The sequence below is a fragment of the Flavobacterium sp. KACC 22763 genome, assembly GCF_028736155.1.
Taxonomy (GTDB): domain Bacteria; phylum Bacteroidota; class Bacteroidia; order Flavobacteriales; family Flavobacteriaceae; genus Flavobacterium.
The window spans coordinates 2,018,504-2,479,876 of record NZ_CP117879.1 but is presented as its reverse complement, the minus strand read 5'-3'; the positions used below and the strand labels follow the sequence as shown (position 1 = coordinate 2,479,876).

Below are 461,373 nucleotides of genomic sequence, written 5' to 3'. Positions count from 1 at the left end.
GATCGCCAAATTATAGAAACAGACCCAGACTTTCAGGGAGGTTTCAATACTAATGTAACTTACAAAGGATTTGATTTTAATGCTGTAGGAGCATTTAAAAGCGGAGGTGTATTAATAAGCACATTATATGGAGGAGCAAGCTACATGAATCTTTTAAACGGGCGTAGAAGCAATGTTGATGTAGATTACTGGACTCCAGATAATAGAGACGGAGAATTTCCTAATCCGAGAGGAATCAGAAGCGGTGATAATCCTAAATATATGTCGACAATGGGTTACTTTGATGCTTCTTATGTAAAAATTAGAGCAATGACTCTTGGATATACTCTTGATCAAGACTTTACAAGAAATTTAGGCATCGATAAATTAAGACTTTATTTCACAGTGCAGAATCCGTTTGTTTTATTTTCTCCATATCATGATAAATCTGGAATGGATCCTGAAACGAATTCATTTGGTGACGAAAACCAGGCTGTTGCCTCTTATCAGAGAAGATTTTCTGTTATCGGTACAAACACTCCTGCAACCAGAAATTATTTATTTGGACTTAATTTAACATTTTAATCAGAACAGATATGAAACGATATATTTTTAAAAATTTAATTATAGGGTCAACAGTTTTACTTTCATTAGCAGGCTGTTCCGATATATTAGAGGAAAAGCCTCATGATTTTTATGAACCAGGTTATTTTAAAACCGAACAAGGTGTTAAACAGGGATTAACGTCTCACTATGCACATTTGCGTTGGATTTACGGACAGGCTTATTTTTACAATGCTTGCCAAACAGGAACAGATGAAGCAACATACGCGCAAAGTGCAGACGGGAATTTTAAAGATCATGATTTGTCGGGCGTGGGAGTTGTAACCCCAAGTTCAAGCCGTTCGGATGTTTTGTGGAATAACTCTTATTATGATATCAATACAGCGAGCGGTATTATCGAAAATGGCGCAGCCGTAGGAGTTGCCAGCAGTTTAATTGCAGAATCTAAATTTTTTAGAGGATTTGACTATTTTCTTTTAGTGCAAACTTTTGGAGGTGTGCCATTAGATTTAGGAGCCGGTGAATTAAAGTTTAACAGCAATCCTTCGAGATATTCAAAACGTAATACAGTTTCTGAAGTATACACAAAAGCTATTTTTCCAGATTTGGTTTCAGCGGTTAACGATCTTCCAAATGCGCCTAGGTTGACTGGTACGGTAACTAAAACTGTAGCACGATTGTTTCTGGCAAAAGCATATCTTACTTATGCTTGGTGGTTAGAAAACCCAAATAATATTCCAACGTATCCAGATGTTCCAAGAACAGATCCAGATGGACATAATGCACAATGGTATTTTCAGAAGGCTTATGATTTGGCAGTAGAAGGGATTAGTAATCCAGGGGCTTATGGATTGCTTGATTCTTATTATGATGTTAATGCTGGAGCAAATGACAGAAATAAAGAAGTAATGCTTTATGCAGATCATACACAGGAAAGTGAATATTATAATGGAGGCAGCCTTACGTACGGAAACGGCGGCGCTCCAGATAACTTTTCAGGATGGATGGTGACTTGGAACTATACTGCTATCAGAAGTAAAAATGGAACAGCAGCAGTTTCTTCAGTGCAAAGAGAAGCAAATCAATTTTTAGGGCGTCCATGGACAAGAATGGCTCCACCTATTGAAGTTTTTACAAATACTTTTGCTGATAAGACAAATGATTCAAGATATGACGGAACATTTGCGGCAGTTTTCAGAGGGAATTGGAATCTTCAAGGAACAGGTCTTACTGGTGTGGCAACGCTGACCAATGCAAATGGTCTGACAATTAAACCAGGTGATGCTGTTTTAAGTTTCCTTAATGATGAACCATTAACTGCAATCACTTATCCTTCTGGACAAGGCGACAGCGGAGTAGGTGCAGGAGTATTGCCAGGAAGAGCAGATTATGTGATTTCTCCAAAAGGTATTAGCAGAATCGTATATCCAGGTTTCTGGAAACTGGGACCTTACAGAACAGATAACGCGGGAGGATTAGGACAGCCTAATGCTGGAAGCACAAGACCATTCCCAGTAGCAAAATTCTCTGAATTATATCTTGTTGCCGCAGAAGCAGCTGTTAAAGGAGCTACAGGATCTTTGAGTGCCAGATCTCTAGTAAATGTACTAAGAGCTAGAGCAGGAAAATGGAAATGGGATAATAATGGAAATATGGCTAAAATTCAGGATAATAGTGCGGCTATGACAAATGCTACTCCAGCTGTAATTGATATTAATTACATTCTTGCTGAGCGTTCACGTGAGTTTTTTGGCGAAGGATACCGTTGGTATGACTTAGTAAGAACACAAAAATGGAATGAAATTGCAGGAAAATATTCTATAGGAGGATCTAACTACGGACAGCATACACCAGAAGTAGTAACCAGAACAATTGATGCGCATCATTATCTAAGACCAATTCCGCAAGGACAAATCGATGGAATGGAAATGTCTGCTGATGAAAAAGCTGCTTACCAAAATCCGGGATATTAAATTTTATTTTCTGAAAACTAATTCTAAGCAAATAAGGTCAATTTTATAAATTATCTTATTACGGTTTATTAATGTAGTTTTAAACAAGCCGGGAGTAACCCTCTCGGCTTTTAATGTTTTTCGAGTGATTGTTTTACAAATCATATAAAATGAGCAATAAAAAAAAGATTCTTTTATCAGTTGCTGTTCTGTTTTGTTCTATCCTTGCGCAGGCTCAGAAAAGCACTATTCAAAAAAAGAAAAGCAGTGAAGATCCAATCTTTTCAAAGGCAAGTTATATAGGAGATGATCAGATTTATAAAAGTAATATTTACATCCGAAATAAAAATTCAAAAAAAACTCAGGCCCCGTTATATTGTATGCTAATTTATGAGAGTAATTTTTTGCGATAGCAGTAGCCATTAATTGCTTGCTTTTTGAATAAAAAAGATGTTTTAAATTTAAGTAATTATGATAAAAAGATATTTAAAATATATATTGCTTTTACAGCTTTTTGCTTTACTAATAGGATGTAAGGCCAATCAGCAACAAGCCAATTCTTCTGAAAAGGTGATAGCTGAAAATTGGGTCGGATCATGGGCTTGTGCACAAATGCTTGTAGAACCAAACAACATGCCTCCAGCTCCAGGTTTGGCGGAAAATACACTTCGCCAGATTATAAAAGTTTCGATTGGAGGTGAGCATATTCGATTCCGTTTTTCAAATGTATTTAGTGATCAGACTACAGTTTTAAAAAAGATAAGCGTTGCTAATGTGCTTGATGCTCCCGCAATTGATAAAAACACACAAAAATATCTCAGTTTTAATGGAAATCAAGAAGTAAGATTAAATCCTGGACAGGAAGTGTTTTCAGATAAACTAAATTTTCAGTTAAAACCAGGTCAGCTGCTAGCCATAACCATTTATTACGGAGCTGCATCACAAAAAACAACGGGACATCCAGGATCGAGAACAACATCTTATATTTTATCAGGAGACAATCTCAACAATGACAGTTTCTCTGGAGCCGTAAAAACAGATCATTGGTATTCTATCATGGGATTAGATGTCGTGGCATCAAAAAATACATCAAATATTGTTTGTCTAGGAAACTCGATTATAGACGGTCGCGGATCAGGAACAAACAAGCAAAATCGCTGGACAGATATTCTAGCCGCTAGACTAGCCGCCGATAAAGCAACTCAAAATATTGGAGTTTTAAATTTAGGAATAGGAGGAAATTGCGTTGTAAAAGGCGGATTAGGTCCAACAGCATTAGACCGTTTTGACCGTGATGTACTTTCGCAAGCTGGTACAAAATGGCTAGTAATTTTAGAAGGAATAAATGATATAGGAGGAATTAAACGAGCAGAAGATGCTCCAATAAAAGCGCAGGAAATTATAGATGCTTATAAAATTATGATAGAGAAAGCACACGCCAAAGGCATAAAAGTGTATGGCTGTACGATTCTGCCTTTCCAGAAATCATTTTACGACGCACCTTTCAAGCAAGAAGCAAGAGATATTGTAAATGTGTGGATTCGAAATAACCATTTTGATGCAGTAATAGATTTTGACAGGGAAATGGCTTCAAAAACCGATTCTAGAACCATTTTATCAAATATGCATGACGGCGATTTTCTGCATCCTAATGAATTGGGATATCAGAGAATGGGCGAAGTAATAGATTTGAATTTATTTAAGTGAAATTCCATTTGATATAAAACAACTTTAATAAGATATCATGAAATCGATAATTAGATTTTTCGCAATTGCATTTCTTTTTTTAACGGGACAGAATGGATATTCTCAGGATCCAAATTTTCAAGTTTATTTAAGTTTTGGACAGTCCAATATGGAAGGCGCTGCTCCGATAGAAGCTGAAGACAAATTAAATATTGATCCTCGCTTTCAAGTTCTTGAAGCAGTAAACTGTCCTGATTTGAATCGAGAGATGGGAAAATGGTATACTGCAATACCGCCATTATGCAGATGCCAAACAGGATTGACACTAACAGACAATTTTGGAAGAACAATGGTTGCCAATCTCCCTAAAAACATAAAAGTAGGAGTAATAAATATAGCTGTTGGAGGATGTAAAATAGAGCTTTTTGATAAAGATAACTTTGAGAATTACATGAAAACAGCACCAGACTGGATGTTGGGTATAATCAAAGAATATAATGGCAATCCGTATGCAAGACTTGTTGAAATGGCAAAAATTGCACAAAAGACAGGAGTTATAAAAGGTATTTTGCTGCATCAGGGAGAATCTAATACAGGCGATACACTTTGGCCTAAAAAGGTTAAGATTGTATATGACAATCTGATGAAAGATCTAAACCTAGATCCTAAAAAAGTGCCGTTGCTTTCTGGAGAAACCGTTCATGAAGAACAAAAAGGAAAATGTGCTAGTATGAATAAAATCATTGCAACATTGCCTGAGACTATTCCGACTTCTTATGTGATTTCATCAATAGGTTGTGCAGTAGCTTCAGATTTTCTGCATTTTAGTGCCGCAGGATACAGGGATTTAAGCAAACGTTATGCAGAGAAAATGCTTTCGTTATTAGGATATAAATTAGATAACCCAAAATAAATAGTCCAAATGAACCTTTTGTAGTTCGGGCGCCAGTTGGTTTTAAGCAGTTAGATGCAACAGTTTCAGCAGGAAAAGTAGAAATGGTAAGTTATGATTCAGAAACAGTTGGAACAATCAGAAAAGCAATTATTGTTTAAATCTGTTGACGAATCAAGTTTTGCAAAATACACTGTTTTAGAAACAACAGATACAGTAAGTATTCTGATGGGCACACGCATCTAGTACAAATATGATCTGTTTTTGCACTCGCAGAAGAATAAAAGTAGAATTAAAAGATTTTGATTTAAAATAAGCTGAATCTGGAATGAATTGATAAAAAAATACATGATGAAAAACTATTTGAAATTTATAAGCACTGTAATTATTATTTTATTAAGTACTATATCAAAAGCTTCTCAACCTTTTATAACAGAAGATAAAAACCAGAACGTTATGGTTCTGAAAGAAAAGTCTTTGGCACTGTCTTTTTTTGTTAATTCAGATTTAGATGCAGGTATTTTGCGAGCTGTAAATAATCTTCAGTCAGATTTTGAAAAAGTTACAGGCCAGCGCCCAATTATTTTAAATCAAAATCCAAATGCACCATCACCGCTCATTATTATTGGAATGATCGGATCTAATTCGGTTATTGATGATTTAATTAAACAAAAAAAAATCGAAGGAAAGGGACTCAAAGGCAAAAATGAAAAGTTTATAATACAACAGGTTAGAAATCCTTTTAAAGGTGTAGATGAAGCGCTTGTAATTGCAGGGAGCGATAAACGAGGTACGATTTACGGAATTTATGAGTTGTCCAAACAGATTGGCGTTTCTCCATGGTATTATTGGGCAGATGTACCTGTAAAACACAAAGAAAATATTTATTTCATCAAAGGAATATACACAGACGGAGTACCGGCTGTAAAATACCGAGGGATTTTCCTTAATGATGAAGCGCCTGCATTAAGTGGCTGGGCAAAAGCTACTTTTGGTGGTTTTAATAGCAAATTTTATGAAAAAGTTTTTGAATTAGTACTTAGGTTAAAAGGCAATTATATGTGGCCTGCAATGTGGGGAAATGCATTTTATGACGATGATGAGGCCAGCGGACCTTTAGCAAACGAAATGGGAATTGTTATGGGAACTTCTCATCATGAACCAATGGCTTTGGCACAGACAGATTGGCGTCGATATATTAAAAAGAATAATTTGCCTAATATTTGGGATTACTCTAAAAACAAAACAGTTTTAGACGAATTCTGGAAAACGGGAATTCAGCGAAGCAAAAATTGGGAAAAACTGGTGACCATTGGGATGCGTGGCGATGGAGATGAGGCAATGGGTGAAGGCACCAATATAAGTTTGCTGGAAAATATTGTAAAAGAACAGCGTAAAATTATTGAAAAAGAAACAGGGCAAAGTGCCAATAAAACACCTCAGATTTGGGCTCTCTACAAAGAGGTTCAGGATTATTATGATCAGGGAATGCGTGTTCCTGATGATGTAATTCTTTTATTCTGTGATGATAACTGGGGAAATGTCCGCAAACTTCCTGATCTTTCAAAACCGTTACATAAAGGTGGCTACGGAATGTACTATCATTTTGATTATGTGGGTGGCCCAAGAAACTCAAAATGGATTAATATAAGTCCGATACAAAGGGTATGGGAACAAATGAATCTTAGTTATGAAAATGGAGTCGATAAAGTTTGGATTGTAAATGTTGGTGATTTAAAACCAATGGAATTCCCGATTAGCTTCTTTTTAGACATGGCGTGGAATCCTAAAGATTTTAACTCTCAGAATTTATTCCAATACACCGAAAACTGGGCAGCGGAACAGTTTGGAAATAAATATTCTAATGAAATCGCCAGATTATTAAATACCTATCCGAAATTTAATCGTCGTGTTACTCCAGAAATGCTGGACAGCAAAACCTATTCTTTAGAAAATTATAATGAATTTGAAACAGTTGTTAATGAGTATAAAAACTTAGCACTCGATGCATATAGAGTGTATAATGAACTTCCAACTGAATATAAAGATGCTTATTTCGAGCTGATTTTATATCCAATAGATGCTTGCTGTAATCTCTATGAAATGTATTTTGCACAGGCAAAAAACAAAAAATTAGCAGCCGAAAAAAATAGTCTTGCCAATTATTATGCTGATGAGGTTAAAGTAAAATTTGAACGTGATTCTATTCTTCAAAACAAGTATAATAATGAAATTGCAGAAGGTAAATGGCCTCACATGATGGATCAAATGCGTATAGGGTATAAAGCTTGGCATGACGGTCCTAAAAATATTCTTCCCGAGGTAAAATATCTTTCTGATAACGAAATTATTGTTCCGAAAATTTTTGTAGAAAAAGATGGCTATGTGTCTATAAATGCAGCCCACTTTTCTAAAATGAACAATTCAAAAAAAACACATTGGGAAGTCATTCCAGATTTCGGAAAAACATTGAGTGGTATTACAACATTTCCGCAAAATATTTATTCAATGGCAGAAGATAATGTCTTTGTGGAATACGAAATTAATTTTGCTTCAACAGGAGAATTTGCAGTAGAACTTTTGCTGGCTCCAACATTGAATTTTAACAGCAATAAAGGACTTCGATATGAAATATCTTTTGATGGAGAAAAACCGCAGCTTGTAAATTTTAATGGTCATTATAAAGGAGAATTAGGGAAGTGGCAAGCAGAACACATAATTCATTCTTCAACTAAGCATACTATTCTAAAGTCAGGAAAGCATACACTTCGTTTCAGGGCTTTAGATCCTGGAATTGTACTCCAAAAAATATTGATCAATACAGGCGGTTTAAAGACTTCTTATTTAGGAGCTCCAGAAAGTGATAGAGTAGTTGAATAAGTTTTACAAGTTTTTTGTTAGCTAAAAAGAATATTAAAAGGGTGAGAAAATCTTGCTATAATAACTTCAGCCGACATCAAGGTAAAAGATGCCTTTCTGATTTAGTACACAATACTAATGAAGTAAATATCTGTACTATATTAACCTTAAATTAGTGTATGTTATCCAATTTTAGATGAAATAGTATTATGGTGAAATAATCTTCTATTTTTAGTGAAATTTCAACACAATACATGGAACCAATACAACTTATCTCAGATCATTTCATTGAAGAAAAATGCAATTTTAAAGAACTAATTGAAAGACTTCGGGCAGGATTTTCGACTTCAGATATCAATGTGCCCATGCGCCATCATCATGACTACTCTAATCCTGAAGAAGGCAAAGATTCAACATTACTATTGATGCCAGCGTTTCAAGCAGGTAAAGATTTAGGTGTAAAAATAGTTACCGTAAGTCCCAATAACGGTAAATATGATTTGCCTTCGATTCAGGGAACGTACATTTATCTCGATGGACACAAAGGAAATATAAAGGCAATTCTTGATGCAAAATCATTGACGGGGAAGCGTACTGCGGCGACATCTGCCTTAGCTAGCAGTTATCTTTCACGAAAAGATGCCTCGTCTATGCTGATGATTGGAACTGGAGCATTAGCCATTAATTTAATTCAGGCGCATGCAAGTGTTAGACCTATTAAAGAAGTTTATGTTTGGGGAAGAACCATAGAAAAAGCTCAATTGGTTTGCGAGGCACTTAAAAACGCTTCATTTAGCTGTAAACCAGTTTCTACTATAGAAGAAGTTATTTCTCAAGTTGATATTATTTCGGCAGCGACTTTATCGCCCGTTCCGCTTGTTTTAGGAAAATGGCTGAACGCAGGACAGCATTTAGATCTTGTTGGAGCATATAAAAAAGATATGCGTGAAGCTGATGATGAAGCAATTTTAAAATCAAACGTATTTCTTGATACTTATCAAGGCGGACTAAAGGAAAGTGGCGATATTTTGATTCCGCTCACAAATGGAATTATCACCAAAGAAACAATCAAAGCAGATTTATTTGAACTGTGCAGTAATGCAAAACAAGGCAGAACATCAGATGAAGAAATTACCTATTTTAAATCCGTTGGACATGCGTTAGAAGATCTTGTTGCAGCTGGATATTTTTACGAAGAGTATAATTTAAAAACACAAAAAAATGTCTAATACCTACCAAAATATTTGTAATAATACAGATTATAAACCCGATAATTCTGTACTGCAGATAAAAACTATTGATATGCATACAGGTGGTGAGCCTTTGCGTGTAATTGTTTCTGGTTTTCCAGAACTTAAAGGAAATAATGTTTTAGAATACCGAAGAGATATAAGAGAAAACTATGATTATTTAAGAACATCATTGATGTTTGAACCTCGCGGTCATGCCGATATGTATGGCTGTATCTTGCTTCCACCAAATGATGAGGATGCAGATTTTGGCATTCTTTTCATGCATAACGAAGGTTACAGCAGTATGTGCGGCCATGCTATTATTGCAATAAGCACATTAGCGGCAAAAATGAACTGGATAAAAGTGAAAGAAGGTGAAAATGAATTGAAAATTGATGCTCCTTGTGGCCGAATTTTTTCGTATGTCAATATATTAAACGGAGAAGTGACAGGAGTGAGGTTTCATTGTGTGCCAAGTTTTGTAGTCAGTTTGGATCGTCTTGTAAATGTCCCAGAAATTGGAGATGTTGTGTATGATCTGGCTTATGGCGGTGCTTTTTATGCTTATATTGATTTGAGAAAAAATACCCATTTGAATTTTGGATTAACCGAAGAAAATTACAGACCGATTATACAAGCAGGAGTAGATATAAAACATGCTGTAATGAATTATAATAAAGATATTCAGCATCCATTTGAGGAGGATTTGAGCTTTTTATACGGAACTATTTTTATAGATGAACCAATGAATATCGCTAATCACAGCCGAAATGTTTGTGTTTTTGCCGATGGAGAAGTAGATCGTTCTCCAACAGGTTCAGGTGTTTCTGGAAGAATAGCGATTGAAAAAGCTAGAAATGCGATAGATATGAATGAATTTATCACGATAGAAAGTATAACGGGAAGCACATTTACAGGGTCGCTTGTGAGAGAAGAAAAATTTGGTCCTTTTAAAGCTGTAATTCCGCAAGTTGAAGGAACGGCTTTTATAACAGGAGCAAATACATTTTTCATAGACCCGAAAGACCCAATGAAGAATGGGTTTATACTTCGATAATTAATTCTGCAAAACAAACAAACTGTAAATCATTTAAGATTTGCAGTTTTTTTATTTCTAAGTTTAGAGCATAAAAAAAGTCCTAATCAAAGATTAGGACTTTCCGTGGGGAGAGCAGGATTCGAACTTTATAGCTGAAGTCCTGTCTATACTGGGCTTTATAAATTGTCTTTACCAAAGTGCACCGATTATGCACCCAAATTCAATTCTTATATTTCAAAATTAAGTCAATCACAAAAATTAAAGTGCTAACGAATTAATAAACAGTGGTATTATTCTTTTTTTTGTTGTACAAATATATTAAAAATACTGGATTTTAAACTTATTTAAACAGGGTTTCAAAAATATTAGCATCAGTATAAAACTTATGAAGTACTACGCCAGTACAATTCATCTCAAAATTTATGATGATTAATTTGTAAAGATAGAGAAAATTGAACTGATAATTTATTACCAGAACTTAACATAAAGCGCAGCAATAATCAATAACGTAATAACGATTAAGACTGTTGTCTGCGGTTTAATTTTAAACATTTCAGAATCAATTTCGAATGCTTTTGGGTTTACTTTTGGACCAGCAAAACTTATAAGAATCATGGCAATCATTGTAAACAAGAATGATAATCCCATACAGATGTGGAACGGAATTTCGAAAGCTCCTTTTCCGTTATTGTAAGCTGTGTATAAAAGTGTGTCGTTTCCAAATAAAGCTGGAGCGTATTCGTTGAATAAAACAGATAATAAGAATCCTAAGATTACTCCAACGATTGCCGCTGTTCCAGTAGTTCTTTTCCAGAACATACCTAAGAAGAACATGGCAAAAACTCCAGGGCTGATGAATCCAGTATATTTTTGGATGTATGTAAATCCTCCAACTCCTCCGATTCCTAAAACGTCATTCCATGTAAATAAAACAGCCAAAAGCATGGCAACAAAAACGGCAAGACGTCCAATGTTTACCTGCTGTTTTTCGCCAGCATCTTTCTGGATGTACTTTTTATGAACGTCTAATGTGTAGATTGTAGAAATACTGTTTACTTTTCCAGCTAAAGAAGCTACAATTGCAGCGGTAAGAGCCGCAACAGAAAGTCCTTTTAATCCAGTTGGAAGGAATGTTAATATGGCAGAATATGCCTCATCTTTTACTCCTCCTTCTAATTGAGGCAAGTGACCGTTTGTATATAAAACATAAGCAGCAATACCAGGAAGCATTACGATAAGCGGCATTAATAATTTTAGCATACCAGCAAATAAAATTCCTGTACGCGCTGTCTGCAAGTCAGCACCAAGAGCTCTTTGCGTAATGTATTGGTTACATCCCCAGTAGTTTAAGTTGATGATCCAGATACCAGCAGCATAAGATAACAATCCTGGGAAAGTTAAATATTTATCGATTTCAAGCTGAGAAGATGTCGCAGTTGGTTTCGGAATAATCATTTTGAAATGTTCTGGAGCCTGCTGCATTAAAACTTTGAAACCTGCAATTGCATTTTGGCCAACACCAAAAGCTTCTGCAACTGTTGTTAAGGCAATATAAGAAGTTACCAAACCTCCGATAATTAATACAGCCACCTGAATAACGTCTGTATAAGCTACAACCTTCATTCCTCCAAGAGAAATAAACAAAGCAAAAATGGCCAATCCAAGCATGATTACGTGAAGATATTCCCCACCAGCAAGTTTGTTAATCGCAACTGCTCCTAAATACAAAATAGAAGTAAGGTTTACAAAAACATATAAAAACAGCCAGAATACTGCCATGATAAGTGCAGTAGATTCATTGTAACGTGTTTTTAAGAATTGAGGCATGGTATAAATCTTGTTTTTAAGATATACAGGAATAAACCATACAGCCACAATTATAAGAGCAACAGCAGCAAGCCATTCGTAAGCAGCAACAGCGATTCCTAAAAAGAAACCTTCACCGCTCATTCCGATGAACTGCTCGGCCGAGATATTAGAAGCAATAAGAGAAGCTCCAATTGCCCACCAAGTTAAATTTCCTTCAGCCAAAAAGTAAGCTTTAGCATCTTGTTCGTCCTGTTTACGTTTGCGGTAAACGGTGTAACCGTAGACCGAGACTACGATAAAATAAATAATAAAAACCGCATAGTCTGCGAAAGCGAGGTTTTGGTTCATTGTAAAATTTGATTAATAAAGGTGGTTAATAGTCAATTAAATAGTATGCAAAAGTTTATTTCTCAAGGGTAATTGTTTTGCCAGTAAAGTTGATTCTTCCGCTTTGAATGTCACTGGAACCATCTGGCTGTTTTCCGCCAACAAAAAAGGTGAACCAGCCGGGTTCTACAACGCGCTCTTTTTTCTTGTTAATCATAGAAAGCTGTCTTGGTGTAATAGTAAAAGTAACAGTCTTTGTTTCTCCTTTTTTAAGATGGATTCGCTCAAAACCTTCTAACTGGCAGATCGGACGTGGAGTAGAGGCTTTCTCGTCTTTCAGATATAATTCAGCCACTTCATCTCCGTCACGATCTCCAGTATTGGTAATGTCAACAGAAATTTTAAAATCTGCGTCAGAATTGAAATCTTTTGGAAGCTGTAAATTAGCATATTTAAAAGTCGTATAACTCAAACCAAATCCAAAAGGGTAAAGAGGCGTTTTATGGAAATAGCGATACGTTCTGCCTTCCATATCATAATTTTCAAATTTAGGAAGCTGATCTACCGATTTATAGTACGTAACTGGAAGCCTGCCCGCCGGATTGTAATCTCCAAATAAAACATCAGCAATCGCATTTCCGCCTTGCTGGCCAGGATATCCAGCTGTTAAAATAGCGGGTAGATTATCATTTGCCCAATTGATAGAAAGCGCGCTTCCGTTAATTAAAACCAATATTACGGGTTTTCCAGTCGCTTTAACGGCTTTCATCAATTCTTCTTGATTGGCTGGAAGATCCAGACTTGTTCGGTCTCCGCCGTTGAAACCATCTGCTTCCACTTTCATTTCTTCACCTTCCAAACGTTCATTCAGTCCTAAAACTAAAATTACAGCATCGGCTTGATTGGCAGTTTTCACCGCTTCTTGAATTAGGTTTTCCTGAGGTTCTGACCAAAATAATTGTGCAATCGCGTCTCCATAGAAGTTTTGGTATTTAACTTCAACTTTATATTTTTTACCTGCTTCTAAATCAATTTTTTGAGGACGAAAACGCGGATGATGGTTGTTTTTCCCTCCACTAGGCTTTCCGCCATTAATTTCAACAGTCATAAAAGGTTTTGACCATTCTGAAATATTATACGTTCCCGATTTAGGAACCGTAAGATAACCAGTCCATTTTACGCTGTAATTCCCCATTTTCAAACGAGGATCTGGCGTGTTGATGTCCCATTCAAAATCAATATTATCATCAATACGAGTAAAAAGAGGTTTTCCGTTCCATTCTTTATTGTCAAAATATTCGCCAATTAAACCTTGCGTGCCGTTTTCATTTTGAAAATATATTGATGGTATAATTTTCATTTCTGGAACTCCTTTAGCCAGGTCAGTTCCTTTTGCATATAAAACATTTGAATTCGGTTCTAATTTGTTTTGAATCCCTTTTAAAACAGTAATCGGATTGCTCGGAACTCCGCTGTAATTCCCCCATAAAGATTGGATATCATCTGCATTTGGCCCAATTACCGCGACAGTTTTGATATTTTTAGAGAGCGGCAGCGTATTGCTTTGGTTTTTTAAAAGAACAATACTTTTTTGCGAAGCTGTTCTAGCAAGAAAATCATTAGCCGTATTATTGTTGGTTGAAAACGGAATTTGGGCATAAGGAACAATCTCGTCCGGATCAAACATACCTAATTTAAATCTCGCTGTAAATAAACGTTTTACAGCAATATCAATGTCAGCTTCAGCAATTAATTTGCGGTCAACTGCTTCTTTTAAAGATTGGAAACTGCTTCCGCATTCCAAATCCAAACCGTTTTTTACCGCTAATGCAGAAGCGCCTGCAGCATCATTCGTAATTTTATGGTACTTCCAAATATCGGTTACAGCGCCGCAATCCGATACGATGTAGCCGTTGAATCCCCATGCATTTCGAAGAATATTAAAAAGAAACGGACTCGCACTAGCCGACTCCCCTCTAAAACGGTTGTAAGCGCCCATAACAGAGTAAACGTGTCCGTCTTTTACCAAGGTTCTAAACGCAGGAAGATAAGTTTCATACAAATCCACATCGCTTGTATTGGCATCAAAAAAATGACGGGAAGGCTCTGGCCCAGAATGCACGGCATAATGCTTGGCGGTAGCAACCACTTTCAAATACTTGTCATTAGTTCCTTGAAGTCCGTTAACGTAATTAAGACCCAATTGGCTCGTCAAGAACGGATCTTCTCCGTATGTTTCATGTCCGCGCCCCCATCGAGGGTCACGAAAGATATTTACGTTTGGCGACCAGAACGTCAATCCTTGGTACATTCCGTGCTGGCCTCTTCTTAAATATTCATGATGTTTCGCACGAGCTTCATCAGAAATGGCAGTGGCAACATCTAATATTAACTGGCGATCCCAAGAAGAAGCAATTGAAATAGATTGCGGAAAAACAGTGGCAAATCCCGCACGTGCAACGCCATGCAATGATTCGTTCCACCAATTGTATTCAGGAACTCCCAAACGGTCGATAGCAGGAGCAGAATCCATTAGTTGATTTATTTTTTCGTCCAATGACATTCTTGATACCAAGTCATTAACTCGCTGTTCTGTTGGCAGATTTGGATTTTTGTAAGGAAAATTTTCTTGCGAAAAGGCGGTTAAAGCAAAAAAGTGTAATGCGATAACTATGGATTTTCTTTTCATAGGTTTTGGAAAGTGTTAGATTTATTATTTTTCGATTACTGCTTTAAATAAAACAGAAATATGATTTTGCAGAGATTTAAAGAGGATAGACTATTAAATTGCTGACTCACAAAATTAGATTTTTATACTTTTAAAGATAGGATAAAATGCTATTTAAAGTATGATATAAAGCTTATTGCTAATGTTTTATGATTATTAATGAAGTGCGAAAGGGAGACAAATTACTATTTTTAGGGTGCTATTTTGCTGAAATAACGACTTCTTTTAGGACAGGAAAGGAATTTTGATATTTTTGCAATTCTCTTAATTTTATAAAGTTTGAAATGAAAAGAAATATACTTTTATTCTTTTTTTATTGGATAAGTATTTTGTGTTCAGGGCAGCCTTCCGGTACGTTGACTCATTTTGCAAACGATTTAAAGTTAAGACAATCACGTATTCTTGATATTCAACAGGATAAAAAGGGATTCATCTGGCTTTCTACCTTTAACGGATTGATTCGTTATGACGGAAGCAATTTTCAAAAATTCAGGGTAAAACAAAACGGATCTTTAAATTTAATTTCCAATCGTGTTTTCAAATTCAGATTTGATAACAGCGATCGAATCTGGATTCAGTCCGAGAAAAATGATATTTATTATTTTGATACCAGACAATTAAGTTTTCATTATCCAATAGAAGAAGGTCCGTTAAAGGCTGGCAATATTGCGTTTGTCGATTTTAAAGTGATGCCTTCTGGAAGAGTTTGGCTTTTTCCAGAAGATAAAAATTATGTAATCGCGTTTGAAGCCAATAGAAAAATTAGAAAAATAGCTTTTGACCCTGCAAAACGCTGTGGGAAAATCAGTGATATTTTTGAAGACAAACAGGGAACGACTTGGTTTTTTACCGAAGCAGGTACTTGCAGATTGGATAAATCTGGAGGAGAGCCACAATATTTCTTTTTTAATGGAAAGCCTTGCGTGTATAATACATTTTTAGAAACCAAAGAAGATATATTTTTTGGAGGAAACAAAGGAGAATTGGCACGTTACAACAAAAAAGCAACTACCTTTTTTGACTTACAGCTCAATATTAAAGAAGATATCATTTATACCGAACTTGTTGCCAATACTAAAATTTTTATCATGACAGCTGGGCAGGTTTTTTATTTTTGCGATCTCAAAACGGGAAAACTAGATGCGTATAGTAGCAAGACCTTAATAGGGTTTCCCAATAAAAAAATCACCTTTTTGGGATCCACACGTTCTAGACAATTTTGGTTTGAAGCTAGGGGTGAAGGCGTGTTTCAGTTTGATCTGTGGACCAAAAAGATAAAAAAAATGTCTGTTGATTACAGTGATTCTTCAACTGCTGGAGGGGAAAGAAAAAGTTTTCTGCTTACGTCTCCAAATGGAACAGTTTGGATTCAATCGGGCAATGCGCCATTTTCTTATTGGGATGAAAAAAACAACAAGTTGTCTTCTATAATTCGATGCATTAGCGAATCCAAAGAATCCGTTTCAGATTTGATGCATACTGCAATGTTTGACAGATTAGGAAATCTTTGGTTCTGTTCTTTTAAACAAGGATTAGATTTGGTAACATTCAGCAATAGTAATTTCTCTACTTTAAATCTTGATTCATCAAACGATCATCACAAGCATAATGTGAGAAGTTTGATGAAAGACAATAAAGGAAATCTTTGGGTAGCAAGCCGTAAAGAGAAAATTGCTTTGTTTGACATCCAGAAGAAGAAAATCGGATTTTTAGCTTCTGATGGAACTTTATCAGCGGCCGGACCTGGCTGGGGAGCAGATATTTACAGTATGCTTCAGGACAATAGGGGGAGAATTTGGATAGGAACAAGAGGAAACGGTTTGTTTTGTTTATTGCCAACAGAGCAGCCTTTCCGGTATAAAGTTACCCATTATAAAAATGACGAAAATAACCTTTACGGAATTAATTCTGATGATATTTTTAAAATTTATCAAGCCACAAACGGACAGATTTATATTGCAACTTGGGGCGGCGGTGTAAACATTATCCGCGAATCAAACAACGGATTTCAATTTGTCAATTTTAAAAATGAATTAAAAAATTATCCAATAAAAACAGCAGATAAAGTCCGTTCGATTGCAGAAAATAAAGACCACAAAATATTTTTTATTTCGTCGTATAAATTATTTTCTTTTTCGGAAGAAACTAAAGCGACAAGCAAAATAAAGTTTAATGAGTATTCTCAGGTTTCGGGAAATGATATTCTGGATATTTTAATAACGCATGATAATCAGATGGCGTTGGCAACCAATGGCATGGGGTTGATTTTAGCCGATTTGGATAAAAAGGGTCAGCTGAACGTAAAATCAATCTGGAACGAAATGGTTTCTTTCCCAGTCGAGGGAGTTGTTTCCATTGCAGAAGATAAGGCAGGAAAAATTTGGCTGATGAGTGACAATCAGATTGTGCGTTTTGATCCAAAGAATAATAGCGCGGAGACTTTTCCAGAATTAAAATCAATTATTGGAACAGAGATTTTTTCTGAGGCAACAAAATGCGAACTGCCAAATGGCGAAATTGCTGTAGGATATTCTAATGGCGTCATTTATTTCAAACCCGAAAACATCAAACCTTTTCATTTTAAACCATATTTAGCAATTTCTGGATTTTTGGTTAACAATAAAGAATTGCATGAAATAAATCCAGAAACTCCCAAAAATCCTGATTTGTTACAAGAAGTCACCTTGGAGCACAATCAGAATTTCTTTAAAGTGCAGATTTCAGCCTTGGATTATCTTAAAAGTGAAAATATCGTGTACCGCTACAAATTGGAAGGGATTGACAAGCAATGGAACTACATTAAAGGCGGACAATCTATTAATTATACCAATTTAGGCCGTGGAAGCTATACGCTTCTAATTTCTTCAACCAACGGACATAATCTATGGATGAATAATGAAAGGCAAATTAAAATTACAATTCGTCCGTCGATCTGGGGGACTAATTTTGCTTATTTCTGCTATTTGGTGCTAGCTGGAGGCTTGTTTTTCTTGATAAGAAGAGCCATTATCACTATTTTAAAACTGCGTAATGATGTGAAGTTGGAAAAACAAATGAGTGAGCTGAAACTGAAATTCTTCACTGATATTTCACATGAAATTCGTACGCCGCTTACTATGATTATAGCGCCGTTGGAGGTAATGCTTGCTGATGAAGATTTAAAAGACCCTACAAAAGGCCAGCTTCGAATTATAGAAAAAAGCAGCAATAAATTATTGAATTTGGTCAATCAGATTTTAGATTTGAGGCGAGTTCAAGATAAAAAACTTGCTATTCATGAAATAAATCTAAGAGAATTTGTTGCTCAAATGTGTGAAGATTTTGAAGAAATGAGTAATCAGAGCAATATAAATCTTAGTATTGATGTCGCTTCATCAAACCCAAAGATTTGGGCAGATCCAGATAGTTTGGATAAAATTTTAATCAACTTGCTTTCGAATGCCTTTAAATATTGCAGTAAAGGAGATTCGATTGAAGTAAAAGTGGAAGAATCAGAAAAACATGTGTTTTTGACTGTAAGCGATAACGGACCAGGAATTAGTCCGACGCTTCAAAAAAGATTATTTGTCCGTTTTTCAAATTATAATGAAAACTTGTCGAACCCAAGTACAGGTCTTGGATTATCTATAATAAAAGATATTGCAGACAAACATGGAGCGGAAGTTTTGGTAGACAGCACTCAAGGAAAAGGAAGCAGTTTTCAGGTTGCGTTTTTAAAAGGCTATCAGCATTTTAAAAATGATGTAGATATTTTGTTAGATGAAGCAGAAGAGCATTTTTCTAATGAAATGGATATGGATTTTGAATCTGAACTTGAGCAAGAAATAGCAACACCAGAAGAGATGAGAAGAGAGCAGCCTATTGGACTTGTGGTAGAGGACGATCCTGAATTGCGTGCGTTTATTGTTTCTATTTTGGAAAGCGATTATAAGATTTTTACAGCCGAAAATGGAGAGGAAGGGTATAATAAATCTGAAGAAATTTTGCCAGATTTTGTCATTAGCGATATTATGATGCCTGAGAAGGATGGAATCGAAATGCTGAAAGCAATTAGGGATAATTTGTCGATCAGCCACATTCCAGTTATTTTACTTAGCGCGAAATCATCGATAGGAAGCAAATTGGAAGGATTAGAATACGGAGCAGATGATTACGTTACAAAACCTTTTAATGTCAGTTTGCTAAAAGCGAGAGTGAAAAATGTTTTGGAACAACGAGCCCGTTTGCAGCAATTGTTTTCCAGCGGAAACACAATTGAGATTTTCAAAGAAGAACCGCTGCAAATCTCAAACAAAGACCAGAAATTTATGTTTCAGGTTATCGGATTTGTAAAAGAAAATATGTCTAATTCCGATTTTTCGGTTGACGAACTAGGAAAACTAATGGGCATGTCGCGCGCTAGTTTTTTCAACAAACTCAAAAGCACTACCGGAGCTTCTCCCGTTGTTTTTATTCGTGATATGCGATTAAGCGAAGCAGCGCGACTTTTAAAACAGGATGATTTATTAATAAAAGAAATCTGCTTTGAAGTAGGGTTTAATGATCTGAAATACTTCGGAAAATGCTTCAGATCCAAATACGATCATACGCCTGCTGAATATAGAAGACAATTTCGTTAATAGCAATTAAATATAAACTGCATTTCTTTTGAACGCAAGGTTTCGGGCTTAAGGTGTGTATTATTTTCAAAGTTTAAAGGCACAATCTTATTAAATATAACCCAAGGTTTCAACCTTGGGTTGCGAAGCTTATTTATTCCAATGGTTAATAATCACTGGCTAAAATTTCTTTCCAGCCAATTTCTCCGCAATCCTATTAAGCATAGTCCTAAGTTTGACCCATGGAGGACGAAAGTAGTAATCAAAGATTGATTATGATATCCGTTTTTATTTATGATATTTTTTTTGCATTAAATAAAAAAAGTAAGAAAAAGTTATCGAATTAATGGCGAGAGGTTCTGAAATAGCGATTTGTACCGTCCCGAAAAGCAAAAATTACCCCTTTTTGAGATTTGCTATTTCTAGTTTTGCTTCATAATCTTGATTGATTTTTAACTAACTAACTTTAAAACCAAAATTTATGAACCAAACTGACTTTAACATTCAACTTCCAATTTTGGACTGCTGTCCTAAAATGAATCCAAAGAAAAATTTTTATCATTTTTAAGCTTAGCAGATATGAAAATGATTAGAAACCTGATTTTTGGAGCTGGGATATTTTTTCTCTTAAATTCCTGCTCTAACGACGACTTTAAATATGAAAGCCATACAATTAAAAAACTAGATTTTCAATTAAACGGCGAACCTTGGAATTTAAATGTAGGGATCTCAACCAGACCTCTTTTTGTGTACAAAGAAAATGGAGAATATGCGGCAAATTACAGTTCGCTTTATCCTTTTTCGCTAGACGATGGAAAATACAAATTTTTAGCGACAGATTATCCAGAGCAAATGATTCCGTCTCCAACTAACCTTAACGAACTGATTGTTCAGCAGCCTGCATTGGCAAATCAGCCAGTAAATCTATCGGATGCAATGCCTTACGCTTCGCCTTTTGATGAGCCGTTAACGTTAAATATTATTACGAGAACGGGAATTCTTCGTTTGAAGACGTTAGATATTACTGCAGATAAGAGTTACACCACAATTAAAACTACGGTTTTGGTAAAAAGAAGCGGTTACAAAGTGGTTGACGGAACGTACATTAAAGAAGACATGTTTGTGACGAGGAGCAAAGCAACCTCGAGCGGCGGAATAAATTATACGGACGACTTTGTTTTATTTCAAACAGGTGAAGAAGCCAATAACGTTCGCGTCAAAATAGAATGTCTGAATCAGAACATGGAAGTGGTGAAGACCAAAGAATTGCAAACCACTTTTGCCATTGAAGCTAATAAGGTTACGAATGTCGATTTTCTTATAAATGAGCCTTAATAAACTTCTTTTCAAACAAACCAATACGAAATACGATTAGCCATTATTTGGATTAAAAAAATAATAAGATAGCCGTAAAAGGTTGTTGTTTTAATTTTTAATATTTCTTTTTATATGAATTCAAAGACAGGCTTATAATCCAATAAAAAATATTCTAGTTATGACTATAAAAAAATATATCTGGAGCATTTTGGCCGTACTGTTTTTAACAGGGGGTATTTATGCTCAGAAGCGTACAACCGTGAGCGGTTCGGTTAAGGATAACATGGCGGGTATTCCGGGCGCAACAATTATGGTAAAGAATGAAAATACCAATACCGTTACCGATTTTGATGGTAAATTCAGCGTAGCAGTAGCAGATCCAGAAACTGCTGTTCTAATCATCAAATTTGTGGGAATGAATGATGAAATTGTGCCCTTAAAAGGACGCACATCTGGCATTACGGTAACCATGAAAGAATCGAACAGCGAATTGAACGAAGTTGTTGTAATTGGTTATGGCACGCAAAAACGTAAAAACTTAACTGGAGCGGTCGCCAGTATAAAAGGAACCGAATTAGCAAAAGTACCGACATCCAATGTGGCGGAAGCCTTGACGGGAAGACTTCCTGGGGTTCAGGTTACAACTGTTGACGGTTCGCCAGGAGCAGATGTGAAAATTAGAATTCGTGGAGGAGGATCTATTACTGAAGACAACTCCCCATTAATTTTGGTTGATGGCTTTGAGGTGGCTAACTTAAATGATATTCCACCGACAGATATCGAATCTGTAGAGGTCCTGAAAGATGCAGCCTCTACAGCCGTATATGGAGCAAGAGGCGCAAATGGAGTAATTATTGTAACGACTAAAGTACCTAAAGCAGGAAAAGTAGCGGTAAACATTCATAACTACACGCAAATTAAAACTCTTGCCAATCATTTGGACGTTATGGATCCGTATGAGTTTGTTATGATGCAATATGAATTTGCACGTAAAAGCACTTCTAACCCAACTGGATTTTATAATATGTATGGCAGACCAAGCGAATTTTATATTTATAAAGGAAATAAAGGAACAGATTGGCAGGATGAAATTTTTGGAAGCAATCCGATTGCGAGATATACGGATATCAATGTAAGTGGCGGGAGCGAAAAAACAAAAATCAAATTTACGTTTGTAAACCAAGACCAGCCAGGTGTTTTGCTTGGAACGGGAATGCGCCAAAATTATGTTTACTTAATTTTGAATTCAAAATTAACCGACAATCTTACATTCGAATACCAAACGCGTTTAACCAATCAAACTATTGAAGGTTCAGGAACAGATGGAGTAAGTTTGCTTAGAGCTTTGCGTGAAGCACCAACGGCAGGGCTAGAAGAGTATATGACTTTACCTGAAGATAATACGTACTTCGATCCCGACGATTATGAGATAAAACCTCGTTTTAATCCATTTGAAGAAGCAGAAAAAAATTACCGCAATCGCACAACAAGAACATTTAATACTACAGGAGCTTTAACGTGGACCATCAAAAAGGGATTGACGCTTCGTTCTTCATTTGGCTATGAATATAAATATTCTGAAGATGGACGTTTCTGGGGTACAGATACCAAAACGGCATTAGAAAACAATAACCTGCCTCTAACGTATTGGTCAATGACGCAGTCGCCACGTTGGCAATTGAATAACGTATTAAACTACGGATTTAAAGTAAAAGAGCGCCACGATTTCCAATTAATGATAGGGCAAGAGATAAAAGATCAGGAAAGCTCAATTAAGTTTTTCCGCACGCGTTATTTCCCTGAAGATATTACTGGAGAAAAGGCTCTAGACAACCTGGCTTTGGGAACCCCTTTTGAAAATGGTTCAAATGCAGAATCTCCAAATAGAATTTCTTCATTTTTTGGAAGGGCCAATTACGGTTATGATGACTGTTATTTATTTACGTTTACTGTCCGTACCGACGGTTCTACAAAATTTGGTCCAGACAACAGATGGGGAGTTTTTCCTGCGGGAGCTTTTGCATGGAGAGTTTCAAATGAAAGTTTCTTAAAAGAGAGCCAGACGGTTTCCAATTTAAAACTTCGTTTAAGTTATGGAGCTTCTGGAAATGATAGGATCAAAGGCGATTTATATGCAAAATATTATGGCGTATCTAGAGACCGTTCTGTAGGATGGGGAGAAGAAAACCATTATTACTATAATTTTTATAACGACAAATATCTGAACAATCCAAATGTAAAATGGGAAACGACTTATACGGCGAACGTTGGTCTTGATTTTGGTTTTTTTAAAGAAAGGCTTACAGGAACTTTAGATTTCTATCACAATAAGGTAAAAGATTTATTAGTGCCATCTGATATTGCTTCGGTTTCTGGTTTTACCAAAATGATGACCAACGTTGGACAGACTTCTAATAAAGGTGTCGAATTTGCAATCAACGGAAGTGTGATTAAGAAAAAGGATTTTCAGGTTGATTTGACTTTTAATATTGGTTACAACAAAAACAAAATCGACAAATTGGCGAGCGGAGAGCAGGAATGGATTTTAAGTTCGGGCTGGGCAGGAACTCAATTGTTGAATGATGATGACTATCGCGCCTATGTAGGCGGGACAAAAGGATTGATTTACGGATTTGTAAACGATGGCTTTTATACCATGGATGACTTCGAATCTTTTGATGCCGTAACCAAAACTTGGAAATTGAAAGAAGGCGTTGCCAATTCAAAAAACCTTTCTGGCGATCCGGTTCCAGGAAATGCAAAGTTTAAGAAACTGACTCCTGTTGATCCTTCAGATCCTAATAGTTATGTAATTGGCGACAAAGACAGAAAAGTAATCGGGGATACTAATCCTGATTTTTCGGGAGGTTTTGGTGTAAATGCAGTTTGGAAAAACTTTGATTTAATGGCATTCTTCAATTTTATGTCAGGGTTTGATGTATATAATGCCAATAAGATTATGACGACTTCTTTCTACCAAAACAATCAGAATAATTTTAGTATGGATGTGGGGCTAAACAACCGTTGGAGAAATTATGATGATATGGGCAACGATCTTCGCTATTCACCAGAACAGCTGGCAAAACAGAACGAAAACGCTACAATGTGGAATCCAGTATCTCTCGGCCGTCCTATCGCAATGTCTTACGCTGTTGAAGACGGGTCTTTCTTAAGATTAAACACGCTGAGCATTGGTTATACCATTCCAAAACCAAACAGTTCAAAAATAGGATTCAGCAGAATTAGATTATATGCTACAGGAAGCAATTTGTTTGTTTGGACAAACTATTCTGGATATGATCCAGATATCAATCTGGAAACTGGATTAACCCCAAATATTGACTACAACGCTTATCCTCGAACACGTAACTATGCTTTTGGAGTGCAGTTGTCATTTTAATTGAATAATATTAAATCTCATGATGATGAATAAAAAGATAATATTTAGTTTTCTGATAGTTGTTGCGCTGTCCTTTACAGCCTGCGATGAATATCTAGATGTACAGCCTGGATCTGGCTTTACTCAAGCGGAAATTTTTAAATCAGAAAAAGACATTCAATCTGCTGTTGCGGGTGTTTATACGCTTATGCTGACCGATGACGCTTATGCAAACCGTCTTGCTTTTGTTTTTAATACGAATACGGACGTAGAAATGTCGGGAGTTTCTACCAATACAGTAAACGGAAACGGTTCTGATATTGCCTGTTACGATCCAAAGCCCTATTGGACAACTTTAAACGGCACATGGAGTGCAATGTATAAAATTATCAATGCGGCAAATGATGTAATTGAAGGAATTGAAAGCTCTGATTTGTATAAAGCAGATCCTAAAAATGCCCCTTCTAACATTATGCAGATGTATGGAGAAGTGAAAACGATTCGTGCTATGGTTTACTTAGACATGATCCGAATTTGGGGTGATGTAGTTTTTCGCACTAAATCTTCGACAGGAGATGAAAATTTTGCCGTTGGAACCACAGACCGAAATGTAATCCTTGAATTTCTAATTGACGATTTGAAGTCGGTTGAGCCTTTTATGAAAAATGCAAACGAATTGGATTATGGAGTGGAACGCGCATCTAGAAGTTTTAACCAAGGTTTGATAGGATTATTGGCGCTTACAAGAGGAGGATGGACTCTTCGCCCAGATGAAAACAATCCTGCAAGTATCGGACACATGGAAAGAGGAAAAAATCACGAGCAGTATTATGATATCGCAATCCAATATCTGGATAAAGTAATTCAAGGCAGACAGCATGATTTAAAATTAGGTTTTAGAGAATTCTGGATGAAGCAGAACAATTGGGAAACGCCGGTCAATGACGATGTTATTTTCTCAATCCCGATGCTGAAAAACTCCACGGGCGAGTACGGCTATTTTGCTGGAATTCCCATTGCAGAAGGGAGCCATCCTTACGGAAGCGCTTCAGGAACCCTTAGTTTATGCGGAGAATACCTTTATTCATTCGACAATAAGGATTTAAGAAGAGATGTTACCTGCGCACCGCTTTCTTATGATCAAAACTTAAATCAGGTAATTCGTCTGGATTTGGCACGTTTGGCAGTTGGAAAATGGTCTAAATTATGGATGAATGACCCACTTGGAAGCACAAGCCAAAAAGGAACCGGAATTAATTATTCTTGGATGCGTTTTGCAGATGTACTCTTAATGTATGCAGAAGCGGTAAACGAAAGATTTGGTCCTCGTGAAGACGCTAAGGAATGTTTAAGACGTGTGCGTAGAAGGGCTTTTGCACAAGGAGATTGGGGAACCAAAGTTGACAGTTATGTAATGTCTAAATCATCGCCAGATTTATTTTTTAAGGCTATAATGGATGAGCGCAAATGGGAATTTGGGGGAGAAAGTAAACGTAAATTTGATCTGGCGCGTTGGAATAAATTTAGTGAAGTGGTGTACAATCAGTATTTTAAATTGTACAATTGGGGGCGTGTAGCCAATGGAGCTTATGTTCCGGGCATCGACCAAGTTCCTGGAAGCGTTTATTATAAAAACATTCCAGATCCAGTCAATTCGGGCAGAACTATTTTGGATATCAAAGGGATTGATGAAATTCTTCAGGCTCGGCCTGCTGGTTATACAGAACTTCCATTTGCGGTAAGCTGGTATTCCTTAAACAATGAAACAGCAAGTTACGAACCAAGAAACGATATCAAATGGAGTTTCAGAGGATTCATCAATTACAATAATGCCGCGTCGGTATCTCCAACAGATCCGTTACGTTATTTATGTCCGTATCCTTCAAAGGTAATTACAGATCATAGAGGAGCTATTCAAAATTATTATGGATTTAATTTTTAAATCGTATCAAGCATGAAAAACTTTAGAAAAATACTTTATATACTATCTCTTATAGGGTTAATTGCCTGTGGAGAAGTACTGATATCTTGTGAGAACGATGAGTTTAAATATCCGCAAGAACTAGATTTATTTCAACCAAAATTTGTCCTTACCGCTCCTTTGGTAAAGGGAAATTCAATCGCCGTTGTATGGTATAAAGTCAATGATGCAGCTTCTTATACAGTTGAGCTGCATTTAGACAATTATTATAAGAGTTTGTACAAATCGTATACTACGACAGACACGCAAATTTTAATGGATGATATTCCCTATAAAACACAGTTTTATATAAGAGTAAGATCCAATCATACGATTGATGGCCATAATTCGCAATGGTCGTATGCGAATGCTTTAACAGAAGAGCGTCCGCCGTTTCAACCTATTTTGCATGAAGTGGAAAAGGTAAACATTACTGAAACAGAAGTTACTTTAAATTGGGATATTTCTTCAGAGAATCCAGTTGACAGTATTTCTGTAGCACCTGCACAATCGGCAGAGATTCCTGCAATAGGCCGCAAACTTACTTCGGCAGAAATTGCAAAAGGAGAAGCTACTGTTGTTGGCTTGGAAAAAAATACATTGTACAACGTAAATATTTTCGACAACAACAAACCGAGACGTTACGATAAGCCGTATAATCAGGTTTCTTTCCGTTCGGCAGGACCATCAGCTGCAACTATCATTGTTACAAAAGGCATGGATTTAGATGCATTATTAAGAACAAACAACGACGACCCTACCATTCCAGAAGGTACAGAATATTTCCTTGAAGCAGGTTCGCTGTTTAAAATTACGCCTTTCACAATCTCAAAAGGGTTTAAATTGATTGGAGGTACTCAAGGAGAGCGTCCTCAGATCGAAATGAACGGAAACTGGAATATTGCAGAAGGTTCTTATTTGACGGAATTGGCCTTTGAAAACATACGTTTCTACCAAACTATCGATGCCGGCTATTTCTTTAATAGCGGTACAGCGTGGAAAATAGATAAAATTACGTTCTATAATTGTGTTTTCAACTATTTCAAACGCGGATTCTGGAGACATCAAGGAAACGGAAAATACAAAGAAATTGGTGAATTAGATATGAGCTATTGTACATTCGATCAAGTCGGAGGACATACAGGACCTTACGGAACGTTTGTTTTTGGTTCTGCCGGAGCAGATAACGTGAAGAAAGCCAAATTCTCGAATTGTACTTTCATGAGAGATTATTATCAGACTACGGACAAGAACAGAAACTTTAAAAACTTGTTTGATTATGGAACATCAGCTTATCCGATTCAGTTGGAATATCAAAATATTACGCTTTATGATTACGCATACAATAGATCTTTAATCAATATTCCGAATGCTGTGGGATCTACTTTGATCTTTAAAAATGTATTAGTGGCATCTGCTTGCGGTAAAGTAATCCAAGCAATTGCCGCCAATACGCCAACAACGTATGCAAATAATTATACAACCACTGAATATCTGTTAGGCGCCGCTGCAATTCAGGGAACCGAATTAGGTATCAGTGCACAAAATTTATTTGTTGATCCTGCAAATGGCAATTTGATGATTAAAGATTCAAATTCTCCAATTGTAACCAATAGGGTAGGAGATACAAGATGGTTGCCATAAGTTTAAGTTTTGTTAATTAAGTGGTTTCAGTACTTATATGAAGTATCCTTGTGGTTGAGGATACTTCAATGTACTGTCTTTCGCAATAGATGAAAATTAGCTTAGAAAAATAGCTCCGAATTATATTATAAAATCAATAAAATGAAATTCAAACAATTACTACTCGCTCTAGCATTATTTTGGTGTTTAGCAGCAGGTGCACAAGGCTGGAACGCTGATTTAGGAAACGGAAAATACAAAAACCCAGTCTTGCATGTAGATTATTCTGATCCAGATGTTTGCGAAGGAGAAGCTGGTTATTACATGACAGCATCTAGTTTTAACAGTGTTCCCGGACTTCCTATTCTACATTCCAAAGATCTTGTAAATTGGGAATTGATTGGATATGCATTGCAAAATCTAATCCCATTAGAACATTATCGCACCGTTCGTCACGGCGATGGCGTTTGGGCTCCTTCTATTCGGTATCATAATGGAGAATATTTTATTTATTGGGGAGATCCTGATTTTGGAATATTTATGGTTAAAACTAAAAATCCAGCAGGTGTTTGGGAAGCACCCGTTTTAGTAAAAGAAGCCAAAGGAATCATAGATACCTGTCCGTTTTGGGATGAAGACGGAAAAGCCTATTTATCTTATGCTTTTGCAGGAAGCCGTGCCAATGTGAAAACAGTTTTAATGCTTTCTGAAATGACTCCAGACGGAACCAAATTAATTGGAAACTCTTCGTTAGTTTTTGATGGACATAAAGGGCATACCACTGTTGAAGGTTCAAAAATGTACAAACGTGACGGTTATTACTGGGTTATGGCTCCTGCAGGAGGCGTAAAACCAGGATGGCAATTGGCAATGCGTTCTAAAAATGTATGGGGACCTTATGAATTTAAAGTGGTTTTAAACCAAGGAGATTCTCCTGTAAATGGACCACATCAGGGAGGTTATGTCGAAACGCTTAATGGAGACGGATGGTTTTTACACTTTCAAGATCGCTGGGCTTATGGACGGGTTGTTCATCTGCAGCCTGTGACTTGGAAAGACGGTTGGCCAATTATGGGAAAAGATGCCAACAAAGATGGAATTGGAGAGCCTGTCATGCAATGGACCAAACCAAACGTAGGCAAAAATTATCCCGCAACACCATTGGTTTCTTCAGACGAATTTAATAGCCATCAATACGGATTGCAATGGCAGTGGCAGGCCAATCAGAATCCTGCGGAACATTGGGGATGGTCATCTGCAAATCTTGGTTTTTTGCGTCTGAATTGCATTCCGAGAAAAGAAGCAAACAAAACCATGTGGATGATGCCGAATCTGTTATTGCAAAAATTTCCAGGTGCCAATTTTACGGCAACAGCAAAATTGACTTTCGAAAATAACCCAGATGCAGGAGTATGCAGCTCAGGTTTGATCGTATTTGGTGAAGATTACGCTTATGTAGCAATTGAACAGGATAAGATGGGCAATTTGAATCTGGTGCAGCGTTCGCTAAAAAGTGCGAGAACATCTAAAGAATTAGAAAAAGAAGCGGCTTCTATTCCTATAAATAAAAAAGAAGTGAGTTTACGCGCCAAAGTAGAAATGGTTCAGAATAAAGAACCTTTTGATGCTAAAGTTACTTTTTATTACAGTGTGGACGGAAAGAATTTTAAAAAGCTAGGAGAATCATTTAAGCCATCCGCAGGAAGATGGGTTGGTGCTAAAATCGGACTTTTTGCAACAGGTTCTAAAACTATTAATGACAGCAGTTATGCCGACTACGATTGGTTTAGGATCGAAGAAAATTAAGAGATATGAAACATAAAATAAACTATTGCTTTATTGTCTTATTTGTTGGTTTGGTTTCTTTCGGACAATCAAAGCAAATAGACAAAAAAGAAGTAGCGCCAATTGACTGGGCAAAAAAAATGGCTGATTCAGATCAGAAACGAGTTCCAAATCCTGTGTTTTTGGATGGTGTAAAATATCCGAAATGGAATTATACCAATGGTTTAGTAGCACTAGCTAATCAAAAACTTTATGAGTATAGCAAAAATCAGAAGTATTGGAATTACGGACTTTCTTATGCGGATCAATTAATTGATAAGGATGGAAATATTCAAGGCGGATATGAAATCGAGAAATACAGCCTGGATCTTGTAAATTCAGGAAAAATACTTTTTGAGATTTATCAAAAGACCAATGATCCGCGCTATAAAAAAGCGATGTACGTATTGCACAAACAATTAGAAGAACATCCGAGAAATTCAGACGGCGGTTATTGGCATAAAAAAAGTTATCCGTGGCAGATGTGGCTGGACGGCGTTTATATGGCGGATCCTTTTTCTGCGCAATACGGAAAAGCATTTAATGATTCAAAGGCAATTGACGATGCGATTCTGCAAGCAGAACTGATTCAGAAACATACTTTTGATGCCAAAACAGGTTTGAATTTTCATGGTTATGATGAAAAACGCGCTCAATTCTGGGCAGACAAAACTACTGGGACTTCATCGCATATTTGGGGACGCGCACAAGGCTGGTATTGCATGGCTTTGGTTGATATTCTAGACTTTGTTCCAGAAAATCATTCCAAAAGAAAAGATTTAATCAACATTGTAGAAAAAGTTTTTGATGCTGTTCTAAAAGGGCAAGATTCTAAAACTGGAGTATGGTGGCAAGTAATGGATCAGCCGGGAAGAAAAGGCAATTATCTGGAATCGACTTGTTCCACGATGTTTGTGTATTCATTTTCAAAAGCGTACAACAAAGGTTATGTTGGCAAAAAGTTCCTGAAATCGGCACAAAAAGGATTTAACGGAATTCAGAAAGAATTTATACAAGAAAATCCAGACGGAACCATATCGATTACAAAATGCTGTGCCGTTGCAGGATTGGGCGGTAAAAATCCTCAAGACCGAAACGGTTCTTTCGAATACTATATTTCAGAACCTATAAGAGAAAACGACGCCAAAGCAGTTGGCCCTTATATTCTGGCTGGTATCGAATTGCAAAAGTTTCTAGACAAAAAATAATCTTTCAAAATTATAATGAATTATGATAAAAATTAAAAGGACACTTCTTTTAACGGCATTTCTTCTAATGGCATTATCTGGTTCTAGCCAAAAAAAGGGAGGTTCAAATAGGCCTGATGCCTCTTTGAAAATTCCTTTCAAAATGCCAGAAGTTCAAATTCCGAAGTTCAAAAGTGATACGCTAAATATTGTTGATTTTGGCGCAGTTCCAAATACAGAACAGCTTTGTACCAATGCTATTAATTCGGCAATTGAAAAATGCTCTAAATCGGGTGGCGGAGTGGTGCTAATTCCCGCGGGTCTATGGACAACAGGACCAATTAAGCTGAAAAGCAATGTAAATCTTCATACTGAAAATGGTGCTTTTGTTTCTTTTACGAGTGATTTAAAACAATATAAACTGATAGAATCTTATTTTGAAGGAAATAAAGTGATTCGCTGCGAATCGCCTATTATGGGCGTTAATTTAGAAAACATCGCCATTACAGGCCAGGGCATTTTTGACGGCAACGGTGCTGTGTGGAGACCTGTTAAAATCGGAAAAATGACGGCTGGACAATGGAGCGATTTAGTGAATTCTGGCGGAGTTTTGTCTAAGGATGGAAAAATCTGGTATCCTTCAAAAGGCGCTTATGAGGGGAATGAAGAAAGAAGCAAATTGCCTAAAAAGGAAACTGTGGAAAATATGGAACCTTACAAAGAAGCTCTTCGCCCTGTTATGGTAAGTTTGGTCAATTGCAAGAAACTGCTTTTAGATGGCGTTACCTTTCAAAACTCTCCTGCATGGAATGTCAATCCGTTAATGTGCGAACATCTTACTTTACGCAACTTAACGATTCGTAATCCGTGGTATTCTCAAAATGGAGACGGTTTGGATTTAGAATCTTGCAGAATCGGAACGGTAACCAACTGCCGTTTTGATGTTGGGGACGATGCCATTTGCATTAAATCTGGAAAAGATAAAGAAGGAAGGGACCGTGCAAAACCAACAGAATTATTTGTAATTACAGATTGTGTGGTGTACCACGCACATGGAGGTTTTACTATTGGAAGCGAAATGTCGGGAGGCGTTAAAAATATATACGCTAAAAATCTAACATTTAACGGAACAGATTGCGGACTTCGCTTTAAATCGGTTCGAGGCCGTGGCGGTGTAGTGGAGAATATTTGGATGGAAGACATTCGTATGAATAATATTCCAACAGACGCCATCAACTTCAACTTATATTATTTCGGAAAATCATTATCTGAAGACAAAGAAACGGGAGAAGTAACGGTGGCCAAAGAACCAATTACGGAAGAAACACCTGCCTTTAAAAATATGTATTTCAAAAACATTTCTGTAAACGGTGCGGCTCAGGCTTTAAAAATTATGGGAATTCCAGAAATGCCAGTTGCCAATATTGAATTTGAGAATATGATAATCCGTTCAGAAGTTGGTGTTCAGTTAAATTATGCAAGCAAAATCGCTTTTAAAAACCTTGATTTGAGATTAGCTAAACCTGGAATTGCAATGAGTTTTTCAAACTGCAAGAATGTGAGTTTGGATGGACTTAAATCGACTGGAGAAAATCAGATGTTTTGGGTTGGAGGTTTAGAAACAAAAGATATTTCATTAAAAACAAATGGAAATAAAATAGTTCTGAATAAAGACCTAAAAGTTTTAGAATCCGTAAAAGGTGAGGTTAGAGTAGTAAACTAAAGAAAAGACAATATGATACTATTCAATTTTTTAGCTGCTTCGGTTTTCTTTTTGAATTTTTCATTTAGAAATGAATCCATAGATCAAATGAAGGAAAATTCAAAGGAAGTCAAATCCAGTGATTTCATAGTGGATGCTAGTGGAAAAGGAGATTTTAAAACTGTGCAAGAAGCTTTTAATGCGGTAGCATTGTCTAAAACCTCACAAACTAAAATTTTTGTAAAAAATGGTATTTACAAAGAGAAACTAGAATTGGCTTTAAATAAAAACAATATAACGCTGATTGGAGAAAGTAAAGAAAATGTAATACTGACTTATGATGATTATGCTTCAAAATCGAATGGTGAAGGAGGAACAATCGGAACTTCCGGATCAGCGAGTTTTATTGTCAGCGGAAATAGTTTTACAGCTCAGAATATTACGTTTGAGAATTCATCTGGTCCAGTTGGGCAAGCTGTTGCTGTAAGAATCGATGGAGATAAAATCATCTTCGAAAATTGTAAATTTTTAGGTTTCCAAGATACTTTATATCCGAGAGAAAGCAAAAGCAGACAATATTATAAAAATTGTTATATAGAAGGAACAACGGACTTTATTTTTGGTGGTTCAACCGCAGTTTTTGAGGATTGTGAAATCTTCTCCAAAAAAGGAGGTTCTTATATTACTGCTGCCAATACACCAGAATCAAATCCATATGGTTTTGTTTTTCTTAACTGTAAACTAACGTCAAATTCTGGAGATAGCTCTTATTACTTAGGAAGACCTTGGAGAAATTATGCTAGAACTGTATTTCTGAAATGCGATATGGGTTCGCACATAAAACCGCAAGGCTGGCACAATTGGGGAAAACAAGAAGCAGAAAAAACAGTCTTTTATGCCGAATACCAATCAACAGGAGCAAATACAGCATCCCGTGTCAATTGGTCACATCAGCTTTCCGTAGAACAGTTTAAAAGGGAATATTCGATGAAAGCAATTTTCAATGATTGGAAACCGAATTAAGGTATTTAGAATTCATCTTTTGGAATTGACAATCAATTTAATAAATAAGGAATGAAGTTTCAAATTAGAAAATTTAAAGCAGTGTTTATTTGGGTTTGCATCTTATTTCTTCAAAAGATGAATGCACAATATCTGGAGGGACTTACTCAAGTTAGGGATACTTCTTTCAATAACAAAAGCGCTTACAAGAAAACGGTAAAGTATTTCCCAAACACGACTTTGGTTCCCGAAATGCATTTTGATGATGTTGTGCAGAAGAACGATATTGTGTACTGCAGTTACGGTAAACGCAGAATGAAACTCGATGTTTTTTTCAATAATAATAAAAAAGAAAAACAAACAGCCATTATTCTTATTCATGGAGGAGGATGGCGATCTGGAAGCCGAGATCAACACCATCAGATGGCGCAGAAATTAGCAAGTATTGGTTATGTTTGTTTTACACCAGAATACCGGCACTCTACAGAAGCGCTTTTTCCGGCAGCGATTTATGATCTCAAAGCTTCGATTCGCTGGGTAAGAGAAAATGCCGAAAAGTATAATGTAAATCCTGATCGAATTGTTTCTCTCGGATTTTCTGCTGGAGGACAATTAGCTGCTTTTATGGGCGTAACGGGAAATATGCCTTTGTTTGAAGGAGATATAACCAATTCAAAATCCAAATCTCAAATAAATGCGATAGTTGATATCGACGGAACGTTATCGTTTGTTCATCCCGAAAGCAGTGAAATGAAAGACACTAAAAATTTTGGCGCAAGTGCGCAGTGGATTGGGTATTCCATGAAAGACAACCCGCAACTTTGGGAAACTGCTTCTCCTTTGTCTTATGCAAACGCTTCAGCTCCACCGACATTATTTATCAACAGTTCGATCCCGAAAATGCATGCTGGCAGAGATGATTTCAGAAAGATTTTAACTGAGAACGGAATCTATTCTGAGGTTCACGAATTTGAGAATTCACCGCACGCTTTTTGTCTTTTCAATCCGTGGTTTGAACCGACAATTCAATACATAGATCAATTTTTAACTAAAGTTTTTAACTAAAGCAGAATTATTGAACCAAAAACGCATTGGCAAAACCGGAACTGTTTCATACGCGTCCAATTTTTTTTAACTGATAATTAAAATTTATAAACTATCAATAGGATTTGAAAAATAGGAAAAAAACCTTTTGAAATTATTACTAACTAAAACCATATTTAAACCAAAATGAAAAAACAATTTATTTATCTATTCCTCACGCTGTATACAGTTATGGGGTTTTCTCAGACCATTGAGAAAATTGAAGCTGAAACTTTTAATCAGGCTTCAGGAGCACGAGCCGAAACGAATGCCGCCCGCTCGGGAGGCGGAAACGTTGGTTACATAAAGAACAATACTTGGATTAAATTTAATGCAGTTAATTTTACCGAGTTTGTTACCCGTTTTGATATTGCTGCAGCAGGAGCTACTGGCGGAACAATTGAATTTAGATTGGGTTCTGCAACAGGAACTTTAATTGGTTCTGCAACGATCTCAGGAAGCACAAGCTTTACCGATTACAAGAAGTTCTCGGCAGCCATCACGCCAACTACGGGGTCATACGATCTGTATCTTGTTTTTCTTGGGCCAGGAACAGGATATTTGTTTAACGTAGATTATTTCGAAAAAGTAACTGACAACCCAAATGCTGTGACGCACAAATTGACTGTAGATGTCAATCCGGCCTCATCTGGAACTGTTACGCTTAATCCTGCTGGAACTACATTTGCAAAAGGAACCGAAATAAAACTCACTGCCAATAAAAATTTTGGTTACAATTTTAAGCAATGGGTAGATGATAAAGGAGCTATTGTTTCAACAGCAAATCCGTTAACTTATACTCTAAATGCTGACGCAACACTTATTGCTCAATACGAGACAGTAGCCACTTATGCCTTAAATGTTAATGTAAACGGAGCTTTTGGTTTAGGTGATTATACTGTTTCTCCTGCGGGAAAAGATGGTGCATTTTCAGTTTACGAAAGCGGTACCAATGTTACGATTACGGCTGTAGAAAATGATATTATAAAATTCAGCAACTGGGCTGACGGATCTACGTCATTAAGCACTTCTGTAGTGATGAATGAAAATAAAACGGTTACAGGAACCTATGCTAATCAGACTTTTATTGCAGGATGGACATTTAAGAATGATCAATATGCAAATCCGAGAGTGGCTGAATTGTATTCAAAGGTAGAAAACAGACCGCAGCTATTTGCCTATAATTTGGCAGATAATGTTTTTGCTCCCAATGTCAGACTCCAAAATCGAGGAGGAAAGAACGGGTTTTGCGTCTGGAATACCGAAAGAGGGAATTTTTATTATTTTATGACTACACTTTCAACTGTTGGCTATAAAAATATAAATGTCGCTTCGGGTTTATTAGGCTATTATTATGGATGTGATGAGTGGACATTTCAGTATTCCTTAGACGGGGTAAACTTTGTAAATGTTTCGGCTTTAACGACTATCAATACAGGAACAATTACCAATATTGGCGGAGTTCTTCCTACTGAAGCCGAAGGAAAAGAAAAAATCTATTTAAGATGGTTTCCAAATGTAAACGGACCAAAACACGGTTCGGCAATTGATGTTACAGCAACAATTCTGTCCAATTTAATGATAAAAGCCGATGAGGTTTTGATTACAGATAAAGTTGCGCCAATTTTAGAATCTTCATTTCCGTCAGAGGCAGCAAGTTCTGTGGCAGCCAATGGAAGCATTATTTTAAATTATAACGAACAGGTTCAGTTAGGAACGGGAAATGCTGTTTTAAATGGCAAAAACCTAAACGCCGAATTTGTAAACAAAACAGTTAAATTCAGCTATTTCGGATTAGAATATAACAAACAATATACTTTTACGCTCCCAGCAGGATTTGTAAAAGATCTTTCCGGAAATGACGGTTCAGCACTTACTTTGTCATTTAAAACAATGGAAAAGCCAATTCCAACAAAACGTAAATTTGATTTAATTGTAGATGCAGATGCTACAGCAGATCAGATTGCTTCAGGAAAATATGTAAAAACAATTGCAGAAGCTTTTAATGCCGCGCCCAGTATTTCGGCGTCACGTTTTTTTGTATTAATTACAAACGGAACTTATAATTTGGGTGGAGACGGCACAAATCCGCAGGATGTAGTTTTAAAGCTACCATCAGGAAAGAATAACGTTTCGCTAATTGCACAATCTAAAGACAAAGTAATTCTGCAAGGAAACCCAGGTTGGGGAATTAAAAACGCTGTTCTTTCTATTGAAGCCAATGATTTGTATATGGAAAATGTAACCATCGAACACAAGGATGGAATCACAACTTCTGGACAAAGACCTGCTTTGAATCCCGCAGGAGATCGAAATGTTTATAATGGAGTTCGACTTAGAAGCAAACAGGATACGCAGGTAACGGGAGGAAAAAGAAGTTTTTACTATAAATCTACAATCGAAGGAGATGTTGATTTTATCTGTGGTGGAGGAACGCATTGGTTTGAAGATTGTAAATTGGTTTCGGTTGCTTCCGGTTATATTGTAGCTCCAAATCATGATACAGCTACGCAATACGGGTATATTTTCAATAACAACACGATTTCTGCAGCTACAAGCTATTATTTGGGACGTCCTTGGCAAAATGCACCACGAGCAGTTTATCTGAATACAAAAATGATGACTGAACCCAATACGGCTGGTTGGGCAAGTATGGGAACAGTGCCAGCACTTTTTGCCGAATATAATAGCGTTAACGCAAATGGAGTTGCTGTGAATACCGACAATAGAACCAATATATTTACTGTAAATGGCGTGGCACAGACAGGAAATTATAATCCTGTTTTGACTAAAGCGCAAGCTGATGAATTTACGATTGAAAATGTACTAAGCGGAACAGACAAATGGGATCCGCGTAGGGTGGTGGAGCAAATCGCAAAACCTTCAAATCTTGTTGTATCTGCTGCTAACACTTTAAAATGGGATGAAAATCCGTATGCAATGTGTTATGTGATCAGTAAAGAAGGTAAAATTTTAGGCATTACAATCGAACCTACTTTTACAGATGCTTCAACAACTGCGGGAACTTATACTTATACCGTGCAAGCAGCAAATGAATACGGCGGATTAAGCGATTTGAATAGTATCAGTATGGCTATTAATGGAGGAGCATCTAAATCTTCTATTACGTATTTAAATTCAATAGACGGAGTAGCTCTGATCGGTTTAACGCCAACAGAATATACTGAGGGTACAGTAGTAAAATTGCCAACTCCAACTTTAGCAGGATATACTTTTTATGGATGGTCATCTTCTGGCAATACAGCAAATACTTTAAATGAAATTGCTGCCACAGCAACAGGAAACCAGACTTTATATGCTTTCTGGGGAGTTGGAGGAAATAATAAACCAAATGAAGTTACGCCGCCTTCTAATTTTGATTATGAGTTTACAGCTGCTGTGAACAAAAGCTGGGATAATGCAGGAAACTATAATCCAGCTGTTATGCCAATTGTAGGCAAAACCGTTTCCTGTACCAAGGAAATTGAAACAACAGCTACAGTTTTTCCTGCCGATATGACTTTATCTGGCGCAGGGACACTTCGCTTGAGAGGTGCTCACAAAGCTACCGGCGTCCTGACTTTTAAAGAAGGAACGCGAGTATATTACAATACAAGCGGTGCGGGAATGACTTTAGAAGCGCCAATGGTTATTTCTGGAAATGTAAAATTCGAAATGATTTCTGGTATTGCCAATCAAACCATAATGACTTTAAGCGGGCCTGTTTCAGGAGACGGAATCATTTCGCCTTTAAATATTGGTCAGGGAGTGAATGCCAATACAGGAACTCTGCTTCTTAAAGGTGATAACAGTGAATTTATCGGTAATTGGGATCTTACACAGAAAAGCACAAAATTTCCAACATTAAATTATCCAACGGTAATTGAAGGCGCTTCTGCAAATGCTTTTGGCTCTGGGACTATTAAAATCGGTCAGGATAATTATGTTATTTTTAGCCATGAACGTGCAGCTGGTTCCACTTTAAATCTAAATATCACAGAAAATGGGAAAGCGTCGTTGAATACTGTTTTAAATGTTCAAAAACTTATTATTAATGGAGTAGATTTTAAAGAAGGAATTTACGATAAAACGACAAATCCTGAGTTTTTTAACGGAGAAGGAAAAATCGAAGTTAAAAAAGAAGCAGCAGGTGGGGACAATGATGTTGTTCCTGCGTTTCCTGGTGCTGAAGGTTATGGAAAATATGTAACTGGCGGCCGTGGCGGAAAAGTAATTTATGTTACCAATTTGAATGATTCGGGAGCGGGTTCGCTTCGAGATGCGATTGGTCAGGCTGGTCCTAGAATTGTTGTGTTTAAAGTTTCTGGAAATATTGAGTTAAAAAGCGAATTGAATATTACCGATAATATTACAATTGCAGGACAAACAGCTCCAGGAGGCGGTATCACTTTAAAAGATTATAATGTCAAAGTAAGAGGAAATAACATTATTCTTCGCTATTTGCGCTTTAGAATGGGAGATACCCATGATGTGGAAAATGATGCTTTAGGAGGACGTTTTCAAAAAAATATCATTGTAGACCACTGCTCTATGAGCTGGTCAACAGACGAATGCGTTTCTTTTTATCAAAATGAGAACTTTACGCTGCAATGGTGTATTATTTCTGAAAGCCTTAGGAATTCTGTTCACGCAAAAGGAGCCCACGGATATGGTGGTGTTTGGGGCGGAAAGAATGCTTCATTCCATCATAATCTGTTAGCGCATCATGATAGCCGCAATCCGAGGTTGGGAGAATATGCAAATGATATTTTTGCAAAAACTGATTTAGTAGATATTCGCAACAACGTAATTTACAATTGGGGAGGAAATAGCTGTTATGGCGGAGATGCGATGAATGTAAATCTGGTAAACAATTACTGGAAACCTGGGCCAGGAACATCAAATTCTACTAAGGAACGTATTCTGTCAACGGGCAGAAGTTTAGACGCAACTTCGCCATTATACGGAATTTGGGGGAAATATTTTGTTGACGGAAATTTTGTGGTAGGATCGGAAAGAGCAACGCAGGATAACTGGACATACGGGGTTTACAGCCAATTTCATGGCAGCCAGCTTCCTGTAAGCGATGCAGATAAAGCTGCATTGAAAATCAGTGCACCCCACGCTTTCGGCGAAATTACAACTCATAGCGCAACAAAAGCATATGAATTGGTTTTGGAAAATGCAGGAGCGAATCTATACAGAGATGCTGTCGATAAGAGAGCGGTAGACGACACGCGTTCTGGCAAAGCTAGTATTATGAATGGAGGTAACGGAAGCACTAACGGCTATATCGACACGCCTTCAGCAACAGGCGGATGGCCAGTATTGCCTTCTGGAGAAGCGCCAACAGATACAGATGGTGACGGTATGCCTGATAAATGGGAAACAGAAAAAGGATTAAATCCTGCAAGTTCTGCTGATGGCAATTTAAAAACAATTGACGGAAAATATACTAACGTTGAAGTTTACATCAACAGTATTGTAGATAATATTATATCAAATCAAAATGGCAGTTTAGATGTGTATGTGAATCCGCAGAATTTTGTTGAGAAGTACAATGCGGCAGAAAACGGCTCTAAATTTATTATGGCGAGCGGTACATATACGACGACAACAGATCTAGCGGTTAAAAACCATAAATATGCTTTTGTTCCAGATGCAGGCGCGAAACCTATTTTTGCGGGATCTTTTGCTTCAGAAAATCCAGAAATTGTTTCGGGAAGCTTTAGTTTTGATGGTGTTGATTTTGATTTGACAAATGCTGGAGCAAATCTGCTTCAGTTGAAAAAAGGAGCAAGCGTATCGAGTTTCGAAATAAAAAATGCCTCAATTAAAGGAATCAAACAAAGTTTATTAGTAACTGATGGAACTGCTGAGAATTCTATTTCTAAAATTGCTTTAGAAAACTGTATTATTGATGGAAGTGCAGCAGCTGGAGGAAGTTTTATGCAGCTTGATTCGCATATTGTAAATTCTATTTCGGTTAAAAATTCGACTATTTTCAATTACGAAAAAGGAAACAGTTTCTTGATCCTTCAAAACGAAAATGCCGCAGTTCAAACGTTAAACATCACTTTTGAAAGCAATACGATTTATAATTCAGGAAATGCAGCTGGAAACGGATTTGTGTTTGTAGACAATCAGTACAGTGCTGCATCGGCTTACTCTTTCAAAAATAATATTATGCAGGACGAAAGAGAAAATTCAAAACCAATTTATCTCTTCAATTCTAATAATTCTGCCGGAGCAGGAAAAGTAGCTTTAGACAATAATCTTTTTGTTGGAGTTTCTTCTCAAACAGTTAAAGGAGCAGTGATGGTTAGTGAAACCAATGTTAAGACTTTAATTGGGTTAGGATTAACAGCACTCGCGTACCCAAATCCAGGGCAAGGAAATTTTAGTTTTTCTAAAAATTCACCTTTAGCGAAAGCCTCTTTAGAAGGAGGAGCATTAGGAGATCCGAGATGGTTAAAAGCTGATGCAAAATTTTCTAAAATCAGTTATGTAAATTCTATTGATGGAAAAGCTATAGCACTTTCTCCGGCGGAATATATGGAAGGAGTCGTAACGAACTTAAAAACTCCAAAATTAGAAGGCTATACCTTTTTTGGATGGTCGGCTACTGCAACCACGCCAGGATTATTGAAAACAATTCCTGCAGCAGCAACAGGAGATCAACTGTTTTACGCTTTCTGGGGAGAAGGAGGAAATAACAAACCTGATCCCAAACCTATTGTAAAATCTGGTGTTTCATACCTAAATTCGATTGATGGTAAAGCAATTTCTGGTTTAACCCCAATGGAGTATACGGAAGGTTCAGCATTATCATTGCCGATTCCAACCTTAAAAGACTATACATTTTTTGGATGGTCAACTTCGGCAACGGTACCGAATTCAATAAAAGAAATTGCAGTTACGGCGACAGGAAATCAGACTTTCTATGCTTTTTGGGGAGCTGGTGGAAACAACAAACAGGATGAAGCGCCGACTTTTTACAGCATTTCATATTTGAATCTGCCTGCGGGAGCTATTAATCCAAATAAAACAAGCGCACAAACCGGAATTGCTTTTACGCTGGAAGAGGCGCAATGCTCGGGATATCGATTTTTAGGATGGTATGCTGACGCTTTTTACTCAAAAGAAATAACAGGTTTTGGAACTACTCAGAAAGATAATTTCACGCTTTACGGGCGCTGGAAAAAGCTGGGCGAGTTTTTAGTTTTTCCAACTGTTGCTACAGGAAAAGTTACCTTGAAATCAAGTGCAGAATTTGATCAATTGGCAATCTTTAGTATGAACGGGCTTTTAGTTAAACAAGTTGATGTCATTGGTTCCGAAACGGAGATTTCGGTGTCAGATTTGCCCTCTGGAGCTTATTTCATTAAGAGTCTTAAGACAGAGCAGACAGCTAGAATTATCGTTAAATAAATCTAAGATTCGGGATGAGATTTTATTGTTCGTCCCGAACTGATAAAATTATGTTTTAAAAATTAAATCATCATAGATATGAATAATAATATAAAATTATTAGTGTTGGTTTTTATTACCTTATTATCTTCTTGTTCAAGTGATAGTGACAGCGATCAAGATACTAGTGTAAACAAAGGATTTTTAAAAATTGGCAGCCAGACGGTCGAATTATCGCAAGGCTATTTGGAGAATTATGGCATTCGCGGAAATGCTTACAATATTGATTTCTCGTTGCGATCTAAGTCTATTTCTGCAACAGAAGATGGGGCAGTGGTTTACTTCGAGCTGTTTTCTTCTCTTCAAAATAATCTGGCAAAAGGAGATTATAGTTATGGGAGTTTTTCTGAAGCTACAGCTTTTACTTTTACAAAATGGGGGCAATCTTTATTGGGCACAAATGTCAATACAGCAAAAGGAGCTTTGTCGGTTACAAACGGAGTTAGCATTCGTCCAACAGGTGGCACTTTTAAAGTTATCGAAAATGGAGCCAAGTATAAAGTGAGTTTTACGGGAAAAGGTACGGCTACCGTTTATAAAGACGGCGAAATTGCTTCAACTCAAAATGATGTAAGTTTCATTATGCAATATTTTGGAGACGTGAAAAAATCTGAGGGAAAAACATTTACTTCTACTGCAAAAAATGCATCAAATTCGGCAATAGAAAAAGATCACGCTGTTATTTTTAATTGAGTGTGCATTAAAGTATTTTTAAAATAGATTAATACTGTAAAGCCTGAATTTATCAGGCTTTATTGATTTATAATATTTGCATGTGTAGTTGGTTTAGATTGTCATTCAAAATTAATAGCATGGAAGGTCATAGTTTATATATGCAATTTGAAAAGTCTTGGATTTCTTTATTTTATAGCATTTTTGATGTAGTAATGTTTCGAACTCGAGCATTCAAATTGTTTTAATACAGTAATATATGTTCTTGTTAAATCTAAAAGCATCGATTCTGCACCCGTATTAATGCTTGCATTATAAGAAAAACCATTATTTAATTGACTGCTGATTCTGAAACTCTTTAATAGTTAAGTTTCCTAGTGCAGAATGTCTTCTGCAGGTGTTGTAAAAGTTTTCTATATAATCAGCTATGGATTTTTCAGCTTTCTCTTTTGTCTTATATTTATTCTGGTATACCAGTTCTACCTTTAATGTCTTGAAGAAGCTTTCTGCAATTGCGTTATCATAACAGTTTCCCTTACGGCTCATGCTCTGGGTTATCTGTCCGGTATCTGATAATAAAGCAGTAAACTCACTGCATGTATATTGTATCCCCCGATCAGAGTGAAACAGCAATTCCTGATCATGCTGAAGGGGACGATTTAAAAGAGCTTTTGCTAAAGAAGCGATGCTGGTATTTTTCGCTCTCATTGTTTCACTGATGGACCAGCCGATCACTTTGCGGTCAAAAAGGTCTATCACAACAGTTAGATACAGCCAGCCTTCTGCTGTTTCGATGTAGGTCATATCTGAAACCCAGATTTCATTTATTCTGCCTGCTTTAAAAATCTGTTCCAATCTGTTTTCGACGGCATTATTAATGCGGGATGGGCTAGTGGTCTTTTTGTATTTCGACTTTGCAATGCTTCTTAGATGGTTTTCCTTCATAACCTGCCCGACAAATTTTCTCGAGACTTTTATCCCGATAGTATCTAATTCTTTGGCAATTCTTGGGCTTCCGTATCGGCACTGGCTCCAGTGGTAGATTTTTATAATCTCGGTTATGATGTGGGCTTTTCGTTCTGACCTTGCGGTTGGTGTTCTTTTTCGCCATCGGAAAAAACTGCTTTTGTGGATCTGAAAAATCCGGCACATCTTCTCAACGGGAAATATTTTCGAGTTTTCCTTTATGAATTCATATTTCGCCCGCCGCTCCTGGAGAAGATATTTTGAGCCTTTTTTAGGATGTCCCTTTCTATTTCCAGCTCTTTGATCTGTTTCCGTAGCTTCAAGAGCTCGTTTTTATGGGTTATTTCAGCTGGGGTCTTTTTTGTAGTAAATCCGCCTTCCTGATAGAGCTTTTTCCAGTGCTGCAGTGTGCTTGCGCTGATATTGAGCTCTCTTGCCACGTCACAGACCCTTCCGCAGTGGATGCTCATGGTGGCGGCCAGAATCTTGAAGCCCAAAGTAAAGGTTCTTCTTGTAGTTTTCATGCCTGTGAAATTTAGCATTCATAAAGTTAGCTTTCAACAAGAAATTCTAAGTACTATATCCTTCTTTTTTACTATTTCCGATATACACCGCCTAAGCTTTTAGTCGCAAAAAAGGTAGCAACTCCACACTGGAAAGTGCACCGATTCTGCACCTTTAATTTTGTGAGGTTTTATAAATATTGAAAATAGGCCTTAAACGAAAAAAACCTGCAAATCGTTGAATTTGCAGGTCTTCAGACATTTTTTAAGGCTTTTTGAAAAGATTGAAAACTTTGAGTTTTCCGCCTTTTCGGCCTTTCCGTGGGGAGAGCAGGATTCGAACCTGCGAAGTTTTCACAGCAGATTTACAGTCTGCCCTCGTTGGCCGCTTGAGTATCTCCCCGACTCTCTAGCGTTATGCTTAGTTGTTCTAAGCGGTGGCAAAGATAGGAACTCTTTCTACATTTCCAAATAAAAAAATAACTTAATTTTAAGTTGTTTTAAAGTTATTTTTTAATTCATTGGAATTGAATAAAATAAAATTAGATGAAACATTCTTTTTTTTACTTTATTTCTTAAAGTAGGATTAGGATTACGGTAAATAAAAAACTTTTCTTTGGGCTTAATCTTTCATAAACTCTTCAGCCATTGCGTTTGTTGATGCTTTACGCAAAATATTGAAGAAAAAAGAAACTATTTGATAAGCTGAACTTTTATTTCTTTTTTGATGAATTTCTATTTTTAAGTTTATGATATACCGTAAAACAAAAAAATCTCCGCTAGGGAGATTTTTTTAATTATTTCAAGGTATATTATTTAGCTAGCAATTCTTTGATTTTTGCTTTCAGTTCATCACCTCTTAAATCTTGTGCTACCACTTTTCCTGATGCGTCAAGGATAAAAGTTGCAGGAATAGATTCAACGTTATATTGTTTTGCAATTGGCTCGTCCCAAAATTTTAGGTTAGAAACTTGAGTCCAAGTTAAACCGTCTTTTGCTATAGCTTCTTTCCATTTTGCCGCATCTTTATCTAAAGATACTCCAACAATATTCAATCCTTTTGAGTGAAACTCTTTGTATAAAGCCACAACATGAGGATTTTCTTGTCGGCATGGTCCGCACCATGAAGCCCAGAAATCTACAATAGTTACTTTTCCTAAACTTTCTTTAAGCGAAACTACTTTTCCCTCTGGATTAGGAGCCGAAAAATCTGCTCTTCATTTAGCGCTGCCTACCGCTGGAGCTGTTGCACCAACTGATGGCATTTTTGCTTGACCAAATCTAGTTTTGATTTCTTTACCTGGAGCAGTATTTTTTAAAGACTCATCTAAACCATTGTAAAGACCTTCTAATTTTTTCATATCAGCTGTTGGGTCATTCAATAAACTTTGAATAATTAAAGCTGTTATGAAAGATTTTGGGTGATTTTCAGCGTAAGCTAAATATTTCTTTTTGCTTCCTTCTTGAACTTCTTTTTGAATTTCCATGTATTGTTTCATCAAGCCATTGATAGTTGCTGTATCTTGAGCTTGTTGAGCTTGTTTCATTTTATCGTTGTTCTTTTTCTGGAAATCAATTAAGCTTTTTTGAGTTTTGTTCATATCTTCCATGAAAGTTACGTACTCATCATTGTTGTAAGTTCCAGAGATTTTAGACTTATGGATACTATCTTTATCAATAGCAACTTTAATTTCTCCAGTTTCTAAGATAAATGGAATAGGTCCATTAGCACCTTGTAATATTAATGTGTGGAAAGCTGGTTCAGTAACTTTTCCTTTTATTTCAAATTTTCCGTTTTCAACTTTTACTGTATCAAGAGAAACTGGCATTCTTGTAGCAGGATCCTGACCTTGTAAGATAATCGTTTTTCCATTTTCAATCCCTGTAGCAGTACCAGTAATAAGGTATTCTCCATCTTTAACTTTACTGCAAGAAATGATAGCTGCAGAAGCTGTAAGTACAAAAAGTATTTTTTTCATTATAAAAAATTAATTAGTTAATTGATTTGTGCAACAAAAGTATCTAAAATTATAAAACATATAGAATTTTGTAACCTAAAATTTTGTTATAGTTTTTTTTGTTCTAATCGTCCTAAAATCAAGGGGTTTGTTGCTTTTATTTGATTTAAAACTCTTATTTGATTTTTGTTTCTAATGTGAAGATAGGATTTTTATAATAATAATGTATAGAAAAAGCACTCTGTAAAAAGAGTGCTTTCTGTAATATTGTAGTCTAAAAACTATTCTTGGTTTGTTTTCTTTCTCCAAGTAAAAGCATTTAAAATATGTCTTTTTGCAAATCTTGCAGGAGAATCAGCATTTACCATTTTCACGTAAGTTGCTTTAGGAACACTGATGTATTCGTAAACACTTCCGTTAGAAAAGTCAATAATTAAACGTCCTTCAACAAATTTAAAATCTGTAATAGAACAAGTTGTAATTGTTTCTGTATACTCAGGTAAATTAAGTTTGATAGTATCAGGGTGAATACTTACTAAAAAGTGGTAAGCTTCGATAATCGTTTTGCTTTTTTCTTCTGCTTCTTTTAAACCAGCTTCATTTCCCACAAATTTATCAGGATGAGATTCTTTCATCGCATTACGATAAATTGTCTTTAAATCTTTTAACTCTGCAGTTTTTTCTACGTTTAGTAACTTGCGGTATTCAACTATTTTTTTCATAAATAAAAGGTAACTACTTGTCTATTAGTTTGAAATCGTTTTGTTTTAGTTCAAATCGACAAATTTTTTGCAAAGGTACACTTTTTTTTAACTTTTCAGTTTTGAAGCAAAAAATATTGAGAAAAGTTAACTGTAAGTTTATTTAACCGCAAAGTGCGCTAAGAGTTACGCAAAGAACGCTAAGAAATTTATTTAAGATTATATATAAAACCAAAGTTCGCAAAGCTTTGTATAAATAAAACTTTGCGAACTTTGCGTACCTCTTTGGGTTCTTTGCGGTAAAACTTAACTATTCCAACAAAAAACAAAAAACTTGAAACCTGAAACAAAAAAAAACTATTCCGGCTTATGATTCGCTTTATCGAAGTTCCTTGATTTTTTAGGATATTTATCGTAGCTCATGTCGCTTGGATTTTCAATAACAGACTTTATGGTAATCCAATCTCCAACCTCAAATTTAGCCTGAACCATTTTGTAGTCTAAAAGATATTCGCCACAAAAATAGTTGTTGTTTTCATCTTTTTCGATTATACCGGTAAAAACTCCTTTTTGCGGCATTTTTTGTTCTGTATCTTTAGACATGATTTTATGTTTTGAATTAAAGAGCAAAGGTAAGCAATTTAGGTTTGTTTTAGGGAGTTCGTCGTAATCTGAGTATATTTGCAGCATGCAGAAAAATTTTAAGCCACATCCTAATTCTTTTAAAAATACATTTTGTGCTTTTAATGAAGTACTTCCAGATTCAATTCAAGGATTGAAAAAACAATTTGAAAGCAAAGCAGGAAGTTCGTATTACTATACCGAAGAAGGAATGTACCGCGTTTCGAATCATTGGGGAAGATTGGCCAATAGCAAATGGCGTTTAATTGCCCGAAATCCAGAAACGGAATCAAAAACTAAAATTGGTTTTGCAAAATGGACAGAATTTTATCCTGATAATGCCGAAGAAAAGCTCTATTATATTAAAGCCGATTTTGAAAACAACCTTGCCAATTACGAGCACAAAAATAATCCTGAATATGACGGAAAAGCAGTTTTAAGAACGAGTTCTGAAACCACAAAACGGTTGAAACAGATTAGAAACCTACAGCAGCTGACCAATTGGGCAAAACATTTTGACTATGACGATATTGATGATTTGCGAAAACAAATTATCAACGAATTGATTTTTACTGAAAAAACGTTAGAACAAATTAAAAGAGAGGTGTAATGGGACGTAATAACGAAAAGAACATCAAAAAGCACAACGACAAATTGCACAAAGCGCAGGCAAAAGCCAAACAAGCCGAAATTGCAAGAAAAGAAAAATTAAAGGAAATCGTAAAGAAATTCAACGAAAGTAAAGAGTAAATATAAGTTGCCACGAATTTCACGAATTAGCACGAATTTTATTTAAAATCTGTGTTCAATGCAAATTAAAAATTAGTGAAAATTGGTGTAATTCGTGGCAAAAAATAAAACACAAAACCATATGAATTCAAAATTCGAAACACTAAAAGCAAACGTACAGGAAATCATCGATTTGATTGCTGCGAAAAAAGATAGAGAAGCAAACAACAAATTATTGGAAGTAAGCGAAACATTAGACGAAATGATTGATTTTGCTGAAGAAGATGAAGAAGTGCGAGAAATTACTCGTTACCAGGTTTTGCTAAATCAGCTTCACGTTAAAATTAATGGAGAAGAACCAGTTGATGGAGAGTAAAAAATGTTTCTGCGACTCAGGATTGCCTTTTGGAAATTGCTGTGAATTGTATTTAAGTGGTAATCAAAAAGCCCCTTCGGCATTAGCTTTAATGCGATCAAGATACTCGGCATATGCCACGCATAACGCCGATTATTTAATGGAAACGACTTATGTTTCAGAAAGAAAATATTATTCTAAACCTGAAATATTGAGATGGGCAGTTTCTAATAAATGGCAAAAACTTGAGATATTAAGTTTTACAGAAAACACAGTAGAATTCAAAGCTTACTTTTTAGATTCAGACAATAAACCACAAGTGCATTATGAATTTTCTACTTTTAAATTCGAAAATGGCGCTTGGTATTATTTGGACGGAAAGTTTGAATAATTATTATATCTAACACTGTTAGTTGAGATTTTTGGTTAAATATTTTAACTAAAAATTAATAAACGATTCGTTTTTCATAATTCCAAAAAGATGTAATTTTAGATTTATGAAAAACGAATTTAAAAAAGGCTTTTATTTTAAGACTTACGAAGCTCCTTTTCAGTCTCCGTTTGACAAACTTTTTACGATTTTTAAAGAGTTGATCACTCATACTTCGGGTGATTTTGATGAAGCCATCAACTGGCTTCGGGAACTGGACAAAGAATACAAACTTACCGACGAAAATTATACTATTGACGATTTTATCGAGGACCTTAAGAAAAAAGGATACATAAAAGATGAAGTAAAAGGCGATGGAAGTTCTGGTTTTGGCATTACAGCAAAAACAGAAAGAGCGATCAGGCAGCAGGCTTTAGACCAGATTTTTGGAAACTTGAAAAAATCTGGAAACGGAAATCATAAAACAAAATACGCTGGAAGTGGCGATGAGCACACAGGAGAATTCCGTGAATATAATTTTGGTGACAGTCTAGAAAGAATTTCGTTAACTGAAAGTCTTCGAAATGCTCAGGTTAATAATGGTGTCGAAAGTTTTATGCTAACTGAAAACGATTTGATCGTAGAAGATGCTCAGTACAAAGCACAAATGAGCACGGTTTTAATGATCGATATTAGTCACAGTATGATTTTGTATGGCGAAGACCGAATTACGCCTGCAAAAAAAGTTGCCATGGCATTAGCTGAGTTAATCACAACAAGATACCCAAAAGATACGTTAGATATATTGGTTTTTGGTAATGATGCCTGGACAATTCCGATTAAAGATTTACCGTATTTGCAAGTTGGTCCGTATCATACCAATACGGTTGCTGGTTTGCAATTGGCGATGGATATTTTGCGCAGAAAGCGAAATACCAACAAGCAGATTTTTATGATTACGGATGGAAAGCCAAGTTGCGTTCGCGAACGTGATGGTTCTTATTATATGAATAGTAACGGTTTAGATGAATATATTGTCGATAAATGCTACACACAAGCGCAGCAGGCAAGAAAATTACACATTCCGATTACGACTTTTATGATTGCCAGAGATCCATATTTACAGCGTTTTGTGAATCAGTTTACAGAAGCCAATCAAGGAAAAGCATTTTATACCGGAATTAAAGGTTTGGGTGAAATGATTTTTGAAGATTACGAAGCGAATAGGAAGAAGAGGATTAAGTAGAGTTGCTAAGGTTCTAAGATACTAAGGTTTCTTTGCATCTGAATATACCTTGCGTATATTGTAGAGACGCACCGCAGTGCGTCTAATTAGGTTCAAAGGTTTCGTAAGCAATATAATATAAAAGTTCTGTATATCGTAGAGACGCACTGCAGTGCGTCTACACACAGTAATGACACAATATTTGTCATTAAAAATAAATAACAAAAACTATATTTCAACACAATGGAAATAAATACTATAAAGACATTAGGTCAATTAAAAGCCGCTGGATATAAAAGTACAAGCATTAAAGATGAGTTGCGAAATAATCTTCGTGAAAAAATCAAATCGGGAAAACCTGTTTTTGAAGGCGTTCATGGATTTGAGAATACTGTAATTCCAGAATTGGAACGCGCAATTCTATCTCGTCATAATATTAATTTGCTTGGACTTCGCGGACAGGCAAAAACACGTTTGGCACGCAAAATGGTCGAATTATTAGACGAATATATTCCGTTTGTGGAAGGTTCAGAGATTAATGACGATCCGTTAAATCCGATTTCTCGTTTTGCGAAGGATTTAATTTCTGAAAAAGGAGATGAAACACCAATTTCGTGGTTGCACAGAAGTGAACGTTTCTTCGAAAAATTGGCAACTCCAGATGTAACGGTTGCCGATTTAATTGGTGATGTTGACCCAATTAAAGCTGCAAATTTAAAGCTGTCTTATGCAGACGATCGTGTAATACACTTCGGAATGATTCCGAGAGCGAATCGCTGTATTTTTGTTATTAATGAATTGCCAGATTTGCAAGCCAGAATTCAAGTAGCGTTATTCAATATATTGCAGGAAGGTGATATTCAGATTAGAGGTTTCAAATTGAGAATGCCTTTAGATATGCAATTTGTTTTCACTGCAAATCCAGAAGATTATACCAACAGAGGAAGTATTGTAACACCTTTAAAAGATAGAATTGGTTCTCAAATTTTAACGCATTATCCAGAAAGCATTGAAATTGCCAGAACGATTACAGAGCAGGAATCTAAATTAGATCAAAATCAGACCGATGTTGTGTATGTTCCGAGTTTAGCGAGAGATATTTTAGAACAAATTAGTTTTGAAGCTCGTGAAAGCGAATACATCGATAATAAAAGTGGTGTGAGCGCGAGAATGAGTATTACGGCGTTTGAAAATTTAATTAGTACAGCAGAACGCCGAGCTTTAATTTCTGGAGTTGATAAAACTACATTACGTTTATCAGACTTTGTGGGAATCATTCCAGCAATTACAGGAAAAGTAGAATTGGTTTATGAAGGAGAGCAGGAGGGAGCCGATGTTGTAGCTGAAAGCCTGATTGGGTCTGCGATTCGAACATTATTCCCTGAATATTTTCCTAAAATAGAAAAGCTGGAAAAACCAGACGAAAAGACGCCATATTCTGATATTGTAGAATGGTTTTTCGCGGAAAGCGGTTTCGAATTATTAGATGATGCTTCAGATAAAGAATATAAAAGTATTTTGGATGAAGTAGCGCCTTTAGATGATTTATTGAAAAAATATCAGCCGCAATTGGCAAAAGAAGATGTGTATTTTATGAAAGAATTCATTCTTTGGGGATTGGTAGAATACAGAAAGTTGAGTAAAGACCGTTTTGCAAAAGGAAATCAGTTTAGAGATATTTACGGAAGCTATATCAGTAAATTCTAAAAAATGATATTAAGATTTTTTAACACATAGAAACATAGTTTTTGCAAACTGAGAAAAAGGCGTTTCACTAATTTAAATTCACATAGCTATGTGTTAAAGCTAGCTTTTTTTGTAATCTTAAACAGAAGCATTAAAATCTATGTTTCTATGTGTTTAAATTAAATTTTATTGAATTTGTATTAAAACTTAATCTGGTCTAATCGGTTTTTCAAAACCGGTTGGACCTTTTTGTTTTGAATAGTTTACTTTTACAATCCAAAAATAAATTTATGTTATTCCTTATATTAAGTATTCTTTGCAGTGTAATTGTGGGTGTTATTTTCAAAATATCTAGAAAATATAATGCTAATCCATCACAGATTATTTCGTTTAATTACATTGCTGCGATTACGCTTTGTTACTTTACTTTTGCGCCAGATCTAAATGCATTAGACAATAATGCGCCATTAGAAATCTACACTTCTGTTGGAATTTTACTTCCAATATTATTTCTGTTTTTAGCACTTTCTATAAAGTATATGGGAATTGCAAAGACAGATGCTGCACAAAGATTATCATTGTTTATTCCGATTTTGGCGGCTTGGGTGTTATTTAATGAAGGATTTAATACTTATAAAGTTATTGGAGTTTTAGTTGGTTTTGCGGCACTTTTATTCATCTTAAAAAAGCCGTCAGACAACGCAGAAAACAAATGGATTTATCCAGCAACAGTTTTACTTGGATTTGGAATTATAGATATTCTTTTTAAGAAAATAGCTTTATATACTGTCGTTCCTTATACAACATCTTTGTTTTTTGTCTTTCTAATTGCTTTTGCTGTTTCTATTCTAATAGTGATTTACAAGTTCTTTATAGGAAAAGAAAATTTTGTTTTAAAAAGCATTCCTTTCGGAATATTGGTCGGCGTTTTTAACTTCGGAAATATATTGTTCTATTTAAAAGCTCATAAAGCATTTGCAGAGAATCCATCAACTGTTTTTGCGGGAATGAATATGGGCGTAATTATTTTAGGAACTCTTATTGGTGCTTTTTTCTTCAAAGAAAAGCTTTCCAAAATCAATATTTTAGGTTTGTTTTTGGCTCTTATAGCAGTTGTTTTCATATTTTTATCGCAATTACAGTAATTTTTTTTAGTTCATAACCCTTTAGTTTACAGTTGTTTTTGTAAGCGAACAGAAAATATTTAAAATTAACTCTACTAATTCTATAGAATTTATAAATATATTTTTGTAGCTTTGTCTCAACAATGAAAAACTATAGTCAAAATATAAGAACGTCTTTTCCATGCAGCTTTGCGATGTGCTGTATGATGAATCACGTTTTGAAATGGCGTTAATAGAGAAAGTACTTGTTAGTTATTTTTTTTTAGCCTTTCATTGCACCATGAAAGGCTTTTTTTTGAATCGTTAAAAAATCACGATATGAGAACCAACAGAAATATGAAAATTTTGATGCGCCGCTGCCTAATAAAGATTCCGTGTTGCAGCTAATGGACAGCATAAAATAGACATGATCTTCAGAGAGAAGATTGATAAACATAAAAAATAACCCAAACCTAAAACTATATAGTATGAGCTCAGAAATTATAAAACATAATCCGTTTCAATCGATGATTGATCGCTTTAATATCGCTGCAGATATTTTGAATTTAGATGATTCAATTAAACAAAAACTACAGCGCCCAGAAAAACAAATTACAGTGAATTTTTCTATTACTTTAGATAATGGAAACGTTCAAAACTTTGAAGGATATCGCGTAATTCACAACACGGCTTTAGGGCCTTCAAAAGGAGGAATTCGCTATGATACGGCTGTAAATTTGGATGAAGTAAAAGCACTTGCCGCCTGGATGACCTGGAAATCTGCTGTAACTGGAATTCCTTTTGGTGGAGCAAAAGGCGGCATTATTTGCGATCCGAGAAATCATTCTAAAACTGAATTAGAAAAAATTACGAGAGCTTATACCAAAGCTTTGTCTGATATTTTCGGACCAGAAAAAGATGTCCCAGCACCAGATATGGGGACGGGTCCAGACGAAATGGGATGGCTAATGGATGAGTTTTCAATACTGCACGGAAGACCAATTCATGCGGTTGTTACAGGAAAACACTTGCATTCTGGAGGATCTCTAGGCAGAGTAGAAGCTACTGGAAGAGGAGTAAGCATTATTACGCTTTTGGCACTTGAAAAATTAAAAATCAGACCTGCAAGAGCTACTGCAGCGATCCAGGGATTTGGAAATGTTGGATTGCATTCTGCCTTATTTCTGCATGAAAAAGGAGTAAAAATTGTAGCGGTAAGCGATGTTTCGGAAGCATTTTACAATCCGAACGGGATTAATATTCCAGAACTTATTTTGTATTACAATTTGAATAATAAAACTATAAAAGGTTATCCGAATTCGGTTGCGATAAAACATGAAGATTTATTGCTTTTAGATGTTGATGTTTTGATTCCGGCTGCAAAAGAAGATGTTATTACGCAGAAAAATGCTGGAGATATTCAAGCCAGAATTATTATTGAAGGCGCCAATGGGCCAGTTGCTTCAGATGCAGATCAGATTTTGCATGATAAAAACATATTAGTTGTTCCTGATATTTTGGCCAATGCAGGCGGTGTTACCGTTTCTTATTTCGAATGGCTTCAGAATTCGCTTTTGGAGTCTTGGAGAATCAGCCAGATTAATAAGCGTCTGGAGGATATTTTAGAGAAAGGTTTTGAAACTGTTTTTAGAGTGGCAGTAAAACACAACGTAACGCCTCGCATTGCTGCTTATATTATTGCTTTGAAAAAAGTAGCCGAAACACAATCGGTTAAAGAAGTGGCGCTGGAAGCTCCTTTGTTTAAGCAGAATTAAATCAGGTTTACTTCGTAAAAGATCATTTTCGTTGATTGCGTTTTTTGTCTGCTAAAAACGTAATTGATGGAAATGTCTTTTTCGTTTGATTTATTAAAAGAGAAGAAAATTTTAAACACATAGAAACATTCCCGATGGCTATCGGGATTGCAAGTCTGGAAAAAGACGTTTCACTAATTTTAATACACATAGCTATGTGTTAAAGCTTGCTTTTTTTGTAATCTCAAGTAGGACAGAAACAATAAAAATCTATGTTTCTATGTGTTATAATTAAATTACTTAATACATAATTTTTAGAATCGAAAAGTATCATATTAAATGAAAAACATCAATTTTCTAGCATTTGCTATGCCAGCCTTTTTTCTTTTTTTGTTTTTAGAATATAAGCTTGCTCAACGCAGAAAAAAGCCTGAAATTTTTAATTACGAAAGTTCCGTTTCTAATATCTCGATCGGAATTGCAGAGCGCTTGATTAACCTATTTGTTGCGGCCAGTTTTTATCAGCTGTATTATTTGATTTATGACGATTATAGAATATTTGAGATTCCGAGTAATGCCTTAGTTTGGTTTGCACTGATTCTTGCAACCGATTTTGTCTGGTATTGGTATCATCGATTAGGACACGAAGTCAATTTTTTCTGGGCTGCGCATATTGTGCATCATCATAGCGAAGAGTTTAATTTTACGGCTGCGGCTAGAATTACGACCTTTCAAGCTATTATTAGAACAGGATTTTGGTGTGTTTTGCCTTTAATTGGTTTTCATCCAAGTATGGTCATTACAATGCTTATTGTTCATGGCGCTTATTCTTTCTTTACACATACACAGCTTATCGGAAAGATAAAATGGTTGGAATATGTTTTTGTAACACCTTCTGTTCATGGAGTGCATCATGCTTCTGACGAAAAATATCTCGATAAAAATTACGGCGATATGTTTACTTTTTGGGATCGCCTTTTCGGGACTTTCCAAACCGAAGAAGAAAAACCAAAATACGGTTTGACCCATCCTTTGAAAAGCTACAGTTTCTTATGGCAACATTTTCATTATTACTTCGAAATTTACGAATTATGGAAACGCTCCAGTGGATTCAAAGCCAGATGGAATGCTATCTTCGGAAGTCCAGCCGATATGGATCAAGATATTCGCCCAATTCTCGAAAAACGTTTTCTGCAAGATAAAACAGCTCCAAACCAACGACTTCGGTTTAAGAATTACCTTTATATTCAATTAGGGTTTTGTACGTTTATTTTAACCATTTTTACCTATTATTTTGATTATTTAGAAAGCTACGATAAAATATTTGTGCTTTCGCTAGTTATTATAACTTTAATAAACTGTGGTGCTTTGCTAGAACAGCGAAAATGGATTTATTATCTCGAATATACCCGTTTAGCCATGATTTCAACATATTTTCTATATGAAGAAGATTTAATTGCATTTTTCTTCGTTCCAATTGCTGTTATGATTTTTGCTGAGCAACTGTTTTCATTGAGCAAGATTTATCAGAGTACCATTTTGCAGTTGGAGTCTGCTGAATAATTTTTTTCTGCCACGAATTCTCGAATTATTTTTTTATTATCTATTCGTGTAATTATTACGCATAAATTTCACGTATCATTTTAAACAAAAATTCGTGAATTGCTTCGCCAGTCGCTATCGCTCGAGTCGTGGCTAAAAAAAAACTTAGAATCTTAGCATCTCAGAACCTTAGCAACTTAAATTGTCTTTATCTCCATAATCTTCTGTTCAAAAGTATCTTTAAAATCAGATTTGCTTTTAATTCTGGTTTTGTATGTATAGATTGTAGCTACAGAAAGTTCCAGAAATTCTGCCATTTGGCTGCTGTCTTGAATTCCTAATCTGTACAAGGCAAAAATTCGCAATTCGGTATTTAAAAGTTCACCTTTTTTGACAATGCATTTATGATCGTTTGGAAACAATTTATTGAAATCGGTTACGAATGTTGGGAACAATTTCAAGAAGATTTCGTCAAACTGATGAAACAGATTTTCACGTTCTTCTTTTACATTATAGCGTTTTAAACTCGCAATAACTTCATCGGTTTTTTTGGTAATGATTTTATGCAACGTACTTTTCTGAATATGGTCTATTTTATTAATGAAAGCCGAAGTTGCTTTGATAAAATAGGTAATATATTCTTCTTTAATGGCATTAGCTTCACTTAAGCTCACATTCATTTCCTGCAATTGCAAATAAGAATCGGCCATGATTTTTCTCGCTTTATTTTTCTCTTTTAATTGTTTGAAAATGATGCCAAGAAAAACAAAAATAATAACCGTTAAGATCGTCAAGAGAATAATAATCTTCTCGAGTTTATCATTCTTATCTTTTACATTATTAAGCTGTGCTTTTTCAATAATGGGCAAAATCGATGAAATCTCAATTTTTCGGTGTCTGGCATTATAAAAAGTAGCATCATCCATTGCGATATTGATGTATTCGTTTGCTTTATCCAAATAGCCCATTTTAAAAAGTTCATTGGCTAAATTTCGAAGTGCAACAGTTTCTTTCGTCGCATTTTTAACATCTGCAATGGCAGCAAGAGCCAGATACTGAATGGCTTTTTTGGTATAACCTCTTTCAGAATAAATATAGCCGAGACTTGATGTAGCAATTCCGTAGTAATCCGGAGGCAGATTATAGTTGTTTATCCAGTAGCTGAAAGCAAATTCGGCACCTCGCCAGTCTTGCTGTTTCAGGCGCTTTAAACTTTCTGCTGCCCAATACTCATTGGTATTGGTTCCGATTAATTCTAAAGCTTTCTTTAAGAAATGATTTCCCTGCTGTACATAATGAATATTAAAACGCTGATCACGGTTGTAATCGGCTAAATCATAATAAGCACGGGCTTTGATGTTGTAATACTCAAATTTGTTTTTGAGATCCAGTTTGGTATCATCAATAACATTTAAAGTATCAATCGCTTCTTTAAAAAGTCCAGAAGATAGAAGCACAAAACCTTCTTTGATTCGGCTTTTAGATAAATACTTCGGATCTTTTAAAATTTTTGCCTTGATTTTGGATTGTTCCAAATAATAATAAGCCGAGTCGTATTTAAAAGATTTGTATTCATCAAACAAAGACATATAACAGTTGTACAGTTCTTCATTATTCTGACTAAGGGTAAACTTCGATACATTTTTCTTTAAAGCTTCAATTTTTCGATATTTCTGTTTCAGGTAAATCTCTTTCTTTAAGAGTACCTGATCTAATTCTTCCAAATAAGGATTTGTCTCTTTCGCAGTAAGAGAAAAACCGCCCAAGAAGAAAAGCAGCATCAATATTCTTTGCATGATTTTGTTTTGGTTTAGGGAAAAGGTTGGTTGATAGATATAGTTAGTTAATTCGTTTTAAAATTAAGAATAAGTTTGAGATTAAGCTAAACCTGTTTTTCAAGAATCTTGTAAAATGTTTAATAACATAGCCTTTAAAGGGGATTTTCGGAGTGAAAATAAGCTGTAAATGTTAAAAACAGGTAATTTATTTGCAATTATACAATAAAAACTAGTTATATATATGCATAGTGAAAAAAATATGCTCATTATTTTTCATATTGTCATTTTTACCATATAAAAATCGCCTGTTTTTATCTCAACAGCATCTTGATTTTTTACTTAGATGTAAAATTATAAGTAATTGGTAATTAGTTCGTTGTGTTTTTTATTGTTTGAATTTCATCTTGATTTTTCTCAGATTTTTTTTTTAGGATTTATTTAACGGCTAGTTTCGCTGTATCCTTTTGAAGGGGATAACAAACTAACAAAAACCAAAAATTTATGAAATGTAAAAGTCTTTATTGGCTAGCTTTTATGATGTGTTTTTTTGCAATCGGATGCGATAACACAGATGACGGAAGCTACGTAGAACCGATTACCCTTTATGAAAAAGTAAACGGAAATTGGGGATTAACAAATCTGAAAATGGTTGATGAAGTTGCGAAAGCAAATAATATCGAACCGAACGAAGAAAACTTGAGTACTTACTTTAACTACGAAGATTTTAAAATCAAATTTAACGTAGATGAAAAGAACAATCCAACAAGTTATGAAGTAACTGGAGATGTCCCTCCGTTATTTGCTCCTAAAGGATATTGGGCATTAAGTTCAGATTTTCAGCAGACCAACGGTATTGGAACAAAAATCTACTTGTACAGCGATGCGCAAAGAACGCAAAAAACAGATGAATTGATACTGGCTTCAGTTCCAGGTAAAAACAAAGAAATGCAGATTCAATTGGTGCATTCTTCTGGCGGTGTTGCTTTCACGTCTTATGTGTTTAAATTAAATGCTATTAATTAAAAAGTAATATGAAAAAGTTTATATATACAATTTTACTTGCCTTGTTGATGGCTCCTAATTTTATTCAGGCACAAGAAGCTGCTGGAGCTGTGGGGCCAATATCATCATTTCCTGTTATTTACAAATATGATGAACAAGTTACTTGGTATTTTGATATGTCGGCATCGACATTTGCTGAAACAGAAGATTTATACATTTGGATCTGGTCTCCATCTGAACCAGATGCTGGACACTGGGAAAATTCTTCGGACTTTGCAAAACTGAAATACGAAGGAAACAGAATATGGAGTTTTACTTTAACTCCGACAGTTTATTTTTCTAAAACTCCAGATCAAATTGCTAAGAGTGATGGATTCTGGTTTCGTTTAAAAAACAAAAATGGATCTAAACAAAGTGATGTTGCCAATGTGCCTTATACTGATTTTTCATCTTTTTATACTTCAGGTGAATTATTTAGATCATATCCAACAAAACCATTAATCGATAAACCGGTAAGTATTGTGTTCAATGCAAATCTTAATCCTGCATTCGCTGGTACTCCAAGTGTACATATGCATGGCGGTTTGAATGATTGGGCTATTCAGCAAATGTATGAAGCCGCAAAACCAGAAATTGCAGAAAAAACAAAATTGAAAGATTTAGGTAACGGTTTTTATAAAATGGATTTTATTCCTAAACAGTACTTCAATGCGCCAGATGATTTTGTAATGGAAAAGATAAATTTTCTAATGGTTGCAGAGAATTGGACAGCAAATTCTGGCGATCAGGTTATTTACGCAGGAGAATTTGTTCCGCCACCGCCGCCAAGTTTTGCTTTCTTTCCATCACAAATCAGCCAAAAAGATTTTCTTGGAATGTCAAGAAAAAATAACGAAGCAGGTGTAAACAAATTAATCTACACGATTACAGCTGGACCAAAAACAATTTCTGGTGAGTTTACTGGAGGAACTGCAGAAATTAAAGGTTTTGTCAATTTAGTTTCGGAGCTAAACGGAGTTACAGGTTTAAGTGAAATCCATGTTTTGGTAAAAGACAATAAAGACAAAACGATTTCGGATACGACGATTCCGCTTAAAACTTTAGATAAATAATCACTATTAAATTAAAACACCAATTCTAATGAAATGAGCATAACCGAAAAGGTGGTCGTAAAACCAATAGTTGATATGCGAATTACATATGACAGATAAAAAACAATTAAATAGTTTCATATGAATAGTAAAAATACAAAAAGCGTCCTGCATCAAATGTGGACTGCTAAAGGAGCGGTATTGATGATTTTTATGCTTTTTCTTTCTGCCAGCACTTTCGCGCAGACGAAAAAACAGATCTCAGGAACCGTTTATGACAATACGGGTACGGTATTGCCGGGAGCTGCTATCATTGAAGTAGGAACAAAAAACGGAACTACAACAGATTTTGATGGTAAATTTAGTCTTCAGGTAGCCGTAGGAGGTGCAATTGAAGTTTCGTTTATCGGATCGACAACACAAAAAGTTCAAATTACAGGAAGTACTTCTAATCTTGAGGTGCGTTTGCAAAATGACGGATATACTTTAGCTGAAGTTCAGGTAGTTTCTGTAGGTTACGGAAAAGTGAAAAAATCAGATTTAACTGGAGCAATTTCTACAGTTGGAGCAGATGATTTAGTAAAAGGAACGATTTCTTCTACAGAACAGGTTTTACAAGGAAAAGTAGCAGGATTGAATATTATTCGTCCTTCTGGAGATCCAGCGGCAGGTTCTACAATCCGTCTTCGTGGAGGAACTTCTTTAACAGCTAGCAACAGTCCGTTAATTGTTGTGGATGGTATTGCAGGTGTTGATATTAACGTAGTTCAGCCTTCAGATATTAAATCGGTTGACGTTCTTAAAGATGCTTCGGCAACTGCAATTTATGGTTCTCGTGGAGCAAACGGGGTAATCATGATTACAACAAAATCTGGAACAAAAGGAGTTTCTGTAGTGTACAGCGGATTATCTAGTGTTGGATATGTTAATGATAATTTAGATTTATTATCTGCAAATCAATGGAGAGGTTATGTTCGTCAGAACGGAATTGCTGATGCAGTAGATTATGGCGCAAATACAAACTGGCAAAAAGCAATCGAGCAAACAGCAATTTCTCAGTCACATACTTTAAGCATCAATTCTGGAAAAGCAGACAGTGGTTTTAGAACTTCACTTTCTTACTTAAACAATGAAGGTGTTATTAAAAAATCTGGTTTAGAGAGATTAAGCGGAAATGTTAGTGCTTACCAATTTCTTGGAGATAACAAAGAAGTGAAATTTGATATGGGATTATTTGCAAACATTGACAAATGGCACCCAATCGATTACAGAATTTTTGAAAGAGCTTACAACTTAAACCCAACAATTCCGGTTTACGATGCAAATGGAGATTTTAGTGTTGTAACAGGAAACCTTTACCAAAATCCAGTTGAGATTTTAACCAACAGAACTTTTGACAACGAAAGACACAGACTTTTAGGTTATTTTAAAACTGATGTTAAATTCTTAAATGACTTTACTGCAACAGCAAATATTTCGTTAGAGCATAATGCTGTAAAAGGAGGAACTTATAAACCATCTTATGCTGTTATGGAAGGACAGACTGAAGGCGGTTTTGCACAAAGAACGTATGCAGAATACACAAATGCACAAGGAGAGCTTTATGTAAATTATAGCAAAATTATTGATAAACATAATATTAGCGCTTTGGCTGGTTATTCTTATCTTGAAAATATCTATGAAGGTTTTGGAGCACAAAGAGGCGGATTTGTAACAGATGCTTTTAGCTACAATAATTTAGGAGCTGGTTACAATTATCGTTTAAGCGATGTGTATTCATACAAAGGAAAATCAAATTTAGTTTCTTTTTATGCTCGTGCTAACTACGGTTACGATGGCAAGTATTTATTGACAGCAACTGTAAGACGTGACGGATCTAGCCGTTTTGGAGAAAATAATAAATGGGGAACTTTTCCATCTGCTTCTGCTGCTTGGAGAGTTTCTAACGAAGAATTCATGGAATCTTCAAAAGGATGGTTAGACAACTTAAAATTAAGAGTAGGTTGGGGGATCACAGGAAACCAAGATGGAATTGGTGAGTACAAATCACTTTCTATCTTAGGAGTTGGAAACGATAGTTACTACGATCCAGTTACTAAAACTTGGAGTTTGGCTTATTCTCCAAAACAAAACCCAAATCCTGATTTGAAATGGGAGTCTACAGAACAAATTAACGTTGGTTTCGATTTTGGTCTTTTCAACAGAATTACAGGATCTTTTGAATGGTATTCTAAAACAACAAAAGATTTATTATACACTTACGAAGTGCCTCAACCACCATATTTAGTGGGAACAATGTTGGCAAACGTTGGAGAAATGTCAAACAAAGGGGTAGAGTTAACTTTGAATGCTGACATTATAAGAGGAGATAAATTCAATTGGAATGCTAATTTAACTCTTGGACATAACGTTCAGAAAATTGAAAAACTTTCTAACCCAACTTATAAAACAGATGTTATCTACAGCGGATCGCTTCATGGCTTAGCAGGTATGTCTGGACAATATTCTCAAATTATTGCCGAAGGATATCCTGTTGGAACTTTCTGGGGATTCAAAAACGCAGGTTTAGATCCTAACGGAAAAATACAGTATTACAATGCTGCAGGACAAGTAGTAGATGAAAGCGCTTTGGTTGATGCAGACAAAACAGATTTAGGAAACATTCAGCCAGATTTGACATTAGGTATCGGAATGAATTTTACATACGGAAATTTTGATCTTGGACTTTCAGGATACGGAATGTTTGGACAAAAAGCTTTAAATGCTACAAATATGATGTTGAATGATCCAACTAGATTGCCAGCTTATAATGTGCCAGATGCTTTCTTAAGCAGCGGTATTACTTCTGCGCCAAAGTATTCTGATTACTGGATCGAAGATGCTTCTTTCTTCAGACTTCAGACCTTAACTTTTGGTTATACTTTACCATTGAAATACAAAAAATCTAAAGTTAGAATGTATGTAATGGGCGAAAACTTATTTGTAATTACAGGTTACAAAGGTGTAGATCCAGAGATTGGTTTAAATGCTCAGGACGGAATCGGTCAGACTGGAGTAATGGATCAAACTGGTTTGGCAGCTCCTGGAATTGACAGATACAACAATTATCCTCGACCAACTACTATTTCTGTTGGATTAAATTTTACGCTGAATAACTAAGCGAATTGATAACCAAAAAATATTAACAATGAAAATCAAAATAACAGCAGCAATACTTTTAAGCATGCTTTTTACAGTATCTTGTACTGATTTGGACGAGCAGCTGTATGATCAGGTAGAAGATGGAAATTTCGGAAATACAACCAAAGAAGTTGATGCGCTGGTAGGTGGGGCTTATTCTTCTTTAAGAGGATTCTCCGATGCAATCTCTAATAATTTTCCAACTTGCGAATATGTTTTCTTTTTGAATGAAGTAGTTTCAGACGAAGCTACAATTCCGACAAGAGGCACAAACTGGTACGATGGAGGGCAATACCAAGATGCGCAAAAACATACTTGGAAATCAGATAATAGAATGATTCTTTCGGCTTGGCGTTACAACTATACCGGAATCGCTAAAATCAACGCAATTATCTATCAAATCAATAAATCGTCTCTTAGCGATAAATCGAAAGAACCGATTTTTGCCGAATTAAAAGCGCTTAGAGCCTATTACTATTACAATCTTTTAGATCTATTCGGAAATGTGCCAATTGTAACCAATTTTGAAGATACAGATCTTCCGACAAATTCAACAAGAAAACAAGTGTATGATTTTGTTGAAAAAGAATTGACAGACGCTATTCCGTTTTTAAATCCAAATGTGGTGTATTCTAAAATGACTAGAAATGTTGCATATTCTATTTTGGCTAGATTGTATCTTAATTCAGAAGCGTTTATCGGTCAGCCACGTTGGCAAGATTGTATCAATATGTGCCAAAAGGTTACAGGATACAGCTTGACACCAGATTTCTTTTCGAATTTCGTAACAGAAAATCAGACTTCGCCAGAAATTATCTTTGCGATTCCTTACGATTCAAAAGCAGGAACAGTTGGAAACTACATGAATTCAATGTCTTGCCATTACAGTCAAAATCTAGCTATTTCTGCAATCCCAAATAATTATCCTTGGAGTGCAAACGGAATGTGCGCACAGCCAGGAGTTTATTCTTCTTTTGCAGATACAGACAAAAGAAAAAAATGTATGCTAGAAGGCGATCAGATCAATCTTGCGACAGGAAGTGTCATTATTATGGGTAATGGAGATCCTCTTACTTATACAGAGAACCTAACAAGTCTTGAAGATGCAAAAGAAAATGAAGGTGTTCGTTTGCATAAATATGAAATGAAAGCAGGAGAACAATGGGAACGTGATCACGATTTTGTTTTAATTCGTTACTCAGAAATCTTAATGATGCAGGCAGAATGTTACGTTCGTTTAGGTTCGCCAGATTTAGCTAGACCATTTGTACAGCAAGTTGCGTCTCGTGCAGGTGAAGAATTGCCAACAACAATTGACCTTAAATTTATAGATCAAGAGTTATTGAAAGAATTCACATTTGAAGGAAGAAGAAGAACAGACAATATTCGTTTTGGAACATTCTTCGAGCCATGGTGGTCAAAAGGCACAACGGAAAAATACAGAGCAATTTTCCCAATTCCGAGTACTGTTTTAACTACTAATAAAAATCTAAAACAAAATCCTGGGTATCCAAATTAGGTTACTAGAATGTCAGTCTTCCATGTTGGTTAGTCGTGGAAGGCTGGCATGTTTTTAAAAGTTGCATTAAATAGATCTACAGTGCTTAAAATATATTTAACACATAGAAACATAGATTTTTATGTGTAAAAAGGAGAAGGAAAGAAACTAGTTTCTCACACATAGCTATGTGTATTTATATAAGTGAAACGCCTTTTTCTAAGTTTCAAAAGCTATGTTTCTATGTGTTTAAATTATTAAGTCTAAACAAAACAGTACATCAATATGAAAAGATATATCACATCGTTGGTTTTTGGCTTGATGAGCATTGTGATGGTTGCTGGATGCAGCAGCGATGACAAAGGCTCAGACCAACCAGTAGAACCAGAGAAAACAGACCCTGTTGCGATTGAGAAAACCAACAGCACCAAAATTTATATGCATTACATGCCATGGTTTGAAACCAACGAAAGCAGTGCCGATAAAAAATGGGGATATCATTGGACAATGGCAAACAAAAATCCGAACAACGTAGGAGCAAACGGCCGAAGAGAAATTGCATCGTACTATTATCCACTGATTGGCCCTTATCACTCAGGCGATAAAAATGTGATTGAAAATCATTTATTGTTGATGAAATATTCAGGAATTGATGGAATTCTGATTGATTGGTACGGCACTTACGATGTAAATGATTACGGAATGATCAAAGAAAATACAGATCAGCTTATTGAAATGCTGGATAAAGTAGGTTTAGAATATGCCATTGTATACGAAGATCGATTCTTGACAAATGTTGTCAATGCAGGAAAAGCAATTTCGGTAACCGGTGCAGCAAAAACAGATTTGGCTTATGTAGAAAAGAATTATTTTTCTGATGCTAATTATATCAAGATTAATGGCAAACCGCTGTTAATGAATTTTGGACCAATTGTTCTAAAGACCCCAGCTGAATGGACAAATGTCTTTAATACCTTGACAGCAAAACCTACTTTCTTGACACTTTGGGATCATTCTTCAATGGCAGGAGAAAATGCCTCAGGAGAATATGCTTGGGTATACAAAGACAACACTTATCTGACTAATTTTTATACCAACACCAAACCAAAATTAGGTGTGGCAATGGGAAGTGCTTATCCAGGTTTTAAAGATTTTTATGCAGCAGGCGGAGGTGGAGCAGCGATTGGATGGACAATAGAACATAACAATGGAGTGACACTTGATGAAACTTTGACTTTAGCAAAAAACGCCAATGTAAATTATCTGCAGCTGATTACATGGAATGATTTCGGAGAGGGAACTATGATTGAACCAACAGTTGAATTTGGATATTCTTTTGTCGAAAAAATAAAAGCTTTCGCTGGAGTAAAAAATACTGAAAGCGTATTTCCAGATATCAGCAAATTGTATGATTTACGCGTACAGAAAAAAGGAAATGTCGAGATCCAGAAAAAACTTGACCAAGCGTTTAATTATTTTGTTTCGATGCAGCCAGCAAAAGCAAAACAAATAATAAGCGAAATAAAATAGAGCTGTAATTAATACAATTTAAATAATGAAAAACAGAAAATATAGATACTGTCTTGTGGCTTTAGCATCAATGCTGGTTATGGCCTGCGGTACTAAAAAAACGTATAAAATCAGTTCTCCAGAAAAAATCTCTGAATTAACTTTTGAATTGACTCCTTCAGGACAGCCTCAATACAGTTTTTCTTCTAACGGAAAATCGGTTATTGAGCCGTCTCTTATGGGATTTGAATTTCAAGGTTTGGCTAAAATGACAGACGGTTTTGAAGTGGTTTCTACAGAAGAAAAAGCGGCAGATGAAACTTGGGAACAGCCTTGGGGCGAATTCAAAAAAGTAAGAGATCATCATAACGAACTGATTGTTCATTTAAAAGAAGCAAAAGGAGAGGAGCGTTTGGTTGATATCATTTTTAGGGTTTTTGATGATGGTGTTGGATTTCGTTACGAATTTCCAAAACAGCCTAATTTAGGAAAAGTGAAAATCTCTAACGAAGTGACGCAATTTACTTTTAAAGATAATAACGACGTTTGGTGGATTCCTGTTCATCGTGAAAACAGCTATTACGAAAGTGAATATCGCAAGACGTTAATGAGTAAAACCGATACAATTAATACTCCGGCGACTTTTGAAACCAAAGACAAATTGTATGTAGCCATTCACGAAGCGAACCTAACAGATTTTGCTTCAATGACGCTTTTAAAAACTACAGACAAACAATACAAAAGTGATTTGGTGCCATGGGCAGATGGTGTAAAAGTATATGCCGAAACACCTTTTAAAACGCCTTGGAGAACTATTGTTGTGGGGAAAAATCCTGGAGAAGTAGCAACTTCGACTATTATGTTAAATTTAAATGAGCCTTCAAAAATTGAAGATTTATCTTGGATTACACCTTCAAAATATATCGGAATCTGGTGGGGAATGCATTTAGAAAAATACACTTGGGGACAAGGTCCAAAACATGGAGCAACAACCAAAAACACAAAAGAATATATTGATTTTGCTGCCAAAAATGGTTTTGACGGAGTTTTAGTTGAAGGCTGGAATGAAGGCTGGGATGGCGATTGGACAGCAGACGGTTCTGCGTTTAGTTTTGTAAAAGCCTATCCAGATTTTAATTTGGAAGAAATCACCAAATATGCTGCCATAAAAAATGTTCGTTTAATTGGACATCACGAAACGGCTGGAGCAACCAAAAATTATGAAAGCCAATTGGAAGATGCTTTCAAATTGTATCAGAAAATGGGAGTAAACTCGGTTAAAACGGGTTACGTAAACAAATATTTGGATAAAAAAGAATGGCATGATAGCCAATATGGAGCACGTCATTACAGAAAAGTAATCGAAACGGCTGCTAAATATCATATCATGATTGATAACCACGAACCAATGAAGGGAACAGGTTTACAACGTACGTATCCAAACTTTATGTCACAAGAAGGCGGAAGAGGACAAGAATATAATGCATGGTCTGTAGATGGAGGAAATACACCAGAGCATTTAACAACTTTACCTTTTACAAGAATGCTTTCTGGTCCATTTGATTACACTCCGGGGAATTTCAATTTTGATTACAAAACTCCATCAGGAGCAAAAGTTCAGACCACTTTGGCAAATCAATTGGCATTATATGTTATTATTTTCAGTCCGTTGCAAATGGCTTCAGATTTACCTGAAAATTACGAAGGAAAGCCAGAGTTTCAATTCGTAAAAGATGTTCCGTGCACTTGGTCTGATACTAAAGTTTTAGATTCTAAAATTGGAGAATACACTACAATTGCACGTAAAGACTGGGACGAGAAAAATTGGTACTTAGGTTCAATCACAAATAGAAATGCAAGAGACTTAAAAGTTGCTTTGTCATTTTTAGATAAAGACAAAGAATACGAAGCAGAAATCTATGCTGATGGAGAAGCAGCAAATTATAAAACCAATCCATATCCAGTTACAATCTCTAAACAAAAAGTAAACAGCAAAACTGTTCTAGATATCAAATTGGCAGCTGGAGGAGGAACAGCAGTAAAATTCTCTCCAATCGAAAAATAGGTTTTTAAGATTCTAAGTTTCTAAGATGCTGAGAATCTAAGTTTTTGAGTTTTTGAGATATAAAGTTTTATTTTGAGTTAAGTAAGTTTAAGTTTGGTAATAAACCCGATAGCTGGAGAGTTATCGGGTTTGTTTTTTTGTTTCAAGTTTCAGGTTTCAGGTTTCAGGTTTCAAGTTGGAGAAGCTTGAGTATAGTTTTAACGCAGAGAGCGCAAAGTTTTTTCGCAAAGTTCGCAGAGGTTTTTTTAAGTGGATTTTGTGAGAATGCGAAGTTCACAAAGCTTTTGTGTGAAATTTTAATCTCGCAAAGGCGCAAAGAATATAAAAATCTTTGCGACTTTGCGTCTTTGCGAGAATATTTCGTTCAGTTAAAAAATCTTAGTGCTCTTTGCGGCAAAATTATGCTCATAGCTTTTTTTTATAAAGCTTTGAAATAAAAACTTTGCGGCTTCGCGTCTTTGCGAGAATATTTTGTTTAGCTAAAAACTTTAGGGTCTTAAAAATAAATTTTAAATATATTTTAAACGCAAAGTTCGCAAAGCTTTGTATAAAACCTTTGCTCCCGATAGCTATCGGGATTGCGTAATTCTTAGCGTTCTTAGCAGTTAAAAAAAACTCAGCACCTTAGTATCTTAGCATCTCAGGATCTTTACTTCGTAACTTTAACATGTTTTCCGAAAGTGTAGACCGCTGTAATCGTTGGACCATTATATCCCCATTTTAAGAAACCGTTTAAACGTTCTTGAACCGTATCTATTCTAAAGTTCAAACCGGTATAACCAGCAGTAAGACTAAAGTTGTCTACAACATTATATAAAACCGATAAATTATAGCTTATGATTCTACCATCGGTTTCGTCAATTTTTACGGCAAGATAATTTACATTGGCATATAATCCCCATCGTTTTCCAAGAACAAATTCTCCCCAAATTCCAACATCTGGCAGTGGAGCAGTAAAGTCAAAAGTATCATGATATTCTACACTTTGTGTATTAGCATTTAATTTTAGGCCTAAATCTGCAAAAAGAACATGCGCACCAATTAATAAACCAGCTTGATATTTAGGTTTCGATAAAATGGCATAACCATAAGCAATTCTAGCAATCTGTACATTAAAAGTACCACGAACACTTCCATTCACTGGATAAGTATGGTCTCCAAAATTTATATCTCTTTGCAGTGTTTTGGTTGCAGTTCTGTCTAGTACAAAATATTCAAAACCCAATCGTGATCTTTTGGAGATACGCCAATCAAATGTTCCTAAAAATGATGCAGTCGACTTAGAAAATCCTAAATCATTTTCAAGATCGATTTCAGTTCCTATATTTCCGTTATTGCCTTCAACTTTAACTTGAGTATTATTTACAGGAAAAAATCCACCGGCAGTAACTTTAAATTTTCTATTGTGCCAGGGCAGATCCTCTACACTATTATCTTGAAAATCGTCACTTTCAGTTTTTAGAGTTGTTGTTAAGTCTTCGTTTTTTGTGGTTTCAGCAACAGTTTGAGCGTTTAGCGGAATCCAAAGGAGCATCATTACCAAAAAAATAAATAATTGTTTCATCAGAGTAATTTTTAAGTTTTTATTAGGCAATATTTAACAATTAAAGTTAGTAAAAATAATCGTTCATTTTTCTTTTTTTATTCGAATTATTTTTAGAAACAAATTGGATATCAATAAAATAAGGAATTGTTAGAAAAAATAGTTGACATGTCACTCTTTTTTGTAATTTTGTCGCATGGAAATTAAACATACCGATAAAGAGAATTTTTCAAATTTTTGGAAAGAAGAAATATCAGATAGTTTCTTCTTTCAGATTCACCGTATAAAGCGAGCAATTTTCAGACGTACGAATGCGTTAATGAATGAAGCGGGAATTACATTACAGCTGGAACAATTGCCATTGTTGATGATTCTACACCATAAAAGTCTTTCGCAAAGAGAATTATCAGACAAAACAATGCGCGACAAATCGTCTATTTTAAGAAGCATTACAGCACTAGAAAAAAAGAAATTGGTTGAGGTGGTAAAAGACAAAATGGACAAGCGAAAAAACATTGTAAGTCTTACAAGTGAAGGAATCACATTGGCTAAAAGCATTCGATCCCTGATGAAAAGGGCAGAAGAGGAAGTCATGTCTGTCTTTTCTCCAAAAGAAAGAATAGAAGCGTTGAATGCTGTGAGATCGTATGCAGACAAACTAGAAACGCTTTAATTTTTTTTAAACTTTAAAAGTTGATATGTCAACTGATTTTTAAATTATTATTTTGAATAAATGAAAAAAAATGAATTGTTAGAAGGGCCAATCCTTTCTTCATTATTAAAATTAGCAGTCCCAATTATGATTGCTAATCTTTTACAAGCCGCATATCAGTTGGTAGATGCTTTTTGGGTAGGACGTTTGGGCGGAGATGCTGTTGCAGCAGTTTCGATAAGTACGCCTGTAATATTTTTAACCATTGCTTTAGGAACCGGATTGGCTATTGCAGGTTCTATTTTAATTGCACAATATTTTGGAGCGGGAAACCAAAAAATGGTCAATCACGTGGCAGCGCAGACTTTGTCGATGGTGATTATTGTCTCTGTTGTCTTGTCGATTATCGGATATATTTTGAGTCCATACTTTCTGTACTTACTAAAGGTAGAACCAACGGTTTATGTTGATGCGTTAGGATTTATGCGTGTCGCGTTTGTTGGTTTGGTTTTTAGTTTTGGATTTATGATTTTTCAGTCGATTATGCGAGGTGTTGGACGCGTAACCTTGCCTGTTTATATAGTTTTAGGAACCGTTATTTTGAATTTTGCGCTAGATCCGTTATTTATTTACGGATGGAATTTCATTCCGGCATTAGGCGTAAAAGGTGCAGCTTTGGCCACTTTATTTACACAGCTTTTGGCAATCATAATCGGATTTGCGATTCTGTTTAGAGGAAAACACGGAATCCATCTTCGCATTTCCGATTTTAAACCAGATTACAAACATATAAAAAGAGCATTCGAAATTGGTTTTCCGTCTTCCATCGAACAATCCATGCGTGCTTTGGGAATGATGGCGATTACATTTTTGATTGTTCGTTTCGGTACATTGACAGTCGCTTCTTACGGTGCTGGTTCCAATTTGATTCAGCTGATTTTGATTCCAGCTTTGGGTTTATCCATGGCTATTGCAACTCTGGTTGGACAAAATATTGGAGCAGGAAATGTTACTCGTGCTGCTGAAATTTCAAAACTAGGGGCCTATTTAGGTTTCGGATTATTGACAGGTCTCGGAATTATAGCTTTTATATTCGCACCTTATTTAATTGCTTTTTTCGTTCCAAATGATCAAGCAGTTATCGAAGGAGGAACAGAACTGTTGAGAATCACTTGTCTTTCTTGGGGATTTTTAGGTTTACAGCTTTGTTTGACAGGTGTTTTTCGCGCGGTTGGAAATACCAAATTACCCATGATTCTAACTTTGATTTCGCAATGGGTAATACAATTTCCATTGGCTTATATTTTGTCTCATAATACTTCTTTGGGAAAAATTGGAATCTGGTGGGCTTTTCCGATTGCTTCTGTTGTAACAGCTTTAATCACAATCGCAATATATGCAAAAGGCGATTGGAAGAAAGAGAGATTGACCGGAAAAACGAATAAATTAATTGATAAAGTTGAAAGTGAAATTGTGAAGGAGGGGTTTGATATTTCTAAGTAAAGGTTCTAAGATTCTAAGGTTCTGAGGTTCTAAGTTTTTTCTGTAGAGATGCACTGCAGTGCAACTAACGAAAGATTAGCAGATTAGGGATATGCTGCATTTGAGACGTACTGCAGTGCGTCTTTACGGAAATTCTTTGTCGATTAGCTTTATTGAATGACTAAATTTTCGGAAACTTGTTTTGAAACCGTAATTGCGTGAGGGATGGGAATAAGCTGCCGAAGCAGCATGGACAGCCCGACAGCATTATAAAAAAAGGGCGAATATGCGTTGCTATTATTTGCCCTTTTTTTATAATGGTGGCACGCCCAGATTATTTTACTTTTTAATTTTCTAAATATATTTTTATGAAAGCCAAAATAAATTTTAAGTACATTAGTATCTCAGAACCTTAGCAACTCTAAAAAATGACTAAAAATCTAAAGCGTTATTTCATAAAATCTATTATTGTACTAGCCTTAATTCATTTAGCTTACTTTTTATACGGTTATTTTACTTTTGAAGGGATTAAAAATATTGATATCTACACTGAATTTTACCGTTTTAAATTTTATGATGACGTTTCGATTTCGCACTTTTTCGTAAGCGGATTGTTTTTACTCCTCTTTTTGATTTTTCTAATTCGCAATCATTCGAGAGAAAATTATAAAGGTGGCAATCTTTTTAAAATTGCCGTTTGTCTGCTGTTGATTTCGTTTTTGACTTTTTCGTTTTTCATTAGTTATAGTTTTGGAATGAATGCGAAACTGAAATCAGAGTTGTCTGAAAATGATTTTAATAAGGATAAAAAACTGCTGAATGTTTTAAATCCGTTTTTGTATGGATATACTTCTTACAGTTCTGAGAAACTGTTCAATTACGAGAACATTCTATATCCAAAGCCTTATCCTGTAATTCAACAAGAAGATACAATTGTGCCAGGCGAATATGCGATCACAGAAACTAGCTATTACAGCATTGATACTATAAAGGCTCTAACAAGCACTTTTGACAAAACGACAAATAAAGCAGATAGTATTTTTGATATTCTTGGTTTTGAGAAAGAAGAATTACATAAAAGAATTATCTCAAAAACAGTTTTAGGAGACAGCACAGAAATTATTTTTAAGGGTGCACAAGTGCGTCCAGAACATGAAAGTGATATTTGTATTTTCTTGGAAAACAAATCTTTATTCAGTCCAGTTCAAGGAGATTCTATTGATAAACAAAGGTATCAAGCCGCTGTAGATCGTTATAAATTACTTTACAATTCTAAAAAAGATTCATTAACATATACTTTTCAGAAATTGGACACGATCTTAAAGAAATACAATATAGAAACAAACGTGATTCCGAAGTTGTTGACTCAAGATGTATACCATTATAGAGATAATAAAGATGAACCACTTAACGGAATTAGAAATACTTTTGATAGAAAAGCTTTAACAGAAAAATTTAAAACTTTAAATAAGTTATTTTACGAGCCTAATTATCTGCACCCGAATATTATTGCAATTTATTTTGCTGTGATTGTTGCGGTTTGGGCTGTATTGTTTTTGTTTTATATCCTTTTCAATAAGAAAAAAGTTCAATAACAATGTCAAATTTCATATTTCAATGACAAATTCAAAAATCAAAGCATAATTGAAAATTGTTATTTGAATTTGGAATTTAGAATTTGGAATTTGATTTTTACTATACCCTGTGGTAATCTGCTTTCCAGTGTACAATTGCTTTTTTGATAGCATCTCCGGTTAGATTGTTTTTTAAAACATCTTCTATAAGCGGAATCAATTCGTTATCTGGTGCAAAACGCAAAGCAAATATTTGGTCGTCTGTAAGTTTGTATTCAAATTCTTCGAATCTTTTGCCTGTTAAAGTAAAATAACGATAACGCATTTCTAGACGTATAATTCTGTTTTGTAGCGTTAATGCGTAGTGTTGTCGTAGCATATAAGCCAGTGCAAAAAGAAATACAAAAGCTACGCTGATGAATGCCCATATTAAATGATCTTCTGTTGTAATACTCAAATAAATGCTTGCAATTAAGAATAAAATTAAAACAGGATAATAGATAAAATGGTGTGGGGTATAAAATCGTATATGATTATAATATGTCTGGATTTTCATGTTTTTATCTTTAAATGGCAGCCTATAAAAACAAAACTACTCTATATTTCTATAGAGTAGCTTTTTCCCAAAAATAAACTAACATAACCAATGTTCTCTTTATAGACTAAACTTTTTACAGTTTGCTTTGTAAATTTTAATAAGAAGAAAGCCTTTTCATTTCGCTAATCAAATCTTCAGTATGGCTTATTTTTCTTTGATGTAAAATTAGATCGAGAGCAGTTGTTTTTTGTTATACTTTAAACGGAAAAAGTTACATGATTCCAATATTTGCATTTTAATTATATAAAATACTGAACTTTACAATAAGTTTTTAATGACGTTCCATTCGTTTAATTTATCTTGAAAAGCCTTACCAGCATTGGCAGGACTTGTCGATGGAAGTGTGAATGTTCTATATTCTTTTTTTAAATGAACATACTTTTTAAAAAATGCGGCAGCTTTCTGTCCGTTAAAAAGAATGTTTTCTATTTGAGGATGAGTTTCTAAGAAATTTTCAAAATCATTTGCGATTTCATTCTTTATAGCGCTATCCAAGCTTCCAACGCGTTCGCAAAATTGTAAGACATCCCAGAGTGCGATGCCGTTTTTAATTAATAAGCTTTTTCGTATTTCGTAATCATTAGAAAACTCTTCTCCCAAAATCTGAAACATAAATTTCCAAAAGTTATTCTGGTTGTGACCATAATATTGATTGAGTTCTAAAGATTTTGTTCCAGGCATTGTGCCTAAAATTAGAATTTTAGAGTTGGAAGAACTTATTGGAGCAAACGAAAAACTTTTCATACTTACTTTCTTAAAAGAGTTGTGATATATGTTAAAATAACCATTTATAAGGAATTATAAAACAAAACCAAAAAATTATATAACACTTTTGGTTGGTCTTTAAACGAACTTTGATTTTCAGATTTCTAGAAATAATCTGTTTAGCAAATTATAATTTTAAATCCGGAGAACCATGAAAGTAGTTACTATAAATACAGAAAAAACTAAAAATATATTTGATGAACTTCAGACTAGTTTTGGCGGAAAGGTGACTTTTGATTTAGAGGAGTATACACTTGCAGTAGAAAATAGTTTTGCCGAAGGCTCTATTATTGGGGCTTCATTTGCAGACAATATCTCATACGTTCAGTTTGATATGACATTTTCTATAGATGTTAGGTTGGACATTCTAAATGTAAAATCCTCGCCAATTTATTTTGCTTATTGTTCTAAAGGAAATCTTTCGCACAGTTTTGGATTGAATGGAGAAGAACGAAAACTGAAAACTTTTCAGACTGCCATTGTAACATCAAAAAACAGCGAGGACAATGTTTTATTTTTCGAAAAAGGAAAAAAAACAAAGCTGACTTTAATTATTGTCGGAACTCAGATTGATGCTGCGAGTCAGACGCATTCTTTAAACCAACAAGTAAAAGATACTTTTTTTGAGAATAATCAGGTTGCGGATTTCTTCTATATCGGATCATATAATTTGCAGATTGCAGAAAAAATAGAGCAGCTTAATTCGATTACTCAAACCGGAATTGTTAGAAATCTACTGAAAGAAGGAATTATGAGAATTATTCTGGCCATGGAAATTCAACAGCATTCAGACGATTTGCATGCTTTTGCAAACGAAGCAAACGGATTAACGGTAAGGGAGTTGGAAGAAGTAAAGGATCTTTCTGAATTTATAAAATCAAATCCAGAAGAAGCTTTTTCAATTAAATCTTTGAGTAAAAAATCGGGTCTTTCTCCAAACAAACTTCAGGAAGGTTTCAAAATGATTCACAATCGCACAGTCAATGATTACATTACGCATATGAGAGTTCTAAAAGCTGAAATCCTGATTAGAACCTCAGATCTAAATATTTCTGAAATCGTGTATTGCATCGGTTTTACAAGCAGAAGTTATTTCTCCAAAATTTTCAAACAAAAATTCAACTGCAGCCCAAAAGAGTATAAGTTTAATTTGAATTCTCTAGCAATTACTGCGTAATTGAGGTGCAAAGGTACAGAGTTACAAAGGTGTAAAGTTTTTTATAGTAAAGTAATGTAGTTAGCTATTAAGCAATATATATTTAAAGACTAAGATTCATAAATCTTAGTCTTTTTTTTGAAGAAAAACTTTGAACCTCTGCATCTTTGAAACTTTGTACCCAAAAAAAACTTTTGCAAAAAGATTTTTTTATACATTTGCATAACTAGTTATATAATTAATTATTTGTTATGGAATTTTTTGATAAAGTTGGAAAATCGGCACTAGGAAGCCGTTTACGTTTAATGACTGCTGTTGTTACTGATGATGCTGCGAAAATATATGAATTGTATGGAGTTGATTTTGTGCCGAAATGGTTCCCAGTATTTTATACATTGGCCGAAGAGCGTGAAATTACAATCACTGAAATAGCCAATGAAATTGGACATTCGCAGCCTTCTGTCAGTAAAATTATTCAGGAAATGATTGGTGCTGGACTAATTGAAGAAAGCGCAAAAACAGAGGATAAAAGAAAGAATAATGTTGTTCTTACCGAAAAAGGAATTTTGATTTCGAAGAAAATCAAACAGCAGTTGGAAGATATTGATGTTGCAATTGAAGGAATAATTGCTGAAAGCAAACATAATCTATGGGCAGCATTGGAAGAGTGGGAATTTTTATTGGAGCAAAAATCTTTAATTAAAAGAGTTAGCGAACAAAAGAAAAAGAGAGAAAGCAAAGACGTAAAAATAGTTGACTATAAGCCAGAGTATCAGGAAGCTTTTAGAGCGCTGAACGTAGAATGGATTTCGACTTATTTTGAAATGGAAGAAGCTGATTATAAAGCATTGGACAATCCTGAAGAATATATTTTGAAAAAGGGAGGAAAAATTCTTGTGGCTTTGTATGAAAATGAACCTGTTGGAGTTTGTGCTTTAATTAAAATGAATAATTCTGAATATGATTTTGAGATGGCAAAAATGGCCGTTTCTCCAAAAGCACAAGGTAAAAGCATAGGCTGGCTTTTAGGAAAAGCAATTGCCGAGAAAGCAAAAGAACTCGGTGCTAAGAAAATATATTTAGAAAGTAACACGATCTTAAAACCCGCGATAAATCTATATTATAAACTAGGTTTCGAAAAAGTTTTTGGTCTCGAAACGCCTTATAAAAGATGTAATATTCAGATGGAGTTAGTTCTTTAAATAAGTTGCTAAGGTTCTGAGTTACTAAGATTCTAAGTTTTTTTCTCAGAAACTTAGAATCTTAGCATCTTAGTATCTTTCTAACGTCCAAATCGATAATACTCCAAATCTGTATTTTTTTTGTTGTGAAGTGAATCTAGGATAGAATTCATTGCGAGAACGCTGAAGGTAATTCCGTTTCCACCGAAGCCTAGAATGTAATGTTCGTTTTTCCTCGGATTTGGTTTTCCGAAGTAGGGAAGCCCATCTTTAGTTTCACCGAAAGTTCCTGCCCAGGAATAGTCAATTTTGAAATCTAGATCAGGAAATCGTTTATAAAATTGTTTTAAAAGATATTGCTCTTTTTTAGGCAGTAACTTATCGCGTTTATTTGTGTCTTTAAAATCTTCATCTCCGCCGCCCATTATAATGCGATTATCTTCTGTCGTTCTTATATAGTGGTAAGGAGAAGCAGTATCCCAAAATATAGAATGCCTGAAATTTTCTGGAAGATCAGGCTGACTTTCAGAAGTAATAACGTAAGTGCTTTTTAAATCGACAACCTTCTCTTTTAGCGTTTCTGTGCTTTCGTAGCCTGTGCAATGAATAATATGGTCGGCCGTAATAACATGTTTTGAGCCTGTAGTGGCAATAATTTTACCTTTTTGATGCTGTATGGAAGCAATATTCGTACGATCAAAAATAGGCATGCCTTTTTCATGGCAATGGAATAGAAGATCGCTTGCAAGTTTGAAAGGGTCCATAACTGCCGCCGTTTTAGATTCTATTCCTGCAATGGCATTCAATCCCATTTTTTGCAATTCTGATCTGCCCAGCCAGCTGATTTCAAAACCATGCTGTTTTCTAGCTTTAAATTCATTTTTTAAATAAGGCACATCCTTTTTTAAAGTAGTAAAATGAATGCTTTTTTTGAATTCAAAACCACAATCGCAGCCGACTTCATCGATGATATTTCTAAGATCAAAAATAGCTTTTTTTCCATTTTGATAACTGTCTACGGCACATCTTGTGCCACGAAGTTTGATGAGCTGATGCAATGGAACATCAATTTCGTACTGTAGTAAAGCGGTGCTTCCAGAAGTGCTTCCGCCACAGACATCGCGACGGTCTACAAGAACAATTTTTTTTCCTTCGTTTAGTAATTTATAAGCGGTTAAAGCGCCTGTAATGCCACCGCCAATTATTAAAATGTCGGCGTTAATATCGGAATCTATGGAAGGATAACTTTGTTTTATGGCATTTTTTAGTGGCCAATAGGTTTCGGTAGAGCTCAATTTCATTTTTTGGTTATTTTTTTAGAGGTGTTTTTGGTAGTTTTTTTGATGTTATCTGGTTTTATATTTTTTTCTTTTTTTCGATTATGAAGTTCATTTGCTTCGGCAATTGAATGTGAAGTTCTTATGCTTAGATCTTTTTTTGCCAATTGGCTTAAATGATGATAGTATTTCTGGATAATGATCATTTCTTCTTCAGTCATGCTTTCAATATCGACAAGACTGTTACTCGACTGTTCATTTGATGCCACGAGTTCATTTAGTTTTAACTGAATGGCAAGCGAATCTTTATTTTGTGCTTTTTGAATTAAAAAAACCATTAAAAAAGTAATAATGGTAGTTCCTGTATTGATGACCAATTGCCAGGTTTCTGAATAATCGAAAATAGGTCCAGAAGCAGCCCAGACCACAACAAGAAGAAAGGCACCAATAAAAGCTGGAGTACTTCCTGCAGCTTTTGAAACTTTTGTAGCAAACTTTTCGAATGCACTGCTTTTATGTTGAGATTGAGAATTCATTATTTCTTTGTTTTGGGTTTGCTTACTTTTTCTTCTCGAATAACTTTATTGTTTTTTTCGTCATAGACAGCGGGATTGATTTCTTGTCCTGTTTTGCTGAATATTTTAATTTTTGGAGCTTCGTGCGTTCCAGTAATTACAATCGGAAAACCAATGATTCCGAAAAGCGGAAGTCCTAAACGCATTCTTAAATCCAAAAGTCCATCAAAGCTTGTAGTTCCTTTAATAGTTGGCCTAAAACTGGCCACACTAAAGGTAAATGGCTCAATATTTATAAGATTCTTATCTATTGTCGATTTAATTTCAATTCCTTTCATATCAGGATTATTCAAACCGCTTTGTCCCGTTTTAGAGCTGATTCCGTCAAAAAGTTTCAGCCCTTTAATTTTCACATCGCGTAAATTAATGGTTCCGCCACCTTGCATAGATTCATAAATGGGCCCCATATTGCCGTTCAAATCTCCCTTTACTTTATAGTCGACAGAAATGATTCCGTGTGCTTTTTCAGCTGCAGAAACCATGTCATGAAACATCGGAATTTCTTTGTAAGCTCTCTGAACATCAAAGTCTTTAGCCGTAAAATGAGCATCATAATGTGCAGAGGTCGGAGACTCGTCTTTATACAATGCATTAATACCTAAAACACAGTCAATAATACTAAAGGTAACATTTTCTAAGTAAAATCCTTCTTTTTTTATTCCTATTTTTCCGTTTAATTTGTTAAATATCAATTTATTGTACTCTATTTTGTCTGCATTTGCATTTAAACTGACATTTAAGTTTTTCGGAATAATAACAACACCGCTCATTTTAGGATGATCTTCTTTGGCATATTCTACTTCGATGTTACGATCTTTATTTTCACCTTCTTCAAGCGCCATAAATTCGTCCACATTAATCAGTTTTGATTTTAAGTTGAAATTACCGCTCAAAGTTCCTTTTGATTCTAAGAAATAATTGATGGTATTGAGCAGATAGCCATTGATATCAAAATCTGATTTTCCGTAGGAAGCATTAAATTTTTCAAACCACATTTTTTCGTTCTGAAAACGGAAATGTCCTTCTTTGATAAAGAAAGCTTTCGGAAACAATTCTGAAGTTGCTTTTATATTTTTTAGCAATAATGTCCCTTTATTATCCAGTTTATCATATTGTCCGGTTGTGGCATAACTTTGTTTTCCTTTTAACGAAAGATCAGCTTTGGCATAACCGGTTAAATCCAAACCTTTTTGCGAGAATACCTGATAGATTCTGCCCACATTCAGTTCTCCTTTAATTTTGGCATTATAAGCCAAATCGCTAAAATCGGATAATGTGGCATTGACATAAACCGGATTTCCTTCAAAAACAAAAGATGCAGGTGCCACGGCAACAATCAAATCTTGATACGTTCCTGCTTTATTCAGCATATTGGCTATAAAAGTGATATTGGTAATAGGATTTGGATAATATTTTGTTTTAAGCCAACCATTTCGGAGTGAAATTCCGCCAATAGTTTTTGGGAACAGTTTTTTTGAAGTGCTAAAAAGCCCTTTTGCCTGAATATTGGTTTTTAAAATCCCTTTTAGATCGATATTTTCTAGTCCTAGAGCAGCATCGACTACAGCAAGGTCTAGTGCGCCTTTCACGCTTGCATTAATCGACATTTCGCTTAGACCTTTGCTGTGTAGATAAGCATTAAAGTAATCTTTTTCGCCCACCTTAAATTTCAAGGTTCTCAAATTAACCAGCAATTGTTCGGTGTCCAGAGACGGAAGCATCGCATTCAAATCCATTTTAAAATCGGTTAAAGGAACTGGCGCATTCTTATAGTTTACTGAACCTTCGTTGATTTTTAAATTGAAAGCTAAATTTGGTTTTTGTTTTTTCTGAACGTTATAATCTCCTTTGAAAGTAAGCAGTAAATCACTTCTTCCCGAAATCTCTGTTCTTTCTAGCCAGGTTAAATATTCTGGTGGCATTACAGAAAGTAAATCTTTCACGGTTGTATTTTCTGAAGCTGCTTTTATATTGATTTTGTATCCATCTCTTAAAATGGAAAATAAACCAGTAAATTTTAAAGGCAGTTTATTGATGTGTAGTTCATTTTTTTGAAGAATAAAGGTAAGCGCATGCGTATTAATGCGGGTAATTAAATCGGCGCTCACTTTTTTTCGTCTCAAATAGCCTGTTCGATCGTAAAAGAAATCCAGATTATCAATTTTGGCATCGGTTGCGAGATCAAAAATATCGTCGCTTAGATTTCCTTTTCCGATATAATTAAAACCTTTTGCATCAATCAGAATCTTTGCCGAACGATCATTATATTTTACATGGCAGTTTTGTAGATCAATACGCTCTAGTCGAATTGCAGTTCCTTCTTCTGGAGCATTCGGGTCTTCTTTTTTGTCTCTGTCTTCTGGGGCAACATATATATTATAATTGGCTTGACCTTTTTGGTTGACCATTATATTTATTAAAGCATCAGAAACATAAAGTTTATTGATTTTTACTTCATTGTCAAAAAGCAATCTCTTAATATCAATTCCAAAAGCAACCTGATCAGCGCTTAATAAAGTATCATTATTAAAAGGTTTAGAACCTGTTAAAGACAAATCATCTAAAGCTACCGTTAATGAAGGAAAATGTGTAAAGAATGATAGTTTAGATTTGGTAAATTCCAATTTTGTATCCAGACGTTCATTGGCAATTTTCTTCACTTCCGAAGCGATTTTTCCAGGAAAAAGCAACGGAATAATAAACAGCAAAAACAAAATCACCACAATCGTAATTCCAGTAATTTTTAAAACTTTTAAGGCGGTATGTTTGATTGAACTAGGCATATAATTTTAATTGTGAATTGTGAATTGTGAATTGTGAATTGTGATATGCTGGATTTGGATTTTTCTTCGTGCCTGTCCTTTGACTTCGCTCAGGAAGACATAAAATTAGAATTGGAATTTGGCATTTTAAAAATTTGGAATTTAATTTTTAGTTTCTGCTTTTTTAGCTTCTTCCTGTTTTTGCTCTTCTTGCTTTTGTTCCTCTTGCTTCTCTTTTCTTTCCTCTTGCTTCTCCTTTTTCTCTTTCTCTTTTTTCTTGAAGTAGCCTCTGAATAGGAAATTGCTTTTTGCGGCTTCCATGTTTTCACTAAACCCTTTTGTTCCCGTTTCTAGATTAGAAAGTGTATTCGAAACGCTATTAGCCATTTTATCATCTTTTACCAATCTTGCTAGAGCGCCGTTTCCGTTGTTCATGCTATGACTGAAAATGGCTATTTCATCTGAAATTACGCCAATATTGTCAACGCTTTTCTTCACGCTTTTCATGATGTCTTGCATTTCAATTCCGTCAACAGAGGCAATATGTCCGTTATCGTCAATAATTTTATTGGATTTGGCTCCTGGTGTAATAGTCAGTACTTTGTCGCCCATTAAACCGTCTGAACCAATACTAGCGGTGGCATCGGTTTTAATAAATTCTCGAACATCTTCTTTCATTACCAAAACCACAACAACAGTTGAGTCGTTTTTTAGCTGAATTTGTTCTACAGTTCCAACATTAATTCCGGAAAAACGAACATTGTTTCCGACTTCTAAACCGCTAACTGTTTTAAATTGAGAAGTAATATGAAAGGTTGAACCGAAAAGGTTTTGCTGTTTTCCGATAAAATATACAGCCAGAATAAAGAGCAGTAAACCTATCGTTACAAACATTCCCAATTTCCAAGTATATCCAGATTGCTTTTCCATGATTTCTAATTAATTAAGAGTTATGAGTTATGTGTTTATGGTTAATTGTTGATTATGAGTTTAATTATATTTTATTGTTAGAGTTTACAGCGTATAACTCATAACTAATGACTCATAACTCAAATCGTTTATTCAAAGAATGAGCGTACCCATTCGTCTTCGTCTTTTTCTAATTCTTCGTAGGTTCCTTCGGCATGAATTACACCATCTTTTAAAACTACAATTCGATCGGCCGTCAATTTTGCGCAAGCCATATCGTGGGTAATAATAATCGATGAGGTTTTTTGTTTGTGCTTGATATCCAGAATCAATTCGCTAATTTCTCTGGATGTTATCGTGTCCAAACCCGTTGTAGGTTCGTCGTACAAAATGATTTCTGGTTTTAAAATTAGCGTGCGCGCCAGACCAATTCTTTTTTTCATTCCTCCCGAAAGTTCAGAAGGCATTTTGTCTATCGCATCTGCTAGACCAACATTTTCCAGCGCTTCCATTACTTCATTTTCGACTTCTTGACTACTCAAATCACGTTTGTGTTTGGTCAAGGTAAAAGCCAGATTTTCTCTAACGGACATCGAATCGTAAAGTGCTCCACTTTGAAACAAAAATCCAATTCGGACTCTAATTTCATTCAGCTCGCTTTTGGATATATTCAAAACGTTTTCATCAAAAACTTTAATTTCGCCTTTGTCAGGTTCGATCAATCCAACTATACATTTAATCGTTACCGATTTTCCCGATCCTGAACGTCCTAAAACCACTAAATCTTCGCCTTTGTTCAAAGTGAGATTTACGCCTTTTAAAACAGCATTGTCTTTACCAAAAGTTTTATGCAGATCTTTAATCTCGATAATCGGAGTCTGATCTTTTTCTTTTGTTTTAGGTTCTTTATGTAATTTTTCCTTTTCCATTTTAAAAGAATAAATCGGTTATTTGAACAGCGACCATATCAATTATAAAAATGCTTAATGATGCTGTAACTACTGCAGAATTTGCGGCTCGTCCTACGCTTTCTGTTCCGTTAGAAGCATTAAAACCTTTATAACAGCCAATGATTCCGATAAAAAATCCAAAAAAGAAAGTTTTAAGTGTTGCTGGAAGCAGATCCAAATATTCTAAGGATTGAACGATTTGGGTTAAAAACCTGTAAAAATTGACATCTCCATGAATATTTATACCCACGTAACCGCCAATAATTCCAATGGCATCAGCAAAAAAGACTAAAATAGGAACCATCAAAGTGCAGGCTAAAACTCTAGTCACAACCAAATAATTGTATGGATTTACAGCCGAAACTTCCATGGCGTCAATTTGTTCGGTTACTTTCATAGATCCTAATTCGGCCCCAATTCCAGAGGAAATTTTTCCCGCGCAAATTAAAGCCGTTATAACAGGAGCAATTTCTCTAATCAGCGAAAGCGCGACCATTCCTGGCAACCAAGATTCTGCTCCAAATTTTACCAACGTAGGACGCGATTGTAGCGTAAGCACCAAGCCCATAATAAAACCTGTTATTGCAACCAAGGGCAGAGATTTATATCCGATAACATAACATTGTTTCAGAAACTCTCGGGTCTCATAAGGAGGAATAAAAACCTCCTTAAAAAACCTTTTGGCGAATATGGTGGTTTCTCCAATTTCGGCGAATGTATTTTTTATATCGAGAATCAAAATTTTTGTTTTTAATGTGAATGATGCAAAGTGAAAATCAATTATTTAACAGTTTTTTCAAATCATTAAATTATATAGGAAAGTTAGCTCTATACTTGTTAAAATGTATTACACAACTTTTTTTTAGCCTTATATAATTTTCATAAACTCACAATAATTAAAACAAGTTGACGTTATGGGGTGCAAACAAAAAATCCCTTTCATTGAGAAAGGGATTTTCAGGGTTTAAAAGTGAAGTATTTGGTTAGCTTCAGTTTCTTTTCTTATAAATTTATGGCAATGCCGCTTCGTGATTTCATTAAAGGGATTACTCTTGATTGCGATATCGCTAATTTTTCCATTAGCAATCTTGCCGTTAGATAGCAAACAGTAGATTCTGCGCCTTGATTCAAGTTTACATTGTGTTTCTCAAGCCCGTCATAACCACCGCCACTTACGGGATTGTACATAATTTGGTTCAAATGATTTTTGCCTAAAAACCAGTTAAAGGCAGCTTTCATTTTCTTTTTGTATTCTGGAGTTTTAAAAGCATTGTAAAAAGCGTTTAAACTTTGAATGGTGTACGTAACATCAATAGGCTGTTCGCCGTATTCATGTGGTTCTGAACCTTTATGATGCCAGCTTTGATTTGAAATGGCTTTGAAAGTTCCTTCTTTAAATGTTTTAGAAATAAGGAAATCTAAGGAATCTAGTGCTACTTTTTTGTAAACCGGTTTATTGGTAATTAAATAAGCGTAAAGCATAGATTCTGGCAAAATGCTGTTTCCATAAGTCAGATAATTTTCAAACCATTGCCAATCTTCTGTTGCTGTATCTTCATAATTTGCGAGAAGTTTAGCATTCAATTTATTGATGATCGCCGCAACATACAAATTCGGAATGGTTGAATGGTATAAATACAAACCTTTTGTAGCAAAACCAATTGAACGTGGCGACTGAATATTTTCTGCCCATTTTAAGGTGTTCAATAAACATCTTGTCGCTTTTTTGGTAATCGCTTCTGGAAGAATATCAGACATAGAAACAACAGTTCCTAATGCCCAAATAGCTCTAGCATTAGAATCTTCTAAATTTACTTCGGCGTTTTGTTCTATATGTTCGCGATTTTCTTGATCAACATAGTTGATAAAATCTCCTTTTGGTTTTTGACAACGCTGAATGAAATCTAAATAGATTAAAATATATGCCAAATCATCTTTGTCCTGAGTCAGTTTATAATGCATACAGAACGCAATTAAAGCTCTCGCATTATCATCTAAAGTATATCCTGAATCTAAATCTGGAATAGAAATTTTACTGAACTGAATAATTCCTAATTCGGTTGTTAGTTTTTTGATATGTTTTAATTGGATAGGAGGATAGCTATATTTAATTTCGGATGGATTTTTAATTAGTTTTTGATAGGTATTCATTTGAGTAATTCCAACATTTTCCCATGAAGTTGCTCTCATTTTGGTAAACGAACTAATTCCCATTTCGTGTCTTAGATTTTCGTCTTCGATCAATTTGATTGCAGCCGCTGCAAACTGATCAGAATCTCCAATATCACACAAAATTCCAGAATCTGGAGTTAATACTTCTCTAGTATGCGGAATTTTAGATGCCACAATCGGACACGCGCAACTCATGGCATAAGCAAAAGTGCCGCTCACTGCCTGATTTGGATCTTTTGAGGTAAACATATAAATATCTGTAGCTTTCAGATATTCTAAAAGTTCATCGGTATCTAGATATTTATTGATAAAACGAACATTGTCCTGAAGGTTTAATTCTTTGACGATGCCTTCTAATTTGTCGCGATACGCATCAACGCCGTCTCTTATTAAATTTGGATGTGTTTTACCAATGATCATATACAAAGCATTTGGTGCTTTTTCGATAATTTTTGGTAAAGCCTGTAAGCCCGTTTCTATATTTTTTCCTTCGCCCAAAAGACCGAAAGTAGAAAGCACTAATCTATCTTCAATGTTTAATTTTTCTTTTGCCTGTTGTGGAGTTTCGTATATCACAATATGAGTTCCATGAGGCACGCAAGTAATTATTTCTTCATTAATATCGTAGTCGTTAGTTAGAATTTCTTTAGATCTATTGGTCATTACAAAAACCGAATTGCTGTAGCTTAAGAGCAGTTTTACAAACGTTCTCAATTCGTCATTCGGATTTGGAATTACGCTATGAAAAGTAAAGGTGACAGGGGCTTTAATAACATTTAGAAAATCTAAAAGATGATCTCCATAATTTCCTGAAAACAAACCAAATTCATGCTGGATGTGAACTAATTTTACAGTTTCATCCTGATTAATTTCCTCGGCAACTTTAGCATATTCTTCTCGAATTTTCGTGTTTAAAGTAAAAGCTTGCGTTGGTTGCTCTTCAATGGGTTCTGTAACCAGCTCGCATATTTCGCATTTTATAGATTTACCATAAACATCTGTAATCCCTTTGATAGTGTCTTGCGTATAAGTTGCTATGCCACATTGCGTAGGCGGAAAAGTAGATAAAAAAACTATTTTTGATTTATTTGATATTGTTTTCATGAGAATTCTTTTTTAGCTCGGTTAATAACTCGTTCAAGTTCAAGGATGCTACCGCAATATTATCTTCGGCAGCGCCATAATAAATATATAGTTGGCCGTCAAAAATGGCAGTTCCTATTAGGAAAACCATATAATTGACATAGCCATGTCTTTCCTATCATTATGCTAATAAATTTTATTTAAAATTACTTTGAGATAAAAGCGACGATTAATTCAATCCACTAAAAAATTAACTCAAAAGCATAAACATGGCAATTCTGTAAGGCTGTTAAGTAATAATGAAAGGGGCGTGTAGTCTAGTTTTTTTGAGGTTCAAAGGTTCAAAGAAGCAAAGGTTCAAAGTATTCTAATTAAAACCTTTGTCACTTTGTTACTTTGTCACTTTGAACCTTTATTCTCAGTACCATTTTGCGTAATATTTCCGTGTTATAAAAGCTATCGGAATTCCGACACAGCAGATTACAATCAATATGGAAAGCAAAAGCGGAAAATCTAGTTTTTTTTCGGGCAGGACAGGAAATACAATCGGCAGAACTACAAGATTCATTATAATCCAGATAAAGAAACCATAGGATACTCCCGAGAGTAAAGTGTTTATTTTAAAAAAAGGGATGTAGGGAAAAATTTTAAAATAAAACCAAGCAAAAATAAAAGCAATTAAGAAATGAAGTCCCAAACCCGCAAAAGTCATTTCTGCTCCGCCCGTATATGCTTCTTTTTTAAAAATTCCGCTAGCAATAGACTGCAGAATTTTTTCGGCTGTTGTTTTATGAAGTATTCCTGCATAAATCAAAATAGCGGCAGTAATGTCTAATGTTCCTGCAACTAAACCAGATGAAACAATGGTTCTAACTTTTGATCTCATAAAAATAGTTTTGAGTTGAATACTGATTTATTGTTTTTTGATGTGTTCGTAAATCGTTTTTAACTGGTGCGTATGTCTCTGAGTATGTATAATGGCAAAATGAAGCCATTCGTAAATCGTGAAATTTTCAAATCCAGGTATTTTAGCATCCAGACAAGTAAGCGTTAAATCGTAAGTTTCTGCCGCTTCATATAAATCATTTTGGATTTTTTTTACAGAAGCCAGCAAAGTGCCTTTTTCATACTCAATAGCAGGAGGTTTTATGTTTTCGGGTGATTGGTATTTGGTATTGTAATCTAAAAAGATGGAGTCGAGTCCTTTTATATTTTCGTCGGGCTCTCTGATTGTTTTTTCGGTTTTTCCAGCAAACAGTGCGGTAAGACCTGAGCAAGCTAAAATAATATGCTGTGCAGTTTGTCCGGCAGTCCAGCTTCCTTCAAACGGGACAATATTGATTTCTTCTTTTGAAAAAGAGGAAATTAAGTCGCCTAATTTACTGTAGGTTTCCAGTATGGTATTTTGAATAGCGCTCTTCATTTTTTTAATTTTAAAAATTGAAAACTCGACAGTAAATCTTTACCGATTGGTTAAAGAAAACCTCAGTACATTATCTGGCGAAATTAATTTTATAGAATTAGGGGAAATGATACTCCTTCAAATATACAATAAAAAATATTAAAAAGCTATAAGTCAGGTATTTGTGGAGTGTTAATTTTTAAGGAAGCGCTTCGCAGAAGTAACCGTGCGAATTTAAAATGGCAATAATTTTTGTATTCGAAATGGTAGGCGCATGAATACGGAGGATTTTGTCGCAATCTTCTAAATCGAAGTTGATCGAGCTGTTTGGAAAATGCTCAAGAAGCTTCTCAATGATAACTTGACATTGAGATTCTTCCTGAACATTTGTTTTAAAAACTTCAATAATCATAAAGTTTTGATTTTTAGAGTGCTATGTTTTTATAACGCTGTATTTTATGATATGTTACATACGAAATAATTAATATAGCTAAAATGATTAATGGAAAGAAGCCTTGAAAACCGATTCCGTCAACTGCAAAGTGGCTTATGGATGCAAAAATGAAATCGAATGCAAATCCGGCATAAGCCCATTCTTTGATTTTTCCAGGAACTTGCGGAATAATTAAAGCTAAAACTCCAAGAATTTTAAACACGACTAATGCATTTCCGAAATATTCTGGATAACCAAGGTGTCTGATTCCTTCTTTGGCTAATTCGGTCTGTGAAGTTAAAGCTGGCATAACACCTTCAAATAAAAAAATAAGAATAGTAGTAGTCCAAAAAATAATTTTTGTTGTCTTCATTGGGTATTTGTTTTAAATAGTTATTAGTTAATGTATTACAAATGTACTATTCTTATTTTTTCATAAAATACCTATTTATGACTATTTTGGGGGCATTTGGGACATTGTTAGTTATGAGTTATGAGTTATGAATTGTGAATTGAGATGCTACTACACACAGTTTGTCATCCCGAGGAACGAGGGATCTCCGCACGTAGCTCCGCAAAGTTTTGTCTTCCTGAGCGAAGTCGAAGGATCTCGTGCTGAATCTATGCATCGGGCTTAATTGTACGAGTGCTTCGATTTCGCTCAGAATGACATTAAATACTTAAAAAAACTTTGTTACAGTTTCAATGAAATAGTTCTCGCAAAGACGCGAAGCCGCAAAGTTTTTTTTAGCTCTCGCAGATTTGGCAGATTGAGCAGATTAGATTTTTAAGCAAGAAAATAAATAATCTGCTCAATCTGCCAAATCTGCGGGAAACAAATCCTTTAATCTTTTTTAATCTGTGGCTTGAAAATAAGACTTTGCGACTTCGCTCTCGATAACTATCGGGATTGCGAGAGAATTAATTAGCTGATTAATTGGAATTTGGACTCGAGCGATAGCGAACAGGAGAAGCAATTTAAAATTTGGAATTTAACCCAGTTGGTAATTCGTAATCGTAAACAAATCCTCAAAACCTAATCTTGTATAAATACCTTTTCCTAAAGCCGAAGCTTGCAGTTGCGCATATTCACAATCGGCATCAATGGCTTCGTTAATGGCAAATTTCATGATTTCTTCTGCGAAACCTCTTTTGCGCATTTCTGGAATAACGCCGACACCATGAATTCCCATTATGTTTTCTGTTTGAAAAAGTGCCAATGTTCCTATAGGTTTTTCTTCAAAATGAACCAGAAAGTACTTTACATTCTCATAATTCTGTATCAATGTTTCTTTGCTGATGACATAATTAAAAGACAATGGATAAATGTCTGTCCAAGTATTGGCATCTTCTTCATTTAAAACTCGTTTAAAAGTTAAGATGTTTGGAGTCGTAAATTTTTGATCGAGTTTTAAAGCCATAGCAGCAAGCTGATTTCGAATTGAAAATCCGTTTTTCTCGAAGATTTTATTTGAATTGCTTCCAAAAATATCCCAATACGGAACAACCAAACCCGGATTTTTTTCAATAGTTTCCTTAATCTGCTGAAGATCTGTTTCTGTAATATCTTCTCTGAACCATAATCTATTTGGCCAGCCTGCATTTTTTATTTGAGAAAATTCTAAAAAGTCATTTTGATGGTAGGAAAGGAGAGGTATGGCTGCAGTTTTCCAAAGAGTTGTCAGATTGTCAATATTGTCTTTGATAAGATTTATATGGTTCATTTTTATGACGAGTTTTAATTATAAAGCAAATATAAATCTGGTCTTTTAGAAAAACCTTTACATATGTTGATTTACAAATCTTTTTCCAGACTTTTCCTGATTCGGCTTAACTGTGTTGGTGTAATCCCCAAATGCGAAGCAATATGCAATAACGGAACCCGATCTGCGATTGTCGGATGCGTCTCAAGAAGATTAAGATATCTTTCTGTTGCATTCTGCATTACTAGCGCCACTTCTCTTTGTTCTTTTTCGATAATCCAGTTTTTTTCCAAGTATGCAATGTAGAAGTTTTTAAGATCATCATTTTCGGTAATCAACTGAATGTATTTTTTGTAATTAAGTTGGATTAAAATACAGTCTTCTAAAGCTTCGATCGTAAAGTCGGAAGGAGTTTGCAGCATTGATGAAACTTTAGAGCATGCAAGCCTGTTTTCGAAAAAAAGGTTTTTGTTATAGAAATTTCCTTGTTCGTCTGTAATAAAAGTGCGTAAAATTCCCTTTGCAATAAAATACATATTTTTGCAGATTTCTCCTTTTTCGAGTAAAATTTCTCCTTTTTTGATTGTCTGGAAATGTGTTAAGTTTTCAATCAATTTCCATGACTTCTCAGAAATAGGAGCGTAACTTTCGAAATATAATTTTAGATTGTTGAGGTATGTTTCTTTATTGAAAGTCATAGATTGTTTTGTTTTGCCACAATCCCGATAGCTATCGGGACTAAGACGCAAAGTTTACTGCCACGAAGTTCACGAATTTTCGCGAATTATTTTTATAATCAGAGAGAAAAGAAATTAGTGAAAATTAGTGAAATTTGTGGCAAACAAAAAAAACTTCGCGCCCTAGCGCCTTCGTGGCAAAAGCATAAAAAACGCCATGAAACCTAAGTCCCACAGCGTTTTCATCTCAAAAAATAAATAATTAACGGGTAATGTAACGGGTATTATTTCCAGCCTCCACCTAGAGCGCGATACAAATCTGTATTGGCTGTAAGCTGTTGTCTTTTAATATCGGCAAGTTCCAATTCGCTTTGCAAAAGATTTGCTTGCGCTGTTAAAACTTCAAGATATTCTGCTAAACCATTTTTGAATAAAAGGTTTGCATTTTTAATAGCCTGCTGTAATGTTTTTACTTTTTCTTTCAAGAAAGTTTCTTGTTGCTGTAGTTTCTCCACTTTTACCAAAGCATCCGAAACTTCACTTACGGCAACCAAAACCGATTGTCTAAAAGATAAAACTGCTTTTTCTCTTTCTGCTAAAGCGATATTATATTGCGTTTTAAGTCTTTTGTTATTCAAAAGCGGCTGTGTTAAACCACCTGCAACAGTTCCGAATAAAGAAGCTGGAATATTGAACCAATTACTGGTTTCAAAAGAGTTTACGCCGCCTTGAGCCGTAATTCTGAGCGCTGGGTATAAATCCGCTTTCGTGATACCGACATTTGCATTGGCAACCTTAAGAGCTAATTCGGCGCTTTTTACATCAGGTCTTCTGCTTACTAATGAAGACGGAATTCCAACTGCTGTATTGTGTTTTACTTCAAGTGCACTTAAACGAACTGATCTTTCTTTTGAATCAGGAAAAGAACCAGTCAAAACACTCAAAGCATTTTCCTGAATCGCAATGTTTTGTTCCAATAACGGAATCAATTGTGCTGAGTTTAATTTTTGTGCTTCCGATTGTTGAATCGCTAAAGTGGTTACCTGACCTGCATCATATTTTAATTTGATAATATTGGTTGTACTATCATTTAAACGAAGATTTTGTCTGGCAATATCCAATTGCGCATCCAACATCAAGAGATTATAATATCCTCTCGAAACATTAGCAACGATATTGGTCTGCAATGCTTTTTTTACTTCTTCAGACTGAAGATATCCTGCATAAGCTCCTTTCTTTTGGTTTTTGATCTTTCCCCAAATATCTGCTTCCCAAGAAAGAGAAGCTCCAGCAGAATAATCGTCAATATGTTTGGCACCGATTGCCTGATTTAAGTTCAATCCCGTAAAACTATTGTCAGACGGATTGCTTGTACTTGCGTTTACAAATATGTTAACCTGAGGCACATTTCCCCATTTTGACTGTGTAAAACGGTATTGTGCAATTTCGATATTCTTTTCAGCAATCTGAAGGTCGTTGTTTCTCGCAACGGCGCTGTCGATTAATTTGATAATATCTTTTTCTGTAAAGAAATTTTTCCACTCCACATCGGCAATACTAGTTGTATCACTCGAAACCGATGCATTCCTGAAATTCTCAGGAAATGCATCTTTTGGAGTTTCAATATCCTTTGAGACTTTACAGGATATTAAAGTCGTGATCAGAATGGCGAAGGTCACGATTTTGGTTATATGATTTTTCATTGTCTTTTTATTAAATTTTTTTATCCGTTGGGTGTAGTTTTTTAAACACATAGAAACATAGTTTTTTGAGGCTTTTTAAAGAGGCGTTTCACTAGTTTAAATGCACATAGGTTTGCTATGTGTGGAAACTAGTTTCTTTTATTCTCTTTTTTCGAGACAATCCCGATAGCTATCGGGACTATGTCTCTATGTGTTAAAATATTTTTTCATCCCAAAGGGTTAAATTTCTGTACAAGTATCTTTTCTAGTTTCAAGATCTCTTGAGATTCTGTACGATATATATCCGATGCCAAATATGATGGCGACAAGTATGGTTGTGATATAGTTTTCCATTTATTATTTTTCTTCGTTATGAATTACAGCGATTGGTTTCCCGCTCACTTTTTCTTGTAAATGCTGGAAGATGATGAATAAAACAGGAATGATAAACAAACCTAGAATTACTCCTGAAAGCATACCTCCAGCTGCCCCAATACTGATCGAGTGGTTACCTTGTGCTGATGGACCTTTGGCACTCATCATTGGTATTAAACCAACCACAAAAGCAAGAGACGTCATGATAATTGGTCGCAAACGTAATTTTGCTGCCATAATTGAAGCTGCTATTAAACCTTGTCCTGATCTTCTTCGCTGTGCCGCAAATTCCACAATCAAGATGGCATTTTTGGCGAGAAGTCCGATCAGCATGACAAGAGCAACTTGTACGTAAATATTATTTTCAATTCCAGTTAAACCAATAGCAACGAATACTCCAAAAATACCTGCAGGGATTGACAAGATTACTGCCAAAGGCAAAATGTAACTTTCGTACTGTGCAGCAAGTAGGAAATAAACGAATATCAAACACAGTAAAAATATAGTTGCCGATTGTCCTCCTGACGAAATCTCCTCACGTGTTTGGCCCGAGAATTCAAACCCGTAACCTGCAGGTAATTGTTGTTTTGCTACTTCTTCAATGGCTTTAATGGCATCTCCAGAACTAAATCCAGGTTTCGGAATGGCATTAATAGAAATTGAGTTAAATAAATTATATCTAGAAGCGGTTTCTGAACCATAAATACGAGTTAGTTTTACTAAAGTATTTATTGGCACCATTTCGCCTGTTTTGTTTTTTACAAAAACTCTGTCAATTGCAGTTGGATCGGCTCTGTCTTCGATATCTGCCTGAACAACGACACGGTAATATTTACCAAATCGGTTAAAGTCAGATGCTTGTGCGCTACCAAAGTACGCTTGCATGGTTTGTAAAATGTCTTTTACATTAACACCCAATTGATTTGCTTTTTCGTCATTAACTTCCAATTGCAATTGTGGATAATCTGCTTTGAAAGAAGTAAAAGCAACTGCAATTTCCGGACGTTTCATTAATGCTCCGATAAATTCCTGAGAAATGCCACTGAACTTATCCAGTTTTCCTCCTGTTTTATCTTGCAGCACTAAATCTAAAGCCTCAACGTTACTAAATCCTGGAACAGTTGGGAAACTGAACACGAAGAAACTTCCTCCAGAAATTCCGCCCAGTTTGCCACGAACCTGATTCATGAATTCGTCAATATTTTTTACTTCTCCGCGCTCTTCGTTTGGTTTAAGCAATACGAAAATTACAGCAGAAGATGGGCTTGTAGAGTTAGTCAATAAGTTGAAACCTGAAATCGCGGTTACAAATCGAGAAGCTTCTAATGATTTTAACGTATTCTCAGCTTCGGTCATTACTTTTTGAGTTCCGTCCAATGATGTTCCAGATGGTGTGTTTACTGCAATAGCAATAAATCCTTGATCTTCTGTTGGAATAAACCCTGCAGGAGTTGTTTTTACCATCACTACAGTTGCCAAAGTAATTAAAGCTAATCCGCCTAAACTCAACCATTTTCTTCTGATTAAGAATTTAAGTCCGCTTACGTAACGATTTGTAAGCGATTCAAAACTGCTGTTGAAAGCGCTGAAGAATTTTTCTTTAAATCCTTTTTTCTCGTAAGGCGCATCGTGATCGTGTGCTCCGTGATTATCTTTTAAAAATAATGCCGCAAGCGCCGGACTCAATGTTAAGGCATTTACTGCCGAAATTACAATTGCAATTGCCATTGTAAAGGCAAACTGACGATAGAAAACTCCTGTTGAGCCTTCCATAAAACCAACCGGCAGGAATACAGCAGCCATTACCAGCGTAATCGAGATAATAGCACCCGTTATTTCGTGCATTGCTTCATGGGTTGCGATTTTTGGAGACAAGCGTTTATGCTCCATTTTCGCATGCACCGCTTCGACTACCACAATGGCATCATCGACCACAATACCAATCGCCAGAATTAATGCGAAAAGCGTTAAAAGGTTGATCGAAAATCCGAATAACTGCATGAAGAAGAACGTTCCTAAAATTGCTACAGGTACAGCAATGGCCGGGATTAAAGTTGATCTAAAATCTTGCAAGAAGATAAATACCACAATAAATACCAGTATAAAAGCTTCTATTAACGTATGCTCAACCTGTTCGATAGATTGGTCAAGAGATACTTTTGTACTATAGAAAATATTATGTTTGATGCCTTTTGGAAAATCTTTAGAAGCTTTTTCCATCATTTTGTTAATGGCGATCTGAATATCATTTGAGTTAGATCCAGCCAACTGAATAACTCCAATTACGATTCCTTTTTTACCATTCAAACGAGTTAAACTGTTATAAGAGTAAGCACCCAATTCAACTCTCGCTACATCTTTTAAGCGAAGTACTGAGCCATCTGCATTAGAACGTATAGCAATATTTTCATAATCTTCTGGTTTAGTTAATTTCCCTTTATATTTAATAACGTATTCAAAAACTTCTTTGCTTCGCTCTCCAAATTTACCTGGAGCCGCTTCCAAACTTTTGTCTTGAATCGCTCCCATAACTTCGCTAGGCGTTACTTTGTAAGCAGACATTTGTGTTGGATTCAACCAAACACGCATAGAGTAATCTTTTACACCACCAAAAATACTGGCAGAACCAACACCCGGAATACGTTTTAATTCTGGAATAATATTAATCTGTGCATAGTTGGCAACAAACGTCTGATCGTATTTTGCTTCATCATCGGTGTACATACCAATTGCCATGATGAAACTGTTTTGCTGTTTCGCTGTAACAATACCTTGCTGTACAACTTCGGATGGCAATTGGCTCGTTGCTTGCGCCACACGGTTTTGTACGTTTACTGCAGCTTGGTCGGCATCTGTTCCTAGTTTAAAGAAAACTGTAATAGCCAAAGTACCGTCGTTACTGGCTGTAGAACTCATGTACGTCATGTTTTCTACACCATTTATAGATTCTTCGATAGAAGGTGCCACAGAACGTAAAACCGTTTCTGCGTTGGCTCCCGGATATACCGCCGTAACCAAAACCGATGGAGGCGCAATATCAGGAAACTGTTGTAAAGGCAGTTTAGTTAAACCCAATACTCCCAGAATCACCAACAAAATGGAAATTACGGTTGCCAGTACAGGTCTTTGTATAAATATTTTGAACATTATTTCTTCTGATTATTTTTTGTTAGTTACTTCGGCAACTTTAGTTGATTTTTCAGGCTGAATCGCTTGCCCGTCCTGAAGTTTGTCAATACCGCTTAACACGATTTGGTCGCCAGTTTTTACACCTTCTTTAATTAAATAGTTGGTACCGCTTTTACCTACAACTGTTATAGGCATTTTAGTCACTTTGTTGTCTTTGCCTACAGTGAAAACAAATACTTTGTCTTGCATTTCAACAGTTGCTGCTTGCGGAACTAAAATGGCATCGTCATGGTTTAATCCTAAACGGATTCTTCCTGTGTTTCCAGAACGTAAAACCCCGCCTTTATTAGGGAAAGTCGCTCTAATAGTGATCGCGCCTGTAGTTTTATCAAACTGACCGTCAACCATATCGATTTTTCCAGTTTGAGGATACGCATTGTTATCAGCCAAAATCAAAGTAACTGGAGGTAATTTTTTGATTTTATCACCAAGTGAATTTCCAGCATATTGCTCTTTAAAGTTGATGAAATCAGTTTCACCCAAAGAGAAATAAGCAAATACTTCGTGTACATCTGATAAAGTAGTTAAAGGTTCAACATCTGTAGCAGAAACTAAACTTCCTTGTTTTTTAGGCAGTCTTCCAATGTATCCGCTTACTGGAGCTGTAACATTAGTATATCCTAAATTAATTTTAGCAGTACCAACCATTGCTTTTGCTTGTTCGATATTGGCAGCGGCAATTTTTTGAGAAGCTTTAGCTGTTTTTAACTGATAATCAGAAACTACTTTGTTTTGTACTAAAGGAGTCAACTTATCAACTTCTAAATTTGCGTTGATCAAAGCCGCTTCTGCAGCGTGAAGACTTGCTAAAGCATTGTTTAACTGCTCACGGTACGGACGCTCATTGATTTTGAATAAAGTTTGTCCTTTACTTACATATGCACCTTCGTCTACATAAATTCTGTCAAGGTTTCCGCTTACTTGTGGGCGAATTTCAACATCGACAGTTCCTTGTATAGAAGCAGGATATTCAGAGTCAGTTGTGGTGTTAGCACTTGTAATAGCCAATACTGGTAAAACTGGAGGAGGAGGAGCAGTAGGAGCCTGATTTTTATCGGCACAGCTGCTTAAAACTAGGGCCAGAATAAAACTGGTTATAATTACATTTTTCATTTTCATAGTGGTTTTAATTGGTTGAACATTTTCTCGGATTAATTCTTTGGGCATTCTGGCATTCTCGGGATTCATATTTAATTGAATTAAATTATCTAACGTTGTTAAGTAAAAGAGCGCAAATTTCTATACAGTTAAGCTTTTCCAATTTTATTTAAAATCAGTATTAAATTATCTAACGTTGTTAAGTAAAAGTCTAAAAAAAGAGCTTTTATTACCTTTATTAAATTTTCTAACAGTGTTAAGCGAAAGTTATAAAAAAAAGGATTTTATGTTATCCCGTTTAAATCATTTTACACTGTTAAGTAAAATTGAAAATTTTTTTATTGTATAGATTTGATGATACCAGTAATAGCATCCTTCAAAATCTGAGCATTTATTGTTTCTAAAATATCACTTTTGTTAATGATGTTGATGGCGATTAAACCATGAATAACAGAAAAGAAAGTAAAATATTTTTGTTTGATGATATCTTCACTAGGATTGCTGTCCTTCATAATTTCAGCAATAACCCCAGTAAACAATTTGTAAGGTGCTTCCTGAGCCGAACATCGCTGTGCGCAGCAAGTCATTTGAACACCAAACATAAGTTGATACATTTCAGTATTAGTAAAAGCGAAATCCCAATAAGTCATCCACATGGCTTCTAACTGATCTTCGGGTTTTTCAAACTTGTCTTTTGCAGTCTGCAACTCTTTAGCCAGTTTTAAAAAACCTTTGCCTGTCAGCTCTTCTAAAATTGCTTCTTTATTCGAGAAATATTCATAAATAATAGGAGCAGTATATTCGATTCTGTCGGCAATTTTACGCATACTCAAACCATTCCAGCCTTCATCTTTTACGATATCATAAGCAGCGCCAAGAATATTATTTCTTGTCTCTTCTTTTTGTCTTAAAATTCGATCTTTGCTAGCCATTGTATTCAAGTATTAAATCGTTTAACACTGTTAGGCAAATGTATGGCAGATTTTCGAATTTCAAAATATTTTTATCATAATATTTTCTTATTGTTCCATAGATGGATTTGGAAGCCTTGAATTTATTGAGGTTTTCGCTTTTAATATTTTTTAGAAGCAGGACATTTTTCGTTTTTAAGAACGTTTTGTCCCGCTCTACATTATATTTTTTGTGGTGAACCCCACCACAAAAAGATGCCATTTCGATCGGGGCTAGGAGAGAACTTGTATTTTTCATTAGAACTTTGTCAAAGTTTACCACAAAGTTTGTCATTTCGAGGAACGAGAAATCTTCGCAAGTAGCTCGACAAAGATTATCGATTTAGATTGTGGAGTTTCTTGTGAAGATTTGCTTCGCCTAGTCGCTATCGCTCGGGTCTCGTTCCTCGAAATGATAAGATTGTGAAAAATCGATAATAAAATCGATGATTTATTGATTACTTCATTCCGCGAACATTCATTTCAATCGTATAAACACTTTTGCTGGCAGTAATAAATAATGTTTTGAATTTTTTTCCTCCAAAACAAACATTAGCTGTCCAAGGTTCAGGAACATCAATATGGGCTATTTTTTCTCCTTTTGGATTGAATATGGTAACTCCTTTTCAGCATAAGTAAATATTTCCCGATTCGTCTATTGTCATTCCATCTGAACCTGATTCGGTAAACAGCGTCTTTTTACTTAAAGAACCATTACTTTCGATTGTATAAGAGTATGTTTTATTTCCTGCTATATCAGCAACGTATAAGGTTTTTCCATCCGAAGCGCCAATAATGCCATTTGGTTTTAAAAGATCATTTTCAACGTTGGTAATTCTGGATTTATCCGGAGATAAATAGTAAACGCATTCTTTCTCTATTTCTTTGGAGGTATGTGTCCAGTAATCCCTTTGGTAAAATGGATCTGTAAAATAGATGCCGCCTTTTGGGTCAACCCAAAGATCATTAGGACCATTCAGCCTTTTTCCTTCAAAGTTGTTTAGTAGTACAGTATAATTTTTGTTTTTGTCTATTTTCCAAAGTTCATTTTTCTCATCGGCGCAAGCCACAAGATTGCCTGCGTGATCAAAATACAAACCGTTAGCTCTTCCTGCATTTTCCATAAAAACAGAAAGTTCACCATTAACCGACCATTTCATGATTCTATTATTAGGCTGATCGGTAAAATAAATATTTCCTTTCTTATCAGCTGCAGGTCCTTCTGTAAAACTGAATTGATCTGATAGTTTTGTAAGAACTGCGCCTTTTGCTATTATGGAATGGCTCTTTTCTTTTGATGTCTGAGCGTATATAAAATTTGTAAAAATTAAAGCAGTAAGAAATAAAAAGTATGATTTTATTTTAAGTTGGAGTGGGGTCATTATAAAAAGGTTTAAAACTTACTTTTGAAGCGGTTTTAAAAGTAGTTTTTATTTTTGATATTCTGCAAAGTCGGGTTCAAATTTGCTCGTAGTTGAAGACTTTTTTTGCGTAACATTACAAAAAGAAATTGCAAAAACTTTGTCAGGCTGAGCGAAGTCGAAGCCCGCAATGATAATCAACAATCAAAAATTAGAATTGACTTTGAAGTAGATTTTATAAGTTATATTTCTTTTTAAAATACTTATAAACATATTCTGCTTCAATATATAGCTTATTATCTTGATTAATTTGTCTATCTAAAATTTCCTGTTGATAAGAAGATAATTTATAAGGATTTATTTTTGAACTGTCTGAATACTTTTTATTACTGTTTTTCATAATTAATAATGTCATACTTATTAACGACAGATTTTATTTTTTTATATAAAGCTCAATAAATTATTTTCGTAACATTACAATAAAAAAAATAAAAACCCTAACCCTCCTAAAAACCACAATTACTGTTTTAGTTTTCCAGCAAACCTTTTCTCAGGAAACCCAAAAAGAAACTCCGCAATATAACATCGAAAACTGTGTCAATCATTTTGATATAAACAAAGCCACCAAAACCAAAGTGGGTTACCAATATTGGTTTGCCAATAAAGATTTCACTCAAGAAAACACTTTGAAAATGAGCATTGTCGAACCTGGCAAATCGACACACGCGCCACATCACCACCCTGAAGAAGAGTTTTTCTATATTTTAGAAGGAACTGCCGAATTCTTTCTAGACGGAAAAACCGTTACAGCGGGTCCAAATACCAGTTTCTATTGTCCGCCAAACGCCGAACACGGAATTAGCAATGCAGGGAAAACAGATTTAAAGTATTTGGTTATTAAAAAGGATTTGAGGTAAATACAGCAGAAAATCAATTATCTAAATTGCCTCCAGCTTTAGCTTGGGGGGTAATAATTTAGTAATAGAAAAAGGCTTTAGCCAAAAATAGATTTGCCCAAAGCCTAAACAAAGAATTACGAATAAGTCTGTAGCTAAAGAGGTTGGCTACTAGATATTTTGTTTACTTCAAAATGACAACCTCTTCAGGAATCATAAACAAAAGCGTACAGCCAGTTCTAGAAAACACAGAATGCGTGCTTCCTGGGGGCATGTACAAATAATCGCCTGCTTTTAGTTGGTCTTTTCCAGAGCGAACTTCGCCTTCTAGAACATAGATTTCTTCGCCCGCTGGATGAACATGATTCGGGTATGAAGCACCGGGTTCAAACTTTAAAAGAAAAGTAGGAGGACGGTTAGTAGCGGCATCAAAGCGTAATACTTTAGCATAAATTCCGTCTGTTTTTACACCTTCTTCTTGAAGAGGTTTCCATTCTAATTCGTTGCTTTTTGTGATTTTAGTTTCCATATGTATTCAAATTTAATTTGTTAAGTTATTGGATAGTTATTTTAAACACATTAAAACATAGAGTTTGTAAACTTATAAAGGCGTTTCACTTATATTAGTAAACATGGCTATGTGTGAAAATCTAGATTTTTTTTAATTGCCTTTTTTCTAATATTTTATAATCTATGTTTCTATGTGTTAGATTTTTTTGTAAACCATAGGAGTTATTAGATTCTTAAAAAATACTCATCCAAACTCCATCGGTATTTGTCTGCGGTGGCTAAGAGAAAAGCGCCCATAGAAAAAACAAATACAGAATAATCGAGCGGATCTTTTATTCCGAAGGAATAAGTCATTGCCAGCGCAAATAGAAAAGTTAAGATAGAAGCGCCAACAGCCATTTTTCTGGTCTGATATCCAATCAGCAGTAAAATAGCAAATAAGGTTTCCAGAAATGTGCTTATAATTGCAATTGACGGAATAAAACTTTTTGGCAAAAAAGAATTTACACTTTCGGCGTAAGCCAGAAAATTTTCCCAACCCGAAGATTGTTTCCCAAGCAAACCCAACCGACTTGAAACGGCAGATAAAAATCCAATTGCCATTGCGATTCGTAAAAGCAAAATGGCATAATCTTGATATCTTTTCATAAACTATTGTATTAGTAATTAATCAGATACAAAGATCGGGCGGTGATGCTATTTAAAGAATAGAGAATCTTGGAAAAAGCATGTAATGGAACATTCTGTGCGATTTATTTAAACACATAGAAACATAGAATTGTTGTCGTAAAAAAAAGGCGTTTCACTTGTTTAAACAAACATAGCTATGTGTTGAGAAACGAGTTTCTCTTTTGCCTTCTTTATACGTATTTAAAAATCTATGTTTCTATGTGTTTAGAATAATCGTTACAGCTGAACAACTTTCTCTTTATAAGATTTTGGAGAAATATTCGTGTGTTTCTTGAAGAAGTTCGAAAAATAAAAAGGATCATTAAAGCCCAAAGCATAAGCCGTTTCTTTTACCGATAATTTCTCGTACGTAAACAAACGTTTTGCTTCTGAAATAATCAGTCCGAAAATGATATTTTGTGCGGTTTTATTGCAATGCAGTTTAGAGAGTTCATTTAACTTGGCTTCGGTTGTGCCAATTAAATCGGCAAATTCATTTACCGAAAGATTTTTGTCAAAATTACCGCGAATAGCTTCCAGAAAATGAAGAAACAAAGCGTCTGGTTTGTAGATTTCTTCTCCCAGTTTTATTTTAGAACGATTGATTTCGATTAAAATCAATTGAATTCTAGAATGAATAGAGATGAGGTATTGATATGGTTTTTGGGCAATTTCCTGCTCGATAAGCTGTAAAGCATCCACAACCAATTTGTCGTCATCTACTTTTATCACTTCATTCATTGCAAAATGGCAGAACAAGCTGTTGTGAAAAATCAGCTCAATGTCATTATCGTTTTTACAGAAGAAATCATAAGTAAATTCTAGAACAAATCCGGTTGCATTGTTGCTGTTTTTTATAAAATGAATTTGGCCAGACGTTATCGTTAAGACCGAATTTTTGGTGATTAGATATTCGTTTTCGTCTACCGAAAGTGTTATTTCGCCCGATGTGCAAAATAGCAGCACATATTTTAATACGCGTCTAGGATGCTTTAAATCTTCTGCCTGTTCAAACGTCTTTATTTCAATCATTTGTTTTGATTTTTAAATGCAATCCCGATAGCTATCGGGAGCTCATATTTTGTAAAGTTATGCATTTAAAAAAAAGTTTTTCACGCTTCATAACATTAATCTGCATGTTTTTCAAAATAATGGAAAGCCATTTCTACAATTGCCTCTTTTGTGGTAAAACTGTATTGTACTCCATGATGGAGTGTGTAGGAATCTCCCAGTTCAGGATAATGCTGTTTTCCATCTATCTGAAAGGGATCTAAAACCGAAAGCCAGAGATTGCGATGTCGATCTTTGAAATAGAACTGATTTCGATCTGAAACGACTAAGATCGTTCCGTTGTCATTGTCAAGAATCGAAGTATGGGTACTGTCCTCATAATCACCCATAATAGTGATATTGGTGTTGTATTTTTTGGACATTATTTCTGCAATTTTTTTTGTTAGTGGCATTAAAAGTGGTATTTAATTTATCGAGGATAGTAAATTTAAAACAGTGGGTTTTATCAATATTACCCCTAAAAGTTATTTTTGTATCAAAATAAGGTTTTTTTGCATTTAGTTTATCATTTCAACCAGAGGGAGAAATCGCACTTGTATATCGACAAAGATTTTGAATCTTTATTTGAGTGAGAAATAAAGATTATAAAATGACAAACCTCGATTTTTTTAAGATCGAGGTTTCTTAATTTAAAATGAAATATTATATCCGCAGTAAGCTAAAAACTCTCACCACCAAACGCTTTTTATTTTTTTATAATTTTTTGTGTATATTTTTTATTTGAAGAAAATGCATTAATAATATACATGCCCGAAGTTAGCTGTTGTGTATTAATTTGATTGGTTTTCTGATTTTGTTCTAGTATCGTCTTACCATTCATATCAGTAATAATAACTTTATCAATCGGTTCTCCATTTTGAGATTCAAAATTTAATACCGAAGAAACAGGATTTGGATAAGTAATGAAATAATCAGATTTGAATTCATCTACAGATAAATGATCTGCTGCCAATTTAACGATCCATCCATCGGCCGATCCTTTTAAGTTGGTAACATCTCCATTATTTGAAAAAGTATAGCCTGCCATAATATAGCTCCCATCACTATCCTGGATAATTGATTCTATACGATCAGAACTGTTTCCGCCAATATTTTTTTGCCATTGTAAACTCCCAGTTTGATTTATCTTTACAATCCAAGCATCAGATGCCCCTTTGTTTCCTGTTAGATCGTTATCTAAAGAAGAAGATGATGCTGTAAAAACATAACCTCCATCAGAAGTTGGAGCAATATCAGTTCCTTCATCATTTGCAGTACCTCCAAAAACTTTTTGCCATTCTATAGCTCCCGAAACATTAATTTTTACAACCCAAACGTTACCGCTTGTATCATTAGAAGTTACATCGCCATCTGTTGATGCAGTGCTTCCTATAGCAATAAAACCGCCATCAGGAGTTAATGATATAGATTTAAAAGTATCAGTTTTACTTCCGCCATATGTTTTTTGCCAATCTATATTTCCTAAATTATTTAGTTTAACTATCCAGCCATCAGAATATCCTTTATTTATTGTGACATCTCCATCAGTAGATACACTCATTCCGCATAAAATAAAACCGCCGTCTGTAGTTTGTTTAATGCTATAGGCATATTCATCTTGTGTACCTCCTAAGGTCTTCTGCCATGTTATATTTCCTTGTGTATTTAGTTTTACAACCCATATATCATATGCATTCGTAGTGCCATTACTGTGCAGACCACTAACATCACCATCGTTAGAAATGCTGTTTCCTACAACAATATATCCTCCGTCTGTTGTTTGCGAAATGCTATAAGATCTTTCTGTTATTGATCCTCCTAATGATTTCTGCCACTCTATAACACCTAGCGAATTCAATTTTACAATCCAGTAATCACCACTAGTATAAGTTCCATGATTAAAGGTGGCATCTCCATCATTAGATTCTGAATATCCTGTTACAATATAACCTCCATCATTGGTCTGCTGTACACAATCTGCATAATCTTGTTTTGAACCGCCGTATGTTTTCTGCCATTCGGTTACTAGATTTGAATTCAGTTTTACAATCCACGCGTCATATTCTCCTTTGTTTATTGTTAAGTCTCCATCGTTAGAACTTGTTGCGCCAGCTATGATATAACCTCCGTCTGAGGTTTTCTTTATGTTGCTAAAGCTTTCAGTTTTTGTTCCTCCAAAGCATTTTTGCCATTCAATTGTAGGCGCTTGTGCATATATGTGTAATGATAATGGAAATATAAAAGAAAGGAGTAATCTTTTTTTCATAGCGAATGGGGTGGTTTTTGGTTAGATTTTGTTAGTATTGTTTGTAAATTAACATAGTGGTTGCGACAAATATATTATTTTTTGATTTTGATTGATGAGGTGTTTTTTGTTTGTCTAACAGAACAAAAAAAGAGCAATTCCTCTCAAACCAAAGTAGAACAGCCCTTTAAACGAATTTTTAAATTTGTATTTCTAAGGTACTGTATAGTTTTTGTAGTATTTTAATTTGATTGCTTTATTGTTCACGAGCGGGAGGCTCGCGCTAGATTGGCGATTTAGATTGCTGGGTTTCGACTTCGCTCGGCCTGACAAATGTTTAATGTTCTTTTGCGCACAGTTTGTCATTTCGATCGAAGAGAGAAATCTCCACAAGTAGCTCGACAAAGATTGGCGATTTAGATTGCGGGGCTTCGACTTCGCTCAGCCTGACAAATGTTTCATCTTTTTTACGTTCTGTTTGTCATTTCGAGGAACGAGAAATCTCCACAAGTAGCTCGACAAAGATTGGTGATTTAGATTGTGGAGTTTCTCGCGAAGATTTCTCGTTCCTCGAAATGACAAAAATGCGGTTGAAATATAGATTTGTTATATTTGATAAAACGAATATATTTATTGAAAGAAAAATCTTTCTTTTTAAAATAGTTTTCTCTACATTTGAAGTTCCTAAAAAATTACGACTTTAAATTAGAGCAAGATTTGCCCTTGTATTATGTGTACGGTATCGGAAACGACCGTAAACGCCGTCGTAAGCGTTAGGAACACTAAGATGCAAGGGTTTTTATATTCCTAATATTACGACATTATGAGTACAAAAAACACCCTTTCCAAAGAAGCCGAAACAAGGCTGATTGATTTTTTTAACCATATTATGGATCCCGAAGATATGGCTAAAATCTTAAGACAAGTAAATTGCATTTTAGCTCTCGGCGTAATGCGACAACACGAAACCCTCCAAATCGGACTAACCAATTTCGAAGACAATTATTATTGGCTCAATGAATTGGCGGAAATTTTGAATCCTTATTTGAGTGAGGAGTAGAGATTATGAAATGGAAAAACCTCGGCTTTTTAAGGTCGAGGTTTTTTGTTTGCAATCATTATGTATATTTCGTAATACTTGCGCAAGTGCCCGCTCGTTACCGTAATCCAGATCAATGCAAATTAGAAATGAATAATGTGAATGTCTTACTGTAAATATTATATTTGCTTATTAGACATTTAACCTTTTGTAAAAACTATTAATTAGAAAACCATTATGGCATTAACAGGTTCACTATACAAACTTTCAAACGAGGAATTAAAAAATCATAAAAAGAATAAATTTTCGGAGTTAGAATCCTTGAAAGAAACTGCTGATTTAAGCTACTTTGCGATTGATTTATTAGAAATATTAAATAAGTTCTCAGGACTTGGCAGTGAAGCGGTAGGAAAGATAATTCAAGGTGATAATTCATTTTCTCCCGAAGATGGTTATATTGGTTATTCAAGCTCTGAAGAAGTTAAAAAAAATAAAGAAACGATATTAGACAATATTACAATTGAAAAGTTTTTAGAATTTTGGGAAACTGGTGAAAAAGAAAATTTTGCCCACACAAGACCTCAGAATAAAGCTTTTGTCGTAGAATATTTTGAAAATATTAAAGAAGCTTATGAAATAGCAGTAAATGAAAATGAATCCTTAATTTTTAGAATAGGATAAAGATTTTTTAGCCATATTATAAATCCCAAAGATATGGCTAAAATCTTAAGACAAGTAAATTGCATTTTAGCTCTCGGCGTAATGCAACAACACGAAACCCTCCAAATTGGATTAACCAATTTTGAAGACAATTATTATTGGCTCAATGAATTGGCGGAGATTTTGAATCCTTATTTGAGTCAGGAGTAGGGTTATTTAAATAATAAAAATAAGCCGCTTTATATAAAGCGGCTTAAAAATTAAAGTCTACTACAATGACTACAAAGTGGTTTTCCACCAGTTCCTGGTCGAAGATTAACTTTTTCAATGTTGTTTCCTTCTGTACAACTTGTGTTGTTGTGATACACAGATTGTTTTACACTGTGAAATGCAGCTGTTTTTGCCATAATAAATTATTTTATAATTAATATGGAGAAAATTAGTGCAGTTGGATTATAGTATTTTATGGAAATCCATAATAGATTATTTTTTGAAAATAAATTTTGTCTCACGAGCGAGACGCTCGCGCTAGCAATGGGGAGCAAGGTTTTTATATATTTCATTCTCTGTTTTTGAAAATGTATTGCAAAAAACTATTCCAGAAAAACATTTATGGTATTAAAACTCTCAAAACTATCTTCAAAATCTTTGCTAAAAGGAATGTTCTTATAATAAAGATTACAATAATATTCGCCCCTATTCTTTCCTGCATTGATTTTCGAAGCAGTATTTTTAAAATCAAAAAATTTGTATTTTTTATTTTTGTCTGCTTCAATTATAATAGTATCGGATTTTAAAATTTTAGAATCTATATAATATTTATTATCCGAATCTTTAATTCTTTGGTATTCTATTTTCTTAGTTTTTCCATCTTTTCCAATTAAAATTATTTGGAATTTTTTTAACATTTTAGTTTTACTTATATTTCTATAAAAAGTAATATAAATTCTTTCTCCATCTGCAATAAATTGAGATGAATTACAGCGATTATTATTTTTATAATCTTGTATTTTAAAAAAACAGTAGCGAAAAACAAAAAAAGCAATTATACCCCCTAATAAGATTGATACTATATTTTTCATTTATTTACATTTAATATAACCATTATAATTATTCATAAAGTGTGAAGAAGATATTACTTTTTTTAAATATCGATTGCTACCATTTGGATTAGTGGCCTAGGTATATGCCTTAAAATCTATGTTTATTTACTTTTATTAAGGTGAAAGATAAATCTCTTCATCTTCTGTAAATTCTGTGCCATCAAATTTATAAACCGTTACGTAAGGTGTTCCTATTGATTCCATACAAACTTCTTTTGAATCAGTTATAAAGTGTAATTTGTTTTTCAATTTAATAAAAGTAGTATCAGTTTTGTAAATTGTATCTTCCGTGGCAAATTTTAATTTAATCAATAGTGTATTATTTGATAGTTTTTCAACAACTTCTAAATGACCTTTATTAATTATTTTATTATTGCGTTTTACAAAAAAAGATGATTTTTTAATATCATTTTTATTTATGTTTTTCATTTTTATAGTTGTGTAATTATATGATAAAACATATTCTTTGCATGTATAATTTCTTTTGCATCCAATCAAAATAAGAATTGTAAATGCTATAATTTTATTTTTTGAATTTAATATATCCATAAAAATTTGTATTAAAAACGGTACTGCGTATGCGCGAATTTATATTTAACTTTTGCCAACAATAATATGAAAAGCTATATTCATTTTTTATAGGATCTATTATCAAATTTCCTTCATAAGCAATCCAATGGTATTGTGTTGTACATCCTACATAACTTATTGAATCATCAAGCATGTCAGAATCTATTAATAAAATAATATGCCATCCTTGATTAAATAATTTTTCGATTTCTAATAATTTATTTGAAAACTCCCTTCCAGTAATGATAAATGTTTCGTCTGCAACCAAACTAGCTCCATACAAGTCAAGCGCCGCTTGAATCATATACTTTGGCCAATTTATAGCATTCCAATCTTCTCCTTTTTGTCCCAAATATTTTGTGTTATCTGAACTTCTAGTTCCTGCTAATATAATCCAATCAGTTTGATGCATTAATTGATGAGGAATACATGGTTGTCCATTTGAATAGTAATCATAATGCGGGTATTTAAAATTATTTAAATCTGGCTTACAATCATATAATGCTGGATTTGGGCTCAGCTTAAATTTATTTATTATTATTTCGCCTGTTCTAAAAAACTCCATATAATTATTATAAAAATCATTTGGGTAATCTTGAGCATAAAAATATAAGAGTGCAGCTGTACCACATAATGATGTAGCATGCTGATTAATTTTTTCAGGATTATTTTTTCTGATAGTCAATCCATCTTGAAAAGTCATCCTATCAAACCACCTAAAACGATTATGTTTCCATTCTTTATATTCAGCTTCTCTTTCTGCATTATAGACATAGGCGCGAACATAAAGGTAACGTCCGCACATATCTTCGTCATTCATTGTCATTGTTATGGAATCTCCTTTTGCAGAAAGAGGTATTTCTAACCATTTATTTTGGGACGGACTGTGATATTTCACCATCCATTTTATATTAGCAATATTTATTGGAGGATTTTGAAAATAACTTTTCACTTTAAAATGATATGTTTTTCCAAAAATCATTCCGTCTTGATAATTGCCAGATTTATCATTTGCAGAACCTTGATCTAATGGTGTCAAAAGCTCAATTTCTTTTACAGCTCCATTGATTATTTTTATGGGTGGTGGTTGAGGATCACCATAGCTGTAACTTTCGGCAAAATACTCTATTTTTCCATTTGAATTATGTTCAATACCTCCTTTTGCATAAACTCTCGAAATTCCGCCTGTTTTTTCTATAATATTTCCTTTTACTCTAATATATTCTGACATAAGTACTGTTTTTTTACTTTTGATTTTATTGTTAATTAGTAAATATATACTTAGATATTTTTGGATTAGCTCCTCTAAAAGTTATTAAAGTAACAGAAAAAGGTAATTTTTGTAAAAATGCGATATGAATTGAGAAAAAACAAAAAAAGGACAGTCCCTCCAATTAAAGAAGAACTGCCCTTTTAGGCAAATTTTTAAATTTGCATTCCTAAGAATGCGTACAGTTTTTGGTAATCACTAAATTGAAGACTAAAACGCAGGTTATTCGTTTATGACATCGCCTTCCTTAGTTTCTTCGCTGGCAATTTTTACCAGTTTATCGTTTGGAGTTAAGTCGCCGAAAATTTCAATTTTATCTTCGATTTCTCTTCCTTTTTTAATGTCAACTCTTGTCGCTTTGTGGTTTACTACTTTTACCACATAAATTCCTTCTGCAGAACTTACTACTGCTGATTTTGGCACTACAAATGTGCTGTCTTTCGCGTTAAGCGGTAATAAAACTTCGGCAACCATTCCAGGCAATAAATTCCCTTTGGTGTTGTGAACGTCCATTTCAACTCTTTCAGAACGCAGTTTTAAATCTAAAGCGCCAGACATTCTGGTAATTTTAGCTGAGAAAGTATCTGGCAGCGATTTTACATTAAAACTCATTTCGTCGCCTGAGTGCAAATAGCCTGTGTACAATTCTGGTACAGAAACCGCCAAACGTAATTTGCTTTGTTCCTGAATAGTTAATAAAGGCAAATCTGAACCTTTTCCTGCTGGGCCAACAAATGTTCCTAAATTGACATTTCTAGCCGCTACAACGCCATCAAAAGGAGCACGAATTTCTAAGTAACCTCTCATAATCGCAATTTCTTTATGAGCTGCAATTGCCGCTTGAAGCTGTGCGTAATCAGAATTCTTTTTTCCGCTTGCCATTTCTAAGTCGTTTTTAGAAATCGTTCCTTCCACTTTGCTTGTTTCATACAAACGGTTGTAAGTGCTTTTGCTGGTTGCGTAAATCGCTTCCATAGATTTTAGTCTAGATTCAGCAGCAGCCAATTGCGAGCTTATTTCTGGTGCTTCTAAAACAATTAAAAGCTGTCCTTTTTTTACTTTCGTACCAATATCAACTTTTAAAGTTTTTACGAAACTGCTCACTTTTGCATACAAATCAACTTGTTGAAAACCGGTTAATTCAGCTGGTAAACGCAATTCTGTTGTTAGTTTTTCTTTCGATAAAAGGAAAGTTTCAACTTTAGGTTCTATTTCTGCTTTCGCAGTTTCTTCTTTTTTCTTTTCGCAGCTGCTTAATACAACTAGTGCTGTAACTAATAATGCAGATGATTTTATAATGTTACTTTTCATAAATGTTGAATTTATTTTGCATAGGTCATTTATGTTATCGCCTTTTAATTTTTCGGTATTTGTTTTCAACAAATTATTTTTTGTTGGCGATTTCATTTTTTGGTTTTTATATAATGAATATGTTTTTTAACTCTTTGGGATTAATTGTTTTAACACATAGATACATAGATTTTCTTTGTGCACAAAAGGCGTTTCACTTGTTTCAATGCACATAGCTATGTGTGAAAACTAGTTTTTTCTTTTACCTTTTTTATTTAAAACTAAAATCTATGTTTCTATGTGTTAAAAAAAAATAATTACACTCAACGAGTTATGACTTTCCAACTTTCGACTTACTTATTGATGAAATATAATGGATGCTTTCTTCGTCTTCAGGATCTAAAGAAACAGATTGTGTCGATGTTTTTTCTTGTGCCCACGCAAATATCTGCGGAAGGATTAATAATACAGCAAAAGTAGAAAATAATAATCCACCGATAACCGCTCTTCCTAACGGAGAAACTTGATCGCCTCCTTCGCCGTGTCCAATTGCCATTGGCAACATACCCATAATCATCGCAACAGAAGTCATGATAATTGGACGAAGACGTAATGCAGCAGCTTCACGAGCAGATTCTAAGGCGTTTCCGTTTATTTTTCGAAGCTGTTCGGCATTTGTAACCAAAAGAACGGCGTTGGCAATAGAAACCCCAACCGACATGATGATTCCCATATACGATTGCAAGTTAAGCGTAGAACCTGTAATAGTCAGCATTAATAAAGCTCCTAAAACCACGGCAGGAACCGTTGTTAAAATAACAAGCGAAACTTTGAACGATTGGAAATTAGCGGCCAGCATTAAGAAGATTACAAACACAGCGACCAATAATCCTGTTTGCAAGCTGCTTAATGTCTCTGTCAGTACAGTACTTAATCCGATTGGCGTGATAAACAAACCACGTGGTAATTCTCCCAATGAACTAATCGTTTTGCTCACATCTTTTGATGCCGTCCCCAAATCGGTTTTATAGATGTTTGCAGTAACGGTAATGTACGGCATGGCCCCTAAATTGTCATTTTCACCACTTACAAAGCCAGGTGTAATTTTGGCAACGTCACTTAAAACAGGACGAAGCGAATTTTTTAATACCGGAATTTCTCCAATATCGGTTTTGCTTTTCATTTTGTTTAAAGGCACTTGAACTTGAACAGAATATGATAATCCTGCTTTTTCGTCTACCCAGTTGTTTTTCTCTGTATAACGTGAAGATGAAGTTGAAGCTACCAACGATCTTGAAATATCATTCATATCAACTCCCAATTCGGCAGCACGGGTTCTGTCAATATCAATATTCATTGCTGGATAATGTATTGGTTGACCAATTTGAACGTCTCTGAAATACGAAATTGCTTTTAGTTTATTTACAATTTCAGTCGCGTACAATTCGTTTCGTTTTTTGTCTTTTCCTGCTACTCGAATCTCAATTGGAGTAGGAGAACCTTGGCTTAGAACTTTATCCGTCAATTCGATTGGCTCAAAAGAGAGTTTAGTATCAGGAAGTACTTTCTTAAGTCTTGCTCTAAATTCGTCTTTAAAGTCATCCATATCTTCCTCGTAGTCTTTTAAACTTACTTGGAAAACCGCTTCGTGAGAACCAGCCATGAAAAGATAAATCGGGTTGATCGAGAATAGAGAAGGGTGCTGACCGACATATACGGATGTAATTCCGATATGATCTTTTCCGACCATTTTCTCCAATTCTTTTAAAACAATTCTGGCTTGTTCTTCGGTTCTTTCCAAACGCGTTCCGTCAACGGCACGCATTCTTAACTGAAACTGACTAGAATTGGTTCTTGGGAAAACGTCTTTTCCGATAAAATTAATGAACACAATGGCTAAAAGTGTTGCTCCAACCAAATAGGTCACAGTCGTTATTTTTTTATGAACAAACAAACGGTCTAAAGTTCGCATAAAACGATTTCTGAATCTTTCGAAACCGCTTACTTTTCCATCATTGTTGAAATCTTCTCTTTCAACCAAATCCTTTTTCTGACCAATTAAATTTTGTTCAGATTCTGGCGTTAAACCGCAGTCGTTAAACTCAGCTTCATCATCTGTAATCTCTGGTCCATGCGCATGTTTTTCATGTCCTTTCATCATCCAGTTGGCCATAACAGGCACAAAAGTTTGAGACAATAAGAACGAAATAACCATTGAGAAACCAATTGCCAAAGCCAAAGGCAAGAACAACGCTCCCGGAATACCAACCATAGTAAATGCTGGCGCAAATACGGCAAGAATACAAAGAAGGATCAATAATTTTGGCAAGGCGATTTCCTTACAGGCGTCCCAAATGGCGAGCGCTTTTGGTTTTCCCATGTCGAGATGCTGGTGAATATTTTCGATCGTTACGGTACTTTCATCCACCAAAATACCAATTGCCAAAGCTAATCCTGATAATGACATTAAGTTGATCGTTTGTCCGAATAATTTTAGGAATAAAACTCCAGAAATAATCGAAATCGGAATCGTCATAATTACGATTAATGCAGCACGACGGTCACCCAAGAATAATAAAACCATTAATCCGGTTAAAACCGCACCAATAATTCCCTCAGTAATCAAACTTTTAACCGAGTTGATTACATAAACCGACTGGTCAAATTCGTACGTAATGTTTACATCTTCAGGAAGCGTGCTTTGAATTTTAGGAAGTTCTTTTTTCAATTTTTGAACCACATCCCAAGTCGAAGCGTCTCCCGCTTTTGCGATACTAATGTAAACCGAACGTTTTCCGTTTACTAAAGCATAACCTGCTGTAATATCGGCACCGTCTTTTACAGAGGCAACATCGCCTAATTTTAAGTTCTGAACACCGCCTTTAAATAACGGAATCTGTTCAAAATCTTTAACTTCTTTAATCGTATTATTTGTTGGCGTAATATAGTTTTTGTCGCCCATACGTACGTTTCCAGAAGGAGCCGTTTGGTTGTTCAAACGAATCGCGTCAACAATCTGGTCTGGCGTCATATTATGAGAACGCAATAAATCTGGATCAACGTTTACCTCAATAGTTCTTGGACTTCCTCCAAAAGGTGCTGGCGATAATAAACCAGGAATTGCAGTAAACGAAGCACGAACATAAACGTTGGCTAAATCCTGTAATTCGTTGTTGGAACGTATTTTACTGCTCAAAACCAATTGTCCAATTGGAAGTGAAGAAGCATCAAAACGAATGATAAACGGAGGCTGTGTTCCCGGAGGAAAAGCCGCTTGGATTCTGTTTGAAAGCGCACTTAACTCGGCAGCAGCCTGAGCCATGTTGGTTCCTTCATAATAGGTTAATTTCATAATCATTAACCCCTGAATATTTTTGGTTTCTACCGATTTGATACCATTCGAGAAAGGTAAAACGTTTACGTAGTTTTTGGCAAAATAAGCCTCCATCTGATCTGGCGTGTAGCCTCCAAACGGATGCGCAATATAGATAACCGGCAAATTCATTTTTGGCAGAATGTCTACCTTAATGTCTCTGATGGCACCAATTCCGAAGAAAAATAGACCCGCAACCAATACTAAAATGGAAATGGGTTTGCGGAGTGCAAAACGTATTAAATTCATTAGGATTTATAATTAAAATTCATTTATAAATAAGTCAAAATTTCCTGTTGCAGCGACTTTTAATAAGTATGATTGCCACACATTGTTATTGACAATATCTCGATCGATTTCAGCGCGATTTAGCGTAAACATGGTTTGAGTTAAATCAGTCAAATCAGTTAAACCATTTTTGTATAAGGTCGATTTCTGAATGTAAGCTCTTTGCGCGGCATCAACCTGAATTGGCGCTTCGGCATAATTTTCCAAAGTAATTTTGATTTTATCTTCGGCAAATGTCAGCTGCGATTTCAATTCTCTATCAGCCTGATTGTATTCTTCCTGCAAAGCTTGAGAAACAAATTTCTGAGCGCTTACTTGTTTGCTTGATCTGAAAGGCGTGGTTAAATTCCACGTAATTCCAACTCCAACCAAATAATTGGTACGATCTGGATTTACGCCATCCCAATAATTTCTCGTAAATGCATTTTGATTGGTTGCATACGAATTGTCAAATCCTGAAGCTCTGGTTTGTAAAACCCCAAAAGCACTCATTGTTGGATAATAGAATCGTTTGTACAATTTAACCTGCTGATTGCTGTAATCGATTTTGGTTTTATAGAATTGTAACAATGGGTGAAGGCTGTCTGTGGCAGTTTCTTTGGTTACCAATTCTTTTGGAATCTGAGTAACAAATAAAGTATCGGTTACAAAATCCTGAGGCGCAACGCCCATTAAATCGACTAATTTGTTGTTTTGTTCCTTAACAAAGTTTCGGGCTAAGTTTAAAGCGATTTTTGCTTTAGAAACTTCGGCTGTAGCCAATGTAGAATCGACTCCGGCCAATAATCCGTTTTTAACTCTCGCAACAGCTGTCTTTTTGAAGACTTCTGCGCGGTCTAAGTTTTTTTGCTGCGAAATCAGCAATCTTTGGCTTGCCAATAAATTCAAATAAGCAGCCGAAATTTTGATTTCCTGCTGGAATTTTTCCTGCTGTAAATCTTTTTCTTTAGCCTGAACATCAATTTTAGATAAATTGATTTTTTCCTGTGTTTTTCCGAAAGTGAAAAAATCCCAGTTCATGTTGACTAAATAAAGCGCACCAAATGCTGAGTTCCAGTTTTGTTCTGGTAACGGAAGTCCCGATGATGCAACTCCTAAACCTCCAAAACCATAAAGCGGTCCGTTTTGTCCGTTTACGGTTCCGTAATCCTGCTGTGCCGATAAATTCAGGTTTGGCAGGTAATCACGGCGAGATTGTTTTAGAGTCTCTTTTGATGCATTGGTGTAATTGTTTTTTGCTCGGATAGAACCGTAGTTTTCAAGACCTATCTTTAATGCTTCTTTTAAAGACAGGGTTTGAGCATAACCGATTGAGGCAAAAATCAATAAAAATAGAATGGTAATTTTTTTGAAATACATAAACTCAAGGTGTGAATAGAAATGTTTTTGATGCAACAAATTTATTTCTCTTGTACTGATAAAAGTCAGGTTAAGTGATGTACTGCACTAGTAAATGACGAATTGAATTGGTCATTTTTTGAAAAAAATAATTAAATATTTGTTCGTACTTTGTAAACTATTTCACAATTAAGAATGAACAAAAGAATTGATAACATATTGGATAACAAATGGTGGCAGGAGGTTGCCGTTGTCCTTTTCTCTTTTACAATATATACCCTAAAAAACGACTGGATGCTCTTTAGTTCCTTCGTTTCTATTGCAATGGGTGTATTTTTTTATTGCATTTTATACATGCATGCCCAATTTAATCGTTTTTTTATCCTTCCGATTTTATTTAAAGCAAACAAACCTTTTACCTATATCGTTTTAACGCTTTTTGGAGTTTTTGTATTTTCTGTCATTTTGTATGAAATCACAAAAATGGATATGTTTGCCAATTGCCATTTATACCAAAACTCGCATCAGAGAAGTTATGCGTACCAATTGGCCAGCGTTTTAGGAACTTTGGTCTGCATTCTGAGTCCGATAATTGTTTTTAAGTTTTATCGTATTCACAGAAAACAAACCGATGCGGCTTTATTGTTCAATCAAATGCAATTGAATTCATTGAAAGGACAATTAAATCCGCATTTTTTGTTTAATACTTTTAATACACTTTACGGAATTAGTCTTCAGTTTCCAGATAGGACACCAGATTTGATTATGAAGGTTTCGCAGTTAATGCGTTATCAGTTAGAAAGCAATAGCAAACAATGCGTATCTTTAGAAGACGAATTGGAGTTTATAAATAGTTATGTGCAGCTTGAAAAAGAACGTGTTGGTTACAGATGTGATATTACTTTTGAAAGCAATGTTGACAACGAAAATGCCTATAAAATTTCGCCAATGCTTTTAATTGCATTTATAGAAAATGCTTTTAAACACGGAACCTGCGCTATTGAAAAGTGTTTTGTAAAAATTACAATTTCTGTCGAAAAGGGATTGCTACATCTTCATGTGGCCAATTCAATTCCGAAGAAAAATGATGTGATTTCGACCAAAATTGGCTTAAAAAACACTATCGAACGTTTGAATTTAATTTATGGGAAAGACTATAAATTGGATATTCAAGACGACAAACAAGTTTATATTGTTGATTTAGAAATACAGCTAAAAAAGTTTGTAGGATGAGAGAAACAAAAAGATGCATTATTGTAGACGATGAACCCGCTGCGCATTACGTTCTGGCCAATTATATCAAACAGAATCCGCAATTGGAATTGGTTTTTCAAGGATATAATGGCATTGAAGCGATGAATTATCTCAGAGAGAATCCAGTCGATTTAATGTTTTTGGATATCAATATGCCTGAAATTTCTGGAATGGAATTGCTTAAAATTCTTCCCACGCATCCTAAAACCATTTTGACTACAGCATATTCTGAATTTGCTCTTGAAAGCTACGATTACGGCGTAATTGACTATTTGCTGAAACCCATTTATTTTCCAAGATTTCTAAAAGCAATTGATCGTTTTTTTGCGACCGAAAGTGTAAAACAAAAAGCGGAAGAAACCGTAAATTCGGTTAGTGTAAAAGTAGATGGCTATTTGATGGAGATTGAATTGGATCAGCTTTTGTACGCACAGAGTTTTGGTAATTATGTAAAGCTTCATACTACAAAAAGAACTTATTTGGCATCGATTACCACAACAGAATTTGAAAAGTGTCTGCCAGAAAAAAGTTTTATGCGTATTCATAAATCGTATATCGTGGCGCTAGATAAAATTGATGCAACCGAAAAAGATTTTGTGGTCATTAAAAACGAAAGAATCCCAATCGGAATTACATACAAAAGAGAACTAACAGACCGATTAAAAAAGCTCGAATTGTAATTGAATACTTGATTTTAGAAGAGTTGTTTCAGCTGATAAAAAATGTTAATCCCTTCATGTTATCGTAAGAGAAAAAGTATTAATTTTAATACGTTACTAAAGTTTAATTTTAAAAATGAAACTATGAAAAACGTGTTTTTGTCTTTTACTTTTTTATGCAGTAGTTTTTTAATTGCACAGGAAGGAACGAATATGAAAAAGGAAATCACGCCCCCAGAAAAGGTGCGGTTTGCTTTTGAGAGAGAATATCCAGGGAAAGTGCCAGTTTGGTCTGAAGAATATGTGGGAGATGATGCAGATGAAATTCGTTTTGAAGCGCGATACAATGTAGACGATAGAACCAAAGCGGTAGCGATTTATGATAATCTGGGAAACATGAAAGCTTATGAGTTGCAGATTCCGTTTAAACAGCTTCCGATAAAAGCACAGTCGTATTTAAAGAAGAATTATAAAGCAAAAGCCATTCAAGAAATTGCAATGGTGGTAGACGATAAGAAAAAAACAACCTACGAAGTTGGCGTAACAAAAGAGGCCAAATTTTACGATATAGTTTTTGACGCAGAAGGAGATTTTGAAGTCTCAGTCGAAAAGAACTAAAAAAGCTTTACTAATTCAAATATTATTTGAAATGACAAACCCGATGAGTTTTTAATGCTTATCGGGTTTTGTTTTTTGTAATAGTTATGAGTTATGAGTTATGAGTTATGAGTTATGAGTTATGAAGTGCCACTAACCATCAACCATCAACCATCAACCATCAACTATAAACCATCAACTATATTAAAGCATCATTCCACCAGAAACTTCGATTCGTTGTGCATTTACCCAGCGCGCATCTTCAGTACATAAAAAGGCTACAACACCGCCAATATCATCTGGTAATCCAACTCTTCCTAAAGCAGTCACAGAAGCAATCTGCTGATTCATTTGTTCATTATCGCGAACAACTCCGCCACCGAAATCAGTTTCAATAGCGCCTGGGGCTACGATATTGGCTCTAATTTTTCTTGCGCCCAATTCTTTTGCCTGATATCTGGTTAAAGTTTCCATTGCACCTTTCATAGAAGCATAAGCCGCATAACCTGGGAAAGAGAATCTTGCTAAACCTGTTGAGATGTTTACGATTCCGCCACCGTCATTCATTACGTTTAATCCTTTTTGAGTCAAGAAAAAAGGTCCTTTGAATTGAATATTAGTCAACTGATCAAATTCTGCTTCAGTTGTTCCGACAAATGAATTGTGAATTCCGATTCCTGCATTATTTACTAAAAAATCAAATTTGTCTGTTTTAAAAGTGCTTTTTAGAACCGATTTTACTTCTTCAAAGAAAGCATCAAAAGTTCCTGATTCTGCTACATTTAATTGTAATGCCGCTGCTTTTTGACCTAAACTTTCAATTTCTGAAACTACGGCATCAGCTTCTTCTTTTTTACTGTTGTATGTAATAATTACATCCAATCCTTTTTTTGCAATCGCTATTGCCATATTTTTTCCTAAACCTCTGCTACCACCTGTAACTAGAGCTATTTTTGTATTTACTACCATATTTTAATTGTGAATTGTGAATGGTTAATTGTGAATTATTTGATGTTTTTTGTTGTCAGTCTGAGCGGAGTCGAAGACCTTTTACGGCACCAAAGTCCTTCGACTACGCTCAGGAAGACAAATGTTGAATTTATTTTTTAAACACATAGAAACATAGATTTTAGTTTTCTTTTAAAAGACTACAAAAAGAAACTAGTTTCTAACACATAGCTATGTGTTTTATTAAAAGTGAAACGCCTTTAATTCACTCCAAAAATCTATGTTTCTATGTGTTTAAAATTTAAGGATGCATCAGTTTAAAATGATTTCTCAACTCTTCTGCGCTTGCGTTTAATCTTGTTTCGCTGGTTCCGAAAGTTAGTTCTTGTCTGCCTTCTTTTAATTGTTCGAAAATAGATTCGATAAAACTGCTTACGCTTGGGTATGCATCGTGAAGACCAATTCCGCCCAAATCGGTATTTAATGCTGGCGGAATAATTTCTACTACTTCAATATTTTTTTCTTTTAATAAATGACGAAGTGAAATTGTAAAAGATCTGAAAAAGGCTTTTGTAGCCGAATAAACCGGAACTTTTGCAAAAGGAGAAAATGCTAATCCAGAAGTTACATTCATTACGGTTTTAAGAGAAGGCAACTGAATAAATAATGAAGTTAAATGCAAAGGCGCTTCGATATTTGTTGCAAGTTCATTTTTCATGTTTTCATAAAAATCGGCATCTGTTATATTCATCCAATTTTGAATTCCTGCATTATTGATTAAAACGTTTAAATCAGGATGATTTTCCTTAATCCATTCAAAAAGCGCGATTCGTTCCTGTTTTATAGACAAGTCGCAAACTTTGGTTATAACCGAAGGAAATTTTGCTTTTACGTCGTTTAAAACCGATTCTCTTCTTCCGCAGATAATTACGGTATTGTTTTCCTGAATAAATCGTTCGGCAAGTCCAAGTCCGATACCGCTTGCACCGCCAGTTATTAAAATTTTGTTGTCTGATAATTTCATCTTTTCGTTCTTTTAATTTGATGAGACAAAGGTAGGAGCGAAGTAGAGTTGGGGTGTTGTAAATATCAAATAGATGTTTGCGAAATTCAAATCAGAGTTGTGAAATTCCAATATTAAAAAATCCAAATTCCAAAATCTCAGTTTGTGTCTTTCTGAGCGAAGTCGAAGGATCGCATGCTAAATCCATAAAGTATGTTCTACGTTGCGTGTCCTTCGACTTCGCTCAGGAGGACAAGCCTTGAGATAACTATTGGCAACAATCTAAAATCTAAAATATCTAACTCCTAAAAGCAATCGGCGTGTAAGAAGTTTGTTTTTTAAAGAAGTTTGAAAAATGGGCTAATTCTTCAAAACCAAGTGAATAGGCGATTTCAGAAATATTCCAATCGGTTTGCTTTAAAAGTATTTTGGCTTCGTTTGTTAATCGGTTTGTAATTAATTCTGTTGTGGTCTTTCCGGTGTTTTCTTTTAAAACCTTATTTAAATGATTCACATGAACGGATAATCTTTCCGCAAAATCTTTTGCGGTTCTCAGTTCTAATCTTTGATTTGGTGATTCTATAGGAAATTGTCTTTCTAATAATTCAGCAAATAAAGATGAAACTCTTGCTGCCGAATTGTGTTTCGAATATAAAGCTGTAATAGGTTGTAATTTTTGTCCAAAGTGAATCAGCTCAGCAACATAATTTCGAATTAAATCGTATTTATAAATATAATCAGAGTTAATTTCTTTTTGTATTTTATTGAAAATCAATTCTACTTCTGAAACTTCTTCGTCAGAAAGCTGAAAAATCGGATAGCCGTCTGATGCAAAAATAGGAAGTTCATCTAGATCGATTCCGCTTTTGCTTTTAGATAAAAATTCGCTTGTAAATACGCAAAACTGACCGCCTTGATTGGTGTCTTGCGGTAAATAATTGTAGGGAATTTTTGGTGTTGCAAATAACAATCCTTGTTTTTCGATTTCGATTACTTTATCGGCGTATTCTGCTTTGTTGTGACCTCTAATTAAACTTATTTTGTAATAAGCTCTTCTGTCGTAAGGCATTCCGGGTTTTCCTTTCATGCGCTCCAAAAGTTCTTTTATATCAAAAACATTAAAATGGCCGATTTCTTTCTGAATGTCGTTTGGCAATAAGGAAGTTGGATCAACAGTTGAACCTTCGGTAATATCTTTGTAAAATGAATCTAGGGATTTCATATCGTGATGAATTGCGAAATTCAAATATACGAAAAATATAAAGATTGGTTTTAGATTGTTTCAAGTTTGAGGTTTCGGGTTTCAAGTTTCGTTAGAACTTTGTCAAAGTTTGAAACTTTGACAAAGTTTAGCGTACAATTTTGTCATTTCGACGAAGGAGAAATCTTCGTATGAAACTCCGCAATCGAAATCGACAATCTTTGTAGAGCTACTCGCGAAGATTTCTCCTTCGTCGAAATGACAAACATAGTGTTTAGAAGTTTTAAATTCTTTGCGTTCTTTACGGTTAAAATAAACTTCCCTGCACAAATTGAGGCTCTGGATTGCTTCCAAAAGGAAAAGCATCAATCACAAAAAACTGTTTTACTTTGGGATCAAATTCCCTTAAAACAATTTCATTACATTCAAATTGAAGATCAATTGTGGTAAAAAGTTCAGAAGCGATTTTAAGGTTTTCTGGAGTTAATCGTCGTCCAATCGACAGGTGCGGATTATCACTTTTTTTGAGTTTTAAAAACTTGAAGGTTTCATGAATCTTTTTCATGATTGGCACTAGATTATTTTTAGAACCTTCATTTACTCCAATAAAAAAAGCACCGCTATTTTGAAAAGAATCAAAATGGTCTAACGATACTTGGAAAGGCGTAAAAGTATCTGAAATTTTAGAAAGCTTTTGTTTGATTAAATCGAACTCAGATTCCTCAATTGTAAACTCACAAATCGTAATATGTGCTTCAGAATTGCAGCTGTTGTACCAATTGATTTTGCTTTTTAAAAAGTCTTTCAATTTCTTAACGGGTTCAACCAGCGTGTTAGAATAAAAGACAATTGAATAGGTTTTTTCCATCAGATACTGTTCTACAATTTTAAAATTGGAATTGTAATGGTACTGTCAGAATACCATTTTATTTGTAAAGGTTCTTTCGCATCGTCAATGGTTTCGTCGCTAACATTTTTACCAGTACCGTAGTTAACTTCCCAGTTTGGGTTTTTATTGGCTCCTAATACGATTATAATTGAACTTCCTTTTTCTAATTCTTTTGAAATTATAAAAGTTTGTTCAATGTCAATTGTTTCTATTTTATTAGGAGTCAATAATTGCCTTTTGGTTCTGTCTTTTGCAAAACTAGCTCTTTGTAAATTGTTGGTTAAAGCAAAATATTGACCTTTTGCTGTTTTTTCGTAAAGCTGTATTTCGACATCAATGTCTTTTTTGTTGGTGCTTATTTTTAACGATGTTTTTAATGAACCGCTGATTATGGTTGAATTTTCAAGAGGATCACTTTCAAAAACCAATAGATGTTTTTCGGGTTTAAAAATCGAATCTATTAATTTAGGGAAACCATTTACATAATCATCATTATAAATATTAATTTCAGATCGATCTTTCAAATCAACAGTTTGATTAATAGAAACGGCCTTTTTTGGAGCTGTTTTTTGTAATGAATATTTCGAATTGCTTTTGCTTAAATAAAAGGTTAGGTTTTCATTGTGCATTTTGTCTAAAGAAGAAACGCTTTTCCACTCATTTTTACCCATAATTTCAAAGTTTACTTTATCCTTCAAAATTTCAGGACGTTTTGCACCTTTCAAAATATGATCAAACCATTGAAAAATAATGGCATTAATTGGAATATTTGCTACTTCATCGATGGTATAACCGCCTAATTCTTTTCGAGGAGCTCCTTGCGAACCGCCATGATCGTAAGGCCCGATTATGAGATAATAATTATCACTTTTATTGTATTTTTGATACTGATTGTAATAGTACATTGCTCCAAGCTGATCATCATCATAATAGCCTGTTGTGCTTAAAATTGGAATATTAATATTAGCAAATGCTTCTTTTTGAGGTGTCATATTCTGCCAATAGCTATCGTAAGCAGGATGCTCTAGCCATCTTTGAAATAAAGGAGAAGGATTGCCTTCAATTTTGTCTAAAGAACGAAAACTCGCTCCAGTTTTATAGTACTGAGTAAAAACTTCATCCCATTTTTTGCTGTTCAAAAAGCTGTTGAGATCGGTTAGTTTTGTATTGGCAACCAGATGAATCCACTTTAATGCATAACTCATAAAAATGCCGTTTTGCATCGGAAAATCAATTCCGGCACCAACAGAAACTAACGGTACAATTGTTTTTAAAGCAGGGTGCACTTTTTTTACAGCGCTCCATTGGCTAAAACCTAAATAACTGCCGCCGTATAATCCAATTTTACCATTACACCACGACTGTTTGCTAACCCAGTCCAGAATATGATAGGCATCATCGCCATCATGTTCGTAAGGTTCTATTGGATCATTGCTTAAACGTTTGCCTCGTGTATTGGCAACAAAACCCACATAACCCATATTCGCAATTTCTTTGCAGTCGCTAACTTCGTTTCCTGCATAGATATTATATTTCATTACAACAGGCTGCGGTTCGGATACATTTTTAAGTCTGACCATAGTGGCAGAAATTGTGCTTCCGTTTGGCAATGTAATAATGATATCGCGGTCTATTATATAAGTATCAGCTTCAATTTTTGCAATTATTTTCTGAGCAATTGAAAGAGTTTTGCTTAAAATAAAATAGCGTGAATATTGTCGGCATAATTGTGCAGCATTTTCTAAGCTAATGCTGTCATTATCTTGAACAAGTTTAAGCTTTTCTTCAAAATCATTTTTAATGTCGGAAAGTTTTAATTCATAATACCCTTCGGCCCAGCTTTTTCCATCTGGATTGAAAGTATTGTATAATTTGTAAAACTCAGATGTATAGACTTTTTCAAAATCAGATTTTGTTTTGGGCTCTTTTAAGGCTGTATTTCCATAAGTTTTATAAATGAACCCTAGAGGCTTGTTGGCAATACTGTCTCCTAAAATTTCCTGCGAATAGGTTACAAAAGTCTGATGCATTCCTTTTAAATCTCCCGCAACGGCTTGTATCCTGGCATAATTATCTAAATAGGAAGCTCTGCTGGGATTTTTATAAAGTGACAGTATCTTTTTGGCAAGAAGAGGCATGCTTTTGCTGAGAGTTAAACTGTCTTTGTAGTTGCTTTTTTCGAAATAGATTTTTTGTGAAGTTCCTATTTGAAAGGAAAAACAAATTAATAATAGAGCAATGCTTTTTTTCATCTTAAGAAACTTACTTTTTGAGGTATTGGTTTAAATTTGTCTTCTCAAAAGTAGCATAAATTTCTTATAATCGACAAGCGATTTTTAAAGATAAAAATGTAATAGCTAAATTTTTCCTTTTAGATATAATCGATGAAGAATCTCAGATTTTAGTAATCCGCTTCCGCCTCCAAAATGTTCAATGACTTCAACGTCTGGATTGTGTTGTAAGCAGAAAGAAGTGAATTCTTTCTCTACATGATCTTCGATTGCAGAACTTAAAAGAACAATATCGATTTTATTGTTTTGAAAATATTCTTGGGCTTCTTTTTCGTTATTAAAAGCAACTCCGTGCCAGTTTTCATCAGCATTAACAAGACGAAGTAAAATAGCTAAAATGGCTTCATTTTTTCCGAGTAATAAAAATTGCAACTGTTTCATTTTTTTTAAGCTTCTAAGGTTCTAAGATACTAAGTTTATTAATTTCTCATTTAATTATCTAATTGTCCTGATTATCTCATTTTCTAATTAAAATCATTGACAAATGTAGGGAGGATTTTAAGAAAAACGGCTTAATCTAGGACAAGAAATGAGTTTTTTCGAGTCTTTTTTAGACATACATGAAGAAGAATCTAGTATTTCCTTTCACAAATTTACGTTAAAGAAGATTTTTACAATGTTTTGCGATACAATTACTTAAGGTTTTAAATTAAAGTTAAGAATGTTAATTTTTTCACACAATGAGGAAAACCGTAAGGTTATCTATAATGTGAATTCTAATTTTGGCCTGTAGAAATTTGAAAAGATGGTAGCCTTTACCTTTTTGGGTATCATTAAAATTTCTACAGAAAACTGTTTTTGGAGAAACGTTTTTACATTGAATTTTGACATATTCATTTGATCGTGGGTACTTGTATATAAGTTTGCAATATACATTAATGTCTAATTTTTTTAGGGTTTTAAGATTAAGTCGACGGACGTAATTTTAAGACCCTTTTTTTTTTACCACAATAATGAAAAGCCAATCAGCCAGAACTGAATAATATCGGTATTGATTTTGAACTTTTGAGGTGAAAATCCGTAATAGCTTTTAAAAGCCGCCGAAAAATGCGAAACGTCTTTGTATCCGCACTTATATGCCGCTTCGCTTACTGTAGCTTTTTTGTTTTGAAATAATTCTTTGGCATGTTCCATTCTCAGTTTAATGATATAACTTTTGACAGTGGTTCCAAAGCAAGCTTTAAAGCCTTTTTTTAGTTTAAACTCGTTTAGCGAAATAAGTCTCGAAAGTTCAGGTAGAGTAGGCGTGTTTCTATAATCGTCTTCTAGTATTTTTTTTGCTTCTAAAAGCTTGCTATAATCTTCTTCGTTTATGTTTTCTGCTTCTAAAGGTTTGATAATTAATGTCTCAAGCTGATGAATAAGAAGTTCTTTAATTTTACTTTCGATATAAATTCTTTTCAGAACACCTTCGCGAGCACAGTTTTTAATTTCAGACGTTACCCATTGAATAGCAGGTGTAAAAGGAAGATATTTTGATGTTAAATAACTGGATTGTTTGTCAAGGATTTTCTTTGAAAATTTTTCGTGCAACTGCCAGTCTTCATTTATGATGTTATAATAAAACTCTTTAGAAAGAATAATTGACAAATAATTGATTTCTGTAAAAGGCGGAATGTTAAACGTTGCTTTAAAACTATTAGTGTAGAAAATATTATGCGTGTTTTTTTTAGAATATTTTTCGCTTTCCAATTGGTCAATATGGGTTTCTACATTGCTGCTGTAGATAAAATTCATCACAACCGATTCTTCATCAATCTCAAATGTTACGGTTCTTGGCTCTGAATAATACATCTGAGTATCAAGTAGAACTAATCCTTCGGTTATAAGATGATGGCTTATTATTTTTTCTGAATCTCCATTTTGAATGTTGACATTTTCTTCGGTTAAAATGCTTTTTGGATAATATTTATCTCCAATTTGAATTTTAATTATAGGTGTTTCTGACGTTAAAAGGGTGGCGTTGATTTTCAAAATATAATCCGTTTTTACAAAATAATAATCCGTTTTTCCCTATCTTTTTTGAAGACGTTGATGGTACTTTTGCAGCAAAGTTATTTATAATTAGTCTAATTAAAGATATGTCAACTCAAAAATTTTTATTTGCCAGTTTATTTTTTCTAACTACGTTCTTATTATTTTCCCAGCAAAATCAAGGCTTCGCAGTATCTGGAAAAGTTGTTGAAAATTCTGGAGAAACAATTCCGTTTGCAACTGTTGTTGTCGAAAAAACAGGTTTAAGCACTATGTCGGATGAAAACGGGAATTATATTTTAAAAAATGTACCCTCAGGAAAACATACTTTAAAAATCTCAGCATTGGGATTTGCAGTCCAAAAAAAACAGATTGAAGTTTCAGGCAATTTAGAGGTTTCAATTAAAATGGAAAGCGAGTTACAGGAATTAGAAAGTGTAACGGTTCTTGGAAGATCTCAAACTGATAAAGTAAATAAACAAGCTTATAGTGTAACGGCTATCGATGCTAAAAAACTGCACAATTCAACTTTAGATTTATCGCATGCTTTAGACCGAGTTTCTGGTGTTCGTAACCGTGAAGCGGGTGGAGTAGGTTCGAGATCAGAACTTTCGATCAACGGATTCTCAGGAAATCAGATTAAGGTTTTTATAGACGGAGTGCCAATGGATAATTTTGGTTCTTCTTTCCAAATGAATAATATCCCAATTAATCTTGCCGATCGCGTAGAAGTTTACAAAGGTGTTGTGCCAATTTGGCTTGGTGGAGATGCTTTGGGAGGAGCAATAAATATCGTTACGAACAGCAAACCGAGAACTTTTGTAGATGCTTCGTATTCGTTCGGATCTTTTAATACGCATCGTTCAAGCATCAATGCTGGTTATACTGCTAAGAGCGGTTTTACTACAGAAATCAATGCTTTCCAGAATTATTCTGATAATAATTATTGGGTAAATGTAGATGTGGCCGATTTAAATACGGGAGCTTATTTTCCAAATCAGAGAGTGAGACGTTTTCATGATAAATACCGCAATGAAGCCGTGATTTTGAATGTGGGTATTACCGGTAAAAAATATGCTGATAAATTAATGATCGGTTTTACCGGCGGAGAAAACAAAGCCGACATACAGACTGGTGCCAGAATGGTTAGCGTATTTGGACAGATTTATAGAAAAGGAAGCATTGTAATGCCAACTTTAAAATATCAGGTTAAAGATTTATTTACCAAAGGTCTTAATGTGAATGTAACGGGGAATTACAATTTTGGTTACGAACAGAATATTGATACCGTTTTTAGAAGATACAATTGGTTTGGCGATTACAAACAATATGAGGGCGCAGGAGGAGAAAGAAGCCGAACGTTGCGTAAGTTTTATAATAACAATGGTATTGCTACAGCGAATGCAACTTATACGCTAAATGATAGACATTCATTTATGGTCAATAACACGTTTAACACGTTCGACCGTAAAGAAAGTGACGAATTGGTTCCAGAATCTTTGGTTTATAAACAGCCTAAAAAAACACAAAAGAATGTTTTAGGATTGGGTTATAAATTAGATTATAATGAAAAATGGAGTACTTCTGTTTTCCTAAAAGATTATTCATTAAAAACTACTTATTCAAGAAGCTACAATCCGTCGGGAGCTACTGGCGATATTGCGTATCAGAAATATGTAGATCATACTTCTACAACGGGTTATGGAGCGGCTACGAGTTATTATTTGAGGCATAATCTTCAAATTAAAGCTTCTTACGAAAAGACTTATAGATTGCCAAGTCCAGAGGAAATCTTTGGTAATGTCAATGATAATTTAGAAGGAAACCTTTCTTTAAAACCTGAATCTAGTAACAATTACAATTTAGGAGCAAGTTTTCAGACCAGTTTCCGCGAAAAAAATGCTTTGTCTTTTGATGTAAATCTTTTGCATAGAAATGCAGTCGATTTTATTCGTCCGACATTAAATAATAATCAAACTATGACTACGAATGTCAATCAAGGAAAAGTAACCAATTATGGTATTGATGGCGAGATTAGATATTCATACAGCAATCGTTTTACGGCTGGTTTCAACGCAACGTACCAGAACATTAGAAACAAAACTATGTACGAGCCAAATCAAAATTATGTATCTCCTTTTTATAATGACAGAATTCCAAATATGCCTTATTTATTCGGAAGTGCAGATGCTACGGTGTTCTTTAATGATGTTTGGAAAAAAGGCAACAACTTATCTGTAGGCTATAATCTGCTATATGTTCATACTTATTATTTGTCATGGCCAAGTATGGGAAGCAAGGATAGCAAGTTAGAAATTCCGCAGCAGTTTAGCCATGATTTAAATGCTGTTTATACAATGGCAAACGGAAAATACAATATTGCTTTAGAATGCAAAAATCTATTAGACAATAAGCTTTACGATAATTTTTCGCTGCAAAAACCAAGTCGCGCTTTCTATATCAAATTGAGATATTACTTCAGTAAATCAAATAATTAAATTTTAATACAAACACTATAATACAATGAAGAAAAGTACCACATTAGCATTATTTTCAGCTGTTTTAGCTTTTACAGCTTTTTCTTGCAGCAGTGATTCTGATAAATCAGGAGGAGAAACTGGCGGAGGAACAGATACAGGAAAAACAAAATATATTATTACTGCAACAACAGGGGCAGCAGGAATTGCAGATTATTTGCTAACTGCAGACGATGTTTCTACAGGATCTATTACTACTACAGGAAATGGATTGGAGCAAGACGGAACTTACCGTTACTATATTACAGCACAAAATAACTTCTTTAGTTTGCTTTACGGACAAGGAAATCCTGGAGCTGTAACCACTTATAACTTAAATGCTGAGGGGAAATTGGTTAAAAAATCTGATTTCCAAGCAGAAACGGTACATGTATTTGCTGCAATCAATAAAGATATCTTAACGGTAAAAGTGCCAAGAAGTGGTGCTTCTATCGCATCTATGTACAAAATTGATGCAGAAAAGTCACTTATTACAGGTGAAGCTCAACAAGATACTAAGAAATTGGCTGGAAACGGAGAAAGAGCTTTTTATACTTGGGCGACTCAAGTTGGAGATAAAGTGTATATGCCTTATATGAGTATTAAAGGAGATGGAGTAGACAACTTTGGTACTGCAAATCCAGATAGTACTTGGGTAGCGGTTTACAACTATCCAGAGTTGAAATTAGAAAAAGTAATCAAAGATAACCGTACTAGTTATTTAGGAGCTTATTTCACAAACGGATTATTCCAAGACGAAAATGGAGATGCCTACGGTTTCTCTGGAGCAATTGCTACTAGCAACTCTGTAATGACTTCTACAAAACCTTCTGCAATTGTGAAAATTAAAAAAGGTACTACAGAATTTGACAAAACGTATTTCTTTAATGTTCAAGAAAAATCTGGAGGATATAAAATTTCGTCTACTACTTATATTTCAAAAGGTAAATTCTTATTGTTAATGTATGGAAATGTGGGTAAAAACAATGGTGCTGTTAAAATGGCAATCGCAGATGTTTACAACCAAACATTTACATGGGTAACAAATGCTCCAGAAACATTAACTTCTGTAACTAGCCGTTACAATATTACTTCAGAAGATGGAAGTTCTGCAATTGTAGGTATCAATACTCCTGACGGAAACTGGATTTACTCAATCAACGGTACAACTGCTGTTGCAACAAAAGGTATGAAAGTTGAAGGTGGACAAATTACTGCAATTCAAAAATTAAAATACTAATATTTTTTTGCCGTAAGTCCTTACTTGATGAGGACTTACGGTTTTTTTATTTATCCTATTTATCTATCCAATTATGTTTTCTTCTTCAAAACCAAATAACAAGAAAAAAAGTAAAAAGTCGCTTTTTAAGCGCATTATGGCCTGGCTGCATTTGTGGCTTGGTTTAGCATCTGGAATCATTGTGGTCATTGTCAGTCTTACAGGCTGTATTTATGTTTTTGAAAATGAAATAAAAGATTTTATCGAAGACTGGCGTTTTGTAGAACCTCAGGAAAAAGCATTTTTATTGCCGTCTCAATTGGTTTCGATTGCAGATAAAAAAATGAAAGACAAAAAAGCAACCAGCGTGACTTTTGGAGCAAAAGATGAAGCTGCGATTGTGGGTTATTTTGTAGAGAAAAAAGAAGAAGGAGAAAGGGGAGGACGTGGAGAAAAAGGAGAGCATAAAAGAGGAAGGAAAGATTTTGCTAAAAATGAAAATGCAAAATCAGAACTAAAAGTTCAGCCGAATGAAAAAGGAAAAGAAAGAGGAAAGGGCAAAGGGAAGGATGAAAAACGTAAAGGCGGAAGACGTCAAGGAACATTCATTAGCGTTTATATGAATCCATACACGGGAGATGTATTAAATGTGAAAACCTTTTCTAGAGGAGATTCTCCAGACTTTTTCAGATGGATTTTAAACGGACACCGCGCATTATGGCTTCCTTATGATATTGGAAGACCAATTGTTGGAGTTGCAGTTTTAATTTTTATCGTCTTATTAATTTCAGGCATCGTTTTGTGGTGGCCGACAAAATGGATTAAATCTATTATTGATAAAAGTTTTAAAATAAAATGGGATGCCAGCTTTAAACGTGTCAATTATGACATGCACAATGTATTTGGTTTTTACAGCTGCATTTTCCTGTTTTTTATTGCCGTAACAGGCTTAGTATGGAGTTTTGGATGGTGGAGTAAATCTTTGTATTGGGTTACTTCTGGTGGAAAACCATTGGTTGAAAACCGTGAATCTCCAAAATCAGATACAACTCATGTAAAAGAGTTTAATATTACAACAGCAGATAAAGTTTTGTTGAATTTAAGAAAAGAGAATCCTCAGGCAGCGGGAATTTTAATCAGTATTCCTGCGAAACCTGCAGATCCGATTGGTGCTTTTGTTTACAAGCAAAGACACACTTTTTATAACATGGATCGTTATAGTTTTGATCAGCAAAGCTTGAAAGAAATTTCGATTAAAACACCATTTTCAGGTAAATATGTAGAAGCAAATATTCCAGACAAAATCAGACGTATGAATTACGATATTCACGTAGGAAGTGTTCTCGGGCTAACAGGGAAAATTATTGCGTTTTTGGCGAGCTTAATTTCTGCCAGTTTGCCTATTACTGGATTTATTATCTGGTGGGGAAAACAGAAATTTGGTAAAAAGAAACCTGTAGCAAAACCAAAAGTGGCAACTAAAGCAATTCCTGTTTCTAAATTGAAAAAAACAGCAGAACAAGAAGTTACTGCTTAAACATATAAAATTGGTTTTTATAATTCCTTTTTGTTTTTTTTTTTTTGAAAAAAGGCAAAACTTGTAAAAGTTTTGCCTTTCTTTTTTCTAGTTATATCCGTTTGATTTAAGCCATTCTTCGCAATCTCTAGTCCAATATTTGCTTGTGTCAGCAACGCCTAATCCAAATCCGTGACCACCTTTTTCATATATATGTAATTCTGCAGAAACCCCTTTTTTCTTTAATGCCAAATAGTAATTAATACTGTTTTCTGGAATAACCACAGTATCATCTGTAGCATGAATTAAGAAAGTAGGAGGTGTTTTAGAAGTCACTCTCTTTTCGTTTGAATAATTATTTATTAGCTCTTTTGAAGGATTATTTCCAAGTAAATTGGTCTGCGAACCTTTATGTGTGATTTCATTTTCCATAGAAATTACAGGATAAATCAGCAACGAAAAATCAGGGCGTGCACTTACTTTGTATGTTGAGTCATACACTTTATCGTCATAATGTGTTGAAGCAGTCGAAGCCAAATGTCCACCAGCAGAAAAACCTAAAATTCCAATTTTATTAGGGTCAATATTCCATTTTGATACATTTTGTCTCACGTAGCGAATCGCTTCTTGAGCATCTTGCAAGGGTCCGATATTTTTGTTTTTCATGGTCAAATCAGTTGGCATTCTGTATTTCAGTACAAAAGCTGCAATTCCTAAGCTGTTAAACCATTCAGCGACTTTTGTTCCCTCTTTGTCAAAGGCCAAATGCGTATAACCGCCCCCTGGACAAATAACTACCGCCGTTTGATTTGGTTTTGCTTCTTTCGGAATAAAAATACTCAAAGTAGGCACAGAAACCTGACTTGTACTTTGCATCTTTCCATCTTTTAACTCTGGTTTTTCTTTATAATTGACTGCTTTTATTTCATCTGGAATTTTATCCCATAACGGAATTACTTGATCTTGTGCATTCATAGAAAATAGTCCTGAGAAAAGAAGAAAACTCAACGTAATTCCTCTTGAAGATTGTGTTCTTGTAGTTTTCAATTTGATATATAATTATTTGGTTTGTAATGGTATATGTTTTTTGGTTCAAAAAATACAACTGATGGGCTAAATTAATCAAAGCTGACGAAGAATACTCTTTTTAATCTTAAATTTCAGGACAATTTTACCCCAAAAAAGGATGAATTTCACCCATTGGCTTTTAACAAATATATTGTTTAATGTGTAATTTTGAATTCTTTTTTTTAAGTAATATGTTTATTTGATAGGCTAAAATAATTTTTTACACAATATTATTTGGATTGTACAGATTAAAAACTATATTTGTGCAATCGATTACATTATTTTTCTTTTAAGGTGTTAATTTATTGATTATACTATTTTTAGAAAGCAGTAAACATAGTCTTTTAAGATTACCAAAAATTACAAAAACTATAATACCCACTTACTATGAATCAAACCGAGACCGTTGCAGTAAACCAGAGTGTCAAAACCACAGGAAAATACCGTTGGAGTATTTGTGCATTGCTGTTTTTTGCAACTACAATCAATTACCTAGACAGACAAGTATTGTCGTTAACATGGAGCGATTTTATCGCGCCAGAATTTCACTGGACCAATAACGACTACGGAAATATCACTGCTTTGTTTTCTATTTTTTATGCAGTGTCATTATTGTTTGCAGGACGATTTGTAGATTGGTTGGATACTAAAAAAGGATTTCTTTGGGCAATCGGAATCTGGTCAGTAGGAGCCTGTCTTCATGCTTTCTGCGGTATTGCAACTTCAGGAATTATTGCAGGAGAATGGTTAGTGGGCTTTCATGGTTCAAAAGAAATAATCAGTACAATAAGCGATACAGCGTTGGTTATCAATGTGAGTGTTGCTTTATTTATTTTTGCTCGTTTTGTTCTAGCAGTTGGAGAAGCAGGAAACTTCCCTGCGGCAATTAAAACTACAGCAGAATATTTTCCTAAAAAAGACAGAGCTTTTGCAACTAGTATTTTCAACGCTGGAGCGACAGTTGGAGCCTTGGCAGCGCCCATTACAATTCCGTTTATCGCAAAATCTTTTGGATGGGAAATGTCATTTATCATTATCGGAGCTTTAGGTTTTGTTTGGATGGGATTTTGGATGTTTATGTACGATAAACCAGAAAAACATTCAAGAGTTTCTCCAGAAGAATTGGCTTATATTCAGCAAGATGATATTGAAGACAGCAAGATTGGTTTTAAGCCTGAAGCTGGAGGAAAAGTGTCTTTAGCAGATTGCTTCAAATACAAACAAACTTGGGCTTTTGCATTTGGTAAATTCATGACAGATGGCGTTTGGTGGTTCTTTTTATTCTGGACTCCAGCGTATTTAAGTTCTGTGTATGGAATGGATTCTACAGAAGCGGCATTACCTTTATTTGTGCTTTACATGATTACATTATTATCCATTATTGGAGGCTGGTTGCCAACGTATTTCGTAGAGAAAAAAGGAATGAATCCGTACGAAGGAAGAATGAGAGCAATGTTAATATTTGCATTTTTCCCATTATTAGCCTTGATTGCACAGCCATTAGGATACATCAGTTATTGGGTTCCGGTAATTATCATCGGAATTGCTGGTGCGGCTCACCAATCTTGGTCGGCAAATATTTTTACAACAGTAGGAGATATGTTTCCTAAAAAAGCAATTGCAACTATTACAGGAATTGGAGGTTTAGCAGGTGGAGTTGGTTCAACGTTGATTAATAAAGGATCTGGAGTATTGTTTGATTATGCAAAAGATACCAATATGGCTTTTATGGGATTTAAAGGAATTGAAGCTGGATATTTTATCATATTTTCTATTTGCGCAGTTTGTTATTTAACAGGCTGGATTGTAATGAAAACATTGGTTCCAAAATACAGTCCGATTACAGATCTCTAAAGAGATTTCTCAAAAACTAACTAACCAACCTAAACCACAACCACATCATGAACCAAGCTAATGCAGCAATAGGAAAATACCGTTGGACTATTTGCAGTTTAGTTTTTTTTGCTACAACTGTCAATTATCTGGATAGAAATGTAATAAGTTACCTTCGGCCTTTTTTGGCAGAAGCGTTTCACTGGACTCCCGAACAGGAGGTTATAGATTACTCGAATATCGAACTGGCATTTAAAATTGCATATGCGCTCGGAATGCTGGTTGCGGGAGGAATTATTGATAAGTTGGGAACTAAGTTAGGTTATGCCATTGCAACAGGATTATGGAGTTTAGCGGCAATTGGACATGCATTGGCAACAGGAACAGGAGGATTTTTAATTGCCCGAGTGTTTTTAGGAGTTACAGAAGCAGGAAACTTTCCGGCAGCAATTAAGGCTACAGCAGAATGGTTTCCGCAGAAAGAAAGAGCTCTTGCAACAGGGATTTTTAATTCTGGAAGTAATATTGGTGCTATAATCGTACCTTTAACAGTGCCTCATATTGCAGAAAACTATGGCTGGCAGTGGGCATTTATCATAACAGGGATTGTAGGGTTTATTTGGCTTGCTTTATGGTTTTTGTTATATGAAGTGCCTCAGAAGCAAAAACGTTTATCTCAAGCAGAATTAGAATATATTACTTCAGATCAAGTAGAGGAAGTAGAAGAAGAGTCAAAAGAAAAGGTTTCTTGGATAAAATTATTATCCTTTCGCCAGACTTGGGCTTTTGCAATTGGTAAATTATTGACAGATCCTGTTTGGTGGTTTTATTTGTTCTGGTTGCCAGATTTCTTGATGAAACAATACAAGCTTAATGCAACAGAGATTATTTGGCCTTGCGCATTAGTTTATATGATTGGAAGTATTGGAAGCATTGGCGGAGGATGGCTTCCTTTGAAATTAATAAATAACAATTGGCCTGCCTACAAAGCTCGTAAAACTAGTATGCTGCTTTATGCATTTGCTGTATTGCCGGTTTTGTTCGCTCAGCAATTGGGAACTATAAATATCTGGTTTGCAATTTTGGTAATCGGATTGGCGGTTTCTGCGCATCAGGCGTGGAGTGCCAATATCTTTACAACAGTATCAGATATGTTTCCTAAAAAAGCAACAGCATCTGTTACCGGATTAGGAGGAATGTTTGGAGCGCTCGGCGGAATTTTGCTGACATTGCTAGTTCAGAAAAACATGTTTGTTTACTATACTAAACTTGGAAAAGTAGAAACAGGTTATTTTATTATGTTCTGTATTTGTGGAGCCTCATATTTATTGGCTTGGCTGATAATGCATATTCTGGTTCCTCGAATGAAAAAAGTCGAATTATAAAGAAAAATGAACAGAATTGAAATATTTTTTTCGTTTCAATTATGCTATTTAAATATAAAAATATAATTTTGTGCAATCGATTACATTAATTTAAAATTATGACAAAATATAGTTCAAGATACGCGTCAAGCCCAGAAGCTGTAAAAAAGTATGATACGCAGCAATTGAGAGAAGAATTCTTAATTGATGACTTAATGCAGGAAGATGAAGTGGTTTTGGTTTATTCGCATTACGACAGATACATTGCGGGTTCTGCAGTTCCTGTAAAAGGTGATTTAGCTTTAGAAACGATCGATCCTTTAAAAGCGCCTTATTTTTTAGAGCGTAGAGAATTAGGAATCATCAATGTTGGAGGAAGCGGTTCTGTTGTCGTAGAAGGAACAACTTATGAGTTAGGTTTTAAAGATGCTTTGTATATCGGAGCAGGAAATAAAGAAGTGGTTTTTAAAAGTGATGACAAAAACAATCCTGCTAAATTCTATTTAAACTCTGCTCCAGCGCATACGACTTACCCAACTAAAAAAGTAAGTTTAGCTGAAGCTAATAAATTACAATTGGGAACAATGGAAACGGCAAATCACCGTACTGTAAACCAAATGATTATTGGAAGTGTGGTTACCACTTGCCAATTGCAAATGGGAATGACAGAATTGAAACCAGGAAGTGTTTGGAATACCATGCCAGCTCACGTTCACGATCGTAGAATGGAAGTATATTTTTATTTAGATATTCCGCAAGATCAGGCAGTTTGTCACTTTATGGGGCAGCCACAAGAAACAAGACATATCTGGATGAACAATCATCAGGCAGTAATTTCTCCGCCTTGGTCTATTCACTCAGGTTCTGGAACTAGCAATTATACTTTTATCTGGGGAATGGCTGGTGAAAACTTAGATTACGGAGATATGGATGTTTGTAAAATCACTGATTTAAGATAAGATGACAAATTTGTTTGATATAAAAGGAAAAGTTGCCTTAATAACAGGAAGTACACACGGACTGGGAATGGCAATGGCAAAAGGATTAGGTCAGGCGGGTGCAACAATTGTTGTGAACGGAAATTCTTCTCAAGAAAAAATTGATCATGCCGTAGCCGAATTAAAAAGTGAAGGAATCAATGCAGTAGGATACAAATTTAATGTAACCGAAGAGCAAGAAGTAAAAGCTGCTGTTGCAAAAATTGAAAGCGAAGTTGGGTCAATCGATATCTTGATCAATAATGCTGGAATTATCAAAAGAATTCCGTTGCTTGATATGGAAGTATCAGACTTTAGAGAAGTAGTTGATATTGATTTGGTAAGTCCGTTTATCGTTTCTAAGCATGTTGCAAAAGGAATGATTGAAAGACGTCAAGGAAAAATCATCAACATTTGCTCTATGATGAGTGAATTGGGACGAAATACAGTTTCTGCTTATGCTGCTGCAAAAGGTGGTTTGAAAATGCTGACTAAAAACATGGCAACAGAATGGGCAAAATACAATGTTCAGATCAACGGAATCGGTCCTGGATATTTTGCAACAGAACAGACAAAACCAATTAGAGTTGACGGGCATCCGTTTAACGATTTTATCATTAGCAGAACGCCAGCTGCAAAATGGGGAGACCCGAGCGATTTGGCTGGAGCAGCGATATTTTTATCATCAAAAGCGAGTGATTTTGTAAACGGTCACATCTTGTATGTTGACGGCGGAATCCTTGCTACAATAGGAAAACCTTCAAACGAAGAATAATTTTCAAATTATATTTTAAAAGACATGAGCCAGAAATTCATACACGATAATTTTTTATTAGAAAATAAATATGCTGAAGAGTTATACCATAATTACTCTAAAAATCAGCCCATTATTGATTACCACAATCACTTAAATCCGCAGTTTATTGCAGAGGATAAAATCTTCGATAACATTACACAGGTTTGGATTAATGGTGATCACTACAAATGGCGTGCAATGCGTACTTTAGGAATCAACGAACAGTTTGTTACAGGAAATGGTTCAGATAAAGATAAGTTCTTAAACTGGGGAAAAACAGTTCCTTACACAATGCGTAATCCGTTGTATCACTGGACGCATTTAGAATTAGCTCGTTATTTTGATATTTATGATTTGTTGAATGAAAAATCGGCAGAGAAAATTTATATCGAAACTTCTGAGAAAATAAATTCTCAGGCGTACAGCACACAAAACCTTCTTAAAAAAGTAAATGCTGAATTAGTTTGTACTACAGAAGATCCAATTGATTCTTTAGAATTTCACCAAAAATTCGCAAATAATTCGACAGGAATTAAAATGAGTACGGCTTTCAGACCTGATAAAGCCATCTTAATTGCTAATGATGGATATAATGCATATCTGGACACATTAGGGGATGTGTCCGGTATTGCAATTAACACATATGCTGATTTACAGTCTGCTTTAAGAAAAAGAATCGAATTCTTTAATGCAAACGGATGTAAATTAAGTGATCACGGATTAAATCAAATTGATTTTGAGAACTATACAGAAAGTGAAGTAAATGCTATTTTCAAAAAGAAAAGAGAAAATGGCGAATTGTCTCCAGAAGATGTTTTAAAATTCCATAGTGCTATTTTAGTTTTCTTATCAGAAACGTATCACGAGTTTGGATGGGTTCAGCAGTTTCACTTAGGAGCATTGCGTAACAATAACGCTCGTATGCACAGAATCTTAGGCCCAGATACAGGTTGGGATTCTATTGGAGATTATCCGCAAGCGCAAAAATTATCTGCTTTCTTAAACGCTTTAGATAGCAAAGATAAATTGACTAAAACGATTATTTATAACTTGAACCCTGCTGATAACGAAGTTATGGCAACGATGATTGGAAATTTCAACGACGGAAGCGTTCGCGGAAAAGTACAATTTGGTTCTGGATGGTGGTTCTTAGATCAAAAAGATGGAATGACAAAACAATTGAATGCGCTTTCAAATATGGGTTTAATCAGCTGTTTTGTTGGAATGTTGACAGATTCTAGAAGTTTCTTATCGTTCCCAAGACACGAATATTTCAGACGTATTTTATGTAACCTTTTGGGAGACGAAATCAAAAGAGGAGAACTTCCAAACGATATGGAATGGATCGGAAAGTTAGTTTCTGATATTTCATACAACAACGCTAAAGAATATTTTAAGTTTTAATTTTTTTAACCATTAAGGCATTAAGAAAATTAAGTTTTTTGGTGTAATAGATTAGTTACTTAAATAATAAAGATAATTAAGCGAGTGGGCTTAATAAACGTAACCTTTAATAGTAAAGAAAGCACACAGTTAAGCTTAATTTTCTTAATCTCTTAATGGTAAAATTAAAAATAAGAAAATTAAGTTTTGAGTTTAAATAGTTACTTAATAATAAAAGATAATTAAGCAAGTAGGCTTAATAAACTTAACCTTTAATCGCAAAGAGAACATAAAGTGAAGCTTAATTTTCTTAATGTCTTAATGGTAAAATTAAAAATATAAGAAATGAGTAGAGTAGTTGCATTTGGAGAAATCATGCTGCGTTTATCGACAGAAAGACATTTGCGTTTTTCGCAATCTACAGCATTTGGTGCTACGTATGGTGGCGGTGAATTTAATGTATGTGTTTCTCTGGCTAATTATGGAGTAAACGCTGAATTTGTTACCAGATTGCCTGAAAATGAAATTGGTTTTTCTGCTTTAAAAGAAATCAGGAAAATGAATGTCGAGTCTAAAAACATTGTTTACGGAGGAGAGCGTTTAGGAATCTATTTCTTAGAAACTGGAGCAGGAACTCGCGGAAGCAATGTGGTTTACGATCGTGCTCACAGTGCCATGTCAACGATAGAAAAAGGACAGGTGGATTGGGATAAAGTTCTGGAAGGTGCAGAATGGTTTCATTGGAGTGGTATTACACCAGCAATTTCAGAAAGTGCAGCTGAAGCTTGTTTAGAAGCGATTAAAGTCGCTCATAAAAAAGGAATTAAAATTTCATGCGATCTAAACTATAGGTCAAAACTTTGGCAATACGGAAAAACGCCAAGTGAGGTTATGCCAGAAATGCTAAAATACAGCAATGTGATTTTGGGAGATATAGATACAGCTTATTTCATGTTAGGAATCCCGAAAGTAAATCCGAATTATCAGGACGAAAAATCACTTCCAGCAGTATATGATAAATTGTTTGAATTGATTCCGAGCTTAAAAATTGCAGCAACGACACTTCGTTATTCTGTTAGTGCGTCTCACCAGAGAATCGGAGGAATCTTATACGACGGAAAAGCGATTTATAGTGCAGCAGTTAAAGAAGTTACGCCAGTTGTAGACCGTGTAGGAAGTGGAGATGCCTTTATGGGTGGATTAATTTACGGTTTATTGGAATATAATAATAACCAGAGAGCTTTAGATTTTGCAGTTGCAGCTTGTTGTCTAAAACATACAATTGCAGGAGATTATAACTTGGTTACTTTAAAAGAAGTTGAGAATATGATTGATGGTGATGGTTCTGCATTAGTATCAAGATAATTTTAAATAAAAATGGCAAAATATTCAAGAATAGAAGTAGCTCAGACCATGAAAGAGAACGGTATGGTTCCGTTGTTTTTTCATTCTGATATTGAGCTGAGTAAGAAAGTTTTAAAAGCATGTTATGACGGTGGATCCCGATTAATGGAATTTACTAGCCGAGGTGATTTTGCTCACGAAGTTTTTGGAGCTTTAAACAAATATGCTTTGGCAGAACTGCCAGGTATGATTCTAGGAGTTGGCTCTATTACAGATGCGGCTTCGGCTTCTTTGTACATGAGCTTGGGAGCAAATTTTATTGTAACTCCAGTTTTTAGAGAAGATATAGCTATAGCATGTAATCGTAGAAAAGTGCTTTGGTCGCCAGGATGCGGTACTTTGACAGAAATTGCTAGAGCGGAAGAATTAGGTTGCGAAATTGTAAAACTATTTCCAGCTGATACTTACGGGCCAGAGTTTATTAAAGCGATAAAAGGCCCATGTCCGTGGACAAACATTATGCCTACAGGCGGTGTTTATCCAACAAAAGAAAGTTTGAGTTCATGGTTAAATGCCGGAGCAACCTGCGTTGGTTTGGGCTCACAGTTAATTTCAAAAGACATATTAGACCAAAAAGACTTCGACGAACTTACTGCAAAAGTGAAACAGGTTCTTGACATTATAAAAGATATTAGAAAATAGATTAAGGGGTAATCATGCCTAACTCCTTATTTTATAAGTTTTTTTTAGATTTTTAGAGATTGTAATTGAACATTACGCTTGAAAAATTTAGCTAGCCATTCCTCACAGCCGGCTTTATTTTACTCAATCGGGTGTAATGTTTCATTTACAATTTTAAAGGCAGAAATAAAGAAATAAGGTTTATAAATGGTTATTTATAACGCATTAAAGAAAATTTAAAATGAAAAAATTAAATAGAATAAATACAGGATTAGAAAAGTTACAGCCAATTAAAGTAGTTCAGTTTGGAGAAGGTAACTTTTTAAGAGCCTTTGTTGATTATGCTTTTGACAAATTAAATAAAGAAGTTGATTTTAATGCCGGTATTGCTGTAGTTCAACCTTTGAAAGATGGTATGGTAAATATGATTAATGATCAGGACGGTCTTTATACCTTGTTTATGAACGGAATTAAAAAGGGTGAAAAGATACAAGATATTGTGTTAATTAATAATATTGTAAAAACGATAAACCCATATACTGAATTTGCAAATTATTTGGCTTTAGCCAAAGAAGAAGAACTTCAGTTTATTGTTTCTAATACTACAGAAGCTGGAATTGAATTTATTGAAAGTGATACTCCAGACATGCAGCCGCCAGTGTCATTTCCTGCAAAATTGACGGTTTTATTATACGAAAGATTTAAGCATTTTAATGGAGATGCTTCAAAAGGAGTTACAATAATTCCTTGTGAATTAATTGATTATAACTCTGAGACGCTTAAAAAAATTATTTTGCAATATGTTGATTTATGGAAATTAGAAGATGCGTTTAAAACGTGGGTATCAGAGGCTTGTACCTATCATAGCACTTTGGTTGACAGAATTGTTCCTGGCTATCCAAGAGCTGAAATTGAAGAATACAATAATAAATTAGATTATCAGGACAATTTAATTGTTGCGGCTGAACCTTTTTTCCTTTGGGCTATTGAAGGGGGAGATGATCTAAAAGCAAAATTGCCTTTTCATAAAACAAATTTGAATGTAAAAATCGTTGATGATATACGTCCTTTTAAAATGATTAAAGTTCGTATTTTAAACGGTGCGCATACGGCAATGGTTCCTTTTTCACTTTTACATGGTAATAAACTGGTAATGGAAACTGTTAACGGAGATTTTACGGGAAAATTTGTAAATAGCGTTATTAGTGAAATTAGTGAAACTCTTGATATGGACAAAAATGAAATTACGGCCTATTCTGAGGAAGTAATGGACCGATTTAAAAATCCATTTATCAAACATGCACTTGCTGATATTGCATTAAATTCTGTTTCGAAATTCAAAGTAAGAGTTTTGCCTAGTTTATTAGGATATTATAATGCTAACAAAAAATTGCCTGTTAACTTGACTTTTTCATTAGCGAGTTTAATTCGTTTCTACAAAGGAACTTGGAATGGTCAAAGTTTGCCGGTTAAAGATGGTGAAGATATCACAACTTTCTTTAACGGATTATGGAAATCTGATGATTACGAAAAAATCGCTCGTTTGACATTGCAAAACAAAGGTTTCTGGGACCAAGATTTAACTGAAATTCCAGGGTTGACAAAAGCAATTACAATTGCATTAGAAGAAATTGATTCAAACGGAATTGAAGCTGGTTTTGCTAAGTTTCAAGAAAGAATAAAATAAAAAAAAACACAACAAAAAGAACAAAGAACAAAGGTTAATTATGGCAACGCAGAAAAAATTAATAAAAGTAAACCCAACCGACAATGTTGCGGTTGCTTTGGTGGATCTTACTGCAGGCGAAGTGATTGATTTTGAAGGACAATCAATTACCGTAGAGTCTGATGTAAAAATGAAACATAAGATTGCAATGGTTCCTTTTAATGTAGGGGACAGAATCATTATGTATGGTGTTTTGGTTGGAAAAGCAAGCGCTAGAATCGAAAAAGGCGGATTGCTTTCTACAGCAAACGTAAAACACGAAAGTGATAAAGTTACTGGTAAAACAGAAACTATTGGCTGGAACGCTCCAAATGTTGATAAATGGAAAGACAGAACGTGGCAGGGCTATCATAGAGAAGATGGACAGGTTGGAACAGAAAATGTATGGTTATTTTTTCCATTAGTTTTTTGTGAAAACAGAAACATCGAAATCTTAAAAGATATTTTTGAGAAAGAATTGATGAAACCAAAAGAGAACGATTATCAGTTATTGTTGCGTTCTTTGGTGAAATCAGAAACGGGTGGAGCAGGAAATCAAGAAGCTTCAAACGATGCTAATTTATTCAACAATATTGAGGTAAAATTCATCACGCACCAAGGTGGATGTGGCGGAATTCGTCAGGATTCTCATAGTTTGGCTAAGCTTTTGGCTGGTTATGTAAACAATCCAAATGTGGCTGGAGCAACGGTTTTGAGTTTAGGATGCCAGAATCTTCAAATTTCAATTTTCAAAGAAGCTTTAGATGCAATTAATCCAAACAGTAAAAAGCCTGTTTTAATCTACGATCAGCAGTCTATCGGAACAATTGAAACGATGTTGAGCAGTGTGGTAAAAGACACTTTTGAAGCAATTAAAAAAGCAAACGAGATTAAGAGAGAGCCAGCTCCATTATCTAAATTAAGAATTGGTTTAGAGTGCGGTGGATCTGATGGATTCTCTGGAATTTCTGCAAACCCAACATTGGGAGTTTTATCGGATCATTTAGTTGCTTTGGGAGGAACTACAATTCTTTCTGAATTCCCTGAATTATGTGGAGTAGAGCAAGAATTGGTAAATCGTTGTGTAGATGATAAGGATGGAAAACGTTTCTTAGACTTAATGAAATGGTACGAAAAAACAGTTGTTGATGCAGGTTCAGGATTTGATATGAATCCGTCTCCAGGAAACATCAAAGACGGTTTGATTACAGATGCTATGAAATCGGCTGGTGCTGCTAAAAAAGGTGGAACATCACCAATTAGAGGTGTTTACGATTATGGAGAATATATTAGCGAACCAGGTTTTACATTGTTATGTACGCCAGGAAATGACGTAGAATGTACAACGGCTATGGTGGGTTCTGGAGCCAATATGGTATTGTTTACAACAGGTTTAGGAACTCCAACAGGAAATCCAATTGCGCCAGTTGTAAAGATTTCATCAAACACACAATTAGCAAACAAAATGTCTGATATTATCGATATTGATACTGGAGGAATTATTACAGGCGAAAAATCTATTGACGAAATGGCAGACGAAATGCTTGAGTTTATTATTGATGTTGCCAGCGGTAACATTAAAACAAAAGCTGCTATTTTAAATCAGAATGATTTTATTCCTTGGAAAAGAGGAGTTTCATTGTAATTTTTAAACCATATAAGTTATATAAGTCCATTTAAAAGTTTGCTTTTTAGATGGACTTTTTTTTTAGCAAAAGAAAAACCATATAAATTATATGTTTAGATAAAACTTAAATTATCTTATATAACTTATATGGTTTAAAATTGTATTTTTTGCTAGAAATTTGTTCTCGTAGAAGATTTACGAATATGTAATTCTGGTGCAAGGACAACCTTTTTTTCAATTTTAATAGTATCTGTTTTATCTACCTGTTCTAAGAAAACACGAGCAGACATTCTTCCCATTTCAAGCGGCGATTGATCTACAGAAGTAATAGATAATTCCATAAATTTAGTAAAAGGTTCGTTACTGAAACCAGCAACACAAAACTCACTTGGAATACTGATGTTTCGCTCTTTTAATTCTTGAATTGCTCCCAGTGCTGCAAAATCACTCGAAGAAAAAATAGCGTCAGGTGGAGTTTGCAATTGCAAAAGTTTATCGACAGCCTCTTTACCAGCATCTACGCTACTTTTGGTAAAAATAACATATTCTTCATTAAAAGGAAGTCCGTTGTCCAATAAGGCTTGTTTGTATCCTAAAAACCTGTTTTTGAAAATATCTAACGATTGGTCTCCAGAGAAATGAGCAATGTTTCTGCAACCTTCATCAATTAAATGCTTTGTGGCTAAATAACCGCCTTTAAAGTCATTAATAGTTACAGAACTTACACCGTCAATGTGTTTGCTTCTATCAAAAAATATTAGCGGTACATTTTTCTCCAGTACATTTCTGAAAGCACTGTCATTCTCGTCTGAAATACCAGTAACCGACATCATGATACCATCAACCTGCGCATCTACAAGTGTATGGAGGTTTTCATTTTCCCTTTTAATGCTTTCGTGAGTCTGGCAGATAATAACCTGATAACCGTGCGGATAAAGCTCTTCCTCGATTCCCCGAATAACCGAGGCGAAAAAATTGCTGTCAATACGCGGCACAATAACTCCGATATTATTACTTCGGCCACTCTTTAAAGCTAGCGCGAGTTTATTTTGCTTGTAGTTCATCGCAGCGGCAGTTTTAATAACCAACTCACGCGTTGCTTCCTTTATTTTAGGATTATTGTTTAACGCTCTGGAAACGGTTGCAGCTGTGATGTTTAATTTTTCAGCAATATCGTAAATAGTTACTTTTTCACTCATTCAAAAAAAGTTTATCGAATTATTTTTAAACAAAAGTACATTTTTTTTCATTACGCAATAAATATTGTTATCGATTACCATAATTTAAAACTCAAACGTTTTAGGTTTTACAATGATAATAAATTATCTAAATTTTTGCATTAAATGTAATTAAAATTTGTAATAAAAATTAAATATATAATTTTTTTCTAAATTAATTTGGTGTCTCAGAACTATTTTTCTACTTTCGTGTAATCGATTACATAAAACATGATGTTTTTGGTCATAAAACAAGAAAAATCTGTGCAAATGATTACAAATAAGATAGTCACAATAAAAAAGATTCTTTTTTTAGCCTTTTTAGGGCTTTTAATGCTATCATGCGCAAGACATTCTTCTTCGGTTTCTTCAGAGAATCCATGGAAAACAATGGATTTGGTTATAAAAAGTATTCCACAGGTGCATTTTTCAGATAAAGTATATAATATCAACGATTTTGGTGCTGTTGCTGATGGAAAAACGTTAAACACTTTAGCATTTCAGAAAGCTATAAAAGAATGTGCAGCAAATGGCGGTGGGAAAGTTTTAGTTCCAAATGGAAAATATTTAACAGGAGCCATTCATTTAGAAAGTAATGTCAATCTGCATTTAGAGGATCATGCTGAGATTCTCTTCAGTTTAAATCCGAAAGATTATCCGATTGTTCATACTTCTTGGGAAGGAACCGAAGTGATGAATTATTCTCCGCTTATTTATGCAAAAAACAAAACTAATATTGCGGTTACAGGAAAAGGCACTTTAAATGGTCAAGGCGACAGCACAAACTGGTGGATTTGGTCTGGAGGAAAAAACTACGGCTGGAAGAAAGGCATTCCGTCTCAAAATGACCCGACAAATCGTGAAGTTTTAGTTGATATGGCCGAAAAAGGAATTCCAGTTTCTGAAAGAGTTTTTGGAGAAGGACGTTATTTAAGACCAAATTTTATTGAGTTTTTTGAATGTAATACTGCTTTAGTAAAAGACATTAAAATTATCAATTCGCCATTTTGGATTTTACATCCGATAAAAACAAACAACATGATTATTGACGGTGTAACGGTTAATAGCCATGGTCCGAACAATGATGGCTGCGATCCTGAATATTCACAAAATATCGTAATTAGAAACTGTACTTTCAATACGGGAGATGATTGTATTGCAATTAAAGCAGGTCGTGATGGAGACGGAAGAAGAGTAGCAATACCAAGTAAAAACATTATTGTGCAAAATTGCAAAATGATTGACGGCCACGGAGGAGTTGTAATTGGAAGCGAAATTTCGGCTGGAGTAAATAATGTATTTGTTGAAAATTGTGTAATGGATAGTCCAAATTTGGATCGCGCCATTCGCATCAAAACCAATTCAAAAAGAGGCGGAATCATTGAGAATATCTACGTCAGAAATCTGGAAGTTGGAACCGTAAAAGAATGTGTTCTAAAATTGAATATGTTTTACAATGTCTACGGATCTCAGACAGGAAACTTTATACCAACAATCAGAAATGTAAGTTTAGAGAATGTAACGGTAAAAAACGGTGGCAAATACAGCGTTTGGGCAGAAGGTTACAAAGAATCGCCTGTCGAGAATATTACGCTGAAAAATGTAAAAATTCAAAAAGTAGACTCGCTCTATTTATTAAAAAACGTCAAAAACATAAATTTTATAAATACCTATATCAATGAGAAAAAAGTAGAATCTATTAACAACTAAAACACTATCAATTAACCAAACATTAAACCACATGAGTATTAAACAATTATCTGAGAAAAAAGATAAGTACTTTGTATTTTTCTTTTTCCTGAATTTTTTACTGTGCAGCTCTATATATGCGCAGTCAACCACAATTGAAGGGAAGATTACCGACGCTACTGGTATGTCACTGCCAGGGGTAAACATTAATGAAAAGGGAACTAAAAATGGAACTTCGACAGATTTTGAAGGAAGTTTCAAAATTAATGTATCAAACAGTAAAGCAACTTTAATAATTAGCTATTTAGGATTTCAGACACAAGAAGTAAGTGTTGCTGGAAAATCTAAAATCAACGTGACTCTTGCAGAACAATCCAATTCATTAAACGAAGTTGTTGTTGTGGGATACGGTTCTGTAAAAAAGACTGATCTTACTGGATCTGTTAGTACAATCAGCGCAGCAACTATCACAGAAAGAAATACTACAAGTCCACTTGAGGCGATTCAAGGAAGTACTCCAGGGGTTCAGATTTCATCAGCTTCAGGACGTGCGGGAGATGGGTACAAAGTAGTAATCAGAGGAAATAACTCATTAGTTGGATCATCACCTTTATATATCGTAGATGGTGTTCCAGTTGATAATATTGACTTTTTGAACCCACAGGATATTTCTAGAATGGACGTTTTAAAAGATGCTTCTTCGGCTGCAATTTATGGTTCTAGAGGAGCAAGCGGTGTTATTATCGTAACGACAAAAAGCGGTGCCAATGTAAAATCTGGAATCAACGTGACTTTTGATACTTCTTACGGTAATAAAACTGCCGTTAGAATGCCAAAAATGATGAATGGAGAAGAATGGTGGAAATTTCATCAGGTTGCTTATATGAGCGCAACTCCGTTGACACAAACACCAGCACAATTAGCAGCTTTAGCAGGAAATCAGAGTCCATTATTAGTTTCTCGCGCTAACAGTGGTTATAATTTTGACTGGACAGACGCTGTTCTTAAACCGGGTATGACTCAAAACAATTATTTAAATGTTACAGGACGTTCAGATTCTGGTTTGAGCTACAACTTAGGATTCGGTGTTCAGAGTGACGAGGGACTCATCGAAAATGATTCAACTGATAAGTATTCTTTTAAACTAGGATTAAATCATAAAATCAACGATAAATTTACTACAGGAGCCAATATTACGGTTGCACGTCTTGACACACAATTGGGAAGTGATTTAGCAATGCAGGACGCTTTTAGATTAAGTCCGTTAATGTCACCTTGGGCTGTTGATGCACAAGGAAATGAAAAAGTAGGAACTTTATTTTTCCTTCCAGGAAAATTAACTTACCCTGATGGTTCATGGGCTATCAATAAGACTTCAACAGTTAACCCATTAATGGAAATTGCTAATTCTTCTCAAACAGAAAAAACATGGCAAACTGTCGGAAATGTTTTCTTCCAATACCAGCCTTTAAAATGGCTTTCATTTAAAACAACATTTGCTGGAGGTATAGAAAATACAGTTACCAGTGCAGCTTATAAAGCGCAGACCAATGCAGGTGTAACGTTAAATGGTAAAAACTCAGCATCAATTAAAAACTTCAATAACTTTAATTATACTTGGGATAACCAGATCGATTTAAAGCACACATTTAATGAAGTGCATGATTTTAGCGTTTTATTATTGCAGAGTTTGTATTCAAATGTAGATGAAACATCTTATTTATATTCTAACAATCAGCCTTTTGATGTTGGGTCGAATAATATGGGGTCAGGTGTTCAAACGAGTTACAACATAAGTTCAGGCTATCAAAAGAATACTTTAAGCTCTTATGCGGTTCGTTTAAATTATACTTTTAAAGACAAATATTTATTGACAGCTTCTACAAGATGGGATGGTTCTTCTGTTTTATCTGAAGGTAATAAATGGCAGAGTTTCCCTTCTGTAGCTTTAGGATGGAAAATTAGTAAAGAATCTTTCTTAGCAAATAGCTCAGTTGTTTCAGATTTAAAACTTCGTGCGAGTTTAGGATATACAGGAAACGATAATGTTGCGCCTTATACGTCTCAGGCTTTATTAAACCAGCAGACTTTTTATGCAAACGGAGCTAATGTGGTTGCGGGATGGCAGTCTGAAAATTTAGCGAATCAAAATTTAACTTGGGAAAAAACACGTGAGTTAAACTTTGGTCTTGACTACGGATTCTTGAATAATAGAATTACAGGTTCTGTAGACGTTTACGACAGACTATCAGATAAATTAATTTACAAACAGCAATTACCAGCAGAAACTGGCTGGAAAAATACGTATGCTAACGTTGGTTCAGTTAGCAACAAAGGGGTTGAAGTATTGTTGACTACTAAAAATATTAAAAGTAAAAATGTAAACTGGGAAACTACTTTTACATTCACTAAAAACGTAAACAAATTAGAGTCAATTTACAATCAGGATCAAGTAAGTGATATTGGTAACAAATTAATCTTAGGATCAGAATTAAATCCAAACTACAACTACGTTTATGATGGAGTTTGGCAAGAAAGCGAAGCGGCACAAGCGGCATCTTATGGAATGGCTCCTGGACAAGCAAGACCAAAAGATTTGAATGGAGATGGTAAATTCAACCAAGATGATAGAACTGTAATTGGTAATGCAAATCCAGAATGGCAAGGAAGTTTATATTCTAAATTAACTGTTGGTAATTTCGATTTCAACTTCTCAGTTTTGACAAGTCAAGGACAAACAGTTTTAAGTACTTTCCACCAAAACTTTGCTGACGTGAGCGATAGAGGACGTCAGAAATTGGCAATGGATTATTTTATTCCAACAAACGGAACAGGAATTGCAGCTAATGCAAATAATGAAAACCCAAGACCAGGACCTGTAGCAACAGGAGCTGGAGCATACTGGACTTCTTTATTTGGATACTATAGAGACGTTTCTTACGTGAAAATTAAAAATATATCTTTAGGATACACATTAGATTCTGAATTATTGAAAAGACTTAAAATCAGTAATTTGAGGATTTATATAAATGTTTTAGACCCATTTGTATTTACAGACTTTGATGGATATGATCCTGAATGGGCTGGTGCTGCTTTTGGAGTAAACCGTCCAGCATCAGTGACTACACAATTGGGATTAAGTGTTAAATTTTAATAAAGATATCAAATGAAAAAATTCATCATATTATTAGGAATCATAGTAGGAACCTTAAGTTCTTGCAGCAATTATATTGAAGAGGAAAGCTTGTCGAATGTTCCTGCTGACGGGACTTATAAAACAGCATCTGGTTTTCAATTGCTAGTTAATACCAATTATGCTTGGTTAAAAGGAATTTATGGCGGAAATCCATGGCTTTTTGAAGCAGGTACGGATATGTATGCAGAAGGAAGAACTCCAGAACCAGCTGGTTTAAGTCAGTACGCGCTTTTAATTCCATCTTCAGATAATGTTGCCGATTTGTATAATTCATGTTATCAGCTAATTCAGTCTGTAAACAAAACGGTGTATTATTCTACAGTAACAGAACAGACTTCAAATCTTAACACATTAGTAGGCGAGGCTAGATTTCTTAGAGCAAATGCTTATTTCTTATTGGTTCAGACTTATGGAGGCGTGCCAATTGTGAGCGAGAATATTACAAGTCCAGTTTTGTCTTTTACGAGAAACAGCGCTGAAGAAGTATATACGCAAATTATAGCAGATTTAGATTTTGCTTTGGCTAATGTTGGAACGGCTGCTTACAACACATCTGGAAAAGTAAATAAAAGAGCAGTAAACGATTTATTGGCAAAAGTATACTTAACAAGAGGATACGAAACTTTTGGTAAAGCAGACGATTTTTCAAAAGCTGCCACTTATGCAGATGCTGCAATTGCTGGACAAACTTTAGCATTAGCTTATGATCAATTGTTTAAGCCAGGAAACGATTTAAATGCAGAAACGATTTTTTCTGTACAATATGATAAGGCTTCAACAAGTACAAGTCCTACAACATTAGGAAATAACCAGTTCTATTATTTCAGTTCTTATTTAGGAGGAGCAGAAACAGGAGCGCCATTAAGAAGTTATAATTTATGTCCGACAGATTATGCTTTAGGTTTATACGAAAAAGGTGATGCAAGATGGAATGCGACTTTTATGACTGAAATTGTAGAAGGACCAGAAACAACAAACGGAGTTACAAAGACTATTTTATATTATCCGTATTACAGAAGCTCAAATCCAGCTTCGTTAAAAGTGAGACATTTTTACGAACCAAAATGGTTTACAGCGGCAGATAAAACTACTTGGATGACAGCTAACGCTTCTAGATTATCAGCAACATTTGTATATCATCCTTGGGGAGAATATTCTGCTGCACATACATTAATTAAAAACTTAGACTGTTATACTATTCCAGTTAAGAAATTTGACGATCCAGACCCAACGACGCCATCAAGCACAGGGCCTGTAAGCACAAGAGATATCATTGTTTCAAGACTTGGAGAAACGTATTTGATTGCGGCAGAAGCGTATTTAAAAGCAGGAAATGCAGGAACAGGTTTAGCTCGTTTAAATGAAGTGAGAAGAAGAGCAGGTGTAGCCAATGCGACTTTAGCTCAATTTAATATCGATTATATTCTTGACGAAAGAGGAAGAGAACTATTGGGCGAATACAAACGTTGGTTCGATTTAAAACGTACAGGAACATTGGTAGCGAGAGCTTCAGCTTATAATTATAAAATTAAAGAAGCAAATTTTGTTGGTGTTGATGGTAAGCTTAAAATTTTAAGACCAATACCGCAATCTGCTTTGGATTTAAATCAAAATAAAGATTTTCCTCAAAATCCTGGTTATTAGTAATTGGTAGTTTTTTGAGAACTATGTTTTTTGAAGTAGTTAAAAAGGAGTTTGACTATAGGTTGAACTCCTTTCTTAACTAAAAAGTAAAGAGTAGAAATGCGAAATTTTAAATTAATCTTAGTGTTGTTTTTTAATGTAATTGTAATGCAAAGCCAGCAGTACAAGGTCGACACATCGTATACCATTAAAAGCACTTATGCTAAATTAATTAAGAAATATCCGTTTATCACAATTCCAGAAATAAAAGCAAATTCAGATGTTAAAGAAATATTTGATTTAGTTTATAATAAAGAACAAGATCGTGTTTTGCATTTTGATGCTTTTATCAATACTAAAAAGAGAAAGAATCCTGCCGTAATTATGATTCATGGCGGAGGATGGAGATCGGGAAATAAAAACCAAATGCAGTTTATAGGAAAAGAAATAGCTGCAAAAGGCTATTCTTGTTTTGCTATCGAATACAGATTGTCATTGGAAGCAAAATATCCAACGGGAGTTATTGATGTAAAGAATGCTATAAAATTTATAAAAGACAATGCGGAAAAATTTAATGTAGATCCAAACAAAATTGCGGTTTTAGGATGTTCTTCGGGAGGGCAAATGGCAGCTTTGATTGGTACAACAAGTAATGATCCGTTTTTTGAAGATAAAAATTTTAAAAGCCGTTCTTCGTCAAAAGTTCACGCCATAATAGATGTAGACGGTGTTTTAGCATTCAAGCATCCAGAATCTTCAGAAGGAGATATGGCGGCATTTTGGTTAGGAGGAAAATCAGATGAGATTCCTGAAAACTGGAAAAACGCTTCGGCATTGAGTCATACAGACAAAAATACACCACCTGTCCTGTACATCTGCAGCAGCATTCCGAGATTTCATGCAGGAAGAGACGATATGATTCAGATTTTGAATCAATATAAAATCTATAATGAAGTGCAGACCATTCCAGATTCGCCACATTCATTTTGGTTTTACGAACCTTGGTTTACACAGACAATCTCGTACAGCGTACGATTTTTAGATACAATTTTTAAATAATTTAGAATACAAATGAAAGCAAAAATCACCACAGCAGTTTTATTTTTCGCAGGTCTAACAGCCATAAATGCGCAGAAGTATGATATCAAAACCAATAAAACGTATGCCGAAATATCTGCTAAAACAGACGGAAAATGGGAAGGAAGAAAGTATAAAGGCGGTACTGTTTTTAAAAATGTGGACAGATTGAAGCTAGCTCCAGAGCATACCGATCATTCTTTTGACATTCGTTACGAAGGCCCAGGTTGGGAAAGTAATAGAATTGGATATCGTTTGTATTTAGATTGGAGAAATGCAATTGATATCTTCGGAAAAAAGACATTTGAAAATATTTTGCCAAAAGTAGGACAGGACGGTTTCGATTCGTACCATGAAATGAGCGATTGGGGAGCCGATATTTTAAAAGCAGGAAAAGGAATCGGAATTGGTTCTATCGATCGTTATTTAAACAATGAAAAATTACACTTCCGTGAAGTAGATTCAACTATTGCAACAGTAGCTAATAAATCGAACGAATCTACAGTAAAAGTGAATTATTATGGATGGAAAACGGCTTCAGATAAAATTGATTTTACTTCAGAATTGACCATTAAACCAGATCAATTATATACGCAACATACTATTAAAGCTTCACAAGCAATCAAAGGAATCTGTACTGGAATTGTAAAACAGAAAACAGCTGAATTGCTTAAAAAAGAAAGCAAAAACAAAAAATGGGCGTATCTGGCAACTTATGGAGAGCAATCTTTGGTTCCAGATAAGTTAGGAATGGCAATTTTTTATGAAATTAGTACTATCGAAAATATTGCAGATACTGATTTAGATTATCTTTTAGTTTTTAAACCAACTACAAAAGCGGTGACTTTTTACCTTTTAGGAGCTTGGGAACAAGAAGTAAACGGAATCAAAACAAAAGAACAATTTGCGCAATATTTAGATAAGCAATTGGAAGTGCTGAATAAAAAAGGGAAAATGTAAATTGTTATTTGCCACTCCCGATAGCTATCGGGATACAGGATTAAAAAGATTTAAAAAAATCTGCCAAATCTGCGTGAGAATAATTTTAACACATAGAAACATAGAATTTACTATACTTTAAAAGAATATAAAAAGAAGCTTGCTTCTTACACATAGCGCACTATGTTTGTTACTGCAAGTGAAACGCCTATTATTAAGTTTTCTAAACTATGTATCTATGTGTTAAAAAAACAGCCATAGAATAATCCAAATAATCCATTATCCCGATAGCTATCGGGAGTGGCAAAAAAAAAAACATAAGTATGAAGTATAAAAAAACAGTCCTATTGTTATTTCTGTTTTTTAGTGTTTTTGCAATTGCACAAAATCAAGCTGAAGTATCAGATAATGTCATTCCGTACAATTTAAAATGGTCAGAACGAACAGCACTCTCTATTTTAAGCAAGTATCCGAATGCATGGCAGCTCGATGGAAACGACAAACCAAAATGGGATTATAAAATGGGTTTTGTATTGTCTGGTTTTGAAAAATTATATCAAAAGACAAACGATAAAAAATACCTGAATTATATCCAAGAGTATGTTGATGGAATGATTGACAGTACAGGAAACATTAAAAAATATGATATTAAAGAATACAATATCGATTGTTTGAATCCGGGGAAACTGCTGTTTAATTTATATGATGTTACAAAAGATTCCCGCTATCTGCAGATTATCGGGAAATTGAGAAATCAGTTAGAAAGCCAGCCAAGAACACCAAGCGGAGGATTCTGGCACAAACAGATTTATCCAAACCAAATGTGGATTGATGGTTTGTACATGGCAGAACCTTTTTATGCACAGTTTACGGTGAAGTACGAAAAAGGAAAAAGCTTAGATGATATTGCAAAACAATTTGAATTGGTTCAAAATCATATTGTAGACAAAAAAACAGGTTTGGTTTACCAAGCTTGGGACGAAAGTAAAGAAATCGCATGGGCAGATAAACAAACAGGAACATCGCCAACGATCTGGGGAAGAGGAATTGGCTGGTACATGGTGGCATTGGTGGAAACGTTAGATTATTTTCCAAAATCGCATCCAAAATATAAAGTTTTGGTAGAGTACTTGAATCAGATTTCAAAAAGTGTAAATCAGTACAAAAGTGATTCAGGATTATGGTATCAAGTTGCTGATAAACCAGAATTGTACGGAAATTATGTAGAACCATCTGCTTCTGGAATGATTATTTATGCTTTTGCAAAAGGAGCCAATAAAGGTTATTTAGCGTCAAGCTACAAAACAGCAGCAAAAAAATCATTTGACAGTTTTGTAAAAGAATTTGTAAAAGTGGACAAAAAAGGAGAAGTTAATGTTTTGAATGTTTCATCGAATGTAGGTTTGGGCGGAAAACCATTCCGTGATGGAACAAACAATTATTATTTGTCTTCCAAAACAAAAGAAAATGGTGCAATAGGATTGGGCGCTTTTTTACTAAGTGCAATCGAACTAGATAAATAAATGTTTTTTAATGAATAAAAAGAGAAAATATTTTGGATTACCACTCATGGTTATTGGCCTTCTGTTTTCATTTATGAATGCAATAGCTCAAGAAACGACAATTGTTATTTCTAAAGACTTGAAGTGGTCTGAAAGAATGGCTCTTTCTATTATGAAGCGTGACCCAAAAGCCTGGCAAATTGATAATAACGAAAAACCAAAATGGGATTATAAGCTAGGTCTTATAATGACCGCTTTTGAGAATCTGAACAATAAAACACAGAATCCGATTTATTTCAATTACGTTAAAGAGTATTACGAAACAGTAATAAACAATTCTGGCGATATTCTAAATTATAAACTAGAAGATTACAATATTGATTATATAAATGCTGGCAAAGGACTTTTTGAAGTTTATAAACAAACCAAAGATGATCGTTATCTTAAAGCGTTGCAGCTTTTAAGAAAACAATTGGAAACGCATCCGAGAACAAATTCGGGAGGATTTTGGCATAAAAAGATTTACCCAAATCAGATGTGGCTAGATGGATTGTATATGGGAACTCCATTTTATGCACAATATACAGCCGAGTTTGAACAAGGAAAAAGCTTCGATGATATTGTAAAACAGTTTGAGCAGATTCACCTGCATACTTTAGATCAAAAAACGGGTCTTCTTTTTCATGCTTGGGATGAAAGTAAAAAAATGGATTGGGCGAATAAAGAAACTGGAACCTCACCCAATTTTTGGTCTCGATCTATAGGCTGGTACATGATGGCTTTGGTTGATGTTTTAGATTTTATGCCAAAAGAAAATCCGAAAAGAAAAGAACTTATCCAGTATTTGAATGAGGTTTCGAAAGCCGTTGCAAAATATCAAGATGAATCAGGATTATGGTATCAAGTTACAGATGCTGGAAATAGAAAAGGAAATTACCTTGAAGCATCAGGTTCTGAAATGTTTGTGTATGCATTTGCAAAAGGAGTAAAAAAAGGGTATTTGCCAAAAAGCTATAAAAAGTTAGCAGAAAAAGGATTTGACGGAATTACAGAAAAACTTGTTACAGTAGATCCAGATGGAGAAATACATATTACTCAAGTTTGTGCTAGTGCAGGGTTAGGAGGAAATCCTTATCGTGATGGTTCTTATGAATATTATATAAGCGAAAAAATTAAAGTGGATAATTCGCATGGATTAGGCCCTTTTATTTTAGCTGCAATTGAATTAGAAAAATAGTAGAATTTAAATATATTTTGAAATGAAAAATAGTAGAAAGCAAAGTTATTTTATGTCGATTTTGATGGCTTGTTTTATGACCATTACAAGTTGTAAAGTAACCTCACAGGAACCTGCAAAAGATATCGTGATTGGTAAAAATGCGAAATGGTCTGATAAAATGGCCTTGACCTTGATGAAACGCCATCCAGAATCGTATATGATTGACGATGCTAAAAAGCCAAAGTGGGATTATGTTCATGCTTTAGTGCTGCATTCAATAGAAGAATTGTACAAAAAGAATCCTGATGCTAGATACAAAAATTACGTAAGAAGTTATGTAGATCAGTTTGTGCAAACAGACGGAAGCATTACAACGTATGAGTTTGATAAATACAATATTGATTTAGTATTGCCAGGACGTTTGCTTTTTGATGTTTATGAAACTTCAAAAGATGAAAAATATTTAAAAGCTTTACAATTAATTCGCAAACAGTTGGCAGAACAGCCAAGAACTCAAAGCGGCGGATTCTGGCACAAACAAATTTATCCAAACCAAATGTGGCTAGATGGTTTGTACATGGGAGAACCATTTTATGCAGAATACACAGCAAAATTTGAAAACGGAAAAAGTTTTGATGATATCGCAAAACAATTTGAAGTGATTCAGCTTAAAGCTACAGATCCAAAAACGGGATTATTGTATCACGGTTGGGACGAAAGCAAACAAATGCCTTGGGCAAATAAAGAAACAGGAAACTCTCCAAACTTCTGGTCTAGATCTTTGGGCTGGTATGTAATGGCTTTGGTTGATGTTTTAGATTATATGCCAAAAAACCATCCAAAAAGAAAAGAGTTAATTAAGTATTTAAACAACGCTTCTGAGGCAATACTTAAATTTCAGGATAGCAAATCTGGTTTATGGTATCAGGTTACAGACAAAGGCGGTGAAAAAGGGAACTATTTAGAAGCTTCTGGTTCAGCTATGTTTGCTTACGCGTATGCAAAAGGAGCAAACAAAGGCTATCTGCCAGCTAAATTTAAAAAAGCAGCTAACAAAGCTTTTGACGGATTAACTACAGTTTTAATCAAAAAAGTGGATGAAGATGGCGGAATCACTTTAACAAACTGCTGTCAAGTGGCAGGTTTAGGTGGAAACCCATATCGTGACGGATCTTACGAATATTACGTAAACGAAAGAAAAAAAGACAACGATCCTAAAGCAACAGGGCCATTTATTTTGGCTGCGATTGAATTGAATAGATAAATACAATTGATAATTATTAATTGTTAATTATCAATTGTAATGTTTGTCTTGCTGAGCGGAGTCAAAGCATCGCAAAGAAACTCACTCAAAGAAAATATAAGTTACAAACCCGACAGGTTTTCAAAATCTGTCGGGTTTAAATAAAAAGTATAGTTAAAAATGAAAAACATAAAAATCATCCTATTCCTCTTCTGGATTATTCCTTTTCAAAAGAATATAGCTCAAGTCTGGACGCCAGATAATGGAGATGGAACTTACACTAATCCTGTTATTCATGCCGATTATTCGGATCCGGATGTTGTTCGCGTTGGCGATGATTATTATATGACAGCTTCATCTTTTAACTGTATTCCTGGTTTGCCCATTTTACATTCAAAAGACTTGGTAAACTGGAAAATTATTGGTCATGCTTTGGTAAAACAGCCACCATTTGAAACGTACGACAGCGTACAGCACGGAAACGGAGTTTGGGCGCCAAGCATTACCTTTCATAAAAACGAATTTTATATTTATTACCCAGATCCCGATTTCGGAATCTATATGATAAAAGCCAAAAAAGCAGAAGGGCCTTGGTCTGAACCGCTTTTGGTTAAAGCAGGAAAAGGATTGATCGATCCTAGTCCACTTTGGGATACAGATGGAAAAGCTTATCTGACTCATGCTTTTGCAGGAAGTCGAGCGCAGATTAAAAGTTTGTTAGTGGTTTGTACTATGAATCCAGAAGGAACCGTTATAAACCATGACGAAATAATGGTAATTGACGGACATAAGGGCGAAGAAACTATTGAAGGGCCTAAATTTTACAAACGAAATGGATATTACTACATTTTTGCTCCAGCAGGAGGAGTTCCAACAGGTTGGCAGACGGTTTTAAGATCGAAAAATGTTTTCGGACCTTACGAGAAGAAAAAGGTTCTAGAACAAGGTTCGACCACAATAAACGGTCCGCATCAAGGTGCTTGGGTTACGACGCAGACAGGAGAAGATTGGTTTTTTCATTTTCAGGATAAAGGCGCTTACGGGCGTATAGTTCATCTTCAGCCAATGAAATGGGTAAACGACTGGCCGGTTATGGGAGAAGATTTTGATAGAAACGGAATTGGTGAGCCTGTCACAACTTATAGAAAGCCAAATGTTGGCAAAAAATACCCAATAGAAGTTCCAGCAACTTCAGATGAATTTAACGAACCTAAATTGGGATTGCAATGGCAATGGCAGGCCAACAAACAAACCAATTTTGGGTTTCCGACTAGTTTAGGATATCTGAATCTGTTTTGTAATACCACAACGACAAACATTTTTAATGCGCCAAATTTACTATTACAAAAATTTCCAGCAGAAGAATTTACCGCTACAACAAAACTGACTTTCAATTCGAGACTTAAAGGCGAATCTACAGGTTTGATTGTAATGGGATTAGATTACAGTTTTCTGTGTTTTAAAAATATTGATGGAAAACTATATCTGAATCAGAAAACAGGAACTTTTGATAAAAGTGTTTCAGAAACAGGAACAAAACCAATAGCAATTGAAAACAGTACCATTTATCTAAGAGTTCAAGTTAAAAAAGACGGAATATGTAGTTTCTTTTACAGCTTAGACGATAAAAGTTATCAAACTATAGGAAATGATTTCAAATCAAGAGAAGGAAAATGGATTGGTGCCAAAGTCGGACTTTTTGCTTTAGGCGAAGAAATAAAGAATGATTCGGGAAATGTTGAAGTCGATTGGTTTCGAATCGCGAAGTAAAAAAATATAAAATAAGGAGAAAAAGTAAAATTTTTAATTTTTTTCAAAAAAACAGCTTTCATAATTTGATTCTGTCGAACGAAATTTTAAAAGTGATATCAAAGTATATTTAATAAGAAAAAGATTTCTTAAACATGTGTTTTAATGATTTTTCTTACAATTTGATTAAAAATGAGCCTAATTTTTCATTTTTAGAAGATAGAAATAGTTTCTTAAAATAAAGCATTAAAAAACGATTAAATGATGCGATTAAAAAAAACAGCTCTAATGCTTATTCTATTTTTAAGCATTGGAATTCATGCTCAAACCGCTTACAAAAGATGGCCAGACATTATTCGTAAGAATGATGCCACTTGGTTTGCAACAGAAGATGCAAAGAGAATAGCCGAAAATGTATTGCTCTATCAAAGAGATATTGGAGGTTGGCCAAAGAATATTCAAATGCAGGATGAGCTGACCGAAAAGCAGAAGAAAGATTTAATTGCACTCAAAAAAACAGCGGTAGAAACTACTACAGATAATGGAGCAACCTGTCAGGAAATGCTTTTTATGTCTAGAATGTATGCACAGGTTAAAGACGAGCGTTACCGAGAATCTTTCTTAAAAGGATTGAATTATCTGCTAGAAGCACAATATGCAAATGGCGGTTGGCCACAGTTTTATCCGTTAAAAAAAGGATATTATACGCATATTACTTACAATGACGATTCTATGGTGAATATTATGAATGTAATAAAAGCAATAGCAGACGAATCGGATTATTACAGCATTAAACCATCAAAAGAGGTTGTAGAAAAATGTAAAAAATCTTTTGATAAGGGAATCAACTGTATTTTAAAAACACAATATAAACAAAACGGAGTTTTGACCGCGTGGTGTGCACAGCATGACGAAGTTACGTTGGCTCCTGCAAATGCAAGGGCTTTTGAATTGGCTTCGCTAAGCGGTTACGAATCGGCAAAAATAGTATTGCTTTTAATGTCTATTGATAAGCCTTCAAGAGAAATTGTAACGGCTGTAAAAAGTGCTGTAGCTTGGTTTGAAAAAACAAAAATCACCAATTTAGAAGAAAAAAGAGTTTTAAACGACGCTGGGAAAATTGTAGATAAAAAAATGATTCCAACAGCAAATGCTAAACCAATTTGGGCGAGATTTATGGATTTAGAAACCAATGAGCCTTTCTTTTGCGATCGCGATGGAATCAAGAAAAAATCATTGGACCAAATAGGATCAGAAAGAAGAAACGGTTATTCTTGGTACTCAGATGCTCCACAAGAAGTTTTAAAAAAATTTCCAGATTGGGCAGTTAAAAATGGCACTAAAGTAGGTGCTTCAGAAAAGAAAAATGTAAACTATATTACAGTAGCACAAGACGGTTCTGGAGATTATACCAAAATTCAGGATGCTGTTTATGCAACTCCTGCTTTTCCTTATGAAAAAGTGACAATCTTTGTAAAAAACGGAACGTATAACGAAAAAGTGCGAATCCCAGAATGGAATACTAATGTTGTCTTACAAGGTGAAAGCAAAGAAAACACCATTATTACTTTTGATGATAATTTCTCGAAAATTGCTCTGGGAAGAAACAGCACCTTTTATACCTATACGCTTTTGGTTGAAGGAGATGATTTTTCGGCATCAAACATAACCATTAAAAATACTTCAGGAGAAAACGGACAGGCTATTGCATTGTCAGTTACAGCCAATCGAGCCAAAATAACAAACTGTAATCTTTTAGGAAATCAGGATACTTTGTACTTATCAGGAAAAGAGGCCAAACAGTATTTTAAAGACTGTTATATAGAAGGCACAACCGATTTTATCTTTGGAGGCGCAACAGCTTTGTTTGAGAACTGCACCATTCACAGCATCAAAAGTTCCTATATCACAGCAGCGTCAACGCCAGAAGGAACGCAGTTTGGATTCGTTTTTAAAAACTGTAAACTCACGGCAAATCCAGAGGCAAAAGATGTTTATTTAGGAAGACCATGGCGCATTTATGCCAAAACGGTTTTTATAAACTGCGAAATGGGCAATCAGATTAAACCCGAAGGCTGGGAAAACTGGTCAAAACCCGAAGCAGAAAAAAATGCCTTTTATGCCGAATACAATTGCATAGGAGAAGGCTTTCAGCCATCAAAAAGAGTAAAATGGTCGCATCAGCTTTCCAAGAAAGAGGCAGCGCAGTATTCGATAGAGAACGTTCTTAGTGATAAAGTGTCTAATTGGTATTTTTAGTCTCAGTTTGCAGTCTCAGTTTGCAGTCTCAGTATTCGGTCACAGTTTGCACTGAAAAGTGAGATCGAAAACTAAAGTAAGACGACAAACAAAAACAAACAAAAACAAACAAAAAATAAATCTCCGAAATCTGCTAAATCAGCGAGAGAAAAAATTTCACGCAGATTTAAAAAGATCAAAGCAGATTTAAAAGATTTTTTTAGAATTAAATCTGCGCAAATCTGCTAAAATTAGCAGAATCTGCGTGAAATAAAAAAACACAATATTAGAAAAATGAATCTAAAATATCTGTTCTTAGTACTTGTTTGCAGCACTTGTTTTGCACAAAACGGAGATTTTCCTTTAGCAAAAGTCGATTCTATTGTAAAAAGAATTCAGCTTCCAGAAATTCCTTCTTTTCAAATCAATGTACAGAAATTAGGAGCAAAAGGAGATTCGATTACAGATAACAAAAAAGCTTTTGATAAAGCAATGGCTTTGTGTAAAAAAAATAACGGCGGAACTATTATTGTACCCAAAGGGATTTACAAAGTTAATGGGCCAATTCATTTTGTTAGCAATGTCAATCTCAAGATAGAGAAAGGCGCAAAAATCAAATTCAGTGATAATCCAAAAGATTATTTGCCAATGGTTTTAACGAGCTGGGAGGGCACAATGCTGTACAATTATAGTCCGCTTATTTATGCTAACAATTGCACCAATATTGCCATTTCTGGCGATGGTACTATTGACGGAGAAGGAGGAAAGACATGGAAAACCTTTAAAGCAAAAGAGAATGAAGGTAAAAACCGAAGCCGTGACATGAATCACAACAATACGCCATTAAACGAAAGAAAATTTGGAGAAGGCTTTTTTTTAAGACCACAAATGATTCAGTTTTTAAATTGTAAAAATATTTTGGTCGAGAATATTCGAATCGAAAATTCGCCATTCTGGTGTCTGCATCTTTTAAAATCAGAAAGTATAACCGTTCGCGGCATAAGTTATAAATCGCTAAATCATAACAACGACGGAATAGATCCAGAATATGCAAAGGACGTTTTAATTGAGAATGTCACTTTTGACAACGGTGATGATAATGTTGCCATAAAAGCAGGAAGAGATCATGAAGGAAGAGCCAATACAGCAACACCAAGCCAAAATATTATTATCAGAAATTGTAATTTTAAAGGACTTCACGGAGTAGTAATCGGCAGTGAAATGTCAGCTGGAGTCCAGAATGTTTTTGTAGAAAACTGCAAAACGGTAGGATATTTAAAAAGAGGCATTTATTTAAAAACGAATGCTGATCGTGGAGGTTATATTAAAAATATATTTGTTAGAGATATTGAATTAGACCAAGTAGAAGACTGTTTATACATCACGGCAAATTATCACGGAGAAGGCAAAGGGTATCAGTCGGATATATCAAATGTATATTTCTCGAATATTACCTGCAATAAAGCATCAGAATCTGGAATTGTCATTCAGGGATTTGCGGATAAAAAAATTAAAAATATCTCTTTTAAAAACATAGAAATTAAAGAAGCGAAGAACGCGCTATCAAACGAAAACGCAGAAAACGTCTTGATGACAGATGTATTTATAGGGCAACGAGCAACAGTTCCAACGGCGGTTTCTAAACATTAAATTTTTACCGCAAAGTTTTTTTACCGCAAAGTGCACAAAGAAAGCGCAAAGTTAGCAAAGATTTTTTCCGTAGAGACGCACTGCAGTGCGTCTACACAAAGAGAATCGACAAATCTTTGTGTTCATTGGACAAAAAAGAGAAACAAAAATAAACTTAGTGAACTTTGCGGTAAAAAAAACTTTGCAGTAAAAAACGCAGCAATAAATAACAAAAGAAAATGAAAAAATATATCATTCTAACACTTCTAATTACGACATTTAGTTTCGCACAAAAGACTACCTTATATTGTATAGGCGACTCTACAATGGCCAATAAAAAAGATCCTGAAAAAAATCCAGAACATGGTTGGGCGCAAGTATTGCAGCCATTTTTCAACGAAAACATTACAGTAATCAACAAAGCCGTAAACGGAAGAAGTACTAAAAGCTTCATCGCAGAAAAACGCTGGGATTCAATATATCAAAAACTGAAAAAAGGAGACTATGTATTTATTGAATTCGGTCACAATGACGAAAAAATAGAAGACTCAACACGTTACACCAATCCACATACAGCTTATAGATATAATTTGATTCGTTTTGTAAAAGAAAGCAGAGATAGAGGCGCAATTCCTGTATTGTTGACCTCTATTAGCAGACGCAACTTTAACGAGAAAGGAGTTTTAGTGCCAACACATGGCGATTATCCTTTAGAAACCCGTTTGGTGGCACAGGAATATAATGTTCCTTTTATAGATTTGGAGTATTATACAGAATTACTAGAACAGTCTTATGGTCCTGAAAAGTCAAAACAGCTGCACTTGCATTTTAAAGCTGGTGAAAATGCTTATTATGATAAAGATAAAGCTGATGACACACACCTTTCTTTATTAGGTGCCCAGACAATTGCACAAATAGTAATAAACCAAATTAAGGTTTTAGAGGATAAATCTTTAGGAAACTTAAAAAAAGCAATAAAGTAAAAGGAGGATTCAAAATATAGCGGGATTTAAAAAAAATCTATTTAAGTAAACAAATAGAATACTAAACAAAAGAGAGAAAGCATAAGTTTTCTCTCTTTTGTTTTTATATTAATAAGTTGTTTGTTAGTTATTTATGTATTCTTTTTTCTCCCGGCTAATAATCGCTGTGGTCAATGTCAGGTTTCTTCTCTGTGATTTAACAAATATTTTAATATAACCTTAATCTATAAGTTTTAAAACTTCTACGGGCAAAAATAAATCTATTTTCAGAAGAACTTTGCACTTTCAAATCTAGATGTTTGAATTGTAAGGACTTAAGAAAATAATTAAAACACATAATAATTAAGGTTATGAAAAATAGATTACTCCCTTTATTTGTTATTTTGGCTACCTTCTCAGCCCGTTCACAGGTTGTTGTTGGAGCGAAAACAACATCTACTGAATCAACCCAGTTTGAGGTCACGACTTTGGGTGGTTCTGAATTAGATAGATACGGTGCAAGTACCAAGGGTATATTGATCCCTAGGGTTAAATTAACAAGTACTACTGTTTATGCGCCAATTGTTGGTACACCAACTAATAGTTTGTTAGTTTTTAATACCAATACAGCTGGAGATGTTACACCAGGTTACTACTATTGGTATGTTGACAGATGGATGAGATTAGCAGCTGCTGGTGAAGCAGGTTCTGGAACAGGCAACAATGGTGTTGCTGGAGGAGACGGAGAGCCTGGTACTGCTGGCTTAGATGGGACAATTCAAATGTATATCAATTACACAACAGGAATTGTTTATGTAAGAGATCCTCAAAATAAGAATAATTGGATTCCGTTAAATGGACCAGCCGGAAATAACGGTAAAGATGGTATGGTTGGCGGTACTGGTGCACCAGGTACACCTGGAGCAGAAGGAATCAACAAGGACAGTACTATATATATTGATGCAGACTCTGGAACAGTTTATATTGTTAAGCCAGGAACAGATCCATTAGATCCAAATAACTGGATTCCAATTAATGGTAAAGATGGTGCAACTGGTATTCCTGGAACAGATGGAAAACCAGGTGAAGCAGGTTCAATTACTACACTTAACGCAATCATTAAAGATGGTAATGGTGATATCTGGGCTTATACAGGGAAAGATATGACTGTTAAAGGTCGCGATGCGGAGTGGGCTGCTGAATCTCCAAATTGGGTTAAAATTAGCGGTAAAGATGGAGCGGCAGGAAATAACGGAAAAGATGGTATGGTTGGTGGTACCGGAGCACCTGGTACGCCTGGAGCTAACGGAATCAATAAAGACAGTACTATTTATGTTGATACTGAGACTGGTACGATTTATATTTTAACACCAGGAACAGATCCATTAGATCCAAGTAATTGGATTCCAATTAATGGTAAAGACGGTATGGATGGTATTCCTGGAACAGATGGAAAACCAGGTGAAGCAGGTTCAATTACTACACTGAATGCTATTTTAAAAGATGGCAATGGCGATATCTGGGCTTATACAGGGAAAGATATGACTGTTAAAGGTCGCGATGCGGAGTGGGCTGCTGAATCTCCAAATTGGGTTAAAATTAGTGGTAAAGATGGTGTTGATGGAATAAAAGGAATTGACGGTAAAAACGGTATTGCAGGAGGTAAAGGAATACCTGGAGTTGATGGTGTGCCTGGTGTTGATGCCAGTATTGAAATGTGGATTAATTATGATACTGGAGTTGTATATGTAAGAGATCCTGAAAATCGTGATAATTGGATTCCTTTGACTGGTAAAAACGGTATTGATGGTATTCAAGGTGTACCAGGGCCTCCAGGAACAGATGGAGCAATTACTACTCTTGATGCAATTGTAAAAGATACTAATGGAGATATTTATGCTTACATAGGAAGTGATAATACAGTTGCAGGACGTGCTTTAGCTTGGAAAAATAAATCTACTGATTGGGTTAAAATCAATGGGTTAAATGGTAAAGACGGTCTTGCTGGTCCGACAGGAGAGAAAGGTGTAGATGGAAAGATTACTACCCTTGATGCTATTATAAAATATGGAAATGATATTTATGCATATATAGGCTCCGCTGATACTCCAGAGAAACGTACTGAAGAATGGAATAGCGGTACAAATTGGATTAAGATTAATGGTTCTGCTGGAGCACAGGGAGCAGACGGAAAAGGCATTGCTTCTACGTCAATTGATCCTACGACTGGAGAAATGACTATCACATATACAGACGGAAGCACTTCAAGTGCAGGAAATGCGAAAGGAGACAAAGGTGATAAAGGTGATAAAGGAGACAAACTGACTTTTGACGACCTGAGCGATTCTGATAAGTTGGCCCTAAAAGGGGACAAGGGAGACCAGGGTGAGAAAGGAGACAAACTGACTTTCGACGACCTGAGCGATTCTGATAAGTTGGCCCTAAAAGGGGACAAGGGAGACCAGGGTGAAAAAGGAGACAAACTGACTTTCGACGACCTGAGCGATTCTGATAAGTTGGCCCTAAAAGGGGACAAGGGAGACCAGGGTGAAAAAGGAGACAAACTGACTTTCGACGACCTGAGCGATTCTGATAAGTTGGCCTTAAAAGGGGACAAGGGAGACCAGGGTGAGAAAGGAGACAAACTGACTTTCGACGACCTGAGCGATTCTGATAAGTTGGCCCTAAAAGGGGACAAGGGAGACCAGGGTGAAAAAGGAGACAAACTGACTTTCGACGACCTGAGCGATTCTGATAAGTTGGCCCTAAAAGGGGACAAGGGAGACCAGGGTGAAAAAGGAGACAAACTGACTTTCGACGACCTGAGCGATTCTGATAAGTTGGCCTTAAAAGGGGACAAGGGAGACCAGGGTGAAAAAGGAGACAAACTGACTTTCGACGACCTGAGCGATTCTGATAAGTTGGCCCTAAAAGGGGACAAGGGAGACCAGGGTGAAAAAGGAGACAAACTGACTTTCGACGACCTGAGCGATTCTGATAAGTTGGCCCTAAAAGGGGACAAGGGAGACCAGGGTGAGAAAGGAGACAAACTGACTTTTGACGACCTGAGCGATTCTGATAAGTTGGCCCTAAAAGGGGACAAGGGAGACCAGGGTGAAAAAGGAGACAAACTGACTTTCGACGACCTGAGCGATTCTGATAAGTTGGCCTTAAAAGGGGACAAGGGAGACCAGGGTGAAAAAGGAGACAAACTGACTTTCGACGACCTGAGCGATTCTGATAAGTTGGCCCTAAAAGGGGACAAGGGAGACCAGGGTGAAAAAGGAGACAAACTGACTTTCGACGACCTGAGCGATTCTGATAAGTTGGCCCTAAAAGGGGACAAGGGAGACCAGGGTGAGAAAGGAGACAAACTGACTTTCGACGACCTGAGCGATTCTGATAAGTTGGCCTTAAAAGGGGACAAGGGAGACCAGGGTGAGAAAGGAGACAAACTGACTTTCGACGACCTGAGCGATTCTGATAAGTTGGCCCTAAAAGGGGACAAGGGAGACCAGGGTGAGAAAGGAGACAAACTGACTTTCGACGACCTGAGCGATTCTGATAAGTTGGCCTTAAAAGGGGACAAGGGAGACCAGGGTGAGAAAGGAGACAAACTGACTTTTGACGACCTGAGCGATTCTGATAAGTTGGCCTTAAAAGGGGACAAGGGAGACCAGGGTGAGAAAGGAGACAAACTGACTTTCGACGACCTGAGCGATTCTGATAAGTTGGCCCTAAAAGGGGACAAGGGAGACCAGGGTGAGAAAGGAGACAAACTGACTTTCGACGACCTGAGCGATTCTGATAAGTTGGCCCTAAAAGGGGACAAGGGGGACCAGGGTGAGAAAGGAGACAAACTGACTTTCGACGACCTGAGCGATTCTGATAAGTTGGCCTTAAAAGGGGACAAGGGAGATACTGGAGAACAAGGTCCAGCAGGAGCACCAGGAACACCTGCAATCAATTATTCAGCAGGAAATGGAATAACTATTAGCGGAACAGTTATTTCTGCTAATCCACAAAATGCAGAAAACATTACAGGAGGACAGGCTCTTACTTCGAACTCACCAACTGTTATAAAGGTAAATACAGGTGATGATGTATTATTGAAAGCTGCTTCGGTAGAATTAGTTCCTGGGACAACTGGACAAATATTGACAACTGACGGAACTACCGTTGTATGGAAGGATGCTGTGGCGCAAACGAAAGCTAGTTTAACAAGTACAACTCCTGCTACAGTATTGCAAGTTATAGGAACTGATGCAACCTTAGCCGCTGCTACGGTAGATATTGTACCTGCAACTAAAGAAGGTCAGGTATTAACTACAACTTTAGATACTGATGGTACAACTAAAGTAGTAAAATGGCAAGATCCTAAGTCTAATAATGTAATGAATGTTCAACTTATTGAAGGTAATTATGCTGTAACGGCTGATGATTATACAATTATTACTAATGGCATAACTACTGATATTACAATTACTTTACCAGATGCAGAAAGTAATGAAGGCAGAATTTTAGTGATCAACCAAAATGATCTTACTAATACAAATGGTGATGACCTAACAGTGAAGTTTAATGTTGATATAGTTTATTCATCTAAGACTTCAGCTAAAGAGATATTAGCGCCATTCGTTTCTTCAGGTAGTGGAACACTTAAAATTACGTTACAAGCTCACAATAAAAAGTGGTATGTAATTTCATCTATATAATTTATAAAATTCCACACAGACTTAAAACGCTGTGTGGAAATAATAACCAAATTTTAAAATAAGAAGATGAAAATGCAACAAGTTTCATCTTGATAATTATAAAATTCCACACAAAGTTTTAAATCGCTTTGTGTGGAAATTATAAAGCAGCCTATAATATTAAGTTTTTCAAAAATAAGGTTTAAAGTAATATTGAAGAGTAAGTAAAATAAGTTGCTTTTTAAGGTATTGAATATCAGTTAAATAATATTATCTTTATAAGATATTCATTAATAATTTTTTAATCAGTCTATTTTTTTGATTAAGCAGTTTCAATTTTAGAAACATTTTGGTCAACTACTATTAGAAAAAGAAAACAAAATTCAAGTTTTTTAACTGTGTTTTTTTTGATTAAGAAATTTCAATTTTTAAAACAATTTAAAAAATTAGATAATGAAGAAAAATCTATTCTGTATATGGCTAATGCTTCTGGTCATATTATTTTCAGTAAATATGGAGGCCCAAATGACCATAGGGGGCAAAAAAGAGCCTGAAGCTTTCTCAGTGCTCGAACTCCTTAACAAAGGCGGACTTAGACTGCCTCAAATGACAACTGCAGAGCGCAATGCATTTGCAGTAAAAAATAACGATAAAGGTAATGGACTTACCATTTATAATAAAACAACCAATTGTGTGGAGTATTGGAATGCGACACGCTGGGTAAGTTTATGTGAGGGTACATCTCAGGCTTCAATAAGCCCGCAGCCTTGTGTAAATGTTGCGGCTGATGGAACAGGCTGTGACCAGACATTTAACATTACAGATCCTGACTGTCCTAATGGGCCATTTAATATCAGTATTGTTGCTGGAGGTGAATATGCATCTTTAGTTGATGCAGATAATGCTAATGGAAGTTTTAAAATTAACTTTTTTCCAAATGAGACTATAAATCTGCATACGGTATTGGTACGCGTTACCAGCACCTGTACAAGTTTATATAAAGAGTTTTTATTCTCTCAAAATGGGGTAGACTGCAGCTCTATGTCGTATGCAGTGCCTACATTAACAGCATCTGGAACAGCTTTATGCGCTGGCGGTTCGGTATATTTATCTGTTCCCGCCAATACGGCAAATCTTGATAAGTTAATCTGGACCCGTAACGGTATTGAGGTTGCCCGCGGCGTTAATTATTATATCGCTACACAAAAAGGAAAATACAATATTTCTATGGGGGCTGTAGGCTGTAACACAAACGCAGGGAATGAAAAAAACATTACAGAATCTGCTACAGTGGCACCAGCCAGCATTACAGCTTTAGCTTCGAATAATGGTGTGCTTTGCGGTACAAATTCAGTCACACTTTCAGCATCTGGAACTGCAAGTAGTGTAGTTTGGTTCCATAATGGAGTTGAAGAAAAATCAGGATTAACCGTTAACATTAGCGGCGATAGCAGCGTGGGCGATTGGTTTGCAGCGGTAAAAGACGGAAGCTGCTATTCTAAACAGTCTAATACTATTAATGTGACAAAAAGTGCGGCTAGCGGACAGGTAGCTGTTCCTGACACTGATATTTTGGTGAACGGAAAACCGTTAAACACCATTACGTCATTCTGTGCTGGCGGAAGTCTGGATTTAAGCATCGCTAATAAGCAGAGCGGAATCACCTATACTTGGTACAACGGCAATGACGTTATAACGGTTAACCCATTTATAGTGCCGGCTTCTCAGAGTACCATATCGCTTCGTATGATTGCTACTGACAACACCGATGCAAAATGCCCTGCAGAAGCGCATGTAATAGATAAGAATATTACAAGCGGCAATACACCTTCAAAACCAACAATAAACAGCAGCAGCAACAGTACACGCTGCAGCGGCTCGGCAGTTTTAACTGTCTTAGAAACGGGCACTTACACTTGGTATAAGGATAACGTTAAAATGAGTGAAACCACTAAAGAAATTACGGTTACAGAAGACGGCACTTATGGAGTAACCATAACCAACGCAAGCGGCTGTACAAGCCCTATGGCAGTAAAAACAATTTTAGGAAATTCAAGCGCACCAGTCATTTCGTGGAACCCGGCTCCTCCTGCTCAGGCTACTTATGGCTCCGTAGTTGATTTTTCTCTTACCACTGCATTCAATCCTACCTCTTATGTATGGACTAAGGATGGCGTTGTAATACCAAATAATACTGGACAGACCGCAACAATTACGCTTCCAAGCACAGGAAGTTCTGTAAAAATTGGGGTGACGGCTAAAAACGACTGTGGAGAACAAACGATTTCACAGGATATAGCATTAAATAATGCATGCCCTACACCTGTTATTGCTACACAGCCTGCTTCGCAGTCTATAACAGCAAAAACAAGTGTTACAGTAAAAATAGCGGCGAGCGGCACCAATACAGAAACATATCAGTGGTTCCGCAATACCTCTGACAGTACAACAGGAGGAACACCTGTAGGAAATGCCATATCATATACTACGGCAGATCTTACAGAAGGTACCTATTATTTTTACTGTATTGTAACAAATGGCTGTACGGGCAATCCTAAAGCAACATCGCAAACAGCCAAGATTACGGTAACTAAAAATCCAGCCGATATAGCTCTAGGTAGCGGCACCTTAAGCGGTAAGACCTGTTTTGATGTTGTACAAACTGAAGGTGGCGACAGTTGCGGTTCAATAGCATCCCGTTCTAGCCAGAAGGCAGATTTTGCAACAACTTACATATATACTTTTACTCCAAATGGCACAGTAACTAATCTTCATTTTCAATATGTAGAAAGTGCTGCGGGTGCTGGAAAAATTGTTGAGACTTTCACTGACAATAAAAACAGCACAGTAACAGTGAAGTATAAATCAGATTTATACAATACAGCAAAAGGACTGGCTGCTGCAGATGCATTTAAACTCACTATATATGCCATATTTAATGACGGAACCGGCGCAGAGAAAGCAGTAAATCTTACGGCAGAAATAAAAGACTGCATGTGCTGCGGGGCTATGATTAGTCCTACAGAATGGAGAGGCTTCATGTGTCATAACTTAGGCGCTGATAAAACCTTAGACCCTTTTACTTTAAATACCGGATTAGTAGGATCATATTATCAGTGGGGAACATCTACTCCTGCAGTTTCTTATGTGAATTTTAACAGTCCTGCATTTAGAAGTGCTACCACATGGGTTGATGCTAGCGGTAAAAAAACAGCAAACGATCCTTGCGATCCAGGCTACCATATACCTACAAAAGCCGAATGGCAAGGGCTTATAGATTATTATACTACTAATTCTGCTTTGAAAAAGACTGTTGGTAGCGGTACATCGCCTGGGTTAGGTGGTATATTTTATGGCACCTCATTAATGCTGCCAACAACTGGGATTAAGTCTTCTTCGGGGCTATTCAATAGCACTACAACGTATCAAACTAGTGCTTATAGTGGTAGCGGTGGTCAATCTTCGTCCTTCGTCCTTTACCAGAATAGGATTGCCTTATCTGATCAGAATAGTGGAATGCCAATACGCTGTATAGCTGACAAATAAGAGATTTAATGTTCGGAAATTGGTTTTCAGGAAAATAATTTTCTTTATTGCCATGACGAGCTAAACAATAAATTTTACAAAGAAGATATTGCGCTTTTCATTCACTGTCATAAGATAGGTTTGAAAAGCGTATCTTCATTTTATTAAATTTTTTAATTAACAATAAAAAAGCTATAAAAAAAATGAGTACAAAAAAAATAATCATGGCAGGGCTTGCTTTTTTTAGTTTGCTGGTATCTGCACAAGCACAAACCATAAACGTTCATTTTTCTCATTATGGAGGAAAACAATATGTTTATGTATTGGAAAGAGGCGATAAAAAAGATACTATTGCCACAGGAAAACTCGATTCGTCAGGAAAAGTGGCATTGGTGCTTCCTGCTGCAAAAAAAGGATATGCCGGCATTTCGCATTTTGTGCTTACAGACGGCGGCGGTATGGATTTTATTGTAAACAATGAAAATTTTTCTATTGCCTGTCTTGAAGAACAGCCCAATTTTGAGAATACCAAATATACAGGCTCACCAGAGAATGAATTTTTAAACAGCAGGCAGAAAAAGCAAAATCAGTTTTTCCAGAAAGCAGGTATGGTACAGTACGGCCTTACCATTTATACTAAGGAGGAAGCTTTATACAATGCTCTTGTAGCTGAAGAGCAGAACCTTAATCAGGAATTGGGTGTTTTGAAAAGCAGTACGGCTCAAAGCAAACTATATGCGGCAAGACTGGCAGAAATCTATGATGTTTTAATGGGAATGGGAAGCCGCATTAATCAGTCAGAAGAAGAAAGGGCAAAAGAAATTAACCTTTTTGTAAAAGATAAACTTGATATGGCTGTACTGTACAACAGCGGCCAGTGGAGCAACCTTATTGAAGGCTGGATGCAGCTGCAGCAAGCCGTTATTAAAGACGATGCTGTCTGGCTGGCCGATACAAAACAAATCTTATCCCGCATAAAAAATAATGAAATCTATACTGCTTTTACAGAAAAAGCAGTTGCATTATTCACCAAAGCCGGAAAAGATGAGATGGTAGCGGCGATAAGTGAATATGCCACAAAATCAGGGAGACTGGAAAAACCTGGCAAAAAATTGGCAAGTGTAATTAATGCCCCTGTAATTGGCGGTTCGGCTCCTGCTCTGCAAACTGCAGCAGGCAAAAAAATGATCAATAAAAAGACATTGCTGTTTTTTTACGAATCGGGCTGTAACAACTGCGAGAATGAGATTCATCAGCTGTTGGGCAATTACGAAATCGTAAAAAGCAAAGGCTACGAAATTATAAGCATTGCCGCAGATATGACCAAAGATGCCGGAGATGGCCACGATCACACATTCCCATGGAAGGAACAGTTATGCGATTTCAAAGGTTTTGCAGGGCCTAACTTCCAAACCTATGCCATAATAGGAACCCCAACTTTTTTCACCATAAACGAAAAAGGAATAATAACAGGCAAATACGCAAGACTTATCGATACCGAAATCCTTAAATAATTGATAGTTGATAATTGACAATTCATAATTGTCAATTATCAATTGTTTCGTCTCTCTGAGCGATCGCTTACCGAAGTATCGGTATTGGGACGGTCGGGTTTCTATGTGAAACGATATAGCTATATAATCTTTATGATCAACGAGTGTGATTTTTCATTATTCAGTGTGATTAAGCAAAAAAGATCTTCGCAAGAGAAGCTTAAGATTGATAAAAATATGAAATGCAGTTATTAATCTCAAAAAATAAAAATGCTCAAATTTAGCATTAGAATGCCTTAATTTATAATATGTTAGGCTTTTACAGGCACTTATTGAAATACTAATCACGGATATTTGCAATATTATTTTTCATTACTCTTCAAGGGAGTAAAATAATCTTTTTGGTAATTGTTTTTCTTAAGAGAGGAAGTTTCGGCTTCCTCTTTTTTATTTTGCTTCAAACGCTATAGTTTTTTTATGCATTACTTATTCTTTTGTTTATGATTTTTTGAAACAGTATTTCTTCAAAAAGCACTATTTAATGTTTAGACTGTAGTATTTTCTACACTTATTTCCCTTTCTCTCTAGTACATAAATGTCCTAATCTACAATTCTAAAAACTTTTTGAGGCGGTCGCTAAATTATGTATATCCGAATTTTGCAGCGTAAAAACAATTAGATGTTTGATAATTGGTTGTTTATGAATTTGTTAGCAAAAAACGGCTTAAAAAAGAGCGCTGATATTTAATCCTATTTTAATACACTAATGACTTTGACAGGTTATTGATGTTTGGAGAGCAAAGTAATTTTACAGCATAATTTGAAAATGATTTATACCAAAAAATATATAAATATGAAAAACAATACTTTATGTAAAGTGAGTAGGCAAAATGATGTAAATCAGGAGCTTAAAAAAAGATCATTTTATGGATTTTTACTTTTAACAGGTTTACTGGCTTGCCAAGAAGGACATGCGCAGTTTTATAATGAAGGTGATGTAAAAGTTGATAGCAATACAACATTATCAGTTTATGAAGATTATGATAATACTGCCTTGGGAAGTTTTATCAATGACGGGAATGTCTATATTTTTAAAAACTGGAATAATGACGGTATTGTTAGTTTTTCGGGTTCAACAAGTAAAGGAACAACATTTTTTAATGGTCTGGATGGCCAGTTTATTGAAGGAACGAAGCAGTCAGATTTTCAAAACATTCAGTTTGATAATTCATTTGAAGCAGCACCGTTCTATTTAGGAACAAAAATTTCAGTTAGTGATAAGGCCGAATTCAAGCAAGGAATTGTGGATGCTGTTACTTTACCTGGAGCTTTGGTAATATTTAATGAAAACGGACGACACGAAAAAGCAGGAGACCAGTCTTTTGTTGATGGTAAAGTTCAAAAAATAGGAAAAAAACAGTTTCAGTTTCCAGTAGGTGCAGGTAAATTCTTCAGACCTTCTGAGCATGAAGCCGCTGGGGATAATATATATACTACGCAATATTTCCACAAAGGAGCTAATGATGATTATCAGCACTCTTACGATGATAGAGACGAGTCGATTCTTAAAATCAATCCAGAAGAATACTGGGAAGTAAGACAAGATAAAGGAGCAGACAAAATCATTTTAAGCCTTACTCTTGATTATGATACAACTCCAGCTGATTATTACAATTTACCGCCTAATACAAAATTAGCAATCGTTCGTTGGGATGAAACTAAGAAGCTTTGGGTAAATGAAAATGGAAAACTTAGCCAACCTATTTCGGGAGAAGCATATTCACATCTGCTGACAAGTCAGGTAAGTGGTTACGGATTATTTACGATGGCTATTGTAAAAGATACGGGAACTATTGAAGACGACGGATTGATTGTGTACAATGCAGTTTCTCCTAATGGTGATGGTCTAAACGATACTTTCCATATTAAAGGTTTGGATAATTTTCCAGACAATACATTAGAGATTTATAACAGATGGGGTGTAAAAGTGTACGATGCAAAAGGATATAACGAATCAGATAGAATGTTTGCAGGTTACTCTGATGGACGCGCTACAATTAATAGAGGCGAAAAACTTCCTACTGGAACTTACTTCTACATATTGAAATATAATAATGGTAAACAAGTGAGGGAGAAAGCAGGATACCTGTATATCAATAATCAATAATTTAAAGAAATTAGAACAAATGAAAAAGATTTTATATTTATTAATCATGCTGTTTATCGGATTTTTTGAAATCTCCGCGCAGCAGCAGTCACAGTATACGCAGTATATGTATAATACTCTGACAATAAATCCAGCATATACCGGAACTCGTGGTTTGCCAAGTGTTTTCGGGCTATATAGAACCCAATGGGTCGGATTAGAAGGAGCTCCTCAAACGGCAAATTTTTCTATTGAGGCACCAATTACTGAAAGCGGACAAGGATTTGGATTGTCAGTTATAAACGATCAGATCGGATTTACTAAAGAAACTACAGTTAGTGTAAGTTATGCGTATCCAATTCAGCTTTCGGCAGATCTTCATCTCTCTTTAGGGATTAGCGGATCGGGAAATTTTTCACAGGTAGATTATACTAAAGCATCAATCGAAGATTTGTATGACCCTTACCTTACTGGTGTTATATCGAAAACTTCTCCAAATTTTGGTGCAGGGATTTATTTTCACTCATCAAAATGGTACGCTGGTGTTTCCGTACCAATGATTTTGGAAACTAAGTTTTTTGATGATGTTAAAGTATCGGTAGCCGATCATAAAATGCATTTTTATGCAATGGGAGGTTATGTATTTGATCTTAACGAAAACCTTAAATTTAAGCCTGCTGCCATGGTAAAAATGGTTAATGGAGCTCCATTGGCTGTTGATTTGTCTGCAAACTTTCTCTTTAATGAAAAATTGACTTTAGGAGCAGCTTATAGATGGGATGCTGCGGTTAGTGCAATGGCAGGATTTCAAGTTTCTCCAGGAATGAATATCGGCTATGCGTATGATTACGATACTCAAAAAATTGGAAATTATAATTCAGGATCTCATGAAATTTTTCTTCGTTTTGACCTGTTTTCTGGAACCAAATATAGACTTGTTACTCCAAGATTCTTTTAACAAACATAAACTAGGATAAAAATGATATTTAAAAAGATTAAAATAGCGTTGGTTTTACTTTGTATTTGTTTAGTACAGTCAGGAAGGGTTATTGCTCAAGATAAAAGATTAGAAAAAGCAAATAAAGCTTATGATAAATTCGCCTTTATAGAAGCAGCGAAATTATACGAAGAGCAAGTTAATAAAGGTGTTAATACACGTGAGATTTATACCAAACTTGGAGATTGTTACTATTATAACGGAAATTACCCTAGAGCAGTAAAATGCTATTCTAAAATTTTAGAAACTAAAGTAAAACTGGATTCTGAATATTATTTTAGATATGCTCAGGCATTAAACAATACGCAAAACTATAATGAAGCGGAAAAGGTTATGAAAACCTATTATTCTAATGTGGGAAAAAATGATCTTAGCGCAAACTGGGGCGAATCTAAACTAATAGAAGCAATTAAAGAGCAGTCAGGCCGTTACACTTTTAAGCCTGTAGAAATTAATACTCCGTTTTCAGATTTTGGAAGTGCTTTTTATGGTACAGACAAGGTAATATATGCATCTGCGAAAGATACGGGAATTGTTATCAAACGTAAACACAGTTGGAACGAAAAAGCATTTTTAAAATTGTATTCGGCTGATGTAACAGTTGATGGAGGACTCCAGAACCCAGTATTGTTAAAAGGTGATGTAAATACAAAGTACCATCAAAGTACGCCAGCAATTACCAAAGATGGTAAAACTATGTTTTTTACGAGAAATAATTACATTGATGGAAAGCTTGGAGAAGATAAAAAAGGGACAACTTATTTGAAAATTTATACAGCTGAAAATGTTAATGGCAAATGGGAAAATGTAAAAGAATTACAATATCCAATTAACAGTGATGGTTTTTCTTCTGCACATCCAGCCCTTAGTCCAGATGAAACACAACTATTTTTTGTCTCTGATCGTAATAATAGTTTTGGAAACTCTGATCTGTATGTGGTAAATTTAAAGAATGGTAAACTGGTTAGTAATGATGTAGTAAAATTAGGAGAAGAGATTAATACTCCTGGACGAGAAACATTCCCCTTTATGGACAGTTGCGGAATCTTATATTTTGCATCTGATGGACATCCTGGGCTAGGCGGATTAGACATATTTGCAGCAATTAAAGATAACACCGGAAAATACCATGTAGTAAACTTAGGGGATGGTGTAAATAGCGCATCAGATGATTTTGCCTATACTTTCAATTGTGAGAATAAAAAAGGTTATTTCTCATCAGACAGAAGTGGTAATGATGATATTTATAGTTTTACAGAAAGCAGACCTGTAACTTTTGATTTTGATTATAGATCAACTGTTTTTGGTACTATAACCGAAAATGGCCAGCCAGTTTCAGACTTTAATGCCGAGTTGTTTAATTCAAAAGGCGAAAGCGTTGCTACGCTTAAAACAGATAGTAAAGGATTTTATGAAATTGTGCTAGATCCATATCAGGATTATAAAATAGTGTTTACAAAACAGGAGTATGCTGAAAAAACGATCAACACAGAATTGCTTAAACCTCTTGAGAAAAAAGAAATAAGCTTTGAAATAACCCGTGAAATGGAGGTTGTTGTAGAAGGCGAAAAAGTAAAAATTAAAGAAGGAGATGATTTGACAGATAAGTTAAAGCTAAGCCCAATTTATTTTGATTTTAATGGTTTTAATATTAGACAATCCTCTCAAAAAGAATTAGATAAAGTTGTAGCCTTAATGAAAGATCGTCCAAATATTTCGATACAAGTAAATTCATATACAGACAGTAGAGGAAGAGACGAATTTAACATGAAGCTTTCTAAAAATAGAGCTAAAGCTACAGTAGATTATATCATAAAAGCTGGTATTTCAAAAGATAGAATTAATGGAGAAGGCTTTGGAGAAACACACCTATTAAACCATTGTTCAAATGGAGTTGCATGTTCTGAAAAAGAACACGAGCTTAATAGACGTTCAGAGTTTATAATAAGTTTTAAATAACAATCACCTTACTTTTATTCAGCCACTGTTCATGTTTTTATTGGACAGTGGCTTTTTTATTAACTGTATTTTATCTTAGCGAAACCGTTTTATAAAATCATCTGAGGGTTTTCTGTTTAACAGTTCGTAATATTTTGAAGTAAAATAATTTAGTTTAGTATAATTCAATTCATACATAACTTCAGACAAGGTTGTATATTGGCCACTTTTTAAAAGCTTTTGTGCAAGTTTAATTTTTTCTTCTATGAACAAATTTTTTGGCGTGTTGTTAAAGCGTTTTTTAAACAAAGTTTTATATTTCGACGCTGACATTCCTGCCATACTTGCAAGAAAGGTTAAAGAAGGAAAAGGGCCGTACAAATTATTCGTCAGATAATCTTTGGTTTTCTCTATAAATTCATTTTCAACTTCGGTAAGTTCTGTGCCCGATTCGTTCGAATCATAAAATTTATTAAAAAAATTGCCAAGTACTTTTAATGAAATCCCTTTTAGAAACGAATCAAAAGAAAGGTCGTTAATAGATTTGTTTTGCAAAGATTTGATTAGAAGTATACTATTGCTATCAATATTTCCGTAGTGATAAAATACTTTTTTATTGTTTTCATTTAAGTTTAAAGCGTTCTCTTTTTCTTTAAATTTTTGAATAAAATCGTGAAGTAATTTTTTGTCAAGAAGTATTCTTAAAGCAATCGTTTTTTCATTAACTGAAGGCTTAAATGTGCTCTCAAATTGGTTATCGAAAATTGCTAAATCCAATTGATTAAAAGCTCCAATTTGGTAATTAATATCATTAATTTTGATGAGATTGATATGTTCACTTAAATCAAAATGAAAAATATACAATTCGTTTTCAGATTTTTGTCTTACTAATTTGAAAGGTGTATTTGTTGTTAATTCAGCATAAACAACAGAAATACCGTCCATTACCGGAGAAAAATAAAAAAAGCCTTTTCCTATATCATCGGGTACAACGATAAGTTTATCGTCTATTAGCTCTGTATTTAATTGTTTCACTACATCATATTGCCATTCTGGCGTTAAACTGTAATAATGCGTAACTTTTCTCATAGACTTATCTTTTCTAATAGTTTATTTATACTTGCCTTACAATTGCTTATAAAAGGCTTTAGGAGATAATCCAAAATGTTCTTTAAATTTTGATGCGAAATAAGAATTGTTGGTAAAGTTTAGTTCATCTGAAATTTGAGAAATAGTCAATTGTTTATTTTCAAGAAGCTCTTTAGCTAGTAATAATTTATTTTCCATGAAGAAAACATTTGCTGTATCTCCTGTTATTTTTTTAAATAAGGTTTTGAATTTAGATTCTGACATATTAGACATCTTAGCCATTTGTGTGATACTAGGAAAATGATCTTTAATATGCTCAATTAAATACATTTGAATCGAAATAATTCGATCTAAGTCTTTTTTGTTAACCGTGTGGATAATGATTTTTCTAGTAGCTAATTTTTTTAGATAGTTTGAAATTAATAAGTGTACAGTGCCTTTTAAATGCAGATCGAAAATGGCTCCACCGACTTCTAATTTCCTTAGATCATTTAATATATGAAAGCTATCGCTACTCATTCTGTCAAAACGAATTATGGTATTTTCTTTTGGATCAAGTACCGCATCAATATTCTGAATAACTATATTGTTTTTCTCAGTAAAGGCTTTTAACATGCTTTTTTTAATAAAAATGCATAAAGCAAAAGTTTTGCTTCCTTTTGTTACATTATATTCCGAATCTAAAGATCCGTCGATGACCGCTAAATTATAGTTCCATCTGCCGACATTGTAAACGATAAAATCCGTGCTTACTGTAGCTTCACCTTCTGTGAGATTGTAATAGAAACCAATAAAATCCTGATTGAGATTCTGCTGTATTAACTGGAAATTCCTTTTATATTCTACATTTATATAATAGGCGAAAATACCATTTCCGCAGTCTAAAAAATAACGAATTCCTGTTTGGGAGTCTTCAGGCAGTATGATAAAATTTCCTTCAATTTTTCCTCCAATTTGTGCAGCGTAATGCTCTACCCAGGAAAGATTTGCGTCATAATAATGTTTAATTATTTTCATGGAAATGTGGATTTGTGTTATAAAGTTAAGTTTTTTAAGAAAATAAATGCATTTTTTGTTTTATAAGTTATTGATAATTAGCAAGGTGCTAATTGTTGATAACTTATATCGCCAAGTAATGCGACAAAACTTAGAAATAGACTAGTATTAGGGTAGATTTGTTTGGGGTTTTGTAATGAAAATATTTTAAATATATTTTTTAGGAATAATCTAGAAGTAAGATTAGAATTTGAGATTAAGGAGAAACCGTAATTTTTTTGCGTAATTTATAGGTGCAATCGTAATTGGGCTTTTTTTATGTTTCAGCTTGATCATTTTAATAATGAATTTGATTTATTTTAATACTTTTTTGACTTTTAAAGGCAAAACATATGCCTTTTTTTATATTAATTTGTAAATCAGCTTATTGTATCCGGGTCTCATTTGGAATATACAAATAGTATAGGTAAATTGTGGACAGATAGGGGAATATCTACCCGTTTTTACTGAATTTTTTGATTTAAAGTCTTTCTGTCAATTTGCAGTATTTGTGCTGCTTTTGTTTTGTTATTGTTTACAGCATTTAAGACTTTTATAATTTGCTCTTTTTCATATTCTTTTAAAGATTTGAAAATAGTATCAGATGAAGGAATATGATATTTTAAATTTTCTGGAATATGGTCTAAAGTAATGCTATCATCACTCATAATAACCAATCTGTGAATTACATTTTCAAGCTCTCTAATATTTCCTGGCCAGTTGTATCTTTGTAATACTTCAATTGCTTTATCATTTATTTGAATGTTGGTTTTGTTGTATTCGAGTGAATATTTCTCAATAAAAACATTTATTAAGGTCTGCAAATCTTCTTTGCGATCTCGAAGCGGTGTAGTTTTTATGGTAATAACATTTATTCTATAAAACAGATCTTCTCTAAATGAACCTTTTAGAACTTGCTCTTCCAAATTGCTATTTGTGGCAGATATAATTCTAACATCAACTTTTTCAGATTTTGCTGCTCCAACTCGTACAATTTCTTTTTCTTGAATAACACGTAAAAGTTTTACTTGCAAAGACATAGGAGCATCTCCAATTTCATCTAAAAAAATTGTACCGCCAGAAGCAGACTGAAACAAGCCTATTCTATTTTCTGTTGCACCTGTAAATGAGCCTTTAATATGACCAAACAATTCAGATTCTATTAAGTTTTCGGGTATGCTTCCGCAGTTTACAGCAATAAAAGGTTTATCTCTAAGTTTGCTTGTAAAATGAATAGCCCTTGCAATCAATTCTTTTCCTGTGCCGCTTTCGCCTTCTATAAGAACAGTTGCTTTAGTATCTTTAATACGTTCGATTGTTTCAACTAATTCTTTAAACTGAATTGATTTTCCAGTTAAATCTCCATATGATTTTTCATTATTACGATGATGAAAATCGGTTGAAGTTCTGGAAGCAAGCATTTTTTTGTTCAGTGACTCTAAAATTGCTTTATGAAGTTCTTCACTAGTAAATGGCTTTGTTAAATAATCTAAAGCTCCAGATTTCATTGCATTGACAATATTGTAGACAGATGGAATGCCTGATATGACAAGTTTTGGTATTGCGGGAAAATGTTCTTCAGCGTATTTTAACAGTTCAATGCCATTAATATTTGGCATATTTAAGTCGCTTATTAGTAAATCTATCTCTGAATTCTTTAAGACATCTATGGCTTCATTTACAGAAGATGCCTTATAAGTGCGGTAATTGAAAGATTTTAGTTGTCTTTGAATCAAGTCCAGCATGTCATTATTGTCATCGACAACCAAGATATTTTCTTTTTTAAAAGTCATGTTATTTTATGATAAAGGAATTCGAACAGTAAAAATCGATCCGGTCGGAAAATTATCTTGAAGTATAATTTCTCCGTTGTGATTCTTAATTATTCCGTGTACCACGCTTAAACCAAGTCCGCATCCATAATTGACAGGCTTGGTTGAAAAGAAGGGTTCAAATATTTTTTCTTTTATAGAATCTGGGACCCCTGTTCCGTTGTCTTCAATTCTCAAATATAAATTGGTTTTATCATGATCGATTATTATTTTAATAGTGCTTTTTTCTGGAGAAGCATATATGGCGTTTATAAGCAGATTAAATAAGACTTGGGTAATTTGAACAGAATCTACTCTTGCCATAATAGTATCATCTTTGAAAAATAATTCATGTCTTATTGCTTTTTTTTGAAAATTAGATTTCAAAAATGATAAAGCAAAAACAATAATAGGTTTCAGTTCTTGCAGTTCTAATTTTTGAGGAATTTCGCACGAAAAGAACATGAGTTTTTTAACAATTTCACGGGAATAGATGACTGAATTGATTATAATAGAGATATCAGCACTAATTTCCGGATCTGAATTTTGTTCCTTTATCAGTTCAGCAAAACCCAAAATATTGCCCAAAGGTGTATTTAGCTCATGAGCAATCCCAGCAGTCATTTCTCCTAGTAAAGAAAGTCGCTCCATGCGTTCAACAGTTCGTCTCAGTGCTGCTTTTCTTTCTAAGGTTTGATATTTTTCAACATAATTTCCAATTTCTATCGCAATAGTATCCAAAAGCAACTGTTCATCTTCAGTAAAATCGCTCAAATTGTATTTTTTTGATGGATAGTGTACCTTAATGTGTCCATAATATATTTTGTTTACTATTATGATACTAGACTGAAAGATGGTGGGTTCCATTTGTTCAGATGTAGATAAATGATAATCTTTTATGTGGAGTTCTACCACATTGTCTGTACAGTAGCGCCATGCACTTTTTACGCTAATAATGATATCGTAAAGAGTCTGGATATTTATCGAATTCGATTTGGAGATAATTTTCGAGATAGTATAAAGACAGCTAAGTTCTTTTATTTTTTCTCTTAAATCCTCTTCTGTTGAGTGTGGCTGCATTGTAGGAAATTATTCTCAAAAAAAAATAAATTAATTTCAAAAGTAGCTAAATAATTTAAACCTCAAAATAAAACTTTGTCTTATGGTAACTATTTGAAAATAAACTAAATAAAGCTATTTTTTGTGTCTTATTTTATTGCTTTTTTGTCTTTTAGTAGCTGTTTTTAATATTAAATTTTTATATAAAAAATCGTACTTTTTGTTTATTCCAAAATAGAACGTTGCAAAGCAATATTTAAAAAGTCTTATTATGATAGTTTAAAAACTTTAAGGTCTACAGTATAGGAAATCTTAAAGATAATTTTGTATTCAGATTAATCCGAGACTAAACCATGAATACCACAAATTTTTCTTTAGAGTTTCCGCTAAATTTTTCTGAAATAAGAAAAATAAACAAGATGTATTTTGAACATTTGTTTAAACAACATATTATTTTTGTTTCAATATTGATTTTATTACTTCTTATTTTTTCTGATTTAATCAATATTAATTTCGAAGATGATTTTTTTCCCTGGCTGATAAGAAGCCTAGGGATAATTGTTTTTTTTGTTATTATCGAAAATTCTTTTGTTGATACTGTTTCAGAATTTACTTTTCAAATAACAAAACGATTATTGAGGTTTAAGAAGCTAAATAGCAGATATAAGTTTGTCTTTACCAATTCTAAAGTCTGCATTAGATTTCCTTTAGGCAGATTAACTCATAAATGGACCACAATAGAAAAAGCAATTCTAACCAAAAATTTCCTGTTTCTGTATATAAAAGAAGAGAACAATTATATTATTTCTATTTCTAGAAAAGACTATGATTATAGAAAGATGGAAGAACTATTAGCCTTTGTAGAACAAAATGTTATACACATTATGAAAGTTTGAAATTGCTTAAAATTGCCCTATCATGTTAATTTTCTGACTTTTAAAGGTAATTGCTTTTTTTTAAGTCGCTTAGCTTTGTGATATATTTTAATGAGATAAGATGCAAAAGGAAAAGGTTTTAGTGTGTGATAACAGCGCAACTTTCTTAAAGATGTTTAAACGAAAATTTAAAGAAGAGTTTGACTTTTTTGAAGAATTATTATTGAATGATAGAAGAAGAAAAGAATTTGATCATGTAATTTATGTAATAAATGATAGGAAAGAATTGCTCAACTTTTTATCACAGAAAAAAAATGACTCGCATGCTTTGGTCTGCTTATTTGATATCCATCTCTATAGGAGTATATCATTTTTAGAAGAAACATATAATTTCATTTTGTTTGATGAGTCGAAAACAAGAACTGAAATTTTAAAAGAATTAAAGAAATTTTTCCGCAGTAAATTGGATTTTACATCGGAGAAAGAATCATTTAAGTCTTCAAAAGTTTCTCGGAAAAGATTCTTAGAGTATTACAAAGCTATATACTTTCTAATGTAATTTATTTTTTATTTTTTTTCGCCGCACATTTAACATAAAATGTGCTCCATAAAAGCAGGATAAATGTTGTTCTTTATCCTGCTTTTTTTAGTTTCTGATTGCATTTTCTAAATAAAGTTTTTGTTTTTAAGTGTTATTATAACAATTAAAACTCTTAAATTGTTCGGAAAAAAAAAGAATAAGAAATAATGAAAAAAAGAGTATCATTTTATCTTTCAATCACTTTAGTTACAGGATTGTTAATTAGTTGTAAAGTTTCTCAAAATGTATCTGAAAAAATTATTGTTTTAAAGAATAACAGTTCTTTGGAGCTCACTCAGAAGGCAATTTCTATAAAAAGAGAAAATCTTGGAGAAAACAATACTAAGGGAGTTTTTCCTATTTTGCTTTTTAAGGCAGATACAATTCCGGCGCAAACTAATGATCTTAATAGTGATGGAAAATGGGATGAAATTTTCTTCACTGCTGATTTTTTGCCCAATGAAGAAAAAAATATTCAATTAAAATGGTCCAATACAGATCCAAAATTCACCATAAAAACAAGTGTGCGTTTTGGGAAAAGAGAGGGAAAAAATTTGCCTGTTCATCCAGATACGCAGGAAGTCTTAATGGCCAATCAGGTTCATAAAAAATTGGGTTATCAAAAATATCAAACAGATGGTCCAACTTGGGAAAATGACAAGGTTGGTTTTAGACATTATTTGGATGGAAGAAACTCTAAAGATGTTTTCGGAAAAAAACTTCCAGGAATTACTCCTGAAAACGTAGGTATAAACAGTAAAGGTGCGGTTGAAGATAATTATCATGTAATGTATGATTGGGGAAGAGACATTTTTCCTGTTGGCAATTCAGTTGGTTTAGGAGGATATGCATTGCTTATCGATAACAAAATAAATAGACTAGGAATTTTAGGAAATGACACTATTAATAATGTTGAAAAGACCACTTTTAAAATTGTAACAGAAGGGCCAGTAAATTCGGTTTTAAGCTATCATTATCAAAACTGGAATGCTTCTGGAAATTTGTATCAAGTACAGGAAACCACTTCAATTTGGCCAGGAATGTACGCTTACAAAAACACAGTTTCAATAAGTGGCATTAAAGGAAAAGAAACTTTTCTGGCAGCACTTTCTAATTTAAATAATAAAAATCCGCTTCAGGTTATCGAAGCTGGTGATTGGGTTTGTCTAATCCAACATGATTATTTGACTTATGAACGCCAGTGGATTTTAGGTACAGCGATTTTAGTTCCAGCAAATATTTATCAAGGTTATATTGAAGCACCAAAAACGGGGCAGCTGACAGATTCGTATTTAGCAAAATTAAAAGTTGAAAACAATAAACAGATTAGCTATTATGCAATTGCCGCTTGGGAACTGAGTGCAGATAAAGGATTTAATGACTCCACTTTTTTTACCAATTATGTAACAAATTTGGCTAAACAGCTTTCTGCAAAAGTAAAAGTTGAAATAAAATAATTTTTAAACTATAGACTGTTGTGCAAATAAGAAAAGTTCTTGCGATTTTAACGCTTTTTGGGAATTTGACTTTTGTTTTTCCTCAGCAAAATGTATCCTCTTTTCCTGATGGAACAGCGATTAGCAATTGGTTTAAAGAGTATCAAAAAATACAATTAAAAAACTTAGGAAAACAATATCGTATAACCAATTTTGGGGTCAAACAAGATAGTACAATTGTTCAGACACAAGCCATCCAAGCAGTGATTGATCAGGCATCAGAAAAAGGTGGTGGTGTAGTTGTGATTCCTAAAGGTGTGTTTTTAAGTGGCGCTCTGTTTTTTAAGCCAAAGACTGCTTTGTTTTTAGAAAAAGGGGCAATATTAAAAGGTTCAGATAATATTATTGATTATCCGATTATGGCTTCGAGAATGGAAGGGCAAAATCTGGATTATTTTCCCGCCCTGGTCAATGTGTATGGAGTAGATCATTTTTCTATTTCGGGAGAGGGAACTATAAACGGAAACGGAAAAAAGTTTTGGGAAGCTTTCTGGAAAAGACGAAGTGAAAATCCAGAATGTACAAACCTTGAAGTTTCTCGGCCGAGATTAATATTTGTGTGGAATTCGAACGATGTTCAGTTTCAAGATGTAAAATTGATTAATTCAGGTTTTTGGACCAATCATTTTTATAAATGCAATAATGTTAAACTGCTAAATCTTTATATTTTCTCGCCACATATTGGCATTAAAGCACCAAGTACTGATGCCATTGATCTTGATGTCTGCGAAAACGTTTTGATAAAAAACTGTTACATGTCGGTTAATGACGATGCAGTTGCCTTAAAAGGCGGGAAAGGACCTTATGCAGATAAAGACTCAAATAACGGCCCTAATAAGAATATCATAATTGAAGATTGTGCTTTTGGATTTTGCCATTCGACTTTAACCAATGGGAGTGAGGCTATTCATAACCGAAATATCATTTTTAGAAATAGCAAGATTGATGGAGCTTCTCGGTTGCTCTGGCTAAAAATGAGACCAGATACACCACAGCGTTACGAATATATTTTGCTTGAAAATATAAAAGGTAAAGCCGAGACAGGTTTGGCTATTTTTGCATGGAGACAGTTTTATGATTTAAAAGATCGCCATGATATTCCGTTATCTTATGGAGATCAAATTACTTTGAAAAATATCACACTTAAGTGCACCAATTTTTACGGTGTAGAAAAAGATTCCAATGTTAGATTGAGCAATTTTAGATTTGAAAATTTGAATATCGAGTCTGTAAAAGCTAAGATGGATAAAAGCATTATAGATGGACTTGTTTTAAAGAATGTTTACCTTAATAAGACTCTTATTGAGTAAAATTTTCCTTTTTTGAGGAGTTTTTCCGCTCAAAAATTAACAAATAGAAGACGTATAAGCCTTCTTTTTAAATGAAATTACTTTTAATTGGATACTTTCTACAAAGCTTTAAAACTATTGTTGTAAAAACACTTGTAAAGTAAGTCTTTGATTGTTAATGTGTTGTGTTTACTGGTTTTTAGTATAGGGCAGAAGTCAATTTATTGTAAAGAAAATGAATGAAAAACTGCATTAAATTTAACAGCAAAATTGTTGTAACTATCACACAAACTTTTATTTTTGTGGCTTAATTTAACAATATATAAGCATGAAAGATTTATTAGTAAAAATCAACGCCGAAATTGAAACATTCAAAGCTGAAGCTGAATCTTTGACTGAAAAAGGAATTAAAGCTGCTGGACCAAGAGCACGTAAATCAACTTTAGAAATTGAAAAACTTTTAAAAGAGTTCAGAAAAGTTTCTATCGAAGAATCAAAAAAATAATACAACTAAGACCTCGTCCAAAAGACGAGGTTTTTTTATAGAATAAATTATCAGCAAAAAGGCGTAGACTTTTAGACAAAGAGAAGAAACCTTTGTCCCTCAGAAACTCTGAGCCTTTGCACCTCCTAAATAGAATTTCTATCAATAAAATTAAAAGGAACTTTTACATGACCTTTTTCTTTGTTTAAAATCATTCTCGCAGCAGTTTCCCCCATTACATTAAAATCGGTCGACATTACAGTAATGCCAAGTAAGTCTTTTAAAGGAGTGTCATTATAAGATATAACACCAATATCTTTTCCTAAAACAAATTCTTCATCGCGAATCTGTTTTACTAAATTCACCAAATCAGATTCTTCTATTGTAATAAATAAATCTCCTTTTTTAAGAATCATATCGTCATAAACTTCACTCAGAATTTCAAAGTTAATTTCATGCTCAACGCAGAATTTTCTAAATCCGTGTAAAATTCTTCGTGGATACGGATAAACTGCTTTGTCTGGATATACCAAAATCAAACGTTTATATTTTGCAATTTTAGAAAGACCTTCTTTTAGGGCATTATAAATATCATTTTCAAAATCTTGATAAATTTTAATTACATCATCTCCTGTGCCCAGTTTGATATTATCTAAAACAACTAGTTTTTCTTGTGGAATTTTTTTAATAGCATTTACAACATCATCAGTAAAACTTAAGTGTTTTAATTCGTCAGTTTTAAAGTGTGTTGTAATAACATAATAATCATAAGCGCCCTCAAACTTATCTAAGATGTTCAAAAATAAAGTTTCATCGCAGTGATAAATTTGAAGATCAACATGCGCATTTGCTCCCAACGTATCAATAAAGGAGCTATAAGTTTTCATTTTATACGAACTCAATTTGTTAGTCAAAAACAAAATATTGACTTTAGATTCCAACTTTGTTCGGGTAATATAGTAGCCTTTTCCTCTAATGGAAGAAATAATTTTTCTCTCTTTTAAAATGTTATAAGCCTTCTCAACAGTATCACGAGACATATAAAATTCTTCACTGAAACTATTAATAGAGGGAATTTTTTGATTGATTTTTAAATTTCCGTTGGCGATGTTCTGAAGAATAGAGTCAACAATCTGCTTGTATTTAGGAACTCGAGAATCTTCATCTATTTTAATAAGTTTAATCATGTTCATTTTGAGGAAATTTGTCTTGTATTTCTGCAGGACACTTTTTTAATTCTAAATAATTTAAAAAAATCTCTTCTTTAAAAAGGGAAGCTGTTAAGCAGTATCATTTTACTAATAAAAAAGAGAAATTGACAAGGCTTGTAATCTTTTTTTTATGATTTATGAATTTTAACCCGAATGCGGAATTAATAATTGCGAAATCGATTGCTAAAATAGCCATTTTAAATCTATTTACCCAATAATTACAAGTCGTTATTTCTAATAATCTTTAGTTTTAACAAAAAATATAAAATCCGTAAAGGATAGTACAGGACAGTTTTCTTTTTGACATTCTCTTATTTTACAAAACCAAATCACTATCTAACAAACCAAAAACTAAAATTTATTAAATGGAATCATTATTAGGAATCATTTTTCATTCTATCGGAGGATTTTCTTCAGGTAGTTTTTATATGCCTTTTAAAAAAGTAAAAGACTGGGCTTGGGAAAGCTATTGGCTAGTAGGAGGATTTTTCTCTTGGCTGATTGTTCCGCCTATTGCAGCCTACTTAACGATTCCAAATTTTACAGTAATTATTGCAGCAGCTTCTCCATCAATAAAAACCTTCACTTTTACAATGGGGTTGATCTGGGGAATTGGCGGTTTGACATATGGTTTGGGAGTACGTTACTTAGGAATGTCTTTAGGAAATTCAATTACATTAGGGTTCTGCTCTGCATTTGGGGCTTTAGTGCCATCCATTTATTATGATATTGTTCCAACAGAAGGAAAAGTTTCATTCTCTCACATGCTTACTAATACTGGTGGTCAGATCGTTTTATTGGGTGTGGTGGTATATCTAATTGGAATTGCCATTTCTGGAAAAGCAGGAATGCTGAAAGAGAAAGATTTTGCAACTGGTCATGAAGATAAAGACAAAGACTTCAATCTCGTAAAAGGTCTGATTGTAGCGGTGATTTCAGGAATTTTAAGTTCATTTTTTAATTACGGAATCGAAGCAGGAAAATCTATGGCTGAGCAAGCTGTTGTAAATGGAGCTAATCCGTTGTTTCAAAATAATGTGACTTATGTTGTTTTATTATGGGGAGGTTTAACCACCAATTTCATCTGGTGCCTTTATTTGAATTTCAAAAATAAATCAATTAAAAATTATACAGATAAATCTACTCCAATAACTAAAAATGTTCTGTTTTCTGCTCTTGCGGGAACCATGTGGTTTTTACAGTTTTTCTTTTACGGAATGGGAGAAAGCAAATTAGGAAATGGTGCAAGTTCATGGATTTTGCACATGGCAACCATCATTTTAACAGCAAACTTTTGGGGATTTTATTTGAAAGAATGGAAAGGAGTTTCTAAAAAAACAATGAGAACTTTTTTCTGGGGAATCGGGCTTATTATGCTTGCAATCGTTTTGGTAGGAATTGGTAACTCATTATAAATACAAGAAATAATTTAAAATAGTATATGTCGAATACAAACACAATTAATAATATGAATTTTAAGCATGTAAGCTACCTTTGGGATGAGGCTAAGGCAGCAGCATTAGCAGGTGATGAAGTAGCGCTTTTTATTTATCGTTCTAACTTGTTAGGAGCTGATTTAAGATTGACCAACTACGGAGGTGGAAACACGTCTGTAAAAATTACTGATAAAGACCCTCTTACTGGGGAATCTTCTGAAGTAATGTGGATTAAAGGTTCTGGCGGTGATATTGGAACGTTGACAAAATCAGGTTGTGCAGCTTTGTATTTGGACAGACTTCGTAACCTTGAGAATGTTTACAGAGGTATTGAGTTTGAAGATGAAATGGTAGAATTGTTCAACCACTGTATTTTCGATTTAGCTTCAAAAGCGCCTTCTATCGATACACCTTTACATGGTTTTCTTCCATTCAAACATATTGATCACTTGCATCCAGATGCAGCAATTGCTATCGCTGCGGCGAAAGATGGAAAGAAAATCACAGAAGAATTATTCAACGGAGAAATCGGTTGGGTGGGCTGGCAGCGTCCAGGATTTGATCTTGGTCTTCAGTTGAGAGCTTGTTTAGAAGAAGCTGAGAAAAACGGTAAAAAACTACGCGGAATCATGTTAGGTTCTCATGGTTTGTTTACTTGGGGAGACACTGCGTTTGATAGTTATATTAATACGCTGGAAGTAATCGAGAAATGTGCGACTTACTTAGAAGATAATTATGGAAAAACACGTCCAGTTTTTGGAGGTAAAAAAATCGACAGTCTTCCAGAAGCAGACCGTAAATTGAAAGCAGCAAAAGTAGCTCCAATTTTAAGAGGTTTCTGTTCATCAGAACGCCAAATGATTGGTCACTATACAGACGATGCAAGAGTTTTGGAATTCATCAATTCTAATGATCTTTCGAAATTAGCTCCATTAGGAACTTCTTGTCCAGATCACTTCTTGAGAACTAAAATCAGTCCTTTGGTTTTAGAATTAGATCCAAATGAAGATTTATCTGATGTTGCAGCTGTAAAAGCAAAATTAGCTCCAGCATTCGAAGCTTATCGTGCAATGTACAAAGACTATTACAATGCATGTAAAAAATCAAATTCACCAGCAATGCGTGACCCAAATCCAGTGGTTATTTTATATCCAGGAGTTGGTATGTTCACTTTTGCTAAAGATAAAACAATGGCGCGTTTGGCATCTGAATATTATATCAATGCAGTAAATGTAATGAAAGGTGCCGAAGCAGTTTCAGAATATACTTCTTTACCACACCAAGAAGCTTTTGATATTGAATATTGGTTACTAGAAGAAGCAAAATTACAGCGTATGCCAAAACCAAAAGCATTGTCTGGAAGAGTGGCTTTAATCACTGGTTCTGCAGGCGGAATTGGTAAAGCTATCGCTAAGAAATTTGCTCAGGAAGGTGCTTGTGTTGTAATTAATGATATCAACGAAGAACGTTTGCAAGGCGCATCGACTGAGTTTGTAAAAGCTTTTGGTAAAGATGCCGTTTCTAGCACTTTATTGAATGTTACTGACGAAGTAAGCACAGAAAAAGCATTAGACGAAGCTTGTTTAGCTTTTGGAGGTGTAGATATTATTGTAAACAATGCTGGAATCAGTATTTCAAAATCTATTGCAGAACACACTTTAGAAGAGTGGGATAGATTGTACGATATCTTGGTTAAAGGACAATTTATTGTTTCTAAAGCCGGAATCGAAGTAATGCGCAAGCAAGGTTTTGGAGGAGATATAGTAAATATCGTTTCTAAAAATGCTGTTGTTGCTGGTCCGAATAATCCTGGTTATGGTTCGGCAAAAGCTGCTCAGGCGCACTTAACACGTTTAATGGCGGCAGAACTTGGAGCTGATAAAATTCGTGTAAATACAGTAAATCCTGATGCTGTAATTTCAGACTCAAACATTTGGTCTGGAGGATGGGCAGAAGGTCGTGCAAAAGCATACGGAATTACAGTTGAAGAACTTCCGGCTTACTATGCAAAACGTACGTTGTTAAATGAAATCATATTGCCTGATGATATTGCTAACGCTTGTTATGCTTTTGTTGGAGGTTTACTTGGTAAATCTACAGGAAATGCCTTAAACGTAGACGGTGGCGTAGCCATGGGCTTTTATAGATAAAGATTGTTTAGGTTTTTTATATAAGTTTGTTTAAGCAAAAGTGGTTTTTTGTGGTCTAGCGTTCGAATTCTTTCGAACGTTAGATTTTTTAGCATATAACAATTCGCTTTAACAAAGAAAACTTAACAAAAAAGTGAAGTACAACCAGAGTTTAACTGATATTAAATTTTTAAGTTGAAAAATAGTAAACACATGAAAATTATAGAACGCAGATAAAACGGATTCGCTATCGCGAAAACGCTGATTGACACTGATTTTTTTTAATTACCTTTTTTAAAAATCCGTTTTTTTCCGCGTCTTCGCGATAGCGAATCCGTAAAATCAGCGTCTAAAATTCGGCACCAAAGAGGTGGCCTTATGTGTTAAAAAAATATACTAAATGTATAAAATTTATACCTTGTAAAACTCTATTAAAATATCAATAACTATGTTAATCGGATCAAACCACATCGAATCTCATAACGAAGATTTATTAAAAAAACACCAAAATAAATTAGTTTTTACAGCATCAGAAATAAATGATACAGAAGCGATTATTCAAAAATTAATCGACTTTCAAATTGCTATTCCATCTTGGGCTTTAGGAACAGGAGGAACAAGATTCGGACGTTTCGCTGGAGGAGGAGAACCTCGTTCATTAGAAGAAAAAATCGAAGATGTTGGTTTACTTCATAAGTTAAACAATGCATCTGGAGCTATTTCACTTCATATTCCGTGGGATATCCCGACTGATTACAAAGCGATCAAAACACTAGCAAATCAGCACGGATTGAAGTTTGATGCGATGAATTCAAATACATTTCAAGATCAGGCAAGTGCGGAGCATACTTACAAGTACGGTTCATTGCAAAATGTAAACAAAGCGGTTCGCAAACAGGCAATCGCTCACAACATAGAAGTTATTAAACACGGAATCGAATTAGGATCTGAGTCTTTAACAGTTTGGCTGGCAGACGGATCTAATTTCCCTGGGCAATTAAATTTTAGAAAAGCGTATCAAAATACATTAGAAAGTTTAGAGGAAATCTACGATGCATTACCTTCAAACTGGAAATTATTTTTAGAATATAAATGTGCTGAGCCTAACTTTTATTCTACGACTGTAGCAGATTGGGGGCAGTCTTATTCGTATGTTAAAAAGTTAGGCGACAAAGCGCAGACTTTGGTTGATTTAGGTCACCACCTTCCAAATGCCAATATCGAGCAGATTGTTTCTTTATTGTTGATGGAAAATAAACTAGGAGGATTCCACTTTAACGATTCAAAATACGGTGATGACGATTTAACGGCTGGAGCATTAAAACCATATCAATTATTCTTGATTTTTAATGAATTAGTGGAAGGAATGGATGCCAGAGGAATGAATCACGCCAAAGATTTAGGCTGGATGATTGATGCTTCTCACAACATCAAAGATCCGTTAGAAGATTTATTGCAATCTGTTGAAGCGATAATGATTGCTTATGCACAAGCACTTTCTGTGGACAGAAAAGCATTAGAAAAAGCGCAAGAAGAAAATGACGTGGTAAAAGCACAGGAAATTCTTCAAAATGCATTCCGTACAGATGTTCGCGCGCTTGTAGCAGAAGCTCGTCTTCGTTCTGGAGCTGCGTTAAACCCTGTAGCATTATACCGTTCGCTTCAAGTAAGACAAAATCTTATCGAAGAAAGAGGTTTAAAAACAATGGCAACGGGATTATAATTATAAATTATTAATTGTTAATTATAAATTGACAATTGATAATTAACAATTTACAATTAAAAAAATGAATGTAGTTGCGATTTTTGATATTGGTAAAACAAACAAAAAGGTTTTTTTATTTAACGAAAATTATAAAATTGTTTGGGAAAAATCGGTTAATCTGGAGGAAACCACAGACGAAGATGGATTTCCGTGCGAAGATATCGAAGTATTGAAAAACTGGATTTTAGATCGATTATCTGAAATAAAAGAGCTTAAAGATTATGTTTTAAAAGCGATCAATTTTAGCACTTACGGCGCTAGTTTTGTTTATATAGACGAAAACGGAAAAGTTTTAACTCCTCTGTATAATTACTTAAAAGATTATCCAGAGGATTTAAAAGCTGATTTCTATGAAAAATACAAAGGAGAGAAGAAGTTTGCTGTAAAAACAGCTTCTCCGGTTTTGGGGAGTTTAAATTCGGGAATGCAGATTTACCGATTAAAAGAACAAAAGCCCGAAATATTTGAAAAAGTAAAACACTGTCTGCATTTGCCACAGTTTTTGAGTTTTCTTTTAACGAATGCAGCATACGCTGATATTACAAGTATTGGCTGTCATACCAATTTGTGGAATTTCAAAAAAATGAAATATCATAAATGGCTGAAAGAAGAAGGTATTTCAGGAAAAATACCGCCAATCCATTTTGGTAAAGATGTAATTATGACCCGCGAAAATATCGCAATTGGAGTAGGTCTTCATGATAGTTCATCGGCGATTATACCATATACAATCAACTTTACGGAACCTTTTGTATTATTGTCTACGGGAACTTGGAGTATTTCTTTAAATCCGTTCAACAATAAACCCCTGACGTTTGACGAATCGCAAAACGATTGTCTATGTTACATGCAGTACACAGAAAAGCCTGTAAAAGCGGCAAGATTGTTTGCAGGAAACGAACATGAAGTACAGACTAAACGTTTGGCGCAGCATTTTAATGTTCCTGTTGATACGTACAAAGAAGTTTATTTTGATAAGAAAATTGTAGCCAATTTGCGAGCTCTCAATTTTCAAATCATTTATCCTAAAAAGTACAATTTTGATATTTTGAAAGAATGCCCTTTTCAAGATAGAGATCTTTCGCATTATAAAGATTACGAAACAGCCTATCATCAATTAATGTTAGATTTGGTAGAACAGCAAGTTTTTTCAACCAATTTGGTCATTCATAACAGTCCTGTAAAAAAGATTTTTGTAGATGGAGGTTTCAGTAAAAATTCGATTTACATGAATTTATTGGCAGAAGCTTTTCCAGACGTTGAAGTGTACGCCGCTTCGATGGCACAGGCGAGTGCTTTGGGTGCAGCGTTGGCGATTCATGATAATTGGAATCCGAAACCAATTCAGAACGATTTAATTGACTTGAAATTCTATAAACATTAGGTAAAAACGGTCTGTATGTTGTAAATTTGCTGAGAAACGTATTTTTTACATTTTTACTCTACACGCCAAATGAACAACACACTAAATACTACAATATGAAAATTGGACTTTTTATACCTTGTTATGTCGACCAATTTTACCCAAAAGTAGGAATTGCAACCTACGAATTACTTCAAAAATTAGGTTGTGACGTCGAATTTCCGATGGGACAAACCTGTTGCGGACAACCAATGGCCAATAGCGGTTATGCGCATTTAACAAAAGGATGCGACGCCAATTTTATTGCCAATTTTTCTGGATTTGATTACATAGTCTGTCCTTCTGGAAGTTGTGTTTTGCATGTAAAAGACCATTTACATGACGAAAAACAAGAAGAAAAAGCGACAGCAATACGAAATACAGTTTACGAACTTACAGAGTTTATTACAGATGTTTTAAAAATCGACCACATCGACGGAAGATTTCCGTATAAAGTCGGAATGCACGTAAGCTGTCACGGTCAGCGTGGATTAAAGCTTTCGCAAATGTCTGAATTAAATGCGCCGTTTTTCTCTAAACCAGAACAGTTGCTTCACGGTATTAAAGATCTTGATTTAGTTGCTTTAACCAGAAAAGACGAATGCTGCGGATTTGGAGGGACTTTCTGTGTAACCGAAGAAGCCGTTTCTGTAAAAATGGGACAAGATCGTATTAAAGATCACGAAAGTCACGATGTGGATTATATTACAGGTGGAGATATGTCTTGCTTAATGCATTTGGACGGAATTCTGAAAAGACAGAAAAGCAGAATTAAAACCATCCATATTGCTGAAATATTAAATTCACTCGAAAATTAATTTTTTTTCTACCATTAAGATATTAAGTTCCTAAAGCTTGGTTTAAATATTTAATTGGTAAAAAAATAAGAGATTTAAGTGATTTTAAAAAACTTAATTTTCTTGTAATCATTAAGAAATTAAGTTCATAAAGTTTGGCTTAATTTACTTAATGTCTTAATGGTAAAAACAACTTTTATAAGATGTCATCAGAAAAAATAATACAGCACAGCGAAGCCGCAGCAAAATTCAATAAAGACGTAGAGCGTGTCAATTGGCATGATGAAACACTTTGGTTTGTTCGGGCTAAAAGAGATAAATCAGCGCATCAAATAGCAGATTGGGAATTGCTTCGCGAAACGGCTTCTCAAATCAAATTTAATGTGCTTTCGAATATTCACGATTATTTAGTCGAATTTGAAGCGAATGCGCAACGAAACGGAATAATTGTGCATTGGGCAGCCGATGCCAAAGAACACAACGAAATTGTGCATTCGATCATGGCAAAACATGATGTAAAGCAAATGGTAAAATCCAAATCGATGCTTACAGAAGAATGTCATTTAAATGATTATTTAGCCGAAAAAGGAATAGAAGTAATCGATTCTGATTTAGGTGAATATATTGTTCAGCTTCGAAAAGAACCGCCAAGCCATATCGTGCTTCCAGCGATTCACTTAAAGAAAGAAGATGTAAGTGAAACTTTCCACGAACATTTAGGTACAGAAAAAGGAAATTTCAATCCGCAATATTTGACAGAATCGGCGCGTCAGAGCTTAAGAAATACTTTTTTGACTAGAAAAGTAGCGCTGACAGGAGTCAATTTTGCTGTTGCAGAAACAGGTGAATTTGTAGTTTGCACCAATGAAGGAAATGCTGATATGGGTGCGCATTTAGCAGATGTTCATATCGCTTGTATGGGATTTGAGAAATTGATTCCGAAAAGAGAACATTTAGGTGTTTTCTTGAGATTATTGGCAAGAAGCGCAACTGGTCAGCCTATTACTACTTTTTCAAGTCATTTCAAGAAACCAAGAGATGGCAAAGAAATGCATATCCTAATTGTAGACAATGGTAGAAGTACACAATTAGGAAGAGAAGATTTTAGAAATTCACTTAAATGTATTCGTTGTGGAGCGTGTATGAATACTTGCCCAGTGTACAGACGAAGCGGCGGACACAGTTATCATAATGCGGTTGCGGGACCAATTGGTTCTATTTTAGCGCCAAATTTAGATATGAGCAAAAATGCCGATCTGCCTTTTGCCAGTACACTCTGCGGTTCTTGTACTAACGTTTGCCCAGTTAAAATTGATATTCACGATCAATTGTACAAATGGCGTCAGGTTTTGGTAAAAGAAGGACATACGCCAAAAGCAAAAACGGTTGCGATGAAAACGATGGCGACTGTTTTAGCAAATCCCACAGTTTTTAATATTGCTGGAAAATCAGGACGATTTGTAATGAAGAACATTCCAGGAATGGTTAATAATAAGATGAATAAATGGTACGATCAGCGCGAAATGCCAGATGTTCCAGAAGAATCTTTTAGAGAATGGTACAAGAAAAATTCGCGAGAATCTAAAGAAAAAGGAAATGAGTAGTAAAGGCGAAATTTTAAAAAGAATAAAAGCAAATCAGCCCCAATTGGTTTCAGAACTACCAGATTTAAATCTTTTAGGTTCTGAGCAATTTGATGTTTTAGAAACCTACAAAACGGTTTTAAAAGGAATTGGTGGTGATCCAGTCGAAGTTGCCGATTATAACGAAATCATCAATTACATCAAATCCAATTATAATTTGGAGAAACGATTAATTACAACACTTCCAGAACTTTCTGAGATTGCTTCGTTAGATTGGAAAACAGTAGATCCGCATTCATTGCAAGATGTTGAATTGACGGTTGTAAAAGCACATTTTGGCGTAGCAGAAAATAGCGGACTTTGGGTAACTGATGATATTTTAGGTCAGCGTGTTGCGCCTTTCATTGCACAATATTTGGCTATTATAGTTCATAAAAAAGATCTGGTTCCTACGATGCAGCAAGCTTATGACAGAATTGGTAAAATGGAATATGGTTTCGGAACTTTTATAGCTGGGCCATCAAAAACTGCAGATATTGAACAGTCTTTAGTTCTTGGAGCGCATGGCGCAAGAGGATTGATTGTATTTTTATTGGATTAAATTGTATTATAAATATATTTATAACGAAAAAGCGAGGAACATTCCTCGCTTTTTTATTTTATAACAGTTTTCAATTATGCCGTTTGATCATCTATGGTTGCATCAGGAGCATTTTTTTTAACAGACTCGATTCCGTTTTCTCTAGCTGCTACGCTTTCGTACATTTCACTAGAACCAATAATCTGACCGTTTCCTGCTTTTAAATTAAAATAAGGTTTTCCGCTTTTAGATTCTAATCGATCATAACGATCATCGTCTGGTGCATTTTTTTTAACAGATTCGATACCATTATTGCAGGCTGCTTTTGTTGTATAGCCTTCACTCGTTAGAATGGTCTGACCATTACCAGCTTTTAAATTGAATTGGAACTCTCCGTTGGCTCTAGTAGTGATTACAAATTTTCCCATGTAGTTTACTTTTAAAGTTAGGTGTATAAATTTTGCTATTGATAAAAATACAAAACTTAGTAATATAAATCATACGTCAGTTTGAAAAAATGATTATTAAAATAAGGATGAATTATTAAGATATTAGTTGGAGTTTTTTAAACAAGTAAGAATATTCTTTATCTTTGCTAAAAAAATGAAAAAAATACTAATTCTTGCAACAGCTATTTTGATTCACCTCACTTCATGTAACTTTAAAAAACAACAAGATACTGATAAAGCAGTTGAATCAGATTCTACAGAGATTCCGACAGAAAAAGATGAAGTCGATAGTACTATGGTTTATGAAGGAACATTGCCTTGTGCGGACTGTAGCGGTATCTTAACAGTTCTTAAAATTAATCAGCTAGATAATAAATTTGAGTTGTCCAATATTTACCAAGGAAAATCACCTGAAAAGCAATTTAAAGAGAAGGGTAATTTTAATACCGAAAGAGGTTTAGAAAATGATATAAATGGGACTATTTTTATCCTAAACTGGGATAAGCCAGAAAAAGACCAGCTCTATTATGGTTATTACAGTAAAAACCCTGAAAAACTTTATCTACTTGATAGAAACAAAAAAGTAATAAAATCTAAATTGAATTATTTTTTAGAATTAAATGAATAGCTAATTCATTTATATTAATAGAATTACTTATAAATAAGAAAATATTATAAACTTAAAGAGCCTCCTTGTATTTAAGTTTATAATATTTTTTTATTTTTAAACTATTAAACAAAATCATCAATGCTTATTTCTATTGGTGAATAATTGCCTATGAAAGAAATCAGCGAAATCCTTAAAGCATATTCAGTAGCTAAAGCAGAAGAAAAGAAAACAGCTTTGGCAACTGTAGTAAAAGTCGAAGGTTCGTCATACAGGCAGCCTGGTGCGCGTATGTTGGTTACCGAAGATGGCATGCTGACGGGCGCAATAAGTGGAGGCTGTTTAGAAGGTGATGCATTACGGAAAGCGCTTCTTTCCATTAATCAAAAGCAAAATAAACTTGTAACGTATAATACAAGTAATGAAGACGATGCAGAAGTTGGTTTACAGCTTGGTTGCAACGGAATTGTCCATATTCTTTTTGAATACATAAATGAGGAGATCGAAAACAATCCGATTCAGCTTTTGCAACAACTCGAATTAGAAAGAAAAGAAGCAGTAATAGTAACGGTTTTCTCTTTAAAAAGAAACGCTTTTCAGATAGGAACAACTTTGTTTTTCAGAAAAGATAGTCCCGTTTTAACTCATGATAATGAAGCTTTAAGTTTGATTTCGGAAGTGAAAGAGGTTTTGAAAAATAAAACTTCGGCAGTAAAAAAACTTCAGAAAGAAAATGACAGCGAAGCTTTAATTGAATATATAAAACCATCAATTTCACTCGTAATTGCTGGAGCAGGAAATGATATTCAGCCATTAGTAAAAATGGCTTCTGTTTTAGGATGGAAAACCAGTATTTTTGAAGGACGTGCAACGCATGCAACTAAGAAACGTTTTCCGAAAGCCGATCAAGTTTCGGTAGTAAATCCAGGACATTTTTTAGAGAATATTGTAATTGACGATCAGACCTATTTTGCTTTGATGACGCACAATTACAAATACGATTTAGCGGTTTTAAAAGAGTTGTTAAGAATCGATTTCCATTATATCGGAATTCTAGGTCCAAAATCAAAATTCAACCGAATGCTGAACGATCTTTTGATAGAAGGAATCATAGTAAGCGAAGAGCAGATGAAAAGAATTCATACTCCAATTGGTCTCGATATTGGCGCAGAAACATCAGAAGAAATCGCTTTATCAATTGTTTCTGAAATAAAAGCTGTGGCTTCAGGAAGAATAGGAACTTCGCTGAAATATAAAGAAGGCAAAATACATGATGAAATTCATTATGGAGACTAGATTTCAAAATAAAACAGGTATTATTATTTTGGCTGCAGGTAATTCCTCTAGATTAGGCAGACCAAAACAATTGTTGCAATATAAAGAATCAACTTTGCTGAAAAACACCATTTCGGAAGTTTTAAAAGTCGAAAATTCGTTTATAATAGTCGTGACAGGCTCAAACCGTGATTTAATCGAAAAAGAGCTTAATTTGCCTGAAATAACATTTTCTTTCAATTCTGACTGGGAAAACGGAATGTCTTCTTCAATCGTAAAAGGTATCAGCCAATTATTACATCAAAATCCTGATTGTGAACGATGTATTTTAGCAGTTTGCGATCAGCCTTTTGTAACTCATTCCATTTTTGAAAATTTAATTATTGAAGCAAATAGAACCAAAAAAGGAATTGCAGCCTCAGCTTATTCGGAAACTTTAGGGACACCAGTTTTATTTCATAAAAAATACTTTCAAGAACTTCTAGAATTGAAAGGACAGGAAGGGGCAAAAAAAATCATTAAAAAATATACTGAAGATGTGGCCTCAGTTCCTTTTGAAAAAGGACATATCGATATTGATACAGACGAAGATTATTTTAAGTTGATTTCTTGAAGAAAGGGACAAAGGTTCAAAGTTGCAAAGGTCTAGAGGTTTTTCATATCAATTAATCTTGCAAAGTTGTAAAGATTAGTTATGAAATTTAATTTGAATTGCGTCCAGCTTTAGCTGGATGAAAAAAGACAGCATACAGAAAATGCTTTAGCCAAATTAAGACTTGTTTGGCTAAAGCCTTAATTCTATTTAAATATCATACCTCCAGTTAAAACTGGAGGTAATTCATAAAATCTTTGCGTCTCCGTGACTCTGCGAGATTAAAAATAAAGAAAAAAACTTAGAGTCTTTGTGTCTTAGAGGCAAACTGCCTAGCCAATTCTAAAACCCGCTTAACAGCAATATCAATTTCCTCAGAAGTAGTAAATCTTCCCAAACTAAAACGAACCGAACTCAAAGCATCTTCATCAGATAATCCCATTGCTTTTAAGACATGAGAAGGTTGAGAAGTTACTGCCGAGCAAGAAGCTCCGTTGGAAACAGAAATATTTCCTAAAGCGAGAATAAGCTGTTCTGAATTTACGTTTGGAAAGCAAATGTTTGAAGTATTATAAATTCGGTTTTCTGTATTTCCATTTACAAAAGAACCTTCAAACTGTAATAAACCTTTTTCAAGTTTGTCTCGTAATAGAGAAACTCTATTTTGATCTTTTTCTAATTCATTTACAGCTATTTCACATGCTTTTCCTAAACCGATAATTCCGGGAACATTTAGCGTTCCGCTTCGTAATTTTCTTTGTTGTCCGCCTCCAAGAATTTGAGGAGACAATTTTATTTTGGCTTTCGCCGAAATATACAAAGCGCCAATTCCTTTTGGGCCATAAAATTTATGTGCAGATAAAGTCAAAAGATCAATTCCGAGTTTTTTTACATCAACAGAAATTTTACCAACAGCCTGAGTTGCATCACACATAAAAAGCACATTTTTGGCTTTCAATATTTTAGAAATTGAGCTGATATTTTGTATGACACCCGTTTCGTTATTAGAAAGCATTCCAATGAAAACCAGTGTTTTATCTGTAATTATTTCTTCTAAAAGTTGAAGATTTAAAAGTCCATCAGAATTAGTTGGAAGATAAGTCACTTCAAAACCAATACTTTCCATAAATCGACAGGTTTCCAGAACCGTTTTATGTTCAGTTTGAATGGTAACGATATGTTTTCGATCCTGATCAACAAGACCTTTTATGGCCAGATTTATAGCTTCAGTTGCGCCCGAAGTAAATACGATTTCATCTGCATCAGCATTTATTAAATCTGCCGTTTGCCATGCAGCATTTTCAACAGCTTCTTTTACCGTTAATCCCGCCAAATGTGTTCCCGTTGAATTCGCATAAAAATCAGTAAAATACGGAAGCATCGCATTCAAAACTCTTTCATCAACACGAGTTGTGGCATTGTTATCAAGATAAATGATTTCTTGTTGTGGCATAATTTGGACTTAATTTAGTAAAAATACAATTTCAGAATTAATCTACGTGAAAGAATTAACCGTAAAGGCGCAAAGGGTTTTCGCAAAGAACGCAAAATTTTAATGTGTATAATTTTTTGTTTCTCGCAGATTTTACAGATTTAAACAGATTTTTTATTTATTTCTATCATAAAGAATCTGTGTAAATCTTTTCATCGTATTCAAAATCTGCATTATCTGCCAAATCTGCGAGAGAAAAATAACTTAGCGAACTTTGCGAAAACCCTTTGCGCCTTTGCGGTTAAAAAAACAAAATTGAAATTATTCTAAATAAGAGTAATGTTTGAATTTTATAATTTTTTCTTACATAAGATCGCTAAATTTGTTAGAATGACAAAAGCGAATTTGCTAATTTAACAAATAGATTGAATGGCTTCTAAAAAAACAAATCAGGATAAAGTAACACCGGAAGATGCTAGTTCCCGTCGTGACTTTATAAAGAAATCAGGACTTTTTACCGCTCTTGCCCTGACGCCACCTTCATTGGTTATGGCTTCAGATAAGAAATGGGATGAAAAAATAGCGGAATATTTAGAAACAGTACCGCTTTCTATTGAAGTAAATGGCACAAAACATAATCTTAATATTGAACCAAGAACAACTTTATTGGATTTGCTTCGCGAACAATTACAGCTTACAGGAACTAAAAAAGGCTGCGATCACGGACAATGTGGTGCGTGTACAGTTCACGTAAATGGAACCAGAATTTTGTCGTGTCTGTCTTTGGCAACGATGCAGCAAAACGCACAAGTCACTACAATCGAAGGACTTTCGAAAGGAAAAAAACTGCACCCAATGCAGGAAGCTTTTATCAAACACGACGGTTTTCAGTGTGGCTATTGCACACCGGGACAAATCATGTCGGGAATTGCTTGTATCAAAGAAGGTCATGCCAATAGTAGAGAAGAAATTAGTGAATATATGAGCGGTAACATTTGTAGATGTGGTGCTTATCATAACATTGTTGACGCGATAACTGAAGTGAAGGAAGGAGGAAAGGAGATATGAAAAACTTTCAGATAATTAAAGCGCTGTCTTCTTCGTCGGCAGTTACGGGAAAAGCTAAAGATAATTCTTCTATGTTTATTGCGGGAGGAACGAATCTGGTCGATTTAATGAAGAAGAACATCGTTGCTCCAGATAAATTGGTTGACATTAACGGATTAGACTTAAAGAAAATAGAGTTCTTAAAAGGAAAAGTTTCGATTGGTGCTTTGGCAAAAAACAGTCAGGTTGCCGAAGATGTTTCTATAAAAGAAAAATATCCTTTGTTGGCATTAGCCTTAGCAGCTGGAGCTTCTCAACAGATTAGGCACATGGCAACTGTTGGAGGAAATATGTTGCAGAAAACAAGATGTTCTTATTATTATAATACCGATATGCCTTGCAACAAACGTGTTCCAAAAAGTGGATGCGGTGCGATTGGCGGTTCTAATAGAATGGCAGCAGTTTTTGGAACTTCGGACAGTTGCATTGCGGTTCACCCAAGTGATATGTGTGTGGCTTTGGCAGCACTTGACGCGAAGGTTTTGGTAGAAGGACCAAAAGGAAAGCGAGAAATTGATTTCACCGATTTTCATAGACTTCCAGGAAATACGCCTGAAAAAGACAATACGCTAGACAGTAGAGAATTGATCACTGCTGTTGAAATTCCAGATAATAATTTTACTAAAAATGTTCATTATCTAAAAGTTCGTGACAGGACGAGTTATGCTTTTGCATTGGTATCTGTTGCTGCGGCTTTAGATATAAAAGATAATACTATAAATGATGTCAGATTGGCTATGGGCGGTGTGGCACATAAACCTTGGAGATTGACAGAAACAGAAAAATTCCTGAAAGGGAAAACAATTTCAGAAGATCTATTTAAACAAGCAGGCCATTTGTCTATGAAAGGTGCAAAGGGATTCGGTGATAATAATTTTAAACTAACGCTTGGAGAGAATGCAGTAGCAGAAGCACTTACAATAGCAGCATCAAAATAATTAAATTATGAGCAAGACAAGTAATATTAATAGAGTTGACGGATTTGCTAAAGTAACGGGTTCAGCAACTTATTCGGCAGAATATAAAACGGCAGGTGTTGTTTATGCCTGTTTGGTTGGAAGCACTATTGCAAAAGGAAGAATTAAAACCATTGATACCAAAAAAGCAGAATGGGCACCAGGAGTTTTGGCGGTTATTACACATTTGAATGTAGATAAACCTGCTGGCTACGAAAAAGCAAAAGACAAGCATAATTTTGGTCAGCCTCTGCAGATTTTTAAAGACGATTCGGTTTTGTATTACGATCAGCCGATTGCTTTAGTTATTGCCGATACTTTTGAGCGTATGCGTTATGCAGCAAGTTTAATTAAAGCGGATTATCTTAAAGAAGAGCATTCGACAGAACTTAAAAAAGCAGCTGAAAAAGAAAAGAAGGTAGAAACCGATAAAGGAAATGATTACCATCGTGGTGAACATGACGGATATAAAAATGCTGAGGTTGTTTTAGAAACCGAATATACGATTCCAACCGAAGTGCATAACCCAATGGAACTGGCAAACATCATAGCGAAATGGGACGGTAATAAACCGATTTTATATACAAAAAGTCAAGGTGTTGAAGGAACACGTAGAAGTGTAGCAGGAGTTTTTGGAGTGCCTGTCGAAGATGTTGAGGTTCATGCCGAATATCTTGGAGGTGCATTCGGAATGGGATTGCATACTTGGCCGTATGAAATTGCAGCTTTAATTGGAGCTAAAAAACTAAATCGTCCTGTGAAGTTAGTTTTGCATCGTGAGCAAATGTTTACCAACGTTGGTTTCAGACCTTACACGATTCAGAAAATGGGTCTTGGTGCAACTAAAGATGGAAAACTGACAGGTTTAACGCACGAGGCTGCTGCAATGACTTCGAGCTATGAAGATTTCATGGAAGGAACCGTAAACATGTCCCGATTTATTTATGATTGTGCCAATGTTTCGACACGTTACAGAATTGTGCCTTTAGATACTTGCACACCAATCTGGATGCGCGGACCAGGCGAGGCGACAGGTTCTTTTGCATTAGAAAGTGCAATGGATGAAATGGCATATAAATTAAACTTAGATCCGATTGAATTCCGTAAACTGAATTATGCAGAAAAAGATCAGGAACAAAATAAACCTTGGAGCAGTAAATTTCTTTTAGAATGTTACGAAGGCGGAATGGAACGCATAGGCTGGAAAAACCGTAAAAATGAACCAGGTTCTGTGAAAGAAGGAAACTGGTTGGTTGGTTACGGAATGGGAACAGGAACTTTCGGCTGTTATAGAAGCCCAACTTCTGTAAAGGCAAAATTTTTAGCGAATGGCGATTTAGTCTTACAATGTAGCGTAAACGATATGGGGCCAGGAACGGCTACTATGATGACTGCTATTGGAGCTGAAGTAATAGGTTTGCCATCAGAAAATGTAATTATCGAAATGGGAAAAAGCGGTTTACCAAAAGGCCCAACGCAAGGTGGTTCGGCAACGACTTCATCTGTTGGTTCCGCGGTTCATGATGCGTGCAATTTATTATTGAATAAAATAATTGAATTAGGAAGTAAAAATCCTGCTTTAAAAGGAATCGCTCTAACAGATTTAACTTTTGAGAATGGAACAGTTTTTTCTAAAAAAGATAAATCTAAGTCGGTTACTTTAGCGGCGCTTTTAAGCAGTAATAAATTAGAAGATTTTGAAGTGGAAAATCTTTCTAAAGCTGCTGAAGAAGCGAAGAAATATTCAATTTATTCATTTTCGGTTCATTTTGTAAAAGTATTGGTGAACCCGAATTTGGGTAAAATAAGATTAGCTCATGTGGTTTCTTGTGCTGATATTGGAACCGTAATAAGCCAGAAAACTTCTGCAGGACAAATGTTCGGAGGAGCAGTAGGAGGAATCGGAATGGGATTAATGGAAGCATTAGAGATCGATCATCGTTTTGGGCGTCCAATTAATAACAATTTTGCAGATTATCACGTTCCTGTAAATGCTGATATTGAAAAACAGGAAGTTTTCTTCGTCAATAAAAAAGACCCAATCAGCAACCCAATGGGAACAAAAGGTCTGGGAGAAACAGCTTTGGTCGGAATGGCGCCTGCAATTGCAAATGCTGTTTTCAATGCAACCGGAAAACGTGTTAGAGATTTACCAATTACGTTGGATAAAATTATAGAAACTGTCGTTTAAATTTTTAGCCACAGATTAAAGAGGATTAAAAATGATTTTTATAGCCACGAATTACACGAATTTGCACTAATTCTTTCTTCCAATTGATAATTTAAATTTGTGAAAATTCGTGTAATTCGTAGCAAAAAAAAAGTCGCAAAGCTTAAAAAAACTTTGCGACTTTGTGCCTTTGTGGCATATATCATTAAAACTTATTTTATCGTAATTGGCAACTCAACAGTTGTTTTATCCCATCCAATAACAAGATTTGCTACATTACCTTGAGCTGTAAATGCAATAGATAAAGCTTCGATAACAGTAGAAACTGGTTTTACAGGAACTGAAACTCTTACCACATCTTTACTTTCATCATAAGCATAAGAACCCCATAAATCAAGTTCTTTGTTGATGATAATAGTCCATTTGTCTTTTTCAGGAATAGCAAATAAACTGTATGTGCCTGCGGCAATTTTTTTTCCGCCAATTGTTACATCTTTGTAGAATTTAACTTCTGTGTTTTCATTAGCACCAACTCTCCAAACTTCACCAAACTTTACAACGTCACCAAAAATAGTTCTTCCTTTTACAGAAGGTCTTGCGTAAAGCACTTTAACAACCGGATTAGGATTGTCTGTTTTCTTGAATTTCACCGCTTTGTTTGGGAAATACGAAATATCAACTGGACTTGCATCAAGAGGAGCAAATTTTACGATGTCTTGAGCCTGAACTGTAAAAGCAGCAAACAAAGTAACTGCTAGTAAATAGAATTTTTTCATGGTTTACAATTTTTAGATTAACTACAAAGTAAATTAATAATGAAGAAAAATCATATAATTTGGCACCTGTTTTTTGTTAATGAATTGGTAACAGTTTTGACAAGATAATTTTATTTCCGATCCAATTTTCCGTAGAGACGCACTGCAGTGCGTCTAACGTATTGTAACCATCGTTGCGTAGACGCACTGCAGTGCGTCTCTACAGATTAACGTTGTGTGAAAATAATTTTTAATATTCGTTTTTCTTTTTAGCGTACCAATCCTGCATAATATAAAACGCCTTTTTCTTTTCACCATCATTTGAAATTAAACCTTTACGATTGTAACCGTCCTGAATACCTGGAAGCAATCTTTTTGGCGATCTGAAATCAACCAAAATCCACGGACTTGTTCCGCTTAAGTGAGGAATCTTTTCAATCATTTTTAAGTTCTGAATGTATAAGTATTCTTGATATTCCTCTGTCCAGCGTTCGTTTTTCTCCCCGTGAAATCCAGCTTTGGCATCACCACCGAATTCAGAAACGAAAACTGGTTTGTTGTATTTAGATTTCCATGTTATTTTCTCAGCATCTTCCAAGTTTCCGCCATACCAGCCCAAATATTGATTGAAAGCCACAACATCCAAAACTTCTCCAATAGGATCATCAATAGTTTCTTTTTTGGTTAATAAAGCAGCGCTAATTAATCTAGTATTGTCTAATGATCTGGTGTGAGATGCTAAATTTTTAATGAAAGTATTTCTAGCTTCAGAAATTGGAGTTTCATTTGCCATAGACCAAATCACAATACTAGCTCTATTTTTATCTCTTGTAATAGCAGCAGTTAATTGATCTTGAGCATTTTTATATGTATTTTCATTTTTAAATTCAACTGTCCAGTAAACCGGAATTTCTTCCCAAACCATTAAACCTAATTTATCAGCTTCTCTAACCATGTTCTCGTTATGTGGATAATGCGCCAGACGAACATAATTACAACCTAATTCTTTTGCCCAGTTTAATAAACGCAAAGCATCTTCTTGAGAATTTGCGCGCCCACCTTTTGCATTTTCTTCGTGAATCGAAATTCCGCGTAAGAAGACTGGTTTTCCGTTCAACAGAATTTTATCTTCTTTTGTTTCGATCGTTCTAAAACCAATTTGATCGTTTAACTTTTTTCCATTAAAGTCAATCGTAACATCATATAATTTCGGATTTTCTGGTGACCAATACGAGACCTTTTTCGCAGGGATTTCGAAGCTTAAAATTCCGTTATTATCCGCTTTTCCTTTGTAGTTGATTTTTAATTCAGGAATAGAAATTGAAACCTGATTTTTTGATGCATCCAAATTATTGATTTTAATAAACCCAGAAATCACATTTGCATTGCCTTTTTTCAGCTGAATATTATAATCTTCTACAAAAGAGGATTCTTCCTCAATTAAAGTCACATCGCGCGTGATGCCGCCATAATTCCACCAATCGGTATTTACAGTCGGAACATCTTCTTTATGACGTGTATTATCAACTTTGATGACCAAATAATTTCCTGTTGGTTTTACAATCGAAGTGACTTCGTAATTAAATGGAGTGAAACCGCCTTCGTGAGTTCCTAGTTTTTTTCCGTTTAAATAAACATCAGCTTTGTAGTTGATAGCTCCTAAATATAAAAACAGACGTTTATTAGTTACTAGATTGTAATCGAAAGACTTTTTAAACCAAACATTCCCCTCATAATATTTCAGTTCTGTAACCTGCGAATTCCAATCGCCGGGAATATTGATTGTAGGCGATTTATCAAAATCATATTCTACCAGTTCCTGTTTGTTTTGAGCATGGTAATTGGTAAAAAAAGCTCCTTTTGCTGGTTTTTCACTTTTGTCGTATTGGTCAAGGTGAAAACTGTAAAAACCTGTTTGATATGGATCTATAATATAATTCCAAACTCCGTTTAACGAAGTGATGTTTCGGTTTGGTACATTCGAGATTAGATTTTGCGCAGACGCCAAAACGGAAGAGCTTAGGAGTAGTGCGGTTAATAGTTTTTTCATTTTTTGTATTAATTTGTTTTGTAATTGTATTTTTTTGGAATGAATACTTTATTTATAGCCACAGATTATAAGGACTAAAATGATTTTGTTTCACGCAGATTTTGCAGATTGAGCAGATTTAATTTTGATCTGCTTAAATTTTTTTAAATCTGCGTGAAACAATAAAACTTAGCATCTTAGTCCCTTAGCAACTTAGTACCTTTTTTACTCAACTGGAATCTTCAAATATTCTCCCTTAAAGCTCTGATTCAAAGCCGTCATTTCAATCGGTTTTCCAGAACCATCAGGAATAACTTCGATAGAAGCTTTTCCGTTTGCCATTTTAATAGATTCGCTGCCCGTTGGCGTTCCTTGATTTTTTAAAGTTTTTCCTCCTTTTAAACATTGAAAATAAACACTGGCTTCATAGTCTAAACAGCGTAAATTATTGTTGTCGATTGCAATTGCCGTAACCAGATAATTACCGTTTTTCAGTTTTTCCGATGATAATTGCAGTGAAGAAGCTGTATCGTTTTTATTGAAACGATAATTGACTTTCAATGTATCAGAAACCGTTTTACCATCTTTACTTTTACCAATGGCAATCAGGATGTTTTCACCTTTTTTAAAATTGACATCCCAAGTTAAACCATTTGCTGGATACACAGCAAGATTTCGCTGTTTTTCTCCTAACGATTTTCCGTTGTGAAAAAAAGTCACTTTGTCGCAATTGCTGAAAACACTGATTGTTCTCGGTGTGTTTTCAGGTCCTTGGCGTTCTGTCCAAGTATGCGATTCGATGTAAGTGAAAGGTTCTTTTGCCCAATAGCTTTTAAAAACATAGTAGGCATCTTTCGGAACTCCGTTTCGGTCTGTTAATCCTTTCTGGTTCATGTACGGAATATCGTCTTCTGGTCGCAAAGGCGTTGCAAAATCCTTGAATGCCCATTGAATATTTCCCACAAACGATGGATCATTCTCGGATATATGCAAATGCCAGTCAAACAGATCAACTATATAGTTTTCGCTCCAATCGCCAATTTGTGCAATGTTGGCAACTTTGGTCTGCACAATAGCTTCTTCCCAGCCTTCGGCTTTTATAACATTTTCACCCGTTACAGGGTTTTCGCTATGACGCCCAACATGGCTGTCTCCACCGTATTCGGCATGAATAAAATGTTTATATTCTTTTTTATAAACATCAATTGCTTTTTGGTAGCTTTTGTAACTTCCAGAATACCAGCCCGACCAGATAGAAGGAGAGAAGACATCTACAATATGAGATCCTTCATAATATTTTCTAATTGCCGTTTTTCTGGTTGGATCTAGTTTATGAGCGATATCATTTAATTCACTTAAAAAGACATTGGTTTTATCAGCATTATCTCCGTCAGGAAAATCAGGAAGCCAATTGATTTCGTTCCCTAAAGACCAAATGATAATACTTGGATGATTATAATTTTGATTGATAATTTCCGCCAACATGTTTTTGGTATTCGTTTTCCAAACGTCATTTCCAATTCCGCCGCGACACCAAGGAAGTTCATCCCAAACTAAAAGTCCGAGTTCGTCGCAAGCTTTGTAAATCTCAGGATCTTGCGGATAATGTGCTAAACGAACAAAATTAGCACCCATTTCTTTAATCGATTTCATATCTGCCCAATGCTGTTCGTTGCTCATGGCAGCGCCGACTCCAGCTTGTTCTTCATGACGATGTGTTCCGCGAATCAATAAGCGTTTTCCATTCAGATAAAAAGGGCCATGATCTTTAAACTCAAACCATCTAAAACCTACTTTTTCGGAAACGCTATCTCTAATTTGATTTTTTTCTGATAAAACAGCAGAAAGTCTATATAAATTTGGTTTTTCGGTATCCCAAAGTTCTGGGTTTTTAATGTTTTCAAAAGTGATGGTTGAAGTTTTGTCGGTAACCGGAATTGTTTTGCTAACTACTTTTTTTCCTTTCGGATTTTTAAGCGTTACTGTTAAAGATAAATCCTTTGAATTATCAGGATTTACAAAAGAAGAAACAATCTGTACAGAAGCTTTTTTAGCCGAAACCTCTGGAGTTGTAATTTTTAAATTCTCAATATGATTTTTGTATTTCGAAACCAGCCAGACATCGCGTGTGATTCCACCATAAATAAAGAAATCACTTTTTTGAGACGGAATAATTTCAATATCATAACTATTATCAACACGAACAAAAATATCGTTGTTTCCTTCTTTAATAAAATTGGTAATATCAATAGAAAATCCAATGTAGCCGCCAATATGCGATCCGGCTTCTTTTCCGTTTACATATACATTTGTAGTTACATTCGAACCTTCAAAGTATAAAGAATAAACGCGGTTTTTGTCGATTTGGGGAATATTTAATTTCTTTTGATACCAGCTAGCATCTCGTCTGTATCCTGGATATAAATCGGTTGCATCTTCTGCGTTCCAAGTATGTGGTAAGTTTAAAGAAGTCCAGTTGGATGCTTTCTGCGCTTCACTTAATTTTTGAGTGTCATTTTCTAAATAAAGCCAGTTGTCATTAATGTTCATCTTTGTCTGAGCAAAACTGCTGCTCAGACAAATTTGAAACAAAACAAAAAGCGCAAAAATTGAAAAAGTTTTATTCGTTTTATTCATAGTTACAAAGGTTCATGGTTACAAAGGTTCAAAGGTTTTTCTGGCTCAAAGGGTTTAAAGATTCAAAACCTTTGTTACTTTGAACCTTTGAGCCTTTGCGCCTTTATTAATGCCTCCAAAAAATAATAATCGGCGTAAATTATTGGTTCGTCAATTTCGTCATGTTTCGGCCAGTTTCCTGTGCTGTGATCGAATAAGAAAGGCGCTTTAATTTTAGCATCTAAAATATATTTATCCGTCTGTACAGAAGCCATCAGTTTATCGGCGAAAGCCAAATAACTATTATTTTTTGTATAACCGTACAATTCGTATAAAGCAGAAGCCATAACCATCGCAGCAGAAACATCTCTTGCCGAATTTGGAATGCTAGGATCTTTAAAATCCCAATACGGAATTCCGTCTTCAGGCAGATTTTTATTCGTCATAAAAAACTTTGCAGTCGCTTCGGCTTGTTTTAAATAGGCTGGATCTTTTGTATAGCGATAAGACATAGTAAATCCGTAAACTGCCCATCCTTGACCACGCGCCCAAACAGAATCATCGTCGTATCCTTGAAGCGTCGTTTTCTTTCTAACTTCGCCAGTTGTTGGATTATAATCGATAACGTGATAACACGAATTGTCTGCTCTAAACTGATTTTTTAAAGTGGTATTGGCATGTTTGATAGCAACGTCACGGTATTTTGGATTTCCAGATATTTTTGACGCTTCAAATAACAATTCCAGATTCATCATATTATCAATGATTACTGGATAATCCCAAATTTCTTTGTTGAAATCCCATGAGCGAATGGAACCCACTTTTGGATTAAACCTTGTGCATAAAGTTTCGGCACCTTTAACAATTACCGCTTCGTATTCTTTCTTGTTTTCCACTTTCAGCGCTTCTCCAAAACTGCAAAACACTTTAAAACCTACGTCATGCGAATTACTGTTGACACTTTCTTTTTTGCTGAAAGGAGTCCATTTTTGAGCTTGTTCTTTAAATTTTGAATCGCCTGTTAATCGGTACAATTGCCAAAGGTTTCCAGAGAAGAATCCGCTTGTCCAATCTCTAGACGGAACTTTGCGAATCTCAAGAGTTTTTACATTCATGCTTCTTGGCATCGACATAGAATCTACAGGATAATCGAGCAACATTTTGTAACGTGTTTCAAGTAAATTATTTGCCGCCGTTGTGCTTTTTGTTTGAGGATTAACCCCAGATTTGCACGCTGTTGCAAGCGATGCAAACCCAAGGATTAAAATGAAACTAATTTTATTCATATTACTAATTAATCTTTATTTTTAGTTTCTATACTAAAATGTTAGACACAGATTTTACGGATTCGCTATTGCGAATGTACTTGTTACACAGATTTTTTTTCTCTCGCAGATTTGGCAGATTTGACAGATTTTTTTCTTTCCCGCAGATTAAAAAATATTTTTAATTCAATCTGCTCAATCTGTTAAATCTGCGGGAAACCAATTATGCGTGACTTAAAAGAATCCGTTTCATCCGTGTTCAATACTAATTGTGCTAAATTAATAACCAGGGTTATTTGGCTTTAAATTCGGATTAATAGCCAATTCTGTTCCTGGCAAAGGCCATAAATAATCTCTATTTGGATCAAAATTAGCATGCGGTTCTAAACCATTTGGACCAAACACTTCTGGTCCGATTTTCAATCTTTTAATGTCATACCATCTCACATATTCAAACGCCAATTCTAATCTTCTTTCATCAATAACCATTTTTCTAAAATCAGCTTGAGATAATCCTGGAGTTACGTTTGCAGGAAAAGAAACCAGTTTTCCAGCTTTATTTCTCGCTCTTGCACGAACACGGTTAACATAACCATTAGCCTCAGTTGTTCCGGGATTAATTTCGTTTAAAGCTTCAGCAGCAGTCAGTAAAACTTCAGCAAAACGCATCGTAATGTAATTGTGCTGCGAAGTTCTTCCATTAGCTCCAGCTTTACCCGGAAAACGGAAATACTTAGCAATATGCGGACGTGGCGCTTTTTCGTTATCGCTCGATGGATAAACCTGAAGCGATCCGCCTGGACCTGTTTTTTTTCTGATAATCGTATCAAAACTTACCGCTCTTCTATAATCTCTCTGATCCCAAGTATTGAATACTTTTAATGATGGAACAGCAACCGAGAAACCTTGTCCATAACTGTAACTGTCATCTTTTAAAGATCCTGTGAAAAATGCCGTATAATCCTGACCGTAGTTTCCAGATGTTAAGTTATTAAAGTCAATTGTAAACAAAGGTTCTTTTAATGAAGCTGTTTTGGTAGCATTGAATAAATCCTGAAAATCAGCATCCAAACCTAAACCAAATTTTGCTTCGTTGGTAATAACAAATTTTGCTTCATCGTATGCTTTTTGAAAATTTCCTAAAGTCAAGTAAACAGAAGCCAAATAACCTGCAGCAGTCCCTTTTCCTGGAACAGCTTTTACTTTTGGTTTATCATCCAACCATTGTTTGGCAAATTCTAAATCGGCAATGATTTTTGGGTAAACATCTGCTTCTTTGGTTTTACTTAAAGAGTTTACTTGCGATACATCATTCACCACAAAATCAACATACGGAATGTCTCCAAAAAGGCGCACTAAATGATAATAGGCAAATGCTCTTGCAAAATATGCCTGCGCCACAATGGCATTTACTTTTGCTGGATCACCTGGTGTTTTTTTAGCACCTTCAATGGCCTGATTTGCTGCCGTTATAATGACATATGATTGAGGCCAAAAGTTTGCAACAAGCGCGTTTGTATCGTTCATAGACATGTCGTTTACGTCAATACGCGCAGCTTGTGTGGTTCTATCGCCAATATCGGCCATGTCATCGCGAAGCATTAGAGCAATTGTAAATTCTCTTCCCCAATAATTGTTGTGGGCAATGTTGGCAAAAGCTCCGTTTACAGCAGCTTGCAAATCGTCTGTATTATTGAAAAAGTTATCTGGACGAATAATCCCTACTGGTTTTTCTTCTAGATCAGAACAGCTGAAAAAAGTCATTGTTCCTAAGCAAAGAAGAGCTATATATTTTTTCATAGTATTTTTATTAGAGCTAATTGGATGTAATTAATTTTAACACATAGAAGCATAGGTTTAAAACTCTTAAAAAGGCGTTTCACTTATCTATAACACACATAGAAAGCTATGTGTTAGAAACCATGTTTCTTTTGGTATTCTTTACTAAACACATAAAATCTATGTTTCTATGTGTTTCATTATTAAATCCAAAGAGGTTATTAGATTAAAATTTTAAATTGAATCCTGCGGTAAACGTTCTTACGTTTGGATATCCTCCGTAATCTAATCCTAGATAAGTATTACTTCTAGCATTTGAATCGTTTAAGTAGTTCGTTTCTGGATCTGTACCTGGATAATCTGTAATCGTCCAAAGGTTTTGAGCACTGATGTAAAAACGAACTTTGCTTAATCCCATTTTAGAAACAATTTTTTCATCTAAACTATATCCTAAAGAGATGTTTTTTAGACGAATGTAGCTTCCATCATAAACAAATCTTGAAGTGATTCTTTTGGTTCTCGCCGCATTTGCAGGAACATTAGTATCAGTATGAGTTGGTGTCCAAGCATCTAAAACTTCAGTTGTAGCGTTGTTATTTCCAGAAGCCAATTCCATCAAAGTATAGTTTAAGATTTGACCGCCTTCTGAACCTTGAAAGAAGATATTCAAATCAAGATTTTTATAGGTGAAATCATTGTTGAATCCGAAGATGAAATCTGGATTCGGGTTTCCGATAATCGTTTTATCTTGAGAATCTAATTTTCCGTCTCCATTTACATCTCTGAATTTTTCGCCACCCGGAGCTGTTTCAAAGTTTCCTGGCACAACAGTTTCTCCCTGCTGAATTACACCATCGTAAATAAATCCGAAGAAAGAACCAACGGGCTGTCCAACTCTCAAAATTTGCGATTCAGTTGCCAAGAAATGTCCCGGAGCTGAATTGATTAAAAGATCTTTATTATCCGCCAATTTTAATACTTTGTTTTTGTTTGAAGAAATATTAAAGTTTGTCGACCAAGTAAAATCTGCACCAATAAAGTTTCGGGTATTAATAGCCAATTCCCATCCTTTATTTTCCAACTCACCCACGTTTTGAAGCTGAGAAGCAATTCCAGAAATTCCTGGAAGCGGTCTGTTAAACAATAAATCTTTAGTAATCGTTTTATAATAATCTGCTGTAATGCTGATTCTGTTATCAAATAAACCTAAATCAATTCCGTAATCCTGCTGATAAGACGTTTCCCATTTTAAATTTGGATTATCTAATGAAGTTAACTGAACCGCATTGGTAATCACGTCTCCGCTTACATAATAGATTTCAGAGAATCTAGAAAGAGTAGAGTAGGCACCAATTGAAGGATTTCCTGTTGCTCCATAACTCGCTCTTAATTTTAAGTTTGAAACTGTTTTATTATCTTTTAAGAAATTCTCTTTACTAATGTTCCATCCAATTGCACCAGAAGGGAAAGTTCCGTATTTATAGTTTTTACTAAAACTTGAAGAACCATCTCGTCTTGCTGTAAACGTTAGTAAATATTTGTCCGCATAATCAAAATTCAACCTTCCGAAAGCAGAGATTAATTCCGTTTCAGATAAACCAGAATCAGGTTTTAAGAAAACAGTTCCAGCACCTAGATTTCTGTAAGAGTTTGTATTTGTTAAGAATCCTCTTGAAGCCGCATACGAATTTTCGTTTTTGTTTTTTTGGTATGAATATCCTCCAAGAACCGTCAAAATTCCTTTATCGATAATTTCACGTTTGAAAGTCAAATAATTCTCTGTCAGGAAAGAAGAAAATCTTGTATTGTTTACAGAAGCTTCTCCTTTGATGTTTTTACCAGCAATTAAAGTTGAAGGAATAAATCTTCCTGTTTGCGAATTACTATCAGTTAAACCTAAAGTAGTTTTAAAATCAAGATCTTTTGTGATTTGGTATTGGGCAAAGAAATTGTTTCGGTTTGTTACAGAAACGATTTCTAAGATGTTTTCCATTGCTGTTGCATACGGATTGTCAATATCATCACCAATTGGAGCTGTTGTCGTATAAGAACCATCGGCATTGTAGATTCCTTTATCTGGCATAAAACGGTAAGCTGATGCAATTACACCCGCAGCACCAGTTCCTCCGGCGCTAGTTTGGCTCACAATTCCTTCTTTGTTTTGTTTGCTTGTAAAAGTATTTAAACCCACTTTAAATTTTGGAGATAAATCGGCCTCAAGATTTCCTACGATCGTGTATCTGTCAATTCCTGAATTAATAACCACACCATTTTGATTAAAGTATGTTCCAGAAACATAATATCTCACATTATCAGATCCGCCAGAGAAAGACAACTGCGTATTAGAAATCATTCCGTCACGATAAATTACATCTTGCCAATCTGTATTTGCTGGACCTTGCGTGTGAGTAGTAAAACTTTTTCTGTAAGCCGCAAACTGATCGGCATTCAAAAGATGCAATTTGTTGTTTACCGATTGAACAGAAGTCGAGTTACTGAACTCAATTACAGGTTTTCCGGCTTTTCCTTTTTTGGTTGTTACCATAATAACTCCGTTTGAACCTCTTGATCCGTAAATGGCAGTAGCCGACGCATCTTTTAAAACCTCAATAGAAGCAATGTCCTGAGGAGCTGGCATAGAAACACCTGCAAAACCGTCAACAACAATAAGTGCATCTCCGCTGGCATTGATAGAAGTTCCTCCACGAACTCTAATTTTAGTTGGAGCACCAGGTTCGCCACCATTATTAGACATTACCGAAACCCCAGCTGCACGACCTTGTAAAGCTTGCTCTGCACTTAAAACAGGATAAGCGGTAAGCTCTTTTGCTGTAACAGAAGATACAGATCCTGTTATATCGCTCTTTTTACGAGTTCCGTAACCTACTACAATAACTTCGTCTAGTGCTTTTGTATCTGGTTTTAAACTTACATTGATAACACTTTTCGTTCCAACTGGAATTTCAACAGTTTGAAATCCGACGAAATTGAAAACTAAAACAGCATTTTTCTCTCCTACAATCACAGTATAATTCCCGTCCATATCGGCAGAAGCACCTACAGAAGAATTTTTGATATAGACATTAGCACCAGGAAGTCCAAGTAAATCTTCACTAGAAGTTATTTTTCCAGTCACTTTTCGTTCTTGTGCGTGCATCACGATATTTATCAGTAAAAAAGATACTAGTAAACACCATTTAAACGATTTGTTTGTTTGGTTTGTAAACATTCATTTTTTGGTTTTAGGGTTAATAAGTTAGATTAAGTAAAAAAACAATAGACTCATTCCGATGATTAGAATGACAAATAAAATTTGCAGCAATAAGTAGCTCGTTTTTTTGATTTTCATATCGCAAATGTATGCGCCGAAAACGATATAGAAATACAAAAAAGGGTATCTAAAAATACAGATACCCTTTTTTAACCCTTTAAAACAGTGGATTCGCTAAATTACGACCGAAGATTTGTAAAATTTGTCGGCATATTGAGATGGAGTCTCGCCATACTTTTTCTGGAAGCATTTGCTAAAGTATTTCGGATTGTTGAAACCGACTTTATAACTGATTTCAGAAACGGTCAATTTGTTTTGTTCTAATAATTGAGCCGCACGTTTTAATCTAATTTCATGAATAAATTCGTTTGGCGTGCAATTGGTCCACGCTTTAATTTTTAGAAACAGCATGGTTCTGCTGACACCCAATTCAGAACAGAAAAACGGAATATCAAATTGTTCGTTTGAAATGTTTTCTTCTACAATTTTGAATGCTTTTTTCAATAATTCTTCATCCAATGAAGAAACTGTGATTTCTGACGGAATAAAACTGTCTTCGCTTGAAAACTTGATTTTTAAGCGTTCTGTAGTGTTCAGAAGGTTTTTAACGCGAAGTCTGAATTCCATTAAATTGAATGGTTTGCTAATGTAATCATCGGCGCCGCTTTCCAATCCTTCAAATTTGTAAACCAATGAAGATCTCGAAGTCAATAAAATAACTGGAATATGGCTGGTTTTGATGTTTTCCTTTATTTTAGAACACAATTCAGTACCAACCATTTCGGGCATAATAACGTCACTAATAATCAAATTGGGAACAAATTTCAACGCTTTTTCCAAAGCAATTTTACCATTTTCAGCCTCAATAATGTTGTAATCTTTTTTGAGAAGGTTTTTCATGAACTTTCTCAAGACTTTATGATCTTCAACAATCAATATTGTTTGTTTTTCTTCATTTACAATTAAATCTTCGATGTCTTCATTTTCGACAACTTCCGAAGGCTCCAATTGCGCTTGATATTGTTCAATGTCGTCACTGATTTTAAAATCAGGAATAATTTCTCTGTCCAAAAGATGTTCGCGCCCAAGCGGTAAAGTCACTTTAAAAACAACTCCGCCAGTTGGTTTATTGGTAACATCGATTTTTCCTTTATGAAGTTCAACAATATTTTTTACGATTGAAAGCCCAATTCCAGTTCCTTTATTATAGTTTTTCTGAACTTGATTATGAGTTGGAACTTCAAAAAACAAATCAAAAATTTTATCAATATGTTCTTCTGCAATTCCAACGCCCGAATCTTCAACAGCAATAAACAGATTCTGCTGATCATGATTGATTTTAATCTTAATCGAACCGCCTTTTGGAGTATATCTAAAAGCATTCGAAATCAAGTTGTAAAATACACGTTCGAGTTTGTAACGGTCAAAATAAACCAAGATTTCTTCGTTTTCAGTTTCGAAAGAATAGTCGTAACCGCCGTCTTTGGCATATTCAATAAATGAAAGAAAGATTTCTTTGGTGAATTTTACAATGTTTCCGTTTGCCGATTCTAGTGCAACTTGATGATTTTCGAGTTTTCTGAAATCCATTAATCGGTTAATCAGACTCAACAAATGATTCGCGCTTCCTTCAATTACCAGAAGCTTTTTGTACATTTCGTTAGTTCCGTTATAATCGGCTAAAATTTGCTGTAATGGACCTAAAATCAAAGTCAAAGGCGTTCTGAATTCATGCGAAATATTGGTAAAGAAATCCAGTTTTAGTTTATTGTTTTCTTCAATTCGCTGTGTTTCCAGATATTCCAATTCAAGCTTTTGCTTCAATCGAGCTTTAGATTTCATAATCCAGATCAAACCGTATAAACCTAATCCAATCACGATTCCATAAAGCATAAATGCCCATATACTGCGCCACGGAGCAGGATTTACGATTACGGTTAAAGTGGTTGGATTCTGATTCCAAACGCCATCATTGTTGGCGCCACGAACTTCAAAAGTATAAGTTCCCGGATTCTGAATCGCAAAATTGACTTCGCTGTTTTTAGTTGTTGTCCAGTTGTTTTCTAAACCTGTTAAACGATAACTATATTGGTTGTTTTTAGATCGAATGTAATTCGGAATCGCAAAACTGATCGAGAAATTGGCCTTGTCATAATCCAAAGTAATCGTTTTGGTAAAACCAATACTTTGTTCCAAAATACCTTCTTTATCATGTGCGTGGACCGTTTCGTTTTTAATTTTCAAATCGGTTATTAAAACCTGTGGCGCATATTTGTTTAAGGAAATTTTGGTAGCATCAAAAAATGTTGCTCCCGACGGACTTCCAAAATAAAACTGATTTGAACTTAATCTTAAAGCCGAATTATCATTGAATTCATTGCTTGCCAAACCATCTTTCTGATCATAAATAGCAACCGTTTTTTTAATGGTATTGTATTTTATAATTCCTTGATTGGTGCTGATCCAAAGGTTTTTATCGTCATCTTCTAAAATGGAATGGATAGAAGTAATGACTGTGTTTCCGATTCTAAGATTGATTGGATTGAATTTTTTTCCATCAAAATAATGCAGTCCTTTTGCTTTTGTTCCTACCCAAATTTTGTTTTGAGAATCCTGAAATAAAGTCAGAATATCAGCGCCCGATAAAGTCGAATGATCGTAGAAGAAATGCTGAATAGCATATTTCTGCGGATTAAAATTTTTGAGCGGAATACGATTTAAACCATTTTGAGTTCCAACCCAGAGAAAGTTTTGTTTATCGACTAAAATCGTACGAAGAATATTGTTGGTAAGGAAAACGGGTTTGGTATTGTCATTTCCAATAGCATCAAAAGTTTTACTGATTGTATTATAGCGAATTAAACCTTTTCCGAAAGTTCCAATCCATAAAATCGAACCTTCGGTTTTAAGGGCATAAACGCCACTATCTTTTAGCAATTCACTTAAATCTGAAGAAATTCTATCATCTTCAATTCTTTTAAAAATGGTATTGTAAGCAGATAATCCTTTAGAAAAAGTGCCAATCCATAAAATATGATCGTCAGATAAGCACATTGCTTTAATGTCATTTTTATTGGTTTGTCCAGTTTTGCTGTTAATATAACTTAGAGATTCATTATTTCTATTATAAATTGTAATTCCGCCGCCTTCAGTTCCAAAATAAATGTTCTGGTTTTTATCGGCAATGATCGAACTCACGACATCAAAACTCATCGGAATCTTTTTCGAATTCTGATTATAATTAGAGAAATTAACATTAGAAACATCCCAAAGATTTACACCTTTATAATAGCAGCCAATCCAAATTGAACCTTTTTTATCCATAAAAACCGACTTTACTTTGTCGATTCCGTTTGCATTATTACTATTATTGATTTTCTGAAGACTTTTATCTTTTCCTAAAATATAAATTCCGTCATAAGCTCCCACCCATAAAGAACCTTGTTGGTCTATAACTAAAGAACGAATGTCGGTATTGATTTCGCGGTATTTTTCAGCTGGTAAAAAAGAAACAAAAGCTTTCTGTTTTTGGTCAAATTTTAAAAGTCCTTTGTTTTTTGTTCCAATCCACAAACTACCGTCTTTATCTTCAATAACCGATTGAACGTTCAATAAATCAGTTGTGTTTAACGGATAATTTTTAAAGAATAATTTTCCGTTCATTCGATTTGTGAGCTTGCATAAACCTTTAGTTGTTCCAATCCAGATTTCACCTTCTTTGGTTTTTAAAATGCTGAGAATATTATTGCTCGGAAGAGTAGAAGCATCATCATCTGAATGAAAAACCGATGTAAACGATCCTGTTTTTTTATTGTAAATCGTTAATCCTTTTGAAGTTCCAAACCACATTTCACCGCCAATTTCTCTTATGCTCCAAACAGCATTATTACTTATCGTATGATTCGTTTTGGTATGAAGATATCTCGTAAAACGATTAGAAACAGGATCGTAACAGTTTAAACCATTATAAGTTCCCACCCAGATTTTTCCCACGTTGTCTTCTTCAATGGCTAAAATATCATTGTTGCTGATCGAATATTTATCTGCGGCATCATTCCTAAAAATCGTAAAACGGCTTCCATCATATTTATTCAGACCATCACGTGTGCCAAACCACATTTGTCCAAATTTATCCTGATGAATGGCAATGACAGAACTCTGCGAAAGACCGTCTGTCGTAGAGAAATTTTTAAGACGATATTTATTTTGGGAAAACAAATTCCCGAAAACAAAGACAAATAATAAAACAGCTATTTTAAGTTTCATAGCGCACAGATTTATGTTGTGAATTGAGTTTCTCGCAAAGTCGCAGAGTCGCAAAGTTTTTTAAATTTTCTCTTTGCGTCTTAGCGACTTTGGGAGATTAATTTTTAAACACATAGAAACATAGATTTTTTCTTTTTATAAAAAAGATATTATAAAAAAAAAACTAGTTTTTCACACATAGCTTCACGCAAACCTTATGATTGTTTATGCAAGTGAAATGCCTTTTTACGTTCCTAAAAACTATGTTTCTATCTGTTTAAATTTATTTTTTCAAACGTTTATTTAATTGATAATCGTAAAGAGACGGAATTTTTTCAATCGGCTTATTCAAAAGTTCAATATATGGATCGACATCGTATTTAATTTCAAATTTTGCATTTCCGTGAACACCAATGATTCTGGCAAAAGCGCCATCTTTCATTCCGTACAACAAAACTGGTTTTGATTGATCTGGATTCTCAACCTGAACATTTAAATTCCAAAACGTACTGAAAGGTCCGTGAGAAGGTTTCCAGTAATCGGCTCCTCCGCCGCCAAATAAGGCATAACTATTATTTTTATCAGCTTTTAAGTGAACCGTAATATTGTCAAATAGATTTTGATGATTGGCTCCTGAATGTTGATCTAAAACCGGATCTGTAAAAATTTCGCAGTTCTGATACACATTTTTAGTAGCAAAAGTGTTGAAACTTAAAGGATGAACGGCCGAATTATAGATTTTCAGATTCTTAACCAAAATATTGTGCACGCCACCTAAAGTTACGGTGTAGTGCGCTAAATGCGGTCCATCTGTTGTAATATCCTGAATGGTTACATTAGAAACTTCTTCCGCAAGAATACCGCTATCGGCATTGGTGATTTTAATGTCTTTAACCCAACTGTTAAAAAGACGAGTCAGGAAAATACCATTATTTCCAGGTTCAACGTGATGTGCAACTCTCGGAATATCTGGAAAAGTAAAGCGAAGATGTTCGATTCCGACTTCGTTTAAATGTTTCCATTCTACCAATTGCGCCTGATAACTTGATTTTATTGAAATTGTCAAAGGCGTTTTTAAAGTGATTTTTGAACCAGAAATTTTAATGATTTCTACCTGCTGTCTCACAATTGGAAGTTTTGGAAATTTCCAATGATGCGAACCGGGTTTTACTTTAGCTCCCTGATATAAATCTTTGATGATCTCGCCATTTTCACCATCTTTATTAAACAATTGTAATTCGACAACATCACCAACTTTTAGTCCTTTTACATCAGAAACCGTGATAATATGTTCGCCCATTTTTCCCGAACTAACTTTCGCCAACGGATTAGATTCTGGTTCGTATTTATCCAAATACGATTTTACGCGTTCACCCGGAATCTGAGTCCAAATAAAACCGCCTGACCATGCGTATTGCGAAAAAGGAAGATCTATATTATTTTCTGGTTCACGTTGTCTTTTATCAAATGTGGTAAGGTATTCGCGAAGTTCAGCCAAAACATCAGAATCTTTAAGATACATCATAGGTCTTGGGCAATAGATTTCAGTTCCGTTTTCGTTAGAACCAGCACCGCGAAGTACAAAATTGCTTCTTTCGATATAAAGAATTTCACTTAGAATAATGCGCCCTGCAGGTAATTGCAGAATTACATTGCCTTCAACAGCATTCGCGGCTTTAAAAGCTTTTAAAAGTGCTTTTGAATCGTCTAAATTATCATTGGCTTTTACGCCAAAATCTGCTGCATTTATAACTTTACCGTTAGCGTCAGGAATCTGACTTTCGCCAAAGCGATATCCTGCATAACTGAAATCAGGCAGATAATAGGTTTTTGAAGTTAAAATTTTGGGTATTTCCTGCGCCAGTATTGAGTTTATAAAAAAGCCACAGGATATAAGAATGGCTTGGCGAATCATGGTTTTGTGGTTTTTGTGGTTAGTTAGTTTTTTTTTCACCGCAAAGGCGCAAAGTACTCAAGGAAAATTAAACTTTGCGTTCCTTGCGACTTTGCGGTGAATTTTTACAAGGATCGTTTGATCCCTATTTCAAGTCCGCGTAGTTCTGCTAAGCCTCTTAAACGGCCAATTGCAGAATACCCCGGATTTGTTTTTTTCTTTAAATCGTCCAGCATTTGATGTCCGTGATCAGGGCGCATTGGCAAAGTGCTGTTGTTTCTTTTTTCAACTTCCAAAATTGCTTTTACAACTTCGTACATATCCACATCGCCTTCTAAATGATTTGCTTCGTAAAAGCTTCCTTCTTCATCGCGTTGTGTGCTTCTCAAGTGAATAAAATTCATTTTATCACCGTGACGTCTTACAATTCCAGGCAGATCATTATCAGCACGAACACCGTAAGAACCTGTACACATTGTAAATCCGTTTGATGGAGAAGGAGCAGCATTCATTAATTCCATCAAATCTTCTTCAGTACTTACCACTCTTGGTAAACCTAAAATTGGGTAAGGAGGATCGTCTGGATGAATCGCCATCAATACGCCCTTGCTTTCAGCAACTGGAATAATTTCTTTTAAAAAGTGAAATAAATTGTTCTTTAATGCTTGTCTATCAATATGATTATAAGCACTTAAGGTTACCAAGAAATCTTCCACTGTATAAGCTTCTTCGGCACCCGGAAGTCCAGCCAGAATGTTCTGTTGCAATTTAATTTTATCTTCTGGAGTCATGGCTTCAAAATAGCTTTTTGCCTTTTGTTTCTGTTCTTCAGAATATTCGTTTTCTGCGCCTGGTCTTTTCAAAATAAACAATTCAAAAGCAGCAAAAGCATTGATATCAAAACGTAAAGCTTTTGAACCGTCTTCAACTGTATAAGACAAATCTGTTCTTGACCAATCTAAAACAGGCATAAAGTTGTAGCAAACGCATTTAATGCCACACAAAGCCAAATTGCGAATGCTTTCTTTATAATTTTCAATATATTGAAGATAATTTCCAGTCTGTTTTTTAATGTCTTCGTGAACCGGAATACTTTCTACAACCGACCAAGTCAATCCAGAAGCACCTTTTTTAGGATCACCGTTTTCGTGTTCGATTTCAACTTTTCGTTTAATGATTTCGTCAATGCTCCAAACCTCTCCGTTTGGAATATGGTGTAAAGCCGTTACAATTCCGGTCGCTCCGGTTTGTTTGATATCTTGTAAAGAAACAGGATCATTTGGTCCGAACCATCTTAATGTTTGTTCCATGTTTTATGTTTTTTTTATTTCCTGCAAGGTTTTCAAAACCTTGTAGGTTTAAATTAGTTGTTTTTATAAATTACATACCTACAAGGTTTTGGAAACCTTGCAGGAGAGATTGGACTAACTCTTAAATACTTGTTGCGGCAAATCCGCCGTCAACTTTTAAGATTGTTCCCGTTACGAATTTTGACATGTCGCTGCATAAAAATAAAAGCGCACCGTCAATATCTTCTGGAGTTCCAAATCTTCCCATTGGCGTATGATCAATGATTTTTTCACCTCTTGGAGTCAGTTTTCCTTCTGGGGTCAATAGTAAAGCACGATTTTGTTCACCAATAAAAAATCCAGGAGAAATAGCATTTACACGAAGACCTTCGCCATATTTTTGAGCCAATTCAACCGCCATCCATTGTGTGAAATTATCAATCGCTGCTTTAGAAGCCGAATAACCTACAACTCTTGTTAAAGGTCTTTGTGCCGATGCCGATGAAATGTTGATAATATTTCCTGATTTCTGTTTAGCAAAAAGTTCCGCAAAAACCTGAGTAGGAAGCATGGTTCCAATAATGTTCAAATCGACCACTTTTTGCAGATCATCACTTTTCATGTCATAAACAGCTTGGTCTGGTTGAATTGTCGCGCCTGGCATATTTCCGCCAGCAGCATTGATTAGAATATCAAGACGTCCGTATTTTTCAACAATAAAATCTTTGGCTTTTTCTAATTCTTCTTTGTTTAAAACATTGGCTTGAACAGCAAAACCTTTTCCGCCATTTGCTTCAATGTCTTTTACTGTATTTTCGGCTTTTTCTAAAGATTGAGAAACGATTCCGACCACAACACCTTGCTGCGCCAAAACATTTGCAAATCTGCTTCCTAAAACACCAGCGCCACCTGTTATTAATGCAATTTTTCCTTTTAAATTAAATATCGAATCCATTTTAATTTTAAATTTTCAATACTTTAAATTCCAAATTCCAATTTGGAAATAAAGCACATTTTTATATAATTAATTTTTACTTTTTTGATTTAATTAGCCTTTTAGTTCAAACTGAATTTGGAATTTGGGTTTTCAAATTTGGAATTTACTTTCTGATAGTTTCTATCAGATCCAAAACCCTTTTAGTTTCTTTTTCAATTGTCTCATAAGCGCCGTATTCCATTACTTCTTTGCTAATTAATTTGCTGCCCATTCCAATAGCAGAAACCCCAGCATTAAACCAAGTTTCAATGCTTTGTCTCGTAGTGTCAACACCTCCAGTTGGCATAAAAATTAAATCAGGGAAAACATCTTTTATGGCACTCATAAAATCTGATCCTAAAATATTTCCAGGAAAAAGTTTAATGAATTTTATTCCGGCATTTTCAGCTGCAATAATTTCTGTTGGCGTCATGCATCCTGGAGCGTACAAAACTTCTTTAGCAATTGAAAACGAAGCAATTTCAGGAACAAATCCTGGGCTTATAAAAAAGTCAGCTCCTTCTAAATAATAGGTTTCAGCTTGTGCTAAATTTTTGATAGTTCCAATTCCTAAAAGCATTTCAGGCATTTCAGCATTTCTGATCTCCACTAATTTTTTGAAGTTTGAAAGCGCTTCAGGGCCACGGCTTGTATATTCCACAGCTCTAATTCCTGCACTGTAAAGCGTTTTTAAAATGGCAATACTTTTACTTTCGTCAGCATTAAAATAGAGAGGAAGCATTCCTTGTTTTAAAATAACATCGATAGAGTTCTGAATGGTACTCATTACTTATATTTTTACTTTAATAACAATTTTTTTCAATGGTCCGCTTCCAATCATTGCAGAATGCACATCTTCTGGAAACAGAATTGTAAATTGATTTTCTTTTATTTCAAAAAACATATCTGGTTTGTCATGAAAGAAACGAACATCTCTTTCGTCACTATAATCTCCATTTGGGCTGATGCATTTTTCTCTAGGTTTCCATGCAAAAGTTTCTGGGCCAATTATAGAAATCTGGATATCGATGTTTTTGTCGTGGCACTCAAAACCTTTAATACTTTCTTCTCTCGTGCTTCCTTCGCCAACAATTACAATTAGTTTTAAACCTTCGCCAATTTCATATGCTCCTTCTTCAAGATTGGCAATGTCATTTTGGTTTACATAATCAAAAGCTTTTTTGAAATTTGGATGCAGACCATAGTATTTTGCTGCATTATGCAATGAGTCTATTATCATTTTGTACGGTTTTTATTTTGGTTTTTTAATGTTATGTGTATATTTGCGTGTGCGTACACGGTGTTTTACAAATGTATGCAAAATGTGATGTAAAACAACTTATTTGTGATAAAATAAATTAATTTTACCTCACTACTTTTATATTTTTAACTTAAAAAGAATCAATATCATAACAATAAAAAAAATTGCCGAATTAGCGAATGTCTCTGCTGGAACAGTAGACAGGATTATACACAAACGCGGACAAGTGGCGCAGGAAACTGTTGACAAGGTGAATGCCATTATTGAAGAGTTTGGTTATACGCGAAATATTCTGGCAAGCAATCTGGCATTGAACAAGAAATTTCATTTTGCCGTTTTTCTTCCAAAATCTGAAACTTTAGAGTATTGGAAAAGTCAGGCAGATGGTATTGAAAAAGCGGCTTTGGAGTTCAGCAAATTCGGAATCGTGTTAGATTATTTTTTCTACGATTATAATGTGGTGTCTTTTAAAGAAACGGTGCAGAAAGTAATGAAGTTTGAATGCGACGGTTTGTTATTTGCTCCAATTTTTTATGATGATTCAGTTCGGTTTTTAAAGGAGTACGAAAAGAAAAATATTCCAGTTGTTATGATCGATTCGAATATCTCTGAAGAAAATGAACATGCTTATGTGGGACAAGATGCTTTTCAGAGCGGATATTTGGCAGGAAGATTAATCAGTTTTGCAGTGAAAAATGAAAGACAGGTTCTAATTTTTAAAATCACCCGAGAGATTGAAAGTACTTCTGTGTATCAGCAGCGTATCAAAGGATTTTACTCTTATTTTGAAGATCATAATGAATTGACTCATTTTAAATTCTCAGAAGTGACATTAAAAGATTCGGGAATCGATCAGCTGAATTTGGAAATGTTTTCTGGAGTAAACAGTGTTTTTGTACCCAATTCGAGAGCTTACATTGTGGCCGATTTTTTAAATAAAAACAATATAAAAGGTGTTCGAATTATTGGTTTTGATTTGCTAAAGGAAAATATAGAATACTTAAACAAAGGTGTAATTGATTTCTTAATCAATCAAAGGCCAGAAGAACAGGGCTATTTAGGAATTAATTATTTGTATAAAAAATTAGTTCTTCAAGAAGAAACTGAAAAGACACATTATATTCCGTTGGAGATTATTTTGAAGGAGAATTATTTTCCTGTTAGGAAGTAAACTTTATAATTATTATACCTGTCAGGTATTGTTACACAATTACAAATGGTTTGATATCATAGCCCGTGGTTTCAACCACGGGAACGTAATAATGTGTAATATCAATTCGTTTCCCGTGGTTGAAACCACGGGCTATATTTAAAAACTTTGCGTCTTTGTGCCTTAGTGGCAAAAAAAAATCACTTTTTAACCTTTACAATCAAAGGATTATTAATCTTCTCCGCAAAAGAACTCAAATATTTTTCCCATTCTTGTTTAGTTTGAAACGGACTTCCTTTTTTCCATCCAAAACCAACGTAATAAATAGCTTTGTTGTTTTTGACAGCAATATTTCCGTATAGATTACTTAAGTCTTTTTCGTCTGTTACATGATTGTCAAAACTTAATAAAGTGTTTTTTGGAGCTACAAGACCAATTCCAATTTCAGAATCGTCGATTGGCTCCCAATAACTCAGCCAGCCTTCTTTTACATTTGTGCCAATAGTTCCTTTTTTCTCATGAAGCGTTAATCCAGCAGCAATTTCTTTAGTTCCTGTAATATTGATTTCAAAACGAGAAAGCTGACTTCCGTAATCTAAACTGATTAATTTAGATTCTGTTATTTTATTGCCTTTTGCATCCCAATCTGCATAAGTCAAAATAAAGCTCGTTCTGATTGGACCTGTTGTAATGGTTTTCCAGCTGATGAAATTTTTAGAAAAATAATATTTTCCATCAACATTTACGGCTATTCCGCCCACACCGCGGCTGTCACCTACGTGAAAGTTATCCAAACCTTCGCCGGTATCTTTATGATACGTTCCTGTTCCGTTAGTGGCTTTTTCGTACCATTTATTAATAATCGGATAATCGACTCTTTTTAGCCAAGCATCGATTCCGCTGGTTAGAGTTCCGCCGGGAATTTTATCTTCCACCATTTTTTGAGCTACAGGACCGTAAGTTCTAAAAGCGACTTTGTTGTTTTCCCAAGCGTAGTCGTCTGTACGTTCAGGAACAAAGCGAGAATAACAGCTAGCTACTTTTGAAGCATTAGGATTTGTGCTAACCAATACTTCAAAATCCTGTTTTGAAGAAGCTTTAATTTTTGGCTGAAAAAGCAATACATCTGCTTTTCCGTCGCCATCGTTATCTACGGTTTGAGTTTCTAAAAATGCATTTCCATTTTTTACAACATACTCTTCGAGTTTAGCATTGGCAGCTAATCCAAGAGACTTTTTAGTTAATTCTATGGTTTCAAATTCTCTGTCAACTTTTAAATGGTTGGTAATAGTGATGGTTTTATTCTGAGAAAAAGCAGCAAAATTGGCTGTCAGAATGGTTATGATAAAAAGATGTTTTTTCAAAATTCTGTGGGTTTTAATATTTTAAAAAATAGGTTTGATAGGATTATAAAAGTACAAATCAAAACTTAAACGAAAATACAGAATAGGAGTAATTCTGTACAGAAACTTGAAAATGAACAGAAAAGCTTTGAAAATGAAATAGATTATTTTTCGTAATTTACATTTCCTGATTTTACTTCAGGAGGAATTTATAACTAAATGAAAATCAACAGAAATGGTTAAATGTATTATTTTCGATTGTGACGGAGTTTTGGTCGATACAGAGAAAATCGGTAACGGAATATTGCTGGAAATGGCACAAGAACATGGATTTGAAATGGAATTGGAAGATGCGTACCGTCATTTTAATGGCCGAAATCTAAAAGATTGTTTCAGACACATTGAAGAAGCAATCGATCAGAAACTTCCTGAAAATTTTGAAACAGAATATCGCGAAAAGAGTTTTGAAGCTTTTAAAACTCAAGTTAAACCAATGAAAGGCATTGTAGATTTTATCGAAAATATTGAAAAATTGAAAATTCCGTATTGCGTTGCATCAAGCGGACCAGTAGATAAAATTCGTTTAAATCTTGAAGTAGCAGGACTGTTGGATAGATTCGAAAATAAAATATTCAGTTCGTATCAAATTGGCAGCTGGAAACCAGAACCTGGAATATTTCTTCATGCGGCTGCAGTAATGGGATTTGAAGTAAAAGATTGTATTGTGGTTGAAGACAGTAAGGCTGGTGTAAAAGCTGGCGTAAGTGGCGGATTTAAAGTGTATGGTTTTGCAAATGGCTTTAATAACGAAGATTTACAAGAAGAAGGAGCAGAGCTTTTTAGTTCGTATGAGGATTTGAGTGAAAAACTGGGAATCTAAGTTTTGTTTCAAGTTTCAAGTTAAACCCGACAGGTTTTTAAAACCTGTCGGGTTTCTTGTATGACAAAGTTTAATTTTCTAATTGATACATTTTCTAATTATCAAATTCTTCTATTAAAATGTAATTTGTTGCATTAAAGTAAAAATTTATATATTTGAGTTTCGATATTCTCTTTTTTGGTTTGATAATAATGAATAATTGTTATTGTTACATTTAAAAAGAAATGTTTTTTGCCCTAAAGAATGATTTTTCCCAAAGAGTCCTTTTTAGAAAGTGATTTCCCAAAGTCGCTGCATTAACCTACAGACTGTAACAAAATGACGAAACTTAAAATCAAGATTTTATTTCTATCACTTTTATTTATTTCTCCAATTATCAATTCTCAAATCAAAAAGATTGGAGTTCCTTTTATAGCCAATTATAGTCCGAAAGATTATAAAGCAGCATCAGAGAATTGGGATGTTTTACAAGATTCTAAAGGTATGATGTTTTTTGCCAATCATTTTGGAATCATGCAATTCGATGGTGTGCGTTGGGGCATTGTGACACAGCCAGAAAACCGCAGTATGGTTCGCTCTATGGCGATTGATCAAAATGATAAAATCTATGTTGGCGCTCAAGGCGATTTTGGCTTTGTGATTCGGCTTCCAAACGGACAGTATCGATATAGTTCTTTCGTAAAAATGCTCCCTAAAGCGGCTCGAAATTTTGGAGATGTGCTTCATACGATCATTCGAAATGGTGAAGTGATTTTTTTCTCCTACGAAAGAATTTTTATCTATAAAAGCAATCAAATAAAAGTTATAAATGCAAAAACTTCTTTTGATGATTTCTTCGAAGTAGGAAAAGAAATTTATGTTTCGGATAATGAAAAAGGCTTACTAAAGCTAAAAGGCAATGCGTTAATCCCTATAGAAAATGGCCAGCAGTTTGTTGGAATGCAGGTTAGAAAGATTTTTCAAACGAAAAAAGACTTTTTATTATTCACTCAAAAAAATGGCCTTTTGGTTTTTGACGGGAGCCAAATTAAACCATTTGTAACAGAAGTAGATCATTTGTTAAAGCAGAATCAGATTTCGGCAGGAATTCAGCTCTCTGATGGATATTTCGGAATTGGAACCCGTCAATCTGGATTGATAGTTATAGATAGTGAGGGTCATTTGATTCAGCATATTGACAAACAAATGGGACTTCAGAATGAGTATGTAACTAATTTTAGAATTGATAAAGAAGAAAATTTATGGGTGACGCTCAAAGGGGGGATTTCATTAGTTCAGATTTCTTCTCCTTTATCTAAAATTATTGATGGTACTAATTCTGAAACCAAAATTTATTGCAGTCAGATTTACCAAAATAAATTATATATCGGTACAGACAACGGTTTATTTTGGCTGAATTGGGAAGCTTATAAAAGCGGAAAAAGAGAAAACGTAAGCTTTCAGCATATTTCTGGAATGTCTGAAATGGTTTGGAATGTGGGTGTTTTTGGAAATTCGTTGCTGGCTTTTGAAAAAAACGGAATATTCGAAATCAGTGGAAATTCCGCGAAAGCGTTAGCCAAGATTGATGGCGCTTGGCAGGGAATTTTAATTCCGAATCATCCTGATTTATTGCTTGTTGGCGGTTATACGGGATTGTATCTCTTGAAGAAAATTAATGGTTCTTGGGTTTTTCAGCATCGAATAAAAGGTTTTGAAGAAAGCAGCAGAATTATGGAAACCGATAAACAAGGAAACATTTGGATTGCGCACGGATACAAAGGAATTTATAAACTCAAATTCAATGCAACATTTGATTCTGTTGTTGATATTCAATTTTATAATGATAAAAATGGTTTTCCTTCTAGTTTGTTTTTGAATACTTTTAAAGTCGATAATCAGATTTTGTTTGGCACAACAAAAGGCGTTTATAGACAGGATGTGTCTTCGAAAAAAATGATTCCAGATCCAGTTTTTAAAAAATATTTGGGGTTAGAAAATCATATTCGATTATTGAAACCAGATCAGCAGAATAATATCTGGTACATTTCTGGCGAAAATACTGGAAAAATGAGCAGACAGAAAAATGGAAGTTTTAAGATTGAAGAACTACCTTTTCGAAAGCTTGGATATTTGTATGTTCCAGGTTTTGAAAATATTCAGACTACAAAAAGCGGTGATGTCTTTTTTGGTACGCAAGAAGGGCTGATTCATTATAGCGCCATTAAAAACAAGAAATATCAAACAAAATATAAAGCTGTTATTTCTGAAGTAAAATGTATTTTTCCGAAAGATAGCTTGTTGTTTTCTAGCCGTTATGATGTTCTGCCAAACAAAACGGGATCTATAAATGATAAACTTTCAATCGTACTTTCATATTCTAATAATGCGCTTCATTTTTCTTTTGCATCGCTTTGTTTTGAAGACGCCGATGCAACGAAGTATGAATATTGGCTGGAAGGTTTCGAACCAACTTGGTCAGATTATAGTCTTCAGACCGAAAAAGAATATACCAATTTGCCTGAAAACGAATATGTTTTTCACGTAAGAGCAAAAAATATTTATGATGTGGTTAGCGAAGAAGCGGTTTTTAGATTTGAAGTTTTGCCACCTTGGTATAGAACTTTTTGGGCTTACTTGTTTTATTTTGCGCTTTATAGTATTGTAATTTATTTAATTGTGAGATATCAGAAATCTGTTGCTGAACGTCAGCGCCGTCAATTAATAGAGAATCAGGAAAAAGAATTGCTTCGAAGCCGTGCAGAACTTAATGAACAGAAACTGACATTGGAACAGAAGAATATGGAGATTGTTCGAGAGAATCTTCAAACGACCATAAATCTTAAAAATGCTAAAGTAGCTTCAAATACGGTCAATTTGATTCATTTAAATGAAATTTTACTTTCAATTAAAGACTTGATAGGACAAATCGATAAGAAAAACGATCCAAATGTAAACTTCAGTCTTCTGACGAAAATCAATAAATTGATTGATCACGAATTGCAAGGAGACAAACATTGGAATGAGTTTGAAGAAATCTTTAATCAGTTGCATGACAATTTTATGCAACGATTAAAATCGACTTATCCAGAATTGACTCCTCGTGATATGCGTTTGTGTGCTTATCTGCGAATGAACTTTAATACAAAAGAAATTGCTCCGCTTTTAGGAATTTCTGTTCGTGGTGTTGAAGATACCCGTTATCGCATTCGAAAAAAATTACAGCTTCCGTCAGATGTGAACATCACCGAATTCATTCTTAATTTTTAATTTTTCTCGTAAAAGTGAAATCTGAAGTGATTTTATGCATTTCATCGATGATTTGTTACATTTCTTCGATAGTACCGTAGTCAAACCGTACTCCAAAATGTAAGTCTAGCCTGATTTTTTAGTTAATATTGCCCTATTGTTGTCGGAAAATAAATCTGTTTTTTAAAAAAGCAGTATTTATTGAAGAAATAACATTTACTAACTAAAACCTATTTAAAAATGAAGGAAAATGACTTTTTTTTCGGCCGACCACCGAAAAGCAATTCTTATTTATTTAAACAATTTTGTGTAGCGGTTTTATTCTTGCTGCTGCCATTTGTCAAAACCCAAGCCCAATGTAACACGCTTGTTTGGTCAGATGAATTTAATGGCACAACAGTAGATTTAACCAAGTGGCAAAGTATTTCAGGAAACGGATGCCCGTCGCTCTGCGGATTTGGAAATGCTGAAGCACAGCGCTACGATCCTAATCAAGCGACAATTGTAAAAGAAGGTGCAAACAGCTATTTGAACATTCAGGCAAAATATGAGCCGAATGCTTCCTTTCCAGATCAGCCGTACGCTTCTTCAAAATTAACAACAGAAGGAAAGTATTCTTTGAAATACGGAAGAGTTGAAGCTCGTATGAAATTATCTAACGGGCAAGGAGCGTGGCCAGCTTTCTGGATGCTTCCTGTTAATGGAAACTGGCCGTATACTGGAGAAATTGATATTATGGAGGCCAAACACAGAAATCCGCAATCTGTAGATGGAACAATTCATTATGATGGAAATGGATATCATTTTACAGGTAGAAGCTATAGTTCTCCAACAGATTTATCTTCAGATTTTCATGTCTATGCAGTAGAATGGGGACCAAATTATATTAAATGGTTTGTTGATGATGTTTTATTTCATACAGCAACGCCAAATACGACAGTTAACGGCGGATGGCCTTTTAACGATAGTCAGTTTTATATCATTTTAAACCTTGCTGTTGGTAGTGCAGGAACGCCTTATACCAGTGTAAATGGAGCTGGAGTAGCGCCAGTTCCGGGTGATTTCCCAGCAAAATTACAAGTCGATTATGTTCGTGTTTACGATGGGAGTTTTAAATATGCGGTAACAGGCGATAACAAAGTGTACCAAAATGAAACTAGTAAAACCTATTCTGTAAATGCAATTGCGGGGGCGACCTACAACTGGACTGTGCCAGCAGGAGCAACAATTGCATCAGGGCAGGGAACAAATTCGATTACTGTAAATTGGGGAACTTCTGGTGGAGATGTTTCTGTAGCTGCTACAGTTTCAGGTTGTAATGTTAATACTTATAAATTGGCGGTTACAACAGAAGCTGCTTTGCCAGTCGAAAAAATACATGAAGATTTTCAAAGCAATCGAAATGTATTGTATCCTGTAAAAACGGGAGTCTTGACAGAAGCCGTTGCGAATCCTTCTGCAACTGGAATTAACACATCGGCTTTGGTAGGGAAATATGTTCGAAATTCAAGCGAATTGTATGATGTTTTGAATATCAGAAACGTAACTATCACTAATGCGAATGATTATGTTTACGGAAGAAAAAGACTTTCGTTTGATATTTATACTTCGGCGCCGGTTGGGACAAAAATTTCAATGCAGCTGGAAAATAGCAACGTAACGACAGCAACCAATTATCCGTCAGGAAGACATAGCGGTTTTAAAGCTACTACAACAGTTCAGAACAAATGGGAAACGATTGAATTTGAATTTGAAAAAGTAATCGATCCAAATACGAGTGCTTTGGCTATCAATAACGTAGTGATTCTTTTTGAATCGAATTCGAATTCGGGAGCGACGTATTATTTTGATAATCTGCTGACAAAAGCAGCACCAGAAAAGCCAATTATTGCAACAGATGTTCTGCAAAATTATGATGGAGCAAATAAAATTATAAAAGGAACTACGACAGGAACATATTCTGTTGTGGCAAATCCGGGTTCTAATTCTGTTAACTCATCTGCAAATGTGGCGAAGTATGTTCGAAATGCATCAGAACAATACGATGTGCTTTTCTTTAATACGCAAACATCGATTGAAGATGCTGGTTTATTTAAAAATCAGACGAATAAAATCATGATCGATGTCTATACAACAGCACCAATTGGTACGGTTGTAAGCATGAATTTTGAAAACAGCGCCACTTCGCTTCCAGCAAATTATCCGACAGGAAGAAATAGTAATTACGTAGCCATTACAACCAAACAAAACCAATGGGAAACATTAACTTTTTACTATAATTCCAGTCCGGATGCTGGAACTTCAAACTTAGCAGTGAACCAAATGGTTTTATTGTTTAATTCTGGATCGTTTACAAATGATACATACTATTTTGATAACATCAGAATTGGCTCAACCAAACTTCCAGATACTTTTACGGCAGGTGTAGTGTATGAAGATTATCAAACGATTCACAATATTACATTTAGAGATGCAATTGGAACTTATACAGCAAACACAGCAAATCCAAATGCAAGCGGAATCAATACTTCTTCTAATGTTGGAAAATACGTTCGTAAATCGATTGAATTGTATGATAATTTTTCATTCAACACGACTCTAAACAACATTGGAGATTTTAAAGCAGGAACAAAAAAATTCGCGATGGATGTTTACACTTCTGCGCCAGTTGGATCAATCATTTCTTGGCAGGCAGAAAGCAGCGCTTCGGTTCCGTCCAATTATCCTGTTGGAAGACACAGTATTTATCAGGGAGTTGTAAAACAAAGCAATGCTTGGCATACTATTACTTTTACGTATGTAAGTACGCCAGATGCTTCGACGCCAGATACTGATGTAAACCGTTTTGTTTTCTTGTTTGAACCAGGAACTAATTCTGGAAACACTTATTATTTTGACAATTTAAGAGCTTTAAATTTAGTGTCTACAGAAACTCCGGCAGGATTGCCTTCGCCTTGGATTAGTACCGATTTAGGTGCAGTTACGCCAGCAGGAGAAGCGACACACTCAAGCGGAACTTATACCGTCAAAGGAGCAGGAAATGATATTTGGGACACAAGTGATCAATTTCAATTTGTGAATCAGCCAATTACGGGAGATGCTGAAATTATTGCTAAAGTAAATTCGTTAACCAACACTAACACTTATGCAAAGGCAGGTGTAATGTTCCGTGAAACACTTACAGCAACTTCAAAACATGCTATGACAGATGCAAGCGCTGCAGCAGGAATTGAATTTTTAACTCGCGATACTACTTCGGGAGCAACGACTGCTACGGTTACAACAGGAGCAGCTCCAAAATGGGTTCGTTTGGTAAGATCTGGAAATGTATTTACTTCTTATGCTTCTGATAACGGAACTACATGGACACAAGTTGGAACACCAAAAACAATTGCAATGGCGAACACAATTTATGTGGGAATGGCAGTTACATCTCACGCTAACGGAACATTAGCAACAGGAGTTTTCAGCGATGTAACGGTTAGAAATATTACAGCGAACCCGAATGTGAATTTAGCTTTAGGAAAAACAGCAACAGCTTCTACAGAAGAAAATGTAACGCTTTCTGCTAGTAAAGCTACAGACGGAGATGGCGCAGCATCAAGATGGGCAAGTTCTTTTGCTAATGCTACAGAATGGATTTATGTTGATTTAGGAAGCAGCTATACTCTTAACCGTGTGGTATTAAAATGGGAGGCAGCTTATGCAACGCAATACAAAGTGCAGTTGTCTGCAGATAATGTTTTTACAGAAAGTGAAACTATCAATACGCAAACAGCAAGCGATGGCGGAACTGATGATTTAGCGGTAAGCGGAACAGGAAGATATCTGCGTATTTTATGTACAGCAAAAGCTTTGGCTCCTTACGGATATTCATTGTATGAAATTGAAGCTTACGGATCTTCATCAACAGCTAGAATGGCTTTGAATGTTGAAGAAGAACCTCAAACGGAAGAAGCTGTTTTTGCAGTCTATCCAAATCCGACGAATAATTATGTTCAAGTTTCATCTCCTGAGAACTTAGACAATAAAGTGATTACCATTTATGACAACACAGGAACTTTGATTTTACAGAACAAACCTCAAGGAAATGAAAGCGTAATTGACGTAAGTAAACTTCGTAGAGGAATTTATATTCTAAACTTCAAATCAGATCAAAAAAACTGGACTAAGAAGCTGATTAAGAAGTAATTTTTAAATCCGTTGGGTGCAATTTAACGAAATGCCAATTGCACCTAACGGATTATTTAGTCATTAATTTGAAAATGGCTTTGGTTTAAAATCTATTTATTAATCCCAAATTATTTAAATATGAAAAAAATTAGACTTCAAAGATTTTCTTTATTGACAGCACTCTTTTTAGTGTTTTCAAGCCTGACGCATGCTCAAGGGCCTGTGCCATTTACAATTAGTAATAATTCCACTTTCGCAGACAGCGATCTTTATGTGGCGATTGTCGGAATTGACTATACCACAGGAAACCATGTTTGGGTAAATGCCAAAACAAGTCAGGTTTTGCCAATGAATGCTTCTTACAATACCGTTACAGGACCAACTTATGGCGGAAATACAGGTCCGGGGCAAAACTCAAAATACGCAGCCTGTTTTACCAAGCTGAGTGAAATTCCAAACAAAACTTTCACTTTACCTTTAATTGCAGGTTGTAGAGTTTTTATTTCTAAAGGCTCTCAATTGTATTTTTACTTTTTCGGTGCCAGCGGTGCGCCCTCGGGATATGCATCGCCAAATCCGCAGAATGCTACAGATCCTAATCAGGGAATTTTGTATGAAATGATCGAATTGACTAATAATCAATACGGTTTCTTCGGAAATCCAACAAGAGTAGATTCATACAAATATCCAATGGGATTGGAGCTGTTAGGCGCAAACGGCTACCAAAAGAAAGTAGGCGATTTGAAAAAACACGCTGATATTGTTGCCGCTTTTAAAGCGAATGTTCCAGCAGAATTTCAAGGTTGTGTAAACGATGCAACGGGAGAAATTACGGCTCCATCTAAAACTCCAGCTTATGCTGAAGGATCAGGGCCATACGCCAATTATTTAAAATCGTATATCGATGCCATTTGGAACAAATACAAAAATGAAGATTTGATCTTTTATGCAGGAGATGCAGGAGTTTTTAAAGGAAGAGTTATTGGAGAACAATTAGAAATGGTGGGACAATCTGGAGCTTTTATTGGAAGAACTGGACGCGTTCAAAACCGACCAACTACGCAAGAAGCTCTTGAAGGAAAAGGTGTTTTGGATAGAAGATTGGTTGATGGAGATTTGGATTTAGTAATTCAGGCACAATTGACAGCCGCAATTAATCGACATGTTGTAAATACTACAACGGCAAATCCAGGACAGCAGAATTGGTACGATGCATCAAAATATTATCAGACAAACCCAACCAATCATTATTCTAAATTTTGGCATTTGCCAGGAATTAATATTGATAATTTGGCTTACGGATTTGCGTATGATGATGTTGCAGATCAATCGCCGTCGCTTCATTCGCCACAGCCAACCAAAGTTATTGCAACATTTGGGGGGTATTACGGACTTACAACGCCTACGGTTCCAGCTACAACAGATGTTATTACAGTTTATAAAGATTGCAATTATACAGGATTTTCAGGAGGCTTGACAATTGGAGATTACAATCTGGCTCGTTTAAATTCTTTAGGAGTTTTAAACGATGATATTTCTTCACTAAAAATTACTCAAGGTTATCAAGCGATTTTATATCAAGATGATAATTTTGGCGGAGCTTCAACAGTAATCAATTCTGATAATTCTTGTTTGAATACGACTTGGAATGATAAAGTGAGTTCGATTAGAATTATTGCAAACGGAACGACAACTTTAGGAAATCAGACTTTCTTTCTTCAAAACAGAAATAGCGGTTTATACATGGACGTTTGGAATTCTAGCATGTCAAATGGAGCAGGAATCAATCAGGGAGCTTTGAATTCTGGAAACAATCAGAAATTTACTTTTACGCATTTAGGCGACGGAATGTATAAAATCATTGCTAATCATAGTGGTATGTCAATGGATATCAATAATTTCAATAAAGCCAATGGTGCAAGAGTAGAACAATATCCATACAATGCAACTACAAATCAGCAGTTTATTTTAGTTTCTACTGGCGATGGTTATTACAAAATTGTTGCTCGTCACAGCGGAAGAATTGTTGAGGTAGCAGGAGCAAGTACGGCTTCTGGCGCAATTGTGCAACAATGGGATAACAACAATCAGACTTGTGGACAATGGAAACTAGTTCCAGCAACATCTTCTCAAACTTCCATTTTAATTCAAGCCGAAGATTATTCAGCCATGAGCGGAATTCAAGTTGAAGCGACTACAGATACTGGCGGAGGATCAAATGTTGGTTACACCGAAACAGGCGATTGGCTGGCGTATAACAGCATTAATTTCCCAACAACAGGTTCTTATTTAATTGAATACCGAGTAGCAAGCGCAGTTACAGGCGGAAGATTATCTGCAGATTTAAATGCTGGAGCCATCGTTTTAGGAAATGTTGATATTCCGAATACAGGAGGATGGCAGAACTGGCAAACGGTTTCGCAAACCGTAAATGTAAATGCGGGTGCATATAATTTCGGAATCTACATTCAGAATACCGGAATGAACATTAACTGGATTAAAATCACAAAAGTGGCAGGAACAGCTAGAATGGTCGCAACTGAAACAGTAGAAGAACCAGAAGAAACGGTTTTAAATGTGTATCCAAGTCCAGTTGAAAACACCCTTTTTGTTACGACAGATCTTTCTGGAGGAACTGCAAAAATTGTGGATTCTCAAACGGGATCTACTGTAGTTTCACAAAAAATCAATAATAATAGTTTTGATGTTTCGCACCTCAGAAAAGGAATCTATTTTATAGTTTTTGAAAAAGACGGCAAACAAACAATCAAGCGATTCATAAAGAAATAGTTTTAAAAAGTGATCTCAGGCTTTAGAGTTTAGATGCTAATTTAGGTAGTGTTAGTTCTACGAAATTAGATTTCAAATTAAATCTAAAATCTAAAGTCTGAAATCTAGAATAAAAAATATACAACTCAAATAACCGTCCCATGTTTACGAGTTTATTAATCTATTAAAACAATTATTATGAAAAACAATTACCGAAGAATGCTGCAGAAATGCATGATTATTTTAATGCTGGGTGTTTTTAATTTTTTGGCAGCCCAAAAGAAAGTTGTCGCTTATGTCCCAAATTGGGTTGATTTAAATGCTTTTTCTAGTACAATTCAGTACAGTAAATTGACGCATATTAATATTGCGTTCGAAAATCCTGATGCCAATGGTTACTTAAGTTTTAATTCAGGAAGTAATGCTATTATCAATGCGGCGCACGCGCAAAACGTAAAAGTTTTTGTATCGCTTGGAGGAGGTTCAGTTTCAGAAGGCGGCGCAATTCGCGACAATTATTTTAATCTGATTACGCCAGCAAACAGAACGGCTTTTATCCAGAAAATCTACGATTATGTGGTGGCTCACAATTTTGATGGAGTAGACGTTGATTTGGAAGGTCCAGCAATTAATGGAGATTACGGCGGATTTGTAATCGCTTTGGCTAATAAATTGCATGCCAATGGAAAATTGATTTCAGCAGCGCTTTCAGAAGGATATGGTGGTGCCAATGTACCTTCATCTACTTTTGCGGCTTACGACTGGATCAATATCATGGCTTATGATGCAACAGGGCCTTGGGCGCCAAACAATCCGGGTCAGCATTCTCCTTATAGCATGGCAGTAAATCAGTTTAATTATTGGACAGGAAGAGGATTGCCTGCTAGCAAAGCTATTATCGGACTTCCGTTTTATGGTTACGGTTTTGGAGCTTCTGCCAATCAGGGAATTTCTTATGCTAATATCGTAGCACAATATCCAGGAGCTGAAAACTTGGATCAGGTTGGAAATACAATTTATTATAACGGAATTCCAACCATTAAGCAAAAAACAACTTTTGCGATTCAGAATGCGGGAGGAGTTATGATTTGGGAATTGTCTCAGGATGCAACAGGAACTAAATCATTGTTGAATGCCATTAATCAGGTAATTACAGGAAGTAACCCTCCTGCAACTGGAACTACAATTCAGGCCGAAAATTACAATACAATGAGCGGTGTTCAAACCGAAGCAACGACCGATACAGGCGGTGGCTTAAACGTTGGATATTGTGATACAGGCGACTGGATGGCGTATTACAATATTAATTTCCCAACATCTGGAGCTTATGTAATTGAATACCGCGTGGCAAGTGCTGTTAACGGTGCCAGAATTTCTTCTGATTTAAATGCTGGAGCAATTCAACTTGGAGCTGTTAATGTGCCTAATACGGGAGGATGGCAGAATTGGCAAACGATTTCTCAGACGGTAAACGTAAATGCAGGAACGTACAATTTCGGAATTTACATTCAGGCTTCTGGTGCCAATATAAACTGGTTTAAAATTACTAAATCGGGTTCAACGGCAAGAGCAGCTGCACCAACTACAGAACAATCCATAGCAAGTTTGGAAGTTTATCCAAATCCAACCGAAAGTCAGCTTTACTTTAGCACAGAGGTTTCTGGCGGGAATGTAAATGTCATCAACACAGAAGGCGGCGCAACTGTTTTTTCTCAAACTGTAAACAATAACAGTATTGATGTTTCAACTTTAAAAACAGGAATTTATCTTATTTCGGTGGAAAAAAACGGAATAAAAACGGTAAGACGTTTTATTAAAAAATAATACTAACCCATTTGCCATAATGGTTTTAGATACATTAAATTTTAGGTTTTAATGTGATGAAAAGGTTGTCATTTTTTTGACGACCTTTTTTTTGTAGCGCAGAGTTCACAAAGGTTTTTCGCAAAGTTCGCTAAGGTTTTTTTAAGCTAAATTTTATAAAATAAAAAAGTTCACAAAGTTAAATTCATAAATCTTTGCGAACTTTGATTTGTAAAATCTTACTCAAAATACTCAGCGAACTTTGCGAAAAACCTTTGCGCTCTTTGCGTTAAAAAATGCATCTTGTACAGAAAAAAATCATTTCACGCTCTTAATCGTACCATTTTTCAAATTAACTGTAAAATGATCTGCTGGGACTTCATGCATAAATTTATTGAAGATGATAAGAAATAATTTCATTTGTTTCTGAAGCGCAGTGTCTTTCGAAAGATCAGCTTTAGAACCTTCTAAAAATAAATTTGACAAAACTTTGTATTCTTTTGCTCTTTGAATTCCAACATCGGCTAAAGCCAATTCATCTGCACTTCTAAAACGATAAAAATCTACCAGAAGATCATAACCAGACCAAGTGAAATTGTCTTTTTTGAGATTGTTCTGAGTTAAATTTTTTTCTGATTTAGCTTCGGCTTCATTCCATTCTTTCTGAAATTGATCTTTATTTTTAAGAATAAAATCAAAATCTTGATCTGATTGCATATTGGCTAAAACTAGTAAATCTTTCGCCGAAACATTCAATATAAAATCTTTGAAAGCAGAAGGCCAATCGTCTTTCAAGAATCGAAGTCGAACCAATTCTTTCAAATGAAAATCGGTAAAATCGTGATAGTTTTTCATTTTTAAAATATCAATATTCCAAATGTCTTGAGCATGCTGACTTTCTAGAAACTGATATTCCATTTTATACAAATCAAAAAGTTCGTTGTATCTCGGAACATCATCAATAGTAATGGTTTGAATATCTACAAGGTTATCTTTTTTGAAAGTCAATAGTTTGTAAGCTGGAATATAAGCCGCAAGCGATGGCGTTTGAATATTAACCAAAGTGTTTCCTTTTGCAGAAGTTCTAACTCCTGTGTCGTTGATGTGCATATGTCCGCCAAAATGAATTTTTAATCCTGCATCTGCAAAAACTTGTGCGACTTCTTCAACAGGAACACGGTTTAACTGCCATTTGTTAGGACCGAGCAATTCTTTTATTTCTGCGGAAGCGTCATCATTAAAATCAATCATAGGGAAATGACTGAAAGTGATTAAAGTTTTTCCTTGTTTTTTGGCTTCCGCCGAAATAGTTTCAACCCATTTTATGAGATGTTTTTTGTTCGAAAGCACGTTGTTATAACCTGTACTGGCTTCGCTGTAATTCTTAGAATCTTTTTCAGCAGAAGCATTTTTTTTCGGTATATAGACATTTCCGTCAATAGCCATCAGCCAAAGTCCGTCTATAGGTTCTACGACATAGCTAACGTCAGGGACTTCATAGCCTGACGCTACTTCGTATACGCGATTTGCCAATTTTGCACTTTCTAAAGCTTTTTCGAATGTATAATTTTCGCTTGAATAAGTAGAAAATGGAGTTGCCCAGAATTTGTATTTTTTATTCGGATGAAAACCAAAATCATGAAGTTGCTCTGTAATTCCTAAATAACCCATTTTAGCAATATCGGCCGTGACAACTACAGGCTGTTCGATGTTTAGATTTGGCTTATAAAGACCGTCTTTGCTAAAAATGGGCTGACTTTTACCATCTTTTCCTAAAAAATCTTCTTTTCCTGATTCTTGAGCAAAAGGGCCAACTGGATCATGGTTTCCAGTTGTAATGAAGAATTCTATTCCGTATTTTTTGGTGTATTGTTCTAATATTGAGGCTAATCCGCGAACGTGAATTGGCTGGCCATCATCTGTATAATCTCCTGGAAGTGCTACATATTTGATTTTTCGCTTTGCGATATCTTCTAAAGCGGCAATGAATGCAAAATAATTTTCATTGAAAATTCTGGTAGAATGTAGCTGAGACGACATGGTTCGCACCAAAACATATTCTCCCGTTTTCGGATTTAGAACGCCTTTGTAATCAGAGTCTGAAAGCTTGCCGAATAAGTCTTGTAAATGCACATCTGATAGAAATGCAATCTGCGTTCCGTTGAGGTTTTTTACTTTTTGTGCTGATGCTGTATTATTGAAGAAAACTAGGAGCACTAATATGTATAATATTGTATATCTTGAATTCATAGGTTTTGTTTTTTTACCGCAAAGAACGCAAAGGTTTCTCGGAGAGAACGCAAAGATTTTAAGTATGATTTATAAAATAAATAAGTTCACAAAGCTTTGCGAACTTTGCGTATCCCGATAGCTATCGGGATTGCGCCCTTTGCGGTTAAGAAAAAAATTAAGGCACTGTAATAGGATTATTTCTAACATAACTTCCGTCATCATATTTAATCTGATATGGCGAATTAAAGAACGTACTTGGCAGATAATAATCGGTTGTAATGATTTGTGCACCTGATTTTTTAGCAACTTCAAAATGAGAATAATCATTGGCGCGCGCTTCTTTGGTATCAGAATCGGCTCTTGTTCTTATTAAATATCCTTTTTTAACCAAATCTTCTATTTGTGGATCTTCAGAATTGTTTCTAAATAAAGCTGCAGCTTCAGGTTTTCCTGGTTCGGCGTTAATAAAAACGGCGCGTCCCTTAAGGGACGGATGATTCAATGCGTACAAATCTCTTTTTGCGCCGTTGTTATCTAATAAGAATAAGAATCGTCCTTTAGCTTCTTTTAAAGTCGGCCAATTGTTATTTAAAATCGCTTCTTCGAGTGTTTTATATTTCCCGCGAACCATGTCTGGCGTAATGAGTTTATCTTTTCCTAATTCTTTACGGATTACTTTGTCCATTTCGTCAAAAACAGCAACAGTAAAATCTTCTGGTTTTGTTCCGAAGAAATTGGCATCGCCATCTTTTGGTTCTAAAGTGATGAAAACAGGAACATGATTCGGATTGGCGTCAGACCATTTTTTTAATTCCTGAAGACAGATTTCGAAAGTGTAGCAAGAAGTCCTAAAATCGATATCTGGCATGTGAAAAACCTTAAACCCCGGTTTTTTCATTAATCCGTTTGGGTCGTAAGCTTCTTCAGATTTTGCAATGTCCAAACCTTTTGGGTGTGCATATTTTCCGCCTTTCGCGTCAGCAAAAATGTCAATTTCAAGATTGCGCAAACCTTTATTCAATTGATCAGTAATGCTAATGTGAGTGTATTGTAAACCTTTAAGCGAACGAGAAGTATCTCTAGCTTGAATAAGATTATATAAGTCGGTTTCGATCGCGTGACGATAGCTGTTATGTGATCCGATAACCTGAATTTGGTTAATTTTCAGATTGTCGTTTTGTGCTTGAACGCTAAAATTTATAGCGCTGGCAAATAATAATGTGAACAAAAATGGTTTCATGATTCTAAAATGTAATTAATGTTTGACTGGGGACGCATCAAAAGAAAATTGCATTTTTTGAAAGGGACTAAGTTAAAATCTGCGGTTGGTTTCTATGTTAGATTAAAAAAAAGAAATCGCAAAGACATTTCTATTTCTATCTTGAAAAAGTAGTATTAATACAACAAACGTGTTTATTTATTAATTTAAAGATAACCTTGACGCAAAAAGCATTGGCTTTTCATTTCCTTATTTTACGATAGTATAAAGCCCTGTAATTGCCGTATGAATAATCCTGAAATTTTTGAACTAACGTATAAACAATATTGGAAAAAGCTTAATGCCTTTTCTTATACGATGACTCAGGACAAAGACTTGGCGCAGAACATTGTTCAGGATGTTTTTGTGGATTTATGGGAAAGAAAAGAAGAACTGAATATTAATGCGATTGAACCTTTTTTGTTTCGCGCGGTTAAGAATCAGGTTTTCAAACATTACCAGAACAATCGTTTTGATAAGACGATTTTAGAAGAAAAATTCGAAGACTACATTATCGACAATTTTTCGACAATAGATCCAGAAGTGATGGATCTGCTTTATTCTCTATTAGACAAACTTCCAGAAAAAAGAAAAGAGGTTTTGTTGATGTATAAATTTCAAGACATGACAATCGACCAGATTGCTGAGGAACTTGGAATTTCTAAACAAACCGTAAAAAATCAGATTTCATCAGCTGTAAAACAACTTCGAGAAGGCTTAAAAGACTTGGCTTGGCTAGCTCCTTTCATTATTTTCAATCAAAAATTTTAAGATAACTTTCGCTTGATGTTTTCATAATATTTGGCGATAGTACGATTTCGTGATTCTGGTACTTATATAAAACAATAGTCTGTTAAGTGTAATTAGCAATTTTTGTTTTAACACATAGAAACATAGATTTTTCTTTTCAAAAAAGATAATTAAAAAAACTAGTTTTTACACATAGCCATACAACTATGATTATTTAAACTAGTGAAACGCCTTTAGCAAGCACTGAAAAACTATGATTCTATGTGTTGAAAAATTACACTAAGAGGCGGTAATAAGTATTATGATAAAAAGAATCAAACATAGTTTAGAATTTCTGCTGGATAAAAGTTCGCGAGGAAAGACTTCATCGGCAGAAGAAAATTTATTACATGATTTTGCTTTCAGCGAATATCAAAATTCAAAATGGGATAATGATTTTATGGGAAACCCTGAAATCGAATCTCAAAACATATATGACGAAATTCAGTTAAGAATAGGAAAGAAGAGATCTTTCCGTCCTTATTTAAAATATATAGCTGCTGCCAGCATTCTTTTTCTGCTTGGTTTAGGATTTTTCTTGAGACCAAATGTTTTAAACCAAAAACAAATCACATTTAAAACGTCATCGATTCCCAAATCTATCCAATTAAGTGACGGTTCGAAAATTTATCTGGCAGCAAATTCATCATTTCAGTATCCTGAAAAATTTAACGGTGATCAAAGAACGGTTTCTTTACTAAAAGGAAACGCGTTTTTTGAAGTTGCCAAAGACAAACAGCACCCTTTTATTATTCATTCTGGCGAAATAAAAACCAGAGTTGTAGGAACTTCTTTCCACATTCAATTATCAAAATTAAACTGTAAGGTAATTGTGGTAACTGGAAAAGTAAATGTTTCTGGAAAAGGGCAGAGTGTTGATTTAGTGCCAAACCAAGAAGCTTTATTTGAGTCTCAAAAATTGACGAAGCAAATGGCTGATAAAGCTTTTTTGGTGAATTGGTATAATCAAGATGTAACATTAGATCAAACTACTTTAAAACAAGTAATTGCCATTTTACAATATAAATACGGAGTTTCATTTGAGTATGATAATAAGCACGTATTAGCAACGCCGTTAACGGTATTCATTAAGAAGGACGCGACATTAGAAAATGTTTTGGAACAAATAAATTATATCACAAACCTAAAATTCAAAGTTTATGGCGAAATAGTAAAAGTGGATTAAAAACAAAAAAAGCAGTTGCGGGAACAACTGCTATTAATAATTAAGCATCGTAAAAACAATTACTTAAATCATGTATTTTAAACCTTCTTATTTAAATCTAAAGAGTTTTGTCTTTTTAGTTCTAGCTTTACTTGCCTTTCAGAGCGGTTATAGTAAAACTTTATTAAAAGAGTCAAAAGTAGCAAATAAAATAGAAAAAGCTACCCTTGTTTCTATTTTTTCAAAATTAACACAGCAGACCGATTACAAATTCAGCTACGGACAAGCTGTAATTGCTGATAATACAGCTTATGCAGTAAATTATAGCAGTGAGTCTATTACGGCAATTTTGAATGATCTTTCTAAAAAAGCCAATTTCAATTATAACATTAATGGGAAATTAATTTTAATTCAAAAAACGGCTGCGCCAAAAACAGTAAATACTAAAGCTGTTGACAGAATTAAAGTAAAAGGAAAAGTGGTTGACGAAAATAAACTGCCAATTCCGGGTGCGACAATTGCAGAAACAAGTTCGTCAAATTCAACGGTAACTAATTTCGATGGAGAATTTGAAATTACAGTTGGAGAAGGAAAAACGCTTGACATTTCTTATATGGGTTATAAGACTAAAACAGTTGCCGTACAAACTGGTTTTATGACGATTCAATTGGACCCAAATACAGCAGAATTAAATGAAGTTTTGGTTGTTGGTTACGGAAAACAATCTAAAAAAGATGTTACTGGTGCGGTTACGCAATTGGAAGCAGCAAACTTCAAACAAGGTGTAAACGTTTCTGTAGATAATTTAATGCAAGGAAAAGTGGCTGGTGTTCGTGTTGTAAATACAAGCGGTGAACCAGGAGCGGGAGTAAATGTAACCATTCGTGGAGTTGGATCTATCAGAAGCGGAAGTACGCCTTTGTTTGTTGTAGACGGTGTGCCGTTGTCAAATGATGATGTGAGTCCATCGGGAAGTAATGTTGGTTTCGGAACTTCATCGGCTAAAAATCCGTTGAACTTTTTGAATACAAGCGATATCGAATCGATTACGGTTCTGAAAGATGCATCGGCTTCTGCGATTTATGGAGCGAGAGGATCTAACGGAGTGGTTTTGGTAACTACTAAAAAAGGTTCTAAAGGCGAAGGAACATTAACTTTTGATACTTATACAGGAGTTGCAACTGTGGCTAATAAACTAGATGTTTTAAGTGCTGGCGAATACAGAAATGCAATTAAAGATAAAGCATTTGATCACGGAGGAAATACAGATTGGCAAGATGTAATTTACAGAACAGCTATTACGACAAACAATTCGCTTTCTTTTTCTAAACAGACAGAATCTGGAAATTATTATGCTTCGATTGCTCAAATGGATCAGGAAGGTGTGGTTCGAAACAGTAACTTCAAACGTCTTTCTGGAAGAATCAACGCTGCTGAATCATTTTTGGATAACAAACGTTTGAAAGTAAAAATGAATCTTACGGCGAGTGAAACTAAAGATGACGGAGTTCCAACAAGTGATGACGGTGGTTCAAACGGACAATTGATCGTACATACTTTAATGGCAAATCCAACGCGTTCTGTTTTTGATGCAAATGGAAATTATACCAACTTCAATATGAATGCGCATTATAATCCAGCTTATTTATTGAGCATTTACCAAGATCAAACTAGAACGTTGAGAGTTTTAGGGAACTTAGAGGCTTCTCTTAGAATTATTGACGGATTAGAATACAAATTGAACATTGGTGTCGATCGTTCGATGGCGGAAAGAAATACGACGATTTTTCCAAACTTAACCGATTTGAATCCGAAAGGGAAATATGTTCAGAATAATTTAGATTCTAAAAACTCTTTGGTTGAGCATTATCTAACGTACAATTTGAATTTAAATAAACATAAAATTGAAGCTTTAGGCGGTTTCTCATACCAAAAGTTTGAAAGATCAGGAACAAGTTTCAGTATTGATGGAATCGCAAATCAAGGTGAGGGTGTTCCGCCTTCAATAAATCCTGGATTTAAAGGAACACAATCTGGAACGACAGGTTATGCGCAGGAAAACGAATTGCAGTCTTATTTTGGAAGGTTGAATTATAGTTTCGATAATAGATATCTTCTAACAGCTTCTATGAGGGGTGACGGATCGACTCGTTTTGGTAAAAACAATAAATACGGTTATTTCCCATCATTTGCTTTAGGATGGAATATTGCAAATGAAAGTTTCTTAAAAGATTCTTCTACTTTAAATAATTTAAAACTAAGAGCAAGCTGGGGACAGACAGGAAACCAAGAAGTTGAAAATAAAATTACGCAAGCAAGCTACTCTTTGTCTGGTGCTGATGGATATTATTTATACGATGATTTAAATCTAGTGAACGGAGTTTCGGTAAACAGAACACCAAATCCTGATTTGAAATGGGAAGTTGTAACGCAATACAACGTTGGTTTAGATTTCAATTTATGGAATGATAAATTGTACGGAACATTAGATTATTTCAACAAAACAACAACAGATGCGATTTTAAATGTTCCTTCTCAAGCTTTGAGTCCAACAACTACAATTTGGACGAATATTGACGGTAAAATCATCAATAAAGGAATCGAGTTTATGTTAGGTTCAAAAATAGTGGACACTAAAAATTTCTCTTGGAATATTGACATGAATGGCGCAACGCTTCATAATAAAATTGAAGATCTTCCGGTTTCAGAAATTTTGACAGGAACAATTTCAGGTCCAGGACAATCTGGAGTAAATGCTAATATCTACAAAAGCGGTTATGCAGCAGGATCATTCTATTTGTTAGAACATATTGGTTTTGATGCAAATGGAGCAAACATCTTTAAAGATCAAAACGGAGACGGTAAAATTGATAATAGCGACAGAATCATTATTGAAGGAGCTTTACCAACTTTTTATTACGGATTTAATAGTGATATGAGATACAAAAACTTTACGTTCTCATTTTCTATCATCGGGCAAACGGGAGGTTATTTACTGAATAATACTGGTTTAAATGCATTAAATATCAACAACCTTGCATCTGATCGTAATGTAGCAACAGGTTATTATGAGTCTGGAGCAAATCCTGCCAACTCTCCAATCTTGTCTACTTTATTCTTAGAGAAATCAGATTTTATCAGATTGAATACAGCTCGTATTGGTTACAATTTTGATTTAAAAGGTTTAAACTGGATCAATGGATTAACACTTTATGTTACAGGCCAGAACTTAATTACGATTACAAATTACACAGGTTACGATCCGTTAATCAACAGTCCGAAATCTAACGGAGGAAATCAATCTATCGGTATCGATTATGCAAGTTATCCAACTTCTAGAACATTCAGTTTTGGAGCAACTTTAAAACTATAATTATTATGAAGACAAATACAATTTTTAATATTAAAACATTAGCGATATTTTCTTTTATATGGCTTTTTGCAAGCTGTACAAATCTTGACGAAGTGGTGCTGGATGAGGTTTTAGGAGAAGATGCTTCAAACCCAGCTGGAGCTTTGGCAGCGGCTTACGATCGTTTAGGAGATGGAACTTTTGTAGATCACGGCGGTATTTTCTCTTTACAGGAATACACAACAGACGAAGCTATTTTGCCAACTCGCGGAAGTGACTGGGGAGATGGCGGAAAATGGAGAGACATGCATGAGTTTACATGGAAATCTGATAACGCTGTTGTGGTGGACAACTGGAATAAATTGACAAACGGAATTACGCGTTCTTTAACTGCAATTCAATCAGTTGAAGAAAGTTCAATTCCGGAGAAGAAATTGTTTTTAGCGGAAGCAAAAGGACTTTTAGCGTATTATTTATACACAACACTAGATTTGTACGGACAAGCGCCTTACAGAGATCCGATGAATCCGAATGCTCCATTGCAGATTTTAAAAGCCGATACGCAAATCGATCAATTGATAAAAGATGTTGAAGCTTTACTGCCAGATTTAGCAGAAATGGGAACACAGCAAACGCATCATGGAAGATTTACAAAAGAAGCGGCTTATGGATTCTTGGCACAGATGTATTTGAATCGTGCTGTTTTTAAGGATCGTTTCAATGCATCTTCAAGCTTTAATTTTACTGAAGCTGCTGCAACGGGTACAGGAACAGATATGGATCGTGTAATTTATTATACTTCATTGCTGATTGATTCTGGAAAATATACTTTAGAAAGCGATTATTTCAAAAACTTTGCAAGAGACAATGACAAAGGAAAAGAATTGATTTTTGCTATTTCTCAGAAGATTGATTACATCAGAAACGGTTCAAACAGTTTTGCTTATGTATGTATGGAGCGTAACCAAAGAACATCTGCAGCCAATAGAGGAACAAATGCCGCTTGTACCACTCCTGAGTTTTTTGCAACATGGGATGGAAATCACGATGACCCAAGATTTCAGCAAAAATATCAGTACTCTGACGGAACTTGGTTTAAAAATGACGGTACAGATGTAAGTGTTCCAGCGACAGATATTGTTCCGAAAAGCGCTAATTTACCTTGGTTCCATTTTAATAGAGGAATTGAATTTGGACCTCAATACGGACCAATCTTATTATCATCTGGTTCATTAGAAATGGTTAACGGACGTATTAAAGTTTCTCCGTTATACATGGAAAAAAGCACAACTACGAGAATGGATTTTACGCCTTCTTTAACCTTTAAAAATCCAGCTCAGGCAGTTTTTGCTCAAAACGAAATTAATCAGGGAGCGCGTATTTTTAAGTATGAATTTGACCCAGAAGGAGGAAACGGAAACAGCAATGTTGATATTCCGTTATATCGTTTAGGGGGAATTTATACGATGAGAGCTGAAGCTTATTTCAGAAAAGGAAATACTGCTCAAGCAATGGAAGATTTGAACAAATTGCGTACCAGCAGAAAAAGAGAATCATTATTCGGAAGCGCGCCAGGTAAAGCTTTGACGGCAATTGATCAGACTGTTTTATATAACGAAATTGGTTTCGAATTATACTGGGAATTATACAGAAGACCACAAATGATTCGTTTCGGGAAATTTGATCTTCCAGGAACCGCAAAAGCTGCTTCACAACCATACAGAAGAGTTTTCCCAATTCCACAGTCGACCATTGACGTGACTAAGGAATTCAAACAAAACCAAGGGTACAATTAAGCTTGTGTGTTAGTTTTTTTTTATTTTTTTCAAAAAGCCTGTTTTCAAAAAAAGCAGGCTTTTTTTGAGATGCTAAGATTCTAAGTTTTTTCTGTGCTGTAGAGATGCACTGCAGTGCATCTAACGTAAAGTATATAAATCTTAGCATCTTAGCATCTCAGAAGCTTAGCATCTTAAAAAAATATAATAAACGAATAGTTAAATGTAAGTGTTATCTGATTGATAATGAGTATCTTTGGGTTGATGTTAAATATTGAAGAAATGTTCCAAATAAAACCTCATAAATTAACTAAAAAAGAATAAAAATCATGATACATCAAATTGATACCACAGATAATATTGTTGCCTTTAGAGCATTGGCAGAAGTGACAAAAGAAGACTTTGTGACAGCAGTAGCTCCAGCCGTTGAACATTTGGTAAAACAGACTAATGAAATTAATTTTTTATTGGTTTTAGATACCGATATTGAAAATTTTACGACAGGTGCTTGGCTGCAAGATGCTCTTCTTGGTTTGAAAAATCTTGGAAAATGGAATAGAGCAGCTATTGTTACCGATACTGACGAAATCATTTCTTTCACAAACGGATTTAGCTACATTGTTCCAGGTGAGTTTCGTGGTTATAAAAAAGTTGATTTTAATAAAGCATTAAACTGGGTCGAAGGAAATATAAACTAATTTAGCCTAAATGAAAAAGAGCGCTTATAGTAAAATAAGCGCTCTTTTTTATGATAGTTTATAAGGATTAGTGATTATATTCGATACCGCTGCTTGCCTGAGCATCAATTTTTTCTTTAGATATTTGACTGTATTTTTTATAGCAAGCCGATGCTAAAATTGGTAATGCAAGACTTCCTACAACAGCACTTGCTTTTTTATGTCCTGTTTTATTCAAAACTGCCGATGCTAAAAGGGCACCAACGCCTGCAAATACCATTTGTTTTACTGACAGATTTAACGGTTTGCTTTCAGGTTTAATTCCGTGTAATAATGGGTCTATAAAATTCAAATTCTCCATAATGCCAATTAATTTTTAATTATATTTATTTGTTATTTATTAATTTTTACTGTTTTCAGTGTCAGTTTCACTTTCAATTTTCTCAATTTCGACCTTTTCCTTTTTTATAGCTTGGCGCAATAGAGCAAAAAGACTCATATAAACATTTGTCATAAAGACCAGAGAAAACCCTGCCAAAATATATCCTCTCCAGTCATTTAACAAAAGTTTATAATCGCAGATAACCAGAAAGGCAATTGTAACATAATGACTGAAGCAATATTCACAAGTGAGAAGATAAAAGAACTTTCTTGACAGTATGTATTTGTCATTTTTAGAATGCCTGACACACCATTCATGCGGTTCTCTAAAAATCTCTTCGTGTGTGACAGTCCAGCTAATACAGGCAATTGGAATTGCTAATACAAAAAGCCAGACAATTTGAATTGCTATGTCCATAAATTAATACATTACAATTTACGATAATTTTGGCTATTCTCTAGGATGATTTTCGGGATAATGTTCTGCGTCAAAATCATCCAATTCTTCATCCTTATCAAAATCCTCGTCTTTTTCTAGATCATTTTCGTAATCTAAATCAGGATGATATTCATCGTTTAAATCGTCTTTTGTGCCATCGTTTGTAATGGCATCATCTTCATTAATGATTCTTTCCTGATTCGGAATATTTTCTGCTCGAATAGTTTCATGAGGTTCAAAATCTCCTTTTGAATGCAAAGAATCTTCAATAAATTCTTCCTGATACTGATACGGATCTTCATCTCGTGTATAATTGTCATCGTCAATCACCATATTTTGCTCATAATAATCAGGGTCGCTTTCGCCAAATTCTCTATTGTCATGTTTTTTCAAAACTTGTCTGAACTCATCCTCATTAGAATATGTTCCGTCAACAAGAGTATTTTGTTCAATATAATCAGGATCAAACTGACCATATTCATGGTTGTGTTGCTTTTCCATAATACTATTTTTTTAGATTATTACTTTTTCAAAATCGAACCTTCTTAAAGAAGACCAGTTAATTCTTTACAGTTTACTGTAATTGTCTTATTATAACTTTTATTAGTCACGGCATTTGTGCATTTACATTATTTCTAGGCAGCGTACTATTTGACTGTAAAAAGCTCTATTTACAAAATTACCACATAATCAGAAAGAAGTTCTTATAAAAAAATAAACGATAGTTGCATAATTAACAGTTACTTATAATATAATTATTGTAAGAAATTATGTAAGTTTACTACATTAGAACAATCTACATTTGAAGTTGAACTTAATGTGTAATTAAATTTAAAATCAATATGGCATCAGATAAGGTAACCGCATGCTGTCAAGCTTTGATAGAAAAGAACTTAACAATATCATTTGCAGAAAGTGCCTCTGCTGGAAAAATGTGCTATGAGTTTTCGACAGTTCTTAATTCCGGAAGAATTCTCATAGGCGGAATAGTATGTTATCATACTTCTATGAAAGAAGATTTACTTCATATTCCGTGGGGAACTATTGAACAATATAGTGCAGAATCTGCTGAGGTTACCAAGTTGATGGCGCAAAATTTTTACCGCTATATTAATTCAGATATTTGTGTGGGTTTAACAGGACTGACTACACCAGGCGGAAGCGAAAGCGACTCAAAACCTGTTGGAACCATTTTCATTCATATCATTTTTGGCGAAAAACAAATTGCCAAGCGTTTTGAGTTTAAAGGAACTCCCGAAAAAATTATTAATCAAGCAATAGATGTTGTGGCCGATTTGGTTTTGAAAGAGATATAAAAAAAAGCTATTAGAATAGTAAAAGCCGTAAAGAAATTAAACTTTACGGCTTTTTAATTTTTAAATTTGCATCTAAAGAATTTTGATTTTCTCATTTATGAAACCTCTCTCTAGTTTTAACGTAAGAGCTTATGCGATTTGCGAAAACGATAATAAGATTTTAGCACTTTACGAATATCACAAAGGCAAATTATATTGCAAACTTCCAGGTGGAGGTGTAGAATTTGGCGAAGGTATTCTAGATTGTCTGCACAGAGAATTTGAAGAAGAGCTTAATGCTAAAATCGAAATCGTTGGCCATCTATATACGCAAGAACATTTTGTTGAATCTATTATTGATGATGGAAGACAGATTCTTTTGGTTTATTATATCGTAAAAATTAGTAATCTTGAAGAAATGAAAATCAGTACATCAGATATAAGCAGATTTGAATGGATTGATATCAATGAAAATCCGTTTGTTTTACCAATAGATAAAATTGCGCTTGCCAAATACAGAGAACGATTTAACATTCCCAATCAGTAAAGTTTACTTTTTAATATATAGCGAACCATTTTTGATTGTCTTTTTACCCAATAAACCTTGCTGATATAATTTCTCTAAAATAGAAGTGGCTTCAGAAGTCGATTTATCCAAAATGACAGCATATTCTTTTGGTGCTAATGTTGGAAAAATTTCAAACAAATCTAGCGGATTTTCATTTTTAATACTCTTCTTTTTTGCTTCAGGAAATAACGCTAGTAAAGCATTTTCATAAGAAGCATAAGGTTTAGAACCGTAAACAGTTAATTGATTATTATCAGCGTTGGCTAAAAATAAAGTTGGAAAACCTCGTACACCAAGAGTTTTTCCTAAATTTAAATCTTCTTGAAAAAGTTCTTCGGCATCATCATAATCTGCTTTTAGTTTCGGAACATCTAGACCTGCGATTTTTGCAGCTTCTGCTATATTTTCCCATTTGGCAATATTCTTTTTATCTAGATAAAGCTTTTCGCGAAGAATACGCATAAAGTTAACTGCTTTTTCTTTATTCTGCATTTGCGCTGCTTTCATAGCAATACACGACGGATATGAAGAATCTAACGGATCTTCAAGCCAAACATTTCCATCAATGGGCATTTCGTAATACAAACTAGCTTCGTCCCAATGGTGTGCAACATCAGATGGTTTGCTTATTCCGCCACTGTTATAGCTCCAATCTGGCAATAAACCGCCCATTCGATAATCAATTTCAAAATAATCGCCGTACTCTAGTTTTAATTTTCTAAGCTGAGGTTCAATTCCCCAACAAGAAGAACAAATAGGGTCGGTATAGTAAATTATTTTGACTGGTTTATTTTCTGTTGGAATAGCTGTTTTTTCATTCGATTTTTCGCCAGCAGGCATTTCGCACATTCCGCTTACAGGATCGCATAATAACGGATTTATTTTGTCTTCGCTCATTTTTGAATTTGTTTGTGATTGGCAGCTTGAACTGCAAACCAGGATTAATAGTATCGACAGTATTTTCATAATAGTTTTTAAAAGGTACTCTCGGATTTATGAATTTATTGCAAAGTTGAGCCGAATATCATAGCCAGTCAATTAGTCAAAAAAACATGACTAGAAAATATATACTAGTTTTAAGAAATTGCTTTTGCATAAAAGTGAGATTATCATTATAAAGTAATTGCAGGCTTGTAATTAATTGTTTATTTTTCACTTCGTAAAAATAGAAGCCAAAGATGAATTATATTCAAAAGATTAAACGCCTTTACCGCCTATCTGAAAATGAAAACTACGGATTTTCAGAAAAACAGATTCTCGATCTTGAGAAAAGATTAAATGTAAAACTTCCTTCAAAGCTCAAAGAATATTATTTAGAATTAGGGAAAGGAGAAAAGCTAAATTACTGTTTTAACAGACTTTTGAAACCTGAAAATGAAATCGGATTTTCAGATGATGATTTTCTGGTTTTTTATGAAGAAAATCAGAACGTAGCTTTTTGGGGAATTAAAAAAGAAGATTTATCACAGGATAATCCGCCAATATATGGCAATTACGACACAATAGAAAAATCAGATTGGGAAATAGAAATTGAGACAACAGAGAACTTTTTTCTTTTGATGGCAGTTTTCAACGGTACTTTGGGTGGACTTCAATTTAACGGAAATTATTTAGGAGAAATTGATTCTGAAATTGTAAAGATGGTTGAAGAAAACTATGCGCTTGTTCCAGAAATTAGCAGAGAAAATCAAAAGATATATACAGCTGATTTTTATGATATAATAAGTTTGTCATTCGATCAAGAGAACAACTGTACAGGAGCTTTTATCGGATCAAGCGATCAGGAACGATTTGATGCCATTCTTGATCTTGTTGATATTGATTGGTCTTATCTGTCTTATGATGATGAAGAATATGATGAAGACGATGAGGAATAATCAAATTAAAAATGTGACAATAAAATAAACAATGAGAGAATTAAATTATTTAGTAAAAATAGAAGGCAACGAAGCGCTTTTAGAAAAATTCATTGAAGCGATTGATACTAATACTGTTAAAATAGATAAAGCATATCCAAATCCGTACGTATTAGATTCGGGAGAAAAATTTCTGCTATCACCCATAATCGAATATTTTTTCCAGACGAGACCTTTTTCAAAAGAGTTTTACATTTCGTTTGTTGAAAAACTAAGAAAGCTTAATGGATTCGATAGCTACCGTTACACATTAGGATTGCAGGCAGAAGAATTGGTTTTTAATAGTTTTGAAAGAGTAAAAAAAGGTAAATACAAGATTTTTATACCCAAAACAAAAGAAGAACTTCCGAAACCCATATTGACGGAAGAACAAAAAGATCTTTTAAGTTTTATATGTTATATCGCTGTCTCACACATTAAATATGGGCCAAGTTATGCCACAGTTACGGCAAATGAGTATTTTGATGTTGTGACAGAATTGGGTTCTGATGAAGTAGAACAGCTGAAGAAAAACGGAACGGGGAAAATTCCAAAAGAGTTGACCGAGTACAAAGACAAAGATTTTACAGGAAAAGCAAATGATGTTTTTGCTAAAATAAGTCTTAAACTGATTACCGAAACAGAAGAAAGTTACGCAAAAGCAATGCATTTCGTAAATAACCTTCTAAAATCTGATTTTCCTAAAAGTTTCGAAATTAGTTTTTCATCAAAAGGAAAAGAATTGCTTCCTATAAAAGGGCTTCCAAAATGCGGACAGAATTATTTTTTTGCTGGAGCGGTAAAATATCCAAATCTGCATAAAAGCATTTTAGAATACATTGATCTTACAAAAAAGAAATACGAATGGTACACCAATCTTGAAGCTGAAAATTGTGCTATGCCTTCGACTTTTGCTGTTTTTGCTTTAGGATTACAAGACGAAAAAAATTTTGATACACTAATAGATTATTATCAAACAATAGATGGAGAACATCAGTCTATTCAGCAGAAATTTACACCAGTGTTTCTGGAGAAATTCGGAATAAACGAAAAATCAATTAAAGTCTATATCAATGCTGTTTTATCCATGCAAGAACATCCGCATAATAAGGTTTTCACATCTTATTTTACAAATGAAAATAGCTTGAAGTTATTATTGGATAGTAAAGAGAATTTTGTTTCGTATTATTTTACAGAAGAAGATTTAAAAGAATATTCAGATAGTGGGACTAATGTTCAAGAAATGGCAGATTATTGTTGGGAAGGTGTGATGTATACAACATTTGGCGAGAAAAAGAATTTTGCTAAAATTAGCAAACAGCTTACAAATGGAGAAAAACAAATCTTTGAAAAACTTTTGTAACAAGAATCTATATAGTTGATGTTTTATGGATAAAGAGCAGTTTAAAAGTAATTTATTTCAGACCATACAAGAAGCTGTAAACGAATTGAAAAATAAAACAATTCTCTTTACTATAACTCCAATTAAAGAAGAGAATGCAAAATATAATTCAATTGATGATTTTGCTCGATTATGGATTTTAACAGAGAAAAATCTAAGTAAACAATTTACCTTAGATGAGGTTGTAGATCTTTTGGCGTTGCCTAATTATAAATATCCATTGTGGATAAAAGTGATTTTAAGTGAACGAACAAATGAAAACATAATTTTTGAGTTAAGAATAAGCATGAGATTTAGAACGCCTACACAATTAAAACATAGTGAAGCTGGATATCTGCCTTTTGTTTATGAATTTAAGTAAGATTTAAACATGAATAAACCAATACAAATTGAAGAGCTTACTAATAACACTTTTTTCTGGAAGTATTATTTCTGTTGGTCGAGAGGCTATGATGAAAAAGAAGAACTCAATATTGATGAGGTTTTGGAAGTTGTAGAAACAAATGAAACTGAAGCTTATGAATGGGAATGGAAGTTTTTCAATCAAAACGATATAGAAGAAAATCCTAGATATGTTGCGGGCAAAATTAGTGATGATTTAAATTATGCCATTGAATTTGCTGAATACGAAATCAACTTTTTTCTAAACGATATTTACATCGGCAATTTAGGCGGGCATTTTGAAGCTTGGTTTTTTACGATGGATGAGTTATTGGCTTTTGAAAAATATCCAAATCTATTTCTTCTTTTTCTTCCAATGACAGGAATACAAGAAAATGAAAAAGCTGTTTTAAAACCCATAATGGTAAAACATTTAAACGCAATTCCAAAGTTTGAAGCACATTCAGAATATATTTCAGACTGTATTTTAAATGGATTAGTAATGCAATCTCCTTTTGTAGAAATAAAAGATATCGGATTGACAAATACCGAAAATCATAGTGTAAGAAACATAACAGATTATCCGCGCTACAAAGAAGATGTAACGAAATTGAATAAGGTGTTGAAAAACAGTTTAGTACCTTAGAATCTTAGCCGCTTAGCGCCTTAAAAAACTCATTAAACTTTCATTAACAAAAAGTAATTTATCATTATTTTATATTTGTAGGAAACAAATTAATCCTCAAGCATTCTTCTCATGAAAATAAAACCTTTTTTCTATCTTTTTTTATTCGGTATTATTTCAGTTTCGGCTTATAGTCAGAATGTGAAACTGCTAAATATCAATCAGCTTAATGAGAGAATCAAAAACGGAAAAGACAGTACTTACGTCGTTAACTTTTGGGCGACTTGGTGCGCGCCATGCATAAAAGAACTGCCGCATTTTGAGAAATTAGGAGCAGAGCATAAATCAGAAAAACTGGCTGTTTTATTGGTGAGTTTAGATTTTAAATCGAAACTAGAATCAAATGTGATTCCGTTTGTAAAAAGGAAAAACTTAAAAAATGAAGTTTTTCTTTTAAACGAAAGTAATCCTCAAGAATTTATTGATAGAATTGATCCAAGCTGGTCAGGAAGCATTCCAGCAACCCTTTTTATTAAAAATGATAAACGAAAATTTGTTGAAAGCGAATTTACCTACGAACAATTATTAACTGAATATAAAAAACTGTAAACTATTATGAAGAAAATAATCTTATTACTAGCATTAGCATTTTCTGCTTTTCTTTCTCATGCACAAAATGCTGTAACACTTAAAGCGGGCGATGCGGCTCCAGATTTCAAACTGAAAAATGTGGACAACAAAGAAGTTTCTTTCGGAACTTTTAAAGATGCAAAAGGATATATTGTTGTTTTTACTTGCAATACTTGCCCATACGCAATTGGATATGAGCAGAGAATTATCGATTTGGATAAAAAATTCAAATCGCAAGGATATCCAGTAATCGCCATAAATCCAAACGATCCAGAAGCTTCTACTGCAGATACTTTTGCTAAAATGCAAGATTTAGCTAAAGACAAAAAATATTCTTTCCCATATTTATTTGACCCAGGACAAAAAATTACCGATGAATATGGAGCAAAACGTACACCTCATATCTTTATCGTTTCTAAAACAGCAAAAGGAAATGTTGTAGAATATGTTGGAGCAATCGATAATGATCCAGAAGGAAATAATCCTCAGAAAATTAAATACGCAGAAGATGTAATTGCATCATTAAAAAGCGGACAGAAACCAGCCATTACACAAACCAAAGAAATTGGCTGTACTGTAAAAAGAAAAGCAAAAGCTTAAGTTTTTTGTTTCAAGTTTAAAGTTTCAAGTTTTATTCTGTTGCGTTTAACTTGGAACCTGAAACCTGAAACAAAAAAAATAATAAAATACAAACGCCCCAAATATGGGGCGTTTCTTTTGGCATGTATAGATGAACAAGTTTACTTTTTATCTATTCTATAAAGTCTTCCTTGATCGGTAACGGCGTATAATGCTTCATCTTTTCCTTGTGTAATATCTCTAAATCTTTGTCCTTCTCCGGCCAATAATCTTTCTTCACCTGCCACTTTATTGTCTTTAAAGGCTAGACGCACAATATGCATACCGCTTAAAGCGCCTATAAATAAATTATTTTCCCATTCTGGAATTCGTTTTCCAGCATAAAACGTCATTCCGCTTGGTGAAACTACAGGATCCCAGTAATAAACAGGCTGTTCCATTCCGGTTTGCTGTGTAATACCTTCTCCAATTTTCGTACCACTATATTCAATTCCGTAAGTAATTGTTGGCCAGCCATAATTTGCTCCAGCTTTAATTCGGTTAATTTCGTCACCACCTCTTGGGCCGTGTTCACTTTGCCATAATTCTCCTGTAGTAGGATGCATAGCCAATCCCTGCGGATTTCTGTGGCCAATAGTATAAAGTTCTGGTAAAGCTCCTGTTTGTGTAAAAGTAGGATTTCCTGGCGCTGCTTGTCCACTTGTTGTAATATGTACAATTTTGCCTAAACTGCTCGTTACTGATTGAGCCAATGGGCGTGTTTCTAGCACAGATCTTTCGCCAATGCTTACAAATAAATTTCCGGTTTTATCAAATAAAACTCGGCCGCCATAGTGCAGTGTACTTGAGTTTGGAGTGTTCGAACGATAAATAACCGTTGCATTTTCAATTGCTTTTTCATCGTCTGAAATTCTACCTTTCGCGACAGCGGTAATATTTCCGCCAGCAACAACTTCAGAAAAAGCCCAATAAATCATTCGGTTAGTAGCATATGCAGGATCAAGGCAAATTCCTAATAAACCACCTTGGCTATCTGGATTAACGGCAGGAACACCCGTTAAGGCATTGCTGATAACGCCTGCTTGAGTTACGATTTTAATTTTTCCAGCTTTTTCAGTAACCAAAAGACGTCCGTCAGGAAGATAGGCAACTCCCCAAGGAGCGCTTAAACCGTTGGTGATTACTTTAGATTCAATTTCGGTGGTAGTCTGAATGCTTCCTGCGCGTGTTTGTCCTGAGAATGCGGGCTGATAAGTGGTGTTTGCTGTTCCTGTTTCTACAGGAGGTCCTGTTGGTCCTGGATCTGTGCCTCCTTCAGTATTGTCGTTATTAGAACAACTGCCCAAAGCTAGAATTCCAGCAAGAATAAATATACTTTTTTGAATTATCATAATGCTTTCGTTTTAATGGTTAAAATTAAATTTTTGCATTATCGAACATTTCGAAAGTGAAGATTGTGGATAGAGATTCAGTAATGTTGAAATGGTCAGTTTCAAATGAATGCTCTGTTTTCAATTAAGAATGCCTAAATGCTTATGCCATTTTATGTGAAGCAGTAGAATTTCAAAAACAGAAATTAAACTTCTTTTGGAAAAAAGCATTTAGTGGGACATGCCTAATTGGAACGGCAAATTGTTATAAAATATTGCCAGTAAGAATTGGATTGTCTTTTTCTTAGCAGAAATTTAACATTCCAAAATTTAACAAAAATAGGGTTGAGGCCTTATTTTTAAAGAAGGTTTTAAAGACTTTTTAATTTTTTCATAAAGACAGGAAAAACTTCATTCAATTCTTCAAAAAGAGGGTTTTTGCGATTTTTTATTTTGATTTCACTGAACAATTTTAGTCCTAAAGCAAATTGAGTCGCTTCTGAATCATTTGCAAAAATGTTCTTTTGTTTAATTTTTTCTATAATTCCAAAGATCTCGTCATGATTGTCAAATTCAATTCCAAGTTCTCTTGCAGGTTCAGTCTCACCGTTTGCATATTCCTTAAGACTTAAGGTAAGGTAATATTTGTTTGATCTTTTTTCCATGATTTTTGTATTCTAATTTTATTTAAGCCATTTATCGACCAATGTTTTAAAGGCTTCTTTATATTGTTCGCCAACTGTTATTTCTATTTTATCAATAAAAATGGAGTTTTTACTAATGGCGCTTATTTTATCTAATGAAACAATGAAAGAACGATGTACACGCATGAATTTTGAAGAAGGAAGTTTTTCTTCTAATGCTTTAAGCGAAATCAGAGACATTAAGGCTTTCTGAGAATCTTCAAGATGTACTTTTACATAATCTTTTAAACTTTCTATGTACGTAATATCTTTTAGCGAAATTCTGACCCACTGATATTCTACTTTCAAGAATATAAATTCGTCATCTGCAGTAATTGTACTAAACGTATTATTGGCTTCTTCAGCTAATTGTAAAACTTTGCTTGAAGCGCGTAGAAATTCTTCGTAACTAAAAGGCTTTAACAGATAATCTACAGCATTTACTTTGTAACCTTCAATTGCATAATGATTGTAAGCCGTAGTAAAAATGATTTTTGGCAATGGTCCAGCTTGGTCTTGTATTAATCTTGCCAATTCCATTCCGCTTAAATTGGGCATATTAATATCCAAAAAAACAACGTCCGGTTTTGCTTCCCTGATAAGACCCAAGGCATCAACAGCATTGTCGCAAGTAGAAATTAATTCTAAAAACGGAGTTTGCTCTATAAAGGTTTCTACCAATCTTAAAGCCAATGGTTCATCATCTACTGCTATACATTTTAATACTGTCATTGCTCTAAATTTATCTTCAACTTAATTTTATATGTTCCGTGATCGGTAACTCCAAAAGAAATAAAATGCTGATTCGGATAAATCAATTGCAATCTTCGTTTGGTGTTGGTTAAACCAATTCCGCCTACACCAGAAACCGTTGTTTTTTCAAAATAAGTATTTTCAACTTCAAATTCCAGTTCGCTTCCATTTTGCGTAAGCTTAATGTAGATCTCACTTTTATCAGTAGCGTGAACGCCATGTTTAAAAGCATTTTCTACTAAAGGTAGTAATAACATCGGAACAATTGGGTAATCATGTATTTTTTCGGGAATATCTGTCGTAATAGTCAGTTTGCTATTGGCTCGAAGTTTCATTAATGCAATGAAATCTCTCATAAACTCAGCTTCTTTTAGCAGCGTTGTTTTCTCTTCTGTACTGTAAAGCAAATAACGCATCATTCGGCTCAAGGTGTGAAGCGCGTTTCGAGAATCTTCAATATCAGTATAAGTAAGTGAATAAATGCTGTTAAGGGAATTAAAGAAAAAATGCGGATTGATTTGCGCCTTAAGCATTGCTAATTCGGCCATTGTTTTGTCTTGTTCCAGTTTTTGTTTGTGCAGTGCCGCTTTTTGCCAGTGCTGCAACATTGCCCAGCTGGTGCCTATCCCTAAAACCAATAATGTCAAGGTAAAAACGTAGTTGTCGAAATAAGGATTTTTGTATTTTTTAAAACCAATGGCTTTCATAATCTGATTATGAAGATCGGTTTGTGAAGTGTAAAAGTAAGCAATGAGCTGCATGGCAATAATAGCTGCAAACGCCCAAAGCAAAAAGAGTGAAGTATTGTCTTTTATGATGGTTCTAGGAACAACGAGTTTTGCTGTAGAATAAAAGACCACCATGAGTAAAAACAAGATGATCGTTTGCCAGAGCCAGAATACTTGCGGAAGTACAACATTCCAGGTAAGTGGAATATAAAACAGCATAAGATACCCTAATAGAGACCAGCCAAGAATATGTAATCCGGTAAATAAATAAGGTCTGAAAATATTCGGTGTCATTACGATTTATGATTTATACGGACAATATTACATTTTATTTGAATACAAAATTTTAGCAATCGCTAAACCCCGAATTAGAGTCTCTAAAAAGCATTTTAGAGCCGACAAGATAAAAATTAAACACTTGTTTAATATTTTAAAAAATTCCATCGGTTCTCATCTTACCTTTATCGATTGTCTCTTGCTCTTCGTCTATTTGAAAAATTTCGTGTGTTATATTTTATTTCTTTTGTTGGCATATAATCGATAATTACACATTTTTCACAATGAATAAGCAATCATTTTTAAGCATTCTCGCAGCATCACTTATTATCGCTTCTTGCGGTAAAAATGATAAATCGGCTCAAGCCGGAGGTGCGCCGCAGATTAAAGAATACAAGACTGTGACTTTACAGACAAAATCAGCGACATTAAACAGCGATTTTCCTGCTAGTATACAAGGACAGCAAAACATAGAAATTCGCCCTAGAGTTGAAGGCTATATTGATAAAATTTTTGTTGATGAAGGTGCTGTAGTCAAAGCAGGGCAGCCATTGTTTAAAATCAGCGCTCCAGAATATGAGCAGCAAGTTCGTACTGCAACAGCAAGTATAAAAAGTGCTCAAGCAGAAGTAAGTACAGCAAAACTGGCTGTAAACAAAGTGAAACCATTGGTTGAAAAAGGAATTATCAGCAAATACGATTTAGAATCGGCTCAATATACTTATGAGTCAGCCATGGCATCTTTAGCGCAGGCAAATGCAGCTCTAGTAAATGCTAAAGTAAATTTAGGATATACAACTGTAACAAGTCCTGTAAATGGTGTTGTAGGTTCAATTCCTTTCCGTTTAGGAAGTTTGGTAAGTTCTAACACAGCAGAACCTTTAACAACAGTTTCAAGTATTGGTAATGTATACGCTTATTTTGCAATGAACGAAAAAGTACTGCTAAATTTTACTAAAGACGCAGGAGGTTCATTAAACCAAAAAATAAAAAGTATGCCGGCAGTTTCTTTACTGCTTTCAGACGGTTCAGCTTACGATCAAAAAGGAAATATTGAAACCGTAAACGGATTAATTAATACAGAAACAGGTACGGTAAATTTTAGAGCACGTTTCCCAAATCCAAAAGGAATCATCAGAAGCGGAAGCAGTACAACAGTTAGAATCCCCAAAGAAGTAAAAGACGGAATCATTATACCTCAAAGTGCCACATTTGAACTTCAGGATAAAATGTTCGCAGTTGTTTTAGGAAAGGACAAAAAGACAAGAAATGCTAATATCACAGTATTGGACAACTCGGCAGGAAACTATTACGTGGTAACAAGCGGATTAAATCCTGGTGATGAAATCGTATTGGAAGGAGTAGCCTCATTAAAAGAAGGAACTGAAATTAAAGCCCAAAATCAAAGCCCGGAAACAGTTTACGCCGATTTAAAATAAAAAAAATGTTTAAAAGATTTATACAAAGACCCGTACTCTCGACGGTAATATCTGTTATTATCGTTATTTTAGGTGTTTTAGGCCTAATAGAGTTACCGATTTCCCAATATCCGGATATCGCGCCACCAACGGTAAACGTTGCGGCAAGTTATACTGGAGCCAATGCCGATGTGGTACTTAAAAGTATCGTAATTCCGCTTGAAGAGCAGATCAATGGTGTAGAAAACATGACGTACATGACTTCTACAGCAACAAATGATGGTAACGCATCGATCAAAGTTTTCTTTAAAGTAGGAACAAATCCTGACTTAGCAGCGGTAAACGTTCAGAACAGGGTTTCTAGAGCAACAAGTTTATTGCCTGTAGAGGTAACTCAGGCGGGGGTTACAGTAACCAAAAGTCAGAGTAGTAACTTATTGATTTTCTCTTTATACAGTGATGATAAAGCTTACGATCAGACGTTTCTTCAAAACTATGCAAAGATCAATCTTGTACCGCAAATTCAACGTGTGGTTGGGGTAGGAGATGTAACCGTTTTTGGTGCCAAAGATTACTCAATGAGAATCTGGCTTAAACCAGACGTAATGCAGCAATACAAACTGATTCCGAGCGATATTTCAGCAGCTTTAGCAGAACAAAATATCGAAGCAGCACCGGGTAAATTTGGTGAAAATGGAAATCAGGCATTTCAATATGTAATTAAATACAAAGGTCGTTTAACAAGCGCTCAAGAATTTGAGAACATTGTTATCAAATCTGTTGGAAACGGACAGATGTTAAGGCTTAAAGATGTAGCTAAAGTAGAGTTAGGATCTTTAAGTTATGCTCAAACGATTAAAACAAATGGCGTAGAATCAGCAGCAATGGCGATTAGCCAGACTCCTGGATCTAATGCGCGTGATGTAATTATCAATTCTAAAAAACTGATTGAAGAAGCAGCAAAAAGTTTTCCAAAAGGAATGAAATACACCATTATGGTGGACGTTAACGAAAACTTGGATGCTTCTATCGAAAAAGTAATTCACACTTTGGTTGAAGCCTTTATTTTGGTTTTTATCGTAGTATTTATTTTCCTTCAAGATTTTAGATCGACTTTAATTCCGGCAATTGCGGTTCCGGTTGCGATTGTGGGAACGTTCTTCTTCCTGAATCTGTTTGGATTTACGATCAACTTATTGACGCTTTTTGCGATGGTACTCGCCATTGGTATTGTGGTCGATGATGCGATTGTCGTCGTCGAGGCCGTTCACGCCAAACTGGATCACGGATATAAATCGGCTAAAAAAGCGACAATTCATGCAATGGACGAAATTTCGGGAGCGATTATTTCGATCACCTTAGTAATGGCCGCGGTGTTTATTCCAGTAACCTTTATTAACGGATCTACTGGGGTATTCTACAAGCAATTTGGTATTACATTGGCTGTTGCTATTATTCTTTCGGCGGTAAATGCCTTGACTTTGAGTCCGGCTTTATGTGCGCTTTTATTGAAACCGCATGCTGATGATCATAAACATAAAAGTTATTTACAGCGTTTTTATACTTCATTTAACGTGGCATTCGACAATGTTACAGCACGATACAAACGTTCTGTAAGTTTCCTTTCTGCGAAAAAATGGATTGCTCTAGCTTCTATTGTAATTGCTGGTGTTGCATTAGTTTATATGATGAAAACGACGCCATCTGCTTTCGTGCCTTCTGAAGATCAGGGAACAGTTTTTGCTAATATCAGCTTACCGCCATCAGCTTCTATGGAACGTTCAGACATCATGGCTAAAAGAGTAGATAGTATTGCGAAAACCATTCCAGGAGTTAAAAATACACTTCGTATCGTAGGTCAGAACTTTACTGCTGGAGCAGGTAGTGCTTACAGTATGGTTATTGTAAAGTTATATCCTTGGGATCAGCGAGAGCTTAGTGTTGATGATGTCATCGGGCAGCTTTTTGCAAAAACAAGCGGTATTCGCGAAGCCAATATTTTCTTTATTTCACCTCCAACGATTCAAGGTTTTGGACAAAGTGGTGGATTCGAATTCCAATTGCAGGATAAAGGAGGACATACAACTTCTGAGTTCTATAAAGTCAATAACGAATTCTTGGCAAAATTATCAGAGCGCCCAGAAATTCAATATGCGACAACGCCATTTAACCCTGGTTTCCCTCAGTATATGATGGATATTAATTTAGCGAAAGCGAAAGATGCGGGAGTTTCGGTAAATACGATTCTGTCAACCATGCAAGGTTATTACGGTGGATTGTATGCTTCGAATTTCAATAAATTCGGGAAACAATATCGTGTAATGGTTCAGGCAGCTCCAGAATTCAGAACGAATACAGAAGGGTTGAATAAAATTTTCGTTAGAAATAGCGCAGGAAACATGGCGCCAATTACTGAGTTTGTAAAAATGACGAGAGTTTTTGGACCAGAATCTATTTCGAGATTTAACTTATTTACGTCAATTTCGATTACGGGAGCGCCAAAACCAGGCTACAGTTCTGGAGATGCCATTAAAGCAATTCAAGAAGTGGCGGCAGAAAATCTTCCTGCAGGTTATGGGTATGAGTTTTCGGGTTTAACACGTGAGGAATTAGCGTCAGGAAGTGAAACGATTTTCATTTTCCTTTTATGTTTGGTTTTCGTTTATTTCTTATTGAGTGCACAATACGAAAGTTACATTTTACCATTTGCAGTATTATTATCGATTCCGTTTGGATTAGCAGGAGCGTATTTATTCTCGATTATTTTCAAATTGAATAGCAACATTTACCTGCAGATTTCCTTAATCATGCTGATCGGACTTCTGGCGAAGAACGGTATTTTGATTGTCGAATTTGCTTTGGATAGAAGAAGAAAAGGACTTCCGATTGTGCAAGCGGCAATTGATGGAGCAGTAGCGCGTTTACGTCCAATTTTGATGACTTCGTTTGCCTTTATTTTAGGATTAGTTCCGTTAATGTTTGCTTCTGGAGCAGGAGCTGTTGGTAATAAATCGATTGGTACTGGAGCAGTAGGAGGTATGTTAATCGGAACAATTTTAGGAGTATTTGTTATTCCAGTTCTGTTTATCATTTTCCAAACTTTACAAGAAAAAGTAAGCGGTCCAGCAAAAGATGGTTATGATGATGAAGACGACGATGAAGACGAAATTCATTTAATAGAAACTCACAAAGAGTAAATTTAAATTACAACAAAAATGACGAATAGTTCAAATAAATATATTTTACTGGTAATGACAGCCGCACTTATTAGTGCGTGCTCTGTTACCAAGAAATACGAACGTCCCACAACATTAAAAACAGACCAACTGTATCGTGATCAATCTACGACTGATTCGACTACAATTGCAGATATGCCTTGGAACACTGTTTTTAAAGATGAAAAATTAAATGCATTAATTCAAAAAGGTTTAGAACAGAACTTGAATCTGAAAAATGCAATTGAGAATATTGTTCAGGCAAGAGCTTCTTTGCGCCAGAGTAAATTGGCTTATTATCCAAGTTTGCAATTGGACGCTAATGTGACGCATAACAAACAATCTCAGGCAGGATTAAACTTTCCGGCAGGAATCAATATTAATACCTTAACTACAACTTACAAATTAGGCGTAAGCAGTTCTTGGGAAATTGATGTTTGGGGAAAATTAAGCAGTTCTAAAAGAGCAGCTTTGGCAACTTATTTGGCTTCTGATGCTGCAAAACAAGCAATTCAAACGCAATTAATTGCCGATATTGCCAATAATTATTTCTTGTTATTATCGTATGATGAATCGTTAAAAATTACGGAAGAAACATTAAAAAGCCGTATAGAAAACGTTGCAACCATTAAAGCTTTAAAAGAAGGAGCAATTGTAACAGGTGCTGCGGTTGTTCAGAGTGAGGCTAACCGGCATGCGGCTGAAGTTTTAATCCCAGACTTGAAGCAAAGCATTCGTGAAACTGAAAATGCTATAAATATTTTACTTGGACAAGGGCCTGGACCAATTGATAGAGGTGTTTTGGGAACACAGATTATTCCTGAAAAAATTGCAATCGGAATGCCTGCTCAGTTATTAAATAACCGTCCAGATGTCCGTCAAGCGGAATTTAATTTCAGAGTCGCTTTTGAGTCGACTAATTTGGCTAAAACTTATTTTTACCCAAGTTTGACGCTTACAGCAAGCACAGGATTTTCAAATTTAGAATTAAATGATTTCTTCAGCCATTCTATCTTTTATTCGATTATTGGAGGATTAACACAGCCTTTATTCAATAACGGCTTAAATAAAATGAGATTGACTACAGCCCAGTCACAACAATTACAAGCATATAATAATTTCCAGCAAAGTCTTTTAGTAGCAGGTCAGGAAGTTTCAAATGCCTTATATGCGTACCAAATGGCTGTTGAAAAAGAAGATTCTAGAGCCAAACAAATTGCAGCTTTAGAAAAAGCAGTAGACTTTACACAAGAACTTTTAGAATATAGTTCTGCAACTAACTATACAGATGTACTTACATCGCAACAAAACCTTTTAGCAGCGCAGTTAAACGGAGTAAATGATAATCTGCAAAAATTGCAAGCTGTTATTAATTTGTACAGAGCGTTGGGTGGTGGTTGGAAATAATTGTTTATAATGATAAAAACCGTCTCAAAATCTGAGACGGTTTTTTGAAAAGTACATCGTTTAAAAAACACTATTCGTCGATTAGTTTCGTAATTTTGTATAATGAATGCTTGAATCACAAATCTTTGGCATTAATTTCGATTAATATCTATTACAGTTAACATTTAAATTCTAAAGACATGAAAAAGTTAATATTCGCCTCAGTGCTTTTTATGAGTGCATTTTTTGCTCAAGCTCAAGTATCAGTAAATGTAAATATTGGTACTCCTCCAAATTGGGGGCCGCAAGGTTACGACAACAGCAGATACTATTATTTGCCAGATATCGATGTGTATTATGATATAAATCAAAGCGTATTTATTTATGCCAATAGCGGAAAATGGATTCGTGAAAGAAGACTTCCGTCTATATATAGAAACTATGATTTGTATTCAGGATATAAAGTAGTTTTGACTGATTATAGAGGAAATTCTCCTTATTATTATCATTCAAAACATAGAGCTGAATATCCGAAAGGTTACCACGGTAAACCTCAAAAAAATAGAGGTGAAAAGCCAAAAGGCAACAACGGAAACCACTATGGAAATGATAAAGGAAATAGTGGGAACAATGGCAACGGAAACAGCCAAGGAAAGAATAAGTCAGACAAGAACCACGATCACGGTAATGGCAAACACCATTAATAAACATGACTAAAAGAAAACGCCTCCAATTGGAGGCGTTTTTGATTTTTTATAGCCACTAATTGCACGAATTAGCACGAATTTTATTTTTATAAATAGTGTAATTTAAGCTAATTTTCAGCTAAAATGAATTGCCTCCAGCTTTAGCTGGAGGTTACTTGATTCTACATTTATTGGCTTTAGCCAAACTTTTGCGCCTAGTTTGGCTAAAGCCTTTTATTTACATAAACAAAAAACCTCCAGCTAAAGCTGGAGGCAATTGATATTTTAAAAATAAAAATTCGTGTTAATTTGTGGAATTAGTGGCAAAAAAACTATTCAGAAACCGTTTTCACTTTATGTCCAATAGCTCCAAAAGAAAGAATAATCAAGAAACAAACTAGTGGAATAATATACCCAGACTGAATGTCATCATGATTCATATCGATTAAAGTTCCCATTCCGTACGGAATAATTGCTCCACCAACGATTGACATTACTAACCAAGAAGAACCCGTTTCCGTGTTCGATTTTAAGCCTTTAATTCCTAAAGAAAATATAGTTGGGAACATAATTGACATAAAGAACCCGATTCCGCCAAGAGCATAAATAACAACAATTCCAGAACCGTAAATGGCAACTAGACATAATAAAACACTCATTACGCAATAGATTGACAATAAAACATAATCTTTTACAAAACGTAAAAAGAAAGTTCCAATAAAACGTCCTGCCATAAAAAGGAAACCGTAGATTCCTAGATAATATCCAGCCGTTTTTTCGTCTAATCCAGCACCTTGCTGTGCAATTCTGATAAAGAAACTTGTTATGCAAACCTGTGCACCCACATAGAAAAATTGAGCTACAACACCCCAGCTTAAATGTCTGAATTTTAAAACTGAGAAAAATCCTGGTTTAATTTCAGCTTCTGCGTGAGTAGCTTTCATCGATGGCAATTGTACAAAATAAAATATAACAGCAACTAAAACTAAAATACTTCCTAATACGATATAAGGCATTTTTACAGAAGCCGCTTCACCCAATAAATAAGCCGCTTTTTCAGCCTCTGGCATTGCCGCCATTTGTTCTTTTGTATGATTGGTTCCAGAAAGAATAAATAGCGAACCTACAATTGGAGCAACCATGGCAGCCAGTCCGTTAAAAGAAGCTGCTAAATTCAATCTTTTAGAAGAAGATTCTGCAGGTCCTAAAATTGCAGCGTAAGGGTTTGCACTAGTTTCTAAAATCGTTAAACCACATCCAATTACAAAAAGGGCAAATAAAAACAATTCGTAAGTTCTAGTATTAGCTGCTGGAACAAACAAAAATGCTCCTGCTGCAAAAACTAATAATCCAGTAATGATACTGTTTTTATAACCAAATCTTTTAATCAGCATTCCAGCTGGAATCGCCATGATAAAATAAGCAAAGAATACAGAAGTATCAATTAGAGTAGACTGGCGATTGTTTAATTCGCACGCTTTTTTCAAGTGCGGAATCAAAACTGAATCTAAGTTGTGGGCCATTCCCCACAGAAAAAATAGGCATGTAACGAGGATAAAAGGCAATAGATATTGCTTTTGATTTCCTCCTTCTGTTGGCACTTCATGTAGATCGCCGGCTTGGTTTGTAATTTGCATTCGTGTGATAGTTTTAAGTTGTTTTTTAGTGGTTCTCGCAAAGTCGCAGAATCGCAAAGTCTTTCAAATTGCTTTACTTTTAACTCTGCGTCTTTGCGACTTTGCGAGATTGTTATAAAGCTAATATTTAAGGTTTTCTTTTCACAAATAAAAGGTGATCACAAACAAGAACTACTTCACCTCTTTGGTTAATAATTTCCACGTGTTCTGTAACAGCTCCCATTTCAGGATTTTTGGCTTCTCCTTTTTCAGAAATAGTAACTTCGGAATGAATAGTGTCACCAATATGAACTGGTTTTACAAAACGCATTTTGTCGTAACCTCTAGAAAAAGCTTCAGGATTTATTTCAGATGCTGTTAATCCGATTCCGATGGCAAAAACCATGGTTCCGTGTGCAATTCTTTGTCCGAATGGTTGAGTTTTGCACCATTCTTCGTCCATGTGATGTGGGAAGAAATCTCCTGTGTGCCCGGCATGAACCACAAAATCAGTTTCTGTAATTGTTCGGCCTAAAGTTATTCGTTTGTCGTCGATTTGATAATCTTCGAAAAAAGTTGATTTAAAATACATAAGTTATTCTTTTTATTCGTCAGCTCAACATCGCGTTTGTTTTGAAGAGGACTTAAATTTTGTTTTTTGGTTTTGAAATATAGTGTTTTAATTACACTTCTTCAAAAGAAATTCCGCCGTTTTTGTTACTTTCATAACAAGCTTCTACAACTTTCATTGTTCCTAAAACATCCTGAACGCTGGCAGATAATACTGAGTCAGAACCCTCTTTGTAACGCATCAGATTAGACATTGCGCCAATAAAAGCTTCTGGAAACCACGAACCTTCTAGTTTTACTTCTGTCCATTCGTATTCATTTTCATTATCTTTTTTTGGTAAAGCGTACTCAAAAACGTCAGGAAGACCGTCAGGATAGTTCATAAGCAATCCCATTTTTGCTTTAACAGCGCCCTTTGTTCCTTCCCATTTAATGTAGCTTTCTTCGTGTTTTGGACCAAAATGATGATCGTGATTCGTATTGATCACAACATGTTTATCTTCGCCATAATCCAAAATAATCGTAGATCGGCTTGATGATAATTTTTTAAGCGGATGTTTGGCCGTTTTTGCCAATACACTTTTCGGATTTCCCAGAAAAGATCGAATGCAGTCAATGTAATGCACACTGTGGAAAAGAATCTCCAATCTCGGATGTTCTTTAATTAAAGGAAACAATTCCCAAGGCGTATTTACGGTAACTTTAAATTCTAAATCGTATAATTCGCCAATAATTCCCTGATCGATTAAATATCTGGCTGCACTTACAAAAGAAGCAAAACGTAATTGGAAATTGATTGCAGTAACCAGATTTTTTCTTTCGCAGACTTCGACAATTTCACGAGCCTGAGCCAAATCATTTCCCATTGGTTTCTGAATCAAAACTGCAGCTCCGTCTGGCAATTGTTCTAAAATTTCGATGTACTGATCAGGTAAAACCGTAATATCGTAAACAGCGTTTGACGGCGCATTTTTAACCGCATCGGCAACACTTTCAAAAACATGATCGATTTTGAATTGTTTCTGTAAATCGTATGCTTTCGAAATCGTTCTGTTGGTAATGCCAAAAACTTTAAAACCAGCCATTTCGTAAGCAGGAAGATGGGCATCTTTTACAATACCACTTGCTCCAATAATTACAATGGGCTGTTCTGTTTGAGGAAGTAAAGGTTTATATTGAATATTCATTTTTTCTATATTTTGAAATTAAGCCTGTCAAATTTAATTTTTGACAGAACTGTGTAATGTTGTTCCTTGACTTAGTTCTTTTATTTTCTTTTGAGTTTCTTCTAAAAGTATTTCAGATGGAATATCGGTTTCAATGGCTTTTAAAACAGTGCCGTCAATCAATTCAGCTACTTTTGGCCAGATTGGAGTTTGAGGCAGAGTTAATGCATTTTCATGAAGCATTTCCAGTTTATGATAAAATGGAATTAAAGTATTAATTTCTGCATCTTTCCAAGTCGATTTTCGGCATCCGATACCGCCTTCTGTGGTTAATAATTTATCGCTTTCGGGTGTAGTAGCAAATCTTAGAAAATTGTAAGCTAATTTTTTGTGCTTGCTTCCTGAGCCAATAGTATATAACCAATATACATTCAAAGAAGCTGTTTTATGCCCCGGATCAGATGGGAGCGAAGTGATATCGATTTTTCCTTTCACTTTCGATTCTTCGATTACTTCCGCCATAGAAGCAAACCCGAACCAGTTGATAGCCATTGTCGCTTGTCCTTCGGCGAAAGCCAAACCTGCTTCAACAGAACCAAATTCTCTCGATTTTGGATGAACCGCATTTTTGTTATTAACCATTTTTCGATAAAAATCCAATGCTTTTATCGCTGCTTCATTATGAATGTCAATCTGATTTTTTTTGTTTAATAAAGAACCGCCACGTGTCCATAATTGCAGGCAAAAATCGAAAACCATATTGTGTCCGTCTGGATAATTGGCAAAAACAGCACCGTATAAATTTTGTTCGGGACGATTAAAAAATGTTGCTATCTCTGAAAATTCCTGCCAGGTTTTTGGCGTAGCAAGTTCGTAACCAAACTGCTTTTTAAAATTCTCTTTCTCCGTTTCGTTTTCGAATAAATCTTTTCGGTATATCAAACATTCTGGACCGTCGTGAAAAGGAAGTCCGAAAATGCCGTTACTTAGTTTCTGCAAATGCAAAAGCGATTTATGCCACCCAAAAGGATAATTTTCTGGCGGATTTTCTCCAATTAATGAAAATAAATTAAGAACCGCATTTTCGTTTGCAGCATCATAAATCCAATCGGTGTTAATATGGGCGATGTCCCATTTTCCTTCTTTTAAACCTTTATCTGAAATCGTGGTTTCATATAAATCATGAAGTTCTAAGGCAACCATTTCAGCTTCAATTTTTATATTGTTTTGAAGTGAAAATGCATCCCATAATTTTCGAAGTGTACTTTCGAAAGGATCGAATTTACGAACGGCGATTCTAATTTTTTCCATTAACAGTCAATAAATTCTTTAATAATTTTCTCGTTGTCCTGACCCAGTTTTGGCGAACCTTTTCCTGAAGTCAGATATTCGCCGTCGATTTTTATCGGACAGCGCGTTGTTTTATAAGTATAGCCGTCAAGCATTTCGACTTGCTGGGTAAAATTCAAAACCTTAAATCCGTCTTCAGCAAATAACTGCTGATAGTTTAAAACTCCTGCACACCAAATGTCTGCGGGTTCTAAAATATCCAACCAAAACTGTGTTTCCTGCGTTTGCAAATGATCGGCAAGGATATTTTTGATTTCGTCTCTAAGTGTAAATTTATTTTCAGGGAAAGCCAATAAAGCATCACATTTTAGCAAAGAAGCCAAAACAGGAATTGATCCCATTGCCAATGCTAAATAGCCGTTTTTGGTTTTGTAAATCCCGTATGGCGCGCCCAAATAAGCGTGTGCATTATTCGTTTTAGTTCTAACAGGCAATTCACCTCCGTCATTAAAGTAAGTCGTAATAGTTTCAAACTGAAAATCAAACGCGGATTCCAACATACTGACTTGAATTTGTGCGCCAATGTTATGAGTTGCTTTTCTATATAAAGTGGCTAAAATTCCTTGCGCTAAATGAGCTCCGGCAAGCATGTCCACAATCGACAATCCCATTGGAACTGGGCCATCTTCTTGATCGCCGCTCAGCCAAGTTAAAGCCGTTAATGATTGTAAAAGCAAATCCTGACCCGGTAAATCTTTCAAATCAGGATGTTCTCCAAAACCTGAAATCGATCCATAAATCACATTTGGATTGATGTTTTTTACGTCATCATAACTTAAACCAATGCGCTCCATAACTCCGGGTCTGAAATTATGCATGACAACATCAGCCTTGGCTAATAATTTTTTTAGTTTTTGAAGTTCCTCAGGCTGTTTAAAATCAATTGCAAAAGATTCTTTGTTTCTGTTGATAGTATGAAAAACAGACGATTCGCCGTTCATAATCAAATCAGAAGTATATAAAGTACGGCAGATATCTCCTGTTCCCGGTTTTTCAATTTTGATTACACGAGCACCCAAATCTGCCAAACGCAAACTCGCTGACGGACCCGAAAGAAACTGACTGAAATCTATAATTAAATAATCTTCTAAAGGTTTCATTTCAAATCGTTTAAAAATTGTTCGTGTATGTTCAAATTATCCTGTCCTACTTTTGGAGCGGCTTTTTCACTTAATAAAATTTCGCCATCCAATTGGATCGGACTTCTGGTGGTTACCAAAGTTTCGCCTTCGGTATTTTTCACCGTTTGTTTCAGCTGTAATTCATTCACAAAAGGCTGACTGTCTAATTCTTCGTAGTTGAAAACTTTTCCGCACCAAATACCTTCTTTTTGCAGGATTTCAATCCAGTAATCAGAAGTTTGGGTTTTAATTCTTTCACTCAAAATCGTTCTGATTTCATCTCTTTTTTCAAACCAAAGATGTTTATCTGCAAAGGCATTTAAATCTAAACCTAATGTTTTTCCAATAAAAAGTAAATCGCCCATCGCAAGAGATAAATAACCGTCTTGTGTTTGATAAACTCCGTAAGGCGCACTTAAAAAAGCATGTGCACTTCCTTTAATATCACCACGTTCAGGTAATTGGCCTCCATCATTTAAGAAAGAAGTAATGGCTTCGAATTGGACATCGAGAATAGACTCCAGCAAACTCACTTCTACCAAAACGCCTTTTTTAGTTTTGGCTCTTTTTAAAAGCGCTGCTAAAATTCCTTGTACAAAATGATTCCCGCACATTAAATCAGCTACAGCCAAACCAAAAGGAACTGGGCCTTGACTTTTGCGTCCGCTCAGCCAGCTTAATCCGGAAAGCGATTGTAATAATAAATCTTGTCCTGGTTTTTTTGCCCACGGACCTTCATTTCCGTAACCTGTAATAGTTCCGTAAATAATTTGCGGATTAATAGAAAGCGTATTTTCAAAATCTAAACCGATTTTTTCCATCACTCCAGGTCTGAAATTATGCGTCATAATATCAGCCTTTTGGATTAGTTTTTTAATTAAAACCAAATCGTCAGGATTTTTTAAATCGGCTGCAAAAGATTCTTTATTTCTGTTTATGGTATGAAAAAGCAAACTGCTATCGTCTACAAATAAATCTTTGATGCTCAATTGTCTGCAAGCTTCACCTTTTACAGGACGCTCAATTTTGATGACACGTGCACCAAAATCGGCTAGTTTTAAACCAGCTGAAGGTCCTGCTAAAAATTGGCAGAATTCCAGAACAACTAATCCTTCTAAAGGTCTCATACGATCTGGATTTTTAGAGATTCCGCGTAAAGCGAATTCATTTCTTCCAATACTTTTAGTTCGTCTCCGCCATTCATCAAATAATTGCGAACCACATCTCCAGCATGATCTTGGAAATACATGTGTCCATAATATCTCGGACGAAGGAAAGCGCGTTCTAAAGCAGGAAGTGTATTTTTGAAATAATCGTGCGTCACGCCATTAATTCTTTCGCTTTTCCAAGCTTGTAAATGACCCGGCTGACCGCCATTATCGGTATAAATATTCTGCTGAACCTGTGATGAACAAGTAAATTCTGCATATTTTATAGCTGTTTCCATATGTTTGCTGAATGAAGAAACCGCTAATCCAGTTCCTCCCAAAGAAGAAATCATTGGATTATCATTCAATTTTACTAAATCATAAAAATGTAAAAGGTTTTGGCTGTAGCCAATGCGAGAATAGTTAGAATAACCATAAGCAAACGGACAATACGCAATTTCGTCTGAATTCACCATTGCTTCATAAACTTGAATTGGATTACGATTAAAGTTTGCTGGATCAATCAACTGCGCCAGTTCTCTAAACATTTGAAGCGCCTTGATTCCTGTAGTTTCAGAAATCACTTTTTCTTCAGAAAGAAAAGGAGATTCGCCCAAACTGCAGCAAAACATATAAAAACTCATTAAAACATCTACCGGAATTCCAGCGAAAGCGACTAAGCCTTTTTTCGCTAAAGCCAATAAATCATCATAAGTTTTAGGAACTTCTAAATTGTTTTTTTCTAAAAGATCCAAGCGGGCAGAGGCAACCGGAGTTGCTGCATCAATTGGCAACGCCCATAATTTATCATGAAAAACATAACTTCCGTACGATTTTCCAACAGTATTATTTTCTTGATCTTTAATATATTCGTTAGATAAATAATCAGATAACGGAAGAATCGCTTTGGTTTGCGCTCCAAAACCTGTCCAAGGATGATCGATTACCAATAAATCAAATCTTTTGGCCAAGTCTTCGATAGAAGCATCTGCAAATTCTTGTAAGCTTCTTTTCTCCCAAGAAATTTCAACATCAGGATGTAGTTCAGTAAAACGCTGTGATGTGGCAACCATTGGTAGTAAACCTCTTGTATGATTCCAAGTTATGCCTTTTAATTTTATCATTTTTATATAGGAATTTTGGGTAGTGAAATCGTTTGAAATAATAAATGTAAAAAATACAATTACAAAAGTAGAAATAAGATTTAAATGAGCAAGAAATCCTTTATTTATTAAAGGATCTTTTTGCATAATAGGAGAATTAGTGATATAATTTTTACAAACCATCTAAAGAATGTTATAAAAATTTAAAGTTTAGTCATTTTAAGAATAGGAAAACGAAATATATCTCGGATATTAATTTTTAAAAAGTATTTTTGTAATTGTATTTTTTACATTTATTAATTTTGATTTGTTCTTTTTGAAGAATTTTTAATTTATAAATGGAGAATTACAATTGAAAATAAACTAACAATTAAAAATATACGATTATGAAATTAATACGTTTTGGAGAAATCGGAAAAGAGAAACCTGGAGTTTTGATTGGAGAAAAGAGATATGATGTTTCTTCAATTGTAACCGATTTTAACGAAAGTTTCTTTGAAGAAAACGGATTAGAAAAATTGCAAAAAACATTAGAAAGTAACCCGACTCTGCCAGAAGTTGATGCTTCGGTACGTTTGGGTTCGCCAGTGGCAAGACCTTCAAAAATTATTTGCATTGGTTTAAATTATATTGATCACTGTAAAGAAACAAACGCTCCGATTCCGACAGAACCGATTATTTTCTTCAAATCAACAACTTCTTTGTGCGGTCCAGACGATGATTTGATTATTCCAAAAAATAGCGAAAAAACCGACTGGGAAGTTGAATTGGCTTTTATCGTGGGCAAAAAAGCAAGTTATGTTGAAGAAGCTGAAGCTTTAGATTATGTTGCGGGTTACGCTTTATTGAATGATTACAGCGAAAGAGCTTTTCAGTTAGAGCGTGGCGGACAATGGGCAAAAGGAAAAGGAAGCGACACTTTTGCGCCTCTTGGACCATTTTTGGCTACAAAAGACGAAATTGCTGATGTTGACAATTTAAAGATGTGGCTGACGGTAAATGGTAAAAAATACCAAGACAGTAATACACTAAATCTAGTTTTCAAAATTCCTTATTTGGTACATTATTTAAGTCAGTTTATGACTTTGCTTCCAGGCGATATTATCAGTACAGGAACACCTCCGGGAGTTGGTTTAGGTATTAAACCAGATCCGATTTATATTAAAGCCGGCGATGTTGTTGAATTGGGAATTGAAGGATTAGGAACAAGCAAACAAAAGGCTGTAGCTTACAAAAAGTAATATAACTATCTGTTATTGTGACGCGGATAAAACGGATTTACTTCGTAAAAACGCGGATTTAAACGGATTTTATATTTAAGAAAATTAATGAAAAATCTGTTTCATCCGTGTCTTCGCGATAGCGAATCTGTATAATCCGCGTCTAATTAGAAATTTAAACAAAACGAAAAACGAAAAATGAAATATATTGTTTGCGAAAAACCTCAGGAATTTCTATTAAAAGAAACCAATATTCCAGAACCAAAAGAGGGAGAAGTTTTATTGAAAATTAAAAGAATCGGAATCTGTGGAACTGATATTCACGCTTTTGGAGGAACTCAGCCTTATTTTGAATATCCAAGAATTCTTGGCCACGAATTGGCTGCAGAATATGTAAAAGGAAATGCTGAAGGTTTCAAGCCTGGAGATAAAGTAACTTTTATTCCGTATTTCAATTGTGGAAAATGCGTTGCCTGCAGAAACGGATTGACAAACTGCTGTGTAAATATCAAAGTTTTTGGTGTTCATATTGACGGCGGAATGGCTGAATATCTATCAATCCCAGAACAATATTTATTGCATGGTCAAGGTTTAGATTATGATGAATTGGCTTTGGTTGAACCTTTGGCAATTGCAGCGCACGGAGTTAGAAGAGCGGCTGTAAAACCAACTGATACCGTTTTGGTAATGGGAGCAGGGCCAATCGGAATTGGATTGATTCAGTTTGCTAAAATCGCTGGAGCAAAAGTAATCGTAATGGATATCAACGATTACAGATTAAATTTCTGTAAAACAGAACTAAATGCAGATGAAACGATTAATCCGTTAAACGATGACGTTGCGCAAAAGTTAGCTGAATTGACAAACGGAGATATGGCAAATGTGGTAATTGACGCTACAGGAAACCAGAAAGTAATGAACAGCGCTTTTAATTATATTTCGCATGGCGGAAGATTTGTTTTGGTCGGACTTCAAAAGGGAGAATTGAGTTTTAGTCATCCAGATTTCCACAAAAGAGAATCGACTTTAATGAGCAGCCGAAATGCAACAATTGTGGATTTCGAATATGTAATGAAATGTCTGAAAGAAGGTAAAATTGATCCTAAAAAATATATCACGCACAGAACGAGTTTTGATGAAATGATTACTGATTTTGGGAATTTAATTGATCCTAAAAATAATGTCATCAAAGCATTAATTGAAATAGAATAATTTTTTCTAACACATAGAAACATAGGTTTTTATTGTTTGTAAAGAGAATAAAAAAAGAAACTAGTTTCTTACACATAGCTATGTTTGTTAATGCAAGTGAAACGTCTTTTAAACGGTTTTAAAACTATGTTTCTATGTGTTTAAAATAAATATTTAATACCCACAAAAATGGATTTAAACTTAAAAAATAAAATAGTTGTCGTTTCTGGTTCGGCTGGAAAAGAAGGCAGTATTGGAGAAACGATTATCAACAGATTGGCAGATGAAGGTGCAATTCCGGTTTTGGTGGACAGGAATGCAAGAGGTTTCGAATACGTAGAAAGACTTCAAAAAAGAGGGGTTAACTCTTTATTCGTGCAGACTGACGTAACAGATCCTGTTGCAATCGAAAATGCCGTAAAAGTAATCGGAGCTAAATATGGAAGAATCGATGCTATAATTAATAATGTTGGTGTAAATGATGGTGCAGGATTAGATGCTTCTTATGAGGAATTTATGGATTCTTTGAAATTGAATGTAGTAAGTTATTTTCTTTTAGCTAAATATTCACTTCCATACTTAAAAGAATCAAAAGGTAATATCTTAAATATTGGTTCAAAAGTAGCTTTAACAGGGCAGGGTGGAACTTCGGGTTACGCTGCAGCGAAAGGCGGAGTTTTGGGCTTAACCAGAGAGTGGGCTGTAGATTTGATTCAGTACGGGATCCGTTCGAATGCGATTATTATTGCTGAAAGCTATACGCCAGCGTACGAAGATTGGATTAAAACATTGCCAGACGGACAAACTGTTTTGAATAAAATCAATAAAAGTATTCCGTTAGAAAGTCGTATGACCAAAACAGAAGAAATTGCGGATACAGCTCTTTTTATCATTTCTGAAAAATCATCACATACTACAGGACAATTTGTTTTTGTGGATGGAGGTTACGTACATTTAGACCGCGCTTTAATCAGCGATGTTAATTAAAAAGATATGAGTAAAAGAATAGATTCCCATCAGCATTTTTGGAAGTTTGATCCCGTTCGAGACAGCTGGATCGATGAAACTATGCAGAATATCCAAAGAGATTTTCTTCCTGAAGATTTACAGCCGTTATTAAAAGAAAATCAGTTTGAAGGTTGTGTTGCAGTTCAGGCAAGTCAGTCAGAAGAGGAAACTCATTTTTTATTGGATTTGGCTTCTAAAAATGATTTCATAAAAGGAGTTGTAGGCTGGGTAGATTTGCGAAATGAGAATATTGAAGATCGTTTGCAATTCTTTTCAGATCAAAAAAAACTGAAAGGTTTTAGACATGTTGTACAGGGTGAAGCGGATGATTTTATGTTCGGAACAGAATTCAGAAGAGGAATTACAGCTTTAAAATCCTTCAATTATACTTACGATATATTAATTTTCGAACGTCAATTACCAGCTGCAATAAGTTTGGTAAAAGATTTTCCAAACGAAAAATTTGTAATCGATCATATTGCAAAACCAGATATTAAATCGGGAAGTATTGATTCTTGGAAAAAAGGTATTGAGGAAATTGCAAAATACGATAATGTTTGGTGTAAAATCTCAGGAATGGTCACAGAAGCCGACTGGAAAAACTGGAAACCAGAAGATTTAAAACCGTATTTAGATGTAATTTTTGAAAACTTTTCAGTTGATAAATTAATGTATGGATCAGATTGGCCAGTTTTAAATGTGGCTTCTGATTATAATGAAGTGGTAAAAACTTTAGAAGATTATATTTCGAAGTTTTCTGTTGAAGATCAGAATAAGATTTGGTTTGTAAATGCGAACGAATTTTATAAACTAAACAGCTAGTTTTTTTCTTAACCATATAAGTGATATAAGTTCAATTTAGCTGGTTCTTAAATAGTTCTCGCAAAGACGCCAAGTCGCCAAGTTTTATTTTCTTAGCGACTTGGCGTCTTTGCGAGATTTTTTTATTCGCATTTTTATTAAATGAACTTATATCACTTATATGGTTCAAAAAAAAAATTAAAATTTCACCGCTTTTTTAGGAACGTTTTTATCAATAGTAGTCGTCTTAGAAAAATTAACAGAAGAACCACTCAAATCGATATTCTTACTCGCTTCACCGTTAATTGTAATCGCATTTGATGAAGAAGGATTAAACTCAATATTTTTCAACGAAAGGTTTTTAGTGTTGTAAATTTCGAAAGCATTCTTCGCTTCAATATCCAATTGTGCGTTGCTGATTTTAATTCCGTTAGCGTCAATTATAGAAAAACCTTTTTGAGCTTTTGCAATTAGGTTTGAGATTTCAATATTTTCTAAATTCATTTCAGGAAGACCTTGCAAAAATACAGCTTGCTGAGCGCCTTTGATTGTAATGTTTTTGATCACGATATTTTTAAACTGAGGCGTTTCTTCGTTTACCGGAATTGCTTTTGTACTAACGGTATTTCCACCTTCTGCTAAAGTTTCAGCAATAGATTTTCCGCCATAATACAAATCAAACGAAATTGCCTGAGATGGAATATCAGTCATAAAAACATCAGAGATGTAAATGTTTTCTACAACACCGCCACGTCCACGAGTACTTTTAAAACGAAGACCAACATCAGTTCCCATAAAAGTACAATTAGAAACGTGCAAGTTTTTTACACCGCCAGACATCTCACTTCCAACGGTTACTCCGCCATGTCCATGATAAACGATATTGTTTTTAACGATGATATTTTCGCAAGGAACACCTCTATCACGTCCGTCTTTATCTTTACCCGATTTAATGCAGATGGCATCGTCACCCACATCAAAACTTGAGTTTTCAATCACTACATTTTTACAAGATTCTACATCAAGTCCGTCGCCATTTTGAGAAAACCACGGATTGCGAACGGTTATATTTCGAACAATTAAATCTTCAATTAATAACGGATGAATATTCCATGCAGGAGAATTTTGAAAAACAGGTCCGTCAAATAGCACTCTTTTACTATTTTGTATGCTTACCAAAACAGGACGAAGGAAATCATGAATCGCTTCAAAATCTTCTTTTGTTTTCAAGTCAAGACGAATGTTCTGATCGGCACCTTTAGCACCTTTTAAATATTGTTCCGAAGGATACCAGCTGTCTTTCTTTTCATTTAAAACCCCGCCAGAAGCTACAAATTTCTTCCATTGTTCATCTGTCAATTTACTCTTTTTAACTTGTCGCCAAGCTTCGCCAGATCCGTCCCAAACACCATTTCCGGTAAACGCAATATTCTCTAGATTTTTTCCATAAATAGGAGAGATACAACGCCAAGTGTTTAAACCTTCGAAGCTGGTTTCAATTATTGGATACAAAGATTTATCGGTACTGAATTTGATTAATGCGCCTCTTTCTGCATGAAGTTCGATATTGCTTTTAAGAATGATCGGTCCTGTTAGCCAAATCCCAGCTGGAATAATTAATTTTCCTCCGCCTTTTTTAGAAAGTGCATCAATAGCATCTGCAAAAGCTTTTGTATTTAAAACATAACCGCCATTTACTGCTCCAAAGTCTTTTAGATTCACACTGTACTGCGGAATTATAGGCTCTTGAACTTCAGCCATTTTAAACTCAATATTTTTATACGTATCAGCAGATTTTTGTGCCGAAGCGGTGTTGAAACTCAAAGCAAAAGAGGCGAGAGCGACACATAAAAGGTTAATTCGGTTAGTTTTCATTCTTATTCTATTATAGTTAAAAGTCTTTTTAGGGAAACCGATTTACTATTAATTCAATTTTTTATTACTGAAATTTTTATTCAATAAATAAAATTACTGTTTTTTAATTTGAAATATTTAATGTAATCGATTACACAAATCTATTAAAAAAATAATACGAAATGACAGTTTTAGTGAGTTTATCACAGATTTTTTATGAATTTAACTTTTTTTGACTCGGAAATGAAAGGATAATTAAAAGCCGAATTTTCGAAATGAATATCTTGAGGTCAATATTACAGGAGGGTACAGGATGCTCGTAATTTTATATTCTTTTAAATTGTCCCTGTTATTTGGTAAAAGTGTTAAAAATACAATTATTTGTAAAAATTATAGCGCTTTAAATAAATGCCTCGTAATTTTAGCTCAAGAAAAAAATCAATACTATAAATAATGCGTTTAATTCCTTTCAACAAATTACTAGTCGTTTTTTTACTGGTATTCACAATTTCGGCAAGTGGTGCTGAAATCTGGGTGTCGCCATCAGGAAAAGATTCAAACCTCGGAACAAAATCAAATCCGTTGGCAACGGTTCACATGGCAATGCGAAAAGCCAGAGAGCTTCGTCGTTTAAAAGATCCATCTATAAAAGACGGAATTCGAATTATAGTAATGAATGGAACGTATTATTTAAACGAACCATTATTTGTACGACCAGAAGATTCTGGAACAGCAGAAAGTCCGACAACAATTGAAGCCGATGTAAATGCAAGACCCATTATAAGCGGTGGAATCGAAATTAAAAATTGGACAAAATCGACAACCGTTATCAACGGACTAAAAAGAGGTGCTGTTTGGGTAGCCGATGCTCCTAAAAAAGCGGGAAGCCTAATTGATTACAGACAATTATGGGTAAACGGAAAAAAAGCCCTAAGAGCTAAAAATACTGCCGGAACCACAATGGAACGTATTTTATCATGGAATCACGAAGAACAAACCTGTTGGATTCCGTTTAAGGATAAATCAGTTAAGTTCGAACCGGGAATGGAAATGTTTATTGTGCAATGGTGGTCGAATGCCAATCTTAGAATCAAAAATATCGAAGTACAAAAAGACAGCGCCAAACTTTCGTTTGAAGAGCCAGAAAGCCGTATTCAAAGCGAGCATCCGTGGCCTGCTCCGTGGATTTCTAAAAACAACGGGAATTCTGCTTATTTCTTAAATAATGCTTTTTCACTTTTAAACGAGCCTGGTGAATGGTATTTAGACAAGAAAAATGCTAAAATCTATTATATTCCAAGAGCTGGAGAAGAAATTAATTCGGTTACCGTTACAGCTCCAGTTTTAGAAAATCTGGTTGAAGTAAAAGGAACAATCGATTCTCCTGTTCATCATTTTCAATTTAAAGGAATTTCGTTTCAGTACAGCAACTGGCTTCGTCCTTCGCAGCAAGGTCACGTGCCGTTGCAGTCGGGTTTGTATTTGTTGGATGCTTATAAATTGAAACAGCCAGGAACACCAAATCAGGCGAATTTAGAAAATCAGGCTTGGGTAGGTAGACCTCGTGCAGCGGTTGAAGTAAATTATGCGAATAATATTCAGTTTGAATCGTGTCGTTTTGAACATCTATCTTCGACTGGTTTAGATTTAAATAAAGGAACAAATCACAATACTGTAAAAGGAAATTTATTTAAAGATATTGGCGGAAGTGCTATTAATGTTGGAGTTTTCTCTGAAGAAGCTTTTGAAGCGCATTTACCTTTAATCATAAAAGATGAAAGAGAAATGTGTTCGGATGAAGTGATTTCGGACAATTTAATCACCAACGTAACCAATGAAGATTGGGGAACTTTAGGAATCAGTGCAGGTTTTGTTCGAAATATTACGATTGAACACAACGAAATTTCGGATGTATCATACTCTGGAATGGCAATGGGCTGGGGTTGGACACACACGCCAAACGTGATGCAGAACAATAAAATTCTAGGGAATAAAATTCATCATTATGCGAAACATTTACATGATGTTGCTGGAATTTACACGCTTTCGGCTCAGCCAGGAAGCCGAATCGAAGAAAATTATATCGACAAAGTTTACAATAGTCCATACGCGCACGATCCGTTTTTATGGCTGTATTTATATACCGATGAAGGAAGTGAAGGTTTTACGATAAAAAACAACTGGATTGCTGAAAAGAAAATCCTTAAAAACCACAATGGTCCAAAAGGGAATATTTGGGAACACAATGATCCGTATGTAAGCACTAAAATTAAAGATGCAGCGGGAATCAGAGCTCCTTATAAAGATTTAGAAAAAGAAGTCGTAATCGATGAAAAATGGGGATTGCAGGAAATGCCAAAACCGTATGCCATCGAATTGATAGGTTCTGATTTTGATATCGAAAAAATCAAATCGACTTTGGTAGGTTTTAGAATTGTAGGTCAGGAATTGTACCAATGGAAAAATCATTTGGTGATTTACGGAAAAATGAATCAGCCGGAAAGAACGAAACGAAAATTAGCGGGTGCTTTTCCTTCTTTAGAAATTAAAATCTATGAAGATTTGGTTTATGATTTTCAAAACTTCGAAAGATGTAAAGATTCAAAACCAGCATCGGATTGGGAAAATATTGTTTTAACAGCGAATCTTCCTGCCGATGAAAAACTGCAAAAAGAATATGTGGAGTATCACAAAACACAATTCGAAAAATGGCCAGAAGTAGCCAAAGGTTTCTGTAATGCCGATTTTCAGCAATTACAAGTCTTCAAAAAAGACAGACAATTGATCTTGGTAATCAGTATTCCGAAAGGAGAAAATTTGGATAAACTAAATCCAAAAACAACACAAAATAATCCTCGTGTAGATGACTGGAATGCCTTAATGAAAAAATACCAATCGGGAATTGAAGGCGCAAAATCAGACGAAACCTGGATTTTCTTGAATAAAGTAGAAACGAAATAATACATTATGACTAAACCCGACAGGTTTTTAAAACCTGTCGGGTTTACGTTGAGATATATTTAGCCACAGATTAAAAGGATTAAAATGATTTTTTCTAATCTGTGAAAATCCTTTAATCTGTGGCAAGAAAAAAAATCTAAAATCTAAAATCAACAATCTAAAATAACCACACCAATGTTAAAAATAGCCATTCTAGGACTTGGAGAAGGACGAAGCACAATGTCGGCTGCTATAGAAAGTTCAAAACTAGAACTCGTTAAAATATGCGACCGAAACGAAGAATTGTGTAAACAGCGAGCAAAAGAATTCGATTTTCATTCGTACACAACTAATTACGACGATTTGTTGAATGATGCATCAATTGATATCATTGCGATTTACACGCCAGATCATCTGCATGCACAACATGTAAAACAAGCTTTGTTGCACGGAAAACATGTTGTTTGTACAAAACCATTTATCGATGATCTTTCGGATGCTAAGGAATTACTAGAATTAAGCAAATCGACTGGAAAGAAAGTTTTTATAGGGCAAAGTTCCCGTTTTTTCGAACCAGCCAAAAGACAAAGAGCCGATTACGAGGCAGGTTTAATTGGAGATTTAATTACAATTGAAGCGCAATATCACGCCGATCACAGATGGTTTTTAAAGAAAGAATGGTCGCTTTTGCAATCGTTTAAATGGTTGTATGGAGGTTTGAGTCATCCTGTAGATTTCATCAGATGGTATTTGCCAAATATTCAGGAAGTGATGGGTTACGGAATGATTAGCAGTAACGGACAAAATGCTGGATTGAAAAATGAAGATACAATGCATTTTATCTTCAAAGCAACCGATGGAAGAATTGCTCGTGTAAGCGGTGTCTATACTTCGCCGACTCAGCCAGCGCAACGTGACAGCGGAATGAGCACAATTCTGCGAGCTACAGAAGGAGCAAGTCAGGCTGATTATCACGAATTGCGTTATGCGATTACAGATAAAACGGGCGAAGAAAAAGTAGTTACTTGGGGCGACAGCACGATAAAATATTATTTCCGTTTTGAAGGACAAAGTCATCACGGCGGAGAATATCAGAATTATTTAGAATATTTTGTAGACAGTATCGAGCAAGGTTTTGAAGCGTATCCAAACATGGAAGAAGGAATTGGAACTGTGGCTTTATTGCAGGCAATGGATAAATCTTTGCAAACTGGAATGCCGGTTAAAATTGCCGATATTCTTAACGAATACGGACTATGAACAGTATCTACGATAAATTAACCACGCTCGATTTTGTGATTGTAGCGGGTTATTTAGTGGCTTTATTGGTCATTGGATATGTGGTAAGTATGAAACAGAGAAAGAAAAATGAAACACTTTTTCTGGCCGGAAACTCCTTAAACTGGTACAGCATCGGGTTTAATATGTGGGGAACCAATGTTGGGCCTTCGTCATTATTGGCTTTTGCGAGTATTGGTTACGCTACGGGAATTGTAGCAGGAAATTTCGAATGGTACGCTTTTGTATTTTTACTGCTTTTGGCAATGGTTTTTGCGCCAAGATATATTGCGAGCAAAGTAAGTACGATGCCCGAATATATGGGAAAACGTTATGGTGATAGTACTCAAAATATTTTGGCTTGGTATGCTTTGGTAAAAATATTAGTAAGCTGGTTGTCTTTAGGATTATTCAGCGGAGGCGTTTTAGTTCGTCAGATTCTTGGAATTCCTATGTGGCAGAGTGTTACGGTTTTAGTGATTTTTTCTGGAATATTTACGTTTGCGGGAGGATTAAAAGCGATTGCTAAAGTGAATGTTTTTCAAATGATTCTGTTAATTGTAGTATCGCTGACACTTTCCTTTTTAGGTTTGCAAAAACTGGGTGGAATCGATGTTTTAATTGCTAAAACTCCTTCTAATTTTTGGAATTTAGTTCGTCCTTCTGACGATGCGCATTATCCGTGGCCTGCTATTTTGTTAGGATATCCTGTAGCAGCAGTTGCTTTTTTCTGTACCGATCAATCGATGGTGCAGAGTGTTTTGGGGGCGAAAAATCTGGAGCAGGGACAATTGGGAGTTAACTTTATAGGATGGTTAAAGGTTATGGCATTGCCGTTATTTATTTTGCCTGGAATTTTATGTTATGCGTTATATCCAGAATTAGGAAGCAATTCTGATTTGGCTTATATGACAATGGTTACGAACCTTTTTCCAAGTGGCATGAACGGTTTGGTAATCTGTGTGATGATTGCCGTTTTGGTAGGAACAATTGGTTCTTCGTTAAACGCTTTAAGTACCGTTTTTACGAATGATATTTATGTAAAGAAAATAAACCCGACGGCGACGATTCAGGATCAGATTAAAATTGGTCGTTTAACAATTGCTGCTGGATGTGTTTTTGCAATTCTTATTGCCGTTGCGATTGACAATATCAAAGGACAGAATTTATTCAACATCTTTCAGGCTGTTTTAGGTTTCTTGGCGCCTTCGTTATCTGTTGTTTTCCTTTTGAGTGTTTTCTGGAAACGCACCACTAAAAAAGCCGTAAATGCAACGCTTTCTTGGGGTTCGGCTTTTAGTTTGTTTGTTGGTGTTTTATATCTATGGATTTTCCCTGCCGATAAATATCCAGTTTGGCCTCACTTTTTATTGATTTCCTTTTACATTTTTGCTGTGCTTTTAATTACAGCTGTTATTATTTCGTTAACTGATAAAAACCCTGAAGTTAATATTTCAGATGAAACGGATATTCCTAAAACTAGTAAAAAGGTTAAGCTTTTGTTTGGTTTGTTGGGGTTGGTAATTTTGGTTTTGTATTTGGTTTTTAATGGGAATTAGATAATTAAGATTTTATATGATTTTAAAACGCTTTCTTTAATTAAAGGAGGCGTTTTTTTGTAGTAAGTTATAAGTAGCTAAAATGATTAAAGTCTATTATATTTGATGTAAGTAAAAAGTATTGGAGCTTAGTGATTTTTACCTTGTTTAGTATAATGTTTGAAAAGATGTGTAATTTCTTATAATTTATTAAAGCCAATGTCAGATAAAACAAAAAACAAAATTGATAAAAAAGTTGTAGAAAACGATTTCAGTCAAAAGAAAATAAATCATATAGTACATTACTTAGATAATTTTGAAGTTTTATTAAAAATCTTAAAAGATGGTTTTGCTCCTTCGTATTGTTTAGAAAATGTTAGCGAATCAGATTATTATGTTCCAATGGTGAGTTTTTGCAATATACCATTAAAAGATGTGGATCAATATATGAGATATGGTAAATATGGCTTAGGAATGAGTTTGGATTGGGCTTTAAAAAATAGAATTTCACCTGTGGTTTACATTCATGAAAATACTCCTTTTAAAGATTTTAGTAAAAAATTATTTAGTGGTGGATTATATAAAAATGACATTAATAATTTTGATGTAATACTTGATGCAATTACTCCCGCAATTCAATTTTTTAAGAATTGGAAAACCACTTATAAAGGTAAAGAGATAATAACTTATCAAGAGAGAGAATGGAGATACATTCCAGATTTAAAAGATAATAAAGTTTTATATCCAGATGAATTCAATGATATGAAAGAATCACATTTTAAGAAAAAACCGCATTTACCAGAATATTCGATAAATTTTGATATTAATGATATTCGCTACATAGTAATCAGTAATGAAAACCAAAGAAACAGGATTATTAATTTATTAATAAAGAAGTATGATGAAAATTCGGTAATTGATTCAATACTCAGCGGAAAGTTGATAATAATAAATGATGAATTAATACGTAACGATTTTTAATGATTAAAAAAAATGGATTGTTATAATAACTGTTCATAATAGCTCAGAGTGTTCACAATAATCTAAAAACTTTACAATGAAAGAAGAACTTTTAAAATCATATAAAAGCGCACAAGTATAATTTAAAACATTAATAAAAATATTTAACCTTTTCCAGTAGAAACCAATAACTCCCGAATATCAACCTTCAAATATTTCGAAATCTCATAAAGTGTTTCAATAGAAGGCTGATAATCATTCGTACACCAACGCGAAACTGTCGATACCGTTTTGCCCAAATGTTTTGCTAATTCCTTATTACTTCTATTGTTTTCAACCAAAACAACCTTTATTCTATTTAAATTTAATTGCGACATAATGTTGATTTATTGCTTTTTTATGCAAATATGATGTATTTTAAATATAATAAAAAGTATAATAATGTTATTAAAAAATGCTATAAAATCGCAATTAAGTTTTGTATAATTATTATTTGTAATAAAATATTTACTATTTTTGTTTCAATGAAATAAAAATAAAATGAAACAATCAGTAAAAAGACGATTAAAAATACAGCAAAAGCATATTGCACGATCATATCATCGATACGTTATATTTCCAGAAATACGTCTTTGCGGAAAATGGCTTCAGAAAATCGGTTTTCATTACGGGAATTTCGTAACGATTGAACATCAGCAAAATAAAATCATTATTACAACCAATAATGAAATTGAAACGAAATAAAAATTATCTATTTAAACATAACCCGTGGTTTCAACCACGGAGACGCAATGTATAGCATTACGTTTGCCAAAATACGTTTCCCGTGGATGAAACCACGAGCTATGTTTTTCAGAGTTAATGATAATGGTTTTGTATTTGATTTTATATGATAAAATACTATGTTTGCTAGTAATGCTAATCAATAGAATTTCATTGAGTTATTAAATTAAAATCATAATAGATTATGGATAATAAAGAAACTTTGAAAAGTTATTTCTCGGAAAGAATTGATCAAAATTTTGACGAACTTAAGAAATACTATGATCATTACTTAATTGAAATGTGTGAAATTAATACCTTGAAAAGGGAAACCTTAAATTGCCTTTTATTTGGTTTCTATACGGCAAGTATTACATCAACAAGCCATTTATTGGAGCGCATGATGAAAATGGCTTTGATAAAGTTTGAAACAAAAGGCTTGAACCTTTCTAATCATGAAAAGTATAACAAAGCAGTAAATCATGCACATAATCAATTTGATCACTTGAAATTGCCAAAAACTGTGTCACTTGCAAAAAATAAAGGTTTAATTTCTTCTGATCAATTCAGATATTTAAATGAAAAAGCTAAATCATTAAGAGATGCATATTCACATGCTCAAACTTCGGTTATAAATAAAGATTTGCCTCAGTTTTTTTCTGGCTTTTTATTCGATTTTTCGGAAGTAAAAAACAATATAGTTAACAACGAGAATGTTAAGGTTACAAGAATGATTGATATTGCAAAAACGTCACCAGTTATAGCGCAAATACAACAAGAGAATTCTTCTAAATCAAATGCATTAGATTTTTTTGATAACGTTTATAAAATTTTATGTGATATTGAATTAAAATTGAAAGAGGAAAATTAGTTAATTGCTAAAATTGATAATAATAAAAAACACATAGCATTTCAACAGAACGCTATGTGTTTTTTAATTAAATGAAATGCCTTTTTAAGACAATCCAAAATCTATGTTTCTATGTGTTTAAAATTATTCCTGAGCTTTCTTTTTCTTCTCCAAATTAGGCAAAAATCCAGTAATAACCCCAATTAAAGGCAGGAATGCACATATCTTAAATACATATTCAATACTTGTAGCATCGGCAATTTTTCCTAAAATAGCAGAACCTAAACCACCCATTCCGAAAGCAAATCCGAAGAAAAGACCGGCAACAAGTCCGACTTTTCCAGGTAATAATTCAGTTGCATAAACCAGAATTGCTGAGAATGCAGAAGAAAGAATCAATCCGATGATTACAGATAAAGTTCCAACCCAGAATAGAGAAACATAAGGAAGCATTAAAGTAAACGGAGCAACTCCAAGAATTGAAGCCCAGATTACATATTTTCTACCGTATCTGTCTCCAATTGGCCCACCAATTAAAGTTCCTGCTGCAACAGCACCTGAGAACAAGAATAAATATACTTGTGACTGCTGAATTGTGATGTGGAATTTATCTATCAAGAAGAAAGTATAATAACTCGTAATACTGCTCATGTAGAAATACTTAGAGAAAATAAGAACCAATAAGATAATCAACGAAGCAATTACTCGGTTTTTAGACAAATGATGTGTTTCAATTTGGTGAGAAGCTTTATTAGCATTTCTTTCAGATAAATGTGCCGTGTACCAAATCGCAATTTTATACAAAGCAAAAACGCCAATTAATGCGATAATACTAAACCAAGCGATATAAGATTGTCCATGCGGAATAACAATAAATGCTGCTAATAAAGGTCCGATAGCACTTCCTGCATTTCCTCCTAATTGAAAGATAGATTGCGCCAAACCTCTTTTTCCGCCCGAAGCCAAATGCGCTACACGTGAAGATTCAGGATGGAAAATTGAAGATCCAATTCCGATTAAACTTACTGATAATAATAAATTGATAAAACTCGAAGCGATCGAAACAAAGAAAAGTCCAACCATTGTAAAACACATTCCGATAATAAGCGAGTACGGTTTTGAATTTTTGTCAGTGTACATTCCAACAAATGGCTGTAAGATTGAAGCCACGATTTGGTAAGTAAAAGTGATGATTCCGATTTGAGAGAAACTCAGGTTAAAATTTTCCTTTAAAAGCGGATAAATTGAAGGAACAACAGCCTGTAAAAGATCATTAATTAAATGAGAAAAACTTATGATGAATAAGATCGAATAAGTGGTTTTTTTAACTATGTCAGGATTTGCTTTAATTGTGTCCATGAGATATTTTTTGATTTTTAAATTAGGTTAAAAAACAACAGCTGTATTATTTTTTGCAAAGATTAAAAGAATACTAATGTCAGAATTGCTATATTTGGACAATGAATAACCAGATTCGGACATATCGAATGGCACAGGAACATGGATACAGAGTTGATCCATTGATTCCTGTTATTGGTTATACCGAAATGGTAACCAACGAAATGTGTATTTCGCACTCACACCCAAGAGGTCAACTAATTTATGCAACTCGTGGTGTAATGAACGTTGTGGTTGGTAATCATATTTGGGTTGTAAATCCGTTGCAGGGCTTATGGCTTCCGGGCGGAGTAGAACATCAGGTTACTTTTCAGAAAGACGTTAATTATTACAGTGTTTTTATCGATCCGTCTTTTATGGAAGGATTGCCAACAAACAGTTTCTCATTTGATATTCCGATGTTTTTAAAGCAGTTGGTTTTCAAAATTATTTCTTTTGGAGTAGAAGGAAATCTCACTCCTCCGCAACACAGAATCATTTCTGTTTTCTTAGACGAATTAGCTTTAATAGAGCCAAGCGCTACTTTCTTGCCAACAACCAATCATGAAAGATTACAAAAAGTAGTCGAACTTTTAATGGAAGATATTGCGAGCAAAAACACGATAGAATATTACGCCGAAATTTCTTTTATGAGCACTAGAACTTTATCTCGCTTATTCATAAAAGAATTAGGAATGAATTTTAGCGATTGGCGCACACGTTTAAAATTATTGGAAGCGATAAAACGTTTGGGCGAAAAACAATCTATTAAAGAAATTGCTTTCAATTTAGGTTACGAAACTACGAGTGCTTTTATTTATATGTTTAAAAAACACTTAGGAAAAACACCTTCTAATTATATTTTAGAAGATGAAAATGAATCTGATCGAATGATTGCTTAGATTGTTAGCCTAAATTAGAACACGGATAAAACGGATTTACTTCGTAAAGACGCGGATTTTTTAAACACATAGAAACATAGATTTTTTTTACTTAGCGAAATAGAGATAATAAAAAATAACTAGTCATTAACACATAGCTATGTGTATGTATACAAGTGAAACGCCTTTTTATGTGCAAAGGAAGTCTATGTCTCTATGTGTTTAAAAAAATAAATCCGTTTTCATCCGCGTCTTCGCGATAGCGAATCCGTCTCATCCGAGTCCCATAAAATTCTAACATCATTTTTTTTAGTACTAAAAAAGTGATAAGTCATAATTTTTCCCTTAAAAATTTATCAAGAATCATAGTTTTTTATGAAATAACAGGATACTACAGGTTGTGAAATGTAAAAATAACACTTATCTTTAGTCCCAAAATAAATTAACTATGCTAAACCGCTTTTCCATTTTTAAGACTTTACTTCTTTTTGTTGCCCTTTTTTGTTGTTCGCTGTCATCAGCACAAGAAAAAACAAAAGAAGCGACATGGATCTGGTATCCAGGAGATTTTGAAGTTTGGTTAAGCAATAAAATGCAGGTTAGACGTACAGAACGCGAAGCCGTATTTCCTCCGCTTTGGCAATATTACAGTCCGTATTCTTTGGTTACTTTTCAGACAGAAGTAGATATTCCAAAACCAGACGAAGTGAAAATCTTTTCAGAAGGACCTTTTCAATTACTTTTAGACGGCGTTCAAATTTACGGACAGCCAAAATCAATCGCAGTTCCTGCCGGAAAACACAAAATTTCCTTTAAAGTGTATAATCAGGAAGTGTTGCCAGCTATTTATATTAATGGTAAATACGTTAAATCTGATGCTTCTTGGAAAGTTACCAATGAAGATAAACTTTGGATTGATGAAACTGGGAAAGCACAACAATCGGGTACACCATGGGTTCCGGTTGGTTCTTGGAATTTTAATTCGCCAGAAAATAAACCTTCAGGATTTAAATTAACAACCAAACCTTTAACTGCGAAAAAAACAGAAAAAATAGGAGCTGGCCAATTAGTAGATTTTGGTAAAGAAACTTTTGGTTACATTAAAATTCACGGTTTAAAAGGAAAAGGCAAATTAGCGCTTTATTATGGAGAATCTCGTGAAGAAGCTTTGGATTCTGCTAAATGTGAAACTTTGGATCATTTATCTTTTGACGGAAAACAGTCTGAAACTTACACTCATAATGGTTCGAAAGCATTCCGTTATGTTCAAGTACAAGCAGATGCAGGAGTAAAATACGATTCTATTTCGATGCTTTATGAATATCTGCCATTAGACTATCGTGGCGCATTCAAATCTTCGGATGAACAATTGAATAAAATTTGGGATGTGTCGGCTTACACGATGCATTTAACGTCTCGTGAATTTTTTATAGACGGAATCAAACGTGACCGTTGGGTTTGGTCTGGTGATGCTTATCAAAGTTATTTAATGAATTATTATTTATTCTTTGATTCGGCTTCGGTAGAAAGAACTTTGTTAGCACTTCGTGGAAAAGATCCTGTAACAGCCCACGTAAATATCATAATGGATTATTCGTTGTATTGGTTTGTTGGTGTTTACGATTATTATCTACACACGGGCGATACGAAATTCATCAAAACTTTTTATCCAAGAATGAAATCGCTTATGGATTTCTGCCTAGAAAGAAGAAACAAAAACGGATTTCTTGAACCATTAGAAGGCGACTGGGTTTTTATTGACTGGGCAGACGGATTGCCAAAAACAGGTGAAGTTAGTTTTGAGCAAATGCTTTTAGCGAGAAGTTTAGAAGCAATGGCGGTAAGTGCAGAAATTGCTGGTAAAACCGAAGACCAAAAGCAATATCAGAAATTGGGAACTGATTTAAAAACCAAATTATTTGATGTCTTTTGGGATAAAAAAGAAAACGTAATGAAACATCAGCGTATCGATGGAAAAATTCAAAATATTGTAACCAGATACGCTAATATGTTCGGTATTTTCTTCAATTATTTTACTGAAGAACAAAAACAAAGCGTAAAAAATAAAGTGTTACTTAATAAAGATGTTCTTCAAATCACAACACCATACATGCGTTTTTATGAGTTGGAAGCATTATGCGCAATGGGGGAACAAAACTACGTTTTAAAAGAAATGAAAGATTATTGGGGCGGAATGCTAAATGAAGGTGCAACCTCTTTCTGGGAAGAATACAATCCGAACAAAAAGGGAACGGAACATTTAACGATGTATGGTCGTCCTTACGGGAAAAGCCTTTGTCATGCTTGGGGAGCAAGTCCGATTTACTTATTAGGAAAATATTATTTGGGTGTAAAACCAACCGCGCCGGGTTATTCAGAATACGAAATCAAACCAAATTTAGGAGGTTTAAAATGGATGGAAGGAAAAGTGCCAACACCAAACGGAGAAGTTGCGGTGTATTGCAGTACCAAAGAAATCAAAGTAAAAGCAGGTGAAGGAGAAGGAAAATTGATTTTTGAAAGTGCCAGCAAACCTAAAACAAACTCGGGAACGATAACGGAATTAGCAAAAAATAAATATCAACTGACGGTTAAACCAAATGTTGAATACAAAATAAGTTATAAAGCCCTGTAAATTATTCATCCAGCACATCATTGCGAGGAACGAAGCAACCTCACTAATGATTCCGCAAAGTTTGATATAGCAAATGTGATTGCTTCGTTCCTTGCAATGACGCAAAATCAGGAATAAAAAATAAAAAACCAATGTTTTCAAAAAATACAAAACACAACTTCAAATTAAAAACCGCATTCCTAATGCTGTTCACTGTCTGCATTCAAGCCACAGCACAAAATACCGCATGGAAACCAGCTTCATTTGAAATTGTAAAATCAAATTACAAAACATTCAAAACCACTCAATACGCACATGTATTTTCAGGAAGCAAACATAACATTGTTAGATTAGCTCCAGAATTACAAGGTTTAACAGGTATTGAACTTCCTTTAAATAAATATAAAAACGGAACTAATGCTCCTTTGCAATTAAAATTTAAAGAACCAGTTCAGGTTTTAATTGGTGTTTTTCAGGAAAATAATTCAGAATATCTTCAAGCTGATAAACTTCAAAATGCCAAATTAGTTTTAGAAAACGGATTGACGATTACAGGTTTACCGCTAGTAAATGTTTATGCGATTTCATTTCCAAAAGGAACACAAACATTAAATTTTGGAAAAGGATTATTTGCAGTTTTAGGAGTTGTAAAAGCTTCTGAAAAACTAGAACCAAGGAATGCCAATTTCCCAGATGGAAAACTTTGGAACCCAACTTTTATTGTTGAAGGCCTTTCAGATGAAAAACCGCTTTTCGAAATTATCGGTGGAGAAAATAAACCCGTTATTGATGAAGGAATGTCTGGAACTGAAGGAATTCAGGGAGGTTTTGAAGGCGGACGTGTTGTAAAAGTCGGCGATACGTACCATATGTTTCCAACCGAAAGAGCAGGAGAAAAAGGAATAGATTACTATTACGATCGTGTAAAAACCAAAATCGGACATTGGACAAGTAAAGATGCCATTCACTGGAAAAGAGAATCGACAATTTATCAAGCAAGTGGAACTTATGCCGTAACTGAAGACGATAATCCAATGAATGATCGTCGTGCAGCTATTTGGTCGTATATGCCAGTTTTTAATGAAAAAGCAAACAAATGGTATGGCTATTATTTAGCTTATACCGTAAGTAAAGAAATAGAACCAAATCATTCATTCGGAAGAATTTGGCGTTGCGAATCAACTGTAAACGGAATCAACGGAATCGGCGGACCGTATAAAGATATGGGAATCATTATGGAACCTGGATTAGATTCTCAACCTTGGGAAGGACGTCAGGGTGTTGCTTCATTTTTTCCATACCAAGTTGGTGACAAATACTTCGGATTTTATAGCGGTGCATATCCATTTAATTCTTGGGCAGATTATCCAAAAAAATCAGGAAAAGGCTGGTTTGTAGCTTTAGCCGAATCCAAAAGTTTAGAAGGCCCTTGGTTAAGAATGAACAAAGGTTTGGAACCAATTAAGACCATGCATCCGCAGTTTGTAGAAAATCCGATTGTTAGTCAATTACCAAACGGAATGTACATCGCGATTTTCGACGGAGGCCCAGACGGCTGGGGACATCATTTACCAAATATGATTGCGTATTCATTATCTGCAGATGGTGTTAATTGGGCGGAAGCACATTATTTACCAATAGAAACCAAAGTAGATAAATGGTGGGATATTATGAGAACGCCTTTGTGTTTAATCCCAGAAGGAAATGATGTTTATACCATAGTCTATAACGCAATCGATCTGAAAAGAAGATTTCATCCAACAGGAATGGTAAAAGTAAAACTGAATAAAGACGTAATGGAATGTAAATTAAAAGAATTGAAGAAATAGAAGAGAGTGGGAAGATGAAAGATGCAAGAAACAAGATTTTAGAATATAGAGAATAGAAACTTTGCGACTCTGCGACTTTGCGAGATTAAGCCGTTCCAAAACAAAAAAACTTGAGCCTTAGCGCCTTCGTGGCAAAAAAAGTATAAAAATGAAAATTAAATATCTAATCCTAACCATTTCAGCACTTATCATAACCAGCTGTGCTACCAAATACAAGAAAAGAGAAATTACCGATAGCGTAATGCAGGAGATTTACGAAGAAATCAAAACGCCTTATAAATACGGTTTGGTAATGGTTCCGACAGACAACTCATACAAAATCGATTGCCCGAGTGTATTTAGAAAAGATGGCAAATGGTATATGACGTATTTAATTTACGACGGAAGAGGTTACGAAACCTGGTTGGCAGAAAGTGACAATCTTTTAGATTGGAAACATCTAGGAAAAGTAATGTCATTTTCAGAAAATGAAAAACATTGGGATGTCAACCAAAAAGCAGGATATATTTCGTTGCAAGATCTAACTTGGGGCGGAAGCTACGAATGGGAAAAGTACGATGACAAATACTGGATGAGTTATTTTGGCGGAGACAGCAAAGGTTACGAAGCGGGCGTTTTATCAATAGGAATGGCGTATACCAAAGAAACACCGACAAAACCACACGAATTTCAGAGATTAGAAAATCCGGTTTTGACTCCAAAAGATAAAGACGCCAAATGGTGGGATAATAGTACGATGTATAAAAACAGTGTGATTCGTGATAAAGACAAAGTTACAGGACACAATTTCATCATGTATTATAATGCTCGTGGCGATAGTATCAATCCTGCTAAAGGCGCTGAACGTATTGCTATGGCAGTATCAAACGATATGAAAACATGGAAACGTTATGGAGATAAACCTTTAATCAATCATCATAAAGGAATTTCGGGAGATGCTTATATTCAGCGAATTAATGATACTTGGGTAATGTTCTATTTTGGAGCTTTCTGGACGGGATGGAATCAAGGTGCCTTTAACCGTTTTGCGGTTTCGAATGATTTAGTAAACTGGACCGACTGGAAAGGAGACGATTTAGTCAAATCATCTGAACCTTACGATGATATGTTTGCGCATAAATCATTTGTGGTAAAACATGATGGCGTTGTCTATCATTTTTATTGTGCCGTTAACAAAGCAGAACAAAGAGGAATCGCAATCGCAACATCTAAAGATTTAGGAAAAAGTAAATTGAATTTTGTGGCACCGCCCGAAAAGAAAGCAAAGTAATAAAATTTAGATGTAGTCCCTACGGGACATTTGCAAAGCTAAGTATTAGTGGTTACCAATATGTAATCTCTACGAGATACTTTTTTAAAAGTAAAATATTGATACTCGAAAAAACTCCGATAGGAGTTACATATCGGTAGGAAAATAATTGCCGAAAAATAAATTTTGTCCCGTAGGGACTACACAATTATGAAACACAATGAACAATAATATAAAACCAATGTTTACGTCAAAATCAAAATACAGAAAATCATTTTTCAATCTTCGATTTGTGACGTATGCATTTTACACTTTACTTCTAACATCTTACACAACTCACGCCCAATCCGTAACAGGAGAACCTGCGGGAGTTCCAGAATTGCATAAAAAATACGAATTTGCTCCGTGGGAAGATCCAACAATTACGAGTATCAATAGACAGCCATCAAGAGCAACTGCTTATTCGTATGCAAGTGTCGAAGACGCACTAAAAGGCGACAGAACCAAGAGCCGAATCCAAATGCTAAACGGCGATTGGAATTTTAAATATGCTGTAAATTTAAAAGAAGCTTCAAAAGATTTCTATAAAAATACTGTTTCAGGATGGGATAAAATCGAAGTGCCTTCCAATTGGGAAATGAAAGGTTATGATAATCCAATTTACAAAAGTGCCGTTTATCCGTTTAGACCCATAAATCCGCCTTATATTCCTAAAGATTATAACGGAGTTGGTTCTTACCAGAGAAGTTTTGCTGTTCCAGAAAATTGGAAAGATATGACCGTGACTTTACATTTTGGAGCTGTAAGTTCAGGTTTTGAAGTTTGGCTTAACGGAGAATTTTTAGGTTATGGCGAAGACAGTTTTCTGCCATCAGAATTTGATATTACACCTTATTTAAAAGCAGGAGAAAATGTAGTTTCAGTTCGTGTAATTCGTTGGACAGATGGTTCTTATTTAGAAGATCAGGATCACTGGCGTATGAGCGGAATCCAGCGTGAAGTTTTCATTATGGCAGAGCCTAAACTACGTATTCAGGATTTCTTTGTTCAAACCAAATTAGATAAACAATATACAGATGCTATTTTTAAACTGCGTCCGAAAGTGGAGAATTTGACAGGACCAAAAATCAAAGATTACACTATGAATGTTCAGTTGTACGATGCCAATAATACGGCAATTTTCAAAGAACCGCTTCAAAGACCTGTAATTGATTTAATCAATGAAAGTTATCCTCGTCTGGATAATGTACGTTTTGGATTTTTCCAAGAAACCATCAAAAATCCTAAAAAATGGAGTTCAGAAGAGCCGAATTTGTATACGATGGTCATTTCGATAAAAGATAAAAATGGAAATATTACCGAAGCCAAAAGCTGTAAAGTGGGTTTCCGTTCGATTGAATTTTCGAAAGAAAACGGAAAAATGCTCATCAATGGAAAAGAAACCTATGTATATGGCGTAAACCGTCACGATCATCATCCGACAAGAGGAAAAGCGGTTACAAGAGAAGATATCAAACAAGATATTACCACGATTAAAAAGTTTAATTTCAACTTTATACGAACAAGCCATTATCCAAATGATCCTTATTTTTATGAATTATGCGATCAATACGGAATCATGGTTATGGACGAAGCGAATCAGGAAACACATGGAATTGGCGGAAAATTAAGCAATGATCCGCTTTGGACAAATGCTTATATGGAAAGAATGATTCGAATGGTGGAAAGGGATAAAAACCATCCATCTGTCGTAATGTGGAGTTTAGGAAACGAAGGAGGAAAAGGGCCAAATCATGCTGCAATGTCGGGTTGGGTTCACGATTTTGATATCACGCGTCCCGTACATTATGAACCAGCGCAGGGAAATGCAAAATTAGATGGTTACATTGATCCGCTTGATCCAGGATATCCAAAAACAATTGATCACGCGTACCGATTCGAAAACCCGCAAGATGATTCGTATGTCGATATGGTGAGCCGTTTTTATCCGGGCGTTTTCACACCGAAATTTTTAGTTGATCAAAAGAAAGATACTCGTCCGATTATTTTTGTGGAATATTCGCATGCGATGGGAAATTCGGTTGGAAATTTAAAAGAATTATGGGATGAATTCCGTTCGCTTCCTAGAGTTATCGGAGGTTGTATTTGGGAATTTAAAGATCAGGGAATCGTGAAATTCGATTCCAGATCAGGTCAGAATTATTTTGCTCATGGAGGAGATTTTGGAGAGAAATATCATGACGGAAACTTCAATACAAAAGGAATTGTAGATTCTAACGGAAAACCAAAAGGTTCTATTTTTGAAAACAAATGGGTGTATCAGCCAGCGATTTCCACTTTAAACGGAAGACAATTAGAAATTAAAAATCGTCAGGCGGTTAAATCTTTAGAAGGTTATATTCCGGTTTTAAAAGTGTTGGAAAACGGAAACGTAATCAAAACTCAGATTTTAAAACCATTAAAAGTAGAAGCAGGACAATCTACAACATTAGATGTTAGTCCGTATCTTCCAAAAATGAAAGCTGATGCGGAATATATTTTAAATATAGAATTCCAGCTTTCAAAAGATGAACTTTGGGATTCAAAAGGTTACGCTGTCGCGGAAGATCAGTTTATATTGAAAAAGAAAGAAGTTGTTTCTCCAGAATCGAAAAAAGAAACGCTGAACGTTTCTGAATCAGATTTAGATTTTAAAATCAAAGGAAAAACTTTTGATATTACAATTGGAAAAACAAATGGCGCTTTGAGTTCGTATATTTTTAACGGAGAAGAACAAGTTTTTGCACCGCTAATGCCAAACTTTGTAAGACCACTTACAGATAATGACAAACGCGGATGGAAATCGCAAAAACTGCTGAAACAATGGTATAAAGCAAAACCAAAATTGGTTAACATTTCAATTAATAAATCAGCTTCAGAAATCAAAATTACAAGCGATTACGAAGTCATAAAAGACAGCGCAAGTGTAAAAGTAATCTACAGCATTTTACCAAACGGATTAATAAAAGTCGATTACAGTTTAAAAGCTTCAAACAAACTGCCGAACATTCCAAAAATCGGAATGCAAATGGGAGTTCAGAGAAAATTCGATCAGATTTCATGGTACGGTAAAGGAGAATTAGAAAATTACAGCGACAGAAGTTTTGGTTCGTTTGTTGGGAAATATTCACTTCCAATAAATGATTTTATCGAACATTACCCAAAGCCACAGGAAAACGGAAACAGATGCGATGTAAGATGGATGGCATTAAGCACTCCACAGAAAAACAACGGATTTTTAGTCGTAAACGATACCAAAGTTTTAAGCATGAGTGCATGGCCTTATACACAGGAAAACTTAAGCTCATCTGGTCATACATACGATTTGAAAGATCCAGGATTTTTAACGCTGAACATAGATTTAATCCAAATGGGAGTGGGAGGAAACGACAGCTGGACGATTGTAGCACAGCCATTAGAGCAATATCAGATTAAATCTGGAAATTACGAGTATAGTTTTTATTTGACGCCATTTAGTGGTTCAAAAAATGAATTGGAAAGTAATTTGAAGAAGTTTAAGTATTAGTTGATAATTGATAATTGATAATTTTAAAATTAAGAACTAAAAGTTTAAGGTACAGTTTGTCATTTCGAGGGACGAGAAATCTTCGCAAGAAACTCTACAAAGGTGATCCACCATGAGGAGCTACTCACGAAGATTTCTCCTTACGTCGAAATGACAAAAAAGACGAAAAAAAAGTAAAAAATCTGCCAAATCAGCCAAATCTGCGAGAGTAAATTTTTCCCGCAGATTTGACAGATAAAACAGATTATCAAAAAAAAAACAAAGAATAATGTTTCAAAAAAAACACCTCTTTTTTATCCTCCTTTTAGCAAGCCTCGTCTCTGCACAGGAAATCCATAAAAAAGAATCTTTTCAGCCAACATTAGAATCCTCAAGACCTTGGGTATATTGGTATTGGATGAAATCGGCGTATTCTAAACCCGGAATTACAGCCGATTTGGAAGCTATGAAACAAGCCGGAATTGCGGGTGCATATTTAATGACTATTAAAGGGCCAGCAAATCCGCCTTTAATAGATCCGCCGGTTTTACAGTTGACGCCTGAATTTTGGGATATGATTCATTGGGCATTTAAAGAAGCAGATCGTTTAGGTTTGAAACTGGCCTTTCACGGAGCTGACGGATTTGCCGTTGCAGGTGGGCCGTGGATTACGCCAGAAATGTCGATGCAGAAAATAGTTTGGTCAACTACTGAAATTTTAGGAGGGAAAAAAGTTACTTCAAAATTGCCAATGCCAGCACATTATAAAGACTATTATAAAGACATTGCTACTTTTGCTATACCGATAAAAGAATACCAAATTACTTCGCAGATGCAACTGCCAAAAGTAACCACATCAAACAATACTGATGCATCGTTTTTGGCTGATCCTAGAAAAGATGAAAACTTTAAGTTTGCTGATGCAGGCTGGATTCAGTACGAATTTGCACAGCCTTTTACCTGTAAATCTATTGTCATTGAAACCAAAGGAAGAGATTTTCAGGCACAACGTTTAATTGTCGAAGTGAGCGATGACGGAGTTAATTTTAGATTCCACGAGAGAATGATTGCGCCACGTCACGGCTGGCAGGATATGGATTTTCCCAATACACATACGATTACGCCTGTTACGGCAAAATATTTCAGATTTGTTTACGATCCAAAAGGAACAGAACCTGGAGCAGAAGATTTGGATTTTGCAAAGTGGAAACAGAATCTGAAAGTGAGTAAAATTATACTCTCAAATCAATCATTAATAAATAATTATGAAGGAAAGTCAGGAGCAATTTGGCGTTTGACTCCGCAGACTACAGAAAAAGAAATTCCAAATTCTGATGCATTCAAAAAATCAGAAATTATCAATATCTCCAATTTTGTTGATGCTGATGGAAACCTAAACTGGAAAGCGCCAAAAGGAAAATGGAAAATTATCCGAATGGGACATACTTCGACTGGACATGAAAATGCAACTGGCGGAGCAGGAAAAGGATTGGAAGTCGACAAATTTAATCCTGAATTAATTCGTTTTCAGTTAGATCATTGGTTTGGAGAAGCCGTTCGTTCTGCTGGACCAGAATTGGCTTCAAAAGTTCTTGAAATCCTTCATTTTGACAGCTGGGAATGTGGAAGCCAAAACTGGTCTTCGGTTTTTCAGGCTGAATTTAAAAAGAGACGTGGCTACGATCTTGTAGATTATCTGCCAGTTATGGCTGGAATTCCAATAGAAAATGCCGATTTCTCAGAGAAAGTTTTATACGATGTTCGTAAAACAATAGCCGATTTAGTAGCCGATAATTTCTACGGAACTGTAGCGCAAATCGCCAAAGAAAATAACGTTAAATTAAGTTCAGAAAACGTTGCGCCAACAATGATGAGTGATGCTTTGTTGCATTATAAATATGTAGATTATCCAGGTGGGGAATTTTGGCTAAAAAGCCCAACGCACGATAAACCTTTTGATATGGTCGATGCCATTTCTGGCGGACATATTTACGGAAAAGATATTATTCAGGCAGAATCTTTTACGGCTCTGCGAATGGATTGGGACGAACATCCAGGAAACTTAAAAACAACGGCAGACCGCAATTATGCTTTAGGAATCAACCGTTTATTTTATCACGTTTTTGTGCATAATCCGTGGACGGACAGAAAACCGGGAATGACTTTAGATGATATCGGAACTTTTTTCCAGAGAGATCAAACGTGGTGGAAACCCGGAAAAGCGTGGTTTGATTATTGTCAAAGAGTACAGTTTCAATTGCAAAAAGGAAAGCCAGTAATTGATCTGGCAGTTTTTATTGGCGAAGATTTTCCTTCCCGTTCTTTCGTGCCAGATCGTTTGGTGCCGTTTATTCCGAATGTTTTTGGTGCAGCAAGATTAGAAAGTGAGAAAATCCGTTTAGAAAACGAAGGTCAACCAACAGCAAAAATGCCAAAAGAAGTGACTTATTCTAAAAATATCACCGATTTATCACAATGGATTAATCCACTAAATGGTTATCAATATGATTCTTTTAATGCTGATGTTTTAATTAATAGAGCGAAAGTGGTAAACGGAAAAATTTCGTTTGATGGCGGAATTGAATATGGGGCTTTATTCTTCCCAGGAAGTCATAAAATGGCACCAAATAAGATGCTTTCTTTGGCTTCCGCCGAAAAAATCCTGCAATTGCTAAAAGAAGGAGCAACGATTTTTGTAGATGAAAAACCGAATCTTCAGCCAGGAATTAATTCAGAAGCTGATCAAAAGAAATGGCAGAATGTAATTGACGAAATTTGGAATAATGCCAATTCATCAACATGGAAAATTGTGAAAGGAACGGTTGTCAAATTACCGTATTTAGGAAATGATTTTGCTTCCATCGGAATTACACAAGACGTTTATTTTCCAAATTTAAATAGAGCGGATTCGGAAACATTGGCTTGGGCGCACCGTAAATCGGATACTGAAGATATTTATTTCATTTCCAATCAAAAAGCAGAAAAAAGAACGTTTGACGCTTCGTTTAGAATTTCAGGAAAAGTTCCGCAATGGTACAATCCTGTGACAGATCAAACTTCAGCTTTATCCAATTGGAAAATAGAAAACGGAAGATCGATTGTTTCGATAAGTTTAGATGTGAATGAATCTGGTTTTGTGATTTTTAAAGAAGTAACAAAAGAGGTTTTAGTACAAGGAAAATCTTCTGAATTTGAAAAAGTACAAACTTTAGATGAAAACTGGGAATTGCAATTTGATCCTGAATTTAAAGGCCCAAATGAAGTAGTTAAAACGAACAAGCTTTTTGATTGGAGCACTTCTGAAAATGATCAAATTAAGTATTATTCAGGAACCGTAGTTTATAAAAAAGAGTTTGTCTGGAAAGGAAAAAGCACAGATAAAATCTGGCTGGATTTAGGCGAAATTGCCAATATTGCTGAAATCAAGATTAATGGAAAAGATTGTGGAACGCTTTGGACTTTTCCTTTCAAAATTGATATTTCAAAAGCTTTGCAAAAAGGAAAAAATACGATAGAAGTTAAAATTACAAATACCTGGAGAAACAGATTAATTGGTGATCAAAAATTGCCAAAAGAAGAAAGGTTAACGTGGACAACAGCGCCATTCCGCTTAGAAGGAGAACCTTTGTTGAAAGCTGGATTATTTGGACCGGTTACAATTTTACTAGAGAAATAAATGTTAGCCACAGATTAAAAGGATTAAAAAGATTTCTTTTGGAAAAAAGAAGGAAATAAATCAATTGCCTCCAGCTTTAGCTGGAGGTTTGAAGAGGATATAAAGATAAGGGCTTTAGCCAAACTATCGATTTGGCTAAAGCCGATTGATAAGAGACATTTTATGTTCCTCCAGCTAAAGCTGGAGGCAATTAAAAAAATCCTTCTAATCCTTTTAATCTGTGGCAAAAAATAAATAAAAAATGAAAAAATCAATTATTGCATTATTAACGATTTTAGCGAGCTTTCAAATCAATGCCAAAATCAAACTGCCAGCATTGTTCACTGACAATATGATGTTGCAACAAAAATCAAACGCACCAATTTGGGGCTGGGCAGAAAAGAACGCCAATGTCGTAATCAAAACTTCGTGGGATGCTAAAACCTACAAAGTAAAGGCAGATGCTTCAGGAAAATGGAAAACAGAATTACAGACTTCCACTTTTGGCGGCCCATACACGATTGAAGTATCAGAAGGAAACGAAAAAGTAACCATCAAAAATGTTTTGTTGGGAGAAGTCTGGCTTTGTTCAGGGCAGTCCAATATGGAAATGCCTTTGAAAGGATTTCAGGGACAGCCTGTTAAAAACGGAAATGAAATTATCGTAAGATCAACCAATAAAAATATTCGTTTAATTACGATTCCAAGAGCAACAGTTTTGGAACCTTTACAAGATTTTGAAGGAAAATGGGAAGAAGCTTCTCCAAAATCGACTTCTAATTTTAGTGCAACAGCTTGGTATTTTGGTTCGCTTTTGCAGGAGGTTTTAAATGTTCCGGTTGGTTTGATTCATGTTTCTTACGGCGGTTCTAGCATGGAAGCATGGATGAACAAAGAGATGCTGAAGGATTTCGCAAGTGCTAAAATCCCAACTACAAAAGAAGAATTGGCAAAAGATCCAAATCGTGTTCCGACGACTTTATTTAATGGAATGCTTTCGCCTGTAATTGGTTATGGAATTAAAGGCTGTATCTGGTATCAGGGAGAATCGAATTACGAAAGAGCTTCTGAATATACTGCTTTGATGAAGAAAATGGTCAGCAGTTGGAGAACATTGTGGAACCAAGGAGATTTTCCTTTTTATTTCGCTCAAATTGCACCGTTCAATTATGCTTCTTTTCATCCAAAAGATTATTTGGAAAAATACAATTCAGCTTATTTAAGAGAAGCGCAGTTTAAGGCTTCAAAGGAAATTCCGAATTCAGCAATGGCAGTTTTAATGGATGTTGGGGAAGAAAACAATATTCATCCAATGGACAAAGAAAAAGGAGGAAACCGTTTGGCTTTTCAGGCTTTGGCAAGAACTTACGGAATTGAAGGTTTTGAATTCGAAAGTCCGAAATACAAATCGATGGAAATAAAAGATGGCGCTGTAACGGTTTCTTTTGATGATGTTAATAACGGAATTACGTCTTATGACAAAGAGGTTTTAGGTTTTGAAATAGCAGGAGCAGACAAAGTTTTTTATCCAGCGAAAACGGTAGTAAGAAGAAAATCAGTGGTTCTGACTTCGGATAAAGTGAAAAATCCAGTTGCAGTTCGTTATTTATGGAAAGATTTCGCAAAAGCGGAATTGTTTAGCGCTGGAGGTTTACCGGTTTCTTCGTTTAGAACAGACGAATGGTAGTTTTTGAGTTATGAATTATGAATTGTGAATTATGAATTGTGAATGGTTAATGATTAACGATGAGTTTAAGGTCTAGTTTGTCATCCCGAGGAACGAGGGATCTCCGTAAGTAACTCGACAAAGATTTAGACACGTTTAATTATAGCTCTCGCAGATTTGGCAGATTTTGGAGATAATAATAAATCTGCTCAATCAGCTAAATCTGCGAGAGAAAATTAAAAAATTATACCTACAAGGTTTTGGAAACCTTGCAGGAAAGAAAACGATGAGAAATAAATTACTGATAATACTTTTCCTTACCACGCTTTGCCTTAAAGCGCAAATACCTGCGCTCCATAATTATAATCAAATCTGGACAACGCAAAGCAATAATTCATCAGAATCGATGCCTTTGGGAGGCGGAGATATTGGTATGAATGTCTGGGTAGAGAAAGGTGATTTGTATTTTTATTTTTCGCGAAGCGGAACTTTTGATGAACATAATACTTTATTGAAACTAGGAAGAGTAAAAGTGACTTTAAGTCCGAATCCGTTTGAAGGAAAAGATGGTTTTCATCAGGAATTAAAACTCAAAGATGGTTATGTTTTAGTTGGGCAAAACAACACAAAAATCAAACTTTGGGTGGACGTTTTTAAACCAATTATTCATGTTGATTTAGAAAGTAAAAATCCGTTGAAAATGACTGCTTCTTACGAAAGCTGGCGTTATCAAAATCGTTATCCAAAAGGAAAAGAAAACAACGCTAATTCTTATAAGTGGGCGCCTCAGGGAGAACTTATTACGTATAAAGATTCTATTTCTTTTGAAAATAACGGAGTTAAATTTTACCACAGAAATCGAGAAAATACGGTTTTTGATGTTGCCGTAAAACAGCAAAAAATGGAATCGGTAAAAGACCAAATGCTGAACCCGATTGCGAGTCTGACTTTTGGTGGATTTATGAAAGGCGATAATTTAAAACCAGACGGAACATATCTTGGAAAATATCAGGATACCGATTTTAAAGGTTTTAATTTAACAAGCATAAAACCATTCAAAAAGCATTCATTAGAAATTTATTTAAACACCAATCAGTCAGATTTTTCTATTTGGGATAATGGATTAAAAAGTTTGATTTCAGCCAATAAAAACAATTTCAAACAAGCAGAAAAGAACACTCAAAAATGGTGGAATAACTTCTGGAATCGCAGTTTTATTTTCACTCAAAAAAATCAGTCAACTGCCAAAGATTCGGTGTATCAAATTGGGCAGAATTATCAATTGTTCAGATATATGCTCGGATGCAATGCGTATGGAAAATACCCAACAAAATTCAACGGCGGACTTTTTACGGTTGATCCTGTATACACCAATAAAGACCTGAATTTCACACCCGATTTTAGAAATTGGGGAGGAGGAACGATGACGGCTCAAAACCAGCGATTGGTTTATTTTCCAATGGTAAAAAGCGGTGATTTTGATATGATGAAATCACAATTGGATTATTACGTTAGTCTTCAAAAAAATGCTGAACTGCGTAGTAAAGTATATTGGAATCATAACGGAGCATCATTCACAGAACAATTGGAAAACTTTGGGCTTCCTAATCCTGCTGAATACGAATGGAAACGTCCTGCAGATTATGATCCGGGAATGGAGTATAATGCTTGGCTGGAGTACGAATGGGATACCGTTTTAGAATTCTGCCAAATGATGCTTCAGCAACGAGAATATGCAGGAGAAGACATTCAAAAATACAATCAATTTATTATAAGCTGTCTTCGTTTTTTCGATGAACATTATCAATTTTTAGCAAAGCAGAGAGGTAGAAAAGCTTTGGACGGAAACGGGAAATTAATTCTTTTTCCGGGTTCAGGAGCAGAAACTTATAAAATGGCGTATAATTCCAATAGTACGATTTCGGCTTTACAAGTTATTACATCACAGCTTTTAAACCTTTCTTCGGAACAATTATCTAAAGAAGATCTGGAATATGTAAAAGGATTTCAAAATCGAATTCCGCCTTTAAATTTTGGGCAGATCGACAATCATAAAGTTTTGGTTCCTGCTAAATCTTGGGAAAGAGTCAATAATTCTGAAGTGCCGCAATTATATCCTGTTTATCCGTGGGGAATTTACGGCATTGGCAAATCGGATTTAGAAACCGCTTTGAATACGTGGAAATATGATGCAGACGCTTTAAAGTTTAGAAGTCATGTTGGCTGGAAACAAGATAATATTTTCTCGGCTCGTTTGGGATTAACCGAAGAAGCAATGAAATACAATACACTTAAAATGGCAAATTCAGAAAGACGTTTTCCAGCTTTTTGGGGACCAGGATTTGACTGGGTTCCAGATCATAATTGGGGTGGATCAGGAATGATTGGTATGCAGGAAATGCTTTTGCAGGAAGCAGATGGGAAAATCTATCTTTTCCCAGCATGGACAAAAGAATGGAACGTTCATTTTAAATTACATGCCAAACAAAATACTACAATTGAAGCCGAACTCATGAATGGAGAATTGAAGGTTTTAAAAGTAATTCCAGAAGAACGAAAAAAAGACATTATAAATCTGCTTGGAAAATCTGAAGCAGAGAAAACAAAATTAAACTAACTATTACCAATCAAAATGATAAAGAAATTAATAAGTGCTGTAGTTTTGTCCATGCTTTTGACCACAAATGGGCAAGCACAATCAGTTCAAAATACTGATAAACAAATTGTAAAAGTTGACTTTGATTTTTTTCAAAGAAGACTAGAAGAAGTTCATGACCCAAGTTATGATTCGTGGGTAATTAATGAAGGAAAAGAAGCGGAAAAATCATTTAATAATGTGTCTTTTAAGTTAAAAGGAAACTTTACTTCAAAATGGTATAAAGTCGGAATGAATGCTCCATTTTATAGCAAATTAGGAAGTGACGGTTTGGTTACGACTGAAAATTTAGAATTGAAAATTAGCGGATTGAAAGCAGGAAAACATACGCTTTTGACTTTTCATAACGCTTTTGATGTCATTACAGGAAAAACTTTTTCTCCTATCAAAATCTTCGTAAACGGAAAACTTCAAGAAACAGTAAATGCAAGTCAGAGAGCCAATGCTAAAATTGATGCTTCGATGGCGTATATTACTTTTAATGCTGAGAAAGGCAAGGATGTAATTGTTCGTTTTGAAATTGATCCAACTTCAAACTCAGATATTGTAAAACAAATTGTGATTAATGGTTTTGAAATTGATACGCCAAATTTAATGAATCAGGCCAGAACTCCTGAACCAAAAAACAGAGACGAGCATGTTGAAGTGGGGAAAACTTTAACCTTAAAATGGGACGCTGTAAAAAACGTGGCATCTCATAAGATATATTTTGGTGAAGATAAAAATGCAGTTGAAAACGCAACAGAAGCTTCAAAAGAATTTAAAGGAAAATTGACTGAGAAATCGTATTCAGTTTCTGATTTATATTCAGGAACAACCTATTACTGGAGAGTCGATGAAGTGGATAATAATGGCGAAGTTACATTAGGAAATGTATGGTCGTTTAAACCTGCTCAATTGGCATTTCCAGGTGCAGAAGGTTACGGACGTTATGCAGTTGGTGGTCGTGGCGGAAAAGTGATTGAAGTAACCAATTTAAATGACGATGGTCCGGGAAGTTTACGCGATGCCATCAATCAGGAAATTGGACCAAGAACTATCGTTTTTAATGTTTCGGGAAATATAAAACTGGCTTCGAGATTAGTAGCAAATCAGCCTTATATTACTATTGCCGGACAAACGGCGCCAGGAGAAGGAATCACGATCAGTAGAGCGCCAATTGGGTTGACAGGAAATGATGGTGTAATTCGATTTTTGAAAGTGAGAATTGGAGGCGGAACTACTTTTGACGGAATGGGATTAACAGGCGCTGATTATAGTATTATTGATCACTGTTCGATTAGCTGGACAATAGATGAATCGTTTAGCTCACGTGGTGCGCATCATATCACTTTACAACGAACTTTAATTTCTGAAGCGTTAAACATTGCGGGACATGATAAATATCCTGCTGGAAAAATGCACGGTTTTGCAGCAACAATTGGTGGAGATATTGGTAGTTTTCATCATAACTTATTGGCACATAATCAAGGTCGTAACTGGAGTATTGGCGGTGGTTTAAACGGTGACGGCTATTACACAGGAAGATTGGATATTACCAACAATGTGGTTTACAACTGGGGTGGAAGAACAACTGACGGAGGAGCAAACGAAGTAAATTTTGTAAACAATTTTTATAAACCAGGTGCTTCAACTACCATATTTGTGGCGTTAAATGCACAACATGAAGGTGTTGGAAAAGGAATGCAACGTTACTATTTTAACGGAAACATTATGCCAGGCTACTTTGATGAGAAATCTCAGGATAAAGGAAGAAAATCTACTATAAGCCATAATGAGAAAGTAGATTATGAAACTTTCGTTGACAAACCATTTTTTCCTTCGTATGTAGAAACGCAATCAGCGAAAGCGGCTTATAAAAATGTGCTTTCAGATGTTGGTGCTAATCAGCCTTTTTTCGATAAACACGATAATAGAATTGTAGATGAGACTTTAAAAGGAACTTTCACTTATAAAGGCAGTAAGAGCGGTTTAGGCGGTATGATCGATAACGAACAAGATGCAGGCGGATGGCCAAACTTTGTATCGGAAACTCGTCCGACCGATTGGGATACAGATCACGATGGATTGCCAAATTGGTGGGAAAAAGCTTTTGGTTTAAACGAAAATTCAAAAGCTGGAGATTTTTCAGATGCCAATCAAGATACAGACAAAGACGGATTTACGCAGTTGGATAATTATTTGGACTGGTTGGCGCAGCCTCATTATTTTATGAATTCAGGAGAGAAAAAGACTTTAAGTGCTTCAGATTATTTTAAAGGTTATGAAAGCAAACCAGTTTATACTTTCTCTGATCTTAAGAATGGAAAAGTGGTTTTAAAAGGAAAAGAAATTCAGTTTACAGCTGTTGAAAAAGGATTTGCTTCTTTCGTGCTAACAGTAAAAGATGCAGACGGAGATTCAATGAGCAGAACCATTAATTTCTTTGTAAAATAAAAAAATGGTTTTGCCACGAATTACACTAATTTCCACGAATTAGTTTTTTGCCACAGATTAAAAGGATTAGCACAGATTATTTAGTATAAAATCAATTTAATCCTTTTAATCTGTGGCAAGAAAAAGAAAAAATTAGTGCAATTCGTGTAATTCGTGGCAAACAAAAAATATATTCAAAATGAAAAAGAACATCATCATATCCTCTTTATTTCTTTCAACCGTGATCTTTGCGCAGAACAAAGGCTTGGTTGCGAATTCAGAAAGTCCGTATTCGAAATTACAGAGTGTAGGCTTGCAAGATGTAAAATGGACAAACGGTTTTTGGAAAGAACAGTTTGATGTAGAAACCAAAAACACTTTGCCATATATGTGGGATTTGTATCATAACGATGAGATTTCGCATGCTTACAAAAACTTCGAAATTGCAGCTGGTTTAAGCAAAGGAACTTTTAAAGGCCCTTCGTTTCATGATGGTGATTTCTATAAGATTTTTGAAGGAATGGCAGCAACGTATGCCGTTACAAAAGATAAAAAACTCGATGCCGAAATGGATAAAGCGATTGCGCTTTTCGCGAAAGTACAGCGCAAAGACGGTTATATTCATACGCCAGTTTTAATCGACGAACGCTGGGGAACTTTAGGCCCAGAGGAAGTAAAAAAACAATTGGGTTTTGAGAAATACAATATGGGACATTTAATGACTGCAGCTTGTATTCATTATCGTGCCACAGGAAAAACGAATTTCTTGAATATTGCTAAAGGTGTTGCCGATTTCTTGTATGATTTCTACAAAAAAGCTTCACCAGAATTGGCTCGAAATGCGATTTGTCCGTCTCATTATATGGGAATTGTTGAAATGTACAGAACGGTAAAAGACCCAAAATATCTGGAACTGGCGAATAATCTAATTGATATTCGCGGAACAACAAATGACGGAACCGATGATAATCAAGATAGAGTTCCGTTTAGACAGCAGACTACCGCAATGGGTCACGCCGTAAGAGCAAATTATCTTTACGCTGGAGTTGCCGATTTGTATGCAGAAACAGGTGAAAAAAAATTGTTAGACAATTTAGAATCCATTTGGGATGATGTAACGTATCGTAAAATGTACATTACAGGTGGCTGTGGTTCTTTATACGATGGAGTTTCTCCAGACGGAACTTCATACGACCCAACTGTGGTTCAAAAGATTCATCAAGCTTACGGAAGACCTTTTCAATTGCCAAATGCAACGGCTCATACCGAAACCTGTGCTAATATTGGAAATGTATTATGGAATTGGAGAATGCTTCAAATTACGGGAGATGCTAAATATGCTGATATTGTTGAATTAGCATTATACAATAGTGTGCTTTCGGGAATGGATTTAGAGGGAGAAAAATTCCTTTATAATAATCCGCTGAATGTTTCAAATGATTTGCCATTTCATCAAAGATGGGGTAATGAACGCGAAGGCTATATTGCTTTATCTAACTGTTGCGCGCCAAATGTAACCAGAACAATTGCCGAAGTTGGAAATTACGCTTACAATATTTCGAAAGAAGGTTTGTATGTCAATTTATACGGAAGTAATCAATTGAAAACAAAAACTTTAAACGGAGAAGAAATCGAAATTGAACAGCAAACCAATTATCCGTGGGACGGAAAAATAACGCTGAAAATTGTAAAAGCACCAAAGGATTTACAGAACTTCTTTTTGAGAATTCCGGGTTGGAGTCAGAATGCCGAAGTTTCGGTTAATAATTCGAAAATTACAGATAAAATCGTTTCGGGGACTTATTTGAAATTGAATCAGAAATGGAAAAAAGGAGATGTTATTGAATTGAATATCCCAATGCCAGTTGAATTAATGGAAGCTAATCCGTTAGTTGAAGAAGTTAAAAATCAAGTAGCTGTAAAAAGAGGACCTTTGGTGTATTGTTTGGAATCTGATCAATTGCCAGCTAAAATTAGTGTTAATGACGTGGCTTTGAATTTGAAATCGAATTTCGCAACAGGCAATTTTATGTTGAATAATAGAAATTTAGTAAGCATAGATGCAGAAGCAGTTATAAATTCTAATAATTATTGGAATAAAACGTTGTACAAACCGCTTTCTTCTAAAGATGCGACTGCGGTATCGGTAAAATTGATTCCGTATTTTGCGTGGGGAAATAAAGGAAAAGGTGAAATGACGGTTTGGATGTCGCATTAAAATTATATATAGATTCCTATTTTTTTGTAGAGGCGCACTGCAGTGTGTCTACGCCATGTATATCAAACATTGTGGTTACGTTGCGTTAGACGCACTGCGGTGCGTCTCTACAGATATACATTGTGTAAAAATTTTAAATATTAAAAACTATGAAATATATTCTGGCTTTATTTTTAATAACACTTTCACTATCAGCCCAAACGCTCGATAATAAACTCGCTGTAACCGTTGCTCAAGACGGTTCTGGAGATTTTAAAACCATTCGAGAAGCAATCAATAATGTAAAAGATAATTCAGAGAAACGTGTTGTAATTACTATAAAGCCTGGAAAGTATGTTGAAAAGTTAGAAATTCCAGCTTCAAAACCCTTTATTACTTTAAAAGGCTTGGACCGAAATAAAACGATTATTTCATTTGATGATTATTCTGGGAAACCGCTTCGTGAGCCAGATCCGTCGGGTAAAAAAGAATTTGGAACAGGAACTTCGTATTCTTTTTTAATTAAAGGAAATGATTGTACGTTTGAAAATCTTACTGTCGAAAACACAGCAGGAAGAGTAGGGCAGGCAGTGGCGCTTCACATAAAGAGTGATAGAGTTATTGTGAAAAATTGTAATCTTTTAGGAAATCAGGATACACTTTACTTATCAGAAGGAAATACAAGAACTTATTTCGAAAACTGCTTTATCAATGGTACAACCGATTTTATTTTCGGAGCCGCAGCAGCTTATTTTTATAAATGTACTATTGAAAGTTTAGTGAATTCTTATATCACAGCAGCTTCAACTCCGCAAGGACAAGCTTACGGTTTTGTTTTTGTTGATTGTAAGCTTACCGCAAAAGACAAATCGGTAGATCAAGTATTTCTGGGAAGACCTTGGAGACCTTACGCCCAAACCGTTTTTATCAATACAGATTTAGGTTCGCATATCATTCCAGAAGGTTGGAATGCTTGGATAGATACTCGTTTTCCGGATAAAGATAAAACGGCTTATTATGCAGAATTTGAAAGTAAAGGTTTGAGTGCAAAAGATTTGTCTCAACGTGTTTCTTGGTCTCATCAATTAAAGAAAGAGGATATTAAAAAATATGATAAAGATTTAGTTTTAAACGGATGGAATCCTGATAAATAAACTTATGAAAAACTTTAAAATTTTTATAATAGTAATGTGCTCGATTTTAGTATTGGGCTCTTTTGGTTTTAAGTCAAAAGTAACCACCATTTATTTAATTGGTGATTCTACAGTTGCCGATTATTCACTCGAAGAAAATTATCAAACCAGAAAGTTTCCGCAAGTGGGTTGGGGACAAGTTTTTCAGCCTTTCTTTCAAAAAGACAGTTTAAAATTGGTTTCTAATATTTTGGGTTCTGCGAAAGAAGTAAAAGTCGATGATCGTGCAAAAGGCGGAAGAAGTACGAGAACTTTTTTTCAGGAAGGACGTTGGGCTTCGGTTTATAAATCACTACAAAAAGGAGATGTTGTGATGATGCAGTTTGGACATAATGATGCTTCGGTTGAAAAAACGGAACGTTATGTAAATATTGAAGGTTATAAAGAATTTCTGCGTTTATTCATTAATCAGACCAAAGAAAAAGGAGCAATTTCAATTGTAGTAACACCGGTTGCGAGAAACTATCCGTGGAAAGATGGAAAGCTTAGTAATGTTCATGGCGATTACCCGCAAGCAGCTATTGATGTGGCAAAAGAATTGAATACAAAATATATTGATTTGAATGAACTTTCTATAGATTTCTTTTCTTCAAAAGGACAGGAGTACGTAACAGCGAATTATTTTATGAATTTTGAAGCAGGGAAGTTTCCTGCTTTTCCAGAAGGTCAAAAAGACAATACACATTTTCAAACCAAAGGCGGAATTGAAATAGCTCGATTGGTTTTTAATGCGATGAAGAAATTATAAGTTTAACAGCTTATCACGAGCCCGCTGATCATAGGATTTAGCGGGCTTTTTTTATTGGATTTTATTAACGAATAGTCGGGAAAAAGTAGTTTACATTTTGTTGGTCAGAATTTACTTTTAAAATTTTATTTTTTTTAGTAAAATTTATTGAATGTTTTTTTAGTAATTCTGCCACTGTCCTGTAATGTAATTTGTAAGTTTTTTATCGTGAAATAAATGTAAATGCAACAATTATCTCTATCGTTTTCGTAAAAATTGACATTTTGTAAGCGCTTAAATATCAGATAAAATTATAGAATTTCTACCAGATGTTTATTTTTGATATAAATCTTATTGTTTTTTAGTCAAAATGAGATTGTAATTTTTCTTTTAAGCAAACATTTGTCTTAAATATTTGGGTTCATCTATTTTTTCCATTCGTTTTTTATTAATATTGTTTTTTTAGTCACATTTTTTTTTACATTCTGCGATTAAAACAGGATAGAGCAGGACGGTTCTAATGTATCATCGTCATATTTTTGGAATATTAAAATAAATGTGTTTTAAACATTTAATAATCTTTATTAAGATTTCTTTAAGTAAAGTTTTATTATAATTAAGACATGTTTAAAACATGACTAACTAACATTAATAACCTAACCAAAAAACATTTATGAAACAAGCACTTATAAAAAGATGTAGTTTTCTTTTGTTTACACTGATGAGTGTATTGAGTTATGCTCAAAGTAATCAAGTTACAGTAACGGGAACAGTTACAGACAATTTAGGTGGACTATTGCCTGGAGTTAACGTAACTGAGAAATCTACTAAAAATTCAGTGACAACAGATTACAATGGAAAATATGAGATTAAAGTTAAAAGTGGAGGAACATTAGTTTTTTCTTTCATTGGAATGAAAAAAATAGAAATACCTTTAAACAATCGTTCTATTGTTAATGCAAAAATGGAAGACGATTTTAATCAATTAGAAAATATTGTTGTCGTTGGTTACGGTACTCAAAAGAAAAAGGAACTTACTGGAGCGATTGCTACGATCAAACCAGATGAACTTATGGACTTACCTGTAACGAATTTATCGGATGCATTAAGAGGATTAGTTCCAGGACTTTCAGTTACACCAAGTTCAGGCCGACCTGGAGATGCTGGTACTATCCAAATCCGCCAAACTTTTGGTTTTTCAAAAGATGGAAACTCAACTATACCATTAGTAGTTATAGATGATATGGTTCAAGTTGATCCAGCGACTGGTAAAGCTACTTTAGATACTTTTAATAGATTGGATCCATCTGAAATTGAAAGTATTACCGTTTTAAAAGATGCGTCTGCAGCTATTTATGGTTCTCGTGCATCTCAAGGTGCTATTATTGTAAAAACGAAGCGAGGCAAGGCTGGGAAAGCTAAATTTAGCTACAATAGCCAATTTGTAGTTAATGATGCGGTTAGCCACACTAAAACTATGAGTGCTTATGAGTTTGGAGTTTTTAGCAATCGATTCTTAACAGCACAAAATCCTACTATTCTTCCAGCGAGTTTATTTTCTGCAGCAGAATTGGAAGAAATGAAAGGTTTAGATTATGACTGGCTTAAAGAGGCTTGGAAACCGGCTATTCAGCAAAAACATTCATTTAATGTAAATGGGGGTAGTGAAGATATTACATACTTTGCTGGTGCGACTTATTTGACACAAGATGCAAATCTTGGTTACCAAAAATATGACAAATGGAATTACCGAACTGGTATTAATGCAAAAATTGCTAAAAATTTAGACTTCTCTGCGTCTATTTCTGGTAATACTGGATTTATAGATAAATCATTTACTAAAGCATCTGCAAACATCAGCGATGGAAGTTATGGTAGTGCTGCAGGTGGTGAACAAGCTGATTATGGATATTTAGTGCATATGCCAAAATTTATTCCATGGCAAACAATAGTGGATGGAAAAGAATATTATATGTCTCCATTTCCTAATACGAATAAAAACTTTGGAAGCGCAAATGCAAATAATAACATCGCTGGATGGAACTATTTTGCCAACCTAAACAATGGATCGCATCAAACAACAGATGACGCTTCTTTCAATGTGAATGCTTCCTTAAATTACAAAGTTGCTGCAATTAAAGGTTTATCTTTCAAAGCAACTTTTGCAAGAACTAAAAATTCAAGTTATTCAGAGCAGATTCAATTACCTTATGATTTAGCAAGAATTACAAATTATCAATTACAGGATAATCATTTAGCAAGTGCGGCTTATCCAAGTGCGATAACAAAGAATCCAGAAGTAGGAGGTATGATTGATTATGCTATAGAAACAAACGTTAGAAATTCAAGAGTTTATTATAACAGTAGTTTTTCTAAAAGTACTCAGGCAAACTTCTTTGCAAATTACAACAGAACTTTTGGAGATCATAATGTTAGTGGAATGTTTGGTATTGAAAGATCTGAATCAGACTGGCAAACTACTCGTTTAGCATACACAAATACTCCTAAAGATTATCTTGGAGATTGGCGTACTGCAGGAACAGTTGATACTGGTAACTCTACTGCTTTAAAAGGAAATAATGCAACTCTTTCTTATTTTGGATCGGTAAACTATAATTTTAAATCAAAATACTTGGTGCAATTCCTTATCCGTAGTGATGCTTCTACGAAGTTTGCGCCTGAAAATTATTGGGGTACTTTCCCATCGCTTCAATTGGGTTGGGTAGCTTCTAAGGAAGAGTGGTTTGAGAAAGCTTTACCAGGAGTTAATTTCTTTAAATTAAGATATTCGATTGGTAAAACTGGAAAAGATAATCTTCAGCCTTTCAAATGGTACCAATATTATGATTTAACAGTTAATAAAGGTTGGCAGTTTGGACCTGCTGTCTCTAACGGCGGCGGAGGTGTATTAGGATCGGGTTTAACTCCTAAAGTAAACCCAAATAGAGATGCAAAATGGGATTCTACATTGAAACATAATCTTGGTTTTGATCTTGGATTCTTAAAAAACAGATTAGAGGTTAATGCAGATTTCTATTATGATATTACCAAAGACATGTTGACTGATATGGGTAGCGCTACAGGTGTGCCAATTTCTGTTGGTGGGGCATTTGCAGAACAAAATTATGCACAAGTTAATGCTTGGGGAACTGAACTTAACGTGAACTGGAATGATAAAATTGGTAAAGTGGGCTACAGTGTAGGCATGAACTTTAGTTATGGAGATAATAAAATTAAAAGATTTCCAGATCAAGGAAATTTGCTTCCATCTAACAATACGAGAAGAGAAGGATATTCGGAAGGATTTAATCCAGTTTGGGGATTCCAAACTTGGAAAGGAACTTCTACAGGAGACGGTATTTTACGTACAGATGAAGACATTGCTAATTACTGGAGCTACTTAAGTGCAAATGCAGCGGCTGCGGGAACTACACCAAGTTATTTAACTATTGTTGATCCAACTAAAATTCAAAAAGGATCATTAGCTTATCAAGATGTTGCTGGTACGCTTAATACTGATGGATCCTTAAGTGGACCAAACGGTCAGATTCTTGCAGGAAATGATTATGTTAAGTTAGCAAATAGCAGTAGAACATATACTATTAATACTAATTTAGGCTTCAAGTATAGCAACTTATCTGTAAAAACTCAAATAGCAACTTCTTGGGGAGGAGCAAACTTTATAGACTTGATGAGTCAGCCAACTTCTAGTGCAAGTAATATGTGGTCTCGCGAAACTTTTTGGAATGATATGTACGCGGCAGATAATGTAAATGGTAAATACCCTAATTTAGCACAAACGGGTGTATTAAGCCCTTCTGATTTTTGGCAGATTAGTACTTTCCGTTGTTTTGTTAGAAACTTGACTGTAGCGTATGAAATACCTAAACAAGTTTTTGCTAATACTAAAGTAAATAATATATCAATAGGTATTACAGGTAATAATCTTTGGGATTTCTATAACCCTTATCCGGATCATTATAGAAATATGTACGATAACTCTTCAGTAGGATATCCTACGCTTAGATCTTGGTCGTTTAATTTCAACATCTCATTCTAATCTAAATTCGATTTTAATTATGAAAACAAAATTTAATATATATATCACTTTAGCACTTGTACTTGTTCTAGGGGTTTCCTGTAGTGACAATTTCTTGGACGAAGTGAAGCCTATTGGTCAGTATGATGATTCATTCTACCAAAATCAAGCACGTGTGCAGGCGTATGTAGACAATCAATACTACGATTTTTTTGCAGCTTATAAGTCGCCAACATCTAGTGTAATTGGGGTATATACAGATGTAAATACTAAGCTAACTGAAGAACAAGGTGGAGTTCAGGATTATACTAACCCAAGTAAATTACTTCTTACTCCTGATGTTGCAAAAGATTATTTTGGAGCAAAGATTGGTACAGGTCTTATTAATAATGCCTATACAAGAATTAGAGAATGTAATAATCTTCTTGAAGACATCGATGTAAAAGGAGCAAGTTTGGATAAAACATTTCGTGATCGTGCAAAAGGACAAATGTATTATATGCGCGCTATTCAGTATTTTGATTTAATGCGTACTTATGGAGGTGTTCCGATTGTAACAAAAGTTCAAAATCCATCTGTAGATGATGAAAGTATTAAGTTACCGAGAGCTAAAGTTTCAGAAGTTGTAGCGCAAATTGTTAGCGATTTAGATATGGCGGCAAGCTTATTGCCAGGAGATTGGGATGCTGCAAACTATGGACGCTTTACAAAAGGAGCAGCATTGGCTCAAAAATCAAGAGTTTTATTAACATATGCAAGTCCTTTGTTTAACAAAAGCTGGGATGGTTCTAATGAACGTTGGCAAGCAGCTTTAGATGCTGGATTGGCTGCGGAAGCAGAATTGACTCAAAATGGTTATGGATTGTATGGAAGTTCGGCAAAAGACTGGGAAAATATGTTTTTAATTGACAATATTAAATGTAAAGAAGCAATTACAGTTCAGCTTTTATCAAATTCTAATACTGATATTAATTTTAACGTAAATAATAACTGGGAAAAAGCAACTCGATTACCAAGCCAAGGTGGAACTGGAGGAGTTTCTGCTCCTAAAGAAATGATTGATCTGTTTCCAATGGGAGATGGAAGAAGACCAACTACGGCTAATGGATACAATGATTTTACTTTCTTCATTAATCGTGATCCAAGATTTTATAGAACATTTGCATTCTCTGGAGTTAAGTGGGGGTATAAAGAAAGTGCTAATGCAGTTTTCTGGTCTTACCGTTGGGTAGATAACGCTAATAAAGCTTATTTCAATGATCTTAATACCACTACTACAAGTCCAGCAGTTGTTAGAAAAATGACTAATCAAACAGCAAGTAATGCAGTAAATTACGCTTATTCGCCAACTGATATTATGGAATATCGTTTTGCAGAATTATTATTGAATATTGCAGAATGTTATGCAGCATTAGGACAAACTGGAAGTACGGCCACTTATCTAGGAAAAATTAGAGCGCGTGTTGGTATTCCTGCAGCAAACAACTATGGAATTGGTACATTGACTGATAAATATCAAGCTATTGAAGCTGTTTTGTATGAAAGAAGAGTAGAATTAGCTTACGAAGGAAAACGTTTTTGGGATGTTCAAAGATGGATGTTATATGATAATGAAGTGCTTCCAGGTATGACAGGTGGGACAGTAAGCAAGTTAGGTTTAACGCCAATTAACGGAACGCAAAGAACTGGAAACTATTTGCAATATAAAACAAATGCAACAGCAACAGACCCTTTAGCAGCTTCTCGTGCAAGCATTGTTGTTGATCCAGATGCAGCAACTTTCCAAACACAATTGAATACTTTGGCTACTTATTACAATGCTAATTTTGTACGTACTGCTTTAGTAACTCCAATGGATAATGTAAGTGGTGCAGCCGTTAAAATAAAATTCAATCCAAATTATTACATAAGTGGTCTTAATACGACAGCTTTAACTTCAAATCCTTGGTTATTGCAAACTATCGGATGGAATGACAATTTCGGTGGAGCAGGAACATATAGCTTCCAAGAATAAATTTAACTATTAAGAAACAGAAAATTATACAAAGCTTTTCACCTGTATTCGTCAAAAGATACAGGTGATTTGTTTAAAAAGAATTACCACAACTAGAAATTAACATGAAAAATTCCGCATTATTTATCGCATCATCTCTGCTTTTTTTAGGAAGTGCAAAATGTTTTGCTCAATATCCGAAGATAAGTCCAGAAGTTCAGGCTCAGGAAAAAGCAATTAAAGAAGAAGCTCAAAGACTTTCTGATGAAGCTTGGACAAAAGCTTTAGTAGTTATCGAAGAAGAAGCAAAACATGGAAAACCGTATATTCCGTGGGCATCAAGACCAACAGATTTACCTCAGGCAAGTATTCCAGCTTTTCCGGGTGCTGAAGGTGGAGGAATGTACACATTTGGTGGTCGTGGTGGAAAAGTTTATACTGTAACAAGTTTAGAAGATCGAGGACCGGGAACTTTACGCGAAGCTTGTGAACAAGGTGGAGCGAGAATAATAGTTTTTAATGTTTCTGGGATTATCAGACTTAAAAGCCCTTTAATTATTAGAGCACCTTATATCACAATCGCAGGACAGACTGCTCCGGGGGATGGTATTTGTGTTGCTGGTGAATCAACTTGGATTGATACTCATGATGTAATTATCAGACATATGCGTTTTCGTCGTGGAGAAACTTTTGTAGGACGTCGTGATGATTCAATTGGAGGAAATCCTGTTGGAAATATAATGATTGACCACGTTTCTGCAACTTGGGGATTAGATGAAAATATGTCAATTTACAGACATATTTATAGCCCAGGCCCAGGTTATCCAGATGTAAAAGTGGGAACTGTAAATATTACTATCCAAAACAGTTTATTTGGAGAAGCTTTAGATACTTATAATCATGCTTTTGGAAGTACTTTAGGTGGAGAAAATTGCTCTTTCATGAGAAATATGTGGGCTAATAATGCAGGAAGAAACCCTTCTATCGGCTGGAACGGAATTTTCAATTTTGTGAATAATGTGGTTTTCAACTGGTATAACAGATCAACTGATGGAGGAGATTATACTGCGAATTACAATATCATCAACAACTTCTACAAACCAGGTCCAGTAACTGATTTGACTCAGCCAATCAGCTATAGAATCTTAAAACCAGAATCGGGAAGAAGTAAATTACCTTATATGGTTTTTGGTAGAGCTTACGTAAACGGAAACGTGGTAAATAATAATGAAAAAGTTTCTAAAGACAACTGGGATGGCGGAATTCAGTTAGAGAATAAAAAAGGTGAATTAATGACTTATGATGAAGCAAAAGAATACTTTGCTAAAATGAAAGCAGATAAACCTTTTCCAATGCCGTGGTTTAACAAATTCATGACTGCTGAAGAATCTTACGAATTTGTTCTTAAAAACGTTGGAGCAACATTACCAATTAGAGATAAAGTTGACGAAAGAATCGTAAGAACAGTAAAAACAGGAGTTCCTGAATACGCAAAAGGATTAGAGAAAAAAGAATTCTATCAGTTTGAACACAGACGTTTACCGATGGATTCTTATAAAAAAGGAATTATTACAGATGTTTCTCAAGTGGGAGGATATCCAGAATACAAAGGAAAACCTTATGTGGATACAGATAAAGACGGATTACCAGATGCATGGGAGAAAAAATACGGTTTAAACCCGAACGATCCATCTGATGCACAAGGAGATTTAAACGGAGATGGATACACCAATATTGAAGATTACATCAACGGTGTAAATCCTGCGATAAAAGTAGACTGGAAAGATTTGGCTAATAACAAAGAAACATTAGTTAGACCTTTATTAGATTTAAAATAAGAATCGGCGAGATTAGAAACAGCAGAATAAAAATCTGCAAATCTGCTAAATCTGCGAGATAAAAAAATTAGCCCGCAGATTTAGCAGATTAGGCAGATTAAATATTGTAATTCATAAAATTTATTAAGATGAAATTAATAAAAAATATAGGTGTTTTAATGATGTTTTTAGTGTTTGGGAGTAATATTGCGCAACAGCATTTAGATCCTGAATATGTAAAAGTTACCAACGAAAGAGCTGCAAAAATTGTTACCAAATTAGATCTAAAAAACGAAGCAAAAGAAAAAGCAGTTTCAAATATCATCGCGCAGCAATTCAGAGATTTAACTGAAATCCAAGATGGAAGAGATGCTGAAATTAAAAAAGTAAAAGAAGACGCCTCTTTAGCAAAAGAAAAGCAAAACGAGAAAATTGATAAGTTAAAATCAAATGCAGACAAGTCAATTGCAAAACTGCATAAATCTTATATCAAAAAATTAAGCAAAGAATTGTCTGAAGATAAAATCACTGAAGTGAAAGACGGAATGACTTATGGTGTGCTTCCAATCACAGTTGCAGGTTACAACGACATGCTTCCAAATTTAACAGCAGAACAGAAAGATTATATCTACAAAGCTTTAGTTGAAGCCAGAGAACACGCAATGGATGCTGGTTCATCTAAAGAAAAACACGGATGGTTTGGTAAATACAAAGGAAGAATCAATAACTATTTATCAAAACAAGGTTACGATTTAAACAAAGAAAGCTCTGACTGGCACAAACGTATTGAAGAAAGAGAAAAAAATAAACCAAAAGATTCTACTTCGAAAGAATAATCTCTTAAACTTTACGCCAAAAACTATTAACTACACCACACAATTCAATGCAAAATATTTTTCCAAACCGTACTTTAAAGAGAACATTTATGGCGTTGTCATTTTGTTCACTTGTTTCATCGGCGTATGCCCAATATCCCGTAATTCCAAAACCTGTTCAGGAAAAAGCAGATGCGATTTTAGCTGATGAAGAAAAAAGGCTAAGCGAAATCTGGAATGCTAATCTTCATGTAATAAAAGAAGAAGCAAAACAAGGAAAACCTTATTTACCTTGGGCATCCTATCCAAAGGATTTTGTTTTTGCCGATATTCCTGCTTTCCCAGGTGCTGAAGGCGGTGGCGCATATACACAAGGCGGACGTGGCGGAAAAATATTTGTGGTTACAAGTTTAGAAGACAGCGGAAAAGGAACTTTTCGTGAAGCCTGTGAAGCTGTTGGAGCAAGAACAATCGTTTTTAATGTTTCGGGAATCATTCAGCTGAAAAAAAGAATCAGCATGCGTGCGCCTTACGTAACCATCGCTGGACAAACTGCTCCAGGTGATGGAATCTGTATCGCTGGAGAAACTTTAGAAATCGATACTCATGACGTGATTATTCGTCACATGCGTTTCCGTCGTGGCGCTACAGAAGTTACAAGAAGGGATGATGCATTGGGCGGAAATCCAATGGGAAATATCATCATAGATCACTGTTCAGTAAGCTGGGGATTAGACGAAAATATCTCTTTATACAGACATCAGTTTGCAGCTAATGCAAAATCAAAGTTGGAAAAATTACCAGCTTGTAATATCACGATTCAAAACACTATTTCATCAGAAGGTTTAGATACGTATAATCACGCTTTCGGAAGTACAATTGGCGGATTAAATAGTACTTTTATGCGCAACTTATGGGCCGACAACATTTCTAGAAACGCTTCTATCGGAATGTATGGCGATTTTAATTTTGTGAATAACGTAGTATTTAATTGGTGGAATCGTACACTTGATGGCGGTGATTATCGTTCGATGTTGAATATCATCAACAATTATTTCAAACCGGGGCCAATAACGCCACAAAACGAGCCTATTGCTCATAGAATTGTAAAACCAGAATCGGGTTATATTGAGCCAAAACAATACGGAAGAGCTTATGTTTCAGGAAACTTTATTGTTGGTTCTCCAGAAGTTACAGCAGACAACTGGAATGGCGGTGTGCAATTGGAAAACCTTCCAGAAGCGGAAACGAAAGAATTTTTAGCAGCAATCAAACAGCCAAAACCATTCTCAATGCCAAAATTCAATATCATGTCGGCAGAAGAAGCTTATGATTTTGTTTTGATGAATGTTGGAGCAACAATTCCAAAAAGAGATGCTGTTGATGAAAGAATTATCAAACAGGTTAAAACTGGAAAAATCGAAGTAAAAGACGGCTTAGAAAATAATATCGGAAAAGAATATATTAAAAGAAGATTACCAGCTGACTCTTATAAAAAAGGAATCATTACACACCCAGATCAAGTTGGCGGATATCCAACTTACAAAGGAAAAGCCTATAAAGATTCAGATAATGACGGAATTCCAGATGCTTGGGAAAAGAAATACGGTTTAAATCCGAATGATGCTTCAGATGCGAATAAAGATGCAAACGGAGATGGATATACGAATATCGAAAAGTATTTTAACGGAATAGATCCAACTAGTAAAACAGACTGGACGAAAATCGAAAATAATACGGATACTTTAGCGAAGCTGAAAGCATTGCTACAATAGCAAATAGTAGGAAGACCTAACAGGTTTTAAAAATCTGTTAGGTCTCTTAAACATAATACATCCATTTAGTTTGTCATTTCGACGAAGGAGAAATCTTCGCAAGAAGCTCCACATAGAATATCAATCTTTGGCGATGTAGCAACGAAGATTTCTCCTTCGTCGAAATGACAAGATTGAGGAAAAAGACAAACCTAAAAATTATATGAGCTTATATTACTTATATGGTTTAATTTTAAAGTCTAAAAAAATAATAAGGTGAATTTTATCCAATTTATAAATACAATCTCCCTTCAAAAAGATAAAATAGTTTTGTCTGGTTTGGCGATGCTTTTCAGTATAAACATCACAGCCCAAAACAATTTTCCAGATATCATAAAAACCAAAGAAGGAAAACTTTCTTTTACAACCGATAATCAAGGAAACCAAATCCCAGATTTTTCTTTCGCAGGATATAGAAACTCTGAAGTTGCCATTCCGAATTTGGATAACAAAATTTTTGTTTCGCAGCAAGAAGAAGATGCAACACAGAAAATCCAAAATGCGATTGATTATGTAAGTTCTCTTAAACCAGATAAATCAGGTTTTCGTGGAGCAGTTTTGTTAGACAAAGGAACTTTCAAAATCAGTGGAACATTATATATCAGAAAGTCGGGAGTAGTTTTAAGAGGAAGCGGAAATTCCGAAAACGGAACTGTACTTTTAGGAACAGGTTTAGAAAGAGAAGCTTTAATTAAAATTTTAGGCGTAAACGATAAAGTGTGTAAAGATTCATTTGAATTCGCAAATGCATATACACCACTTGGAACACAGAGAATTCAATTAAAAAATACTTCAAAATTAAAAGTTGGAGACGAAATCGAAATCAGCAAACCTTTAACCGATAATTTCATTAAAGAAGTAAACATGCAGGATTTCGGTGGAGAAACCTCTTGGATTGGTTGGAAAAAGGGAGACTGGACAACAACTTGGAATAGAGTCGTGACCAAAATAAACGGAAACGAGGTAATCGTAAATGCTCCAATCACAATGTCTTTGGATGATGTTTTCGGAACTTCAAAAGTAACTGTTTATTCTTGGCAGGGAAGAATTGAAAATAACGGAATTGAAAATATCCTAATAAAATCAACTTACAATCCTTTAAATTTAAAAGATGAAGAGCACAGATGGCAGGCGATCAGCATCGAAAATACCAGAAATGCTTGGGTAAAACAAGTTAATTTCAAACATTTTGCAGGCGGAGCTGTTACAGTTTTAAAAACAAGTCAGCAAATTACAGTTGAAGATTGTATTGCCACAGAACCTATTTCTGAAATCGCATCATTCAGAAGACATACTTTTTACACAGAAGGTCAGCAGACACTTTTCCAACGTTGTTATTCAGAATTTGGATATCATGATTTTGCTGTAGGCGGATTTGGTACAACAGGCCCAAATGCTTTCGTACAATGCGAATCACATTTGCCATTCGAAAACAGCGGCGCAATCGGAAGTTGGGCAACAGGAGTTTTATTTGACATTGCCAATATCGACGGAAAAGCATTAAGCTATAACAACAGAGAACAAGGCGGAAGAGGCGCTGGATGGACAGCAGCCAATTCTGTAATCTGGGAATCTTCAGCTTCAAAAGTAGAATGTTATAGTCCGCCAACAGCACAAAACTGGGCTTTTGGAGTTTGGGGACAATTTGGTGGAAATGGACACTGGAAAAACGTAAACGAACATATCAGTCCAAGAAGTTTATTCTTCACACAGCTAGAAGCCAGATTAGGAAAACTTCCAGTTCAGCCTTTTATCTATGATTTAGGTTCAGAAGCTTCTTCAAGTCCGAGTGTAGAAGTTGCTGCAGAATTAACTAAAAACTCAGCAACGACTGCAAAAGGCTTACAAGAATTGATTGTAGAAGCTTCAAAAGCAAATCTGATTAATACAGATAGTAAAGGTTTAAAAAACGCAAATGATTTAAAAATTGCTCCAAATAAAACAGAAAAATCAACTTCTAAAGTAACTACAGAAAATGGCTGGTTAACTTTTGAAGGAAAAGTAATTGCAGGAAAACAAACAAACGTAGCATGGTGGAGAGGTGATTTAAGTGATGATTTCGTAAAAAAATCTACACCGCATATCACACGTTTTGTACCTGGAAGAACAGGAAACGGATTGACCGATAAAGTACAGGAGACTGTAGATTATTTGACTAAAAATAATATCGTTGCCTTAGAACATAATTATGGTTTATGGTACGACAGAAGAATGGATGATCACGAACGCGTACGCCGAATTGATGATGATGTTTGGCCCCCGTTTTATGAACAGCCTTTCGCAAGAAGCGGGCAAGATCTAGCTTGGGATCATTTAAGTAAATATGATTTGACAAAATTCAATGATTGGTACTGGAGCCGTTTAGCTCAATTTGCAACGCTGGCAGAACCAAACGGACAATTGTTAATCAATCAGCAATATTTTCAGCACAATATTTTAGAAGCCGGAGCGCACTGGGCAAGTTCGCCTTGGCGTTCTGCAAACAATGTTAACAGCACAGGATTTCCAGAGCCACCGCCGTATGCAGGAGACAAACGTATTTTTATGGCGGAGCAGTTTTACGATATTACGAATGCACAAAGAAGAAAATTACATGAAGGTTTCATTAGAAAATCATTCGAAAACTTTCAGGAAAACAGTAACGTAATTCAGTTAACAAGTGCCGAATATACAGGTCCGTTACATTTTATGGAATTCTGGTTAGACCAAGCTCAAAAATGGAAAGATGAAACTGGTAAAAAAGGTTTAATCGGTTTAAGTGCTACGAAAGACGTTCAAGATGCTATTTTAAATGATGCTAAAAGAGTAAAAACCGTTGATGTAATCGATATTCGATATTGGTATTACAAAGAAGACGGTTCGACTTACGCTCCACAAGGAGGCGTTAATTTAGCACCGAGACAACATGCCAGAAAACTGAAAACAGGAAAAGAAACCGACAATCAGGTATATCGCGCCGTTCGTGAATACCGAGAAAAATATCCTGAAAAAGTCATTTTATATTCAACAGATGGTTCGTCAAGATTCGGATGGCCAGCATTAATGGCTGGAGCTTCATTGCCAAACATTCCGAAAATTGAATTGCCTCAATTTTATTCCGCTTTAAGCGAAATGAAATTAGTTGACGGAAATACGTTTTCAGACAATCTTTGGAAACTGGAAAACAAAGGAAAAAGCTATCTTTTTTACTTGAAAAACGACCAAGATATTACAATCGATTTAGCAAACGAAAAAGGAATATTTGAAGTATTCACAATTAATGCTTCGACAGGAAACATAACGAAAAAAGCAAATATCAGCGGAGGAAAACAAGTCACAATTCCACAAGCCGAAATAAAAGAAAAAGTGCTTTTTGTAGTGAAGAAATAAAAGAAGGGTTTGCCACGAATTACACGAATTAGCACGAATTTGATTTTAAATTAAATCTGCTCAATCTGCAAAATCTGCGTGAAAGAATAAACACAAGGAGAATAAAAATTAGTGAAAATTCGTGTAATTCGTGGCAACCAAACCCAAAAAACATAAATTCAAAAACAACCCAAAATGAATCTGAAAATTAAATCTTTATACACTCTTAGTATAAGCTTTATGTTGACAGCACAAAGCGGATTTTCGCAATCTGCCAAAACAAAAGCATCTCTGCCTGAAATCAAAGTATCTAAAAATCAGCATTATTTTGTAACCGAAAACGAAAAACCATTTTTCTGGCTTGGTGATACAGGCTGGCTGGCATTTGGGAAACTGGATAGAGCAGGAGTAGAGAAATATTTCAAAGACAGAAAAGAGAAAGGATTTAATGTTGTTCAGGTAATGGTTTTGCACAACATAAATGCCGTTAACGTGTATGGCGATGCCGCTTTAATCAACGAAGATGTTTCAAAACCTTTGATTACAGCGGGAAATGATTTCAAAGATGCAAAGCAATACGATTACTGGGATCATGTAGATTACACTTTAGATGTCGCTCAGAAAAACGGAATTTATGTAGCAATGGTTCCAGTTTGGGGAACTAACGTTTCAAAAGGAAATAGAGTGAGTAAAGAGCAAGCAACTGTTTACGCTAAGTTTTTGGCTGACCGATATAAAAACAGAACCAATGTAATTTGGTTAAACGGTGGAGACACACACGGAAATGAATTCCAAGATATCTGGAATGCCATCGGAAATACTTTAAAAACAAATAATCCAAATCAGTTGGTGACTTTTCACCCGTTTGGAAGAACCGATTCTTCAGAAAACTTCCATAACGAAAAATGGCTAGATTTTAACATGTTCCAATCAGGACACAGAAGATACGATCAGGATTCAGTAAAAACGAATTTCAAAGAAGACAATTACAAATTTGTGCTTAGAGATTTCGAATTAAGACCAACGAAACCTACACTTGATGGAGAACCATCTTACGAAGGAATTCCACACGGTTTGCACGACACTTTACAGCCAAAATGGACAGCAAACGATGTTCGCCGTTATGGATATTGGTCAGTACTTTCAGGCGGTGCAGGTTACACATACGGACACAACGCTGTAATGCAAATGTTCAGAAAAGGTGATAAACCAGCGTACGGAAACAAAGAATTATGGACATCCGCAATCAATGCGCCTGGAGCAAAACAAATGGTTTATATTAAGAAATTAATGGAGGAAGTACCATTTTTAGAAGGAGCTCCAGATGTTTCTTTAGTGGTTAATCAAGGAGAGAAATACGATTATATTCCAGCAATAAGAGGCGAAAAGTACGCTTTACTATACACTTACAACGGAAGAATAATTGAAGTAAAACTTGGAAAAATTTCAGGTGATAAATTCGAAGCGACTTGGTACAATCCAAGAAATGGAAAGAAAACTAAAATCGGAACATTTGATAACAAAGGAACTCAAAATTTTCAGCCAGAAGGAAAAAAAGAAGATGGTAATGATTGGGTTTTGATTTTGAAGTCAAAGTAACCACAAAGTTTGTCATTGCGAGGAACGAAGCAACCTCACTAACCATAAGCCACAAAGTTTGATTTTGTAAATGTGGTTGCTTCGTTCCTCGCAATGACAAAAAATGCGAATAATAAAACTCTCGCAGATTTTGCAGATCAAGCAGATAAAAAATCTTTTTAATCTGTGAAATCAGTGGCAAAAGAATCTCCACAATCTGCTAAATCTGCGAGAGAAAAAATAACACAACTATGAAAAATATACTAATAATACTCTGCTTCATAACCGGATTAAACACCGCTTTCGCAAACGCCGGCTGGTTAAACATCCTAAACGAAGGCGGAAACAACAAAGGAATAAAATGTACTCAAGCTATTCAGAATGCTATAGAAAAAGCATCTAAAAACGGCGGAGGAACGATCTTTTTTCCTGCTGGAGAATATTTAACGGGAGCTCTAACATTAAGAAGCAACATCACGATCCACTTAGATTCGGGAGCGCTTTTAAAGTTTTCAGAGAATTTCGATGATTTTCTACCTTATGTAGAAATGCGTTACGAAGGAATTGTAATGAAAAGCTTCCAACCCTTATTTTATGCTAAAGATGTGCAAAATATCACTATTACAGGAAGAGGCGTAATCGACGGACAAGGAAAAGCATGGTGGAATGAAGTATACAGAATAGAAACAGCTAAAGAACCGCTTCCTCCAACCAAATACCAAACCATGTGGGAAGAGCAAAATAAAGGACTTTACACAGAACCGTATTACAAAAGAACGGTTGACAAGAAGTTTTTCAGACCTTCTTTCTTTCAGGCTTACAACTGCAAAAATATTTTGATTGAAGGTGTAACCTTTCAAAATTCACCTTTCTGGACAATCAACCCAGAATTTTGTGATAATGTAACCGTTACCGGAATTTCAATTTTCAATCCGCATTCGCCAAATACAGACGGAATCAATCCTTCTTCTTGTACCAATGTTCGCATTTCAAACTGCCATATCAGCGTTGGAGACGATTGTATCACGATTAAATCAGGAAGAGACGGTGACGGACGTAAATACGGAAAAGCAACAGAAAATGTTACCATTACAAACTGTACCATGTTAAGCGGTCACGGTGGCGTTGTAATTGGAAGTGAAATGTCTGGCGGTATCAAAAAAATCACCATTTCAAATTGTGTTTTTGATGGAACAGATCGCGGAATCCGCATCAAATCGGCTCGAGGAAGAGGCGGAGTTGTAGAAGATATTCGCGTCGATAATATCGTCATGAAAAACATCAAAGAAGAGGCTATCGTATTGAGCCTTTTTTACGATAAAGGAACTCAGGTTGAACCTGTAACCGAAAAAACGCCAATTTTCAGAAACATTCACATGAGTAATATTACAGCTTCAAATGTAAACAAAGCCGGACAAATTTTAGGAATTACTGAAATGCCGATTCAAGATATCACTTTTTCTAATATCAATATGGACGGAAAAGAAGGTTTTACAGTTAGCACAGCGACAGATGTTGAATTTCACGATGTAAAAGTGAATGCAACTGTAGGTTCTTCTTTCAAAATATCAGATTCAAAAAACATCATTTTAGATAATGTTGGATCTTCAACACCAATAAAAGGCGTTCCGGTTATCAAATTAGATAATGTTTCGAATGCGTTGATCAACAATAATTTTCCATTCAATCCAACTGATATTTTTATCGAAGCCAATGGAAAAGATACTAAAAATATTTTCCTGAAAAACAATGTGTTTAACAATGTAACGACGAAAGTCAAAAAAGGAGCTTCTTTAGATAAAAAAGCAATTACAGAATAGATTATAATAACACAGATTTCACGAATTTACACCAATTTAATTCGTGCTAATTCGTGAAATTAGTGTTCAATTTTATATCATGAAAAAAATATTCATCATAATAACCCTTTCGCTTTTTGCTGTAAGTTATTCGCAGAAAAAGAAAGATTTATATCTTTTTACATCATTTAGAGAACCCGCAACAGAAGGTTTATATTTGGCGTACAGCGAAGACGGTTACAACTGGAAAGGATTGGAAGGATCATTTCTAAAACCAGAAATCGGAGCCAGTAAAATCATGCGGGATCCGTCAATTACAAAAGGAGCAGACGGAACCTATCACATGGTTTGGACAACCGATTGGAAAGGTGGAAATGGTTTTGGCTACGCAAGTTCAAAAGACTTGATTCACTGGTCAGAACAGCAATATATTCCAGTGATGAAGAATGAACCAGAAGTCGTAAACGTTTGGGCGCCGGAGATTTTTTATGATGATGTAAAAAAAGAATACATTATAATCTGGGCATCGACAATTCCGTTCCGATTTCCAAAAGGCGTGGAAGAAGAGAAAAACAACCACAGAATGTATTATGTTACAACAAAAGATTTTAAAACTTTTTCAGATACAAAATTATATTACGATCCAGGTTTCAGCGTAATCGATTGTGTAATTGTCAAAAAAGGAAAGAAAGATTATGTTTTGGTTTTAAAAGACAACACAAGACCAATGCGAAACATAAAAGTAGCCTTCGGGAAATCGCCTTTAGGGCCGTTTGAAAAACCTTCAAAACCTTTAACCGAATATTTATCTGAAGGTCCGACAGTAGTGAAAGTGGATAAAAACTGGTTATTGTATTATGATAATTACGGTTCAAAAAATTATAAAACATTAAGTACTACAGATTTTGTTCATTTTGAAGATGTATCATCCAAAATAAGCCTTCCAGAAGGACACAAACACGGAACGATTACAACAATCTCTGCAGACGTTTTAAAGGGATTAATTGACAGAAAATAAAAATCAGCTAAATCTGCCAAATCTGCGAGAGTAATTTTTTTTCTCCCGCAGATCAAGCAGATAAAAAAGTTTAGAAAAATCTCACGCAGATTTAAAATGATTTAAGCAGATCAAGCAGATTTTTAAATCTGTATAAATCAAAAAGATTAAAATTAAATCGGCTAAAATCTGCAAAATCTGCGTGAAACAAAAAAAATATAAAATGATTGCTTTCCAAAACATAAAAACCAACATCATTACAGCCACAATCCTTTTGGCTTGCACCGCTGTAAATGCACAAAACGACACAGTGCGTTATGTTGGCAAAACACTTTCCAACATCGATTACCATCACGGACAATTAAGTCCAGTGGTTGGAGTTCACGCTACCCAAATTATGCGTGCAAGCCGTGAACATCCCGAAAAATCGGATGGTTTTGGCTGGACATACAATCACCAGCCGATGATGGCGTATTGGAATAATACCTTTTATTTACATTATTTAAGCGATCCTTCGGGCGAACATATTCCGCCAAGCCAAACTTTATTAATGACTTCTAAAGACGGTGTAACGTGGACAAAACCAGAAGTAATTTTCCCAATTTACCGTATTCCTGACGGATGGAAGAAAGAAGGAGTTGAAGGCGTTGCCAAAAATCTGGATGCGATTATGCACCAGAGAATGGGCTTTTATACCTCAAAAGACAACCGACTTTTTGCTTTAGCGTATTACGGAATTGCAATGGATGAAAAAGATGATCCAAACGATGGAAAAGGAATTGGTCGTGTGATTCGTGAAATCAAGAAAGACGGTAGTTTCGGCGAAATTTATTTCATTAGATACAACAAAACTTGGGACAAATCGAAATCGAAATTCCCATTTTATACCGCATCAAAAGACAAAGGTTTGAAAAAAGCCTGCGAAGAAATCTTATCAGAACCTTTGGTTTTACAGCAATGGGTAGAAGAAGCCGATCGTGATGATGAATTAATTCCGTTACAGAAACCTTATAAAGCCTTTAGTTATTACCATTTGCCAAGCGGAAATGTAGTAGGATTATGGAAACACGCTTTAACTTCAATAAGTAGAAATGGTGGAAAATCTTGGGATTATATGCCATTGCGTGCTCCTGGATTTGTAAACAGCAATGCTAAAATCTGGGGACAAAAAACGTCAGACAATCGTTATGCAACGCTTTATAATCCGTCGGAATATCGCTGGCCTTTGGCAATTTCAACAAGCGATGACGGATTAAATTATAAAGATTTATTATTGGTTCATGGAGAAGTAAGTCCGATGCGTTACGGTGGAAATTATAAATCAGCAGGTCCTCAATACGTTCGTGGAATTACAGAGAAAAATGGAACTCCGCCAGATGGAAAAATCTGGGTGGGATACAGCATGAATAAAGAAGATATCTGGGTGGCTTCGATTCCTGTTCCTGTAACTTCGGTGGTTACCGAAAATGTAAATGATGTTTTTAATAATCTTCCTGATGGACAAGAACTAAAACTATGGAATACATATGACCTTTCATGGGCATCAACAAAAATCGAAAAGAAAGCCGATGGTAAAAAATGGCTGACTTTAAGAGATCAGGATTATTTTGATTATTCCCGAGCTGAAAGAGTTATTCCTTTTGCATCAAAAATGGAAGCTATTTTTACGGTAAAACCAGAGCAAAATAATCATGGTTTATTACAGATTGAATTCCAAAACAAACAAGGTTTGCCTTCTGTAAGATTGATTTTTGATTCGGATGGAGAATTAAAGGTAAAAAATGGTGCGCGTTTGAGTTCGGTTACAAAATACGAAGCAAACAAATCGTATACAATTACAGTTAAATTAGATGCTAAAAACCGTCAGTACACTATAAAAGTAAACGATGGAAAAGAATCAACAAAGATATTTTATGCGCCAACAGACGGTTTCGAGCGAATTATGTTCCGCACAGGAGAACAAAGACATTCTCCAGATCCTGACACAGCGCCAGATACAGACGATTACGACGACCTGCCTCAAACCGGAAAATTAATCCCAGAAGCAGTATTCAATATCGAATCTTTGATTACTAGAAAGTTGTAAAAAGTTGAAATAGCCACGAATTCACGAATTATTTTATAAAAAGTGCGTAGTTATTTGCCACAGATTAAAATGATTTACACAGATTATAATCCGATTAATCTTTTAATCTGTGGCAGGAAAAATTAGAGAAATTAAACGCAAAGAAAAAATTTGAGTTAATTTGTGAATTCGTGGCGAAAAAAATACTATATAAAGTGAAGTTTTTTAAATACATATTATTAGTTGTTACTTTTTTAATCACGTTCATTTCAAATGGACAAATTCTGCCTGTACGTTTAACAACAGAAATGGCTGAAAACCCATTAGCAGTTGTGGAGAATCAGCCGAAATTAAGCTGGCAATTGGTTTCAAAAGAATTCGATGCATCGCAAGTTGCTTATTTGATTTTAGTAGCTTCATCAGAAGAAAAATTGAACAATGACGACGGAGATATTTGGAACAGCGGAAGAGTTAATACCGACAAAAACCTGCATATAGTTTATAGCGGAAAAACATTAAAAAGCGAAACCAAATATTTCTGGAAAGTGAAAGTTTGGAATCAATCAGGGAAAGTTTCAAAATGGAGCAAAACAGCTTCGTTCAGAACTGCTTCGTTAGAATCAGATTTAAACCCAATTTGGATTGGAGCTATTACAAAGGCCGACAGTCATTTGCCGGAAGGTAGAAACTACCACACAGCCACTTTCAACAGAGAAAAAAAGATGTCCTTTATCAATGCTTCCGATTCTTTGGCACGCAGAAGTATCATGCTTCGTAAACCTTTCGAAATCGAAAAAGCAGTCAAAGAAGCAGTTGTTTATATTTCAGGTTTAGGGCATTACGAATTGACTATCAATGGGAAAAAGGTAGGAAACAGCCAGTTTGCACCTCTGTGGACAGATTATGATAAAACGGTTAACTACAATGTTTATGAGTTAAGCGCAAAAGATTTTCAAAAAGGCGATAACGTAATTGGTGTTTTGTTAGGAAACGGAATGTACAACACACTTGCAGAAAGATATACCAAATTCTTTGTAAGTTTTGGACCGCCAACTTTATTCTTTAAAATGAAAATCAAGTATAACGACGGTTCAGAAGAAATTATAAAGTCAGATAGATCTTGGAAATACAGCAAGAGTCCGATTACGTATAACAGTATTTTTGGAGGAGAAGATTACAATGCCAATTTAGAGCAAAAAGGTTGGGATCGTAAAGGTTTCAAAGATAGAGATTGGAAAAAAGTTGTCATTCAGGAAGCACCAAAAGGAGTTCTTAGACCACAGACTGCTCCGCCGGTTACCATTCAGAAACAATACGAAGTTAAAACCGTAAAAGAGCTGAAACCAAACTTCTATGTTTTTGATATGGGACAGAATCTTTCTGGTTTTCCAACCATCAAAGTAAAAGGAAAAAGAGGACAAACGATTCGTGTTTGGGTTGCCGAAGGGTTAAATGAAGAGGGCACAATCGCGCAGGGAAGATCAGGAAAACCATACTATTACGATTATATTTTAAAAGGCGATGGAGTTGAAGAATGGACGCCAAAATTCAGTTTCTACGGTTATCAATATGTTCAAATTGAAAATATTAATTATAAAGAAGATAAGAATGCAGCGCTTCCAACTTTGGTTGATTTAAAATCGAATTTCATTTACAATTCGGCTGGAGAAGCGGGAAGTTTTTCATGTTCGAATGAGATTTTCAATAAAACACACGAATTGATAAATAATTCGATTAAAAGTAATTTTCAAAGTGTTTTTACCGATTGCCCACAACGTGAAAAGTTAGGTTGGCTAGAAGAAATTCAGTTAAATGGACCTGGATTAATGTTCAATTATAATCTTCAGACTTTCCTTCCTGCAACGATGCAGAATATTTCTGATTCACAAAGAGATAACGGTTTAATTCCAACCATTGTTCCTGAATATGTCATTTTTGGAGGCGATTTTACCGATTCTCCAGAATGGGGCGTTACAGGTGTGATTCTGCCTTGGATGTATTACGAATATTACGGAGACGCTTTATTATTAGAAAAATATTTTCCTGTAATGAAAAACTACGTGGATTATTTAGGAACTAAAGCAACAAACCATATCGTTTCACACGGATTAGGCGATTGGTACGATTACGGAACGCATCCAGCAGGATATTCTAAAAACAGTCCGATTGCGCTTTCTGCGACTTCGCACTATTATTATGGCGCTTATTTAGTAGCAAAAGCATCAAAATTACTAGGAAAAACGGAAGATTTTGAGAAATACAATACTTTGGCTTCTGAGATTAAAACAGCTTTCAATAAGGAATTTTTTAACGAAGAAACTAAACAATACGGAACAAACAGCCAGTTTAGCAACTCGGTTCCGATTTTTATGGATATTGTAGAACCTCAGTATAAAGAAGCTGTAATGCAAAATCTGTTAGCTGATATCAAAGAAAAAGGAGATCGTTTAACAACGGGAGATGTTGGAAATCGTTATTTATTTCAGACTTTGGCAAGAAACGGCGAAAATGAAACGATGTACAGAATGCACAATCATTACGATGCGCCGGGTTATGGTTTTCAGATTAAATTTGGCTTGACCACTTTAACGGAACAATGGGATCCGAGAAAAGGAAATTCGTGGAATCATTTTATGTTAGGGCAAATTGAAGAATGGTTTTACCAAAGTTTAGCCGGAATTATGTCCGATCCTGAAAAACCGGGATTCAAACATTTCTTTATTCAGCCAGAAGTGGTAGGCGATATGACTTTCGCGAAAGCGGACTATCAATCGGTTTATGGAAAAATTGCTTCTTCTTGGGAAAAGAAGGACGGCAAATTTATTTTGACAGTTCAGATTCCAGTGAATACAACAGCGACAATAAAATTGCCGGTTGCTAAAAATTCAGAAATAAAAATGGATGGCAAAAGATTTAAGACAGGTTTTGATGAAAAAGCTCAAAAGCCTGTTTTGGAATTAGGATCTGGAATTTATACAATAGAATGTACATTATAATGGAACGCGGATGATGCAGATTCGCTATCGCGAAAACGCGGATTTACACGGATTTTTTTATTTGTTTTTAGGAAAAAGAAAATCCGTTTTAATCCGCGTCTTTACGAAGTAAATCCGTTTCATCCGTGTACCAACATACAACAATATTAAAATGAAAAAAATAAAATACATCTTCTTAGTTTCCATTTTTGCTTTGACATTTGCCAATGCGCAAAGCACTTCTGACACTAATTTTAGAAAGCCTGTATCAGAAACGCTTAAAAAAATCGAAACGATTTTTAACGTTACAATCAACGATGACAGAGGTTTATTAAAAGGAAAAGAACTGGATTACGCCGATTGGAGAATTGAACCTGGAAATCTGCCACTTTCGCTGACTAATATTCTAGCGCCGTTTGAATTGATGTATTTTAAACAACCCGATGGAACCTACATCATACGCAAGTATGAAAACCATAAAGTTTCGGTAGATAAAGGAAAAGAACGTTTGTTTTACTTAGAAAGTCTTTACTCGACGAAAGAAGAATGGGAAAAACGTAAAACGGAGTTAAAAGCTTGTATGATTGAATCATTTGGTTTGGATAAGGCGCCCCCTACACCAAAATCTAAACCACTTTTAACTCCAAAAAGAATTTACAAAGATTACAGTGTCGAAAATATTGCATTGGAAATTTTGCCTGGTGTTTATGCGACAGGATCGATTTACAAACCATATCCGTTAAATAAAAAAACAGCAGTTATTTTAACTCCTGACGGACATTTTGGCGACGGAAGATATAGAAAAGATGAGCAGTACCGTTGTGCCATGATGGCAAAAATGGGAGCTATTGTGGTAGGTTACGATTTATTTGCTTGGGGAGAATCATTATTGCAATTTCCAGAAGAAACACACAGAAACAGTATTGCATCTACAGTTCAGGTTTTAACCGGAATTCGTTTATTGGATTATTTAGAAACGGTTAAGAATGCTGATATGACAAGAGTTGGAGTTACAGGTGGCTCTGGCGGAGGATCGCATACGATGTTTTTAGCGGCTATTGATGATCGAGTGAAAGTTTCAGCTCCAGTTGTAATGGTTTCGTCTCATTTCTCAGGCGGTTGTCCATGCGAAAGCGGACGCGGAATTCACTTATGTGGAAACGGAACAAACAATGCCGAAATCTCAGCGATGATGGCACCAAAACCGCAATTGATTGTCTCTGATGGAAAAGATTGGACATTGGCAGTTCCGGAATTGGAATTTCCTTTTATCCAAAGAACGTATGAATTGTACGGAAAGAAAGATTTAGTCGAAAATGCACATTTTGCAAAAGAAGGACACGATTTCGGAATCTCGAAACGTATGGCTTTGTATCCGTTTATGGCGAAATATTTAAATCTAGATTTGAATAAAGTGAAGAACGACAAAGGCGAAATCGACGAATCGACTTGTGTCATTGAACCAAAAGAGAAGTTGTTGGTTTTTGGAGATAAAGGTGAAAAACTACCGAAAAATGCTTTAAAAGACATCAACAAATTATATGAAATGTTTGGAGAAAAAAATCTGAAAGTTTACGAGGTTAAGAAGTAATATTTGGGCGTGACCCAATTTGAAAAAGGGGGCAATTTTGTAACCGCTCATTTCGCCCCCTTTCGCAAATCGGGTCGGGCTATCCGCGCTACTTTGGTAGCCAGCTTCTATCCCTCACGCGCTCTCGTAACTCAAGAACATTTGGGTTTTGATTAGAAATAATACCTACAAGGTTTTGTAAACCTTGCAGGATTCGTAAAATTTCAAAACAAATGAATTTGTGATAATTTGTGCAATTTGCGGTTAAAAAAACAATTCGGGCTTTGCCTAAAAAGTATAAAATATGAATTTAAGAAATAAAATTACAGTCCTCTGTTTCGGAATTGTTTCCTTCGCTACAACAGCGCAAAGCAACAGCGACCTAAAACTTTGGTACGATAAACCAGCCTCAATCTGGAACGAAGCCTTGCCTTTAGGTAACGGACGTTTAGGTGCAATGGTTTTTGGCGACCCAGCTGTAGAGCGTTTGCAGTTGAACGAAGAAACGATTTGGGCAGGTTCTCCAAACAGCAATGCACATACTAAATCAATAAAAGCACTTCCAATTGTTCGTCAGTTAATTTTTGATGGAAAATTTGATGAAGCGCAGGATCTGGCAACACAGGATATTATGTCGCAAACCAATGACGGAATGCCGTATCAGACTTTTGGAAGCGTGTATATTTCATTCGCAGGACATCAAAAATATACGGATTATTATCGTGATTTAGACATCAGTAATGCGACGGCGAAGGTAAAATACAAAGTAAACGGTGTTGAATTTACAAGAGAAATTCTGACTGCATTTTCAGATCAAGTTATTGTAGTGAAACTTTCGGCAAGTCAACCAGGGCAGATTACTTGTAATGTTTTCATGAACAGTCCGATTGATAAAACGGTTGCTTCGACAGAAGGAAACCAGATTATACTTTCTGGAGTTGGAACTAACTTTGAAGGTGTAAAAGGAAAAGTAAAATTTCAAGGCCGATTAACAGCTAAAAACAAAGGCGGTGAAATTGATGCAAGCAACGGCGTTTTAAGCATCAACAAAGCCGATGAAGTAACTTTATACATTTCGATTGCAACCAACTTCAAAAACTATCAGGATATTTCGGGAGATGAAATTGCAAAAAGCAAAGACTATTTAACTAAAGCCGAAGTAAAAGATTTTGAAACCATAAAGAAAGCGCATGTTGACTATTACCAAAAATTCTTCAACAGAGTTACTTTAGATTTAGGTTCAAACGAATTGACAAAGAAACCAACAAACGAAAGAATCAGAGATTTCTCGAAACAATTTGATCCGCAATTAGCTGCTTTATATTTCCAGTTTGGACGTTATCTTTTAATTTCAAGTTCACAGCCAGGCGGACAGCCAGCCAATTTACAAGGAATTTGGAACGATATGGTCACTCCGCCTTGGGACAGTAAATACACCACAAACATCAATGCCGAAATGAATTACTGGCCTGCACAAGTAACCAATTTGCAGGAAATGCACGAGCCTTTTGTACAAATGGCAAAAGAGTTGGCTGTAACTGGTGGAGAAACTGCCAAAACAATGTACAATGCTAGCGGTTGGGTTCTGCATCACAATACCGATATCTGGCGTGTAACCGCTCCAGTAGATTCAGCAGCTTCGGGAATGTGGCCGACGGGTGGCGCTTGGGTTTGTCAGGATTTATGGGAAAGATATTTATATACTGGTGATAAAAAATATTTAGCAGAAATTTATCCAATTATGAAAGGTGCTGCTGATTTCTTTTTGGATTTCATGGTGATAGATCCAAACACAAAATATTTAGTTGTTGTTCCTTCAAGTTCTCCTGAAAACACACACGCAGGCGGAACAGGAAAAGCAACAATTGCATCGGGAACAACAATGGATAATCAGTTGGTTTTTGATTTATTTACGCATGTTATGGAAGCTTCGGCTTTGGTTTCTCCTGATGCAGCTTATGTGAAAAAAATAAGTGATGCTTTGGCAAAAATGCCACCAATGAAAGTCGGAAAACACAATCAGCTGCAGGAATGGCAGGATGATTGGGATAACCCAAAAGATAATCATAGACACGTTTCGCATTTATATGGCTTGTATCCAAGTAATCAGATTTCGCCAATTAAAACACCTGAATTATTTGAAGCGGCAAAACAATCTTTAATTTATAGAACAGACGAATCTACAGGTTGGTCAATGGGATGGAAAGTGAATTTATGGGCGAGATTATTAGATGGAAATCACGCTTATAAATTGATTCAGGATCAATTACATTTGGTAACAGCAGATCAAAGAAAAGGTGGTGGAACGTATCCGAATATGTTAGATGCGCATCAGCCATTTCAAATTGATGGAAATTTTGGATGTACAGCTGGTTTTGCCGAAATGCTAATGCAGAGTCAAGAAGATGCGATTCAGTTATTGCCTGCTTTGCCAACGGTTTGGAAAGATGGAAGCATAAAAGGTTTGGTTGCCAGAGGTGGTTTTCTAATAGATATGACCTGGAAAAATAATAAAGTTTCGGAGTTGAAAATTTACTCGAAAATTGGAGGAAACTGTCGATTAAAAGTACAAAATACGCTGAAAGGCTCTTCTTTAAAAAAAGCAAAAGGAAAAAATCCGAATCCGTTGTTTTATGATGTAGAAGTGAAAAAACCGATTATTTCTAAAGAAGCAAAATTGCCTAAAGTACAATTGCCAAATTATAATATTTACGATGTGAATATGAAAGCAGGGCAGACGTATACTTTTACTGGGAATTAAAAATATTTAAAACCATATAAGTGATATAAGAAAATATAAAGGAAAATTTAATTGAACTTGTATTACTTACATGGTTTAACTTAAAAAGATTGAATTTTAAATGTTGACAAATTTCAAACATAAAATAATAACACTTTCAATAGTAATCGCTTGTATAAACAGCAGTTGCAAATCGACTGCGGAACATTCTAAAAAAGGAAAATCGGTTATTTTAAAAGAAAAAAACTTTAAACATTATGTTGATTATTTCAATACGATGGAAGATGAAAACTTAAAATTTGCGATTCCGAATGACAGCGCTTGGGCTTGGATGGAAAAGAATATTCCGTTGTTTGAATGTCCACAGCAGAATTTTGAGGAGATTTATTATTTCAGATGGTGGAGCGTTCGAAAGCATATTAAAAATACTCCACAAGGATTTGCAATTACCGAGTTCTTGGTTGATCGTTCGTATGCTGATAAATACAATATGATTAGTTGTGCGTTGGGGCATCATATTAACGAATTCAGATGGGTTCATGATCCGAAATATATCGAGCAGGATGTGAAACTTTGGTACAGAGGAAATGATGGAAAACCGATGAATAAATTGTATAAATTCAGCAGTTGGACAGCGGATGCTTTGTATAATCGTTATTTGGTAAATAAAGATGAAGAATTCTTATTGGATTTGTACCCAGACATGGTTACCGATTATGCCGTTTGGGAAAAAGATCGTCAACGCAAAGATGGTTTGTTTTGGCAGCATGATGTAAAAGATGGAATGGAAGAATCTTTAAGCGGAGGAAGAAAAGTGCAAAATGCAAGACCAACGATTAACAGTTATATGTACGGAAACGCTGTAGCGATTTCTAAAATGGCTGAAATGAAAGGTGATAAAGAAACAGAAACCAAATTCAAAGCGAAAGCTGATGTTCTGCAAAAATTAGTAGAAACAAAATTATGGAATAAGAAAAGTGATTTTTTTGAAACTTTAACAGAAAAAGATACTTTAGCACAAGTTCGAGAAGCAATCGGGTTTATTCCGTGGTATTTTAATCTTCCAGAGCAAAATAAAGGTTTTGAAAAAGCTTGGGAACAGATTAAGGATGAAAAAGGATTTTCGGCTCCATTCGGTTTAACAACAGCAGAAAGAAGAAGTCCGCGTTTTAGAACACATGGAACAGGAACCTGCGAATGGGATGGTGCAATTTGGCCTTTTGCAAGTTCACAGACCTTAACGGCTTTAGCTAATGTTTTGAATAATTACAATCAGAATTTTGTAGCCAAACCTGATTATTTCAAACAGATGGAATTGTATGTTCAGTCGCAATATTATAGGGGAAAACCTTATCTTGGCGAGTATTTGGATGAAACAACGGGTTATTGGTTAATGGGCGACAGAGAAAGAAGCCGTTACTACAATCACTCCACTTTCAATGATTTGGTGATTACAGGTTTGATTGGTTTACGCCCGAGAGCAGATGAAAAGATTGAAGTAAATCCGTTGATTCCACAAGAAAAATGGGATTGGTTTTGTTTGGATAATGTTTTATATCACGGAAATATCATTACGATTCTTTGGGATAAAACGGGAGAAAAATATAAAAAAGGTAAAGGTTTTAGAATCTTTAAGAATGGAAAAGAAATTGCAGTTTCTGAGAGATTGGAGAAGTTGGTTTCTGAATAATTTAAGTATTTAACTGTCTAGTTTGTCATTTCGACGAAGGAGAAATCTTCGTTAGTAGCTCGACAAAGATTATCGATTTAGATTGTGGAGTTTCTTGCGAAGATTTCTCCTTCGTCGAAATGACAAAAATGAGGATAATTTACTCCCGCAGATTTTGCAGATTTAGGAGATTTAAAAAATAGAGTAAAATAATCTGTTCAATCTGCAAAATCTGCGAGAAACAAAAAAATAAAGCCAAAAGCTTAAAAATAAAATAATGAAAAAGTTTTTTTTACATCTTACCTTAATCATTTCACTTTTCACAATTTCGGCGAAAGCCCAAACCAAAATCATTGTGAGTGATTTAAAATGCGAAATGTTGGCCAATCCTGAAGGAATTGATGTTTTACAGCCAAGATTGAGCTGGAAAATAAAAGCAGAAATAAATGATGTAAAACAAACTCATTATCAAATTTTAGCTTCTTCATCTTTAGAAAAATTAAATGCAGGAAACGCAGATTTATGGGACAGTGGAAAGGTACAAAGCGAGGAATCTGTAAATGTAATTTATAATGGAAAAAAAACAAAAGACCGACAAGATGTTTATTGGAAAGTAACGGTTTTTACCAATAAAGGAGAAGTTCAATCAAAAGAAACAGCACATTTCAGTATCGGAATTTTGACTTATGCAGATTGGAAATCGACGCGTTGGATTGGTTATGAAAAAACTTCTCCAGGAGATAGTATTTCGCAGTATTCTAGATTATCAGCGAGATATTTAAGAAAAGAAATTGACTTGAAAAAGAAAGTCAAAAGTGCCAAAGTTTATATCATGGGAATGGGCTTGTACGAGCTATACATTAACGGAAATAAAATTGGAGATCAGGTTTTAGCACCAGTTCCTACAGATTATACGAAGAATGTAAAATACAATGTTTTTGATGTGACTTCGCAATTGCAGGAAGGTAAAAATGCGTTGGGAACGATTTTAGGAAACGGACGTTTTTTTACGATGCGTCAAGATTACAAACCTTATAAAATCAAGACTTTTGGGTATCCGAAAATGGCTTTGCAGTTGTTTGTAGAATATACGGACGGAAGCAAAGATGTGATTAGAACCGACGATACTTGGAAAATCACAACTGACGGACCGATTTTATCCAACAACGAATACGACGGAGAGGAATATGATGCCCGTAAAGAAATGAAAGGCTGGAATACCATTAATTTTAATGATAAAAAATGGCTTTCTGTAGAATATGTTCAGGAACCGGGCGGATTCTACGAAGGACAGATGTCGGCGAATATGAAGGTAAAACGTGAAGTAAAACCTATTTCGATCAAACAGACACCAAAAGGAACTTATATCTTAGATATGGGGCAAAATATGGTGGGTTGGTTACAATTGAAAGTGAAAGGAAATGCGGGTGACAAAATCACAATGAAATTTGCTGAATCTTTACAGTCTGATGGTTCGTTATACATTGCCAATTTACGTGATGCCAAAACAACTGATATTTATACTTTAAAAGGTGAAGGAGAAGAAGTTTGGGAACCTCGTTTTATTTTTCACGGATTTCGATTTGTGGAAATTTCAGGTTTCAAAACAAAACCTACTTTAGAAAATTTCGTTGGAAAAGTCGTTTATGATGACATTGCCACAACAGGAACTTTTGATTCTTCTAATCCGATTATGAATCAGATTTTTAAGAACGCTTGGTGGGGAATCAGCGGGAATTATAAAGGAATGCCAATCGATTGTCCGCAGAGAAATGAACGTCAGCCTTGGTTGGGAGACAGAACAACGGGAGCTTACGGAGAAAGTTTCTTATTTGATAATCAGACTTTGTATGCAAAATGGTTGGATGATATTAAAAACTCACAAACTATTGATGGCGGACTTCCTGATGTTGCACCAGCTTTCTGGCGTTATTATGGCGACAACGTAACTTGGCCGGGAACGTATATTACAGTTGCTGATATGCTGTATCAACAATTTGGCGATAAGAAAGTTGTTGAAAAACAATATCCGTCTATGAAAAAATGGATGGATTACATGGAAGAAAACTATTTGGTTGATGATATTATGACCAAAGACAAATACGGCGATTGGTGCGTTCCGCCAGAATCTTTAGAATTAATTCGTTCCAAAGATCCTTCTCGTTTAACTGATGGCGAATTGATTTCGAGTGCGTTTTATTATCAGCTTTTAAACATCATGAAAAAGTTTGCTGTGATTGCTAATGCTGAAAATGATATTAAACATTATGACGAATTAGCTTCAAGAATCAAAAAGGCATTTAATGCTAAATATTTCAATGTATCAAAAAATAATTACGCCAATAATACCGTAACAGCCAATTTACTGCCTTTGACTTTCGGAATGGTTCCAGAAGAATTGCAGCAAAAAGTTTTCGAAAATCTGGTACACGAAGTTGAAGTGACTAAAAACGGTCATGTCAGCACTGGGGTTATTGGAACACAGTTTTTAATGCGAACATTAACCAATTTTGGTCGTGGCGATTTGGCTTTCAAACTGGCCTCAAACAAAACCTATCCAAGCTGGGGTTATATGGTCGAAAATGGCGCCACAACCATTTGGGAACTTTGGAACGGAAACACTGCCGATCCAGCAATGAATTCGCAAAACCACGTCATGCTTTTAGGTGATTTACTGATTTGGTATTACGAAAATATGGCAGGAATCAAAAGCAATCCTGAAACTCCGGGCTTCAAACAAATTATCATGAAACCTGACTTCAATGCAGGATTAACTTATGTAAATGCTTCATACGAATCGATTTACGGAACAATTAAAAGTGACTGGAAAAAAGATAAAAAAGGTTTGGTTTGGAATATTACTATTCCTGCAAATGCTTCAGCTTTAGTGTATTTACCAACAACGAATGTTTCAGCAATAACAGTGAATAAGCAAAAGTTGACTCAGTTTTCTACTTCTATTAAAAAGGATAATAATACTATTGTAACATTACCATCGGGTTCCTATGTTTTGAGTGTGAAATAAAGAAGTTTTTTCGTACTATTGTGAAGTATTGTAAAAAGTGATTTATGGATGCCATTAAAGTTTTTGAAGATAAAAAAGTACGAAGTCATTACGATACCGATAATGAAATTTGGTATTTTTCTATAGTGGATATTGTTGAGGCATTAACAGATTCTAAAAACCCTACAGATTATTTAAAAAAAATCAGAAAGAGAGATGTTGAACTTGGAAGTTACATAGGGACAAATTGTCCCCAGGTAATAATGCTGACTAATGGGAAAAAGCGTAAAACATTGGCAGGCAACGTTGAGAATATTTTTAGAATAGTACAATCCATTCCATCTCCTAAAGCTGAACCTTTTAAACAATGGCTAGCAAAAGTTGGTTATGAACGTATTCAGGAAATTCAAGATCCAGTGCAAAGCATTGACCGGGCAAGAGAAAACTGGAAACAACATGGAAGAAGCGAAAAGTGGATTCAGCAACGCATGATGGGACAGGAAACCCGAAATAAACTAACTGATTATTGGAAAGAAGCGGGTATTGAAGAGAAAAATGAATTTGCAATTCTAACTAATATTATTCATCAGGAATGGACTGGTCTTTCAGTGAAAGAACATAAAGAAGCAAAAGGCTTAAAGTCGCAAAATCTTAGAGACCACATGAGCGAGGCTGAACTTATTTTTACTGCACTGGCTGAACTTTCAACAAGACAAATAGCCGAAAATGATGAAGCAAAAGGATTAATCGAAAATGCAGTGGCAAGCAAAAAGGGTGGAGCAGTGGCAAAAAATGCACGAGTTGAACTGGAACAGCAAACAGGTAAAAATGTAGTGACAAATGAGAATTTTTTGCCTCCTGCAGATGAAAAAAAGACTTTACCTAGGAAGAAATAATTTTTTTTTCTCAAAAAATGAACTCTTAGAAATATTACTTTGCTACAATAAAAAAATAAATGTGATTTCGGATATAACGTTTTCGTCAGGAAATTTTGCAATTAGCGTTAAATAATCTACATTTTTAATAATTCGGGACAGTACAGGATACATTGTTAATTTTTTGGTGTTATTTTTACACTTATTAAATATTTTTACCTAAAAAAATGTTAGGTATGTATTTATAGTCAAAAAAAATAATTCATAATTTAATTAAGAATGAAGTTAGCAAAATTAGCATTTGTCTTGTTTGGACTTTTCCTTTTAGGAAGTTGTAAATCGGCTTTAGAGAAAAAGACTTGGAAAGAAGGAATTTTAGTAGATGAATTTATTTATGATAAAGCGCCTTATCCGTCTTGCCACGCCGTTACAATTGTTGAAGCTACAAATGGTGATTTAGTTGCCTCTTGGTTTGGAGGAACTCATGAAAGACACCCTGATGTTTGCATTTATGTGGCCATTAAACCAAAAGGAAGTGATAAATGGGGAGAAGGTGTAAAAGTTGCCGACGGTGTGATGAAAGAAGGGCCAAGATTACCAACTTGGAACCCGGTTTTGTATCAAATTCCAGGAGGCGATTTAATGTTATTCTACAAAATCGGACCAAAACCATCTGAATGGTGGGGCGTAATTAGAACTTCGTCTGACGGAGGAAAAACGTGGTCTGAGGCTCAAAAAATGCCAGACGGTTTCTTAGGGCCAATCAAAAATAAACCAGTTTTATTAAGCAACGGAACATTATTATGTCCGTCAAGTATTGAAGGCGACGGCTGGAGACTTCGTATGGAATCTACTCCAGATTTCGGAAAAACGTGGGTAATGGGTGATACGCTTCCAAGAGGAAAGCAAAAAATCAATGCGATTCAGCCAAGTATTTTATTTCATAAAGACGGAAGTATTCAAGCTATTGGAAGAACTCGAAATAGAGCTATTTTTAGCACATTCTCAAAAGACAACGGAAAAACTTGGTCGGATGTTGAGTTAATCGGACTTCCAAATAACAATTCAGGAACTGATGCTGTAACGCTTAAAGACGGCAGACATTTGTTAGTATACAATCACGTTCTTCCTCCAGGAAAAGAAGCAAAAGGGCCAAGAACGCCGTTGAACGTTTCGGTTTCTAAAGACGGAATCCATTGGAATGCGGCTTTAGTTTTAGAAGATTCGAAAATTAGCCAATACTCTTATCCTTCAATTATTCAAAGTTCAGACGGAATGGTGCATATCGTGTACACTTGGAGAAGAGAAAAACTGAAATATGTAAAAGTTGACCCAAGTAAATTAGTGGCGCTTCCAATCAAAAACGGAATCTGGCCAGGCGAAGAAGGAAAAGTAGTTACAGCAGTAAAAGCCGAAGAAGAGTAAAATAAATTGAACCATTAAGAGATTAAGAAAGTTAAGTTGCTATATCTATTTATTCTTTAAAAAGAACATTAAGCTTAATTTTTTTCATCTTCTAATGATAATAATAAAAAGTATTAAGCTTAATTTCCTTAATGGCTTAATGGTAAAACCAATTAACATGAAGCTAAATAAAAATTTAATTGTTGCACTACTTGTTGTTCTATCAACAACATTCAATAGCTGTGCAACGGCTCAGTCTTCCAATAAAAAGCAAAAATATAAAGTTGCAGTTTGCGACTGGATGATTTTAAAAAGACAAAAATTAGGTGCTTTTGGTTTAGCAGCTGAAATAAAAGCGGACGGAATCGAACTCGATATGGGAGGTTTAGGAAATAGACCAACATTTGACAGCAAATTAGGCGACCCAGTTGAAAGACAAAAATTCTTAGATAAATCCAAAGAAACTGGAGTAGGAATCAGCTCGATTGCGATGTCTGGATTTTATGCGCAGTCTTTTGCCACAAGAGAAATCACACCAATGATTAAGGATTGCATTGAGGCTATGAAAAACATGAAAGTAAAAGTGGCGTATCTTCCATTAGGAACACAAACCGATTTAGTTAAAAATCCAGAATTGCGTCCAGAAGTGATTAAAAGACTGCAATGGGCAGGAAAAGAAGTCGGTAAAATTGGTGGAGTAATCGCAATTGAAACCTCTTTAGACGCGACAGAAGAGAAAAAACTTTTAGATGAAGTCGGTTCAAAATACATTAAAAGCTCTTTCAATTTTGCGAATGCTTTAGATAATAAAAGAGATATTTCATCAGAATTGAAAATATTAGGAAAGAAATATGTAGCGCAGATTCACGCTTCAAATACCGATCAGTTTTGGTTAGAAAATGACAGAGCTATTGATATGCCAAAAATCAAAGCAACATTAGATGAAATGAAATGGAGCGGATGGCTGATTGTAGAACGTTCTCGCGACGTAACGCAAGTACATAATGTAAAAGCCAATTATGGAGCAAACGTAGCTTATTTGAAGAAGATTTTCCAGAATTAAACAATAAACAGTGATGAATATGTAATCGTTAAACAACACAATTTTTCACTGTAAATCTGCCGAATCTGCTAGATCTGCGAGAGATATTTTTCACGCAGATCGGGCAGATTTAGCAGATTATTTTTAGAATGAATACCCAAAAACAGCATACTATGAAATATTTACAATTACTTTTTTTATGTCTTTACGTCTCTTTCGCGACAGCGCAGAACATCACAGTTGTGAGTGATCCGAGTTCGCCGAGAGCAAAATTTGGAGCAGAGAAATTATCAGAAACCCTTTCAGCAAAAGGATTCAGCGTAACATCTTCTGATAAATTCAAAAAATCAAAAGATAAAGTAATTGTAATTGGAGAAAAAGGAACTGATTTCTGGAAGAAAAATGCTAAAAGCGCTAAAATCGACGATAGCAAATTAACAAAGAAAGAAGGTTTTCAGATTCGTACTCAGAATAACGTAATTTATATTGAAGGAACAGATGCAAGCGGAGCTTTGTATGGCGCTTTAGAATTAACAGATAAAATTAAAGCTTCAGGAAAACTTCCTTCAGAAATCAATATTGACGATAGTCCAGAAATGGTTTTGAGAGGCGCCTGCATCGGAATGCAGAAACCCGTTTATCTTCCAGGTCGTGATGTTTACGAATATCCGTATACACCAGAAACTTTTCCTTGGTTTTATGATAAAGCTTTATGGGTAAAGTATTTGGATATGCTAGTAGAAAACCGCATGAACTCTTTGTACTTATGGAACGGACATCCGTTTGCTTCTTTGGTGAAATTAAAAGAATATCCGTTTGCTGTAGAAGTAAGTGATGAAGATTTCAAAAAAAATGAAGAAATCTATAAATTCTTAACCGTTGAAGCTAATAAACGAGGAATTTGGGTAATTCAGATGTTTTATAATATTATTGTTTCTAAGCCTTTTGCAGAGCATTACAACATTAAAACACAAGATCGTTCAAGACCAATCACGCCATTATTGTCTGATTATACTAGAAAATCTATTGCAGCTTTTATCGAAAAATATCCAAATGTTGGATTAATGGTTTGCCTTGGAGAAGCAATAAATACGGTTGATGATGATGTAGAATGGTTTACCAAAACTATTATTCCGGGTGTTCGTGATGGTTTACAGGCATTAGGAAAAACAGAAGAACCGCCAATTATTTTGCGTTCTCACGATACAGACGGACCTTTGGTTATGGAAAAATCACTTCCGTTATACAAAAACCTTTACACAGAAAGTAAATATACAGGAGAATCTTTAACGACTTACACGCCGGGCGGACCTTGGGGAGAAACGCACAAACAGTTAAGCGCTTTAAAATCAATTCATATTGAGAACGTTCATATTTTGGCTAATTTAGAACCTTTTAGATACGGTTCGCCAGATTTTATCCAGAAAACGGTAAAAGCGATGCATAGCGTTCACGGTGCAAATGCACTGCATTTATATCCGCAAGCTTCGTATTGGGATTGGCCATATTCAGCAGATAAAACGAAATCAGGAGAACGTTTATTAGAAATGGATCGTGATTGGATTTGGTATAAAGCTTGGGCAAGATATGCTTGGGACAGCAAAAGAGATCGAAACGAAGAAGTTAAATTTTGGGATAATGATTTAGCTGCGAAATTTGGAACTTCTCAGGAAGCAGCAAATAACATTTTAAAAGCTTACGAAGAAACAGGCGAAATTGCTCCAAAAACATTAAGACGTTTCGGAATTACAGAAGGTAACCGTCAAACTTTATTGTTAGGAATGTTCGAAAGTCAGTTGGTCAATCCGTCAAAATGGAGAGTTTATCCAGGATTCCACGAATCATGCGGACCAGCGGGTGAATTGCTTTTAGAATATGCTAAAAAAGAATGGAACAAAGAATCACATTCAGGTGAACTTCCAACTCAGATTATTGCTGAAATTACAGAACACGGAAGATTAGCTGTTGAAGCAATCGACAAAGCAGAAGTAAGTGTAACCAAAGATAAAGAAGAATTTGAACGTCTTAAAAATGATATTCATGCTTATAAGGCTTTCGCCGATTTCTTTTCAGAAAAAGTAAAAGCAGCTTTATTGGTTTTAAGATACAGTTATTCAAATGATATTACCGATTTAGACAAAGCAATGCCTCATTTGGAGAAAAGTATTGAGTACTATGAGTTATTGGTAAACTTGACAAAAGATACGTATTACTATGCGAATAGTATGCAAACTGCACAACGCCGAATCCCAATTGGAGGAGACGACGGAAACAACAAAACTTGGGCAGAATTGTTGCCACATTACGAGCGCGAATTGGCTAACTTTAAAAGAAATCTAGAGAAGTTAAAATCTTCAAAAGATGGTAAAATAGAAACTAAAGAAGGAAAACCTTGGAAGCCAGTAGAAGTAACTTTTATAGATGAAAAACCGGGAACTTATTTAGTAAAAACTGGAACAAAAGTGTACGGAACAGATATTTCTGAATTAACTAAAATTGCTCCTGAACTTCAAAACCTAAGAGGATTCTCATTTGTAGAAAACGATCAAAACGAAAAAGGAACACATTTGAAGTTTAGAAATACAAAAGCGGTTAAATTAGTGGTGGGTTATTTCAATTCAGATCAAAAGAGATTTTTATTGCCGCCAAGTTTGGAGACAGATGCAGCAGGTAATGCGCACGGTCAAGCCGAAGTGATTTTGGCAAGTGCAATGAATTTAAAAGATTTACCTCGTGTAAACATTCATACGTATACGTTCCAGCCGGGCGAGAATAAATTAGATTTAGGAAAAGGGAAAGTATTGATTTTAGGTTTCATTGACGCAGATCAAACCATAACACCACGTGATGTTGGGTATATAGATGCAGGAGAAAAAGCAGCTATTGACTGGTTGTTTTATTAATAATTTGGGCGTGTCCCTCCGGGTCGGGCTTTCGGCTATATCTTTTATTCCGCTCCGCTTCATAAAAGGATACCGCCTCAATCCCTCACGCAAACTCGTTGTTAATTTAGGACCTAACATGTTTTTAAAATCTGTTAGTTTTAATTGAAAATATAAACACAATCTTGTCATCCCGAGGAACGAGGGATCTTCGCAAGAAACTCTACAAAGATTGGCGACATTTCTATACGGAGTTACTTGTGAAGATTTCTCCTTACGTCGAAATGACAAAAAGTGAGTTAAATAAAAACTTAAACAACCTTATAATCACTTATATGGTTTTGAAAATATGAATAGAATAGTTTTTTTTATTTTTTGTTTTTTTTCAAGTCTTTGCTTTGTTTGGAGTCAGAGCAAAGATTCGGGGAAGTTTCGTAAAGAAATTTCACTGAATTCGTCTTGGGAAACCGTAATACTGGATAATCTTCCGCTGAAAGAAGAAGATTTTGTAGAAAATCCAAAAACTGATTCCAATTGGCAAAAGGTTAGTGTGCCTCACAATTGGGATCAGTATTATGGTTTCAGAAGAACAAAACATGGAAATTTACATGGTACCGCTTGGTACAAAAAAACACTAAAACTCGATAAGAAAGACAGTTCAAAACAGCATTTTCTTTATTTTGAAGGCGTAAGTTCTTATGCAACAGTTTGGGTAAATGGTAAAAAAGTGGGCGAACACAAAGGCGGAAGAACTACTTTCACCTTAGACATTTCCAAAGCGGTTTCTTTCGATAAAGAAAATATCATTGTAGTTAAAGCAGCGCATCCCTCTTTTATTGCCGATCTGCCTTGGGTTTGCGGAGGTTGTTCAGGAGAATGGGGATTTTCTGAAGGTTCTCAGCCAATGGGGATTTTCAGGCCAGTTTCTTTGGTTGTTACAAATGATGTGAGAATTCAGCCGTTTGGCGTTCATATCTGGAATGACAAATCGGTTTCCAAACAAAAAGCAATTCTTCATACCACTACAGAAATCAAGAATTACAGCGCTTCACAACGAAACTTTACTATTGAAAATATCCTTCTTGATGCTACGGGGAAGAAAGTTGTTATTATAAAAAGTGACAACAAAATCAATTCGGGAGAAACAAAGGAAATAGCACTGACACTTCCTGAGATTCAGAATCCGAAATTATGGTCGCCATCTAATCCATATTTGTATAAATTGGTGACTTCTGTTTATGAAAACGGAAAAATAATCGATCAGTTAACAACTTCGTACGGAATTCGTTGGGTAAGCTGGCCAGTTAGTCGTGACGGAAAAGACAATCGTTTTTTCATCAATGATGAACCTATTTTTGTAAACGGTGTTTGCGAATACGAACATTTGATTGGAAAAAGTCATTCGTTTTCAGATGAAATGATTCATTCCCGAATCGAACAAATCAAAGCAGGCGGATTTAATGCTTTTAGAGAAGCGCATCAGCCTCATAATTTATTATATCAAAAAGAATTAGACGAAAACGGAATCCTGTTTTGGAGCCAGTTTTCAGCACATATTTGGTACGATACGCCAGAATTTAAAGAAAACTTCAAAACCCTTTTACGAGAATGGATTAAAGAACGCAGAAACAGTCCATCTGTAGTAATGTGGGGATTGCAGAATGAAAGCACTATTCCGAAGGAATTTGCAGAAGAATGTACCCAGATTATCCGCGAAATGGATCCGTTATCAGCATCGCAAAGAATCGTAACAACTTGTAACGGTGGAGAAGGAACAGATTGGAATGTCGTTCAAAACTGGTCGGGAACGTATGGCGGAGATCCGTTAAAGTATCATTTGGAAATGACTACTCAGTTATTAAACGGAGAATACGGCGCATGGCGTTCTGCCGATTTACATACCGAAGGCGAGTTTGACCAAAAAGGAACTTTAAGCGAAAACCGTTTTTCTCAATTGATGGAAATTAAAGTTAGAGAAGCCGAATCGGTAAAAGATAAAATTGCGGGACAATTCAACTGGCTTTTTGCTTCGCACGAAAATCCGGGACGAGTGCAAAACGGTGAAGGTTTTAGAGATATTGACAAAGTTGGTCCGGTAAATTACAAAGGACTTTTCACGATCTGGGGCGAACCTTTAGATGCATTTTATATGTATCGCGCCAATTATGTTTCGAACAAAACCAATCCGATGGTGTATATCGTTTCTCACACTTGGCCAAGTCGTTGGGAAAAGCCGGGAATCAAAAACGGAATCGATATTTATTCGAATTGTGACGAAGTAGAATTATTTAATGATGTCAATAAAGCTTCACTTGGAAAACTAAAAAATCCAGGAATCGGACAGCATTTTCAGTTCAATAATGTCAATATTCAGTACAATGTTTTATATGCTGTTGGGTATGTAAACAAAAAAGCGGTTGCTAAAGATTATATCGTTTTAAATAACTTTCCAAAAGCACCAAGTTTTGATGCTTTAACGTCTGAGAAAACAGATATAACAAAAGCCCAAAAAGGGTATAATTACATTTATAGAGTAAATTGCGGAGGTTCTGAATTAACAGATTCTGCTGGAAATACTTGGTTAACGGATACTCATAAGAACGGACAAAATACTTGGGGCTCTTTATCTTGGACAGATAATTTTGAAAAACTTCCAGACTTTTTTGCCAGTCAAAGAACAACTTTCGACCCGATAAACGGAACAAAAGACCCAGAATTATTCCAGAGCTTTAGATACGGAGTAGATAAACTGCGTTACGAATTTCCAGTTCCAGATGGCGAATATTTAGTTGAATTATATTTCACAGAACCGTGGTACGGAACTGGAGGCGGAATGGATTGCAAAGGCTGGCGATTGTTTGATGTTGCCATCAACGATAATGTTGTTTTAAAAGATTTCGATATTTTGGCAGAAGCTGGACATGATAACGCTTTGAAGAAAACATTTAAAGTAAAAAGTACAAACGGAAAAATTGTGATTTCATTTCCAAATGTTAAAGCTTCACAGGCGTTAATTTCGGCGATTGCAATTGCTACGAAAGATATTCATGCAAGACCAGCAGGCGAATCTCCAAGAAACATTCAGAATCTGGTTTTAGATTCTTATGATAAAACTAACAGAGTAGCTTCATGGCTGGATATTAATTCAAAACAATATTCAGATTCTGATGTTGTTTTTACCGAATTGCCTTCAGAGGTTTTTGGTGCTGATTATTTACAGTTTTCATCTAATTCTAAAAATAAAGGATCGTTTACAGCTAAAGAAGATTCAGAATTATATCTTTTTATAGATAATAAAAATTTGAATTTAGAGCGATTTTCTGAATATAAAAAGTTAGAAGAAAAAGCTAAAAATAGCAGTCAAATCGAATATGTAGTTTTTACTAAAAAAGTAAAGAAAGGCGAGAAGGTTCTTTTTGATAATTCAGAAAATATAAACACAATTGCGGTCGTTCCAACTTACGATATGGGCGAAAAAGACGATTCGAGACCAGTTGTAATTATTGAAGCCGAAAAGGCAAAAATAACGGGAACTGGAATAGAAAAAGGAAATTTCAAAAAAGCCGATTATATTGAGTTCACAAAAAAGACAAACAATAGCATCGAGTTTGAAGTTAAACCAGGAGTTGCCGGAATTTATTTAATGCGTTTTCGTTTTATGAATAGAAATGAAATTCCGATGAAAGTGAAATTCAAAATGGAAGATGCGTACGGAATTTTAATGCGAAATGATACGATTGAGTTTTTCCCTTCACCAGAAAAATGGAAAATTTTGAATACGACTTCTGGCGGTTATATTAATGCAGGAACGTATAAAATTACGCTTGAAGGAGATGATTTGAAGGGATTAATGTTGGATAATTTCGAATTTCAATAAGTTTTTTGAGGTTCAAAGAGGCAGAGTGACAAAGGAACAGTGGTTTAATTAGGATCGCATTGTAGAGACGCACCGCAGTGCGTCTACGCTCCAATTGTCCATACTGTGTGTTAGACGCACTGCAGTGCGTCTCTACAGAAAAATACAATTAGAATAAAAAACATATTTATGATTAAACATAAAAACATATTTCAAAAAATTACAATTGCCTTATTATTTTCGGTATCAGTTTTTGCACAAAAACAAGCCAGAATTGTAGAAGATTTCAATAAAAACTGGAACTTCAAATTAGGAGATTATCCAGAGGCAATAAATGCCAATTTCAATGTATCAGATTGGAGAGCGCTTCAATTACCGCACGATTGGAGTATTGAAGGCGCTTTTGATAAAGATGCCAAAACCAAACAAGCACAAGGATTTTTACCGGCTGGAAAAGGCTGGTATCGTAAAGTTTTTACTATTCCTGCAAATTGGAAAAACAAAACAGTTTCGATTGAATTTGATGGTGTTTTTAAGAACAGTGAAGTTTTCATTAATGGAAAATCATTAGGAATTCGTCCAAATGGCTATATTTCTTTTGGATATAACTTGACGCAATATTTAAACTTTGGAAAATCAAATACGATTGCCGTAAAAGTTGATAACGATGCACAACCGAATTCAAGATGGTATACAGGTTCAGGGATTTATAGAAATGTACGTTTAGTTGCAACTAATAAAATTCATGTAGCAAAATGGGGAACTTATGTAACTACAAGAATTATTTCTAAAGAAAAAGCTGTTGTTGATATTGATATTGACGTAAAGAATGATTTGACTAAGAATAAACTTTTTAAGTTAGTCTCGACAGTTTTAGATAAAAACAATATTGAAGTAGCAAAAGGAATTTCTGATGGAAATATTCCTGCAAATTCAATATTACAAGTTAGACAGAATATCAATATGGAAAACCCAATTCTTTGGGATACAGAAAATCCATATTTATATAAAATAAGCACTAAAGTTTATGATGGCTCAACTTTAATTGATACCTATGAAACACCGCTTGGTTTTAGATACTTCAATTTTGATTCAGAAAAAGGATTTTCATTAAATGGTGTTCCAACTAAAATATACGGAGTTTGTCTGCATCACGATAATGGCGCTTTGGGTGCGGTTGAAAATATTCATGCGGTTAGAAGAAAACTGACTTTGATGAAAGAAATGGGAGCAAACGCGATCAGAATGTCTCATAACCCGCATTCGTTGGAAATGATGCAATTGTGCGACGAAATGGGATTCATTGTTCAGGACGAAGCTTTTGACGTTTGGAAAAAGAAAAAAGTAACCAACGATTACCATAAAGATTGGGATGCTTGGCACAAACAGGATTTAGAAGATTTTATCAAAAGAGATCGCAATCATCCATCGGTTATGATGTGGAGTATCGGGAACGAAATCAGAGAACAGTTTGATTCAACTGGAATCGCGATTACCAGAGAATTAGCTAAAATTGTAAGATCACTAGACACAACTCGTCCAGTAACTTCGGCTTTGACCGAAAATGTAATTGAGAAAAACTTTATTTATCAGTCTGGAGCTTTAGATCTTTTGGGATTCAATTACAAACACGAAGATTATAAAGATTTTCCAACGAAATTTAAAGGACAGAAAATATTAGCTTCAGAAAGTGTTTCGGCTTTAGAAACACGTGGCCATTATGATTTTCCTGACGGAATTAAAGCTTGGCCAACAAAACACGGTGCTCCGTTTGATGGAAATGCAGATTGGACGGTTTCGGCTTATGATCAGGTAAAATCGTATTGGGGCACAACGCACGAAGAAAACTGGAAAACTATCAAAAGGCAGGATTTCATGGCAGGAACTTTTATTTGGACAGGTTTTGATTATATTGGAGAACCTGATCCGTATCCGTATCCTGCAAGAAGTTCGTATTTCGGAATCGTTGATCTAGCTGGACTTCCAAAAGATGTTTATTATATGTACCAAAGCGAATGGTCTAACAAAACTGTTCTGCATATTTTACCGCATTGGAACTGGAAAAAAGACCAAGAAGTCGAAGTTTGGGCCTATTATAATAATGCTGATGAAGTAGAATTATTTTTAAACGGAAAGTCGTTAGGAAAAAAATCAAAACAAAATGATGATTTGCATATTTCATGGCGCGTAAAATTTGAACCTGGAACTTTAAAAGCCGTTTCAAGAAAGAACGGAAAAGTGGTTTTAGAGAAAGAAATCCGCACAGCAGGAGAAGCTTCTAAAATTGATTTAAAAGCTGAAAAAACTACAATCAAAAATGACACTTACGATTTGGTTTATGTAACCGTTTCAATGGTTGATAAAGATGGAAACTTATTACCAACTGCAATGGATTTAGTCAATTTTGAAGTAACAGGCGGAGGAAAATTAGTTGGGGTTGATAATGGTTATCAGGCTAATTTAGATTCTTTTAAAGCCAATTCTTGTAAATTGTTTAATGGAAAATGCGTTGTAATTATTCAGTCGAATGGGAAGAAAGAAAAGATTCAGTTGAAAGCGACGGCTTCTGGTTTACAAGCTTCAACAATCAAAGTTGAAGTGAATTAATCTCGCAAAGTCGCGGAGACGCAAAGTTTTTGAACCATATAAGTAATATAAGTTCAATTAAGTCAAAAACTTAAAATTGCTTATATAACTTATATGGTTTATTTTGGGGTTAACTAATCCAAGTACGCCATTTTTCAATTATTTGCCATTTACCATTTATTTTTTGCAGATAGATCGCTTTGCCACTTCCGCAAAGATGACCACAAAAATAATCTAGTTGAATGTATGCTCTTTGTCTATTGGAAGAAAAAACGGGAATAGTCATTTCATAAAACCTAACATTTTCACCATTTTTATGTTTCTTCTCAACTTCTTCAATTGTGCTTGCATTTAATTTGTTAAGAAGATTATGTTCGATTTTTAGACTTTCTAGGTTTGAATTTTGTTTTAGTAAGTAAATAGAATTATTAGAAGAAAAGAAGTTCGCATTTTTTATTTTCCTGTTTAATAATGAGTTAATATAAATGTCTCTTGGAGGTGGAGGAAAACTTATTCCGTCTTTTCTTTTTTCTGGAACAATTATATGCAGTTTTCTAAGTTCGTTACGAATGATTCTTGAATCTTTATTTTTAGAAAAAACATCCAAGCTATCTTGAATTAAAACAGTTTCTATAACATTAGTGATATCATTAATTTCAGAGCTATTTAATTCAGTTTGTTCTTTTTTATTTTGACAATTGCATAATGCGAAGAGGCTAAAAATGCAAAGTATTATTTTTTTCATTTATATTTTAGTTAGAAATACTATTTTTCAAAAATATAGTTTTTTTAAACCATATAAGTTATATAAGTTCAATTAAGTCAAAACTTAAAATTGCTTATATAACTTATATGGTTTAGTTTTTTTTAATAAACTTTGCGCCTCTGCGACTTTGCGAGATTCTTTATACATTTATGAAAAAAACAAATGACACCAACTTTCTTCGCAGATCAATTAGACTTTAGAAAATGGCTCGAGAAAAATCATCAGAAAGAAAAAGAACTTTTAGTTGGTTTTTATAAAGTTACGAGTAAAAAAACTTCTATGAGTTGGTCAGAATCGGTTGATCAGGCGCTTTGTTTTGGTTGGATTGATGGTGTTAGAAAATCTATTGATACGGAAAGTTATACGATTCGTTTTACTCCAAGAAAGTCTTCTAGCATTTGGAGTACGATTAATATTCAAAAGATAGAAGATTTGACAAAAGTGGGTTTGATGACAGAGGCTGGTTTGAAAGCGTTTAGTTTTAGAACCGAAAATAAGTCTAAGATTTATTCGCACGAAAAAGAACCAGTTCCGCTTTTGGAATCCTACGAAAAAGAGTTTAAAAGCAACAAAACCGCGTGGGAGTTTTTTGAGAAGCAAGCACCTTCATACAAGAAAGTTATGATTCATTGGATTATGAGCGCCAAACAGGAAAAAACACAACTTTCAAGGCTTGAAAAAACTATTGCTGAGAGCGAAAAACAGAAAAGAGTCTTGTAGCTATTTTGAATAAAATGTTTTACTTTAGTAATCTGACTTTAAGTGAAATATGGAAAAAGAAAATACCACAACAATTAAAGGGGAGATTTTGCTGGGTATTATTTTTGCCCTAGAATTATATGGCTTGCCTGTACAGTTTTATTTGCTGTTAAAAAATCCTGAATTTACTTTTTTCAGCGCAGCAGTTCGTTTTTTTAGTTTCTTTACTATCACAACAAATACAATCGTTTTTCTTTGCAGTGCTTTGTTGCTATTTGGCGGTAAAAGTAAGGCAAATGCTTTTTTCAAAAAATGTACTACAATCACTGCAATTACAGTTTACATTTTGATTGTCGGAATTGTTTTTAATTTGCTCCTTCGTCCAATTTTAGATTTGCAAGGACACCATCGCATTGTAAGCGAAATTTTCCATACTGTTGTTCCTGTTTTATTTTTCTTTTTCTGGCTGTTTTTTGTAAGCCCAGATAGAATCTCTTTTAAAACCATTTGGTTTTGGTTGGTTTACCCGATTATTTATATGATTTATACCATAATTCATGGTTTTATTTCGAGTTTTTATCCCTATCCTTTTATAGATGTTACAAAACTCGGGTTGCAAACAGCGCTTATAAACGGAGTATTTGTTTTAATCTCTTTTGTGGTTTTGTCTGTGATTTTGATTTCGATTTCAAAAATTAGAACTAAGAAGATTAGCTTGGAAGACTAAAATAAAATATTCAATCTTCTAGTCAGGAATTGACAAAAAAAGGAACTTTCTTCTTTCCTTCTTTATCCTGAAATTTTTCTACAAACTTCCGATGGCATTAATTTAATAGATCAAAAATATATTGATTTTTGTGTCTAAACTTTACTTTTATGTTGTAATTGATTGTTTTTTAGGTTGTTAAAGGTTGAAATTTATTACCTGAATGTTCCGTAATTACTGGTTTAACTAATTTATTAGTATAAATATTAATTAATTAGTTTTGCTACTAATTAATTAGTAGTTATATTTGTCAAAAGATTTCTACTATGATAAAATTAGCCAAACGAGAAGAACAGATTATGCAGGTTTTTTGGGATTTAAATAAAGCCTTCATCAGAGATATTATTCCATTGTTGCCAGCTCCCAAACCACATTATAATAGTGTTGCGACGATTGTCAAAATATTAGAAGAAAAAGGGTTTTTAAATCGGGAAACAATAGGGAATATGCATTGCTTTTTTCCTGTAATTCAAAGAGAAGAATATCAACAATTTGCGCTGAAAGATGTTGTGAGTCAATATTTTGATAATTCTTATCCACGAATGCTTGCCTTTTTTGCTAAAGAGCAAAAATTAACCGAAAAAGAATTGGACGAAATCGTAAACATGATAAAAAAAGATTCTAAATGATACCTTATATTCTATACACAGCACTTATTCTTTTTGCTTGCCTTATGTTTTATAAGCTGCTTTTGCAGAAAGAAACTTTTTATAACTTGAATAGATTTGTTTTGCTGGCGTGCATGGTAGTAGCTTTTACTTTGCCGTTGCTTCCGATTCCGCAGCAATTCTCCCTTCAAAAACAGAAAGTAACTGCAGCTATTCCTTCCATAAAAAAAACAGTTGCAAAAGAACCAACTGCTGAGCTGAAAGCACTTCCTGTAAATGAAGTTTTAGTAAATGAAACAAAGCAACAATTTAATATGACTTTGGTCATGCAGTGGATAGTGTATTTGTATTGGTTTGGTGTCATTGTTTTTGCGCTTAATTTTTTGATGCAAGCTGTTATATTATTTTACAGAGCGTATACATCAGAGATTATTCAGGATGGAAAATTTAGAATTGTCGAAATAACAGGCGATAAAGCACCTTGTTCTTTTGCTAATAATATTTTTATAAATCCTGAAAAATACGAATGGGAAACGTACAATCAGATTTTGCTGCATGAAAAAATTCATATTGAGCAAAAACATACTATTGATCTTTTGCTTGCAGAAATCGTACTTATTTTTCAGTGGTTTAATCCTTTTGCTTGGCAATGGCGAAAAGCATTAGAAAGTAATCTTGAATTTTTGACCGATAACGAAATGCTACAACAAGGTAGCGTAGAAAAAGAAAGTTATCAATTTAGCCTGCTTAAAGTAGCGGCGCCACAATTTCCTTTGAGTCTTACAACTAATTATAATCAATCATTACTCAAAAAACGAATCATCATGATGAATTCAAAAAAATCAAACGTAAACACAACATGGAAATATTTTTTCCTGTTACCATTATTGGTATTATTTGCCTGCCTTTTTAATCAACCGGCAGCGCAAAGTCAGACGCTAACTTCGAATCTTAAAAACGAAGAAACTAAAGGGAGTCCAAACACTCAAAAAGGTGATCAAACCGAAGGAAACTGGTTTGCCACAATCAAAGGTAATACGGTAGAAATGGAATTTAAAAACGACGAGAATAGCCATTCTACTCATACTTATGATATTAGCGAGTTTAGCGGATTATCAAAAGATAAACAAGGAACATTTTCTCTAACGCGTGAAGCGGGAACAATGAACTTTACCGGAAAATTTGAAGGAAATAGCGGAATGGGAACGTATAAGTTTGTTGGCAATAAAAATTTTGCCAAAGAAATGGCTGCACAAGGAATTACATTGGCAGATGATACAGATCTTATGGTTTTCTTTGCTGTAAATATAAAAACCTCGTATGTAAAAATGCTGCATAAAAAAGGGTATAAAAATGTAGACAAAGAACAAGTAATTCCGTTGGCGGCTTTAAACGTAAGTGAAGATTATATTGATTCTATTAAAGATGCTGGAATTGGAAATATAGATATTGAAACGCTGATTCCTTTTAAATCCTTAAACATTGATAAAGCTTTTATTGAAGATATTATTAAATCAGGATATAAAAATGTTTCTCCAGAAAATCTGATCACTTTAAAATCTCAAAATATTGACGGAAAGTATATTAATGATTACCGCTCTTCGGCAAAAACAAAAAAGAATGAAAATGGAGAAGAAGATGAGGACAATATTATTGCTTTCAAAACTTTAAACATAGATAAAGCTTATATTGATTCATTTAAGAAAATGGGCTATAATGATCTTTCAAATGACGACTTAATTGCTTTAAAAGCTTTAAATGTAACTGCAGAATATGTTGGTCAATTTGAAAAAGTAGGTTATAAAAACATTTCGTCTGAAGATCTTACGGCTTTAAAATCGCAAAATATCACGGCAGATTTAATTAAGGAATATAAGGATTTGGGTTTTTCAGATCTAGATTTAAATGATATTGTGGGTGCAAAAGCGGTTGGTGCAACGCCAACTTTCATTAAAGCTATGAGAGAAAAAGGACATAACTTTAAAGATATTGGAAAGTATATAGCTTTAAAAGCAGTTGTTGGCAACTAAGCTAATATTGCTTTTGATAGTTAAAGCAATACATTTTCTCTGTAAATAAAATATTCAAGTTGTAAGACTACAATCAAAATATACTAATAAAGCCCAAGTCTACAGATTTGGGCTTTATTTTTTAGGCAACTTTTAAAATAGTATACTCAAACGAATTAGTTAAATAAAACCATTTCATACCAAAATACTGTAAAAAATGCTGTTGGTCGAAATTCTATTCGCAAGATTTCAATTTATACTACATTTATGCTTTATAGATTATTCAAAAGTAAATCAGCAATGAAAAAAATATTCCTTTCTTTATGTCTTTTTGGGGTAATTTCTAATGTTTCAAGTCAGGAATTGACAAATGCTCCAAAGCCTTTTGGACCACTTCCGACACAAAAACAAATCGATTGGCAGGAAATGGAATTTTATGCTTTTGTGCATTTTTCGCTAAATACATTTACCAATAAAGAATGGGGGTATGGAGACGAATCTCCGGAACTTTTTAATCCGTCGCAATTAGACGTTCGACAATGGGCGCGCGTGGTAAAAGAGGCTGGAATGAAAGGAATTATTCTGGTTGCCAAACATCATGACGGTTTCTGTTTATGGCCTTCGGCTTATACAGAACGTTCTGTAAAAAATTCGCCTTGGGAAAACGGAAAGGGAGATTTGGTGAAAGAATTGGCTACTGCTTGTAAAGAATACGATTTAAAGTTAGGATTATATCTTTCGCCTTGGGACAGAAATCATCCACAATACGGCAAGCCTGAATATATAACATATTTCAGAAATCAGTTAAAAGAATTATTGACGAATTACGGAGATGTTTTTGAAATGTGGTTTGATGGTGCAAACGGTGGAGATGGCTATTACGGAGGTGCGAATGAAACTAGAAAAATCAATTCGTTGACTTATTATAATTGGGATGAAACCTATAAACTAATTTACGATATCGCACCGAAAACCTTAGTTTGGGGCGTTGGACCATCTGAAGCAAGATGGATTGGAAACGAAGAAGGTCGTGCAGGAAAAACCAATTGGTCGTTACTTCGCCAGAAAGATGAATTGGCTGGAAAAGTACATTACTCTGAGTTTATGTCTGGACATGAAGACGGAGAAAAATGGGTTCCGGGAGAAGCTGATGTCTCTATAAGACCAGGATGGTTTTATCATTCAGTTGAAGATGATAAAGTTCGTTCGCTTGACGAAATGGTAGATATTTATTATGAATCGATTGGACGAAATGCGACTTTATTATTAAATCTTCCAGTTGATACTCGCGGTTTGGTTCATGAAAATGACGAGGCAAGATTGAAAGAATTGGTTGCCACAATTAAAGCCGATTTCAATAAAGAACTTTTGGCAGGAACTCAGGTTCAGGCTTCGAACATTCGTGCAAACGATTCTAATTTCGGACCTCAAAATGTGAGTGACGGAAACAAAAATACGTATTGGGCAACAGACGATAAAGTAAAACAGGCTACAGTTGAATTTACGTTTAAAAAGCCAACAGCAATCAATAGAATTTTACTTCAAGAATATATTAAATTGGGTCAGCGTGTAAAAGCGTTTTCTATTGAAGTAAAAGTGGACGGACAATGGAAAACAATTGCCAATGAAACTACAATTGGCTACAAAAGAATTTTGCGTTTAGACAGAGTTACCGCAACTGCCCTGAGAGTAAATGTATTGGATGCAAAATCGGGATTTGTAATCAGTACAATCGAAGCTTACAATGCGCCGACTTTTGTAAAAGAGCCACAAATTCTTAGAGATAAAAATGGTTTAGTTATAATTAAATCAGAAGAAGGAAATGCTATTTATTACACTTTGGATGGAAAAGCGCCTACTGAAAAAAGCACTTTATATAAATCACCATTCGTGTATAATAAAGAGGTAGAAATTAAAGCTATTTCACGAAATGCTAAAGAGAAAATCAACAGTGGTATAAAGTCGGCAAAATATGGTGTTTCTAAAGAGAAATGGAAAGTGATTTCGGTTTCTAGTGGTGACAGTAAATCTGTAGAGCGAATAATTGACGGAAATGCAAATACAGATTGGAGTTTTGGAAACGAAGAAAACAAACTGCCACAAAGTGTTGTTATAGATATGGGAGAATTGATCAGTATCAAAGGTTTTACCTATACGCCGCAACAGGTTGGTAACAATTTAAATTTGATTTCAAATTATGAATTGTATACAAGTTTAGACAGTTTTTATTGGGATAAACAATCAGAAGGAGAATTTTCGAATATTAAACATAACCCAATTGAACAAATTAAAAGTTTTTCTGCAGTAAAAGCAAGATTTTTGAAATTTGTCGTTACAGCTGCGGTAGGAAAAGCGCAAACAGTTTCGATTGCTGAAATTGGCGTTATAGAATAAGATATGGATTCGTAGAAACAAGTCATTCCATAGGAATGTTTCGTTGGTAGAACCAAATTTGTATTACGATTATACGTTCCGTAGGAACGTTTGATTAACAAAACGGTGCCGCATTTCTATGAGATCAAGTGTTCCTACGGAACACAATACTAAACAATATTTTTTTTCTACCGACGAGATATTCCTACGGAATATTGAACATAATCTTTCAATATTATATGAAATCAGCTTGCCAGTAGTCAGTATTAAAATCTGTGATTATCCGCGTTTTCGCAAAGCGAATCTGTTTTATCCGCGTACTATTTCATTCTTATTTTGCCTTTTGCCGAAGCTTAGCCGTTATTAGTCGAATTTTTAGTACGAGCGGATAATATAATTCTACTTTTATCTTAGTAATTAAATGGCAAGGCAAATGATTAAAGAAGATATAGGTTTTAGAGAAGCAGGAAAATTTGAAGAAACACGTTTTGAGAAAATTCATAATGTTATTTTCGAATCGTCGCAAGAAGCTTCTTTATTGGTCGCTCGTGAAATTGCCAATTTAATTCAGAGAAAAAATGAGCTGAACGAACCTTGTGTTTTAGGTTTAGCTACAGGATCTTCTCCTATCAAAGTTTACGAAGAGCTTGTTAGAATGCACAAAGAGGAAGGTCTGAGTTTTGAGAACGTTGTGACTTTCAATTTGGACGAATATTATCCGATGGATAAAAATGATATTCAGAGTTATTATCATTTTATGCATGAGCATTTATTTAATCATGTCAATATTCATGCTGAAAATATTAATATTCCTGATGGGCAGGTGAGTGCCGAGGAATTACAGCAATATTGTATTGATTACGAGATGAAAATTATCTCTTACGGAGGACTAGATTTTCAGCTTTTAGGAATAGGAAGAACGGGACATGTTGGGTTTAATGAACCTGGTTCGCACGTAAATTCAGGGACAAGAAGTATTACGCTTGATCATATCACGAGAGTAGACGCTGCAGCTTCTTTTTTAGGAATTGATAATGTTCCTAGAAAAGCCATTACAATGGGAATTGGAACCGTTAGAAATGCAAAAAGAATTGTTTTGCTGGGCTGGGGAATCAGTAAAGCAGGAATTATAAAAAATACAATCGAAGGTGAAGTTTCTTCGCACGTTCCAGCTACGTATTTACAAGAGCACAACAACACAACATTTGTTCTAGATACGGAAGCTTCATCTGAATTAACAAGAGTTAAAACGCCTTGGCTGGTTAAATCTTGTGTTTGGACAGGTGAATTAAAATTAAAAGCGGTGGCTTGGTTAAGTGAGTTGACTAAGAAACCTTTCCTTAAACTGACTGATAAAGATTATAACGACAACGGAATGTCGAGTCTTTTGACGGAGGAAGGAACTGCATACGATTTGAACATTAAAATGTTTAATAAAATGCAGCAAACCATCACGGGATGGCCGGGCGGAAAACCCAATGCAGATGATACCTACAGACCGGAGCGTTCCACGCCGGAAAAGAAAAGAATTATCATTTTCAGCCCGCATCCAGATGATGATGTGATTTCGATGGGAGGAACTTTTGACCGTTTGATAGAACAGGGGCATGAAGTTCATGTGGCGTACCAAACATCAGGAAATATTGCCGTTTCAAATGAAGAGGCATTGAAATTTGCTGAGATTTCAAAAGCATTGAATCCAGATTCTAGAATGTCTGATAAACTAATTGATTTTCTTCAGAACAGAACTGGAAATGAAATTGATTCATTAGAAGTAAGAAAGCTAAAAGGATTAATTAGAAGAAGTGAATCTTTTGGCGCGACACGTTATTTAGGTTTGCCAGATTCTAATGTACACTTTTTAGATCTTCCGTTTTACGAAACAGGAACAGTTAAAAAGAATAATCTTTCGGATGCAGATATTAGCATTATGTGCGATATTATTGAAAGAATAAAACCGCATCAAATTTATGCCGCAGGAGATTTAGCAGATCCGCACGGAACTCATAAAGTGTGTTTAGATAGTTTGTTTGAAGCTTTGAAAAGATTAAAACATGAAAGCTTTATGAATGATTGCTGGGTTTGGCTTTACAGAGGTGCTTGGCATGAATGGGAATCGTACCAAATTGACATGGCAGTACCAATGAGTCCTGACCAAGTTTTAAAGAAACGACATGCTATTTTTTATCACCAGTCTCAAAAAGACGGCGTTATGTTTCAAGGTGATGACAGCAGAGAGTTTTGGGTGCGAGTTGAAGACAGAAACAGATTGACTGCAGAAAAATACCACAGCTTAGGATTAGCAGATTATTCGGCTATTGAGGCGTTTAAGCGTTATCACTTCTAAGTGCTTTTTGCAGCAATAAAGATAATAGACTATTTCATGGTTTATTTTGGTTAGTTACCTATAATTGAGAGAAAATGCGGTCGTGGTTGGCCGCATTTTCGTTTTTATATGGTTTAGAAGTAAAAAAGTTATGGGTTATACGTTATGCGTAGAAGAAACTTTAATCTCAAACGTATAACGTATAACCCATAACGAATAACTTTTAACTTAAATAGAAGAATTCAAAATTTTCTGTTTTACTTCATCAATATAAGATCTTCCTATAACGTATCTAAGCCCTTCAATTTCAATGCTGTTTCCTTCAACTGCATCAATTTTATCAATTGCAATTGTGTATGATCTGTGGATTCTGATAAAATCTCTTTCTGGCAGTAAGCTTGTGAAATCAGATAAAGTGCTGTGAATTATAAATTTACCTGAAGTGGTACTTATTTTTAAATAATCTTTTAAGCTTTCGATAACCAAAATTTCGTTTAAGAAAATCTTCTTCATTTTTTTCTTGTCGATCTTAACGAAGATAAAAGGGTTTTCTTTGCTATTTTCTTGTGGAAGTTTGCTCCCTGCATTATTAAGACGTTTGTTGATTTTGTTAACGGCTTTCATCAAACGCGGAAATTCAATTGGTTTTACCAGATAATCCAAAACATCCAGTTCGTAAGTTTCAATTGCAAACTGATCGTAAGCGCTTGTAATGATAAGCAACGGTGGATTTTCTAAACTTTTAATAAAATTAATACCGTCTAAAACAGGCATGTTGATGTCTAGAAAAATTACATCAATGGTATTGTTTTTTAAGAAATTCAAGCCTTCAATAGAATTGCTGAAGGTGTTTACTAGTTCTAAATCCTCAATCTGTTCAATATAATTTTTAATAACGTTTATTGCCAATGGCTCATCATCGATAATTAAACACTTTATTTTCATTTCTAAATATTATTTTAGGCCGATATTTGGTTTTTTGTAGGTATAGTTTTCTAAACCTATAAAAGCTGAGGCTATGTGACTTTTATAACTAGTTTAACGACAAAAATATTCTTTTTATTTTTAAATGAAAGCTTATAGTCATTTTTATTATATCCTAATTCCAGTCTTTTTTTGACGTTTTCAATACCTATACCACTTGCCTTGTTAAAATTATCTTTATGTACGGTAAATTCGGGCATAGGGTTTGAAATTGTGAAATATAAATAATCACCTTTTACTTTAAATCTGATATCAATGAGAACATTTCCAGTGTTTTTGTTGACGCCGTGCTTGAATGCATTTTCGACGAAAGTCAAAAGTAAAACGGGTGAAATTTCTTTATCGTGAATATCTCCTGAAATAGACATATCTACTTCGAGACGTTCTCCGTTTCTAATTCTTTCCAAATCCAGATAATTCTGAATGCATAAAATTTCATTCTCCAACGACTGTTTTTTTTCCTTTGTTTCATAAAGCATATAGCGCATTAGTTCTGAAAGTTTTAAAACAATTTTTGGAGTCTTGTTGGACTTTTCTACAGAAAGCGAATAAATGTTATTTAAAGTATTAAAGAAAAAGTGTGGTGAGATTTGAGATTTTAAAAACAGCAATTCTGTTTCCAATTGCGATTTTTCTAGATCGGTTACACGTCTTTGTTCCTGCAATAAATCGAGTGTGATTTTAATGGCGGTCACAAAAGTCATTACATACAATTCGCCCATCATCATATCTATTGTATAGTTTAAGGTAAGCGTATTAATAGTCTGCGGACCTTCTGGCCAAACATTATGTGTGATTAGTAAATAAGTCAAGTTGAATTTTAGGACTACCATCACAAAAATCGCCGACAATACACTTACTATATATAGGAAGTATTTTTTCTTGTAAACCAAATGAGGCATCAGAACCAAAATATTCAGATAACATAATGCCATGTGGATTGGGAATCCTAGTAAAGTGGTTTTTAATGAATAAACATAATCGTTAAAATAGCTTCCCCATCTGAATGTATTAAACACAAAATACGTCAGCCAAAAGTAAACGTGATAGCGAATAGGTAAACTATATGGTTTGTTTGAATTGAAAATCATAATCGTAGAATAGAATGTCGTTTGTTACTATTTTTTGATGTTTAGGGCTGTTTAAATGTCGTCCGTCTAAAAATGTTTTGGTAAAAATTGAATTTATCTAAATTTAAAGTTAAATTAATATTGTTTTGATATGAAGAAAATTACTCTGCTCTCTTTAACGGTAATTTTTGCTGCAAGTTGCAAAATAAATGTAGATAAAAACAAAGATCACAAAAGTTTTGCAACAAATTATGTAGATCCTTTTATTGGTACTGGTGGTCACGGACATACGTATCCTGGCGCAACAGTTCCGTTTGGGATGCTGCAAGTGAGTCCAGATAATGGAGTTTCGAGCTGGGACTGGTGCTCAGGCTATCATTATTCTGACTCAATAGTTTCGGGTTTTAGTCACTTACACTTAAGCGGAACAGGAATCGGTGATTTGGCAGATATTTTATTTATGCCGACAAACAAAAAATTAGACTTAACCGCCAAAGCCGCTTCACGCGATTTCCTTCCGTATAAATCAAAATACAATCATGTTAACGAAAAAGCAACACCGGGTTCTTACCAAGTTTTTCTTGAGGATCCTAAGATCAATGTAGAATTAACTTCTACGCAAAGAACCGCATACCATAAATATACCTATAATAATAACGACGTTCAGTCGGTTGTTGTAGATCTTGGTTTTGCGATTAACTGGGATAAGGCGTTAAAAACGTCTATCAAAATTGAAGATGCTAATACAATCAGCGGTTATCGTTATAGTACGGGCTGGGCAAAAAATCAGAAAGTATTTTTTGTAGCGAAGTTTTCTAAGCCAATTACAGAATCTATTATCACAGCTGATAAAAAAGTAGTTTCAGGTCAAAGTGCTGAAGGCGAAAATACCGCTTTACAATTGTTCTTCGATTCTAAAAACTCTAAAGAATTGGGTGTAAAAGTGGCACTTTCTTCTGTAAGTGTTGAAAATGCAAAAGATAATTTAGATGCCGAAGGCTATAATTTTGAAAAAGCAAAATCGGATGCCACTTTAGAATGGAACAAAGCTTTAAGCAAAATTAAAGTAGAAACTCCAATTGACTCTCTAAAAACAATTTTCTATACCGCTTTGTATCATGCACAAGTTGCGCCTGTAACCTACAGTGATAAAAACGGTCAGTTTAGAAGAGAAGACGATAAAATTATTACCGCTAAAGATTATACGGCTTATTCTACCTTATCGCTTTGGGATACTTTTAGAGCGGAGAATCCATTGCTGACAATATTAGAACCAACAAAAGTTTCAGATTTAGTAAACTCGATGTTGGCATATTATGAGACTAAAAAGATACTTCCGGTTTGGACATTGTATGCAAATGAAACCAATACTATGACAGGATATCATTCGATTCCGGTTATTGTGGATGCTTATATGAAAGGCATTAAAGGTTTTGATGCTGAAAAAGCTTTTGAAGCAATGAAAGCAACCATGATGCAGGACGAACGCGGATTGAATTTCTATAAGAAATACGGTTATATTCCGTACAACTTATTAGATGAATCGGTTACAATTACTTTAGAATATGCTTATGACGATTGGTGTGTAGCTCAAATGGCAAAAGCATTAGGAAAAACAGCAGATTACGAATTTTTCTCTAAACGTTCAAAAGCTTACGAATATTTATTTGATGCCAAATCTGGTTTCATGAGAGGAAAATCGGAAGACGGGAAATCGTGGAACGAACCTTTCGACCCAAAACATTCAAACCACAGAGAACATACAGATTATACTGAAGGAAATGCTTGGCAGCACAGCTGGTTTGTGCCTCATAACGTGGATGATTTTATTAAGCTTCACGGCGGAAACGACACATTTACAAAACGATTAGAACAATTATTCACAGAGAGTTCTGAAATTACTGGAAATAATGTTTCAGCAGATATTTCTGGTTTGATCGGACAATATGCACACGGAAATGAGCCAAGCCACCATATTGCTTATATGTTTAACCACGCCAAACAGCCTTGGAGAACACAATATTGGGTACGTCATATTTTAGACACACAATACAATACAACAGCAAACGGATTGAGCGGAAACGAAGACTGCGGACAAATGTCGGCTTGGTATGTATTCAGTTCGATGGGATTATATCCAATGAATCCAGCTTCTGGAGAATACGAAATTGGAAGTCCGATTTTTGAGAAATCAACTTTAAATCTTCCAAACGGAAAAACTTTTGTAATTGAAGCAGAAAATGTTTCAGACAAAAACTTCTATATCCAATCGGCTACTTTAAACGGGAAAGCATTTAATAAAACAGCAATCTCTCACCAAGATATGCTAAACGGAGGTGTATTGCATTTTGTGATGGGAGCACAGCCAAACCAAAACTGGGGTCTAAACTAACTAATTCAAAAATAAATTATTAATGAACATTATTGACGTATCAATCATTTTAATCTATATCGTAATGTCGGTCGGTATAGGAATCTGGATTTCGAGAAAAGCATCTAAAGGTTTGGATGATTATTTCTTGGGAGGAAAATCTATCAAATGGTATTTTTTAGGTTTAAGTAACGGCTCTGGAATGTTTGATGTTTCGGGAACTTCCTGGATGATTGGCGTTTTATTTCTTTATGGCGTAAAAAGTTTCATGTTCATGTGGCTTTGGCCGATATGGAATCAGATTTTTGTGATGATGTTCCTCGCGGTCTGGATTAGGAGATCAAAAGTAATGACAGGTTCTGAGTGGATTCTAACTCGTTTTGGAAGCGATCAGGCAGGAAAAGCATCGCATATTATTGTAGCTATTTTTGCTATTATTTCTACAATTGGTTTCATCGCTTATTTCTTCGTTGGAATCGGGAAATTTGTAACCATCATTCTTCCTTGGGATTTAACGGTTCATATGAATGGGAGAGTTTTCTTGACTTCAGAACAAGCTTATGCATTGTTAATCATTTTCTTAACTACAATTTATACGGTTAAAGGCGGAATGTTTTCTGTTGTAGCGACAGAGGTTGTGCAATATTTAATTATGATTGTTGCCGGAGTTTTAATCGCGGGTTATGCATTCATTAATTATACAGATATTCAGATTAATTCGATAATTACGCCAGAATGGAAAAATGTTTTCTTCGGATGGGAATTTGAAACACAATGGAGCGATAAATTCGAAACTTTCAATAGGTTAATTGATACAGAAGGTTATAAGATGTTTGGCGCTTTTATCGGAATGACACTTTTCAAAGGATTCTTTGCGAGTGTTGCAGGACCAACTCCGAGTTACGATTTACAGCGTGTTCTTTCTACAAAATCGGTAAAAGAAGCGGCTTATATGAGTGGTTTTACCAACTTGATTTTATTTATTCCTAGATATTTATTAATCACAGGAATTGTAGTTATTGCTTTAGTGAATTTAGCACCAGAATTAAATGCAAACGTTAATCTTACAGGAGCAGATTTAGAATTGTTGATGCCAAAAGTGGTAAATCTTTATATCCCAGTTGGAATTAAAGGAATCCTTTTAGCAGGATTATTAGCAGCGTTTATGTCTGGATTCTCTGCTTTCGTAAACGCAGGACCAGCGTATATTGTAAATGATATTTATAAAAAATATTTCAAGCCAGTTGCTTCAAACAAACATTACATCAAAGTAAGTCAGATTTCTTCTTTCTTGGTTGTTGGTCTTGGAGTTTTCATGGGATTCTTTGCAGATTCTATCAACTCATTAACACTTTGGATTACAAGTGCTTTGTATGGTGGTTACGTAGCAGCCAATTTCTTAAAATGGATTTGGTGGCGTTTCAACGGATGGGGTTATTTCTGGGGAATGGTTGGCGGATTAATCGCTGCTTCTCTTCAATTTATTTTGGATCAGAACAAAGGAAATTTAGAAGCTGGAACATTCTTGCATGATCTTTCGCAAGTGCCATCCATTTACTTATTCCCATTAATTTTCGGAATGTCAATTTTGGGTTGTCTTTTAGGAACTTACTTAAGTAAACCAACTGATATGGAAGTTTTAAAATCTTTCTATTCAAACGTAAGACCTTGGGGATTCTGGACTCCGGTTTACAAACAATTAAAAGCGGAAGATCAGTCTTTCCAAAAAAATAATGATTTCTATTTAGATATGATGAATTGTGTAATTGGTATTGTATGGCAGTCAAGCATGATTTTGCTTCCAATTTATTTCATCATTAGAGATTATCCAAAAGCTTTAGTAGCATTAGCAGTTTTCTTAGTGACGACTACAGTGCTGAAGTTTACTTGGTTGGATCGAGTTAGGAGGATTGAAGAATAGAGATTTTGTAGATACAAGATTAAAGAAGCAAGATTTTAAAAATTTAAACACATAGAAACATAGATTTTCTTGACTTTGAGAAAGGTAAGAGAAAGAAACTAGTTTCTCACACATAGCTTGGAACATAGCTCGTAGTTTCAACTACGGAACGCAAAATTTGCCGTAAAGCTATGTTTATTAAAACAAGTGAAACACCTTTTATAGGCAAAGAAAAACTATGTTTCTATGTGTTTAAAAAAGAATAAAACAAAAAAACTAATAAATAAAAAAAACAAAAAATGAGTACTATTCCTTGGCAAGACAGACCCGAAAACAGTAAAGATGTAATGTGGAGATATTCTGAGAATCCAATTATCGACAGATATTCGATTCCTTCATCAAACAGTATATTCAATAGTGCAGTTGTACCTTTTGGAGACGGATATGCTGGGGTTTTCAGATGTGATAATAAAGCGGTTCAGATGAATATTTTTGCTGGTTTCAGTAAAGATGGTATCAATTGGGACATCAACCACGAACCAATTGTAATGCAGGCTGGAAATACAGAAATGATTGAATCTGCTTATAAATATGATCCTCGTGTGGTTTGGATCGAAGATCGTTACTGGATTACTTGGTGTAATGGTTACAACGGACCAACAATTGGTATTGGTTACACTTTCGATTTTAAAGAATTTTTCCAATGTGAAAATGCCTTTTTACCATTCAACAGAAACGGAGTTTTATTCCCACAGAAAATCAACGGAAAATACGCGATGTTAAGCCGTCCAAGTGATAACGGACATACGCCATTTGGAGATATTTGGATTAGCTACAGCCCAGACATGAAATATTGGGGAGAACACAGATTGGTGATGAAACCATCTCCGTTTGAGCAAAGCGCTTGGCAGTGTACAAAAGTAGGAGCAGGACCAATTCCAATCTTGACTGACGAAGGATGGTTAATGATTTACCATGGAGTGATCAATACTTGCAACGGTTTCCGTTATGCAATGGGTTCAGCACTTTTAGATGTTGATTCTCCAGATCAGGTAAAATACAGAACACAACCTTATTTATTAGGACCTGCTGAGACTTATGAAATGGTTGGAGACGTTCCAAACGTAGTTTTCCCTTGTGCTGCTTTACACGATATTAAAGAAGATAAATTAGCGGTTTATTACGGTGCGGCTGATACTCATGTAGCCATCGCCTTCGGAAAATTAAGTGAAGTAATTCAATTTACAAAAGATAATAGTTTATAATATAAAGATGCATAGTAGAAGTAAATTATTGTCCCTTGCCGTTTTTTTTGTTGGATTGATGGGTTATGCGCAATCTGAAAAAGAGGTTACACCAAAAAGTTATATTGCCTATAAAGCTTCAAAAGAAATTGTTATTGACGGAGACGGCACAGATAAAGACTGGGAAAAAGCATCTTGGACAACTCCTTTTGTCGACATAGAAGGTGTTGAAACTCCAAAATACAAGACTCAAGTCAAAATGTTATGGGACGATAATTACTACTATATCTTGGCAAAAATAGAAGAGCCTCACGTTTGGGCAAATCTTAAACAACGCGATACGATTATTTTTTATAATAATGATTTTGAGGTTTTTATCGATCCAGATAATGACACTCACAACTATTATGAATTAGAAATTAATGCATTAAACACGGCTTGGGATTTATTCATTAATAAACCTTATAGAGAAAAAAATACCGTTTTAAACGACTGGAATATCACAGGTTTAAAATCGGCTGTAAATGTAGACGGAACTTTAAATAATGCTTCAGATGTAGATAAAGGCTGGACATTAGAAATTGCCATTCCGTGGTCGGTTTATAAAACATCTTATTTTGATGATATTGTTCCGAAAGATAAATTTTGGAAAGTCAATTTCTCTAGAGTGAATTGGCAGCATTCAGTTATCGACGGGAAATACGAACGAAAAAAAGATTCAGAAGGAAAATTTCTCCCAGAATACAATTGGGTTTGGTCGCCTATGGGAGTGATAAATATGCATGAGCCCGAAAAATGGGCTTATGTGTACTTCTCTTCAAAAGAAAGCGATGATAAATTTACAATTCCACAGGAAGAAAAAGTAAAATGGGAACTATATACTTTGTACCGCGCTCAAAAAAGATATTTTGATAAAAATAAATCATGGGCAAAATCACTGCAAAGTATCAGTAAAAAAAATATAGTTGTTGATGGAAAAGTTTTAAAACCAGTTTTAGAAAATCATTCATCAGGATTTAATATCTTGGTAAAGAGTCCTTTTTCAAACAAAACCTTAATAATCAAAGAAGATGGTAAAATTATTACGAACGAGTAAGTTGCAAAAACTATCAAAAGTTTTAGTATTAGTGCTTTCGCTGAGTTTATTCTCGTGCGGACAAAAAGAAAATAAAGATCAGGAAAACGGTAAATTCACTTTTGGAGTCTGGACAACTGCTGACGCTAAAAAATCGGATGCAGATTATTCGAAAGAATTCAAAAAATACAAAGATGGCGGAATTGATGAAGTTTTAATTAACACGCAAACCGATCCGAAACTATTAGCAAGATTGGTTCCGCTTGCAAAAAAAGAAGGACTAAAAGTTCACGCTTGGATTATGGCAATGAATCGTCCAAATGATTCAGTTGCTTTACAGCATCCAGATTGGTATCAAGTAAGCAAAGAAGGAAAATCTTGTTTTGATAACCGTCCGTATGTAGATTATTACCAATGGCTTTGCCCAACTAAAGAAGAATCTAGAAACCACGTTTTAGGTTTAGTGGAAGGTTTAGCAAAAGTTGAAGGAATTGAAAGCGTACATTTAGATTACATTCGTTTCCCGGATATTTTCCTGCCAATCAGTTTATTGCCAAAATACAACTTGGTTCAAGATGTAGAATTACCACAATTCGATTTCTGTTATTGTGATGCTTGTGTAAGCAAATTCGAAAAAGAGCATCATAAAAATCCAAAAAACAGCCACAATACTTCAATTGATATGGAGTGGAAAAACTTCAGATTAAATGCAGTAAAAGCTGTAGTTGACGATGCGTATAAAATTGCCCATAAACACAATAAGAAATTAACGGCAGCCGTATTTCCTTATCCGGAAATGGCAGATCACATGGTGCGCCAACGTTGGGATAAATGGAATATTGACGAAGTATACCCAATGATTTATCATAGTTTTTATGATGAAGAAATTGATTGGGTGGGTTACGCAACCAAACAAGGTGTAGCAGATTTAGAAGGAAAACAAACGAAAGTAAATACAGGAATTTATATTCAAGGATTGAAATCGGATGCAGAATTGAAAGAAGCAATTTTACTGGCGAAGAAAAATGGCGCAACTGGAGTTTCTTTTTTTGACGGAAATGCTTTATCTGATAGTAATTTAAAAACAATTAAGTCCGTAAAAGCATCGTTATAGTCGATTTTACTCGGATTAAAAATTTTTACGAAGTAAATTGCAGCGTCAAGAACAATTGAATTCTTAATGTTGAACTAAAAAACAAGAAAACCACATGTCAAATAGAAGAGATTTTATCAAGAAAACCACTTTAGGCACTTTAGCTATAAGTTCTGTTTTAGGCGTAAGCGGATTTGCTGCGAATCATGAAAACGAAGTTGAAGAACCAAAAGAAAAAAAGCAGACCAAACCAATTATTATTTCGACATGGAATCACGGTTTGCCTGCAAATAAAGAATCCTGGAAAAATCTAAAAGAAGGGAAATCGGCTTTAGATGCTATCGAAGCTGGAATGAAAATACCTGAAGCAGATCCAAATGTTCGCAGTGTTGGTTACGGAGGATATCCAGATCGCGAAGGGAAAGTGACTTTGGATGCCTGTATCATGGATCACAACAGCAATTGCGGTTCTGTTTGTTTTTTACAGGGAATTATGCATCCAATTTCTGTTGCAAAAAGAGTATTGCAAAATACGCCTCACGTAATGTTAGCAGGGCAAGGTGCATTGCAGTTTGCTTTGTCTGAAGGTTTTAAAGAAGAAAATCTTTTAACTCCCGAATCTGAAAGAGACTGGAAAAAATGGTTGGAAGATTCCAAATACAAACCAGTTATTAATATAGAAAATCACGATACTATAAGCATGCTAATGTTAGACCAAGATGGCAATCTTTCGGGCGGATGTACCACGAGCGGTGCAGCTTGGAAAATGCACGGACGCGTCGGTGACTCCCCAATAATCGGCGCGGGTCTTTTCTTGGACAACGAAGTAGGAGCAGCGGCTGCAACAGGTTTGGGCGAAGCGGTTATTAGAACAGCAGGAAGTGCAATGGTGGTTGAATTAATGCGCCAGGGAAAATCTCCTTACGATGCTTGTAAAGAAATCACAGAGCGTATTTACAACAAACATAAAAACCACAAAGATATGGAGTATCTGCAAGTTGGTTTTATTGCTTTGAATAAAAACGGCGAATATGCAGGTTACAGCTTAAGATCAGGATTTAATTACGCTGTTTCTGATGATGTGAAAGGACACAGAATGGAAGACGCGAAATTTAAAATGTCTTGGGATAAGTAAGACTAAACGTGAAATTTTTAAACACATAGAATCATAGATTTTTATTGTGTTTAGAGGCGTTTCACTCTTAAATAAATAACATAGCTTGACGAAAACTTTGCCAAAGTTTTACAACACAGTTTTGTCATTTCGACGCAAGGAGAAATCTTCACAAGAAACTCCACAAAGATTTACAAAATTGAAGTTAGAAAAACAAACATAAAAGGTTACAGTTTCTATGTGCATTCATGCAAAGTGAAACGCCTTTTTTAAGCTTAAAAAAAACTATGTCTCTATGTGTTTAAAAAAATAACCGCAAAGAGAAACCAAAAAACAAAGAATGAAAAAATTAGTATTCCTATTAACCCTAATCTCTTCAATTTTCTCGGCTAACGCGCAGAAAGTTTACACGGAAAGTGATATTCGTATCATTCCGAAACCGACTCAAACCCTTATCAAAACAGGTGTTTTTGAATTTACAAAAGATACAAAATTTGTAGTAAACGGTGATTTCCAAAAAGATGCTGCAAATGCTTTGGCTTCTAAATTTGGGACTGCTGCAGGATGGAAACCAGAAGTGACTACAAAAGTTCCTGCGAGTAATTATGTTTTATTGAAAACAGATCCGAACTTAAAGAATGAAGCTTACGTTTTAGATGTAAATCCAACGAATATTGTTATTTCTGCAAAAGGGAATAATGGTTTTTTATATGCTTTAGAAAGTATCAGACAATTACTCCCTGAAGCAATTGAAAGTCAGTTTGCAATTACTTCTGCAAAATGGCAAATTCCAAGTTTGACAATAAATGATGAACCTCGTTTTAAATGGAGAGGTTTAATGCTGGATTTTTCACGTCATTTCTTTGATAAAAATTATGTTTTAGCTACGATTGATCGTTTGGCAGCACATAAAATGAATGTTCTGCACATGCACTTAGTTGACGATCAAGGATGGAGAATTGAAATTAAAAAATATCCAAAACTAACAGAGATTGGTGCTTGGAGAGTTGATCAGGAAAATGTTTCTTGGAATGCTAGATTAACTACAAATCCTGACGAAAAAGGAACTTACGGTGGATTCTTCACGCAAGAAGAATTAAAAGAAATCGTAAAATACGCAGGGACAAAAGGAATTGAAGTGATTCCAGAAATCGAAATGCCGGCTCACGTAAGCAGTGCCATTGCATCTTATCCTGAATTGGCTTGTTTCGATCAGAGAATTGGAGTTCCTTCTGGCGGAGTTTGGCCTTTAACAGATATTTACTGTGCAGGAAAAGAAACTACATTTGAATTTTTACAAAATGTTTTAGACGAAGTAATGGCCATTTTTCCTTCTAAATATGTTCATATTGGAGGAGATGAAGCGACTAAAACCAATTGGGCAAAATGTCCGCACTGTCAAAAGAGAATTAAAGACGAGCACTTAAAAAGTGTAGCAGAATTACAAAGTTATTTCGTAAAACGTATTGAAAAATATGTTAATTCTAAAGGTAAAAAACTAATCGGTTGGGACGAAGTTTTAGAAGGCGGATTAAATCCAAGCGCAACTATTATGTGCTGGAGAGGTGAAAAAATTGGTGCAGAGGCTGCTAAACAAGGCCACGATGTAATTATGTCTCCAGAATCTCCTTGTTATTTTAACTTCTATCAAGGACCTCAAAATGAAGAACCTTTAGCTTTTGATGCTTATAATCCTTTAAATAAAGTATATCAGTTTGATCCAGTTGTACAAGGAATGACTCCTGAAGAAGCTTCGCATATTTTAGGCGGACAAGCCAATTTATGGGCAGAACATATCGCAGGTCCAAAAGATTCTGAATATATGATTTTTCCAAGATTAGCCGCTTTATCAGAAACTTTATGGAGTCCAAAAGAGAAGCGTAACTGGAACGATTTTACAACAAGATTATTCTCAATGTTTAAACGTTACGATTATCAGGGATTAAATTATGCGAAAAGTGCTTATTTGGTAACCGCTTCTTCTACAGCAGATTTGGCTAATAAACAAGTGAAAGTGGAATTGAAAAACGAATTTCCAAATCCAGATATCCGTTATGTTTTAGGAAACCAAAGCATTGATCATCATGCTATAAAATATACCACTCCAATTGAAATTAAAGAAACAACAGTTTTAAAAGCTTCTTTATTTCAAGACGAAAAACCAGTTGGAAAAACATTTACAGATACGATTGTTTTCCATAAGGGATTTGCGAAAAAAGTAAAATACTTAACGCCTTTTAATGAAAATTATAAAGGAGATGCTAATACAATGGTAAATGCCATTCGCGGAAGCAAAAATTTCCATGACGGACAATGGCAAGCTTGGCTGGTTAATGATATGGAATTGGTAATTGATCTTGAAAAAGTAGAAAGTATTGAGCAAGTATCAGTTGGAGCTTTAGAAAGTCAAGGCGCAGGAGTTAATTTCCCAATTCAAGTGAAAGTTTTAATTTCTAGTGATGGAATTAAATATACGCAAGTTGGAAAAATAACACGTCCGTATGCAGCAAATCCAGTTCCGGAGTTGAAAGATTTCAAAATAAATTTCCAAAAACAAAATGCACGTTTTGTAAAAGTAATCGGTGGCAACTTAAAGAAAAGTCCAAAAGGAGAAAGCTCTTGGTTGTTTGTGGATGAGATTTTGGTGAATTAAATATTTTTAAACACATAGAAATATAGATTTTTCTGACTTTGAAAAGAGTTTAGAAAGAAACTAGTTTCTAACACATAGTTTAACGTGAAATGCTTGTGACAGCTTTGTTGAAGCTTCAAAATTTGACAAAGCTTTAAAGTCATAAATGTATAATCTGAAAAAAAATGGATAAGATATTATTTAAGCTCGGTGTATTATTGATTTGCGTGATGCCGTTTTTTACTAAGGCGCAAACCAAAGGATTTTCTATATCTAATGGAGAATTTCAAAAAGATGGGAAAATTATAAAAATACATTCAGGAGAAATGCACTATGAGCGTATTCCTAAAGAGTATTGGAGACATCGATTGCAAATGATTAAAGCCATGGGATTGAATACCGTGGCGACATATGTGTTTTGGAATTATCACGAAATAGAACCAGGTGTATGGGATTTTAAAACAGGAAATAAAGATTTAGCAGAGTTTTTAAGAATTGCTAAAAGTGAAGGATTATATGTAATTCTTAGACCAGGCCCGTATGCATGTGGTGAATGGGAATTTGGAGGATATCCTTGGTGGCTGCAAAACAATAAAGACTTAGTAATTCGTACCAATAGCAAAGCCTTTTTGGAAGCTTGCAAAACGTATCTGCAACAGTTGTATGCAGTCGTAAAGGGAAATTTTGCTAATCAGGGTGGCCCAATTATTATGGTTCAGGCTGAAAATGAATTTGGTTCTTATGTTTCTCAAAGAACTGATATTAGTGCTGAAGATCATAAAGCATACAAAACAGCAATTTATAATATGCTTAAAGAAACTGGGTTTCCAGAGCCTTTTTTCACTTCTGACGGAACTTGGTTGTTTGAAGGCGGTGCTGTTGAAGGCGTGTTACCAACTGCAAATGGAGAATCAAACATAGATAATTTAAAGAAGCAGGTTGATAAATTCCATAAAGGACAAGGACCTTACATGGTCGCAGAATTTTATTCTGGCTGGTTGGATCATTGGGCAGAACCATTTATTAAAATTGGATCTGAAGAGATTGCAAGTCAAACTAAAAAGTATCTTGATGCTGGGGTTTCTTTCAATTATTATATGGTGCACGGCGGTACTAATTTCGGATTTACCTCTGGAGCAAATTATAATGAAGAAAGTGATATTCAGCCGGATATTACAAGCTATGATTATGATGCGCCTATTAGCGAAGCAGGTTGGGCAACACCAAAATTTATGGCTATACGTGAGGTAATGCAAAAGTATTCTAAAACAAAATTAGCACCGATTCCAGAGAAAATACCAGTTGCAAAATATCCAAATCAGCCTATCCAATCAAGTATGGATGTTTTAAGTTGGATCAAAAAAGAAAAAGCAGTTGTAAATGATCAGCCTTTAACATTTGAAAAGTTAGGTCAGGGAAATGGATATGTTTTGTATAGAAAAAGATTTACGCAGCCAATTTCTTCTGGCAAATTGAAAATTGAGGGATTGAGAGATTTTGCTACCGTTTATGTAAATGGAGTTAAGGTGGGTGAATTGAATAGAGTTTTCAAAAATTACGAGTTAACGGTTAATATTCCTTTTAATGGTATTTTAGAAATTCTGGTTGAAAATATGGGACGTATTAATTACGGAGCTGAAATAGTGCATAACACAAAAGGTATTATTTCTCCTGTTTTCATTAATGAATATGAAATTAGTGGTGGTTGGGAAATGTATAAAATGCCAATGAATGAAGTACCAGCTATTAAAAATGAAACGATAAAATCGGGACGACCAGTTTTATATGAAGCTGCAGTAAACATCGATAAACCAGCCGATACTTTTCTTGATATGACCAATTGGGGAAAGGGAATTGTATTTGTTAACGGACACAATCTTGGTCGCTACTGGAAAGTAGGACCACAGCAAACGCTTTATGTGCCAGGCTGTTGGTTGAAAGCGGGCGAAAATAAGTTTGTTGTATTGGAGCAGCTTAATGAAAATACTCCAAAAGAATTAACTTTTACAGATCAGCCGATACTTGATAAATTAAATTAATATTAACCCGTTGGGTGTAATTAAAAAATAAAAGCATTTTAACACATAGAGACATAGTTTTTTGTGTCGAAAAAAGAAAATGGAAGAAACAAGTTTCCACACATAGTTAAACTATGTGCATTTAAACTAATGAAACGCCTTTTTTAAGTTTAGTTAAACTATGTTTCTATGTGTTGAAAATAATTTCACCCAACGAGTAAAGATTACCTATTAAACCAGAAAAACAAAGAATAATAAATTATAAATTAGATTAAAGATGAAAAAAGGAATATTCATAATCGCCCTTTTATTTTCAGCTCAGATATTCGCTCAGGCGATTTATGAAGATGAAAGATACGTACCAGAAACTGATCCATTAGTTTTAAAGAACTTAGATGAATGGCAAGGCAAAAAATTTGGTCTGCTTATGCACTGGGGAACTTACAGCCAATGGGGAATTGTAGAATCTTGGTCTATCTGCCCTGAAGATTACGGATGGTGTGAACGTAAAAAAGGAAGTAATCCATCTAATTATAATGATTATATCAAAGATTACGAAGGATTGAGAAAGACTTTTAATCCCGTAAAATTTGACCCTGCAAAATGGGCTAAAGCGGCTAAATATGCAGGAATGAAATACATGGTTTTTACCACCAAACACCATGACGGATTCAATATGTACGATACGAAATATTCTGATTACAAGATTACTAGTAAAGATGTTCCTTTTCATACGAATCCAAAAGCAGACGTTTTGAAAGAAATTTTCAACTCTTTTAGAGGTGAGGGTATTTCAACTGGAGCTTATTTCTCTAAACCAGACTGGCATAACGAAAACTACTGGGATCCTTATTTTCCGCCATTCGACAGAAACGTAAACTACGATCCGTCTTTATACCCTGAAAAATGGCAGAAGTATGTTGATTTCACGCACAACCAAATCTTAGAAATTCTTTCTAACTACGGAAAAGTAGATATTTTATGGTTAGATGGAGGATGGGTTAGAAAAAGAGACCAAGTGAACATCAAAGAAAACTACGACGAGAAGTTTACAGAAAACGAATCTAAAAACGGTTTCATCAAACACAGAGTGGTAGATCAAGATCCAAAAATGGATGAATTGGTTGTAAAAGCACGTCAGAAACAGCCAGGTTTAATTGTGGTAGACAGAGCTGTTCACGGTAAAAACCAAAACTACTTAACTCCAGAAGGACGTGTTCCTGCTAAAACTTTGCCTTATCCTTGGGAATCATGTATTCCAGCTGGTGGTGGATGGTCTTATTCTCCAGGAGCAACTTACATGACTGGAAGACAAGGAATTCACTTATTGATTGATATTGTAGCTAAAGGTGGTAACTTATTATTAAACGTTGCTCCAAGTCCAGAAGGAGAATGGGATAAGGGAGCTTACGATTTATTGCAAGCTTACGGAGATTGGATGAAAGTAAATAGCACAGCGATTTACAATACAAAACCAATCGAGCCTTACAAAGAAGAAAACATTTGTTTTACACAAAATAAAGCAGGAAATGTATTTGCATTTTATTTAGCTAAAGAAGGAGAAGACAAAATTCCTGCTGAAGTTACAGTAAAATCTATTAGTCCTAAAAAAGGAGCAAAAATTACGATGTTAGGTTCTAAAACTTCTTTAAAATGGACAAAAGAAGGAAACGGATTTAAAGTAGTTATTCCAGAAAGCTTAAGAAATAATCTTCCTGCAAAAGAAGCGTGGACTTTAAAAATTGAAGCGATCAACAGATAAAAATGAAACCTATGGTTTTAAATACAAACAAATTTCAAACAGCATGTATTTTTTGCATGCTGTTTTTTAGCATTACGATTTTTGCGCAGGAACCTGCCGATTTCGTGAATCCGTTTATTGGCACTTCCAATTATGGGGCGGCTTTTCCGGGACCAATTGCTCCGCGTGGAATGGCAAGTATCAGTCCGTTTAATGTGGCTGGAGTAAAAAATACTCCGATGGAAAAAGATAGTCAATGGCTTTCAAATCCGTATGTGAATGAGAATACTTTCTTGACTGGATTTAGTCAGGTAAATTTAAGTGGAGTTGGCTGTCCAGATTTGGGTGTTATTTTATTGATGCCAACCACTGGAGCAGTAGAAATCGATCATTTAAAATACGGTTCTACTTATTCTAATGAAGTTGCCAAAGCTGCTTATTATAGCGTAAACATCGATAAGTACAAAGTAAAAGGTGAATTTACAGCTTCAAAACGAGTTGGGATTAGCAGATTCACTTTCCCGAAAGGGCAATCTAATATTTTATTAAATCTTGGATTGGGATTAACCAATGAAGAAGGAGCAATGATAAAAGTCGTTTCTTCTACAGAAATTGAAGGAATGCGTTCAGTTGGTTCATTTTGTTACAACAGTCCAGAAGATGCTTACCCAGTTTATTTCGTGGCTCAATTTTCTAAACCTGCCCATAAATTTGGAGTTTGGAAAAAAACTGCAAAATACAACGGCGTTGAAGCGCAATGGATGGGTTACAACGGAAAAGCGAGATTAATGGAAAATACTATTAAAACTGTAGTAGGTGATAGTATTGGAAGTTATTTTACGTATAAATTCGACAAACAAGAAACGGTTGAAGTGAAGATCGGAATTTCGTACGTAAGTATCGAAAATGCCCGTGAAAACTTAGCAAAAGAAGTGGGTAACAGATCTTTTGATGCCATTTACAAAGAAACCTACAACGAATGGAACGAAGAATTATCTAAAATTTTGGTTGAAGGCGGTACAAAAGATGACAATACGATTTTCTACACGGCTTTGTATCACACTTTAATTCACCCAAATACTTTAAATGATATTAACGGACAATATCCCGTAATCAAAAGAAGTAAAATTGCTAAAACCGATGACACCCGTTATACCGTATTTTCTTTATGGGATACGTACCGAAATGTACATCCCTTGATGTCTTTGGTTTATCCAAAACAGCAATCTGATATGGTAAAAAGTATGTTGACTATGTTTGATGAAAACGGCTGGTTACCCAAATGGGAACTGAATTCGACTGAAACTTTTACCATGGTTGGAGACCCTGCAAGTATCGTAATTACAGATACTTATATGAGAGGAATTCGTGATTATGATATTAATAAAGCCTATTATGCGATGTTGAAAGGCGCGGATAATATTGAAAATAATCCGCTTCGTCCAGGATTGAAAGATTATATCAAAAAAGGATATGTGACAACCGACAACAAAGGGCCAGTTTCAACAACTCAGGAATACAATATTTCAGATCATGCTATTTCGGTTATGGCTAACGAATTTGGGGATAAAGACAATGTAAAACGTTTTTATAATCGTTCGTTATCCTACAGAAAATTATTTGATAAGAATCTGAATTTGCTTCGCCCAAGAACTGCAAACGGAGATTGGTACGAACCTTTTGATCCTACTTCTGGAGCTAATTTTGAAGAAAATATTGGTTTTATAGAAGGAAATGCTTATCAGTATAATTTTATGGTTCCGCATGACATTAAGGGATTAATGAAATTAATGGGCGGTGAAAAAGTTTTTTCAGCACAATTGCAGAAAATCTTCGATACCAAACAATTTGATATGGCAAATGAGCCAGATATCGCCAATCCGTATTTGTTCAATTATGTGAAAGGCGAAGAATATAAAGCGCAAGATCATGTGAAACGATTGGTTAGAGAGCATTTCAAAAATGAACCAAAAGGATTACCAGGAAATGATGATACAGGAACAATGTCAGCTTGGTTGGTGTATTCGATGATGGGAATTTACCCAATTTCTCCGGGAGACCCAATTTACACCATTACAGCGCCAATGTTTCATAGAGTGACGATTAAATTAGATCCAAGATATTATAAAAAAGAAAGCATTGTAATTGAAAGACAACTCAATAACGGTGGAAAAATCAATTCGATTGAGCTAAACGGAAAATCACTTAATACCTTTTTTATTTCACATGATGATTTTGTGAATGGAACTAAGCTTAAAGTGATTCAAAACTAAACACACACAACTATGTTACAATTAAGAATGAGAAAAACAGCCATTATTTTTGTAATGGCTGTTGGTTTTTTAAACCAGATCCACGCCCAGAAGAAATATCCGTATCAGGATGCCAAATTACCAGTAGAAGAAAGAGTTCAAGACTTGTTAAGCCGTATGACGCTTGAAGAAAAAGTGCGTCAGATGGATATGTACAGAGGAGATTTTTTTAAAGATAAAGAAGATTTTGCTAAAGGTAAATCGGCAGAAAAAATCGGGAAATTAGGAATTGGAGCGATTCATGATTTGTATCCGCGTTCTGCGAAAATGATCAATGATTTGCAAACTAATGTAATCAAAGGAAACCGTTGGGGAATTCCTGCCTTGATTATGTGTGAAATGCTTCACGGTTATTTAGACGAAGGAAGTACCGCTTTCCCAATGAACATTGGTCTTGGTGCAACATGGGATATTGCTACGATGGACAAAGTAGGTAAAGTTATTGGTATGGAAGCCAGAGCTCATGGTGTTCATTTCGGTTTTGGGCCAAATTTAGATTTAGGACGCGAACCGAGATGGGGACGTGTAGCTGAAACTTTTGGTGAAGATGCTTTCCTAAATAGTGAAATTGGTTTGGCTTTTATTAAAGGAATGCAAGGAGACGATTTAAAATCGGATCGTTCTATTATAGCTGAACCAAAACACTTTGCGGTTCACGGTATTCCACAAGCGGGAGGAAATTCTTCGCCAATTTTGGTTGGAGAACGTTCTGCGAGAGAAGACCATTTGCCATCTTTCGAAAAAGCATTCACAAAAGGCGGCGCTTTAGGAACTATGTGCGCTTATTCTGAGTTAGACGGAATTCCTTGTGCAGCAAACCACTGGTTATTGACGGATGTTTTAAGAAAAGAATGGGGTTTTAAAGGTCTTGTGGTTTCAGATTTAGGTGCTATTAAATACATCCAGACGACTCACAAAGTAGCCGATTCTCCAAAAGATGCTATTAGAGAAGCGGTTTCAGCTGGTGTCGATATGCAGTTTTATGATTTTTCAAACGAATTCTGGCAAAATACAGTCATTGAATTAGTTAATGAAAAGAAATTAACAACGGAAAATATCGACCGTGCAGCAGGAGCAGTTTTACGTTTGAAATTCTTATTAGGATTATTTGAAAATCCGTACACAGATAAAAATCTGATCAAAGAGCGTTTTCATACAAAAGAAAATCAAGCTGTTGCTTTAGAAGCGGCGCAGAAATCTATGGTTTTATTGAAAAACGAGAACAATATTTTGCCTTTAAGCAAAAACTTAAAAAATATTGCGGTTATCGGACCAAATGCAAATGCTTCAAGATTGGGAGGTTATGCTCCAAAAAATAGTGTCGGAATGACGGTTTATGAAGGAGTTAAAGAATTGGTTGGAAAAACTGCGAATGTAGTTTATGAAGAAGGCGTTCCGTTAATTGTAAAAGGACAGATTATTCCATCTAAATATTTATTTACTCCAGACGAATCTCAAAACGGATTAAAAGGAGAATATTTCAATAACAGAAATCTAGAAGGAACTCCAGCATTGACTCGTATCGATAGCCAATTAGAGTTTGACTGGCCTTGGGCACCTGGCGATGGTGTGAATGTAGATGATTTTTCTATCAGATGGACAGGATTCTTAAAATCAGATCAGGCACTTGACGGTTGGTTAGGTTTAAGTTCTGATGACGGAATCAGAATGTATATCGACGATCAATTGGTTATCGACAACTGGACAAAAGGGGCAACAAGTATGGTTACAACTCCAAAAAATATCGAAAAAGGTAAAAAGTACAAAGTCCGCATTGAAATGTGGGAAGGAGGCTGGGGAGCCAGAGCTCATTTCCGTTGGAATTTAGAAAAAGTAAACTTACAGCCAGCAATCGATGCCGCTAAAAAAGCAGATGTTGCCATTGTGGTTTTAGGTGAATCTAACGAATTGGTTGAAGAAAACAGAGATGTTGCTTCTTTAGACTTATTCGGAATCCAACAGCAATTGATTGAAGAAATTCAAAAAACTGGAACTCCGGTAGTTTGTGTGTTGTTAAACGGTCGTCCGCTTTCTACAAATTGGATTGCTGAAAATATTCCTGCAGTTCTAGAAGGATGGTTCCCTGGAGAATTGGGAGGTAGAGCAGTAGCTGATGTTTTGTTTGGAGATTATAACCCGGGAGGAAGATTGCCAATTACGGTTCCAAAATCGGTTGGGCAGTTACCTATATATTATAACCAAAAACCATCTGCGATTCATAAATATGTTGCTGAAAGCGAACATCCGTTATATTCATTCGGTTACGGATTGAGTTATACGAAGTTTGAATATTCTAATTTAAAACTGAATACTACGGAAATTAAGCCAAACGGAGAGGTTAAAGTTTCTGTTGACGTTAAAAACATTGGAGACAGAGACGGAGACGAAGTGGTTCAGTTATACATTAATGATGTTTACAGCTCCGTAACAACTCCTGAAAAAACATTAAAAGGATTCAAAAGATTAAATATCAAAAAAGGCGAAACAAAAAATGTTGAATTTACACTTACACCAGATGAGCTATCTCTTTGGAACAGAGAAATGAAGCGCGTTGTAGAGCCTGGAGATTTTGAAGTGATGGTCGGCGGAAATTCGACTGATTTACTTAAAACGAAATTTAAGGTTTTGGACTAAAAACCCAAAAACGCCGAAGATTTTTCGGCGTTTTTACTTTAAAAAAATGAATACAATTATAAAAGACCAAATTCTATTCAATAATAGAATTTGGTCTTTTAATTTAAGGCAGAGTAGGATTACAAATGAAAACGTTTTCTTTCAATAAAACACTAAAGATTTACCAACACCTTTTCAAAATTGTCATTTGTCGAAATTATATTTTGTTAACAGAATGTATTCTTAAGTTTAACATGTTATTAACTCTAAAAAAACAACTAATATGATTAAAAACGTACTAAAATTACTGTTTGTCATATGCCTTTTCGGTTTTCAAAGCCTAGAAGCGCAGACAACAGTAAAAGGAACGATAACAGATGCTCAAAGCGGGATTCCGATTCCTGGAGCAAATATTATTGTTAAAGGAACTAAAACAAGTGCTTCAACAGATTTTGACGGTAAGTACAGCATTAGTGTTCCTAATCAATCAGCAGTTTTGGTTTTTACTTATGTAGGATCTGCTACAAAAGAAGTTGCTGTGGGAGCACAAACTACAATTAATGTTACTCTAGGGCCAGATACGCAGCAGTTAGGAGAAGTAGTGGTTACCGCTCTTGGTATTAAAAGAGAGAAAAAAGCCATTACGTATTCTGCACAAAACGTTTCTGTTGATGAGTTATCAGAAGCAAGATCATTAAACGTTGCCAACTCACTTTCTGGTAAAGTTGCGGGTCTTAACTTCTCTACAACTTCAAATGGTGTTGGTTCTTCTTCTAGAATTACTTTAAGAGGTAACAGATCTCTTAATGGTAACAACCAACCTCTTTATGTTGTAGATGGTGTGCCAATTTCTAACGGAACAACAAACACAAATCCTGATATTGATACAGGAGGAACTACTCAGCCTGATGGTATCTCTAACATTAACCCAGAAGACATTGCTTCGATGACTGTTTTGAAAGGACCATCTGCAGCAGCACTTTATGGTTCTAGAGCATCAAATGGTGTAATCGTAATTACAACTAAATCTGGTAAAGCAGGAAAAACGTCTGTTTCGTTATCATCTAACTTTATGGCTTCTTCAGCTTATAACTTGATGAATTTACAAAATGAGTACGGTCAAGGAACAAACGGAAATTATGTTTCTAACTCAAGCTCAAGCTGGGGTGCGCCTTTAGACGGACGTCAGGTATCTGCTTGGCAGTTGGTTCGTAATCCAAATTATGCTGGACCTGCGACACAAAGTTATTCTCCACAGCCAAACAACGTTATTGATTTCTACAAAACAGGTTATAACTTAGCAAACACATTGACAGTTACTGCTGGTAACGAAAAAGCGCAAGGTTATTTCTCTTACACTAACACACGTGCTGAAGGTATTGTGGGTGGAAACCAAATGGACAGACACAATCTTAACTTAAGATTGACAAGCAAGATTACAGATAAATTAACTTTAGATGCTAAAACAAACTACATCGTTCAGGATATCGATAACTTATTGAGAACGGGTGAAGAGTCTATCGGAACATCTGCTTATTTATTGCCTCGTAGTATTGCTTACAACGATTACAAAGATTTCGAATATTTTGATGCTGCAGGACAAAGACAAGTAAACTATTTTATCGACGAAACTGGAGCTCCTGGAGGAAACCCATTCTGGTCTGCTTTAAGAGATGATGCTCGTACAGATAAAAGAAATAGGTTTATTGGTTTAGCTTCTCTTAAATATGAGTTTACAAAAACGTTAAGCTTACAAGGTAGAGCTGGTTTAGATCAAATGACAAACAAAAACGTAAGAAACAGATATGCAACTGCAGCTTTCAACAGTAACATGGGATCTTATAGCGAATCTTATGAAACAGTAAGCGAATTGAACGTAGATGCTTTACTTTCTTACAATGAAAAATTCGGAGATTTCTCTGTTGGTCTTAATGCGGGTGCGAGTTCATTGCAGCAAAATAGTTCAGCTTTAAATTCTGGCGGTGTTTTAAGTAAAAGAAACTTCTTTGCATTATCAAACGTTCAGACAGTTCAATCTACTTCTACAGCTTCAGAAAAAAGAATCAATTCTGTTTACGGATTTGGTCAAATTGGTTTCAGAAACTACTTATTCTTAGATTTAACAGCTAGAAATGACTGGTCTTCAACTTTACCAGAAGATTATTTCTACCCATCTTTCGGACTTTCAGCTGTTATTTCTGATATGGTTACATTGCCAGAAGTAATTAGTTTTGCAAAAGTTAGAGCTTCTTACGCACAAGTGGGTAACGATACAGATCCGTATCAGACACAACAAAGATTCTCTTACATTGGAGGAAACGGTGGTATGTTATACGGACAAAGCACAAAAGCAAATCCAAACTTAAAACCAGAGATTTCTTCTTCTACAGAGTTTGGTGCCGATGTTAGATTTTTCAACAACCGTTTAGGTTTAGATTTCACCTATTTCAATACATTAACTAATAACCAAATTTTCTACATCAATACGCCTGAGCCTTCTGGATATTCTAGAGCTATCGTAAACGGTGGAGATATTGAAAATAAAGGTATCGAGTTAACGCTTACTGCAACTCCAATCCAGACAGAAAACTTTACTTGGGATATTACAGCAAACTATGCTTCTTACAAGTCAAAAGTAAAATCTATCTTTGAAGGAAGAGATGAATTAGTTCTTGGTGAAGGACGTTTAGTAAGAAGTAAAGTTGTTGTTGGAGGCGAATATGGTGATTTATACATCAAAGGTTTCCAAAGAGATCCGAACGGAAATATCATTGTAAATAGTGCTGGTATTCCATTAGCAACAAATGGTTTTGATGTTCGTGCTGGTAACTTTAATCCAGATTGGACTGCTGGTTTCAAAAACAACTTTAAATACAAAGATTTCTCTTTAAGCTTCTTGGTTGACTTCAGAATTGGTGGTGAAGTTATTTCATACACTCAAGCTAGACAAGCTGGTTTAGGGGTAAGCGATATTACTTTAGCAGGAAGAAATGGCGGAATCATTGTGGATGGTGTTGTAGATAACGGAAACGGAACTTACTCTCCAAACACAACAAGCATCAATGCTGAACAATACTGGACAGCAATCGGACAGAGAACTCCAATTGCAGAGCCATTTGTTTATGATGCGACAAACATCAGATTAAGAGAGCTTGTTTTTGGTTACTCAATGCCAAAACGTTTATTGGGTAACTCAGGATTTTCAAGCATAGATTTCTCATTGGTAGGTAGAAATTTATTCTTCTTCTTAAATAAAGCTGAGCACTTTGATCCAGAAGCGGGAGCAGGTACAGGTAACTTGCAAGGTATAGAATCTTTCAACATTCCATCAACGAGAGATTATGGAGTGAATGTTAAATTCGGATTTTAATTAAAAAAGAGATATCATGAAATATAGTTTTAAAATAAAAACGTTAGGAGTTGCATTAATGGCAGTTTCGATTTTATCAAGCTGTACTGGCGATTTTGATGAAATAAACAAAGATCCTAATTCATTGACTGAAGATCAGTTAGATGCTACATTGGCAGGACCTGCATTTGCATCTGCATTGTACGCAGGTATCCACAATGGTTCTTATTCTTCTCCAGGAGTAGATGATCAAGGTACTTGGGGTATTGCGACAGGTATTCTTTCATCAACTTTTATTCACTACTTAAACTGTGGATACGGAACTGAAAGAAATGCTTTCGTAAACGGATACGAAGGTAGAGGATGGACAAGATTTTACACGGTTGCGGCTCCAGCTTTATCAAATGCTTTTAAAGCATCTGAAGGAAATGCAGAAGCTACTGCTGTTCTTAAAATCTGGAAAGTTTTCATGTACAACCAAATGGTTGATGCTTACGGACCAATTCCTTATACTGAAGCTGGTAACGGAAAAGATAAGGTTCCTTACGATAGCGTAGAATTTATCTATGCAGACTTCTTTAAATTATTGGACGAAGCAAATGCAACATTAACTTCTACTTCTGCAACATCTGTTGCTTCTCTTGCCCCAAATGATAGAGTTTATTCAGGAAGTGTTGACAAATGGAGAATCTTTGGAAACAGTATGAGATTACGTTTGGCTTTAAGAATTTCTGATAAAGATCCTGCAAAAGCAAAAACTCAAGCTGAAGCTGCGGTTGCTGCTGGAGTAATGCAAACAAACGATCAGAGTGCATATTTTAAAGCAAGTAACATTACGCCAAACAATTTAAACATGATTGTAAACAGTTGGGGTTATGTAATGACTGCTTCTATGGAAAGTATCTTAGTTGGATACAACGACCCGCGTTTAGCAAAATGGTTTGCTCCACTTGATGCAAATGCTACTGTAAAAGTATATAGAGGAAATCCAGTTGGAGGTTTAGAAGATCAATTTGGAACAACTAAATTCTCTGCTTTTAATAATGATGTTTTAGGAAATGGTGCTGCTAATACGCTTAGCGAAACTAAAAACATTGAAATCTTTATGGCTTCTGAAAACTATTTAAGTAGAGCAGAAGGAGCTTTAAATGGATGGAACATGGACGGAGATGCTAAAACTTTGTACGAAACAGGTATTAGATTATCTCTTGCACAATGGGGAATCACAGATGCTGCTGCAGTTAGTGCTTACATCAATGGCTCTACATTGCCAACATTGCCAAACATTTTGACTTTATATCCAACTTTAGATTTACAAGATATTCCAGTTAAATTGCCAGTTGCATGGTCTGCATCTACTGCTGATCAAAGAACTCAGATTGCAGTTCAAAAATACTTAGCCATTTTCCCAGAATCTTGGGAAGCTTGGGCAGATTTAAGAAGAAGCGATGCTAAAGTAATCTATCCAGTTTTAAACACTGATAATCCAGATGCTGGAGTTGGTAAATCTTTGATGAAAAGAATTATTTACACGACAAATGAGTACTCATCAAACAAAGCTGCTGTAGAAGATGGAGTTTCTAAATTAGGAGGTCCAGATTCAGGTGGAACAAGACTTTGGTGGGACACAAAATAATTAATTTGGTAAAGTAAAAGATCAATCGATTTGTTACTTGAGCAGAAGGAGAGGTAACTCTCCTTTTGTTTTTTATGAGGACCTATGAGTTTTTGCCCCAACTTTAATTCATAAGCAATTCCCTTTGTGTGAAATTGAACAAATTTAATTTTAACATATAGAATCATAGGTTCTGTGTCTAAAAAGAGAAGCAAAGAGAAAAATATTTCTTTCACATAGCTATGTGTTAAAAACTAGTTTCTTTTTTTATTCTTTTTCGTAAAAAGAAAAAAATCTATGTTTCTATGTGTTTAATAATTTCAAAATAAAATGATTGTAAAGACAAAATATACTGTTGTGGCGTTATTGGCTTTATTTCTTTTTTCTAATGAAATAAAAGCACAAATTAAGGCTGTAAATATCGAAAGCAGTTATATTGCAAACCCGCCTGTTACAACCAATAGCCATGCGTCAACTCTGGTTGAATACAAACCAAATGAAATTCTAGCTGCTTGGTTTGGCGGAAAATATGAAGGTGCAAAAGATGTCGGAATTTACATTTCGGCGTACAAAGACAAAAAGTGGTCTGCACCTAAAGAACTGATTCAGCCATTGATTAAAAACGGAGATACGCTTCCTTGTTGGAATCCGGTTTTGTTTAAAAGCAAAAGTCAGAATTTATATTTGTTTTATAAAATTGGAAAAAATCCGAGAGAATGGTTTGGCGCTATGATGGTTTCAAAAGATAACGGGACAACTTGGGGAGAACCAAAATATCTTCCAGACGGAATTTTAGGACCAATCCGAAACAAACCAATCGAAACTACTCCTGGCATAATTTTATGCGGAAGCAGCACCGAAAGTGTAGGCACTGACGAATGGCGCGTACATGTTGAAGAATACACAGAAGCGACAGATTCTTGGAAAAATATAGCGGTAGAAAACAACCAAAACTTTGATGTTATTCAGCCAACATTTTTAATTCATAGCAAGAGCGATATTCAGATGCTGTCTCGAAGCAAACACAATAAAATAGTTTCTAGCTGGTCGGGAGATAATGGAAAAAGCTGGATAAGAACCAATACCATAAATGTTATTAATTCAAACTCTGGCATTGATGCTTTAACCATTAACAAGAACCTTTTTTTACTAGTAAATAATCCGCTTCCAATAGGTAAAGATTGGTTTAACGGACGAAATATTCTAGATGTTGAATATTCTAAAGATGGTTTAAATTGGACTAAACTATTTGATCTAGAAAAACAAGAAAAAGGAGAGTTTAGCTATCCGGCCATCATTCAAACCACCGACAAAAGAATACATGTTTTGTATACTTATGATAGAAAATATATTAAACATACCTCTTTTGATTTATAAGATAATAGTACGTTGATAAAACGGATTCACTTCGTGAAAACGCGGATAAACACAGATATTTAATTTTAACACATAGAAACATAGATTTTTATTGCTTCAGTTTAAGATTATTGAAAAAGCTAGCTTTAACACATAGCTATGTGTATTTAAATAAGTGAAACGCCTTTTTAGAGTTATTGGAAGCTATGTTTCTATGTGTTAAAAAATAATTTAAATCAGTACAAATCCGCGTTTTCGCAAGGCGAATCTGTGTCATCCGCGTTCCATTCTATAGACAACTAATTATGAAAAAACTCTTTATTGCAATTCTTTTCTTTTGCTGCACTTTCGTGAATGCACAAATGGCTAATACTTTTTACAAACATGATAAATATTTATCATCAGATAAATTAGAAGGTCGTTTTGTAGGAACTAAAGGAAATAACGATGCGGCTGCATATATCAAAAAATATTTTAAGAAATATGGTTTACAGCAATTCAATGATAGTTATTATCAGCCTTTCAAAGTATTTGTCAAAGAAGGAATCAATAAAATGAAATCGGATAGTGTGGCAACGCAAAACGTTGTAGGTTACATTGAAGGTTCTGATCCTAATTTAAAAAACGAATACATAGTAATCGGAGCGCATTACGATCACTGGGGTTGGGGCGGACAAGGTTCTGGAAGCAAAAAGAAAGAAGCTTTTGCTATTCATAACGGAGCAGATGATAATGCTTCTGGAGTTTCGGCTTTGCTTTGCATCTTAGAAGAAATTTCAAAACAAAAAATCAAGCCTAAACGAAGCATCATTTTTATCTCGTTTAGCGGAGAAGAGGAAGGATTGCTTGGTTCCAAATATTTTGTAAATCATCTTCCCGTTTCTAAAGAGTCTGTCAAAGTAATGCTCAATATGGATATGGTCGGAAGATTGAACGATAAAAAAGAACTTTATATGGGAGGCGCGGGAACTTTTCCGAAAGGTGTAGAATTAATGAAAAAACTGCAAGAAAACTCAGGATTGAATCCCGTTATTCACGCAGGTGACGTTGGTGGTTCTGATCATGTTTCTTTTTACAAAGAATCTATTTCAGCTGTTGGTTTTCATACAGGCGGACATCCGCAATATCACACGCCAGACGATGATATTGAATTGATTAATTCAGACGGAGGTGCATTGGTTTCAAAATACATTTACAATGCCCTCACACAAATTGCCAATTACAAAGAAGCTTTGGTTTTTATCAAACAGAATTAAACAAAGCAATATTCCATACAATAAATTAAGTCAACTAGTGAAATTAATGCCTGTTCAATTTCACATAAAAAGTTAAGTTAATTAGTTTTTGTTTGTTTGAAAAGGCGGTGTCTATTAAATAGTATAGACGCCGTCTTTTACTTTAAAAGCCCAAGCTGCCATAGCATCGATAACAGGCATTAAACCAGTTCCTGCATTGCTTAATTTATAGGTTACAAATGGCGGCACAACAGGTTTTGCTTCGCGAATAACCAATCCGTCTGCTTCTAATTGTTTTAAATGCTGAATAAGCATTTTTTCTGTTACAGCCGGAATTGCTCTTTTCAATTCGCTGTAACGTTTATCTCCAGTCGATAAATGATATAAAATAATAGGTTTCCAGTAGCCTCCAATTTTCTCCATAACAAAAGTTACAGGACATTTTTCCAATGCATACTGCTTGTTTTCCTGAATTGTAGACGATTCTTTAATTGCTGTCATAATACATACTTTAGGGTAAGTACTTGTATAAAAGTAAGTACAAAGATACCTTTGTCTTGTTAAATAAAAAAACATTTTAAGATGAAAATTATAATTACAGGTTCATTAGGAAACATAGGAAAGCCATTAACGGCACAATTAGTACAATCAGGTCACGATGTAACCGTTATAAGCAGTAATGCAGATAGAAAATCTGCCATTGAAGAATTAGGCGCAAAAGCAGCAATTGGATCGGTTAGCGATGCCGATTTTCTGTCTAAAACTTTTGCTGGTGCAGATGCTCTTTTTGCCATGACACCTCCAAATATGGGCGGAGTAAATATTGTAAAGAATACTACAGATGCGGGTGCCGCTTTCGCGAAAGCAATTCAAGAAACCAACATTAAAAGAGTAGTAATGTTAAGCAGTATTGGAGCCGATTTGCCAACAGGAAACGGACCCATTGCAGGATTACATAATATTGAGAAGATTTATGAAAATTTAGACGCTTCAATTACTTTTTTAAGAGCTGGATATTTCTACATTAATTTCTTTAATGATATCCCGATGATAAAAGGAGCAGGGATTATGGGAGCAAACTTCCCAGCATCAAACCGTATTCCGTTAGTACATCCAGAAGATATTGCAAACGCTGCTGCCGAAGAATTACAGAAAACTACAGAAGGCAAAAACATTCGTTATATTATTAGTGATGTAAAAACACCTTCAGAAATTGTAAAAGCATTTGGAAACGCTATTGGAAAACCAGAACTTCCTTGGATTGAATTTACAGACGAACAATATTTTGGCGGAATGACTCAAGCAGGAGTTCCAGAAGAAATGGCAGGTTTATATACCGAAATGGGAACTGGATTAAGAAACGAAACCATTGCTGCAGATTTCTTAAATACTGATGGAAATGCAACTGGTAAAATCAAATTAGAGGATTTTGCAAAAGAATTTGCTTCAAAATTCTAATCATAAACTGTTGGTTAAAGTTTTTAAACACATAGAAACATAGTTTTGCAAGCTTGAAAAGGCGTTTCACTTATTTAAATACACATAGCTATGTGTTAAAGCTAGCTTTTTCAATAATCTCAAATAGAAGCAATGAAAATCTATGTTTCTATGTGTTTAAATAATACACTCGAACTACTCACAATGTATTCAAAAAACATTCCGCTTACTATAAATAGAAGCGGAATGTTCGATTAAAAAAAAACTCAAGTGATGAATTTTTCACAAACTGTTTTCACAGCCGTATATTTTTAGAATACCCCAATGTAGTGGTTTCCTGGTTTGTTCAATAATTTGGCACCTTTAGTAACTTTTCCAGAAGGAATATCAATTACATAAATATTACCGTCTTTTCCAACTGGAGTTACAGCAATGTAGAAGTTGTTTCCATCAACTACAAAACCTTGATATTGACCAAAATCTAAATCAGCATCATAATCAATACCGTCAACTTTTTGAGCAGTTCTTGCATTCAAATCAAGTCTTGCTAAGTAACCTTGATTTGTGCCTTCAAAAGTATAAACCGCATAAGCAATTCCGTTTCCAACATATCTCCACGCATCGATATAGCTTCCTTTAACGCCTAAAGCTGTATCTAAGCTAAATATGTAATTGTCATCATATTGATTGTTCTGGTTAATTTTTAAGATGTAAGAACCTTTTTGAGTATCTCTTTGTGTTGCTTGGTAAATGTTTCCATCAGTAGCCACAAAACTATTGAAACTTCTGTATCCGCTAGTATCACCAAATCCAACTTTTGAAGTAATTACTACAGGATTTTCTAAAGAAGGATAATCAACCACAACAGATTTAGATCCTAAACGAGTAAATGAACTTTCATTTTTTGAAGGGTCAGCAGTGTTTGTTTTACGCATCCAAGTTCCGATGATTAATTTGTTTCCTGCTTTGTTTAAGGTTGGAGCATCTAAACGGAAAATGTGGTGTCCTTGCGCTTCTTCTTCAGCAGTCAACGGAATATCATATTGTTTGTAAGCAGAAATTAAAGTCTGTTTCATATCTAAAGATAGAACAGTCGCTTTTCCTCTTGTGTTTTTATAGCTTTTGTCTTCGTTTACGCTTACAACAGGAGCAGTTACATTTACTGCAATACCTGTTTTATCACCATCAAAAAGTTTTACCCATCTTGGAGTAACTCCCGCGTATTGAGAAATGTTAACTTTTGCAGTCGATTCTAAGAAATTATTTGCTCCGTTAACTTTATAAGTCATAAACTCACCGCCATTTGCACCATTGTAAGTAATGTTAAAAAGCGTATTTCCGTCTACAGAAGATTGTAAACGAGCTGTTCTGCTAGATTGAACAGGAGAACCTTGATCGTAAACATTTACAGAAAAATTAGGGTCAATAGCGTTTTCTTTGCTAATAGCATAAATTTTAGTTCCCCCATTTCCATCTCCTGGATCTGTCTGCATTACTGCTCCAGCTACTGTAAGCCAACGACCATCTGTTACTGGATTAACAGGTTCAGAACTTTTGTTATCGTCGCTGCTGCAAGCTGTGGTCAATGCAAATGCGCCAACTAGCAAGCTAGAAGTAAATAATTTAAATGTGTTTTTTTTCATTTTTATTGCATTTAAAAATTAGTTATGTATTGAATGATTAAAATTTATTTAAGGTATAGTTGAGTTTTACATAAAAAGCTCTTCCTGGTTTTTGGGCAGCAAAATTGTCGTAAACCTGTTCGTCAAATACATTTCTAGCATCAAAACTTACGGTAAACTGTTTGTTCGGAAAAACATAGCTCAAACCTAAATCTTGCGGAAACTGTGCTGTAGTTCTGTCGGTTTCAAGCCACGAAGTATAAAACGGAGCCACGTACCCGCAGTAGTAGTACAAATTAAGTTCTGATTTACTCTGAATTACATTTCTAAAATTGTATTGCAGATTGGCATTTAAATTAAAGAAAGGCTCATTCGGAAGCTGTTTGTTGTAATTCGGAAGAATGTTCCCGTTTTTATCATATTTGTCTTTAAACAGCGAATTGAATTTTGAAAGATTCATACCTGCAAAAAAGCGATTGTTGTAGGAATATTGAAAAGAAGCTTCAAAACCAATAGATTGCGCTTTTCCTAAATTTACAAAAGGCGAAGCTTGAATGGCTTCATTGACACGATCACTAATTTGGCGAACGATTTTGTCTTCGGTATTTCTCCAGAAAGCATTTCCTGAAACGGTAAGCTTATGATTATTCATTTCGTAAGGACCAAATCGCAATCCAGCATTAAAATTATTGCTCTGCTCAGGTTTTAGACCAGAATTGCTGATGATGTTTTCTCCCGGATTACCAAATATTTCATTTTCAGAAGGAAGTCTGATTGCCTTTTCGGCAGAAGCCATAACCATTATTTTAGGAAGAATAGAGTAGGAAGTTGCCATTCCGTAACCATTGTAATTTGTCCTTTTAGATGTAACCACTTCTTTTACTACATTTTGCCCATTTTCGGTTACAATCTGAGGATCTCTTTGTTCGTTCTTCATATTGTAGTTTTTTAGGAAAAGATTGGCTCTCAGTCGAGACTGAAACGCTGTCATTTCATAAGCAAAAGAAGAAACCGTTTTGGCTAAATCTCGGGTAATGATAAAATTTCGAGTGATTTCTGGTTGCATTTCATCATAATCATTTCGATCCAATATGTAAGTCATCACATTCACCAAAACCTTATGATTTTCTGTAATCGTATAATTTAATCCTGCACGAGTATTAAAAATATCCGATTTCATATGATTGATGGTTGGCGCTCCTTGCTGTGCTCCCGTATTGGTTAAAATAGGCTGGCCGTATAAACCTAAAGCTTTTTCGCCGTTCCAGTTATAGTTCCATTTTACGGTATCATTGATCACATCATTTCTATGACTGTAAACCGAGATAAGAGAGAAATCAAGATTTTTAATTAAGAAGTCTTTTTTGCTATAATTTAAACTGAAAACATTAGCAGCAGATTCACTAAAACGCCCTTTATATGGTTTCGTCATGTATTGCCCATGCTGAATCTGATTGTAATCCTGAGACCCATTATAGCTAATAAGAAGATTATCCGCCCAATCAACATTGGTAAAACCAGCTTCTAATCGTCCCCCAAAAGAGCGATACATGCTCTCAAATCTTTTAGCGCGAATGTATTCGTAACGTCCGTTTGGCGCGATATTGTAAACCCATTTTCCCCAAACTTCATAATCATTGTCAGAATAATTCTGAAACGCATTTGCTTTTACAGTAAATCCGTTTTTATCTCTAAAAGATGCATTTACATTAGATTGAACAGTATTAAACGAACCGTAAGAAACAGAAGCATTTAAACTATTTTTAGCTCCTTTCTTTAAAACCACATTGATTGCACCTCCAAGTGAATCATCGGCTAAATAAGCCGGAACAACTCCTTTGAAAACCTCGATTCTTTCAATTAATGCGGGCGGAATACTATTTAAACTGAAAGAAGCGCCGTAAGTCTGAATCGGAACTCCATCAATGAAAATTCGAATCGCATTTCCAGACATTCCGTTGATGTTGTACGTTACAGCAGAACCTAAACCTCCATTTTGCCTGATCCTTACTCCACCTGAACGATCTAATAAATCATTGGTTTGCAGATTTCTTTTTGCAGCCTCTTGCGTTTCGATAACATTTACTGCAAAACCTTTTTCTGTAATGTCTTTTTTAAACGTTTTCTTCTCAATTTTAACTTCTTTAAGCGCTTTCGGATCCGTTATTTTTTCTAATGCGATATTGATTTGATGAGATGGACGATTAACAGAAATGTTTACCGTTTTTGGTTTAGCTTCCATCGAAGAGATTTCCAAATCGTAACTTCCATATGCTAAACCTTTTATTTCAAATTGACCGTCATTATCAACGACAACAAACTTTTTAGTTCCCGTAATTTGAACCGACGCTCCAAAAGCGGTTTCATTGTTGGTAAAATAGACTTTTCCTGTAATTTTTCCGGTTTGAGACCACCCAGAAAAAGTCATCATAAAAAGGAGAGCGTAAAGAATTCTCATGTAAGTTTACTATTTATAGGATTGCAAACTTATATGATAATTTAAATTTAATCTAAATAAAGTAATTAGAAGATTATTAGAATTTAGAGTGAGGTTCTAATGATATTTTAATGTTGTCTTTTGGAGTTTTTAGTTATGAGTTATGAGTTATGAGTTATGAGTTATGAGTTGCCAATTGATAATTGGTAATTCGGTTGTCTTCTTGAGCAATCCCGAAGTTTCGGGAGAAGGGTTTGCGTAAAGTGTTTTTATTACAAATGAAATAATCTCGCAATCCCGATAGTTATCGGGAGCAAGGCCTCAAAGCTTATTTATGAGTTGCCTCCAGCTTTAGCTGGAGGTTATTTTTAAAGGAAATGAAAAAGGCTTTAGCCGAAATAAGTTTGGCTAAAGCCCTGTATGTAGATTTATTTATACCTCCAGCTAAAGCTGAAGGCAACTCAAAACTCATAACTTATAAGAGAAATTCTTAGACTTAACAATTTTCCCCTTATCCGTAATCATTACGCAACTATAATCTGGGAATTTTTGAAGTAAAAGCAAACCTTCTTTCTGACCTAATACCATCATAGAAGTACTTAATCCGTTGGCGGTTTCAGCGTTCGGACCAAAAACGGTAACACTGCATAAACCCGTTGCAGGATAACCAGTTGAAGGATTTATAATATGCGAATAACGTTTTCCATTAAAAACAACAAATTTTTCATAGCTTCCCGAAGTAGTGACAGCACCTTCTTTAAGCGGAATTGCAGCTAAAATCTTTTCAGGTTTAAACGGATTTGTAATTCCGATTTTCCAATCTTTTCCGTTGGGTTGTTTTCCCCAAGTGCTCATGTCTCCAGAACCATTTATGATTCCAGCTTTAACACCTTTTGCAATCATCATCGCGCGACATTTATCGGTAGCGTAACCTTCTCCTAAAGCGCCGAATCCAATTTTCATTCCTTTTAATTTTAAGAAAATAGTCAATTCTGTGCTGTCTAGAATAATATTTTTATAGCCCACTTTTTCCACCGATTTTTTTATGGCTTCTGCCGAAGGCATTTCGGTCATCGAACCGTCAAATTTCCAGATTCTGTCCATTGCGGCAAAACTAATGTCAAATCCGCCATTAGTAATTTCAGAAAGTTTGATGGCTCTTTTGGTCAATTCAAAAACTTCACGGTCCACTTTTACAGGTTTTATTCCTGCATTCTGATTAACTTCAGAAACTTGAGAAGTAGGTTTCCAATCGGAGATTAAATATTCAATTCGTGTAATTTCAGCGATAACTTCATCTATATTTTTTTCTGCCGAAAGAGAATCTTTATCCACGATAGAAATATCAAAACGTCCGCCCATCAAAAGCGTTGTTCTTTTTCGTAATACTTGCGAATGTGTAGATAAACAGCAAGCGATTAAAAAAAATAATGAAATTTTATATGATAATAATTTATGCATGAAAATGTATTAAAAAGTCGAAAGTCGAAAGTTGAAAATCAGAAATCAGAAATCAACAATCTAAAATCTAAAATCTAAAATCTAAAATTACTCTAATAGCAATCCGTCAAAAATTGTTTGTTGGCCTTATATTCTTCAAGTGTTTTCAATCCTTTTGACAGGCACATTTCACTCAAAATAGCTTCAACATCTTTTTGCATCGCAAGCGAACCGCAGATCATGATTACACCATCTTTTTTCAATAAATTCACAAAAAAATTGGCATCTCTTTTAATTAAATCCATTACATAAATATGTTCTGCTTCACGGGATAGTGCAACATGAAAATTATCCAAGTGCTCTTTCTGTATCATAATTCCAGCAAACTTTTTATAAGCCATTAATGTTGGTGTTTCCATTCTAAATCCGCTGTAGAGATGAAGCTCTTGTTTTGCTTTATTCTGTTCAATCATTCCTAAGAAAGGAGCAATTCCTGTTCCGTTAGAAATAAAAGCCACTTTAGAAGCTTTCTTTGGAAGATGAAAAGCAGGATTTTTTACAATTTGCGCTTTAATTACATTTCCTGGTTCTAAAGCATTCAAAAAACCAGAACCCAATCCGTTTGGATGTAATTTTACAACCAATTGAATATTGCCAGAATGATTCCCAATAGAGTAGAGGCGCTCTCTTGAATCGTTGGCAGGATAAATTGCCAATAAATCGCCAGAACTGAATTTAACTCTTGAATTTGCTCTTAAAGTCAGAATAAAAGTATGTTCAGTTTCAGAAATTGGCGTTTTGTCTAAAACCATTAATTTCTGTAAACCTTTTGGAATATGATTATATAGCGATGGCGTTGTTGCTAACGGAATTCCTGTTTTTTCACTCCATAATTTCACCCATTCTACAAATTCAACAGCCGATTTGTCATTGACCGTTTTCAAATCTAAATAACGATCTGCCCATTTTTGTTTTCCTAAAAGCTGGTCAATTTCAATTGCAAATTGGCAAAAGTCAGGATAAGATTTAGAACCAAAACCAACGACAGAGAAATTAACACGCTGTTCTTGATTTTGTTTTTCTATTAAAGATTTAAGTTGTGTTCCGTTAGAAGGTGCATCTCCTAAACCATGAGTTGAAGTGAAAACAACGATATGTTCTGCCTTTGGATAAGCTGAGAATTTATTCAATTCGCTAACAAAAACCTTTTGTCCACGGTCAATTAATTGTTTTTGAATTGAATTGGCAAATCGGAAAGTGCTTCCGTTTTCAGAACCTACTAAAAGTATAAAAGTACTCTCGCTTGCTTTAAATTTATTCTTAATTCGGCTTGACCTTCTTTTCAAAGTAATTGCAAAACCAGAATAAATAAAGAATAGAATATTGATACAAGCAACTGCTAAGATTACAGCCCAAATTCCGTTAATTCTTCCCGTATGCAGATCAAGGCTTAATGCCGCAAATTGCGTCGTCATTGGAGAACGTTTTTCAGAAATTACAGCTCCTGTAACCTGATTGACTTCAACTTCTCTATCTTTTAATTCAATAATATAATACTCTTCAGGATCATCTGTAAAAGGAAATTCGATTTTCTTTACATCAGATAATAGAGTCATTTTAAAGATTGAAACTGTTTTCGCTTTTCCCGAAAGTTCTGTTTTTACAGGTTTAGCTTTTTCTTCACCCATAAAAAAGTTGAATCTTTCGAGTGATAAATAGGTTCCTGTAAGTGCAATAATCAAAATAGGTATAAGAGCCAATCTTCCTAGAAGCACATGGTAATATTGAGCAAAGTATTCTTTGATTATTTTAGAAAAGAAATTTCGAATGCCACGCTGTCTTTTTAGAACCAGAACAAAACCAGAAATGGCTATTAATAGCAAGCAAAAAGAAATTATCCCTACAAAAAAACGTCCTGCTTCATGAAGAAACAGCGAACGGTGCAAACTCGTAATCCAATTTATGAATTCGGATTTCTTTGCTGGAGTTCCTAATGCTTTTCCTGTTTTTGGATCAATGTATGCCTTAACATCATTTCCATCAGCGTCAATAGCTTGAAGTGTTACAAACTGATTGTAATCTACGCTCAATTCTGTAATTTCAGAGTACTCTTTTTTTAAAACTGACAGCGTTTCGCCTAAAGTTATTTCATTAAAATTTTCAGCTTTGTAAGGAAGTGTTTTTTCTTGAACTGCATCGACCGCCAGAATGATTCCGGTCACCGAAGCCAAAAGCAAAAAAAGAGAAGAAAATAAGGCTAGAGCCAAGTGTGCATATCGCCAGAAAGAAAGAGTCATTGAGTGTATTCTATTATAAAAACGTTTAAAGCTTTGTCAAAGTTTAAAACGATGACAAAGCTCAGATTTTAATTCTAAGCACAAAAATAAAATTTGTACTCATTGTAAGGTTAAAAAATAATGTGCTTAAGATTATATTTTGTTTAATCTTACATATTTGATGTAGCCTTTACCATCTGTTTTATCTGCCAAACCTTCAGTTGTAAGTGGAACTTCAAGATCGCTTACATAGTATTTTTGGTCTTCAACAGCCGATTCGAAACGAAGTTTATATCCTTTATTGATTTTAGAATTTTCAATTTCGATTGTCGTTACACTGCGGTCTCCACCAGTTACAGAAGCACCGGTTTTAGCACTGATATCTTCATTTTTCTTAGTATGGAATTTATTCCATTCTTTTAATGATTTGTACCATTTTTTGTCATCACCCATTACGTAAAGCGTTTTTTCGTACTCACCAGCCGAATTAACCAAAGAAACAACGATATAAGCACCTTCGCCCATATAGTTATTCATTTGAAGCATGATTTTATATTTGCTCGATTGTGCCTGAGATTGAAAAGAAACTAGAAAGATAAAAGCGCTTGTAAGAGCAATTTTTAATATTGATTTCATGAAAAATTATTTGTATTGATTGTAAGTTAAATTTCAAAAATCAAATTCCAAATTCCAAACTCTACTCTTGGAATTTGGAATTTAAAATATTGATTATTAAAAATGTTATTTTAAAAACTCAACTGAGATATTATTTTTTGTTAGCACTTCATTTTCTTTAGCCAAAGCATAAGCAGTTTCGTCAAACTCTGTGCTAATGTCTTTTTTAGCTCCAGCCGAAACTAGATATTTTAAAATTGAATCATCTTTAGAAGTCATTGCAGCTCTGTGTAAAGCTGTTAAACCGTCTTTGTTTTTAGCATTGATATCTACTTTTAAATCGGTAATTTTTTTAAGAAGAGAAACATCATTTTTAGTGATTGCTAAATGGTATAAAGTGTTTCCGTCTTTTTGAGGAGTTGCTAAATTCAACCCTTTGTCTTGAAGTAGTTTTGCTTTTGCATCAAAAGGATCTGTCGCTGTTTTTTCTCTTCCTGCTGGACGATAAGATTGTACCAAATAAACGCCTAAATTATTTCCGTCTTTGTCTTTTACATTCACATCAGCGCCTTTTGATAAAAGTAAATTTACCGCTTCTGGAGATCCATTTCTCACCGCAAATGTCAAAGCTGATTCTCCTTTTAAATTTTGTGCATTTATGTTTTTAGCTTTTGGAAGCAAAAGTTCTAAAACAGCTGTTTCTCTTGCCGATGCAGCAGCCATAACTGGAGTATTTCCTTCTTTATCAGCCTTGTTTACATCAACACCTTTTGCTAAGAAATATTGAATGATTTCTGTTTGGTTTGGTTTTCCTGCCAAAATATGCAATACATTTTGTCCAGCTTTGTTTTGAGCAGTTGCCTTAATTTTTACTTCTTCAACCAAATATTTATAAGTTTCAAGAGTATTTGTTTCTCTTCGGCTTCCTTGTGCTGCAAATAAAAGTGCACCTTCAGTTGGTTTAACTCCTTTTTCTAAAATCTTTTTCAAAAGATCAATATTTCCAGATCTTGCAGCATAAGAGAAAGCAGTATTTCCGTCATTATCAACATCTTTTAAAGACATTCCTTTAGTAGAAAAATAGTCTGCCGCTTTTAAATCTTTATCAGAAGCAATGGCTAAAAGTAAAAGATTTGCTCCATTAGCATATTTTTTTGTCGGATTAAGTCCTGCTTTAAAGAAAGCATCATACATCGCAGCATCTGACTGACCGTTTGAAGCAGCGAAATCAGCAGGAGCAGTTCCGTGGCTGTCTTCAAAATTTACATCAGAACCTTTAGCAATTAAATATTGTACTAATTCTGTATTTCCTCTATAAGCTGCCCAGTGCAGATAGATACGATTATCGTGAGTTAATTTTGTAACGGAATTTCCAGGCTGTTCTACTAAAAATTTGATAGTTGCAAAAGGAGCATCATTATTAATGGCTAAAGTTGTAACATCAAATGCATTGGCATTCGCTTCAGCTGGATTATTTCCTTTAGTGATTTCTGCCTGAACTGTTTCTACCGTTAGAGAAGTTTTCCAGAAAGCGGCATCTAACAGAGAGTTTTTTTGTTGGGCACTTACAAATAAAGTAGCAGCAAATGCAAAAGAAACAAAAAGGTTCTTTTTCATATTTCGATAATTTATGGTTATAGAATTGTACAAGATTAATTTATTTTTGAGAATATTTTATTCTATTTAGAATAAATAAAAATAAAAGCAAATGTAAAAATTAATATTCTTAATGCAAGAATAATTTACTGTAAAAAAGGATTTAGGGTTGAGTTTTGCTAATAATTAAGGATTGTTTAAGTGAAATTTAATTTTGTTTTAATCCGATTAGCTTTTGTGCGATAATGAAAATATCTTTTCTAAAGAAAAAACGTCCTCTTTTTAAGGAGTACTTACTGCTTTCCCTCTTTTTTGATGTTAAAATTTTTGGAAGTGAAATTTGAGTACATTTTTCTTCTTCATTATATTGTTTTTCTATAGTTTTTCAAGCTTTTTGATAAGGTTTATGTTTTAAATTATTGTAATATAAGTTGTTATGTTTTTGTGGTGTAGAATATTATTTAGAATAATTATTAATTACTGGCGTTTTTTTCAATTGAAATTGTCTCTCAAATTTCTATTTTCAAAATGATAATGTTGATAACTGTTTTTGTTTCTGCTCTCAAAAAGCTCATTTTTTCATGTTGATAACTCGATATTAATTTTAGGGAAAATGCTAGCTCATTGCTAATTACAGAAAATTATTTTCATGTTGATAAAATTTGATTTGAAGTGAATTTTTGAAGTTTTAAAACTGTTGATAATTGGACAGATTTTTAACATCTAAAACTAGACAAAAGAATAACTGTGGGTTAAATTTGTAATTATAGGAATCACGCTAATACCTCCCCAAAATAAGCGCTCGTATTTCTATTTCAAAATAGTCACTTAAAACTCTATATATATGTCAATTTTTGATAAAAGAATCAATTATAAACCTTTTGAATATCCTGAGGTTCTGCAATTTACCGAAGCTATTAATAAAGCTTATTGGGTACACACTGAAGTAGATTTTACTGCCGATACGCAAGATTTTCATGCGCATTTGGATTTGGCAGAAAAAACAGCAATCAAAAATAGTTTATTGGCAATTGCGCAGATTGAGGTAGCTGTAAAAAGTTTTTGGGGTAATATATATGAGCATTTTCCAAAACCAGAATTCAACGGTTTGGGAACTACTTTTGCAGAATGTGAATTTAGACATTCTGAGGCCTATTCTCGTTTGCTGGAAGTTTTAGGATATAATGACGAGTTCGAAAAACTATTGGATGTTCCTGTAATACGCAGACGTGTAGATTATCTTTCGAATGTATTGAAAGATACAAAATCTCAGGACAACAGAAAATATATGGTTTCGCTGATTTTATTCAGTATTTTGATTGAAAATGTATCACTTTTCAGCCAATTTGCCATTTTATTGTCATTCACAAGATTCAAAGGTTATATGAAAAATGTGAGCAATATTATTGCTTGGACTTCGATTGACGAGCAAATTCATGCCAATGGCGGAATTTATATCATCAATAAAATTCGTGAAGAGTTTCCAGAATATTTCGATGCTGAGACTTTAGAATTAATTAGAGAAACGGTTAAAGAATCAATTTCTGTTGAAGCTGATATTTTAGATTGGATTTTTGAGAATGGAGCTGTTGAAACAATAAACAAAGAAGACTTGGTAAACTTCATGAAATTTAGAATTGATGAAAGTTTGAAACAAATCAATATCGAAACTATTTTTAATGTTTCTCCAGAAGAATACTCAAAAATGACTTGGTTTGAAGAGGAAGTTTTTGCGAACAGTTTAGACGATTTCTTTGCGAAACGTCCAGTAGAATATACAAAACACGATAAGAGTATCACAGCAAACGATCTTTTCTAATACAAGCCCATAATACATTATGAATACGACAGATATAAACCCTGAAAACAACAATTTTGAACCACAAAACGACAGTAAAATGTGGTGGAAAAATTCTGAAAGTGAACAGATTTTAAACCGCGGTTACCTTTTAAAAGGAGAAACTGTAGAAGGAGCAATCGATAGAATTTGTACTGCCGCAGCTAGAAGACTTTACAAACCAGAATTGAAAGAATCTTTCATGGAAATGATCGAAAGAGGCTGGATGAGTATCAGTTCGCCAGTTTGGGCCAATATGGGAACAGAAAGAGGTTTGCCAATTTCATGTTTTAATGTGCATGTTCCAGATAAAATTGAAGGAATTACGCATAAACTGGGTGAAGTAATTATGCAAACTAAAATTGGAGGTGGAACTTCTGGTTATTTTGGTGAATTACGCGAGCGCGGAAGTGCTGTGACTGATAACGGAAAGAGTAGTGGAGCGGTAAGTTTTATGAAACTTTTTGATACGGCTATGGACACGATTTCTCAAGGTGGAGTTCGTCGTGGCGCATTTGCTGCTTATTTGGATATTGACCACCCAGATATTGAAGAGTTTTTAAAGATTAAAAGTATCGGAAACCCAATTCAGAATTTGTTTACAGGAATCTGTGTGCCAGATTATTGGATGCAGGAAATGATTGACGGTGATGCCGAAAAAAGACAAATTTGGGCGAAAGTATTAGAAAGCCGTCAGCAAAAAGGATTGCCTTATATTTTCTTTAGTGATAACGTAAATAAAAATAAACCACAAGTTTATAAAGACCAGAATCTTAGAATCAATGCAAGTAATTTATGCAGTGAGATTATGCTTCCGTCAACTCATGACGAATCATTTATCTGCTGTCTTTCTTCAATGAATTTAGAATTGTATGAAGAATGGAAAGATACTGAAGCTGTAAAGTTAGCGATCTTTTTCTTAGATGCCGTTTTACAAGAATTCATCGAAAAAACAGAAGGGAACTATTACCTTTCTGCTGCTAATAAATTTGCAAAAAGACACCGTGCGCTTGGTTTAGGAGTTTTAGGATGGCATTCTTATTTGCAGAAAAATATGATTCCGTTTGAAGGAATGGAAGCTAAAATGAAAACAACTGAAATTTTCAAACATATTAGTGATAAAGCTGATAAAGCAAGTCAAGAATTGGCTAGAATTTACGGTGAACCAGAATTGTTAAAAGGTTATGGAAGACGTAATACAACGACAATGGCAATTGCGCCAACAACATCTTCTTCTGCGATTTTAGGACAAACTTCGCCAGGAATTGAGCCTTTTAGCAGTAACTATTATAAAGCTGGATTAAGTAAAGGTAATTTCATGCGTAAAAATAAATACCTTAAAAAACTGTTGGAAGAGAAAGGACTGGATAACGAAGAAGTTTGGAGAGGAATTATGCTAAACGGAGGAAGTGTTCAGCACATGGAACAATTGACTCAGCAGGAAAAAGATGTTTTTAAAACATTTAAAGAAATCAGCCAGCTAGAAATTGTACAGCAAGCAGGAATTCGTCAGAAATTTGTTGATCAAGGACAAAGTTTAAATCTTAATATTCCAGCAGAATTGGCGATTAAAGATGTAAACCGTCTGATGATTGAAGCTTGGCAGCAAGGAGTTAAAAGTTTGTACTACCAAAGAAGCCAAAGTGTTTCTAAAGAATTAGTAACAAGTCTTGTTTCTTGTAGCAGTTGTGAATCATAAAAATCAAAAGCCGAATCTTAATTTTAGATTCGGCTTTTTTATTTAGAATGCGTCGAAAGGTTTTACGTAGATTTTAAAAGATTTAAGCTAATTAAGACAGATCTGAATTGCCTCCAGCTTTAGCTGGAGGTTTTTGTTTTAAATTGTAAAAGGCTTTAGCCAAACTTTGAATTTGGCTAAAGCCTTCTTATTTTCCTTTTTTACCTCCAGCTAAAGCTGGAGGCAATTCATATTAAAATAATAATTAAATTCGTGAATTGCGTCGCCTATTCGCTATCGCTCGGGTCGTGGCTAAAAAAAATAACTCTAAATTTTAGATTTCAACCTACTCAAAGTTTCCTGAGAAATATTAATATAAGAAGCCACAATTTTATTGGGAAGCCGTTTTACAATCGCAGGATTAATTTTCAAGAGCTGATTGTATCTTTCCAAAGCATCCATTGTGGTAAAAGACATTAAACGATTGGCATTATTTACATACGCTTTCTCCAAATAATTGCTGTAAAACTCACGCCATTGCGGAACAATTTCCATTAAATGATTAAAATCTTCGTGAGAGATAGAAAGCAGTTCCGATTTCTCCACAACCTGAATATTTTCAAGCGCCGGCATTTTAGTAATAAAACTGACTAAAGCCGTAGCAAACTGATTTTCAAAAGCAATATATCGGGTTGCGTCTTTTCCTTCTTCATTAATAAAAAAGATGCGCAAACAGCCTTTTGCAACAAAAAAGGTCTCTTGACTAATTTGTCCTTGAGCCAGCAAAATCTCATTTTTTCCTTTTTTGATAAGTTTAAAATAAGAGAGAATGGTTTCTAAATCTTCATCAGAAACATTTATGCTTTTTCGAATGGAATTGCCAAGCTGTTCGTATATCATTTAATTATAATCTCTAACGAATTTGCGGTAATAAATAATATCTTCAATAGATAAAACTACCAAATCGTGTTCTTGTGCAAAGCTAATGATTTTGTCTAGTTTCGCCATGCTACCGTCTTCGTTCATCAATTCGCAAAGAACAGCTTCAGGTTGTAAACCCGCCAATTTCATTAAATCTACACTTCCTTCGGTGTGGCCATTTCTGCCTAAAACGCCCTTGTCATTCGCTCTAAGCGGAAAAATATGTCCAGGTTTTGCCAGATCTTCTGGTTTTGCATTTGTGGCAACAGCTGTTTTAATAGTAGTAATTCGATCTTGTGCCGAAACTCCAGTGGTAACTCCGTTTTTCGCTTCAATAGTAATGGTAAACGGAGTCTGAAAACTGCTTGTGTTTTCTTTTACCATATAGGGAAGTTCCAATTCATCGGCTTTTTCATTAGTAAGACAAAGACAGACAATTCCGCTGCATTCACGAATCATTAAAGCCATATCTTGAACGTTCATGTGGTGCGCAGAAAATATAAGATCGCCTTCATTTTCTCGGTTTTCATCGTCGGTTACCAAAACGCCTTTTCCGTTTTTAAGCTGTTCCAAAGCATTTTCAACACGCTCTTTACTAGAAATTCCAAACTGCACTAACGGATTTAATTCTGTACTTATCATAAAAACTTTTTAGAAATAATAAGAAGCAAATCTAAAACGGTTTAAAACCAAAAAGTTTGATATAAGTCAATAAATTGATGTTCTATTTTTTTAATGCTAATTTAATTAAGTTGTCATAAAATCTTAATTTAGTACCCAAATTCCATAACCCAAAATCAATAAATACCACCAATAATGGAGAATATTACCGTAATCATTATGCTGCTTTTCGGTGTGGCTTTTCTTAGTCTTGTTAGCAAAAGATATAATTTCCCGATACCGATTGTTTTGGTTTTATGCGGTGTGGTAATTAGTGCTGTACCTGGGCTTCCGGTAATCGCTTTGAGTCCAGAAATAGTGTTTGTTATATTTCTTCCGCCTCTTTTGTATCATGCAGCATGGCATACCAGCTGGTCCGATTTTAAGCAGTCCATTCGTCCAATAACTTTTGCTGCTGTAGGTTTGGTCTTTTTTACTACAGGATTAGTTGCTGTTTTCGCTCATTGGCTTATTGATGATATGTCTTGGCCGTTAGCTTTTTTACTTGGTGCCATTGTTTCGCCACCAGATGCGGTTTCGGCAACTGCTATTACAAAAGGGTTAGGATTAAACCCAAGATTGATTGCTATTCTAGAAGGAGAAAGTTTGGTGAACGATGCTAGTGGTCTTGTGGCATATAAATATGCGCTTACGGCAATTACAGCAGGAAATTTTGTTTTGTGGCAAGCAGGGTTAAATTTTGTGCTTATGTCGGCTCTTGGTATCGCAATTGGTTTAGCTATCGGAGGTATAATGTATTATATTCATAAAAGATTTGTTTGCGATGATATTATCGAGGTGACGCTTACGTTATTGACGCCATTTGCATCTTATTTGCTTGCAGAACATTTTGAAGGTTCGGGAGTTTTGGCTGTGGTAACGACAGGTCTTTTTCTGGCTGCAAGATCGGGAACAATTTTTTCTCATGAAAGCCGAATTATGACGAATACGATTTGGGATGTTTTAAATAATATTCTGAATGGTTTGATCTTTATTTTAATCGGACTTCAGTTAAGACAAATTATTGCAGGAATTAGCAATTACTCTGGGAATTCGTTATTTATTTGGGGAGCTGTAATCAGTGTTGTGGTTATTTTAGTTCGTTTTTTATGGGTGATTCCAGCAACACTTCTGCCGAGAGTAATCAGTAAAAGGATTCGTGAAAAAGAAGCTTTTGATTATCGAAATATGATCATTTTTGGATGGTCGGGAATGCGTGGCGTGGTTTCTATGGCGGCAGCGTTGGCGCTTCCGTTGATGTTGAATAAAACAGAAGAATTTCCACTTCGAAATTTAATTATATACTTAGTTTTCTGTGTTATACTTTCAACTTTGGTTATACAAGGTCTTACGCTTCCATGGTTAATTAAAAAGCTGAAAATTGAACGTTATTCGATACTTGCAGAAGAATACAATATTCGAAATGTAATAGTTTCAGAAACTATTGCTCATATAGAAGATAATTTCTCCTTACTGAATGACGAATTGCTTCATAATATTAAAAGCAAATACGAAGTAAAATTCAATCGCCTTCAAAAGACAGAACTTCCAGCTAATTTCTTCGGAAATGGAAAACTTCTTGGCGGTGAAATTTTTAATGATTTCACTAAAATCCAAATCGATTTATTGAATGTAGAACGCGCAAAATTAGAATCGATGCATAAGTTTGGTTCTGTCAACGAAGAAATCTTTCGCAAAATAGAAAAAGAACTCGATTTGGAAGAAACCCGTTTGTGGATGGAAATGTACGAGGAAAATTAATGGTGAATTGTAAATGGTGAATTGTGAATGTCTTCTTTGCGTATAGAAAATAATTAATAATTCACCATTTACAATTCACCATTAAATAACCCCCATTTTCTGCATCAAAAATGTTGCGCTTTTATTTTTGCAGATTCCGTTTCGGAGTTTATAATCAAAATGCAAATCGTTGTTCTGAATCTCAACTTCAAAACATTGATTGGTCAAAATTTCTGGATATTCATTTGTAGTCAAACAAACTTCTATGTCATGAGTAGCAATTGCGCCAATGGCTTTTTTAGAAATTATCTTTTTCACTACTTCGATTGTTCCATTTCTTTTATCATCAGAGTTTGTGCCTCTTAAAATCTCATCTAATAAAACAAATGCAGGCTGATTTTCAAGTTCATCCATAATCTGTTTTAAACGTTTAATTTCAGCAAAAAAGTACGATTCAGAATCAGATAAAGAATCGGATAATCGCATTGAAACTAGCACTGGCAATGGATTTACTTTAGCTTCTGATGCACAAATAACTGATCCAATTCCACTCAATACCATATTAATGCCTAAACTTCTCAAAAAAGTACTTTTTCCTGACATGTTTGAACCAGTCAAAATCACAAAAGATTGTGGGTGAAATAGTGTGTCATTTCCAACTCTTGTCGTAGGATTGAGTAACGGATGGCTTAGATTTTTAAATTCGATTTTATAATCTGAATTGATTTCAGGAAAAACAAAATCTTCATTATTGTAGGCTAGATTAGCTAAACTATTTAAAGCTTCAATTTCGCCAATAATAGAAACCCAATGATTCATTTCAGAAGCGTAATCTTCTTTCCATTTTAATAATGCTTTTAAAACATGCAGATTGAATAAGAATGTTCCGTTGAATAAAGTAGCTGTTACAAAGTTATTTATCGTATCCATTCTTGAAAACAGCTCAGAAAGCTGTTTTAAATGTTGGCTTGCTTTCGCATTCTTGAAATTCAATTGTTCTTGTAAATGACGTAATTTTTTAGATTGGAAAGACTCACGTTCAATTTTTTCAATCAATAAACTGTATTGCTTTATGATGTTAGCGACATTATCAGCTTTTGCTATTTCCGATTGAATTCTCTTTACGGCTCTTCCCAAAACAATTAAATTAGCAATGAAGATATACGTTAAATAAGAAAGTATAATAGTTTTTGATGTAACAAAATAAGCTGCCAGAAACCCAAAAAATGTTAGAGGAAGAATAAATGATAATGCAACTAAAACTTTAGGCAATGAATTATTTGTAAAAGAAGTCCAATGTTTTATAGCTTCATAAGATTGTTTAGAATCTTGACTTATGATTGCTAAAGCCTGAAATTCCTGTCGCCAATCAATTTTGCTTTTTAATTCATTTACAGCTTCCTGATTTTCTAAAATTTCTGTTTCAGGCAGCGTATGAAGTAATAACTCAGCAAGCGTTTTTTTTCCAATAAAAGAAGCGGTTCTGTTTAGATTTTGAAACAAAGAGTGATCTCCAAAAATATCTAAATCGTAGGCATAAGGATGATGAAAATCAATAAACTCCGTGCCGTTTTCAAAAGGTGTTTTTTCTCTTTTTAAGAAAGCAATTTCATTTTTATTAATTTTTAAAAGCGTTTCTGCTAGCAATCTTTGAAATGATACTCGCGAATGTATTCTCATAAAAAAAATAAAACCAGCAAAAGATAAAACAGCTAGAATAACATAAAGTATTTGATCTGTCTTGATGTAATAAAACATAAAAAACAAGAAAAGAAAAATACTTAATAACCTCAAAAGGCTTATGCTGTTGTATTTTTTGTTGGTTTTATTATAGAGTTCTGAGTATTTTGCGACGTTGTCTGGATATGCTTTCATTCTATTATTTTGCTTGAAATACAAATATAGCTTTTAAGTCACAAAATCATCAATATTGTTGTTTAATCTTCGTGCATAACCAAAATCGGAATGGTCACTTCTTTGGCTATTTTTTTTGAAAAACTAGAGTCAAAAAGACTTTCAAAGAAAGAGCGTTTGTGCGTTATAGTCGTTAGAATATCAATGTCTTTATATAACACAAAGTCTAGGATGGTTTCTTTTACATCATCACTTGGCAGAACTAAAAACTCAACGTTTTCTCCAGCAAATTCTTTTTCGAATTCTTTTCTGGTTTCTTCTGAAACATCAGAATTAGATGTTCTTACATATAAACTTTTAACTTTAGCATCTGTTTTTTTTGCGATCTTCAGAACTTTTTTTAGTTCTTTTTTGTCTTTTTCTCGGTAGCGTGTCGTAAAACCAATTGTTTTTACCTTTTTGTATTTAGCATCGATCGGAATGCATAAAACAGGAACTTCAACTCCAGAAATCACAGATTCGGTATTAGAACCCGTGAAGAATTTTGTCCAGTCTGAAGCGCTGTTGGTTCCCATAATAACAAAATCGACTTGATCTTCTTCGACTGCGTTTTTAAGATTATAGATAAGATCACCATCCATTAAACGGTGTTTGATCACAATATCTTCTAGATTACGTTCAGCAGCAATAGTTCGTAGTTTCGGAATTTCATCTTTAAACGTTTCAAATTTTGCTAGCTCGATTGAACTATATATAGAAGCATAATTCTCTGGAAAGAATTGGCTGTCGTAAACAGGAATCTCGAATGTATGAAGTAAGATCAATTCGGCGTTTACAACTTTAGCAAATTCTAAAGCATGAACAAATGCATTGGTAGCAGCGTCAGAGAAATCGGTTGGAAATAATATCTTTTTCATCGTATTTAAGATTAAGGTTTGTCTCTCAAATTTACTCATTCTAGAAAGAAAACAACCTGATATTTATCAGTATTTTAACACTTAATGATTTATTAATCTTAATTAGTCGGAAGATTTCTTGTTCGAGTGGAGTAACATTACCAAAGAAAAGAATTTGAGCGTTTTTTTATACCTTTGCAGCATGATAAATCAAGATTCAATAGTTGCTTTAGCTACGCCTTCGGGAGCTGGAGCTATCGCCATAATTCGTATTTCTGGAGCAGAGGCTATTACAATTGGTAATTCGGTTTTTAAATCTATTAAAAACAAAGATTTGACCAAGCAGAAAACGCATACTCTTCACTTGGGACATATTGTAGACGGAAGCAAAACACTAGACGAAGTGTTGGTTTCTGTTTTTAAAGGCCCAAATTCTTATACAGGAGAAGATACGATTGAAATTTCTTGTCACGGATCGACTTATATTCAGCAGCAGATTATTCAGTTATTGCTTCGAAATGGATGTAGAATGGCCGATGCTGGTGAATTTACGTTGAGAGCTTTCTTAAACGGAAAACTGGATTTATCGCAGGCAGAAGCGGTGGCAGATTTGATTTCGTCAGATAATGAAGCTTCTCACCAAATTGCAATGCAGCAAATGCGCGGCGGATTCAGTAATGAAATTGCAAAATTGCGAGAAGAACTATTAAATTTTGCTTCTTTAATTGAATTGGAATTAGATTTTGCAGAAGAAGATGTGGAGTTTGCAGATAGAACGCAATTTCATGAATTATTAAATAGAATTGAATTTGTTTTAAAACGTTTGATTGATTCGTTTGCTGTTGGAAATGTGATTAAAAACGGAATTCCGGTTGCGATTGTTGGTGAGCCGAATGTGGGAAAATCGACATTATTGAATGCTTTATTAAACGAAGAACGTGCCATTGTTTCTGACATTGCCGGAACTACGCGCGATACTATTGAAGATGAATTAGTAATTGGCGGAATCGGATTTAGATTTATTGATACAGCTGGAATTCGTGATACGAAAGATGTTGTAGAAAGCATTGGAATCAAGAAAACATTCGAAAAAATCGATCAAGCTCAAGTCGTAATTTATTTATTTGACGGATTAAAGTTCCAAACATCAAGTTCAGAATTTGTAAATGAAATTGAACAGATTAAGAATAAATATCCGTTAAAACCACTGCTTATTGTGGTGAATAAAAAAGACATTCTATCTGCTGATGAAGTAGCTAATATTACCAATCAGTTAGAAAACTTAAATGCAAAACTGCTATTAATTTCTGCGAAAGAAAAAATAGGAGTGGAAGATTTAAAGAATGAATTGTTGTCTTTTGTGAATACAGGAGCCCTTCGCAATAATGAAACTATTGTGACCAATACAAGACATTATGATTCTTTATTGAAAGCTTTAGACGAAATTCAGAAAGTAAAATTCGGTTTAGAATCGGGTCTTTCAAGCGATCTTATGGCGCTAGATATTCGCGAAGCTTTATATCAATTTGGGTTGATTACTGGACAGGTTTCAAATGATGAATTGTTGGGGAATATTTTTGCTAATTTCTGCATCGGCAAGTAGAAGGGCACAAAGAAACGCAAAGCAAAAAATAACAAAAAGAGTTAAGGTGTTGGTAATTAACATTTTGACTCTTTTTTTATCCGATTTTATTTTTGAATATTTGGTATTGCTTTGCGTAAATCTGTACCTTATTTGTACCTCGGATTTCGAGGTACAAATTTTGTGACAAAACGGGATGAATGATGGCACAAATGTACATTTTGCTGAGTTTTCTAGAGATCGGATTTCTGGAAAAGAAATTAGCAAAAATATCATTTTAGAGCATATCGTTTGTCTTGTGCCCCTATATTTTGGCAAGACAGATTCCAGTGTTTGGAAAGTAATTGTGGAAGTTCTAAGGACATTTAAGTGCAGTAGGAAACTTAAATTTAAAAATTATGGGTTCAAACATTAGGATTGCCAAAATCTGTCAGTTCTGTAATAGTGAATTTACAGCAAAGACAATTAAAACAAAATTTTGCTCACTAGCCTGCGGAAGCAAGAATTACAAAAAAAGAAACAGCGAAAAAAGGAAAGAGGCCAGAGGGCAAAAAATGGAATCCATGCGTAATGGTGGCATCGAGAAGCTGGAAAAACTTGAAATTTTCACTATTGACCAGGCAAGTCTGCTTATGGGCATAAGCAGGAGAACACTTTACAGGGTAATTTCAAGGAATGAAATTGCCATTAGAAAAGTTGGAGCCAAGACTTTCATAAATCGTCCAGAAATCGATAAATTTTTTGAAAGGCTTTACGAAAGCAGAAAAAATGAAGAAACTGTTCAGAGATTTCCAGGAATTGAACACTGCTATACAATTTCTGAAATACAGAAGAAGCTGAATATTTCTCCTGCGGCTTTGTACGGCATTTTGTTAAGAGCAAAGATTGAAAAGTACAATGTGGGCAGGTTTGTATATGTTTCCAAAAGAGATATAGAATTATTATTTAACATTCAGAGCCATGAGTAAGAGTATTGTTACACTTAGAAAGAAAGCTATTTCTCAAGGAAGAATGTCTCTATATTTGGATTTCTATCCTCCCGTGTGGGATTCAAGAGCAAATGACTATACGAGACGCGAGTTTTTGAAACTGTATATCTATCAGAAACCGGCAGATCAGTATCAGAAGCTGTCCAATTCTGAAAATCTGCATACGGCGGAATTAATACGAGCAAGAAGACAGAATGAAATCAACAAATCGGAAATCTATTCTCCATTTGAAAAAGAGCAGCTGCAGATTCAGGCTCGAGGAAATGAATCATTTCTCCAATATTATAAAAAGCTCGGAGAGAAAAAAACAGGAAATAATCTATCGATATGGAACTGCGCCATAGCGCACTTTGAAGCATTTTTAAATGGAAATGATCTGCTGTTTAAGGATGTTACGGTTACAGTTATTGAGGACTTCAGGGATTATCTTCTCAAAGCGAGGAGCATGAGAAAGAATAATAAGCAGATTTCTCGCAATACGGCGCTTTCCTATTACAATAAAATAAAAACAACTCTAAAAGGGGCGTATAAAGAAGATAAATTAAGAACAGACATTAACTCAAAAATTGGATCTATAAAAGAAATGGAATCCCAGCGCAATTTTATGACTATTGAAGAGACCCGAAAACTTTTTTCGACCCCCTGTCCAAATTCCTTAGTGCGTAAAATTTCGATGTTTTCGGTATTGACAGGAATACGTTATGTAGATATTGCGAAGCTGCTCTGGTCTGAGATCCATTACATTGAGAATGATGGCTACTATATCATATTCCGCCAGAAAAAAACTCAAGGGGCAGAAACAATGCCGATTTCCGATGAAGCTTTTTCACTGCTTGGAAAAAGAAAAGGGGAAAAGGAACTGGTGTTTAAAGGATTAAATAAATGGGATGTAGACCGGGTGCTTCCAGTATGGGTAGCATTGTCTGGAATTAATAAGCATATTACCTTTCATAGCTTTAGGCATACCTATGCTACGCTCCAGCTGACTGCGGGAACCGATATTTTTACCATTTCAAAAATGTTAGGGCACAGGAGCGTTAAAACCACGCAGATTTATGCAAAAGTGATCGACCAGAAAAAAAGGGATGCGGCAAATAGAATATCATTAGGATAATATTTAGAAATAAAACAAGCCTTATTGATTACTAAGGCTTGTTTTTCTTATGCATTAGTGGATGGAATGGCCACTTAAGAAGCAGTCAGCACTATGTTAATTATAAGTAAAATACCTGATTTTAACATAGGGGAGAAATGTGTATCTGATCTAAATAATTATATTTGATTTAAGAAATATACTAAAAACAAATCTAACAGATCTTTTACAATGGAAAAAGCTATACAATTAAAGGTAAGAAAAGATTTGGATGCACATCAGCAGCATACGATCCTGAAGCTAAAAGGCAGCCTGATTTCAAAAGGGTACACCGAGATCATACATATCCTGGATCAGGACGAAGAGTTCCACATCAATAGCTTTGAAACGGACAAAGAGAAACGCAATGAAGTCCAGCAGTACATTGCAGCCTTCATCGATCAGGAAAACCTGATGGACACCATCAGCATGAAATAATAAGAAAATCTTAAAAAAAAATCAAAGCCCGCCGGCTGTCAGGACTTCGGGCTTTTGGTTTTGATTTTATTGCATAAAAAGAGCCGACAATTTATCGGCTTTTCTTTTTGTTTTTTTCGTTATCCTGTCCCGACGCAGAAGGATTCCCGCGGCTATGATTTTGAAAAGCCTGATTTTATTGTGAAATATGCCGGCTGTTAAAATAATTCAGGACATTATATATTGATAATTCTTCACCAGTTCTGTGTGGGGGCAATAAAGTATCGATTAGACGGAATTTTAGACGGCAGTTTGCTCTTCGGAAACTGCTTTTTCAGAAGCTGCTTCTGCAATAATTTCGCCAGCTGCTTCTTCTATAGGCGCTTCTTGATCAGTTGTCTGCGAAGTTGCTTTTTTCATTAGAATATAAAATTCTTTCAAGTGCCACCATGCCGGACAGCGGTCGACAGGGCCGTTAAAGTTTCTGATGCCGATGTAGCAGCTCTTCAGGAAAAGCTGCGTATCGGAGATGTATGCCCATTCGGTCCACTTCGCTTCCTTGGGTGGAGGACTGCTTTCAAAATGGCGTTTGATGTCTTCGTAATTCATGCGGCAAATTTAGGCAAAAACCAGACGAAAGGCAAGAATGGCTGCGGTGTTTACGGCTTAATTCGATTGTATCTGCATGCTTTTTAATCCACTGTTTTGGAATCCAGCCGATTGCACTTTCACGTTTTTTAGCCATGCTTTTTTGCTCTGTCTGATGATCCGTTTAGTGCTGTTTGGGCATGTCCCTTCCGCATAAGCCTTTTTCAGCGGAGAAGCCCTTTGAGTTTAATCACATCACAAAGTTCGGGCACAGGAGGGCGGTTCGTCCGCAAAAAATTCCCCCATAAATGCAGGACATCCGTCCTGCTTTATTGCGTTGCTTTTTGCGCTCGCTTTCCTCTGCCCGATGCAGGTGCTGTTATTAATCTTAAATAGTAAAAGCCATGAAAGCACAACAAGTCAGCAGCTGGAAAATCGTAGCGGAAATAGATCTGATCTATAGAGCAAAAGTGAAGAGCTCCAAGAGGCCCAAGATCACATCCTCCAAATCCGCCTATGCCATCCTGATGGACTGCTGGGATCCCGACAAGATAGAATTCATCGAGCAGTTCAAAGTCCTGCTGCTCAATCAGGCCAACAAGGTGCTTGGCGTTTACCAGGTATCCTCTGGAGGCATTGCAGGAACTGTAGTGGACATCAGACTGTTGTTTGCCTCTGCGCTTAAAGCCAATGCAGTGGGCATCATTATCTCCCATAACCATCCATCGGGAAAGGCCGCTCCTTCAGAGGCAGACAAAGCCATTACCAGAAAGATCAAGACCGCTGGTGAGCTGCTGGACATCAAGCTGCTGGACCATCTGATCGTTACCGAGCAGAAGTACTACTCCTTTTTGGATGAAGGCGCCTTATAGGTGCCTTTTTTTGTTCTTATATTTTTAATATGAATATTAATGCAGTGATGGCAGTCCGTCATGATAAATCTTATAATCCTGTAAAGGCTGGGAAAGATTCTATAAGTCTTAAATTGCTTTATTGCCGTAAATTTGTCTTGATATTGGTAATGCTGCCGTTTAAATCAGTCAGAAAATAACAGGGGACCGGCGGGGTTCGTCTGGAGGTTCTGCCCCAAATGATTTAGTTAGTTGCCACATACCATTTCAGGCAACCGCCGGCCGCCGAAAACTCCTTTTTTTAAGGGAGTTTTTTCGTTTGGGATGGATACTCCCATCAAGTGCTAAAAGCATATGGTAAGAGCATCTTCAATGTCAAGAATTTCATAATCGGCATTTTGCCTGTTGCAGAATATGATTTTGTCATCATACATGTGGTAGTGCTTATAGGCAGGCTCCACAAGGATTTCATTTTTCGAATTGATGAGCCCCCAGAGTCCGTCCTTGGCGCACCAGACTCCGTCTTCCTGTTCGCCCTGATAATAGTACATCAGCCCAGTGGGGTTGATAAGAAATAAATCATCCTTAAGGGTATGGGTAATCCAGTTGCATTCAACTGGGATGACAAGTTTTCCCTCATGGTCAAAGACGCCCCATTTTCCTCCATCCAGCGTATAGTAGCATTCGGCGCCTTGGGCCTCTTCCGATTCATAGTCTCGGCCTATGGCAGGATTTTTTTGTTCATAAACCAGAATAAATTTTTTGCCTTTTAAAATCAGATCGTAAACGGGCGGAATTATAGTTTTGAAGCTTTGGTCCAGGAGCCCCTGCCTGCCGATCATAGAGGTATGGTCGACATATTCGCCGTAGAATGATCCGATGTCATAAACGGTATAGTGCGAAGGGCTGTTTGCAAAATTTATAAGCCCGTATTCAAGTTTTTGGAGCAGCATGCCTTTCTGGTCGTAGATCCAATAAACGCTTCCTTCCGTATTTTCATCTTCCTTTTCAATTTTTCTATTGATCTGTTCTCTGGCTTTGAAGATCTTCAGGGTTTTATTATACTCGATTTCTCTGAACTTTAAGGGAATGATGATTTCAAATTTGGAATCAAGTATGCCCGCATAATCATCGATTGTGGCCAGATAGCTGTCTTCGTTGATGTCATTTAGGGAATCGTATCGCGCTGGAATAAGGATCTCAAAATTTTCATCGAGCACTCCGGCTCTGGTGGTCTTATAGCCGTCTGGCTGATCCCTGAGCCCACTGTAAAAAAGCACGTTTCTTTTCGTCTGGGACTGGTAGACAGAATAGTATTTATGGGTGTCGATAAGAACTTCCGCCGTTTCCGAAACTTTAATCACTCTTGTCTTCTCTCCCTGATGCCTATAGATATTCAGCACAACGAATCCCCTGGTATCGCGAAATCCAAAGAACTCACCATATTTCAGGTTCAGTGTGCTGCAGATGAGATCAAAAATGTCTCTGGTCTGCTGCATTTCAGCCTGTCTTTCTTCAAATCCTTTTAATTCTTCCGCGGTCATATTTATTTATTAGCTTGTTCAAAAATAGCATAAAAATTATAATGTTTTTAAAGCAATGCATAAGTGAAACATAGCAATAAAAAAGCCGCTAAACTTTTCTGTTGGCGGCTTTTCTTTCTGTTCTTCTAGTGTTTTTTTTCCGCACCAAGACGGGCCAGTTTTTCATTGAGTTCTGCAAGTCCGGCTCTTGCCAGGCAGTCGGCGGAAAGCTGTCTTAATTCGGCGATGCTTTCCTCTGCCGTGCGCTTTAAAAGCACCGACGGGTCGCTGTCGTTTTCAAGCAGTCCGCGCTCAATTACATGGTGCAGAAGCAGCACGTTTTTTCGTGAAATCTTCAGATCAATCCTCACCGGTTCGCTCATGCCCGGAGAACTCATTATGGTGTCAAAAACCAGGGCAGCATCATTTTCTGTAAGCATAATTTCTACGTTTTAAATTAATAATCAGCTGCTCCAAAGATAGGCAGAAGCGCTTAAAACACCCCGTTCAAAATATGGTCGGGATGGGAGGAATCCGCACGACTTTTCTAATTTCGCGCTGGAGAGTTACCGAAAGAGGTCTTTTTTGGCTTTTGAGCTTTGAGGAAGCTCAAGGACTGCGGCGTTCCTGCAGTCGGCCAGATGTCCGTTTGTTTAACAAACGAATCTGGCTGCCCTGTGCTCGGAACTCGCGGCAGTGAAACTCAAAAGGAGGATTGTTTGAAGAAATGAAAGGGAAGCAAAATGGAGAAAGAGATTTTAAACAGAACCCGAATTGCGGCGGTGCGCTTTACAGCTGCTGAATACAACATGCTTGAGAGAAGGTTCAAGACAACCGCCTGTAGGCAGATGAGCGAATACCTCAGAAGCTGCCTGCTGAATAAACCAGTTATAGTCAAGCATCGGGATGTTTCACTGGATGAATTCATGCTCGAGTTCATCCGTCTTAGAAAGGAGCTCTCCGCCCTTGGAAACAACTTCAACCAGAGTGTCAGAAGGCTCCATGCCCTGCAGCATAATGCCGAATTCAGGCGCTGGATTTCAGAGACTGAATCGCAGCGGGAAAGGCTATTGGCACAGACCGAGTCCATTGTAAAAATGACCGAAAAAATAGCACGGAAATGGTTGCAGTCATAAAGACCGGACATTCAGTGCAGAGTATCTTCCGGTACAATGAAAACAAGGTGAAGCAGGGCGCCGCCAAGTGCATCGGAGAAGGCAATTATCCGGCCGCTGTAAAGGATCTCAATTCCTCCATGAAACTCAACCGCCTGCTGCATCAGAACGCCCTGAACGGGAATGTCAGACGTAACAGCGTGCACATTTCGCTGAACTTCCATCCGCGTGAGAATTATTCCGCCGAAAAGCTCATGAGGATAGCAGATGCCTATATGGAAAAGATAGGTTTTGCAGAGCAGCCCTATCTGGTCTACCAGCATCATGATGCAGGGCACCCGCACATCCATCTGGTCTCTATAAAAGTAAGGGAGGACGGTTCTAGGATCGACATGCAGAACATCGGAAAGAACCAGTCGGAGAAAGCCAGAAAAGAGATTGAAAAGCAGTTCAATCTGGTGAGGGCGGAAGGGAGAAAATCGGAGGATATGCCGCTGATAAAACCTGTTGCAGTAAGCAGGGTTTGCTATGGCAGGATGGAGTCCAAAAAAGCCATGTCAGGAGTGCTACAATCGGTGCTTTTGAATTATAGATACACTTCCCTGGCGGAGCTCAATGCAGTGCTGCAGCTCTATAACATCAGGGCGGATAGGGGAAGTGAAGATTCTAGAATCTTTAAGGCGGGAGGGCTCTTATACCGAATGCTGGATAAGAGAGGGGAAGCTATTGGTGTTCCGATAAAAGCGAGCGATTTTGCAATGAAGCCTACCCTTGCTTTTCTGGAAGGGCGTTATGCCTTGAACAGCGGGGAAAATGCATTTGAAAAAAAGCGGATCCGCAGCGCAGCTGATGCCGTTTTTTTAAGCAGGGATGTGGATATGGAAAAACTGGTTTCCGCCCTTCAGAAAGAGGGGATTGACGCTGTTCTGCGGAAGAGCGGTCAGGGGCAGCTCTACGGAATAACCTATGTGGACCATGTCACCAAGTGCGTCTTAAACGGCAGCGCTTTGGGGAAAAACTACAGCGCGAAAGGCATGATGGAACGCTGCGGACACGGTGCTGCAGTGAAAGTGAAGGCAGGAGGGGAAACCGTCTTGGAAACCGAATATAAGCGATGCAGGCAGATAGCCATGATGGGAGATTCAGAAAGCATTTCAGATGGCATTTTTACAAAAGGGCTTCAGGAGCTTTTCAAACCCGAATGGCAGCCTGACAATGTTCCCGCGTCATTAAAGCGAAAGCGCCGGAGAAGAAAGAAAAGGGGAAGTTCGGATCTGAATTGAAAAGAAATTAATCACACTAAAATAGTGCAGCCATGCAGACGGGAGAAAATGAACAGGCGCTGAGAAAAATAGTGGACATGACAAGGCTCATTAGCATCATCCTGCTGATTGGGCATTGCTATTATTATTGTTATGGGGCTTTTAAATTATGGAATCTTGCATCAGGGTTCGGAGATAAGGTTCTGGCATCGGTATGCCGGACGGGACTGTTTGATAATTTTTATATTTCCAAGCTTGCCGTGCTGGGGTTTCTTTTGATTTCGCTTTTGGGGGCAAAAGGAAGAAAGGATGAGAAGCTGCAGTTCAGAACAGCGCTCTATAAAATGGTTTCAGGAGGGGTGCTGTATTTTTCAAGCGGGCTTTTGCTGCTGTTTTCTGCTGATGAGGTTATGGCTGCGTTGAGCTATATGATGGTTACGGCTTTGGGATTTCTGCTCATGCTCTCAGGCGGCACGCTGCTGTCCAGACTGATTAGAAACAGGCTGGCTTCGGGTGATGTCTTCAACAGTGAGAACGAAACCTTTCCGCAGGAGGAGAGGCTGCTGGAAAACGAATATTCGATCAATCTGCCGGCGCAGTATCATCTTAAAAACAAGATCCGCTCGAGCTGGATCAACATCATAAATCCCTTCCGCGGACTGATGGTTCTGGGAACGCCCGGCTCGGGGAAATCATACTTTGTCATCCGCCATGTCATCACCCAGCATATCGCAAAAGGCTTCAGCATGTTTGTCTATGACTTCAAGTACGATGATCTGTCTAAGATTGCCTACAATGCCTTTGAGAAATACAGGCATGCCTATGCTGTTATGCCCAAATGCTACTTCATCAATTTCGACAGCATCATGCACCGCTGCAATCCTCTGGATCCAGAGAGCATGGAGGACATCACTGACGCCTCAGAGTCCGCCAGGACAATTCTGATGGGGCTTAACCGCGAGTGGATCAAAAGGCAGGGGGACTTTTTTGTGGAGTCTCCGATCAATTTTCTTTCGGCCGTGATCTGGTATCTCAGAAGGTATAAGGGCGGGGAGTTCTGCACCCTGCCGCATGTGATCGAGCTCATGCAGACCGATTACGACAGCCTCTTTACCCTGCTTCGGACCGATAAGGAAATAGAGGCGCTGATCAATCCCTTTGTCAGCGCCTATCTCAACGATGCCATGGACCAGTTGGAGGGGCAGATCGCCTCGGCGAAGATTGCCATGGCAAGGCTGTCTTCGCCGCAGCTGTATTATGTGCTTTCGGGAAATGATTTCACATTGGATATCAATAATCCCGAGGAGCCGAAGATCGTCTGCATGGGAAACAACCCCCAGAAGCTGCAGATCTACGGAGCGGTACTGTCTCTTTATGTGAACCGTCTGATCAAGCTTGTAAACAAGAAAGGGAAGCTCAAATCGAGCCTCATATTTGACGAGTTCCCGACCATCTATCTCAACAATATGGACAGCCTGATTGCAACGGCAAGAAGCAACAGGGTCAGCACGTGCCTGGGTGTGCAGGACTTCAGCCAGCTCAGAAAAGACTATGGGCGCGAGCAGGCCGATGTGATTATGAACATCACAGGAAACATCATCTCGGGACAGGTCACAGGGGACACCGCCAAGCAGCTTTCCGAGCGTTTCGGCAAGATCATGCAGGACAGGGAAAGCATTTCCATTAACAGCTCGGATACTTCCGTCAGCCGTTCCAGACAGCTGGATTCGGCTGTGCCGCCTTCGAAGATTTCATCTTTGAGTTCGGGGGAATTTGTGGGCATGGTGGCAGATAATCCAGACTGCAAAATAGAGCTCAAGACTTTCCATTGCTCGATTGTAAATGATCATGGCGCACTTCGTAAAGAGGAGCAAGGCTATAAAGAAATACCGCCGGTTAGAAAACTCGATAACGCGATGATCCAGCAGAACTTCGCGCAGATTAAAAGGGATGTGCGGGAGATCATCTATACCGAGATGGATAGGCTTCTGAATGATCCGGCGCTGAAGCATCTGGTGGTGAAGAAGAAAAGGTGAAAGGTTTTATATTAATTTTTAGGGCAGGCGCCTGGGAATGCTTTTTTACGTGTGTTAGTTTATCAAAGAGGTGGCATAGCTATCAAGGTAAATTACAGCTGAATTAAGAAAAAAAGCTTCAGAGGTATCTGAAGCTTTGCTTTATTCGGGAACAGCACTCGAACCGCTGTTTTTTTTAGCTGATGATCTTAAAATGCTGCGCTAAAGCTTTTTTTTCTTAGTTTTCATTTAGATTGTTTCTTTTTTATTATTTTTTCTATTCTTCTTTTTTAGAGTGTTTTAAGTGATTCGGTTTTTTTATATTTTTATTTTGGCCAGCGGTCAGCGTGCTTAAGAGGTTTTTGCAGCCTGTTTGAAAAATTAGCGATTTGTTTGCGGAATGCTATTTGATTGTCAGCATTTTTTTGTACATTGGATGTGTTTCATGATAAGAGCCAATTGCACTGCATTAAGTCGTTGGCTCTTTCTTTCTTTCTTTCTTTCTTTCTTTCTTTCTTTCTTTCTTTCTTATGTTATAAATTTAAATTTCTCTTTTAGATTGCATTTCATATTGTTTTTTCCCCCAATGAAGGAGATGCCCATGAGGCTGCTGATTTTATTGGATGGATTATTTTATTATCCATATCCCCAATCTCATGAATGCAGAAATGCGCGCTTGCAAAGCAATATGGCATTTTGCCCAATGGGATAAGCGCCTTAAAGCAAGTGGCGGGAGATTGTATGTTTTGCCTTGTCCAAACGGCATGGATGGGCAGAGAAGCATTCTTGATTCAGAGAGTTTGCGAACCGATGGATCTCTATTCTGTCGGGTGTGAAACTCTGCTTATCCAGCTGTTCTGAAGCTGGAGCCTGAAGGAGAGATCAACGGGAAGGAACTGCAGTTTTTTTAGAAATGCCGCTGTTTTGCTTCTTGAATCAGAACAGCCGCCCATAAAAAACAGCTCTTCTTTTTTCTCTTCCTGCCCATTGATGCGGTCTGATCGGAAAGGCGCCGCATTGAAAAGCTTTACCATATGGGCGGCAGGAAGCAGTGATGCCGTGTTTTGGTAGGCCATGGCTTTGGCGATTCCCGTGTGAAGGGCTTGCGCGTCAGAAATGAGGCCGCTGGCGTGCAGTACGGTTTTTCCTGACATGTCAGGAAGCTTTTGGATTGTGTCTTCCAGATTTTCCTTGGGCAGGAAAAGCACGATCAGGCTGGGGGCCGCCGCCTGATCAAGAGAGCCCAAGCGGACATCTGTTCCCATTTTTTCGATGCAGTCCCTTATAAGGCTGCCGCCTTTGGGATTGTTTATAATGACCCTAAAGCCTGCCTGGGATGCCCTGCCTGCTAAATCAATGGTCAGGCTGCTTATGCCTATGATTCCAATTTCCATAATTTTCTTCTTTTAGTGGCTCTATAAAATATAAATTTGATGCTGTCAGATAAAGCGGCGGAAAATATGATCTGGGGCGAGAGTTTCCATATTTAAAATTATAGCAATCATTTAATATGCGCTCAGGTGTTTTTACGGGTTTTAGATGTCAGTCAGTTTTCTTTTAGATTGTTTTTCTTCTTCTTCTTCTTCTTCTTCTTTTAAAATAGTTTTTTTTGATTTTGGCCGGCGATGGGGGAGTTGGGAAAAAAGTGCGGTTGATTTTACCGGCAGATATATTTTTACAGCTATTTGATGGCAGATGGTTTATTAAGATTGGTGCGAGGTGGTTCAAGTCCAATTCGCGCCGCAAGGTAAAAGGCCTATCCTTTTTGAAGATAGGCTTTTTTTATGTCTAATTTCTATAATAATGAAGTTTTGCCTTATAAAGAATGATTCGCCAATTTTTCTTGATTTATGTTTAAGATCTTATAAAACCTCGATGAAATGCAATATTTTTCGTTTAAGCGGCAAACATGTAGGATTTTTTTGTATTTTAGTGTGATGAAAATATATATAACTGAAGATGAGCGTGTTCGTTTTTTTTTTTGAAGATGCTTCTTTTTTTGAGAAACTATAGATAAAGAAAATTATTCGAATATATATATATATATCAGGAAATGCCGGAGAACTTAAGTTGGCTATAGATTTGGCCCTGCTCAATGTATGAAAAAAAACGCCGCTACTGCTGAAGGCTCACTTTTTGGCGGCAGAAATGAAAACGGATCTTTTCCTGACTAAAAATAAGGCGCTAAAAGGAGCATGCTTCGAAAATTATGCTTGATAGCCTGAAAAAGCAGTAATACGCTAAAACGGCCTTGAAGAGATTTATAACTTAATTCAAATCAGTCAAACTAAAAGTGATTTAAATGAAAACAGCCGCCATTTTATTTGAAGAAAATTCTTTCAAGAAAGAATTCAATAATGATAGTTTAGATTTCGCTGACTGCGACCTGGTTTTAGGCTTTGGCTCAAGGGATTTATTGGCAGATGGAAAAATTTTCACCCAGTTGAGGAAGAGATTCCCATCTTCGGAATTGGTCTTATGCTCTTCAGCCGGTGAAATTTATGGGAACGAAGTGCTGGACAATACCATAAGCCTCACAGCAATTAAATTTTCTTCGACTCAAATTAAGACCTGCGAAGTTGATATAGCAGATTTTGAGAATAGTTTTCAGGCAGGTTCTTCGCTGATAAGGAAGTTTAGCCAGAATCGTTTAAAATTGGTTCTCATACTTTCCGATGGAGGAAAGGTGAATGGGAGCGAGCTGGCAAACGGAATGAATTCGGTGAAAGAGGAGCAGGTGCTAATTGTAGGCGGTCTGGCTGGCGATGGAGCAAAATTTGAAAAAACAATCGTCGGGTTGAATAGAATGCCGGAACAGGGTAAGATAATAGCCATCGGATTCTATGGCGAGAAACTCTTGGTTTCACATGGCTCATTAGGGGGATGGGAAAGTTTCGGGCTCGAGAGGCTGGTTACAAAAGCGGAAGGGAATGTTCTATATGAAATCGACGGGAGAAACGTATTGGATCTCTACAAAATTTATTTAGGGAAATATGCTGAAGAATTGCCGGGTTCGGCACTTCTTTTTCCACTGTCAATTAAAATTGACGGGACAGATGAGCCTATTGTTAGAACCATCCTGTCAATAGATGAGAAAAATCAAACCATGACTTTTGCGGGCGATGTTCCGACAGGCAGCAGGGTGCGGTTCATGAAAGCTAATTTTGACCGCCTTATAGATGCGGCAAGTGAAGCCGCTTTGTCCTGTCTGCAGGTTAATAGCTTTAATCCTAAGCTGGCTCTTTTAATCAGCTGCGTCGGCAGAAAATTAATTTTGGGATCCAGAATCGATGAAGAAGTTGAAGCGGTGTCAGAGATTTTTGGCAATACCGCTATTGCAGGATTTTATTCATATGGGGAAATTTCTCCCTTAAAGCCATTTGGAGACTGCATACTGCATAATCAGACCATGACCATAACCTGCATTAATGAAATGAATTAGCTATGGAGCTTCATAAACTTTTGCAGAGGCAGATAAATAAAAATCTGCCTGCCGAGCTGCAGGACAATCCATCTTTCCAATCCTTTATAAAGTCGGTTAATGATTCGTATTTATCTTTCGAAAGGGATAAGGACCTAATGGATCATTCTTTCCAGGAAAGCGAAAAGGAGTATAACGAGGTGCATCAGAATTTAAGAAATGAGTACAATTTAAAACAGCTGTCAATTCTAAATTTGTATAAAAGCCTAAATGAGCTGGACCAGAGGTATGTATCTATTAAAGAAGATGAAAAGAACGATCTTCTTTTTATTTCAAAATATTTAGGTGAGGAGATTGCAAAAAGAAAGGAAACGGAGAAAAAATTAGTGCAGACCGCACAGTTTTTAAAGGCATTATTGGAAAACCTGCAGTCGGGAATTTTAGTTGAGGACAGCAGCGGCACCATTTTGTTTGTTAACCAGCATTTATGCGATATGCGCGGCATTAAGGCTCTGCCTGATGAAATGATTGGGAAAAAGTCCAGTGAATATATAGATGATGCCCAGCTGCTGTTTAAAGACGCAGAAGCCTACAGAAGGAGGATAGATGAAATTTTGCTTCGCAAAGAAATTGTCACCGGAGAAATACTTGAAACAGTGGACAACCGCTTTTTTGAGCGCGATTACATACCCATAATGATGGAGAATGAATGCATTGGCGATCTCTGGAAATCCAACGATGTGACGCAGAGCACAAAGAGCAAAAATCTGCTCAAACAGAGCGAGGAGCGCAACCGCATTATCATGAACTCGTCGCTCAATGCGATAGTGACCATTGATACATCGGGAAAAATAACTTTTTGGAACAGCCAGGCAGAGATTATTTTTGGATGGAGGAAGGAAGAGGTTTTAGGCAAAACATTAAATGATACCATAATACCTAAACGGCACAGCCAAGAGCATGTAAGAGGCTTAAAGCGTTATCTCGCGGCAGGTGATGGCCCTGTCTTAAATAAACAGATTGAGCTTCCCGCATTACATAAGGCCGGATATGAGTTTCCCGTGGAAGTTTCGATAATACCCTTAGAACAGAACGGGGAGGTTTTCTTCTGCTCTTTCATGCAGGATATTTCTGAAAGGAAAAAAACGGAATCCAAATTAAAGCTTCAAGAGGAGAAGTATCGAAATATTATAGCCAATATGAATCTGGGGCTGATAGAAGTCGATAATGATGACGTGATCAGATATGCCAATCAAAGTTTTGCCGATATGTCAGGGTTTGAAGGCAAGGAGCTAATCGGCTTAAGGGCTTCCGAAACTTTTGCATTCGGCGATAATATAGAAAAATTGGAAGCTAAAAAAAAATTAAGGGAAAAAGGCGTATCGGATGTTTATCAGATGCCTGTGAGAAATAAAGGAGGAGAGCTCAGGTGGTGGGCAATAGGTGGAGCGCCCAATTACGATGACAAAGGGAATCTGGTTGGATCAATCGGCATTCATTTGGATATTACCGAGCAGAAGCAGATGGAGATTGAACTTGAGAAGGAAAAAATGAAGGCCGAACGCGCCTCAAAGGCTAAAGAGGCTTTTTTAGCCAATATGAGCCATGAAATAAGAACGCCGCTAAATGGCATAATCGGCTTTTTGAGAGAGCTGCAAAGGCAGCCGCTGACCGATCTGCAGAAAAAATATGTGGAAAACAGCGCTGTAGCATCCAAACATCTGCTGTCTATCATAAACAATATTCTTGATATCTCAAAAATCGAAGCAGGCGAGATGTCGCTGGAAATAGAAGACTTTGTTTTTGAGAAGGTGATCGCAAATGTCGCCAATGTGCTTGGGCCATTGGCAAAGAAAAAGGGGCTGAAGTTAAGCAGGCAGATTTCCAAAGATGTCCACAAAATACTCAAAGGCGATATATTAAGGCTCGAGCAGATACTGTTTAACCTGATCGGAAACTCCTTAAAATTTACCAGCAGGGGAGGAATAACCCTAAAATGCGAAGTGCTGAAGGATGCTGAAAATTTTCAAAGCCTGGAAATAGCGGTAATCGATACGGGAATAGGAATGGAACAGAGTTTTGCAGAGAAAATATTCAATAAATTCTCTCAAGAAGACAAAGCGGCTAACCGGAAATTTGGCGGAACCGGACTGGGAATGGCCATTACAAAAGAGCTGATTCAGCTCATGAAAGGCGAAATTAAGGTTAAAAGCAGAAAGGGGGAAGGCACAGAGATCAGTTTTGTAATTGATTTGGAAAAGGGGAATATCAATGCCATCAGAAAGGCCGAAAATGAAATCAATGTCGACATTTCCGGCATAAGCGTTCTGCTGGTTGAAGACAATGTCATCAACAGGATGGTTGTCATCAATTCACTGAAGTACTTTGACTGCATTGTCACTGAAGCTGCTGATGGACTGGAGGCCCTGGAAATTTTGAAAAATAAAAGTTTCGATATTATATTGATGGATGTTCAGATGCCTGAAATGGATGGCATTGAGGCAACAGTAAAAATAAGGGAAGAATTGAAGCTGCAGACACCGGTGATTGCCCTTACCGCCAGCGCTTTCAAAAGCGAAGTCTACAGATGCAGAAGTGCGGGAATGAACGATTACATTACCAAGCCTTTTGAAGAGTTTGACCTGATTGAAACTATTTCTAGGCACATAGTTCGGCAGGAAGGCATTGCCGGCGGTTTGGGGCCGCGAGAAAATGAGAAACTCTATACCCTTAAAAATCTGGAATCCATAAGCAGGGGAAATGCTGAGTTTATTGAAAAGATGGTTAGAGTTTTTATTGATCAGATCCAAGAGGAGGTTCCAAATGCGGAAAAAGCGATATCTTCAGGTGATTTTTCAGCTCTGAGCCAGATAATGCATAAGATCAGGCCAAGCATTGAAAGCATGGGGATTTTTAGCATTATTGAGGAAATTAAAGTTTTGGAGCAGATCAGCAGTGAGGATAAAGATAAAGATAAAGATAAAGATAAAGATAAAGATAAAGATAAAGAAATGATAAGAAGTCTGTTCCATAAAATAAGAGATACCCTGCTTGGAGCTGCACAACAGCTGGAAGAAGACCGGTAATGCTTCTTCATAGCTATAAATATAGAAAGTATTATTGCTTCCAATCTTTAAAATTCTATAAAAAAAAGCAACTCGTTGGCTTTTTTACTATTTTCCTCAAAATCACCTTGTTTTTGCGGCAAAATTGGATGCAACTCTAATATTATTATAGTATATTTATGTTAAATTAAATTTGCAGAATATTGATTAATGCAATGCAGCTTCAGCTCAGAGCTTCTCCAAAAAAAAAATGAGATGTTATTTACTCTCTTTTTCAGTTAAAATGAATTCCTTAGCTATTATGAAAATAATAAAACACTCAGGATATAAAGTGCCTTTTGATAAAGATAAATTAGAGCTTTCTCTTAAAAAGTCTGGGGCAGGCATTGATCTCATAAAAGAATCATTAGCTGAAATAGAAAAGCAAATGTATGATGGCATAACCACCAAAGAAATCTATAAATTAGCATTTGCCGCTTTAAAGAAAGCATCAAGCGGACATGCAGCTCGTTACAATATCAGACTAGCTTTGCAAATGCTTGGGCCCGCTGGTTTTTTCTTTGAAAAGTTTGTTTCCAGATTGTATGCAGCAGACGGATTTAAAACGAAAATAAATCTAACACTGCAGGGAAAATGCGTATCGCATGAAATAGACATAGCTATCATGAAGAACAATATGATAAGTATGGTTGAATGTAAATTTCATGGCGGTAAAGAAGGCTCTTCAGATGTAAAAGTGCCAATGTATATACTATCTCGTTTTAATGACCTTAAAGCGAAAAAACATATTATTTTTTCTAACAGCGAAGTTATCAGTTCCTGTATCATAGTAACTAATAATCGTTTTACTAAAGATGCACAGGATTTTGCCAATTGCAGCGGTATTTCGCTTTTAAGCTGGGATTATCCGCCAGAACACAATCTCAAAAATAAAATAGACAAAGGAGCTCTTTATCCCATTACCTGTCTCACAACATTATCAATAGCTGAAAAGGAAAAATTGCTTATTCTGGATCAGATACTTGTAAAAGATATTATTGATGGCCCTCAAAGCCTTTATAAAATAGGACTTAGTGAAAACCGAGTTAAAAACACATTGCACGAAGCGTCACAAATTTGTAAACATTTTTAAAATGAAAGTAAAATTTATTGGAGGTGCAGGAACTGTAACTGGTTCAAAAACCCTGTTAGAAACTGACGGATTTAGAATACTTGTTGACTGTGGCCTTTTTCAGGGGCTTAAGCCGCTTAGAGAACTCAATTGGGAGCCCTTACCCATTTTGCCTTCTGCTATAGATTATGTTCTTCTTACTCATGGCCATCTGGATCATTGCGGCTGGCTTCCTCGACTAATAGCTCAGGGTTTTACAGGTAAAATATATTGTACCGGTCCAACAAAATCTATAGCAAAATTAGTTCTTATTGATAGCGCTAAAATTCAGGAGGAAGAAGCCAGCAGAGCAAATCAAAAACAGTATTCAAAACATGCAAATGCAGAACCGCTTTATACATTAGAACAAGCTCAGGCTGTTATTCCCTTTTTTGAAGATATAGAACCAAATACAGTAGTGCCTATTGCAAATGATATCACGGCTGTTTTTGAAAATGCAGGACATATCATCGGCGCCTGCAGTATTAGACTGACTCTTGAGGGGAAAACGCTTGTGTTTTCTGGCGATATAGGACGAGATGATGATGTGTTGATGTTTGCGCCAACAAAACCCGTATTTGCCGATTATCTATTTCTGGAAAGCACTTACGGAGATCGGCTTCATCCCGATGTAGATGTAAAAGAAGAACTGGAAACATTAATCAATGCAGCTATCAAGCAAAAAGGAACTGTGATAATTCCCGGCTTTGCTGTAGAGAGAGCACAATCGGTAATGCTTCTATTGTGGCAGCTTAAAAAAGAAGGAAGAATTCCTGATGTCTCTTATATACTGGATACTCCAATGGGGGCTAATGCACTGCATGTGTTTTTAGAAAATTTGAAATGGCATAAACTTTCTGCCGGCGATTGTCATGAAATGAGTAAAATGTTCTCTATTGTCTCTGAGTTTAAGGAGACTATGCGCATAATTGAAGATCCTCAGCCTAAGGTGGTTATTGCGGCAAGCGGCATGGCCACAGGCGGAAGAGTATTGTCGTACTTTGAGCATTATATAAGCAATGAAAAAACAACTGTTATTTTTGTTGGATATCAGGCAGAAGGAACCCGCGGAAGAAAACTTCTGGAAGGAGCAGATGAAATTAAAATATATGGAAATTACTATAACGTAAAAGCCAAAATTTTTCAGATAGAGGGACTTTCTGCGCATGGAGACCAAAAGGATCTTATAAACTGGCTCTCTGCACTTAAAAACATTCCTAAGTGCATCTACCTTGTACATGGGGAAAGCATTCCGGCAGATGAACTGCGAATTAGAATTCAGGATGAGTATCATTTTAAATGCAATGTTCCATTAATGGGAAATGAAATAGAAATTTAGAGATCCTTGATTAGTGAACAATAAAGGGAATTATAGTGAAATGGAAATTGGGAGTTCTATAAACGAAGAGATTGACGTATTGGAAAATCTTCACTGATAGAAAAAGACCTTTAGCTGTCCAATCTTTTTGCATAATCCCCAACTTTTGCACCTGATCCATCCTTCATTTTCTTGGTAATGTACCAGATGCGTTGGTGGTTAATTATTGCATCTGATATTTGCAGAAAATCAGATATTTATAGTAATATCGGATGAAAAATAAGACAGCCTTCGGGCTGTTTTTTTTGTTTTATAATGGCATGCATCCTGCGTTTATAATTTTTACAAACTTGAATGCCACGATTTTGCGATGAAGATAAAATCGTTAAAAGTTAATGTTTAACTTTTTGTTTTTTAGGTGTTTGTCTTGTATTTTGCTGTTTTTCTTTATGCTGCAGATATAAGTGTTTTATTTGTTAGATGGATTGATTTGTCCTGTTCTTTTATTTGTATTGTATTTCAAAATAGTCAAGAACCGATTTGTAATTATCCTGCGCCGTAAGGCAGGTATCCATCAGATATTCTTTTACATTAGCCCATTCCTGGAGCCCTCTGTAATAGAAAAGCTTAAGCTGTTCATCTATTATGAATGGCACTATATTGTTGGCTAGGCACTCCTTGAAAATAATTAGCCTTCCCACACGGCCATTGCCATCCTGAAAAGGATGTATGATTTCGAATTTATAATGGAAATCAATGATGTCCTGGATATTTTTATCTTTAATCGCATGGTAATCCGCCAGCAGTTCTTTCATCTTTTGAGAAACTTCTTTAGGGTGACAGGTTCCATTGCCTCCAACTTCATTGGGCATTCTTTTATATTCCCCAACATTAAACCAATCTTTTCCGCTATCGGAAGTTCCGGACTTTAATAAAAAATGGAGTTCTTTTATAATGGATTCTGTGAGCTTATTATTTGCTTTTTCAATAATAAAATTGATGCATCGAAAGTGATTGGAAGTTTCAATAATGTCATCTACACTGACACTTTCTTTGGATGCTCCAATGGTATTGGTTTCAAAAATATATCTTGTCTGGTCATGAGTCAGCCTGCTTCCTTCAATTTTATTTGAATTATAGGTTAAATCAATTTGTGTCCGGTGATAGATGCCGCCTTTCAGCTTCATATTCTTTTGTTCTTTTAGAATGTCCAATAAAATATTTGCACCTGCTTTTCTATTTTCTTTTTTAGGGATTACTGCATCTTCAGGAATATTCCAAGTTTTACCGGTTAGGAACGCCCCTTTTAATTTCCCTGTAGAGCAATAATTGCGAACTGTCCTTTCAGACAGATTCAGTTTTTTTGCAAATTCTACTACTGAAAGATATTTCATGTTTTTGTATGATTCCGTTATCGGCAAATATAAGGTAAAAGATGATGAAAAAAATATTTTTTTGCCGATAAAAGGAATATGCCGCTGCAAACGATTGTCTAGAGCTCAACTGCATTAGGATATTGCTGCAGGAAAAAACAAGCTTCCTTCCATTAAAATTTTTATTTAAGACGCTTTTGATTTTTGCGGCAAAAGCCAAGGAAGCTCCAGTCAGGGATTTATAACGGCAGCAGCATAAAAAAATGTTATGCTGGTTCATTTTTGATTTATATCCCTGTGCTTTATACATGTGCTGGTATAAAAAGGCAATAGTTCATGCATAACAAAAAAGCCTTCAGTGTTGAAGAATATGAACTGAAGATATTTTTGAGAATTGCATTAATGCGTTTAATTGGCTAATGCGGCCATATTTTTTATCTGCATGGCAAAACTTTGTTTCAAATTATAATTTGAAACCGAATTTAGGGCTTTGGAATAAATTTAGATTGATGGAGGCCATAACTTTGGCAATGTTAGGAAGTTTAACTTATTATTAAATCATTTTGTATGAAAGGATTAATTTATATCTGTTTCTTGGTTTTAGTTCTGGCCGGCTGTAAAAAAGATGCAGAGGGCATCAAAGAATCTGCTGTTTCTAATGGATCGGCTTCAGATTATGAATTTGTTGGCGGCTATCCCACAGAAGCAGCTATTAAAAAAGCATATGACGATGCGGACCTTACCCGTGCCATACAGGCATATAAATTTTTCTATCCCACTGTTTCTGGGGAGGGATTGGTTAAGGGGAATGACAGCATTAGAATTATCCCAAACAGATCATTCGGAACTTTAGATACAAAACCGGGACAGATAGGTTTCACGCTCAATTCAGACACGCCTTATGGGCCCATTCCCATTGATTTATCGAAAGGCCCAATGATTATAGATATTCCAAAAGGCCCCCTTATTGTGGTGGCTATGGATGTCAACCAGCGCTGGGTGGCAGATATGGGAATTCCGGGACCGGATGCCGGCAATGGGGGAAAGCACCTGCTTTTGCCCCCAGGCTACAAAGGCGCTACACCATCTTCAGGCTATCATGTCTGGAAGTCCTCGTCCAATAACCTCACGGTAGGCATCCGTTCGCTTCCTGTCGGCGGTAATGTAAAGGCCGCACTGGAAAGAATCAAAACGGTAAGAGTGTATCCGCTAAACAAGGCTGCAGATTGGAAAGAGCCTGCTTGGCTTGATCTTACGGATAAACCTCAAAATACTACGCCCGTTGCATGGGAAAACAATATACAATATTGGGAAAATTTAAATGACGTAATACAGCGTGAACCCGTTTATGAAGGCTACAGAAACTATTACGGTGAGCTGGCAGTTTTGGGAATTAAAAAAGGGCAGCCTTTTAAGCCTGACGCAAGATTAAAGGCAATACTTGAGAAAGCGGCTAAAATTGCCAATGCCCAGATGCGCGTGCAGTCCTTTGCTGACAGGCGGCCTGATCGTATCGTGTGGAAAGGCCGCCAGTGGGAATGGGTGGCGCTCCGATTTGAAGATGGCGATTTCAATACGCCGGATTATGTGGATCTTGACGGCCGCGAAACATGGTTTTATCAGGCAATTGGAGCTTCGCCATCCATGTTTAGAAGAAAAGAAGGTTCCGGCTCATTATACTGGTTAGGGCTTAAAGATGCAGAAGGCAAATATGTCGATGGGAGCAAAACCTATAAATTGACAGTTCCAACCCCTGTTCCGGCAAAATTATTCTGGTCTATTACTATTTACGATGCCTTAACGAGAAGTCAGGTCGCTACAGATCAAAACAAAGCGGCGCTTCGCTCTTTGTTTGAATTAAAAGACAAGATAGGAGGCCAGAGCGTTGATCTGTACTTCGGACCCAAAGCTCCTGCAGGAAAAGAGGGGCAATGGATAAAAACACTTCCAAATAGGGGATGGTTTGCTTACATCCGCATCTATGGACCGGAAGCAGGAGCGTTTAACGGCACTTGGAAGCCGGGAGATTTTGAAGAAGTTGCGCAATAATGGTAGTGGTGCAGATTGGGTGTTCTTATAATTTAACCGCTTAACTGACTGAAAAAGAATATTGAATCTTAATTGTTGAATAGAACAAGAGACGACCGCAAGGTCGTCTCTTGTTCTATTTTGCCTTTAAATAAGCCTTAAAAATGCTTTTGCCTCACATTAGCGCTGCAAATTGGGCCATGAGAATAAAATGTGATTTTACAAGGGCAAATGCGTGAAGAATGGATTTCAATCTAATGGAAATCAGTGTTATATGCTGTGCTTTGGCCGGTGACTGGAAATAGGGCCGGAATGCCTCTTTATTTATAGGGGAGATTATTAAATTCTTTTTTAAGCTTTTAGTTAGTTAGTTAGTTAGTTAGTTAGTTAGTTAGTTAGTTAGTTAGTTAGTTAGTTAGTTAGTTAGTTAGTTAGTTAGTTAGTTAGTTAGTTAGTTAGTTAGTTAGTTATGTGTTTTCTTTTTCTTTTCTTTTCTTTTCTTTTCTTTTCTTTTCTTGCAGATTGATTTTAATTTTTATTTTGTTTTTGTTTTGGCCGGCGAGAGGGAAGTTGGGAAAATAGTGCGGTTGATTTTATCGGCAGATATAATTTGATAGTTATTCGATTGCTGATGGTTTAATAAGAGTGGTAAGGTGATGGTTGGAGTTCTGTTCCCGCTAACTTAATTTTATTTTAAATAGCGACCCCAAATGGATAAATTTCGCATCATTTTATGGAAGATTTGAAGATATTGGCTTATTATATGTAGTGTCTGTCTTTAATTGGCCTTGTGAATTTGGTTTAAATGCCCTGTTAGGGATTGATGTAAAATGCAAAACAGAGAACCCGAAACTTTTGCTTCGGATTTTCTTTAAAGCAATTGGGTAGGCGCTATGCCGTATTTTTTTTTAAAGGCAAAGGAAAAATGGGAAAGGTCTTCAAAACCTACCTCAAGATAAACTTCTGTCGGTTTTTTTCTTTTCTCTGACAGTTGGTAGTATGCCAGCTGCAGTCTCTTTTCAGTCAGCCATTTTTGAGGAGTATTATTGAAATGCTTTTTGAAGTCTCTATTAAATGTCGATAAGCTTCTGCCGGTTAAGTAGCCTAGTCTTTCCATTGGCATATTGAACATGAAATTGCGTTCCATAAAATTTATCAGATCCACTTTACCGGGCTGATCGAAATTTGCCAAAACGTTATCCACACTTTTATCGATTTCTCTCAGGATGCTAATGGCTTCAGTAATTTTCAGCGATGCAATATTCTCAGGAAATTCATCTTTCAAATCAAAATAAGGCATCACTGAACTTAAGCAGCTTTCCAACAGGGGATGGTTTTTAAAACTGTATATTTTCTGTTCTGCAATATGTTTTTTGTCTATATCAATCTTGTCATAAAATTTTTTCAGGCGTTCTATTGACAGATGCATAACAACCGTTTTATGCGGCTGTCCATTTTTAGGATAATTTATTATTGTAGCCAGCACATTTCTAGGAATTAAGAAAATGTCTCCAGTTTTAAAATAGAAAGTGGTGTCTGCTTGGATTATTTTTGTTTCACCTGATATAAACCAAATCAGCATATGGTCATCAAAAATCAAATCGGATTTAAATAATTTATCATCATAACTTGAAAGCTTAATTTCGGATGTCAAGTATTTAGAGATATGTTCCATATAAAAACAGTTTTTGTTTGACTAATTTAATAAAAAGGAGTGGGAATCCTCCTTTTTACTGCTATATAGATTGTCCTCCATCAATTAAAAATTCAGAACCGGTAATAAACAGTGCCTGATCGCTTAGCAAGTAGCTGATTAAATTTGCCACTTCCAACGGCTTGCTAAAACGCATCAATGGACGGCTATTGACCATTTGGTTCTCCAAATTCTTATGCAAACCAAGCTTGTCCATGATTTCTGTAGCTATGGGCCCTGGACTCACTGCGTTAACCCGTATTTTTTTTGATGCCAATTCAATTGCCGCTATTTTCATTACTGCATTTAATGCCGCTTTGCTTGCGGCGTAAACTGATGCATTTGGCGGAGAAATTCTGGCAGATGTTGAAGACAGGAATACAACAGATGCCCCATCATTCAAAAAAGGGATAAACATGCTTAATGTAAAAAAAGCGCCTTTAAAATTTACATGCATTACCTGGTCAAATAAAATTTCTGTTGTTGATTCAATTGAAGCAACGCTAGTAATTCCGGCATTGATCAGCAGTATGTCAATTCTGCCAAACTGTTTATGGACTGCTGACGCTAGATTACTGATAACTTTTAGATTGGATTGGTCGGCAATCATTCCAATAGCATCCAATTCTAAGGCAGCTTTTTCAATCGCTTCTTTTCTTCTTCTCGTAATAATGACTTGCGCCCCTTTTTTCTCTAAGCAACTTTGCCGCTGCATACCCGATTCCGCTGTTGCCACCTGTGGCAACGGCTATTTTTCCATCAAAACTTTCCATTTTTCAAAATTTAATTAAGATATTGATTAGGGAATTTGGAATTTTATACCCGTCATTTTTTCGCTTAAATCCCATAATGCTTTAGCATTGGGCTTATCCAAAGAATAAGGCTCGACCCCACTTGTTCCAATGCTTTGCTCAGAAGCTAATGGAGCAATATCCGCATCCTCGCAATAAACGCCCCCAATATTGTCAAGTGCAGCGTTTGTAGCACACCACACAGTCGTGGCAGCGCCTTGCGGGATTGTTTTTAACCTTGCCGCCACTTCAGGAAGCATATTCCCTTGCGAATCCAAGAAGCCCATTTTTTGAAACAACTCCAAGGAAGCTTCTCGGGCTAATTCAGTCCCTGCTATGGAACCTGGGTGCAAAGAGTAGGCTCTTACATTGAATGCTTTAGCGCGGTTGTCAAGTTCGAGAGAGAATAAATTGCTTGCCGTTTTCGATTGCCCATAAGCCTGTAGGGTTTCGTAATCCCTGTGAAGAAAATTAGGGTCTTCGAAATTGAAGGGAGCCATTTGATGGCCAAGAGAAGATACATTGACTACTCTTGCGCCGTTTGCTTTTTTAAGTGCCGGAAATAGTTTTGCTGTTAAGTGAAATTGACCTAGATAATTAGTGGCCAATTGCGATTCGATTCCTCTGTTGTCTCTGCGTAATGGCACCCACATAATGCCGGCATTATTTATAAGCAAATGCAGCGGTCTGCCCGATGAAAGAAATTTTTCTGCGAATGCATCAATGGAAGCTGGATTCATAATGTCCATTGGCTCTAGCTCCACGTTTTCAATGCTCCCTAAGTTTATCTTAGCTTTCTCAATGTCCCTTGCTGGAACTATTACTGTAGCTCCAGCATTTGCAAGCGTTTTTGCAGTTTCAAGCCCAATGCCTGCATTTCCGCCTGTTACGATTATGATTTTGCCTTTAAGGTCAATCCCCCTGATTACATCACTTGCTGTTGATGCTGCGTTAAATCCTGAACCTATCTGCTGCTGTAACGCTCCCTGATAATTGTTTGGTCTCATTTCTTTTTATTTTAAAAGTTATAAGACAAAATTATTGGGAATTGGAAAGAGGTATTTTGTTTAGAATGTCATTTTTTTTTGTTTAAAAAGTCATTTTGAGGCTCTGTCGCATTTAAAGCTGAGTTTTATCATTGCCTTTTTTAATTCTTAAACCCATGAATGCAAAGGGCCATTGCTATCCAAAGTCTATTATTCTACAGTCAGTCTATTTTAAGCTTAGGTCTGCTTTAAGTTATCGAGATGTTGAAGAGATCATGAAAATGCGGGTAGTTCATGTTGATCATGTTGCCATTCAGCGCTGGGTAGGGTAAAGATAGATTTTAAAGAAGCAGACATTAATGGCAATTAACGTGTATAAGTTTCGAACCAAGATTCCTGCAGCTTTATTTTTTTTTTTTTTTTGGATTTTCTGCTTTCAAAAACTCTTTGGGCCATGATTTTGCCACAAAATTATACGAGGCAAAAATCTTTAAAAAACTGCCTTGGCTTTTTTGACGCAAATTGAAGGCAGCTCCAATAAATGCGGTGTCCTGCCGTAAAGATCTATAGGCTGAAAATTATTTATCTTAAAATTATGGAGTGACTGAAATCTTTTTGGCATTTATGCACTACATTTGATAAGCACATAACCGATTCAAGATGATAAGTTCAGAGAATTCCCGCCCCTCCGCTGAAGGGATGAATGAAAAAGAGCCAGTAAAGATTATACTGGCCGAGGATGATAAGGACGATCAGGAATTATTCATCGATGCCCTGGATGAGGCCCAGGTCCCTTCAGAGGTAACCACCGTTGAAAACGGGCAGCAGCTCATGGACAGCCTCAGAGACAAATCCCAGCCAGATCCCGATATTATTTTTATAGATGTCAATATGCCCGTTAAGGGGGGCAAGCAGGCGCTGGAAGAAATAAAGGGCGATAAAGAGCTAAAGGATATTCCTGCCGTTATGCTCTCCACCTGGAATCATCCTTTGGATATTGAAGAGAGCTTTGAAAAGGGGGCGGATCTTTATGTCCAGAAGCCCAATTCTTTTGCAGGCTTTGTGATGGTGATAAAGAAAGTCTTCTTTCTGCACTGGGCAAAGGCTTTATTGAGGCCAGCCATAAATTTATTTTTTGTTTCGGAAAAGAATACCTCTGAGGGTGACTTCTAAGGCCTCTTGACTGCGTTATCAGTCTATTTTTGCCCTTGTTATGCCGCTCTAGACATTTTTCCATTTTCTCAAGCAGCTGGATTTCCTCTGGATCCCCTGAGTGGTCGGAAAGCGCGGTGATGGTTCTCTAGTAATTGAATCTTTTATCTTCGAAAAGGCAGGTGAATTTCGGAAACTCGCTGTGGGATACCATCCAGGTGTTCTTTCCTGCATTTTCAATTTTAAATTTTTTCATTTCCGTCATCTTTTTAATCTCTGCAAACAATCAGGCGTGAATGCGTCTGGGCTGTTTTTGCCGCTCAGTTTTAAACTGCAAAAATAGAATATTATTGCAGGTGATGGATAGTAAATAATGCAAAATATTTGGATTTTATATGGTATTTGCTTTCTGTTCTAAAGGCAGGGTAACGGTAAATTCCGCCCCATTGCCCTTTTCTCCGGAAGCAGTTATTTTTCCATTATGCCTTTCGGCAATTTTTCTGCACAGTGCCAGACCAAGTCCATTTCCCTCGTACTGGTCTTTGGAGTGCAGCCTTTCAAATGCCGTAAAGATCTTTTCAGCGAACTGGTCATCGATTCCAATGCCATTATCCTTTATTTTTATCTGCACAAAATCTTCCCCGCCAATATGGATTGTCCTGTTTGTTATGATCACCCTGGGCGGCTGGTTCGCTTTTGAAAATTTTAAGGCATTTTGCAGGAGGTTATAGAAAAGCTGGCTGATTAGAATCGGCGCTCCCTGAATCTGCGGCAGGTCAGAAGCAATTAAAACAGCGCCTTTTTCTTTTATGACCAGCTCCAGATCTATTTTTATATTTTCAATAACCTCATTGAGATTGATGGCTTCGATATGCTGCAGGGTTTTATCAACAGTCGAATAAGCCAGGATCCCTTCAATAATAGTTTCCATTCTTTGGGCGGACTGGGCTATTTTACGAAGGTATTTTTCAGATTTGCCATTGGCGCTGCCTTCTATATCATCTCTTAATAGGGTATTGAAAATTTTAATTTTTCGCAGCGGTTCGCGAAGGTCATGGCTCACCACGCTGGCAAAATGCATAAGGTCTCTGTTGGAGCGGTTGAGTTCATTTGTGCGGCTTTCGACCTGCTTTTTTAATTCTTCCTGAAATTCTCTGTGCTCATGGATATCCTGGACAATGCCAATTATGGTTTTTGGGCTGCCATGATCATCCTTGATAATCCTGCCGTTGATTTTAGCCCAGCGGTGTGGGCGGCCATCATTTAAAATTCGGGCTTCGTAACATATTTTTCCAGTTGTTGCGGCTTCTTTATGCGCTTTTTCTCGCACCGGGAGGTCATCTGGATGCAGTTTTGCAATTAAGTCTTCTTTGGTGGCATCCCCTGAAATGGAACATATGGCATCGAAGCTTCCCGATGTTTTGATTTTTTTTGTGGCAAGGTCTATTTCGTAGCTCCCTATGCCTGAACTCTCAATGGCCATATTAAGTTTTTCATTGGAGTGCTGCACTTCCTGTTTGGCAAGCTGTAGATCCGTCACATTAGTGCCCGTATTAAGTACGCCGTATACTTCTCCGTTCTGATCAAAGAGGGGTATAAAGCTATAATTGAAGTAATGTTCAGTCATCACGCCGTCTATCACCAGATCTACTTTTTTGGCTGCGGCATGAAAGGCGGTACCGGTTTTAAGCACGCCTAGCGCCTCATCGAGAATCTGCTGCTTTTCAATTTCTGGAACAACCTCAAGGTAGGTTTTTCCAATAACATCATTCCCTTTTCCATAGGTTTTGATCATAGCGGCATTGGCCAGTCCAATTTTAAGATTATCTCCCACATATACCCCTACGGGCATTGGAATAGCGTCAATTATACTTTGCAGGAGCCTTGGATTGTGGTGCATAGCGGTAAGGTTTAATTAGTGAAGTTCTTAGGGCGAAGCTATTGCTATTTAAAAATTTAATGTTATATTATCTTAATGAAGTGTTTCATAATTTTAGATATTCATTTTTAGATTTTTGTTCAGCAAATAGAGTTACCGGTATGCTATAAAAATTATGAACATGCGGTTTTTGCCTCTGCCAGCATATTTTCAAATTGGGATGATAAGCAGACTTATATATTGAAACTGAAATTAATTTCTGAACTTCCTGTAAAGCCTTTATGCTGTGTGAGCCCGAGATAATGGGATAATCTGAAAACTGCCAAGCGGAGAAACCGAAATATCTTCGGTTTTTCCGCTTTTATGCTTTTTTCCTTTTTCTGTTTTTTGGAGAGTGGATTTGCTGTGTCTTCTGCGCGTAAAAAAAGCCGATGGAAATAGCGGCTTTATGCAGTTACAGATTTTGCTTTTCCTTCTCCCAGACGTTCTTTTATCTGATATGAATTTTTAGAGAGCAGGCTCATAATCTGCTTATGATGTTTGGAGGGCTTGTTTTTTAATCCGCTGGATTGCAGGATTTCCATTCTAGAGAGTGAGATTTCGATGGTTTCGACGGATTTGTCTTCGACCTTAGCGGAGAGTATCAGCGAATCCTTTCTATCGTAATACTCGTTGGTGAATACGCAATGCCACAAATTGTCGCCTTCCCGCATAAAATCCTTTACTTCTTCTATAACGTAAATGCTCAGTTCCCCAGTTTGAAGAGAAAATCCATTCCATACTGGCTGAAGCAAAAGAAAAAATGGAAAGAAAATATCTGTCAGAATAAATTTTAAATGCAATCATCTTCAAAGTGCAGACAAAATTGGGAGCACAAGATTTATTTTTCTTGAAGGGCTGTTTTCAATTGGCTTATCAGATAGATAAACTTAAAAATAATGGATGATGGGAGAACATAAAAATGATACCGACCCAGAAAAAGATTATAGGGGCAATGGATAAAGTTTCTGGAAAATTAATTGAGTTTAAAAGGAAGAATAACATTGATTTAGTGGTTATGAAAGATGGTTGAAATCTTAAGGATAAAAGCCCGTTTTTTATAAAGTATTATTTTCAATAGCAGTTAAAAGCTCTCAATAATGAGGGCTTTTTTTTTTTATTTATTTATTTATTTATTCTTTCTTTCTTTCTTTCTAAAGCTATGGTAAAACTGACATTTTTTCGCCCATGAAAA

General features: G+C 35.3%; 313 protein-coding genes, 1 tRNA gene and 2 pseudogenes (1 of these 316 running past the window's edge). 200 read left to right on the top strand and 116 right to left on the bottom strand.

Annotated elements, in window-relative coordinates; genetic code table 11:
• From PQ463_RS09985 to PQ463_RS09950, 8 genes are all read left to right on the top strand, one after another.
• Nucleotides 1-564 carry the 3' end of a SusC/RagA family TonB-linked outer membrane protein gene (locus PQ463_RS09985; RefSeq protein ID WP_274257608.1) on the top strand. It extends 2,526 nt beyond the left edge of the window, so 564 of the gene's 3,090 nt are visible here — the last part of the coding sequence; its start codon lies off the left edge, out of view; the stop codon is at nt 562-564.
• An 11-nt stretch (nt 565-575) separates the two neighbouring features.
• A complete protein-coding gene (locus PQ463_RS09980) occupies nt 576-2,516 on the top strand; it encodes a RagB/SusD family nutrient uptake outer membrane protein (RefSeq protein ID WP_274257607.1) in 1,941 nt (646 codons plus the stop codon).
• 450 nt (nt 2,517-2,966) lie between these two features.
• The gene (locus PQ463_RS09975) at nt 2,967-4,202 is read left to right on the top strand and encodes an SGNH/GDSL hydrolase family protein (protein ID WP_274257606.1); all 1,236 of its coding nucleotides are present in this window, start codon (nt 2,967-2,969) and stop codon (nt 4,200-4,202) included.
• A 37-nt stretch (nt 4,203-4,239) separates the two neighbouring features.
• On the top strand, nt 4,240-5,094 hold the full coding sequence (locus tag PQ463_RS09970; protein ID WP_274257605.1) for a sialate O-acetylesterase: 855 nt from the start codon (nt 4,240-4,242) through the stop codon (nt 5,092-5,094).
• Nucleotides 5,095-5,187: 93 nt separating this feature from the next.
• A complete protein-coding gene (locus tag PQ463_RS09965; RefSeq protein ID WP_274257604.1) occupies nt 5,188-5,319 on the top strand; it encodes a hypothetical protein in 132 nt (43 codons plus the stop codon).
• 105 nt (nt 5,320-5,424) lie between these two features.
• A complete protein-coding gene (locus tag PQ463_RS09960) occupies nt 5,425-7,953 on the top strand; it encodes a glycosyl hydrolase 115 family protein (RefSeq protein ID WP_274257949.1) in 2,529 nt (842 codons plus the stop codon).
• Between the two features lie 233 nt (nt 7,954-8,186).
• A complete protein-coding gene (gene lhpI / locus PQ463_RS09955) occupies nt 8,187-9,161 on the top strand; it encodes a bifunctional Delta(1)-pyrroline-2-carboxylate/Delta(1)-piperideine-2-carboxylate reductase (protein WP_274257603.1) in 975 nt (324 codons plus the stop codon).
• A complete protein-coding gene (locus PQ463_RS09950; protein ID WP_274257602.1) occupies nt 9,154-10,221 on the top strand; it encodes a proline racemase family protein in 1,068 nt (355 codons plus the stop codon). The genes lhpI and PQ463_RS09950 overlap by 8 nt, the downstream gene beginning before the upstream one ends.
• Before the next feature lie 450 nt (nt 10,222-10,671).
• On the opposite strand, the gene PQ463_RS09945 is transcribed toward PQ463_RS09950, so the two are convergent.
• Nucleotides 10,672-12,360 carry a sodium/sugar symporter gene (locus PQ463_RS09945; protein WP_274257601.1) on the bottom strand — a complete coding sequence of 563 codons (1,689 nt, stop codon included), beginning with the start codon at nt 12,358-12,360 and terminating at the stop codon, nt 10,672-10,674.
• Between the two features lie 55 nt (nt 12,361-12,415).
• Nucleotides 12,416-15,028: a beta-glucosidase gene (locus tag PQ463_RS09940; protein ID WP_274257600.1), complete on the bottom strand. Its 2,613-nt coding sequence runs from the start codon at nt 15,026-15,028 to the stop codon at nt 12,416-12,418.
• 323 nt (nt 15,029-15,351) lie between these two features.
• Between PQ463_RS09940 and PQ463_RS09935 the strand changes: the two genes are divergently transcribed.
• The 12 genes from PQ463_RS09935 (at nt 15,352) to PQ463_RS09880 (ending at nt 42,905) form a co-directional block, all read left to right on the top strand.
• On the top strand, nt 15,352-19,686 hold the full coding sequence (locus PQ463_RS09935) for a hybrid sensor histidine kinase/response regulator transcription factor (RefSeq protein ID WP_274257599.1): 4,335 nt from the start codon (nt 15,352-15,354) through the stop codon (nt 19,684-19,686).
• Nucleotides 19,687-20,244: 558 nt separating this feature from the next.
• Nucleotides 20,245-21,000 (top strand): hypothetical protein, encoded by a 756-nt coding sequence (locus tag PQ463_RS09930; protein WP_274257598.1) that lies wholly within the window; start codon nt 20,245-20,247, stop codon nt 20,998-21,000.
• Between the two features lie 160 nt (nt 21,001-21,160).
• Entirely contained in the window at nt 21,161-24,382 is a 3,222-nt protein-coding gene (locus tag PQ463_RS09925; protein WP_274257597.1) for a SusC/RagA family TonB-linked outer membrane protein, read from the top strand.
• Between the two features lie 25 nt (nt 24,383-24,407).
• Nucleotides 24,408-26,303: a RagB/SusD family nutrient uptake outer membrane protein gene (locus PQ463_RS09920; protein WP_274257596.1), complete on the top strand. Its 1,896-nt coding sequence runs from the start codon at nt 24,408-24,410 to the stop codon at nt 26,301-26,303.
• A 12-nt stretch (nt 26,304-26,315) separates the two neighbouring features.
• Nucleotides 26,316-27,965, top strand: a complete 1,650-nt coding sequence (locus tag PQ463_RS09915) for a DUF5123 domain-containing protein (RefSeq protein WP_274257595.1) — start codon at nt 26,316-26,318, stop codon at nt 27,963-27,965.
• A gap of 141 nt (nt 27,966-28,106) precedes the next feature.
• A complete protein-coding gene (locus PQ463_RS09910; RefSeq protein WP_274257594.1) occupies nt 28,107-29,750 on the top strand; it encodes a glycoside hydrolase family 43 protein in 1,644 nt (547 codons plus the stop codon).
• Between the two features lie 5 nt (nt 29,751-29,755).
• Nucleotides 29,756-30,976, top strand: a complete 1,221-nt coding sequence (locus PQ463_RS09905; protein ID WP_274257593.1) for a glycoside hydrolase family 88/105 protein — start codon at nt 29,756-29,758, stop codon at nt 30,974-30,976.
• Between the two features lie 22 nt (nt 30,977-30,998).
• A complete protein-coding gene (locus tag PQ463_RS09900) occupies nt 30,999-32,678 on the top strand; it encodes a glycoside hydrolase family 28 protein (RefSeq protein WP_274257592.1) in 1,680 nt (559 codons plus the stop codon).
• 12 nt (nt 32,679-32,690) lie between these two features.
• A complete protein-coding gene (locus PQ463_RS09895) occupies nt 32,691-33,680 on the top strand; it encodes a pectinesterase family protein (protein WP_274257591.1) in 990 nt (329 codons plus the stop codon).
• A 117-nt stretch (nt 33,681-33,797) separates the two neighbouring features.
• A complete protein-coding gene (locus PQ463_RS09890; RefSeq protein ID WP_274257590.1) occupies nt 33,798-34,724 on the top strand; it encodes an alpha/beta hydrolase in 927 nt (308 codons plus the stop codon).
• Nucleotides 34,725-34,889: 165 nt separating this feature from the next.
• Complete coding sequence (locus PQ463_RS09885; protein ID WP_274257589.1) at nt 34,890-42,173, top strand: pectinesterase family protein; 7,284 nt, start codon at nt 34,890-34,892, stop codon at nt 42,171-42,173.
• Between the two features lie 78 nt (nt 42,174-42,251).
• Nucleotides 42,252-42,905, top strand: a complete 654-nt coding sequence (locus tag PQ463_RS09880; RefSeq protein ID WP_274257588.1) for a hypothetical protein — start codon at nt 42,252-42,254, stop codon at nt 42,903-42,905.
• A 306-nt stretch (nt 42,906-43,211) separates the two neighbouring features.
• On the opposite strand, the gene PQ463_RS09875 is transcribed toward PQ463_RS09880, so the two are convergent.
• The 7 genes and pseudogenes from PQ463_RS09875 to PQ463_RS09845 form a co-directional block, all read right to left on the bottom strand.
• Entirely contained in the window at nt 43,212-44,072 is an 861-nt protein-coding gene (locus PQ463_RS09875; RefSeq protein WP_274257948.1) for an IS3 family transposase, read from the bottom strand.
• Nucleotides 44,069-44,374 carry a transposase gene (locus PQ463_RS09870; RefSeq protein ID WP_274257587.1) on the bottom strand — a complete coding sequence of 102 codons (306 nt, stop codon included), beginning with the start codon at nt 44,372-44,374 and terminating at the stop codon, nt 44,069-44,071. Before PQ463_RS09870 ends, PQ463_RS09875 begins: the two co-directional genes overlap by 4 nt.
• A gap of 301 nt (nt 44,375-44,675) precedes the next feature.
• A tRNA-Tyr gene (locus PQ463_RS09865) sits at nt 44,676-44,756 on the bottom strand.
• Between the two features lie 409 nt (nt 44,757-45,165).
• Nucleotides 45,166-45,504 (bottom strand): annotated as a pseudogene (locus PQ463_RS09860) (TlpA family protein disulfide reductase); the annotation flags it as partial.
• A gap of 66 nt (nt 45,505-45,570) precedes the next feature.
• Nucleotides 45,571-46,332, bottom strand: a complete 762-nt coding sequence (locus tag PQ463_RS09855) for a DUF4369 domain-containing protein (RefSeq protein ID WP_111425513.1) — start codon at nt 46,330-46,332, stop codon at nt 45,571-45,573.
• 260 nt (nt 46,333-46,592) lie between these two features.
• Entirely contained in the window at nt 46,593-47,033 is a 441-nt protein-coding gene (locus PQ463_RS09850) for a KTSC domain-containing protein (RefSeq protein ID WP_026730047.1), read from the bottom strand.
• 336 nt (nt 47,034-47,369) lie between these two features.
• On the bottom strand, nt 47,370-47,615 hold the full coding sequence (locus PQ463_RS09845; RefSeq protein ID WP_274257586.1) for a hypothetical protein: 246 nt from the start codon (nt 47,613-47,615) through the stop codon (nt 47,370-47,372).
• Between the two features lie 85 nt (nt 47,616-47,700).
• On the opposite strand from PQ463_RS09845, the gene PQ463_RS09840 reads away from it, so the two are divergent.
• From PQ463_RS09840 to PQ463_RS09800, 9 genes are all read left to right on the top strand, one after another.
• Nucleotides 47,701-48,243 (top strand): hypothetical protein, encoded by a 543-nt coding sequence (locus PQ463_RS09840; RefSeq protein WP_274257585.1) that lies wholly within the window; start codon nt 47,701-47,703, stop codon nt 48,241-48,243.
• The gene (locus PQ463_RS09835) at nt 48,243-48,383 is read left to right on the top strand and encodes a hypothetical protein (protein ID WP_167398337.1); all 141 of its coding nucleotides are present in this window, start codon (nt 48,243-48,245) and stop codon (nt 48,381-48,383) included. The genes PQ463_RS09840 and PQ463_RS09835 overlap by 1 nt, the downstream gene beginning before the upstream one ends.
• A 121-nt stretch (nt 48,384-48,504) precedes the next feature.
• Nucleotides 48,505-48,738: a hypothetical protein gene (locus PQ463_RS09830; protein ID WP_274257584.1), complete on the top strand. Its 234-nt coding sequence runs from the start codon at nt 48,505-48,507 to the stop codon at nt 48,736-48,738.
• The gene (locus PQ463_RS09825; RefSeq protein WP_274257583.1) at nt 48,710-49,108 is read left to right on the top strand and encodes a YchJ family protein; all 399 of its coding nucleotides are present in this window, start codon (nt 48,710-48,712) and stop codon (nt 49,106-49,108) included. Before PQ463_RS09830 ends, PQ463_RS09825 begins: the two co-directional genes overlap by 29 nt.
• 106 nt (nt 49,109-49,214) lie before the next feature.
• The gene (locus PQ463_RS09820) at nt 49,215-50,333 is read left to right on the top strand and encodes a vWA domain-containing protein (RefSeq protein ID WP_111366997.1); all 1,119 of its coding nucleotides are present in this window, start codon (nt 49,215-49,217) and stop codon (nt 50,331-50,333) included.
• Between the two features lie 222 nt (nt 50,334-50,555).
• Nucleotides 50,556-52,019, top strand: coding sequence for a MoxR family ATPase (locus PQ463_RS09815; RefSeq protein ID WP_274257582.1), 1,464 nt, complete (start codon nt 50,556-50,558; stop codon nt 52,017-52,019).
• Between the two features lie 269 nt (nt 52,020-52,288).
• On the top strand, nt 52,289-53,143 hold the full coding sequence (locus tag PQ463_RS09810; protein ID WP_274257581.1) for an EamA family transporter: 855 nt from the start codon (nt 52,289-52,291) through the stop codon (nt 53,141-53,143).
• A 446-nt stretch (nt 53,144-53,589) separates the two neighbouring features.
• Entirely contained in the window at nt 53,590-54,876 is a 1,287-nt protein-coding gene (locus PQ463_RS09805) for a Glu/Leu/Phe/Val family dehydrogenase (RefSeq protein WP_274257580.1), read from the top strand.
• Nucleotides 54,877-55,194: 318 nt separating this feature from the next.
• Nucleotides 55,195-56,418, top strand: coding sequence for a sterol desaturase family protein (locus PQ463_RS09800; protein ID WP_274257579.1), 1,224 nt, complete (start codon nt 55,195-55,197; stop codon nt 56,416-56,418).
• Nucleotides 56,419-56,594: 176 nt separating this feature from the next.
• Here the strand turns inward: PQ463_RS09800 and susR are convergent, their stop codons facing one another.
• The gene (gene susR / locus PQ463_RS09795) at nt 56,595-58,193 is read right to left on the bottom strand and encodes a SusR family glycan utilization regulator (RefSeq protein ID WP_274257578.1); all 1,599 of its coding nucleotides are present in this window, start codon (nt 58,191-58,193) and stop codon (nt 56,595-56,597) included.
• A gap of 483 nt (nt 58,194-58,676) precedes the next feature.
• Between susR and PQ463_RS09790 the strand changes: the two genes are divergently transcribed.
• The 6 genes from PQ463_RS09790 to PQ463_RS09765 all read left to right on the top strand — a co-directional run bounded on the left by PQ463_RS09790 (nt 58,677) and on the right by PQ463_RS09765 (nt 68,520).
• On the top strand, nt 58,677-59,198 hold the full coding sequence (locus tag PQ463_RS09790) for a DUF5004 domain-containing protein (protein WP_274257577.1): 522 nt from the start codon (nt 58,677-58,679) through the stop codon (nt 59,196-59,198).
• Nucleotides 59,199-59,206: 8 nt separating this feature from the next.
• Complete coding sequence (locus PQ463_RS09785) at nt 59,207-60,289, top strand: hypothetical protein (RefSeq protein ID WP_274257576.1); 1,083 nt, start codon at nt 59,207-59,209, stop codon at nt 60,287-60,289.
• 120 nt (nt 60,290-60,409) lie between these two features.
• Nucleotides 60,410-63,427 (top strand): SusC/RagA family TonB-linked outer membrane protein, encoded by a 3,018-nt coding sequence (locus tag PQ463_RS09780; protein WP_274257575.1) that lies wholly within the window; start codon nt 60,410-60,412, stop codon nt 63,425-63,427.
• A gap of 28 nt (nt 63,428-63,455) precedes the next feature.
• Nucleotides 63,456-64,967 carry a RagB/SusD family nutrient uptake outer membrane protein gene (locus PQ463_RS09775; protein ID WP_274257574.1) on the top strand — a complete coding sequence of 504 codons (1,512 nt, stop codon included), beginning with the start codon at nt 63,456-63,458 and terminating at the stop codon, nt 64,965-64,967.
• Between the two features lie 264 nt (nt 64,968-65,231).
• On the top strand, nt 65,232-66,476 hold the full coding sequence (locus tag PQ463_RS09770; RefSeq protein ID WP_274257573.1) for a glycoside hydrolase family 99 protein: 1,245 nt from the start codon (nt 65,232-65,234) through the stop codon (nt 66,474-66,476).
• Nucleotides 66,477-66,501: 25 nt separating this feature from the next.
• Nucleotides 66,502-68,520, top strand: a complete 2,019-nt coding sequence (locus PQ463_RS09765) for a glycoside hydrolase family 97 protein (protein ID WP_274257572.1) — start codon at nt 66,502-66,504, stop codon at nt 68,518-68,520.
• A 649-nt stretch (nt 68,521-69,169) separates the two neighbouring features.
• On the opposite strand, the gene PQ463_RS09760 is transcribed toward PQ463_RS09765, so the two are convergent.
• Entirely contained in the window at nt 69,170-70,084 is a 915-nt protein-coding gene (locus tag PQ463_RS09760; RefSeq protein WP_274257571.1) for a hypothetical protein, read from the bottom strand.
• 175 nt (nt 70,085-70,259) lie between these two features.
• Here PQ463_RS09760 and PQ463_RS09755 point away from each other — a divergent pair, with 175 nt between their 5' ends.
• The 3 genes from PQ463_RS09755 (at nt 70,260) to PQ463_RS09745 (ending at nt 73,792) form a co-directional block, all read left to right on the top strand.
• The gene (locus PQ463_RS09755; RefSeq protein WP_274257570.1) at nt 70,260-70,736 is read left to right on the top strand and encodes a MarR family winged helix-turn-helix transcriptional regulator; all 477 of its coding nucleotides are present in this window, start codon (nt 70,260-70,262) and stop codon (nt 70,734-70,736) included.
• 60 nt (nt 70,737-70,796) lie between these two features.
• On the top strand, nt 70,797-72,218 hold the full coding sequence (locus PQ463_RS09750) for an MATE family efflux transporter (protein WP_274257569.1): 1,422 nt from the start codon (nt 70,797-70,799) through the stop codon (nt 72,216-72,218).
• Nucleotides 72,219-72,625: 407 nt separating this feature from the next.
• Nucleotides 72,626-73,792 (top strand): hypothetical protein, encoded by a 1,167-nt coding sequence (locus tag PQ463_RS09745; RefSeq protein ID WP_274257568.1) that lies wholly within the window; start codon nt 72,626-72,628, stop codon nt 73,790-73,792.
• 100 nt (nt 73,793-73,892) lie between these two features.
• On the opposite strand, the gene PQ463_RS09740 is transcribed toward PQ463_RS09745, so the two are convergent.
• Both PQ463_RS09740 and PQ463_RS09735 read right to left on the bottom strand, forming a co-directional pair.
• Entirely contained in the window at nt 73,893-74,327 is a 435-nt protein-coding gene (locus tag PQ463_RS09740) for a DUF6526 family protein (protein WP_274257567.1), read from the bottom strand.
• Nucleotides 74,328-74,627: 300 nt separating this feature from the next.
• Nucleotides 74,628-75,113: a DNA-deoxyinosine glycosylase gene (locus PQ463_RS09735; RefSeq protein ID WP_274257566.1), complete on the bottom strand. Its 486-nt coding sequence runs from the start codon at nt 75,111-75,113 to the stop codon at nt 74,628-74,630.
• Nucleotides 75,114-75,285: 172 nt separating this feature from the next.
• Between PQ463_RS09735 and PQ463_RS09730 the strand changes: the two genes are divergently transcribed.
• Both PQ463_RS09730 and PQ463_RS09725 read left to right on the top strand, forming a co-directional pair.
• Nucleotides 75,286-76,311, top strand: a complete 1,026-nt coding sequence (locus tag PQ463_RS09730) for a helix-turn-helix domain-containing protein (protein ID WP_274257565.1) — start codon at nt 75,286-75,288, stop codon at nt 76,309-76,311.
• A 230-nt stretch (nt 76,312-76,541) separates the two neighbouring features.
• Nucleotides 76,542-77,492, top strand: coding sequence for a bifunctional helix-turn-helix transcriptional regulator/GNAT family N-acetyltransferase (locus PQ463_RS09725; protein ID WP_274257564.1), 951 nt, complete (start codon nt 76,542-76,544; stop codon nt 77,490-77,492).
• 80 nt (nt 77,493-77,572) lie between these two features.
• Here the strand turns inward: PQ463_RS09725 and PQ463_RS09720 are convergent, their stop codons facing one another.
• The 19 genes and pseudogenes from PQ463_RS09720 to PQ463_RS09630 form a co-directional block, all read right to left on the bottom strand.
• Nucleotides 77,573-78,772, bottom strand: coding sequence for an NAD(P)/FAD-dependent oxidoreductase (locus PQ463_RS09720; protein ID WP_274257563.1), 1,200 nt, complete (start codon nt 78,770-78,772; stop codon nt 77,573-77,575).
• Nucleotides 78,769-79,284, bottom strand: a complete 516-nt coding sequence (locus PQ463_RS09715; protein ID WP_111377166.1) for a low affinity iron permease family protein — start codon at nt 79,282-79,284, stop codon at nt 78,769-78,771. Before PQ463_RS09715 ends, PQ463_RS09720 begins: the two co-directional genes overlap by 4 nt.
• The gene (locus PQ463_RS09710) at nt 79,284-82,106 is read right to left on the bottom strand and encodes an AsmA family protein (protein ID WP_274257562.1); all 2,823 of its coding nucleotides are present in this window, start codon (nt 82,104-82,106) and stop codon (nt 79,284-79,286) included. Before PQ463_RS09710 ends, PQ463_RS09715 begins: the two co-directional genes overlap by 1 nt.
• A 141-nt stretch (nt 82,107-82,247) precedes the next feature.
• Nucleotides 82,248-83,015, bottom strand: coding sequence for an MlaD family protein (locus tag PQ463_RS09705; RefSeq protein WP_274257561.1), 768 nt, complete (start codon nt 83,013-83,015; stop codon nt 82,248-82,250).
• Nucleotides 83,016-83,143: 128 nt separating this feature from the next.
• Nucleotides 83,144-83,923, bottom strand: a complete 780-nt coding sequence (locus PQ463_RS09700) for an ABC transporter ATP-binding protein (RefSeq protein ID WP_274257560.1) — start codon at nt 83,921-83,923, stop codon at nt 83,144-83,146.
• Between the two features lies 1 nt (nt 83,924).
• Entirely contained in the window at nt 83,925-84,683 is a 759-nt protein-coding gene (locus PQ463_RS09695) for an MlaE family ABC transporter permease (RefSeq protein ID WP_274257559.1), read from the bottom strand.
• 263 nt (nt 84,684-84,946) lie between these two features.
• A complete protein-coding gene (locus tag PQ463_RS09690) occupies nt 84,947-87,220 on the bottom strand; it encodes a glycosyltransferase (RefSeq protein WP_274257558.1) in 2,274 nt (757 codons plus the stop codon).
• Nucleotides 87,201-87,350 (bottom strand): hypothetical protein, encoded by a 150-nt coding sequence (locus tag PQ463_RS09685; RefSeq protein ID WP_443135194.1) that lies wholly within the window; start codon nt 87,348-87,350, stop codon nt 87,201-87,203. Before PQ463_RS09685 ends, PQ463_RS09690 begins: the two co-directional genes overlap by 20 nt.
• Nucleotides 87,351-87,617: 267 nt before the next feature.
• Nucleotides 87,618-88,085, bottom strand: coding sequence for a DUF1440 domain-containing protein (locus tag PQ463_RS09680; RefSeq protein WP_111377159.1), 468 nt, complete (start codon nt 88,083-88,085; stop codon nt 87,618-87,620).
• Between the two features lie 27 nt (nt 88,086-88,112).
• On the bottom strand, nt 88,113-88,622 hold the full coding sequence (locus tag PQ463_RS09675) for a DinB family protein (protein WP_274257557.1): 510 nt from the start codon (nt 88,620-88,622) through the stop codon (nt 88,113-88,115).
• Nucleotides 88,623-88,800: 178 nt separating this feature from the next.
• Nucleotides 88,801-89,013, bottom strand: a complete 213-nt coding sequence (locus PQ463_RS09670; protein WP_274257556.1) for a hypothetical protein — start codon at nt 89,011-89,013, stop codon at nt 88,801-88,803.
• Between the two features lie 13 nt (nt 89,014-89,026).
• Nucleotides 89,027-89,407 (bottom strand): DoxX family protein, encoded by a 381-nt coding sequence (locus PQ463_RS09665; protein WP_274257555.1) that lies wholly within the window; start codon nt 89,405-89,407, stop codon nt 89,027-89,029.
• Between the two features lie 619 nt (nt 89,408-90,026).
• Nucleotides 90,027-90,758: a GNAT family N-acetyltransferase gene (locus tag PQ463_RS09660; protein ID WP_274257554.1), complete on the bottom strand. Its 732-nt coding sequence runs from the start codon at nt 90,756-90,758 to the stop codon at nt 90,027-90,029.
• Nucleotides 90,759-90,829: 71 nt separating this feature from the next.
• Complete coding sequence (locus PQ463_RS09655) at nt 90,830-91,435, bottom strand: Crp/Fnr family transcriptional regulator (protein WP_274257553.1); 606 nt, start codon at nt 91,433-91,435, stop codon at nt 90,830-90,832.
• A gap of 263 nt (nt 91,436-91,698) precedes the next feature.
• A complete protein-coding gene (locus tag PQ463_RS09650) occupies nt 91,699-93,117 on the bottom strand; it encodes a TolC family protein (RefSeq protein WP_274257552.1) in 1,419 nt (472 codons plus the stop codon).
• A 336-nt stretch (nt 93,118-93,453) separates the two neighbouring features.
• The gene (locus PQ463_RS09645) at nt 93,454-96,618 is read right to left on the bottom strand and encodes an efflux RND transporter permease subunit (RefSeq protein WP_274257551.1); all 3,165 of its coding nucleotides are present in this window, start codon (nt 96,616-96,618) and stop codon (nt 93,454-93,456) included.
• 12 nt (nt 96,619-96,630) lie between these two features.
• Complete coding sequence (locus PQ463_RS09640) at nt 96,631-97,848, bottom strand: efflux RND transporter periplasmic adaptor subunit (RefSeq protein WP_111377245.1); 1,218 nt, start codon at nt 97,846-97,848, stop codon at nt 96,631-96,633.
• A gap of 248 nt (nt 97,849-98,096) precedes the next feature.
• On the bottom strand, nt 98,097-98,690 hold the full coding sequence (locus PQ463_RS09635) for a TetR/AcrR family transcriptional regulator (protein ID WP_111377152.1): 594 nt from the start codon (nt 98,688-98,690) through the stop codon (nt 98,097-98,099).
• 476 nt (nt 98,691-99,166) lie between these two features.
• Nucleotides 99,167-100,090: pseudogene (locus PQ463_RS09630) on the bottom strand (SMP-30/gluconolactonase/LRE family protein).
• 614 nt (nt 100,091-100,704) lie between these two features.
• Here PQ463_RS09630 and PQ463_RS23415 point away from each other — a divergent pair.
• Nucleotides 100,705-100,986 (top strand): cupin domain-containing protein, encoded by a 282-nt coding sequence (locus tag PQ463_RS23415; RefSeq protein WP_443135193.1) that lies wholly within the window; start codon nt 100,705-100,707, stop codon nt 100,984-100,986.
• 163 nt (nt 100,987-101,149) lie between these two features.
• Here the strand turns inward: PQ463_RS23415 and PQ463_RS09620 are convergent, their stop codons facing one another.
• The 5 genes from PQ463_RS09620 to PQ463_RS09600 form a co-directional block, all read right to left on the bottom strand.
• Nucleotides 101,150-101,494 (bottom strand): dimethylsulfonioproprionate lyase family protein, encoded by a 345-nt coding sequence (locus tag PQ463_RS09620; protein ID WP_274257550.1) that lies wholly within the window; start codon nt 101,492-101,494, stop codon nt 101,150-101,152.
• Nucleotides 101,495-101,700: 206 nt separating this feature from the next.
• Nucleotides 101,701-102,123, bottom strand: a complete 423-nt coding sequence (locus PQ463_RS09615; RefSeq protein WP_274257549.1) for a DoxX family protein — start codon at nt 102,121-102,123, stop codon at nt 101,701-101,703.
• A gap of 258 nt (nt 102,124-102,381) precedes the next feature.
• Nucleotides 102,382-103,176: a helix-turn-helix domain-containing protein gene (locus tag PQ463_RS09610; protein WP_274257548.1), complete on the bottom strand. Its 795-nt coding sequence runs from the start codon at nt 103,174-103,176 to the stop codon at nt 102,382-102,384.
• A gap of 95 nt (nt 103,177-103,271) precedes the next feature.
• On the bottom strand, nt 103,272-103,607 hold the full coding sequence (locus tag PQ463_RS09605) for a hypothetical protein (RefSeq protein WP_274257547.1): 336 nt from the start codon (nt 103,605-103,607) through the stop codon (nt 103,272-103,274).
• Between the two features lie 293 nt (nt 103,608-103,900).
• Nucleotides 103,901-105,460: a T9SS type A sorting domain-containing protein gene (locus PQ463_RS09600; protein ID WP_274257546.1), complete on the bottom strand. Its 1,560-nt coding sequence runs from the start codon at nt 105,458-105,460 to the stop codon at nt 103,901-103,903.
• A gap of 802 nt (nt 105,461-106,262) precedes the next feature.
• On the opposite strand from PQ463_RS09600, the gene PQ463_RS09595 reads away from it, so the two are divergent.
• The 3 genes from PQ463_RS09595 to PQ463_RS09585 all read left to right on the top strand — a co-directional run bounded on the left by PQ463_RS09595 (nt 106,263) and on the right by PQ463_RS09585 (nt 107,348).
• Nucleotides 106,263-106,499: a hypothetical protein gene (locus tag PQ463_RS09595; protein ID WP_274257545.1), complete on the top strand. Its 237-nt coding sequence runs from the start codon at nt 106,263-106,265 to the stop codon at nt 106,497-106,499.
• Between the two features lie 216 nt (nt 106,500-106,715).
• A complete protein-coding gene (locus PQ463_RS09590; protein ID WP_274257544.1) occupies nt 106,716-107,159 on the top strand; it encodes a DUF1877 family protein in 444 nt (147 codons plus the stop codon).
• 33 nt (nt 107,160-107,192) lie between these two features.
• On the top strand, nt 107,193-107,348 hold the full coding sequence (locus PQ463_RS09585) for a hypothetical protein (protein ID WP_274257543.1): 156 nt from the start codon (nt 107,193-107,195) through the stop codon (nt 107,346-107,348).
• Nucleotides 107,349-107,731: 383 nt separating this feature from the next.
• On the opposite strand, the gene PQ463_RS09580 is transcribed toward PQ463_RS09585, so the two are convergent.
• From PQ463_RS09580 to PQ463_RS09555, 6 genes are all read right to left on the bottom strand, one after another.
• Nucleotides 107,732-108,220, bottom strand: a complete 489-nt coding sequence (locus PQ463_RS09580) for a hypothetical protein (protein ID WP_274257542.1) — start codon at nt 108,218-108,220, stop codon at nt 107,732-107,734.
• Nucleotides 108,221-108,355: 135 nt separating this feature from the next.
• Nucleotides 108,356-108,790 (bottom strand): hypothetical protein, encoded by a 435-nt coding sequence (locus PQ463_RS09575; protein WP_274257541.1) that lies wholly within the window; start codon nt 108,788-108,790, stop codon nt 108,356-108,358.
• Nucleotides 108,765-110,042: a hypothetical protein gene (locus tag PQ463_RS09570; RefSeq protein ID WP_274257540.1), complete on the bottom strand. Its 1,278-nt coding sequence runs from the start codon at nt 110,040-110,042 to the stop codon at nt 108,765-108,767. Before PQ463_RS09570 ends, PQ463_RS09575 begins: the two co-directional genes overlap by 26 nt.
• Before the next feature lie 261 nt (nt 110,043-110,303).
• Nucleotides 110,304-111,392 carry an efflux RND transporter periplasmic adaptor subunit gene (locus PQ463_RS09565; protein WP_274257539.1) on the bottom strand — a complete coding sequence of 363 codons (1,089 nt, stop codon included), beginning with the start codon at nt 111,390-111,392 and terminating at the stop codon, nt 110,304-110,306.
• A 310-nt stretch (nt 111,393-111,702) separates the two neighbouring features.
• Nucleotides 111,703-114,993 (bottom strand): efflux RND transporter permease subunit, encoded by a 3,291-nt coding sequence (locus PQ463_RS09560; RefSeq protein WP_274257538.1) that lies wholly within the window; start codon nt 114,991-114,993, stop codon nt 111,703-111,705.
• 12 nt (nt 114,994-115,005) lie between these two features.
• Entirely contained in the window at nt 115,006-116,391 is a 1,386-nt protein-coding gene (locus tag PQ463_RS09555) for a TolC family protein (RefSeq protein ID WP_274257537.1), read from the bottom strand.
• 174 nt (nt 116,392-116,565) lie between these two features.
• Here PQ463_RS09555 and PQ463_RS09550 point away from each other — a divergent pair, with 174 nt between their 5' ends.
• The 3 genes from PQ463_RS09550 (at nt 116,566) to PQ463_RS09540 (ending at nt 118,901) form a co-directional block, all read left to right on the top strand.
• Nucleotides 116,566-117,603 (top strand): sensor histidine kinase, encoded by a 1,038-nt coding sequence (locus PQ463_RS09550; protein WP_274257536.1) that lies wholly within the window; start codon nt 116,566-116,568, stop codon nt 117,601-117,603.
• Complete coding sequence (locus PQ463_RS09545; RefSeq protein ID WP_274257535.1) at nt 117,600-118,304, top strand: LytR/AlgR family response regulator transcription factor; 705 nt, start codon at nt 117,600-117,602, stop codon at nt 118,302-118,304. Before PQ463_RS09550 ends, PQ463_RS09545 begins: the two co-directional genes overlap by 4 nt.
• A gap of 123 nt (nt 118,305-118,427) precedes the next feature.
• On the top strand, nt 118,428-118,901 hold the full coding sequence (locus PQ463_RS09540) for a hypothetical protein (protein WP_274257534.1): 474 nt from the start codon (nt 118,428-118,430) through the stop codon (nt 118,899-118,901).
• A gap of 183 nt (nt 118,902-119,084) precedes the next feature.
• On the opposite strand, the gene PQ463_RS09535 is transcribed toward PQ463_RS09540, so the two are convergent.
• The 7 genes from PQ463_RS09535 to PQ463_RS09505 form a co-directional block, all read right to left on the bottom strand.
• The gene (locus PQ463_RS09535; RefSeq protein WP_274257533.1) at nt 119,085-119,849 is read right to left on the bottom strand and encodes an SDR family oxidoreductase; all 765 of its coding nucleotides are present in this window, start codon (nt 119,847-119,849) and stop codon (nt 119,085-119,087) included.
• 280 nt (nt 119,850-120,129) lie between these two features.
• On the bottom strand, nt 120,130-120,852 hold the full coding sequence (locus tag PQ463_RS09530) for an SDR family oxidoreductase (protein WP_274257532.1): 723 nt from the start codon (nt 120,850-120,852) through the stop codon (nt 120,130-120,132).
• Between the two features lie 277 nt (nt 120,853-121,129).
• Complete coding sequence (locus tag PQ463_RS09525) at nt 121,130-122,053, bottom strand: helix-turn-helix domain-containing protein (RefSeq protein ID WP_274257531.1); 924 nt, start codon at nt 122,051-122,053, stop codon at nt 121,130-121,132.
• 286 nt (nt 122,054-122,339) lie between these two features.
• Entirely contained in the window at nt 122,340-122,900 is a 561-nt protein-coding gene (locus PQ463_RS09520) for a 2'-5' RNA ligase family protein (RefSeq protein WP_274257530.1), read from the bottom strand.
• Between the two features lie 11 nt (nt 122,901-122,911).
• Complete coding sequence (locus PQ463_RS09515) at nt 122,912-125,173, bottom strand: CocE/NonD family hydrolase (protein WP_274257529.1); 2,262 nt, start codon at nt 125,171-125,173, stop codon at nt 122,912-122,914.
• A gap of 105 nt (nt 125,174-125,278) precedes the next feature.
• Nucleotides 125,279-125,593: a response regulator gene (locus tag PQ463_RS09510; RefSeq protein WP_274257528.1), complete on the bottom strand. Its 315-nt coding sequence runs from the start codon at nt 125,591-125,593 to the stop codon at nt 125,279-125,281.
• 561 nt (nt 125,594-126,154) lie between these two features.
• A complete protein-coding gene (locus PQ463_RS09505; RefSeq protein ID WP_274257527.1) occupies nt 126,155-127,186 on the bottom strand; it encodes an AraC family transcriptional regulator in 1,032 nt (343 codons plus the stop codon).
• Between the two features lie 107 nt (nt 127,187-127,293).
• Between PQ463_RS09505 and PQ463_RS09500 the strand changes: the two genes are divergently transcribed.
• The 3 genes from PQ463_RS09500 to PQ463_RS09490 all read left to right on the top strand — a co-directional run bounded on the left by PQ463_RS09500 (nt 127,294) and on the right by PQ463_RS09490 (nt 132,458).
• Nucleotides 127,294-129,684: a TonB-dependent receptor gene (locus PQ463_RS09500; protein ID WP_274257526.1), complete on the top strand. Its 2,391-nt coding sequence runs from the start codon at nt 127,294-127,296 to the stop codon at nt 129,682-129,684.
• Between the two features lie 25 nt (nt 129,685-129,709).
• Nucleotides 129,710-130,942, top strand: coding sequence for a DUF4374 domain-containing protein (locus tag PQ463_RS09495; RefSeq protein ID WP_274257525.1), 1,233 nt, complete (start codon nt 129,710-129,712; stop codon nt 130,940-130,942).
• A gap of 136 nt (nt 130,943-131,078) precedes the next feature.
• Nucleotides 131,079-132,458 (top strand): PepSY-associated TM helix domain-containing protein, encoded by a 1,380-nt coding sequence (locus tag PQ463_RS09490; protein ID WP_274257524.1) that lies wholly within the window; start codon nt 131,079-131,081, stop codon nt 132,456-132,458.
• Between the two features lie 87 nt (nt 132,459-132,545).
• Here the strand turns inward: PQ463_RS09490 and PQ463_RS09485 are convergent, their stop codons facing one another.
• The gene (locus tag PQ463_RS09485; RefSeq protein ID WP_274257523.1) at nt 132,546-133,484 is read right to left on the bottom strand and encodes an alpha/beta hydrolase; all 939 of its coding nucleotides are present in this window, start codon (nt 133,482-133,484) and stop codon (nt 132,546-132,548) included.
• A gap of 408 nt (nt 133,485-133,892) precedes the next feature.
• On the opposite strand from PQ463_RS09485, the gene PQ463_RS09480 reads away from it, so the two are divergent.
• The 9 genes from PQ463_RS09480 to PQ463_RS09440 all read left to right on the top strand — a co-directional run bounded on the left by PQ463_RS09480 (nt 133,893) and on the right by PQ463_RS09440 (nt 145,233).
• Nucleotides 133,893-135,359, top strand: a complete 1,467-nt coding sequence (locus tag PQ463_RS09480) for an MFS transporter (protein ID WP_274257522.1) — start codon at nt 133,893-133,895, stop codon at nt 135,357-135,359.
• A gap of 47 nt (nt 135,360-135,406) precedes the next feature.
• On the top strand, nt 135,407-136,723 hold the full coding sequence (locus PQ463_RS09475; protein ID WP_274257521.1) for an MFS transporter: 1,317 nt from the start codon (nt 135,407-135,409) through the stop codon (nt 136,721-136,723).
• A 98-nt stretch (nt 136,724-136,821) separates the two neighbouring features.
• Nucleotides 136,822-137,661 carry a 5-dehydro-4-deoxy-D-glucuronate isomerase gene (gene kduI / locus PQ463_RS09470; RefSeq protein WP_111377125.1) on the top strand — a complete coding sequence of 280 codons (840 nt, stop codon included), beginning with the start codon at nt 136,822-136,824 and terminating at the stop codon, nt 137,659-137,661.
• A 1-nt stretch (nt 137,662) separates the two neighbouring features.
• A complete protein-coding gene (locus PQ463_RS09465) occupies nt 137,663-138,454 on the top strand; it encodes a gluconate 5-dehydrogenase (RefSeq protein WP_111377124.1) in 792 nt (263 codons plus the stop codon).
• A gap of 24 nt (nt 138,455-138,478) precedes the next feature.
• Nucleotides 138,479-139,879 (top strand): glucuronate isomerase, encoded by a 1,401-nt coding sequence (gene uxaC / locus PQ463_RS09460; RefSeq protein WP_274257520.1) that lies wholly within the window; start codon nt 138,479-138,481, stop codon nt 139,877-139,879.
• A 324-nt stretch (nt 139,880-140,203) separates the two neighbouring features.
• Entirely contained in the window at nt 140,204-141,223 is a 1,020-nt protein-coding gene (locus tag PQ463_RS09455) for a sugar kinase (RefSeq protein ID WP_274257519.1), read from the top strand.
• Between the two features lie 12 nt (nt 141,224-141,235).
• Complete coding sequence (locus tag PQ463_RS09450) at nt 141,236-141,904, top strand: bifunctional 4-hydroxy-2-oxoglutarate aldolase/2-dehydro-3-deoxy-phosphogluconate aldolase (protein WP_274257518.1); 669 nt, start codon at nt 141,236-141,238, stop codon at nt 141,902-141,904.
• Between the two features lie 220 nt (nt 141,905-142,124).
• Nucleotides 142,125-143,570: a tagaturonate reductase gene (locus PQ463_RS09445; protein WP_274257517.1), complete on the top strand. Its 1,446-nt coding sequence runs from the start codon at nt 142,125-142,127 to the stop codon at nt 143,568-143,570.
• Between the two features lie 40 nt (nt 143,571-143,610).
• Entirely contained in the window at nt 143,611-145,233 is a 1,623-nt protein-coding gene (locus tag PQ463_RS09440) for a UxaA family hydrolase (RefSeq protein ID WP_274257516.1), read from the top strand.
• Nucleotides 145,234-145,385: 152 nt separating this feature from the next.
• On the opposite strand, the gene PQ463_RS09435 is transcribed toward PQ463_RS09440, so the two are convergent.
• On the bottom strand, nt 145,386-146,414 hold the full coding sequence (locus PQ463_RS09435) for a LacI family DNA-binding transcriptional regulator (protein ID WP_274257515.1): 1,029 nt from the start codon (nt 146,412-146,414) through the stop codon (nt 145,386-145,388).
• 288 nt (nt 146,415-146,702) lie between these two features.
• Here PQ463_RS09435 and PQ463_RS09430 point away from each other — a divergent pair, with 288 nt between their 5' ends.
• From PQ463_RS09430 to PQ463_RS09345, 18 genes are all read left to right on the top strand, one after another.
• Complete coding sequence (locus tag PQ463_RS09430) at nt 146,703-148,142, top strand: glycoside hydrolase family 28 protein (RefSeq protein ID WP_274257514.1); 1,440 nt, start codon at nt 146,703-146,705, stop codon at nt 148,140-148,142.
• A gap of 31 nt (nt 148,143-148,173) precedes the next feature.
• Nucleotides 148,174-151,275, top strand: a complete 3,102-nt coding sequence (locus PQ463_RS09425; protein ID WP_274257513.1) for a SusC/RagA family TonB-linked outer membrane protein — start codon at nt 148,174-148,176, stop codon at nt 151,273-151,275.
• Nucleotides 151,276-151,287: 12 nt separating this feature from the next.
• Nucleotides 151,288-152,961, top strand: coding sequence for a RagB/SusD family nutrient uptake outer membrane protein (locus PQ463_RS09420; RefSeq protein ID WP_274257512.1), 1,674 nt, complete (start codon nt 151,288-151,290; stop codon nt 152,959-152,961).
• A 99-nt stretch (nt 152,962-153,060) separates the two neighbouring features.
• Nucleotides 153,061-153,999 carry an alpha/beta hydrolase gene (locus PQ463_RS09415; protein WP_274257511.1) on the top strand — a complete coding sequence of 313 codons (939 nt, stop codon included), beginning with the start codon at nt 153,061-153,063 and terminating at the stop codon, nt 153,997-153,999.
• Nucleotides 154,000-154,011: 12 nt separating this feature from the next.
• Entirely contained in the window at nt 154,012-154,977 is a 966-nt protein-coding gene (locus PQ463_RS09410) for a DUF4861 family protein (RefSeq protein WP_274257510.1), read from the top strand.
• A gap of 302 nt (nt 154,978-155,279) precedes the next feature.
• Entirely contained in the window at nt 155,280-156,479 is a 1,200-nt protein-coding gene (locus PQ463_RS09405) for a glycoside hydrolase family 88/105 protein (protein WP_274257509.1), read from the top strand.
• A 10-nt stretch (nt 156,480-156,489) separates the two neighbouring features.
• Nucleotides 156,490-157,695, top strand: a complete 1,206-nt coding sequence (locus PQ463_RS09400; RefSeq protein ID WP_443135192.1) for a glycoside hydrolase family 88/105 protein — start codon at nt 156,490-156,492, stop codon at nt 157,693-157,695.
• A gap of 22 nt (nt 157,696-157,717) precedes the next feature.
• Nucleotides 157,718-158,941, top strand: coding sequence for a glycoside hydrolase family 88/105 protein (locus tag PQ463_RS09395; protein ID WP_274257508.1), 1,224 nt, complete (start codon nt 157,718-157,720; stop codon nt 158,939-158,941).
• Between the two features lie 159 nt (nt 158,942-159,100).
• Nucleotides 159,101-160,690: a glycoside hydrolase family 43 protein gene (locus PQ463_RS09390; protein ID WP_274257507.1), complete on the top strand. Its 1,590-nt coding sequence runs from the start codon at nt 159,101-159,103 to the stop codon at nt 160,688-160,690.
• 240 nt (nt 160,691-160,930) lie between these two features.
• Complete coding sequence (pelA, locus tag PQ463_RS09385) at nt 160,931-162,928, top strand: pectate lyase (RefSeq protein WP_274257506.1); 1,998 nt, start codon at nt 160,931-160,933, stop codon at nt 162,926-162,928.
• A gap of 273 nt (nt 162,929-163,201) precedes the next feature.
• A complete protein-coding gene (locus tag PQ463_RS09380) occupies nt 163,202-164,557 on the top strand; it encodes a glycoside hydrolase family 28 protein (RefSeq protein ID WP_274257505.1) in 1,356 nt (451 codons plus the stop codon).
• A 218-nt stretch (nt 164,558-164,775) separates the two neighbouring features.
• A complete protein-coding gene (locus PQ463_RS09375) occupies nt 164,776-165,519 on the top strand; it encodes a rhamnogalacturonan acetylesterase (RefSeq protein ID WP_274257504.1) in 744 nt (247 codons plus the stop codon).
• Between the two features lie 350 nt (nt 165,520-165,869).
• Nucleotides 165,870-170,213: a phage tail-like protein gene (locus tag PQ463_RS09370; protein ID WP_274257503.1), complete on the top strand. Its 4,344-nt coding sequence runs from the start codon at nt 165,870-165,872 to the stop codon at nt 170,211-170,213.
• 432 nt (nt 170,214-170,645) lie between these two features.
• Nucleotides 170,646-173,738, top strand: a complete 3,093-nt coding sequence (locus PQ463_RS09365) for a phage tail-like protein (RefSeq protein ID WP_274257502.1) — start codon at nt 170,646-170,648, stop codon at nt 173,736-173,738.
• Between the two features lie 182 nt (nt 173,739-173,920).
• On the top strand, nt 173,921-175,231 hold the full coding sequence (locus tag PQ463_RS09360) for a peroxiredoxin family protein (protein ID WP_274257501.1): 1,311 nt from the start codon (nt 173,921-173,923) through the stop codon (nt 175,229-175,231).
• An 832-nt stretch (nt 175,232-176,063) separates the two neighbouring features.
• Nucleotides 176,064-177,377 carry a T9SS type B sorting domain-containing protein gene (locus tag PQ463_RS09355; protein WP_274257500.1) on the top strand — a complete coding sequence of 438 codons (1,314 nt, stop codon included), beginning with the start codon at nt 176,064-176,066 and terminating at the stop codon, nt 177,375-177,377.
• 19 nt (nt 177,378-177,396) lie between these two features.
• Nucleotides 177,397-178,314, top strand: a complete 918-nt coding sequence (locus PQ463_RS09350; RefSeq protein WP_274257499.1) for a PorP/SprF family type IX secretion system membrane protein — start codon at nt 177,397-177,399, stop codon at nt 178,312-178,314.
• A gap of 21 nt (nt 178,315-178,335) precedes the next feature.
• The gene (locus PQ463_RS09345; RefSeq protein WP_274257498.1) at nt 178,336-180,312 is read left to right on the top strand and encodes an OmpA family protein; all 1,977 of its coding nucleotides are present in this window, start codon (nt 178,336-178,338) and stop codon (nt 180,310-180,312) included.
• 75 nt (nt 180,313-180,387) lie between these two features.
• Here PQ463_RS09345 and PQ463_RS09340 read toward each other — a convergent pair whose 3' ends face one another.
• The 4 genes from PQ463_RS09340 to PQ463_RS09325 all read right to left on the bottom strand — a co-directional run bounded on the left by PQ463_RS09340 (nt 180,388) and on the right by PQ463_RS09325 (nt 185,000).
• The gene (locus PQ463_RS09340; RefSeq protein ID WP_274257497.1) at nt 180,388-181,380 is read right to left on the bottom strand and encodes a helix-turn-helix domain-containing protein; all 993 of its coding nucleotides are present in this window, start codon (nt 181,378-181,380) and stop codon (nt 180,388-180,390) included.
• A gap of 36 nt (nt 181,381-181,416) precedes the next feature.
• Nucleotides 181,417-182,397 (bottom strand): helix-turn-helix domain-containing protein, encoded by a 981-nt coding sequence (locus PQ463_RS09335; protein WP_274257496.1) that lies wholly within the window; start codon nt 182,395-182,397, stop codon nt 181,417-181,419.
• A gap of 482 nt (nt 182,398-182,879) precedes the next feature.
• Nucleotides 182,880-184,208: a sigma-54-dependent transcriptional regulator gene (locus PQ463_RS09330; protein ID WP_274257495.1), complete on the bottom strand. Its 1,329-nt coding sequence runs from the start codon at nt 184,206-184,208 to the stop codon at nt 182,880-182,882.
• A 6-nt stretch (nt 184,209-184,214) separates the two neighbouring features.
• The gene (locus PQ463_RS09325; protein ID WP_274257494.1) at nt 184,215-185,000 is read right to left on the bottom strand and encodes a sensor histidine kinase; all 786 of its coding nucleotides are present in this window, start codon (nt 184,998-185,000) and stop codon (nt 184,215-184,217) included.
• 638 nt (nt 185,001-185,638) lie between these two features.
• Between PQ463_RS09325 and PQ463_RS09320 the strand changes: the two genes are divergently transcribed.
• The 5 genes from PQ463_RS09320 to PQ463_RS09300 all read left to right on the top strand — a co-directional run bounded on the left by PQ463_RS09320 (nt 185,639) and on the right by PQ463_RS09300 (nt 190,030).
• Nucleotides 185,639-186,181 (top strand): hypothetical protein, encoded by a 543-nt coding sequence (locus tag PQ463_RS09320; protein ID WP_274257493.1) that lies wholly within the window; start codon nt 185,639-185,641, stop codon nt 186,179-186,181.
• A 100-nt stretch (nt 186,182-186,281) separates the two neighbouring features.
• Nucleotides 186,282-186,719 (top strand): hypothetical protein, encoded by a 438-nt coding sequence (locus PQ463_RS09315; RefSeq protein WP_274257492.1) that lies wholly within the window; start codon nt 186,282-186,284, stop codon nt 186,717-186,719.
• Nucleotides 186,720-186,907: 188 nt separating this feature from the next.
• Entirely contained in the window at nt 186,908-188,197 is a 1,290-nt protein-coding gene (locus PQ463_RS09310) for a DUF4861 domain-containing protein (RefSeq protein ID WP_274257491.1), read from the top strand.
• Between the two features lie 20 nt (nt 188,198-188,217).
• Nucleotides 188,218-189,546, top strand: a complete 1,329-nt coding sequence (locus tag PQ463_RS09305) for a rhamnogalacturonidase (RefSeq protein ID WP_274257490.1) — start codon at nt 188,218-188,220, stop codon at nt 189,544-189,546.
• 307 nt (nt 189,547-189,853) lie between these two features.
• On the top strand, nt 189,854-190,030 hold the full coding sequence (locus tag PQ463_RS09300; RefSeq protein WP_008467640.1) for a BF3379 family histone-like protein: 177 nt from the start codon (nt 189,854-189,856) through the stop codon (nt 190,028-190,030).
• Nucleotides 190,031-190,155: 125 nt separating this feature from the next.
• Here the strand turns inward: PQ463_RS09300 and PQ463_RS09295 are convergent, their stop codons facing one another.
• Nucleotides 190,156-191,196, bottom strand: coding sequence for a GntR family transcriptional regulator (locus tag PQ463_RS09295; RefSeq protein ID WP_274257489.1), 1,041 nt, complete (start codon nt 191,194-191,196; stop codon nt 190,156-190,158).
• Nucleotides 191,197-191,585: 389 nt separating this feature from the next.
• On the opposite strand from PQ463_RS09295, the gene rhaT reads away from it, so the two are divergent.
• From rhaT to PQ463_RS09260, 7 genes are all read left to right on the top strand, one after another.
• A complete protein-coding gene (gene rhaT, locus PQ463_RS09290) occupies nt 191,586-192,635 on the top strand; it encodes an L-rhamnose/proton symporter RhaT (RefSeq protein ID WP_274257488.1) in 1,050 nt (349 codons plus the stop codon).
• A gap of 26 nt (nt 192,636-192,661) precedes the next feature.
• The gene (locus PQ463_RS09285; RefSeq protein ID WP_274257487.1) at nt 192,662-194,806 is read left to right on the top strand and encodes a bifunctional aldolase/short-chain dehydrogenase; all 2,145 of its coding nucleotides are present in this window, start codon (nt 192,662-192,664) and stop codon (nt 194,804-194,806) included.
• Nucleotides 194,807-195,233: 427 nt separating this feature from the next.
• A complete protein-coding gene (locus PQ463_RS09280) occupies nt 195,234-196,508 on the top strand; it encodes a sugar isomerase (protein ID WP_274257486.1) in 1,275 nt (424 codons plus the stop codon).
• A 64-nt stretch (nt 196,509-196,572) separates the two neighbouring features.
• Entirely contained in the window at nt 196,573-197,934 is a 1,362-nt protein-coding gene (locus tag PQ463_RS09275; RefSeq protein ID WP_274257485.1) for an FGGY-family carbohydrate kinase, read from the top strand.
• A 95-nt stretch (nt 197,935-198,029) separates the two neighbouring features.
• Nucleotides 198,030-198,770: a (Fe-S)-binding protein gene (locus tag PQ463_RS09270; protein WP_111425602.1), complete on the top strand. Its 741-nt coding sequence runs from the start codon at nt 198,030-198,032 to the stop codon at nt 198,768-198,770.
• A 182-nt stretch (nt 198,771-198,952) separates the two neighbouring features.
• On the top strand, nt 198,953-200,353 hold the full coding sequence (locus tag PQ463_RS09265) for a lactate utilization protein B (protein WP_274257484.1): 1,401 nt from the start codon (nt 198,953-198,955) through the stop codon (nt 200,351-200,353).
• Nucleotides 200,346-200,933: a LutC/YkgG family protein gene (locus PQ463_RS09260; RefSeq protein WP_274257483.1), complete on the top strand. Its 588-nt coding sequence runs from the start codon at nt 200,346-200,348 to the stop codon at nt 200,931-200,933. The genes PQ463_RS09265 and PQ463_RS09260 overlap by 8 nt, the downstream gene beginning before the upstream one ends.
• A gap of 74 nt (nt 200,934-201,007) precedes the next feature.
• Here the strand turns inward: PQ463_RS09260 and PQ463_RS09255 are convergent, their stop codons facing one another.
• Nucleotides 201,008-201,340, bottom strand: a complete 333-nt coding sequence (locus PQ463_RS09255) for a YegP family protein (RefSeq protein WP_111367166.1) — start codon at nt 201,338-201,340, stop codon at nt 201,008-201,010.
• A 175-nt stretch (nt 201,341-201,515) separates the two neighbouring features.
• Between PQ463_RS09255 and PQ463_RS09250 the strand changes: the two genes are divergently transcribed.
• The 3 genes from PQ463_RS09250 to PQ463_RS09240 all read left to right on the top strand — a co-directional run bounded on the left by PQ463_RS09250 (nt 201,516) and on the right by PQ463_RS09240 (nt 203,856).
• A complete protein-coding gene (locus PQ463_RS09250) occupies nt 201,516-201,989 on the top strand; it encodes a copper resistance protein NlpE (RefSeq protein ID WP_274257482.1) in 474 nt (157 codons plus the stop codon).
• A 150-nt stretch (nt 201,990-202,139) separates the two neighbouring features.
• Complete coding sequence (locus PQ463_RS09245; RefSeq protein ID WP_274257480.1) at nt 202,140-203,264, top strand: XdhC family protein; 1,125 nt, start codon at nt 202,140-202,142, stop codon at nt 203,262-203,264.
• Complete coding sequence (locus PQ463_RS09240) at nt 203,239-203,856, top strand: nucleotidyltransferase family protein (protein WP_274257479.1); 618 nt, start codon at nt 203,239-203,241, stop codon at nt 203,854-203,856. The genes PQ463_RS09245 and PQ463_RS09240 overlap by 26 nt, the downstream gene beginning before the upstream one ends.
• A gap of 280 nt (nt 203,857-204,136) precedes the next feature.
• Here PQ463_RS09240 and PQ463_RS09235 read toward each other — a convergent pair whose 3' ends face one another.
• Entirely contained in the window at nt 204,137-205,288 is a 1,152-nt protein-coding gene (locus PQ463_RS09235; RefSeq protein ID WP_274257477.1) for a cysteine desulfurase family protein, read from the bottom strand.
• A gap of 408 nt (nt 205,289-205,696) precedes the next feature.
• On the opposite strand from PQ463_RS09235, the gene PQ463_RS09230 reads away from it, so the two are divergent.
• The 3 genes from PQ463_RS09230 to PQ463_RS09220 are packed head-to-tail and all read left to right on the top strand — an operon-like array spanning nt 205,697 to nt 209,521.
• Complete coding sequence (locus PQ463_RS09230) at nt 205,697-206,335, top strand: 2Fe-2S iron-sulfur cluster-binding protein (RefSeq protein ID WP_274257475.1); 639 nt, start codon at nt 205,697-205,699, stop codon at nt 206,333-206,335.
• Nucleotides 206,332-207,312 (top strand): FAD binding domain-containing protein, encoded by a 981-nt coding sequence (locus PQ463_RS09225; RefSeq protein ID WP_274257474.1) that lies wholly within the window; start codon nt 206,332-206,334, stop codon nt 207,310-207,312. Before PQ463_RS09230 ends, PQ463_RS09225 begins: the two co-directional genes overlap by 4 nt.
• Nucleotides 207,313-207,319: 7 nt before the next feature.
• Entirely contained in the window at nt 207,320-209,521 is a 2,202-nt protein-coding gene (locus tag PQ463_RS09220) for a xanthine dehydrogenase family protein molybdopterin-binding subunit (protein ID WP_274257472.1), read from the top strand.
• A 191-nt stretch (nt 209,522-209,712) separates the two neighbouring features.
• Here the strand turns inward: PQ463_RS09220 and PQ463_RS09215 are convergent, their stop codons facing one another.
• From PQ463_RS09215 to PQ463_RS09160, 12 genes are all read right to left on the bottom strand, one after another.
• The gene (locus tag PQ463_RS09215) at nt 209,713-210,276 is read right to left on the bottom strand and encodes a DUF2911 domain-containing protein (RefSeq protein WP_274257470.1); all 564 of its coding nucleotides are present in this window, start codon (nt 210,274-210,276) and stop codon (nt 209,713-209,715) included.
• Nucleotides 210,277-210,505: 229 nt separating this feature from the next.
• On the bottom strand, nt 210,506-212,305 hold the full coding sequence (locus PQ463_RS09210) for a glycoside hydrolase family 2 protein (protein ID WP_274257468.1): 1,800 nt from the start codon (nt 212,303-212,305) through the stop codon (nt 210,506-210,508).
• A 204-nt stretch (nt 212,306-212,509) separates the two neighbouring features.
• The gene (locus tag PQ463_RS09205; RefSeq protein WP_274257466.1) at nt 212,510-214,921 is read right to left on the bottom strand and encodes a glycoside hydrolase family 2 protein; all 2,412 of its coding nucleotides are present in this window, start codon (nt 214,919-214,921) and stop codon (nt 212,510-212,512) included.
• 74 nt (nt 214,922-214,995) lie between these two features.
• Nucleotides 214,996-216,186, bottom strand: coding sequence for a glycoside hydrolase family 88 protein (locus PQ463_RS09200; RefSeq protein WP_274257464.1), 1,191 nt, complete (start codon nt 216,184-216,186; stop codon nt 214,996-214,998).
• A gap of 258 nt (nt 216,187-216,444) precedes the next feature.
• On the bottom strand, nt 216,445-217,965 hold the full coding sequence (locus tag PQ463_RS09195; RefSeq protein ID WP_274257462.1) for a RagB/SusD family nutrient uptake outer membrane protein: 1,521 nt from the start codon (nt 217,963-217,965) through the stop codon (nt 216,445-216,447).
• Between the two features lie 205 nt (nt 217,966-218,170).
• On the bottom strand, nt 218,171-221,173 hold the full coding sequence (locus PQ463_RS09190; protein WP_274257460.1) for a SusC/RagA family TonB-linked outer membrane protein: 3,003 nt from the start codon (nt 221,171-221,173) through the stop codon (nt 218,171-218,173).
• Between the two features lie 216 nt (nt 221,174-221,389).
• Nucleotides 221,390-225,481 carry a two-component regulator propeller domain-containing protein gene (locus tag PQ463_RS09185; RefSeq protein WP_274257458.1) on the bottom strand — a complete coding sequence of 1,364 codons (4,092 nt, stop codon included), beginning with the start codon at nt 225,479-225,481 and terminating at the stop codon, nt 221,390-221,392.
• A gap of 262 nt (nt 225,482-225,743) precedes the next feature.
• On the bottom strand, nt 225,744-227,375 hold the full coding sequence (locus PQ463_RS09180; protein WP_274257455.1) for a DUF4955 domain-containing protein: 1,632 nt from the start codon (nt 227,373-227,375) through the stop codon (nt 225,744-225,746).
• A gap of 104 nt (nt 227,376-227,479) precedes the next feature.
• Nucleotides 227,480-228,664 carry a mannonate dehydratase gene (gene uxuA / locus PQ463_RS09175; RefSeq protein ID WP_274257453.1) on the bottom strand — a complete coding sequence of 395 codons (1,185 nt, stop codon included), beginning with the start codon at nt 228,662-228,664 and terminating at the stop codon, nt 227,480-227,482.
• Between the two features lie 121 nt (nt 228,665-228,785).
• A complete protein-coding gene (locus tag PQ463_RS09170; protein WP_274257451.1) occupies nt 228,786-229,598 on the bottom strand; it encodes an SDR family oxidoreductase in 813 nt (270 codons plus the stop codon).
• Nucleotides 229,599-229,743: 145 nt separating this feature from the next.
• Nucleotides 229,744-230,406 (bottom strand): bifunctional 4-hydroxy-2-oxoglutarate aldolase/2-dehydro-3-deoxy-phosphogluconate aldolase, encoded by a 663-nt coding sequence (locus PQ463_RS09165; protein ID WP_274257450.1) that lies wholly within the window; start codon nt 230,404-230,406, stop codon nt 229,744-229,746.
• A gap of 3 nt (nt 230,407-230,409) precedes the next feature.
• Entirely contained in the window at nt 230,410-230,859 is a 450-nt protein-coding gene (locus PQ463_RS09160; RefSeq protein ID WP_274257448.1) for a NanQ anomerase/TabA/YiaL family protein, read from the bottom strand.
• Nucleotides 230,860-231,001: 142 nt separating this feature from the next.
• Between PQ463_RS09160 and PQ463_RS09155 the strand changes: the two genes are divergently transcribed.
• Entirely contained in the window at nt 231,002-232,051 is a 1,050-nt protein-coding gene (locus tag PQ463_RS09155; RefSeq protein WP_443135198.1) for a LacI family DNA-binding transcriptional regulator, read from the top strand.
• 179 nt (nt 232,052-232,230) lie between these two features.
• On the opposite strand, the gene PQ463_RS09150 is transcribed toward PQ463_RS09155, so the two are convergent.
• Complete coding sequence (locus PQ463_RS09150; RefSeq protein WP_274257447.1) at nt 232,231-233,394, bottom strand: BT3233 family polysaccharide utilization protein; 1,164 nt, start codon at nt 233,392-233,394, stop codon at nt 232,231-232,233.
• A 214-nt stretch (nt 233,395-233,608) separates the two neighbouring features.
• Between PQ463_RS09150 and PQ463_RS09145 the strand changes: the two genes are divergently transcribed.
• The 5 genes from PQ463_RS09145 (at nt 233,609) to PQ463_RS09125 (ending at nt 246,247) form a co-directional block, all read left to right on the top strand.
• Nucleotides 233,609-234,253 carry an HAD family hydrolase gene (locus PQ463_RS09145; RefSeq protein ID WP_274257445.1) on the top strand — a complete coding sequence of 215 codons (645 nt, stop codon included), beginning with the start codon at nt 233,609-233,611 and terminating at the stop codon, nt 234,251-234,253.
• A gap of 318 nt (nt 234,254-234,571) precedes the next feature.
• The gene (locus PQ463_RS09140; protein ID WP_274257443.1) at nt 234,572-237,502 is read left to right on the top strand and encodes a triple tyrosine motif-containing protein; all 2,931 of its coding nucleotides are present in this window, start codon (nt 234,572-234,574) and stop codon (nt 237,500-237,502) included.
• Between the two features lie 219 nt (nt 237,503-237,721).
• A complete protein-coding gene (locus PQ463_RS09135) occupies nt 237,722-241,672 on the top strand; it encodes a family 16 glycosylhydrolase (protein WP_274257442.1) in 3,951 nt (1,316 codons plus the stop codon).
• A gap of 120 nt (nt 241,673-241,792) precedes the next feature.
• Nucleotides 241,793-244,444, top strand: coding sequence for a beta-1,3-glucanase family protein (locus PQ463_RS09130; RefSeq protein ID WP_274257440.1), 2,652 nt, complete (start codon nt 241,793-241,795; stop codon nt 244,442-244,444).
• A 177-nt stretch (nt 244,445-244,621) separates the two neighbouring features.
• Nucleotides 244,622-246,247, top strand: coding sequence for a glycosyl hydrolase family 18 protein (locus tag PQ463_RS09125; protein ID WP_274257439.1), 1,626 nt, complete (start codon nt 244,622-244,624; stop codon nt 246,245-246,247).
• A 297-nt stretch (nt 246,248-246,544) separates the two neighbouring features.
• On the opposite strand, the gene PQ463_RS09120 is transcribed toward PQ463_RS09125, so the two are convergent.
• Nucleotides 246,545-248,476, bottom strand: coding sequence for a metallophosphoesterase family protein (locus PQ463_RS09120; RefSeq protein ID WP_274257438.1), 1,932 nt, complete (start codon nt 248,474-248,476; stop codon nt 246,545-246,547).
• A gap of 157 nt (nt 248,477-248,633) precedes the next feature.
• Complete coding sequence (locus PQ463_RS09115; protein ID WP_274257437.1) at nt 248,634-249,698, bottom strand: phosphatidylinositol-specific phospholipase C1-like protein; 1,065 nt, start codon at nt 249,696-249,698, stop codon at nt 248,634-248,636.
• Between the two features lie 264 nt (nt 249,699-249,962).
• Here PQ463_RS09115 and PQ463_RS09110 point away from each other — a divergent pair, with 264 nt between their 5' ends.
• The 5 genes from PQ463_RS09110 (at nt 249,963) to PQ463_RS09090 (ending at nt 257,495) form a co-directional block, all read left to right on the top strand.
• Nucleotides 249,963-250,487 (top strand): RNA polymerase sigma-70 factor, encoded by a 525-nt coding sequence (locus PQ463_RS09110; RefSeq protein ID WP_274257435.1) that lies wholly within the window; start codon nt 249,963-249,965, stop codon nt 250,485-250,487.
• Nucleotides 250,488-250,767: 280 nt separating this feature from the next.
• Entirely contained in the window at nt 250,768-251,691 is a 924-nt protein-coding gene (locus PQ463_RS09105; RefSeq protein WP_274257434.1) for a FecR family protein, read from the top strand.
• A gap of 70 nt (nt 251,692-251,761) precedes the next feature.
• A complete protein-coding gene (locus PQ463_RS09100; RefSeq protein ID WP_274257432.1) occupies nt 251,762-255,043 on the top strand; it encodes a SusC/RagA family TonB-linked outer membrane protein in 3,282 nt (1,093 codons plus the stop codon).
• A 5-nt stretch (nt 255,044-255,048) separates the two neighbouring features.
• On the top strand, nt 255,049-256,818 hold the full coding sequence (locus tag PQ463_RS09095; protein WP_274257430.1) for a RagB/SusD family nutrient uptake outer membrane protein: 1,770 nt from the start codon (nt 255,049-255,051) through the stop codon (nt 256,816-256,818).
• Between the two features lie 308 nt (nt 256,819-257,126).
• Nucleotides 257,127-257,495, top strand: a complete 369-nt coding sequence (locus PQ463_RS09090; RefSeq protein WP_111376802.1) for a SpoIIAA family protein — start codon at nt 257,127-257,129, stop codon at nt 257,493-257,495.
• 67 nt (nt 257,496-257,562) lie between these two features.
• Here the strand turns inward: PQ463_RS09090 and PQ463_RS09085 are convergent, their stop codons facing one another.
• Genes PQ463_RS09085 through PQ463_RS09075 form a run of 3 tightly spaced genes read right to left on the bottom strand, consistent with a single transcriptional unit; the run spans nt 257,563 to nt 258,795 of the window.
• A complete protein-coding gene (locus PQ463_RS09085; protein WP_111425639.1) occupies nt 257,563-257,835 on the bottom strand; it encodes a PrgI family protein in 273 nt (90 codons plus the stop codon).
• A gap of 39 nt (nt 257,836-257,874) precedes the next feature.
• On the bottom strand, nt 257,875-258,273 hold the full coding sequence (locus PQ463_RS09080; protein ID WP_274257426.1) for a hypothetical protein: 399 nt from the start codon (nt 258,271-258,273) through the stop codon (nt 257,875-257,877).
• A 33-nt stretch (nt 258,274-258,306) separates the two neighbouring features.
• Complete coding sequence (locus tag PQ463_RS09075) at nt 258,307-258,795, bottom strand: hypothetical protein (RefSeq protein WP_274257425.1); 489 nt, start codon at nt 258,793-258,795, stop codon at nt 258,307-258,309.
• Nucleotides 258,796-259,136: 341 nt separating this feature from the next.
• On the opposite strand from PQ463_RS09075, the gene PQ463_RS09070 reads away from it, so the two are divergent.
• Nucleotides 259,137-259,610: a CinA family protein gene (locus PQ463_RS09070; RefSeq protein ID WP_274257423.1), complete on the top strand. Its 474-nt coding sequence runs from the start codon at nt 259,137-259,139 to the stop codon at nt 259,608-259,610.
• Between the two features lie 97 nt (nt 259,611-259,707).
• Nucleotides 259,708-260,136, top strand: a complete 429-nt coding sequence (locus PQ463_RS09065; RefSeq protein WP_274257421.1) for an NUDIX domain-containing protein — start codon at nt 259,708-259,710, stop codon at nt 260,134-260,136.
• 3 nt (nt 260,137-260,139) lie between these two features.
• On the opposite strand, the gene PQ463_RS09060 is transcribed toward PQ463_RS09065, so the two are convergent.
• Nucleotides 260,140-261,054 carry a DsbA family protein gene (locus PQ463_RS09060; protein WP_274257420.1) on the bottom strand — a complete coding sequence of 305 codons (915 nt, stop codon included), beginning with the start codon at nt 261,052-261,054 and terminating at the stop codon, nt 260,140-260,142.
• Nucleotides 261,055-261,335: 281 nt separating this feature from the next.
• On the opposite strand from PQ463_RS09060, the gene PQ463_RS09055 reads away from it, so the two are divergent.
• The 6 genes from PQ463_RS09055 to PQ463_RS09030 all read left to right on the top strand — a co-directional run bounded on the left by PQ463_RS09055 (nt 261,336) and on the right by PQ463_RS09030 (nt 265,690).
• On the top strand, nt 261,336-262,034 hold the full coding sequence (locus PQ463_RS09055; protein ID WP_274257418.1) for an SMI1/KNR4 family protein: 699 nt from the start codon (nt 261,336-261,338) through the stop codon (nt 262,032-262,034).
• A gap of 31 nt (nt 262,035-262,065) precedes the next feature.
• Nucleotides 262,066-263,415 (top strand): DUF6138 family protein, encoded by a 1,350-nt coding sequence (locus PQ463_RS09050; RefSeq protein WP_274257416.1) that lies wholly within the window; start codon nt 262,066-262,068, stop codon nt 263,413-263,415.
• 25 nt (nt 263,416-263,440) lie between these two features.
• Nucleotides 263,441-263,815 carry a hypothetical protein gene (locus PQ463_RS09045; protein ID WP_274257414.1) on the top strand — a complete coding sequence of 125 codons (375 nt, stop codon included), beginning with the start codon at nt 263,441-263,443 and terminating at the stop codon, nt 263,813-263,815.
• Between the two features lie 9 nt (nt 263,816-263,824).
• The gene (locus PQ463_RS09040) at nt 263,825-264,481 is read left to right on the top strand and encodes an Imm19 family immunity protein (RefSeq protein WP_274257413.1); all 657 of its coding nucleotides are present in this window, start codon (nt 263,825-263,827) and stop codon (nt 264,479-264,481) included.
• 111 nt (nt 264,482-264,592) lie between these two features.
• Entirely contained in the window at nt 264,593-265,069 is a 477-nt protein-coding gene (locus tag PQ463_RS09035) for a TlpA family protein disulfide reductase (RefSeq protein WP_274257412.1), read from the top strand.
• Between the two features lie 6 nt (nt 265,070-265,075).
• The gene (locus tag PQ463_RS09030; protein WP_111376792.1) at nt 265,076-265,690 is read left to right on the top strand and encodes a thioredoxin family protein; all 615 of its coding nucleotides are present in this window, start codon (nt 265,076-265,078) and stop codon (nt 265,688-265,690) included.
• A 140-nt stretch (nt 265,691-265,830) separates the two neighbouring features.
• On the opposite strand, the gene PQ463_RS09025 is transcribed toward PQ463_RS09030, so the two are convergent.
• From PQ463_RS09025 to PQ463_RS09010, 4 genes are all read right to left on the bottom strand, one after another.
• Nucleotides 265,831-267,060, bottom strand: a complete 1,230-nt coding sequence (locus tag PQ463_RS09025) for a PQQ-dependent sugar dehydrogenase (RefSeq protein WP_274257409.1) — start codon at nt 267,058-267,060, stop codon at nt 265,831-265,833.
• Between the two features lie 350 nt (nt 267,061-267,410).
• Complete coding sequence (locus PQ463_RS09020; protein WP_274257408.1) at nt 267,411-267,704, bottom strand: DUF3861 domain-containing protein; 294 nt, start codon at nt 267,702-267,704, stop codon at nt 267,411-267,413.
• Between the two features lie 18 nt (nt 267,705-267,722).
• On the bottom strand, nt 267,723-268,454 hold the full coding sequence (locus PQ463_RS09015; protein ID WP_111376789.1) for a LytR/AlgR family response regulator transcription factor: 732 nt from the start codon (nt 268,452-268,454) through the stop codon (nt 267,723-267,725).
• Nucleotides 268,451-269,497, bottom strand: a complete 1,047-nt coding sequence (locus PQ463_RS09010; RefSeq protein WP_274257406.1) for a sensor histidine kinase — start codon at nt 269,495-269,497, stop codon at nt 268,451-268,453. Before PQ463_RS09010 ends, PQ463_RS09015 begins: the two co-directional genes overlap by 4 nt.
• Before the next feature lie 266 nt (nt 269,498-269,763).
• Between PQ463_RS09010 and PQ463_RS09005 the strand changes: the two genes are divergently transcribed.
• The 4 genes from PQ463_RS09005 (at nt 269,764) to PQ463_RS08990 (ending at nt 276,202) form a co-directional block, all read left to right on the top strand.
• Entirely contained in the window at nt 269,764-270,918 is a 1,155-nt protein-coding gene (locus PQ463_RS09005) for an efflux RND transporter periplasmic adaptor subunit (protein ID WP_274257403.1), read from the top strand.
• Nucleotides 270,919-270,923: 5 nt separating this feature from the next.
• Nucleotides 270,924-274,094 (top strand): efflux RND transporter permease subunit, encoded by a 3,171-nt coding sequence (locus PQ463_RS09000; RefSeq protein ID WP_274257401.1) that lies wholly within the window; start codon nt 270,924-270,926, stop codon nt 274,092-274,094.
• 18 nt (nt 274,095-274,112) lie between these two features.
• Nucleotides 274,113-275,519, top strand: a complete 1,407-nt coding sequence (locus PQ463_RS08995) for an efflux transporter outer membrane subunit (RefSeq protein WP_274257399.1) — start codon at nt 274,113-274,115, stop codon at nt 275,517-275,519.
• Nucleotides 275,520-275,698: 179 nt separating this feature from the next.
• Nucleotides 275,699-276,202 carry a hypothetical protein gene (locus PQ463_RS08990; protein WP_111376784.1) on the top strand — a complete coding sequence of 168 codons (504 nt, stop codon included), beginning with the start codon at nt 275,699-275,701 and terminating at the stop codon, nt 276,200-276,202.
• Nucleotides 276,203-276,516: 314 nt separating this feature from the next.
• On the opposite strand, the gene fucP is transcribed toward PQ463_RS08990, so the two are convergent.
• The 7 genes from fucP to PQ463_RS08955 all read right to left on the bottom strand — a co-directional run bounded on the left by fucP (nt 276,517) and on the right by PQ463_RS08955 (nt 284,279).
• Complete coding sequence (fucP, locus tag PQ463_RS08985; protein ID WP_274257398.1) at nt 276,517-277,821, bottom strand: L-fucose:H+ symporter permease; 1,305 nt, start codon at nt 277,819-277,821, stop codon at nt 276,517-276,519.
• A gap of 127 nt (nt 277,822-277,948) precedes the next feature.
• A complete protein-coding gene (locus PQ463_RS08980; protein WP_274257397.1) occupies nt 277,949-278,392 on the bottom strand; it encodes a MaoC/PaaZ C-terminal domain-containing protein in 444 nt (147 codons plus the stop codon).
• A 91-nt stretch (nt 278,393-278,483) separates the two neighbouring features.
• Nucleotides 278,484-279,557 (bottom strand): Gfo/Idh/MocA family protein, encoded by a 1,074-nt coding sequence (locus PQ463_RS08975; RefSeq protein ID WP_274257396.1) that lies wholly within the window; start codon nt 279,555-279,557, stop codon nt 278,484-278,486.
• 33 nt (nt 279,558-279,590) lie between these two features.
• Complete coding sequence (locus tag PQ463_RS08970; protein WP_274257394.1) at nt 279,591-280,847, bottom strand: extracellular solute-binding protein; 1,257 nt, start codon at nt 280,845-280,847, stop codon at nt 279,591-279,593.
• A complete protein-coding gene (locus PQ463_RS08965; RefSeq protein ID WP_274257393.1) occupies nt 280,847-281,986 on the bottom strand; it encodes a CaiB/BaiF CoA transferase family protein in 1,140 nt (379 codons plus the stop codon). Before PQ463_RS08965 ends, PQ463_RS08970 begins: the two co-directional genes overlap by 1 nt.
• On the bottom strand, nt 281,983-283,134 hold the full coding sequence (locus tag PQ463_RS08960; RefSeq protein ID WP_274257391.1) for a CaiB/BaiF CoA transferase family protein: 1,152 nt from the start codon (nt 283,132-283,134) through the stop codon (nt 281,983-281,985). Before PQ463_RS08960 ends, PQ463_RS08965 begins: the two co-directional genes overlap by 4 nt.
• Nucleotides 283,131-284,279 (bottom strand): ABC transporter substrate-binding protein, encoded by a 1,149-nt coding sequence (locus PQ463_RS08955; protein ID WP_274257390.1) that lies wholly within the window; start codon nt 284,277-284,279, stop codon nt 283,131-283,133. The genes PQ463_RS08960 and PQ463_RS08955 overlap by 4 nt, the downstream gene beginning before the upstream one ends.
• A gap of 365 nt (nt 284,280-284,644) precedes the next feature.
• On the opposite strand from PQ463_RS08955, the gene PQ463_RS08950 reads away from it, so the two are divergent.
• The 4 genes from PQ463_RS08950 to PQ463_RS08935 all read left to right on the top strand — a co-directional run bounded on the left by PQ463_RS08950 (nt 284,645) and on the right by PQ463_RS08935 (nt 288,499).
• Nucleotides 284,645-285,499 (top strand): fumarylacetoacetate hydrolase family protein, encoded by an 855-nt coding sequence (locus tag PQ463_RS08950; RefSeq protein WP_274257388.1) that lies wholly within the window; start codon nt 284,645-284,647, stop codon nt 285,497-285,499.
• Between the two features lie 177 nt (nt 285,500-285,676).
• Complete coding sequence (locus tag PQ463_RS08945) at nt 285,677-286,690, top strand: zinc-binding alcohol dehydrogenase family protein (RefSeq protein WP_274257387.1); 1,014 nt, start codon at nt 285,677-285,679, stop codon at nt 286,688-286,690.
• A gap of 168 nt (nt 286,691-286,858) precedes the next feature.
• Nucleotides 286,859-287,656: an SDR family oxidoreductase gene (locus tag PQ463_RS08940; protein ID WP_274257385.1), complete on the top strand. Its 798-nt coding sequence runs from the start codon at nt 286,859-286,861 to the stop codon at nt 287,654-287,656.
• Nucleotides 287,657-287,662: 6 nt separating this feature from the next.
• The gene (locus PQ463_RS08935; RefSeq protein WP_274257384.1) at nt 287,663-288,499 is read left to right on the top strand and encodes an amidohydrolase family protein; all 837 of its coding nucleotides are present in this window, start codon (nt 287,663-287,665) and stop codon (nt 288,497-288,499) included.
• 177 nt (nt 288,500-288,676) lie between these two features.
• On the opposite strand, the gene PQ463_RS08930 is transcribed toward PQ463_RS08935, so the two are convergent.
• The gene (locus PQ463_RS08930; protein ID WP_274257382.1) at nt 288,677-290,353 is read right to left on the bottom strand and encodes a glycoside hydrolase family 28 protein; all 1,677 of its coding nucleotides are present in this window, start codon (nt 290,351-290,353) and stop codon (nt 288,677-288,679) included.
• A gap of 432 nt (nt 290,354-290,785) precedes the next feature.
• Between PQ463_RS08930 and PQ463_RS08925 the strand changes: the two genes are divergently transcribed.
• The 4 genes from PQ463_RS08925 (at nt 290,786) to PQ463_RS08910 (ending at nt 297,069) form a co-directional block, all read left to right on the top strand.
• Nucleotides 290,786-293,293: a right-handed parallel beta-helix repeat-containing protein gene (locus PQ463_RS08925; protein WP_274257380.1), complete on the top strand. Its 2,508-nt coding sequence runs from the start codon at nt 290,786-290,788 to the stop codon at nt 293,291-293,293.
• Nucleotides 293,294-293,467: 174 nt separating this feature from the next.
• Complete coding sequence (locus PQ463_RS08920; protein ID WP_274257378.1) at nt 293,468-294,532, top strand: Gfo/Idh/MocA family protein; 1,065 nt, start codon at nt 293,468-293,470, stop codon at nt 294,530-294,532.
• The gene (locus PQ463_RS08915; protein WP_274257377.1) at nt 294,529-296,109 is read left to right on the top strand and encodes a sodium:solute symporter; all 1,581 of its coding nucleotides are present in this window, start codon (nt 294,529-294,531) and stop codon (nt 296,107-296,109) included. Before PQ463_RS08920 ends, PQ463_RS08915 begins: the two co-directional genes overlap by 4 nt.
• Before the next feature lie 198 nt (nt 296,110-296,307).
• On the top strand, nt 296,308-297,069 hold the full coding sequence (locus tag PQ463_RS08910; protein WP_274257375.1) for an abortive infection system antitoxin AbiGi family protein: 762 nt from the start codon (nt 296,308-296,310) through the stop codon (nt 297,067-297,069).
• Nucleotides 297,070-297,212: 143 nt separating this feature from the next.
• Here PQ463_RS08910 and PQ463_RS08905 read toward each other — a convergent pair whose 3' ends face one another.
• Nucleotides 297,213-297,425 (bottom strand): helix-turn-helix transcriptional regulator, encoded by a 213-nt coding sequence (locus tag PQ463_RS08905; RefSeq protein WP_274257373.1) that lies wholly within the window; start codon nt 297,423-297,425, stop codon nt 297,213-297,215.
• Nucleotides 297,426-297,588: 163 nt separating this feature from the next.
• Between PQ463_RS08905 and PQ463_RS08900 the strand changes: the two genes are divergently transcribed.
• Both PQ463_RS08900 and PQ463_RS08895 read left to right on the top strand, forming a co-directional pair.
• On the top strand, nt 297,589-297,792 hold the full coding sequence (locus tag PQ463_RS08900) for a SymE family type I addiction module toxin (RefSeq protein WP_274257371.1): 204 nt from the start codon (nt 297,589-297,591) through the stop codon (nt 297,790-297,792).
• 223 nt (nt 297,793-298,015) lie between these two features.
• Nucleotides 298,016-298,681, top strand: a complete 666-nt coding sequence (locus PQ463_RS08895; protein ID WP_274257370.1) for a hypothetical protein — start codon at nt 298,016-298,018, stop codon at nt 298,679-298,681.
• Between the two features lie 123 nt (nt 298,682-298,804).
• On the opposite strand, the gene PQ463_RS08890 is transcribed toward PQ463_RS08895, so the two are convergent.
• On the bottom strand, nt 298,805-300,019 hold the full coding sequence (locus tag PQ463_RS08890; protein WP_274257368.1) for an MFS transporter: 1,215 nt from the start codon (nt 300,017-300,019) through the stop codon (nt 298,805-298,807).
• A 128-nt stretch (nt 300,020-300,147) separates the two neighbouring features.
• Between PQ463_RS08890 and PQ463_RS08885 the strand changes: the two genes are divergently transcribed.
• The 33 genes from PQ463_RS08885 (at nt 300,148) to PQ463_RS08725 (ending at nt 369,552) form a co-directional block, all read left to right on the top strand.
• Nucleotides 300,148-300,939: an AraC family transcriptional regulator gene (locus PQ463_RS08885; RefSeq protein WP_274257367.1), complete on the top strand. Its 792-nt coding sequence runs from the start codon at nt 300,148-300,150 to the stop codon at nt 300,937-300,939.
• Between the two features lie 427 nt (nt 300,940-301,366).
• The gene (locus PQ463_RS08880; RefSeq protein WP_274257365.1) at nt 301,367-303,553 is read left to right on the top strand and encodes an alpha-L-rhamnosidase-related protein; all 2,187 of its coding nucleotides are present in this window, start codon (nt 301,367-301,369) and stop codon (nt 303,551-303,553) included.
• A 131-nt stretch (nt 303,554-303,684) separates the two neighbouring features.
• On the top strand, nt 303,685-305,361 hold the full coding sequence (locus PQ463_RS08875) for a glycoside hydrolase family protein (protein WP_274257363.1): 1,677 nt from the start codon (nt 303,685-303,687) through the stop codon (nt 305,359-305,361).
• A gap of 148 nt (nt 305,362-305,509) precedes the next feature.
• Complete coding sequence (locus tag PQ463_RS08870; protein ID WP_274257361.1) at nt 305,510-306,631, top strand: glycoside hydrolase family protein; 1,122 nt, start codon at nt 305,510-305,512, stop codon at nt 306,629-306,631.
• A 199-nt stretch (nt 306,632-306,830) separates the two neighbouring features.
• Nucleotides 306,831-310,175 carry a glycoside hydrolase family 2 TIM barrel-domain containing protein gene (locus tag PQ463_RS08865; RefSeq protein ID WP_274257359.1) on the top strand — a complete coding sequence of 1,115 codons (3,345 nt, stop codon included), beginning with the start codon at nt 306,831-306,833 and terminating at the stop codon, nt 310,173-310,175.
• A gap of 268 nt (nt 310,176-310,443) precedes the next feature.
• On the top strand, nt 310,444-313,830 hold the full coding sequence (locus tag PQ463_RS08860) for a glycosyl hydrolase (RefSeq protein ID WP_274257357.1): 3,387 nt from the start codon (nt 310,444-310,446) through the stop codon (nt 313,828-313,830).
• A 241-nt stretch (nt 313,831-314,071) separates the two neighbouring features.
• Nucleotides 314,072-315,496, top strand: coding sequence for a sialate O-acetylesterase (locus PQ463_RS08855; RefSeq protein WP_274257355.1), 1,425 nt, complete (start codon nt 314,072-314,074; stop codon nt 315,494-315,496).
• Between the two features lie 166 nt (nt 315,497-315,662).
• Nucleotides 315,663-318,092, top strand: coding sequence for a DUF5703 domain-containing protein (locus PQ463_RS08850; RefSeq protein ID WP_274257353.1), 2,430 nt, complete (start codon nt 315,663-315,665; stop codon nt 318,090-318,092).
• 15 nt (nt 318,093-318,107) lie between these two features.
• Complete coding sequence (locus tag PQ463_RS08845) at nt 318,108-320,567, top strand: pectate lyase family protein (RefSeq protein WP_274257351.1); 2,460 nt, start codon at nt 318,108-318,110, stop codon at nt 320,565-320,567.
• A gap of 178 nt (nt 320,568-320,745) precedes the next feature.
• A complete protein-coding gene (locus PQ463_RS08840) occupies nt 320,746-322,764 on the top strand; it encodes an aceric acid hydrolase (protein WP_274257349.1) in 2,019 nt (672 codons plus the stop codon).
• Between the two features lie 149 nt (nt 322,765-322,913).
• A complete protein-coding gene (locus tag PQ463_RS08835; RefSeq protein WP_274257348.1) occupies nt 322,914-323,897 on the top strand; it encodes a pectinesterase family protein in 984 nt (327 codons plus the stop codon).
• A gap of 4 nt (nt 323,898-323,901) precedes the next feature.
• Nucleotides 323,902-324,684: a rhamnogalacturonan acetylesterase gene (locus tag PQ463_RS08830; protein ID WP_274257347.1), complete on the top strand. Its 783-nt coding sequence runs from the start codon at nt 323,902-323,904 to the stop codon at nt 324,682-324,684.
• Nucleotides 324,685-325,336: 652 nt separating this feature from the next.
• On the top strand, nt 325,337-328,723 hold the full coding sequence (locus PQ463_RS08825; protein ID WP_274257345.1) for a SusC/RagA family TonB-linked outer membrane protein: 3,387 nt from the start codon (nt 325,337-325,339) through the stop codon (nt 328,721-328,723).
• Between the two features lie 19 nt (nt 328,724-328,742).
• On the top strand, nt 328,743-330,716 hold the full coding sequence (locus PQ463_RS08820; protein ID WP_274257344.1) for a RagB/SusD family nutrient uptake outer membrane protein: 1,974 nt from the start codon (nt 328,743-328,745) through the stop codon (nt 330,714-330,716).
• Nucleotides 330,717-330,820: 104 nt separating this feature from the next.
• Nucleotides 330,821-332,533, top strand: a complete 1,713-nt coding sequence (locus PQ463_RS08815; protein WP_274257342.1) for a polysaccharide lyase — start codon at nt 330,821-330,823, stop codon at nt 332,531-332,533.
• Between the two features lie 128 nt (nt 332,534-332,661).
• Complete coding sequence (locus tag PQ463_RS08810) at nt 332,662-333,348, top strand: DUF3826 domain-containing protein (RefSeq protein WP_274257341.1); 687 nt, start codon at nt 332,662-332,664, stop codon at nt 333,346-333,348.
• 47 nt (nt 333,349-333,395) lie between these two features.
• Entirely contained in the window at nt 333,396-335,102 is a 1,707-nt protein-coding gene (locus tag PQ463_RS08805) for a polysaccharide lyase (RefSeq protein ID WP_274257339.1), read from the top strand.
• 255 nt (nt 335,103-335,357) lie between these two features.
• Nucleotides 335,358-338,510, top strand: coding sequence for a DUF6298 domain-containing protein (locus PQ463_RS08800; protein WP_274257337.1), 3,153 nt, complete (start codon nt 335,358-335,360; stop codon nt 338,508-338,510).
• A gap of 174 nt (nt 338,511-338,684) precedes the next feature.
• Entirely contained in the window at nt 338,685-340,088 is a 1,404-nt protein-coding gene (locus tag PQ463_RS08795; RefSeq protein ID WP_274257335.1) for a glycoside hydrolase family 140 protein, read from the top strand.
• A 230-nt stretch (nt 340,089-340,318) separates the two neighbouring features.
• Nucleotides 340,319-341,887, top strand: coding sequence for a glycoside hydrolase family 28 protein (locus PQ463_RS08790; RefSeq protein ID WP_274257333.1), 1,569 nt, complete (start codon nt 340,319-340,321; stop codon nt 341,885-341,887).
• Between the two features lie 79 nt (nt 341,888-341,966).
• Nucleotides 341,967-342,884 (top strand): glycoside hydrolase family 43 protein, encoded by a 918-nt coding sequence (locus PQ463_RS08785; protein WP_274257331.1) that lies wholly within the window; start codon nt 341,967-341,969, stop codon nt 342,882-342,884.
• 181 nt (nt 342,885-343,065) lie between these two features.
• A complete protein-coding gene (locus tag PQ463_RS08780; protein ID WP_274257328.1) occupies nt 343,066-344,949 on the top strand; it encodes a sialidase/neuraminidase family protein in 1,884 nt (627 codons plus the stop codon).
• 194 nt (nt 344,950-345,143) lie between these two features.
• The gene (locus PQ463_RS08775; protein ID WP_274257326.1) at nt 345,144-347,924 is read left to right on the top strand and encodes a glycoside hydrolase family 78 protein; all 2,781 of its coding nucleotides are present in this window, start codon (nt 345,144-345,146) and stop codon (nt 347,922-347,924) included.
• Nucleotides 347,925-348,075: 151 nt separating this feature from the next.
• Nucleotides 348,076-349,494, top strand: a complete 1,419-nt coding sequence (locus PQ463_RS08770; protein ID WP_274257324.1) for an acetylxylan esterase — start codon at nt 348,076-348,078, stop codon at nt 349,492-349,494.
• A gap of 283 nt (nt 349,495-349,777) precedes the next feature.
• Nucleotides 349,778-352,234, top strand: coding sequence for a glycoside hydrolase family 95 protein (locus PQ463_RS08765; protein ID WP_274257322.1), 2,457 nt, complete (start codon nt 349,778-349,780; stop codon nt 352,232-352,234).
• Nucleotides 352,235-352,334: 100 nt separating this feature from the next.
• On the top strand, nt 352,335-353,903 hold the full coding sequence (locus PQ463_RS08760; RefSeq protein WP_274257320.1) for an MGH1-like glycoside hydrolase domain-containing protein: 1,569 nt from the start codon (nt 352,335-352,337) through the stop codon (nt 353,901-353,903).
• Between the two features lie 256 nt (nt 353,904-354,159).
• Nucleotides 354,160-356,907: a glycoside hydrolase family 78 protein gene (locus PQ463_RS08755; protein WP_274257317.1), complete on the top strand. Its 2,748-nt coding sequence runs from the start codon at nt 354,160-354,162 to the stop codon at nt 356,905-356,907.
• Between the two features lie 44 nt (nt 356,908-356,951).
• Nucleotides 356,952-357,782, top strand: a complete 831-nt coding sequence (locus PQ463_RS08750; RefSeq protein ID WP_274257316.1) for a BRO family protein — start codon at nt 356,952-356,954, stop codon at nt 357,780-357,782.
• Between the two features lie 258 nt (nt 357,783-358,040).
• Entirely contained in the window at nt 358,041-359,186 is a 1,146-nt protein-coding gene (locus tag PQ463_RS08745; protein WP_274257314.1) for a sialidase family protein, read from the top strand.
• A gap of 157 nt (nt 359,187-359,343) precedes the next feature.
• Nucleotides 359,344-360,228: a sugar phosphate isomerase/epimerase family protein gene (locus PQ463_RS08740; protein WP_274257312.1), complete on the top strand. Its 885-nt coding sequence runs from the start codon at nt 359,344-359,346 to the stop codon at nt 360,226-360,228.
• A 152-nt stretch (nt 360,229-360,380) separates the two neighbouring features.
• On the top strand, nt 360,381-363,110 hold the full coding sequence (locus PQ463_RS08735) for an alpha-d-galacturonidase (RefSeq protein ID WP_274257311.1): 2,730 nt from the start codon (nt 360,381-360,383) through the stop codon (nt 363,108-363,110).
• A gap of 328 nt (nt 363,111-363,438) precedes the next feature.
• Nucleotides 363,439-366,966, top strand: coding sequence for a malectin domain-containing carbohydrate-binding protein (locus PQ463_RS08730; RefSeq protein ID WP_274257310.1), 3,528 nt, complete (start codon nt 363,439-363,441; stop codon nt 366,964-366,966).
• A gap of 168 nt (nt 366,967-367,134) precedes the next feature.
• Nucleotides 367,135-369,552: a glycoside hydrolase family 2 TIM barrel-domain containing protein gene (locus tag PQ463_RS08725; RefSeq protein ID WP_274257309.1), complete on the top strand. Its 2,418-nt coding sequence runs from the start codon at nt 367,135-367,137 to the stop codon at nt 369,550-369,552.
• 109 nt (nt 369,553-369,661) lie between these two features.
• Here the strand turns inward: PQ463_RS08725 and PQ463_RS08720 are convergent, their stop codons facing one another.
• A complete protein-coding gene (locus tag PQ463_RS08720) occupies nt 369,662-370,276 on the bottom strand; it encodes a hypothetical protein (RefSeq protein WP_274257307.1) in 615 nt (204 codons plus the stop codon).
• Between the two features lie 183 nt (nt 370,277-370,459).
• Between PQ463_RS08720 and PQ463_RS08715 the strand changes: the two genes are divergently transcribed.
• From PQ463_RS08715 to nagB, 6 genes are all read left to right on the top strand, one after another.
• Nucleotides 370,460-371,017 carry a YdeI/OmpD-associated family protein gene (locus PQ463_RS08715; protein ID WP_274257305.1) on the top strand — a complete coding sequence of 186 codons (558 nt, stop codon included), beginning with the start codon at nt 370,460-370,462 and terminating at the stop codon, nt 371,015-371,017.
• Nucleotides 371,018-371,066: 49 nt separating this feature from the next.
• A complete protein-coding gene (locus tag PQ463_RS08710; protein ID WP_274257303.1) occupies nt 371,067-371,723 on the top strand; it encodes a Pr6Pr family membrane protein in 657 nt (218 codons plus the stop codon).
• Between the two features lie 305 nt (nt 371,724-372,028).
• Entirely contained in the window at nt 372,029-372,391 is a 363-nt protein-coding gene (locus tag PQ463_RS08705) for a BlaI/MecI/CopY family transcriptional regulator (protein ID WP_274257301.1), read from the top strand.
• Entirely contained in the window at nt 372,388-374,400 is a 2,013-nt protein-coding gene (locus PQ463_RS08700; protein ID WP_274257300.1) for a M56 family metallopeptidase, read from the top strand. Before PQ463_RS08705 ends, PQ463_RS08700 begins: the two co-directional genes overlap by 4 nt.
• 279 nt (nt 374,401-374,679) lie before the next feature.
• Nucleotides 374,680-376,773, top strand: coding sequence for an alpha-L-fucosidase (locus PQ463_RS08695; protein ID WP_274257299.1), 2,094 nt, complete (start codon nt 374,680-374,682; stop codon nt 376,771-376,773).
• Between the two features lie 412 nt (nt 376,774-377,185).
• Nucleotides 377,186-379,099 carry a glucosamine-6-phosphate deaminase gene (gene nagB, locus PQ463_RS08690; RefSeq protein WP_274257298.1) on the top strand — a complete coding sequence of 638 codons (1,914 nt, stop codon included), beginning with the start codon at nt 377,186-377,188 and terminating at the stop codon, nt 379,097-379,099.
• A gap of 207 nt (nt 379,100-379,306) precedes the next feature.
• On the opposite strand, the gene PQ463_RS08685 is transcribed toward nagB, so the two are convergent.
• A complete protein-coding gene (locus PQ463_RS08685) occupies nt 379,307-380,023 on the bottom strand; it encodes a LytR/AlgR family response regulator transcription factor (RefSeq protein WP_274257297.1) in 717 nt (238 codons plus the stop codon).
• Nucleotides 380,024-380,094: 71 nt separating this feature from the next.
• Nucleotides 380,095-381,153, bottom strand: coding sequence for a sensor histidine kinase (locus PQ463_RS08680; RefSeq protein WP_274257296.1), 1,059 nt, complete (start codon nt 381,151-381,153; stop codon nt 380,095-380,097).
• Between the two features lie 130 nt (nt 381,154-381,283).
• Between PQ463_RS08680 and PQ463_RS08675 the strand changes: the two genes are divergently transcribed.
• The 15 genes from PQ463_RS08675 to PQ463_RS08605 all read left to right on the top strand — a co-directional run bounded on the left by PQ463_RS08675 (nt 381,284) and on the right by PQ463_RS08605 (nt 408,821).
• Nucleotides 381,284-383,524: a GH92 family glycosyl hydrolase gene (locus PQ463_RS08675; protein WP_274257294.1), complete on the top strand. Its 2,241-nt coding sequence runs from the start codon at nt 381,284-381,286 to the stop codon at nt 383,522-383,524.
• A gap of 22 nt (nt 383,525-383,546) precedes the next feature.
• Entirely contained in the window at nt 383,547-385,424 is a 1,878-nt protein-coding gene (locus tag PQ463_RS08670) for a sodium:solute symporter family protein (RefSeq protein ID WP_274257292.1), read from the top strand.
• Nucleotides 385,425-385,702: 278 nt separating this feature from the next.
• Entirely contained in the window at nt 385,703-386,668 is a 966-nt protein-coding gene (locus PQ463_RS08665) for a glycoside hydrolase family 130 protein (protein ID WP_274257291.1), read from the top strand.
• 7 nt (nt 386,669-386,675) lie between these two features.
• Entirely contained in the window at nt 386,676-387,743 is a 1,068-nt protein-coding gene (locus PQ463_RS08660; protein ID WP_274257290.1) for a carbohydrate-binding family 9-like protein, read from the top strand.
• Nucleotides 387,718-388,836 carry a putative glycoside hydrolase gene (locus tag PQ463_RS08655; protein WP_274257289.1) on the top strand — a complete coding sequence of 373 codons (1,119 nt, stop codon included), beginning with the start codon at nt 387,718-387,720 and terminating at the stop codon, nt 388,834-388,836. The genes PQ463_RS08660 and PQ463_RS08655 overlap by 26 nt, the downstream gene beginning before the upstream one ends.
• 94 nt (nt 388,837-388,930) lie before the next feature.
• On the top strand, nt 388,931-389,950 hold the full coding sequence (locus tag PQ463_RS08650; protein WP_274257287.1) for an isoaspartyl peptidase/L-asparaginase family protein: 1,020 nt from the start codon (nt 388,931-388,933) through the stop codon (nt 389,948-389,950).
• Nucleotides 389,951-390,269: 319 nt separating this feature from the next.
• Nucleotides 390,270-392,582, top strand: a complete 2,313-nt coding sequence (locus tag PQ463_RS08645) for a beta-N-acetylhexosaminidase (protein WP_274257285.1) — start codon at nt 390,270-390,272, stop codon at nt 392,580-392,582.
• 164 nt (nt 392,583-392,746) lie between these two features.
• Complete coding sequence (locus tag PQ463_RS08640) at nt 392,747-394,600, top strand: glycoside hydrolase family 35 protein (protein ID WP_274257284.1); 1,854 nt, start codon at nt 392,747-392,749, stop codon at nt 394,598-394,600.
• Nucleotides 394,601-394,856: 256 nt separating this feature from the next.
• Nucleotides 394,857-396,341 (top strand): alpha-L-fucosidase, encoded by a 1,485-nt coding sequence (locus PQ463_RS08635; protein ID WP_274257282.1) that lies wholly within the window; start codon nt 394,857-394,859, stop codon nt 396,339-396,341.
• An 11-nt stretch (nt 396,342-396,352) separates the two neighbouring features.
• Nucleotides 396,353-398,593: a GH92 family glycosyl hydrolase gene (locus PQ463_RS08630; RefSeq protein WP_274257281.1), complete on the top strand. Its 2,241-nt coding sequence runs from the start codon at nt 396,353-396,355 to the stop codon at nt 398,591-398,593.
• 12 nt (nt 398,594-398,605) lie between these two features.
• Complete coding sequence (locus PQ463_RS08625) at nt 398,606-401,266, top strand: glycoside hydrolase family 3 protein (RefSeq protein ID WP_274257280.1); 2,661 nt, start codon at nt 398,606-398,608, stop codon at nt 401,264-401,266.
• Between the two features lie 262 nt (nt 401,267-401,528).
• On the top strand, nt 401,529-404,615 hold the full coding sequence (locus PQ463_RS08620; RefSeq protein WP_160781739.1) for a SusC/RagA family TonB-linked outer membrane protein: 3,087 nt from the start codon (nt 401,529-401,531) through the stop codon (nt 404,613-404,615).
• A 16-nt stretch (nt 404,616-404,631) separates the two neighbouring features.
• Complete coding sequence (locus PQ463_RS08615) at nt 404,632-406,230, top strand: SusD/RagB family nutrient-binding outer membrane lipoprotein (RefSeq protein ID WP_274257279.1); 1,599 nt, start codon at nt 404,632-404,634, stop codon at nt 406,228-406,230.
• Nucleotides 406,231-406,539: 309 nt separating this feature from the next.
• Nucleotides 406,540-407,586: a sialidase family protein gene (locus PQ463_RS08610; RefSeq protein WP_274257278.1), complete on the top strand. Its 1,047-nt coding sequence runs from the start codon at nt 406,540-406,542 to the stop codon at nt 407,584-407,586.
• A gap of 284 nt (nt 407,587-407,870) precedes the next feature.
• Nucleotides 407,871-408,821, top strand: coding sequence for a M20/M25/M40 family metallo-hydrolase (locus tag PQ463_RS08605; RefSeq protein ID WP_274257277.1), 951 nt, complete (start codon nt 407,871-407,873; stop codon nt 408,819-408,821).
• Nucleotides 408,822-408,935: 114 nt separating this feature from the next.
• Here the strand turns inward: PQ463_RS08605 and PQ463_RS08600 are convergent, their stop codons facing one another.
• On the bottom strand, nt 408,936-409,301 hold the full coding sequence (locus PQ463_RS08600; RefSeq protein ID WP_274257276.1) for a winged helix-turn-helix transcriptional regulator: 366 nt from the start codon (nt 409,299-409,301) through the stop codon (nt 408,936-408,938).
• Nucleotides 409,302-409,382: 81 nt separating this feature from the next.
• Between PQ463_RS08600 and PQ463_RS08595 the strand changes: the two genes are divergently transcribed.
• Entirely contained in the window at nt 409,383-410,258 is an 876-nt protein-coding gene (locus PQ463_RS08595; RefSeq protein WP_274257274.1) for an NmrA family NAD(P)-binding protein, read from the top strand.
• Between the two features lie 290 nt (nt 410,259-410,548).
• On the opposite strand, the gene PQ463_RS08590 is transcribed toward PQ463_RS08595, so the two are convergent.
• The 6 genes from PQ463_RS08590 to PQ463_RS08565 all read right to left on the bottom strand — a co-directional run bounded on the left by PQ463_RS08590 (nt 410,549) and on the right by PQ463_RS08565 (nt 420,244).
• A complete protein-coding gene (locus PQ463_RS08590) occupies nt 410,549-411,880 on the bottom strand; it encodes a DUF4374 domain-containing protein (protein WP_274257273.1) in 1,332 nt (443 codons plus the stop codon).
• A 37-nt stretch (nt 411,881-411,917) separates the two neighbouring features.
• Nucleotides 411,918-414,317, bottom strand: a complete 2,400-nt coding sequence (locus PQ463_RS08585; protein ID WP_274257272.1) for a TonB-dependent receptor — start codon at nt 414,315-414,317, stop codon at nt 411,918-411,920.
• Between the two features lie 447 nt (nt 414,318-414,764).
• On the bottom strand, nt 414,765-415,757 hold the full coding sequence (locus PQ463_RS08580) for an FAD:protein FMN transferase (RefSeq protein ID WP_274257271.1): 993 nt from the start codon (nt 415,755-415,757) through the stop codon (nt 414,765-414,767).
• A gap of 92 nt (nt 415,758-415,849) precedes the next feature.
• Nucleotides 415,850-418,033 carry a PepSY domain-containing protein gene (locus tag PQ463_RS08575; RefSeq protein WP_274257270.1) on the bottom strand — a complete coding sequence of 728 codons (2,184 nt, stop codon included), beginning with the start codon at nt 418,031-418,033 and terminating at the stop codon, nt 415,850-415,852.
• 132 nt (nt 418,034-418,165) lie between these two features.
• Nucleotides 418,166-418,648, bottom strand: a complete 483-nt coding sequence (locus PQ463_RS08570; RefSeq protein WP_274257269.1) for a DUF2271 domain-containing protein — start codon at nt 418,646-418,648, stop codon at nt 418,166-418,168.
• A gap of 105 nt (nt 418,649-418,753) precedes the next feature.
• Nucleotides 418,754-420,244, bottom strand: a complete 1,491-nt coding sequence (locus PQ463_RS08565) for an ankyrin repeat domain-containing protein (RefSeq protein WP_274257268.1) — start codon at nt 420,242-420,244, stop codon at nt 418,754-418,756.
• 823 nt (nt 420,245-421,067) lie between these two features.
• Here PQ463_RS08565 and PQ463_RS08560 point away from each other — a divergent pair.
• Nucleotides 421,068-422,042, top strand: a complete 975-nt coding sequence (locus tag PQ463_RS08560; RefSeq protein ID WP_274257267.1) for a ribonucleotide-diphosphate reductase subunit beta — start codon at nt 421,068-421,070, stop codon at nt 422,040-422,042.
• A 79-nt stretch (nt 422,043-422,121) separates the two neighbouring features.
• The gene (locus PQ463_RS08555; protein ID WP_443135197.1) at nt 422,122-423,759 is read left to right on the top strand and encodes a ribonucleoside-diphosphate reductase subunit alpha; all 1,638 of its coding nucleotides are present in this window, start codon (nt 422,122-422,124) and stop codon (nt 423,757-423,759) included.
• A gap of 306 nt (nt 423,760-424,065) precedes the next feature.
• Here PQ463_RS08555 and PQ463_RS08550 read toward each other — a convergent pair whose 3' ends face one another.
• Nucleotides 424,066-424,638 (bottom strand): Crp/Fnr family transcriptional regulator, encoded by a 573-nt coding sequence (locus tag PQ463_RS08550; RefSeq protein WP_274257265.1) that lies wholly within the window; start codon nt 424,636-424,638, stop codon nt 424,066-424,068.
• Complete coding sequence (gene ribB, locus PQ463_RS08545; RefSeq protein WP_274257263.1) at nt 424,639-425,301, bottom strand: 3,4-dihydroxy-2-butanone-4-phosphate synthase; 663 nt, start codon at nt 425,299-425,301, stop codon at nt 424,639-424,641.
• 174 nt (nt 425,302-425,475) lie between these two features.
• Here ribB and PQ463_RS08540 point away from each other — a divergent pair, with 174 nt between their 5' ends.
• Entirely contained in the window at nt 425,476-427,080 is a 1,605-nt protein-coding gene (locus tag PQ463_RS08540; RefSeq protein ID WP_274257261.1) for a Na+/H+ antiporter, read from the top strand.
• Nucleotides 427,081-427,161: 81 nt separating this feature from the next.
• Here the strand turns inward: PQ463_RS08540 and PQ463_RS08535 are convergent, their stop codons facing one another.
• Complete coding sequence (locus PQ463_RS08535; RefSeq protein ID WP_274257259.1) at nt 427,162-428,934, bottom strand: MutS-related protein; 1,773 nt, start codon at nt 428,932-428,934, stop codon at nt 427,162-427,164.
• 62 nt (nt 428,935-428,996) lie between these two features.
• A complete protein-coding gene (locus tag PQ463_RS08530) occupies nt 428,997-429,830 on the bottom strand; it encodes a universal stress protein (protein WP_111375884.1) in 834 nt (277 codons plus the stop codon).
• 181 nt (nt 429,831-430,011) lie between these two features.
• On the opposite strand from PQ463_RS08530, the gene mnmE reads away from it, so the two are divergent.
• From mnmE to PQ463_RS08510, 4 genes are all read left to right on the top strand, one after another.
• A complete protein-coding gene (mnmE, locus tag PQ463_RS08525; protein ID WP_111375883.1) occupies nt 430,012-431,412 on the top strand; it encodes a tRNA uridine-5-carboxymethylaminomethyl(34) synthesis GTPase MnmE in 1,401 nt (466 codons plus the stop codon).
• 377 nt (nt 431,413-431,789) lie between these two features.
• A complete protein-coding gene (locus PQ463_RS08520) occupies nt 431,790-432,359 on the top strand; it encodes a helix-turn-helix domain-containing protein (RefSeq protein WP_274257254.1) in 570 nt (189 codons plus the stop codon).
• Nucleotides 432,352-433,494: a site-specific integrase gene (locus PQ463_RS08515; protein ID WP_111375880.1), complete on the top strand. Its 1,143-nt coding sequence runs from the start codon at nt 432,352-432,354 to the stop codon at nt 433,492-433,494. Before PQ463_RS08520 ends, PQ463_RS08515 begins: the two co-directional genes overlap by 8 nt.
• A gap of 210 nt (nt 433,495-433,704) precedes the next feature.
• Nucleotides 433,705-433,950 carry a hypothetical protein gene (locus PQ463_RS08510; RefSeq protein WP_111375879.1) on the top strand — a complete coding sequence of 82 codons (246 nt, stop codon included), beginning with the start codon at nt 433,705-433,707 and terminating at the stop codon, nt 433,948-433,950.
• Between the two features lie 279 nt (nt 433,951-434,229).
• Here PQ463_RS08510 and PQ463_RS08505 read toward each other — a convergent pair whose 3' ends face one another.
• Nucleotides 434,230-434,538, bottom strand: coding sequence for a DUF6965 family protein (locus PQ463_RS08505; protein WP_274257251.1), 309 nt, complete (start codon nt 434,536-434,538; stop codon nt 434,230-434,232).
• Between the two features lie 383 nt (nt 434,539-434,921).
• Between PQ463_RS08505 and PQ463_RS08500 the strand changes: the two genes are divergently transcribed.
• Nucleotides 434,922-435,389: a JAB domain-containing protein gene (locus tag PQ463_RS08500; protein WP_274257249.1), complete on the top strand. Its 468-nt coding sequence runs from the start codon at nt 434,922-434,924 to the stop codon at nt 435,387-435,389.
• Between the two features lie 323 nt (nt 435,390-435,712).
• On the opposite strand, the gene PQ463_RS08495 is transcribed toward PQ463_RS08500, so the two are convergent.
• A complete protein-coding gene (locus tag PQ463_RS08495) occupies nt 435,713-436,912 on the bottom strand; it encodes a WG repeat-containing protein (RefSeq protein ID WP_274257248.1) in 1,200 nt (399 codons plus the stop codon).
• A 125-nt stretch (nt 436,913-437,037) separates the two neighbouring features.
• Complete coding sequence (locus PQ463_RS08490; protein WP_274257246.1) at nt 437,038-437,331, bottom strand: hypothetical protein; 294 nt, start codon at nt 437,329-437,331, stop codon at nt 437,038-437,040.
• Between the two features lie 303 nt (nt 437,332-437,634).
• Here PQ463_RS08490 and PQ463_RS08485 point away from each other — a divergent pair, with 303 nt between their 5' ends.
• Genes PQ463_RS08485 through mobC form a run of 3 tightly spaced genes read left to right on the top strand, consistent with a single transcriptional unit; the run spans nt 437,635 to nt 441,304 of the window.
• Nucleotides 437,635-438,027, top strand: a complete 393-nt coding sequence (locus tag PQ463_RS08485) for a plasmid mobilization protein (protein WP_274257244.1) — start codon at nt 437,635-437,637, stop codon at nt 438,025-438,027.
• Complete coding sequence (locus tag PQ463_RS08480; RefSeq protein WP_274257243.1) at nt 438,012-439,289, top strand: relaxase/mobilization nuclease domain-containing protein; 1,278 nt, start codon at nt 438,012-438,014, stop codon at nt 439,287-439,289. The genes PQ463_RS08485 and PQ463_RS08480 overlap by 16 nt, the downstream gene beginning before the upstream one ends.
• Nucleotides 439,290-439,321: 32 nt before the next feature.
• Complete coding sequence (gene mobC, locus PQ463_RS08475; protein ID WP_274257242.1) at nt 439,322-441,304, top strand: conjugal transfer protein MobC; 1,983 nt, start codon at nt 439,322-439,324, stop codon at nt 441,302-441,304.
• A 797-nt stretch (nt 441,305-442,101) separates the two neighbouring features.
• On the opposite strand, the gene PQ463_RS08470 is transcribed toward mobC, so the two are convergent.
• Complete coding sequence (locus tag PQ463_RS08470; RefSeq protein ID WP_274257240.1) at nt 442,102-442,677, bottom strand: NAD(P)-binding domain-containing protein; 576 nt, start codon at nt 442,675-442,677, stop codon at nt 442,102-442,104.
• A gap of 908 nt (nt 442,678-443,585) precedes the next feature.
• Between PQ463_RS08470 and PQ463_RS08465 the strand changes: the two genes are divergently transcribed.
• From PQ463_RS08465 to PQ463_RS08450, 4 genes are all read left to right on the top strand, one after another.
• Nucleotides 443,586-444,725 (top strand): FIST signal transduction protein, encoded by a 1,140-nt coding sequence (locus PQ463_RS08465; protein ID WP_111375869.1) that lies wholly within the window; start codon nt 443,586-443,588, stop codon nt 444,723-444,725.
• Between the two features lie 2 nt (nt 444,726-444,727).
• Nucleotides 444,728-447,790, top strand: a complete 3,063-nt coding sequence (locus tag PQ463_RS08460) for a PAS domain S-box protein (RefSeq protein WP_274257238.1) — start codon at nt 444,728-444,730, stop codon at nt 447,788-447,790.
• 280 nt (nt 447,791-448,070) lie between these two features.
• Nucleotides 448,071-448,901 carry an ATP cone domain-containing protein gene (locus tag PQ463_RS08455; protein WP_274257236.1) on the top strand — a complete coding sequence of 277 codons (831 nt, stop codon included), beginning with the start codon at nt 448,071-448,073 and terminating at the stop codon, nt 448,899-448,901.
• Nucleotide 448,902: 1 nt separating this feature from the next.
• Nucleotides 448,903-450,258, top strand: coding sequence for an MBL fold metallo-hydrolase (locus PQ463_RS08450; RefSeq protein ID WP_274257235.1), 1,356 nt, complete (start codon nt 448,903-448,905; stop codon nt 450,256-450,258).
• Nucleotides 450,259-450,740: 482 nt separating this feature from the next.
• On the opposite strand, the gene PQ463_RS08445 is transcribed toward PQ463_RS08450, so the two are convergent.
• Nucleotides 450,741-451,631, bottom strand: coding sequence for a Fic family protein (locus PQ463_RS08445; RefSeq protein ID WP_274257233.1), 891 nt, complete (start codon nt 451,629-451,631; stop codon nt 450,741-450,743).
• Nucleotides 451,632-452,177: 546 nt separating this feature from the next.
• Here PQ463_RS08445 and PQ463_RS08440 point away from each other — a divergent pair.
• Nucleotides 452,178-453,659: a DUF1254 domain-containing protein gene (locus PQ463_RS08440; protein WP_274257232.1), complete on the top strand. Its 1,482-nt coding sequence runs from the start codon at nt 452,178-452,180 to the stop codon at nt 453,657-453,659.
• Nucleotides 453,660-454,509: 850 nt separating this feature from the next.
• On the opposite strand, the gene PQ463_RS08435 is transcribed toward PQ463_RS08440, so the two are convergent.
• From PQ463_RS08435 to PQ463_RS08425, 3 genes are all read right to left on the bottom strand, one after another.
• Nucleotides 454,510-455,313: a helix-turn-helix domain-containing protein gene (locus tag PQ463_RS08435; RefSeq protein ID WP_111375728.1), complete on the bottom strand. Its 804-nt coding sequence runs from the start codon at nt 455,311-455,313 to the stop codon at nt 454,510-454,512.
• A gap of 61 nt (nt 455,314-455,374) precedes the next feature.
• The gene (locus PQ463_RS08430) at nt 455,375-456,046 is read right to left on the bottom strand and encodes an SDR family oxidoreductase (protein ID WP_337992885.1); all 672 of its coding nucleotides are present in this window, start codon (nt 456,044-456,046) and stop codon (nt 455,375-455,377) included.
• An 84-nt stretch (nt 456,047-456,130) separates the two neighbouring features.
• A complete protein-coding gene (locus PQ463_RS08425) occupies nt 456,131-457,129 on the bottom strand; it encodes an SDR family NAD(P)-dependent oxidoreductase (RefSeq protein WP_111375729.1) in 999 nt (332 codons plus the stop codon).
• A 639-nt stretch (nt 457,130-457,768) separates the two neighbouring features.
• Here PQ463_RS08425 and PQ463_RS08420 point away from each other — a divergent pair.
• Complete coding sequence (locus PQ463_RS08420; RefSeq protein WP_274257231.1) at nt 457,769-458,281, top strand: response regulator; 513 nt, start codon at nt 457,769-457,771, stop codon at nt 458,279-458,281.
• A 370-nt stretch (nt 458,282-458,651) separates the two neighbouring features.
• Here the strand turns inward: PQ463_RS08420 and PQ463_RS08415 are convergent, their stop codons facing one another.
• Both PQ463_RS08415 and PQ463_RS08410 read right to left on the bottom strand, forming a co-directional pair.
• Nucleotides 458,652-460,160, bottom strand: coding sequence for a PAS domain-containing sensor histidine kinase (locus tag PQ463_RS08415; protein WP_274257229.1), 1,509 nt, complete (start codon nt 460,158-460,160; stop codon nt 458,652-458,654).
• A gap of 425 nt (nt 460,161-460,585) precedes the next feature.
• On the bottom strand, nt 460,586-460,981 hold the full coding sequence (locus PQ463_RS08410) for a PcfJ domain-containing protein (protein ID WP_274257227.1): 396 nt from the start codon (nt 460,979-460,981) through the stop codon (nt 460,586-460,588).
• Between the last annotated feature and the right edge of the window lie 392 nt (nt 460,982-461,373).

What these genes read in the sequence shown, in the direction of transcription:
- uxaC (WP_274257520.1), top strand. Translation starts at nt 138,479, where the DNA reads ATGAGCCAGAAATTCATACACGATAATTTTTTATTAGAAAATAAATAT.
- PQ463_RS09380 (WP_274257505.1), top strand. Translation starts at nt 163,202, where the DNA reads ATGAATCTAAAATATCTGTTCTTAGTACTTGTTTGCAGCACTTGTTTT.
- PQ463_RS09710 (WP_274257562.1), bottom strand. Translation starts at nt 82,106, where the DNA reads ATGCCTAGTTCAATCAAACATACCGCCTTAAAAGTTTTAAAAATTACT.
- PQ463_RS09100 (WP_274257432.1), top strand. Translation starts at nt 251,762, where the DNA reads ATGTATTTTAAACCTTCTTATTTAAATCTAAAGAGTTTTGTCTTTTTA.
- PQ463_RS08785 (WP_274257331.1), top strand. Translation starts at nt 341,967, where the DNA reads ATGAAAAAAATATTCATCATAATAACCCTTTCGCTTTTTGCTGTAAGT.
- PQ463_RS09350 (WP_274257499.1), top strand. Translation starts at nt 177,397, where the DNA reads ATGAAAAAGATTTTATATTTATTAATCATGCTGTTTATCGGATTTTTT.
- PQ463_RS08470 (WP_274257240.1), bottom strand. Translation starts at nt 442,677, where the DNA reads ATGGAAATTGGAATCATAGGCATAAGCAGCCTGACCATTGATTTAGCA.
- PQ463_RS08810 (WP_274257341.1), top strand. Translation starts at nt 332,662, where the DNA reads ATGAAATTAATAAAAAATATAGGTGTTTTAATGATGTTTTTAGTGTTT.
- PQ463_RS08840 (WP_274257349.1), top strand. Translation starts at nt 320,746, where the DNA reads ATGAAAAAGAACATCATCATATCCTCTTTATTTCTTTCAACCGTGATC.
- PQ463_RS09190 (WP_274257460.1), bottom strand. Translation starts at nt 221,173, where the DNA reads ATGTTTACAAACCAAACAAACAAATCGTTTAAATGGTGTTTACTAGTA.
- PQ463_RS08830 (WP_274257347.1), top strand. Translation starts at nt 323,902, where the DNA reads ATGAAAAACTTTAAAATTTTTATAATAGTAATGTGCTCGATTTTAGTA.
- PQ463_RS09885 (WP_274257589.1), top strand. Translation starts at nt 34,890, where the DNA reads ATGAAAAAACAATTTATTTATCTATTCCTCACGCTGTATACAGTTATG.
- PQ463_RS09365 (WP_274257502.1), top strand. Translation starts at nt 170,646, where the DNA reads ATGAAGAAAAATCTATTCTGTATATGGCTAATGCTTCTGGTCATATTA.
- PQ463_RS09395 (WP_274257508.1), top strand. Translation starts at nt 157,718, where the DNA reads ATGAAAAATAGTAGAAAGCAAAGTTATTTTATGTCGATTTTGATGGCT.
- PQ463_RS08510 (WP_111375879.1), top strand. Translation starts at nt 433,705, where the DNA reads ATGGAAAAAGCTATACAATTAAAGGTAAGAAAAGATTTGGATGCACAT.
- PQ463_RS09830 (WP_274257584.1), top strand. Translation starts at nt 48,505, where the DNA reads ATGAATTCAAAATTCGAAACACTAAAAGCAAACGTACAGGAAATCATC.
- PQ463_RS09410 (WP_274257510.1), top strand. Translation starts at nt 154,012, where the DNA reads ATGAAAGCAAAAATCACCACAGCAGTTTTATTTTTCGCAGGTCTAACA.
- PQ463_RS09180 (WP_274257455.1), bottom strand. Translation starts at nt 227,375, where the DNA reads ATGATTCGCCAAGCCATTCTTATATCCTGTGGCTTTTTTATAAACTCA.
- PQ463_RS09425 (WP_274257513.1), top strand. Translation starts at nt 148,174, where the DNA reads ATGAGTATTAAACAATTATCTGAGAAAAAAGATAAGTACTTTGTATTT.
- PQ463_RS09370 (WP_274257503.1), top strand. Translation starts at nt 165,870, where the DNA reads ATGAAAAATAGATTACTCCCTTTATTTGTTATTTTGGCTACCTTCTCA.
- PQ463_RS09120 (WP_274257438.1), bottom strand. Translation starts at nt 248,476, where the DNA reads ATGAATTCAAGATATACAATATTATACATATTAGTGCTCCTAGTTTTC.
- PQ463_RS09640 (WP_111377245.1), bottom strand. Translation starts at nt 97,848, where the DNA reads ATGAATCCCGAGAATGCCAGAATGCCCAAAGAATTAATCCGAGAAAAT.
- PQ463_RS09160 (WP_274257448.1), bottom strand. Translation starts at nt 230,859, where the DNA reads ATGATAATAGACTCATTGCATAATGCAGCAAAATACTATGGTCTGCAT.
- PQ463_RS09060 (WP_274257420.1), bottom strand. Translation starts at nt 261,054, where the DNA reads ATGAGCGAAGACAAAATAAATCCGTTATTATGCGATCCTGTAAGCGGA.
- PQ463_RS08910 (WP_274257375.1), top strand. Translation starts at nt 296,308, where the DNA reads ATGTCAGATAAAACAAAAAACAAAATTGATAAAAAAGTTGTAGAAAAC.
- PQ463_RS09500 (WP_274257526.1), top strand. Translation starts at nt 127,294, where the DNA reads ATGTCAACTCAAAAATTTTTATTTGCCAGTTTATTTTTTCTAACTACG.
- PQ463_RS09525 (WP_274257531.1), bottom strand. Translation starts at nt 122,053, where the DNA reads ATGAAATCCCTAGATTCATTTTACAAAGATATTACCGAAGGTTCAACT.
- PQ463_RS09845 (WP_274257586.1), bottom strand. Translation starts at nt 47,615, where the DNA reads ATGTCTAAAGATACAGAACAAAAAATGCCGCAAAAAGGAGTTTTTACC.
- PQ463_RS08570 (WP_274257269.1), bottom strand. Translation starts at nt 418,648, where the DNA reads ATGAAATCAATATTAAAAATTGCTCTTACAAGCGCTTTTATCTTTCTA.
- PQ463_RS09560 (WP_274257538.1), bottom strand. Translation starts at nt 114,993, where the DNA reads ATGAATTTAATACGTTTTGCACTCCGCAAACCCATTTCCATTTTAGTA.
- PQ463_RS09545 (WP_274257535.1), top strand. Translation starts at nt 117,600, where the DNA reads ATGAGAGAAACAAAAAGATGCATTATTGTAGACGATGAACCCGCTGCG.
- PQ463_RS08555 (WP_443135197.1), top strand. Translation starts at nt 422,122, where the DNA reads ATGTGGTGGAAAAATTCTGAAAGTGAACAGATTTTAAACCGCGGTTAC.
- PQ463_RS08795 (WP_274257335.1), top strand. Translation starts at nt 338,685, where the DNA reads ATGAATCTGAAAATTAAATCTTTATACACTCTTAGTATAAGCTTTATG.
- PQ463_RS09510 (WP_274257528.1), bottom strand. Translation starts at nt 125,593, where the DNA reads ATGAAACAGTTGCAATTTTTATTACTCGGAAAAAATGAAGCCATTTTA.
- PQ463_RS08750 (WP_274257316.1), top strand. Translation starts at nt 356,952, where the DNA reads ATGGATGCCATTAAAGTTTTTGAAGATAAAAAAGTACGAAGTCATTAC.
- PQ463_RS09310 (WP_274257491.1), top strand. Translation starts at nt 186,908, where the DNA reads ATGAAAAAAAGAGTATCATTTTATCTTTCAATCACTTTAGTTACAGGA.
- PQ463_RS09475 (WP_274257521.1), top strand. Translation starts at nt 135,407, where the DNA reads ATGAACCAAGCTAATGCAGCAATAGGAAAATACCGTTGGACTATTTGC.
- PQ463_RS09905 (WP_274257593.1), top strand. Translation starts at nt 29,756, where the DNA reads ATGAAACATAAAATAAACTATTGCTTTATTGTCTTATTTGTTGGTTTG.
- PQ463_RS09480 (WP_274257522.1), top strand. Translation starts at nt 133,893, where the DNA reads ATGAATCAAACCGAGACCGTTGCAGTAAACCAGAGTGTCAAAACCACA.
- PQ463_RS08505 (WP_274257251.1), bottom strand. Translation starts at nt 434,538, where the DNA reads ATGAATTACGAAGACATCAAACGCCATTTTGAAAGCAGTCCTCCACCC.
- PQ463_RS09785 (WP_274257576.1), top strand. Translation starts at nt 59,207, where the DNA reads ATGAAAAAGTTTATATATACAATTTTACTTGCCTTGTTGATGGCTCCT.
- PQ463_RS09535 (WP_274257533.1), bottom strand. Translation starts at nt 119,849, where the DNA reads ATGGTAGTAAATACAAAAATAGCTCTAGTTACAGGTGGTAGCAGAGGT.
- PQ463_RS09430 (WP_274257514.1), top strand. Translation starts at nt 146,703, where the DNA reads ATGATTACAAATAAGATAGTCACAATAAAAAAGATTCTTTTTTTAGCC.
- PQ463_RS08645 (WP_274257285.1), top strand. Translation starts at nt 390,270, where the DNA reads ATGAAAAAATTAGTATTCCTATTAACCCTAATCTCTTCAATTTTCTCG.
- PQ463_RS08600 (WP_274257276.1), bottom strand. Translation starts at nt 409,301, where the DNA reads ATGACAGCAATTAAAGAATCGTCTACAATTCAGGAAAACAAGCAGTAT.
- PQ463_RS08535 (WP_274257259.1), bottom strand. Translation starts at nt 428,934, where the DNA reads ATGAAAGCATATCCAGACAACGTCGCAAAATACTCAGAACTCTATAAT.
- PQ463_RS09555 (WP_274257537.1), bottom strand. Translation starts at nt 116,391, where the DNA reads ATGTATTTCAAAAAAATTACCATTCTATTTTTATTGATTTTTGCCTCA.
- PQ463_RS09235 (WP_274257477.1), bottom strand. Translation starts at nt 205,288, where the DNA reads ATGCCACAACAAGAAATCATTTATCTTGATAACAATGCCACAACTCGT.
- PQ463_RS08575 (WP_274257270.1), bottom strand. Translation starts at nt 418,033, where the DNA reads ATGACTCTTTCTTTCTGGCGATATGCACACTTGGCTCTAGCCTTATTT.
- PQ463_RS09910 (WP_274257594.1), top strand. Translation starts at nt 28,107, where the DNA reads ATGAAATTCAAACAATTACTACTCGCTCTAGCATTATTTTGGTGTTTA.
- PQ463_RS09020 (WP_274257408.1), bottom strand. Translation starts at nt 267,704, where the DNA reads ATGGAAAAAAGATCAAACAAATATTACCTTACCTTAAGTCTTAAGGAA.
- PQ463_RS08735 (WP_274257311.1), top strand. Translation starts at nt 360,381, where the DNA reads ATGAAATATTTACAATTACTTTTTTTATGTCTTTACGTCTCTTTCGCG.
- PQ463_RS09915 (WP_274257595.1), top strand. Translation starts at nt 26,316, where the DNA reads ATGAAAAACTTTAGAAAAATACTTTATATACTATCTCTTATAGGGTTA.
- PQ463_RS08825 (WP_274257345.1), top strand. Translation starts at nt 325,337, where the DNA reads ATGAAACAAGCACTTATAAAAAGATGTAGTTTTCTTTTGTTTACACTG.
- PQ463_RS09360 (WP_274257501.1), top strand. Translation starts at nt 173,921, where the DNA reads ATGAGTACAAAAAAAATAATCATGGCAGGGCTTGCTTTTTTTAGTTTG.
- PQ463_RS09610 (WP_274257548.1), bottom strand. Translation starts at nt 103,176, where the DNA reads ATGATTGAAATAAAGACGTTTGAACAGGCAGAAGATTTAAAGCATCCT.
- PQ463_RS09115 (WP_274257437.1), bottom strand. Translation starts at nt 249,698, where the DNA reads ATGAAACCATTTTTGTTCACATTATTATTTGCCAGCGCTATAAATTTT.
- PQ463_RS09130 (WP_274257440.1), top strand. Translation starts at nt 241,793, where the DNA reads ATGAAAAAAATTAGACTTCAAAGATTTTCTTTATTGACAGCACTCTTT.
- PQ463_RS08610 (WP_274257278.1), top strand. Translation starts at nt 406,540, where the DNA reads ATGATTGTAAAGACAAAATATACTGTTGTGGCGTTATTGGCTTTATTT.
- PQ463_RS09810 (WP_274257581.1), top strand. Translation starts at nt 52,289, where the DNA reads ATGTTATTCCTTATATTAAGTATTCTTTGCAGTGTAATTGTGGGTGTT.
- PQ463_RS08720 (WP_274257307.1), bottom strand. Translation starts at nt 370,276, where the DNA reads ATGAAAAAAATAATACTTTGCATTTTTAGCCTCTTCGCATTATGCAAT.
- PQ463_RS09145 (WP_274257445.1), top strand. Translation starts at nt 233,609, where the DNA reads ATGGTTAAATGTATTATTTTCGATTGTGACGGAGTTTTGGTCGATACA.
- PQ463_RS08935 (WP_274257384.1), top strand. Translation starts at nt 287,663, where the DNA reads ATGAGTAAAAGAATAGATTCCCATCAGCATTTTTGGAAGTTTGATCCC.
- PQ463_RS09075 (WP_274257425.1), bottom strand. Translation starts at nt 258,795, where the DNA reads ATGGAAAAGCAACACAACCATGAATATGGTCAGTTTGATCCTGATTAT.
- PQ463_RS08865 (WP_274257359.1), top strand. Translation starts at nt 306,831, where the DNA reads ATGAACAATAATATAAAACCAATGTTTACGTCAAAATCAAAATACAGA.
- PQ463_RS09135 (WP_274257442.1), top strand. Translation starts at nt 237,722, where the DNA reads ATGAAGGAAAATGACTTTTTTTTCGGCCGACCACCGAAAAGCAATTCT.
- PQ463_RS09575 (WP_274257541.1), bottom strand. Translation starts at nt 108,790, where the DNA reads ATGGATATATTAAATTCAAAAAATAAAATTATAGCATTTACAATTCTT.
- PQ463_RS09185 (WP_274257458.1), bottom strand. Translation starts at nt 225,481, where the DNA reads ATGAAACTTAAAATAGCTGTTTTATTATTTGTCTTTGTTTTCGGGAAT.
- PQ463_RS09660 (WP_274257554.1), bottom strand. Translation starts at nt 90,758, where the DNA reads ATGAACCATATAAATCTTATCAAAGACAATATTGACAATCTGACAACT.
- PQ463_RS09110 (WP_274257435.1), top strand. Translation starts at nt 249,963, where the DNA reads ATGAATAATCCTGAAATTTTTGAACTAACGTATAAACAATATTGGAAA.
- PQ463_RS09455 (WP_274257519.1), top strand. Translation starts at nt 140,204, where the DNA reads ATGAGTAGAGTAGTTGCATTTGGAGAAATCATGCTGCGTTTATCGACA.
- PQ463_RS09300 (WP_008467640.1), top strand. Translation starts at nt 189,854, where the DNA reads ATGAAAGATTTATTAGTAAAAATCAACGCCGAAATTGAAACATTCAAA.
- PQ463_RS08755 (WP_274257317.1), top strand. Translation starts at nt 354,160, where the DNA reads ATGAAAAAGTTTTTTTTACATCTTACCTTAATCATTTCACTTTTCACA.
- PQ463_RS08970 (WP_274257394.1), bottom strand. Translation starts at nt 280,847, where the DNA reads ATGGAAAAAATTAGAATCGCCGTTCGTAAATTCGATCCTTTCGAAAGT.
- PQ463_RS08515 (WP_111375880.1), top strand. Translation starts at nt 432,352, where the DNA reads ATGAGTAAGAGTATTGTTACACTTAGAAAGAAAGCTATTTCTCAAGGA.
- PQ463_RS08715 (WP_274257305.1), top strand. Translation starts at nt 370,460, where the DNA reads ATGACACCAACTTTCTTCGCAGATCAATTAGACTTTAGAAAATGGCTC.
- PQ463_RS08580 (WP_274257271.1), bottom strand. Translation starts at nt 415,757, where the DNA reads ATGCATAAATTATTATCATATAAAATTTCATTATTTTTTTTAATCGCT.
- PQ463_RS09165 (WP_274257450.1), bottom strand. Translation starts at nt 230,406, where the DNA reads ATGAGTACCATTCAGAACTCTATCGATGTTATTTTAAAACAAGGAATG.
- PQ463_RS08995 (WP_274257399.1), top strand. Translation starts at nt 274,113, where the DNA reads ATGACGAATAGTTCAAATAAATATATTTTACTGGTAATGACAGCCGCA.
- PQ463_RS08900 (WP_274257371.1), top strand. Translation starts at nt 297,589, where the DNA reads ATGAAACAATCAGTAAAAAGACGATTAAAAATACAGCAAAAGCATATT.
- PQ463_RS08805 (WP_274257339.1), top strand. Translation starts at nt 333,396, where the DNA reads ATGCAAAATATTTTTCCAAACCGTACTTTAAAGAGAACATTTATGGCG.
- PQ463_RS09195 (WP_274257462.1), bottom strand. Translation starts at nt 217,965, where the DNA reads ATGAAAAAATATATAGCTCTTCTTTGCTTAGGAACAATGACTTTTTTC.
- PQ463_RS08955 (WP_274257390.1), bottom strand. Translation starts at nt 284,279, where the DNA reads ATGATAAAATTAAAAGGCATAACTTGGAATCATACAAGAGGTTTACTA.
- PQ463_RS09740 (WP_274257567.1), bottom strand. Translation starts at nt 74,327, where the DNA reads ATGAAAATCCAGACATATTATAATCATATACGATTTTATACCCCACAC.
- PQ463_RS09295 (WP_274257489.1), bottom strand. Translation starts at nt 191,196, where the DNA reads ATGATTAAACTTATTAAAATAGATGAAGATTCTCGAGTTCCTAAATAC.
- PQ463_RS08815 (WP_274257342.1), top strand. Translation starts at nt 330,821, where the DNA reads ATGAAAAATTCCGCATTATTTATCGCATCATCTCTGCTTTTTTTAGGA.
- PQ463_RS09565 (WP_274257539.1), bottom strand. Translation starts at nt 111,392, where the DNA reads ATGAAAAGTAACATTATAAAATCATCTGCATTATTAGTTACAGCACTA.
- PQ463_RS08480 (WP_274257243.1), top strand. Translation starts at nt 438,012, where the DNA reads ATGGTTGCAGTCATAAAGACCGGACATTCAGTGCAGAGTATCTTCCGG.
- PQ463_RS09245 (WP_274257480.1), top strand. Translation starts at nt 202,140, where the DNA reads ATGAAAGAAATCAGCGAAATCCTTAAAGCATATTCAGTAGCTAAAGCA.
- PQ463_RS09465 (WP_111377124.1), top strand. Translation starts at nt 137,663, where the DNA reads ATGACAAATTTGTTTGATATAAAAGGAAAAGTTGCCTTAATAACAGGA.
- PQ463_RS08765 (WP_274257322.1), top strand. Translation starts at nt 349,778, where the DNA reads ATGAATTTAAGAAATAAAATTACAGTCCTCTGTTTCGGAATTGTTTCC.
- PQ463_RS08640 (WP_274257284.1), top strand. Translation starts at nt 392,747, where the DNA reads ATGGATAAGATATTATTTAAGCTCGGTGTATTATTGATTTGCGTGATG.
- PQ463_RS08635 (WP_274257282.1), top strand. Translation starts at nt 394,857, where the DNA reads ATGAAAAAAGGAATATTCATAATCGCCCTTTTATTTTCAGCTCAGATA.
- PQ463_RS09570 (WP_274257540.1), bottom strand. Translation starts at nt 110,042, where the DNA reads ATGTCAGAATATATTAGAGTAAAAGGAAATATTATAGAAAAAACAGGC.
- PQ463_RS09930 (WP_274257598.1), top strand. Translation starts at nt 20,245, where the DNA reads ATGAAAATGATTAGAAACCTGATTTTTGGAGCTGGGATATTTTTTCTC.
- mnmE (WP_111375883.1), top strand. Translation starts at nt 430,012, where the DNA reads ATGATAAATCAAGATTCAATAGTTGCTTTAGCTACGCCTTCGGGAGCT.
- PQ463_RS09750 (WP_274257569.1), top strand. Translation starts at nt 70,797, where the DNA reads ATGAAAAAAAATGAATTGTTAGAAGGGCCAATCCTTTCTTCATTATTA.
- PQ463_RS09415 (WP_274257511.1), top strand. Translation starts at nt 153,061, where the DNA reads ATGCGAAATTTTAAATTAATCTTAGTGTTGTTTTTTAATGTAATTGTA.
- PQ463_RS09920 (WP_274257596.1), top strand. Translation starts at nt 24,408, where the DNA reads ATGAATAAAAAGATAATATTTAGTTTTCTGATAGTTGTTGCGCTGTCC.
- PQ463_RS09375 (WP_274257504.1), top strand. Translation starts at nt 164,776, where the DNA reads ATGAAAAAATATATCATTCTAACACTTCTAATTACGACATTTAGTTTC.
- PQ463_RS08820 (WP_274257344.1), top strand. Translation starts at nt 328,743, where the DNA reads ATGAAAACAAAATTTAATATATATATCACTTTAGCACTTGTACTTGTT.
- susR (WP_274257578.1), bottom strand. Translation starts at nt 58,193, where the DNA reads ATGCAAAGAATATTGATGCTGCTTTTCTTCTTGGGCGGTTTTTCTCTT.
- PQ463_RS08685 (WP_274257297.1), bottom strand. Translation starts at nt 380,023, where the DNA reads ATGAAAATAAAGTGTTTAATTATCGATGATGAGCCATTGGCAATAAAC.
- PQ463_RS08915 (WP_274257377.1), top strand. Translation starts at nt 294,529, where the DNA reads ATGAACAGTATCTACGATAAATTAACCACGCTCGATTTTGTGATTGTA.
- PQ463_RS08425 (WP_111375729.1), bottom strand. Translation starts at nt 457,129, where the DNA reads ATGAGACCAAACAATTATCAGGGAGCGTTACAGCAGCAGATAGGTTCA.
- PQ463_RS08450 (WP_274257235.1), top strand. Translation starts at nt 448,903, where the DNA reads ATGAAAGTAAAATTTATTGGAGGTGCAGGAACTGTAACTGGTTCAAAA.
- PQ463_RS09065 (WP_274257421.1), top strand. Translation starts at nt 259,708, where the DNA reads ATGAAACCTCTCTCTAGTTTTAACGTAAGAGCTTATGCGATTTGCGAA.
- PQ463_RS09315 (WP_274257492.1), top strand. Translation starts at nt 186,282, where the DNA reads ATGCAAAAGGAAAAGGTTTTAGTGTGTGATAACAGCGCAACTTTCTTA.
- PQ463_RS08885 (WP_274257367.1), top strand. Translation starts at nt 300,148, where the DNA reads ATGGCACAGGAACATGGATACAGAGTTGATCCATTGATTCCTGTTATT.
- PQ463_RS09595 (WP_274257545.1), top strand. Translation starts at nt 106,263, where the DNA reads ATGAGTACAAAAAACACCCTTTCCAAAGAAGCCGAAACAAGGCTGATT.
- PQ463_RS09725 (WP_274257564.1), top strand. Translation starts at nt 76,542, where the DNA reads ATGGAATTTTTTGATAAAGTTGGAAAATCGGCACTAGGAAGCCGTTTA.
- PQ463_RS09005 (WP_274257403.1), top strand. Translation starts at nt 269,764, where the DNA reads ATGAATAAGCAATCATTTTTAAGCATTCTCGCAGCATCACTTATTATC.
- PQ463_RS09040 (WP_274257413.1), top strand. Translation starts at nt 263,825, where the DNA reads ATGAATAAACCAATACAAATTGAAGAGCTTACTAATAACACTTTTTTC.
- PQ463_RS08445 (WP_274257233.1), bottom strand. Translation starts at nt 451,631, where the DNA reads ATGAAATATCTTTCAGTAGTAGAATTTGCAAAAAAACTGAATCTGTCT.
- PQ463_RS09435 (WP_274257515.1), bottom strand. Translation starts at nt 146,414, where the DNA reads ATGAGTGAAAAAGTAACTATTTACGATATTGCTGAAAAATTAAACATC.
- lhpI (WP_274257603.1), top strand. Translation starts at nt 8,187, where the DNA reads ATGGAACCAATACAACTTATCTCAGATCATTTCATTGAAGAAAAATGC.
- PQ463_RS09790 (WP_274257577.1), top strand. Translation starts at nt 58,677, where the DNA reads ATGAAATGTAAAAGTCTTTATTGGCTAGCTTTTATGATGTGTTTTTTT.
- PQ463_RS09895 (WP_274257591.1), top strand. Translation starts at nt 32,691, where the DNA reads ATGATACTATTCAATTTTTTAGCTGCTTCGGTTTTCTTTTTGAATTTT.
- PQ463_RS09000 (WP_274257401.1), top strand. Translation starts at nt 270,924, where the DNA reads ATGTTTAAAAGATTTATACAAAGACCCGTACTCTCGACGGTAATATCT.
- PQ463_RS09970 (WP_274257605.1), top strand. Translation starts at nt 4,240, where the DNA reads ATGAAATCGATAATTAGATTTTTCGCAATTGCATTTCTTTTTTTAACG.
- PQ463_RS09015 (WP_111376789.1), bottom strand. Translation starts at nt 268,454, where the DNA reads ATGACAGTATTAAAATGTATAGCAGTAGATGATGAACCATTGGCTTTA.
- PQ463_RS08490 (WP_274257246.1), bottom strand. Translation starts at nt 437,331, where the DNA reads ATGCTTACAGAAAATGATGCTGCCCTGGTTTTTGACACCATAATGAGT.
- PQ463_RS08860 (WP_274257357.1), top strand. Translation starts at nt 310,444, where the DNA reads ATGTTTCAAAAAAAACACCTCTTTTTTATCCTCCTTTTAGCAAGCCTC.
- PQ463_RS08550 (WP_274257265.1), bottom strand. Translation starts at nt 424,638, where the DNA reads ATGATATACGAACAGCTTGGCAATTCCATTCGAAAAAGCATAAATGTT.
- PQ463_RS09690 (WP_274257558.1), bottom strand. Translation starts at nt 87,220, where the DNA reads ATGAAAACAATATCAAATAAATCAAAAATAGTTTTTTTATCTACTTTT.
- pelA (WP_274257506.1), top strand. Translation starts at nt 160,931, where the DNA reads ATGATGCGATTAAAAAAAACAGCTCTAATGCTTATTCTATTTTTAAGC.
- PQ463_RS09205 (WP_274257466.1), bottom strand. Translation starts at nt 214,921, where the DNA reads ATGAATAAAACGAATAAAACTTTTTCAATTTTTGCGCTTTTTGTTTTG.
- PQ463_RS09880 (WP_274257588.1), top strand. Translation starts at nt 42,252, where the DNA reads ATGAATAATAATATAAAATTATTAGTGTTGGTTTTTATTACCTTATTA.
- PQ463_RS08855 (WP_274257355.1), top strand. Translation starts at nt 314,072, where the DNA reads ATGAAAAAATCAATTATTGCATTATTAACGATTTTAGCGAGCTTTCAA.
- PQ463_RS09965 (WP_274257604.1), top strand. Translation starts at nt 5,188, where the DNA reads ATGATTCAGAAACAGTTGGAACAATCAGAAAAGCAATTATTGTTTAAA.
- PQ463_RS09490 (WP_274257524.1), top strand. Translation starts at nt 131,079, where the DNA reads ATGGCCTGGCTGCATTTGTGGCTTGGTTTAGCATCTGGAATCATTGTG.
- PQ463_RS09850 (WP_026730047.1), bottom strand. Translation starts at nt 47,033, where the DNA reads ATGAAAAAAATAGTTGAATACCGCAAGTTACTAAACGTAGAAAAAACT.
- PQ463_RS08920 (WP_274257378.1), top strand. Translation starts at nt 293,468, where the DNA reads ATGTTAAAAATAGCCATTCTAGGACTTGGAGAAGGACGAAGCACAATG.
- PQ463_RS09620 (WP_274257550.1), bottom strand. Translation starts at nt 101,494, where the DNA reads ATGGAAACTAAAATCACAAAAAGCAACGAATTAGAATGGAAACCTCTT.
- PQ463_RS09520 (WP_274257530.1), bottom strand. Translation starts at nt 122,900, where the DNA reads ATGGAAAAAACCTATTCAATTGTCTTTTATTCTAACACGCTGGTTGAA.
- PQ463_RS09320 (WP_274257493.1), top strand. Translation starts at nt 185,639, where the DNA reads ATGAATACCACAAATTTTTCTTTAGAGTTTCCGCTAAATTTTTCTGAA.
- PQ463_RS09035 (WP_274257412.1), top strand. Translation starts at nt 264,593, where the DNA reads ATGAAAATAAAACCTTTTTTCTATCTTTTTTTATTCGGTATTATTTCA.
- PQ463_RS09105 (WP_274257434.1), top strand. Translation starts at nt 250,768, where the DNA reads ATGATAAAAAGAATCAAACATAGTTTAGAATTTCTGCTGGATAAAAGT.
- PQ463_RS09045 (WP_274257414.1), top strand. Translation starts at nt 263,441, where the DNA reads ATGGATAAAGAGCAGTTTAAAAGTAATTTATTTCAGACCATACAAGAA.
- PQ463_RS09775 (WP_274257574.1), top strand. Translation starts at nt 63,456, where the DNA reads ATGAAAATCAAAATAACAGCAGCAATACTTTTAAGCATGCTTTTTACA.
- fucP (WP_274257398.1), bottom strand. Translation starts at nt 277,821, where the DNA reads ATGCAAATTACAAACCAAGCCGGCGATCTACATGAAGTGCCAACAGAA.
- PQ463_RS08975 (WP_274257396.1), bottom strand. Translation starts at nt 279,557, where the DNA reads ATGAATATTCAATATAAACCTTTACTTCCTCAAACAGAACAGCCCATT.
- PQ463_RS09615 (WP_274257549.1), bottom strand. Translation starts at nt 102,123, where the DNA reads ATGAAAAGATATCAAGATTATGCCATTTTGCTTTTACGAATCGCAATG.
- PQ463_RS09085 (WP_111425639.1), bottom strand. Translation starts at nt 257,835, where the DNA reads ATGGAGAATTTGAATTTTATAGACCCATTATTACACGGAATTAAACCT.
- PQ463_RS09820 (WP_111366997.1), top strand. Translation starts at nt 49,215, where the DNA reads ATGAAAAACGAATTTAAAAAAGGCTTTTATTTTAAGACTTACGAAGCT.
- PQ463_RS08460 (WP_274257238.1), top strand. Translation starts at nt 444,728, where the DNA reads ATGGAGCTTCATAAACTTTTGCAGAGGCAGATAAATAAAAATCTGCCT.
- PQ463_RS08890 (WP_274257368.1), bottom strand. Translation starts at nt 300,019, where the DNA reads ATGGACACAATTAAAGCAAATCCTGACATAGTTAAAAAAACCACTTAT.
- PQ463_RS08530 (WP_111375884.1), bottom strand. Translation starts at nt 429,830, where the DNA reads ATGAAAAAGATATTATTTCCAACCGATTTCTCTGACGCTGCTACCAAT.
- PQ463_RS09700 (WP_274257560.1), bottom strand. Translation starts at nt 83,923, where the DNA reads ATGGAAAAGGAAAAATTACATAAAGAACCTAAAACAAAAGAAAAAGAT.
- PQ463_RS08615 (WP_274257279.1), top strand. Translation starts at nt 404,632, where the DNA reads ATGAAATATAGTTTTAAAATAAAAACGTTAGGAGTTGCATTAATGGCA.
- PQ463_RS09890 (WP_274257590.1), top strand. Translation starts at nt 33,798, where the DNA reads ATGAATGCACAATATCTGGAGGGACTTACTCAAGTTAGGGATACTTCT.
- PQ463_RS09550 (WP_274257536.1), top strand. Translation starts at nt 116,566, where the DNA reads ATGAACAAAAGAATTGATAACATATTGGATAACAAATGGTGGCAGGAG.
- PQ463_RS09405 (WP_274257509.1), top strand. Translation starts at nt 155,280, where the DNA reads ATGAAGTATAAAAAAACAGTCCTATTGTTATTTCTGTTTTTTAGTGTT.
- PQ463_RS08945 (WP_274257387.1), top strand. Translation starts at nt 285,677, where the DNA reads ATGAAATATATTGTTTGCGAAAAACCTCAGGAATTTCTATTAAAAGAA.
- PQ463_RS08560 (WP_274257267.1), top strand. Translation starts at nt 421,068, where the DNA reads ATGTCAATTTTTGATAAAAGAATCAATTATAAACCTTTTGAATATCCT.
- PQ463_RS09450 (WP_274257518.1), top strand. Translation starts at nt 141,236, where the DNA reads ATGGCAAAATATTCAAGAATAGAAGTAGCTCAGACCATGAAAGAGAAC.
- PQ463_RS08705 (WP_274257301.1), top strand. Translation starts at nt 372,029, where the DNA reads ATGATAAAATTAGCCAAACGAGAAGAACAGATTATGCAGGTTTTTTGG.
- PQ463_RS09540 (WP_274257534.1), top strand. Translation starts at nt 118,428, where the DNA reads ATGAAAAACGTGTTTTTGTCTTTTACTTTTTTATGCAGTAGTTTTTTA.
- PQ463_RS09240 (WP_274257479.1), top strand. Translation starts at nt 203,239, where the DNA reads ATGATGAAATTCATTATGGAGACTAGATTTCAAAATAAAACAGGTATT.
- PQ463_RS09210 (WP_274257468.1), bottom strand. Translation starts at nt 212,305, where the DNA reads ATGAAAAAACTATTAACCGCACTACTCCTAAGCTCTTCCGTTTTGGCG.
- PQ463_RS08495 (WP_274257248.1), bottom strand. Translation starts at nt 436,912, where the DNA reads ATGACCGCGGAAGAATTAAAAGGATTTGAAGAAAGACAGGCTGAAATG.
- PQ463_RS09530 (WP_274257532.1), bottom strand. Translation starts at nt 120,852, where the DNA reads ATGAAATTATCAGACAACAAAATTTTAATAACTGGCGGTGCAAGCGGT.
- PQ463_RS09900 (WP_274257592.1), top strand. Translation starts at nt 30,999, where the DNA reads ATGATAAAAATTAAAAGGACACTTCTTTTAACGGCATTTCTTCTAATG.
- PQ463_RS09330 (WP_274257495.1), bottom strand. Translation starts at nt 184,208, where the DNA reads ATGACTTTTAAAAAAGAAAATATCTTGGTTGTCGATGACAATAATGAC.
- PQ463_RS09925 (WP_274257597.1), top strand. Translation starts at nt 21,161, where the DNA reads ATGACTATAAAAAAATATATCTGGAGCATTTTGGCCGTACTGTTTTTA.
- PQ463_RS08835 (WP_274257348.1), top strand. Translation starts at nt 322,914, where the DNA reads ATGAAATATATTCTGGCTTTATTTTTAATAACACTTTCACTATCAGCC.
- PQ463_RS09390 (WP_274257507.1), top strand. Translation starts at nt 159,101, where the DNA reads ATGAAAAACATAAAAATCATCCTATTCCTCTTCTGGATTATTCCTTTT.
- PQ463_RS09590 (WP_274257544.1), top strand. Translation starts at nt 106,716, where the DNA reads ATGGCATTAACAGGTTCACTATACAAACTTTCAAACGAGGAATTAAAA.
- PQ463_RS08485 (WP_274257244.1), top strand. Translation starts at nt 437,635, where the DNA reads ATGGAGAAAGAGATTTTAAACAGAACCCGAATTGCGGCGGTGCGCTTT.
- PQ463_RS08925 (WP_274257380.1), top strand. Translation starts at nt 290,786, where the DNA reads ATGCGTTTAATTCCTTTCAACAAATTACTAGTCGTTTTTTTACTGGTA.
- mobC (WP_274257242.1), top strand. Translation starts at nt 439,322, where the DNA reads ATGCAGACGGGAGAAAATGAACAGGCGCTGAGAAAAATAGTGGACATG.
- PQ463_RS09650 (WP_274257552.1), bottom strand. Translation starts at nt 93,117, where the DNA reads ATGAAAAATCATATAACCAAAATCGTGACCTTCGCCATTCTGATCACG.
- PQ463_RS09675 (WP_274257557.1), bottom strand. Translation starts at nt 88,622, where the DNA reads ATGAAGAGCGCTATTCAAAATACCATACTGGAAACCTACAGTAAATTA.
- PQ463_RS09260 (WP_274257483.1), top strand. Translation starts at nt 200,346, where the DNA reads ATGAGTAGTAAAGGCGAAATTTTAAAAAGAATAAAAGCAAATCAGCCC.
- PQ463_RS08665 (WP_274257291.1), top strand. Translation starts at nt 385,703, where the DNA reads ATGAGTACTATTCCTTGGCAAGACAGACCCGAAAACAGTAAAGATGTA.
- PQ463_RS09935 (WP_274257599.1), top strand. Translation starts at nt 15,352, where the DNA reads ATGAAAAGAAATATACTTTTATTCTTTTTTTATTGGATAAGTATTTTG.
- PQ463_RS09840 (WP_274257585.1), top strand. Translation starts at nt 47,701, where the DNA reads ATGCAGAAAAATTTTAAGCCACATCCTAATTCTTTTAAAAATACATTT.
- PQ463_RS09770 (WP_274257573.1), top strand. Translation starts at nt 65,232, where the DNA reads ATGAAAAGATATATCACATCGTTGGTTTTTGGCTTGATGAGCATTGTG.
- PQ463_RS08875 (WP_274257363.1), top strand. Translation starts at nt 303,685, where the DNA reads ATGTTTTCAAAAAATACAAAACACAACTTCAAATTAAAAACCGCATTC.
- PQ463_RS08730 (WP_274257310.1), top strand. Translation starts at nt 363,439, where the DNA reads ATGAATAGAATAGTTTTTTTTATTTTTTGTTTTTTTTCAAGTCTTTGC.
- PQ463_RS08625 (WP_274257280.1), top strand. Translation starts at nt 398,606, where the DNA reads ATGTTACAATTAAGAATGAGAAAAACAGCCATTATTTTTGTAATGGCT.
- PQ463_RS09950 (WP_274257602.1), top strand. Translation starts at nt 9,154, where the DNA reads ATGTCTAATACCTACCAAAATATTTGTAATAATACAGATTATAAACCC.
- PQ463_RS09055 (WP_274257418.1), top strand. Translation starts at nt 261,336, where the DNA reads ATGAATTATATTCAAAAGATTAAACGCCTTTACCGCCTATCTGAAAAT.
- PQ463_RS09420 (WP_274257512.1), top strand. Translation starts at nt 151,288, where the DNA reads ATGAAAAAATTCATCATATTATTAGGAATCATAGTAGGAACCTTAAGT.
- PQ463_RS08725 (WP_274257309.1), top strand. Translation starts at nt 367,135, where the DNA reads ATGATTAAACATAAAAACATATTTCAAAAAATTACAATTGCCTTATTA.
- PQ463_RS08670 (WP_274257292.1), top strand. Translation starts at nt 383,547, where the DNA reads ATGAACATTATTGACGTATCAATCATTTTAATCTATATCGTAATGTCG.
- PQ463_RS08465 (WP_111375869.1), top strand. Translation starts at nt 443,586, where the DNA reads ATGAAAACAGCCGCCATTTTATTTGAAGAAAATTCTTTCAAGAAAGAA.
- PQ463_RS08980 (WP_274257397.1), bottom strand. Translation starts at nt 278,392, where the DNA reads ATGTATTTTAAATCAACTTTTTTCGAAGATTATCAAATCGACGACAAA.
- PQ463_RS09730 (WP_274257565.1), top strand. Translation starts at nt 75,286, where the DNA reads ATGAAAGTAGTTACTATAAATACAGAAAAAACTAAAAATATATTTGAT.
- PQ463_RS08895 (WP_274257370.1), top strand. Translation starts at nt 298,016, where the DNA reads ATGGATAATAAAGAAACTTTGAAAAGTTATTTCTCGGAAAGAATTGAT.
- PQ463_RS09215 (WP_274257470.1), bottom strand. Translation starts at nt 210,276, where the DNA reads ATGAAAAAATTCTATTTACTAGCAGTTACTTTGTTTGCTGCTTTTACA.
- PQ463_RS08700 (WP_274257300.1), top strand. Translation starts at nt 372,388, where the DNA reads ATGATACCTTATATTCTATACACAGCACTTATTCTTTTTGCTTGCCTT.
- PQ463_RS08630 (WP_274257281.1), top strand. Translation starts at nt 396,353, where the DNA reads ATGGTTTTAAATACAAACAAATTTCAAACAGCATGTATTTTTTGCATG.
- PQ463_RS09515 (WP_274257529.1), bottom strand. Translation starts at nt 125,173, where the DNA reads ATGAAAAAAAGCATTGCTCTATTATTAATTTGTTTTTCCTTTCAAATA.
- PQ463_RS09095 (WP_274257430.1), top strand. Translation starts at nt 255,049, where the DNA reads ATGAAGACAAATACAATTTTTAATATTAAAACATTAGCGATATTTTCT.
- PQ463_RS09705 (WP_274257561.1), bottom strand. Translation starts at nt 83,015, where the DNA reads ATGGAAAAGCAATCTGGATATACTTGGAAATTGGGAATGTTTGTAACG.
- PQ463_RS09815 (WP_274257582.1), top strand. Translation starts at nt 50,556, where the DNA reads ATGGAAATAAATACTATAAAGACATTAGGTCAATTAAAAGCCGCTGGA.
- PQ463_RS09225 (WP_274257474.1), top strand. Translation starts at nt 206,332, where the DNA reads ATGAAAAACTTTCAGATAATTAAAGCGCTGTCTTCTTCGTCGGCAGTT.
- PQ463_RS09335 (WP_274257496.1), bottom strand. Translation starts at nt 182,397, where the DNA reads ATGAAAATAATTAAACATTATTATGACGCAAATCTTTCCTGGGTAGAG.
- PQ463_RS08940 (WP_274257385.1), top strand. Translation starts at nt 286,859, where the DNA reads ATGGATTTAAACTTAAAAAATAAAATAGTTGTCGTTTCTGGTTCGGCT.
- PQ463_RS08880 (WP_274257365.1), top strand. Translation starts at nt 301,367, where the DNA reads ATGCTAAACCGCTTTTCCATTTTTAAGACTTTACTTCTTTTTGTTGCC.
- PQ463_RS09975 (WP_274257606.1), top strand. Translation starts at nt 2,967, where the DNA reads ATGATAAAAAGATATTTAAAATATATATTGCTTTTACAGCTTTTTGCT.
- PQ463_RS09765 (WP_274257572.1), top strand. Translation starts at nt 66,502, where the DNA reads ATGAAAAACAGAAAATATAGATACTGTCTTGTGGCTTTAGCATCAATG.
- PQ463_RS09760 (WP_274257571.1), bottom strand. Translation starts at nt 70,084, where the DNA reads ATGAAACAATTATTTATTTTTTTGGTAATGATGCTCCTTTGGATTCCG.
- PQ463_RS09090 (WP_111376802.1), top strand. Translation starts at nt 257,127, where the DNA reads ATGATACATCAAATTGATACCACAGATAATATTGTTGCCTTTAGAGCA.
- PQ463_RS09665 (WP_274257555.1), bottom strand. Translation starts at nt 89,407, where the DNA reads ATGAAGACAACAAAAATTATTTTTTGGACTACTACTATTCTTATTTTT.
- PQ463_RS09140 (WP_274257443.1), top strand. Translation starts at nt 234,572, where the DNA reads ATGACGAAACTTAAAATCAAGATTTTATTTCTATCACTTTTATTTATT.
- PQ463_RS08930 (WP_274257382.1), bottom strand. Translation starts at nt 290,353, where the DNA reads ATGAAAACTAACCGAATTAACCTTTTATGTGTCGCTCTCGCCTCTTTT.
- PQ463_RS08745 (WP_274257314.1), top strand. Translation starts at nt 358,041, where the DNA reads ATGAAGTTAGCAAAATTAGCATTTGTCTTGTTTGGACTTTTCCTTTTA.
- PQ463_RS08650 (WP_274257287.1), top strand. Translation starts at nt 388,931, where the DNA reads ATGTCAAATAGAAGAGATTTTATCAAGAAAACCACTTTAGGCACTTTA.
- PQ463_RS09825 (WP_274257583.1), top strand. Translation starts at nt 48,710, where the DNA reads ATGGAGAAGAACCAGTTGATGGAGAGTAAAAAATGTTTCTGCGACTCA.
- PQ463_RS08965 (WP_274257393.1), bottom strand. Translation starts at nt 281,986, where the DNA reads ATGAAACCTTTAGAAGATTATTTAATTATAGATTTCAGTCAGTTTCTT.
- PQ463_RS09070 (WP_274257423.1), top strand. Translation starts at nt 259,137, where the DNA reads ATGGCATCAGATAAGGTAACCGCATGCTGTCAAGCTTTGATAGAAAAG.
- PQ463_RS09870 (WP_274257587.1), bottom strand. Translation starts at nt 44,374, where the DNA reads ATGAAAACTACAAGAAGAACCTTTACTTTGGGCTTCAAGATTCTGGCC.
- PQ463_RS09755 (WP_274257570.1), top strand. Translation starts at nt 70,260, where the DNA reads ATGGAAATTAAACATACCGATAAAGAGAATTTTTCAAATTTTTGGAAA.
- PQ463_RS08415 (WP_274257229.1), bottom strand. Translation starts at nt 460,160, where the DNA reads ATGCACCACAATCCAAGGCTCCTGCAAAGTATAATTGACGCTATTCCA.
- PQ463_RS09125 (WP_274257439.1), top strand. Translation starts at nt 244,622, where the DNA reads ATGAAAAACAATTACCGAAGAATGCTGCAGAAATGCATGATTATTTTA.
- PQ463_RS08950 (WP_274257388.1), top strand. Translation starts at nt 284,645, where the DNA reads ATGAAATTAATACGTTTTGGAGAAATCGGAAAAGAGAAACCTGGAGTT.
- PQ463_RS09445 (WP_274257517.1), top strand. Translation starts at nt 142,125, where the DNA reads ATGAAAAAATTAAATAGAATAAATACAGGATTAGAAAAGTTACAGCCA.
- PQ463_RS09670 (WP_274257556.1), bottom strand. Translation starts at nt 89,013, where the DNA reads ATGATTATTGAAGTTTTTAAAACAAATGTTCAGGAAGAATCTCAATGT.
- PQ463_RS09270 (WP_111425602.1), top strand. Translation starts at nt 198,030, where the DNA reads ATGAAAATTGGACTTTTTATACCTTGTTATGTCGACCAATTTTACCCA.
- PQ463_RS09780 (WP_274257575.1), top strand. Translation starts at nt 60,410, where the DNA reads ATGAATAGTAAAAATACAAAAAGCGTCCTGCATCAAATGTGGACTGCT.
- PQ463_RS09345 (WP_274257498.1), top strand. Translation starts at nt 178,336, where the DNA reads ATGATATTTAAAAAGATTAAAATAGCGTTGGTTTTACTTTGTATTTGT.
- PQ463_RS08430 (WP_337992885.1), bottom strand. Translation starts at nt 456,046, where the DNA reads ATGCAGCGGCAAAGTTGCTTAGAGAAAAAAGGGGCGCAAGTCATTATT.
- PQ463_RS09355 (WP_274257500.1), top strand. Translation starts at nt 176,064, where the DNA reads ATGAAAAACAATACTTTATGTAAAGTGAGTAGGCAAAATGATGTAAAT.
- PQ463_RS08620 (WP_160781739.1), top strand. Translation starts at nt 401,529, where the DNA reads ATGATTAAAAACGTACTAAAATTACTGTTTGTCATATGCCTTTTCGGT.
- PQ463_RS08770 (WP_274257324.1), top strand. Translation starts at nt 348,076, where the DNA reads ATGAAAAAAATAAAATACATCTTCTTAGTTTCCATTTTTGCTTTGACA.
- PQ463_RS09050 (WP_274257416.1), top strand. Translation starts at nt 262,066, where the DNA reads ATGAGAGAATTAAATTATTTAGTAAAAATAGAAGGCAACGAAGCGCTT.
- PQ463_RS09800 (WP_274257579.1), top strand. Translation starts at nt 55,195, where the DNA reads ATGAAAAACATCAATTTTCTAGCATTTGCTATGCCAGCCTTTTTTCTT.
- PQ463_RS09600 (WP_274257546.1), bottom strand. Translation starts at nt 105,460, where the DNA reads ATGAAAAAAAGATTACTCCTTTCTTTTATATTTCCATTATCATTACAC.
- PQ463_RS09340 (WP_274257497.1), bottom strand. Translation starts at nt 181,380, where the DNA reads ATGAGAAAAGTTACGCATTATTACAGTTTAACGCCAGAATGGCAATAT.
- PQ463_RS08595 (WP_274257274.1), top strand. Translation starts at nt 409,383, where the DNA reads ATGAAAATTATAATTACAGGTTCATTAGGAAACATAGGAAAGCCATTA.
- PQ463_RS09010 (WP_274257406.1), bottom strand. Translation starts at nt 269,497, where the DNA reads ATGACACCGAATATTTTCAGACCTTATTTATTTACCGGATTACATATT.
- PQ463_RS09030 (WP_111376792.1), top strand. Translation starts at nt 265,076, where the DNA reads ATGAAGAAAATAATCTTATTACTAGCATTAGCATTTTCTGCTTTTCTT.
- PQ463_RS09400 (WP_443135192.1), top strand. Translation starts at nt 156,490, where the DNA reads ATGAATAAAAAGAGAAAATATTTTGGATTACCACTCATGGTTATTGGC.
- uxuA (WP_274257453.1), bottom strand. Translation starts at nt 228,664, where the DNA reads ATGGAACAAACATTAAGATGGTTCGGACCAAATGATCCTGTTTCTTTA.
- PQ463_RS09720 (WP_274257563.1), bottom strand. Translation starts at nt 78,772, where the DNA reads ATGAAATTGAGCTCTACCGAAACCTATTGGCCACTAAAAAATGCCATA.
- PQ463_RS08790 (WP_274257333.1), top strand. Translation starts at nt 340,319, where the DNA reads ATGAAAAATATACTAATAATACTCTGCTTCATAACCGGATTAAACACC.
- PQ463_RS09945 (WP_274257601.1), bottom strand. Translation starts at nt 12,360, where the DNA reads ATGAACCAAAACCTCGCTTTCGCAGACTATGCGGTTTTTATTATTTAT.
- PQ463_RS09440 (WP_274257516.1), top strand. Translation starts at nt 143,611, where the DNA reads ATGGCAACGCAGAAAAAATTAATAAAAGTAAACCCAACCGACAATGTT.
- PQ463_RS08680 (WP_274257296.1), bottom strand. Translation starts at nt 381,153, where the DNA reads ATGATTTTCAATTCAAACAAACCATATAGTTTACCTATTCGCTATCAC.
- PQ463_RS09980 (WP_274257607.1), top strand. Translation starts at nt 576, where the DNA reads ATGAAACGATATATTTTTAAAAATTTAATTATAGGGTCAACAGTTTTA.
- kduI (WP_111377125.1), top strand. Translation starts at nt 136,822, where the DNA reads ATGACAAAATATAGTTCAAGATACGCGTCAAGCCCAGAAGCTGTAAAA.
- PQ463_RS08870 (WP_274257361.1), top strand. Translation starts at nt 305,510, where the DNA reads ATGAAAATTAAATATCTAATCCTAACCATTTCAGCACTTATCATAACC.
- PQ463_RS09025 (WP_274257409.1), bottom strand. Translation starts at nt 267,060, where the DNA reads ATGATAATTCAAAAAAGTATATTTATTCTTGCTGGAATTCTAGCTTTG.
- PQ463_RS09745 (WP_274257568.1), top strand. Translation starts at nt 72,626, where the DNA reads ATGACTAAAAATCTAAAGCGTTATTTCATAAAATCTATTATTGTACTA.
- PQ463_RS08710 (WP_274257303.1), top strand. Translation starts at nt 371,067, where the DNA reads ATGGAAAAAGAAAATACCACAACAATTAAAGGGGAGATTTTGCTGGGT.
- PQ463_RS09170 (WP_274257451.1), bottom strand. Translation starts at nt 229,598, where the DNA reads ATGGATTCGATATTTAATTTAAAAGGAAAAATTGCATTAATAACAGGT.
- PQ463_RS08845 (WP_274257351.1), top strand. Translation starts at nt 318,108, where the DNA reads ATGATAAAGAAATTAATAAGTGCTGTAGTTTTGTCCATGCTTTTGACC.
- PQ463_RS08420 (WP_274257231.1), top strand. Translation starts at nt 457,769, where the DNA reads ATGATAAGTTCAGAGAATTCCCGCCCCTCCGCTGAAGGGATGAATGAA.
- nagB (WP_274257298.1), top strand. Translation starts at nt 377,186, where the DNA reads ATGATTAAAGAAGATATAGGTTTTAGAGAAGCAGGAAAATTTGAAGAA.
- PQ463_RS08675 (WP_274257294.1), top strand. Translation starts at nt 381,284, where the DNA reads ATGAAGAAAATTACTCTGCTCTCTTTAACGGTAATTTTTGCTGCAAGT.
- PQ463_RS09940 (WP_274257600.1), bottom strand. Translation starts at nt 15,028, where the DNA reads ATGAAAAGAAAATCCATAGTTATCGCATTACACTTTTTTGCTTTAACC.
- PQ463_RS09655 (WP_274257553.1), bottom strand. Translation starts at nt 91,435, where the DNA reads ATGACTTTCAATAAAGAAACATACCTCAACAATCTAAAATTATATTTC.
- PQ463_RS08455 (WP_274257236.1), top strand. Translation starts at nt 448,071, where the DNA reads ATGAAAATAATAAAACACTCAGGATATAAAGTGCCTTTTGATAAAGAT.
- PQ463_RS08565 (WP_274257268.1), bottom strand. Translation starts at nt 420,244, where the DNA reads ATGAAAAAGAACCTTTTTGTTTCTTTTGCATTTGCTGCTACTTTATTT.
- PQ463_RS09855 (WP_111425513.1), bottom strand. Translation starts at nt 46,332, where the DNA reads ATGAAAAAAATACTTTTTGTACTTACAGCTTCTGCAGCTATCATTTCT.
- PQ463_RS08500 (WP_274257249.1), top strand. Translation starts at nt 434,922, where the DNA reads ATGAAAGCACAACAAGTCAGCAGCTGGAAAATCGTAGCGGAAATAGAT.
- PQ463_RS08960 (WP_274257391.1), bottom strand. Translation starts at nt 283,134, where the DNA reads ATGAGACCTTTAGAAGGATTAGTTGTTCTGGAATTCTGCCAATTTTTA.
- PQ463_RS08585 (WP_274257272.1), bottom strand. Translation starts at nt 414,317, where the DNA reads ATGAGAATTCTTTACGCTCTCCTTTTTATGATGACTTTTTCTGGGTGG.
- PQ463_RS09645 (WP_274257551.1), bottom strand. Translation starts at nt 96,618, where the DNA reads ATGTTCAAAATATTTATACAAAGACCTGTACTGGCAACCGTAATTTCC.
- PQ463_RS09255 (WP_111367166.1), bottom strand. Translation starts at nt 201,340, where the DNA reads ATGGGAAAATTTGTAATCACTACTAGAGCCAACGGAGAGTTCCAATTC.
- PQ463_RS09685 (WP_443135194.1), bottom strand. Translation starts at nt 87,350, where the DNA reads ATGGTTTTCCTAATAGGAACTGCCATTTTTGACGGCCAACTATATATT.
- PQ463_RS08905 (WP_274257373.1), bottom strand. Translation starts at nt 297,425, where the DNA reads ATGTCGCAATTAAATTTAAATAGAATAAAGGTTGTTTTGGTTGAAAAC.
- PQ463_RS08605 (WP_274257277.1), top strand. Translation starts at nt 407,871, where the DNA reads ATGAAAAAACTCTTTATTGCAATTCTTTTCTTTTGCTGCACTTTCGTG.
- PQ463_RS08520 (WP_274257254.1), top strand. Translation starts at nt 431,790, where the DNA reads ATGGGTTCAAACATTAGGATTGCCAAAATCTGTCAGTTCTGTAATAGT.
- PQ463_RS09280 (WP_274257486.1), top strand. Translation starts at nt 195,234, where the DNA reads ATGTTAATCGGATCAAACCACATCGAATCTCATAACGAAGATTTATTA.
- PQ463_RS09265 (WP_274257484.1), top strand. Translation starts at nt 198,953, where the DNA reads ATGTCATCAGAAAAAATAATACAGCACAGCGAAGCCGCAGCAAAATTC.
- ribB (WP_274257263.1), bottom strand. Translation starts at nt 425,301, where the DNA reads ATGATAAGTACAGAATTAAATCCGTTAGTGCAGTTTGGAATTTCTAGT.
- rhaT (WP_274257488.1), top strand. Translation starts at nt 191,586, where the DNA reads ATGGAATCATTATTAGGAATCATTTTTCATTCTATCGGAGGATTTTCT.
- PQ463_RS09715 (WP_111377166.1), bottom strand. Translation starts at nt 79,284, where the DNA reads ATGAATTCTCAATCTCAACATAAAAGCAGTGCATTCGAAAAGTTTGCT.
- PQ463_RS09835 (WP_167398337.1), top strand. Translation starts at nt 48,243, where the DNA reads ATGGGACGTAATAACGAAAAGAACATCAAAAAGCACAACGACAAATTG.
- PQ463_RS08990 (WP_111376784.1), top strand. Translation starts at nt 275,699, where the DNA reads ATGAAAAAGTTAATATTCGCCTCAGTGCTTTTTATGAGTGCATTTTTT.
- PQ463_RS09275 (WP_274257485.1), top strand. Translation starts at nt 196,573, where the DNA reads ATGAATGTAGTTGCGATTTTTGATATTGGTAAAACAAACAAAAAGGTT.
- PQ463_RS09200 (WP_274257464.1), bottom strand. Translation starts at nt 216,186, where the DNA reads ATGAATAAAATTAGTTTCATTTTAATCCTTGGGTTTGCATCGCTTGCA.
- PQ463_RS09680 (WP_111377159.1), bottom strand. Translation starts at nt 88,085, where the DNA reads ATGAGATCAAAAGTTAGAACCATTGTTTCATCTGGTTTAGTTGCAGGA.
- PQ463_RS09580 (WP_274257542.1), bottom strand. Translation starts at nt 108,220, where the DNA reads ATGAAAAATATAGTATCAATCTTATTAGGGGGTATAATTGCTTTTTTT.
- PQ463_RS08440 (WP_274257232.1), top strand. Translation starts at nt 452,178, where the DNA reads ATGAAAGGATTAATTTATATCTGTTTCTTGGTTTTAGTTCTGGCCGGC.
- PQ463_RS09220 (WP_274257472.1), top strand. Translation starts at nt 207,320, where the DNA reads ATGAGCAAGACAAGTAATATTAATAGAGTTGACGGATTTGCTAAAGTA.
- PQ463_RS09585 (WP_274257543.1), top strand. Translation starts at nt 107,193, where the DNA reads ATGGCTAAAATCTTAAGACAAGTAAATTGCATTTTAGCTCTCGGCGTA.
- PQ463_RS09250 (WP_274257482.1), top strand. Translation starts at nt 201,516, where the DNA reads ATGAAAAAAATACTAATTCTTGCAACAGCTATTTTGATTCACCTCACT.
- PQ463_RS08435 (WP_111375728.1), bottom strand. Translation starts at nt 455,313, where the DNA reads ATGGAACATATCTCTAAATACTTGACATCCGAAATTAAGCTTTCAAGT.
- PQ463_RS09495 (WP_274257525.1), top strand. Translation starts at nt 129,710, where the DNA reads ATGAAGAAAAGTACCACATTAGCATTATTTTCAGCTGTTTTAGCTTTT.
- PQ463_RS09635 (WP_111377152.1), bottom strand. Translation starts at nt 98,690, where the DNA reads ATGGCTAGCAAAGATCGAATTTTAAGACAAAAAGAAGAGACAAGAAAT.
- PQ463_RS08590 (WP_274257273.1), bottom strand. Translation starts at nt 411,880, where the DNA reads ATGAAAAAAAACACATTTAAATTATTTACTTCTAGCTTGCTAGTTGGC.
- PQ463_RS09285 (WP_274257487.1), top strand. Translation starts at nt 192,662, where the DNA reads ATGTCGAATACAAACACAATTAATAATATGAATTTTAAGCATGTAAGC.
- PQ463_RS08760 (WP_274257320.1), top strand. Translation starts at nt 352,335, where the DNA reads ATGTTGACAAATTTCAAACATAAAATAATAACACTTTCAATAGTAATC.
- PQ463_RS09960 (WP_274257949.1), top strand. Translation starts at nt 5,425, where the DNA reads ATGAAAAACTATTTGAAATTTATAAGCACTGTAATTATTATTTTATTA.
- PQ463_RS08740 (WP_274257312.1), top strand. Translation starts at nt 359,344, where the DNA reads ATGAAGCTAAATAAAAATTTAATTGTTGCACTACTTGTTGTTCTATCA.
- PQ463_RS08660 (WP_274257290.1), top strand. Translation starts at nt 386,676, where the DNA reads ATGCATAGTAGAAGTAAATTATTGTCCCTTGCCGTTTTTTTTGTTGGA.
- PQ463_RS09080 (WP_274257426.1), bottom strand. Translation starts at nt 258,273, where the DNA reads ATGGACATAGCAATTCAAATTGTCTGGCTTTTTGTATTAGCAATTCCA.
- PQ463_RS09735 (WP_274257566.1), bottom strand. Translation starts at nt 75,113, where the DNA reads ATGAAAAGTTTTTCGTTTGCTCCAATAAGTTCTTCCAACTCTAAAATT.
- PQ463_RS09605 (WP_274257547.1), bottom strand. Translation starts at nt 103,607, where the DNA reads ATGCCACTAACAAAAAAAATTGCAGAAATAATGTCCAAAAAATACAAC.
- PQ463_RS09805 (WP_274257580.1), top strand. Translation starts at nt 53,590, where the DNA reads ATGAGCTCAGAAATTATAAAACATAATCCGTTTCAATCGATGATTGAT.
- PQ463_RS08695 (WP_274257299.1), top strand. Translation starts at nt 374,680, where the DNA reads ATGAAAAAAATATTCCTTTCTTTATGTCTTTTTGGGGTAATTTCTAAT.
- PQ463_RS08540 (WP_274257261.1), top strand. Translation starts at nt 425,476, where the DNA reads ATGGAGAATATTACCGTAATCATTATGCTGCTTTTCGGTGTGGCTTTT.
- PQ463_RS08655 (WP_274257289.1), top strand. Translation starts at nt 387,718, where the DNA reads ATGGTAAAATTATTACGAACGAGTAAGTTGCAAAAACTATCAAAAGTT.
- PQ463_RS09230 (WP_274257475.1), top strand. Translation starts at nt 205,697, where the DNA reads ATGGCTTCTAAAAAAACAAATCAGGATAAAGTAACACCGGAAGATGCT.